The sequence below is a fragment of the Legionella bozemanae genome (assembly GCF_900450575.1).
In the GTDB taxonomy this organism is placed as follows: Bacteria; Pseudomonadota; Gammaproteobacteria; order Legionellales; family Legionellaceae; genus Legionella; species Legionella bozemanae.
Genome location: NZ_UGGY01000001.1, coordinates 2,712,192 through 3,173,564 on the forward strand (window position 1 = coordinate 2,712,192; position 461,373 = coordinate 3,173,564).

Genomic DNA, 461,373 nt, shown 5'->3' on the forward strand with positions numbered 1-461,373 from the left:
TTTTCCAAATCTCTGGTGTATATTCATGAATTGGAAGTTTCAACCTCATCTGACCTGGTGTTTTACCAAACTCAAACCAAGAACTTAATTGTTCATCCATTTCCATATCATAGAAATCTAATAAAATATCAAAATATTGTTGGTTCTCCATACGTTGCAAAACATCAGCGTAATTAATGAATGTCGCTGCATAAGCTAAAACTTTATAATGAGTCTTTGCTTGACTTTGATGAATTACTTGGCCGGGAAGCTTTTTGATACCTGCAATTATTTCCTGCATCATAACACGCCGCGCCAGAGGATCCGCTTCTTTATATTGGATTAACATAGGGCCAACATCCATAAATAACCGCACTAGAGATTCCTCCTCATTTTAGACAAAAGCATTTTTTATAACGTTGAGACACTTACTTTAAAACAATTAAATATCAGTTTATTCAAGTTTTTATCTCATTTTTTTGTCTTATTATAGTTAATGATTTTAAATTATTTTGCTAATATATCTTCGGTTGTCATTTGGGAAGAAAAATAATTCATGACATTAGCAAAGAATCCAAGTCCTTATTCAGCGGACACAGCGTTTCAAGATGGCAGGTTGCGCCAAGCTCAATTAAAGATGCTTGCCATGCTTGAGGTAGTGGATACGATTTGTCTTAAACATGGTTTGGACTATTGGCTTGACGCGGGAACCCTTTTAGGGGCTGTTCGGCATCAAGGTTTTATCCCCTGGGACGACGATGTGGATATTGCCATGCCACGTGCTAGCTATGAACAATTTTTACGTGTAGCGCCAGCAGAAATCCCAGACTGGATGTGGCTACAAACAATTCATAGCGATCCAGGCTATTTTAATATGGCTACCCCTTTAAAAATCAGGGATCGCTCCAGCCGTTTTATTGAAAAACACGAAAAAGGTAATGAGCCTTACATTCAAGGTATCTTTATTGACGTTTTTGTCTATGACACCATGCCTGTAGATCCCAAACAACGCAAGCGATATAAATTCTATGCTAAAAAGCTCTCACGTTTGTTAAGTACCAAATACAGTAAAGTAAAAATAGGGCACTATCCTGCCTTTTATAAAGCTGTAGCCTCTTTTATTCCCAAGTCTCTACTTGAGTTGTGTTTGCAAAAAATTATTCATCAAGCAAATACCAGTAGGAGCCCTTATATAGGACGAGGTTATAATTGCGTAGGAAGAAATTTAATCAAAAAAGATGAAATATATCCTTTACAACGTGTTGCGTTTGAGACCAAAAAATTTAATATTCCACAAAATGCAGAAATATTTCTTATTCAACAATATGGAGATTATTTGCAGTTACCTCCCGAAGAGCAAAGAGTAATGAGACATTGCAAGGAGCTTATTCCTCACCTGGAAGAAATCATATAAGTTTTCCTTTTCATTTTTGCCTACTTGCCGTGCATAAAACGCGAAACGTAGGCATTTTAATTTTAATCATGCTATGAGATACCTTTTCCTAGATTATTGACAGATAATCATGCAATCGGTTATTATTATACCCACTATCAAACAAGCACATCATTAAAGAGGCTTAAACACATCATGGACATAATCTCTTAAGTACGCCCTAAACACGGGGCAATGACGGTAGCAGTTGCACTAACTGCCTATTTGCACTACTTAAGTGAGTTACATGATGCATAAACCAATTCAATTTAAAGATCTTTGTCTTTCTTTTCCCCATAAAACATGTTTTGTGGACTTTGGCGGCCAAATTTCTTATGGCAGTCGTATCGCGATTATTGGGCGTAACGGTTCTGGAAAATCTACCCTACTTAAATTACTTGCAGGAATACTTGAACCAACTGACGGTGACATCTGTTTCCCTAAAGAATTAAACATAGGTTATGTGCCACAAATTATTGAAGAATTTGATTCATTAAGCGGAGGGCAACGTTTTCATAAATTATTAACTCAGGCACTAGCCTCCGATCCTGATCTTTTGATGCTTGATGAACCCAGTAATCACTTGGATCGTACCAATCGCCGCTCTTTGATGAGAATGCTTGCTGACTATCGGAACACTTTGATTATGGTGACTCATGATATTGAATTATTGCAATCCACTATAGATACGATTTGGCATATAGATGATGCTGAAGTACGTGTCTTTACGGGATGTTATGAGGATTATTTACGAGAAATCAATATTCAACGCAGTACAATTGAAGGTGAAATTGCAGATCTGATACGTCAGAAAAAACAAATCCACTCAGACATGATGAGAGAACAGGCACGGGCTAAGAGCAGTAGAACTCAAGGTGAAAAACACATCCAGCAAAGAAAGTGGCCTACCATCGTTTCGCAGAGCAAAGCAAGAAATGCGCAAGAGACCTCGGGTCGTAAAAAAAGTGCAATCAATCAAAAGAAACAAGAATTAACTCAGCGTTTATCTGCACTTTACGTACCTGAAGTCATTCATCCTAAATTTGCTGTGCATGGGGTAGAAACCAATCAAACTTTAGTGACAGTCAGTGAGGGTACTGTCGGTTATGAGCAAAATAATTCTATTCTGCGGGAATTGAGTTTCTCAATAAAAGCATGCGAACGGATTGCGATTCATGGGAACAATGGCTCCGGTAAATCCACTTTGCTCAAGGCCATTTTGAACAATAAAGCGGTAATAAAAGAAGGAGCCTGGGCTGTACCCCACACACATGAGATTGGTTATCTAGACCAGCATTACAACAATCTGCCATCAGAGAAGACGGTATGGGACGTTATAAGCTATTTCTTAACGGATAAATCCTATAACGAAATTAGGAGCTATTTAAATGATTTTTTATTTCGAAAAAATGAAGAAATTAATGCGTTAGTTTCAACCTTATCCGGTGGAGAAAAAGCCAGACTTTCCTTGGCACAAATTGCGGCAATTACACCCAAGCTACTTGTTTTGGATGAAATAACCAACAACCTGGATAGAGAAACTCGAGCTCATGTAATCCAGGTGCTCAAAGTTTATCCTGGTGCCATGATTGTGATTTCTCATGACCCTGATTTTTTGAGTGCTATTGAAGTAACTGACGAATATGAAATTAAAGATGGGTTATTAAGATCCATATAGGGCCTGTTTGCATTTCCACTATTTTGACTTAAGTAGCGACATGCAAACAGATCTGAATTGTAGCGAAAACCGAGTAAAAAGTATGAATAAAAAAGACATTTCACTAAGCAAATTTTTTCTTAATCTGGTAAAGCCCTATAAAGGGTGTGTTATTGGATTATTATTTACTGCTGCATATTGGGGAATTAATAATTCACTTTCACCTTATATGTTAAAACTTATCATTGATAAGGTTGCTGCCTATTCAGGCGATAAAGCAGCTGTATTTAATGCGATAAAACCCAACGTCATCATATACATTACACTATGGATTTTGATTGCAATTGATATGCGTCTTTCAGATTGGTTTCGTTTAAAGTTATTCCCCTACATCCGTTATGATTTGGTGAATCACATGTTTGCTTATTTGAATCAGCATTCACATCGCTTTTTTCAAAATAACTTTGCAGGAAGTTTATCCAATAAAATTTCTGATATGACTGCAGGCACCATAGCGATATTCACAACGATCGATGATGCAGCAGCCCAAATTGTTGGTCTCATCATTGCAATTATCAGCATGCTGCTTGTGCATCCTGTATTCGCCTTAATTTTACTTATTTGGGCGAGTATATTTTTGGGAATTGCCATGATTTATTTCAAACCGGTCCAGGATCTGTCCAATTTGTTTGCTACCAGTAAAACGACATTAGTCGGGAAAATTGTTGATAGCATCAGCAATATTACAAACTTGCGTTTGTTTTCCAGAGCAAGCTACGAGAATGAATTAATTCGAAATACAGCTCAAGATACCACAGATAAAGATCAGAGCATGCAATGGACTATTTTGAAAATGCGTACTTTTTGGGATGCAAGTATCATCGTGCTGATTGCTGCAAATTTATATATGTTGGTCATTATGTACAGTAAAAACCAAGTATCAATCGGTGATTTTAGTTTTATTATCTCATTATCAATCAGCATTTTTTATAATTTATGGTATCTGGCAAGTCAATTTGTACTTTTTGCAGAAGAACTAGGTAAATGCAGGCAAGCCCTAACCTTGCTTTCAGAGCCACATGAGATTACTGATAAACCCAATGCACAACCTCTAATTGTCACTCAAGGTCATATTGAATTTAGAAATGTGAGTTTTCACTATGATGACGGAGCGCATCTTTTTAAAAATAAATCCGTAGTCATAGAGCCTGGACAAAAAATTGGTCTTGTGGGTTTATCGGGCTCTGGAAAAAGCACTTTTGTTAATTTGATTCTCCGTTTGTTTGACGTAGAAGCGGGGAAAATTTTGATTGATGGAAAAAATATTTGCGATGTTACCCAAGAGTCATTACGCGAAAACATTGCGATGATTCCTCAGGATGTGACGCTATTTCATCGCACTTTAATGGAGAATATTCGCTATGGCCGCATTGATGCAACGGATGCAGAAATCATTTCTGCATCAAAAAAAGCACACTGCCATGAATTCATTTCCCGACTTCCTGAAAAATATAATGCCTTAGTTGGTGAACGCGGCATTAAGTTATCGGGAGGACAACGACAGCGGATTGCTATTGCCAGAGCTATGTTAAAAAATGCACCCATTCTGATTCTGGATGAAGCGACCTCTGCCTTGGATTCACTGACTGAAAAATTAATTCAGGATGGTTTGCATGTGTTAATGCAAAATAGAACGACGATTGTTATTGCCCACCGACTCTCTACATTATCTGAAATGGATCGGATCTTGGTCTTTGAAAAAGGTCGTATCATCGAAGATGGTTCACATGAGGAACTCATTAAAATACCAAGTCATTACAGCCGTATGTGGCAGATGCAGGCTGGGGGGTTTTTACCTGATAAGTTATAGATTGGTAGCCTGGGTGCAGTGAAGCGAAAGCCGGAGAGCTTTCGTAGATTTCCTGGGTTTCGCTTCACTGCACCCAGGCTACGTTAATGCTACATCGAAGCGTGTTCAGTAACTGTTTTTTTACTTCGTTCATACTGCGTGAACAGTTCAGCAAGTGCATCCGGGGTAGCATCTTTTTTAGCATCAATTGTGCGTTCATTCCATTTGGGAATTCGAACTGCCTTAAAAAAATGATCTTCCGCTTGTTCAAAGCGTTTATCAAAATCGGCCGTATAAATCTTGCTAAACCCAATAATTTCTTCCTTGTCATTTGTCTCTAACTCGAGAATGGCTTTTTGAATCGCAGTTTTGGCATCTAATTTTGTACCCTTGATCCCATCCTCCAAGATCTTTTTAGCCGCTTCAAGCGTTTCTGAAAAAACAACTTCATGACCTAATGAGTAACCACAAACTTGTTCATACGTCATTGCGTGGAAAGGAGAAACTAAATAAGAAGCCAAATCGGAAAAACCATCACCTACCTTGGTGTATGCAGGACTAACAATTGCGTATATCTTTTTCATTTTATTCCCTAAAAATTAAAATATATAAAAAGTCTGCTCATAAACATGAACTGACCCAATCTCCATTTAAGTGCGCTTAAATATTATCATACTTGTCTTATTTGTATATAAGTGTCTGCCATCTCTTGGATATAAATGTTGTATCTTAATCAGGCTGTGTATCCTTAATAAAATAAACCAACAAAATTGAGAAAAGGGTACAAAATGGTAATACTCATAAATAAGTCCGAAGGGAGTGACGTGCAAGGAGACGCGGAGCGGAAAACCGGAGTGTACACGCAGTCACATGAGAATTTGAGCACCACATCGATGAAACAATCCGCCTCCTCAGTAGCGTTTGGGAAGAAGTCTAATGAACATTTAGAGTAATTTTCACCCACTCATCTATACTCAAAGTACCCAGTAAAAAATTTTGATTTTTTTGCAGGACGCAATGCTGGGGCTGACAAAAAAGGAGTGTTTTATGAAAGTTAATTATTTGGTTACTTCCCTCATTTTAATACCACTATATAGTTTCAGCCAGACTCAAGATGATGTTACTACTTTAACCATTTCACAAAATCCGGAGAATAAAAACAGCCATGTCATCACATACTCTAACGAAACAGAAAATTTAAAACAAAATAAGTTGCTTACCCGCAGCATTGAATATCCTACTCAAATCATTCGTATGGAGAAAAATATAGAAAGCCAGCAATTTTCTTGCGATGAGGTGAATGATCAAATTGATAAAATCTTAGTACAACATATAGTAAATGAAAAATTTTCTTATGCAATTTATATTAGTTGTTATTATAACCCAGAAACTAAATTGGCAACCCAATTCATTATCAACAGTTATTTTGACCCTTTAAGTGATGAAGCAATTACGTACTTGGAATCCTATCTCAGTGAATATAATGGTGCAGATCTGTTAGGAACACAATACAAAATTGAATCTGCAAAAGGTCTCGTCATTTCCTTAGAGATTGCTGCAGGAATGAAAAAAAAACCCAATAGACCTCCTTTTACGGAATATAGAAAAGACCATAGTAGTTTCTATTTCAAAAGCAATTACGAAATGAAAAATAAGTTATTTAGTGATATTTATCAAAATTTCTTTACTCCTGATCCTGATAAAATACTTCCCTTCCTGGATAAATGGGTTTCTTCACATGCAAGCTCTATTTATAAAGCGGTCTTAAGAGATTCAAATTATGTTGAACTACTGCCTGAAAAAATTTTTCTTATGGATAATGAGGAAATATTTGTCTCGAACTTGAAACAATATTTTTCACATTTCTGTGAACCCTATGAAAATCATCGATGCTTGAAGCGAGCGGGAACAATTGGCAGTGAAGAAAACTATTCTGAGGTCGCTTCGTAAAATTATGAATAAAAAGTAGCCTGGGTGCAGCGAAGCGGAACCCGGGAAATGCAGCATGACTGATCCCGGGTTCCGCTTCGCTGCACCCAGGCTACATACAAATACCCCTAACCCAACTCCGGTTCAAATGCAGATACCTTTCGGGGCTTTAATTCACCTTGTTCCTCAGCAATGGCTTTATCATTCACAATCTTAGTCACACATGCATCAGACCAAACATTTAAAGCAGTTTCCAGCATATCAATTAAACCATAGAAAGGTAAAATAACCCCCATAAGCACAATAGGGACATTCATGCTGGATAACAAACTAATGCTCAGAAAAAAACATCCCATAGGTACACCGGCATTTCCAATAGCAGCTACTGTGGCAACGAACACCCATAAAACCATTGTGCCATAAGAAATTGGCATACCGTGATTCTGCATTAAATAAATCACTGTAGCAAAAATAAAGGCGGCACAACCATTCATATTAATACTGGTGCATAAAGGTAAAACAAAACGACTTACCGATGGTTTTACCTGCAAATTCTTTTCTATAGTATTCATTGTGACAGGTAATGTCCCTACTGAAGACTTGGAGAAAAAAGCTACTGATAATGCAGGAAGCATGGAGCGCATTGCGGCAAAAGGCTGAATCTTATTCTTTTTTAACCATAAAGGTAATACTACAAAACCTTGAACTAAATTAGCTAAAACAACAATCAGTAAATATTCACCTATGCCTTTAATATCCATACCCGAGCGCAACTGCACAACGGTTGACGTAATAAAGCCAAATAATCCCAATGGAATTACTGTGATAATCCAACGTGTCATGACTAAAAACATACCATGCGCACCACGGAAAAAACGCGTAATGGTCTCACGAGACTCCTCATCAGGAATTTGTCGCACGGCAATACCGATAATAATACTTAAGAACAATACCCCCATTACTTGTTGTTCAAGAAAAGGAGATAATAAATTGGTAGGTATAATATTTGCCAGATATCCTAAATAACCTAAACTACTCGCTGACTTGACTGTATGTGCATCGAGATCAACCTGAACCGAGCTGGGTTGAATTAAAATGTAAAGCAAACAGCTAATCACTGCAGCTACGATTGTAGTAGAAAAAGTATACTTAATCGTTCGTTGCCAAATTTTTTTCATGAAACCATCAGTTTTGTAATTTGCCAAGGTAACAATTATCGATAAAGAAATAATGGGTAAACTAATGCACTTGAACAACTTAATAAACAAATCAGAAATCAATAAACCAGTCTCTTTCAAAACAACTATATTTGACATCCCGCTCACAATACCCAAACCTATCATTAAAGCGTAAATCAAAGGAGTGCTGAAAATAAATTTTTTTTGTTGATGCGCTGCACACATGTTGGTGATCCTTAAAAAATAAAAAAAATGAATTAAAAGAGTGGGTTAGCAACAACAAGAAAGGAGTTTAAAATGAGCGAGAGTGGAACGATGAGTCGTTTGATTCGAGTGAGTTAACATATAACCTTACACCTGTATGATTAAAATATGTGCAATGAGAAATATTCTAACACATTCGATAGGTTCGTCAAGAAATTTTAAATGGCAAAAACGATTAATCAACCAATTCAATACAATTGATTTGTTGCTTTAAACGAATGATCCGGCGGTAAGCATCTTCTATACGCTGCTGTTCTATTTTTTGCTCAAAAATCAAACGTTCAATGATCTCAATCAATTCAGGAGCCGTAATTTTTGCCAATTGATTCGCAAAGATCAGCATATCTGCTCCAGCATTGATTGTCAGACATAAAGCATCTTCAAGCGAATAATGATCTGAGATTGCCTGCATTTGTAAGTCATCTGCAATGATTACTCCATCATAGCCTATAGTCTCACGCAATACACCTGTTAAAATTTCATGAGATAAGGTTGCAGGTAACCCCTGATTATCCAACTGCTTATTCACTACATGTGCTGTCATAATCATAATTGGTTTATAAATATCGCGCACTAATTGGTAATAGGGAACCAACTCTTCTTTATGGAATGTTTTTGTAACATCGACAAATCCTTTATGAGTATCGCCCACCGCGCTACCATGGCCTGGGAAATGTTTGTAACAACATGCAATACCATGATGATAAAAGACATCAACAAATTTTTTGGCCAAATGAATTACATCGTTATGATCCGCTGAAAAACTACGCTGTAAACTTCCAATAATTCCTTGCTCATCTTGTAAATGCAAATCAACAACTGGAGCAAAATTAAGATTAAAACCCAAAGATTTTAATGTAAATGCCATTTGAGTTAACTCAGCCTGTAAAGCCTCAGCTGATAATTGGGCCATGCTATGCGCACTCATAGTCGGCATACATCCTTCAACCCGAGACAATCGATCTATGGCTCCTCCTTCATAATCTATTGCAATTAATAAAGGCGAACCATTATTTTTGTAATTTATTTCTGCAGAATAATAATTAAGTTGATGCGTTAAACGTTTGATTTGCGCCTGGTTTTTTAAATTTTTACCATATATACCCGTAGAAGCATCTTGATCAAATAACAAAACGCCGCCTAATCCATCTGTGGAAAGCCACTCAGCTACAGGACTTTTGTCATGAAGGTCACAGCCCTCAAATCCCATAACCAACATTTGACCAATTTTATTTCTAAGAGTAATCATCAGTCGCTCCGTCAACAAAACAAGGAAAAACCTTTCCTAAAAAAAGTTGCTGTTGTAACGAGAATCATACACAAAGATAAAAATTAATGCCATTTATATCTTTTTTGGAGGTATTGCTGGAATATCACTAAAATTACAACTGCAATTACCTGCCCCCTTGGGAGGAAGAGGGACTAGTGAGAAATCACTAGAAAAGCAAACAGTCACGTTCCAAGCTGAATCACCAGGATTTATTGAATTGGGTAAAGACCAATAATTTTTAGCAATATAAGTTTTCCCTTCGTCACTTTGCCAAAAAACTGGGGAAAACTGAGCTTTATACATTAATTTCTCACCTGGTGTGCAAGGAAAAGTCTGACGGGTCCAGGATTTTTTAGCAGGTACAGTAACTGTTGTTAAAACTTTGGCAGTTACAGCATCCATTACATCTACTGACACATTATAATCGGTCCAACAATTATCTTTAACTAAAGTGTAATAACAAGTCACTTCAGTAGCCCAAAGAGAATTTGATAAAATCAGGCTGGGAATGAAAATAAAAGTTCTTACTAACATGATTCAATCCTTTTATTTAGAGCATAGCAACAAATTTGTTTTGTCTCAAAGGCAGACAACATCAAAATGTATCGCAACAGTATTAATGTATCGCAACAGTATTAAAGTCTATTTATTCATAGTATATACAATATCAATCATAAATTTGGGCCAAGGGTTGATTTTATTATCTGACCTGTATAAGCTTGCCCAAATTGGGAGAGATGGCCGAGCGGTCGAAGGCGCACGCCTGGAAAGTGTGTATACGGCAACGTATCGAGGGTTCGAATCCCTCTCTCTCCGCCAAGTTTGATAAATGGCAGTTAAATCAGTTCAGGTTCCCAAGTTAATGTTTACTCGTACGGTTGGATTTTGAGCGCAGACTCATATGATGCGCCACATACGAGACTGAGCACATACGACTGAATTACCTGCCGTTTTTTATGTTTAATATTCCCATAGGTGCTTTTGCAATGATGGAAGTGAAAATCCTTATTTGTGGGCATGCAAGAGATTATGAACAATTCATTTAGGGATATGGCATATGAAATTAATTGTAATAGGAATTTTATTCTCATTTAATGCAATCGCTGGTGATTATTTCCCTAAACTGACATCACAAGATCAGCCATGGTCTGTTACTGCAAGTGCTGGTACAGGCAATTATCAGATAACATCCAGAGACAAAAATGTCCCAATAGGACGATTAGCGCTAGCCAATGAAATGATGCTTGCGGGAAATATTGCTTTAGGCTTGGAATTAGGACTGCAAACGGGTACTCACATAAAACTGAACATGCCCCAAGAAACTTTTCTTGCCCTTAAAAAATGGATTCCTATGCAAACTACTCTTGCCCCTACCTTGGATTTATTGATAACCAGCAAAAGCGATCCCTTGGGCAATAGTGCTTTTTTTGCTCAACTAAAAGGTGGCCTTGCTTACCGACATTGGCGGGATAAGCGTGTTCCTTTGAACGATATTTCTCAATTAGCAGGTGAAGTACAGGCTGGATTTGGTTATCCAATCACCGCATTAGCCAGCCTAAGCTTACTGTATCAAGGAATATTCAGCGGGAATGGACCAAATTTTCATTTGGATACCTACTCTAAAAGAGAGCAATTATCTAACATTCCTACCTTACATGCCGTACTCTTGGGATTATCGGTTAACCTATAAGTGCTCCTCATTCAGACTGTTTACATTCCTCCTATGCCCACAAACTGAATGCATACTACGCGTCACACAGCGATATTAGGCTATAATGTAATCAAAATGGATCTGCTTCTCTATTGAATTGCAGGGAGTATTATCATGAAAGAACAACATTATGCCTATAAAATCACTCATGGCGCATCAGGCTTAAATTGCCCTCATTCCGCCTTGGAAAAAGATAGGATGGTGGATTTATTAAAAGAAATAGAAAGCCAGCATGGCGAAGGGATATTCTGGATATTTAAACAATTTGGCGATCAACCTCAAGAACCGCTGTGCATCATAGACTGCTCAAAAAAACGAATTTACTTTCATTATTCCGGCGAAGTTGAAGACTTAAAGGATGCTATAGCCAACCTAAGCCATTAGCCTACTGTCTCAAAATGAATCATATAACATTTTTAAATCAAAGTGATTATTATTGATTTATTTTGAGTTTATTTGTCACATAAAAACCCTGGACAAAAGACCTTTTTTTAGTCAATATTCCATCAATTTTTATTTCCACACAAAGAGAATATTTATGTCTTTAAAATCCAAAATAATTATTTTAAGCGCCCTCATTTTTAGCCTATTACCCTGTACTTACGCAGCCGCAAAACACGTTGATAGTGATACTGCCATCCAAAATGCTGTTTTATTCTATATAAACGAATACAGGCAGAAACATGGTTTATCCAAGCTAACAATGGACAATCGTATGGTCATTCAAGCCAGGCAACATTCTCAGGACATGGCCAATCATCGCATGCCTTTTGGTCATCAAGACTTTGGAAAGCGTGTTGCTAAATTGCGCTCACAAATTAAAAATACTGGAGGTGCAGCCGAGAACGTTGCATACAACTACAAGACAGCTCAAATTGTAGTCAGTCAATGGGTTAAAAGTCCGGGGCATCGAAGAAATATTGTAGGAAATTATAATCTGACAGGTATAGGTATTGCCCGCGATAAGCAAGGTAAACTCTATTACACCCAACTTTTCCTGCAAACGGGCAAAAGTCCCCGAAGTTACACAGTAAGAAGACCTTACGTCGGCGTTCCCTTCTTTGGTATCAAAAGACAGGGTTAGGCAAGAGAATTAAAAATTCGTAGCCTGGGTGCAGCGAAGCGAAACCCGGGTTCCATTTTGCTGCACTCAGGCTACACGATTAATAGTATCCCTATTGTGCCATCCGCATGCCGCTCATTTTTCTCACTAATTCAATGAGCTGCACATTGTTTTTCCAACTTTAACGAAATCTTTGCAAAAAACCATGGAAATTATGTGGCATTAGGAGCAAGACTGGCCTATCATAGAATCATAGACAGTACACATTGTTCAGCCAACATCATTACTTAGGGAGCCAGATTGAGAGTGCGGTGTGCAAGCTTAGCGTGTACTAAGAAGCCTAAAACACTCCGGAGGAGTCCACCTTGGTAAACAGGACTGTACTCAATCTTACTGTCTATCCGGATTCCATAAAAGGGCGTATTAAAATAATACGCCCTTTTTTATTTACTTCCTTACCATTAAATAAGTAATAACAAGATACATGCCTGGATGATTTGCTACTGCGCACGGGATCACTCCTTACTTATCCGACTATTTTTTTTATATATAACCACTATAATCAAATAGTTAAACCTAAGTTAGTATTATAATTAAATATATAGTTACAAAACGGACGTTCGCTCAAATGGATATTTTATTAATTTTTCTCACACTGTTCTTTTTTAGCTTATCCTTTGGGCTAATCAGATTCTATGATTATTTATCAAGGAGCGAATCATGAGCTTGTATTTAAGCTGTGGAATCATTGCTTTCGGCTTATTAATTTTTTTGTTAGTTGTATTATTCAAGCCCGAATTATTCTAATCAGTGGATTTTTAATTTAAATATGGGAATGGACCCCTATGACAAAACCTGGTCTCCTGCAAATTGCGTTTTATCTGTGCTTTTTATTGCTTCTTGTAAAACCTTTAGGCTGGTACATGGCACGGGTATATCAAGACCGACCCTGTTTTTTAAACACCTTATTAAAACCTTTTGAGCACCTAATCTATAAACTTTGCGGCATTCATACTCAAGAGGAAATGGGATGGAAAACCTATTTATCGAGCATGCTCTTTCTTAATTTAGTAGGATTACTCATCGTTTACCTCGTACAACGTATCCAATTCTATCTACCACTGAATCCTCAAGAATTTGCTTCTCCTTCTCCTGAACTTGTATTTAATACCGCTGCAAGCTTTATTTCCAATACAAATTGGCAGGCCTATAGCGGCGAAGCAACGATGAGTTATTTCACACAAATGTTTGCCCTAACAGTACAAAACTTTATTTCAGCAGCGACGGGCATGTCTTTATTAATTGCAATAATACGGGGACTCGTAAAACATGAAAGTAACAGTCTAGGGAATTTCTGGGTAGATACTGTTCGCGGAATACTCTATATCTTATTGCCTTTGTCATTGATTTTTGCTCTCATTTTGTGCTCACAAGGCATCATTCAGAATTTTAAGCCCTATCAAAAAATTAACTTGACTCAGCCGTTTACTTATCAGAAACCTGCAACCGATGTAACAGGTCAAGCTGTCTCGGATAATCAAGGCAATTCTAAAACAACATCTGTACGCATAACAGAACAAATTATTCCGATGGGGCCTGTAGCGTCACAAGTTGCCATTAAACAGCTAGGTACTAATGGGGGTGGTTTTTTTAATACCAATTCGGCTCATCCGTTTGAAAACCCTAATCCACTCACCAATTTTCTGGAAATGGTAGCGCTTTTACTGATTCCGGCAGCTTTTTGCTTTACATTTGGCACTTTAGTACATGATAAAAGACAAGGATGGGCACTATTAATCGCCATGTCCATTCTGTTTGTTCCATGCTTAATATTTGACGCAATAGTTGAACAAAAAGGAAATCCTGCATTTCAACACATGGGGATTGATACTACAGCCCAACCTGAACTTTATCCTGCAGGAAACATGGAGGGCAAAGAGACTCGTTTTGGCATTGTCAATTCGGCAATTTGGGCAACTGCTACAACTGCGGCCTCCAACGGTTCAGTCAACTCCATGCTTGATTCATTTACGCCTTTTGGCGGTTTAATTCCTTTATGGATGATGCATTTAAATGAAGTCAGCTTTGGTGGCGCTGGTTCCGGATTATATGGCATGTTGATGTTCGTTATTCTTACTGTATTTGTTGCAGGGCTTATGGTCGGCAGAACTCCTGAATATTTAGGTAAAAAAATCGAGCCTTATGAAATGAAAATGGCGTCCATTTCTGTTTTAATTATGCCTTTAATTGTGCTTATCGCTACAGCCTATGCTTCAGTCACAGATATAGGAACAAGCTCCATAGCCAATCCCGGGACACATGGCTTTACAGAAATCCTCTATGCGTTTACTTCGATGGGAAATAATAATGGCAGCGCTTTCGCCGGTTTAAATGCCAATACCCCCTTTTATAATATTGTGGGTGGCATGCTGATGTTAATTAGCCGCTATTGGCTCGCTATTCCGGCCCTGGCAATTGCTGGCTCACTCGTCAGGAAAAAAAGGATTCCCAACAGTTCAGGTACATTAGCAACTCATACACCTCTTTTTATTACTTTATTAGTCTGTATCATCATCGTTCTTGGCGCATTGTCCTTTTTACCGGCTCTTGCTCTTGGTCCTATTGCGGAACATTTGATGCTTTGGGGGAAATATGGATACTAAATCGCACTCCATTTGGGATTTTGGCATTATCAAAACTGCGTTACTCGATGCATTGTTTAAATTGACACCTCATATACAAATAAAAAATCCCGTAATGTTTACCGTATACGTCAGCTCAATTATCACTACAGTTCTTTTTATAAAAGCACTTCTGGGAGATGGGGAGGCCCCACCATTTTTTATCCTTGCGATTAGTTTATGGCTTTGGTTTACACTCTTGTTTGCCAATTTTGCGGAAGCTATGGCGGAAGGTCGCGGCAAAGCCCAGGCTCAAGAGCTACGGCGAGCACGTCAGGAAATTCAGGCTAAAAAATTAACAAAAAAATCGAAAAGTGCAAAATTCACTATTATTCCCTCAGTGCAATTACGTTCCGGGGATCTGGTCCTGGTTGAGGCCGGTGATTTCATCCCCAGTGATGGAGAGGTCATTGAAGGGATTGCCTCGGTTAATGAAAGTGCTATAACTGGGGAAAGTGCGCCAGTAATTCGTGAAAGTGGTGGAGACCGTAGTGCAGTAACTGGAGGCACGCAAGTGATTTCTGATTGGCTTATCATTCGTATTACCTCCAATCCAGGGGAAACATTTCTGGATCGAATGATTACCTTAGTAGAAGGAGCAAGAAGACAAAAAACACCTAACGAGCTTGCATTGACCATTTTACTTGCCGCTTTAACCATCGTGTTTTTAGTGGTTTGTAGTACTTTACTTTCTTTTTCTATTTATAGTGTATCAGTATCTAAAACGGGTTCGGTAATTTCAATCACGGTGCTTGTTGCCCTTTTTGTTTGTCTGGCTCCAACAACTATTGGCGGACTGCTTTCTGCAATTGGTATTTCTGGCATGGACCGAATGATTCAAGCGAATGTCATCGCTTTATCCGGCCGTGCAGTTGAAGCTGCAGGTGATATCGACGTTTTATTGCTTGATAAAACAGGAACAATTACTTTAGGCAACCGTCAGGCAACTGAATTTCTTCCCGCAGAAGGAGTCGATATTACAGAGTTAGCCGATGCAGCTCAGTTAGCGTCTCTAGCTGATGAAACTCCAGAAGGCCGAAGTATTGTTATTCTTGCTAAAAGAAAATATAAATTACGTGGCAGAGCACTTGCTCAATTGAAAGCAACATTTATTCCTTTTACAGCACAAACACGTATGAGTGGAGCAAATCTCGGCACCCGGCAAATTCGTAAAGGCTCAGCTGAAGCGATTGAAGAATACATCAATCAGTTAGGTGGCAGCGTTCCTGAAAATGTGAAAACCAATGTTGAGATTATTTCACGTCAAGGAGGAACAGCTCTGGTTGTTGCTGAAGGCCCAAAAATATTGGGTATCATTCGTCTTAAAGACGTTATTAAAGGAGGAATTCGTGAACGTTTTGCGCAGTTGCGGCAAATGGGTATTAAAACCATTATGGTAACAGGCGATAACCCTCTAACCGCAGCTTCAATTGCTGGTGAAGCAGGAGTAGATGATTTTCTTGCCAATGCAAAACCCGAAGATAAACTCAATTTAATTCGCGATCTGCAAGCTAAAGGCCATTTGGTGGCGATGACTGGCGATGGAACCAATGATGCACCTGCACTTGCTCAAGCGGATGTCGCTGTTGCAATGAATTCAGGAACACAAGCAGCAAAAGAAGCAGGTAATTTGGTGGATCTGGACTCAAATCCAACTAAATTGATTGAAGTCGTGGAAATAGGTAAGCAGCTGCTTATGACACGTGGAGCTCTGACGACTTTTAGCCTCGCCAATGATATAGCTAAATATTTTGCCATTTTACCTGCCGCATTTGGAACTACTTATCCCGTCCTCAATACATTCAATATTATGCACCTTTCAACACCACAAACGGCAGTGCTTTCCACAGTAATTTTTAATGCAATTATTATTGTTCTTCTCATTCCTTTAGCGTTACACGGGGTTAAATACCGACGTCTTCCTGCAGCACAACTTCTGCGAAATAATGTAATCATCTATGGGATAGGTGGATTAATTGTACCTTTTATTAGCATCAAAATGATTGATATGCTTTTAACTACATTGGGCTTAACAGGATAAAAAATGGTTAGAGAAGCTCTAAAACAAATAAAAACTGCTTTAATGTTTCTACTTATTTTTTCTCTACTCACGGGTTTAATTTATCCTGCTGTCGTTACTGCATTAGCCCAAGTATTTTTCCCTTATCAAGCAAATGGCAGTTTATTGCAACTTGACGGAAAAGCCATTGGTTCCACATTAATTGGACAACATTTTGATGCACCCAACTACTTTTGGGGACGTCCTTCCGCCACCACGCCATTTCCCTATAATGCCGCCAGTTCTTCAGGATCAAATATGGGACCGTCTAATCCAGAATTTTTGGCAACTGTAAAAAAACGAGTTGATCACTTGCAGCAGTATAATTTGGACAATCCAAATAAAATAAGCAAGCAATTAATTCCCGTTGATTTAGTTACTGCATCTGCCAGTGGCCTGGATCCTGAGATAAGTCCGCTGGCAGCTTATTATCAGATACCACGTATCGCCAAAGCACGTCATGTCTCAGAACAAGAAATTCAAGAATTAGTGAATCAGCTAATAAAAAAACGTACCTTATATCTTTTGGGGGAACCACGAATTAATGTATTGGAGCTTAATTTGGCTCTGGATCATCTAAGGACCACTCAATGACTGACAAACGCCCCGATCCTAATGCATTATTACAACAGGTTATCGAAGAAGAGCAACAAAAACAGCGCGGCAAACTCAAAATTTACCTCGGGGCTGCCCCAGGAGTAGGGAAAACATACTCCATGCTTCATGAAGCAATGGGAGAACAGGCTAAAGGATTGGATATAGTAGTAGGGATTGTTGAATCTCATGGGCGTGTAGAAATCGAAGAAATACTTAAAAATTTCATAGTGTTACCTAAAATAACAGTCGATTATCACGGCAAAAAACTACAAGAATTTGATCTGGATTCTTCCTTAAAAAGAAACCCGGGGTTAATTCTCATCGATGAAATGGCGCATACAAATGTGAGTGGCGTACGGCATAAAAAACGCTGGCAAGATATTAAAGAATTGCTCGATCGTGGAATTGATGTATATACCACACTCAATGTTCAACATATAGAAAGCCTCAATGACGATGTGTCACAAATCATTCATGCTCCTGTTCAGGAAACTGTTCCTGATTTCATGATAGAGAGAGCGAATACCATCGAGTTAGTAGACTTAGCTCCAGAAGACTTGTTAAAACGCCTTGCTGAAGGCAAAGTTTATGTTCCCAAACAAGCGCGACTTGCTGCTGAGTTTTATTTTCGCAAAGGGAATTTAATGGCATTACGCGAACTGGCATTAAGGACCCTGGCAAAACAGGTTAATACACAAGTGCTTTTATACAGGCAAGGTCAAGGTATTAGACACATCTGGCCCATAATGGAAAAAATACTGGTTTGCGTTGGTCCAGGTCCTGAATCACATAAATTGATTCGAGCAGCCAAAAGAATGGCTACCAGTTTGCAAGCGGATTGGATTGCTGTATATGTGGATTCTACACGGACCCAATTATCCCCGACACAACGCAATCAAGCCATAAAAAATTTATTTTTTGCAGAACAATTAGGGGCTGAAACTCATATTTTGATGGGTTATGACCTTGTTAAAGAAATTATCAATTTTTCCCGTGAACAAAATGTCACCCTCATTATGATCTGCAAACGCATTCATCATCGCTGGAGGAATTTTTTCTTACGTAGTCTTGCTGATGAGGTATTGCGCTATAGTGGCGAAATTGATGTGTATACCATGACCGAAGTAACAAAGAAAACAAGAAAAAAATCTCTTACCAAACCCATGACTCCCTGGCTTCATTATTTTTTATCAACCAGCATTGTAGCAATCACCACACTTATTAGTTATTTAATTTATCCTTTAGTAAATGAAAGTAGTTTAATCCTGGTTTATTTAATAGGAATAATTTCTACTGCCATCTTAGGACGCCCAGGTCCGGCAATTTCGGGAATTATTCTGAGCATTTTGGCGTATGATTATTTATTTATTCCACCTTACTACAGTTTTTTCATGGACAAATCAGATTATTTCTTCACTTTAGTTATGATGTTCATTTTAGCACTCCTTATGTGTCAGTTAACTTTAGTTACTCGTCGCCAGTCAGAAATGGCACGTCTTGCAGAATATCAAACATCCGCTTTGTACACATTAAGTCGAAGATTATCCAGAACACGTGGAATAATCAGATTACTGCGAACAGGAATCAATTTTATTTCGGAAATTTTTCACTGCGAAATTATCGCCTTACTGCCCAAAAATGGACGTCTTATTGTTCGTGCACGCGCAAAATCACATGAAGAATTGGATGAAAAGGAATACAGTATTGCTCAATGGGTATTTGAATTAGGACAAAAAGCAGGATTGGGAACTGACACCCTCTCGTTTTCTAATGCGCTGTTTATTCCATTACTTGGTGCACGCGGCACGGTGGGCGTTTTAAGAGTACAATCCTCTAAAAATAATGATTTTACAACGCCTGAAAAAATACAGCTTTTGGAATCTTGTGCCAATCAAATTGCATTGGCTTTAGAGGTGGATAGTCTGCAGGAAGAATCTAATAAATTAAGTAATCCTCACTCATGAACATTGCAGGATAGTTCAGGGGAGCCTTCGCTGCGTCCAGTCGCAACTTCTACAATCATCTTATTAAATGTCATTCTTAGTCTGGAAAATCAATCTAAATTACAATAGGATAAGGAATATTTAGGTAAAAAGGATTTAGCCATGATGATTGCAACGTTACTGGCACCAGACAATGAAACCCGGGTAGCCATTACTCCGAACTCGGCAAAGCACTTTATAAAATTAGGTTTTGAAGTCGCCATAGAAAAAGATGCGGGACGTGCTGCAGGTTTCAAAGATGAAAATTACCAAGAAGTCGGTGTTTCTATTCATGATAAAAAAAACATCCTGGGAAAAGCTAACCTTCTTTTTTGTATTAATGAACCTGCTCCCAAAGCGCTAGAAGGCTTGCCTCAAGGTGCCCTGGTCATAGGCCACATAGATAATGATCCAGAAAGTAAATTAATCACCTGGTGCAAGGAAAAACAAATTACACTGTTCTCAATGAACCTTATACCCCGCATCAGCCGTGCCCAAAGTATGGATAGCCTCTCCTCGCAAGCAAATTTAGCAGGTTATAGGGCTGTTCTGGAGGCATGCACTCAATTCCATCGAGCCATCCCGATGATGATGACGGCAGCAGGAATGATCCAGCCAGCGAAAGTGCTTATTCTCGGTGCAGGAGTCGCTGGTTTGCAAGCCATAGCAACAGCCAAACGTTTAGGGGCTGTAGTTTATGCATTCGACGTACGACGGGCAGCAAAAGAGCAAGTTGAAAGTTTAGGCGCAGAATTTATTGAAGTGAGTCAGGATCAAGACAGTGAAACTAAAGGGGGCTACGCTTCGGAAATGAGTGAAGAGTATAAAAAGCTGCAGGCAGAGCTTATCGATCAATACGCTAAATTAGCAGATATTGTCATTTCCACAGCATTAATTCCAGGCAGAAAAGCACCTATTTTATTGTACAAAAAAACCATAGAACAAATGAAAGCTGGATCAGTTGTCGTTGATCTTGCGACTTCCCGAGGAGGAAACTGCGAAGTCAGCGTTCTTAATCAAACCATAAAACATGGGGATGTGACTATCATCGGTTTAAGTAACATGGCGGGACTGGTTCCTGCTACTGCAAGTGAACTGTATGCCAATAATCTAGTACATCTTATTAATTTGTTAGCTCCCAAACCTCCAGAAATCACATTAAATCCCAGTGATGAAATCATTCAGCAAGCAGTGCTTTGTCATCAAAATCAATATCTACCGTTTCAGGCAATAAAGGAGACACAAAGTGCATGAGATTAATACTCTAAGTAATCCCTACATTACCATACTCACTATTTTCGTTTTGGCCTGCTTTGTAGGGTATTATGTCGTATGGAAGGTCACCCCAGCGCTACACACTCCATTGATGTCAGTCACCAACGCAATATCCAGTATTATTGTTTTAGGGGCACTTATTGCCGCAGGAAGCCAGCTAACAGGAAAAATTACCTGGATCGGTGGTTTAGCAATATTTATTACGTCAATTAATATTTTTGGTGGATTTGTTGTAACTCAACGTATGTTGCGTATGTACAAAAAATAGTTACAAAAATTAAGGATAATTTCTTATGACAGCCCTTGTGCCTTTATTTTATCTATTATCTGCTGTGTGTTTTATATTGGCACTCAAAGGATTAGCCAGCCCCGCATCCGCACGGAGAGGAAATCTTTTGGGTATTGCCGGTATGATCCTTGCTGTAGGCTCAACCTTAATGATGCCAACAACATATCATCAACCTTTACTCATTAGCTTAATGATTGCAGGAGGCATAATTGGGACTTTTATTGCCTTCAAAATTAATATGACTGCTATACCACAACTCGTCGCAGCATTTCACTCCTTAGTGGGAATGGCAGCAGTTTTAGTTGCTTTTTGTGCGTTCCTATCCCCTGCTTCGTTTCATATTGGTGTCCCAGGCGCAATTGCTAAAGCAAGCCTTATCGAAATGAGTCTCGGTTTAATTATAGGTGCCATCACTTTTTCAGGGTCAGTCATTGCCTTTCTTAAGTTACAAGGGATTATGTCGGGTAAACCGATTAAGCTCATAGGCCATAACTTAATTAACCTGATTACCGCATTAGCAATTCTCGTTTTGTTGGTCTTATTTTTTATGAACCAGACACTGACGCTTTTTAGTGTAATGGCGGGTTTATCTTTTTTAATTGGTGTATTGCTCATTATCCCTATTGGCGGTGCGGACATGCCAGTGGTTATATCAATGCTTAACTCATACTCAGGGTGGGCAGCAGCAGGTATTGGATTCACCCTCAGCAACCATTTGCTTGTTATTACAGGGGCATTAGTGGGTGCTAGCGGAGCCATTCTCAGTTATATCATGTGTGTGGGAATGAACCGCTCTATTTTTAATGTAATTTTTGGCGGCATCCAGTCATCAGCGGCTAATTTACATGCTAATGCAACAGATGAGTCAAGGACAGTACGACAAGGTAACGGTGAAGATGCAGCTTTTCTCTTAAGTAATGCTAAAGATGTAATCATTGTTCCTGGATACGGCATGGCGGTAGCGCATGCCCAACATGCAGTCAAAGAATTAGTTGATGCCTTAGAACATCGCAACATCAAAGTTCGCTTTGCGATTCATCCTGTAGCTGGTCGAATGCCCGGGCATATGAACGTATTACTTGCAGAGGCTAATATCCCATATGATAGAGTTTTTGAGCAAAGTGAGATTAACCGCGATTTCTCAAGCTGTGATGTCGCGTATATAATTGGTGCAAACGATATAACCAACCCTGCAGCAAAAACTGATCCTGGTTCACCAATTTATGGTATGCCCGTTTTGGAAGTAGAAAAAGCAAAAAATGTATTGTTTGTTAAACGAAGCATGGCACCCGGTTACGCAGGTGTGGAAAATGATCTGTTTTACCATGACAATACCTACATGCTTTTTGGTGATGCAAAAGTAATGACTGAATCGATTGCCAAGGCTTTGGAAACACTGTAAATCTAAATCAGCAACAAAAAAACCTGGGTTCTCCCCAGGTTTTTCTATATCACATTCAGATTACGACTCTACTATTCATTGCATGAATATTAATTTGCCATACATACAAAATAAATGTATCTTAGTCCAGTTATTATCATTATGGAGTTATTTAATGTTACGAAAATTTGGACTTTGCTTGTTATGTTTTGCCACATCTTTAAGTACAAGCACATATTCTATGGAAAGTCATTTGCTCCAACGAGGAGTCACGATTGAATATGAACTACCTAGTAATGATCCTCAAATATTTCTTAATTACCTGTTCTGGCCTGTAGAAGCTAATTGTAAAATCGATTCCCAAGATGAAGGTGATGATTTTTTAGTTGTAGCATTAGCTAAAAAAGGAAAAGTTAATGATATTGGCTTGTCCGCGGGAGAATCTTTACGAATCACCGTCCATCCAGGTGAGAATTTAAAGATAAATGCAGATTCGGGCGCAAAAGTTGAAATCACTAATTTGGGTCTACATACAGTAAAAGCTACATGCACTGCTTCTTAATACACATAGAAATTCTTTTCTAAAGAACACATTATATCCTAAGCTCAGCTCAAGGAAAATGTTTTGACATCCCCATCGTAGGCTGGGCTGAAAAGCCTCTGGCCGTCAAGCTAAGAGTATTTAATGTTTCATTTTACTCAATTCGCAAGTAACTCTGTCATCCCCGCGCAGACGGGGATCCATTTTCTGTGCTCTATCTTAGATGGATTCCTGCCTGCGCAAGAATGACAATAACGGACGGCTAGGAGCTTTTCAGCCCAGTCTATATGAATTGGATTTCCTTAAGCTGACGCTTACGAAGCGGAGCCCAGGAAAATTTTATTCTAGTGTTCCCGCGTCGCATGGAATTGAATTTTAGGATATCGTTCTTCAGCCATTGTTAAATTAACACGCGTCGGAGCAAGATACATTAAAGCATCACTTCCATCCAGTGCCAGATAATCATGCGCTTTTGTTCGGAACTCACTCATTGCTTTATCATCGTCAGAATAAACCCAACGCGCACAAGCTACATTCACCGTTTCATAAATACAATCTACCTTGTATTCATGTTTCAAACGATGAGCAACCACATCAAACTGCAGCACACCAACCGCCCCCAAGATTAATTGATTGCTATTTAACGGTCTAAATACCTGGGTTGCACCTTCTTCAGATAATTCAATTAAACCTTTTAATAGGGCTTTACTTTTTAACGGATCCTTTAAACGCACCAACCGAAACAACTCGGGAGCAAAATTGGGAATACCGGTAAATTTTAATTGCTCACCTTGAGTAAAGGTATCGCCGATTCGAATTGTTCCATGATTATGTAAACCAATAATATCGCCAGGTAAAGCAACCTCTGTGTGTGAACGGTCACCCGCCATGAAGGTTAAGGCATTAGAAATTTGCACCTCTTTACCAATACGTAAGTGATTAATTTTCATTCCTTTTCTGTAAGATCCGGAACAAATACGTAAAAAGGCAATCCTGTCCCTATGTTTCGGATCCATATTAGCCTGAATTTTGAACACAAATCCGCTAAAAGCATCTTCATTCGGTGATACAGCCCGCTCTTGAGTTGCACGAGGTTGTGGCGCCGGAGCATAACGAACATAATCATCCAGTAATTCTTTGATCCCAAAATTATTAATTGCAGACCCAAAATAAACTGGCGTCATTTTACCCGCTAAATAGTCCTCCAAATTGAATTCATGAGAAGCGCCTTTGACCAGCTCAATTTCTTCACGTAATTCCTGTGCAGCCTCGCCCAATAGTTCATCCAATTGTGGATTGTCTAATCCTTTAATTTGCATCGCATCTTGTTTTTGCGCATTTTTGCCAGGTTGATATAAATAAACTATATCTTCATAACGGTGGTAAATGCCTTTAAAACGTTTTCCCATGCCTACAGGCCAAGTAATCGGTGCACATTGAATGCCTAAAACTGATTCAACTTCATCCAGTAAATCAACAGGATCGCGGCCTTCACGATCCAGTTTATTAATAAAGGTCATGATTGGCGTATCACGCAAACGACATACTTCCATCAATTTAACAGTTCGTTCCTCAACCCCTTTGGCTACGTCAATAACCATCAGGGCTGAATCTACTGCAGTCAACGTACGGTAAGTATCTTCAGAAAAGTCTTCATGCCCTGGAGTATCCAGCAAATTCATGACATGTTGATTATGTACAAACTGCATCACCGAAGTAGTAATAGAAATACCGCGCTCTTTTTCCATTTCCATCCAGTCTGAAGTCGCATGCCGATCGGCTTTACGCCCTTTAACCGTTCCAGCTAATTGAATTGCGCCTCCAAACAAAAGTAATTTTTCGGTTACTGTGGTCTTACCCGCATCAGGGTGAGAAATAATTGCGAAGGTTCGTCGTGTATTAAAATCCTGATAAAAATCGGACATGAAATTCTCTAAACAAATATAATTATGATCGTATGTAGTGAATTTTAAGACATTCCTGAACAAATACAAGACGAAACAATGATTCTCAGGCAAAACAGTAGACTAAGTAGACTAATTAAAATAGTCTTTATACCTTAAAGACGCTATGATCAAAACTCAATTCATAAATTAAGATAGGTTGACAATTCATCCTACCCTACCTCCCGCGACTTGTGCGCGGGATCTAGGACATGGAGAATAAAATTAAAAATATCGGGTATTAATTAAATCGATCATGGATTCTGCGAACAAGTCGCAGAACGTAGGCAGTAAGATTTGTCAATTCATCCTAATAAATTCACTCTAGATACCACTTTATATAGGAGATAATGGTTTATCATGAAACGTTGCACTTGGGTTGGAAGCGGCAAGCCTTATTATGAACAGTACCATGACATGGAGTGGGGTATTCCTGTACATAATGATCAGAAACATTTTGAAATGCTTTTGCTTGAAGGAGCGCAAGCAGGGTTGAGCTGGGAAACAATTCTTAAACGGCGTGAAGCATACCGTAAAGCATTCAAACAATTTGATCCCAACGTCGTAGCAAAAATGACGGACGAGGAACTACATACTCTCCTTACTGATTCGAGCATTATTCGTAACCGTCTTAAAATTTTTTCAGCGCGCAAGAATGCGCTTGCGTTCTTGAAGATTGCTGAGGAATTCGGTTCCTTCGATAACTACGTTTGGCGATTTGTAGATGGGAGTCCTAAAATAAACTATCCTAAAAATCTCCAAGAAGTACCAGCCAGCACCCCCGAATCAGATGCTCTATCCAAAGATTTAAAAAAAAGAGGGATGAGTTTTGTCGGGTCAACAATCATGTATGCATACATGCAAGCAGTTGGAATGGTTGATGATCATTTAGTCGATTGCTTTTGTAAGAATCGGGTAATTAGCCCCAAGAATAATAATCTGTAAAGTGAAGACCTCCAATACGGATTCCGCTGTGCCGCATCACGTCTCATCTCCTACGCTCCGCGGCTTGTCCGCGGAGTCCAGTGTTTTAACGCAGATCTTCTGGATCCCGCGAACAAGCCGCGAGACATCGTATTAGATTCTGTAATAGCTGGGTGCAGCGAAGCAGAACCCGGGTTTTGATAGTTCAGGGTATTATGCAGATTGATTAACATCTTCCTGCTTTTTAAGCTCTGTATAAAAATCCTGTGCCTTTTGTTCAATATATTTTTTGCAACCTTCCGGATCAATAAAGGGATTCTTCCTGCCCTTTTGCAACGATAAATATTTGTTTTTGAGATCAAACATTCCAGCATGAGCCCCCAGAAAAATATCGCAGCGCATTGATTCAAGTACCTTTATGGAATGCTTATAATCCTGAGCAATATTAGGATAAATTATGTTATCAACCAATTTATAGCCAGGGTTTACGCCAATGCTTCCTACAATTACGGCCTGATAGTGCTTACCGTGATCTTTTAGTGGTATTGTCCAAGTAGTACAACCCTTAGTATGTCCGGGAGTCCAATGAGCAGTTAATACAGTTCCTCCTAATTCCACCTTATCCCCGTCATGAAGCACCTTATCTACAGTGCTTTGAGTAAAATAAGTACTAGAGTCATTTGCATAATGAAAATCAGCTTTACCACCAGATAAAACTAAAGGTACATCTTCATCCATAACCATATATTTTGCGTTTGTTTGCTGTTTAATCAACTCACTACCTGCAGCATGGTCGAAATGAGCATGGCTAATCAGCAAAATTTTAGTATCGCTGAATTTAAAACCTAGTTTCTCTATACTGGCTTTAATCATTGGAACATTTGCCTCAAGATCACTATTAATCAAAATGTTTCCTTTAGGCGTGACAAGCAAATAACTTGCAAGATCATCAGTACCTACATAATACAAATTTCCGGCAATCTGAAAAGGAGGAAAAGAATTGGGCATGGGATAGGAAAAACCTGGATGATTCAATACCAGCATCAGTATACTTAAATAGAATAATTTTTTCATGAGAATAAAATCCAAAGAAAATAAAGCAAATTACTTGGCAAAATAGTACTGCATTTATGAGGATATAGGATACAGATTGTTTCATTTTTTGCAAATAAAATGAGCCTGCTCCTAAATTAATGACACATTTTAAAGTTTTGAATTATTTTTGGCATGCCTGCACATTCTATTTCTTTGCTGCCGCAACAAACATCCATAGGGCTAAAATAGCTGAAATAATTAATGCAACAATACTGCCTGTCATTGGGAAATTGTACCCTGCAGCGGTTATCTGCCAATGATAGACAATGCGTAAAACATGGATTAACGCAACTAAAGTAAAAATCACCCCGGCAACAACTAAAGGTATTCGTTTCCCCATTTTTTTCTCCCATCCATAGGGTCTGTTTTCATTTCTACTATCTTTAGCGAAAATGGAAACAGGCTCTAGTAATTTTTATCCTTTAATTATAGAAATTTGACCGGCTAATTTTTATTAATGATTACCATAGAGTATGGATGCATGAAAATTTAAATGATCTTCGATAAAACTTGCGATGAAATAATAACTATGATCATAACCCTTATGCATACGTAAATTAAGTGCAACTTGGGCTTTCACACACGCAGCCTGAAATAATTCCGGCTTAAGCTGCTCTTTTAAATAAGGATCCTGAATGCCCTGATCAATCAAAATATGCTGATGCGGCCATCCTCTTTCTACGACAAGCTCACACGCATCATACTTCTTCCACTGTTTTTTATCCGTCCCCAAATAACCTGTAAATGCTTTTTGTCCCCATTGACATTGAGAGGGCGCACAAATCGGAGCAAAGGCGGAAACCGAACGATATTGCTTCGGATGTTTCAAAGCCAAAATAAGTGCGCCATGTCCGCCCATAGAATGGCCAAAGATACCACAAGCGTCGTGATTGAGTGGAACATTTTGCTGAAGTACTTCCGGCAACTCTTCATATACATAAGTTGACATATTGTAATATTTTGACCAAGGTGATTGTGTAGCATCCACATAAAACCCAGCACCAACACCAAAATCATAACTTTCTTTATCCCCTGGCAAATTGACCTCCCGAGGACTTGTATCAGGTACAACAAGAGCTAAACCTAAATGAGCAGCAATCCGTTGTGCCCCTGCTTTAGTAATAAAATTTTGTTCTGTACACGTTAATCCGGAAAGCCAGTACAATACAGGGACACTTTGTTTTAACGCTTGTGGCGGCAAAAAAAGACCGAAACGCATAGTACAATGAGTTACCTCAGATTGATGGGAGTAGACGCGTTGAGTACCGCCAAAACAGAGATGCTCTTCAATAAGCTCAATATCCATTAATTTATTCCTTGCCGCTTTAAAAAGTAAGCACAGTACGAATTGACTGTCCCTGATGCATTAAATCAAAGGCCTGATTAATTTGCTCAAAAGGAAGAACATGAGTAATTAAATCATCAATATTGATTTTCCCATCCATATACCAATCAACAATTTTAGGAACATCCGTACGCCCACGCATTCCACCAAATGCCGATCCTTTCCACACTCTGCCAGTAACCAATTGGAACGGTCTAGTAGCAATCTCCTGCCCTACCCCTGCAACCCCAATTATAGTACAAACACCCCAACCTTTATGACAACACTCCAGTGCCTGACGCATCAGTCTTACATCACCCACACATTCAAAACTGTAATCAGCACCCCCCTTAGTCAGTTCAACAAGGTAAGCCACTAAATCATTATTAATTTCCTTAGGATTAACAAAATCAGTCATTCCCATTTTTTGAGCTAATGCTCGGCGTTCAGATTTGATATCAATACCTACGATCTGCTCGGCCCCAACCATACGAGCTGCTTGCACCACATTAAGTCCGATGCTGCCTAAACCAAAAACAACAACTCGAGAACCTGGAGTAACTTTTGCAGTATTAATTACGGCTCCTATCCCTGTAGTAACACCACAGCCGATATAACATACTTTTTCAAAAGAGGCATCCTCACGAATTTTCGCAACAGCAATTTCGGGTAACACAATGTAATTAGCAAAAGTTGATGTTCCCATATAATGAAATATTTTTTTTCCATTAAGGCTGAAACGGCTTGTTCCATCGGGCATTACCCCCTGCCCTTGTGTTACTCGAATTGCCTGACAAAGGTTGGTTTTCTGGGAAAGACAATATTCACACTGACGGCATTCAGGGGTATATAAGGGAATTACATGATCCCCGGGCTTCAGAGAAGTTACATCTGGACCTATATCTACAATAACGCCAGCGCCTTCATGCCCTAAAATAACTGGAAAAAGACCTTCAGGATCATCACCTGATAATGTAAATGCATCAGTATGACAAACACCTGTAGCCTTAATTTCAACGAGTACCTCCCCTTTTTTTGGCCCTTCCAATTCAACCATTTCAATTACCAATGGTTTCCCAACCTCGTATGCTACTGCGGCCTTTACTTGCATCACACCCCCTACTAATAGAAATACTATCCCAAGTAACTAATCATTTCATTTCATTAAAAAAAGTTACCTTAAGTAAGATAATTTAAATGCAGATGAGCACTTTAGCAACTGCTTTTATCTGCTGGCATTTGTTTCATTTAGTAACTAAACTTATTGAAATATAACTAAAATTAACGTGAGTTAAATTCTTTTTTACTCCATGGATTGAACCCGGCAATACAAGATCAAATTAAAATAGACTCACGCTGTTAATATAAAAAAATATATGGAGCCTATGAGGGGCTGATAAAATGATGCATGACAAGAAGTCAAAACAGTTGTTGGGAATCGCTGTAATCATTTTAGCTATTCTTTCATTTCTGCTCTGGCAATATTTTCGGCCTAAAGAGCTTAGCAGTGATTTTGCCAGCGGCAATGGACGAATTGAAGCGATAGAAGTGGATATTGATACTAAGATTGCGGGGCGGATAAAAAGCATCCTGGTTGACGAAGGGGATTTCGTCAAAACAGACCAAGTGCTTGCCATAATGGATACTGATTCCCTTGAAGCCCAACTTCGTGAAGCACAAGCCAAATATAAAGAAGCTCAAAGTAAGGTGATTAGCGCCCAGCATCAGGTTATCCAACGAAAAAATGAAAAGGAAGTAGCACAAGCTACGGTAGCACAACGCCAGGCCGAGCTAAATTTAGCAAAAAATCGGTTGTCTCGAGTTCAAAAGCTGGTCGCCAAAGGAGTTGCTTCAGTAGACAGTCTGGATGAAGCAAGCGCTCTTTTTTATAGTGCCGAAGCAGTGTTTAAAGCCGCCAATGCCCAAGTTGCTGAAAAAGACGCAATGATTGCAACTGCAGAAGCACAAGTCGATGGTGCAGAATTATCCGTTGATGCCGCTGCCGCGACTGTAGAGCGTCTGAAAGTGGATATTAAAGACAGCACCTTGGTTGCGCCAATTGATGGACGTATTCAATTTCGTGTCGCCCAGCCAGGAGAAGTACTTGCTGCAGGAGGTAAAGTATTAAATATGGTGGATTTAACCAATGTGTATATGGTTTTTTTCCTGCCAACAGAACAGGCTGGAAGAGTACGAATGGGGGCTCCTGTACACCTGGTGCTTGATGCGATTCCTCAATATGTAATCCCGGCAAAAGTGACTTTTGTAGCTGATGTCGCTCAATTTACACCTAAAACCGTTGAAACGGCCAGTGAACGGCAAAAACTGATGTTCCGCGTTAAGGCGCGAATTGCTCCTGAACTACTAAAAAAACACATCCATGCAGTAAAAACAGGATTACCTGGTATGGCTTATGTTCAGTTGAATCTCAAGAGTAAATGGCCTGCCAACTTACAAGTGAATGTGCCAAATGAGCGAAGATAATACCAAGTGTGTTGGAATAATTAACAATGTGAGTCTATGGTTTGGCAAGACGCAGGCATTAAAACAAGTCAGTTTAAATCTTCCTGCCAGTTGTATGGTTGGATTTATTGGCCCAGATGGAGTAGGTAAATCCAGCTTGCTTTCCTTAATCGCAGGGGCGCGCGCGATTCAACAAGGAAAAGTCATGGTCTTAGGTGGCGATATGAAAAGTACTTCTCATCGTGAGGCAGTATGCACACGTATTGCTTATATGCCCCAAGGATTAGGAAAAAATCTTTATTCCTCACTTTCGGTTTTTGAAAATATTGATTTCTTTGGGCGATTATTTGGCCATGAGCGAATAGAACGCGAACATTACATTACGCAATTGTTAACCAATACGGGACTTTTGCCATTCAAAGATCGTCCGGCTAGCAAATTATCCGGTGGAATGAAACAAAAACTGGGTCTATGTTGTGCTCTGATTCATTCACCCGATTTGTTAATTTTAGATGAACCTACTACGGGTGTGGACCCTTTATCTCGACGCCAATTCTGGGAGTTAATCAATGCAATACGTCAGGATAAACCGCAAATGAGTGTCCTTATCGCTACTGCCTATCTGGAAGAGGCAGCACGATTTGATTGGCTGGTAGCGATGAATGATGGGGGGGTTTTAGCGACAGGTACCCATGACAGTTTGTTGGCACAGACTCAGACTCACTCCTTGGAAGAAGCATTTATTGCTCTATTACCCCTAGAACAACAAAAAAATCATCAAAAGGTAGTGATTCGACCACGATCAAAACAGGAACATGCTGAAATTGCTATTGAAGCAAAAGACTTGACCAAAAATTTTGGCAATTTTACTGCAGTTGACTCTGTAAATTTTCGTATTGAACGCGGAGAAATTTTCGGTTTTCTTGGATCTAATGGTTGTGGTAAAACCACGGTAATGAAGATGCTGACTGGATTATTGCAAATCAGTGCAGGGCAAGTCTGGCTTTTTGGTAAAACAGTGGATGCGCATGATCTCAATATACGCCGACAAATTGGATACATGTCGCAATCGTTTTCGTTATATGCGGAACTGACTGTTTTTCAAAATTTATTATTGCACGCCCGATTGTTTCATCTACCAAAGAAACAGGTACACACTCACATTAATCGTCTGGTGAACCGTTTTTATTTAACTGATGTTCTTAATGAATATCCTAATTCTTTGCCACTAGGATATCGTCAAAGACTGTCATTAGCCGTTGCTGTGCTCCATCAGCCGGAAATTTTAATTTTGGATGAGCCTACTTCTGGTGTTGATCCTTTGGCACGTGATTTGTTTTGGCAATTAATGATTGACCTGGCCCGTCAGGATCGGGTCACCATTTTTATTTCCACCCATTTTATGAATGAAGCAGAACGCTGTGATCGCATCTCTCTGATGCATGCAGGAAGAGTATTAGTCAGTGATAAACCAGTAAATCTTATTAAAATAAAAAAAACCAAAACCTTGGAAGAAGCATTTATCTGTTATCTTGAAGAAGCACAAAAAAGAGAATCCAAAACTCAAATTACAGCGTCAACAAATAAGGCAAAAGAAAGCTCTTTTCTTCTAGAGAATCAAACTGAAAGTAAAGCAGCGTTTGACTTCAGACGCATGTACAGTTACTGCCGACGAGAAACATTGGAACTGATTCGTGAGCCTATTCGTGCGATTATGGCCTTTTTAGGTAGTGTCATCCTCATGATCATCATGAGCTATGGGATTAATCTGGATGTTGAGAATTTATCTTTTGCCGTTTGGGATCAAGATCAAAGTACTGCCAGCCAAAGTTATGTGCTGGAAATTGCAGGTTCAAGGTATTTTAGTGAGTATCCATCTATTATAAATTACAATCAATTAGATAAAAGAATGCGGTCTGGGGAACTGAATCTAGCACTCGAAATACCCAGTGGTTTTGCTCGTGACATAAAACGGGGTAGGGAAGTCCAAATAGGAGCTTGGGTTGAAGGGGTTATGCCTCAACGCGCAGAAACAGCAAGAAACTATATTCTCGGATTACATCAACATTGGTTGGATAATATACCTGAATTGAAACAAAACAATCCACAGGATTACTTTAACATAGAAACACGATTCCGGTACAATCCTGATGTGAAGAGTTTACCAGCTATGGTTCCCGCGATGATTCCTTTACTCTTAATGTTAATTCCCTCCATATTAACCGCGCTTGCAGTAGTGCGTGAGAAAGAGTTGGGCTCCATTATCAATTTATATGTGACTCCAGTTACTAAAATGGAATTTCTGCTTGGCAAATTACTGCCTTATATTGGTTTGGCCCTATTTAATTTCCTATCGCTGGTTGCTCTTTCTGTCTTTTTTTTCAAAGTACCTATTACGGGCAGTTTTTTAACTTTTGTGTTGGCAGCTTTTATTTATGTCGTTATAGCAACATCCATGGGATTTTTAATTTCTACTTTTATGCACAGTCAGATTGCCGCAATTTTTGGTACGGCAATTCTCACTATTCTTCCGGCAACTCAATTTTCAGGTATATTAGAGCCGGTATCGTCTCTTGAAGGATTAGGGGCATTCATTGGCCGCATTTATCCCGTAACTCATTTTCTGACTATATCTCGGGGTATTTTTTCCAAGGGATTGGGTTTTAATGAATTACATCACGCTTTTTTTTCATTATTACTTGCGGTGCCTGTCTTAATGATTCTTTGCTTGTTATTCATAAAGAAACAGGAACAGTAAATGACAATAAGTAATATAGTCTATTTGGCAGTTAAGGAATTACGCGGCATGCTTCGTGATCCCATCATGCTGATATTAATTATTTTTGCATTTACTGTTTCTGTTTATGCTGCTGCAACTGCGTTACCTGAAACACTAAATAAAACCCCCATAGCCATAGTTGATGAAGATCAATCTCCTTTATCACAAAGAATTACCGATTCATTTTATCCACCACAATTTATCCGGCCTGTACTTATTAATTTGACAGAGATAGACTCAGGAATGAATTCTGGAACGTATACTTTTATCCTGGATATCCCGCCCAATTTTCAACGTGATTTGTTAGCCGGACGTCTGCCCTCCATTCAGTTGAATGTTGATGCAACCCAGATGAGCCAAGCATTTGTTGGTTCAGGTTATATTCAAACCATAATTAGTGGAGAAATCAGTGAATTTTTAAGGCATTATCGTGAAATTGCTGTACCTCCTGTGGATTTAGTATTAAGAGTTCGCTTCAATCCCACTTTAAGCAAAACCTGGTTTGGAGCAGTTATGGAAATCATTAATAATGTGACCATGTTGTCCATCGTTCTTACGGGTGCTGCACTACTACGTGAACGTGAGCATGGCACAATTGAACATTTATTGGTGATGCCTATTACTCCATTTGAGATCATGACCAGTAAAATTTGTGCCATGGGTTTGGTGGTGCTCGCAGTCAGTACATTCTCTCTTATCATCGTGGTGCATCAATTACTTGCTATTCCTATTGAAGGCTCCATCTCTTTATTTCTATTAGGAAGTGCAATGAATTTATTTGCAACAACGTCCATGGGTATTTTTATGGGAACCATAACACGTTCCATGCCCCAATTTGGTCTATTGTTAATCCTGGTTATTGTGCCCCTGGAAATGCTATCTGGAGGTATGACACCACGAGAAAATATGCCTGAGTTGATGCGCACCATCATGCTCGCTGCGCCCATCACTCATTTTGTCATGCTGGCGCAATCGGTTTTATTTCGTGGTGCTGGTTTGGATATCATATGGCCGCAACTGACAGCACTTGCTTTTATCGGCTCCGCTTTTTTCTATATCACATTACGCTATTTCCGTAAGGAAATTAATTTGTTATAGATCGTCCATACAAAACCAGCTTAGTTTTTTAAACTAAACTAAAAAGATTAAATAAATCTCAATTCAATAGGTAGGACAGAGTATGATCATTCATAGCGAATTTAAACCTGCTTGGTGGCTTACCAATACGCATGGGCAAACTCTGTATCGAACATTAACTCATCGCATGAATGTTTCTGTGGATTCTTATGAACGACTTGAGCTTCCTGATGGTGATTTTATTGATCTCGTTTGGAAAGTTAATGGGTTAGGAAATGATACCCCTTTAATTATTCTGGTTCATGGATTAGGAGGTAATATCAATTCAGCGTATGTTACCACTTTGTTCCATGCGTTCAATAAATCGGGATATCGAGCTGTTTTAATGAATCTTCGTGGTGCAAGCGGTGAACCGAATCGTCTACCACGTTCTTATCATGGAGGAGATACCGCTGATTTGGCTTATTTTCTCAATATACTGAAATTAAGAGAACCCAGAACCAAAAAAGCTGTAGTAGGTATTTCATTAGGCGGCAATATACTTCTCAAATGGTTGGGAGAAACAAGCTCTCAATCTCTAGTTGATGCTGCCGTTGCAGTTTCTGTGCCATTCCAATTGAAAAATGTAGTTCAAAAGATAAATAAAGGATTTTCTCGTGTGTACCAGGCACATTTGTTAGAAAAATTACGCACGGTCTTTTTACAAAAATTGGATGTTATAAATTGCCAATTACCGCTTTCTAAAGAGAAACTGTTTTCCATAAAAACTCTATACGAATTTGACGAGCAAATAACCGCTCCATTACATGGGTTTGCTAATGCAGATGAGTATTATCAAAAATCCAGTTCGCGGCAGTATCTCTCTCAAATTACCACCCCCACTTTAATTATTCATGCTTTGGATGATCCATTTATGACCCCCGAGATTCTTCCAACTGCTCATGAATTATCTGCAGATATTCTTTTGGAATTAAGCCCACATGGAGGCCATGTAGGATTTATTGCAGATAAAAAACACTTCTGGTTAGAACAACGAATCTCTAATTTTTTAATGGATTATTTGCTGGTCTCTTCTAATAACTGTGTATTTGAAAAAATTAATTAATAACGTATGGATTAAACAATTTTCTGGATGATCCCATCGATGGGCACCCTACACACCTATAAAATTCAAATTATGCTTATGAATTGAATACATTTGATTCATAGGTTCATCATCAATTCACTTATTTACATCATTTAGATAAAAAATAATACAATATGTTCTATAATTGAGAATAGAGCTTTTTTAGAGCCTGGATGATGATTAAAACAAAAATAATTAAAAAGGATAGTTTACTTAAAATCTATGGAACCAATTACTCATCTCTGGCACATAATCGTTCTGACCTGGAATACTTTAAAAGCTCCAAGGTCCGTATTTTTTTTAGAGACTCAGAGGAAAACATGCTGGCAGGTTTTTGTATCAACTCAGGTCCTAACTATCGAACCTTTCTCCCATTGAATCCATCTCAATTGCAGAAACTCTATAGCGACCATCGCTTTGATCAAAAGAAACCTCATGAAATAACATGTCTCTGGATCGAGAAAACCTCGCAACATGCCTCCTGGGTAGTATTTCTTTATTTTATATTATTTCTTGATGTGCTTCGCTTGCCTACAGGCCCGCTTATTTTTGGCACCCATGGAAAAAATATTAATAATTTTTTTTCTCTCCCTTTTCCCAAAATTATTTTCTATGAAAAGTTATTCATACTTACAAAAGGAGAGGAATGTGATTTTTGGATTAGAAAAGGTTCTAAGTTGCAATTCCTAAGGGGGTTTATTGTACTTGCAACAATCAGGTTATTTATGGGGAATAAAACTTTAGCTCGCTTTCGTTTGTGGCTTGATAAAAAAAAGTCAAATTAAAAAACTACAATCCTGAGTGGAAACATGGAGATAGGTAGTATGAGTAGTATGAAAAGAGAACACCCTTCCCTTAACGAATTGGCACTATATGGCGGTTCACCAGTTCGTACAAAACCTTGGCCAACATATGACAAGGGAAATGTTATCATCGATGATGAGGACACAGCTCTTATTCTGGATGTGGTTAAAAGTAAAAGGTTATTTCGCTATGACAACCGAGAAATCAAAGAGACAAAAGTAGGTCAATTTGAAGAAGAACTCAAGGATTACTTTAATACTGAATATGCGCTTGCAGTAAGCTCTGGTACCGCAGCAATTTCACTACCGCTTATGGCGCTTGAGTTACCTAATGACTCTTTGGTTGGATGTCCTGCATATTCATTTACAGCAACACCCAGTGCGATTATCCAAGCGCGACTAAAACCGCTCCTTATCGAAGTAGATCATAATCTTCACATTGATTTAGCAGATCTTGATAAAAAAATTACTCATATGAAAGCATTGGTAGTGGTTCATATGAGAGGTTTTCCTGCTCCTCTTCCGCAAATTCTGGAACTTGCCAAGCACCATGGCGTCCCTGTTATTGAGGATGCTGTTCCCAGTCTTGGATGTAAGTTACAGAATAAATATTTAGGTACATATGGTCTAGCAGGGGCATTTAGTACCCAATCAGACAAATCATTAAATACTGGAGAAGGAGGATTTATCTTAACCAACGACAAAGATCTCTACCTAAAGTGCGTTATTTTATCTGGAGCCTATGAACGTCTTTACGAAAAACATTTTTCTAATCAAGATTGCACCATTGATTGTACGTCCATACCAATATTTAATTTTCGCTTAGATGAAATCCGTGGTGCACTTGGATTATCTCAATTAAAAAAACTCAATAAGCGGCTCAATTTGCTCTCCCAAAATTATACTTATGTCATGCAAAACCTTGGAAATTTAAAATGCTTAAGACCACGGGGTACCTGGAATGAAGCTGCATTGCCGCTTGGTGATAATCTACTTTTGGAATTAGATGGTTCCATTGAAGACTGTTGCTGGTTTGCTGAAGCACTTACTGCAGAAGGGATAGATACGAAGGCTCTTGGAGACCTCACTAAAATCAATGTTCGCAGATTTTGGGACTGGGCCTATTTATTTAAGGATGTAGCAAAACACGAAATTCCAAATCTTTATCCTGACAGTTTTAGAAACATACAATCCTATATTGATATTGCACTTTCACCTACATTGGAAAAAGAGGATCTGGATGAATTCTTAACTGCCATCAGAAAGGTGCATCATCATTATGAGCTCAAAAAATAATTTGAATCATTGTGTTGCTTTAATCACAGGTGGAAATGGTGGCCTAGGTCTTGCCATGGCACTCGCCTTACGAAAAGCTGGAGCACAAGTAGTTGTTTGCGGTCGAGATCAGGAAAAGCTAAAACAAGCCAAAAAATATGATCTCATTTCACTTACGATGGATGTAAGTTGTGAAGAAAGCATTCATGAAGGTTTTAAAACAATATCCGACCAATTTGGAACATTGGATATATTAGTTAATAATGCTGGCATCTATGAAGATCAGCACCTTTTAGATCTTTCACGTGAACACTGGGAGTATCTCATAAGCACCAATTTGACCTCAGTCTTTCTCTGCTCACAAAGCGCGGCGCGTCTTATGAAAACCCAACGTCATGGTAAAATTATCAATATAGGATCTATGTACTCTCTGTTTGGACACCCTAACTCCATCGGATATGCCACCACAAAAACAGGAGTATTAGGTCTAACGCGTTCGCTTGCATTAGAACTTGGCCCCTGGAATATACAAGTCAATGCTATTTTGCCAGGTTGGTTTGAAACAGCAATTAACGGTTCCTTACCACAAACAGAACGAGGTGAGGAAATCAGGAAGAAAACACCTCTGGGCAGATGGGGCCAACCTCAAGATATTGGCCCTTTAGCTGTTTTTCTCTCCTCAAGTGGCTCAGACTTCATAACAGGGGCAATTATCCCAATTGATGGAGGATACTCTATCTCCGATCGCACCATTTGGTGAGATACGAATTTAAAAAATTCCAATTCAACCTGTCTTTTACGTACCACGACTCGTTCGCGGTATCCAAAAGTTCAAAGTAAAGACTAACATCCTTATAGATACCACGCCCCCCAATTAGCCTTGCGTTTTTCTTGACAATACTTGTTTCGTGCCACAACACCTGGATACTGCGAACAAGTCGCAGTACGTAGGGCCTTTTTAATTGCCAAGAAAAACTTAAAACTATTTGAAAGAACAAGCCGCAGGACAAAGAGATAGTAGGCTTGTTGCTTTATTTTAAATCATTCGGTGCTCTGGTAGTCATGAAGCATTTTAACTTTTTATTGACTTCCAAAACGCGATATGAGCACCAGTCGGATCAACAACAACTGCAAATAGACCAAAATCGCCCGCTTTAGTCACAGAGACTTTTACTGTTGCACCATGCTTGATAGCTTTGGCTAAGGTATCCTCTAGGTTTTCTACCAAAATATACCCCATCCAATGAGGTGGAATTTTATCTTGTTTCTCTTTGGGTATTTCCAAAATCCCACCTATTGATTTATCACCCGTGCTCGTTCTAAATAGAGTGTAAATCATATCGCCTACAGCTTCTTCAGTATATTGCCAACCTAATACATGCCTATAAAAATCTTTTGCAGCGATAACATTGGGGGTAGCTAATTCATTCCAACAAAACTCACCGAACTGTGGGTTACTCATCATTAATCTCCTTATTTATTTACTGGATTCAGCAGTAAAGGTACTCCTATTTGTTCGCCTTGGTGGAGTAACCGTAAGAAAAAATGCAGAATTCCAGAACTTCCAACCATCAAATCCGCTGTGGCAACATGCGGATCTTCAGTTAACCAGTAATACGCCCCTGTTTCTGTTGTTTGTCTCATTGCATACAGAAATTTTGCTACAAATGCCGCTCTCTCGAGCCATTCCTCATCACCTAAGATACGAAACGCTTCCAAATAAATATCTCCTAATCCACTTAACCCATGACATTGGCTAAAATTAGGATAGCGCAAATTGATAGGATGAATTTTTAATGCTTGGCGAGCTAAATCCGCATACTCCTTTTCACCGGTCAATTCATATAATCGTAAATAGGTCAATGCAATGCCCGGGCCGCCATGACACCACCAGCGCCATCTAGCCGGATTTTTTGTGCTGTAAGTCCACATCAGTAAAGAGTCCTCGCCTATTTGTTGATGAATTGCCTGTTGCTGTAGCCAATTTATTGCGCGTACAGCACTTGTCCACGCTGCATTGTCATTTTCTCGCGCAGAAAATTCGGTTAAAAAATAAGCAATACCTGCAACACCATGAGCAAAACCAGATAAAATTTCTCCTGACATTCCAGGTACACCTTCTGGCATAATCCAGGAACCATCAGCCAGCTGATTTGCCATTAAATAATCAACACACTGTTCTACATTTTCTTGAAAAGACGGTATGCCCAAACGATCGAAACAATACATGGCTGCTATTCCCTGACCAGCAGCACCATGAGTAATATCAGGCCAATCCACAGTTTTATTCAAACACGTATGAATCACTTTAATTAACGATTCATCGGAATTCTGAATACCAGTTGATATCGCCTCCGTCAAAGCAACACCAACACCTGCTGTACCAAAGTGTAATCCAGGCAGCTCCCCATCAACGGTATATTGATCTGAAATCAACCAATTTATAGCCTGCTGAATTCGTAACCTACCTTCTTGAGGTAAAAATCCAAAGTGAGCTAAGCGACTCAAGGCATAAACAACTCCAGCCACCCCGCGATTTGCACTTCGTCGAAATTCATATTGTTGGCTATAGCGGTGTTTTATTTGATGTTGCGCCCCATTTTCTATGGATATCGATAACCAAAGACCCGCTTCAGATTGAATGGCACCCGATTGCAATATACCTCGAGTACCCTCCACTATTGTATTTTGTATTTCTTCTTGAGTTAACAATGTTTTTTTCGGATTTTTTATTGCCGCAGGTTTTGGCTTTATATCTGAAATTGACTGTTCCAGCACAGAGGAAATTACTTCAAGTGAAGGACGTATTGCTGGGTCGCTATTAACACAATCTATTATAATTTTTAGCAATGACAACGGAGCACCTTGGGTTATTTCTTCTAAACAAGCGAGCAAATTGTCATTATTGTTACGGACAATGCGGCGTGGATCGATACCGGTTAAAACTAACAACAATAGGCATCCAATAGCATACAAATCATCAGCGATCGCAGGGGCCTCTCGATTTGCCTGTTGTGGTGACATAAAACCCGCAGTGCCAAGTCCAAAGGCAGGAGACGGGTCATCTAAAGCATGGCATAGTTCTAAATCAAGCAAATAAAGCTCACCATTCTCCGCAAGCCAAATATTGGATGCGGTTAAGTCGCGATGTACATAGCCTTGCTCATGCAGTTGACTTACAATGCCTATAAGCTTTTGGCACCAGTTGAGCAATACCATTTTCTTATCGAGCGGGAGAGTGCCAAAGCTAGCTCCCTCTAAAGTTTGTACAGCAAACGTTTCAATGCTCTTTCCTTCAATCCATTCTAGCGGTAAATAACCATCTCCTTCGACCTCAAAGTAAGCATCCGCGGAAGGAATAGGAAGATGTTGGCTCAGATTAGCGTGCAATTCAGCCTGCCGTTGTAACCGGCTGCGCATATCTCTATTGTAATGGTCAGCCATACAGAATTGTTTGCCCTGCTTCAGAACTTTTAATCCGACAGAATCTTGGCAGCGTAAATCCAATACTTTATAAACCCCACCCTTGGGTTGATCGCGCAGTATGTCCAAAATTAAATAACCAGGACCAAATAATTTGGTTGGTTTTCCATCGACAATGTGTACGGACTCAGACAAATCATCATTCTGTGTTAACTCAAGGCGCCAATCTTTAAATGGGTTTTCTACACCCTCTGGCGATCTGAATGGAACTTGATATTCATCAATTCGGAGTGATTGATCGGGTGCATAGATCATAAGCCGCATTAATCCTAGACGATCTCGTTTAATAATCGGATTAAAGCCGCCATATCGCGTATAAACGATATCACCTAAACGCATATCTGAGATAATGCGCGGGCCGAGCATACCTTGAGTTAATTGAACAAGCTCTTGGGCTAATTGTACGGCATACTTGTCATCCTCAGGGTAAATCGTCATAAATTTACCTATTTGAGTCCTGCCCAGCTCCCCTTCATTGAGATAGCCTAAAGTCATGGTATCCCTTGCAATTTTAAAAGAAGGGACTTTATGCCTTAGAAGGCAAGGAATAACGCAGTTTAATAATTGAATAGCCTCTCCGGGTATCGTAGAGATATGTAATTTCCATCCCTGTATTCGATCAGTTTTGCCAACAGATGCCCAAGGACCACGTAATTCGGGTTCCAGTGCAAAAGATCGTAGATAATCTGCATAATCAACATCTTTTGCACTGTTATTCAGTGAATTATTATGATCTTTAACTTGCTCGATATATGCCATAATTGTTCCCTAACGGATTCGTAAATTTTGTTTACCGCATTTGGAGATGAGAAGTGTAACCACAGCTATCTCCACAAGTAGAGCCACAACTATCACCAGAACAAGTCACATCACATGTACTGCCACCACAAGTACTACCACAAGTTCCAGAAGTGCAACAACACGTCACATTTTCGTCACATATTAAATAGCCACCGCTAAATCTCGCTGATTCCAGCACCCCAATTCGCATTCTTGCTTCAGTATTTGTCGAGGCAGCGCACGTGGGACCACACGTTTCTGTACAGGTTTCTCCGCAAGTTTGCGGACAATCAAAATAAGGAGTTTGGTTACTGCCTTCTCTTGTTAAGGGAATCTTACCAACTAACCCATGCACAATAGGTTGTAGATTCGCATGTAGAATCATCTCGTCGCCTGATTTTTTCTTTAATTCCTTAACTGCTTGCTCTGGTTCAAACACCAGTTTATGAAAAAACTCAGGGTCTTTTTTAGCACGGTCAATCAATTTGCTAATTTGTTCCTTGTTCATGATATCTTCCTTGACTACGATTGCTCAATTAGGAACACTTTGGCAAGCCAAGCTTCGGCTTGCCAAACAAGTTTATTGTTCCATTTTAACGAAAGTTTCCACCAAATTTTCCCTGGAGGCTTGTTGTGTACCCGCAACTTTGACCGCAGGTATTATCACAACTGCTACTGCATGTATTACCACAACCTTCCAACACAGAACCACCTTCCCACATGCCAGTGCCAGCTGCCCGTGTCATTTTCTCTCTTTCAAGAGTGAGGTTGGTAGTGTACCCGCAGCTTTGGCCACAAGTGTTATCACAACTGCTTGAGCAAGTATTCCCGCAGCCTTCCAACGCGTCTTTAAAGTGAGAAAAATAAACTCCGCCTTTTACTCTTGCAGCTTCAACAATGTTCGTTGTATATCCGCAACTTTGGCCACAGGTATTATCGCAACTCGTAGAACAGGTATTACCACACCCTTCAAGGCCAAGTATGTTTGCGAAAAGCGCTTCTACATTTGAAGAGACGATACTTCCCCTGCTTTGCCTATCCAAACCATCCAATGAACCTAATACCTTTTCGGGTTCAAAGACAAGGGAATGGAAAAATTTAGGATCTTTTTTTGCGCGCTCTATTAATTCGCTAATAGCTTTATGATTCACGATTATCTCCTTATATTTAAATAATAAAATTCCTTTATATACAGTCATATATACAGCTACATATACTTCTACATATACAGCTACATACACTGTTACTAATTCATTTTTTTATATAAATAAATCGAAGAAAATACGGCCTTTTAAATTGGTCAAAAAAAATACAAATTCTATTTTGGTCAACTAATATTAGGAAAAATTATATTTTTCGTCAAGTATAAAAATTTCCCAAAAATGATAAATGAAAGATAGAATTTCATATTGGCAAGCGAGCGAGGTGCAATAAAAAGATTTTGAATTTTTTACTGAATTATCAATAAATTACATGATACGTCATGAAGCACAGTATGTATAAAAGTAGGCTCGCTCGAAACACAGAAAATCAAGGCATTACAGCCAAGATAGTAGAAAGACCTTTAATTACATAAAAAGAGCGACCACGGTTTTTTTAAAAGAGTTAAGCAAAGCCAATGCGCCAATTTCCACTGCTTGATGCGTCACTTTGCCACTCCATTGGATGCGCGCTGCTTTCCAACCTATAAAAAAAGCGGAAACAAGGAGTATCGGGGTTGTTAAATGATAGCGAGCTATTCCGCTTTGTGCAAAATACTCTTTATGGTCAATCACCTCCTCTTTTTGGGATTGTAAAGCCCTATCCATCAGTTCAATTTGAGCTATTATTTGCTTTCTCGAGTTTTTCATGTTCAACACTCTCTTGCGAAAAAAATTCCCTTGTTTTCTGAAAACTCATACTCTTTATGTTAAAAGATAGATACTTAAGTAATCCCAGTAAAAATCCCACATTAAGAAGTAAAACAAACAAAATAGATAACAGAAGACGATTAGAAACTAAATGCACAAAATACCCTGAAACCAAGTATGCCAAATAACCTATTAAGAACATCACCGATAACCATACTGTAAGTAACACGACTAACAGCAGACATATATTCAGTAATAAAGGAAAAACACTCAGCCCTGCCAGCCTTGCTTCAAGACGAATTAAAGAGCTAACTGTTTTAATAACAGATATTTTTGCAGCAATGAGTGCTTCTAACTGTTTTAAGGCTTCCATTACTTTTTCATTAATCGAGATAACAAAAAGCCAATTCCTCCTGCGATCAAAACAGAAGCTAATGGATTTTCCTGTATTTTTTTCAATAAACGATCTGACTGTTCTTTGAGATTCTCTTCTACTTCATTTGCTTTGTTTACCCCATCTTCATACAACTGATTCACCTTTTTTTTTCCTTCTGTTAATAACTGGCTTGCAGCCGCTTCAAGATGATCTTTGGGAGTATATGCTCGGTTTTTCATGTTAGTACCCTCCTTAGTTAACCACACTATATGGAAAAATTTAATGAAAATAATATTTTAAATATAGTCATTGAATAAGATTAATCAAATAAACACACTTTTAATTATTATTTATTTTTAAAAATATAAAAAAATTATTTTTTTATCAATGAGATGTCATTCATACAGGAGTATGTCTCTCGAATTCAGTTATCCGGTTTACTGCACATAATTTGTTATTGATCATCAAAACCTCACATTGACTTCAATAAAAAAATACGTACACTAAATGGCCAATAATAATATAGGTAAATAAATAATGGTTGACACAACTCTTCTCAGAGACATACAGCAATTAGAAGATGCTGTAACATTCTATTGTCAGGGCAAATCTCAATATTTTGGTGAAAAAAAACCTTTTAACTTTTCTGCGCTTGCAAATGTTTATAACTCAATCAAATTGTTACCATTGGACAACGAAAAAATTGCGCTTATGGAACGTTTTCATCAAAATGTTTGCAAACAAATAGCTGCCTTTCATCCTAAACTTTATTTTTCTATAAATTTTACTAATGAAATTAATACCTATAAACCTTTGCTTGAACAACTTAATACACTAAAAAAACAAGCTTCGGAACTTTTTGAACATTATTTTGATGAGAGACCTCACTTTGATTGGGAAGGTTTGCATCAACTTCGTACCCAAATTTATAACCTGCCAAATCTCTCAGATAAAACACAACTCATGCGATTATTTGAGGATGGAGTATTAGCAACAATCACTCAAATAGAGCCTAAAGCCTATCTTCTCCTGACTTTTCACTCTGAATTAGAAACAGTGGAGGAGCAGGCAGCATTAGAGCGTCAAAGCGTTTCTTTGCAATAAATCAGAGAACATCTTAATTATAGAACTCACATGAGTTCTATAATTTTTTCATAAAACTATTCAATAAAATAAACCAACCTCTAAAGAATCTGCTCACAGAGAGTCAATTCAGATTAAGTATGCTAAAAATCACTTCTGACATAGATGAAGAATAGGCTTGAGGATTGCAATTAATAAACTATATTTTATTTAAGCTATTATTATTGGAAAACATATGAAATAAGGAGATAAGTATGTTGAGCCTTGATACGGAAACAATTTGTGATCTTCTTGATAAAGCACGACAATTTCAAGTCAAAGAAGACGTCAGCTTTCCGGAAGTCACTGATGAAATGGATGCACTCTACGTATTAGCTGATTATCACGATGATCCAGTTTATCAAGAAACAATAGAATTCATTGATAATTTGCGTCCTGATCAGCAAGCAACTTTAGTCGCATTAATGTATTTGGGTCGCGGAGATTACACCCAAGATGAATGGGAAGATGCACTTAATTTCGCCCAAGAGGAATTGACGGAGCATACCGGGGAATATTTGTTATCCAGACCCACAGTGGCTGATGACATTGAGCGAGGTCTAAATATGCTAGGAATTTCCTATCAGGAATAGTCTTTTCAGAGATCAGCATGCCATTCGTTTATATTGGTACCTCAGGATGGGTCTATAAGGGTTGGAAAGAGATTTTCTATCCTAAGTCTCTTGCAGAAAAAGATGAGCTAAGCTATTACGCAAGCATCTTTAACTCTGTAGAACTTAATAACAGTTTTTATCGCATACCTACCCCAAAATCTATTGCAAAATGGAAAGAGACTACTTCGGATAAATTTATTTTTTCGTGTAAAGCCAGTCGCTATGTAACTCATGTAAAAATGCTTAAAGATGTTCAGGATAGTGTTAATTACTTATTGCAAGTACTCGAAGGATTAGAAGAAAAATTAGGGCCTATTTTATTTCAACTCCCACCTTATTGGCCTTATAACCTGGAACGTTTGGAACAATTTATTAAAGGATTGCCTGAATCCTTTGATTATACATTTGAGTTTAGAAATAAAAGTTGGTTGCGTCAGGAAGTTTATGATGTTCTCACAAAAAACAATATTGCACTTTGTTTTTATGATTATAAGGGATTTCAGTGTCCAGAAATTATAACCAGTGATTTTATCTACTTACGATTGCATGGGCCGCATCTCCAACCTTATTCAGGTCATTATGAAGAAAAATCGCTTTTAAATTATGCTCATAAATTTGCCGATTGGCACAAACAAGTTAAAAAAATTTTTTGCTATTTAGATAATGATGAGAAAGCAGTTGCCCCCTATGATGCCCAAGTATTAGAGCGCTTAGTACAATTGACATTTAACAATCCTGCTCAATAATCATTATTTCAAGAGCACACTTTAGTGAAAAACAAAACCTCTCTACGTACCGCTTTTTATATGCGGTTACGTAGGAAAAAAACATTTTATGGGTCTTTCGGGCTTCGCTTGTACCATGGCTACAATAGAAGTCCTTCAAATTAGAGAATTGTATCCAAACGCAAAGATTGTTTTATTTTCCAATAATCTTCCCAAGGATCTCCCTTTAATGCCTCTAATCGTTGGGGTATTGTTTTAATTGTAAATTCGATATCTCGTTTCTCTTTACCCAGCTCATCCCAATGAATCGGTACAGCTACAGGGGCATGAATACGTGCTCTTGTAGAATAAGCGCTGATTGCCGTAGCGCCTCGTTGATTTCGTAAAAAATCAATAAATATTTTATTTTTCCGTTTGGCTTTATTCATGGTGCTCGTATATTGATTGGGATTAATTCGTTCCATAAACTCCGCAAAAACCTGCGTGAAGTTCTTTACCTCGTCCCAATCATATTCAGGTTCAATAGGTACTACTACATGTAATCCTTTACCTCCAGTTGTTTTAACAAAAGAAGTGAGTTTGAATTCATTAAGGTGTTTTCTAATTTCAAAAGCTGCTTTAACAATTGCTTCCCAAGTTACAGAGGGGCCAGGATCTAAGTCAAATACAATAAAATCCGGTTTTTCTATATGATTAATTTGGCTACCCCAAGGATGAATTTCCAAAACATTCATTTGCACTAAACTGAAAAGCCCTTCTATTGTATTTAAATAAACGTAGGACTCTTTCTTCTTTTTAGTCTCCATAGAGACAGCCTGTAACACTTTTGGTGTTGAATCAATATAATGACGTTGAAAAAAACAATCGTGCCAATTTTCAGGGCAACGAAGTAAAGATAAGGGCCTATTTTTTATAAATGGCATGATGTAATCACAAACATATTCGTAATAATTCAATAAGTCTTTTTTGGGAATACCATCTTCAGGATAAAGCACTTTCTGAGGGTGGGTCATTTTAATTCTAAAGGAATGAGTCTTGGTATTTTTGGCATCTCCTTTTTCAATTTTTTTGTCTTTATTTTCTAATAGAGTTTTTTGTTCACGAAAAACCTCTTCAGGTTTTTTATCCAGACGCAATCCTTTGAAACTTGGGTGTCGTAAATACCCCCCTTCAGTCCAATGAGTAAATTCGATTTCTGCGACCAGTTTGGGTTGTACCCAAACTACTCCTTGGGATCCAGGGATTTCCTTAGCAAAAGGCTTTTGCTTTGCCGGAATTTTTTGCAATAAAGCGAATACTTCCTTAAGCGATGCTTCGCTAAAACCAGTTCCTACATTTCCTGTATAATCCAACTCTCCTTGCTCATTATAAACCCCTAAATACAGAGCACGAAAATACTTACGCGAGTCGGTTGGCACTGAGTAACCGCCAATAATAAATTCTTGCCGCATCAAGCATTTGATCTTAAGCCATTTTTTAGTGCGTCCAGATATATAGGGACTATCGATTTGTTTGGAAATTATTCCCTCAAGTCCAAGTTCACAAGCACGATGAAAAAGGAAACGTCCTTCACCAATAATATGATCACTAAAGCGAAGCATTTTATCCTGCCCTTCCAACACATTTTTCAAAATTGCTTTACGCTTTAATAAAGGTAAAGTTCTTAAATCAAACTGTTCGTAATACAAAATATCGAAAAGATAATAAACATATGAAGCATTAGGATTCAATTTAATTGTATTTTGTAATAATTGAAAATCAGCTTTCCCATGTTCATCAAGTAAAACAATTTCTCCATCCAATATGGCCTGCGGTAAAGCCAATTTTTTAAGTGCATCTACTACGGATAATAAATCATTGGTCCAATCTTTATTATTACGTGATTTTAAGCGGATGTGTTCATTATGAATGAGCGCAATAATTCGATATCCATCAAATTTTATTTCATGCAGCCAATCTGAACTTTCAGGAGCATGGTCTACCAGTGTAGTGAGTTGGGGCGCAATAAAACCTGGGAAGGAGCTGATGCTTAAATGATCAGAAAGTTCTGGTTCGTGCTTATTATGCAGTTTTTTTTTATGTCACTTGTATGAGGCTGATTCGTCCTACTATAATGCTCCCCAATTTCATCGATCGAAAGATTGGTCAGCACACTATCTGGTTCTGCTTCAATGATGTCATATTCTTTCTGTTTTCGAGCAAATTTGTCCTTGAATTTGATTAAAAACCAATGCTTCTCATCCTTAAAACGTACTAAATCCCAACGCCCTTTTAATTTGATAGCCTCTAATTCAAAGCGTAAGTGCCCTGATTTATATGCTTTTTCAGGATCTGCATCAAGGGGTTTCCAGATGCCTTTATCCCATAACATCACATTACCCGCACCATATTGGCCCTCAGGTATTATTCCTTCAAAATAACCGTATTCAATGGGATGATCTTCTACATGCATTGCCAAACGCTTTACTGATGGATCGAAACAGGGACCTTTGGGAATCGCCCAACTCAATAGAACACCATTTAATTCAAGACGAAAATCATAGTGGAGATGGCTGGCAGCATGTTTTTGAATCACAAATAAAGAGTTCGTCTCAGAAGAAACACCGCCTTTAGGCTCAGGGGTTTTATTAAAATTCCTTTTTTTACGATAAGGCTCAATACCCATGTACCGCTCCTTTCAGCATGATTACTTTAATTTTAAGAAAAATACTAAGAATTTCCACTCACCTCAATTAAGGTAGAAGTATCTAATTTTTGCACATAGAACCGTTCTTTTTTGTCTACTACGTTATGCATAACATGCAATCGATCGGTAATAGGCCACTCCTACGTTCTGCTCCCACGACTTGTTCGTGGGGTTGTCCGCAGGAGCCAGCTCCAATAGCCATTTATGGATGCCGCGACACTTAGGTTTGGATAAAGGAATTGGCCTTGCGTCGATTGTAAATGGGCTATTCCTCTATGACTTTTAAAAATAGTCTACTCTTTGAATAAGAAATGTAATTAAGGATTAAGAGAATGCCTAAATCAATCTGGAAAGGCGAAATTTCCTTTGGTCTTGTTTCGATACCGGTTTCGTTATATTCCATTGAGGAACCAGACGAGCTTAAGTTTCATTTGCTTGATAAAAAAACGAAGTCCAGAGTGCATTATCAACGAATTAGTGAAAAAACCGGCAAGGAAGTTCCTTGGGACCAGGTGGTGAAGGGATTTGAATTTGAAAAAGACCGTTACATTGTTGTCGATGAAAAAAAGTTCGAAAAAGCGAGTCCAGATTTATTTAAAGCGATTAACATTGAAGAATTTGTAGATTTTCGAGAAATTGATAGTCTTTACTTGATGAAACCTTATTATCTTATTCCAGAAAGTAAAAATAAAAAAGCATATGTATTATTAAGAGAGGCATTAAAAAAAACAAATAAAGCAGGTGTTGCCAAAGTCATTATTCGGACAAAAGAATCTATTTGTTTAATCCTCCCTCACTATCATGCCCTGCTTTTGTACTTAATTCATTTTAAAGATGAGATACGCGAAGAAAAGGAAATGGATGTTCCAAAAGAAGATTTTAAAAACTATAAGGTTTCCCAATCAGAAATAAAAATGGCTGTTACTTTGATTAATGAAATGACCACTAAATGGCAGCCCGAAAAATATCATAATGAATATCGTGAGGCGCTGAAAAAATGGCTTGAACAACAAATAGCCAAACAACCAGTAATCAAAGAAGAGGAAGACTCTGAGGTTGTCAAAGAAAGTTCTGCGGATGTAGTTGATTTTATTTCACTTTTAAAAGAAAGCATGAAAAAGAGAAAACCTGCAGAAAAGTCAAATAAGAAAAAGAGCTCATAAATCAAGAAAACAATCAATCTGCTCCATAGACCACACTCTTGTCAAATTATGTCACTTTATGCAAAGATAACTTGAGACATCTTGAGAATAAGTGTCATAGACTCTTTCGAAGTTCGCTGCAGAGTGAGATACGAGAAAGCCTGCAATAGAATTTCGGAAAAGTTCTAGTGTTTTAGCAGCAATCTCGGAGGGATCTAAAATGAGACGAATATTTAAAATTGATAAAACTATTAGGCAAGCGGGCTCTGTATTTAAAACGCATCCATCTCACACAATGCTTCCATCAAAAAAAACAACAAAACCCTTGTTTGCAACTCCCCAAAAAGCAACAACAGTCCCCCCAGTAACGAAAGCACTTAATACACTTTTTTTTACAAAATTAAAAGCGGAGGAACACAAGCAGTTTACATCTAAAAAACGGCATCGCTCTGAATACAAAGACAATTATAGTGCCGCACTCAACTTGCCTTATTCAAACCATCAATTAGCCGTAAAGCATCATGATCAAAATGCGCTCCTCGTCATGTCTAAAAAAAATATTATTGAACATGCAAATCGACGCATAGATTTATTTTTTTACACATTAATTGCTTATTACAAAACGGGGATTTTGCCAATCTATGGGCATACAACATTACAACATGGTAGAGGACGTACTACACGCAGTAATACGAGTGTCTCGGAGGCCTGTCATAGTAGTCTGACTCCTTCATTAGTGGATACAACCATTTATCAAAATAGTCAAACAGGAGAAAAACATAAAAGTTTATTGTCTGATACACATTTTATGGATAGCCTGAATTCCACAGTCGAATTGCCTCCTTTTGTCAATGATTTGGATGATCTGTTAGAAAATGCATTAAGAGAAAAAAGTTTGACTATTCTTCGCGAGGTTTCACTTGGAACAATAAATCCAATTACAGGATTAACCCAGTTTTTGCAAATAATGAGTACTGTTTTAAAGGGTCTTAAAGAAGATGCTGAAAATAAAAGCAAATCTGCCGTATCCCAGCATCCTTTAATCAAGCAATCAATTACTCCAAATCTGATCGAGCTTGTAAGAACTGGCTCACTCGCAACTACCTATTTACCTCAAAAACAAATCGCAAATGATGCCTACATCCAACTGTTACTTAGAATGACGCCTGCAGAAAAAGCCGCATGCAAAGATGAGCCTAGTAAAGAAAAGTTATACATCAATAAAATTATGGAGTTACAAAACGAAATTTTGCATACGAAAAGCAACAAACATCCATCACCCTAAATAAAGAAAACAGAGTAGTGACACTCAATAATTTGAACCTTATCACTATGTTCTGCGACTTGTTCCTTTCTCTTGATCACATCTCTGCCTACGCTCCGTGGCTTGTCCACGGGGTCCAGTGATTTAGGGCAGATCTTCCGAATCCCGCAGACAAGGCGCGGGACGTTGGAATAGAGCCGGACTTACTTTTCAGCGAATGTGTAGAGGATTAGGATATAGAACTTAATTACTTAGCACTAAGGAAAAACCGGAGGTTAAATAAGATAAGCATCCTCTAGCTATGCCTGAGAGATTTGACTAGAATACAGTTTACCTGCTGATAAATAAAAACTTTTTACACTGGCGTCAATTATGAATATCCACACTGTTGTTGAAGAGCAGAGAAAATTTGCTGCTGAAGGACAGGCTAAAAATATTGATTTTCGTAAGCAGCAACTGCAAAAATTGAAAGCGATTATCAAACAAAATGAGCAACTCCTTTATGAAGCACTTTATGCAGACATAAAAAAATCTCAGTTTGAAACTTATTTGACTGAACTTGCCATGGTTTATCATGAGCTTGAGCTAGCAATTAAATCGGTACATAAATGGGCTAAGCCCAAAGCAACACGAACAGAATTGGTGCTGCAACCAGGAAAGAGTTTTATTTTACCCGAACCTTACGGAACGACACTTATTATTGGTGCATGGAATTATCCTTATCAGCTGACGTTAAGCCCTTTAATCGCAGCCATGGCAGCCGGAAACACCAGCATTATCAAACCTAGTGAGTTGCCACAAAATACCTCATCTGCCCTGGCAAAAATAATAAATCAAAATTTTGATCCGGCTTACCTTTATGTCGTAGAAGGTGATGCTACGGCGACTCAAGAACTTCTTAGCTTTCGTTTTGACAAACTCTTTTTTACTGGCAGTACAACTGTAGGAAAAATTGTAGCGAAAGCAGCTGCGGAACACCTAACTCCTGTTACACTTGAATTAGGCGGAAAAAGCCCTTGCCTTGTTTTTGCTGATGCCGATCTCAAGATTTCAGCGCAGCGTATTGTTTGGGGCAAATTTTTAAACGCGGGCCAAACCTGTATTGCGCCCGATTATCTTTTAGTTGAAGAATCGATTTACCAACCCTTATTGGAAGAACTTAAAAATCAAATCGACACTATTATTGGTCCTAATCCTCTTGAAAGTGAAAGTTATGTACGGATTATTAATCAAAAACATGTACAACGTTTAAAAAAACTCATCGACCCCCAAAAACTATTTACAGGGGGACAAGTCATCGAAACAGAAAATTATATTGCGCCAACAATTCTTAAGGATGTCAGTTTTGCTGATGAAATCATGAAAGAAGAGATTTTTGGTCCAATTTTACCCATTATTCCTTTTACCGATCTGCAAACTGTTCTACAGGAAATAAAACAACGCCCGCGCCCTTTATCACTTTATATTTTTGGAAAAAATTCAAGCGTACAAACACAAATTTTGCATGAGGTTTCCTTTGGCGGTGGCTGTATTAATGATGTAATAATGCATATTTGCAATTCCCACCTTCCATTTGGCGGTATAGGAGAAAGTGGTATAGGAAATTACCACGGTGAAGCAGGTTTTAAAACGTTCAGCCACTTTAAAAGTATTTTGAAACGACCTTTTTGGTTCGAACTGCCGATTAAATACAGACCATACAAACAATGGAAATTAAAGATAATTCGCGCTCTTTTGGGATAAATTAACAAAAAGCGAATTTTCTTGGAAAATGAATCTCAGAATTCGTATTCATACGCTATAAGGTAAGACTCAATTTATAATTATGGTGTAGGATTTTTCCATATTCCCTTTTCTTTCTCTACAATACGTTGAGCCCGCTTAGCAATAGCTTCTTGTAACTGTACAAAAAAACGAGAAGGCTCTAGAGGTTGACTCACTTCTGATTCGAGCGGTTTACCCCATGACTCATCCAGTTCAGATTGAATATTTAACTCATCATCCAACATTGAATCTAAAGCATGGGTTTTTTGTTGATAAGAGACGGCGAATGTTCTACATGCTTCAACAAAGCAAGGATTTTCTTCCAAAAGCAGAGCAGAAGTACTGAGAAAGCCAATAATTCGTTCATCTTTATGATTTTTCTGATTTTGTATGACTAAAAACAAAAATTCTTTTAATACAGGATGAATTGATGCGTAATCCACATCACTCTCCCCTTCTTCTCCATACTTATCTACCAAATTTTGCAATAATTTAATACATTCTTTACTCACTGGCATTCCGTGCTCCCAATAAATAACCCTTTCTTTATTAAAAACTCTGAGAGCTAATTAAGCAAGAAAAAGAAGCGCGTTTTTACATTCGATTAAGTTCTTAATTCTTTTTTTAAATATACCTCCTTCTCTTGTACGTCACCAATATTGGGTCTATAACTTTAAGAATAAAAGAGAGCACTTATGTCAGAAAAAAAAGCTAAAGTTAAAATCAGTAGTTCTAAGGAACCACCTGCTTCACTTTCTGTTGAAGCAAATCCTTTTATTCTCGCAAGTATCCTTAAAGAATTGCCAGGCAGTATCTATTGGAAAGACAAAAATGGGGTGTATTTAGGTTGTAATGACACCATGCTTGAAATGACTGGAATGAAATCCATAATTGGAAAAACAGATTTTGATATGCCATGGGCCGCATCTGCAGAAACAATTCGCAATAATGATTTAAAAGTAATGGCACTTAACTCTTCATTAGAACTGGAAGAAACAGGAACATTGGCCAATGGACAACAAGCCGTTGTATTGACCAGGAAAACTCCTCTACGCGATGAACAAGGAAATGTCATAGGTATTCTAGGCATCTCGCTGAATATTACTCACCGTAAAAAGCAAGAAGCAGATTTGCGCTCAAGCCAGGAAAAAACACAATCGACTTTAGAAAACATTCTTGCCAATATGCCAGGGCATGTTTATTGGAAAGACAAAAATGGGGTGTATTTAGGGTGCAATAACCGCCAAGCACGAAGCGTAGGATTTCAATTTGGCCATGAGCTTATAGGGAAAACCGATTTTGATTTACCTTGGGGTGAACATCAAGCCGAGCTATTCCGTCAAAATGATCTTTATATTATGCAAACGGGTGAAACCGAAATTATTGAAGAAAAAGCCCTGGTCGAAGGTAAAAATGCCATTTTTTTAAGTCATAAATCTCCGATGCGTAATAAAAAAGGAGAGATTACTGGAGTACTCGGTATTTCAATTAACATCACTGACCGAAAAAAAATGGAAGCCGAGCTCAAGGTTGCAAAAGAAAAAGCCGAAGCAGCAAGCCTTGCAAAAACAGAATTTCTTGAAAATATGCGTCATGACATTCGCACGCCCCTCACTGGCATTGTTGGATTTGCAGATCTCATCAAATCTGAAGCAAAAAGTGCTCAGATTAAAGAATATGCGGATAATCTAGTCGCATCCAGCCATGCTTTGCTTGATTTTATGGATGAGGTTCTTGAAGCAATTCATGTAAGTTCTGGCGAAGTGCCCAAAGTTAGGAAAAAATTCGTCTTACAACGAATCGTTCAACATGTTATTGATCTTAATAAAGCCAAAGCATCTGCAAAACACCTGCGTTTATCGTTGGATTTTGATCCCAATATTCCCAAATACCTCATTGGTGATCCGGTGCGCATCCATCGCATTTTACTCGAGCTAATTGCTAACTCATTGAATTTCACAGATGCAGGCTTTGTAACATTAACCGCTAAACTGGCAAAACGAGAAAATCGCGAAATCATTATTCAATTCATCATAGAAGACAGTGGCATGGGTATTCCCAAGGACAAGCAACAGGAAATTTTCCTGCAATTTAAACGCCTAACGCCTTCCTACAAAGGAATTTATAAAGGAGCGGGTCTAGGCCTTGCGGTAATCAAACAGTTTATTGATGAATTAGATGGGGAAATATATGTTGAGAGTACGGTTGCCAAAGGAACACGGTTCACCTGCATCATTCCCTTAAAAACCGCACTTTTAGAAGATGAAACCGGCATTGATAATGATTTTTTTGAGCCAAATATTCCAAGTTTTACAGAAAATACTGCAATCACCCAACAAGCTCCGGACTCATCCGCAAAATTATTCAAACATCGTATCTTATTAGTAGAAGACAATACCATTGCACAAACAATCGCAAAAGAAATGTTGAATCAATGTAATTGTCACGTTGATGTAGCAGCTGACGGACAATCGGCATTACAATTCTGGAAGAAAAATAAGTACGATTTAATTTTTATGGATATCGGTTTACCCGATATGGATGGTTATCAAGTGACCCATCACATTCGTGTTCAAGAAATCGCTAAAAACCATCACACCCCAATTATTGCACTCACAGCCCATGTTGGCGAAGAAAACAAGCAACGATGTATCGAATCAGGAATAAATGCGGTACTCAGTAAACCACTCACTCAAAAAAATTGTTGTGATATTTTGAATTCATTTATTCCTTCCATACAAAAAGAAAAAGGAATCTCCTCTGAACTTGATGTTTTAGATTTACCCGCAACAGAAAAACAGTTTTTTGAGCTTTCAGAATTCCCTCTACTTGATGTTGCAGAAGGAATTAAAACTACCGGTACAGAAGATATGTTCTGTAAGATGCTCAAATTAATGCTTGGCCATTCTCTTGTTGAAGATATTACCCTACTAAAAGAAGCACATGTACAAGGGGACTGGGAAAAAACACAGAAACTTGCCCATAAAATTAAGGGGGGTGCAGTATATGTCGGCGCCATCCGTTTGAAAATCGCTTGCCAATATCTTGAGCGTTATTGGAAATCAGGACAACGTGATTTATTGGAGAAAATATATCAGCAAATGATGCAAGTGATTGATGAAACAACCTCTGAAATTCAAAAATGGATAAAGGCAAAAGCACCTCATTAATTTAGATATTTTTGTAGCCTGGGTGATGTGAAGTGAAACCCGGGAGAAATTTTTAAAAGTGAAACCCCGGGTTTCGCCTCGCTCCACCCAGGCTACACATATAAATGAAACACTTAAAAATCGCTAACCACTGGTTCGTTTTCCTGAGCAGCTTCTTGAGGCATTTGCAACTCATCTCCTACTATCTTTCCTGGATATTTTTTAAATCGAAGTGCAACAGGTCTTAAATAATTTGGATAATGAGGTTTTATTAAATATTCATAAGTGGCTGCCATCGCCTTGTTTCTGCCGCTGGGATAAACTTCAAAATCATATGCTTTTTCTGTCCATAGGCACATCACCGAACACTCTTCCAGCAAATAATCAAGGCAAAGTCTGGATGCCCGTTCATAATCAACATCCACAGCAGAAAATCGGCTCAAGTATCGTGTTAAAAAATCATCAATATTGGCATGAATCGCATGACGAAATAAGTCATTGGAGTCATATTCTTTTTGCACACGTACATAGCTGTCAATGTAATTCTGGCTGTTATACCAATCATCCCAACGCATAATTTCAAAGGGAATAGTTAATTGATTGTAAGCCATTTCATTTCGCAGCAACCAATCATCACCTTCTTTTACAGCAAGCTGATATAATTCATCTGGTGTCGCATGCTGCATAATACCCATCGTATGACGTTGAACACTATCGTCAACAAGGATAGTACACCGTTTAAATGCCCCATTAATGAGTTTAATCACCGCTGCAAATTTTTCGCCCTCATGGATGGGTTGTCCAACACTAATAGGCATCAGACAAGAAGATTGAGGAAACTGTTTTCTTTCTTCTACTGGGTTTTCTCTAAAGGAAGCTTTCACAATCCTGTTATCAATTAAACTCATATCCCCTACCTCCTTGAGCTGATATCATATTTTGCATAAAAAGAAATCATATTTTATTTTATAAAAAGCATAATATCCATTAATTATTCAGAACAGGCATCTAATCACATGAGATAAAATCGAAATTACTTCTATCGAAACAAAAAGGACTACATTCCGCGCTTTATGCTAGCGGTCATCTGTGCAGAGATGTCCGTCTTTTAGGTATACTCTAATTGTATTATTGGTTAGCCCGGGGGGAAGCCACAGAAATATCGATTACATAATAATTACTTAATGTTATTATTGTATAATTTGTGTAATATATAGATAAATTTAACCCTAGAGCGAGTATAAAATGTCTTTTAGAATAGATAATCCTGGTGGCGGTGATTGCGGATTTTATGCGTTTGCAATAGGTTTAATAGCTACCATTCAAAAAGAACATGCAGAAAACAGCAAGAACAGCAAAACTTTTGCTCAATGGCAAAGTAAAGGTCTTGATGTAAGCTTGCAAGAAATTCTGGACATTGATTTAAATCAGCTCTATGAATCTCCTTATACTTATAAAAAAGAAACCTTGCTTAAATTACAAATGTCTTTAAGAAGTATTTCTGCCACTGCATATAAAAATGATCTTCTTAAGAAAATAGCGGAAGCAAAAAGTAATGGAAGCACTCAGGTTGAAAGCTCGCCTGTATATCATAAGTTTATGGAATTAGTGCACTATTACTTAAAAGAAGAACAAGAAGAGAATGAACTGGATAAAATAAAACAGTTCAATGAGTTAGCTTTATCACCTGAAGTCCTTGACTTAGCACAAAAAACGGCTAAATCATTAAGTCCAAAACTTAAAACTAAATCCTTTGAGGAAGGACAAAAAATAGAAAATGCGCATGTCAAAGAAGCATTACTGGCAGACGTACTATCTGGCGGTAAAGCAAATCCTCATTCTATCATTTTAAAAGGGGTAGAAAAGATTAAAGAACAAGGAAGATGGGCCACTCATAGCGATTTAAAAGAAGTTGCAGATCAACTTAAAGTAAATCTCTATGTAACCCATGAACTCAATGGAGAACCTATGAAGGGTTGTCCTACTATTGTTTTAAATAACGAAGGTCAGTCAATCCATTGGACAACCACTGTAGAGGAATTACCTCAGCCCAAAGCGAAGCCTATTAAAAAAGAACGTGTTGAGAACCCAAAATTAACAGAAGAAACTCATACCTCTTCTAAAAATCATGAATCTTCTAGAAGTCTTGAATCTTCAAAAACCCGTGAACCCTCTAAAGATAGAGAAACACAAGTGATTGCAGCAACTGTAAGCACTCAAGCGAACGAAAAGAAAGCAGAGCGTTATCAACAACACATAAAGACACTCATGGTAAGTGCATCCGATCCGAGGTTCTTTGCTGGTGTTCAAAAAAGAATTGAAAACCTTGATAAACTTGATAATGAAGAAGCGCTTAAAAATGAGCAGGGTGTTCGAATTGAATCAGATGAGGAGTTCGCCACACGCTTACAAGAAGCAGAGTTCAGAAGAGCGAATCTGAAGTAAAAGCTATTAAAATTGTTTGCAAATAAAAGTACTTTGGAACATGGGGGTTATTCTTTCCGGCCCTAGACCGTGAGGCACTTGTCGTACCACAAATACATTAACTAATAATGTACAAACACAGAGTATCATAAGGGACTTATTGATGAACACCATTCAACGCTTTATTAAAGCACAACAAGGCCAAGACGCATATGTCTCATTCCAACAAGCTTATGATGAACTCAAAGCGGGAAGCAAACAAAGCCACTGGATATGGTATATCTTTCCTCAGTTAAAACAGCTTGGGCTCAGTGCTATCGCCCAACATTTTGGCATCGTTGACCTCAAAGAAGCGTGCAACTATTTGCAAAATAAAGAGCTTTTTCAAAATTATAACGCAATAACTCAACTGGTAGAACAACAACTAAAAAGAAAAATCCCTGCCCTAATCCTTATGAGTGGGGATACTGACACTAAAAAACTGGTATCAAGCCTTACTTTATTCCGCGAAGCAGCTTCATTTCTTGATCGCCAAGGAGACACATCTCAGGATTTTGCAGCACTTGCACAGCATTGTGATCGAATTCTACAAGAAACCGCAAAACAAGGTTATTCCCCCTGCAAGCGTACTCTTGATTTTGTGCAGGAAGAGAAAAAATAAATCATCATTAGCGTGTGTTGACAATTCATCCATATCTACGTCCCGCAACTTGTTCGCGGGAGCCAGGAATGGAGAATAAGAGCTCAAATATCTTACTAATTGAGCGATCATGGATTTCGCGAACAAGTCGCGAAACGTAAGCGGTGAAAATAAATTACTAACGCACCCTTGGAAAATTTAAAAATTTTGTCGTCCTGTTTTTTCTTTCTTTCAAAAGTGTATGATTGCTTCATAAAATAACTTAAATTATCGGAAATAAAATATAATGAGAAAGTTCGCTGGCATCCTTTTTCTATTCTTCAATCTAGGTATTCAAATCGCAAATGCAAACAATCTCACTTCAGTAGAAAAACAGATAACCCAGTACATTACAACTCAGTCTCAAGAACAACTTTCACTATTGGAACAGTTAGTCAATACGAACAGTGGTACTACAAACCTTAAAGGAATTTATGAGGTTGGAAATAGGGTACGCCAACAACTCGACCAACTTGGATTTAAAACGTTTTGGGTTAATGAACCGCCTGCCATGCATCGAGCAGGAACATTGGTCGCTCAGCGTACTGGAAACAAAGGCAAAAAGCTGCTTTTAATTGGCCATCTTGATACGGTGTTTCCTGCAGATAGCCCATTCCAACATTTTGAACGTCAAGGAGATGTTGCAACAGGACCGGGAGTTATAGATGACAAAGGCGGCGTGGTAGTTATCCTTTATGCTTTAAAAGCCTTACAAGAAATGCACGCTCTGGACAATGCAAACATAACAGTTATTTTAACAGGCGATGAAGAAGATTCGGGAAAACCCACTTCGATTTCAAGAAAACCTTTAATCGATGCAGCAAAAAATAGTGATATCGCCCTGGATTTTGAGTGGTCTATTACAGTGGACACAGCAACCGTTGCGCGTAGAGGCATAGCACACTGGACTATAGAAACTCAGGGGAATGAGGCACATTCTTCAGAAATTTTTCAAAAAAAAGCGGGTTATGGTGCTATTTACGAGTTAGTACGAATCCTAGATACAATGCGTACCCAGCTTAGCGGGGAGCGCTTTTTATCATTTAGTCCAGGCCTTGTTTTAGGTGGAACTACGATTAATAGTAAAAATGACATTCAAGGTGCAGCTTTTGGCAAGGGAAATGTCATCGCAAAAGTTGCTATGGCAAATGGCGATTTACGTTTTATTAGCGAACAACAAAAGAATGCGGCGGAGAAAAAAATCGCTAGTATTGTTACCCATCATTTACCTGGCACTACCGCTTCCATTATATTTCAAGAAGGGATCCCAAGCATGCCGCCTACTCCTGCCAATGAGGCTTTATTAAAACAATATAGTGAAGCTAGTGAAGACTTGGGAAAAGGAGTGGTACATCCTCTTGATCCAGGCAGCAGAGGTGCAGGTGATATCTCACATATTGCCTCCATAGTAAACGGAGCATTAGCAGGTTTGGGACCTGTAGGCACAGACGCACATTCTGTGAAAGAAACTTTAAATATCCCTTCCCTTTCAATACAGACTCAACGTGCATCCCTATTAATTTATCGATTGATTCACTCATGAGGATCCTCCTGTTGCCTCAATAAATAACATTTCATTTTTCTTTATGAAATCTGATCTATACTTTAAAAACTGCCGAATAGTTCGTGTCTGAGGTATGTATGCAAACAAAATTAGAAGAGGAAAAAAAGGCTGCGAAAGAACGATATGAGGAAATGTTAGCCGCGTTGGAGGTTATGAACAAAGCACATCAGAATTTATTATTTGAGATGCGGCCTAATGAAACGTTTTTTGAAGAAATGTATGAAAATAATAAAGTTGCTCCTTTATATGTTGAATTTGTATCCAAAAACTCAGGAGCCAAATTTACTATAGAGAATAAATTTTTCCCTCATAGTTGGGTTATCACAACACCACAAAATGCAACCAAAGAGGAGCTGGATTATGTAAGGGATTTGACCCTAGAAACAATTGCTCATCCTAAAAATGCACCTGAAGGCTATCAACCTAAACTTTTAGCCGTCTTCCCTGATGGGACTCCTGAAGAGCAAATCTTTGAATTTATTAAAGCTGCAGAAAAAAAAGGAATAGAGGTTAACTTATTTATTGGACCAAAGTCAGAATATGAAAAAGTAAGTGAGACGCATGCTCAAAAAACAAAAGAGGCAGTCGAATCAGGAAATCTGGATAAACTTCCCGGATGGGATGGTTTTATGCGTGAGATTCAAAAAAGTGAGGGTGGAAGAAAGGGTGAGGACATGTTAAATAGATACCGCTCAGAACATACAAGTTCCTTGAGCCATAATTAAAATTAATTAGCTCTCATACCTCAATTTTACTGTGGCTGCTCACAAACGCTATAATATAATTAAGAAGCCTTTAATTAATCAGTAATAGCTCCGCTAATGGGCTTGTATGAATTTTAAATTCTAACTGTTATTTAAATTGAAGGATTTTTGTTAACCATTTAATATACAATTTTTTTATGGATTGGCTTGATTTGATTCCTAATATTTATCCTAGTTCTTATCTCAAATTGCCTGCTAATTTTTACGAGGCGATCGAGCCAACACCGATTGCAAATCCTTATTTAGTTAAATTTAATCATGAACTTGCTTCGTATCTTTGTGCTCCGAATTCCTCTTCTGTCAATGAACAAGAAATTATATCTTTTTATGCCGGAAATCGAGTTCCAGCACATCTTAAAAGTATTGCATTAGCTTATGCAGGACATCAATTCGGATACTATGTGCCTCTTTTGGGGGATGGGCGCGCCGTGTTACTTGGTGAAGTATGCAGTCATGATGGGAAACGATGGGATATTCAACTCAAAGGTTCGGGAAAAACAATGTTTTCGCGAATGGGCGACGGTAGAGCTCCGCTTTCAGCTGTATTAAGAGAATATCTGATCAGTGAAGCAATGCATGGTTTAAATATTCCAACCACCCGTTGCCTCGCTGCCATTGCAAGCCAAGACAAGATCTATCGCCAAGATGGTCCCGTACCATTAGGTGTATTAACCCGAGTTGCATCCAGTAGTCTGCGGGTCGGTTCTTTTGAATATGCCGCTGCTCAAAAGGATAATCAATTACTCCAATCTCTCGCTCATTATGCTCTTGAAAGACACTATCCCGAACTGTTACCCAGTGCTAATCCTTATCTTGAACTGTTTAAAAAAGTTGTGGATCGGCAAGCAAGTCTTATTGCTGAATGGATGGGCGTAGGCTTTATTCATGGAGTCATGAATACAGATAATATGACAATATCTGGTGAAACCATCGATTATGGCCCTTGTGCGTTTATGGATGAATTTGACTTTGGTACTGTATTTAGCTCTATTGATCATGCAGGTCGTTATGCATTTGGCAATCAAGCTGCTATAGCAAAATGGAATTTGGCACAATTTAGTTTAAGCTTACTGCCTTTATTTAAAGATAAGGAAGCACCACAACAAATACTTGAAGCGCTCAACTCATTCACGGAACGCTTTACTCAATATTGGAATAAAAAAATAAGAGACAAGTTAGGGCTTTCTGAGGGAAATACTCATCCTAGCGAACTGATTAATAATTTTTTCGTATTATTACAGCAACATAAACCTGATTTTACAAATACTTTTAGGCTCATGAGTCAAGCCATTGATTGTGAGCGCTCGCAGAGCAATTTAATCAACGCCCTAGGAAATCAACCTGACAGCGAACAGTGGGTTTCTGACTGGTTAAAGTGTGTTAAACAACAAAATATCGAGATCAGCAAAATAAAAACGAAGATGAATCAGGTAAACCCAGCCTATATCCCCAGAAATCACTTAGTTGAAAATGCAATTAGAGACTTTATTGAAAACAACGACAGTACCTTGATGGATACTCTTTTAGCCGTATTGAGAAATCCTTATCACCAACTGAAAAATACTGAAAACTTACAGTCCTTGCCTATGCCGCATGAACGAGTATATCAAACGTTCTGCGGAACCTGAACTGACTCAACATGCAAAGGGTAATTTTTTGAATATAAAAATATTCTTCTTATCTCCTACCATCCCGAGCATGCCTATCGCGTCTATTTTGGATGACAGCAGTGGATTCTGCACATAAAGTGCAGAATATAGGCTTAGTCACTCTTTCTTTGCCTACTTGCCGTGCTTTATGCATGGCATCCAGTCGAGCGTGAAGATAGAACAGAGGTGGGTTCCGCATATAAAGCGCGGAGTGTGTTTTTTTTTGCTTTTGCTGAGATCCGCCAGGTACAATCCACAAAACGGATCAATAAATTAAAGGATTTTCTGATAAAGAATTTCTTTTAATAATGCCCCACCCTCATAAAACTCTGCTAATTTGGTCGAACTTGTGGCTTCAAAACCTAAGGCATCATAGAATTTACGTGCTTGGGTATTGTCTTCAAATACCCATAGAAATATTTTCTTATATCCTTGATTTGTAAGTTCAGAAATCGCAGCCAGACATAATTGAGTCCCTAACCCCATACGCCAGTAATCAGGATGTAAGTAAATAGCACTGATCTCACCCATTGAACTGTCTGCACTAAAATCACGAAAAGGACAAATGCTGGCAAAGCCAACAATTTCATTGTTGATTTCTATGATTAATACTTTAACTTCCAGCCCTATCAAATCACGCCACTGTTGAGTTCGCTCTTTTAAGGATAAGTTTTGTAATATAATTTCTGGAATGAAATCTCGATACATCTTTTGCCAGGAACAGATATGAATTCGTGCAATAGCCTCGGCATCGTCTAATGTAGCTGTTCTAATATTGGACGTTACATTTTTAATCATAATAAAAGCCTTAAAGACGTAATTGATTTCTATTAACCAATAAATTATTCACGTTCTTTTAAATTCAACATTTAAATAACATCTATAAGTGATATGCTATGTTAGAATGAAAAAATTGTCACTAAAAAGGATTTAGTCATGAATAAAATCAAACAAAAAGAACAAATGATTATGGGTGCTGTGACGTTATTTATCGCATCAATAGCCACTGCAGGAACTGTAACGAGTGATGTTTCCACTACAGATGGAACTTCCGTAGGAAAAGTCGTTTTTGAGGACAGTAAATACGGTTTACTGATTAAGCCCCAATTGACTGGACTTCCTGCAGGAATTCGCGGCTTCCACATCCACCAACATCCCGATTGCGGTGACCATGCTAAAAAAGCGGGAGCTCATTTAGATCCCGCCAAGACCAATAAACATCTTGGTCCATATGGCGAAGGGCATTTAGGTGATTTACCTGTATTAGTTGTTGATAGTAATGGCAGCGCAAATACTCCTACATTGGCACCTCGTTTAAAAACTAAAGATATTAAAGGACACGCCATTATGATTCACGCAGGTGGCGATAATTATAGTGATAATCCGCCTTTGGGCGGAGGTGGTGACCGTATTGCTTGTGGAAAAATTCCTTCTTAATTAAAAAAGTATGCACTTTTGATCCGGATGCAGCAGAGTCTGCATTCGGATTATTCCAATCTAAACAATAAAAAGAGAGATGTTATGCCCAGTTTTTTTTCAAAATTAGGATCGACTTGGGATCAATATTCTAATTTGCGAAGCAGATACGCGGAATTGATTCCTATTCCAAATCCATCCTATTTTAAGCCAATTCATGAAAAGAACTTTAAAAGAGACGTTACAGAGGATTTTACTGACATAATCGTTCGTCCCATCTATTGTCCTATCTGGTTAGGAGTAAATGCACTATTGCTGTTTTTAAAAAGCTTTATTTATCTTTTAGCGACTTTATTATTAGTTGTGCCGGCTTGCTTATTCGCAATTTTTGCCCCTAATTCAAATATCAGTTCCAGTACATGTTCTACATTTAAATCGTGTTTAGCAGAAGCCGTTGTGGATGCAACTATGGGTATTATTGCAAGTTGTGCTGCAGTCGCTGCTATTGTTTTTAATCCCATATACTTGCTTACTCGAGCTCTAAGTACTGTTGTTGAGCATATAGATAATGTAACCAAATCATGTTGCGGCTTAACTGTTGCCCGATTTTAATTTTCTACTGTCTATAGCGATATCTAAGGCTGTTATCCCTGCACAAACAGGGATCCATTTACAATGTTCATCCAGCTACCCTTTCATTCAATCATCTATGCGCCTCTCCACGAACCAGTCCTGAGAGAACCACGCGAATTTGCATGCCACTTTATGTTTTTAAATGAACTATACTCAACGTTCTACGTGCCGCCCTTTATGCGCGGTACGTAGGGATTAAATCTCTCAGGAACAAGTCGTGGGGCGAGACATAGGAAGAGTAGCTTATTACACTATTTTTAAGACGATTTGCTGTATCTACCAATTAATTCAGCTTGCTCAATAATGTGATTTTGCATGGCGGTCTCTATTTCCTTTTTCGTCGCATGCTCTCCTAGATTTAATAAGGTATCTAAGGCATAGAGTTTAAAGAAATAACGATGCGTCCCGCTTGGCGGACAAGGCCCACCATAGCCTGTTCTGTTCCAACTATTTCGCGCGCTAATCGCATTCGCTGGGACATTTCCCGTTTTAAGCTCATGACAATCAGTAGGCAGGTTAAATAAAATCCAGTGCACCCACAATCCCATTGGTGCATCAGGATCATCCATAATTAGAACAAAAGATTGAGTATTTTCAGGTATATTTTTCCATATTAATGGCGGGGAATGATCGGCACCAGTGCACGCATATTCTTTAGGAATAAGCGCATTATGAGCAAACGCAGGGCTCTCCAGTATCATTGCACACTCCTTATGATGAAACATTTATTTGCAATTTAGACTATTTTTCAACAAAAATACAGAGGTGTTCCTTAGAGTTTCCAGAATTATATCTTTAATTTTCCTCTTAAAATCTGCCAAAACATAACAAAATCACCCATTAGACTATACAAAGGATAAGGAAATGTAGCTGGTTTATTTTTTTCATAAACAAAATGCCCAATCCAGGCAAATCCATAACCAACCGCAAGCATCAGAATAAGCCATAAGTAATTCCAAGTGAAAAAGAAAAAAAGAAAACTCAAGCATGCTAAAGAAGTGCCCAAAACATGCAGACGCCGGCACATCACTGTTGTATGTTTACTCAGGTAAAAAGGATAAAATTCATTAAAACTCGTAAACTTCTTATCATTTTTCATAAGAATTCAGAAAGTAATTCTAAGTTTTTAAATTATAGTTTAAAAACTCATGTTATTATTTTTAAAGAAAACACCAGGAACCCGCGGACAAGCCGCGGGACGCAGGATAGGAAGAGCCCTAAACTTAATGACAGCATGCTTTTTCGAGGAGAAAGACGCAATTACAAATAACAACCCACTCCATCATAACCAATTACATGACATGACTTGTAGGTGCTTTGATTGAGCCGATAACTTACAGAACCATAATAGGCAATAATTGTTCCATTTTTAGTTTGTTCTACATGAGGTTTTTGAACGTTTGCTGCAGCATCACAAGTGGTATCGTTTTGTATCCAAACGACCCCTTCTGCAATAACACGAGTTTTGTTGGGAGTTAGCGCATTCTTTCCACAGTCTTTCACTGGCAAACGTTCCATTTTAGGAGCGGAAAAAACAAGATCATAACCCGCTGCGGCTGCCTTAACTGCATTTTCGGCATCTAAAATTCCATGTCCGCAAGGTTTTTTACCAACACACGATTTGTTCGCATCATTACTTACTGCAAAATCATGTGTCGTTGTATAAAGTAATTGTTCCACTTGTTCTGGACTAAGTACTTTTTCACTGGCTGCAATAATCAATCCAGCAACACCAGCAACATGAGGAGTAGCCATACTGGTTCCTTGATAAAAATCAAAACCGGAACCATTATAACCACCTCCAGGATTTACTGTAGATAAAATTCCTCCCCAAGTACCATAACGCTTGTCCCCCCCTGGAGCAGCTAAAGTAACGCTTGGACCATAGTTGGAAAAATAGGACCTAAGCCCCTCAGGCCCAGTAGAGGCGACTTTAATGGTTCCATTACAGATTGCCGGTGCATTAAAATGCTCCCAAACATTATCATTTCCTGCTGCGACAGCGAGTACCGCTCCTTTTTTACGTGCAAAAAAGACGGCTTCTTGTAATGCTTGATCACAATAATCAATTTCTTCTTTAGGTCCCTTGTCCACGCCAAAGCTCATATTTAATATTTTAGCAGGATGGATGTTGTTAGGTACTCCAGGAACATCACCGCCTACAGACCAATAAATGGCGTTAATGACGGAGCTTTCATAAAACATGCCATTAGCGGCAGGAATTTTTAAAGGAAGAATTTTTAAATCTTCACCCATGCCGCTCATAATGCTACCATAACCCGCAATGGTCCCGGCAACATGAGTACCATGATAGGATCGAGTTTCATCGATTAAGTTGTTATTATTTCCTGCAAAATTCCAACCCCATAGGTTACCTGCATTATCTTTTACCAGGTTATTGATCAAGCTGTCATTTAAAGCGATCCCGGTATCTAAAACGGCAACAACTATTGGCTTTTTAGAAAAGCCCGTAGTATAGGCCCAGGCACCATCTCTAATTCCAGGCTTGGATTCCAACATAATCCCTGCAGGGCGGGAAAACTCATCCCACTGACTTTCGTGCGATAATAAATCACCTGTACCCAAAATTTCAGGATCAGGAACGGGTTTAAAATAACTAACTCTGTCTTTAACCGCATATAAAACTTGGGGATTTTTACGCAAACGCTCCAGAATCAAAGACGTAGTATCCTTATCCTCTTCTTTAACCAAAGTACTGTTTGTTGCGTCTAAAATTAATAAAAAAGCACCATTTGCCATAGGATTCAATTCTTTCACGGGTAACTGAGTTACCTGTTTTATTTGTGACTTTAAAGAAGAAACACTGGTTATTTGTTCTTTATATTTGATTATGACTCGAACGCTGTCTTGATCGGATGAGGCAAAAACACCATGTGCGATAGATAAAAGACCTAAACCCAAAATCCCTGATTTAAACATGCAACAATCTCCTTATAAAATAAGTCGCAATTCAGTATGCAATAAGAAACAGGGCAAAACAAGATCAAACTTATCCCAAAATGCTACTCTCCTATACGTAATGTATTAATCTTAAAAATAGGTTGTTGAAATTCTTTGCATGCCCTATATACTGCATCTATCCTATTGTTTGCATTAGAAAAAGCTCATCATGAATCTGCGCTATTTTTTTTATAAAAACGCCACTCGCTGTATACGAAAACTACAATCTTTACTTGGTTTAAAAACCCTTGGTTCTCGTGCCATTATTTTAAATCATAACCATCAGATCCTTTTGGTAAAACACACTTATCAACCCCACTGGTATCTTCCAGGCGGGGGTGTAAAAAAAGGTGAGTCCACTAAAGAAGCAATAATACGTGAATTAAAGGAAGAAGTAGGCATAATCCCAACCGAAGAGCCGCAACTATTTGGGATTTATTTTCATACCTACATGGGAGTAAATGACTATCCCGTGATCTTCATCGTTAAAAATTTTATCTCTATAGAAGCCTATTCTCATGAAATCGAACAAATGGCTTGGTATGATTACAACGAGTTACCGGATATGGTAAGCCCAGGAACAAAACGTAGGCTTGATGAGTATTTTACTCAAAGTTCACAATCAGAAACTTGGTAAAACGTTAGCATTCACTGAGACAATCCAGAGCATAGCACTTTTAATTCACCTTAAGTTTTTCTTGATATTTAGATTGGCCAACGTACCACAGCTTGTCCGTAGTATCCAGGAGTTGTAGCTTTAATTGGATGCCGTGGACAAGCCACGGCACGTAGGGTTAGGATCGTCAAGAAAAACTTAAGGCGAATTAGAAGACATAGTGGAGGCTCTCCACTACTACCCTCAAATTTACAAATTAATAACGATATTGCTCAGACTTAAAGGGACCATTAATTGCGACACCTAAATAGTCCGCTTGTTCTTTGGTGAGCCGCGTCAATTTCGCTCCGATGCGTCCCAAATGTAAACGAGCTACTTTTTCATCCAATAATTTGGGAAGGACATACACTTGCCTATCATATTGAGTCGCATTTTTAAATAATTCAATTTGCGCAAGGATTTGATTGGAAAAAGATGCTGACATGACAAAGCTTGGATGGCCTGTAGCGCAACCTAAATTTACCAAACGCCCTTCAGCTAAAAGAATTAAACGCTTCCCATCAGGGAAAATGATGTGATCAACTTGCGGCTTAATATTTTCCCATTGGTATTTCTTTAAACTTTGTACATCAATTTCAGAATCAAAATGGCCAATGTTACATAAAATAGCCTGATGACGCATACGCTTCATGTGATTATGGGTTACTACATGGTAGTTTCCTGTAGCAGTAATAACAATATCTACTTGTTCGGCAACATCATCCAGAGTCACAACGCGATATCCTTCCATTGCAGCTTGCAGTGCGCAAATAGGATCAATTTCTGCAATTAAAACAACAGCACCTTGACCACGTAATGCTTGAGCACAGCCTTTACCTACATCGCCATAACCTAAAATTAGAGCAACTTTTCCTGCAATCATCACATCAGTAGCCCGCTTTAATCCATCCAATAAGGACTCTCGACAACCATACATGTTATCAAATTTAGATTTAGTCACAGAATCATTCACATTAATCGCAGGAATTTTTAAATCACCCTTTTTGGCCATTTCATACAATCGTGAAACACCCGTTGTTGTTTCTTCAGAAACGCCTTTAATCCCAGATAATAATTCTGGGAACTTTTGATGAACAATTTGTGTCAAATCACCGCCATCATCCAGCAATAAATTAGGAGTCCAATGATTCGGTCCAGCAAGGGTTTGTTCCACGCACCACCAGTACTCCTCCTCGGTTTCACCTTTCCAGGCAAAGACAGGAATACCTTGAGCAGCTATAGCTGCAGCGGCATGATCCTGAGTGGAAAATATATTACAAGAAGACCAGCGAACTTCAGCACCCAAAGCAATCAATGTTTCAATCAGCACTGCTGTTTGGATTGTCATGTGCAAGCAACCTGCTATTCGAGCGCCTTTTAACGGCTTTGTTGCAGCAAATTCTTCACGTAAAGCTATTAAACCTGGCATTTCGGTTTCAGCAATCGCAATTTCCTTACGTCCCCAAGAAGCCAGCGACATGTCAGCTACTTTATAATCCTCTGTCATTTTGCTCCCTGCTCCTACTTTATTGACTACTTCCATTAGCGTCTCCCTTTAGGATCTGTTGACAATTCTACTATCTTAGTCAAAATGATGAGATTTTATGCGCTCCGATACTCACATACTTCGTGTATGCTGCATTCTGGTGCTCTAAAATCGCATCATTTTGTCTTAATCTAGCGATCTTATAAAGCTTTACGTAGCTCAGTTACTTTATCCAAACGTTCCCATGGAAAGCTCTCGCGTCCATAATGACCATAGGTGGCCGTTTGTCTGTAAATTGGACGAAGTAAATCATGATATTCAATAATACCTTGTGGTGTTAAGTCAAAATGAGTATTAATTAATTCAATAATCTCGCTATTCTGTAAACGACCGGTACCAAACGTTTCAACAAAAATTGAAGTGGGCTCAGCAACACCAATTGCATAAGAAATTTGTAGCTCACACTTATCAGCCAGTCCCGCAGCAACTATATTTTTTGCAACATGTCGCGCTGCATATGCTGCTGAGCGATCTACTTTGGAAGGATCTTTACCTGAGAAACATCCCCCTCCATGCCGCGCCATGCCACCATAAGTATCTACGATAATTTTACGACCAGTGAGCCCACAATCGCCTAAAGGACCACCAATAACAAACCGACCTGTTGGGTTGATAAAGTAACGTGTTTTATGGGTTAACCATTCGCTAGGTAATGTTGTTTTAATAATTTCTTCACGCACCGCCTCGACTAAATCCTGATAGCCAATTTCAGCTGCATGTTGCGTTGAGAAAACAACGGTATCTACTTCAACAGGGATACCTCTTTCATATTTTAAGGTTATTTGACATTTGGCATCAGGCCGCAACCAGGGTAAGGCTCCAGATTTACGCAAATGAGCTTGTCTTTCCATCAACCGATGAGCATAAGCAATAGGAGCTGGCATATAAACATCGGTCTCACGGCTGGCATAACCGAACATTAAACCTTGATCCCCAGCGCCAAGAATTTTCGTTTCTTTATTATCTACACCTTGAGCAATATCAGGAGATTGCTTGCCTATGGCAGAAAGTACTGCGCAAGATTCCCAATCAAAACCCATTTGCGAGCTATTATAACCTATTTCTTTAACTACTTGTCGCGTTACCGCTTCCACGTCTACCCAAGCTTTAGTAGTAATTTCTCCACCGACTAATACCATACCTGTTTTAACAAACACTTCACAAGCAACCCGAGCAGAAGGATCCTGCATTAAAATAGCATCTAGAATTGCATCAGAAATTTGATCCGCTATTTTGTCAGGATGTCCTTCGGAAACTGACTCAGACGTAAAAACGTAACTTTCATTCATTAATTAGTCCTCTTAAATATTAGATACTCAAGATACTTCAAAAAGTATCTTGGGTATATTTCCTATTTCATCAATTGTATAAATTCATTAAATATTATTTCTATATCATGGGGTCCGGGACTGGCTTCCGGATGTCCTTGAAAACCCAAAGCTGGTTTTTCCTTATGTCTGATACCCTGCAGGGTATTATCAAATAAAGAGCGATGAGTAATCGCAAGACAGTCGGGCAAACTCTCTTCATCTACTGCAAAACCATGATTTTGACTGGTTATAAAAACACGCTTTTTCCCTTCAGTTTCAATTACAGGATGATTGGCGCCATGATGACCGAATTTCATTTTTTTGGTCACTCCACCGCAAGCTAAAGCTAAAATCTGAAAACCCAAACAAATACCAAATAGAGGAATATCATGTGCCAAAAACTCCTGGGTTGCACGAATAGCATAATCGCACGCCTGCGGATCTCCTGGGCCATTTGATAAAAATACCCCATTGGGATTCATCGCTAAAACTTCCGCAGCAGAGGTTTTTGCAGGAACTAAAGTTAAATGACATCCTTTATCATGCAATATACGCAGAATATTGTGCTTTACTCCAAAATCATAGGCAACGACATGAAATTGTTGCGGCTGGGAACCATTCCCCCATTCGCCTTGGCCATCATGCCAACGCTCTATGGTTTTTCTAGAAACTTCCAACGCCAAATCAACACCCTGCAACCCAGAAAAAGATCGTGCTTTTTCCAAAACCAGTTCTGGATTCTCTATATCAGTACTAATGCAAGCACCCAAAGCTCCATGCTCTCGTAAACGTAAGGTTAAATCCCGGGTATCAATTCCAGCAATAGCAACTACTCCATTTTTTTTGAGCCAATCTGGAAGAGAGTGTTCCGCACGATAATTACTATGGATTATTGAAGAGTTACGAAGCACCAAACCCGCAGCCCAAACTTTATTTGACTCCATATCTTCATGCGTACATCCAGTATTTCCTACATGTGCTGTAGTCAATGTAATGATTTGTCGTGTATAGGAGGGATCAGTGAGCATTTCCTGATAACCCGTTAAAGACGTATTAAAAACCAACTCGCCGACACAATCGCCTGTTGCTCCTACCGAAATACCCTCATAAACGGTACCATCGGCTAATACTAAAATTGCTGGTTGGTTCATCATGGATCTACTCTACTCGTCTGGTTATTCAATGTGTTTTTTTAGTGGCCTTAGTGAATCTGTAGCTTGGAATGAAGCGCAGCGAAACCCGGGGGGGAATATTCTGCTACACAAAACCCGGCTTCCGCCGCGCTTCGCCCAGGCTACAGCGACGATTATAAATCACTTGGCCGAAAAGCTCAAAAAATGCACATTTAGATAAATGTGAGCAATTGTAACTTACTTATTTCAAAATTTCATGTCTTCGAAGAATTTTTTCACACCTGCAAACCAGGAATTGGAGCGTGGAGAATGTTTTCCCTTAGAATTTTCCAATGACTCTTGAAATTTGGTTAATAATTCTTTTTGCTCTCGTGATAAATTTACAGGGGTTTCTATAACCACTTTACATAACAAATCCCCTTGGCCATGCCCACGTACGGATTTCATCCCTTTACCTCTTAAACGAAACACTTTACCGGTTTGCGTTTCTTCAGGGATCTTTAAAGTGACACGTCCTTCAAGGGTTGGCACTTCTATAGAACCGCCCATAGCTGCGGTGATAAAACTTATTGGCACTTCACAATGTAAGTCATTTTCATGACGTTCAAATATAGCATGTTTTTTTACGTTGATTTGTACATAAAGATCACCAGAGCCACCACTGTGCGTACCTGCTTCCCCTTCTCCGCTTAAACGAACCCGATCGCCGTTATCAACACCGGCAGGAATTTTAACGGTAAGTTTTTTACTTTCACGTACTCGTCCTTGACCATGGCAGTCTGGGCATGGATCAGAAATAGTTTTTCCTTCACCATGACAACTAGGACAAGTTTGCTGAATGGAAAAGAAACCTTGCTGAATTCTAACTTGTCCCATACCACTACAGGTTTCACAAGTTTTTGGTTGGGTTCCTTTTTTGGCACCACTACCACTACAGGTAGAACAAGTACCATGTCTGGGAACTGTAATTTGCACTTCTTTACCCTGTGCCGCTTCTTCAAGGGTTAATTGCACATTAAATTGTAAATCAGCACCGCGTTGGCCACGAGATTGTCGTCCTGCCCCTCGCCCACCCGAAAAGATATTTTCAAAAATGTCTTCAAATACGTCGCCAAAACCTCCGAAACCACCAAAACCTCCTTGTCCACCGCGCATGGAGGGATCAACACCTGCATGACCAAATTGATCATAAGCCGCACGTTTTTGCGGATCAGAAAGAATGCTGTAAGCGTATTGAATTTCTTTAAATTTTTCTTCTGCAGCAGAATCACCAGGATTACGATCAGGGTGATACTTCATTGCCAATCTGCGATATGCTTTTTTAATTTCAGCATCACTTGCAGTTCGACTGACTTCTAAAAGTTCATAATAATCCCGCTGTTCCATAACTACTCACAATATTAAAAATTAAAAATGGACAATGTGGTCTAGGTACAGCGAAGCGGAACCCGGGATTAAGAAGATTATTCATGCCTATCCCGGGTTCCGCTTCGCTGCACCCAGGCTACATTACACCTAGGGCTAAATCACGATATCACCAATTATTTTTTATCGTCTTTAACTTCCTCAAACTCAGCATCTACAACACCTTCATCAGCTTTAGCTGATTCTTGGGGTTGCGCTTGTTCTTGGTGTGCCTGTTCTTGTCCTGCTTGCCCTTCTGATGCTTTTTTAGCATAAACTCGCTCAGCCATTTTTGCAGAAGCCTCGCTTAGCACTTTTAATTTGTCTTCAATTTGTGCTTTATCACTACCCTGAATTGCCTCTTTTAATTCAGCAATAGCATTTTCAATCCCTTTTTTCTCCTCTTCGTTGAGTTCGCCTGCCAAATCTTTCATGGATTTTTCACAGCTATGAATCAAGCTGTCTGCCTGATTGCGTAGCTCTGCCATTTCCTTAAATTTCTTATCTTCATCAGCATGGGATTTAGCATCTTTGATCATTGCTTCCACCTCTTCATCACTCAAACCACTGGATGCTTTAATGACAATTGATTGAGCCTTACCTGTCGCTTTATCTTTAGCAGAAACATTAAGGATACCATTCGCATCAATATCAAAAGTTACCTCAATTTGTGGAACACCGCGTGGAGCAGGAGGAATATCATTCAAATCAAATCGACCTAACGATTTATTTGCAGAGGCCTGATCCCGTTCCCCTTGTAACACATGGACAGTCACTGCTGTTTGATTATCATCCGCAGTAGAAAACACCTGGGTCGCTTTTGTTGGGATTGTGGTATTTTTCTCGATGAGTTTTGTCATCACACCACCCATAGTTTCGATACCTAAAGACAAAGGAGTTACGTCAAGCAACAAAATATCCTTTACTTCACCAGATAATACTGCAGCTTGAATGGCAGCACCTACAGCAACTGCTTCATCAGGGTTAACATCTTTACGTGGCTCTTTACCAAAAAATTCTTCCACTGTTTTTTGGACTAAAGGCATACGGGTTTGACCACCCACCAAAATAACTTCATTAATTTGTGATACAGTCAATCCAGCATCTTTCAATGCGATTTTGCAAGGCTCTATTGTACGCTCAACCAATTTCTCCACCAAAGACTCCAGTTTAGAGCGAGTCAATTTGATATTTAAGTGTTTTGGTCCAGAAGCATCCGCTGTAATATAAGGTAAATTAACATCTGTTTGTTGTGCTGAAGAAAGTTCAATTTTTGCTTTTTCAGCAGCATCTTTCAGTCGTTGTAACGCCAATGGATCGTTGTGTAAATCAATACCAGTATCTTTTTTAAATTCAGAAGCCAGATATTCAATCAAAGCCAAGTCAAAGTCCTCACCACCCAGGAAGGTATCACCATTTGTTGCGAGTACTTCGAATTGATGTTCTCCATCAACTTCTGCAATTTCAATAATTGAGATATCAAAAGTACCACCACCAAGGTCATACACAGCAATGATTGAATCACCGCGTTTTTTGTCCATACCGTAGGCAAGAGCAGCAGCGGTAGGCTCATTGATGATACGTTTTACTTCAAGACCAGCAATACGGCCAGCATCTTTGGTTGCCTGACGTTGGGAGTCGTTGAAATAAGCAGGTACAGTAATCACCGCTTCTTTCACCTCTTCGCCGAGATAATCTTCTGCGGTTTTTTTCATTTTGCGCAGTACTTCAGCAGAAATTTGAGGCGGCGCTTTGTCTTGATCTTTCACACGAACCCAAGCATCACCATTATCCGCTTTAACAATCTTGTAAGGCACCATTTTGATGTCTTTTTGAACAATCGCATCATCAAAACGACGACCAATCAATCGTTTAATTGCAAATAAGGTATTATCCGGGTTAGTTACTGCCTGACGTTTTGCAGATTGTCCAACCAGTACTTCACCATCATCTGTAAAAGCGACGATGGAAGGCGTAGTGCGGTGGCCTTCACTGTTTTCAATAACCTTAGGTTTATCACCCTCCATCACAGCGACACATGAGTTGGTAGTACCTAAGTCGATTCCTATAATTTTAGCCATTATCTTCTTGCTCCAAAGTAGTAATTTCTAATGTGATGATTCTTATATGGGGTATAATTTGTCAATTTCAACCCACAAAGCTCACATTTTTATTTTTTTGATACGACAACACGGGCTGGCCTAATCACGCGATCACTCAGTTTGTATCCCTTTTGGAATACTGCTAATACTGTATTGGGTTCTGCATCGGGAGCATCTTGCATAGACATCGCTTCATGAAGTTGTGGATCAAAAGGTACACCAATCGGGTCAATTTGCTGAACCTCGAATTTTTTCAATACATCCATAAAAAGCTTCAGAGTTAATTCTAAACCTTCACGCATTGATGCATCCTCTGCTTTAACAACCAATTGCAAGGCCTGTTCTAAGCTATCGATTACCGGTAATAAATCGGTAATTAACTTCTCAATACCATACCGATGAGCATTAGCTACTTCACGCTCAGCACGACGACGCACATTATCCAATTCCGCTTGAGCACGGACTGCTTTCTCCCAATTTTCATGAGCTTGCTGTTCAGCAAGAGTGAGTTTTTCGCTCAATTCTATATAACTTGGATGATCTAAAGAAGGTTCCTGGTGTACTATCTCTTCAGGCTCCATAGTGTCTTCTTCAGGATGCTCAATTTCTTTGGATTCTTTAGATTCATGTTCTTCTTTAAATTGATGCCAATTTTTTTTATCTTGTTTTTTACTCATGTAATTACTCCTCTCCAACAGCTTAGCAATGTGAAAACCAGAGATGGGGGCACCTGAGAAGATTTCAAGGGTAATTAAATTTTTATTGCAGCAAATTAATATAAATCACGGCAATACAAACTAAAAAAAGTATTTTTCAAGCCCCTAATTTCATATGAGCGTTGTGCTCCATCTAAATCAAAGAACTCAGTCTTTTTCAATGCAAAACTCATAAGAAAACTATTTTCCACCGTGAGAAGGGAAACACTTATAGCTGACCTCAAGCACCTACAGCAGCAGACGCTGTCAGGTGCTTAGCTCATAATAATATTCTCTTTATGAGCATAAACCCTCCTTCCATTTGCCCTTCAAAGTCCACTAAAGTTTCTATATAGACGCATACAGATGGATAAAAGCTTTATCATTTATGGTCCAGTTCGCTTGCAGTATGTGTTCATTTATTCCATACTTAGACTCAAAAAAGTTACATGGGTTTTTTATGCAAAAATGGTCGCCTACGTCTTGGCTCCAATACTCGTATTTACAAGCTGCAACTTATGCTGATAACGAACAGTTAAATAAAATTGTAGAGCAACTGAGCCTTTTACCTCCACTAGTTACCAGTAGTGAAGTAAAAAATTTAAAAAAAGAAATTGCACGTGCTGGACGTGGAGAAGCTTTTATTCTTCAAGGTGGTGACTGTGCTGAGTCATTTAATGATTGTCGCTCAGAAATTATCAGTAATAAATTAAAAATCATTTTACAGATGAGTTTGATTTTATTGCATGGGTTACGAAAACCCATTATTCGTGTGGGGCGCATCGCCGGGCAATATGCAAAACCCCGTTCTTCGGATTATGAAACAATTGATGGTGTTACTTTACCCAGTTATCGGGGTGATCTGGTCAACTCTCCAGAATTTACCCAAGAAGCACGAGAACCCAATCCTAAATTATTGTTACAAGCCTACAACTGCTCAGCAATTACCTTAAATTTTATTCGTAGTTTGCTCGATAGTGGTTTTGCTAGCCTCAATCATCCCCAACAATGGGATTTAGGTTTTGTTGAACATTCAAAGCAAAAAGAAGAATACCAAACTCTAGTTAAATCAATTGCCGATGCGTTGGACTTTTTAGATACTATTGGTGGCATACAATCCAGTAATTTATCTAAGGTCGATTTTTATACTTCCCATGAAGCCCTGCATTTGCATTATGAGCAAGCATTGACGCGGCAGATGGAAGATGGTTTATGGTATAACCTTTCTACTCACCTTCCCTGGATTGGTATGCGCACTGCACAAATTGACAGCGCGCATTTGGAATTTTTACGTGGCGTAGAAAATCCTATTGGCATCAAAATCGGACCTGGAGCCACTCCCGAATGGTTGGAAGAAGTATTGAACAGAGCGAATCCTCAGCGCGAAGAAGGACGACTTTTATTGTTTACTCGCCTCGGAGCGCAACATATAGATAAACTACTTCCCCCTCTTATTGAAACAGTGAGAAAAACAAAAGTCCCAGTTACCTGGTCTTGTGATCCCATGCATGGTAATACAGAAACTACAGCGGATGGCATTAAAACACGTCATTTTGATAATATCCTTTTAGAGTTAAAACAAGCTTTGGAAATCCACCGCAATATGGGTAGTTATCTAGGTGGTGTTCATTTTGAACTTACTGGTGATAATGTTACTGAATGCATTGGCGGTGCTCGTGGGTTAGCGGCTGACGATCTGAAAAAAGCCTATCATAGTCTGGTTGATCCCCGACTCAATTATGAACAATCAATCGAAATGGCCATTCAATTGAGCAGGCAGTTTAGGAACGAATAAAACGCTTTATTTGCCATAAATGTTAGGGGCTGCGGATCCTGTTTCCTCCAAACTTTTCTTTATAAAACTCAGTAAAAGAGAGCTCAAGAAAGAAGCTCTCTTTTTCCTGAAGTGGAATATCAGAGCAAATATCCTCATAACGAGAAGACGATGCTTGCTTCAAAATGAACCAAATATCGACCCAAGAACGATAACGACACCGAGCGCAATAATTGCTCCAACGATTCCCACTACCATAATATCAAGATAACTTTCACGATGTGTTGATTGACATACTGCCAGAAGTGTCACAACAGCTCCATTATGAGGAAGGCTATCCAGTGTACCAGATGAAATAACAGCGATACGATGCAATAAGGCAGGATCAATTCCATATTTCTGTGCCAAGGCCAAATAAGTGCTGCCGAGAGAGTCAAGAGCGATAGAAAGTCCACCAGATGCCGAGCCTGTGACAGCAGCGAGAATATTGGTTGCGGTTGCAAGTGAAACCAATGGTCCACCGCTTATTCCCAAAACCCAATCACGCACAACAGCAAATGCAGGAAGTGATGCAATCACTGCACCAAAACCAACTAAACTTGCAACACTTAAAGCAGGTAAGACAGATGCATTTGCACCAGCATCGATTGTTTCTCGCAATTTGGGAAGTCGTTTGTAATTGATGATGAGCACAACAAAAATTGCTGCGACGAGCGCTGTAACAACAGACCATACACCAGCCACTGCAGAAAGAGAGGTTGCCCCCCACTTTTCCCTTGCTAGAAATGAAAAATCAAGACGAGGAAGGATTACAAGTACCATTAAGAAATTGACAGCAATCACTACGATAATCGGTAAAATGGCAGAAATAATTGTGGGCAAAGCCTTGCTATGACATCCATGGGTGATCTCTGCAATATCAAATTCATGAGCTGTGGTGGCTCGCTCACGAATAAGTTGATCATTCACAATAGTATTCACTTCAGCAGGCGCCCCTTCACCAAATTGTTCACTTTCGTATTTAGCAGCATCCGCAGTTCTTTTGAGCCACCACATCCCAAATACGAACATCACAGCTGAGGCAATGATTCCAAGGCCAGGAGCTGCGAATGGCGTTGTGCCTAAAAAAGGCATGGGAATAGCATTTTGTATTGAGGGGGTTCCTGGTAAAGATGACATCGTGAATGTAGAAGTGCCTAGCACAATTGCAGCTGGCATGAGCCTGCGTGGAATAGCTGCAGTTTGGAATAAAGTTTGGCTCATTGGTGCAAGCACGAAAAATGCAACAAACAAACTTACCCCACCATAAGTCACTAATGCTCCGGCTAATACAACTGCCAATATAGCATGTTTTGTCCCAAACCTCTGCGTCATAAAATCTGCAATCGCCGAAACAGAACCACTGTCATCCATCAATTTCCCGAACAGTGAGCCCAACAAAAATAATGGAAAGTATTGAGCAAGGAAATGAGCGGCGCCACTCATGAATATTTGTGTCCAGCTGGCAAGCAAGGGCTCACCAGCAAAAAACGTGGCGACTAATGCTGCAGCGGGTGCAAGAAGCAATATACTCCAGCTACGAAATGCTAAAACGATAAGGAATAATAGTCCAAGCAAAATCCCGAGGATTCCCACGAACTAAACTCCCTCAAGTAAGGCATCGAGGTCAAGTGATGAACGTCGGCCGAGGTTATGCGCGTGCTCCGTGAGAAACGTTTCAGCCGCCTGACGCCCTTTATCTCGAAGCATGAGCAGAAAGTCCCATTCAGCATTGAGCTTGGATGAAGAACCGAGTTCAAGCATGAGGTCACTACTTACTCGATGTATGCGCATGCCTGCCCATTTTGCCCCTTCAGAGTCATCTGGATAAGCCAATCGTCGTAATAAAGCAATCATACGAAGTTCTTTAAGTAACACTGCGTTGAACGAAACTTCATTCAGTCGATTGAGGATATCTTTTGCTGATTGAGGAAAATCTGGCCGCACTACAGGATTAATTTGTACTAAAATCGTATCTTGCGATTTACATTCACGTACAAGCGGTGTAATTGTGGGATTTCCTGAGTACCCGCCATCCCAGTAGTGTTCTCCATTGATTTCGACTGCCTTGAACAGAGTAGGTAAACATGCCGATGCAAGAAGTACCTCAGGTGTGATTTCGTTATTGCGAAATACTCTTCCTCTGCCGGTGCTAACGTTTGTCGCCGTAATGAATAATTTGATTGAACTTCGTGATAATCGTTTGAAATCTATGGTTTTTGCTAAAATATCGCGGAGCGGATTTATCCCTAATGGGTTAAGATCATATGGAGAAAACACGCGAGACAAGATGTCCATAGTGATGAAAAAAGGAGAATAATCAAGCGACCATTGGCCCAGAAGAATATCAAGGGGGCCGCGTTGTAAAAGGCTAAAACGTGCTGCATCAGAGACCTTCTTCCAGAACAATTCAAGTGAATTTTGTGCTCCCTGAGAACCACCTTTAGTATAACCATCAACAAGAACTACGGCATTCATAGCGCCGGCAGATGTGCCAGAAATACCATCAATTCGCAGCTTCTTTTCTTCTAATAAACGATCTAATACGCCCCATGTAAAAGCGCCATGAGCGCCACCACCTTGTAGTGCCAAATCAATAAGAATGTCATCAGCACTTTTTTGAGAGTTTTTCATAATGGAGGACATCCGTTTCATTTGATTATACGTAGAGAAAAATCCATCTTTTTATCTACAACGGGACAATTTATTTATCACCAACGTTACTTCGCAAAGCCAACCCCAATATTAAAAGTCATTGCTTGAAAATCATTATGGCATAAACTATTCCATTTAACATAGAGGTGGGAGCCAAAAAAATTCGGATCAAAATTTGGGTTTTACTGCATATCCAGTCTCATCAGGTAGTAATAAAAAAACTTAATAAGAGAATGACTTGTTTTATAGTAGTTACCAAATAAAAGGTATAAGCCGAGCAGTAACTTTTTTTTGATACTCCGTATATCCAGACAAATCCCGTGCGAGTATTTTCTCCTCATTCAGGATGCGAGCAACTAGAATTGATAAGAAGATGGGGGTCAAAAGCAGTGCCCACCACGATCCCAGCGCAAGTGGTGTGCCGATGAAAAGAATCATAGCGCCAAAGTACATCGGGTGACGGACGAATCCATATAAGCCAGTCGTAATCACTTTTTGTTCTTTCTCAACACTAATGTTGGCAGCAGCATAGGTATTTACTTTTGCGACAAGATAGAAAATATAGAATGAGAAAACAACGAGCGCGTCACCAATGATCGAAACGTACCATGGTACTGACGACCAGCCTAAGCGTACATCAAGCGGTGCCAAGACAATAAGCACAATACAGCTCACATAAAGACAAAAGATAATGATTTTCTGCGCAAGTTCCTTTTCATAAGATATGCCTACTTCGGTACGACGCTTAAGAAGAGCTGGATCATATTTTGCCAGGTACACACTGTATGCCGTAGAGGCAATAATAAACACCACCATATATATCCAACCTTGCCAGTAATCTAGGGTACCCGCAGAGAGAAAAAGGAGCGCCAGCATTACAAGCGTCCCTAAAATTGAAGATCGAATGAGTTGTTTATAGAGAGAATTCATATTATCCAACTATGAGATTTATTTCCCTTCATAGAAGCTATTCTTCAAATCCTGAATCGTTTCATCTTACTCTTTACGGCTATTTTAAACAACTCTGGGAATAGTGCTTACACATTTCTTGACCAGACTCATCGTGAGCAGCTATGATTTTTAGATAATTATTTTTCTATTTGTTATTTTATTGTACTATTTTTTAAGAATTACTTAAGATAATTTAGATATAATGATGATTTTTTAGTATTCTAAATTCGTTTCTTATGCTTAATTTGAATCTCCAAAATTTCTTCGAAATAACCTAACAGATTCTTGAACAATACTACCTACAACCTCTTGACGAACATCAAGAAAGAAAAATAAACACTAAAAATGTAATAGCCTGTACACAACATTTTTCTCTATGTACCGCGCATAAAACGCAGTACGTAGGCGAAAAAATTTGTGGAGGTTTCTATTAAAAAAACCGACGATACCTCAAGTATACAAATCCAGGCTCCAATTGGGATCATTTTTGATGATAATAAGGACTAAATTCATGAACAGCATCAATCATGGCAGCAACATGTTCTGGGGGGACGTCAGGAGTGATGCCGTGGCCGAGGTTGAAAACATGTCCTGAACCTGAGCCAAAGGATGCCAATACTTTTTTTACTTGTTCTCGAATACATTGCTTCGAGGTCAACAACACGGAAGGGTCAAGATTTCCCTGTAATGCAACTTGCTTACCCACTCTTTGCCGCGCTTCGCCCAAATCACATGTCCAATCAATTCCCAAAGCATCACAACCCGTGATCAGCATTTTTTCTAACCATTGACCACCACCTTTAGTAAACAAAATAACAGGTATGTTGGGATAATAAGCTTTAATTTGCTGTACAATCTTCTGCATATACTCTAGGGAAAATTTTTGATAATTTTCCGGTGTTAAAATCCCACCCCAGGTGTCAAAAAGCATCACTGAATTAACACCTGCCTTAATTTGCTCAATCAGGTAATTTGTTACTGATAGTGCCAATTGATGCAACAACATATGTGCCGCTTCACTTTCGGTATAGATCAAATGCAAAATACGCTTAAAGTCTCTAGTACTTTTACCTTCAACCATATAACACGCCAAAGTCCATGGACTGCCTGCAAAACCAATTAGAGGAAGCTCTTTTGGCATTTCTTGGCGAATGAGCCGCACTGCATTCATTACATAGGCTAAAGACTCCGTTTCAGGGAGTTGTAAGTTAGAAATCGCCTGCGTATCACGTATGGGGCGATGAAAACAAGGCCCCTCCCCTTCAGAAAAATATAAACCTAATCCCATCGCATCAGGAATTGTCAGAATATCGGAAAATAAAATCGCTGCATCCAAAGCGTAACGGCGCAAAGGCTGTAAAGTAACCTCGCAAGCAAGTTCAGGATTCTTGCAAAGGCTTAAAAAATCACCCGCCTGCTCTCTAGTCTTTCGATATTCAGGCAAATATCGTCCTGCTTGGCGCATCATCCATACTGGAGTTCGCTCCACAGGTTGTCGTCTTAAAGCACGAAGGAACAGAGATTGATCCAGATCATACATCATGTTATCCCAACATCATCAAAATGCCCTAATGCTAACATACTTACAGGAATATCCACTCTAAAATAATGCAAAAATTGACTCCGAAGCGAATTGAGATACATGATCTGCATCAATTAACAGGGAGACAGTATTCTATAACCCTATACATAAGAATAACTATTTCGCTAAAATCAGAAACTCATTTTTTGGCAGGTAGAAATAACATTGGATACTTTAATTATAAAAGCCCTTAATGTAAGTACTAAAATTGGCGTTTACGAATGGGAACAACGCATTAATCAACAATTATTAATTGATATTAGTATTGATACTGATTTCAGTATATGTCAGGAGAATTTGACTAAAACCATAGATTACGAAGCACTTTGTAACAGTGTGACTCTTTATGTTGAATCAAAATCATTTCAACTTATTGAAACAGTAGCCAATGAAGTTGCAGATTTAATCAAAAAACAATTTAAAATTCCTCAAGTTACTGTGGGAATTAGTAAACCTCATGCAATCAAAAATGCAGAAAACATTCAGGTAGTTGCTCGACGCTAAACACATCCTGGTTGCACTTCATTGCATCCAAACGGGGAGCCTATTTACATTTCGCTAGCTTGAGTCAAATGTAAATAGGCTCCAAGTTTATCCAGCACTGGTAACCATACCATTCAGATGTTCGTTTCTGGCCAAAACCATTTGAGCCTGTTGGGCAAGCGCTCGATTAGGATAAGGTCCTACGACTACCCTAAACCAATTACCTTTTGTAGCATGACTTACAGGAATGATATATACACTAAAACCTTTAAGTATCAATGTACCTTTCATCTGTTCAGCATCTTTGCGTGCTTTAAAAGAAGCTACTTGCACCAAAAACTTTCCTCTATCTGTTGAAGAAGCAGTTTTTGCTGCAAATGTTCTATTAATCACAGCAGGATGCTGTTGGGCATTAGAAGTATTTGTTCGTGCTGAGGTTGCTGCTGTAGTTGCTGCACTAGTGACATTGACAGATGTTGTCTTTAGCGTTGGGGTAGAAGCTGAAGCAGCTGCATTTGCAGCAGGTTGAGCTGATGGTGCAGAGTTCGCATTGGCTTGCGAACTAGGAACTTTTTCATTAGTCAGAAGAGTATAAAACTCAAATTTCGGTTTAGGCGGTATTACTGCGCGTTGTGACTCTGGTTTAGCCGGTTCTTTTTTTATTTCTTGATGAGCCAAAACCTGGGAATTTACCCAGTGGCTGACGGTCTCAATATCGAAAAAAGAAGCAGTCAAATAACCTAATAAAAAAGTAAACGTACTTACTAGAAGCTGATGAGGTGCACTACTTCGCGACCGCGAAGAACGCCTATTTCCATATTCTTTTGTCATTACATACTCTCAGGAGCTGATACACCCAATAAGTCCAAACCATTCTTTAATACCTGACGCACTGCCGCTAACAAGCAAAGGCGTGCGCATCGTAATTGCTCTTGCTCACACAAGAGCTGAACAGCATTATAATAACTATGTAAGCCATTGGCTACTTCACGTAAATAATATGCCACTTGATGAGGCTCACAATGAGCAGCCGCTAATTCCACAATTTCCGGGTATCTACTAATTAAAGAAATTAAATGAGTTTCATGTGGTTGATCTAACAAATCAATATTCTTAAGCCCAATTGCTTTATCCCAAAGCAAACCTCGCTCTTTTAATTGTCTTAATACAGAGCATATTCTGGCATGAGCATACTGAATATAATAGACCGGATTATCACTTGACTCTGATTTTGCCAAATCCAAATCAAAATCCATATGTTGTTCTGCCTTCCGTGCCACATAAAAGTAACGCGCTGCATCATTTCCTACTTCATGGCGCAACTCTCTTAAAGTAACAAAAGAACCACTACGGGTCGACATTTGAACCCGCTCAGAACCACGATATAAAATAGCAAATTGGACTAATAATACATCAAGCGCGCTTTCATCATGCCCCAAAGCTTTAACTACGGCACGCAACCGAGTGATATAACCATGATGATCCGCACCAAAAATATCAATTACCCGATCATATCCTCGATCATATTTATTCCAATGATAAGCAACATCTGAAGCAAAATAAGTAGTTTGACCATTAGCACGCACCAGTACTCGATCTTTTTCATCGCCAAAATCAGTTGCTTTAAACCAAAGCGCCCCTTCTTTTTCAAAAGTATGGCCACTATCTTTAAGCGCCTGAATACCTTTTTGAATCGAGCCATCTTCAAATAAAGATTGTTCAGAAAACCAGTTCTCGTAGGTCACACCGAACTCACCAAGATCATCTTTAATATCATCAAGAACAGTGTGTAACGCATGTTGATGGAACAAAGCAAAAACATTCGTACCCAAAAGTTGTTTTGCGCGAGAAACCAAAGCATCAATATAAATCTCTTTATCACCGCCATGAGGCTCATCAAGAGGCAAACCTTCCGTTACAGTAGCCCATGGATACACATATTCCTTACCATGCTCGGCCCAAAATTCCTGCGCTATTTCGGAAACATAATCACCTTTATACGCATTGGCAGGAATAACAACAGGTTCACCAGCAAGCTCCAGATAACGTAACCACACACTAGCCGCAAGAATGTTCATTTGTCTTCCTGCGTCGTTGACATAATATTCTAATGTCACATCATAACCTGCAGCCTTTAAGACATTTCCCAAAGTAGCACCAAAAGCAGCTCCTCTACCATGGCCTACATGCAAAGGCCCTGTTGGGTTAGCAGAAACAAATTCAATCAATACTTTTTGATTTTGGCCAATCGTGCTGCACCCAAATCCCTCTTCCTTATCCAGTATTTCACCTATAATTTGTGAGCGAGAACTGCTGCGTATGAAGAAATTAATAAACCCCGCCCCAGCAATTTCAACTTTTTCCACTGCAGGATCAACAGGGAGGGCATGAACTAAAAGTTCTGCTATTTTGCGCGGTGCTTGACGGCATGGTTTTGCTAAAATTAAGGCCAAATTACTGGCATAATCACCATGAGCAGCATCTTTTGTACGATCTACCTTAATCTCAAGATCCAAATCAGGGGGTACATCACCTGACTTTTGTAATGATATTAAAGCGTGTTTTAAAAGCTGCTCTACAGTTTGTTTCATGCGACTCGGTTTCCATCAAAAATGATGCTATTATGCGCTTTTTTGTGCCATATGAAAAGGTTTTATCTCCTCATACAGCAGAATTTGCTGTCTTGCTAAAACAGCAAATTGTTACCCTCCTAACTATGAGTTACACTTTAAATACCATCATTCAAAATCATGAATACTGTGTTATCTAACTCTTGTGAATCACTAACAGGTATCGGACCAACGCTCGCAGCAAAACTTGCCAAATGTGGAATTCACTCCGTGCGTGATTTACTGTTCCATTTGCCTTACCGTTATCAAGACAGAACCCGAATAACACCCATTCAAGATTTACGTCCCAATGATTGGTGTGTGATTGCTGGACGGGTATGTAAAACAGAAATTAAAACTGGGAAACGTGCCATGTTGCATTGTTATATTGAAGATAAAACAGGCATCATCAAGCTGCAGTTTTTCCATTTTAATAAAAATCAAATCAATAATCTAAATAACAGTACAATGGTTCGTGCATTTGGAGAAGTACGCGCATTCAATAATACCCTGATTATGACTCACCCTGAATATCAGTTACTCAATGATGGAAATGAATGTCAGGTTAATGAAACACTCACTCCAATCTATCCAAGCACACAAGGCTTAAGCCAAACACGTTTAAGACAGTTGGTAAATGTTGCCTTAGCAAGTTGTAAAGAGGAGCTGCAGCAATTGGAATGGATGAATGAAGAACAACTGCGGATAAATAATTTTTTTCCTCTGGGAGAGGCAATTCAATTATTGCATAATCCCCCTCCAGATATCTCGGTACAATCGCTCGAAGAGGGGCAACATCCTGCCCTAAAACGATTAGTTTTTGATGAATTGTTAGCACAGCGCCTCAGTATGCAATTCGCCAGAGAATCACGTAATGCGTTACACGCTGTCGCATTGCCTGCAGATCACAACTTGAATCAACGTTTTTTGGACTCGCTTCCATTTACCCTCACAAATGCACAACATAAAGTAGCCCAGGAAATCAGCCAAGATTTAATGCAAACGAAACCTATGTTGCGCTTGGTACAAGGTGATGTTGGTGCAGGGAAAACCATTATTGCAGCTCTGGCAGCATTACAAGCGATTGCTAACGGACAACAAGTTGCCTTTATGGCGCCTACAGATTTATTGAGCGAGCAACACGCCAATAATCTTATCCGTTGGCTTGAACCGTTGGGAATTAAAATAGTACGACTCAGCGGAAAAATGAAACTTAGCGAACGGCGAATAGCATTTGCTGCACTTGCAGATCACAGCTGCCAGTTGATTATCGGTACGCACGCCTTATTTCAAGAGTCAGTGAGCTTTGCTCGCTTAGGATTAGTCATTATCGATGAACAACATCGATTTGGCGTAGAGCAAAGATTGCTTCTGCAACAAAAAGGGCAGCAAGATCAGCTCATCCCCCATCAGTTATTAATGACCGCCACGCCTATCCCAAGAACATTATCCATGACTCACTTTGCCCATTTGGATATCTCAATTATCGATGAATTACCTCCTGGACGCCTACCCATTGCTACAGCGGTATTAAGTCAGAATAAACGAGAGATAGTCATTAATCGATTACAAGTTGCCATAGCCAGTGGACGTCAAATTTATTGGGTTTGTACACTCATTGAAGAGTCAGAAAAACTACAATGTATGGCTGCTACTGAAACAGCACAAGCATTACAAGAGCAACTTCCCAACGCACGTGTAGGTCTGGTGCATGGACGGATGAAATCTGTAGAAAAAGAAGCGACTATGGCTGCATTTAAATGTGGCGAAATAAATTTACTGGTTGCCACAACAGTGATTGAAGTTGGGGTGGATGTTCCTAATGCCAGTCTTATGATTATTGAAAATGCGGAACGTCTTGGTTTATCTCAACTTCATCAATTACGCGGCCGAGTAGGAAGAGGCGCTACCCAATCTCATTGTATTTTGCTTTATCAATCCCCACTGTCGCAACAAGGTGCTGAGCGATTAAAAATAATGCGTGCAACCAATGATGGATTCATTATTGCTGAGAAAGATATGGAATTAAGGGGTGCAGGCGAAGTACTTGGCACCCGACAAACAGGATATCGGCAATTTAAAATCGCAGATCCCCAGCGTGATCGCAGCCTGCTTCCTCTTTTGCCTGCTACAGCAAAAGAACTGTTACAGAGCTCACCGCGCACTGCTCGCGATATTACCCAGCGGTGGTTGGGAAATTTTGAACAATTTTTGCAGGGGTAAAAATATTTTTAAAATACCCAAGTCAAGACTGTTTTTTATTTTTTTCTTTGTTAACATAGTTAAGCAGATTTGCAATTCTACAAAACCACACATTGTGGATAACTTCATCTAATTCAATTTACACCCCAAACTAAATCATCACGCATATACCCAAAAATTCTTATTCTACAAGGCTTTTCTACAATTCAATTTTGTAATTTCAGAAAATCAATTATCCACAAAATCTGTGGATAATTCTGTGTACATGATGTAGAACACCTTATAAAATCAGACTCATTTGTGACTGCCTTATAAATTTACAAAGCGCTCTTAAATTTCATTTTGGAATTTGCCAATTTTTATTTTTCGTAAGTCTGTGCATGTACAAATTTTGCATACTATATAATGCATAGCTCTACAACAAAAATTTTTTTTAAAATACCAAAGTCAAGACTGTTTTTTATTTTTTTCTTTGTTAAGATAGTCAGGCGTATTTACTACCTATTCAAAAATACATCCTGTGGATAACTTCTCTTACCACATCGTTTAATAAAAGCCCAAATATCCGAACATTCTTCAAAAAAACCTTATTTTATAAGTATCATTGCCTATTTAGTTCGAATCAGATCTAAATTATTTATCCACAAAATCTGTGGATAATCCTGTGAACATGATGTAAAGCACCTTATAAATCAACTTAATTTCTCCCCTTCTAAGAGCACAGCAAAATATTCCAGCGAAATTCCATTCATGTAAGTTTTAATATAAAAAAATTCTTAACCATGTTTAAATATGGCCAATAAAAATAGATGAAACTAAAACCTAGGATTTTGTGAGAAAACCAAGAACTCCGTTTGACTTAGGGTTTACCTTATTTAAAAACAGAATATGGCTCAGCACGACAGATATTGGCAAGCAAAAAAAGTAACCCTTTTGGGAGCTATTTCAAATGCGTTACTTGGCATTATTAAACTCATTGGTGGATATTTTTTCCATTCCCATGCTCTTGTTGCAGATGGAGTACATTCCTTATCTGATCTCATAACAGATGCGATGGTTTTATTTGCTTCTAAATATGGCAGTCTCGATGCCGATGCAAGCCATCCTTATGGGCATCAACGCATCGAAACTGCAGCAACTTTATTGCTCTCTCTTTTACTTATTTTCGCAGGTATTGGTATTGCCTGGGATTCAATATATGACTTACTTCATTTCAATTATCTCGTACCAAATTGGTTGACCCTTCCTATAATTTGTATCTCCATCATGAGCAATGAAACTTTGTTTCACTATACTCTGTATATTGGCAGGCGTATTAACTCCAAATTAATTACGGCAAATGCCTGGCATCACCGTTCAGATGCAGCCTCCTCCCTGGTTGTTTTAATAGGCTTAATTGGCAGCCTTGCCGGTTTCAGTTATCTTGATGCCATAGCAGCTATTATAGTCGGACTCATGATTGTTAAGATGGGTTGGGACTATGCTTGGAATAGTGTCAAAGAGCTGGTAGATACCGCAGTCAGTCCAGAATTATTAACTCGAATTGAAGAAGTAATTCAAAGCGTAGATGGAGTTGAAAAAATTCATCAATTACGCAGTCGTTCGATGGGGGAAGATGTATTAATTGATGTACATATTCTTGTTTCACCTAAAATATCGGTATCTGAAGGGCATTATATAGCGCAACATGTCCACCATGCGCTTACAGATCAAATAGAAAGTGTCAAAGATGTGATCGTCCATGTTGATCCTGAAGATGACGAACGCTTTTGCCCTTCTTTGCATTTACCCAGCAGGAAGGTATTACACGAATTATTATTAAATGAAGTTCATATTGATTTCCCCCAAATTTTATTTTGGAATTTACATTATCTGGATGGCAAAATAGGGATAGATATAGTCTGTGATGAAACATTTTCTCAGTGGCAAGAATTGCGTGCTCGCATGATTTTGGCGTTAAAACTGCAATCTGATATTGTAGAAGTTCGTTTATTTAGCTTGCATGAAGCCATGCATCACAACTAAACTACGGGATTTGATTAAGTCCGGTTGTAGACCTAGATTATTGTAACCTGAGTGCAGCGAAGCGAAACCCGGGGTGAATGCACACTCTTAAACCCGCCTCGCTGCCCCCTAGGCGCCACTAATCCAAGCAACAATCTTAGCGATAAAATTCTAGAATAAATAACAGGATAAACGATGGTATCAGCTACCAGTTTAAAGATTTTTTTTGCATTTTCCATTTTTGTAGTCATCTTACTCGCGGGCTGGTATCCGTTTAAAAAACGTATTAAAGATGATCGGCATATTGATTTTCCTGTGGGAGAAACCCTGGCTACTGGAGTATTTTTGGGAGCAGGTTTATTGCATATGCTTCCAGATGCAAATTCTTTATTTAAAAAAATGGGATACAACTACCCTTTCGCCTTTATCATTACCGGAGCAGTATTTCTGATTTTCCTTTGGTTCGAACATCTGGGCAAAGAACTCTACCATCATAATACGAAACACCCTGCTTTTGCTCTTTTAGCATGGGGAATGCTTTCAGTTCATTCCATAATGTTGGGTGCAGCCTTAGGGTTAGCGCAATATAACTCTATGATTATCATGATTTTTCTTGCAATTATTACCCATAAATGGGCAGAAAGCTTTGCCGTAGCAGTTCAATTAAATAAAAGTTCTATGAGCATGAACACCAGCTTGGTCTTTTTTATTTTATTCAGTTTGATGACCCCTTTGGGTATCTATTTAGGGTGGTATTTTGGTCATGGAGTAGAAACTAACTCTCTATTTGATCCAATTTTAATTGCTGCGTCAGCGGGAACTTTCCTCTATCTGGGCACACTACATGGTTTAGAACGCTGTGTAATGGTAGAGCGCTGTTGTAATCTCAAAGATTTCAGCTTCGTGATTATAGGCTTCACACTGATGGCTTTGGTGGCGATCTATGTCTAATTTTTTACAACAAAAACCCATTATTCTCGCTTCAAGTTCATCAATAAGATTAAAACTATTGCAGTCTCTTGGTATTGAATTTTCTGTGATTCCTTCACATTGTGATGAAAACGCAATTAAAGCATCCTTCAAGTCAAAAAACGCATTAGAATTGGGCTATGCGCTTGCCGCAAGTAAAGCACTGGAAGTGAGTCAGCACCATCTTGAACATTTTATTATTGCAGCAGATCAACTGTGTCTGTTTGGACAAACCTTGCTGAATAAGCCTTTGAACCATCATACAGCTATGGAGCATCTGCGTTTATTAAATGGTAAGGAGCATTTGCAAATTGCCTGCCTTTGCATTGCCAAAAATAACGAACTGCTCTGGCAACATCATGAAACAGCCTACTTAACCTTGCACCAATTAAGCGAAAAAACCATTGAAGCTTACTTAGACAGTGAAAAACCTTATCATAGTTGTGGGGGTTATCAATATGAAAGCCTGGGTAAATGGTTATTTAAAGAGGTTCAGGGCAATGAAGATACCATTTTAGGTTTACCTTTACTTCCTTTATCCAGTGCCTTAATGAAACTTGGTGCGGTCAGTTTCTGATTAGTTCATAGCCTAAAAAAGTATGGCGAACTCGGAAAATAGAATGTTTTTGGCTCCAAATTTCGCACTTCATTCAGGCTACACAAGATCTCAAAATACAAAAAATCATCAACAGAATGAATTATTGTATTTATTAAGATCATTTTGTTATGATTCTTTATCATTTTGCTGAGGCATTGAGAAAAAAATGGAAGGAAAAATTGAAAATCCTGTTGCAGCAACGCCTACATTAAGTTTGTTTGAATTTAAAATGAAATTCGCAGACCATATGAAGATATGTGCAATTTTCAAATTAAAATCTGAAGAAAGAATTGCTCAGCTAGAGTCAAACAATGATCATGATGCGCTTATTGAGCTACATGAACAGATGATGGTGACAATTAGAGGACAAATCACTATTTATCAAGAAAAATTAAAAAAAGCGGACTCCTACGAAGAAGATAGAGAAACCTTACAGCAACGCATTAGTAACGAAATTGCCAGACTAAACAGGTACCTGGAAAAGTTACAAGAACAGTTAATTCAAATCAAATCGTTAAAATTTTTATTCTCTTTAAGCCCACCTGAATTATTTCAGGAAGCACTAAAAAATAAATCCTCAGCGTTACTTATTATTAAAAATTCCACACTGATCGCCAAAATTTCCAACGCTCAAATGCTACTTATAACGCATCAAGACCCGGAAATCATTAAGTCTCTAGCCTCTATTGTAGCAACACGAGAATACACATTTGAAACCCCCCATATTTTTGCTGCACTCAAACAACACGTTCAAGCTGAATCCGATAAGGGCTTTATTGGAGAAAAAGAGAATGCAGCAATTCATGATTTATTACTCAAAATTAATAATTATCTCGATAAAAAAATAGAGAACGCTGTGAAAGGAAATGCTACTCCATGGGCTTTGGGTTATTTTGGATCGCGCCATCAACTCAATAAAGGTGATAAAAAAGTATCTGTGCCACAAGGTATTTACGAATTAAAATATCATTTAGATCAACGTGATAAAATTCCTGCGAGTGATGTCTTAATCAAGATGCAAAATACGCTTCAGATCAAGAATGCAGAAAGAAAGGATGAGTCTATGTTTCAACAGTTTAAACGACTTATAAGTTATCTTTTTGGATATGCTCAATCAGAAGAAACCCTAAAAGAATATGAATATCTTGAGCAAGTCGCCATAGGAAAACAATCTATTTCTTGACAAAGCAAGCGCATATCAAAACAATACTTCAGATTAAAAAATTTCAATCGTAATTGGGACTCAACATGCAAATTACAAAAATTCAAGCTCGTGAAATTCTGGACTCTCGTGGTAACCCTACTGTTGAAGCAGATGTTATTTTAAAAAATGGAATCCAAGGAAGAGCCAGTGTTCCTTCTGGCGCATCAACAGGAAGTCGAGAAGCCTGTGAACTCCGCGATGATGATGCAAAACGTTATAATGGTAAAGGAGTACAACAAGCTGTTGCTCACGTGAACCATGAAATAAATCAAGCATTACACCTTTTTTCTGTTGAAGATCAGGACGCTTTAGATAAGAAATTATGTCAACTAGACGGCACAGAAAATAAATCATATCTTGGAGCCAATGCTGTTCTTGCTGTTTCTCTTGCAGCTGCAAGAGCTCGAGCAAATGAGCATAAGTTGCCATTATATGCAGCATTAAATCAAGGCGAAAAAATGTGCATGCCCGTACCCATGATGAATATTTTAAATGGAGGTGCACACGCGGACAATAATGTGGATATTCAAGAATTTATGATTATGCCTGTAGGGGCCGCTGATTTTCCCACAGCATTGCAAATGGGCACTGAGATTTTTCATGGGTTAAAATCCGTTTTAAAAAAGCAAAGCTTAAATACTGCGGTAGGGGATGAAGGAGGTTTTGCGCCCAATATAAAATCAAACCGTCAAGCTCTAGACTTACTTTGTGAGGCAATTGAAAAAGCAGGATTTAAGTTAGGCGATGAAATAGTACTTGCTTTAGATGTTGCCTCTTCCGAGCTGTATGAACAAGGCATGTATCATATGGCTTCTGAAAATCAACAATTTACTTCAATGCAACTTATTGATTATTATATTAATTTAGTTGCCAATTATCCTATAGTAAGCATTGAAGATGGGCTGGATGAAAAAGATTGGAGCGGCTGGAAACATTTGACCGCGCAATTAGGGGAAAAAATTCAATTGGTAGGTGACGATATATTTGTTACTAACCCCAAAATTCTACGAGAAGGTATTACTCAAAAAGTAGCTAATGCCATCCTGATTAAAGTCAATCAAATTGGAACTTTAAGTGAAACGCGACAAACAATTCAATTAGCCCACCAAAATGGATATCGTTGTGTGATGTCACATCGTTCTGGTGAAACAGAAGATACATTTATCGCAGATCTTGCAGTTGCCACGGGTTGCGGTCAAATTAAAACCGGCTCATTATGCCGTACTGATCGTGTTGCAAAGTACAATCAATTATTACGCATCAATGAAATTGCTGCATTGCCTTATGCAGGTAAATCTATATTAAAATAATCAACAGCCTGGTTCAGTGTCAAATTGGGTAATCGTAGCCTGGGCTGCAAAGCCTAGAGCCGTCAAGCGAAGCAGAAGTCATCCCTGCGAAGGCAGGAATCCATCCATGATTGAGCACATTGCCAATATTAAAATGGATCCCCGCCTGCGCGGGGATGACAAAGTTACTTGCAAATTGAGTAAAATGAAACACTAAATACTCTTAGCCTGAAGGCCATAGGCTGCAAAGGCCTACATACAGTTACTTTCTCTTGCCGCGATTCACCGCCCGCCCCACCTTATTAATCCTCCGCAAAATGGATGTTAGTATTGTATTTAGTACGATTAAGACAAAAACTGCTTCGAAACACTTTAATATTTGGCTCATTAGCAAATACCCTACGGGCAAATTCATTGTAATGATTCATATCTGCTACATGTATTATTAATAAATAATCGGTTTCTCCCGAAACAAAATAGCATTGCTTTACTTCTTCTTGATCCGCCATTTTGCGCTCAAAATGAGCCAATAAATCTTCTCTTTGTTTTTCCAAAGTAATATTTGCAAAAACAATGAGCCCACGACCTGCCTTAAAAGGATCAACCAAAGAAACATCTTTCACAATGATGCCCTCATCACGTAATCGTTTTACACGACGAAAACAAGGAGGGGCGGAAATCCCAACTTTTTCAGCAAGAGCCAGATTGGTAATTTGATTGTCTTTCTGCAATAAATTTAAAATTTTTCGGTCAATTTTATCTAAATATGCCACATCAGTTTTATTTTCCAATGCTTTTTTATCGTCATTTTTTTTCATATATTACCCAAAAATTAAAATCAGGCATTATAAAGTGAAATAAAACATCATTAAATTAAAAATTTATTTATTTTTATTTCATGGTAAATTCCTCATCTCACGAACAAGATTTAAAAGGAAACAATTATGATAAGAAATGTACTAATTGATGAAATTAAAACTCTGAACCAACTCATTAAATATTCGGCACGTGAATTGAGCCAAGAAGACTATACAAGCCAAGAAATTGAGGGGGCAATTCATTTTATTTTTGGTGTAGATAAGGAACTTATTAAGGATCAAACCTACTATGCTATAGAAAAAAAAGGCAATGTTATTGCTTGCGGCGGATGGAGTAAACGAAAAACCCTGTTTGGCGGAGATCAATGCAGCGCGCGTGAGGAAGGCTTTTTAAATCCACAAACAGATTATGCCAAGATCAGAGCTTTTTTTGTCCATCCAAACCATGCTCGGCAAGGTCTTGGAAAAATGCTCCTGAAATATTGTGAGCAACAGGCCTTATTTCATGGATTTACAAAAATGGAAATGATGGCAACTTTGCCCGGGGCAAAACTGTATGAGTTTTGTGGCTATCAAATTATTGAACCACAATATTTTCCTCTCCCAAATGGAACACACTTTAAAATGTTAAAAATGATAAAACATTTATAAATACCCGTGTCGAGAAGAGCAGTATGCAAGTATGTCCTAAATGCAGTACAGAATGACCCAATCTATCCGGTATAGCTTTTTTGGTGCCACTTTGAAAGATGGATATAAGCTACTTAACTACCGCTTTATGTGTGATATCCAAAACAATATTTTGAGCAGTCCTTTTTTAAAGCAAAATTCCTCTGGATACCGCGCATAAAACCGGTACGTAGAATGAAAAAATTTGTGGGGGATTTTAAGTTCCGCGACACTATATCCAGTTACATTTTAAAAAACTAGTCATTTTTACGGGGATGATACTCAGGAATTTCTTTAGGATAACAGCCTTTTATAGATCTAAAGAAATCAAGAATCTTTGGAAAGTCCTTATCAATATTCCCTGAGGGTTGGAATTTCTCATGAATTCGAACTTCCTTCGTGGAATAATCAGGACCTACCATAACTATAGGCAGTCCTGCTTGACAAGCAATATGGTAAAACCCCTCTTTCCAACGCGTCACTGCACTGCGAGTTCCCTCAGGAGTAATAGCAAGCTTAAACTCATCACGAGAACGAAAGATTTCCACTACCTGCTCTACTGTTTTATTTGTTTTAGAACGATCAACTGGAGCACCGCCTAAAGCCTTTAACACCAAACCTAAAGGAAAAAAGAACAATTGATTTTTCGCTAAAAAGTTAATTTTAACTCCGACTGAAAAACGAGCAAATAAGCCAACAATAAAATCCCAATTGCTGGTATGGGGGGCTACAACAACCAGGTATTTTTTATCTTGTGGTAATTCACCAACAACTTTCCATCCAAATAGTTTTAAAAAAAAGTGACCAAGTTTCTTCATAATCGAAATCAATAATTATTTCTCTTATTATATACAAATTATTATGCTGATACAGCTCTATCTCTTCGAAAGCTAATTTTATCTTGGATAAGTGCAAATAAAAAAGTTAATAAAACACAACATAGTCAAATATTTATACTAAAATGATACATATATAAGTGGAGCTATGGAGTGCCAAATGAATAAACAAGATCCTGCACTTGACTTTCCCAACCCACGTTTGCTGGCAGCTGTTTATTACGGATTGCTATCCGTTGTCGGAACGATACTTATCAATGGATTTCTTACAACAATTGGTATTGAAGAACTCGTGCCTCTCTTTTATGCAATTATTCTAGGGATGGTTGTAGCCTCTATAACTGGGGCAATATTTGGAAAAAGTATCGTTTGCAGTCCTAGACCTTACAAGCTCAAGACTTTCTGGTTGGGTTTTATTATGGTTCTGCTTTCCTTACCATTTTTTGATCTGGGTCTGCTGCTATTTATGGACACCTCAGAAAATCAAGCATTGAAAGTAATCAATTTTAATGATTTTGTTTCTGCATACTTCATTGTTCTGGGTTACAGTTATATTCTTTTTGGCTTCTTACTTGCCATTGCCTCCGGTTTAGCCTCTATCTATTTACGTGGGAAATTTATTTACCAAATCTTACGTACAGATAGACGACGAGACCATCGCTTACCACGGTATGTTGGAGCTGCAGATAGAGAAAAACCTAAACCAGCAAAAAAAACCCGTACTTTGCAGCGCAAAAAAACTTGAGTAAAATCTTCTAACTACTCAACTTTTCATTGTATTGTAATTTGCATACAGCGCAGCAGCATAATTTTGGTTTTTGCCAGGTATAGAGCATTTCCCAGACTCTGCTATGCTCCATCCAGACTACAATTAAAATTGTGAATTTTTATGACGATACACCCGATCACGGATAAAGAGCAGCTTTTTTTTCTATTAACTCAAAAAGCCACCGTTCTCACCCCGAATAACCGACTCAGTGAAGCAATACTTCAATACTATTTCCTAAAATGTAAGAAACAAACCATAGATAAGCCTAAATGTATGCCCTTTGGCGCTGCTCTAGTTAAAGCTTACGAACAGCTCAATTTCATTAGCCCTCATATTACCCATCCTACTTTATTAAACAACACTCAATGTCAGTACTTATGGCGCAAAATGATTCAAGCTGAAACGAGCATAACTTATAGTGAAGGCCTGCTTCAATCAATAATCAGTGCATGGGAGCGTTGCCAACTCTGGCAAATTAACATGGACGATCCAGCTTTTTACTACACAGCACAAACACGGCAATTTCAACAATGGTGGCAATTATTTGATAAACAATTAAAACAGTATCATTTAATCACTGAGCATCAATTAATTCCCTATTTACTCAATACCAATAGTTCTTTATTTTCCCAAGACGTTGTTTGGGTGTGTTTTGATGACTTTACTCCTCAGCAAGTGCTCTTGCAGGAACACTTGACGAGAAAAGGTTTCATTCAATATCAATATGATTTAAAGGAAAAATCATCGAAAACCGAAGTATTCGCAGCTCAAGACAACAACGAAGAATATCAACAACTCATGGCATGGTTACATTTAAAAATCCAAGAAGGGAGTCAGCGTATCGGTGTCGTTGTACCCAATTTAGAGCAAGAGTCTAATTCATTACAAAGAATCTTGGCACATCATTTTGAGCCATCCTACTTTAATATTTCCCTCGGCAAACCTCTGAGTAATTTTCCTTTAGTTGCCCATGCCCTATGTTGGCTTAATTTAGATGATATCTACTTAAGTTCGCATCAGGCAGAATTACTTCTGCAATCACCTTATTTAGGCAGTTCTCAAGAAGAATTCATAGCACGCTCTGAGTACTTGCAAGAAGGAATATTATTAGAAAATCATGCAGTTCAGCTAAATCATTTTAGAGAAGAACTCCATGCTTATGCGCCCAAACTCGCTACTTTATTAAATGCTCTAACACCTTATCCTCAAGAGGCTGCTGTAGAAGAATGGATACACTTATTTCAAAAGCGTTTAAACACCTTAGGATTTCCTGGGGACTATACCCTTAGCTCAGAGAATTACCAGTGCCTTAATCGTTTTATCGCCATCTTTGATGAGCTGAGGCAATTTTCTTTACTGAGTTCTCGCTTCACAAAATCGGAAGTCCTTGAGACAGTACAACATCTTGCTGATAACACCATTTTCCAAGCGCAAAAAACCAATGCGCCGATTCAAATTTCTGGTTTGCTGGAAGCATCGGGATGTGAGTTCGAGAGTTTATGGATCATGGGCTTAACTGATCAATGTTTGCCACAAAAAGTACAATTATCAGCTTTTATTCCACCTCAATTGCAACGTGAATTGTGCATGCCGCATAGTTTACCTGCTCGCGAATTGCAGTTTGCTCGCCAGATCCTGCAGCGCCTACAAAGAAGTGCTGATTCTATAGTACTAAGCTATGCCCAATTGCAAGCAGATACACCTAATTTACCTTGCTCCTTAATCGCTGGATTTCCCAATTTTGAACCATTACCAACTGATTATGAAGCAAAAAAAACCTCTGAGTTAATAACGATAGAAGAGTGTTTTCATATTCCCTTATTGGCAGAGGAGCACGTTTATGGAGGTACAGCAATTCTATCGAATCAGGCCAAATGTCCTTTTAAAGCATTTGCCGAACACAGACTCCGAGCTAAAACTTCGTTACAAACAACAGATGGCTTAGATAATAAAGAGCGAGGACAAATTATTCATAAGGTTATGGAGCTGCTATGGCAAAAATTAGAAAATCAACATAATCTGCTCCATTTAGCCAATGATATTTTAGAACAATACATTGATGGTGCCATTCATACCGCTTTAGCCTCACTAAAAAAACATTGCGATTCATTTCCTGATTCAATACGGGAAGTGGAGTACGCGCGCTTAAAACGAATGGTGCACACTTGTCTTGAATGGGAGAAACAACGACCTCCTTTTACCATAGCAGCAATAGAGCAATCTTATACGATTAATTTAGCCGGCCTCGATTTTCAAGTGCGCGTCGATCGCATGGATCAGGTTGAAGATAAAAAATGGGTTATTGACTATAAAAGTACTCTTCCTGCCAGTAAACCCTGGAATGAGGAACGACCTAAAGAATCACAGCTCTTGCTTTATGCGCTGTTGGATGAACAAATTAACACCCTTTTGCTCTTGCAATTAAAAGCCGGGAAAATCAGCTGTGCGGGACTTAGTGAAGAAAAGCACAGCATCAGTGGGATTAGTCCTTTAAAAAAAGAAGAAACATGGACAGAGTGCAAGAACCTTTGGCAAAAACAACTCACTGATTTGGCTAAAGAATTCCAAGACGGCCATTGCGTCCCACAACCTGCGCATTTAACTATTTGTCAACAATGTGATTTTCAGAATTTATGTCGTTTTCAAGGAGAAGAGTAGTAATTATCCTTTTTTGAATTCAATAAAATAAGGCTAGGTTCGCTTAGCGTCATAAAAAGGATAAAATCATTTTATACTTCTTATGTCGAACTTACGTTAATTATGATATAAAACATCGAGGCCATTCAAACTCAATTGAAGTGGTTTTAATCTCATGGTTTCCCTACTACTAATAATAATAAAGAGATGGATCATGCCTTTGAATCATACAAAATTAGAACGACGTTTAAGCGCCTGTGACGAAGCACTAAATGCTCTGTTTGCTAATCAGCAAAAGCAAATTGGGGTGAAAATACAACAGCAAATAAAATCAGTACAAAATTATTACAACCTTTCCTATACTAAAACAAATTCAGCCAAAAAAGCTGAAGAAATTGCTGCCAGTTATGAATTATTTATAGACCAATTAACTAAAGCAAAAAATAGACAGCTGAATACTAAAGAAGCATCGGAAAAAATTAGCAATTCATGTGAATCCAGAAAAATTGGTGTTTTATTTCATAATCTCGCCAAAGCATGCGAACTGATGTTCTACGCAGCAACAGCATTTTCTTTATATGCCGGTATTTTTGGCATTGCACTGCCAGTACTTATTGTTCAACCAGTTTTAGGTGTTGCCGTAGGAATAACCATTGTCGGAGCAATGATTGCAGCAGCATATAAAGCCTTGTCATGCTTCACCGAATTTAAATCATTCAGTCGTCACGATATAGAATACACTAATGAGTTAAGTTTAGTTTCATTCTTCAACCCAAAGCCGCAACCAATAAAAGAAGACCTTCAAGAAAATGAAGAAGATGAGTTAGAAACTAGCTATTGTTGCTAATTAATAATTCCACTTAAGTCCTGCGGTTATATAACATGAGAGGAGCCCGGGAAAAATGCAAAACCCGGGTTTCGTTTCGCTACACTCAGGCCATGTTTTTTGCAATCAAAGCAGGATTCTGCTCCCAGTGTATAAGCCAAATTTATGAAGATCTTACAATTGCGAAATTTAACCAGATGTTTAATAATGATAAAATCACGGAACAAGGGAGTGAATATGTCACTCAAATTAGCGAGAGCACAAATTCTATGTTGTGGTTTAATCACATGTTTACTGAGTTCATGCTTACTGAGTAGTTGTTTTTATCCACCTTATAATAATTTCAAACCAGTACATCCTATGCCAAGGAGGGTTGTTACTGGAGCGGTTGTTGGAACCGCAGTAGGTGCTGCAACAACAGGTACTGTGGCAGGAGCACTGGCAGGAACTGTTGCAGGAGGTACTGCCGGCGCCGTTGTAGGTTTTTATAAGGCAAGTAGACGCAGCATTATTAAAGAGTTGAATAAAGAAAATATCCAGTACGTGCAATATGGCGACACCATGACCCTAATTGTGCCTGTTGATAAATATTATATGTTTGAAAGCCCCCGCCTCAATGAAGTGTGTTACCCTGGATTGGAAAATATTATAAGGTTGTTGAAATTTTATCCGAACAGCCCTGTTTATGTTGCGGGATTCACAGATAATGTAGGTACACGCCGCCATAAAAAATTATTGTCCCAAGCTCAAGCAGAAACGATGCTTACTTTTTTATGGGCTAATAATATTCCTGCGCAACTTCTTAAAGCAGAAGGTTATGGTGATAAAAATGATGTAGGTGACAATAAATTGATCCACGGTAGTGCATTTAATCGACGCATTGAGATCCAATGGTTCAATAATTATGGTATTAAGACTTGTGCAACATGTCCAGCTCCAGTACCATCACCTGTAGTTTATGCATCAAAATAAGGCAAACATGCGTTCAAGATTTATCGGGGGAATTCTTTTAATTGTTGGGACATCTATAGGCGGGGGAATGCTCGCCTTGCCTGTTGCCAATGCAGCTACAGGTTTCTGGCAATCTTCAATTTTTTTATTTCTTTGCTGGGTATTCATGACATTAGGGGCGTTTTTTATCCTTGAAGCGAATCTTTATTTACCCAGAGGAAAACATATGGTTTCAATGGCGCAAGCCACTTTAGGTAATTATGGTTTACTTGCTGCCTGGATAAGCTATCTTTTTTTACTCTATACTCTACTGTCTGCTTATATATCTGGCGGAGCAGACGTGTTGAACAGCCTTCTTTTTAAAATTGGATTACATCTGGCGGATTGGCAAGCAAGTTTATTGTTTACGCTTATTTTTGGCATGGTTGTGTATGGTGGAATTCGATATGTAGATTATGTCAATCGTGGATTGATGTTTGGCAAATTAGCTGTTTATTTTTTATTAGTAGTACTTATTGCCCCGCATATTGAACTACACCATCTGCGTCATGGTGACATGCGTTATATCGGTGGCGCCATTATGATCTTGATTACCTCCTTTGGATTCGCCATTATTGTGCCTAATCTCAGAGACTATTTTGATGATGACATTAAGCAACTGAAAAAAGTGATTTTTATTGGTTCGTTAATTCCTTTATTTTGTTATTTGGCATGGGATGCAGTCATTATGGGGGCTCTCCCCTCAGAAGGAAGCCAAAACCTTGAGAGTTTAATGCATAATCCGCATACCACCAGTGCCTTAGCAAGCTTACTCTCAAATAAAGTGCAAAATACAATAATCAGTGCTTTATTTAATTTCTTCACCTCCATTTGTATGCTCACTGCATTTCTTGGCGTCTCCTTATGCTTGTACAGCTTCCTTGCAGATGGTTTACAGTTGCGTGAACGAGGAAGTCATGGCATTGGGTTATTTTTACTTACATTTGTTCCTCCACTTCTTATCGTCATTTATTATCCTGGTGCATACATACATGCCTTAGGTTATGCAGGTATCTTTTGTATCATTCTGCTACTACTTTTACCCGCATTAATGTGTTATTTTGGCAGAAGAAATCATCGTTCTGTCTTTATCGTTCCAGGTGGTAAATGGACTCAAGGTGCTGTAGTTGCTGTTTCTATCGGATTATTGGCGCACGAATTTTGGAATTTGATATAACCAATCTGCGTGAGGAACGACACTTTGAGAGATAGACATAAAAAGTAGTTTATAGTTTAATGAAAAATTTTTACATGCCTCTCTATATACTGCGCCTTATGTGCACAGTATATAGAATGAAATAGGACTCAGATCGCTTAGACCACAATCATTATTGGCTGCGATACAATTGACTTAAAATGAACAACAAAGTATCATATTGAATTATTTTTAAACTATTTTGGATTATATCTCATGATCAATTCAAAACTAATAGGCGGAATATTACTTATAGTAGGAACATCTATAGGTGGTGGTATGCTTGCCCTTCCCGTCTCCACGGCAGAAGTAGGCTTTACCAATTCCATTTTCTTCCTGTTTTTTTGTTGGCTGGTCATGACTGCCGGCGCTTTATTAATCTTGGAGGTTAACCTACGTCTTCCAGCAGGAAGCAACATGATTTCCATGGCTAAATCCACGTTAGGCTTGCCTGGTCAAATTATTGCCTGGATCACGTACCTGTTTTTGCTTTATACCCTGCTATCCGCTTATATTTCTGGGGGAAGTGATGTATTCAATAGCTTATTACATAAATTGAATATTGATATACCCAACAGTGCTACCGCAATTCTGTTTACCTTTTTATTTGGTTTGATCGTTTATAAAGGCATACGCTCCGTAGATTATGTCAATCGCGGTTTAATGTTTGGTAAATTAGGCATTTATATTTTGTTAGTCGCTATTATTAGCCCGCATACCTCTACTTTAGGCTTAACTGATGGTTCAGCACGTGCATTTACTGGCACATTAATGATCTTGATTACTTCATTTGGCTATGCATCGATAATACCGAGCCTCCGTGACTATTTTGAAGATGATATACGTACCCTAAAACGCGTCATCTTACTGGGTTCACTTATTCCTCTTGTTTGCTATATTGTTTGGGATGCAGTCATTATGGGTGTTGTCTCTCGGGAAGGAGAGAATGGTTTACTCGCACTTATGAATTCAGAACACGCCACGAGTGGGCTGACTGAGGCTTTAAGTCAATCAGTACAAAATCAATGGATTAGTGGATTCTTTGGCTTTTTTACTTCTATATGCATGCTTACAGCATTTTTAGGAGTTTCTTTGGGTCTATTTGACTTTCTGGCAGATGGGTTAAAACTGGAGAAATCCGGTAACCAGGGGAAATATACCTTAGCTTTAACTTTTCTTCCGCCGCTAGCAGTAGTCTTATTAAATCCTGGAATTTATTTGCATGCTTTAAGCTATGCCGGCATTTGCTGTGTTATTTTATTGTTACTTCTGCCTTCCATTATGGCTTGGAAAGGACGTAAAGCTCACTTAGTTACCACAGAAAGCCACTTAGTACCGGGAGGTAATTCCAGTCTTGCTTTAATTGGTTTTATAGCCACAGGTTTACTTATTATCGCCATCATGCACTAATACGCTCAACATAGGAGCATAACCTAGTGTCTGCTCTTCTACTTAAACTCATTGAATAGATAAAGAATCAATGCTGAAATGACAAAATCTGAGGTTTTCCAGAATATCTTCAGGTTTTCAGTCCTATAGTAAATACACACATAGTCTATAATTAAACATAATTAAATGTTATTTAAGATAAATACAAGGAGGTAATTATGTTAGGTTGGGCATTAACATTTTTCATTATTGCAATTATTGCAGCCGCATTTGGATTTGGTGGCATAGCATCAGCTGCAGCAGGAATTGCGAAAATTTTATTCTTTATATTTCTTGTTATCTTTGTCGTATTCCTGATAATGGGGTTACTGGGTCGACGTCCGCCACCTCCTCCAGTATAAAAAATAAGTAATACAATCAAATCATATTGTAACAGTGAAGCAGAACCAACGGGAGCTTAAAGTTCCGGGTTCTGTTTCGCGCCCAAGGCTACAGGACTTCTACAATTTCATCAAATTAATTGAACAGTTTAATTTGAACTTCTTGAGATGAACTCTTCCAGGCTCTTTTCATGATTTCAGTATTAAAAGAAATGCCGAAATCGCCATTTTTATTAAGAGCAATAACACCCACTTCTCCGTTTAATCTTTGATTACGCTCATGGATTACATAATCGCATGCTTTTTGCAGTGGCATATCAAATTCCATCATCATGGAAATAGTATGTCCCACTACCCCTCTAATTAAATATTCACCTTCTCCAGTTCCAGAGACCGCACAGGTATTATTATTGGCATAACATCCAGCACCAATAACACAGCTGTCTCCAATTCTGCCTGGAAGACAATTGCTAATTCCACCTGTTGATGTTGCCGCTGCAAGATTTCCTTGTAAATCTAAAGCCACAGCACCTACAGTTCCTTTCATTTTCTTGCGCTGAATTTCTTCCATTCTCTCTATTTTATTCAGCTTTTGATACATCTCATATTGATGCGGAGTTATAAAGTAAGAATCAGGCTCAATTTCCATACTATACTTCTTCGCCAATTCTAAGGCACCATATCCTGAAAGAAAAACATGGCGTGTTTCCTCCATCACCAACCGGGCAAGACGAATGGGATTTTTTACTGTACGCACCATAGATACGGCGCCAGCTTGCAGATCTGTGCCGCTCATAATGGAAGCATCCATCTCAACTTCCCCGCGACAATTTAACGCTGAACCTTTTCCCGCATTAAATAAAGGATTATCCTCAAGAACCGCCACTGCCTGCTCTACTGCATCCAAAGCGGAACCGCCTTTATCAAGAACTGAATAACCTATTTCAACAGCTTGGGCCATACCATGTTCAAATTCCTTTTGATGATCGTGCAAAAAAGAATAATTCTCACTAGCACCACCATGTACCGCGATTGCAATTTTATTCATTACCGTATCCATTATTTAAATTATTTACTTAGAGGGATCGCCGGATTCGCCAGAGTACGATCTGCAATTGAAAATTGACATCCCTTTACCAAAAGGTGAACTATCAAATTTTCAACAAATACAGGCTCTCCTTCTTCAACATCTGTGATGTTTGTTTGATTAATATTTCTACCATCAATAATGACAACCATACCCGACCCATAACATTCTGCATCCGTTCCATTTCGAATAACCAGAGCAGTATCTTCCCCTAAACCAATACCCAATTGTTCTGGGTTCATGATAATGGCATGTGCCAAACGGCTAAATCGTCCTCTTTTTATGAAATGAGTATCAATAACACAAGATTGTAAAATCCCTAATCCTGAAGAAGTTAATAAATTGAGGTACCTTAAAGCTTCTGATAAACCGCCCCCAGTGATCATAACTGTGCCCATAACCATAGCTCCAGCACTAGTTCCGGCAATAATGAAATCACTGTCTTTCAGATATCGTTCTTTAATAATGTCAACTATAGGAGTGCCACCTAATATTGTAGATAGACGAAACTGATCGCCTCCTGTAAAGAAAATGGCTCCCGCATCCTCTGCTCTTCTTAAATACTCTTCATGGCGTGCTTCACTTCTATTTTTTATAGGAATAAACCCTATGTTGGTATAACCCATATTATGAAAAACATTTTGATAAATTTGTTTTACTTCATCCTGAATTTCCGAACCAGTTGTAATAATTTCTATTTTTTTATTTGAGGGGGGCAATAATTCATTTAGAATTTCATAACGAGTAAATTCTTTATTTTGCTCCGTAATATCCAATGGTTCATTATAACCCTTATCTTCAGCACCACCGATAATTAATAATTTAGCTTTGGGTGTCATTATAAACCTCGTTCGCTATCATCAATTGTTTTTCCATTTTCTTGAGAAAATTAGTTGTTTCAAATACATCTTCAACCGCACAAAAGATAAACGTATTTAGTTCTGCCACTCCCGTCACATATTCAATGGCTTCAATTTCATCTGAAATAATATTTAAAGATGGCTTAAAATTAGAGCGAAGTATTCCTGCAACAATAAGACGATTTATTTCATGATGAGTTCGCCCTCTTCCGTCTTTATCATGGCGAATGACGATTTCATCAAACATGGAAGCGGCATGATAGCCCAGCTTTTCAATGTCCTCATCACGGCGATCACCGACCGCCCCTATAATCCCAATTTTTTTAGTACAATGAATTGAAGCAAGATAATTTTTTAACTCACGAAATGCCCCTTCGTTATGAGCATAATCGACCATGACCTGGCAATGAGGGAATTTAAAAAGGTTCATTCTGCCTGGAAGATTCTCGACAGTGGGATAAAAAATTTGCAGTGCTTCTTTTATTTTTTCTAAAGAGAAATGACTGATGACTCCTGCTAATGTTGCAGCTAATATATTCAGAATCATGCCGCTTGCGGTGCCTTGAAAACTAAGCGGGATTGATTTTACATCAGCCAGAACAGTTCGCTCGGAACTGCGTTGCACGATAATATGTCCTTGATCAAGATAAGCAGCTAACCCGCCTAAACTGCAGTGCTTCCTGATACGGGGGCTTTCAAACATACTAAATAAAGCAATATTACACGTTAAATCATTTCTTAAATCATAGGTCAAATTATCATCAGCATTTAAAATAGCATATCCTGTTTCTTTAGTGCTACGCGCAACAACCGCTTTGACCTGGACCAACTCATCAAGAGTATAAATCTCATTTAATCCCAAATGATCCTCAGTAACATTAGTAATCACACTGATATCACATTCATCAAATCCTAAACCTGAACGTAGAATTCCGCCCCGCGCGCATTCTAAGACGGCATAATCCACTTCAGGATCATATAAAACCACTTGTGCACTGGCAGGACCACTGCAATCCCCGTTATAAATCAATTTATTATTTATATAAATACCGTCTGTAGTAGTGTAACCGGTGTGGTGATTTGCAAAACGTGCGAGATGAGCAATCAACCGGACCACTGATGTTTTTCCATTGGTACCTGTAACAGCGACTATTGGAATCCTTGACGTTAAATTAGGTGGATAAAGCATATTCAAAATGGGTTCTGCTACATTGCGAGGCTTACCTTCATTAGGTGATAAATGCATTCTTAATCCTGGTCCGGCATTTACTTCAATAATGGCACCATGATTTTCATTTAAAGGACAACCTATATCATTTGAGATCACATCGATTCCGCAAATATCCAAATTTACGAGTCGCGCTACACGTTCTGCAAGAAAAATGTTAAAAGCGTGAACCGTATCAGTCACATCTTTAGCTGTTCCACCAGAGCTTAAATTTGCAGTTTCTTTTAAATATAAAATATAATTCTCGGGTAAAATACTCTCAAGAGTCAGGTTATTTTGTTTTAAAATAGAGAAAGTGGATTCATCAATCTTGATTTTTGTCAGCATGTTTTCATGGCAATCTCCTCGATTTGGATCTTCATTTGCCTGCTGAATTAATTGATTAATTGTAAGTTTCCCATTTCCTCTAATCTGAGCAGGGGTTCTTTCAGCCACCGCAACCACTTTATAATTTACCACTAAGAATCGATAATCTTTCCCAGTCATGAAGCGTTCAATTATTAATTCATTGGAAATTTTTTTTGCAAGTTCATAGCCAAAAATTGCTTTATCTCGATCTGTAATATTTGTAGTTACCCCTTTTCCATGATTTCCATTGTATGGCTTAATCACTAAAGGGAAGCCCAATAGTTTTATTGCTTCTTGGAGTTCTTCTTTATCCCTAATAACCATCCCTTTGGGAGTCGGAATAAAGTTTGTGCTCAAAATTTGCTTGGTAAGCTCTTTATCAGAAGCAATATCCACGCCAATAGAGCTTGTTTTCGAAGAGACGGATGCCCAAATCTTTTTTTGATTTCGCCCATATCCCAATGTAATTAAAGAAGTGTTTTCATAGTGTTTCCAAGGAATTTTTCTTTTTTTCGCTTCATCGACAAGCGCCTGAGTGCTAGGCCCTAACCCCTGTTTTTTAAAAATTTCCCTTAAGTGATTAAGGGCCTCACCAAGAGGATATTTTTTACCTTCTGCAATGGAGTTTATAAAATTGACTGCAACTTCTCCTGCATACAAACCTGCTTCTTCAATTTGGTATGCAAATATGACTTGATAAACACCATAATCTTTAGTCCCATAAGTCCTGCCAAAACCACACTCCATCCCTGCAAGACATTGCAACTCCAAAGCAACGTGTTCTATCACATGCCCCAACCAAGTACCTTCTTCTACCCGCTTTAAAAATCCACCTTCAACTCCTAAGGAACAACGATGACTGTGTAAACTTGGAAGACACTCTATCAGTCGTTCTTTAAACCCAACTAAAAGATTCGTGGGAAATTCCTCATACTTTCCTAAATCAAGTTTAATAACAATGAGTTCTTTTCTGTAGTTCGACCAATAATTAGGTCCTTTCAAAACTTGGGTTTTTAAAATGTTCATTCGCATTCCTTGGCATAAAATGAATTACTAAAAACTCTTTTTAGCATAGGAAGAATTTTTAAATTCTTCAAATTAAAAAATAACTGATTTGTGAATCACGGTGAACTAAGGATAATAATTAATTATTTGAAAAAAAATGATTTTTAGGAGATTTCCCTGCATTTCTTATAAAGAAATGCAGGTGAATGGATTATTTTTTAACATCACATGTGATTTGTGTGCAGTCACGGCAATGCTTTGCTGCGAAAGCAAATGACTTAGTTGCAGAACCAGCATGCTCTGACATTTTCTTATCAGCATCTTGGTCAGCTTTTTTGTCACTTGAGCTTGCATTAGTAGTACACACCCAATTTGAACTCATTGAGGTCTTGGGAGTAGCATTCGAACTTGTGTTTGCACTTGTACTAGTACTCCCATTAGTTCCCGTTGTTTCATCATGAGCAAATGAAGTAACAGAGAATAAAACCAGTGTACTAAATAATGCTCCTAATAGAATTTTCATCACTTATCTCCCTGTATAGAAACCGGTTATTTGAGTTTTAAATTCAGGTGCAGAAAAATTGGGCCAATGATTTTTATCAAAGCCAGGTGCATCTTTCAGATGCTGTTTATCCACATTAAGAATAAAACAATCATCTTTGTTGTCGTACAAAAATAAATTCCAAGGTACAGCAAAATATTTATTGCCAAATCCTAGAAAACCACCAAAATCTAAGACAAGATAATTTACTTTTCCAGATTGCTTATCGATAACAACCTCCGCAATTTCACCTAGATTTTCATGAGCTGGATTCATTACTTTAGAACCTGTAAGTTCACCAGATTTAACAATTCCTCTGTTTTCCATATTAAAACTCCTTTTAAATGTGACATTCTTTCTTAAATTTTAATGATGCATTTTCTTTTGAAAATCTTGTACTGCTTTTTTAGCTTGCTCTTCGGTGTACCCATAATGTTTTCTGAGCTTGCCAAAAATTTCTTGTTGATTACCTTCAATTTGTTTTAGGTCATCGTCTGTGAGCTTTCCCCAAAATTGTTTCATTTGGCCTTTTATTTCCATCCATTTTCCTTGAAAAATATTCTCATTCATTTTAATTCTCCTTAATTTTTTTCAGCAAATAAAAAACTAAAATAGTTCTTATTAGCTCCAATAAAGGCTAGTCAACAATTTTTAAAAACGCAAAAAAACTAACCCAGAAATTCAGGATATTTGCAAAATCTTGACGATCAAATTAACGTTCGTCATACGATTTCTAATGGTCTACGATAGATTAATTGGGGTTTACATTATAATTTTCATTACTGTAACAGGGTGTCCTTTAAAACGGTCTGTATCTATAATTTTCCATCCTAAGGATTGGTAATAATTCGGAATTGTTTGATCAAACGCAAAAAGATAAAGCACTTCATATCCCATTTTTTTTGCTTGCTCTTTGGTTACATCAATAAGACGTTTACCAAGTCCTTGCCGTTGATATGCAGATTTTACGGATAAAGAACCTAGCCATGGCATCAAATCAGGACGGATACCATCATTTTCACGTAAACTGCACATGCCTACTGGCTTTTCCTCATCAAATGCAACAAAAGTAATTGGCAACTTGTCGTGGTTTGCATGATCACGAAAACGCTGTTCTACAACATCTAGCGGAACATCAGGTAACCAAATTTTTCCAAGGCCTTCTTGCCAAATAAGAGCAAGCTCAGAGATCGCATCAAGATTATTTTGTAGAAGCTCAATTCTTATCATTTTAATACCTTTCGTTACATTATTAGGACTGTAAACGGAGCCTTCAGGATACATCTTATATTGATTTTTTACCACTCAGAATTATTATCTAATTTTTTGAAGTTGGCGATTTTCCATATCGGTTCAAGGCATAAAGTCCCATATTTTTTGCTATTTCACCCTCGGCAAAAAACACTTTTCCGTTGATTTCTTTCTGTAATAACATAGCCTCTTCTTCATTATGTGTGCGGATAACAATTTCAATTCCTGGATTGAGTTGAATTGCATATTGAATCATCTTTCCTACATGCACCGTATCTGATATTACAATAATAAGCATACTGGCATGAGCAATATGGCTTTGAACAAGCACAGAGGGCTTGGATGCATCGCCATAAACCGCGGGTATACCAGAAACTCGCAAGCGCTCTATTAGTTCTCGATTATCATCAATTACAACATAAGGAACATCTTTTTCAGAAAGCAACCGAGCAACACGCTTTCCCACACGTCCATATCCTATCAGAACAACGTGTCCTGCAAGATATTTTTCTGTCGTGGTTATAGGTAACTCAGTTAAAGGATCCTTTGAACGCTCAAAAATCTCCATTAATTTAGAGCGAGTTTTTGCCCATGTATGAATAGGAGTTATTAGTTTAAATATAAGCGGATTAATGGCTATTGAGATCAATGCGCCAGCTAAAATAAAATTTCGTCCTTCTACAGGAAGGAGGCCCAAGCGTATTCCAAGCTCAGCAAGAATAAAAGAAAACTCACCAATTTGTGCCAAACTTGCTGATACAACTAATGCCGATTGTAATGGATAACGAAAAGCAAGAACCAGAATAAATGCTGCGATTGATTTTCCAATAACAATAATACCTACAACAGTTAATACTTGGAGTGGTTGCTCCACTAAAACAGCAGGATTAAACAACATACCGACTGAAACAAAAAACAATACAGCAAATGCATCGCGCAGTGGTAACAATTCTTCAGCTGCGCGATGGCTAAAGGCAGACTCCCTCATAATCATCCCAGCAAAAAAAGCACCTAAAGCAAAGGAAACCCCGAACAGCTTAGCAGCTACATAGGCAATACTAATTGCTGCAGTAACAACACACAAAGTAAATAATTCGCGTGATCCTGTACGGGCAACATGCCAAAGTAATTTGGGAAAAAATCGCCGCCCCACCAGGAACATCAGAGCAATAAAAGTAGAAACTTTTATGAACGTAAGCCCAAGGACAAGCCATAATGGCTTGTGCATACTGACGGATGGATTATTGCCTAACCATTGGGATAATGGCGGAAGCAATACCAACACAACAACCATAGCCAGATCTTCAACCAGAAGCCAGCCTACTGCAATATGCCCATTAATTGTTCCCAACATGCCTCGTTCTTCAAGTGCTCTCAATAATACAACAGTACTTGCAACGGATAATGAAAGTCCAAAAATCAAGGCATAGCCATAGTTCCAGCCCCACATGATGGCAGTACAACCACCCAATATTGTTGCTACAATCATTTGCACAATCGCCCCCGGAATTGCAATCTTCCGAACATACAGCAAATCAGACAATGAAAAGTGCAATCCTACCCCAAACATGAGGAGCATGACGCCAATTTCTGCAAGTTCCTGAGCGATTTCAACATCTGCCATCAACCCTCCTGGAGTAAATGGCCCCATGGCAACACCAGCTAATAAATAACCTACCAATGCGGGAATTTTAAATCGTACCGCAATAAAGCCCAGGATTAATGCTAAAGCAAATCCCATTGCAACTGTGGTGATCAGAGGAAGCGCGTGATGCATACTAACGTATCCTTTTTAAATCCGTATTCTTTAGAAACTATCGTTCACATGCATATCTATTAATCTATCAGCATGAGAAAAAACATTTTAGCCATTCAACATTACTGATTAAATTGGGAAAAATTAATTCAAACAACCCTATATTTATTCAATATAGTAAATTTACTTGAAACATCAAATACATAATTAAATAGAAGCTGCGTGCAGCGAAAGTAGAACTGAATAATTGACGCTGAAAATCCCAGTTGTCATTTGACCTTATTCCTGCTGCAACACCTCAATACTCATCTATACTAAAAATAGTTTGTGGCATCTAAAGGAATAACAAAATGAACACTCACTCTGGTACTGGTCGCGGTGATTTCCATACTCTTTATCGGGGTCAATCTGTAGATGATCTCATAATAGAGTACATGGAAGAAAATAATATTCCGGGGATGTCTCTGGCGATTGTTCAAGCCCCATATATTACGCGAGTAGTGGGTTATGGATTCGCTGATACAGAAAAAAAACTTTTGGTTTCGACACGCACACTCTTTCATGTAGGTCAATTAACTCATGCATTTACTGCAGTTGCCATAATGCAACTAATAGAAGAAGGGAAACTGAAATTAGATGACTCAATTTCTACTTCTATATCGTCTCTTCCACAAGAATGGCAAGGTGTTACTATTCGACAATTATTAACTCACAGTTCAGGAATACCTGATTATTCAGAATGTGAAGGTTTTTCTTATCACAAAGATTATAAGCCTGAAGAGATTTTTAATTTAATTAAAGATCCAAATTTACTCTTTCCTTCAGGCACCAAAATGCAACCCAGCGCCTCAAATTATTACCTCCTCGGGATTATTATTGAAAATGCCAGCGATATGAGTTATGAATCATATATCACTAAAAATCAAATTGAGCGTGTGGGTTTAAAACGTACATTTTTCATTAAAAACATCTCCTCAATCGATAATGAAGTGCACAACACTAACCGTCCTTTTAAGCACAGCAAATTTTTGCATAATCCATCTTATATCGACCCCTTGGAAGTTGCTGTTGGCTATGCAGCAGATAACCATGCACTCCCTGGAATCACGTGGACAACTACTTTTGCACACGGCGGTGTCATTGCGTCAGCAGAAGATATCAGCATATGGGATATCGGTCTAGCGGGAACTATTTTAATCAAAGAAAGTGAGAATAGAGATTTTCTATATCATTGTATTACTTTAGACAATGAAATGGTCATACCTGGGAATGCGGGTTGGTTATTTCCAGGTCATCCAGGATTAATGGAAATAAAAGGAAATATTCCTGGTTTCTCCGCTTTTTTAAGCCGTTTTACTGCACCAAATGAACTTTTATGTGTCACCCTTTTGGCAAATAAAGAGAATCTGTCTGATTTAGATATCTTAAGCCGTAAAATTGCAGCAGCTTTTGATATGAAACTAGGCGCACCAGAAGGTTCCGGTTCACAGACCCTGCAAAGCCCTTATTCTGTCTCCCAAACAATTCAGCGAATAATAGATATTATTACTCAAAAAGGCGGAAAAATATTTGCTCACATCGATCACAGTGGTGAAGCCCAAAAGGTAAACCAATCACTTCCTCCTACCGAAGTCCTTATTATAGGCAATCCAGCAAAAGGGACACCATTAATGCAAGAAAATGCAGCAATCGCACTTGATTTACCTTTGCGGGTAATGGCTACAGAAGACCAGAGTGGTCAAGTATGGTTAAGTTTCACTGATCCGGTTCAATTAGGTAAAAAATATCACTTACACAATGATGAATTAAAACAAATTGCAGCTGCTTTGCGCATGCTTTGTGAAAAAGCTGTATCCGCACAAAGTATTATTTAAGATAATTCTATTATCATGGGCTAAATGCAACAAAGCAGAACTTTGCTGCATTTAGTCAGGTTTATGCTTTTTCTTCTATTTCATATTTCTGAATTAATGCAGGATTTTCTGGTGATAAAGTAAAACTGACTTTAAGATTTGCTTTTTCTCCTTGGATAATAAAATAACCCCGTAATTGATTTTCTGGAATTACATCACCTACATTGAGGATTTTACCTGCTTTGGTGAACAGAGTTTGAGTTTTCTTTTGCAATGAAGCAACTGGTGAATCTAGAAAAAAATTCATTGCGAACAACCCGCTTGCTTTTACATTCTTCCATTCAGGGAGTAACTTCATTAATGCTTTTTGTCGTTCATGCAAAATTTTTGAAGGGGGTAACGCTCTTGGCCTCAATTGAGCTTCGTTAATCAGTTGATTCACCGCTTGGACATTAATTACCTCCGCAGCAGCATAAGTCACATTAGTTAATAAAACGACGCCTATTCCATATTCAGGCAACATGAGCCAATTACTACCAAAACCAGGAAGGCCGCCACTATGTCCTACCGATATTTTTTCATTACAATCTCTGGACCATCTTAAGCCATAGCCGTAAGCACTAATTGTCGGACACTCTTTGTCATTTACTTTAGCTGTTGAATTCACAGCATAAAATCGCCACGGTTGATGCATTTCACGAATGGAGCTTCTTTTTATTGGACCTGTTTCTGCATCATCGCGCGCAGGCCATGCATATTGATGTAATGCAACATAATGACTGAATGCTTCGATGGAAGTAATCATCCCTCCCATAGAAGCATAACTGCCATCGTGTAATAAGGGCTCTTCTTGCCAATCACCATTTACCCATTGATAACCATGTGCTAATTGATCTGTAGGAACTTGTGTAAATTCCCATGCGGCCTGCTTCATATCTAGAGGCTGCCAAATATTTGCAGCAATATATTCCTGATAGGAAACCCCTGATACTTTTTTAACAATTAATCCCAGAAGTGCAAACCCTAGGTTACTGTATTCAAATGATATTCCAGAAATATTAGATAAAGAAATTCCATGTTTTATTAGGTCGATTAATTCTTCATCCGTCTTACTCAAATTTCTATCACCCCATGGATTGTCTTCAGGGAATCCTGCCGAATGAGTTAATAAATCACGAATTGTAATCTCTGCTGCATCTTGGGTTAATTTCTGATTTTTTAATTCAGGAATATAAAAAAAGGCGGGATCATCCAATCTTAATTTGCCTTCATCGCGAAGTTTTAAAACAGCCATGGCTGTGAAGCTTTTAGTCATCGATGCAATGCGAAACATGGATCGAGTAGTCACAGGAGTTCTTTTGGCAATATCCGTGAAACCACTGCTTCCAGTATGTACTAGACGTCCATCTAAAATAATCCCATACACATAACCAGGAACATGATTTTTTTCAGCGTAGTTTTGGTACATTTCATCAATGGCTGGAAACACTGCCTGAATTTTTGTAAACCTGTGACTCTCAGTAAAAACAGGCGGAAGGTAGGAGAAATTATTTTGACTATTCGCCACCAGAGGAATCATTGCAGCGAGGACAAAAATTTTTTTTACGATGAAGCGGCACATGAAAAGAACCTTATAATCCAATTAAAAAAGCGGAATGAAGTATATAATATTTATTGACTGAAATGGCCATAAAATGAAAAATAGAGTCTGGAACCCCTCTATTTCATATTGGAACTATTTGCATGAAACTTTCAACACTGTTAAGAATGATACGGTTTTGGCCGCCTTTTTGGGGTGCTGGAATCAGCGTAAAAAAATTTCATTCTGATGGTACCTATATTGTGGTCCAAATGAAGATGCGTTTTTGGAATAAAAATTATGTGGGGACGCATTTTGGTGGTTCCATGTACTCAATGACTGATCCATTTTATATGTTAATGCTCATGCATTCATTAGGAAAGGGGTATATTGTTTGGGATAAATCAGCTTCCATTCGTTATAAAATACCCGCTAAAGGCACACTTTACGCACAATTTGAGTTATCCCCAGAACACGTTGAAAAAATTCGCCTTGAAGTCAATGAGGCAAAAAAAATTGACTCAGAATTTATTGTCCCTATAACCGACGAAGAGGGAAAAATCGTTGCTGAAGTAAAAAAGGTTCTTTCTATTATCAAAAAATAAAAACAGCACATCGAAGTGCTTTACAGGCGCACTTACTTAAAGGAAATGCTATGCCAATACAGCCTTTTTCAGAAGAAGAACAGGCTACTATTCTGAATTGCTTCAACAAGACTGTCAGTCCACATGCTCTATTCCTCCGCAATTATAACAAGAGCCTGTAAAACTTTTAGAATTCAGTTCTCCAAGGCCAAATCCGGCTTTTTTCTTTTGTGAAAAGAAAAAAGAAACGACACTTTGTGATGAACTAGCAACCCAAAATAGTTCCGACCAACAAGCCTTAAAATCAAACGTTAGCTTCCAAAGGTAAAAGTATATACTTTCACTCCAGGCTCACTCGCCATAATTTGCAGGTATCCACTGATAAATTTCTTTTCCGAAATCAACTCATAAAGAGAATATTTATCAACTAAAATGCTACTTTCCTGCAGCTTTTTTCCTGATTGTTCATCAGTTAAAACCACTTTAACCTTAATAGGTTTAGCAGTACTATTTCCCATAACAGCATATACTTTGCGTGCATTAAAGTGTATTTTAATCGCCGCATTTGCTTCTTGTGCAACGATATTCTCCGCATTGACTTGCCATAATCCGTCCAAGCCCCAGGCATTAGCAGATAATTTATCAGAAAAATGATAGCGAGTGGTTTTATCTTTTATGAGTTCGGGACTGTAATAGGAATCGGCCTTCGCATATCCCAAGTAAGTTTCTGGTGTTTGTGCAATACTTACTGAACTTTCTTTTAAAGACCTTATAGTGCTTAAGTCCTTAATCCCCAACAAAAAGCGAATATTGTTCTCCATCACCTCATACTCACCTTCACCAAAACGTCTATAGACCACATCACCTTTTTTATTAATTAAATAATGAGCAGGCCAATAATGATTCTTATAGTTTCTCCAGGTCATAAATTGATTATCAAGTGCTACAGGATATAAAATTCCATATCGTTTCACTGCAGCTTTGACATTATCTACATTTTTTTCAAAATCAAATTCAGGCGTATGGATACCAATAATGACGAGTCCTTTATCATGATAGCGCTTATGCCAATCATTAAGATAAGGTAAGGTACGTAAACAATTGATACAAGAATAAGTCCAAAAATCAATTAAGATCACTTTTCCACGTAAATCAATCAAGCGTAAAGGAGGTGAATTAATCCAGGCATCAACACCTTGTATCGGTGGTGCTTGATAAGTAAACCATAAGCCATTAATCAGTGAATTTGATGTTTTAATTCCTGTTTGAGGAACCACTGAAGAGGAGACCACCTCTCCTTCAAAGTAAACCATATAGACTACGCTCGCAATAATTACTCCTCCTAAAAATTTACGAAAAAGAGTGGCGCGTGTTTTAAAAAAGGAGAAGGTATTTATTAACTTTTTTCCGTATAGGGAAATAATAAACATGGGAATTGCAGCGCCCAGAGCAAACGCCATCAAAGTAAAGAAACTGATTAGTGTCGTTTCCTGTAATGCAGTCTGTACGATAATCGCTGCCAAAATTGGCCCAGCACAAGGAGTCCAAATAATTGCAATGATTCCCCCTAAGAAAAGTCCATTCCAAAATCCCCCTTCTGGTTTGTTGACTGAAGAAAAAAAGGTACTTATTCGAGTGAATCCCTGGGTTATTTTACCAAATTGCTCTGTTAAATAATTCGAGATCATGATGGCTCCCAAAAGGAGTAAAATGACATAACCAATCTCCCGAACTAAATTAAAATCGACATCTAAGTAATGTACTAATTGATGGGAAAAGAACACCAATAAGGAAAAAAACAAAGTAAAACCGACAATAATCCCCATCGGTCGTTTTTTGGATCCGGTAAGTGACCCTGCTAGAAAAATAGGTAAGATAGGCAAAATACAAGGAGAAATAATTAGGGCAAACCCTTCAATAAATCCTAAGATAAGATTAATAAAATTCGTTTCCATTTTATTTCCGGAAATCGCAATTTCAATTTCGTTCGATAACTCATGCAATCATTGTTTTTGAGCGAGATGTCAATAACATTGCCCTGTCGTAAAAATAAATAGGCCAGTGAAAATAGGAGCTCCTAACAATGGCTGTATTTTACAAACGCACATGAGCGCCACTTTCTTGTAACCGTTTAGCAACAACCAGCTGAATATTGTCGCGCGCACGTGCAGGAAAATATTGATAGACTGCCAAAAAGTCACTTGCGCTAATCGTCAGAAACTGACAAGCAGTGATGGTACTAATACGCGCCGTTCTGCGAATATTGCGTAAAATAGCGATTTCCCCGAACACATCACCAGCCCCCAAAGTATTAATGCGTTTCCAACCCATTGACTGTGTTTTTATAGAAACTTGCACCGAACCTCGAATAATAATATAAAGCTTGTCCCCTATTTCACCTTGTTCGATAACGATTTCTTCAGGCCTATAATTTTCAATAACACATTTATCAGCTAGCATTTTCTGTTCAATGTGACCAATGCCTGTAAAAATAGTTGCACGAGAAAGTATGGGTATTAAATCTAATTGAGATTGAGATAAATGATTACTGGGTTCCATATCCTTTCTCCCTATTCAAAAAAAAGAATTACCTTATAAATGAAATGCCTTATAATTAGAGTATAGTTGTTTTTTCTAAAATTTTTTAAGATCAGGGTAATCGCGGAGTTGATCACAGAATAATTGACCTAAAAATAATAAGACACTGAGCAAATCAGCTACCCCCCCTGGACTAACCCCTGCTTCAGAAAAAAGTTGATGCAGCTTCAATGCCTTCTTTTGACGAGTTTGTAAACATCGAACTGCCAATAACTCTGCTATTTTGTGTTTTGCATCATCCAGCGCTAACTTACCTTTCCTATAAAGAATGTTCGTATCATCCATATGCAGTAAAAGCTCTGAGTACGCAAACAAACAGACGGTATCCAGGGATTGGGTCTCAATGAAAAGTGAAATAAAATCAGGAAGTAATTGAAAAATTAAATCATACCCATGAATTGCCATTTGCTTGGCATCAACAACCTTATATCTTTGACGCACTATAGCCCCATGACTTTCTGGATCCCCATGATGGTTCACCAAATACCTTGGCCAGTCTTTCAATATTTGCCGGTGAACATCCTCAGGAGTGAATTGTTTTTTTTCCTGGGCCAGCCTTATTACAGAAACGCAAACGATACCCAAAGCAAAAATAGCACCACGATGAGTATTTACTCCCTGAGTTTTTCCCAGCATGCGCTGTTCTGCCTCAATAGCCACTTGTTTTAACGCCTCAAAAGAATCATTTACTAATCCTTTTTTTGTGATTTGATAAAAATAATGGCGTAAGGTAAATAAGCTACGATAAAATGTTTCACCGTTCATATCATGATGTGCCCCTGTATCCTTAAAGCTGACCAAGCCTGGTTTAGGGTACGCTTTGACTTCAAAATAAAGGGCTCTAACTGCTATTCTGGCGAGCGTTCGTTCACAGCAATGGATAGTGTTCATAAAGTTCTGCTCTTGATAATAACGTAACCTTGTCCCTACTCTTACACAACAGTTTTTTTGCAGATAAATGAAGCAACTCTTTAATAGGAATATCACCAAGACAAGGAAAACGAACCTCGCCATCAATAATTCGATTTAATTTTTTTGTTAACGCAGCAATAGATTCACTTAAATCAACTAAAGAATAGTTTTGGTACGAGATAAGTAAATCAAGATCTGAAGCGTGATCAACAAAAGAATATCCTGATACATAATGAAACAAAAATGATCCATAAACAGCAATATCAGAAATTGGCAACAGCTTAATAAAGGTATCTAACTTTTTTATCCCGTAATAAGAAGAAAAAAAATCCTGCATCTCCAGGAGTTGAGGAAGCGGCTTTTGTTTTTGCACAAATGATGGGGCAACCTGTAAACCAACGCGGTGCTTATTCCCGGCATGCAAAAGAGTTAATCCCAGATTAATTGTTTCCTGGTGCATTAATTGTTTGGCATAAATACAAGGCAAGCCTTTTTCAAGCCAGAGGGATACTTGTTCTTCAATCATTTTCTTATTTTCATGAATCGAAGCAACAGCAAAATCTGCATCCGGTTGAAGATAAATTAAATGATGCCTTTGTAAACTCATAAATGATTGGCTACTTTATTGATAATTGAGTAGGCAAGCTTTCTACCTCCTCGCTTGCTCCCCAAGAGTGCCCGATCATCTGTAGTATTTTTCTTTTGAATCGCCCAATTGATTTTTTCAGCAAGTTCAGATGAATTGACAATCTCATGCAAGCCACCAAGTTCATAAAAATTTTGTACCCCAGGGGCAAAAACTGGAAATGTCTTACTGAGATCCTGAAGCGTGCTTAATTCTATTTTGGTTACTTTGGCAATCCCTTCTAACCACATCACAGCTAATGCTGCATCAGGTAAAGCTAAAATTGTATCTGCCATCAAACCATAGGCAATAAAAGCCCCACCTAATGCTTGGTTATAAACAAGCGATATTAAGATATTTCCCTGTTGGCGCAGGCATTCCAAACATTCAAGTAAATGACCAAAATATTGTTGCATGCCCAACCATTCATCACGCATTGTTAATTCTTGTCCAGCAACATCGACTAAAAGCAGAACTGGCTCTTTTGATCGACTCTCAAGAATGTCGATGACGTGCTGAGCCATAATCAACGCTTGTTCTACGCCTAGGAATGTTGACTCTTTTACCCCAAGAATATGAATCAATTGATTATTCAGCATTGCTTGTCCATAAACAACCGATTGATTCTCTGCCAACTCCACTTCCTGAGAAAAGATTTGTTGGAGAAGATCCTTTAATGCAACCATTTTCTTATTCCTTCTGCATGAGTCGTACGTATCCCTTGATTTCGTTTTTTTGTCGTTCCCGCAAGCGGGAACGACAACAATCCTAAACCTTGCCTCGTAGCCTGGGTGCAGCGAAGCGGAACCCGGGAATCCAAAATCCGGTTAAACCCGGGTTCCGCTTCACTGCACCCGGGCTACGATTTTTACGATTTCTTTTTTATATGTTTTGCTGCATCCAAAAATTCTCGCTCGTCCATATCAAAAAGAGTTGCAGCATATTTTGGAGCAACTTGCTTGAGATAGGTACCCTCTTCTTGGAACCCCTGGGTTTCCTGCAAACGCTTTTTTAACAATGCATGCTTTTGCTTTATGGAGTTAAGATCCAAAGAAACGCCCTTATCAAGCGCAACAATCAGTTTAGCGCGTAACGTACCGACATCCGAACCCGCATAGCTTTGAGCAATATTCTGTAAATAGCGAGTTTTTCCTCCATATACACGCCACACTAGAGCTCTATCTTGTGAATTAAATGCTTTAACACCAGCGACTGCCTGAATCACCTCCGGACCGGATACTCCAATACGCCCTACTTCATTAATCACCAGATAATCCAAACACGCAGAAATAATCCCCATACCACCAAAAGCGCCATTTTTCCCACAAATAACACCTACTGTAGTTACTCCATGGCGCCTTGCTTCAAAAACAGCACGAATCGTTTCTGAAATGGATATTTCTCCTGCATTGGCTTCATGTAAACGCACCCCTCCACTGTCAATGAGAAGAATTACCGCCTTAGCTTGGGTGGCAATCGCGGCTTTAAATAAGCCGGTAAGTTTCGCCCCATGAATTTCACCCACTGCCCCTCCCATAAAATCTTTTTGCTGGGCCGCAACAAGTACTTTGCTCTTTTGTAACAGGGCTGAGCCAATAACGATGCCATCATCTGCTTCACCTGGCAAATTTAAAGCAGCTAAATAGGGGCTATAAAGCTTTTCATCAGCAAGCCACTCAGTGAACGAATCTTTATCAAAAAGAACCTGGATTCGTTCACGTGCATCAAGCTCTTCATAATGATTCCCTATTTTGTGGTTCCCTTGAAATTCCTCTAATGCCTGGCTTAAACGCAATAAAACGACTGCGGGTATTGCTCCATTATCATTGAGGGTAAATTGCAAACCAACAGGTTGGTGTTGATTTACAAAATCGCCAACAACCATCTTCCAAACTGGCTTATAATGATCAATTGCAGTCTGAATCGTAAAAATTGTCTCAGAAGTGGGGTTTTCTTCAATAATGACTTCCAGATTACCTGAGCCGACAACGCCACAAACGGTTTTTTTGCCTTGTAAACGTTCACCAGGAAGTGTAAAACGAAATTCCATTTTTTCCATATTCTTTACCTACCAATTTCTAAATTTTACAGGCGGTTCATATAAGCCCTTTGAACGATCAACAAGGTCACGAATTGACTTAGCTGCCAATAAATCTCGAGTTGCATCAGAGACCTTGATTCCTAAATCTTCAGGGCGTTTAATGACACCTCGGTGACGCAATTCCTCAACCTTTTTCCTATCGCGCTTTATTCCAACTTCGGTATATCCTGCAATACCTCGAATAGCCTGTTCACGCTCCTCAAGAGTGCGGCACATCAGAAGATTGGCAATGCCTTCTTCCGTAACAACATGACTTATATCCTCTCCATAAATCATCACCGCAGGCAAATCAGCATTCATCGATTTTTGCAAAGCCCAGGCATCCAGTTTTTCAACAAATGTGGGTTGTGCTGAACTTTGGAACGTTTCTACCATTTGAATCACTAATTTTCTTCCGCGCGGCATTTTTAATCCCAATGCCTCACTTCGTTCTTGGCCTGCTTTCAACCAGGCATAAGAAGAGTGGCGCCGGCCAGGGGCATCACACCCCATGTTAGGGGCACCGCCAAAACCCGCGATACGTCCCTCAACAGCTGTAGAACTATTTCCCTCAAGATCCATCTGCAATGTTGCGCCGATAAAAACATCGCAAGCATAATGCCCTGCTAATTGACCTAACATACGATTCGAACGCAAACATCCTTCTTTACCTGTAAAAAAAACATCGGGTCGGGAAGCTGCATAACGATTCATTCCTACCTCGCCGCCAAACGGATAAATGGTTTTTACAAATCCTGCTTCAATCGCAGGTATTAAGGTAGGTACAGGATTAACAATCCAGTGTTGGCATATTTTTCCTTTTAGACCTAATGATTCAGCATAGGTAGGCAACAGCAATTCAATAGCACATGTATTAAACCCTACACCATGATTTAAGATATTCACTTGATAAGGTGCGTATATTCCTTTAATCACCATCATGGCCATTAATATTTTTACTTCATCAATATGAGCAGGATCACGGGTAAAAAGTGGCTCGATATAAGATGCTTCCGAACCTTGAACAATGATATCAACCCAATCTGCTGGAATATCAATTCGCGGTAAGCGATCCACTACCTCATTGACTTGTACAACAACCACACCATCTTTAAAATTGGTCGCTTCGATAATAGCGGGAGTATCTTCTGTATTTGCTCCGGTAAATAAATTTCCCTCCCTGTCTGCTTTATCTGCCATCAACAAACAAACATTTGGGGTCAAATCGGCGACCAAGCGTCCAAAAAGTTCATTATAAGTATGAATATTACCTATCTCGATCTTTTTATTTTTTACCATATCAGCAAGACGAGTCGATTGTGGGCCTGAATAGGCAAAATCAATTCGGCTTGCAATCCCTTTTTCAAACACATCAAGATGTTCTGGTAACGCAATAGCGGATTGAATCATATGTAAGTGATTTATTTTAGCAGGATTTAATTGAGTCATAGCGGCAGCTAAAAAATTGGCCTGCTTTTGATTATCTCCTTCAATACATACTCGATCACCCGAGTGAATGAGATGTGAAAGTACTGTTATTATGTCATTTGCCTCAACAAATTTATCGTTCCTAAGATAAGGTTTAATCTTGGACAGACGTTTTAAATATTTTTTTTTATTCTGATCCCACATTATTGCTTCCTGCCTTATAATTTTTCGATTTTACTTTATACCATTTTTTTGCATGAAACAAAGAAAGGATACACTGGATAACCCCAAGATATAGCTTTTATCTCGTCTTTAGTGGAGTTTAAGTCTGGGCTTTACTCTGCGACTTAACAAATTCGATAAAGTGAGCAAACAAACCCGCCACCAACCATATAAAGAAATTTGATGTTGTTTGTATAAAGATAAATAAAATAAACGCGCTAGTTTTCCTTCGATCATTAAATTCTTAGTAATTTTACCCATCAAGTTACCCACTACATGATGACTTAATGTAACCAAGGAGCCATGGTCGCGATAATGATAAAGAGGTAAAGGTTTACCTTCTAAATAGTTATTCAAATTTTTATACAGAAAACGGGCTTGCTGATGTGCCGCCTGCGCGCGCGGCGGCACAGTTTTGTCTGAATTGGTTTGTGGGCAGCTCGCACAATCACCTAAGGCAAAAATCGAATCATCCAGGGTTGTTTGTAATGTTTGCTTGACTAGTAACTGGTTGATTTGATTAACCTCCAAACCATCCAAATGACGCAAAAAATCTGGGGCCTTAATACCAGCAGTCCAAACAATAAGATCTGCAGGAATAAATTGTGTTGATTTAGTATGTAAGCCTTTTTCTGTCACTTCATTCACTTGTTCGTTAACACAAATTGTTACACCCATACGTGTTAATTCAGTAAACACTTTTTCGGAAAGCTCTTTTGGAAGTGCAGTCAACAACCTGCTTGCAGCCTCGATTAGAGTAAAAGAAATAATTTCGGATTGAATGCCAATTCCATAATTTATAATTTCGTGGATTGCATGATTCAATTCTGCGATTAATTCAATCCCAGTAGCACCACCACCTACGATGACCACATTAAATTGGCTTTGTTGGGGTTGCTGGGAAAGTCGCATGAAATGATTTAATAATTCGCGATGAAAATAGACTGCTTGGTGAATGTTATCTAAAAATAAACAATGTTCACGCACTCCTGGGATACTAAAATCATTAGCAACACTGCCCACGGCAATAATTAAAATATCAAATGAAAGGGCTCTCTTTGGGAGAACCTCTTGTTCGTGACTGTAAAATGGAGATAAATAGATTTCTTTTTTACTCCGGTCTAAACCTTCAAGTGCCCCTAAAACAAAGTGAAAATGATGCGTGGCAGCATAGGCAAGGTAGTCAATTTCATTTTCATTTGTAAAGAAACTCCCTGCTGCAACCTCATGTAACAGCGGTTTCCAAATATGGGTAGACGTACAATCAACCAGAGTGATGGCAGCTTTGCCTCTTTTTCCATATTTATTGCCAAGCAATGCAGCCAACTCCATTCCTCCTGAACCACCGCCTACAATGACGATGTTTGGTATTTTATATGGCATAAAAACTCTTCTTTGGAATAAATCATTATTACTATAAATATACCAACGATTTGTTATTTTTAATGCATTATTCCATTAAATGAAACAATAATTATCGTTATCACAAATCAAGTTCTGTTACGTACCACAGGTAATGCGGACTAGATGTAGTGTGGCGTGGTGTGCGCCTTTATAAACATGCATCCCAAGGCTTACCGTTGCGCCACAGAAAATCCCAAACAATTTTGGTCAAGACAATAGAAATGTAGATGGATCCTACTTATTCACAGTCAAACTTACATTCATGCAAAGGGATAATTTTGGTCTTTTTTATCCACTTATGTCCGATCCAAATCATTAAAAACAGTGGTACGCCAATATAAGAAATAAGCAACCCATACCAATCTTTTGGGGTTGCCATTAGAGCAGAATAATTCTGACCGCTAATCACAATCATGCACACACCAAAAGCAAATAAAGGACCAAAAGGATATCCCCTAGCTAAATAAGGAAGTTGAGCTGGGTCTTTTCCTTGACACAAATAGGCTTTGCGAAAGCGATAATGGCTCATTGCTATTCCCATCCAAGCAATAAATCCGGAAAGGCTTGTTGCATTGAGTAACCAAAAATAAACGGTACCATTACCAAAAATGGAAGATAAAAAAGCCATCATCGCAACAACACTTGTTAAGGCTAAAGCATAGATTGGTATTCCTCTTTGATTAACCACAGAAAAAATTTGAGGAACATGACCTTCCTTGGCAAGATGCCAAAGCATTCTGCTGCCAACATACATACTTGAATTTGCGGTTGATACGATTGCAACAAGAATCACCGCATTCATAATCATTGCAGCAAAAGCTTTATCATATTGTTGAAACACCAAGGTAAAAGGACTCATTACTACATCAGAGCTGATTAATTGTGATGAAGTATAAGGTATTAAAAGACTGATAATAAAAAGTGATAAAATGAAGAATATTAAAATTCGCCAAAAAACCATTTTTATTGCTTTGGGAATTGTTTTATCAGGATAAACACTCTCTCCTGCAGCAACGCCGATTAACTCCGTACCTTGAAAAGAAAAACCTGCTGCAACAAAAGCAGCAAGAACACCCATCCATCCACTATGAAATGGTGCATCGCCAATACGCCAATTTTGAAATCCCCCTGCTTTATAATCTGTGAAACCGAAAACCAGAAAAGATCCAGTCACAATAAAGAGAACAATGACTGTGATTTTAATAAATGAAAGCCAATATTCTACTTCGCCAAATGCTTTAGTTGATATCGCATTAAAACCTATGATCAGAAAGAGAAAAACCGAACACCAAAGAAATGATGAACTCTCAGGAAACCAAAAATGCATCATTAATGCAGAGGCCGAGATTTCTGAAGCAATATAAATGGCGCAACTATACCAATAATTCCATCCTAAAGCGTATCCTAAAGAGGGATCAAAAAAACGAGCAGCATAAACATAAAATGATCCACTTGTTGGCATGAATGCAGCCATTTCACCAAGACCCGCCATCAAAAAATAGACCATGATCCCCATGATCAAGTAGGCAAGCAATGTACCACCAGGGCCCGCCATGGATAAAGCATTCCCACTTGCTAAGAAAATGCCTGTTCCAATAGAACCACCCAATGTGATCATTCCCAATATACGCGCATTAAGCTTGCGTTGCAGCGAGGGCTCTTGAGCTAAATCATGCATCATTCAATCCTTGAATTTGGGAAAAGGGTAAGCGCTCACACTACCATTAAGTTAAAGAATCATCTTTACTTACTATTCTTTATTCGATTAATCATTAAGAAATTCGCAAAGCAACCGTTGAAAATGATGAGTTCCCTGTTCTTTCGTGGGAGAAAAACGACCTGTTTCATAAAAACGAGAACGAATTCCCCGCTGGACTGACTCAACAACTGCTTCATCTTCACGTTCTACTTTATCCAAATCACCACCTGCTCCTTTACCTAACTTGGTTTCATCAAGAACATAAGTTAAAAATGAAACTTTAGTTAATTCAGGCCCTAATGGCTTCACTACATTGACAGAGCATCCCCACGGATAAAAATTAAGCATTGTGTTTGGAAAAATCCAATAATAATAAGCGGCGACTTGTTTACCATAGTCAGGCGAATCTTTAGGTAAAACAAAACTCTCTTCCCCATGGCTGGCTAGAGCCAATTGCAAATTACAATAACGATAAAGCTCTGTGGTATAGGTGGTGCAATCAATCACTTTTCTTAATGAATGATGGACAAAAGGGATGTGCAATGCTTCAAGATAATTTTCGCAATACAACGCCCAATGTGCTTTAACTAAATAGTCGCGTGAGCGATTCAGATCAAGACGCATTTTTTCCATGGGCAACCAGAAAAGGCGTTCTTTAATATCAGCAAACACGTCCTTAAAAGACACTTGAGGCGCTAATGAAGCGAAAAGAAATGGCTCAAGACAATCAAATGGAATTTGCGGTAAATTATCTTTTGCAGTTGGGAAATTGCAGGTCTTTTCAAATTCAGGCATATGCAGGAATTCGCCACAAAGATTGAATCGACGCCCATGATAGGAGCACTTAATTTTCTCAGCAGAACACGGTGCCTCAATCAAAATATTACCCCTATGGGTGCATACATTACTCAGACAACGAAAGCGGTTTTGCTCATCATGAACAAATAATAAAGGTTCATCCAACAATCCTGGCAATAACGTAAAAGGTACCAATTGCCCATCCAATCGCAAGCTTTCTGCACTGCAACAAAACTGCCACGTTCTGGCAAATATTTTTTCTTTTGCTTGTTCGAAACACTCCAAAGACGTATAAAAATATGCAGGTAAAGTAGAGGCTTTTGCTATATCGGGATCTACATAGAACTTATTCATGATCAACTTCCTTTTAAATATTCCTGCCTTGCTTATTGGGCAGGACAACTTTGACGATATTAAAACACCAATCATTCGTGTTATCCATATATCTTTGTAGATTCAGAAGTAAACACTACTGACAAAAGCTGTCAGCATGATCTTTTAAACTCAAACCTCCATTAAATTAAAAGGAGTTCTTTATGTATCTTGATCCCAATTTAATCATTTTTTATGTTGATGCTCCCCTGATTAGTGCATCATTTTATGAGCAGTTACTCAAGAGCCAACCTATTGAATCATCGCCTACTTTTGTCATGTTTTTATTAAAATCAGGGATGCGTTTTGGTCTATGGTCAAAGCACTCTGTTGAACCTCGGGCAACAACACTTGGTGGTGGAGGAGAGCTTTCATTGCAAGTGCAAGATGATCATGTGATTGACGAACTTTATACGCTCTGGCAACAACAGGGGATCCAGGTTGCTCAGCCCCCGACGATGATGGATTTTGGCTATACCTTCGTAGCACTTGATCCAGATCATCATCGTCTTCGCATTTTTTCATTGAACCCCGAGAAAAGTGCTTCTTAACCCCAATCTTGGAAAGATTGGCTTGCACTGCCATTAAGCTAAAGGATTTTTGATCTTACCTTGCATGTCCCACGGCATGTTCGTGAGCTCCAGTGGCAGTGAGCTCTTCACACCAATTTTTCTACTCTACCGCACTTTATATCTGGGTGTTCTCCATTGCCATCTCTGCTCAGGGATGACAGAGTTCTCACTTGACTGAAATCTTATAATTTTATAGGGAGCACTCAGGCATAAAGCGCAGAGCTTTATAAAAAACTATCTATTCTCTTTAGAAATGTGATGAACTGGCTGAAAAAAGTACCATATAAATTATGATTCCCGGGTTTCGGCTTACGCCTTCACCCGGGCTACAAGCTATTACTCTTCTACTGTAATATCAATTTTTTTCTCAACTGCCATTTCCTTTTTAGGAATCGAAATTTCCAATACCCCTTGTTTGTATTTAGCGCTTATTTTTGTATCGTCAGCAGTTTGCGGTAAGCTAAAGCGACGATAAAACTGACCTTGGGAACGTTCCATACGAGTATAGCCATTTTTGTTTTCTGTTTTCTCGAAATGACGCTCGCCACGAAGCGTTAAAATATTATGTTCCAAGGATATTTGGATGTCTTCTTTATTCACACCAGGAATATCTGCAAGTACTAAAAAGCGCTCTTTTTCTTCTTTAATATCTACGGGAGTCGTCCATGTACTTGTGTCTACTATAGAAGAATCTGCTTGTTGTCCCCTGAAAAAATTCTCTAAAAAGGAACCAAGTTCATTGTATACAGGAAAATAATCACGTCTTATGATACTCATAACCCTCTCCTAAATAGTGTTCTACATATTTATAAATAGAGGCGTTTTATTAAAATTCAAGAGAATAGTGTATGAATTGTAAGATTAAGTTATTATCAATAAAAAGGAATGATTTCTAATTGAAACGGAGCATCATAATGCAGCATCTAATAAAAATTTTGACGTTAATATTGGGTTTTACCTACGCATTTACTGGCTTTGCAAGTTCATCTGCGACAGAGATGCCAATTTTGGGCAAAACATTAACTCAAGCAAAGCAACAAAAAATGACCCCAAAACAAGCGCTACAGCGCCTGAAAGAGGGAAACCAGCGCTTTTTAAACCATACCCAAATATCCAGAGATTATTTAAAACAAGCGTATCAATCTTCTTATGGGCAATATCCATTTGCAGTGGTTCTCAACTGTATGGATTCACGGAGTGTTCCTGAATTCTTTTTTGATCAAGGTTTAGCTGATTTATTTACCTTACGTGTAGCTGGCAATGTACTCAATGAAGATATTTTGGGTAGTATGGAATTTGCAGCTAAAGTAGTTGGATCTCGTCTTATTGTAGTCTTGGCACATACTTCATGCGGTGCTGTAGCAGGTGCGTGTGAAGGTGCCCAACTCGGACATTTAACTGATGTTTTAGACAAAATTAAACCCGTTGTGCAAACAAGTATGCAAGGGCAAGGAACAAAAAATTGTACTGATCCTAAACTAATTGATGCCATCGCTAAAGCCAACGCCTTAAGAATTGTCAGAGAAATACAAGAAAGAAGCCCAATACTCAAAGATTTAATTAGTAAAAAACAAATAGGGATTGTGGCAGGCCTACATGATATCAAGACAGGTAAAGTAGCGTTTTTTGAAGAAAAACGTTCCCTTCCCAATTAAATATAATATAACCTGGGTGCATGCACTGTCTCTTGAGCACATCCCTGCCTATGCCCCGCGGCTTTGTCCGCGGGACGTCGGAATAGGCAGAACTGGTTTTCAGCGATGTGTAGAAGATTCAGGCGCACGCAGCAGAACCGGGAATTCTATGCCAATTCATGTAAACCGGGATCCGCGGTGGGATCCCGCTCTACCAATAGAGTTCAATCAAGAAGTTTTCTTTAAAGCATCCATTAAAATGTTTTCAAATCGTCCCTGGTTCACCGCGGTACACACGCGTACCATGTTACCCTTTTCATCAACCACTGTAGTACCCGATTGTTTTTCTGGACTTAATACAACACGTAATTTTTTATTCGTGGATTTAACAATTGAATTATCATGTGCCACGACTGCAGAAAGCACATCCCAAAAATACCACTTATGATCAAATATTTCGGCCTCATTGCGATGAAAAAGTTCATAGAAAAATTGATTAGCTAGATTATTTTGATTTTGTTTCAATTTAAGATAAAAATCTTTTGTCACAGGAACCTGATTGGTTACATCCAGGCCTACCAGAGTGATAGGAATTTCTGAACGAAATACCTTGTCTGCAGCATAAGGATCAACATAGATATTCCATTCTGCAGTAGTATTTTGAATTGAATGATCCACTTCAACCAAATTTCCAGCACTATCCACTGCTCCACCCATAACATAAATCATTTTAATTTTGCTTTTTATCTCTGGTATCCGGACTACAAGTTCACCAAGATTTGTTAATGGACCAATAGCTAAAATCTCAACAGGCTCTTTCGCATTCTTTAAAGTAGACTCCAGTAACTGTAATGCAGTCTGTGAAGAGGACCTCGCAACTTTAGGTAACAAATCGGCGGCGCCTGCTAAATTATCCGCGGTTTTACGTAACCAGTCAGGGAATTGATGTGTTCCAGCCATCGGTGTATCACGTCCGCAGGCTAATGGAATTTTTTCATGATGCATTAAAGCCAATAATCCAGCAACATTTCTTAATCCAGATGGACAATGAGATTCACCGGTACCCACTACGGTTATCGCTTTAATATCAATGTCTTTTTGTGCTAACAAATAGAGAATCGCCAATTCATCATCAACTCCTACATCAGTATCAATAATAAAAGGTCTCGCAGCATGTACTAATGAAAACAGCAAAGATAAAATAAGAAAGACAACGGCTTTTACTCCCGAATTCATGATGAAACCTCCGTTTCCACATAGAGTCTTTTAATAGTTAATACTGCGACAAAACAAAGAATTGCACTCAGTGTTAGATAAAAGCTGGGAGCAAGGTTGTTGTTTAGTGCCTCAATTAAATAAGTAGCAATAAATGGAGTTAAACCTCCGAAAAAAGCAAATGCGAGATTATAAGAAATAGCAATTCCAGTGTAACGAATAGAGACTGGGAATAGTTCAACCAGCAAGCTGGGATAAACCATGATGGCGCTGCTCAAAATCGCAAAAATAAATAAGGCTGCAATCAGCGATGAAGTCGTTTGTCTGGATAAAGTAACAAATAAAATATAGCTTAATAAAATAAAACCAAATGCTCCAATTAAAAGCACCAATTTACGACCCAAACGATCAGCACACCAGCAAAAAAATATAAGTAACAAGGAATAAAAACCCAAATTAATCGTATTGAATAAGGTCGCTTGTTGTTTCGGATAAGCAAGGATCGTTGAAAGATATGTAGGCATATATAAAAATAATAAATTAATCATTACTGAGCCCAAGCACGTTAAACCAACACCTTGTAAAATTTTTCGCCAGTGCAAAGTAATTGCTTCGACAAAAGGCATTCGCGTATTTTCTGTTGAATTTTTAAATGCAAGAAATAAGGGGCTCTCAGCCAATTGTTTACGAATATAGAAACTGAATATTCCAAGTAATCCACCAAGTATAAAGGGAATACGCCAACCAAAACTCAATAATTGTGCATTTGAAAGTTGACTCGTTAGAATTAAACTAATCATTGCCCCCAGAAAAATACCTAAATTAAGACAAGAAAAAATAACACCACAAGCAAGTGCCCTGGAGCGCGGATTTACGTGTTCGCAAGTAAAGGTTAATGCTCCTGGAATTTCACCGCCAATTGATAATCCTTGCAATAACCTCAAAAAAATCAAAAGAATACTCGAAAAAATCCCTATGTGTTGGTATGTGGGTAACACTCCAATAAGAACCGTTGGAACCGCCATCAAGAGCACCGAAAAAATAAACGTTTTTTTACGACCGTATTTATCTCCAAAATGACTAAAAGCGATACCTCCTAATGGACGAATCAAATAGCCAATAGCGAAAACGGCATATACACTCATCAACGAGGCCAATTTGTCGGTTTCGGGAAAAAAAATCTGACTGATTATTGGTGCAAAAATAACGTAAATTACAAAATCATAAAACTCCAATGCACCACCCAAAGAAGCAAGAAAAATAATTTTTCGCTCACTGGGTTTTAATTTCAACTCATGCACCTGTAAATCCTTTTTTATGGCAAAGCTGTAAAATAGCATAACTTTTAATAGCGCTCATGATTTTTTTAAAATTAAGAACTTATCGTAATATTATTCTCATATTTAAGAAATGGCTCTTTATCTTGAGTTTTAGTAACATCAATGAAAACGACTCATTGTTTCACCAAAGATGAAAAACTATTCTCTTTCAGAGCAGATTATTCAGCGTGTTGAGGCAGCTGTTACTCAAGCACAAATTGATGCTTATAAAAAAGATGGCGCTGTTTGTATTCATCAAATTCTGAGTCCTATAGAAATAGAACTACTTCGAACAGGCATTGAGCTCAACCTGAGCTCCCCCAGCCCTAGCGTTAAAATTGCAAGTAAAAATGATGATCCGGGACAATTCATTGAAGATTTTTGCACCTGGCAAACGAATCCTCATTATCAACAATTTATTTTTGAATCACCAGTTAGTCTCATTGCTGGTAAACTCATGGAGAGTAAAAAAACAAGACTGTATCATGATCACCTTCTGGTTAAAGAACCAGGTACGCGGCAGCGAACCCCATGGCATCAGGATCAGCCCTATTACAATATTGAAGGAATACAAAATTGCAGTTTATGGATACCTGTTGATCCAGTACCTCGTGCATCCACCTTGGAGTTTATCGCAGGTTCTCATTTGGGACCATGGCTCATGCCTCGTTCTTTTATGGATAACCAAGCAAAATGGTTTCCAGAAGGAAGCCTTGCTGATCTTCCAGATATTGACTCAAAACGTGAAGATTACCCCATTATTGGCTGGGAAATAACTCCTGGTGACGTAGTTTGTTTTCATATGCTCACCCTTCATTCTGCAAGTGGAGTACGTTGCAATCAACGACGAAGAGTATTCTCTGTGCGTTTTCTTGGTGACGACATCACTCATGCACCACGGAAATGGGTAACCTCACCCGATTTCCCTGGATTGAGCGAACAGCTTCCCAAAGGAGCCCCAATGGACCACCCTTTATTTCCTGTAATTTGGGAAGGCTAGGCCCATTATGCATTTCGCCAGCTTAAGTCCAAATGGCTTGATTTTCGAGAGCCGAAGCGCGGCATATATAGAGTATGTCAGCATCATCGGATCACAAGGAAATCAGGGCAGTTTGGCCAAGATAGTAGAGATGTGCCTTAACAATTATTGTGAAACAATACCCATTTTTTTGAGCCATCTACACATGAGAAAAAGGCCATACTGAGATAGTTGTAAATTTTTGCAATAAAAATTCTGTTTTTTTTCTTAAAAATAAGCAATACTTCTTTCTGAATAAATCGTGGTAAAACCTATGGTTAAAATAAGACCTTTTCTTAAATGGGCAGGTAGTAAATACAACTGTCTGGAAAAGATTATTCCCTTTCTTCCTCCGGGTAAACGTCTCATTGAGCCTTTTGCTGGCTCAGGTGTCGTTTTTATGAATACGAATTATTCTTCCTATCTGTTGGCTGAAAGTAATTTTGATTTAGTCTACCTTTTTACTACATTACAACGAAATGGAGACGCATTCATTAAGCATTGCGAAACTTATTTTAGCCCAGAATTCAACCGTAAAGAAAAATATTATCAACTCCGATCTGATTTTAATATGTCGCCTCATTCAGCAGAAAAATCTGCACTTTTTCTTTACCTAAATCGTCACGGTTATAATGGATTATGTCGATATAACTCCAAAGGAATTTATAACGTTCCTTTTGGACTTTACAGCAAACCATATTTTCCACATAAAGAAATGCAACTTTTTCATTTGAAAAGCCAACAGACAGAATTCATCCATAATGATTTCAGAAAAACGTTTGAATACGCGGAGCGGGGCGACGTAATTTATTGTGATCCCCCCTATGTACTTCTTTCAGAGAAATCACACCATCTACCCTACACCAAAAAACTGTTTACAACAGAAGATCAAATTGAGTTAACGGAGTTAGCTAAAGAAACAGCAGCTAAGGGTATTCCAGTTATTCTTTCCAATCATGATACTGAATTTACTCGCTACCACTATAGAAAAGCAGAAATTAAAAGTTTTCCAGTATCGCGTTTTATTAATTGTCAGGGCTCGCTACGCCGGCCGGTAAAAGAATTAATTGCAATATTTAATTAATTCGCAGCGAAACCGTAAAAGCGCAGCATACATCTGTATGTGCGCATTGATTGGGAAAATTTTCTCGCAAGATGCACCAAATACGGCCGTTCCCTGATAGGGGCTGAGCACTTAGGAGGAATTCCATATTCTGGATAATTAAACCCGGGTTTCGCAACGCTTCACCCAAGCTTGTTATATTAACTAATTGGATGATCTTTATGATCATGATCTTTGATAAAGAAAGCAAGAATAGTAACGAGTAATAATGAAAGTGGTAATATCGATAAAGCAACCTGATAATCTACTATGGTATAGATATGCTCTCCTTCTACAATGCCACTATCACCAAAAGTATCCAGTAACTTACCAACCAGCGGTTGAAAAATAACACCACCAAGGGTTACTATCATGTTCGTTGCTGCAAATACCGTACCTGATAATTGGGCACCACTGCATTCTTTAGCCATAATAAATACGATAATTTCTGTTGCACTAAACACACCATACAAAAACAATAGGACATTCAAACTAGCATAGGATAGGCCAGGCCAATACAATACGATGCTAATACAAATCAAGGCTAAAATGGCACCTAAAACCAAAGGCAGCAAACGCCTTCCGGTATGATCCGATAAATATCCGGCAATAGGAGCACCAACTGCCCAACCCAAAAAAACTGCAGAGACAGTTCTGGCAGCCTCAACTTTAGTTAAATTGTGTGCTTGCTCCAAATACGTTTTTCCCCACAACTCACCAAATACAGACAACGATGTGTATAAACAGGCTCCAACAAAACCAATGACCCAAACTTCTGGAGCCATTAACACTTTAAGGACATTTCTAAAGAATTCGGGTAAAGGATGCTTATTTGACTGATGTCCTTCAGGTCCATCACGAACCACAAGAAATATCAATACACTCAATCCCGAACCTACAATGGCTATGAAGAATAATACATGCTCCCAACCGATGCTCTCAGACCATTCAGTAATCTTCACTTCACCATAGACTAACCCTAGCATTCCTAATGTAGTCATGAGACCCGCGACTAAAGAAAAATAACGTCTGGGCAACCAATGCAACGCAAGGGACAATACACCAACAAAAGCAAAGGAAGAGCCAAAACCCACTAAAAAGCGCCCTGCTCCCACCAAAAACATGGATGAAGTCAGGGTAAACATCCAAGAACCAACAGTACAACATATACATGCAAACGTTAAAAGCCGTCGGGGACCAAATCGATCCATGAGCATTCCTACAGGCATTTGCATGGGTGAATACGCAAAATAATATAAGGCAGATATTTGGCCAAAAGTGGTCGCTGAAATATGCCCCAACGCGATACTTAGTTCGGTCTGTAAAACCCCAGGAATAATGCGTAAGATAAATTCATAGCAATAAAAAATTGCCCCAACAAAGCATATAAACATGCCAAAAAACAATTGTTTTCTTGAAACAGTATCATTTAGGCGCATGAGCGTGAGTTTCCTTTAAAAAGAACGTTAATAAAGCTGCAATAAACATACTGATCGGTATAAAAGCCAGGGCAATGCGGTAATCAGTCATGTTGTATAATTTATTAACATTTTCTACAACCAATACTGAAGAAAGTGAAGCACCACTACGTAAGGAATAACTGAAATCTAATAAATGCCCTACTAAAGGCTGCAGCAACATACCGCCTAACATGACGATCATGTTGGTAAACGCCATAGCTGTACCTGCAGCCTCACCAGGACTCAACTCCCTTCCAACAGCAAATACAATTGCTTGCGCACTATAAAATAATCCTAGAAAAAACATAAGTATCTGTACATTAGTTTCAGTCAAACCAGGGAAATACAGAATAACCAACATAAGTACGGTGGCAACACTAGCACCTAAAAACATAGGCAGCTTTCTGCGCGCTATTCTGTCAGAAAAATACCCCATCAGCGGAGCACCTACAGTAAAACCTAAGAAAAGTAATGAATTCGCTAAGCCTGCAGCATGTGCTGATAGGCCATGAGCATTTCTTAAATAGGGAATTCCCCATAATTCAGCAAAAACAGTTGTAGGAAGATAAACCATACAGCCGTACAATCCATTAATCCATATTTGTCTATTACTGATTATTATATTTAAATCAATTAGACCTGTTCTAAAATTAGAAACCGTACCGCTTTGTCTGTATCGTCCTTTTTTATCGTGAATCCCTAACCATAATACAAAGGTTAATACAATCCCAAAAAAGGCAGTCATATTTAAGGTTTTAATCCACCCTATTTGGGTAACAAAGATCTCTAAAAGATTATCGCCTAGCATGGCACCTACTGTTCCTAAAGCTGAAGTGATACCAGAAACCATAGCGAGCTTATTTTCAGGCAACCAGATTGTAGCAAGCTTTAATACCCCCACAAACGCAAATGCAGAGCCTAATCCAACTAAAAATCGTCCTGAAGCCGCAACCCAAAAAGAGGTTGTACTGGTAAATAAAAAAGTTCCAATGACGCAAATCAAACAGGCAAAAGTTAATAATCTTCGCGGACCATACCGATCCATCATAATCCCTACAGGTAATTGCATGGGAACATATGCATAATAATATATAGATGAAATATGCCCAAAACCTGTGGCTGACAAATTAAAATGCTCACGCAGAGCAGTTTCCATTACACTAGGCGCGATTCGAAGCAAATATTCGTAACTGTAAAACACGGCCCCAAGACCACAAATAAGCCATCCAATTAATGCGTAATTTCTCCGGTTTTCAGAAAGCAAAGTAATCTCCTTAACTATTTGGTTAAGCAAAGGCACGCACTGTTATTTCAACAGTTAAAAGCACCCTTGGCTGTATAATTCACCTATTATCCTGAGCGCAACCCGATACATCTCATACGGCATACTGCTACACCTTGAGGCCTGCATTCAGGATGCTACTTTTATTCTAAATTACTACTTACTTGATTTGCGCCGCTTGCTATTGCAGCCTGAGCTACAGCAGCAGGAACTCGTTCTCTTAAACGAGGATCTATAGGCTTGGGAATAATATAGTTAGGACCAAAATCCCAATACGTAACACCTGGGTAATTATCCTTCACTACCTGGGGGACGGGCTCATGCACCAGTTGACGAATTGCTTCAACCGCAGCAATTTGCATTGATTGATTAATACACTTGGCACGTACATCCAACGCACCACGAAAAATATAAGGAAAACATAACACATTATTGACTTGATTAGGATAGTCACTACGTCCAGTAGCGATGACCAAATCATCACGTACTTGAAAAGCTAATTCCGGCCTAATTTCAGGATCAGGATTCGACAAAGCAAAAATAACAGGCTTAGGGGCCATTAATTTCAATAAATCGGCATCTAATAAATCTGGCTTGGCAACCCCAATAAAAACATCAGCATCAACGAGAGCATCTGCTAAAGTTCGACATTCAGTAGTACGAGCAAAAGCAAATTTATATGCATTTAAATCAGCTCGTCCAGAATGGATAACCCCTTTGGTATCCAAAAGTAACATATTTTCTTTATGAGCACCTAAAGCGACAAGCAATCGCATGGAAGCAATTCCTGCTGCTCCTGCTCCAATACACACGATTTTTGCTTCAGATAATTTTTTTTGTTGTAGTTCAAGGGCATTAAGCAAAGCTGCTGCAACAACTATTGCAGTACCATGCTGATCATCATGGAATACAGGAATGTTCAATTGCTCAATTAAAGCTTGCTCAATTTCAAAACACTCCGGAGCCTTAAGATCCTCCAGATTAATTCCCCCAAACGTGGGAGCAATACGTTTTGCTGTAGAAATAAATGCTTGCGAATCATGAGCATCAATTTCTATATCAAATACATCAATGCCAGCAAAACGCTTAAATAAAACTGCCTTCCCTTCCATTACTGGCTTACTGGCAAGAGGTCCAAGATCTCCTAAACCTAATACTGCAGTACCATTAGTCATAACAGCGACTAAATTTCCTTTATTCGTGTAACGATAGGCGTCTTCAGGGTTCTCTGCTATGGCAATTACAGGCGCAGCAACACCAGGTGTATAAGCCAACGACAAATCACTCTGAGAGTCAGTTGATTTGGTAACATGAACACCGAGTTTTCCAGGAGTTGGAAACTCGTGATAATCTAATGCACATTGCTTTAAAACTTCATTATCCAAAGTACTTACTCTCTTTCAAGTGAAAACAAAACCTAAGTAAGGCTTAAAATCCTACTATCCATTGCCCAATTCATTCTTATCCAAAGTGCCATAGGCACACAAACTTTGGCTATATACTCTTGCAGTGATTAAGAGAAACAGCCATGAAATGATGAGATTGGAACAAGAATTGGACGTCAAGAACCTATAAGCAACGCAAGTTAGCATTGCAGGAACAATCTGTCAATAAGTTATATTTCGAGTGAAGTATAATAAAAAGGCGCAAAGATAACGCGCCCTTATTTCTTTTCTTCTTTAGCAGCTTGATTAGAACGCTGGCTATAACGATCGCGGAACTTCTGGACACGACCCCCAGTATCCACCAATTTTTGCTTACCAGTATAAAAAGGATGACATTGTGAGCACACTTCAATGTTCAAATCTTTACATAATGTTGAACGGGTTTCAAATTCCTCGCCACAGCTGCATGTTACCTTAACTACTTTATAATCTGGATGAATTGATGCCTTCATAATACTACTCTCTTAGTTTTAAATGAGTATCGCCACCTGAACCCAATGCCAAGCACCATACCCGATACAAATGACGCAAGACAATAGCAGAAAAATTTCTGTAAAGCAATTTTTTATATTAAGCAGAATAGATGTTATCATCCCTTTAAGAGAACTCAAAACATATATTCATCATGAATGGTACGCAAGATTATGTGACCAGGAGCAACATTTAATTAAATGAATGCTTTAATTCTTAGGTTAATTTGTTATGTTTCTGCCAGCTTACTGTAATAATATAAACCATAATAAGAGTACGTGCTCTTCATTTTGATAATTATTAGACCAAAAATACACATAGCGAATAAATACTTCTTACAGAATTCTCATGATAAACAACTATTCCATATTTCTTGGTGTTTTAATAGGAATAATTTCTATCAATTTGTAACAAATTGACAATGTTTGGTCTACGCTTATAAAAACAAATTAATTTAACAGGAGTTAAAATGAAAAAACTGGCACTTTATAGGCTTGAAACACCTAATGACCTTGATATAAAAGATCGTCGTAAAATAGCCGAGGCTGTTAACCCTCTCTTGGCTGATACATTTGCCTTATTCGTTAAAACCAAGAATTTCCATTGGCATATGACAGGCCCTCATTATCGTGATTATCATCTTTTATTAGATGAACAAAGCGACCAAATTTTTGCAATGATAGATGTTTTAGCAGAGCGTGTACGCAAACTCGGGGAAAAAACAATTCATTCGATTGGGCAGATCAAAGAATTGCAAACACTTCAAGACGTTAATGAAACCTTATCAGCAGATGATATGCTGCATAATCTTCTGGAAGATAACAAAAGTTTTTTAAAAAATATGAGAAAAGTTCATGAAGTGTGTAGCAAGAGAGATGATTTTGCCACAACCAGCATCTTGGAAGTTTATATTGATGAGACAGAACGACGAATTTGGTTTTTATTTGAAACGTTACAAAATAAATAAAAAAGCACTACCAAACGAGCGTGTAGAAGCGAAGCGGAGTATCAAAGTCAATGCATTTATTCTTCAGACTCCGCTCGCTTCAGCTCAAATTATGAACTTACATTAAAATCCAGTTCAACCCAAACAGGTGCATGATCAGAAGGTCTTTCTACTTTGCGTGGTTCTTTATCAATAACGGATTGCCTACATAATCCATTCAGTGTTTGACTCAATAAAATATGATCAATACGCAAACCTCGATTACGCCTGAATGCAGCTGCACGATAATCCCACCAACTGAATACCTGCTCATCTTGAATAAAATTTCTAAAACTGTCATGCAATCCAAGTTGTAATAATTGTGTAAATGCTTCTCGTTCAGCAGGACTGACCAATACAGAACCGACCCATTCAGCAGGATCATGAACGTCGCGATCTTCAGGAGCGATATTAAAATCACCTACTACAGCCACATGGGGGAAAACACTCATTTGTAGTTGAATAAATGCTGTAACCTTTTGTAACCAATTCAGCTTGTATTGATATTTATCCGAAGTGAGTTCCGACCCATTGGGAACATATAAATTGATCAGCCGAATACCCGCAACAGTAACAGCCAAAATACGTCGTTGAGGATCATCGAAATCAGGGATATCAGTTAGCACATCAGAAAAGGGATATCGACTTATTACCGCAACCCCGTTATAAGTCTTCTGTCCTGAAAAGGCCACATGGTAGCCTTTCTCAGTAAACGCAGTCACGGGAAAATTTTCATCAAGCAACTTCGTTTCCTGCATAGCAAGAATATCCATCTGAGTCGAATCAAACCATTCTAATACTTGCTCCAGTCTTATCTTCAATGAATTCACATTCCAGCTTGCTAACTTAAGCACACCAATCTCCTTTATATTCAATGAGCAAAGGAGCATGATCAGACAAGCGTGCTTCTCGAAAAATACGACTGCCGACTATATCCCCAGTAAGACCAGGAGTTACTACCTGATAATCAATTCTCCAACCTACATTTTTTTCCCATGCGCGCCCGCGAAAAGACCACCACGTATATTGATCTTCTTCCTGATTATGTACACGGAATGCATCAACAAACCCCATAGCCCCAAACAATCCATCCATCCATGCTCGTTCTTCAGGTAAAAATCCTGAGTTCTTCTGATTACCACGCCAATTTTTCAAATCGATTTTTTTATGAGCAATATTATAATCCCCACACAAAATTAACTCTCGTCCCTCATTTTTTAATCGCATTAAATGTTCGGCAAACTGTTCGAGAAAACTGTACTTCACCGTCTGCCGCTCATCACCACTAGTACCTGAAGGTAAATAAAGGGAGATAATACTGAATTTAGGATAATCAAATTGAATATAGCGTCCTTCATTATCACAATAATCAAAGCCCATCCCTTTCACGATACGGCTTGGTTTGTGGCGGGCATAAATTGCCACGCCGCTATATCCTTTTTTTTGAGCTGAATAATAATCACAAAAATAATCACGAGGATAATACAGCTCTTCAGGAATTAACTGTTCAGGTTGAGCCTTCGTCTCTTGAATACAAACAAAATCAGCATCTTGCATTGCAAGCCATTCATAAAACCCATTACGTGCTGCTGAACGTATGCCATTGGCATTAAAACTAATTACTTTCATTTTTTTCACTCAATTTTATTATAGTCCGGATGAATGTGTACTTTGGAAATCACGGCAAATATTCTTGGAGTTTCGCTTCGACCAAGTTCAAATAAATTACTCACTTTTTTCTATTCAACTTAAGAGCAGCTCGCGCCAAACGTTCACCTAAATGCTTGGCTAAATTAATTTCATCCTGGCTAAGCGGTCGATCATTTGCCACACCAGAAACATGGGTTACGCCATAGGGTGTCCCACCGCTAACCGTATCATTTAAAGACGGTTCAGAATAAGGTACCCCCAATAAAATCATACCTTGATGCAACAAAGGCAACATCATACTTAACAAAGTAGTTTCCTGGCCACCATGCATACTTGCAGAAGAAGAAAAAACACATGCAGGTTTATCTACTAAATCACCTGCCAACCACAAAGATGAAGTACTATCCAAAAAATATTTCAAGGGAGCAGCCATATTTCCAAAACGAGTAGGGCTCCCTAAAGCAAGACCATGGCAATGTCGTAAATCATCCAAAGTTACGTATGGCGCACCATTATCCGGAATTGCCTTATCAACTGCTTCACACGTCGCTGAAACAGGTGGAACCGTTCTTAAGCGTGCTTCAATACCTTCAACACGTTCTACGCCACGTGCAATATATTGTGCTAATTGTGCTACAGAACCGGTTCGCGAGTAATATAAAACCAAAATATAAGGATTAGACATCAAACAACTCCATTATCTTCAACCTGCAAAGTAGTGAATTCTACCAGGCAAGCTAAAGGCGCCGCCACGAACTCAACTGCTTCTTTTAGATTAAAATTTAAAATCATACTTTAATTGGTCTTCCAATTTTTTTTCAATAAATTTAATTCGTTGATACAAAGATCCTCCTTTTTTAGGTTTTAGTGTTTTCAAATCAGAGACAATATCATCAGCAGAGTCATAATAATTCTTAACTGATATATGCGCGATAATTTTACTTACTGCGCTGACATGATGTCTATGCCAATGCCCTGAAATCATCCGCCCAATAAAAGAACCGAATAAACAATTTTCTTTGGTATAATCTATAAGCAACGCTTTGATTCTTCTGTGATTGGAATCTCCTTTGATTTTATTCCAAATCTTTGTATAAGCATCAGGGAAATCTAAAACAGATTTTGAACGATTAAAAAAGGAATATAATTTTACATCACCACTTGAAAAAGAAGAATGAGAATCATAAGTTACAGGCTTTTTTACTCTTTCCTCTATAAGCTCAAGATCCTCGCTTATCATTGTAGTAATAGAACTCGAATTATGTGACATTTTTTTCTCCTCCGTGAGAACATCTGTTCTTATGACCTACAGTTTAATCACATACCAAAATTCCAATTGAATCAAGCCCTATTACAATTGAACGAGAGGGAAGCAAATTGCCATAGTCCCGATTTTCTTTGTTCTGCTGCTCACATACTCCTTATATACCGCGTCTCGATACTCGAAAATCCAGTCATTTTGGCTCGCTTATTATACCAAGCACGCTTAATTTTTAGAAATAAAGATCTATCTCATTGAATCACTTGATTTTTATTTAAATGAGTGTGGAATCGCAGCCTTGGAAGCACGAAATTCTAAGTTAAAAAGTTCATTTGTTTTTGAAGAAATCATAGCCTAGGTGCAGCCGCAGCGGAACCTGGGATTTATTTCTATTGGACTCTTAATCCTGGGTTCCGCTGCGGCTGCACCCAGGTTACTTTAGTTTAAAGAATATAACGAGCTAAGTCTTCATCCGCTACAAGTTGTCCAAGATTTTTCTCAACATATGCTTTATCAACATGCACGGACTCGCCTGATTTGTCTGTTGCTTCAAATGAAACAACTTCCAATAATCGCTCCATAACTGTATAAAGCCTACGTGCACCAATATTTTCAGTACGCTCGTTCACTTGCCATGCTACTTCAGCAATACGTCTAATTCCTGTCTCATCAAAAGTTAACGTGAGACCTTCGGTTGCCATTAAAGCACTGTACTGCAGTGTCAACGATGCAGTAGGCTCAGTAAGAATACGTACAAAATCATCAACAGAAAGAGCGGATAACTCAACACGTATCGGCAATCTACCTTGCAACTCTGCAATCAGATCAGACGGCTTAGCTACATGGAACGCACCTGATGCAATAAATAAAATATGATCTGAACGAATCATGCCGTATTTGGTAGTAACCGTTGTCCCTTCAACTAAAGGCAATAAATCTCTTTGTACGCCTTCACGAGACACATCCCCACCACCCGCATTTTCGGTACGTCGTGCTACTTTGTCCAACTCATCAATAAAGACAATACCATTTTGTTCCACATTCTCTATGGCGCGAATCTTAATATCATCTTCGTTAATTAGTTTAGCTGCTTCCTCTTCACGTAAAATTTGCATGGCCTTACCAATAGTCATTTTACGGGTTTTCGTTCGATGACTGCCCACTTGTTGAAACATAGACTGTAATTGGCTTGTCATTTCTTCCATGCCCGGAGGAGCCATAATTTCAATGCCTATTGGTGTCGCTGAAACTTCTATTTCAATTTCGTTCTCATCGAGAATGCCCTCACGCAATTGTTTACGAAAAACTTGCCTGGCTGTACTGTCTTTTTCACTTGGTGTTAAGCTGCCCCGTGCAGGAGGAAGTAATACATCAAGAACACGCTCTTCGGCTGCATCTTCAGCTAAATGCTCCACCTTCTTCATAGCAAATTCACGTTCTTGTTTTACTGCTATATCCGCTAAATCACGAAGAATAGAGTCCACATCCCGTCCGACATATCCTACTTCGGTAAACTTTGTTGCTTCTACTTTGATAAATGGAGCACGAGCCAATTTAGCCAAACGGCGAGCAATTTCTGTTTTACCAACACCAGTTGGGCCAATCATGAGAATATTTTTGGGCATGATTTCATTGCGTAAAGCGGGATCTTTAATATTCATACGCCGCCAACGATTACGTAATGCAATTGCCACCGCTCTTTTCGCATCATCCTGGCCAATAATATATTTATCCAATTCCTGGACAATTTCACGAGGAGTCATCACTTCTCGGATAATCTCGCGAGGAGCTATTGCCTTGTTGTTATTTGTTGCCATGATTTAATTCTTCTATAGTTAAATTGTTATTGGTATAAATACAGATATCTCCAGCAATAGTTAAAGCTTTACGCACTATTTCCACAGCAGATAATTTTGTATTTTCCATCAATGCTCGCGCAGCTGCTTGTGCAAAAGGACCACCTGAACCAATAGCAATTAAGCTATGCTCAGGCTCGATTACATCGCCATTACCTGTAATAATTAAGGAAGATTTGATGTCTGCTACAGCAAGCACTGCTTCAAGCCGGCGTAACATTCTGTCTGTTCGCCAATCTTTAGCAAGCTCAACTGCAGCACGAACCAAATGGCCTTGATGCATTTCCAACTTGCTCTCAAAACGTTCAAAAAGAGTAAACGCATCCGCGGTACCGCCAGCAAAGCCAGCAATCACTTGATCTTTATAAAGGCGTCGCACCTTACGCGCATTACCCTTCATCACGGTATTACCTAAAGTTACCTGGCCATCACCACCGATAACTACTTGATTTCCGCGTCTTACTGAAAGTATGGTTGTCCCACGAAATTGTTCCAAAATTAAATCCTCAAATCAAACTGGAACTCCATACATGGGGATGATAAACAAAAAAACAAGGGGGCTCGAAATGAATAATTACTCATTGAGCCTTCCCAAATACTCTATACATTATTGAGGCTATCTATAGATGATTAGATGAAAAAGGATACCCCATGGGATAAATTTTCTAATCCAAGATGTTGTGCGATGCTTTGTCCAACATCAGCAAAAGTATCACGACGTCCAATAAAGCGGCTTTTAAGGTTTGGACCATGTACTAATACTGGAATATGTTCTCTTGTATGATCTGAACCAGGAAAAGTAGGATCACAACCATGATCTGCTGCAATAATAACCAGATCATCAGGCTTTAATAATGCATGAAGCTCTGGAAGACGCGCATCAAACTCCTCAAGCGCATGAGCATAACCAATGACATCACGCCGATGACCGTATGAGGAATCAAAATCCACAAAATTAGTAAAAACCAAACTTCCATCAGGTGCAGTCTTCATCGCAGTTAAAGTAGCATCAAACAGGGCCATATTACTGTCAGCCTTAATGACTTGAGTGATACCTTGATGCGCATAAATATCGGCAATTTTCCCTAAGGCAATGACTTCGCGACCAGCTTCTTTCAAGTAATCAAGTAAGGTTTTTGCAGGAGGTAACGTTGCATAATCCTTACGATTTGCTGTTCGTTTAAATGCTCCTGGTTGACCAACAAATGGTCGAGCAATCACACGACCGATCTGATATTCATCTACCAAAGTGCGCGCGATTTCACAGATATCATACAAACGCTGCAAACCAAAACTTTCTTCATGAGCTGCAATTTGAAATACACTGTCTGCAGAAGTATAAACAATTGGTTTACCACTTCGCATGTGTTCTTCACCTAATTCCTCAAGGATGGTAGTCCCTGATGCATGCTTCTCACCAAGTACACCTGGTAAACCAGCACGTTGAATGAACGCATCAATTAATTTTTTTGGAAAACAAAATGGTTGTTCGGGGAAATAACCCCATTCAAAGGTAACTGGAACTCCTGCTAACTCCCAATGTCCGCTTGGCGTATCCTTACCTAAGCTCTGCTCTACTGCATAACCATAATAGCCCATGGGTTCAGAAAAAGTGGACAATTCAACAAAACGCAACCCGCTACTGGCTAAGGCTGCATGATAAAGTCCTAATTTAGCAAGATTAGGCAAAGTTAACGGGCCTTGACGCAGCCCGTCCCTGTCACATTCACCGCGCTCGCATGCTTGATGGATATGAACAAAAGTATTAGCGCCAGCATCCCCATAACGAGATGCATCCAGACTCGCGCCTATACCAAATGAATCCATGAGTAATATACAAACTCGCCCTGTCATCTTAGCCCTCAATCTGTTCGCAACGTGTTTCTTTTAAACCCAAAAGCATGAGAAAAGCAATTAATAAACCTACAGGTAAAATAATTGCGGCATATTGATATGCACTGAGTAAATAGACAGGAGTTCCATTGAACATACGCATCCCGCCATGATTCGTTAATAAATAACTAAATAGATTCTGATACACAATATAACCGCCTTGAGTCAATATTGAAATGACACTTACAGCTGTGGCAGTCATTGCAGGTGAGCTACTTTCAGCAACCAGGGCGTAACTAATCACTTGTGCTGAAGTAAAGAAACCCAGTAAGAAAAACAAAAATGCCATGGTGCTATAAGAAACAGGGAGATAAAGCACCGCGAGTAACGTCAATAAGGAAGCAATGACCCCTATTTTCATAGGCATAACCCGTAAGCCCATCTTATCAGATATCCAGCCCACCAGAGGCGAACCAATAATCGACCCCAAAAATAACATGCCATTTACCATAGATGCTTGTGCCGTGCTGATCTCTAATCGTTGCACCAGATATAAAGTACCCATCATGGCACCAAATACGGCAATAGCCATATTCATTAAACTGGCATAGAATGCTGCCCGCAAATATTGGGTGTTTAAATAGGCTTTCTTGGCAGCTGAGATTACATTAATTGGTTTAACGACTTGCTTTACTGCAACTGGTGGTTTTTCTTTGATACAAAAAAACATCACGACCAACATGGCAAAACCAAGAATTCCCACATCTTGTACCGCTTGGCGCCATCCAACCAGAATAACCAATTGAGTCAATGGATATTGAGCCAACATGCCTCCAGCCATTGCCATGGTCACTATAGCACCGGTTACCAAAGCCATACGCTTTGGAGGAAACCAATGAGATGCTAAACGTACCGGTCCTAAGAAACAGAAGGCACTGCCAATGCCCGTAATAAACCGGCAAAATAAGGCCATGTAAAATGAATGAGAATATGCCAACAGAAAAGTACTGGCCACACACAAAAACATAGCGATTAACAAAGTATTTTTAATCGAAAACCGATCAAGCACCATTCCCGCAATAAAAAGAAACAATACATTGGAAAGATAGTAAATACTTGATAGCCAGGCCATTCTATCGGCTTGTATTTGAAAATCCTGCATGATATTTGCAGCGATGGATGCAAACATATTCCCCTGAATAAACTCATAAAAAAAGAATAAAGTCGCAGCAAAACATACCATCCAGGGTAATAATGACGATTTAATCTCGTTATATCCTTGAAACTCATCCACCACTTGCATTTTTACTCCTCAGCTTACCGCTTGCAATTTGTTTCGCGGGTTAGTAATACGGCGATTAAAGCCAAAACTGTAGTTATAGGAAACATCCACATGGCGTATTGAAAATCTGCCACAGAATAAGTTGTCACTACCGCATCAGCATGATGCGCTATTAACCAACCATAGAGCACTTGTCCTACGCCGCCACCACCCATAATAATTACTGAGGCGATACCTGTCGAAGCACCTGTGTTTTCAGCAGAATTGCTTTCAGCAATTAAGGGATAGGAAATTACCTGGGTGCTGGTAAAAAAACCTAAAGCAAAAAATATAATACTCAAAGTAGTTTGTGATAAAGTTACATCCAGGAATAACGGAATGACGGTGATAAGTGTGGCAATGGCCCCTAATATCATCAAAGGCTTACGTCGGCCTTGGGAATCAGATAACCATCCTGCCAAAGGGCAACCCACGACACTACCCATAAAAATTAAACTGACTACATTGCTGGCAGCCATGTCAGGTAAATGATGAACTGCTTGTAGGTAACTAGCACCCCATAATGCACATAAAACCATAATCGGCAAATTAAGAAAGGAAGTATAAAATCCTGCTAACCAATTTTGTGGATTGGATAAAGCCTTGATGAATCCAGATATTACTTGTTCCTGACTGGTAGATGCTTTCATTGGTGAGTCTTCAGGTTTATCACGAACCATCCAGTAAATCCAAAGCAATAATCCAGCACCTACTGCACCATCGATTAATAAAGCTTTACGCCATCCAAACAATTCATAGAGATAAGCAAAAGGGGTGTGAGCCATCATGCCGCCAACAAAAGCCATAGTCACTAAAGAACCAATAACAAGAGCCTGCCTTCTTGGTGGAAACCAATGTGATACCAATACCACACAGGATAAGAAGCAAAATGCATTACCTATCCCTGAAAGAAAATGACAGAATGAAGCGACAATAAATGAATGGGTTAAAGCAAAACCGACGGTACCTAAAACACAAATAAACATCGCGCTTAAAATAACTGTACGTGTAGAAAAGCGATCCAGGATAATCCCAGCAGGAAGAAGAAATAGAATATCAGCCCACAAATAAGCGCTGGACATCCAGCTTAATTGAGTCGCATCAATATGGAAATCATCTCGCAAAGGCTGATTGATTACATCAAAAATATTGAGCTGGAAAAATTCATAGAAAAAGAATAGCCCAGCTGATAGGCATACAACCCAGGCCATGAAGTCACCACGGGGTACAAAAGCTCTCGAATCCACTGTAAGAGATTGCGACACAGTTACTCCTTATGGCATAAAAAATTGCGCCCGAGTATATCAAAATTCTAAATGAATTGGTATCTTTATTGAACAAACCAAGAGCCAAGCACAGCAAAGAGAATTCATTCAAGGCAATCCTATTTCTCTGGTTGATTGACTCCACTTCTTACGTATTCTTTTCTACAAAAATTCTTTACAAAAACCGGAATACGCATCAATAAATAAGGTCTGTCACCAGAATATACTCGTTGAATGAAGAGCATTTTGGAAAATAAATCCGGCGCAACCTCATGTGTATCTTGTGGCCTAATTGCTAAATAATTTTCTCGGTTATTGTCCAACAAGGTGCAAAGATCTTCATTATGAAAAGCAAATTTTCCTCGGCCTCTTGAGTAAAATTGGGCTGAGAACTCAACTTTGAAATCCCAATAAATAAGGTAACTTCCTGGAACCGGACGTTGTTTTAACCATGCGGCAACTACAGACTTTTCCGTTTTGGAAACCGCTTTGGGGGCCATATTAAATGCAAGAGTTATCCCAAGGGCAAATACACCAACAATAATAGAAAGTCCTGTGATAAGTTGTTTTGCTTTTGCTACAGCACCAACACGTTGCCAGTATTCTATGAAAAACACTGAAAAAGCAGGAAGACTGGGAAAAATATAAGTATAAATAATGTTCCTGGAAAAAGTAAAAAAGAACAGTGGAATTACCGTACAAAGAAAGAAAAAACTCAGCCATCCATCGTTGTCGATAAATACTTTGCGGGGATTATGTCTGTACTTAATAAACCAAGCAGCGCCTAACAAACACCAAGGGAAAATACCAATCATGGCATAAACCCAAATCATCCCCCAAAGTTCCTGATGCGCATAGCCATACTTATCGCCAGTCCATCCTGGTTTTAAAAATCGATTTAAATTCTCACCAACAATAAAATAATTTAAGAAACCGGGCGTGCGTATTTCTGCCCAAATATACCAGGGAAGCGCAATAATAAGCATCAATAAGACACCTTTTATCCAAGGTAATCGTTCCCATAAATTACGCCATTGATTCCGTAATAAAACCCAAAAAAATATCGGCATTCCTGATAAAACGACAGCAACAGGACCTTTTGCTAATAACCCTAATCCCAAGCCTATAAAAAAAACATAAGACCAGAGTTTGCTCCCATCAACGATTGCCCGCCAAAAAGCAACTAAGACTAAGGTAATGCAAAATACCAAAGACGGATCGGTCATCACAGTTCCTGCATCAACAAAAAAATCCAAAGTTCCTGCAAGCACTACAATTGTGATCATTGCAATCACAGATCCACTATGCTTTTTAGTTAAACTCCAAATAAGCCATAGTGTTGCCAAAGATAAGAGCAAGCCTGGCAAACGAACTGCAAACTCATTAATCCCCAAAAGCTTCATTGAAAAAGCAGACAACCAGGTAGACAAAGGCGGTTTCGCCCAAAAAGGAACTCCGTAGTCATGCAGCGGGGTTACCCAATCCCCGGTTTCCAGCATCTTGCGAGCAATCTCTCCATATCGTGCCTCAGACACATCATTTAGAGGAATAAAACACATGGAAATAATACGACAAATAAGAAGAAAGATTAATGCAAACCGTGCATTCTTAAAAAATTGACGGTTCAACTGTTTATCGTGTTCAATATTCAAAACAGACCTCATTAAAAAATTTCCCCTTTTGCACCGTATGCAAGCTGTATGAAATACATGCGCTTTTCCAAACTCTCTTGATGAAGCGCGCTTTTTAAAAAATGACAGAATATTACCCATTATTTAAATTAATACAATTTTTTTATTGCTTATTGATAAAAAATAAACCAATTTGAATACTCAATAATGAAGTTAACCTGATGAATTTCCTCGTGTTTTATTAAAAGACTAAAATGTATAATGAAAATACATGACGAGCGGTTTACTTTAGTTTACACTGAGGTCTTGTAAGAAGAACTTACATTATCAATCCATTGGAAATTTTGGAGACTAACATGACGTTTGTATTAAAGGATCTAAGTGAATTAAGAAAACATTTTGACGATACCGTTCAAATCATATTGAAACGCGAACATAAAGGAAAAATTGAAGACCTTCCTAACAAAAGAAAATTCGAACTTCAATTTCTAAGTTCCATCCTCGAAAAATTAGAAGAACAATTAAAAGAAAAACACACCGTCTCGACTACAAATCTTGTAAATGTATTTTACGGTGCCATGTTAACCGTAGTGCAAGATATTGAAAATAATCGTGGTATGCTGGAATCATCAGGGCTGCTTAACGCTCGTCTAATAGATGCAATAGGCAACGGAGATGATGTCAAAGCAGAAGACAAACCTGATCTATATCAAATCGCTAAATTCTATACTGCCTTGAATGCGTTTTTGAATCACGTTTTTATAGAAAATGATTCTCGTAAAGGCTTTGCAAAAAATCACATGTTGGCCGCTGTTCCAACTGAGAACTTAAGCAAATTAATTCAAACCTCTTATAAACTGGAAAATGAGGCTCAGAGAGCAATAGTTGCTTCTTTTACAACTGATGGAGATACCGCTGTTGACCTCAGTCAATATAAGGCCAAGAAAAAATCTCCACCCTCTGCAACAGACCGATTTGGTAGTTGGGATAAACTCAATGCTGATCTTGATGAATTAATCAAAGATGAACTTGCTGATAAAAATGTTTCTAAGATTGAAAAGTTATCAAAAGAACGTGTTGCTCAGTTTCATTTTCTAAATGCTATAAGAAATACACTGAAAACCTCAGCAATCAATGAAGCAGAACGAGTTGCCATTCTCGCTGGAGCAATGCATCTGGTTCGTCAACAAATCAAAGCCGTTTATGATGCATCCTATCTTTCAAAAAAAGAAAATTCTGTTGTGTTCACAGGATTAAGTAAGCTTCTTGCTGTAGATGTAGTAAACGAACAAGATGTTGAGTCGTTGGTTACCTCAGCAACCCAGTTTATACAATTCATGACCGTAGCTCCAATGAAAAATGACAAAAAAGCAATTCGTAGTATCCATATTTTTTCATCAATTGCAGACTTTAATTTAAAAGCTACTTTCAATTTGTTGATTGACATGATCTACGCTTGTCGTACTGAAGCACTAAACGATGCGGTTGAGGAATTTAAGAAAGAAACTAAAACACCTGAAAAAACCTCTAAAGGCGGTTACTTAGCTTCAGCTTTAGGTTATTTTAGAGCCAAGAAAGATGAAGAGTCAGAAGAGGAAGATGATGTTCTAGAACATAAAAGTGGCACTCCTGCTGCAACCCACTAATTCTAGCCTTCACGTTTTTTTAACTTGAATCTTCGATAAGGCGGCAAATAATTTTCATTTTGCTGCCTATCTACTTAAAGATTTTAATAAGCACTTCACTTCAGATAAGCCATTTAGGCTAATTTTTTGTTACAATATCATTTTTCCCAATTTGTTTTACCTTGTACTCATGAAAATTAAATTAATTATTAAAGAGATATCGTTCGTCCTAATGCTTCTCATAGTAAGTCATAGTGCCAATTTTGCATATGGACACAGCTTTTCTGGGAACACGGCTAACAACAGCAATGGTATTACAAACTCAAAAAATCAAGCTCAAGAGGAGCCCAACGATAGAAAAAAAGAATCCTCTATAAAATTACCTTTTAAAAAAACGGTCTCCATAACTATTGATGATCTTCCTTTTGTAGGCGAGTCTCGAAATTTTCATTTGAATATGATGATCGATACCATGACTAAGGAGCAAATTCCTGCTACAGGGTTTATTATTGCCAGTGAAGTACGCAAAAATAACTGGGAAATATTGCATAAATTTCGCGATGCCGGGTTCGGATTAGGTAATCACACCCTCACCCACGCCAATTTAAATAAAATGGATACTGAAGGGTACATTCAGGAAATTCAAGAAGCAGACAACATTTTGCTTCCTGTTTTAACTGAACCTAAATATTTTCGTTATCCTTATTTAGCCATGAGTTCCGGTCAAAAAAAAGAAGACATTCTCTGTTATCTGGCGCAAAAAAATTACCATGTTGCCCCTATTACTATAGATTCCAAAGATTTTGTCTTTAATCAACGGCTCTTATCAGTCCCTGAAATAAAGCGACGTGCCTATCTTGAAGAATTGAAACCCTTTTATCTTGATTTTATTTGGCAACAAACTCTCCGTGCGGAAGAACACAATCAATTTCATCAAAATCCCGAGCAAGCGCAAATTTTGCTGATCCATGCCAATTTACTTAATGCTTATGTTTTACCAGATATTATCCATTTATATAAACAAAATGGGTACGAATTTGTTCACTTGGAAGAAGCATTGAAAACATTTAAATCTCCAGTCCAATGTTCCCGATCTCATATGCTTGCACAAAACAAAAAACGACATCAGCAACGAAAGAGAGCTAAAGACAGAGATGCTGATATTGAGACATTTGTTGAATGGGATTAAACCAAGAAAAACAATTGAAGCCGTAACAAGCATACTAAAGCACAACAGACTTTCAACCGCTTTTCTAGGTTAAAAGATAAGCAAAATGAATTCATTGAAAAATAGATACATTGTTGCAGGAACTATTCTACCCGTATTAAACTTTGCTTTTCATATATGCTTAAAAGCATAAATTTTGGTAAAATTTTAGTCTTAACCTAATATGTAGGTACTCAAAAACGGATTTGCTCTAAAAACAGGGACAGAACTTTGAAATTCATGCAAGCTAAAAAGACAGCGTTCACCTTAGTTGAACTTTTGGTGACCTTACTATTCGTGGGTTGCTTTGGTTAGAACAGTTCCCTCCTTAAGCAATATGCTTACGAATAATCGCCTTACAAACCAGCCCGGACAAAATATGAAACACCCACTCGTGCCTGTCGAATTACTGCACGTTCCATAGGTGCCAGAGTTAATACAACAGTGATGTTACAAAGTACAATACAAATACAACAATAGGTAAAACTCATGATGCACCATGTACGAAGACAAGGATTCACCTTAATTGAATTAATGATAGCCGTACTTATTATGGCCATACTGGCTACAACAGCCTATCCTTACTATACCCATTTCGTGCTAAAATCACGTCGTTCTGATGCTATGGCCACATTAGCGCAAGATCAGATCACTCTCGAACGGTGTTATTCACAAAATTTTTCTTATAATGCTCCTTGTGGCTCATTACCTGCATTTCCGCAAACATCTGCTCAAGGTTTCTACAATATTAGCTTATCTAATGTAGGGTCAACAACCTATACACTAACAGCAACACCAATTGAGAGTCAGGCTAAAGATACAACCTGTGCCAGTATGACAGTAGATCAATCTAACGCAAAAACTGCAGTAGATTCATCGGGAACAACCCAAACCATTTGTTGGAATCCATAATAACAAATTGAATCGGAATCAGACTTCCGTATTCGCTATCTCATAATCACATCCTTGCCGACGTCCCGTGACTTGTTCACGGGAGCCAGTGTTTTAGCACAGATCGTCTGGATCCCGCGAACAAGTCACGGGACGTCGGAATAAAAAGCTAGACTATTTTCAGCATCGCAATGACCGCAATAAAAAATTTACTTTACAAAAAAAAACCGATTCTCTACTATCCCAGTCAACGGAAAGTCCAACTTAAAAATAAAATGGAAATTTTTTGCTTTTTCACAGGCATACTCTATCTATATACCTTTAATCATTCTTTACCCTTAATTACCTTACTCTTTTTTTTCATCAGCCCAAAGTATTCCTTAATTCTGTTTTTTATTTTAGGAGTCACGATGGCAGGATTGCATCAAGCTCTTGTTTCTCCCAAAGGAATACCCAATGTGACCATACTCCCTAAAGTAACAGTGCAAGGAACAATTGCATCAATTCCAAATCAAGATTTTACCAAAACACAATTTTTATTTGCCCTCGAACAATACAACCATCATCCAGCACAAGGATTAATCCAATTATCCTGGTATAACAATGCTCCAAAATTACACACAGGACAACGCTGGCAATTCACGGTCAAATTAAAAAAGCCTCGAAACTATCTTAATCCTGGAAGTACAGATTATGTAGGCATGCTTGCTGCACGACACATCCAGTGGACCGGTTATATTCTCTCCCAAAACAATCAATTGCATGCAGAGGCACAACCACGTTTTAATTGGCTTCTATTACGTGAACAATTAGGAAATAAACTCAGCCAATTAGCACCAAATCAATCCACTGCAGGAGTTGTTGAAGCATTAACTTTAAATTTAACTACCCATATTAGCCAGCAAAATTGGGATTTATTTAGACGTACGGGCACAATCCATCTTTTTGGGATTTCAGGAGAACACATTGCATTGGTATCGGGGATGATTTATTGGCTGGTGCGCTGGCTGTGGTCTAAAAGCTCCCGATGCTGCTTGTTTATCCCAGTACCCTATATTGCCAGTATTAGTGGTCTTTTAGCTGCTTTATTCTATGCCTTTTTAGCAGGATTTGCTCCACCGGTACAAAGAGCATTAATCGGGTGTTTCTTTTACACCCTCTACTGCTTAGGAAAACAACGTTTTTCGACTTGGCAAATATGGCGTTACGCTTTGTTTGGCGTTTTATGTATTGAACCACATGCAGTATTTATGCAAGGATTTTATTTTTCATTTCTTGCAGTGGCGTGTTTGCTTTTAACCCAACAACGTTGGCGATTAAAGGGTTACAAAGGAAATTTAGCCCTACAATTAAGTTGCTTAATTGGGCTCATGCCTTTAACCCTGTATTGGTATTCTTATGGTTCAATTAATGGCTTTATTGCAAATTTATTTGCTATTCCTCTAGTTGGTCTTTTAATCGTCCCCTTAGCATTAATCGCTATGATACTTTGTTCATGGACTGTTGCTGTTCCATTAATGAAACTCTTATCCTTGCTGATTGCCTTGTTATTTAAAGGATTACACTTAATTGAACATTTAGCGCTCATGAACCTTAATTGGTCTATTTCTCATATTGGCTTGGTTGTAATCTTAATGGGAGCCTTATTAATATGGGTTCTATTGCCAATTAAACCCTTTCAATGGATTGCAGTGTTGTGGATGCTACTCCCATTTTTTCCACCCCGTGTTGTACCATTTTCAGGAGAAGCAGTAATTGATATTTTGGATGTTGGCCAAGGTTTGGCAATTGTCTTTAGAAGCCGACGCCATACTCTGATTTATGATACTGGAGATCGATTTTTTCAAGGAAATGATTTAGGGAAAATGGTGATTTTACCTTATCTTAAGACCTTAGGAATAAAAAAAATTGACTTTGTAGTCATTAGTCATCCAGATAAAGATCACCGTGGCGGACTCAATTCGCTTGAAAAAGAAATACCAGTGGAGCGGTTATTAGTCAATGATCCTCATTACTATGATCATGGTGTGAGCTGTCATGATTACCCGCAGTGGAACTGGGATGGTGTTTCTTTTCGTTTCTTGCCGATTACAACTCACTTTAAGAATAAAAATAACAACTCGTGTATTCTCCAGATAAACACCAAAGCCGGAAAAGTATTATTAACAGGGGATATTGAAAAAATAGCCGAAGATTATTTAATAAAAACTTATGGAGAAGAGCTTGCCTCTGATGTTTTAATTGTTCCTCATCATGGCAGTAAGACTTCCTCTTCTTATCGATTTTTACTTGAAGTTGCACCACACTATGCCATAGCTTCTTTAGGCTTTGATAATCGTTTTCACTTTCCTCATGCCAAAACTTTGGCAAACATGAAATCATTAAATATTCCCTTTTATAGAACAGATCAATGCGGTATGGTACAACTTGTCTTGCCGGCCCAAGGGGAAATAAAAAAACCTGTTTGTTTTAGCGGTCTTGATGTAACCTAAGCAAAATAAGTGCAGCAAAACCCGGTTTTTCTTGCCAGGGATAAACTTCTCAACCCAGGTTACAAAAATACTTGTACTGCGAAAAACGCCCAGTAAAATTCAATGCCTGAATTTCGGTCGCACTTTTTTTAAAAAAAGCTATAGTAACTATTGAAGTAACTGATTGAGTGATTCATGTTGACTAATACCACGAAAAAAGAATATTACCAGGCCTTACTTGCTAAAGACTCTAACTATGAAGGTGTATTTTATGTTGGAGTTAAATCTACTGGAATCTTTTGTCGACCTACCTGTCCTGCAAAAAAACCAAAATTCGAAAATTGTGAATTCTTTCAAACAGTTCAAGAAGCACTCCTTGCTTCATACAGACCGTGTATGCGCTGCCAGCCATTGTTCTATCCTAACCAAGCTTCCAATTTAATTCAAAAATTGGTTGCAGCTGTAGAAGCAAACCCTGAAAAGAGGTGGAAGGACAGAGACTTTGCAGCATTAGGAGTTGATACATCAACTGCACGCAGGCAATTTAAAAAGCGTTTTGGGATGACTTTTGTTGCTTATGCACGTGCAAGAAGAATGGGTATAGCCATGAAACAAATCCGTGAGGGCACGATAGTGCTTGAAACACAACTTAATGTAGGGTACGAATCCGGCAGTGGTTTTCGAGATGCTTTTTCTAAAATAATGGGTGCAGCTCCTTCGCAGCTGGAAAAACATTCTATAGTTTTGAAAGCCTCCTGGTTTGATTCACCTCTTGGACCTATGCTTGCAGTAGCTGATGAAGAAGCGTTATATCTTTTGGAATTCGTTGATAGAAGAGGCTTAGAACGTGAAGTAGAACGACTAAGAAAGAAGATGAAAGCAGCCATTATCCCAGGAGACACTTCACCAATTCGTTCCATTGAAAAAGAACTTAAAGCATATTTTGCAGGAACTCTGAAGCAATTTAATACCCCAATACAGATGCTAGGCAGTCCCTTTCAAAAAATGGCTTGGCATGCTTTAACACTTATTCCCTATGGGGAAACGAGAAGTTATGCCGAACAAGCTCGGGCATTAGGAAAACCCACTGCATACAGAGCCGTTGCCAATGCAAATGGTGCAAATTCGCTTTCGATAATTGTACCTTGTCATCGAATCATTAATTCTAGTGGCAATTTAGGTGGTTATGGCGGAGGGATAGCACGTAAGCAATGGCTTCTTGAGCATGAACAGAAAAATAAATAAACGTAGCCTTAGTGTTTTGTAGCCTGGTACAGCGCGGTGAAACCCGGAAATTTAGAGCGGATATTTGCCTTCAGGTACTAGGATCACCCGCCAAAAAGCTTGGTCAATGAAAAAGAAAAAGGAGATGGATTAAAGACACTATCTACTCCTGATGTGTACTCCTTTTCTTTCCCTGCTTCATCTTGTTCTGCCTCATTTTTACTGTGGGTTGCTGGGGCTGGTATTGTAATATAAGGAGTGAAACGAGTGGGTTGGTTTTCCAGCTCCAGATTAGGGGCATATGCTTTAGGAAATAAGTTTTTACTAATAAGCTCTTTAATAAAAGCATTACTTACAATTAATTCATTTTTATTCAGAGTTACCGTGAAATTATCTACTGGCACCCCCTTTTTTTCTAAAGCAATTTTAAAGTGCTCAAAAACCAATTTCAAAGTCCGAACAATCTCCTGAATATCTTTTTCGTTATACAATAAAAGACTAGGTTTAGGACGAATTGTTTTTGCACTTTGTTCTCTGTTATCACTAAATGAGAAGAACTCCATCATTTCTTCCAAATCAAATAGGTCCATTGCCGTTGTATCCGCAATTAATTCCTCATTTGATAGTAAATCCAGTGTCACGCGCTTGGGAGCTTCCTGTTTTCTCATTCCTATACTGTTTGGCGCAAGCGATAGAGCTTGTAATATAAATTTGCTACTATCTGAGTACTTTAAATCGGGCATATTTCTCCACCGATCATTATCATCATGATCCAATTTTCTATAATAGCAAATAGCCAATCTCTCTTTTGACTCTTGCAACTATTATTTACATTTTCTTAACCATTTACTTCCTCCATAGACACTGCAGTTTCCGCTGAACTATTAAGAGCGCAGAACGAACCTCTCTTTATTTCAAAAATCCGATATAAGTTCAATGGTAATAATAACGAATGCAAAATAAAAATCGGATAGAGCGTGCTCCCAAGAGCATAAAGAATAAATGCTACATTAGAGCAGATTGCGATAAGACGTAATGTCAAAATCCTTTTGACATAGAAAGTCGCTAAAACAAGGCAGCAGGCAACATAGCCAATAATTTCGATCGTTGATTCCATTTCAACTCCCAACTTTACAATCCATTCCTATTCAACATACACCTAGTATGCGAGACTCGCAAGTAGCCTTAATATTGGAATTCAAGAAAACAAAGCGAAATATGCTTATAAAATAAACAATAAATGAATCGATTAAATTTTGCTTCGCTTTTTCTGCGCGGAACTATAAAGGTAATGACATTGTGGAAGAAGGAAGTGATGGGATGTAAATTCGCTCATTGACAAAAGAATTGATTCTCGCTCAAACGTTGTTTTAATTGCAGAAAGCGACTTCTTTAATTAATAACAGGACTCTTGCAACCAACAATGTCCATATCGATTACATACACGAACAGTTTGGCACTCAGGATAGTAATAATTGTTATAGTAATAAGGAGTCCCCACAATAACACCAACACCAGGTCCCCACCAACCACCACGCCAGCCGTTATAATAGCCGCCGTGCCAACCACTATGATAATAGCCGCCATGCCAACCACCACCATGATAATAACCACCATGCCAGCCGTAGGCAAAACTTGCTCCAGCAGTAAATAGGCCGAGAGCAAAAACTGCAGTACGTATGATTCTCATCATAGTATTTCTGCTCATAATAAATTCCTATTTTTCAATATTCATAAGTTAAATTATAGCTGAAATGCGCCTTAATAATAGTAGGTCTGTCAATTTTTTGTTACTTAAAACCAGCATTTGAAATACATCTGATAAAAAGAAATAATAGATTCCTATATTCATGTTTAGGGTAATTAATGCAGCTTACTCAATTTACTGATTATTCATTACGTGCTTTAATTTATATTGCGATAAAACAAAATACATGTACTATTAATGACATTGCTACAGCTTATGCTATTTCGCACAATCATCTAATAAAAATAATCCATAATTTATCTAAATTAGGAATTGTTAAAACAATTAGAGGAAAAAATGGCGGCATTGTCATGGCTGAAAACCCTGCAGAAATTAATCTCAAAGCGCTTGTTTTAAAACTTGAACCTCACTTTGATTTAGTACCCTGTTTTAAGAAAGAAGCAAATTGTTGCATTGCCCCAACTTGTAAATTGCGAAAAATTCTCATTGACGCACAAAGTGCCTTTTTTGCGATTTTAGAACAATTTAGCTTGGCAGATATTATTCAGAACAAAGTTGAACTCTCCCCCTTACTCAATCTTACTCCTAAAGGAGAAAAACACGATGCACAAAATAAAAATCAAGCGAATTTATGACAAACCTGATTCTTCAGACGGATATAGAATATTGGTTGATAGGCTATGGCCTCGCGGAGTGAAAAAAGAAGCAGCCGCTATAGACTTATGGCTCAAGGAAATCGCCCCAAGCAACGAATTACGCCAATGGTTTCATCATGAACCTGATAAATGGGAAGAATTTCAAAAACGCTATGCTCAAGAACTCACAGAAAAGCAGGAAGAACTCGCAACGATCACGACTCAAGCAAAAAGTCAGACTGTAACTTTGTTATACAGCGCTAAAGATGAAAAACATAATAATGCTCAGGCCTTACTTGAGCTAATTCATGCAGGAAAAAAATAATAAGTTTTGGTACTATTTTAAAGTTGTATTTAAAATGAAACTTTATTATCATTACCTCATTGCATCAGCAGGTAGTAATGATATGACTGAGCTGAATAAAACACATATTGAAAAACTTGTGACTCATTTTTACCAAAAAGTACAGAAAGATGAGATCCTTGGTCCAATTTTCAATGATGCAGCACAGGTTGATTGGGATGAACATATCCCCCTGCTTTGCCAATTTTGGAATAGCATTATGTTGAAAACTAATGAGTATCACGGTAATGCCTATCAAAAACATACCCTATTAAAACAACTCACCCAAATTGATGAAGCACATTTTGACCGTTGGCTTAATTTATTCCAAGAAGAAGCGGTAAATCATTTGCCTTTGGATGCTGCCAAGGAAATTTTTCAAAAAGCCACCTTCATCGCAGAATCTTTAAAATATGGGATGTTAAGCCAAGAAAAAAGGGGTTAAAGAACATGATTAAACCACTAACTCGTGATATTCTAATAACCTTGGTTGTTAAGTTTAGCTTGTTGATTTTACTATGGATAATTTGCTTTAAGGATGTGGAAAGATCACATCAAAGCAATGAACAATGGCTGTTAGGCACCAGCCAACAAAAAGAATATATTTTTTCTAATGAAAAATGAACTAAGGAAATCCCTAATGCTTTTTTAAAGATTACAGGGAGATATAGCAAGGATTTTATCAATACAGTATACGACATGTGAGGTGAGCAATGATTCCTGGTAGTGACCTGGTTGATCTTTCCCGTTTACAATTTGCTCTAACAGCGCTTTATCATTTCCTTTTTGTCCCACTCACATTGGGCTTATCGCTCATTTTAGCGATTATGGAAACAGTTTATGTAATGACAGGGCACGATATTTGGCGACAGATGGTCAAATATTGGGGAATTCTCTTTGGCATTAATTTCGTTTTAGGTGTAGCTACCGGACTGACTATGGAGTTTCAATTTGGTACCAATTGGGCCTATTACTCTCATTATGTTGGCGATGTTTTTGGTGCTCCGCTGGCTCTTGAAGGACTTATGGCTTTCTTTTTAGAAGCCACTTTTGTTGGTTTGTTTTTTTTCGGCTGGGATAGATTAAGTCGCTTGCAACATATGTTTTGTACCTGGTTACTTGCCTTAGGCACAAATCTTTCCGCATTATGGATTTTGATTGCTAATGGTTGGATGCAAAACCCTGTTGGAGCGGAGTTTAATTTCCACACGATGCGGATGGAAGTTACCGATTTTGTTGCGGTGATGTTTAATCCGGTTGCCCAAGCCAAATTTGTTCATACTATTAGTGCTGGTTACGTCACAGGTTCAATTTTTGTCTTATCCATTAGCGCTTACTTTTTATTACGAAACAGAAACATCCAATTTGCCAAACGTTCAATAACTGTAGCTGCAAGCTTTGGGCTTGCCTCAGCTTTAGCAGTAGTCGTGTTAGGCGATGAGAGCGGCTATCTTGATAATCAAAATCAAAAAATGAAATTCGCAACAATCGAAGCCATGTGGCATACAGAAAAGGCTCCTGCTGGTCTTACAGTTTTTGGTATTCCTAATGAAGAAACAATGACAACTGATTATGCAGTAACCATTCCCTATGCATTAGGATTAATTGCAACACGCACATTTACGGAGCCCCTACAAGGTATTGCTGAATTGATCGCTCAAGGAAAAGAACGAATCAAAGAGGGTATGCTTGCTTATGAAGCATTAACCCGATTACAAAAAAATCCTAATGACGAGCAAGCAAAAGCTGATTTTACGGCACACAATAAATATTTAGGTTATGGCCTGCTCTTGAAGAAATATACTGAAAAAGTAGTTGACGCAACTGAAGATCAAATTAACCAGGCAGCCCATGATCTAAAACCTCGCGTTACCCCTTTATTTTTCTCATTCCGTATCATGGTTGCCTGCGGATTCTTCTTCATTTTCTTATTTGCAACAGGTTTTTACTTGTCCATGAAACGTAAATTGCACACTACCCGTTGGTATTTACGCATAGCCCTCTATTCACTACCATTACCTTGGATTGCTGCAGAACTGGGCTGGGTAGTGGCAGAATACGGACGTCAACCATGGGTAGTCCAGGATATCTTACCTACTGCGATGGGCACATCCAGCATAAGCACTACTCAAGTATTAACATCAATAAGCGGATTCATCCTCTTTTATACAATTCTTGCCATAGTTGAGGTTTTCTTGATGGTTAAATACATCCGTCTTGGCCCTGATAATATGGCGCACTAGGAGATTCATTATGCCTTTGGACTATGAAACATTACGAATTATATGGTGGCTCCTGCTCGGTATATTACTGATTGGTTTTGCAGTCATGGATGGTTTTGACCTGGGCGTTGCTATGTGGCTGCCCTGGCTTGCAAAAACAGATATAGAAAGACGTATACTAATTAATAGCATTGGCGCAACCTGGGAAGGAAATCAAGTATGGTTTATTCTCGGCGGCGGCGCCATCTTTGCTGCTTGGCCTGCCTTATATGCCCTCTCTTTCTCGGGCTTTTATTTTGCGATGCTTCTGGTTTTGTTAGCGCTAATCTTGCGTCCCGTTGGTTTTAAATACCGTTCGAAATTAGCAGATCCCCGATGGCGTTCATTCTGGGATTATGCTTTATTTGTTGGCGGTTTTGTCCCTGCTCTCATTTTTGGTGTTGCCATTGGCAATGTATTACAGGGTGTTCCCTTTCATTTTGATGAATATTTAAGACCATTCTACACTGGCAGCTTCCTTGATTTACTGAATCCTTTTGCCCTGCTGTGTGGCTTGTTGTCTGTGTTGATGCTTGCCATGCATGGTGCTTTTTTCCTCAACTTAAGAACAGAAGAACGCATCCAAAAGCGAGCCAGAACTGCAGGAAAAATATCCGCTCTCCTGAGCATATTGATCTTTATTGGCGCTGGAATTTGGCTTCATTATGGTATTGATGGTTACAGTGTGACAGGAGCTTTAGCTCATGATGGCCCATCAAACCCGCATTACAAGACGGCTATTCGGCTTGCTGATGCTTGGTTTTTTAACTACCGCGATCTGCCCATCACTTTATTTGCTCCAGGTGTCGGCATAATTGCAGCATTATTAGCCTTCATTGCTGCAAAACATGTCAAAACAGCTTTTATTTGCAGCGCCCTTTCTGTTGCAGGCATTATCGCCACTGTAGGGGTCAGTATGTTTCCATTTATACTACCCTCTTCGTCTAATCCTGGACAAAGCTTGCTGGTCTGGGATAGCTCTTCAAGTCAGTTAACTTTGTTTAACATGTTAGTAGGAACTGTTATTCTGTTACCGCTAATTTTGCTTTATACCGCTTGGGTTTACCATGTATTACGAGGAAAAATAACAGAACAAACAATTACTAAAAATCAAGATACAGCTTATTAGGAGGTGATTATGTGGTATTTTTCCTGGATTTTGGGTACTGGCCTGGCCTGTTGTTTTGCCATCTTAAATGCAATGTGGCTTGAATTGGACGACTCGAAAAATGAGTCGAAATAGCCTGGGACTTGGTGATGCCGTGCCCGGGAAATAATATATTCTCGAGCTTTCCTTCACTGTTGCAAAGGCATAACAACCCTATAATCCTACCCAACGAATGAATTCATTATGCGCATTTAAATTAACTGATGAGTTTCCCTCAAAATAAACCGTGAAATTGTTCGCAAGAGAATTGTCTCTAGCTAAAGTGCCATTGATTTTAATTGCCTTGATTTTACCTAAATTGACAAATTGCATTTGCGTCTCATAATAACCACCTCGGACTACTTTTAGAACAGGTATTACAAAACGAATGGCATTAATACCATCTTCTTGACCTGCACTATCTGGATTGGTGTTGTTAGACAAATAAAAAAGTTCTCGTGCATTTAATGCAATGTATTCTGCATTGTTAATCTGACGTCGTAGCATCCGTGTCAATGGTGCTGTGGTATGAAATACCCGCTCATATGTATCTGCTGAAATGACCGTAACAGGTTTAGTTTCAGCGTGTTTACTGCCTTTATATCCGCTACCTACAAATAAAATAGCGTCACGTTGTTCATCAGGTGCAATATCAGGTATTTGTATGGCCGCAGAATTCGTATATTGAGGTATGGTTTTATCACAATTTAAAAATTTTGATTTGGCAAACCATGCGTCGCTAGGATAATAAATAACTAATAAAGATTTATCTTTTATGGTATTAATAATTGCTTGGGAGCTCTCCAAAGGAAGTGCAGGACATCCCCAACTTCGTCCAGGTCTTCCGTATCTTTTAATAAAATTTTCTTCTACATACCATCCCGAATGCATTACAACAGACCGACCTGATGCATTATCATTAAAATTACGGTCCAAACCATCCAAACGCAATGAAAGACCATCTCGGCCATAATAAGCTTGTTGCGTTTGATAAACCCCAATACTACTTGCTTTACTATTGTATTTATTAGAAAAGAAATTGGTCAATAACGCACCGGATTTTATGCCATGCGACACGTAAGTATGAAACAATAATTTCTTTGCTTTTAAATCAAACACCCAAAAACGCTTTTCATTTGAAGGCAGAGAATAATCGATAATCGTTAAAATATTATTATGATCCACATTATACGCGGTAGCACACTTAAGGGTAGTGAGCACCTTGTCAATCACTAGCGGATTTAAGTGCGGAGCTTCATGAGTCAACAGCATCTTAATAACATTTAATGATTGGTCGTTAATTTGTTCTGGCTCTGAAAAAGGTGTGATTTCACTGATGAAACGAATATCACTCTTAATTGCTTGTGTATGAGGAAACGCTACTGGCAATTGCGGAAAAGAGGTTACAGTTACTGCTAAAAATAATAGCAGGAGAGCACTCATGATTTGTCCTTTTTCTAGTTGTTCAAATCCTGTATTTTTAATATAGCTCAAATTTTTTGTTACAACTGATAATTTTATGAGATTAGAAATGATTTATTTTTAAATAGTTTGAATGCTTTAAGAACTATGGGCTTTGCAGCCCAATCTCAATTGATTACATTGTTTTTACTGGAGATTCTTGGGACGTATCCTGATTTGCTTCATATTTATAACAAATACTCGTTACTGCATTGGTCAGATGCAACAGAGCATTCCCTATATTCTCTGTGAGTGAATTCGCAGAGCAGCCCAATGTCGCTCCCGCATAAGCAGTGCCCAAACCCGTAAAATTAAGAGCGGCATTTCCTATACTGGTCAATGCATTATCATTTCTACTGAAGGTAACTATGTTAAGAGCAAGCATTGCTATCTCAAAACCATTTTCCCAAACAGTTTCCGGATCTGAAAACATCTTATACGCGGTCATAGCAAGAAAAAGGCCATTTGTGACTTGCATGGTTGCACGCCATTTATTTTCCTTATTAAAAAAACCTAGCATTTTTAATCCTCCTGAATGTAGTTAGGTCTGATCGAACTTTAAACATAGCGTTCAGAAAAATCAAGTGCTTTATGTCATTGATAACTCAGGAAATTCAAAAACAAACGAAACTCAGTGTCTTGCCAAACGAAATAAAGAAAGACATAGCGACAAAAATGCTGAATAAAGTCAAACGTGTTCTGGAAAATGCCTATGAATTTTTTTAGAGACAAAATATCAAACAATTAAAGACAAACTAAAATAGATTGCTCTTCATCAAGCTCTGCTTCATTCGTTTGTTCTCTAAGGGGTTGGGTTTTTGCAGCAAACAAATGCGATAAATTGTTCATTAACAAACGCACGGTTCGCTTGTTTGGATTGATGTAATTTGGTTTTTCTCTGCGTATCTGCTGTTCTTCTGCAACAAACTGGCTTTTTATTTGAATTTTAATCGAATCCTCCAAATTTGGAATGAACTCAATTTGGCGTATTCCCTGATCCACAATATTTTGATACTCCCCTATTAATCCATCCACTTTAATTTTCCAAGCAGCAGCATCATCAATCATTTTTGCAGTCTTAGTTTTAAAGAAGGAGAAGTACTGGGCTAGAAAATTAGAAATTTTTACGAAAAAACCATCATGTAGTTTGATAAATGTGCTCAAGGTTTGGCTCTTTGTCTGAAGGCTCTGCAGAAAAGATGAATTTTCTTTTACGGTAGTAAGCAGTCTAGAGCTAGCTCGCACAGATTCTTTCATTACCTCATTTGCTTTTTGTAATGCAGCAAGCTGCTCAGAACTTTCCTTTGCGATTAACTGTTTTAACTCTTCGTCTTGATTAAAAAAACGATTATTTATGGCTGTAATTTGGTGCTCTTTTTTCTTTAGTTTTTCTCGTAAGTCCAGCAAACAAGTATTTACCAGATCTTTAAGTTCCGTTTTGCAGGTGCTATCTAGGGTAGCTGGAAGAGTGGATGCAATCATGCTTTGTACTATCTGGGGTGTAGTAGTTCGATAAACAACCTTTATCGGTGAAGTCACCCAGCTCACTCGCTGAAGCACTTCTGAAGACAGATCAGAAGATTCAGCAAGGGTTTTTAATTGCTTTATTTTCTCAAGTAATTGTTGTTTTGAGCCTTCTTCTGCAATTTCTAAAAGTATTTGCAATAACTGAGCATGCTCTTCTATAAAATCTAAAAAATCTTTTCTTCCCGTGATTTTCTTATCATTTTCTTCTGCAAATAAAAGTAGTTTATTTACTGCCTCTATTTTGGCTTCAAAATCTACCTTTTTACTCCGCAGTTCAATGAGACTGAAAATACCTGATGAAACTTTTTCTATATCTGCTTCAAGTGCAGCAAGACTGTCAAGAGCGCTCCGTTTTACAGGTTTCTTTGCCTGATGCAACCTGGTTCCCGGGGCAAGTCGTTTGTGAATAGGTAAACCTGTTGCTCTTTGAGATGATTTTGCGCTGTCCAAAGGGCTAATACCTAATACTTTAAGATAGCGTTTACTCAAGAGGACTTTGAAAGGTTTTAACGGATCTGGCGCAATAGGTAAAATATCGTCCGTTTTTTTTGTGGGTTGCTCTGACTTTAACTGCTCCATTCTTTTTTCTACTTGTAATAAAAAAAAGTCTATCTTGGGCTTGATTTGTCCAAGATCCACAAGAAGAGAAACTACAATTTGCGCCTTCCAATCATTCTCTATTTGAGTAATGGCTATTTGGATAATGTGAAATAGCATGTATGAAGAAAGAAGAAACGTTTTATATTGATTTCTATCAGTAAAAGGAATGCTGTTCAAAGCAAGTAATTTTTCAATATTTCCAATTAAAGCAAAAATATTGCCTGCAGTATTATCTTTCCAGTTATCATATAAAGTAGCAATAGCTTCACTGGAATGAGTCAGTAATGCTATTTCTTTGTCAGCTGTCTTAGGTAGTTGTGCAATTGCTTCATCGATAAAGAACTTGACAAAAACGGCTGTTCCCCATGAGAGCGCCTTATATTGATTAAAATCGTTATATTTTGTCTGCGCATTCGCTTTGATGACTTCAAGATTATCTACTGAGTTAACGTAATTGCTAATAAGCAATGCTGAGTTTAGAGCTTTTTGCTCTGCATGGAATTTGATACCACGCCATTGTTTGAAACGTTCCTCTTTACTCAGCATAGTGAGCCCAACGAATTAGTTAATCGGTCCCTAAAGTCCATTCTACAAAAACGCAAATTAAAATAAAACAATAATACTTACTTAATTGTTCTAGAGGCCTAATAAATCGAGAAAAACTAATAATGCAAGTGTTTTTAAAATCAGCTATTCTAAATTTATATACTTAAGGAGAAACAGCATGCCATCGAAAAAAGGAATCTATCTTTTTACTCTAATTGGCTTACTCCTTGGATTCGCCCTTGATGGATTAATTCGCAATGAAACTACTAAGCTATTTGATTACGCTTTAATTGGTCTTTTAGCCCTTTTATATGGATTGGCTTATAATGGAAAAAATTGCTTTCGCTTAGTTGCAAGCAGTTTCATTATCGCTCTATTCCTGTCTTTACCCCTGCTTCCTATAGAAGCTCGTTATACGTCCTTACCTCTTGAGCATTGGATCACATTTCTGAGTGCCTTCCCGTTATTTGTCTATGTGGGTCATTCATTTCACTACGCATTCCATCATGATAATACCTGGCGTATCAGTTATAACAGCTTATTTGCTGCAGTATGGAATACTATTCTTCTGCTTTTCGTTGCTTCTTTGTTTTCAGCTTTAGCCAATATACTTATCTTGTTAGGTGCTTTTATTTTCAAAACTGTAGGTAACGATTATTTATGGAACTTATACTCCAATAATTTCCATTTTCAATTGATTTCCCATGTTACTTTATTTTTTATAGGATTAGGGGTCGGCCAGCAAAACATCAAAATTATCTATAGCTTGCGCTTTTTACTGTTAAGAATGATGTACTATTTATTGCCTTTCTTAGCGTTGATTAGTATCGTGTATTTTATTCTTTATCTAAGCCATTTTTTAAGTGGCGGCGAAGAATATGTCAATCCCCTGCTTATTTTAATCCCATTAACGGTATTGGGAATTATATTTTTTAACGCATACTTTCAAGATGGAAGTGTAGAATCAGGAGCTCCATCCTGGCTGAAGTTATTATTACGTATTTATCGAGTGATTTTATTCTTTTTAGCTTTAATGATGACTTATAAAATTTTCCAATCGTATTCTGTGGACGTTAATGTCGTCATTTGTATCATCACGGGGATTTTATACAGCCTGACTTATGCAATTACGGCCTGGCTGCCTGAAAATCTGGAGCAAAAATGGGTGCGGATAGGTAACATTAGTTCTGCATTATATTTTATAATTATTCTTTTTTTATTCAATCTTCCTTATATGCCAATAATATTTCGGCTGGGAGCTCAATAATATAGCGTTATCCACTAAGTTCTAGACAAGGCGCAAATATAGTGAGATGAAGAAGTGTACTCAGCGAGCTTACAACGATGTATAGAGCTTAGTAGGTGGCGCTATAAGTCAGGAACAAAGGATTCATATTTTTTATTCTATATCTGGAGTAGGCCTGAGATTACCAAATCGTGTATTTTCCTCAACCACCTGATTGACAAACGTATTTCCATAACCAATCCAGCATCCCTTTTTAATGGTCGTTCCTGGACCAATAGCGGTCGACATACCTATAAAAACATTATCTTCAATAATTACAGGAGCCAGAAAAAGCAAGCTACCAACATCAGAGTGACAACTAATTGACACTCCACTCCCAAGAGTGACATTTTTTCCTATGGTGATTAATGGGCAATCAACAAAATCTATATCAAAAGAATTTACAATTTGAAAGGAAACATTGGCACCCAATGCACGCCAATAAAAAAACTTAATCACATTGAATGTTTGCAATAAAGGAGTTAAACCCACCACTTTAGCAGAACGCGCAAGAGCAAAATGACAAAACCAGGCAACAGTCATTTGATTCATTTCACGTTTATACCGACCTGGTTTTAAGCGGGGCAAACACAGTCTAATTGCTGCAATAATCAGGATAAAAGAAGCAAATAAAACAAAGGGGGCTGCCAGAAGAACTAGCCAGGTACCTGCATAACCATGATAAATAAATAAGCCTGTTAGGCTAAAAGCAGCAACACTAGGCATCAAACTAAATAAAATGGATACCAGGTCAATAATAAGAAGCATAGAGGGAGTTAATTCAGTTTTTTCCGGAGTTTTTTTTGGCTTAGTTTTATTCTTCTCAGTCATAACATAATGTTCCTTTTTTTATAATAGTTTGGCAAAGGCGAAATCATAACAAATTATCAAAAGTGATACAGAGGCATCGAAATTCATTTTTCCGTAATTACTTGCTGAGAAATAAGTTTTGGTTTGGTCTGCGCATGGCTATCTGCTAATAATTCATCTTTTGGCAATTGGAATAAAACTATGGGCAGCACTTCTTTAGTACTCACACCATGGGCATAAGGTTCATTAATTTGTTTTAAACGTTCATGCATCTTTACTAATATGGAATCAGATATTTGGGTAGTATCGTCCGTAACAAAAACAATCCTATTCCCCAAACTATTACGGGCAAAATACCAGTGCGGCGCTACATCAAAAGAAATATCACACAACATTTCCTGCAGTTCTTGACCAGAAACAGAACAATTTTCCAATTTAAGCATTTGCGTCTTATAACAAAATTCAAGTCTTGGTGCTTTATTTAAAAAGCCGATACATTTCACTACATCTTTTAATTGATAACGAACAAAGCCCATAGCTGTAGTTAAAAAAACCTCATAATTTTTGCCTTGCTCTAACTCCCAGGATTGTAAAAGGTTTTCTTTTCTAATGGGCCTACCTTCTTCAATAAACTCAGCAATATGTGCACCAGGATGCAAAAACCCCCCGCTCTGATTGTCAATTGGAACAGTAAGCCATCCTTCTGTAGCCGAAAAAGTGCCATCAACCATCTCAATCCCAGGTCCTAACAATTTTTGTAATTGACGTGCAGGATATTCACAAAGGCTTGAAATCCAACACCCAACTACAGTCAATGATGGCCAAAATTCTTTGAACGATCCTGGTTCTTGCTGGGCCAACTGACGTAAATAACGCTGACGTTTCTTCGTCACTTGAAGTGGTGGCAAAAATTCAGGAACGGTTTTTTCACCTAATAAATAGGGTAAAAAATGTTTAAAATTGTGAAGGCAACGCTCAAAAAGAATCTCGATAACCATGGGAGTGACTGCAAATATGGCGCTAAGATCTGAGGCTAAGGCATACAAAGCGGACCATTGAGTATAGACTTCAGTAGTGTCGAATATTTGATCGGGCATCGCATAAAAACGTTTAATAAAAGAAGGTAAATTACTATAATTAAAATTGCTAATCCAACCTGAAGGTATGCCGGCTGGTGACGTTTTATGAGAATCTACCGCGGCCAAATACAGTATTTTTTCTTGAAACAACCCGGGGTAGTTCTGAGCCAGAGTATAAATATAAGGAGGCATAGTACGCTGAAACTGTGCTTGAAAAGATTCAGTAATCGGAAAAAATTTTCGAACACCTGCTGTTCCTGAAGTTTCTGACCAAAAAATCAACTTTTCCCCATTAAAGGGCTGAATAAGACTATATTGTGCAGCCAAAAGATCTTTTTCATAATCTTCATAAGTTGTAATTGGAAAATCATTCAGACTTAAAGGGTGAAGAGTTTGTAATAAAGGAGACCAATAAGCTGATTTCTTTAATAAAGGTACAATCTCTTGATGCCACAGCCTTTCACGGGAACGTTCGGGGTATTTGGTATCTTCAATAAAAGCCTGATATTTTTTTCGGGTAATTAGTGCGATTAATCTTCTCTTCCAATTCATTCCCATTGCTAGCCAAAATGAATACGATACGAAATGATAACCTCAAAAACTAAAGTTGGCGAGGTGCTTAACCTAGAAAAAGCAGTTGAGGCCACTACACAAGCTACAGGCGCCAAATCACCATAGTGGTGACTACTACTTTTTCTGGGTTTAATCAGGTATTTTAATGGGAACCATAGAGAACATTTTACGGTGCTCATAAAACAGTACTAAATGCTCCGCCATAGACTCTTGCAACTTAGGTTCAATGTTTACCCGCCCGTTTAATTTATCAAGAATGAATTGAATTGCCAAATTAAGCCAGTCCAAGCCTGGTAATTCTGTATCCATTAATTCCTGATTATGATGCCAAAAATGAACACAACAACTTGCTGCAAAAATCCAGCAATAGTGCTCGGCCAACCGAAAAGCGGTCAGACTGCGCGGGTCAAATTGTTTTTGCTCTTGCAACGCGATAACTTGTCGATCCAAACGCTTTAGCTCACTGCGAATCGCTTTGATTAATGGACTAATTTTTTTCGATTTTAGCACAGATAAACCAGCCAAAATATCGTCTTCGGCAAAAGTGAAAAGACCTAAGCGATTCAGAGAAAGCTCTGGACAAATACAATCGAGATTAAAAATATGCTCCATTTTTTGTAACTGATTTGGGGAACAACTTCCTCTCATTCCAGCTTGGGGTACTAAACTACCTGCAATCACCGATAAATTGACCTGGCTGCTTCCATCAAATAAACCCACCACCGGAATATCACGTCTGATTTTCTGCAGCATGGCCCATTCTGTTGTACGTAAATAGCCACGTGCACCCATTATGATGCTGCATTCCTCGACGATTCCTTCAGTTATTTTGGGAATGAGGAATTTAATAATGGCAGACCAAAAAGATAATTTTTCAGGGATCACCGAAGCGGCACGAGTCACTGTTAAAGCGGTGCAATCCGCTATGAGTAACTGAGCAAACAGCTCCCCCAAGCGCTGTTTTACCACGGGAATTTCATAAGCCCTCTTTCCATACAATTGCCTGTGTAAACTAAAAGAAAGCGTTAATCGCAAGGCAGTATCTGCAGCACCAACAGAAAAAGAAGCACACAAAGTTCGTGAAACCTGTAACGTTTTATAAGTAATTTCCAAGCCCCGTTTTTCACCCCCAATCAATGCATCGTGGGGCAGTAAAACCTTGTCCAAAGAAAAACCACTAATATCTAACCCCCTAACCCCAAGTGTAGGAAGTTTGGGCGTTGGCATAAAACCCGATTGAATTGCCGATTTATCCAGAAAAAAAATAGAAAAACCTAACGGGCCTCCTCGAGCGTGAGTACGGCAAAGAAGAGTCACACTTTGCCCCTGAGTAGCAAAATTAATGCACCATTTTCTCCCGAATAGCTTCCACCCATTCGTACAAGGTTGAGCTACTACTTCATTCGCCATGATATCAGAACCATGCTCTTCTTCGGTTAAAGCACATGCCGTGATATCACCTCGACGTAAAGATTCTGCCAAATCTTTTTTCTGACGTTCATTTCCTGCTATCCAAAGGGGTAAGGCCCCCAAAAAGGATAAGCCTAAGGCAATACCAGTGGTTAAATCACGTCGACATAGTGATTTTGCTAAAAAAAATGCGACATCGAGTGAAACAAACCGCCCGCCAAGATGTTGAGGGATGAGGTACTCCATAAACCCCCACTGCTGAATGAATCCAATTAGCGGCCAGGCAAGTTCCTCTTGCTCATCATAGTGCAAGATTTCTTGAAAATTGACTGGGCTATCCTGTTTGGCAGGATTCCCTAAATAAGTTTCGAATAAATGAATTAATTGCAGCAAATCATGGTAAAAAGACATAATAATCCTTCTACTTGAGGAGAACGTATTTCATACAATAGAATGCCGTGCAACCGCCAGATCATCCATTTTGCGGTATAAATACTCCAAATATTGGGTCAATCTTCCTCGTATTTGTTGAGGAGCAATAATTTCATCGATTAAACCAGACATATAAGCATCCGCTAAAGAAGGATCAAGATTCTGCGCATCAGTTACCTGATGTTTCGTCTCAATAGATACTTGTCCATCCGTACTTTGAACTTTTTTCGTAGTCTCTTTGCCCATCACTCCAAGGGTTGCAGTCTCTAAAGCCAAAACCAAATCCCCTTGTTGCGATGCAGTTTGCATCATCAGAAACGCTGCAGCTCCATAACATTTACGAACAATCACGCTCATCCTGGGTACACGAGTTTGCATCGCAGCACATAACCTCGCTCCATGCTGTAATAATCCTTTTTGCTCTTCGCGTTTTCCAGGCATAAATCCAGGAACATCAATTAAAGTAAGTACTGGAATACGATATGCGTCACATATTCGAATAAATTTAGCTGCTTTTTGTGCTGCATCTGAATCAATGGCTCCACTAAAACGAATGCTCTGATTTGCAACAATACCCACTGCATACCCATGAATATGGACAAAAGCACAAATCATAGCCTGGCCATAGGCGCTTTTGTATTGCCATACTTCAGAGTTATCCACAATTGCTTGAATCAATTCGAGCATATTAAATGGCACTCTGGGATCAGACGGTATATTGGGCAAGGGATGCGAAGGCTCCTGAACGGAATGTACAGGAGGACATTCTTCACTATGTGAGGGAAAAAAATTAAGCATGGTTTTAACATGATTGATTTGCGCATTGATACTGTCATCGACAAAATCAGCAATGCCTGTAGTACTCGCATGCATCGCGGTACCGCCCAATTCACTCATACTGACTTTTTCACCGATTGCTTGGTGCACTACCATAGGGCTGGTTACCATCAGATAACTACGATGCTTGTTAAAAAAAAGCAAATCCATCAATACCGCAGAATAAGCAGGCGCTCCAAGAGTTGGGGCAACAAGCACTGCAAATTGTGGAACCATACCTGACAAGTTGATGTTACGGGCAATAATTTGCGTGTATTCATCACCGCTTAATAAGTTTTCCTCCAAAGAAATACCAGGAGACGCTAAAAATGCGATGATAGGAATTTGTAACTCTTTGGCTCTATCCATGAGGCGTAGAATTTTTTTTGCGCCTTGGCTGGTAATGTATCCTCGGTTCACTGAATTATTATGGGCGTATACGGCTACTGGCCTTTGATTTACTTTAGCTAAACCCGTAATTACTTCAGCCCCAAATTGCACATGAGACTGATTATTCATGGCATAATCTGTAAGTAATGGAAGAAAACTGTGTTCATCAATAAGATTTTCTATCCATTTCATCGTGGTTTTATCAACAGACGATGAGGACATATTTGCACTCAACTTTAATTAAAATTTATATAAAATATACACTTCGTCACTATCAGGGTCAATTTTCCTAAAAAATCAGCTATAATTTAGGCTCATTGAATTCATAGTGTACTCGAAAATAAAAGCAAACGAAAAAACAATTTAAAGGTAATGTATGGAAATTTTGCATCCCCACATCCGTTTTGATATTACAGCTGCAACTCGCGTTCTTCCAGATTCTCCCCCTGTTACGAATCTGGAAATTTTACAAAACTTCCCACGAACATCAGGTCACTCTTTATCTTTTTTAGAAAAATTTGCTGAAAAAATCGGTGAAGAATTTGGTTTTTATTCCCGCTATTGGTGCCATAAGCCTTGGGAATCTTTAGATAACTCCAGGGAATTGACTGCTGAATCATTAGCTTCTGAAGCAGTACAAAAACTGTTTGCAGGTTATGACTCAAAAAAAATACATGCTCTTTTATTAGGATCAACTACCAATAAACGATTTACGGGTTCACAAGCAGCAGCCGTTCTTGGAAATTTAGGAATAGATGCCCCTGCTTATGATTTAAAAACTGGCTGCTCGACTTCCTTATCTACACTTCATCTTGCCTATGCCTTAATGGCTTTAGGTTACACTAATGTGGTAGTCAGTTGTGCCGAAACTTTGTCCAAAGTAATTGATCCTGAAAATGAAAAAACATGGATAGGATTAGCCGATGGTGCAGCAGCTTTGCTCATGGAAAAAAAGGAAACCGGTGCATTCGCTGTTGAAAAAACTTTTTTTTCTACTGAGGGAAAATACGTTGAAGCCTTTACCACTCAAGGTGTTTTTCCACCTACCAAAGAGCAAATCGACACCATAGGCTATCATTTGATTGGCAATGAATCACTGATGAAAGAACTGGCCTATGCTAAGTACAAGCAAATACTGGATCATTTATTACCAACAGAAGAAGACCGAAAAAACATCACATGGATTATTCCTCATCAAGTGAATCGTAAATTAATTACTCAACTTCTTCAAGAGTATCAAATGAGTCACAAGACAATTATTTGGGATTCAGATACGATTGGAAATATTGGCGGCGCTTCTGTTCTTTATTCTTTAGCAAGAGCAGTAGAAGAAAAAATTTTTGATAGGCCTGGAAAGATACTCATGATGAGTGTAGGCGGCGGTCTCTCTTATGCGGGACAAGTTCTGCAATTCCATAGGGATGCTTAATGAATAAAGAGATTTTCAACTGCGTATCCCTAATTGACGCTGTTCACTATAGAGCCCTACATACACCAGACAAAGTAAGTTGCACGTTTATTAATAGAAATCTAGAAGAAAAAATAAATTATGCTGAATTGGATGAACAGGCAAGAGCCATTGCAGCGCAATTACAGGTGCAAGGAGCAAAACCTGGGGATAGAATCTTATTATTATTTTCTCCCGGGCTTCCCTTAATCCAAGCTTTTTTTGGCTGCCTTTATGCAGGTTGCATTGCTGTACCTATTTATCCACCCGCACAAGCCAAATTATTAGATAAAGCACATCGCATCATCCATAATGCAAAACCTGTATTCGTCATTATGACTGCTGATCATCTCGCTAAATTTGCTATCCTGGATCACAAAGGAAAGCCGTATTTAGATAAAGTTCCATGCTTAGCCATAGACAGAATGGAACGGCAAATAAGTGCTTTTTGGCAGCCGCCCTCTATTCGCGAACATCACATTGCTTTTCTACAGTACACCTCAGGATCCACAATGCATCCAAAAGGAGTCATTATCACGCATAGCAATTTACTGGATAACATCCAAAAGATATGCACTGCGTTTGAATTAAATGAAGAAACCATATCCTTCAGTTGGCTCCCGCCCCATCATGATATGGGATTAATAGGCTATATTTTGACTCCTATTTATGCGGGCATACCTGCCTATTTGATGTCTCCTTTTTCTTTTTTACAAAATCCCCTTTCCTGGTTACAAAACATTAGCAAATACCGGGCAACCATAAGCGGCAGCCCCAATTTTGCTTACGATTATTGTGTAAAACGGATTAAAGAAGAAAAAAAACAAGGTTTGGATCTAAGCTGCTGGCGAATTGCATCGAATGGGGCAGAACCCATTAGAAAAGAAACATTAGAGCATTTCTATCAAGCGTTTAAAAATTATGGTTTTCGTAAAAAAGCCTTTTATCCTTGTTATGGTTTGGCTGAGGCTACTTTATTAGTGACAGGAACTATTCCAGACACTACCTACCGAACGCTCTCCTTGGTTAAAGAAGAGTATCAGGCTCATCGTGTCCATTTTGCTCAGGAGGAAAACGCACAGAGTCACAATTTAGTCAGTTGCGGCAAATTTATTCAAACAGTAAAAATTGTGGATCCAGAAACACGTATGCTTTGTGATAATGAACAGATTGGTGAAATTTGGGTACATAGTGCCAGTGTAGCACAGGGCTACTGGCAACAAGATGAAGAAACATGCCATGCATTTCATGGTAAAATTGCTAATGATCCAAGCAATCAATTGTATTTAAGAACCGGCGATTTGGGGTTTGTGCATGAAGAGGAACTCTATGTGACTGGCCGCATTAAAGATTTGATTATTCTCTATGGAAAAAACCATTATCCGCAAGACATAGAATATTCTATTCTCCATGCCCAAATCCATAAATCTCTAGGTAAATGCGCTGCTTTTGTCATGCAAACAGATCATGAATATGAACTCACTGTCATGTGTGAGGTAAAAAACCGTTTTATGTCGCCTGAAGAACAAGATTCTTTATTCAATACTATTTTTGAACTGATTTATCAGACCCATCAACTCGAAATTCATCATATTATTTTTGTCCCCCTTAAAGCCATGCCGCATACAACCAGCGGCAAAATTCGTCGAAATTTCTGCCGGAAACATGTATTGGATAATACACTTCCTATAATCGCTTCCTGGCGGTTGAATAAGGTTGAGGGTTAAGAACATGCAATTTCTAGCTCAAGATTCGCCAAATAAAACTGCATTAAGCGTGGCAAATCAGCTTTTGAGTTTTGCTGAATTAGAAACAGCAGTCCACAAGATGTCGTTACAATTAAAAAAACTGCCCAAAGGTATATTGGTTTTATATGCAACCGCACAGCCTCTATTTGTCATTCAATTATTAGCTGCTTTACACATCGGGAAACCTGTCGCTCTTTTTGCCCATCAAGAATCAGAACAGTATAAACGGGCCATTTTAAGTACAAGTATGACCGTTGATGCTCGAGGTGAGCTCCTGGAAATTCAAGAAAATAAACAGATAAAACCTCATCCTGAACTCGCTTTGGTGCTCTTTACTTCAGGAAGCACAGGCCAAATGAAGGCAGTGCAACTTTCTCTAAAAAATATCATTGCAAATTGTCAGGCGGTTATTAAGGCGCTTGCGTTTTCTAGAATTACCGATCAATTATTATTTTTACCTTTATCGTACTCTTTTGGCCTGCTTGGGCAATTGCTCCCCGGGTTAATCGCTGGGATAAAAACACAACTCATCACGCAATTTACTGACATTAAAACACTGTTTGAAACGCATACTATTCCGCAAATGTGGAGCGGGGTTCCCTCTCATTGGGTCGCGATTCATAAAATGGCAACACTTTTTCCAGAAGCTGCCGCAAAAATAAAAGCGATTGTCTCTGCTGGAGCTCCTTTGAGCATTATATTGCGTGACAGCTTAATGCATACTTTTCCCAAAGCAATAATTTATAATAATTACGGTTTAACTGAAGCCTCCCCGCGTGTCCTGACTTATTCAAGCAAAGATCCATTATTCCTAGAAGATTTTGCCGGTTATCCAATTGGGGATTGGCAAATCCGTTTATCAGAGGACAATGAGTTACTCATTAAAGGCAGCCAACTCATGCTAGGCTATCTGGGCGAGAAAAAACAAAGCCGAATGCAAGATGGTTGGTTTTTTACTGGAGACTTGGCAGAACAATTACCTTCAGGTTTGGTGGCAATTAAAGGACGTTTGGATCATATCGTCAATATTGGTGGTGAAAAGGTCAATTTAATTGATATAGAGCATAAAATTTGCCAAATTAAAGGAATTAAAGAAGTGATTGTCATCCCTGTGCCTGATGAGTTGTATGGTATCCGTTTACTTGCATGCCTGGAGCGAGATAATTTCAGTACTACCACCACAGAACAAATACTTTGTGACCAGTTAAAACACCATTTTTTACCTAGAAAACTTCCAATTACAGTGCAATTATTGGATAAATTGCCACGTAACCAACATGGAAAACTTGATAGAAAAACACTGCTTTTAAGCCAAAAGGAAAAAAACCATGCTCACTGAACGAATTCGCAATACATTAACAAAAATTGGACTTGCCTATCCTCATCAAGATACATCCGCTTCATTGGAGCAAGGAGGTCTAGACAGCTTAATGTTAGCTTTACTCATCATCGAGTTAGAGCGGGAATTCAAAATTAAGATCCCTGTTATGCCTTTAGTAAAAGAACATTATGAATCAATAAACAGTATTGAAAAACACTTAATTGAGCTGGGGGCACAATGAATATTTTGATTACTGGCGGCTCATCGGATATCGCTCAAGCCATAGTCAAGCGACGACTGCAATTAGGTGATACAATCACTATTACCAGTTCCAGCAAGGAGAGTCTAAACAAAACATTGGAGCATTATAAACACCACGAAATGCAGGTTCATGGTTTGGTATATCATTTTTCCAATCCGGAAGCCAGCAAGGAAGAATTGCAAAACCTACTGCAGGAACCTTTAGATGGTGTCATTCTCAACGCGTTTACACGGGTGAGTCAACTACGAAAATTACACGCATTATCCTATCCTGCATTACGTACTTACATCGACGATAATTTGCATGGCAATATCTGGTTAATTCATCACTTATTACCTGCTTTATTAGCCAATAAATTTGGACGATTGATTCTGATTTCCAGCCTTTCTGCAATTACAGGAACCAGTCGGTATGGGGCTTATTGCGCAACCAAAGCGGCGCTTGAAGGATTATTTTTAAATCTTGCAGTAGATTATAGTGCCAATAATATTTTATCCAATATTGTGCGTGTTGGTTTAGTTAAAACATCAAGAACCGAGCAATTCTGGAAAAAATCTGCTTATCAAGAAAAAATGGCACAAATTATTCCTCAAGGCATGATGGGAGAGGCGGCACAAATCGCAGAGGCGATGGATCCCTTATTATCCAAAACCTCATTTATGACAGGCTCTGTCATTACTGTAAGCGGCGGTTTACCGCTCATGCGTTCTGAAGGAATATTATCATCATGAATTTGTTGCGTGCTGAAAAAAACATATACCTCAAAGGTCCTTTTACCGCATTGCCTGAGAGGATTGTGAGTAATCAAGAAGTGCTTAATTGGATGAATAGTACACAAAGTCCAACTCTGGTAAGCTTCTCGACAGGGATTAGAAACAGACGCTGGGTCAATGAAGATCAGGCATGCAGTGATTTGGCTGTATTGGCGGCAGAAAAGCTGTTTGCCGCAAAACCGGCAGAAAAAAATAAAATCAATCAAATTATTTTAGCAACGATATCAGGAGACTATCTTGCACCGCCAACCAGTCCCCTAGTACAGCACCGACTTGGATTACAGAACACAGGGGCTTTTGATATTGGAGCAGCCTGTGCCGGTTTTGTAGTTGGTTTGCATACAAGTGCAGCCATCACACAAGCAAGTATGGGTGCCATCTTATTAATTGCCAGCGAGATCCGCTCCAAATTTTTAAATAAAAATAATTTTGCCACCAGTGTTCTCTTTGGTGATGGAGCAGCTGCATGTGTTGTGTCTACCAATAAAGAAAATGCAGAATTTCGTTTTATTGCCTCCGCTTTATTTGCTGACGGCGAAGTCAGCGATACGGTATCTACCCCTGCAGGAGGTTCACGCCTACCTGCAGCACATTGCCAAGACCCTGAACTGTTTTACATCACGATTAAAGAAAATACCGCCCTATTTGTCAAAGCAGTGCATGGTATGGTTGATGGGGCAGAAGAATTCCTCAAAGCATTAAATCTTACTACTGCGGATATCCAATGGTTGGTCCCGCATCAAGGAAATAAAAATTTAGTTTTATCTGTTGCAAAACAATTAGGTTTTCCTGAAGAACGTATTGTTAAAACCGTGGAAGAAACGGGTAATACTTCCGGATCAAGTGTGGGTATCGCTCTGGATTTTCTTCGTGAACATACACCTATCAAAGCAAAAGATAAAGTGTTATTAGTTGCTGCAGGTGGAGGCGGTATTGCCGCTTGTGCGCTTTTGGAAGTCATTTAATGTATTGTAGCCTGGGTGCAGCGAAGCGAAACCCGGGTTTGAAATGACCAATTTTCCCGGGTTCCGCTTCGCTGCACCCAGGCTACAATCCCAAACGATAGTTTGTTTTTTATTAAAAACTTAATTTAGAACTAAACCAAAACTCGGCTAACGGTGTTCCTTTATAATGCGCCAAATGAAAATTAAAAAATTCTTTCGCTGCGTTTTTTTTATTGCTTTGTAATAAACAAAGCAAATAAGTCTGTGCAATGATTTCTGACTGTGCATCACTGCCACCAATTTCAGTGTACCTGGAAATACAAGGAGCCATTAAATCGCAGGCTACTTGAAAATCATTATTAACAAAAGCATGAATCCCTTTGCTCAAAGGTAAGATAACTGAAAACCACAGCGATTGATTATATCCCTTCACTAAGGTTTGAGCATAAGTTTCAATTGCTGCCAGGGATTTCTGAACTTCGTTCTCTTGACCTAAGCGGGTGAGACAATATACATAATGGACTGTGTTAAAACCGGTATAATGCATCAAAGGGTTTTTATCAAGATAACTTGCAAGAACATTAAATTGCTCTAATTGCGGCAGCCCAGCCATGTCGAGACGCCATAATAATGAGATGGCATCTATTTGTTCAGTAATGATTTGGGGGCAGGTACCAAAAATAACAGGATATAAGTCCATTACCTTATCAACTTGTCGTAATGCAAGGTAAAATAAAGCCAAATGCCAACTGTTATGTCCACGAAGAAGTGTTGAGATCTGCTCCCAGCTCTCCCGGAACGTTTCTAAAGCTGCTATTCCTTTTGCACTATTCGTTGTGTTGAGATAGATATGAGCTAGAGTATGATGCGCCCAAGGTGTAAGTGGTTCGATGAGCAAGGCCTGTTCTGCCAAACGTTGCGCATCTGATATATGTCCTGCCAATTCCGCTGCAAAAGAATGCATGGCTAAAAAGTGGGATTCATCCTGATTATGTGCTGCTATTCGTTCGCAAAATTTCAAATAATGATGGCCGTGGTAAGCTTGTCCCGAACAATAAAATAACCATTCAGCAAACTTTGCTGCTAAAGTATCGCGCGGATATAAAGCCGTTAAAGCCTCTAAAATAGTTAAAGCACTTTCATACTCCAAATTCATCCATGCTTTAACCGCCTGATAAGTCAGTTTTTCTCTTAAATTAACTGAATACAATAATTTTTCAGCGTGCATTAAATGTTCTTTTGCTAAAACAGTGTCTGGATCAGTCTGGGCATAAAGATAAAATGCAGCAGTATAAACTTGGAGGAGTAAATTATCAGGATTAGTTTTGACTGCATCTAAAATAAAATAAGGCTCCTTGCCTGCGGCTAAGACTTGTTGATGAAAGTGATTGATGCTTTCTATAACCTGCAATGACTGAGTCGTTACTGATAAGCCACGATTTGTTTCCATTTTTTTCCTGATGGAGATTCACTTTCTTCTTTTATTATATATCTCTTTAAGAGAAATAGAATTAAACAAAATAACTCAAAAAAATAAGAACAACGATATGATTCAATTGCATCAAGCAGAGTCATCGAATAATCTAATGACTCAAATAAAAAAGGGACAAAAATATGAAGAGTCAAAAAGAATTATTCGAATTTTTATGCGAATTAATTGATGTACAAATTAAAAAATATGCTTCATTAGCAAAATTTGGTGTTGGTCCAGATGCACGTCTTAATGCAAAACTTGTTTTCGGGGAAGTGAATGAATTATTGACGTTTGCTGAGCAACTAATAGAAGACTTAGAAAATCCAAAACAGGGTAGCGCGGCTCAAGAACATTTTACTTCTCTTTTTAGTCAAACAAAATTTTATATTGAACAAGAATATGTAAGAGCTTATGCAGGATGGTTGCTTTCTGAAAATAACATCCACTCGGAAGTTAAAGAACGGGTAGAAGAACAATTAAAGCAACTCACGCAAATAGGACAATCAGCACAAATTGACAGTTCTATACCTTCCAAACCACTAACTGAGGTACAAGAACAATGTGAATATGACAGCATCGCCATTGCTTTTCGTATTTTAGATTTAGCTAAAAACGTCAAAGAGAATCCAGAAATAGAACTCCCTAGTAACATACCGCTACACGCGCGTAACATATTAAAACAAAATGCTATAACTCGCTATCGCGTAGAAGAGTTTGCGAAACCAATCGAGGAGCTCCATAAAAAATATAATGAATTTTTAGGCCAGTCGAAACTCAAAAAGAGTAATGATGTGTTATCAAAAGAAGACGCTCAATCCCATCAAAAAACGCATAAAGAAAAATGGGAAAATTTATTTAATCGTTATAAGAGCATTGAACCTTCTTCACAATTGTTCTCTCCCGATCATGAATGGTATAAGGTTGCCCTTCCTGAAAAAAAGAAGTCTGAGATGGGCTATTCCTCACGAAACCTTATGCTATTTGGCGGAATCGCTATAACTGGCGTTGTAGCAATTTATATGCTTATGTCTTATTTCATGCAATTAGATGATGAGAACTCTTTAAGTTCTGTCTTGAAATTCTAATTAGGGTTGTAGCCTGGGTGAAGGCGTAGCCGTAACCCAGGTTCAGGATTTATTTATGAGAAAAGATGTCAAATCCATATGAACAAAAAAAACAGTTACGCCTGGGTAAACGCAAACAAATCTTTATAAGTATGAAAATTCATCGCATCCTCTTCAGTCACTGTTAAATTATATTCTTCACTAAGAATAGCCAGTAACTCAACGATTTTTAAAGAATCTAAATGCAAGTCTTCGATTAGCGCCGTATCATTATGAATTTCTTCTGCTTTCGTACCTGATAATTTGGATATAATATTTTTTAATTCTGTCTCAGTAATTTTCATAAACAACACCTCTTAATGATCTTTTGAGGCCAGATAATACCATGAAGCGAGGGAACCTAAGCCTAAAATAAGTAAGATTATAGCTAAAGAGAGTTGGCCATACCATTCACCTAGAGCAATAATCCCGCTTGACAAGGCAGCGCTTAAGTCTTGCATGCATGCATATAGTGCCCCTACTGTTCCCGCCATATGAGGAAATGGATGAAAAGCCCCCGCAAATGCATTGATAAAAGTAAACCCCATCCCCATGCTAAATAATGATACAGGAATCATGATGGAGAGCACATTCTTCAATCCTATGAGGGACAAAAATAGCATGGTAAAACCGCCTATTATCATAAAAACAATTCCAATAAATACCATGTAGGAAACACCTTTTCTCATCACCATTTGGCTATTAATTATTCCGCTCACACAAATTGCACCAGCAATAAAAATGGTCAATTGACCAAACTCTATAGGACTAAGACCTAATGTATCCTGAAAAAGAAAAGGAGCAATCGCGAGGTAGCCAATTATACCCGCGGAAGCAAGACAGGCGCATAATGCATAGCCTAAAAATACTTTAGATTTTAATAAGGTTAAATAATTATCGCGCATAACTCTGAATTGAGTTGCATGAGGGTTAAGATTTTTATTTGTTTCAGGTAGAGTGCATAACGCCAAGATCCATATAACGATACCAAATACGAGCAAAAATAAAAAATTGATACGCCATCCAAAATGTTCCTGGATATATCCCCCTAAAACTGGAGATGCCACCATAATAAAAACACTCACAATCCCTACATAAGAACCTATTTTAGATAAAATTCTGTCAGTAAAAAGATCGCGAACTAGAGAGCGGCCTACAGAGCCACAACATCCAATGCCAAATCCCTGAATAAAACGGCCAATAATCAAGACTAAAACAGATGGAGCAAGAAAACAGCATAAGCTGCCTAAGATACTTAGGCCGACACCAAATATAAGAGGCGGTTTACGACCAATTTTATCCGATAAAGGACCATAAAATACATGGGAAATACTCAAACCCAGCATAAAAAGAGATAAGGTTAATTGAATGGATGCTTCATTACTGTGAAACTCTTTAGTAATGGCAGGTAATGAAGGAACATACTGATCAGTAGTCATCTGCATCAAGATCATGAGCATTAAAATAACAAAAATCAGCAAAGGTTGTAACGAAATCTGTTGAACATCATTTTCTTTGTGCATCAAAAAACCCTTTTCAACTTCTGGATTAATGCCCTACTCTAAACTAAGTCCATGGTGCAATCACACCATGCTTAGTCCCAAAATAATCAAACAACAAATAAAACCAATAAACCACGTAATTGATCTTAAGGAAGCCATATCCATTAAATAAAAATAGCTATAAATAACTCGAGAAACGATAAAAATAATCGCCAAAATTTGAATGGTTATTCCGATGTGATGAGTGGCTATTGCAGTTAATACAGCAGTCGCAAATACAATCAACGATTCGAAACTGTTTTGATGCGCTGCAACTGCTCGCGCGCCCATTCCTTGTAATCTTGCCTGTTGCGCTCGTGGATAATGATTATCATATTTCCCTTCTTTTTGCATAAAATTAGCAACAACAAGCTTGAGAAAATAAGGGAACAATATCGCAATGAACAAACAAATAATTAAAGTGGTCATAGGCAATTTTTCCTGCTAGTAATGGCTCACATCTTCTATAAAAAATCATCATAGCCTGGGACAACAATGCACAACCCGGGTTACAAAAAAATTTAAATGAGCTCCTGTTTACAGCCCCTAAGGGTAGATTATTACTTCTAATTACTAAAAACGAAACCATAATAGCGAGAATATTCACCCAGCACAATGACTCATATCTCCCCTATTCAATAAGGAAAATAGTACTTTCTACCAATTAATTTCTTCTGCTATGATGAATTTATCGAGTTGTTATCATTTAAAGGATTGTATTATGGTGCAAGATGAGTCAAAAAAAAAATCGAAAGGGCATATCGTCTTATCCTCACATCCATCTGGGCATACCGCTGCACCGCTAAAAATAAAATGGGGGGCAGAAAACCCTAAAGAGCGCGGCCCGGTAATTGCCTCACTTACGAATATAAAAAATCGTAATGCCGTCGGCACACACTCTGGCTCATACTCAGTTTATCGAGCACTGGCGGTTGCTGCCGGAGTGTTGGATTCCGAGCATGTACCGGACCTTACTGATACTACGCCCCCTGTAGACATTGGCCCACATCCCCAATGGAACGATACCCAGAAAATCATCTCCCTCGATCCGTGGGGGCATCTTGTTGCCAGTGTATTCTCGGAAGAAATTCAAGCAGGATATGATATTCGCCCTACAATAGCAGTTACCAAAGCACATATTAATATTCCTGAGTTGCATACAGCCATCCAAAAAGGCCGCCTCAAACCTGATGGAAAAATATTAAAAGAGTCAGGTGATGTCGCGGTCACTAAAGTCGCTGTGGAACCGGTTTGGTATTTGCCTGGAATTGCCGAACGTTTTGGAATTTCAGAATCACTTTTACGTCGTACCTTATTTGAGCAAACAGCCGGGATGTTCCCCGAATTGGTAACACGTTCTGATTTCGATGTTTTTTTACCACCTATAGGTGGATTAACCGCCTATTTTTTTGGTGATGTAACCACCATCCACGATCCCAAAATTGAGCTTACCTGTCGTATTCATGATGAGTGCAATGGTTCTGATGTATTTGGCTCCGATATTTGTACCTGTCGGCCCTATTTGGTACATGGGATTGAATTATCTATTGAATCTGCCCAGAAAGGTGGCGCTGGTTTGATTGTTTATAATCGAAAAGAAGGAAGAGCTTTGGGCGAAGTGACCAAATTTTTAGTCTATAACGCTCGCAAAAGGCAGAAAGGTGGAGATACTGCTGCTAAGTACTTTGAAAGAACAGAGTGTGTCGCAGGAGTCCAAGACATGCGCTTCCAAGAACTCATGTCGGATATTTTACATTGGCTTGGCATTACCAAGATTCATCGTTTTGTTTCCATGTCCAATATGAAATATGATGCGTTACTCAAATCAGGAATTCATGTTGTAGAACGGGTAACCATTCCCGATGAACTCATTCCTCTTGATGCACAAGTAGAAATGAATGCCAAACGTGCAGCAGGCTATTATTCACCTGATCGAATCGTTGATATTAATGAATTAGCGAAAACCAAAGGACGTGATCTTAATGAGTAATGAACAAGAAATTGCCCGAGTATTAACCACATTAAGGGAGCCTCGTACTATACGCGTACGCTCCCAAGCTATTTTAGAGCGAGTCAAACAGGGCCAATCAGCATACTTTTCCATAGACCCAGAGAAAATGACCTCTACAGCTTCATTTGTCATCGAAGTTATTCAGGATAATTATCCAAATCTTGATATTCCATACCACAGTCGTTGGCGTCATTTTGAAGCAGGGAACATTAATCGAATAAAAAAAATGCAGGAACAATTAGGGACCTTATCTGCAGATGAATGGGGTAAAATTCTTTACGAACTGGTTATCATTAGTGTATTCCTAGATGCAGGCGCTGGCCAATACTGGCGTTATAAAGAGTCTGAATCAGGAATCGAATATTCGCGCTCCGAAGGTCTTGCCCTAGCAAGCCTATCTCTTTATCAAAAAGGAATGTTTAGTGCGCATCCATCTCAACCGTTGCGAGTGGACGCGGAGCGTTTATTGGCTTTTAATGAAGCCGATCTACGTGATGGTTTTCAAGTCACTGCTAAAAATCCTTTAGAGGGTCTTTCCGGACGAGTTGCATTGCTGAATCGACTCGGTGCGTTAATACAACAGGACGAACATCATTTTGGAAAAGAAAGCCGCTTAGGTAACTTTTATACTTACATGAGTTCTTTAGCAGCAAATAACCTACTTACTGCATCGCAGATTTTTCATGAAGTGCTCGATGCATTTACTGAAATATGGCCAACAAGACTGCTCTTTCATGGAATCCCGCTTGGGGATGTGTGGCGATATAACGCATTAAAATCAAATGAATCTGGGTCGGAATACATCCCATTTCATAAATTATCTCAATGGTTAACTTATTCTTTGATTGAACCCTTGGAACAAGCAGGAATTACAGTGACTCATCTGGAAGAACTTACTGGTTTGCCAGAATATCGAAATGGCGGTTTACTCATCGATTGTGGGTTGCTGCAAATTAAAAATAAGAAAATTCTGGAAGAAGCACTCCCGCCAGATGCAGAAGCGATTGTAGAATGGCGTGCGCTAACCGTTACACTATTGGATGAATTAGCCGCGTTAATCAGAAAAAAACTGCAAAAAAGTGCCAAAGAACTTCCTTTGGCTAAAATTTTGCAAGGAGGCACCTGGGAAGCAGGGCGACGAATTGCCAAACAAAAACGCTCCCAAGGTATTCCACCTATTCAGATTATTAGTGATGGCACCGTCTTTTAATTTAAAGCATATGTAAGCCTGGGTAAAGGCGCGCAAACCATAACCCGGGTTTTCTAATCATGATTTCCCGGGCTTCGCTTTACCCAGGCTACATTTTTCACATAAGACCGCGTTTTTGGAGTTAAAATGAATAATCAACACGTTGTTGTAGTGCAACATCCATTAATTCAGCATAAGCTAACCATTATGCGTCAAAAAGATACCAGCACCGTTAAATTTCGCACATTAATGCATGAAATCAGTATGCTGCTTGCTTATGAAATCACTCGTGATTTGGAAATGGAATATGAAGAAATCGAAACACCTTTAGCCATCATGCAATCACCGGTTTTAAAAGGTAAAAAAATGGTTTTTGTTTCAATTTTGCGCGCGGGGAATGGTTTAGTCGATGGCATGTTACAACTTGTACCTACAGCACGAATTGGCCATATTGGCTTGTACCGTGATCCTAAAACCTTAGAAGCTGTTGAGTACTATATTAAGCTTCCAGAACATACTCGAGATCGTGATGTCATTGTAGTTGATCCCATGTTGGCGACTGGAAATTCAGCAATCGCTGCGGTCAAGGAAATTAAGGCAATCGAGCCTAAATCCATCAAATTTCTCTGCCTGCTTGCCTCTCCAGAAGGAATAGCAGCATTTCATGAAGAGCATCCAGAGGTCCCTATTTTTACGGCAGCCATAGACCAGCAGCTCAATGAAAAAGGCTATATTATCCCAGGATTAGGTGATGCAGGAGACAGACTTTATGGCACAAAACTGGAGTATTAGTCACTAAATAACAAGGAAATATACATAGGACATCCTCAGTACAAAAGCAAATTTTGTTGAAATATTGGATTCGCAGTGTTAATATTGAACATTGTGCTCGGTATTATATAAAGGATGTTTTAATGTCATCAAATGAATCTGCAGCAATACTTTCACCTCTGGCAGTAAATAAAAAGTATTCATGGGCAAAACATGATACCGTTTGGATGTTAAGTCTTTACGGTACTGCTGTAGGTGCTGGCACCCTTTTTCTTCCAATAGATGCCGGACTTAATGGGATTTGGCCCTTAATCATCATGGCTGTACTTGCCTTTCCCATGACATACTTTTCGCATAGAGCACTATGCCGTTTTGTTTTATCAGGTTCTTCTACTCAGAATGACATTACCGATGTGGTTGAAGAACATTTTGGTACTTTTGCAGGAAGGATACTGACTGGTTTATATTTTTTTGCAATTTACCCCATCTTATTAATGTATAGCGTAGCAATTACGAATACTACTGAAAGCTTTCTTGTGAATCAGCTAGGTATGTCCGCCCCCCAAGGGCGCTTTTATCCATAATCCTTATCCTTGCGCTCATGGCTATAGTCCGCTTTGGACAGGAAATTATTGTCAAGTCCATGTCTTTATTGGTCTATCCTTTTGCAACTATATTATTGTTTTTATCTGTTTATTTAATTCCCAACTGGAATAATGCCATCTTACAACAAACCAACTCATTGCATGCTAATGGAGGACATGGACTGTTAATGACTGTATGGTTAGTCATTCCAGTCATGGTATTTTCTTTTAATCATTCACCAATTATTTCTTCTTTTGCTGTCAATCAAAAACAGCAATATGGAATTGATGCAGATAGTAATAGTACAGCGATCATGCGTTACAGTCATTTGCTCATGGTCTTTTCAGTGATGTTCTTTGTATTCAGTTGTGTTTTGAGCCTTTCACCTCAAGACCTTTTACAAGCGAAACAACAAAACATTTCTATCCTGTCTTATTTAGCAAATCATTTTAAAACACCTCTGATTGCTTGTATCGCTCCTATTATTGCCTTTATTGCGATTTCCAAATCCTTTTTAGGGCATTATTTAGGTGCTAAAGAAGGTTTAAGCAGCATTATTGTAAACCTGTTAAAACCAACAGGAAAAACGATAAGTCAATGCAAACTGCAACGCGTCATTGAAATTTTTATGGTTCTCACGTGTTGGATTGTAGCCACTATAAACCCCAACATCTTAAAAATGATAGAAACCCTGGGTGGGCCTGTTATTGCTATCTTATTATTTATTATGCCTATGTATGCAATTGCCAAAGTTCCGGCAATGAAAAAATATAAAACAGATCGTGTCAGTAATGTATTCACAACAATCATGGGTATTATCGCTATCTCAGCAATATTGTATGGCTTGCTGTAAAATGGATCGCAGCCTTCACATTGAACTCTACTCCGACGTCCCGCGGCTTGTCCGCGGGATCCAGAAGATCTGCGCTAAAACACTAGCCCCCGCGGACAAGTTGCGGGGCGTAGGCAGGGATGTGCTCAAAAGACAGGGTACTTCACTCCAGTTACATTAATGACACGTATAACACATTAACTCCTATTTTCATTCCTACCAAAATATGAAACAATTCATAACAATTTTTATTCAATACTATTTCGATGCACGTTGAATTTCACCACATACCCATAGAAAACATTCAAGCGGGACAATATCAACCCAGACAAGATTTTAATGACACCACATTAAAAGAACTCGCTCAATCAATTGCATCACAAGGTTTAATTGAACCGCTAATCGTCAGATCAATCGCAAAACAACGTTATGAAATTATCGCCGGCGAAAGAAGATGGCGCGCCGCAAAAATAGCGGGATTACAAACTGTTCCTTGCCTCGTCGGAAATTATAGTGATAAACAAGCATGCGCCCTCACTCTAATAGAAAATATTCAACGAGAAGATTTAAACTTGATTGAAGAAGCAAGTGCTTATCGACGTTTGATTGATGAGTTTCATTATCATCAAGATGAAATAGCTACTTTAGTAGGGAAATCACGCAGCCATATTGCCAATATTATTCGGTTATTGGGTTTAAGTGAACAAATAAAAAATTTAATTCGCAATAAAACCTTGTCATTGGGTCATGCGCGGGTTCTTGTAGGGTTAGAACCAACCCATCAGGAATATTTAGCGAAACAAACCATAACGCAACAATGGTCAGTAAGACAGTTAGAACATGCGGTAAAAATACAAAAAAATAAAGAATGCTCTCCGTCACAAAATGCAAAAAGAGATCGAGACATTGAGCGGCTCCAATCCGTATTAGGAGAACAATTAGGGGCACCAGTACAAATAATAAACGATAATGGTGATGGCGGATGGTTACAAGTTAAATTTTTTGATAATGATACGCTTGCGGGACTTTTGGAGCGATTAGGCTTGCGATATGATTAGACGATGGTTAGCAATTTTCTATTTTGCATATGATAAAACAAAAGGAACGACATCAATGAAAAGGATGTTTACTGGCGCATTTTTATTAGCATTATCCACGCTATCATATGGTATCAGCATTCAAGGCGAAGTAGATAAATTAATTAGCCGCGTCAATCCAAATGTTAATCTTGGAGCTGTCGTTCTTGACCTCACTTCTGGACAAACGCTCTATCGCCGCAATGCAGGACGTTTGTATATCCCTGCAAGCAACATGAAGCTTTTTTCTGAAGCAGCTGCATTAATGGTACTTGGTCCAGATTATCGTTTTGAAAATCGATTAAGTATGAGCGCAGGAAAAATACAACAGGGAATACTCCAAGGAAATGTTTATGTGCAACTAAGTGGTGATCCTTCATTTAATCGTAATGATTTAAAAGCACTGCTTTCCTCATTGAAAGAATGGAATATCAATACCATTCAAGGTAATGTATACATCGACAGCAGCCTCGCACAAGTTGATCCCTATCCTCCTGGCTGGCTCGCTTCTGATTTGTCTTACAGCTATGGTGCACCAAATGCCCCGGTCATGGTTGACTCCAACCGCTTGACTGTTACCGTAAATCCAGGAGCTCAAGCTGGAGACCCTGCGATTGTTGAAGTAGATGATGGTGGTGGTGCTATCGTATTAAATAATCAGGTAACAACAAAACCAAATGCCAAAGGTTGTGGCGTGGGTTTTAGTTTGGATCAAGACAATCATTTAACTGTCCGTGGTTGTGTCGGAGTTGGTCAATGGGCAATACAACAACGTTTGGCTATAAAAAATCCTTTAATGTATGCCCAAGGCATGATCAAAACTCAATTGGCAAAAGATGCTATTCAACTCAATGGCGAGGTACAATTAGGAAAAACTCCCGCAGGTTCTTTATTAATTGCAACACAACACTCTAAGCCCGTGTCACAACTGATGGCAGATACTTTAAAACCATCTGATAATCTCTACGCAGACAGTTTGTATTTGCATGCAGCAGAAAAACTCAAAGGAGCACCAGTTAATTGGCGAGATGCTGAACCCTTGATTAAGAACTTTTTACAATCACAAACAGGAATCGATTTTACTAATGCGATTTTTACGGATGGGTCAGGCTTATCGCGCTACAGCCTAGTTACTCCAGAGCAAACCATCTCGCTATTAAAGTTTTTATATCAACGTTTTCCTTTATCTTATGAATACATATCGGCATTACCTATATCCGGACGTGACGGAACTTTGCAAAAAAGATTCCGTATCCCCACACAACAGGGTTTTGTTCGTGCTAAAACAGGTACTATGACTGGAATAAATAGTCTTTCAGGATATTTATATACTGCCAATGGCCATACATTGGCATTTGCAATGTATGTCAACAGACAACCAGGTAAAGCCTCTGGACCTGGACGCCCTGTATTGGATGCTTTATGCACTTATTTCTTGCAAAAGAACCCGGACAGCAATAGTTTGAGTCGAATTTTTTCACCTCATCAACGTATTAGTTTCCAATCAAATCCTACCCAAGCCGAAAAACAAAAAGCACATCAGGCTAAATGGAGGCGTTTGGAATCCGCACTACGAACTGCTTTGAAGGGTCAATCTGTAAATATAATATATCGAGGCAATGAACTTATAGTAAACGATAACCAGGCCGCTCCTGAAAAGGTATGGTCCGCACTACAAGCCGTGGTAAAGAAATATCCTTTTGGAGTGATGTTATCCTCCAATACTCTATCGATTAATCCCTCAGGTAGTCCTGCCCTACTCTGGGTGCAAACAGATACTCCCAATCAGGTACAAAGAACCTGGAGTATTCGTGAAGCAGCTTAGGAATGCATTGTCGTGAAACAAAGTAAAACTTGGGAATTGAAAGGCCACAAAATTTTCGAGTCTGATTAGGATCAAAACAATATCCGGACGTAAACCACAATGGAGATTCAATTGAATTCGCTCTTTAAGATTGCTCTACTGATTTTTTGCTTTTTTCATTCTGTATATGCAACACCAAGCTTTTTAACAATTAGTGATATTCATTACGGCAGCAATAACTCATCACGTGATGGAGAGGATACCGGCCCCGAATTTCTGAAAATCACGATGAAAGCGTATGAAAAATTAAGCCAAAAAGTAGACTTTATTCTTTGTTTAGGTGACTTACCCACTCATTCCTTATTTAACATATCTAAAAAAGGAGAATTTGAAAAAACGGTATTTGATGAATTATATAAAAACGATAAAGATTTAAAACCCATTTTTTATATTACTGGGAATAACGATTCCTTACTGGGTAATTATCAACCCTTCGAATCACATGGTGTTTCCCCGTTAAATTTTGCCAAGGGATGGAATGGTGCTTGTGCTCATTGCAAAGGATTAATTATTGATGGCAACCACATGTATCACGATGGGTATTATTCCAGTTACGTGATACCAGGAAATAAAAAAATTATTTTAATTGCCCTAAATGCCACTCAATGGGCAAATACGCCCATATTTGCAAAATATCCGAATCAGAAACATGATGCTTTAATTCAGCTTTCTTGGCTAAATCAACAATTAAAGACACATCATGCCAAACAACTATTAATTGCCATGCATGAGCCACCTGGAACTTCATATAGAGGACAACCCATTTGGCATAAAACGTACTTACAGGAATTTATAAAAATATTAAATAACAACAAAAAATCATATGGAGAAATTACTCTCCTCACATCGCACACGCATATGGATGAGATCAGAAAAATTCATCTAGATGATGGGAGCAATGTCTATGCCTTTTCTACGCCAGCGATTAGTCGTATCCATCATAATTACCCAGGTATGAAAGTTTTTAGCATGGATAATAATCTGAAAATTAATAATTTTACTACTTATTATACGAGCAATCTCAACAGTTGGAAAAACCAGCAATACCAAGCGCTCCACTCCCCACGTGCTATTTTTCCGCGGTGTCACCACAAAATATTATCGCAATGCCTTAGTACATTAAATACTGAACAAGTATGTAATCATTTAGATAAGGGTTTGTTTTATGGAGTAAAAAGTTCCAAAGTACCACGTCATGAATGCAACACAATATATAGCGTCATCCACTAAAGTAACGTGAAGTGCAAGAGTGTACACAAGTACATGACTGAGCCGAACGAGCTTGTAACGAAGTATAGAACTTAATGGGTGGCGCTATGTCAAGTTTTCACTCATTGACAAATCTGTAAATCAATTCTAACGTTGGTATCAGTTATCATTAAAGGACCTAAATATGAAAGCACTTTATACAGCAACAGCACGTACGCACGGTGGACGAAATGGCCATATAGAAACTTCTGATGGTTTATTAAGGCTGGACTTAGCGAAACCCAAAGAATTAGGTGGTCAAGGCGACGGTACCAATCCGGAAGAATTATTTGCCGCAGGTTATTCCGCATGTTTTGAGAGTGCTATGCGTCATGTTGCCAGTTTACAGAAAATCCCTCTACAAGATGCCTCAATTCTTTCTCAAGTTTCTTTATACCCCACACCAGAAAAAGGATATAAGCTTGGGGTTGAAATGCATGCTCATATTGTGGGTTTAAGTCAAAAAGATGCAGAAGATTTAGTAGCCAAAGCGCATCAAGTTTGTCCCTATTCTAATGCAATTCGCGGCAATGTGGATGTGGAATTTAAAGTAAGTGTTGAATAAAGCATATTTTGAATGAAGCAGAATCTTTTGGCTGCTTCATTCATATTTTTCATTTTAATCATAGTGCGAGCTGTTTCTGTGCATCAAGTTTTTCTGCAACAGCCTCACCCAATTTGCCAATATAATCTTCTGGATAAGTTGTTTTTTTACATCCAAAAAAATCAAACAGAAAATTATTATGCTTTATTATTTTCATTTTCTCTGTATCTTGAGTAAATGTTTTTATAAAAGCATCAATCTCCTGTAAGTTGCCGCTTTGACATTCCAAATTAAAAATAAACTGCTTTAATAATTCGCCTTTTTCACGACGAGAGGCACAAAATGACTTTCCTAAGCTCATTGCATCTGCATAAAGACTACGGATTATTTTTACTACATCCTCAGGTAAATGGGCATAAGGTGTAGATGATGGTTTACATAATGCATCTTCTGCTTCCTTACAGGACTTTCGTACTGATATTGGAGGAGTAAACGTAAAAACTTTGTTGTAAGCCTCTTTAAATTGCACTGCCAACCAAGTATGGGTATCCATGGTAGGATGTATGTCATCCCAAAACATATAACCATCTGCCGGAGAAATATGCTCTTGCTGATGTACAGGATTTTTTTGGCTTTGTCTAAACTCCTCAGAATCAATATATGGAGATTTTAATTTATTTTTATCGAACCCGTATTCTTCACAATGATCATACATTTCTGCGAATGGCTTACTGACATCAAAAATTGAAAGATTCAGAGGAATATTCAAGCCCTGATACTTTTCAATTAATTGCTGTACCTTAGCTGCCAATTGTTTGTTGAAATACACCGAGCATTTTGCAGCATTTTCTTGCTCCTTTGTACTTTTAGCCTTATATCTTGGAGTTAAAGAAAGATCAGGTAAATTCAATAAAACAAAATTTCGATACCCTTGTTGAATTAAGATCTCAAGATTTACAATACGCGCATTCACTGCATCATCTGCTTCAAATAAAGTCGGCTCCGAATTCACTGTAAGTAAGTCATTTGCACCAGACCACTCGACAATTAAAGTTTCAGCTTTTTCCTGGGCACTAATTTTATACTTTTTATCATCAGCAATGAGTTGTTTTCGCTTATCCTCCAAATCGGCCACGATTAACCTGGCTATTTCTTCTTTAGGATTGAGGCTAAATTTCGTCTTGTAATCGTAGGAAGTTAAACCTGCTTCACAATAAAAGCGTGCAAAGCGTGTTCCTTTGAATAAAATATGTTTGTCATTATTTAGACTAAACGCCCGCTCATTCTTTTTCAGTAAATGCAAATCATTCGCTAAAATGGCATCTGCTACATCCGCATTTCCGCGAGCATCACGAGGTAGTTTCAGTTTTCTGCGCGCATAATCTATTTCAAATTGTTCAATAATTGCTGTAACAAAATAATCTCCCCAGACAAATCCATTCGTAAATCGCCCTCTAGGTGCATCATAACCAACCTCATAAAGATCACCCAAAGGAATAAACCCAAATAACATGCGTTTATCAAAAGTGCCTCTATCCGATAAACTATCCCCCAGAAAAACCAAACGACTAATCTTAATCCCAGATACTGGCATATTAATCCCCTATTAAAGATCATTGACCAAAATCTCCGCTCCTGGTGCAGAAAAAAGGATAAGTCTAAGCTGCAACTCAAAATCGCCTAAACCTAATCCCTGATAATGCACAAGGAAGGGAAAGAAATAATTCATTACAAATTTTTCAAAAAATAATTCAATATTAAAATCAAGTTGTGTTTGTACTACTCACAATACAAATCAGTTTAAATATAGGCAACAAAAACAAAACATCAGAAAAAGCATCAGTAACTCTCAATAAGTCCGGACATATTGCATTCTCCCACATCCTGCAGCTTGTCCGCAGGACCCTGAGATTTAGGCACAGAGCAAGATTCCTGGATTCTGCCGACAAGCCGCAGAAAGTAGGCCGATTTTTGCCCGGCCTTATTAATTTGCAAACATCCCCTCTTTGTAGATTGTATTTATTGGGAATTTTATGTTGGTTGGTTGGACAGTTCCTGATAATATAAACTTATTTTTTAAAAATTGTCTATGAAAAACAATCAATTTGATCTTATTGTATTAGGCGGTGGCAGCGGCGGTATTGCTAGCGCTGTTCGAGCAGCTAAATATGGTGCCAAAGTAGCGGTAGTAGAATCCAGCTTTTTGGGTGGGACCTGTGTTAACTTAGGCTGTGTCCCTAAAAAAGTGATGTTCAATGCATCCATGATTAATGAAATCATGCATCATGCGCCTGAATATGGTTTTTCACTCACATCCCCAACCCTTGCTTGGAGTACTCTGGTTAATAAACGTAATGCCTATATAGAGCGACTCAGAGAGAACTATGCAAAGCGTTTTGCTCAATTTAATATCACTTTAATTCAAGGTGTTGGCACGTTCTATGATGCACATTCAATTCAAGTAAATGATATTCATTATCAGGCACAACATATTATCATTGCAACAGGCGGCGAACCTTCTCAACCAACAATTCATGGGAGTCAACATGCAATTGATTCGGATGGTTTCTTTGCCTTGACCAAGCAACCTGAAAAAGTGGCAATCATCGGAAGTGGCTACATAGGGGTAGAGTTGGCTGGGCTATTAAACAGTTTAGGCAGTGAAACTCATCTACTAATGAGAGGCATGAGGCCATTATCCCGCTTTGACAATGTCTTGGGAGATACCTTAATGGAACTCATGCAACAACAAGGCATTCATATCCACCAAAATCATAAAGCAAAAGAGATAAACTTACATAGTGATGGCAGAAAATCTATAGTATGCTCCAGCGGCTCAATTATTCACGATATCGACGTAATTATTGCTGCTGTGGGAAGGAAGCCCAGAACATCTGGATTAAACTTGGAGAAGGTAAATGTTGCTACTGATGAACAGGGATTGGTTGTGGTCGATGCTTTTCAAAATACCAGCACTCAAGGTATTTATGCTCTAGGTGATGTGACCAATGCGCCAGCCCTTACTCCTGTAGCAATTGCTGCAGGCCGTCGTTTGGCAGATCGTCTGTTTGGCCAGCAACCCGAAGCGTACCTAAGCTATGACAATATCTGTACGGTAATCTTTAGTCATCCTCCGATAGGAACAGTTGGGCTTAGCGAAGAAGAAGCTGTTGAACAATACGGTAAAGATCAAATTAAAATCTATCAAACCCGTTTTACACCAATGTTTGATGCATTTGCTGAAGAAAAAACACCTACAGTAATGAAACTGGTGACACTAGGGAAAGAAGAGAAAATTATTGGTTTGCACGTCATCGGATTAGCAGCTGATGAGATGCTCCAAGGTTTTGGTGTGGCAGTAAAAATGGGTGCCTGTAAAAAAGATTTTGATAACACAGTTGCCATTCATCCCACAAGTGCAGAAGAATTCGTAACCATGGTGTAAATAATATGAATGATGCCATTCGCAGTTTTCAAGGTAAATCTCCTTCTATGGGTCAACGAGTCTATGTTGATCCTAAATCAGTAATCATTGGTGATGTTTCTTTAGGTGACGATGTATCGGTTTGGCCTATGGCTGTGCTACGTGGCGATGTAAACTCGATTAAAATAGGTAATGCCTGCAGCATTCAGGATGGAGCGGTGTTACACGTTACTCATGATGGCCCCTATACTTCAGGCGGGCACCCATTAATTTTAGGCCAAGGAATTACAATTGGGCATCAAGCGGTATTACATGGTTGTACTGTTGATGATTTCTGTCTTATTGGCATGGGCGCATTAATTTTGGATGCAGTACATCTACAGCATCATGTAATGGTTGGTGCAGGAGCGTTAGTCACCCCAGGAAAAGTTCTGGAAAGCGGCTATTTATATCTTGGTAACCCAGTTAAAGCAATCAGGAAATTAACCGATCAAGAACTCGAGATGTTAGAATACTCAGCACAACATTATGTGCGGCTCAAAGACAAACATTTAGCATCCTTATAGCGTGTAAAGTACTTATTTCCCACTCTGGTACCCATCGTTGTGCATTCTTAACGATTATCAAAAAGTATTGTGCTAACTCCCTCCCAATACTTTTAAATATTGCTATTAGAATAACCCATTCTCACTGCAAAAATTTGTTTGAAATAATCTAAACTAAAGAAAAAAGAGATAAGGGATTAAGCACATGGCTCAAACGCCTTTAGAAGAGGAAATATTAAAAACTGAAAAGTTAAGGACAACGATTTTATCTATTATCTTTATTCTAATGGCGCTTATATGGATAATATTTTTTATTCACTCTCCTGAAGTATATTATCGACATGCGAAAGTATCGGCCATAACCATGCCAAGTTCTTTAGCAGCAGTGGCTCTCTATTTTTTATTAATGCGAAAAGTTATTTGTCAATGCGCTCTTCATAAGAAAAACATACCAGTCTTTCTACGCTATTTTAATGCATTTATCGAAATAAATATTCCTACATTAGGGATTATTGTAATAATGAACCTTCAAACACCCCTCTATGCTCTTTTAATGCCACCTGTTTTACTTTATTTTATTTTCATTATTCTTTCTTCACTGACCTTAAACGAATGGATATGCCGATTTGCAGGCTTGATTGCCGCCCTTGAATATTGGGGACTGTCCTATTACGTCCTAAATTATACAGATATCACAAACATTGATTCATATTTAGTAGAATGGTATGCCTTTGCCGCCCGTGGAGGAATTTTATTAATTGGAGGGATAGCTACCGGATTCATTACTTCTCAAATTAAAAAACAGCTTTTTGCAGCTTTTGATGCGCAAAAGGAACGGGACAAAATTGAGGGCATTTTTGGCCAGCATGTTTCCCCTGAGGTTGTATCCAAGCTGCTATCAAAAGATGCTAATTCAAGTGAAGACCTACCCGTTTGCATTATGTTTTTGGACATAAGAAATTTTACTCATTTTACCGAACAAAACGAACCATCCGTTGTTGTTAATTATCTCAATAATCTTTTTAAGCATATAGTAAAAATCATTCACGATAATAAAGGGATTATAAATAAATTTTTAGGCGACGGCTTTATGGCAGTATTTGGCGCACCGCTATCTAACGGCAATGATGTGGCTAATGCTGCAAAAGCCGCATTAGAGATCATTCAACGTATCGAAGAAGAAATAAAAAAAGGCAATCTCCCCGATCTGAAATTAGGGATTGGTTTACATTTTGGTCATGCAGTAACAGGCACTATCGGAACAAAAAAACGGCAGGAATATACTATTATAGGAGATGTAGTGAATTCAGCAGCCCATATAGAGCAATTAAATAAAACGTATAATTCCCAGATCCTTATTTCTGAAGATGCGATGAAGCAGCTGCCTGAAATTAAAGCTGAATTTGTTGGTAATGCCACTCTTAAACATCGTGACAATCCGATTAAATTATATAAATTAATTTAACTTCCACATCTGCTTCATAATTTTTTCAAAGACATTAAGATCGAAAACCTTTTGAACAAAGGAAAATCTACCCTTATCATAAGAAAACTAACAACAAGTTGCATCCATTCTGACATCAAGTCATCAGTATAAATACCAAACATATTTTATTTCTATTTCCCTAAAACTTCGTATGTTTTAACTTAAATTTAAGGGGTAGGGGTCGTGAATAACTCAGATGATCCAACTTTCTGTGTTGGCAGTTTCATGAGGCCATATGTACTAAGCAACTCACTTTGATTCACTTTTACTGGCCCATTAGCATCCACAGAGCGATCACATTGATTTAGTTCTTGCTCCATCTTTTCTATAAGGAGTTGTAAACGAGCACTTTTTTCAGTCAATTCCAATTGCATTAACTTTACCTCTTGTATCCCACCTTCTAGCTCAACAAGCCTTTTTTCGATCATTATTATACTCCTTATACTTTTTAAAAAACTCTTAATCATCCATCCACTCTTCAGTGCTATAAAATATTTATTTCATGCTATTCTCAAGCCTGAGAGTCAGGTGAATACTAACAATTATTGAATCATAACTCGAGTCACTTCAGGAATTTTCATGACTAAATCTTCTGTATATGCACTGGAGGGTGTTTGAAAACCAATTGGAGCATTTCCTGATAAAACGTGTTGTATGATCATCAGCGTGGATAAAGCAGTCAGAGTATAGCCATTAGGCGTAGTCATTAATGCAGCCATTTTTTTTCCTGCTTCATTGCTTACTTCACCATAGATTTTTACAATTGAATTTTGTCTTTGCTTCTCAGTAGGGCCAGCAGGCAATTGATTAATTTTATGCATTATATATTTTTTAATTGGAGGCCACCCCAAAACTCTTTTAAAAGGATTAATAAGGCTTCTAAGTTGAATTATCTTTTTAGGTAATGCCATATAAATTTCTATATGAGGAATCTGAGTAGACCACCACGCTGATGCCAAATCCCCCCACGAAATCGTGGCACATAACAGTTTCTTTGAGGTGCCAAAATCAAAAAATTGAGTTTTCCAGCAGAAAGGAACTTTTTTTAAAGATCCATTATCACGAATCAGCGTACCTTCAGGAATATCTTCCATCATGGTTTTAGCAGTTCCATGTGAAATGCTTAAGCCGTTATTTTTAGTAAATGTTCCTATGGCAAGAACCAAGTGGTTCGCATCAGGCAAACATTGCTTTAAATAAGCAGTCAAACAATCGCTAGGCACTACATCAAATCCAGAACCTGGTAATAGCATAATGCCAGCTGCTTTAGCGTGTTCATTCATTGTCATCAGCTGTTCTATTACTCTAACTTCACCGGTAATATCCATGTAATGAGTTTTTACAGCAAGACAAGCCAACGCCATGTTTTTATAGGTATATTTGAATGGGCCCGCACAATGAAGTACGACGACGAGATCTTTCAGAGCATTTTTAGTTTGTTCCAGATCATTTGCGTCAAACACTCTATATTCCAAATTTAAAGAATTCGCTTGACGCTTTAATTTTTCTTCATCTCTGCCTGCCAATATCGGTTTTAATCCTTGCTGCACACTTAATTGAGCAATTAAATTACCGGTATATCCATATGAGCCATAAATTAAGAAATTTTCTTTCATCAAATCAATCCAAATAATTTTTAATTCAGTGTAGCTCGGGAATCCGCTTTTATCGAGATAAGGCTTTCTCTTAGCGCAATTAGAACGAAAAAGTAGAAGAACAAAAAATACAAAAAAAGGAAGGCTAATGATCTGTTTTAAGTTGGCAATTAATAAATAAAATTAGGTGAAGCAGATAACGCGTTTTTTATTAAAAAAAAGCGGCTCTAAAGCCGCTTTCTAAGAATAAAACCCTGGCGATGACCTACTTTCACATGAGGAGACCTCACACTATCATTGGCGCGGGTTCGTTTCACTTCTGAGTTCGAGATGGAATCAGGTGGTTCCAAACCGCTATGGTCGCCAGGAAAACTGGTTTGCATGAACAATGGGCGTATTATACCCGAATCATGCATTAGGTAAATAAAGAGTTCACATATATTTCAGCATTTAGGCTGAGGGTTACCCAACCTAGATGCCCTTGTATTCAATCAGTCACTCTGAAGTAACTCAGATTATATGGTCAAGACAATCAGCCAATTAGTACAAGTTAGCTTCACACATTACTGCGCTTCCACACCTTGCCTATCAACGTCGTAGTCTTCAACGGGCTTCATGGGAAAACTCATCTTGAGGGAGGCTTCCCGCTTAGATGCTTTCAGCGGTTATCCCGTCCGAACTTAGCTACCCGGCAATGCCACTGGCGTGACAACCGGTACACCAGAGGTTCGTCCACTCCGGTCCTCTCGTACTAGGAGCAGCTCCTCTCAATTTTCCTACGCCCACGGCAGATAGGGACCGAACTGTCTCACGACGTTCTAAACCCAGCTCGCGTACCACTTTAAATGGCGAACAGCCATACCCTTGGGACCTGCTTCAGCCCCAGGATGTGATGAGCCGACATCGAGGTGCCAAACACCGCCGTCGATATGAACTCTTGGGCGGTATCAGCCTGTTATCCCCGGAGTACCTTTTATCCGTTGAGCGATGGCCCTTCCATTCAGAACCACCGGATCACTAAGACCAACTTTCGTTCCTGCTCGAGCCGTCGCTCTCGCAGTCAAGCACCCTTATGCCTTTACACTCTTGGTACGATGTCCGACCGTACCGAGGGTACCTTTGTGCTCCTCCGTTACTCTTTGGGAGGAGACCGCCCCAGTCAAACTACCCATCATACACTGTCCTCATCCCGGATTACGGGACTAAGTTAGAACCTCAATAACAACAGGGTGGTATTTCAAGGTCGGCTCCATAAGCACTAGCGTGCCTACTTCTTAGCCTCCCACCTATCCTACACAGTCATCATCAAAGTCCAGTGCAAAACTATAGTAAAGGTTCACGGGGTCTTTCCGTCTAGCCGCGGGTACACTGCATCTTCACAGCGATTTCAATTTCACTGAGTCTCGGGTGGAGACAGTGTGGCCATCGTTACGCCATTCGTGCAGGTCGGAACTTACCCGACAAGGAATTTCGCTACCTTAGGACCGTTATAGTTACGGCCGCCGTTTACCGGGGCTTCGATCAAGAGCTTCTCCGAAGATAACCCCATCAATTAACCTTCCGGCACCGGGCAGGCGTCACACCCTATACGTCTTCTTACGAATTTGCAGAGTGCTGTGTTTTTAATAAACAGTCGCAGCCACCTGGTCTCTGCGGCCCTCTCCAGCTCTACGCGCAGGCGTATCACCAAAAAGGGCGTACCTTCTCCCGAAGTTACGGTACCATTTTGCCTAGTTCCTTCACCCGAGTTCTCTCAAGCGCCTTAGTATTCTCTACCTGTCCACCTGTGTCGGTTTGCGGTACGGTTCTCTATAAGTTATGGCTAGCAGCTTTTCCTGGAAGCCGGGCATCAATGACTTCGCTGTACACCGAAGTGTCAGCACCATGTCGCACCTCAGAGTTAACAATGGTCCGGATTTGCCTAAACCATCCCCCTACATGCACATACCAGGACAACCAACGCCTGGCTCATCTAGCCTTCTTCGTCCCCACTTCACCACTTATAAAAAGTCCAGGAATATTAACCTGGTTCCCATCGACTACGCTCTTCAGCCTCGCCTTAGGGGCCGACTCACCCTGCTCCGATTAACGTCGTGCAGGAAACCTGGGACTTCCGGCGTGAGGGCTTTTCACCCTCATTATCGTTACTCATGTCAGCATTCGCACTTCTGATACCTCCAGCAGACTTCTCAATCCACCTTCTTCAGCCTACAGAACGCTCCCCTACCACGTGTACTTAGTACACATCCGCAGCTTCGGTGACTAGTTTTAGCCCCGTTACATCTTCCGCGCAGGCCGACTCGACCAGTGAGCTATTACGCTTTCTTTAAAGGGTGGCTGCTTCTAAGCCAACCTCCTGGCTGTCTATGCCTTCCCACATCGTTTCCCACTTAACTAGTACTTTGGGACCTTAGCTGGCGGTCTGGGTTGTTTCCCTCTTCACGACGGACGTTAGCACCCGCCGTGTGTCTCCCGTGATTCAATTAGCCGGTATTCGGAGTTTGCATCGGTTTGGTAAGCCATGACAGCCCCCTAGCCGAAACAGTGCTCTACCCCCAACAATCATTCACGAGGCGCTACCTAAATAGCTTTCGGGGAGAACCAGCTATCTCCGGGCTTGATTAGCCTTTCACTCCTAGTCACACGTCATCCGATAATTTTTCAACATTACCCGGTTCGGACCTCCAGTTGGTGTTACCCAACCTTCATCCTGCACATGACTAGATCGCCCGGTTTCGGGTCTACTCACAGCGACTCGCGCCCTATTCAGACTCGATTTCTCTACGGCTTCCTTATTCAGTTAACCTCGCCACTGAAAGTAACTCGCTGACCCATTATACAAAAGGTACGCAGTCACACAGCCTAAGCCATGCTCCCACTGCTTGTACGCAAACGGTTTCAGGTTCTATTTCACTCCCCTCTCCGGGGTTCTTTTCGCCTTTCCCTCACGGTACTGGTTCACTATCGGTCAGTAAGTAGTATTTAGCCTTGGATGATGGTCCACCCATATTCAACCAGGATTTCACGTGTCCCGGCCTACTTGCTCGCGTGCTTAGTTCTTAATGTAATCTGCATATACGGGGCTTTCACCCTCTATGGCCAACCTTCCCAAGTTGTTCTACTTCTTTACACTATAAATCACACCAGGCTCCTCCCCGTTCGCTCGCCGCTACTTGGAGAATCTCTCTTGATTTCTTTTCCTTCGGGTACTTAGATGTTTCAGTTCCCCGAGTTCGCCTCGTTAACCTATGAATTCAGCTAACGATGACCATGACTGCTCATGGCCGGGTTCCCCCATTCGGACATCTCTGGTTAAACGCTCGTTTCCAGCTCACCAGAGCTTTTCGCAGGATTCCACGTCCTTCTTCGCCTCTTACTGCCAAGGCATCCACCGTTTGCGCTTCTCTTCTTGACCATATAATCTCAATTACCTCAAACTATATGTCCATACTGCTTCAATACAAGTACGCTTGTGTTACCTCTTCATTTACCCTAATTTTTAATGAACCTCTGGTTACTCCAGATGAAAATACCCTCAAAACAAAAGCACTTTAATCTGGATAAGCCTAATGAATAAACCTCATAATTTGGTGGAGCCGAGGAGGATCGAACTCCTGACCCCCTGCGTGCAAGGCAGGTGCTCTCCCAGCTGAGCTACGACCCCCTTTTTACTGCAATCTTTTGTTTTACTCTGCGTTGCATGCACTCGCTCGTTCGGTCACATACTGATGTATGCTCCCTCACTCACTCCCGCTTGCGCCTTGATTAAAACAAAATCTCTTGTAAAAATGCTCGATTACTCTGTTTTTACGCTCGCGCTTTGCGCTTGCTTTCAGCGTGACCGCGCATCTTCCCGCTTCCTCTCGGTCACGGCTTTGGGTTTCTTCATTCTCGAAAACAAACTGTGTGGGCACTTTAAATTCTTTAGTGCTCTTAATTTAAGGAGGTGATCCAGCCGCAGGTTCCCCTACGGCTACCTTGTTACGACTTCACCCCAGTCATGAACCACACCGTGGTAAACGTCCCCCTGAAGGTTAGACTATCTACTTCTGGTGCAGCCCACTCCCATGGTGTGACGGGCGGTGTGTACAAGGCCCGGGAACGTATTCACCGCGACATGCTGATTCGCGATTACTAGCGATTCCGACTTCATGGAGTCGAGTTGCAGACTCCAATCCGGACTACGAACGACTTTCTAAGATTAGCTCCAGGTCACCCCTTCGCTTCCCTCTGTATCGCCCATTGTAGCACGTGTGTAGCCCTACCCGTAAGGGCCATGATGACTTGACGTCATCCCCGCCTTCCTCCGGTTTGTCACCGGCAGTCTCCTTAGAGTTCCCACCTTTACGCGCTGGCAACTAAGGACAAGGGTTGCGCTCGTTACGGGACTTAACCCAACATCTCACGACACGAGCTGACGACAGCCATGCAGCACCTGTATCAGTGTTCCCGAAGGCACTAATGCATCTCTGCAAAATTCACTGTATGTCAAGGGTAGGTAAGGTTCTTCGCGTTGCATCGAATTAAACCACATGCTCCACCGCTTGTGCGGGCCCCCGTCAATTCCTTTGAGTTTTAATCTTGCGACCGTACTCCCCAGGCGGTCAACTTATCGCGTTTGCTGCGCCACTAATTATTTTCATATAACCAACAGCTAGTTGACATCGTTTACAGCGTGGACTACCAGGGTATCTAATCCTGTTTGCTCCCCACGCTTTCGTGCCTCAGTGTCAGTATTAGGCCAGGTAGCCGCCTTCGCCACTGGTGTTCCTTCCGATCTCTACGCATTTCACCGCTACACCGGAAATTCCACTACCCTCTCCCATACTCGAGTCAACCAGTATCATCTGACCTGCCCAGGTTAAGCCCAGGGATTTCACAGATAACTTAATCAACCACCTACGCACGCTTTACGCCCAGTAATTCCGATTAACGCTCGCACCCTCCGTATTACCGCGGCTGCTGGCACGGAGTTAGCCGGTGCTTCTTCTGTGGGTAACGTCCATTCGCCTAGCTCTTAACCTAGCAAACCTCCTCCCCACTGAAAGTGCTTTACAACCCTCAGGCCTTCTTCACACACGCGGCATTGCTGGATCAGGGTTCCCCCCATTGTCCAATATTCCCCACTGCTGCCTCCCGTAGGAGTCTGGACCGTGTCTCAGTTCCAGTGTGGCTGGTCATCCTCTCAGACCAGCTACCGATCGTCGCCTTGGTAGGCCCTTACCCCACCAACTAGCTAATCGGACGCAGGCTAATCTTAAAGCGCCAGGCCTAAAAGGTCCCCAGCTTTCGTCCTTAGACATCATGCGGTATTAGCTTGAGTTTCCCCAAGTTGTCCCCCACTTCAAGGCATATTCCTACGCGTTACTCACCCGTTCGCCACTCGCCATCAACCTAGCAAGCTAGGTCATGCTGCCGTTCGACTTGCATGTGTTAAGCATGCCGCCAGCGTTCAATCTGAGCCAGGATCAAACTCTTCAGTTCAATTCCTCTGCTAGTCTCAAACCAGCTTCTTTACTTCTCTTTTACTTCTTAAGCACTCAAAGGTCTCTAAAGTGCCCACACAGTTTGTCTTCTCTCTTCTTAATGAGCCCGCCCCGAAGGCGTGCTGCGTATTCTACTGATTTCCCTCTCAGTGTCAAATACTTTTTTCATTTTTTTTAAAAAAATGATGACACTCTGTTTATTGTAAATGCAGCTTGGCAATTCTACGCTTGCCAACTTGTATTATATAGGTTTGGCCTGCAGGCAATACAAGCCCCCCATCCTCAACCTTATCACCATTTATTTTAACCGCACCCTGCTTCACTAAGCGGATTGCTTCTGAAGTACTTTGAGTTAAATTCACTTGCTTCAATAATTGAACTAAAGAAAGTGGTTCTTTTAAAGTTAAGGTTTGTTCTTCCAAATCTTCAGGAATAATACCTTTCTGGAAGCGTTCTATGAATTCTTTGTGTGCTTGTTCTGCTTGTGTTTGATCATGGAAACGAGCTACGATTTCTTTAGCAAAATCAATTTTTATGTCTCTAGGATTTGCTCCCTGAATTACAGATTGTTTTAAAGTCTGTATTTCTTTTCCTGTTTTAAAACTAAGTAAATCAATATAACGCCACATTAGTTCATCAGATATTGACATAATTTTACCAAACATATCAGCGGCAGGCTCATTAATACCAATATAATTATCCAATGACTTAGACATTTTTTTCACACCGTCCAAGCCCTCAATTAACGGGGTCATCATGACTACTTGTGGTTCAAGGCCATAATGCTTTTGTAATTCACGACCCATTAGCAAATTAAATTTCTGATCTGAACCACCAAGTTCAACATCTGCTTTGAGTGCAACGGAATCATAACCTTGCAGTAGAGGGTATAAAAACTCATGAATTGCAATTGGTTGGCCCGTAGTATAACGCTTATTGAAATCATCACGTTCTAGCATCCGTGCAACCGTATGTGTTGCCGCCAGGCGAATTAAGTCCACTGCACTAAATTGGGCAAGCCATTGAGAATTAAACACCACTTTTGTTTTAAGAGGATCTAAAATTTTAAAAACTTGCTCCTGGTATGTTTTTGCATTTTCAAGAACTGTTTCTTGGCTAAGAGGCAAGCGTGTTACGTTTTTTCCAGTTGGGTCGCCGATCATTGCGGTAAAATCACCAATTAAAAAAATGACCTCATGTCCATATTGTTGGAATTGTCTTAGCTTATTAAGTAATACAGTATGCCCCAAATGCAAATCAGGTGCAGTTGGATCAAAACCTGCTTTTATTTTTAAAGAAGTTCCCTTTTGTAATTTTTTTTCTAATTCTTGCTGCGGAAGTACCTCCTCACAGCCTCTTACTAACTCGGAACATACTGAATCTTCGACTATCATGACATCAAAACCTTTATAAATGATTGACCTATCTTCTCACACCGAGTATCTTAGCCCGGTTGGCAATTTCCTGCCATACCTAAAAGGTGATTTAAGATAATTTGTCAGCCGAAATTTAAAAAATGCAGACAATAGCATGATTTTGGGTGGCAATGTATAGGCAAACGATGGATAAGAAACCTTATATATATATCGAAAAACGAAAAACGAATAAAAATAAAAAATCTAAGCCATCTAAGGTATTAATGGGTTTTGCTTTGGCTATTGCCTTTTCACTTCCCTATTTCCTTGTAAAAAAATTCTCACATAATCCTCAGCAAGAGCCTACAACTCAATCCATTACTCTGCCTGATCTGGATGAGGATGGATCTGAAGAATATCAAGATGAGGCATATCAAGAAGATACATATCCCACTGAAGAAGAACATGTTGCTGAAGAATCTCCATCAGAACTTACTCAAGAAACAGCCAAAACAGTTGTAGAGAACGTGGTTAATACAGTAAGACCCGTCAAAAAAATCGTCAAGGACAATGAATGGCAAACCATTAGACCTAGATCTGGTGATTCCATGGCTACCATTTTTAAGCGTCTTGGATTATCAGCACAAAATCTGCATTTGGTGATGCAAAAAAATCCTTATGCAAAAGCACTTACTGCAATAAAGCCAAGCCAGGAACTGAAATTTTTAATTAATAAAAATAAGTTGGAAAAATTAGTTATCCCGATGAACAATATACAAACACTGACTGTTTATAGGGATGGCACTATTTATAAAACCAAAATTGATTCCAAAAAAGTGAAAACGCAAGAGCGTTATATCAGTGGTGTGGTCAAAGGTTCTTTATACGCTACGGCCCAAAATTTAGGGATCCCCAGAAAATTAATTCAACAAATGACTACAATTTTGCGCAAGGAAATCGATTTTTCCCGTTCCGTTCGAAGCGGTGATCGTTTCTCTATCGCTTATGATACGTTGTATGTGGAAGACAAAATGGTAGGCATTGGGGATGTTGTTGCTGTAAGCTATACCAATCAAGGCAAAACCGCCCAAGCGATACGCCATATTAGTAGAAATGGTACTCGTGACTACTATACTCCCAAAGGAGAAAGCTTTAAAAAAGCTTTTTCACGATATCCCATTAAATTTAGCCATATCAGTTCAACCTTTTCAAATTCCAGATATCATCCAATATTACACTATAAAAGAGCGCATAAAGGCATCGATCTTGCAGCACCCATTGGTACTCCGATTCAATCAGTCGGCGATGGGACTATTACCAACATTGGTAGACATAATGGCTACGGTAATATGATTGAAATCAAACATGATAAAACGTATAGCACTCTTTATGGACACATGCTTCGATTCGCAAAAGGTCTATCAAAAGGCAGCAAAATAAAACGAGGTCAAGTGATTGGCTATGTAGGTCAGACAGGTCTTGCGACAGGTCCTCATTGCCATTATGAACTGCATGTTCACAATCAACCAAGGAATCCAACAACGACCTATTTGCCTACAGCGTCTCCTGTTCCTGCGCGAGAAATGGCTCAGTTTAAGGCAAAAGTGCGTCATGTATTTGCTCGTTTAAAATCACTTGAAAAAACAGACCTTGCCAGTAAAAACAAGAGCAAGAAGAAAACAAAAGTGGGATAACCTATATAACTCTCCCTAATGTATTTTGACAGGGGTCGAACAACTTGCAGAACCATCATTAGTATTGAAAGTTGCTGCTTCTTGAATGTCTGATACGGAACAGACGGAAATGTATAACCCGTCTCTGATTTTACATTTGTAATTCCACTGGCTTTTATTGTTAAGAAAGGGACATTATCAAAATTATCACCCAAATAAATAACGACAAACAATTACTGCAGCAATAATTCCGGCGAGATCTGCGAGTAAACCAGCTGGAATAGCATGTCGTGTACGCCGAATTCCTATAGAACCAAAATATACGGCAATGACGTAAAATGTTGTTTCAGTACTTCCCATCATAGTTGCTGCAATTTTAGCAATAAGTGAATCCCCTCCATATTGATGAATTAATTCTGCCATCATTCCTGTTGAAGCACTTCCTGAAAAGGGGCGGATTAAAGCCAATGGTAAAACTTCTGGAGGCATGCCAATCATGGCTAGAAGCGGAGCAAGAAGATTTGCTAATAAGCTAAAAAATCCCGAAGCACGTAGCATGCCTATTGCAACAATCATTGCAATTAAGTAAGGAACAATATTCAAAATTGTATCAAAACCTTGTTTTGCCCCCACAATAAACGCATCAAACACATTAATTTTTTTTATTGCAGCATATAGAGGAATGCCCACGATAAAAACTAAAAGCATCCAATTGGATAATTGATTGGCAAATCCACTCATAAGGTGTCTTTCCTTCCAACACGAAACATTGGTAATTTTTCTAACTGTTTTACAGAAATAATGGCAACCAAAGTAGAAATGATCGTTGCGATCAAGGAACTGACTATAACACTGCTGGGATTAGTACTGCCATTTGCCGCCAAATAGGCGATAGCGGTAGCAGGAATTAATTGCACACTCGAAGTATTAATTGCTAAAAAAGTACACATGGAATTTGTTGCAATTTTTGCATGTTGATTCAGTGTTTGCAGCTCTTTCATCGCTTGCAGCCCAAATGGCGTTGCTGCATTAGCAAGTCCTAGCATATTGGCAGCAAGATTCATTGTTATAGCCCCCATTGCAGGATGTTCAGTGGGGATATCAGGAAATAGTCGTCTTAAAATCGGCCTAAGCGCTTTTCCGAGTAAGTTAACCAAACCTGATTCATTCGCTATAGACATTATTCCTAACCATAATGTCATGATTCCTGCTAAACCGAGAGCGATGTCAAAACCAAGCTTGGCTGATTCAGTAACGGAACGCGCAACTTCATCAATACGTCCCTCAATCACCCCTACTATTACAGAAATCAGTATCATCCCTAGCCAAATTAGATTGAGCATTCTTGCCTCCATACTTTGGAACAGGTTAAAATGTAGTTATTTTTTGGCCTTAGATAGAAAAAACTGATGAAGTACACACTTACTCCCTTAAAACATCTGATGTTTATAACCTGTCTTTTCGTTTCTTTTCAAAGTAATGCTTTTGATGCAAATAGTACTGAAAAACAGGCTAATTCCTCAATAGAGAAACTATACCATAATCTAAGCAGCATGCCGAATAGTTCCATGCCAAACAGAATTGATTGGATTAGCAGCCAATTTTTAGGGGTGCGTTATCTTCTTGGCTCTCTTGGAGAAGGTTCAACAGCTCGATATGATCAATTTCCCAAATACCGCGTTGATGCGTTCGACTGTGATACCTACGTAAACACCATTTTATCTTTAGCTGTAGCAAACTCCCTTACCTCATTTCAACAATGTATCAATAACATACGTTATAAAAATGGGACAGTTTCTTACCTGCAACGAAATCATTTTACTGGCTTGGATTGGAATCAAAATAATCAGCGTAGTGGAATATTGGAAGATATTACGCTCACTATTAAAGATCAAAATAACCAGCCGGTTGCCAAAGTTGCTGATGCAGTCATTAATAAGCCCAATTGGTATGCCTTTAAAACCGTAGAAACAATTAGATTGCAACGCACAGATAAAGTGAAAGAAGAGAAACGATTGGCCGAATTAAAAAGCAAAGGTGCTAAATTAGAAGTCGCCTCAGAAAAAGTTCCTTATCTGCCTTTTACTGCATTATTTTCCGAAAATAAACCCAATATGTATTTATTTGCACAAATTCCTCATGGAGCAATTATTGAAATTGTTAGACCAAACTGGGATTTAAGTCAAAAAATCGGCACCGCGTTAAATATTTCACATTTGGGCTTTGCAATTAGAAATAATGGTCAATTGTATTTTCGCGAAGCTTCGTCAGAATATGGCAAAGTAGTTGATGTGCCATTGATTGATTATCTTGAGAAAGCGCAAAGCAGTCCAACAATTAAAGGCATCAATGTCCAAATCGTTGTACCTAAAAGGCCATTAGCAGACTGTAAAATGCCTGTTTCAAATCAAACTTAATTTGGGTAAACTACAAAACAAATGTAGCCTGGGTGAAGCGCAGCGTAACCCGGGTTAATTGGACTAAAATTCCCGGGTTACGCTGCGCTTCACCCAGGCTACATCAGGCATTAGGATCATTAAAATGAATTACGGATTAACGCATAAACCCACTTTATCAACTAGTGAATGTCTTGTTCTTGGGGTATTTTCTGATGCTGAGTTAACCGACTTTGCTATGGCTCTAGATAAGGAGCATCATGGTCTAATCAGTAGGCTTATTAAGAAAACCTCTGAATCAGGCGATATACAATGGCATCATGATGTGCATGGCAGTTTATTGATCATTCAATGTGGCGAACAAGCAAAATTTACTCCTTCCCAGCTTAAAAAAAGACTAGGTGAGATCACAGGGGCATTAATTAAACACCGCATCCGAACTGCCACTGTATGTTTGCCATTAATCACTCAATATTCTGCGGATTGGCAATTGGAGCAAATGGTTACTCAAATAGATAATCAATGCTATCAATTACTGGATTTTAAAAAGAAAAAAGCCAAACCTCATCAATTAGAAGCCATAACTTTTTACTTGCCCAATGCCAGTGAAGAGGGATTAAAATCAGGCCAGGCAATTGCAGCAGGCGTTGAATTGAGCCGTCATCTGGCAGATATGCCCGCCAATATCTGTACACCAACTTATTTGGGGGAACAAGCCATACAGCTTGCCAAAGAATTCACCCAACACATGAGTTGTAAGGTGATGGGCCCCGATGAAATGCGCAAAATGGGCATGGAGACTTTATTAGCAGTTGCACAAGGCTCAGCCCAGCCACCAAGACTTATAGACATCCATTACAAGGGGGCTGGTGATCTACCTCCAATAATTTTGGTGGGGAAAGGAATTACTTTTGATTCAGGTGGACTATCCATCAAGCCGGCAAATGCGATGGATGAAATGAAATATGATATGTCTGGTGCTGCCAGTGTATTAGGTACTTTAAAAGCCTGTGCTTTATTAAAGCTTCCTATCAATGTTATAGGTTTAATCGCCAGTGCTGAGAATATGGTGAGTGGCACCTCAGTGAAATCGGGAGATATTGTCACTAGTATGTCAGGACAAACTGTTGAAATTATTAATACCGATGCTGAAGGTCGTTTGGTCTTAGCTGATGCCTTAACTTATGCAGAACGATATCAACCTGAATTTGTCATCGATATCGCAACCCTTACTGGTGGAATTATTGTCGCCTTAGGGACTGTAGCATCCGGTTTTATGACTCAGGATGAGGAGTTGGCACAACTGATTGAAAACGCGGCTAAAGAAAGCAATGATAGAGTCTGGCGTATGCCTTTAGATGATGAATACCAAGATGCTCTTGATAGCCCTTTAGCAGATATGATCAATGCAGGTTTTGATCGCACTGCAAGTAGTATTACTGCTGCATGTTTCCTATCTCGCTTTACTGAAAAGTATCGTTGGGCACATTTGGACATTGCAGGTACAGCCTGGGTTTTTGGTAAAAATCGTAATGCTACGGGTAGACCTGTTCCCTTACTCACTCAAATAATACGCCATGCCAGCAATTCGCGTTGATTTTTATTTATTAGCAAGCGATCAGAACGATGCACGTTGGCTGGTCGCTTGTCGTCTTTTGGAAAAAGCTTATGCCAAAGGTCATAAAGTTTATGTCTTGTGCAATAACAAACAGGATGCTGAGCTACTGGATGAGTTGTTATGGACATTCAAAGAAGATAGTTTTATCCCACATAACCTACAAGGTGAAGGTCCTGAACCACCTCCCCCAATACAAATTGGTTATGAACGTGAACCCAGAGGGTTTAATGATATTTTGTTAAATCTTTCCAATTCTATTCCATCTTTTTATGCCAGATTTAAACGTATAATGGAATTAGTAATCAATGTAGAAACTGAAAAAGAACAAAGCCGCGCACATTATAGAGACTACAGAGCAAAAGGTTGTGAGTTGCATACACATCAGATTGAGATGAAATAGCGCCAAGCCAATTATTTGATTCAAATGGCAAATTGTAGCTTGGTCGCCTGGGTGCAGCGTAACGAAAACCCGGGGTAATGGAGCATGAATAAAACTTCTTAATCCCGGGTTTCGCTACGCTGCACCCAGGCTACAAAAAATAATGTCTTAATCCCAAAGAACATCTTTATCTTTTTTTATTGCCGCTTGTAGTAAACTAATTAAAGGAACAGCACGTTTTGCAAGGCTAATTTCCTGTTCGTTGTCTTCATCATCCTCGACAACTTTTTTTTCTTTTTGAAGACCAGTCTGCAACCTCTCCAAAGCTTCAGGAAGCTGTTCGGATTTAATCGCTCCAGGAACGGTGCCGCTATGTCCCATTAAAGAAAGCAAACGTTTAGCTATATCGGCAAAATAAGTAATGTCTTCATAGGCATCTGTATGAAATGTTATTAACATCAAAATCTCCTTTTTAAACACCACATTTTATTATCCATAAACCTTCAGCAAATATTCTGCAACAGTACGTAACCCCATCGCTTCGCCTCCTTCAGGTTTTCCAGGCTTACTGCTTAAATTCCACGCCATAATGTCAAAATGCATCCATGGGATGGATTTTGTTACGAAACGTTGAAGAAATAACCCCGCAACAATTGCTCCTGCATAAGGATGATCACTGGCATTAGTCAAATCAGCAATGCTTGAGCGAAGCAATTCTTCATAAGCAGCAAATAAAGGCAAACGCCAGATAGGATCGGCTGCTTTATGCGATGCAGCCGCCACTTCTGCGGCCAATTGATCATTATTAGTAAACAGAGCAGCTATTTCGGTACCTACTGAAACTCGAGCAGCTCCAGTTAAAGTCGCAAAATCAATGAGCAGCTCAGGCTGTTCTTCACACGCCTTTACCAAAGCATCAGCCAAGACCAAACGTCCTTCTGCATCTGTATTATGTACCTCCACTGTTAAGCCATTACGCATTGTTAGGACATCACCAGGTCTAAATGCATCAGGTCCTATAGAGTTTTCAACCGCAGGAATAAGCATCTGTAAATGCACGGGCAAATTGCAAGTCATAATCCATTGTGCAAGGCCTATTACATGTGCTGCGCCGCCCATATCTTTTTTCATTAACCGCATGCCCGATGCCGATTTAATATCTAGGCCGCCGCTATCAAAACAAACGCCTTTTCCTACCAGAGTAATATGAGGGTTTTTCTCATCGCCCCAAGTTAACGACAACAAACGGGGCGCTGATTTGGAAGCACGTCCAACAGCATGAATTGCTGGAAAATTATCCTTTAGTAATTCATCGCCCACCCACTGCCTGAATTGTGCTTTATGGGTTTTAGCTAATTGCTCCACTACTTCCGCTAATTCTTTGGGGCCTAAATCACTTGTTGGTTTGTTGATTAAATCCCTCACTAAAAAATGAGCTTGGGTTAATGCCAAAAGAGAGTTTAAATCATCTGGATGAATCATTAAAAGACGAGGTTGCAGATCGTGTCTTTTATATGCGTCAAAACGATATTGCGCCAACGCCCAAGCCATTGTTGCTTCCTGAGTACAAGTGCCTTGCACCTGATAAATATTAGGCGGAAGTGATAATGCCGCATTGGCTAAAGCTTGAACCTGATTCCCATCGCCTGTACCGACATAAGCTTTATCAATTAATCCATCTGCATTCTGAATAAAACAACAATCCCCTATTTTTCCTTTAAATTGATACAAGGCAAGACAATTTTGTTCTGCTGGAGACAGCATACTTATTCCTTCTTCCCTTTGGCTTTGTGACATCAAATAAAGAGGAATGGCCCTGTCACTCTGAGTTTCATAAAACAATTTTGCTTGCATATTTTTATTCCTTCACTTGACCACGAAAATGAGCAGGTCTAAGCCCGGCTAATCCCAGGACTAATAAATAAATCATTACGGCAACTAATACGTGGACGGATAATAAGCCTAAACGCATCACTGGAGAAAAACTAAGCCAATAATCTACTGTACCACTAATAAGCATTAAATAAATACTGATTGCTGCATTAGCAAAGAGTAATTGTATGCTGTATTTTATCCATCCCGGAGAAGGTTTGAACACCCCTCGTTTAATGAGTAAAAATAATAAAGTGCCGCAATTGACATAACCTGCCAATGCGGAAGCTAAAGTCAAGCCTGCATGAGCAAAATGCCAAACAAAAAGGAAACACAATAATGTATTAACCACCATAGAAATCGCCCCCACCTTAACTGGGGTACTAATATCTTGTCGTGCATAAAAACCAGAAGCCAATACTTTGACCATCATAAAAGCAGGTACACCTGCTCCAAGAGTAATCAGGCTTTTTTGCGTCTGAAGCACGTCGTAGACAGTGAACTTGCCATAAGCAAAGCAACTTGCAATTAAAGGCATAGCAAACAAACACAATCCTAAACTCGCAGGAATTCCTATAAGTAAAATAGAACGCAATCCCCAATCCAATGCACTTGAGTATTGGCTTATACTTTGTTCGGCATGCCTTCGGGATAAATGTGGAAGAATTACTGTTGCAATCGCTACTCCAAAAACCCCTAATGGGAAATCTGTAAGACGGTCTGTGTAATACAACCAAGAGACACTGCCAATTTTTAAAAAGGAAGCAAAAATACTATCCACCATTAAATTAAGTTGGGCAATAGAAACCCCAAATAAAGCCGGAATCATAAGCTTAAGCACTTTATTCACTCCAGCGTCATTTCTAACCAACTGAGGTTTTACCAATAAATTCCGATGATGTAAAAAAGGAATTTGAAAAAACAACTGTACAATACCAGCAATAAGAACCCCCCAAGCTAAACCTACTACAGGCTTTGGTAAATGAGGGCATAAATAAATCGCTGCAAGAATCATACTGATATTCAGCAATACGGGCGTAAACGCGGGGATTGCAAAATAGCCATAGGTATTTAATACTGCCCCTGCCATGGCAGTCAACGAAACCAACATTAAAAAAGGAAAAGTAATGCGCAGCATTTCAGTAGCCAATACGGCACGACTACTGTCATGGCTAAAACCGGGGGCAAATAAAAAGATAATTATAGGTGCAGCAAACATCCCAATTAAAGTGACAACACTAAGAATAGACCCTAAATATCCGGCGATACGTGCAATAAAAATTCGTACATCATTTGGGGTGCGTGTTTTTTGATATTCGGCCAGTACAGGTACAAAAGCTTGAGCAAATGCTCCTTCGGCAAAAAGACGACGCATAAAATTAGGAATGCGGAATGCTACAAAAAAAGCATCCATACCTGCTTGGGCACCAAAAAAATTGGCAAGAACCATATCGCGCGCAAAACCTACAATACGTGAAATAAAAGTCATCACTGAAACCAATGTCGTTGAACGCAATAAGCTTTGCCGTTTAGGTACCATAATCTCTGAATCAGTTGCTGCCATAATTTTTATGCACAAAGTAAAATACTTTATAATAACCCAAATGAATCGGCTGTCATAATCTTAAATAACAGCGTATCAGTCTTTACATTAAAATAACCTGAGCTAGTAGATATCCTATTTCCCAACACAATTGGGCATAAATTATACACTTCGCAATTGAGAGAATCAATTTATACTTTAGAAACAAAGAAGTTTCTATTGACAAATTCTAACTCATTGTGCATGATCATCATCTTTTTGTACCGTCTGAATGAGTGGAGATTTTTAAGTGGCAAATATTAAATCAGCGATCAAACGTGCTCGCCAAAACGTGAAATTACGTCAACACAACGCCAGTGCACGTTCTATGTTCCGCACTTACGTCAAAAATGTAATTAAAGCTGTTGAATCAGGTGATAAAGAAGCCGCTCATGCTGCCTACACCAAAGCACAACCAATTATTGATAAGGCTGCTGGAAAAGGTTTAATTCATAAGAATAAAGCTTCTCGTATTAAAAGTCGCCTGGTAGCTCGCGTTAAGGCAATGACCGCTTAATCTTTTTTCAATTCATAAACTTCGAACTGGCAGTGCCAGTTCGATTTTTTTATGTTGCTGCTCCCCGCTTTGAGGCACACACAAAACTTCTTTGAGTGATGCATTGCTCCCTCCCTATCAATGTTTCCTCGAAACGGTCAGTTTAAGTTGTGAGAAAATTTTTTCTAAGCAGTGCAGCATACATCAGTATGAGTGCATTGATTAGGAAAGTTTTCTCGCAAAATGCATCGAATACCATTGTTTCCTGATAGAAACGCAGTACTTTTAACCTGGGTTTTGCCTTGCTCCCAGGTTATGATTACTTTTAGAAATAACGCGCAAATGGCTACTGTACTAACGTGTAAAGGCTAACCACCGAGAGAAAGGGATTCGTCATTCATGGTAATTAATGTCGCTCTTGCATTTAATATTTCTTCCATTAATAATTCATGCACGTTGAATGATTCCAATATAGCGAGAAAATGTCTATTTTTTTTCAGGAGCTCAATAATTTGCTCACCTACCAGCTCGTCTTTGGGATAGGGTAACAATCGTTCTAAAGCGCCAGTAATTAGGTGATTTTTATTTTGGATTTCATCCTCTATTTTATCAATAGCATCTAGTGAGCAGGCTTCTTGCAAGCGCTCTTTAAAATACTCTTTTTGATTTACAAGTAGCTCTGCAACAGGCTTAAGCTCTTTTAGTTTTTTAATAAAAACTAATAATTCTGTTTGTTGTGCCTCAGTTAGATTGGATAATGCTTCCTGAAGACTTAATAATTCTTTTTTAGCTATAATATTTTTTGTTGTAATCTCAGTATAACTCAACAAGGTCATTACATTTTTGAAATTAGGAAGGTCAGCTATATATGTCTTTACTTTTGACAGAGTCTCTTCATCTGTTCCCTTTGTAAGTTCCAATAAAAAGTGATGAACTTTTTTTTCCTCATTAATCATCTTGTGAACAACGTTATCGAATTCTTCTTTTGTATTTGCCATACGAAGCTCGTTTTGCAACACATTCAGGGTATCACAAAAAGCATCAACTTTTATTTTAGCCTCGATAAAACTATCAATGATTCGGTTAACATTATTCTTTTTTTCCTGAAAAAGCCTACTCATTTCTATTTCCTCAATGTCATTAGCGTCATGCATTTAAACTGTTAATGCTGACAGTACATCAGTTTTACCTTTCATCTGTGTACTTTCATTTTCTCTTTGTAATAAGCCAAGGAAAGTAGAGTTGCTATGCTCACTCAATATCACTTCCGACTTGGTTACTTTCGGTTCCTCCGTAGTCCGTTCAGAAACAGCTAATTCTTTTTTCAAAGGAGCAAGTCCAGACGTACTCAGGTCCACTTCCAACTTATCTACTTTCGGTTCTTTAACTGGTTTAATTAAACTACTCGAAGCAGCTATAACAGGCGGTTCAGAAACAGAAGAGTCTCCAAGCGTATTCAGTACTTCTTCACCAGCTTTTTCAATACTAGCTAATCTTTTTTTCGCATCCTCAAGCATAAATGCTCTTGCTTTCGCTATGGCAGATTGAACACTGTGCGCCCACTTTGGAACGTCGGGTAATTCTTTTTTAAGTTTATCATCCCTGCCCATACTCGGTAGTTTCGCTAGATATCGTGTTCCTTTAATTTGACTCGGATCGGTTATTTCAGGCGTAAGTCCTCTGCTACCGCCTTCCTTTCTGAACGCCACAAATTCATTATATTCATTATCTACTTTCTCTAATAACGTACTTAGGCTTTCCGTTGTTAAGCCTTCTCTAACAATCCGTTCTATTTCCTTTCTGGCTGCTTGATAATCTACTTTTAGTTCTGTCATATTAATTCGACAAGGTTCCTGTTGGTGGGCAAATAACTCCAATTCAATCACATCTTCTAATTCTAGTTTTTGTGATGGAGAGCTAAGATATCGCTCTTCAGGTGAGAGCCCATCATCTGCTTTTGTAACCCATTTCATGTAAAAAAGTTCAAACTTTTTACAAAGATCTTCAATTTCACCTTCTTCAAAAAATTCTTGATAAATTTCAGTTTTGGCTAGAGCGAGCATGTGTTGATTAAAGTCTTTAGGGGTATACGCTTTATTGTTCTTTAAGCGATAATGATTGTGATTATGTCCAAACTCTAATGGTAGATGATGCATTAATTTGCCATGGAGGTCATCACTGCCTCTGAGATATAAATCACATCCATCCTCAACTTCTTTATGAGCCGCTGCAGCAGCATTATATAATTTATCTCTGAAGTCTTGAGGGTATTGATCCAATCCACCTGGAGCCCAAAAGTACCAATTTAAACTGAATCCTTTAACCTGAACAGCAACGCGAACTTCTATTGTTTCACCTTCATCCCTAATTTCATAAACAACTCCTTTGGTCAATCTAAATTTATACCCTTCTTCATTAAGCTCTTGCTCTCTTTTTCTATATTGTGCTTTATTACCCGATGCAACAAGCAATTGAAGCTCTCTGGTTTGCTCTGTATTTTCATATGAAGTAAATTTTTTAACGACATGTTTTTTCTTTAAAAAAACAAAAAAAGGGTTTGGCATAATGACCACCATCAATTACAAAAAAATCCCATATTGCCCGGGCATTTTAACTTGTGCCCAAAAAATAATCAATGATTAATCGTTAAGAACACAACTAAGCTATTGGATATTAAAAGGAATTTTTAAATAACGTATAAAAGTAAAGAACACGAATTTAAAAGCAGCAAGCAGCAGCTTTCTTTTCGGCATCTTCTACTTTTTTTGTCTCTATTGCTTCATCGAAGGGTTGGAAAAAAAATTGTTTTTTGCCCAAATTATTTCTTGTCAAAAAAAAATCAGAATCAAGGGGAACAGAACTTGGATTTTCGCCTGCCATGCTAAGGAGTCGAGCAACATCCGCTTTATTCAAGGAATGTGCGCTTGCTACTTTTTTTATAAAAAATAATTTTGGTTCACCATCTAAAGAATAGGACATTTCTATCGCCGATTTAGAAGAAGCCAATTTATAAATAGTATTCTGAAGTTTCGTTTTCAGAAATGAATCTTTATTATTACTCCATGTATTTATCAATAGCAGTAATGGTGACAGCGTATAATTACCTATAGTACTTTTTGGAGCCTTGTGAGTAAAAGCAGAATCTAAATCTTTGGGGTCACTTTTTATAAAATTATTTAAAAATTCAATAATTGGTGCTATTGCAAGTTGATGATCAATGGCAGCAGTCAATGCACGCGCTATCATCATAATGCCATTCAGATCTGCATGCTCACCAGTATGAATTGTTTGCATTAACGCTGAATTAATTTTGCCATCCGAATTGCTCTCCCATATCTGAGATAAAACATCAATCAAATTGCTTAAAGTTTCTGAATTTTTGTCAATGTATGCGGCCGAAACCAGTGAAATAAGAATAATATGCAGCGCATGCATTCCTTTATAAGGACCTAACTCATGAATTTTACATAAAGAATCAACCAGGTCAGCGGGACACATCTTACTTACATCAATCAGAATGCGACTAAGAATTTGTACTACTTTAGGATTATTGACTACTGTATTCTTTATTGCACCCACTAATACATAGATACTACTTTTACCTTTAAAAGAACCATAAGTAATTTCTTCAGTTAAAGCAGTACTTATAATTCTAGGTGATTTTTTAAGAAAACCTCTTAAAAGTTCAGCAATTAATTCAGCTGTTGGCTGATTATCAGATATTGTAGTAGCATTTGCCAAGGCGCGCGCAAGAACGAGGATTGCGTTTTTTCCTTTTTCACTGCCTTCTTCTACATTTTTTGCCATAATGGAAGAAAGTTCATCACCTGTTTTCTCTAACAGTTGGTTGAAAATATAACTAATTGCTACAAGCACTGAATTATTTCTGGAATCGAACGTAGCGGTAAAGAGGTTATCCATCCAAGCATAAGCAACAGTTTGCCCCTCAAAAGTTCCCCCCAGAGTCTGCGAAAGGATTGAAACTAAAGCCTCTGGATTTTCATCATCGTATAATTTATATAAAAGCGCACAAATTTGCTGTGCTGCTTTCTCATCATACATATTCGTCGCACATTGGAGTGCATACGTTAGCCAGTAACCAAAATTACTTTCTGCTATAGTGCCGACCGGAGTTTCCGTTATAAAATCATTAAGCTGAGCAATCAACCACTCAAGGTCCATGCTCGAAACCTTGGGAGTCTTAGCGCCAGGATATTGATCAAATGGGATAGTTAGAAAACCTGTTGGGAAAAGGTCTAGAGGATCACCCATGTAAATTTGTCCTAAAAAAGCACAGCATTATTTTTTATTATGATACCAAATGAATTGATACACAAGAAATTTTATTGGCATCGAGCTATTGATTTTAAAAGTCGTGGTCTGGATACATTGAAGTAAACTCTGTCTCACTTTTTATTTCATCATAACCAGACCACTATTTTTAGAAGTTTTTGTCATTCACAACACTAGGTGAGCGAAGGTATTAACGAAGTTTCATTTGCTTCTTCGCTTTCTATCTCGTTCGTTTCGTTACTCTCTATATAATTTCGTCCTATTATCTTGCATAGATTTTCTTTATCTTCTTTCGATAAATAAGAAGCTACCGCCTCAAAAGGATTATATTCTTCCGCATCTTCAGGGGCAGAGGCCTCAGAAGGATAATCCGCATAGATTTTCCACTCATCCGCTATTGCCCAATAAATAGAATTGAAAAGCATTTTAGCCTGATGAATTTTAGCTTGTAATTTTTTCTCTTCCTTACTTCGGGGTGCAGAAAATAAAGAAAGAGCAAAACCTTGCCAACCTGATATTTTAGTATCTTTTTTAGGTTCAATAATGGCAAACTCTCTGTAGCATTTAACAATCAAATCAGCGAGATCATCTTTAGACTTAATTAAATTATCTTTAAATTGACGATAAGCTGGATCATTTTTATATTTAATTAAATTAACCTCATTGTCTGCGTATTTCTCGAAAAAAGATGCATTTCTTATTGTCCATTCTAACTCCTGTAACTTACTGACAATATGCTTCACCTCATTGCGATATTCTTTATCTATGTTAAATAAGTCTGCAGTATCTTCTGATAATTGATCAAAACGCTGCGGCGGCACGCTCCAATATAATTTAACATCTTTATCTTTCCAATTTCGCGAGAAAACCTGTTTACCTGATGACTTAGCATGAGGACGTAAAGTTCCTTCACTATGTAATAAAATAGGCTCTAAACCGGGAATAAATCTTGGTAAAGAGGAGCTTTTGAAAGGCGCCAGTTGTTTTTCAGTGAGGATGCCCTCTAAAAGAGAAACCGCCCTGGTTTTACAGGTATTTGAACTTTCAAGACTGGGAACAGGTAACCAAAATTCTAACCCGAAAAAACCTGCTTTCCTAAAACCCAATGATAGATGAAAATCAAAAGGCTTAAGCCTGGAGGGACGTCCTTCTATTCCTGCTTTAATTTGCTCAATTTCATAAATTTGTCTGGAATAGGCTTCTTCCTTATAAATTCGTCCTTTCTTTGTCGGATCTATTGTGAAATTTTGACCATTACCTACCACTTCCTCAATAGCCGCTTTTTGCTCTGCGACTGCTATTGCACACCGCTTTTGTAATTCCTCAAACTGCTCTTGGGTTAGTTCAAAAGTATATCCATGTAAACCATGTCCCAGATCCATATAACGAATTTCTTCGCGGATTAACATACCGTGATTGCCTTGAAAATCAACATCTAAGTGATTTTTGATTTTGAATTTCTCTAAACGACTATTTTTATCTCCAGTACTGGTAACACCGTAAAAACCCCAAGTCTCAACGACTTCAAGCAATCGCTTACGTTCATCCAGTTTTGATAGAAAAAAAGAACCATGCCAAAAAGGATTCCCCCCTATAGTATGATCAAATACGCAAAAAGTTACCGTATATTTCATTTCAACACCCCTGTTGTTTAAGTTTAGGCATTCCGTTGTAAAAACTAGATAAAACAGTAGATATTTTGAGTAAAAATTATAAAATATGCAAGAATTTGCCCCATGGAAAAAAGGAATAAATCTAAATAAAATTTTTTATTTAGATTCAATATATTATAAACTTTGCGCTTGTTGAGCATTTGCTAGAATGTGATCTCCAAAATAGCCAACAGACTCTGATGAAGCTAAATGAAGCTCGAAAAAACAATAGAGACAGGTTTGCCGGGTTATGCTTTTGCTTCACCCGGGCTATAGTCTATAAGAAATGAATCAGTTAACTATAAATATTCTCTTTCTGCGCCTGATTCAATTGATAAAAAGCACGTTTTGCCGGTGCGAAATTAGGAAATTGGGTTACTAAACGTTGTAAAATCATGCGTGATAAAATTTCATCCCCCTGATTCCACTCATTTAGTGCTTGCAGATACATAAAATCAGCGGATTGTTCCGCAATAACAGGTACTTTATTCATTAATATAGGTTCAATAAAACTGACGCGAGCTTGAGTTTGTGCTTCCATTCTTTGCAGGGCTTTACGAGCCTGTATGCTCCCGTTGTCACTGGCTTGCTGCAGTAATTCCTTGCCTTTAGAAAGAGAACGCTCACCCAAAGTACCCTCCAAATAATAAGTAGCTAACTGGTATTGTGCATACGCATTTTGGCGTGCGGCCAGTTTTTCATAAAAACCTGCCGCCATTTTGGGGTTTTTCTCAACACCTAAACCATAATGATACATTCGTGCCAAAGCCAACATTGCTTTCTCATTCCCTTTATCTGCAGATTGCTGGTAATAGTTGAGCGCATTAGTAAAATCAAGCTTGGTGATAAAACCCGTTTCAGACAATAATCCTAACTGATAAAGGGCATTAGCATTACCCAATTCTGCCGCCTTTTTATACCAGGATAAAGCTTGTTGTATATCACGAGGGTGCCCCAATCCATTGAAATAAATAGCTCCTAATTGATTCATTGCCTCATGCACTTGATGAGTTGCTGCTTCAACAAATAAATCTCTAGCTTTTTGATAATTGACAGGGGTTCCTTTACCGTATAAATACATTAACGCCAAATCATATATCCCTAAAGCATCTCCTTTCATAGCAGCTTGTTCATAAGCTTTTAATGCCATAACATAATTATCATTGACTGTTTCATCAATAAATCCTAATGCAACAGAGGCTTCAGGCAGAGTTACAGCCGCTTTCTCGTACCATTGCTTTGCCAAATTATAATCAGGCTCACCATTCTCACCCAATTGATAAAACTGACCCAATTGATACTGTGCAAGAGGATTTCCCTGTTCTGCAGAAGCAGTATACCAACGTTGTGCACTTGCAAGATCAGGTTCAGAACCTAGGCCTTTTTCCAGCATATAAGCCAGTTTCAATTGCGCATACTGATCTCCTTTTTCAGCCAAGCCAGTATAAATTTGTTTGGCTTCTTGCATTCTTTCCGGATCAGAATTTTCTGCCAAGTAATAATCTGCTAAAACAATTCCAGCGTGGCTGTTTCCTAACTTATATGAACGTATCAAATTAGGTAAAAAGTCTTGTCCAGCTTCTTTTTGTAAAACTGCTATATTAAAATCTGCATATGAGAATTGATCGTCTACGGATCGTTGCAATTGCTCCATTCCCTTTGTCTTGTCTTGAGCCACTCCTTTCCCTTCGGAAGCATAAGTCCCCAAAATAAAATCGCTTACGGCATTTTGCCCTGATTGTTGATACCAGGTAATTGCTTGTCCTGGGTCAGCTTTTACGCCAATGCCCCGATCATAGAGTAATCCCATTAACAATGCGGCATGTTCATTACCAGTAGCAGCTTCATCTTTGGCGATCAGAAAAGCTTGTGCCTGTCTTTGCTTATCTTGATCCATAGCATTGTAAAACGCGAGTGGTAGTAACGCTTGGGAAACGCCTCGATCTGCTGCTCCTTGATACAATTGGCGAATCATGGCTATTTTGTGTTTTCTAACATTCACACTTAAAGCGCTGTCATTTTGGCGTGCCAAACTATCTGCCAACTCATATTCTGCAGGGCCATAATTATTGGCCGCAGCCAGGTACAACATAGACGTTGCTTGTTCTTGATTAGGCTGAATGTATACTGTGCCATCTGGTCCAGTTATTCCCTGGGAAAGAATTCTAGCCAGAACATATTGGGATTTTTTATTTCCTTTAAATGCCGCATCAGTTAAATCATTTAACGCCAACTGATAATCGTTTTTATCTTTGGCATGCTGCAAATATAAAATACCTAAATTGTATTCTGCACCCAAGTGTTGCTGTTGTGCTGCATTTTGATAAAAAATAATGGCCGAAGAATCACTTTGCGCCACACCAATACCATATTGAAACATTTGTCCTATTTGAAATTGTGATTGGGCATCACCTAATATTGCCCTAAAGTATAAATGATTAAATACAGACATATAGTTAAGCTGCGCCTGCCATCCCTCAGTCCACAAATCCATAATATTGGCTTGTGAATTATCATCGTAGTCATAAAAATTGGCATCGATATAAGGAGTTGGTAAATTAATACGCGCATATATAGGCGTGTTTACCCGTTCTAATGCTGATAACTGATGATCTAAAGGATAAAGAGGATAGGTCCATTGATTCGCCTGGAAGCCAGGAGTTTTATTCAAAATCGCATCATAATAACTGGTTATAGGAACATCATTAGGCTGAACTAATTCAAACTGTGGATGAAAAATAGACTGACGCGTTACCTTTTTCAGTTGCGGCGCCTGATTATACGCAAAATCGCCCAATACCGTGGGATTATTCCAAGCACTCAATATTCCTTTCATTTGAAAATCAGTTTGTTCTAATTTATCTGTTGTACCATTACTTAACCAGAGGGCAGCCTGTGCTAAGGCTGCCTCCTGATTTTTAGCACTTTCATCTTGCATCGCCTGATTTAACCATTGCTTTGCCAAATCAGGATCAGCCTCAACACCTATTCCTTTTTGATACATTTCAGCTAACTCACGTTTGGCTTGTGGCAATCCATTCTGTGCTGCCTTCAAAGTCCACATGTATGCAGTTTTTGGATCGTAAGCTGGACTTTTTTGTTGTAAATAAATATGAGCCAGATCCAAATACGCTTCATTATTGTGTTGATTACTTGCTTTATTAAACCACTCCAATGCTTGTTCTTTTTGGTTTTGCTCTAAAGCCAACTTTCCTAAAGCAACCATTGCAGGTGCGAAACCTTGAGCCGCAGCTTGATTTAATAACTGCTCACCTTTATTTTCATCTTTATCTAATAGCTTTCCTTCGAGATAAAGTTCTCCCAGCATAGTTATTGCTTGAGGATTGTTATTGGCAACTGCTTTATTTAACCAAATAAGGCCTAATTTTCTATTTGATGCATTACGGCTTTCAATAAAATTTTTCGCTAAGGTAAATTGTGCTATGGAGTTACCATTTTTTGCCGCATTAATATAATAACGCGTTGCTGCATCCATATTTTTCTTCACCCCAACTCCATACATATAAGCCGCTGCTGTAAACATTTGGGCGTCTACATCTCCTGCATCTGCTGCCTTTTTAAACCATGTAAAGGCTTGTTGTGGATCTTTATCATGCAATAGGGTGTATTTGGCCATAAGCTGAATGGCGGGGAGGTATCCTTTTTGTGCGGATTGAGTAAAATAGCGTATTGCTAACAAACTATTTTTGAGTTGGCCATATCCATAAAGATAAATTCGCCCTAAGTAGTAATCAGCGACCGCATTTTTACCCGACTGATTCATTAAAGGTTCTATCGCTTTATTGTAATTCCCTAATCGATAAGCACTGAAATCATCAGCAAAAACGTTTTGCCCAGCTGATGCAACAAATAAACATACCCAAGGTACTAGCGATTTCATGAAAATTCTCCCTCTTTGCATGCCAATTTAACCCGATTTTTATTGTCATACGTTCAGACTTATACCCCGGGTATTATGCCATAATGCACTACTTCATTGACGGCTCCATTTCTTGTAGTGCCATCGACTATCCAATAGTTGCCTTTATTATTTAAACCAAATTTTACATTGACATATTCACATACTTTAATCGTATCAGCACAATCAATAATTTTTCCATAGGACTTTTTACCATCACCTAAAGTACAAATGAACCTGACTAATGGTTCTCCTGTAGCTAATGCTGCCCATTGCCGCCCGCCTATTGTATGATTATATCGGGTGGTATATTGGCTATCCTCATCACGCATTTGATACAAGCTTACAGTTTGCGGCGATTTATTAAAGAAGAAATATAAAGATTGCAAAGCACCTTCTTTACCTGGAAAAAGAGACAAAACCTTTAAACTTTCCTTATATCCCACAGGCTTGCATCCTATAGGAAAGCGGGCTTCTTCCTTTTCCGCTTTAGCTTGCATCTCTTTAGGATCATTCTTTTTAGGTTTAGCTGCTTCAAGGTGTGTCGATATTAGCCCCAAACAAAATATCAATGAAATTGAAGTGATTTTTTTTATTGTATTCATCATATTTCTCACTCACTGTCATTTATTGGACGTACAATAACTGTTGTACCCATGAAATTATTTCTTTCGCTGGATAATTCAACAAAGCTCAGGTTTAACCATTTGGCATCCTCAACAAACATTCGAACACATCCATGGCTTGCTCTTACCCCAGGAATGTCATCAGCTCCATGTAAGGCAAAACCTTTATGGAAATACATGCAATAAGGCATTTTTGCGCCACCTTTACCAATCGGAAATACATCGGATGTGCATTTCTCATTTTCTTTACTAAAAACTCGATAAATTCCCGTTAAAGTTCGACAAGAGCGATTGGAATCGGAACATTTATCTCTTCCGGATGAAATCGGTCCCCATCTCACTAAATTACCTTCCGCATCATAAGCGGCAAAAGCCAGTTTATCCTGATCGACAATAATTTGTTTTTGATGTTCTGGAATTTTTAATGGGAAAGGTGCTACGTCAAAAACGGTGAGATAAGCCAGATTTTTCGGAACAGCAATAACCTTGCCAGCCCATAAAGGATTATAAGTACGATTGACTCTCTGTACGATATCGCGTTGATTTGCATCTGGAAATAAGGTCTCCCAACTTTGCCCCGACTCTACTTTAATACAATCGTATTGTGGGTAACCACATAATCCTGTGCCATAAAAATTACCGGCATTTCCTATGGCAGCCATGAGCATCATCAATGCAGCTGAAAGTAATTTATACATATGCCCCCCTCTCACCTTACTTTTTATTTTTACATGCAAGATTTGTGCTTAAATATCAATTTATTTTAATTATTATTCGAGCATATCTAAAATAAGTTTAGTACGAATATTAGAATTTTTGCCAGAGTTATGAATAATATTCTGATTTGTGAATAAAAAGCCTAAGTGCAGCGAGGCAGAGACTGTTTTTTTGCACAGAAAATGAAGCCGTATTGCCGAGTTTACTCCCTGTCATCCCAGGGTTCGATATCTAGATTAGCTTTAGGGTAATATGTTTTCACCACGAAAAAATTGAAAAATACGCTTTGCCAAATGTTCACTAATACCTGATACCTTGGCAATTTCTTCCACTGAAGCTTTTGCTAGCTCACGTATCCCGCCAAAGCGATGCAGTAATGCTTGCCTGCGCTTTGCTCCTACTCCTTCAATATCTTCAAGAGTTGAATCCAATCTCTTTTTCTGTCTTTTCTTACGATGAGCAGTAATTGCAAAGCGATGTGCTTCGTTACGAATATGTTGTATCAAATGTAAGGCTTTAGAATCATCAGGTAAAGTCAATTCATGTGCTTCATGCACCAAAATTAATTTTTCCCATCCAGCCTTTCGAGAGGGCCCTTTAGCCACACCAAGCAGGATTACAGTTGAGACACCTAGAGACGTAAGTACTTTCTGGGCCACAGCTACTTGTCCCTTGCCACCATCAATAATTAATAGATCCGGCAAAGATTGAGTTTCGACCAGGCGTTTAAAACGACGAGTAAGCGCCTGTTCCATTGCGGCATAATCATCTCCAGGAGTAATACCTTCGATGTTAAAACGTCGATATTCATTAAGGCAAGGACCTTCCTGATCAAACACCACACACGATGCAACAGTAGCTTCCCCTTGAGTATGGCTGATGTCAAAACACTCCATTCGTTCAATTGGTTTTTCCAGTCGCAAAAACTGCTCTAACTCATGGAAACGAGACCTCATAGTAGAATGTTTTGTCACATATTCAGCTACCGAAACACGCAAGTTATTCAATGCAAAATCCATCCAGCGCGATTTTATGCCGCGAGGATTCACCTGGATTTTACATAATTTGCCGCGTTGTTGTGATAATGCTTCTTGCAATGACAGGTGATCCATTAAGTCATGGTTCGTAATAATTAAAGCGGGGATTTTTTCTGGGGAATCAAAATAATAGAAGCCAATAAATGCATCAAAAGTTTGCTGCCACAAATCTTCCATGCTGAGTTCATCGTCCAAACCTTTTTGCGGTACGGAGGGAAAATAACTACGGCTTGCCAATACTTGGCCTTCACGAATTGTCACACACTGGACACAGGCAAAACCTGGACTAACCTCAATTGCGATAGCATCTGCCTCGCCACGTAATTGTAAAATGCCTTGTTGCTCTTGCACTAATCGCAAATTTTTAATCTGATCCCGCAAAATTGCTGCTTCTTCAAAATTCAATTCACTTACGGCTTTATCCATTCGTTTGGCAAGCTCATCAAGAATTAATTGAGACTTACCTTGCAAAAATCGCATGGCATCATGTACTGAACGCTTGTAATCTTCTGGAGTTATGTAGTTGACACAAGGAGCTGTACATCGCTTGATTTGGTACTGCAAACACGGTCTTGAACGTGCATTAAAATAACTGTCTCGACAATTACGAAGTTTAAAAACTTTTTGAATCGTCACTATAGTTTCTTTTACTGCAGCACTGCTGGGATAAGGGCCAAAAAAATTACCTGAAAGAGGTTTTTTCTTAGAACGATAGCTCTCAATTCGTGGAAAGTCAGAATGATTGGAAAGATGGATGTAAGGATAAGATTTATCATCTCGCAACAAAACATTGTATTTTGGTTTTAATGTTTTAATCAGATTACTTTCCAATAATAATGCTTCTGTTTCGCTACGCGTAACAGAAATTTCTATGGAGGCAATTTGACTCACCAAAGAACGAGTTTTAATACCCGTATTTTGTTTATTAAAATAGCTTGTAACTCGTTTTTTTAGATTGGATGCCTTACCTACATATAGAAGATTACCTGCTTCATCCAGCATACGATAAACACCAGGTTCATTAGGTAACTTAGTGAGAAACAACGCTAATTCAGTAGAAATATTCATGTAATAATAATAGCAATAATTTTTGATACATAATCGTAGTCTGGTACACAGTTTGGTAGTCTGAGTGCGGCGCAGCGGAACCCGAGTTTAATGCAGCAGCGGCATTCCCAAGTTCCGCTGCGCCGCACTCAGGTTACAATGCACCTTTAATCTTCTGATGCCAGATCGATGGGATTTTCTATAATTCCGTGTTTTAGAGCCAAATAAGTAAGCTCCACATCATTTTTAATGCCTAACTTTTCAAATGTCCGATAACGATAGCCGTTAATTGTTTTTGTGCTTAGGAAAAGTCTATCACTAATTTCCTGAACATTCATACCACTGGTAATCATCAACATCACTTGCATTTCACGCTCAGATAACACATCAAAAGGCGAACCTTGTACTTCCTCTAAGCTATTAATCGCTACTTTCTGAGCGATTTCAGCACTAAGATACTTTTCTCCTTTCGCAACTTTACGGATTGCAGCAGCCATTTCTTCGGCACCCGATTCTTTCGTCAGATACCCCATAGCCCCTAATTGCAAGACACGAGTAGGTAACACATCAGAGCACATCGCAGTTACAGCAATAACCTTAACATGTGGATTTGATTTTTTCAGGCGACGCGTTACTTCCCACCCATCAATTCAGGCATTTTCATATCTAAAAGAACTACATCTGGGGAATATTTTTTTACTAATGCTAAAGCTTGTTCACCACTTTCTGCATCAGCGACTACTTCTACATCTGACATATCTTCGAGTAATCGTCGAATTCCCATTCGAACCAATGCATGGTCATCAACAATTAGTACTTTAATCAAATAATGCTCCTTGACTTGAAACAGCCAATGAACAAACTAGGTTGCTCGATGTTAACAAGGCTAGCTGTTCATTACAATATACATAGATTAACATGCTCTAATATGGATATTAGGGTTATTTGGATCCACCTTAAAAAATGGTGGAAACTCCCCTAGTTCCCGAGTACGAGCTAAAAGTTTACCTATATCGGATAAAACAAAATCGTACAAAACCTGGTAATCACTGATCACATAATAAACTGGTTGCAACATATCGATACGATAAGGCATACGAAACGCTGCAATTGGCTCAAAAATCACTCTAAGCGGAATATCGCTTTCTACACTATATACCGTTTCACTAATAGAAGACAGTATCCCGCCCCCATAAGCCCGCAGACCTTTTGCACTTTTAATTAAACCAAACTCAACTGTAAACCAAAACATGCGTTGTAATAAAGGCCAATCTGACTCAGGGAAAGTTAACACTTTCCTGGCATAATCATAGACAAATTCTGCATACACCTTATCTGTCAACATGGGACAATGACCAAATACTTCATGAAAAATATCAGGCTCTTTTACATAATCCAATTCTTCTTCATTACGAATAAATGTAGCTACAGGAAAATGTTTTGTTGCCAACAACTCAAAAAATTCTCGAGCAGAAATTAATGCAGCAACTGCAGATACTTGCCAACCAGTCTCGGCTTTAAGCTTTTTATTGAGATCTGGAATTTGCGGAATCCTTTCAGATTTAATACCTAAGGTTTTTAATCCTAATATGAATTCATCACAAGCCCGTCCAGGTATTAATTTTATTTGTCTTTCAAATAAAATATTCCAAATTCTGTTTTCTTCTGCGGTATAATTCACAAACCCTTGAGCGTCAGGAACATGCGCTACATAACGGCTTGAAAATTCCATAATTTCTCCTTCACACACAAATAATCGTAAAACTATAGATGGCAAAAGTATATCTTAAAAAGAACCACCTTTTTTAGTTATTAGGCAATTTGAGAATAAATGTCAATAACTATTACAGATTTTTCAAATTATGCTATAAAATCAAGCCAATATTGACGCTTGGAAAAAACAATGACGGTAGCCATTTTAGCAACCGGTGATGAAATAGTTCATGGTGATACCCTAAATACCAATGGCCGCGACATCGCCCATACACTAAGTTCTGAAGGCTTGCCTTTAGGCGTACATATGGCCTGCAGCGACAAACAGATTGATATCATAAATTGTTTACGCTTTCTGACTAAAAAACATGACATCATCATTATCATTGGCGGACTTGGGCCTACTACTGATGATCTTACCCGTTTTGCCTTATCTCACTTTACTGGTGAGGCGTTGGTACAACACGATATAGCTCTTGAACACATTCAAAGTCTACTACGCGATGCAAATCTAGCGCTCAATCCAGGAAACGTTCAACAATGCCTCTTCCCCGAGCAAGTTCATCTCTTACCCAATCCCGTAGGCAGTGCTTTAGGATGTTATTATCCATGGAAAAATAAACACTTTTTTCTGTTACCAGGACCACCTCGTGAATGTTTGCCGATGTTTAATCAGTATGTAATGCCTATATTGCAGCAAACCACTCATAGTCAAAAGCAAATACTCAAATGGCGAATTTTTGGTTTGCCAGAAAGTGAAATAGCCCAAAAATTGGAAAATGCGCTCCAAGATATTGATTGCCAAACAGGTTATCGCTGGGAATCACCTTATATTGAATTTAAGGTCCGTTGTATTCCTAATCTTGTAGATAAAATAAAAACCATTGTTGAACCTATCCTAGCGCCCCATATTATTAGTGATGTAGATAAAAAAGCATCTGAAAACTTACGTGAATTAATTACGCGCATCAATGAACCAATAACCATTATTGATGAGGCAACCGGAGGGTTACTGCAATTACTGCTCAATAAACCCGGCATACATCATTTGTTACATTTTACAGGGTTGCATAAAAACACCCTGCATTTTCATATACGCGGTTTAGAGGAATATTGGCAGCAACAACCAACAAAAGGCGCAACACAATTAATTATTAATTACAGCAATCACTGCCAGGAAGGCCGTGAAATCCATAGTATACCCTATCGTACAGCCTCAGTAGTTGAATATGCCGCAGAATGGTTATGCTTCAGACTCTTTCATCTCATCAATCAATTGCATCAGTGAATAACACAATTGTTGCGTGCCTTCACCACTGATTGCCGAAATTGCAAAGACTCTGTCTTTCCAGTCCAAACCATTTACTATAGCCCCAATTCTTTCTTCTCGGCTTGCTGCATCGGGTAGCATATCTATTTTGTTCAATACCAACCATCGAGGTTTTTGCAACAGTTCAGGATTGTATTCTGCTAACTCATGAATAATTGCTTTAGCTGATTCAACGGGATCACTATTATCCAAAGGCGCAACATCAATGACATGAAGTAACACGCAAGTACGTGAAAGATGTTTTAGAAATCGATGCCCAAGTCCAGCTCCTGTAGAAGCTCCTTCAATAAGACCAGGAATATCTGCCATCACGAAACTCTTGTGTGAAGAAACGCTAACAACACCTAAGCTTGGATGCAATGTCGTAAAAGGATAATCGGCTACTTTAGCCTTCGAACTTGAAACTGCCCGAATTAAAGTAGATTTTCCTGCATTAGGCAATCCCAACAACCCTACATCAGCTAAAACGCGCAACTCCAAGCGTAAATGTCGTGACTCCCCTGAACTTCCTGGAGTGGTTTGTCTTGGAGAGCGATTCACACTGCTTTTATAACGCGTATTTCCTAAACCATGAAACCCGCCTTGGGCAATTAATACAGGTACGCCTGGTTCTTTAATATCACCCAGCAGTTCTCCAGTATCCACATCGTAAATCATGGTACCAACAGGCACTTTGATCGTTAAATCATCTCCTTTTTTCCCAGTACAATTCCCTCCCATACCGGACTGGCCATTACCTGCTTTGAAATGGCGCATATAACGAAAATCAACAAGGGTATTTAAATCGGTGCTGGCTTCAAAATAAACGCTGCCCCCATCACCCCCATCACCCCCATCAGGGCCGCCGCGTGGTATAAACTTTTCGCGTCTGAAGCTTAGGCAACCATTTCCACCATGGCCTGCTTCTACTTTTATTACTGCTTCATCAACGAATTTCATGACCAACCTCAAAATAAAAAAAACCCCGTTGCCGGGGCTAATAACATTGTATTTAGGCATAAAATGTAGTCTGGATTAAGCTAATTCCGGAATACATCATAAATAAAAAGCCAATGCCGCTCTATGCAGTATTCTGGCTACAATAACGATTAGTTTGCAGCTTCTTCTTTTTGCTCTGCAACTATTGTTACGTATTTACGATTTTTGTCACCTTTGACAACAAATTGTACCAGACCTTCAACTAAGGCAAACAAGGTATGATCACGACCACAACCTACGCCAGGCCCTGGATGAAAACGTGTACCACGTTGTCTTACAATTATTTCACCCGCGTTAACGAACTGACCACCAAAACGCTTCACTCCAAGATACTTGGGATTCGAGTCGCGGCCGTTACGAGTACTACCACCTGCTTTTTTATGAGCCATTGCTATCCTCTCTTACTTGCTTATCGCAGTAATTTTAACTTGCGAATAATATTGTCTGTGCCCCATTTGTTTCATATGGTGCTTACGACGACGAAACTTGATAATCTTAACTTTTTTGTGACGGCCATGATCAAGCACTTCGGCTTTCACTGTTGCCTTGGCAACTAATGGGGATCCACATGTAATTTTATCGCCATCAGCCAACATTAATACTTCTTTAAATTGTATTTCATTGCCAACATCTTCAGACAGTAATTCAATTTTTAACACATCACCTTCCTTCACGGTGTATTGCTTACCGCCAGTTTTGATTACCGCATACATAATTTTTCTCCAATTCGCCTGATTGGCTATCACAAATTCATAAAGTCGCATATTCTATGAAATTATCACTATGACTTCAAGTTCATTTTAAAATATTGTATACTTCGCCACCCTTTCCGGATTTTTTAACTCATTATCCGGTGTTTAATCTGGTCGCGGATTAAACTTAGGAGCTGTAAAACAGATCCTGAAGGAACTTATATAAATTTTTGGAGTATATAATGTCAAATGTCCTTTTAGAAGCTCAAACAAGAACGGATATGGGGAAAGGTGCGAGCCGCCGCCTACGTCGTCTTGAAAATAAAGTACCTGCTGTAATTTATGGCGGTGACAAAAAGCCAATGTCAATTCATTTTCAACATAATAAAGTAATTAAAGCTTTGGAAACTGAAAGTATCTATTCCAGTGTTTTTGATATTACAATTGATGGCAAAGTTGAACATGTTATTTTGAAGGCATTACAACGTCATCCCTATAAACCAGTTGTAATGCATATGGATTTACAACGCGTTTCTAAAACTGATGTCCTGGTTAAATTAGTACCAATTCACTTTATCAATGAAGATAAAGCTCCTGGTATTAAAGCTGGCGGTATTATTAACCACACCATGACTCAAGTAGAAATCCGCTGCCAAGCAAAAGATTTACCTGAATTTATCGCAGTAGATATGTCAGACGTTAAAATGGATGATGTTGTTCATTTATCTCACTTAAAATTACCTAAAGGGGTAAAACTTACTGTTGATGTTACCGATGGAAGTCATGATGCTCCTGTTGTAAGCATCCACATGGCTAGAGTAAGTGCAACAGAAGAAGAAACAACTGAAGCTGCAGCGGAAGTTCCAGCATCAGCTGTACCAACTGTTGATTCTGAGAAAAATGAAGAATAATCATTTTAAGTTGGGTTGAAAAAAATTTAAAACTGTAGCCTGGGTGAAGCGCAGCGGAACCCGGGAGTTTTGTGCAAACTAACCCGGGTTCCGCTGCGCTTCACCCAGGCTACAAAAACTCCAAAATTTACGCCCCCTATCTAAAAGAGCGATGCCATGGCAATAAAACTTATCATTGGTTTGCGCAACCCAGGATCAGCATATGAACACACTCGTCATAATGCCGGTGGATGGTTAATCTCTGCCCTAGCTCAGCGACACAGTGTCTTTTTTAAGCTGGAAAAAAAAATGCAAGCCGAATTGGCTGAGTTGGAGTTAAATCAGCACACAGCCAAATTAGTTTTGCCCATATCCTTTATGAATTATAGTGGCCAACCTACCCGGCTTATCAGTCAATTTTATCGAATTCAACCTCAAGAAATACTGGTTGCACATGATGAATTGGATTTACCTCCAGGACGCATTAAACTTAAAACAGGTGGAGGTCATGGCGGTCATAATGGGTTAAGAGATATAATAGCCCAATTAGGGAGCACAGAATTTCACCGCTTACGAATTGGAATTGGCCATCCTGGACATAGAGATTTAGTTCATCAATTTGTGCTTGGCAGACCTTCTGCACAAGACAGGCAATTAATTTATGATGCAATTGATAGAGGTATAGCGGCAATGCCTTTAGTCTTCTCAGGCGATTTAGCCAGGGCAATGAATCAATTGAACGCTTAGGAACTGCTTACCCGATGAAAAAATTCTCGTTGGATTTGCACGCAGTTGATGCGGGGTAACAGTTAGTTTTAGTTTTTAACAATTTAGAGGTACTACACATGGGATTTAAATGCGGCATTGTGGGCTTGCCCAATGTTGGTAAATCAACTCTGTTCAATGCACTTACCAAAGCAGGTATTGAAGCAGCAAACTATCCTTTTTGCACCATTGAACCCAATGTAGGGATAGTTACTGTTCCAGATCCTCGTCTTGATGCTTTGAGTGAGATAGTAAAACCACAACAAGTGCTCCCAGCTACCATGCAATTTGTTGATATTGCGGGGATCGTTAAAGGTGCATCCAAAGGTGAAGGTTTGGGTAATCAGTTTCTAGCCAATATTCGTGAAACCGACGCCATTGCTCATGTGGTACGTTGTTTTGAAAATACTGATGTGGTCCACGTGGAAGGCCATGTCAAACCACTAAGTGACATTGAAGTAATTAATACAGAGCTGGCTTTAGCAGATATGGAAACACTTGAAAAAGCCATATTAAAAACAGGAAAAAATACTCGTAGCGGTAATAAAGAAGCTATTTTTGAAATGAAGACTTTGGAAAAAATCAAGGCACATCTGGATGCAGGTCATCCTGTCCGTACGCTTGAATTAAGTACTGAAGAAGAGCCTATTGTACGCCGTCTTTTTTTACTCACTGCCAAACCCGTGCTTTATATTGCTAACGTCGATGACAATGGTTATGAAAACAACCCATTGCTTGATCAAGTTCGTAACTTGGCCCTACAAGAAAAAGCCAGTATTGTTGCTCTATGCGCGGCAACTGAAGCGGAGCTAGTTGAGCTGGATGAAACAGATCGCCAAGAGTTCATGGAGGATTTGGGGTTAAGCGAACCCGGATTACATCGGGTGATCCGTGCAGGTTATGAATTGTTGGGATTACAAACTTATTTTACTGCTGGAGTAAAGGAAGTAAGAGCCTGGACCATTCCTAAAGGAGCTACCGCACCACAAGCTGCAGGAGTCATTCACACAGACTTTGAAAAAGGATTCATCCGCGCGGAAGTCATAGCATATGATGCATTTATCACTTATAAAGGTGAGCAAGGAGCTAAAGAAGCCGGAAAATTGCGTCTGGAAGGTAAAGATTATGTCGTTTGCGATGGAGATGTAATGCATTTCCGATTTAATGTATAAGCCAGGGTGTAACAGTCCCTAAAGTTAAGCCTACTTTTACTTGACAATTGGCATGCCCAACCTTAGCATTTGTTGATTGAATCGTAGAGGAAAAACAATGGCGATTGACAGTATACGCGCGCTAGTTAGTGACGATTTTAATGCAGTTAATACTTTAATTGTTAATAAAATTGAATCACAAATTGGCTTAATTGATGATATGTCTCACCATATAATAGAAAGTGGCGGCAAAAGACTACGACCATTGTTGGTTCTTTTAACAAGCAATGCATGCGGTTATCAAGGTAATGAGCATATTACTTTGGCCACCATGGTAGAGTTCTTTCACACCGCTACTTTACTGCACGATGACGTCATTGATGAATCTACTTTAAGGAGAGGACGTCAAACAGCAAATGACATTTGGGGCAGCAAAGCAAGTATTCTGGTGGGTGATTATCTCTTTACCCAATCAATCGAGTTAATTGTTGATTCTGGTAATTCAGACGTACTGAAGCTTTTTGCCAAAACAGCACTCGAGATCAGTTGTGGGGAAGTCAAGCAACTATCGAATCGCCACAACCCTGCATTAACCTTTGATGAGTACTTTGATGTAATTCGTGCAAAAACAGCCCTTTTATTTGCTGCTGCTGCGTGTATAGGCCCTATGATTTGCCACTCTTCCAAAGAAATGCAAGACAGTCTCTATGCCTATGGCCTGCACTTAGGCAATGCCTTCCAACTCATAGACGATGCCCTGGATTATTGCTCTAATGCCAAAACTATTGGTAAGAATATAGGGGATGATTTAGCGGATGGAAAAGCTACATTACCTTTAATTTATGCATTACAACATGGCACTGAACTACAAAAGCAACAAATCATGGAAAGCCTTAAAAAAGGCAGTTTAGATTTCTTACCCGAGATCCTTGTCGCTCTGGAAGAAACAAAAGCAATAGAATATACAAAAAAAATAGCCGCACAAGAAATCGACAAGGCATTGTCTTCTTTGACACTATTACCCGCTTCAAAATATAAAGACGCGCTTATCAATTTGGCTCAATTCGCTTTGCAACGAAGCTATTAATTTTTAGCGTTAAATAGCGCCTTGTAGCGTACTACGTAAATTTATTGCACAACACGGAGTGTAGCTCAGCCTGGTAGAGCACTGCCTTCGGGAGGCAGGGGTCGCAAGTTCGATTCTTGTCACTCCGACCAATCAATAAGTTACGAAATTTCATGAAGATAATTTTATAGCGTGCACGTAGGGTGCTAATTAAACGAGTCTTGGTAATATAAAGACTATTAACAATCCCTTTTCACAAAGACCTAGTAATAATTAAACCCAATCACCTACTGGCCATGACTTGTTCATGACATTCAGACGATCTTAATTAATGATTAATGGAAGTCCTCATCAAAATTCACGGAATTTAAAAGAAAACTCTTATCTAATGATGGTGAAGTCACGATGAGTTAATGGTGAAAAACACAAATCAATAACATTTAACCATAGGAAAATAAAGACATTTTTATTTACCATTCACCATATCATTCACCACAAATCATCGTGTTTATTGCATGGAATTTTCATGTTTGTGATTGATAAAATACTATTTATATAGTTGTCTTTCCCATGAACAACTTTTTATCTCAGTCTGCTTTCACAGTAATCAGGCTTATTATGGTAGTAAAGTTATATTGCCCTCTTCCAGTATTACTCTATAAGAATTATTGAGTATTCCTCCCTCAATGAGCCACTTTTTATCAAAGCACAATGTGATTATTCTTTCTTTGATTGGCCTGATACTTACAAAGCAGGAAGACTGTCATGTGGAATGAGCAATAAATAAAAAATATTTAAGCAAGGTATCAATAATTTTAAAGTATGTCTTAACTTATAACAAAAAATTAGAATAGAATCAGCGCTAATATTTTTTTGCCTTCGTTTAAGGGTCGTTTGACATTATTATGAATTTTATTGAATATTCTAAAGATTTAAAAGAAATCAAACCCGCACAAGAAGTCTTCGTTGCATTTCTAGATATACTCGGCTTCTCGGATTTTGTACGGAGAAATACCCATGATAATTTGATTGCTATTTATCAATCACTTTTTCGCCCTATAATTGACATGTCGCTTACCGAAGCCGCTGAGCAAATTACGAGAAACTCCTCATGGATTGAACAGGTTATAAATGCCGATACGCAAGAGCTTTTAGCTCCAAAGTTGGATAATGTGACTCTTAACTGTCTAACTATTTCTGATTCTATAATTCTTTCCACTAGTGGCAATGTGTTTACAGATTTTTTGACTTTGCTAGCCACAGTAAGAAACTTAATGGCTAGGGCATTATACTTTGGCTTCCCATTGCGAGGTGCTATTACTCACGGTATGCTAACTTTAGATGGTAAAATAACCCCGGAAAATCCGAATATTATTCATCATCAAATGCTGGGTTTGCCAATTGTAGAGGCTGCTAGTCTCGAAAAAAGCCAACAGTGGTCAGGTTGCACAATAGATGCAAGCGCAGCTGAAAAAATTGGTCCCAAGTTGATGAGGCTTGATCCTGTGTTCCTAACATTATACGAAGTTCCTATTAAGAATAAAGATAAAAAAATAATGCCTGTGGTCAACTGGGTTCAAGGTATTTCAGATAATGACAAGCCGCAGATTGATGCTAGAAAAATTAGAGAGGGATTTTCTGCACACGGAAAAAGCATTGACTCTAATGTTGAGAAGATAATTTTAAATACAATTGATTTTTTTAAAAAAATGACCAGTCATCCAATATATAAAAACGAAATAATCCCAGAAGATTATTGGGATTGCATAGTTGAAGTAATAAAATCGGACTTTGTAAGGAGTTAATTCTTATTGAGATTATTTACCCCCGAATAGTTTAATTTTAGAATTAATCAGACTTTTAATGAATCATTGGGTTGATTAAGCTCGATGGCTTCCCCACCAGCATTCTTCTGATTTCAAAATAAAACTTATTTCATTTAATAGGGCTTTATTTTTATTGTATAAATTTAGAACTTTTCTCTTAAATTCCAATTATTGTTTTAAGGATTTCTTCTAACTCTTTCAGCCCCTCTTCAGGTAGTGATGAGGTAAAGTGCTCTTCATTAATTAATGAGATTATTTTATTAGTATCTTTACACTTAAAACCTGTCGGCAAATAATCTTCCAATGAACCTTTTCGAAGAATAAAACAATTACTTTCCTTTTGTTCATTTATAAAATCATTAATAACTTTTTCTTCATCTGAGTTTAAATCTTTTCTAATTTTTTGATGACGAGTTTTTAAATAGTCCCGAAAATTCTGTAAGTCTTCGAAATTTTTTGTATCTATCGCATCATCAAGCATTTTAATCAATTTTACTCCATCCTTATTCCCAATCTGGCACAAAGACTCTCTAAGTTTTTTATAGTCTGGAGTTAAAAGCTTTTTAATATCTGATGAGCCTATGTTTAGAGCATAATCCAAATCTGCTATTATATTGCTTTTAATACACAATAACTGAAGTAGTTTACTATAATGTTCAAAACTTAATTTACCTCCAACGTCTATAAATTCAATTATTTTAGAGTTTGAAGTTAATCCAGAGTACTCATTCGCTATATTAAAATGATTAAATAAAGCCTTAAAAAATATACGATCTGACGGTCCTTCTACCAAAGTAACCTCATCCGCAAAAAAGATAACTTCATTGTTCTGACTATTAATCATCTTCAAGAGTTGTTTAGCCTGTGGTAGGTCATCTTTATTTAAGCGAACAATCTGACTTTGAACCTTATTATTATAAACCCTAGATACATATTCTATAGAATGAGGAGTTATAAAGGATGGAGAATGAGTGGAAATTATAAACTGATTACCTGTTTCTTTAGACAATTTAATAAAGAGGTCAAATAATGACTTTTGCCATTGTGGATGAAGATGAAGTTCAGCTTCATCAATAATTATTATTGCATCAGACACGTTTAAAAAATAAATAGTGAATAAATAGGTCAATAACTCAATTTCCCCAGAAGAGGCCGAACCGATCGGAAACTCTATTCCATTTTTTTTAAGTTTTAAATCATAATGATTCTTATTAGGGTTAATACATTCAATCTCCCAGCTATACCCAATTTTCTTTAAAAATGAATTGAGCTCTTTAATAGATTTTTTTTCATTTAAATACTCCATTGGTTTTACCTGAGTATCTAAAAGAAGGCGATATTTTTGAATTATTTGTCCAATAGCAAAATTAATGATTGGAGAATTCGAGCGTGATGTAGTAGATCCAATTTGTTTATTTAATTCATATTCATCATATTGATGCAATTCAATATCAGTTTTGAAATTTAAACCTCGATTAGCTGACAAAAATAAAAAAGGAGTTACAAGGGGTTCATCATAGTATTCATCCCGAATTTTTTCATATCTCTCATATAGAGATAAATAAGTGTGAAAGAATTTAGCACCTTCCTCATTCTCAGAAGTAGGAATAAAGGCGTTATCTGAAAATCTAAGTTTGTATTTAAATTTTTTCCCGGGTTGAATTAATTTTAAATCCCAATTTTCCGTTAGAATAGATAGGCCTGCTTTTTTATATTTGTCACCTGAAATTTCCTCTAAGCGTTTTGCGTTACTCTGCATTTCCTCCATTTTTTGTTTATCATCCGCGGTACACTCTATCTCAATTTCAATAAATTGAGGTTGATTTTTTCCTGAGCTATGAGGCTCTAGAATCATGCCATTAAGTTTTTCATTATAAAGGTATTCAACTTGTTGCGAGGTATTTGATTCTTGTGGATATTGAGAGCCATACAAAAACTTCCTTATTACAATAACTAATATATCTAACAGATTTGATTTTCCTCCACCATTTGGTCCAATAATGATAGAAATATTACTATCCAAAATTAATTCAGCTTTATTTAAAAAACTTTTTACATTTTCTACAGTTAATTTGCAAATCCGCATTTTTATCCAATAGTTATATTTAGGCTGTTGATACTTCCATTATGATTGTAAACAACTCGAATTCTTTACCCAATTAGCGCTAGCTAGCTTTCCGTAATGCTTCTATTACCGCATGCGGATTTCTATCAATAACAGTTAAATAAGCTCGGGTAGGTCCTTCAGGTAATCGCTCTCCTCTTTCCCACTTTTCTACTGTTCGTATGCTAAATCCAAATTCCTCTGAAAATTTCTGCCTACTCATGTGAAGCTCTTTCCGAATTGCGGACACATCTATTACAGAGGGAACCTCTATTTTATGAGTTATTGCCCCATTTTTATTTTGTTTTGCATACTCTAAAGCCTCTTCAACTCCTTGAATTAAACTTTTTCCTAATTCACTCATGATTATTCTCCTTATACGCGTCAATAATTTTGCCTATAATCGATTTAATAATATTTTTCTCTTCTTATGTTAGATTATCTTTTTGGTTCTTTCCGTAGACTGTTAATAAAAAAATGGGAATGGTTTGTAGTAAATTACTCTTACCCCCGCCTATCTTCCCTTTATTACTGTCTCCAGTCCATCTAATTTTTCTAACACCTTCAGTTCCGACAATCAAATCATCTTGTAAAGGAAATTCGGCTATGTAATCTATAAAAGATTTTTTAGATTCCTCATCCATACATGATTGTGATTGCTTAATAAATTCAGGCAACTCAACAAGAGTTTGTAATATTTTTTTATTTTCATAATGAAGACCATAACCCCATTGGGGTTTTTTGCTGTATTGAAAACGGGGGTTGTTTACCTTTTATAAATCTAAGAATTTCTTCATTTTCGAGCCAAGAACTCTAGACAATCCAGGCAAAAATCTCCCCAATCTGGATTTGATACTACATTAGTTGAAGAGCATTCTTTGTTTGTACAAACTAAACTTGATAGGTAAAACTCATTTTGACAAATAGGGCAAAATAAAATGCTTTTTCCTTTATTTTTATTATCTAAAAAGTAAGCAAACTTGCATTCATCCGTAATATTATAAGCCGCCATATTAGAATAAGAACACTCAGGACATTCATAAAAGCTCTTTACAGCGATATTCAATAAATCGCACGTTTTATCTATCCCTAAGTATTTTTTGAATAAATGTAAATACCTCCAAAGCACAACAGTATCTGAACCTGATAACTCTTCGTTTGGGATATAAGGTTTAACTTCGTTAAGCCATGAGTTTTCCCAAAAATCATTAAGAAAAATGAAAATATATTTTGCTATTTCTTCAGGTAAAAGAACTTTCGTATAAACACCATGGACAATGGAATTTCTTATTTTTTTAAGAAACTTCATGTCATCTATTAGAGGTTGAGTAAATTTTTTTTTCTTTATTTCAGAATAAATTTTCAATAATGAATCAAAACCGTGTAAATGAAGTTCGCTAAATTCTTTATCATCCCATTTTTCTGGATTTGAAGAGATTATTAAGTAAGGAGACTCAGTGCAAATTTCCTTTTTTAAAAAATTTTCTATACTCTGAAACAATAAAATTAGAATTGCATATAGTTGTTCTTGATTTTGATTTATATAATCATTAACAAATATTTCCTTTTCTGATATCTCTTCTTCTGCCTCTGAAATCTGAGTTAAATAATTATCAAAAAAATAAAATTGATCTAGACAGAACAAAAAAAGCCTTATACCAAGTTTTTCGAATACAATTTTATCTGGTAAATTTTTAAGCATACAAGTCCCTTTTCATCTTTAGAATATAAACTTTAAATACAGATTCAAGTATATTGCATGCTGCAGAAACAGCTTCTTTAGGTTCAGTATATATTTTGGTCAGTGCGCGTTGAAACTCTTCTTCAATAGAAGGCACATCTCGGGTCTTAATTATTTCCCATAAATGTTTACTTGGAGCGGACTTTCCGTCATGAATAATACCTCCTGTTATGTAAGTTAAATTTGATTTTTCTAACTGACGTATCAATTTTTCTTTTAATGCTTTTAAAGAATTTGGCGATGGTTCTATAGGAAATGCCGCATCTAGTTCAGAGTTTTCTTCTACCTGCAAATCCATATAATTTTCAATTAGTTTTCCTAAAACAATTAATGGGGCACACGATTCATTATTAATTCTTCGTAGCCATTCCTGCACTTTGGCAAATGATTTGACAGTATTGATATAATAGGTTGTGGTATTTTGGGTTTCACAAAATTCTTCTTATTCAAAATTGCTTTTATTGAGCAATTATAACCTCAATTATTATATTTCAAAGAAATGTGTTTTTGAGATATAACAAATTCACAAAATAAATGATTATCCTATACTTGTATCTATAAATAATTACAAACAGTCTCATATGAAAGCCCAAAATGAAATAGCAAAATTTTACAGCCAATTAGAAATCATAGGACTTGAACAAGTAAAAATTAATCTTGCCCAAGGAGTGTATGGGACTGAAAAAAAGAAAAAACTAGTAGAAGCATGGATAAATATCAATAAAGAAGCTTCTGATAATCAACATAAGGAACAAAACATTTCTATTGCAGAAGAGGCAAATCAAATTGCAAGAACAAGTAATAAAATATCCTGGATTTCATTGATTGTTTCTGTATTAGCCATCCTAATTTCAAGTTTAGTAGCAATATTTAAGTAAACTCAAGTTTTCTTTTATTACTTAAGTCTATGATGCAATATTGAGGCTCATTTGGAAACATCCACAGCAAGCATAGCCTTGATGGAGGCGTAGGCGGAATCAAGGTTTTCCTTTTTGAGAAAAAAATTTTGCTTATTAAAAGAGAAGCGATAATTTTGTTGAAGAGAAATATATTGACCTCCGGGAAATAAAACCTTGATTCCGCCTACGCCTCCATCAAGGCTACACTGGCTGTTCTTGGAACACAAATTTTGGCAACCTTACTTGCTGTCTATGAAACCTCTGGGTTGGGGCTGGGCGTTGTTTGTTTGAGGTTATGCGTTTGTCTGGTTCTTGATCAATGATTGGTTGAAGTTAATCGCCTATTGGTTTTTTGATTCAAGTGAATCCAATAAGTCAGACTTAATATGAGATCGTTGCCATGAGTCAACCAAGAAAATGCTCGCATGCCAACGCCGTTGAATATTTTAAATTTTTATGTAAAAGGTAAAAAATGAAAAAATTCCGAATAAAGCATCCAGCTGTCATCACGTGTATCCCTACCCGCCTGCTTCGCTGCATGGCTAAAATCATTGATGAGAATATTGGGGGTATAGTAAATGATGGAGATATTTTCTCTAAAGTATTGGGTACGATGCAGCCAGTATTTTTCTAAACAGGAAAAAGCCAGATTTATGGCGATTAAATCAAATTGCTCCTTCTGGATAAACTGTACTATTTCTTCCGCTTTGTCTGCGTGCATGACACTATACCCCAGATAGCGAAACAAACGCAGTACAAGGACAGTAGTTGATGGATTGTCATCAATCAACAAAATATGAGGGGGCCAATTGGATGTGCGTTTCTCCATGGATAAGTTCCTTTTTGCAATAACAATCTGAAAATATTTCAGGAAACGTACCACGCACGCTGCACGAACACATTCTGAGGGGAGAAAATCAACGAGGCGACCGCAGTGCTCCATTGATTCTCGAACCAACAGAACATGCCCCGCACATGTCACACATGATCACCGGTTACGAAATTGTAACCGACGATAAATATGATAAACTGTACTTAGCCATGATTCTAGTTGACGCTAGGATTATGGTTAGTGCAGCGCTGGTGTTCGTAGCACCGGCGCGGCACGCTTCAAGATTAGTTTAGGTCTCTTTTAAACAAAAAGTCAACCAATCCTATGCGTTATAATGGCCCAATGAATCCTCAGATTTTTAAATTTTAATCTCCGATTCATTGAATTAAATAAAAAACGCCCGTGGCTTGCACTACAAACGTGTAAGCCCCCCCCTAGGGCCTCATCACTCTTTTTCCGCCTCGTGATGACATGATGACTCTTTTTTTGACATACGTACAAATAAATATCATAGACGCAAGAAAACAAACTGTAAATCCTCCATCAATGCCACATAAACGGAAAGCAACACTAATTCTTCGAGAATATTAAGAAAAAATTTTTTTGAATTTTTTAGCTATTTATTATTCTTTAGAGAATGTTGGTGATATAAATTTAGCTGTATACTAGGGGTAACTGGGTATCAAAAAAAGATGAAGGGTGTAGAAGCATCATTGATCAAATATAACCCGCTCTATCCATTCTCCTCGTGGATTATTAGAAATATCGAAAAAAGCTCATCGGATATAAAAATTGAAATTTTACCAGGAATTTCAAGCTTAGATTGCTTGTTCTGTGATTTGCGTGTGGATCCTGGATCTTGTGGAATTCAAGCTTATGAATCAACAGAATTTATTAATAAATAATTACAAAATTAACTCAGATAGTCATTTGGTTTTATGGCAAATAGGGGTAATTGGTATAAATACCATTATTAATGATAAGAAAGCGCTTGATTGTCAAGCTGAGCGAATGCACGCATTGCGTAAAATGAAAGAAAAATTATTAATATGGTATGAAGAAGATCACCCTATTATTTTATATACTGCATCAATGTATCCCTCTATATCTTTTGAGAGAGTAGATAGTTCAATCTCTCAATTAGATAAAATAGTGATCCATCGATTATCTACAGCTTATATTCCACCAAAGATCAACAATCCATAGCGTAGAACATGTCATGTATAAAGGCACGTTCAGTTTTCAAGTGCGAATTTCCCCTTGCGGATTTAAGCGCTCTTTGTACTCATAAAAAACCTCTTTTGGCGTACGATATTCTAAACATCGCATAGGTTGATTATTCAATTTACTGACAATCATTTCAATGTCTTTTTGAGTATGTTTTTCAATACTAGATTTTTTAGGTAGATACCTTCGCAATAAACGATTTCCATTTTCAATAGCTCCTTTTTGATAGGATTTGTATGGTTCACAAAAGTAAACAGGAGCGGCAAAAGCATCGGCTATTGTTGCATGATGAGCAAATGCAATATCATTGTCTAATGTTAAAGAGTGTACGATATTACTCCAGTTTTTCTTCATATATTTAACTAATGTATAAGCTGTTTTCTGAGGTTTTCGACTGTTACTTTTAATTGCTACTAAATAACGGCTTTTCCGTTCACGCAAGGTAATTAAATGCGGATTATGTTTTGTGAACATTAGTAAATCACCTTCCCAATGACCAAATAGTTGGCGCTGATTTATTTCCTTACTACGTTGTGCGATACCTATTTTTTCGGTTTCCGATGTCGATTTTTGTCGTTTGCGTTGAACGCACGGATAACGAAAACGTCTCTTTTTATGCAATAATTGGTAAAGCTTCTCTGCTTTACCTGCTGGACTATAGATATAAGCATAAATGTTTCATGAGAGATAATACATTGTCCTGCTGACCTTTTAAGCCGACCTGAAATTTGTTGAGGAGACCAGCCTTCTTTCAAGCGAGCAATAATAACTTTCTTAAGCTCAGGAAATTTGTTTCGCTTAAATCCATGATGAAATTTTCTTGATAAATACTGTTGAGAAGCCCAATCTGCTCGATAACCAGGCCGACTACTATTACGCTCTAGTTCTCGATAAATAGTAGATTTATGAAATCCTAAATGACTAGCTATTGCCGCTATCGACTGACCTGAAAATAAACCTTCATACAGCTGAATACGGTCTTGAGCTGTTAAATGACGATAATGTTTTCCCATACACATTCCTGTTTATAGTAGTGTCAAAATAACTGTTAAGCATAACGTTATTTATAACTGTTTCTAAAACAGAAATTCGCACTTAGAAACTGAAACTACCAAAAATGATTGTCGCACTTGGAGCTAGAATGGGCTCTACTGATACAGATATATTTCTTTGTTTTTAAACAAGTTTGATTGCAGAATCAAACCCATAACATCTGCACTCTTTATTGACACAATGATTTATAACTCAAATAATTTATCAAAATAATTCTTACTGTTTGTTGTTCTTGGAAGGTAAACCTTTTACCACTGATTAAAACTAATCTCATCGTTTCATTTGCCTACATGCTATTGGTCACCCCAACACTCGCTAGGTAGAATCACAAAATGCAATCAACTTAAGAGATGTACCCATGATACAAAAAATCATATTTGCCGCATGTCTTATCCTCATGAGCAAGCGTAGATACTGTCTTTAAAAGCAAGTTAAATGTTCATTAAAAGCTTGCTTATTTTTTAAGACACCGAAAATGATATGGGCCAATTTACGCATCACAGCACAAATGATTGTTTTCGGTGTTTTAGCTTTAGCTTGAAGTTTATTGGCAAAAGGAAGAAGAGATTTATTGGACCGTTTAGCGACTAAAGCAGCCATGTACAGAGCCTTTCTTAATCGACTTTCGCCAAGCCTTGAAAAGGCTACGCTGGCTTTGCAACGAAGCTATTAATTTTAGCGTCTGACGTGGTCAAGTAAAATTGACCACGTCAGACCAATGACATCAAAAGTCTTTGAAGTTTTTCAAAAACCGAATTCCATACATCGAATGGCTAAAGAAGCCTGAATGGGTTCCGGTCAAAAAATATAATTATAATTAAATACCTAAGTGGATATTAGTAAGCACCTTTGATAATATTCAGCCAGTTTTAATTAATTGATATACCGACTATGCTTGATTTATCTAGACTGACTGAATTTAACCATGCTTTGATATATGGCTTCGAACCTGAATCTAGTCCTCGACGTTTGGCAGGTTCAGAAACATTTGAAGATGCACTTTTTCCAGAGGCGGGTCAGCATCAAGATATGTTAAATGCTTATCTTTATGCGCAAGAAACCATTCTTCCGCAAATAAAGAAAATAGGTTTACCCAATATTACTCCAGATATGTTGATTGAGTGGGTTAAAACTATTCATGGTTTTATTGGAAACTCGTTAATGCAAGCTCACGATAGGAAATCTGGAGAATATACTAATGAAATTATTTTACGATGGCACTTAGGAGCTGAATTAGGTGGTCATTTTATTCTTTATCTTTCTGGCCTTCATGAATATAAGTCTCCACAACAACTTGCAAAATTTTTAAATAAAAAATTTGATATGGATTATCAATCTGCTTTGGATTTTATTTCTTTATTAGAGAAAATTACCAAAGATGAAAGATATACAATTCATGGGTCACTGAAACCCTTTATCGATTATTCAAGTCCCGGAATAAAAGGAATTCTGGTACTAAATAAATTGGCAAGTGCTTATAATCTCAATCAATTGAGTAATTCTGAGAAAGGGACAGTCAACAGAATTGTAAAAATTTGTATGTTTCCCCCTCTTATTCCTGAAGCTATGAATCAATGGGCGCAAAATACTATTAAACAATTACAGGCTTGTGATTCTAAAGATTTGAAAAATGCTTCCGAATTTCTAGCCAATACTTTTTATGAGCTTACAGAAGTACATCCTTTCGGTAATGCAAATGGAAGAACAGCTACCTGCCTTACTAATATTTTCCTTCGTACATTTGGTTATCCTAGCATTGTATTACGCCACCCTGGAGAAAGAGAAAATAAAAATAGTCTCTACCAAAAAGCATTTGCTGAAATTGATTCCTCTTTAATTCCATTAATAGAGCTTATCTCTACTCGCGTGATTGAAGCCCAAGAAAAAACTTTTGAGAATGAAAAACTAAAAAAATTGATTGTATTGCGAGTTGCTTTAAGTGACTTATTACAAGAGACTAAATCAAAACATCCAACGTTTGATATAAGCTTGTTTCAAAAACGGTTATTTTCTTCTCCAGAGACTTTATTCGCAATGCAAATAGCTGATGAGACAGAAGCCTCAATTTTGGTTCTCTCAATGAGTATCAACAAACTTTCTCAGATAGCTGAAAAATTAGATCAAGAAAAGAAAAAGAAACCTACTTTATTTTCAACTGCTACTTTAGATAGTACACAAATAAGTGCTGTTATAAATAGCTTAGAAAAAATATCAGGCCAGACTGGTTGGAAACATAATTCAAAAAAAGGATTTGTCACATGGTTAGAACTTCCAGAGATGGAAAATGCTAAAAAAATTGCTTCTGAACTGGAATCGAACAAGGCAGCAAAAGTCACTTTAACGCGACGATCTGATAATAAAACTCCGGTCATAAAATGTGAAGATATTGACTATCAAAAGCTTATCAATGCAGCTACTCGAGTTGATGATAAGGGTTTGTCCAATCCAATTAAAGAAAATGTTGTGCAACAATGACAATGTAATTACAGTACACGTCTCCTGTCAAAGCAGTGAGGGAAAATACAGCAAGCGTAGCCTTGATTCCGCCTACGGCTCCATCAAGGCTACGCTTGCTACTATATAGTGATTCAGAATTATTAGGATCTTTAATGAGAATTAATTTTGAGTTAGTTACTGTTCCTTTAATAATATAATTTATTAATTTGCGTAGTATACCCCTTCTTCAATAAATAATGACTTCATGGAAAGCACAGCACCGTCAGCAAGTTTGTACTACTATATGATGGAGGAAACTTAATTCAAGGAAAGATAATGTTAATAGGCTCTTTTGTGTGTTTGGTAATCGCTATTCTCGCAGCTATTTATCGATTTACAGGAACAAATCCCACTCTAACCCTTTTAGCAAAAATCATTCTCTATCTTTCCTTAGCTGCATTTTTTATTCTACTCATTGTATATGTTCTTAATTCTGCACCGCCTCCTCCTGAAGATAAAAAAACTCTTCCTTTATAAACAAGACAAATGACGCCTACTTTTCCTTTCTATTTCTTAGTAGCAATTGTAACTCCAATCGCATTGCCAAAAATCACAAGCATTGAAAAAATGAACATATAAATTATTTCTATTAAGATAAATGAACTGATTTTTCCCAGAAAAACTATATAAACAAATTGACCTAAAACAATACCAATATAAGAGGACAAAAACATTTCTTTGAAAATTAATCCAATAATTAATCCGTAACAAAAAAGACAAAAATAATACAACATGATGCTGTGCATCAGTTCTATATTAAAGATCGCATTGCAAAACAACCATAAACAGATCCCAACAAAAAATCCTTCTATAAGGCGTAAAATGATTTTCTTCAAAATATATATTCCATTTTCATCGCTTACCAAGATTACAGAAAACATATCTGATTTTTGCACGTAAAACAGCTCGTTTATTTACTTGCCTAGCCTGTAGCTGAAGCCCTGCCTGTTCCCCACGAATGATTCACTATCGTTGTAAAACCCCATTTTAAATCATTTTTATTATATCTGTTTTACTACTTCACTGATTTCATCTTGTGCTGTAGTACTTGGCTTTAAGATGCTAATCGCCCACATCGTTCACGGAATTCTTCCTTATAATGGCTAAAGACATATTCCTGCTAAATATTCATTCACAGATATCAATCAACATGAAAAAATCGACTAGAGGGGAGCTTATCTATTTATTAAAATTAGTCCAACAATAATTATATTTTCCATCCTTCGTTTATTGGTAGAATAATACTCATATTTAATTCTAAAAATTACGGAGTTCGTATTAGGAAGGCTCTGCGCAAGATATTAAAGTGATTTTTTGGCCAATCGATTTAAAATATGCTTAGGGAGCAATAACCAATAATGGCCTTCATTTTTCATATGTTCACCTAGAAATGTTGCAAGTTTTCCTGAGCCCCAATAAATATCACCGCGCATAAAACCACGAATCGCACCGCCCGTATCTTGCGCAATCATAAGACGCTGAAATTGTTTCTCGTTTGCTTGATTTTTGTCAGGCCGTTTCGTATCTAACCACAGTGGTGCCCCAAGCGGAATCCACTTCTTGTCCACAGCTAAAGAATAGCCTGGTGTAAGTGCCATACCTTGAGCTCCCAGAGCCATAGGCTCCCCTAAATCCTCAAAAAATACAAAGGACTTATTTTTCTGGATAATCGCTTTTGCTTTTTCAGGATGACTCTCTAAATAACGTATAATTGCTGCTTTAGATGCATTATGTCGTGTCATGATCCCTTTATTAATCATTACCTTGGCAATTGACGTGTAAGGAGCACCATTCTCCCCTGCATAGCCTAGGTATATGTTTTCACCATTAGGCAATTGAATAACACCCGAACCTTCTATCTCTAAAAAAAGCCGTTCAGCAGGGCTATGGATCCAGGCAATCACCGGTGCTTTTTTCTTAAGGGCGCCATTATCGATTTGCTCACGCGTATAGGAGGTTGAATATTTTCCCTTTGGTAATCCATAAATTGGCGTATTGTATTTGGTACTTTTTGTTAAATTTCCTTTTATTTTTGGCATGTAATAGCCCGTAAATAAACCATGAACTGGTTTTTTTTGTGCAAACTCAATAGGACGAAACCACTTTTCAAAAAAAGCTTTTGCTGAATCCTCAGAGACTGAATCTAGAGCTAAAGCCGCCTTGCACGCTGGATGCCAATCCCGAGCTTTTAGCTTGATATGTTGTGTCCTGATCGTATGAGATGGCGGCTGTTTCAAAAACGTCTCACACGACTTCTGAAATGCTGATAAAGACTTTTTAACATCAGCAGTATCCCAACCAGGCAATTCCTCAAAAGATACTTTTGTTAAAGCAATATTTCTGCTTTTCATAATAACCTTTCTTGGAGTGTGCTTAGGCCGAGGGCTTTTTCTTGCAGCCACGACTTTATGTGCACTCTTAGGTGCCATATTTGCTATTTTTTCAGCGCTCTTATGTGAGGCATTATTGTTTGCTGTAACGTTTCTTACACTTTCGGTTTTAATAACTTCTTTTGTGTTATTGATAATTTCTTTTTTGGTGTTAAGAACTTCTTTTTTAGGATGTAGTGGTTTTGTATGAACCTCGGCTTTCTTATACAGTGCCAATCCGATCATACCGAATGTAAGACAACTAATACCAATTATTGTGCAAATTAATTTCCTACTCATAGTTGCGCAAGGTTTACATAAGATGAAATTGAAATCAACACTTTTTAGTATTTTTAATTCAAAATTAAATCTATTTAATAAAAAATAACTCTATTTTTATTAAAAAAGAACAAAAAAACCCTTCCGCAAAATGATATCAGTAGTCGATTATAAGACATAAATGGATACACTATGATCCATTTGTGCGCAATCAAACCATTTAAGAACTGCCCTTTTCTGTCACTGCTGCAAACCACAAATTAATACTTTCAACTAATGTAGGATGAGCAAACATAACATCACGTAATTTCTGATAAGGCATATCCAATTCCATAGCCAATTGGATTACTCCAAGGATTTCGCCAGCCTCGGCACAAAAAATGGAAACACCTAAAATACGATCTGTTTTTGCATCAATAACAGCTTTCAGAACACCGGTTGTTTCACCCTGTGTTTTTGCTCTAGGAACAATTGCAGCAGGAATTTTGGCTATTTTTAGAGAATAACCTTGAGCAAGCGCTTGTGACTCTGTCATTCCAATACGAGCAAGTTCTGGGTCGAGAAATACTGTATAAGGAATAAGCCGCCCTTGTACTGAGTGTTTGTTCTGTGGATTTTGTAGATTATGTTTGACTAAACGATAATCATCTAAGGATAAATGCGTAAATTGTGCGCCGCCCTTTACATCTCCCAGAGCCCAAATACCTTGGGTTGTGGTTTCTAGATATTCATTTACTTTGATAAAACCACGTTCATCAAGCTCAACTCCCGTTTTATCTAAATTTAATCCGGCTGTATTTGCGACACGTCCCACAGCAATAAGAATATCGCTTCCACGAATAAGCTCGGATTTTCCATCTTGATTTGCATTGATAATTACTTCGCCTTGAGCGTCTTGAATACTATTGATTTTAGTATTAAGCGCGAAATGAATTCCTTCTTTAGTCAGCGTATCAAGAACTTGCTCAGCAATATCTCTATCTTCACGGCCAATAAACTTGCTGTCCGCTTCAATCACTGTGACGTCCGCACCCAAGCGACGAAATAACTGAGCAAACTCCAAACCAATATAACCACCTCCAACTACAAGCAAATGCTTCGGAACGCTATCAACATTCATTAAACTGTCATTAGTATAATATTTTACTTTATCAAGCCCCGGAATGGGGGGGATAAAAGGTAAGGCTCCGGTATTAATAAAAATTTTATCTGCAGTAATTTCTAATACTTTTTGACCATCTCGTGGCGAGGATAAATTTACTTCAATGGTCTTAGGTCCTACAAAATGTCCACGGCCCAGCATCAGATCCATTCCTGAATCTAAAAATTGTTTTAAATTCGCCTCACGCATCGCATTGACTATAGCGTCTTTACGGGCACGAACCGCTTTAAAATCAATGGGGGCCAGGGCAGCCTCTAAACCATATGCTGTTGCTGAACGACAATAGTGGGCTATCTTAGCTGATTGTACGAGTGTTTTTGTTGGTATACATGCTACATTAATGCAAGTACCACCAATTTGATTGTCTTCAACCATAGCAACTCGCTGACCCGTTTTTGCTAAATCGACAGCCAGAGTTTTACCACCTTTACCACCGCCTAAAATGATCACATCATATTTTAATGTCATGATTTTTCCCTAATATTTCAATTAAAACGCGCATATTAATAAACTATAGAAGCAAAACATCTTATTTTGAAACATCCTCCTGGCTTTAGGCTCTGTTTTTTTGTTATCTTGAGCAAATAGATTATGCACAAACTCTAATATCTGAAATTTTGGAAAACACTTAAACTGGAACACTTGAAACGATAATAGCAGTTAAGAAAAAATGTTTTTTTAAATTCGCAGCTCGAGAATAAATACCGACAATAAAAAAGCAATCTATGTTGATTGATGCCATGATTAAAAACATCACGGCATTTTATTTAAAACCACAAATAAATTATTAGTCTGCCTTTGTAAGGGCAAAATTAGCGGTAATGTTTATGGTACTTATGCCAAAAGTATCATCGACCGCATTTGAAGAAGTATTATTTTTATTAAAATTAAGCGTAGAAACGTAACGAAAATCCAGGCCAAGAGTAGTAAAATCATCAAGATAATAGTAAAACCCTACAATCCCTTGAGCAGCAAATCCTGTGTTTGACGTGTTGAAACTTTCATTGATGATCGGCGCACAAGTGCCCAAGGTAATGCATTGGTTATTGGATTGGAAGGATGCATGATGTCGAATCATCGCCCCACCAAAACCTGCCCCTAGATAAGGAACAAAATTCGAATTGTCTCCGGAATCATTAGTGAATTGAAAATCATAATACGCATTGACCAGCCCATAAAGCCCTATCACATTGCCATTAAACCCCAGGCCAGTCTGCACAAAAGCATCTGGACATACTCCTTCAGGGCCTAATACCTTAGGACTAATAAGCGTACAAGAACCTGACTTGAGCGAACCGTAATTATTTATATTAAAAAGAAACTCCCCTTCCACTCGAAAATTTTTTATTTTATATCCAAGAGCAGTTCCCATCCCGCCGCCAACAGGTCCTAACTGGATTGATCCTAAAGAAGCGACGTTGTTAATTGTAAAATTAATATCAGGACTTGAGGCATGACTTATCTGCCCCAGTAAGTTCAAATAAAGCCCTTCAACAGGATCTGCACTAAAAGCATTGCTACTAGCCATCAACCCCAATATAAATCCAAATTTAATTATCTGTCTCATTCTATATCCTATATTAATCCAAAGGACAAAGTGCAATGATTTCTGCACAAGTCGAAAGGCTATATGAAAACATATAGCCGATGCAAATTTTTTATAATTTAATCTATACGATATCGGCAGTATCCTTAGCCCTTAAGAAATTCTGATTTAATAATCCAATGGATGAAAACTCCAAAATCTCCAATATAAATTGTTACATCCTTATTTAACGATAGTGTCATGAATTTCAAAAATTCTTCTTTGAGCAGAAAATTTATCTTTAAAGAGATTAAGTCCCTCCTCACGCATCTTAGGTGCAAATTCAGCGAAATATACGTCTAAAAACTCCCTATTTTCCAATTGATATTGGACTGTTAATTTCTCCTGCTCCTTTGTTCTCTCATGTTCAGATTTTAAAATACGTGCTTGCATAAATCCTGGGAGCTGGAGCATTTCTTTGACATGTTTTTTTAACCATAATTGAAATTGAGGATAAACAGCTTCATCAATGGCTAAATTTACTTCATATAGAACCATGTTCTTTCCTAAATTAAAATCAAAAGTAATATCACTCCAGTTCCCGACATGCCGCAGCATCCCATAAATGAGCCACCGGAGCCGGATCCCGCGGACAAGCCGCGGGACGTAAGCAGATGTGACCTTTTACAATCAAAATTAGAATAATATCGCATTAGGCAATTACGAAGATTACAATTAAATTGGGTGTTAATCCAGTAGAGAAAACAAGATAGGAAATAAATTTTTTACAGTAAAAAGCAAAAGGGTTTAATACAATTTTATTTCAATCGTTCAAACCTGAGTATTGACGAACTGCCATGGATCATGAACATCCAAATGTTCTAAATACAACCAACCTCTGTTTTGTAATGGAGTCCAATCTGTATAATATCCATCTACAGTACCGAGATAAGGTAAAGCAAGCTTCAAAATCTCCTCATGATTCAGCTCTTCAGGCTCAAGAATTCCTTGATTGGGATGCTCCATTGCCCAAACAATCCCAGCAAATAGCCCTGCCACAACTTGTAAGCTGGTTGCATTATTATGTGGAGCCAATGCACGTGCTTGTTTAATGGATAAAGTTGAGCCAAACCAATATGCTCCTTTGGGGTTTCCCATTAATAAAACCCCTAACTCATCCACACCTTGCTTCACTTCATCGACAATTAAACGACTCTTTTGTTGAGGAATCCATTCATTTCCGTGGAGTTCATAAAGAGAGAGAATGGCATCAGGACACGGACAATAGGAATAGAGCACCGTAGGTCGGTAGTATAGTTCTGAACCCTCTTGCAAAGTCAAAAAATGCGAAATAGACGTGGTTTCGGGATGGGTGATCAAAAACCCATGATATGTGCCGAAGCTTGGTGTCCATGAGCGGATTTTAATGCTTGCACTTGGACGCTCAAGATAAATAGAACATTTAGGTCCAACACTATGGGATTTCGCTCCTTCAGGTACGTGACGTTCGTGGCTTCCCCAACCAATCTCAACAGGTTGCCTTATCTCTTCAATAAATCCTTTAATCGACCACGTATTAACAAACTCGCCGACGGCCTTAAAAGGTAAAGCAATTTGCGTATCACGTTCGGCGATATGAATTACCTTAATACCCAGTGTATAGGCAAGCTTAGCCCAATCAAAACGTGTCTTGGGTTGAGTCGTGATCTGATTATCTCGAGCTATATTTAATAATGCTTGTTTTACAAAATGTGACACTAAACCAGGATTGGCACCATGCGTTATAATTGCTGTCTTATTGGTTTTTCCTTTTAATTTCAGCACCTCTTCCCGTAACAAATAATTAGTTCGGGACTCAGGAGATATATTTTCTAAAATAAATTCCTCACCCCATCGCTCGGTAGACGCGTTAATGTATAAAGCCCCCTTTTGTTCACAAAGAGCTAACATGCAATAACTAGACAGAGTAATTGAAACATCAATTACAAAATCTCCGGGTTGTAATCGCTCCCCAATGATTTCGATATAATTCGTGCGTGTAATTGCTGTTACTTGAAAATTTATTCCGAATTTCTGTGCGAGGCCAATTGATTCATCCCCTTTAGTAATCACGGTAATCTGTGCGGGTTTAATATTCAATTTATCAATGAGTAAGGGCAATAATGCGCGGCCAATGCAGCCAAACCCAATCATAATAATTTGATTTTTATAATGCTCCTTTCCCTTTTCCATGCAAAATTCCCTTATGCGTTATACTAATTATCTCAAAACCTCTATCGATTTTTTTATGGATTTAATAATACTATTTAGTGTTAATTATATTAGGATGTATTTAACACTATAGATCAAATATCACCTCTATTGGATAATAAATTCCCATTAAAAGACAAAATCAAGGGAATGTTTCCGCAACTACTTCGCAAGTAGAGGTAAGTTTTAATGCCCCTGGCCGGGAGGTGATTTTATTTTCAGGAAAAATAACACGAAATCCAGGTTCCAAAATTTGCCCTAAAGGATTCAATGAAATTTCAGATGCACGAACCTCGGCGCGTCTTTGCATCAATAAATGATACATTTTCACCACCTGTTTGCTGTCTCGCAGTTTCAACTGACATTGCAAAAGAAACCTTTTGGCCTTTCGCATGTAAAATTCGGCGTCTTGCTGCGGAGAGGTAAGATTTTTAAGCAACTTTTTAGCAGCCCAATCCTGAGACTGATCGAGATTCATCATAAACATTTCACGCCAATTAGAAGTACTTGCATCAGGAAGCAAACGCAAAAGACCACAGCGTGCTGATGAAAATACTGGATTACCCTTGTCTACATCTAAAACATCCAATACAAACTTCTGATCAATTACTCCGTGTTGTATTAAATTATCTACTGCCACTTGATCTGATGTAGCCTTAACTGGTGTAAGCCAAGCATGATCAGCATCATTTAAATCAGTTTCAGGAAAATAACTGCCTACCTCATTTAATGCGATGTTATAAAAAGTCCGAGAAATCATAATTGCCTGGTTTTCTTCGGCCTGCAAAAATCTTGGATCAAGGAAGAATTCAGCAGGAATGCTTATTTCAGGGCGCAGTGCGTCATTAGGAAAAATATCCGACATCAAATTTAATTCAAGAGGACAAAATAAAGGGCGGAGTTGTTCTTGCAGTGAACCCGATTGTTTTCGATATAAAGTCTTACTTTGCTCCAACCTTTTAAGTCCTATTACGACATTTTTAGCTAATTCTTCTGAAGAAACCAAAGTTTCTAAAATATCTTGTAATGAGGTATCGGGCTTTCTCCCGCCAAAATCCAGTCCTCTAACTGGTTCCCACCAATCATTATGAGGTTTATCCAGTTCTTTCATAATTGGACCTCCAGCATTATGGCAGCCAGAACAACGGAGTCGATTGCCAAACTGGGGATACTGTGGGTCGGGTTGGCGATGGAGTAATTTATTGTCAGCAACGATATCAAATGAATCTCCTCGGTAAAACCATTGACCTTGTGTGCCATCACCGCGTAGTTCATAGAAATTAAATACTTCTTTGTTGGGATCCCAAGCAAAGGCTTCGATCATCAGTGAATTTTTTTCCGGATTCTGATCCGCAATTAACTCGCCTTCTGAATTGATTGCCGTAAAATGTCCGAAGAAAAAATCACCCGCATTAATGAGCAGATGATTATCCGGTGTTTTTAATTTTCCAAAAACCATCTCGAATAAACTAAAACTACCTTGAGCAGGATTATGAAATCCTCGATTTGCAACCAATGTAGTTTCCAATCGCAAACCTGAGCTTTTGAAAAGCTGGCGTAATTCAAAAACATTTTTTGGACATGTGTGTTCAGATAATAATAACCCTAAAGCATCATGGGTTCGCACAGCAGTTTGGCCCGACGAGTCGATGAGGGAGCACCCTGCAAAAGTCTTTTGAGAAAAAGCCACTATGATACCGAGGAGAAGAATTAAAAATTTAAAAAATCCTTTTTTCACAAGTGCATTCCTATTTTTTCTCAAAACAAGCGTTAAAAATGAAATTCGGCTGCTCATTCACTTAAAAAAGGGGTAATTGATTTTTAATCCACATACCATTTTTAAATTTATATTCCATTCTTGAACCTTTTAAGAAGTCATTTTTATTAATTTCAAGAACTTGCCACAGAGCGGGTATGATCTGTATGACGCCAAAAGATAATGAAATCCCATTGGATGTATCAGAGTGAGTCAAATAATAATTTCGCCAATATTCATCCAAATAATTTTGCCAATATAAACTCGCCAATGGCAGATTGTTTTGACTTGTATGCAATACTGCTATTCCTTCTACAATAATTTGGCCATGCTCCGGATTCGCCAAGCAAACTCCTACATTAGGACAATGATTTAAATGAGCCCATTTGGGTGAACGCGTATCAGTCAGAAAAATAAGTGAGCCGTTGGGAGTGACATGATAGAGATCCATGGTTCTGATATGTGGTTTTTGATGCATAACTGTTGTTACTTGAGCAAATACTTTATCTCTTGGAAATGAAAACCAATGGTATAAATAAAGTTCTACAGCTTGAATCAGCTCTGAGGAATCGATAAGCATAATTTTCTTTAACAGAATAAAAAACACATCATAAAAATAAATATTCATTGAGTCAAAAGGTTATTTACCTCACTGAAAGATAATCAAAAAATCAATCCGACCAAAATAAATGCACATTTTGCAAAAGCTACTATACTTTTAAAACTTGGACGAACAGGAATTGAGTGATATGGATGCCATTCAATTAGCTCTGGATGTACATTTAAAAAGGACTATTTACAATTCACAACGATTTTTTTGCAAACAACAAGAATTATCCGAAGCAACCTATCCTTTGCTCATATCGTATCTCACCTGGCTCAGAAAAATTAAGGCAAGCCCGAATCCATTCGATGTGATGCACCAAAATGAACAAAAAAATCGTGAATTCAAATTTTTATGCAAACGCAACTTATTATTCTTTCTGACCGTTACCGGGCAATTTAATGTCATTGAAAAATTATTTAAAACCCCATCTTTAACAACAAAATTACGCCATTTAATCACTTTAATTAAAAAAGAGCGTTATAAGATGAGACAAAAAAAGAGCCCACTCTTAAAAGTAACATGTCTACCCAAAGCGAAGAGCCACACTCAAGAGCAGAAATATAATGCGTATTGCTTGCCGAAAATAGGCCTATTCATCCATGATATAAAACAAACCCACCAATTATCATTTGCCTACACGGTTAGAAGAATAAAAATTTTTTATTTGGTATACATCAGTAAAATTGAGCTTTTAAGAAAAATTTTAAAAGCAATTCAAACCAATCCAAATCTGCAATCTCATATTAAAAAGATCTTACTACATCAAATAACAACGGCTCATCGACATGCATCAAAAAATAAAGCATTGTTCATAGGTCCCATCAATCAAAATACACAAACACCTAAAACTTTTGAACTCATCCTGCAAACCTGGAAGCAATTACATGATGATGTTTTGGAAATAAATTCAATTTTTAATCAGTGCAGCCATTTAAGCGCAGAATTAGAAAAAAACCATAAGGATGAGATTGCTGCCTCTATGAAACTTATAGACGAACTGGAAAATTTAATGCAAGGGATCTATGAGTTACTCGATGAAATCGACTTAGAAAAAGCACATAATGCATCAACAGAAGATAGTGATATTAATTTAAGTTTTTTCATACAAAGTACAGAAAAACCCATAGGTAGACCTCTTTTCAAACTCGCAGAGAAATGTGAAATGCAAGGAGATACAGAGCAAAAAACCAGGGTGTACGCCCAGTCACATGAGGATGTGAGCATCGCATCAACTAATACAAAAGACAGTCTCTTTATGAGTCATCTCACTTTCTTTTCGCCGTCACAAAAAAGCGAACAATCTATGCCTCTAGGATCACTCTTTAATTTCTCTGAACAAAAAACAGAAAATAATATTAGAGCAGGGTGTTAAAAGATATGATTGATTATTGTTGCAGCAACGCTGCAACAAAGCTATTCGTTAGCGGTTAGAATAGTACGATTTTTTAAATGATGCGTTGAATGCATTCCATTCCCCCTAAATAGGGTCTTAGGGCCATTGGAATATGAATATTTCCTTCTTTATCCTGATAATTTTCCATCAACGCAACCAATGTCCTGCCTACAGCAAGGCCAGAGCCATTTAGTGTATGAACCAATTCAATCTCGCGTGTTTGTTCGTGTCTGTAACGTGCTTTCATACGGCGTGCCTGGAACGATTCCATATTAGAACAAGAGGAGATTTCTCGATAAGTATTTTGGCTGGGTAACCAAACTTCTATGTCATAAGTCTTTGCTGAACTAGGGCCCATATCGCCTGTACAAAGGGTTACCACTCGATAAGGCAATTCTAAACGCTGTAAAATTGTTTCTGCATGGTTAACCAACTGCTCTAAAGCAAGATAAGAATCTTCAGGCTTGGTAATCCAAACCAGTTCCACTTTTTCAAACTGATGCTGCCTGATCATTCCCTTGGTATCTTTACCGTAAGAACCCGCTTCACTACGAAAACAAGGCGAATGGCAGGCATAACGAATAGGCAAAACATGTTCATTTAAAAGAGTATCGCGCACTGTATTGGTGACAGGAATTTCTGCCGTAGGAATCAAATAATATCCGTGCTCTCCGGTTAATTTAAACAAATCTTCTTCAAATTTTGGTAATTGACCTGTACCCAATAAACTCTCTGCATTAACCATATAAGGCACATAAATTTCCTGATAACCATGCTGTTGGGTGTGAATGTCCAACATAAATTGAATCAGGGCTCGATGTAATCTGGCCAATTGATTTTTCATAACCACAAAGCGGCTGCCTGTAAGTTTCGCAGCCAAAGCAAAATCCATTTGACCTAAACCATCCCCCAGCTCATCATGAGATTTAACTGGAAAATCAAAAGGAGAAACTTTACCCCAACGCCTTACTTCCTGATTATGCTGCTCATCTTCACCAACAGGAACTGATTCATGGGGTATATTAGGCAATCTTAAAGCAATCGCTTCAATTTGCTGTAATAAGCCCTCCAGCTCCGCTTTTTTTTCTTCTAACTCCTTAGCAAGACGATTCATATCTTCACGCATTGGCTCTATATCTTCACCACGAGCTTTTGCTTCACCAATAGCTTTAGAGCGCAAATTACGCTCATTTTGCAATGCTTGTGTTGCAACTTGGAGTGCTTTGCGTTTTTCTTCTAAAGCGGTAAAAGATGAGACATCAAACTTAAAACCGCGCTTTAACAGCTGCGTAGCAACAAATTGCGGATCATCCCGTAATAATTGAATGTCTAGCATAGGATATCACTCTAACTAATTAAATTTGTTTGTAATCAATTTACCTAACAATTCCACGCGTGGATTGATTTAATGCATCAATCATTAAAACCACTTCAGGGCATTCATTTTGCATCAACTCTAATTCACCAACTGCCTGTTGTACTGTTAACCCTTTGCGGAAAATTATTTTGTAAGCACGCCGTAATCCGTCGATTGCTTCAGATGAAAATCCTCGCCTACGTAACCCCACGGTATTAATGCCGCATGCAGAAGTTGTATCGCCAGAAATCATCAGATAAGGAAGCACATCTTTAGCTACATAAGAAGCTCTCGCAATAAAAGCATAGGCGCCCACGTAACAAAATTGATGTACTGCTGCATAACCACCTATATTTGCATAGTCACCGACAGTTACATGCCCTGATAATGCAGCATAACTTACCAAGATAATTTGATTGCCAATCATGCAATCATGTCCTACATGAGAATATGCCATTAAAAAGTTTTTATTTCCTATACGGGTTACCCCACCCCCTTTAGCAGTTCCTCGGCTAATCATGCAGTATTCGCGGATGATATTGTCATCGCCTATTTCCAATCGAGTCGATTCGCCTTTATAAGTAATATCTTGGGGCTCATCGCCTACGGAAGCAAATTGGAATATTTTATTATTTTTCCCAATAGTTGTTGGTCCTTCAATTACTGCATAAGGGCCAACCCATGTATTTTCACCAATTTCTACATCAGCACCAATTACAGCGCCAGGACCTACTGATACCCCTTTTGCCAATTTTGCAGAGGGGTGAATTATTGCTCGTTCACTTATCACTTTTGAATTTCCTTTGCAGCACTTAATAAATCCGCGGAACAGGCCAGTTTATCACCTACATAAGCTTCGCCATGCATACGCCAAAACTCTCTTTTTCTTGCTATTAAATTTACTTCCAAGCGTAATTGATCTCCTGGTGTAACCACATGCTTGAATTTTGCATTATCTATACCTGCAAAAAAATGCAGAATTCCAGCATTTTCTTCGGGTGTTTGAGATAATCCTGCTAAAAGCCCACAGGCTTGTGCTAATGCTTCCAGCATCAATACGCCAGGCATAATTGGATTTTCCGGGAAATGACCGGTAAAAAAATTCTCGTTAATGGTGACATTTTTTATAGCCGTCAAATGTTCAAATGGTTTGTAGTCCAGTACTCTATCTACCATAATCAGGGGGTAACGGTGCGGTAATATACTACAAATCTGTTTTATATCTACTGGTTCACTCATACGTAGTTTCTCGCTTAAATAAGTATGCTTCGTGGTCCAAAAGTGAGGTCCAAAGGAAAAAACATTATCCTGATTTACCTGGTTCAAATCAATTGTTAATGTTAAAAACTTATCCTTATCTTATTAGGGTTTGCTTCCATTTCTACTAGCTTGAGCCAAAATGGTCTGATTTTCGAGTACCGAAGCGTGGCATACTCAAGTATGTGAGCGTCAGAGCACAAAAAACCAGGACAGTTTGACTCAAGCTAGTAGAAATGGAAACAAACCCCTATTCAATACGGCTTAACTTTTTCTCTAAAGCACCAAGCTTCGTTATATAATCATCCAATCGTCGAAATCGCGCTACATTACGACGCCAACGGCGATGTTCATGTACTAAAGTCCCGGACGAATAAATTCCTGATTTGGCAAGAGATTTACTTACTGTGGACATCCCGGTGATCACGACATCATCTGCTAAATGTACATGAGCCGCAATGCAACTAGCACCACCAATAATACAATCTGCGCCAATTTGCGCATACGCACCTAAAGCGGCGCATCCCGCAATGATTGTATTTTTACCAATTAATACGTCATGTGCAATCTGCACCAAATTATCAATACAAACCCCTTCTCCCAAATAGGTATCGCTTAAAGAACCTCTATCAATCACGGTATTAGAACCTACATGTACTTGATTTGCGATAATAACGGCACCAACACTATAACCTTGTTGCCAATGCCCATGCTCTTTTAAATAATTGAACGGAGAAGCGCCAATAATACAGCCTGCGTTTATAACTACATAAGCACCCAGCTGACACCCTGCATGGATCACTACTTTATGCCCAATCTGACTGTTTTGACCAATTTGTACAGAAGACTCAATAACAGTATTTGCACCTATTGTAACCCCGTCAGCAATTTGAGTATTTGCACCAATCACACTGTAAGCACCTATTGATACACCTTGACCTAATTGAGCAGATTGATGAATTATGGCTGTAGGATCAATGCCAGATCTTGAAAGTACAGGCGCTGATAAAAGCCCGGCAGCCTGCATCATTGCTTGAAAAGGATTAGATACAACAATACAGTTTCCCTGATATAAATGGTGATCTTTTGCTTTGAGTATCACCGCACCTGCTAATGTCGTATCCAGGGACTCGCGTACTACTGAATTATCATAATAAGCAACATCCCGTGATGTAGCTCGGGCCAGAGAAGCAAAACAAAAAATGGCGTGATTGGCATTTCCATGCCACACGCCACCTAAATGATCTGCTAATTCTGCTAAAGTTAGCAATGTTACATCGCCGAATTAATTAATTGCTTTTACAACTTTATCAGTTACATCAAGCGTTGTTGCACTGAAAGGAGCGGCATCTTTCTGTACAATAAGATCGTACTTGTCATCTTTAGCTACTTTTGCAATTGCTGCACGAACTTTAGCATATAATGCTTCCATTGCTTCATTATTTGCTGTACTTAACTCTTGCTGATATTGCTGTCCATCACGCTCAAATTGTTGTTGTGCGCTGACAATTTTCTTCTCCATCTCTTTTTTCTGAGAAGCACTTAGAATCGCACTGTCACGTTTGAACTTTTCCATATCCGCTTTAATGCTTGCTTCAATCGCAACGAGCTTATCACGACGTGGCTTAAATTCTTTCTCCAATTTTTTTTGGATTTCTTTTATTTGACTGGAAGTCTGCATGATCTTTTGTAGATCAACTACGCCAATTTTTGCTGCATCAGCAAACGCGCTTGCGCCAAAGACGCTGAAAACAAAGGCCACTAAGACCAGACCTAACCGTTTCATAACTAATCTCCTAAATTAAAGAGCATGATGCTAGCACAATTCGAAATAGGTTGCGATATATACAGCGTGATTTTCGATAATTTTGTAATAAATAAAAGAATTTCTCCATCCCTCTCCTAATTGGAGAAGAATGGATTAAATATTATAAGTTAGAAGCCTGAAGATAAAGCAAACTGGAAGAGTTGCTTCTGATCAAATTGCTGTGGATTCAATGGCTTAGCTAAACTGAACGCCAAAGGTCCAAAAGGAGAACGCCATTCAAGTGAAACACCCGCTGAATATCTCAGAGGACCTTCATACTTTCCAGTCAAAGTAGATAAAGTATTGACAGCGAAAACGTTACCCGCATCAACAAAAGCCATTGTTCGCATGTTGTCTCGACTCAAAGGATAAGGCAGGATAATTCCAGCAGTTCCACTAAGTAATAAGTTACCTCCCACGGAATTATGGAAATTATCTAATGGACCTAGAGAATAACTGTCATATCCGCGTACCTGTCCAGGTTGTGCAGTACCCCCTGCATAATAGTTCTCAAAAAATGGCAAGCCTTTATTGTTAAAGGAATTTCCATAACCTGCAAACCCTTGTACGGAGAAAATCCATCCACGTGTTATAGGTTGATACATCCGTGCTTGATAAGAACCCTTATAATAAGACAACGAATTCGAGCTCGCAGGTAAAGCAATTACAGCCGAAAGCTGTTGATTAATCCCTCTTGTAGGATAGGGAAATTGATCGTAACTGTTTCGATTCCATCCTGTAGATAAGCGAATTTCCTGGAAATGGCTTCCATACATTTGCACAAAATTTTTAATGGCTATTACATTTCCAACACTTTTGATATCTACATCTTGATAACCATATCCCAATTGCCATCTGCTTGTTTCACCGAGTGGTATACTGTAATTCACATCAGCACCAAAACGGTTCGAGCTGTATGTACTTACATTGAGGTTTCTGGGATCGACACGCGCATAATAAAGATTAAGACCTCGTCCTATGCCTGTTTCGGTATAAAAAGGGTTATAGTAGTTTATAGTATAATCTTGTCCCCATTTACTCGCAGTAAACGCAGCACCCATCGAACGTCCAGTACCCATAAAGTTATGTTGGTTTACTGAAGCATTTAATTGATAACCATTAGTACCATAGCCAATAGAAGCGCTCGCTTCAGCAGAAGGTGCTTCTTCTACTTGCACATCTAAATCAACTTGATTATTTGCTTCCGGCACTGGATTTGTTTTAACATCCACATTTTTCAAATAGCCTAATAAGCGCAATTGTCGTTCAGACTCTTTAATGTTATGTAGAGACAACAGCCCGCCTTCATCCTGACGAATTACACTTCTCAGTACATAATCACTCGTTTTAGTATTACCATGGAATTTAATACGGCGTACATACACATGCCGGCCTGGTTGCACCATAAAATTAATGAATACGGTCTTGTTCTCTTCATCGATTTGAGGCTCTGCGTTAATCGCAGGGAAACCATAACCTACATCTCCTAAAGCCAAACCAATGGCAGAAATTGAATCAGTTACTTTTTTGCGTGAAAAAACTGCACCTTTTTTGACTTGCACTAACGAATTAATTTTTTCCGGTGGCAATATCGGCTTTCCTACTACTTTGTAGCCTGAAAAGTGATATTGAGGCCCTTCTTCAATATGAACATTAATGTAAACGTCTTTTCTATCTGGCGACAGCAATACCTGCGACGATATGATCTTAAACTTTAAATAGCCTCTGTCCATGTAAAAGGAGCGTAATGCTTCTAAAGATGCATCCATACCCGACTTGGAGTATTGATCCTTTTTAGTAAAATAGGTAAAGATGCTGGATCGTGATAAAGCAAATTCTGGTAACAATTCATTGGTAGAAAAATCGTGGTTCCCTATTATTTTGATTTGTTTAATTCGTGAGACTCGTCCCTCAGAAATTGTAACGGTAATACCCACTCTATTATCAGTTAAAGGAGAAACACGAGTTTCTATTCGCGCATTATATTTGCCACGGGCGTTATAAGCTTGCTTTAATTCTTTTTCCAATCGTTCCAAAGTAGATGTTTGAAAGACACGACCTTTGACCAAGCCCATTTCTTTAAGAAAATCTTTCATCTTGTCACTAGGAATTTCCTTATTTCCTACCACAGTAATTGAACCTATTGTTGCCCTTTCAATTACATTGACAATTAAAACATTCCCCTGACGCTCCAATGAAACAGATTGAAAAAAACCAGTATCGTAAAGGGTTCGAATGATCTCAGCAGTTGATTCTGGACCTATCTCCTCTCCAACTTGAACAGGAATATAGTTAAGTACTGTTCCCGTAGAAACACGTTGCAAACCGGTAACTTTAATACTTCGGACCACAAAAGTATCTGCTGCTATCGTTTGTGAAGACCAGGCTATGAGCGAGGAACAACAAACACCTAATATTAACTTACTGCTGATTTTTTTCATTATTATTTTACGCCCAGTACTACGTGTACTTTTAATAACCAAATTCTGTACACCTAAAATTGAAACACTTTTTATAGGAAGTAGAAACTACTGTCAAGTTTTTGTTCCCAGACTTTGCCAATACTTTGCGATTGCGGCCTAATTAATATTCCGACTATTCTGCTGAATCTTCTACACACCGAAAGCCACATTTGACACTCAAATCGGACTTTTCCCCAAGATTTTTAACTTGCGACTAAGAGACGGAACTATCCTGCCAATCTCGATAAATCATTAGTCAATGCGATAAACATTAGAGCGGCTAATAGCAATAAACCTAAATAGGCTCCTGCCGATTTTAAATTATCAGATAAAGGCTTACGTTGAATTCCTTCCAATAAATAATACAGCAAATGTCCACCATCGAGCATGGGTATTGGTAACAAATTCAATGCACCTAAGCTGATGCTCACCAGAGCAAGAAAAAATAAATAGGAAGTTAACCCGCTGCGTCCAGAATCACCTGCTCCCTGAGCTATACCCACTGGACCGCTAATGCTATTTAATCCTAATTTTCCAGTAACCAATCTACCCATTAACGTAAATGTGGTAGCGGTCAATTGTACTGTTTGTTTTAATGCAGTACCTACAGCGGTTAAAGGATCCTGTCTTTCTAACCGTAACCAATGTTCCGGCCAATTGACTTTTTGTGAGCGTACTCCTAAAAACCCTTCCACTTTCCCTTTATTTTCCTGACTGCCAGTTTGTATTATAACTTTTTGGATACTGCCTTTTCTATTAATAGATAAGATCAGCTGTTTCGCTGGGCGTTCTTGCACATAACTAACCAAAAACAACCAGTCGTCAAAAGGCTTTCCATCCACACTTAATATCTTATCGCCATTTTCTAATCCTGCTTTTGCTGCTGGGGAATTCGGGACGACTTCACCAACTATAGGAGGAATTGAAGGGATAAAAGGTTCAATCCCTAAACTTTGGAGCGGATCTGGCTTTTTACTATCTAATTGCCAATTAGCCAAAGGCAGGGAAACTTGATGTCGATGTCCATCAACCATGGATTTCAGCGTTAATTGTATCGTTTCCTGAGAACCTACAAGAGGCATGATCGCATATTGAAAATCGCGCCAGCTGTTGATCTTAGTATCATTCAGCGCAACAATTTCTTCTTTGGCATTTATTCCAGCGTGTGCTGCAATACTATTAGGCTTCACCGATTCAATCATAGGCGCTAAAGACTGCATTCCTATAACCAATACCCACCATAAAGCGACAAAAGCGAAAAGAAAATTAAAAAAAGGTCCCGCAAGAACAATGGCAGTTCTTTTCCAAAGAGATTGATTATTAAAGGCCAAATGACGTTCGTTTTCAGCAACATCTCCTTCAGACTCATCAAGCATTTTGACATAGCCGCCAAGAGGAAACAAAGACCAAGCATACTCGGTTCCTTTTTTATCACGCCAATGTGCCAAAATAGGGCCAAAACCAAAAGAAAAACGGAGTACTTTAACACCGCACCAACGCGCCACTTGAAAATGACCATATTCATGGACTGTAACTAACAAGACTAAGGCCAAAAGAAAATACAGCAATGTTGAAAGCATAGTGCAATCCCAAATGAAGTATACTCGAGAATTATTCCCTAAAATTCTTCGAGATTTAGGTAAAAGTTCTTTCCTGCTATTTCATACTTACAAATAAAGTAAGTCCGAAATAAAATAAAGGTAAAGCTGCAATTAAACTGTCCAAACGGTCTAAAATACCCCCATGACCAGGAATAATAGCGCCTGTATCTTTTAAATGACAACGACGCTTCAATATACTGATGAATAAATCACCAAAGATCGCAATAATTATAGTACATATGGCTAAAACGAACCAATAAACTGCTGCAGCTGGGTTAAAATAACTATAACCAATCCAAGCAATAAGCATGGATAGAATAACGCCTCCAGCAACGCCCTCCCAAGATTTTCCAGGGCTAACTCGCGGAATTAATTTATGTTTCCCTAAAAGCTTTCCGCTAATATACGCCCCTGTATCTGAAACCCAAATTAAAAACAATAAATAAACGAGTAAGGTTTTGCCATGAGGTAAATAATATAAGTGAATAAGACTTTGCACGAATAAAGGTAAGAGCAACAGACATACAGCCGCTACAATAACAGGATAGCCCCAATACTTTTGAGATTCTGGAAAACAAAGAATAGCAAGAATATTTAAAGCCCAAATGATTAATCCGGCATATAGCCAATAAGAAAAAAAATAATTACATGCCCATAAGCAAAAAAACATCAACATTAAAAATCCAGCTTGAAAAACCCAATTTTTCAAAGGAATTAATTGAAGACACTCCCTGCTTGCAGCAAAAAAAACAAGCAAAACAATTCCTGCCAAAAGCCACTGATTGCCATAAAAAATAAGCCATAAAACTAAGGGCACTAAAATCAGTGTTGTAATTAAGCGTTGCAAGAACATAATTTCGCCCTTCTTCATGTTAAAATTAATTAGGAAATTTGCCCAAATCTTCTTTTTCTTTTATTAAATGAAGCTAAAGCCAACTCCAGTTCATGTTCACCGAAATCCGGCCAATGAACTTCGCTAAAGTATAACTCTGTATAGGCAAGCTGCCAGAGGAAAAAATTACTAATTCGCAACTCCCCACTGGTACGAATAAATAAATCAGGATCAGGCAATCCTTCTGTATCCAAATAATGAGCAAAATTGGTTTCGTTGATCTCTTCTAGAGACAATTCATCATTCAATACAGATTGGGCTATTTTTTTTGCTGCATTGACCAGATCCCACTTACCACCATAATTTACAACCACATTTAAAATTAATTGCTCATTATTTACTGTCAAAAGTTCAGCTTCCCGCATTTGCTTTTGCAATACAGGTGAAAGCACACTACGGTCTCCGGTAAATCGCATGCGTATTCCATGCTGATTCAATTCAAAAATTTCTTTGCGTAAGGATTCTAGGAATAATTCCATTAAAAAATTAACTTCCTCTGCTGGCCTGCACCAGTTTTCAGAGCTAAAAGCAAATAAACTAAGACAAGGAATTCCTTTAGTCATGCAACAGCGAATTATTTTTTTTACTGATTCAACACCTGCTTTATGACCTTCAATACGCGGTAGTCCTCTACTTTCAGCCCAACGGCCGTTTCCATCCATAATAATGGCAACATGCTGAGGAATTTTTTGTTCCAAACTACTCTTCCTAATCTAATAAATGGTGCATAGTCTAACCTTTTTAATACAAAAATGTCACTATTCACCCTTGTAAGTTAACAATGGAATGCGATATGTAGAAAAAACACGATATCGCGATGTACTAAAACGAGTGGACATACCTTCAGTTTTGTTGCTCAATAAACTCTGAAAGAAGTGAATACATTCCGAAATACCTACCAAGTAATGTATAATCCACCTACCAAATTTGACTGTATTCTACGGAGAATTGCATGCAAAAAAAAGCACCCTTGTTACTCATGATCTTAGATGGCTGGGGCTATAACGAAAATAATAAACATAATGCGATTGCCCAAGCCAACACACCTCAATGGGATGAATGGTGGAAAAACTGCCCCCATATTCTTTTGCAAGCATCTGGATTCGCAGTCGGTTTACCTGATGCGCAAATGGGTAATTCAGAAGTAGGACATATGCATATTGGTGCAGGCCGAGTCATACAACAAGATTACACACGCATTAACGAGAGTATAAAGAATGGTGAATTTGCCAATAATCCAGTGTTCCATGATGTAATTTCCACCTTGCAGAAAACTGAAAAATCCTTACACATCATGGGATTGTTTTCCCCAGGAGGAGTCCACAGCCACGAACATCATTTATTTGCCCTACTCAACTTATGTGCCCAACAAAAGTTTACTTCTGTGTATTTGCATTTATTTTTAGATGGACGAGATACTCCACCGCAAAGTGTCTTACACAGCTTAGAGCGCCTCAACGCAGAGTTAAAAACACATCCGGTAGCTCGAGTGTGTTCGATTAGCGGACGCTATTATGCTATGGACAGAGACAATCGTTGGGAAAGAATAGAGCCAGTCTATACTTTATTAACGCAAGGCAACAGTGAGCATCATTTTTCGGATGCAGAAACAGCGATAAAGTCTTATTACCAACAAAATCTGTCCGATGAATTCATACCTCCTACTCTTATAGGTGAAAAGAAACCAATCGAAGATGGGGATGCCGTTTTCTTCTTTAATTTTCGAGCAGACAGAGCCCGGCAATTAACCACTGCTTTTATTGATCCAACATTTAAAAAATTTAACCGCTCTGCGCAACCTCAATTATCCTATTTTGTCAGTATGACTCAATACGATAAAAACTTGCCCACAACTCAAGCGTTCCCCCCTATTCCTTTAAATAATACTTTAGGGGAAGTGCTTGCAGCCCATGGCTTAAGTCAATTACGCATTGCAGAAACAGAAAAATATGCCCATGTAACTTTTTTCTTCAATGGTGGAAATGAAAATGTTTTTACTCACGAAGAAAGAATCTTAATTGCATCCCCCAAAGTCGCTACATATGATTTACAGCCTGAAATGAGCGCCCCCCAATTAACAGAATGCTTGATCGAGGCGATTAACAGTCACGCTTATGACGTCATTATTTGTAATTACGCTAATGCCGACATGGTAGGACATAGCGGAGATTTTAAGGCGACAATTCGCGCAATAGAATGCCTTGATCAATGCATGAGTAAAGTCTGGAATGCGCTGGAAAAACAAGGCGGGAAATTACTTATTACTGCAGATCACGGCAATGCGGAAGAAATGTTTGACGAAACAACACTTCAAGCACATACTGCTCATACTAGTGAACCTGTACCCTTAGTATACGTCGGTGGCCATTGGCATTTTTCCCGAAGCGAAGGAAGCTTAATTGATATCGCACCAACGATGCTCGCTTTACTTGGTATTACTCCTCCAGCGGAAATGACAGGTCATCAATTGTTAGAAAAAAATACTCATGAATAAACGGAATTACACTGTTTCTTATAATTTATGTTGCTCTGAAGTTAAACATTACTGCATTCACAGTGTTATAGCAATCAGACAAAAATTAAAATTTAATGGCAGATCTCTTTTGAAACTTGTGAAAGAAGGTCAAAGAGATATCGGGCGTGGAACCTATGTTACCGGATTGGTCTTTAGTATATTTTTTTGCTTTACAGTACATGCAGAGTCGACTTCTGCTGTGCTGCAAACGCAAAATAAGTTAAAGCAATTGGATGCGCAAATTAACAGTCTTCAACAAAACTTAAACTCAGCCCACGATAAACGAGGTGTTTTAAATAAGGAATTGTCAGAAACTGAAAAGCAAATTGGGGAAGGGATTCATAAGCTACATTCCATACAAGATGATATTAAGAATAAAGAAAATAGAATAACTGAATTACAAAAGCAGGTAAATCAATTAAATCAACAGCTGATTACCCAACAACAATTACTAGCTAACCATGTTCGTGCCCGTTATCAAATGGGAGAATATCAGCCGCTTAAATTATTGCTTAATCAGGATGATCCCAATAAAGTGAGTCGAATTCTTACTTACTACCAATATATTGTTAAATCACGGCAACAACTTATTGATAAAATTGATAAAACACGCGTGAGTCTTAGTGAGAGTAAAGAAAAACTCCGGGTGGAACTTATCGCTAACAAACAACTCAAAGCAGAGCTTACCCAGCATCAACAACAACTACAACAAAATAAAAGTTATCATACTACTTTAATTCAATCATTGAATCATGAAATTCAAGATAAACAAAAAACTTTGCGTGAGGTGCGAAAAAATAAAGAGAATTTAGCACGCTTGCTCAAATCATTAGCGCAACAAAGTAGCGCCCCAACAAGCAAACCTTTTAACCAAGCGCATACTCCCTTTAGTCAGATGCGCAAAAAATTGCCGGTGCCGCTCCAGAGTCAGAGCCATTCTCTACGCAAAATGAATCAAGGAGTGACATTTTTTGCCGAGGAAGGAACGGTAGTTACTGCCGTTTATCCTGGGAAGGTAGTATTTAGCGATTGGCTTAAAGGATATGGTTTACTTCTTATCATTGATCACGGACAAGGTTTTATGACCTTATACGCTCATAATCAATCTTTATTTAAAAGCAAAGGCCAATATGTACGCCAAAATGAACAAATTGCAAGTGTAGGTCATACCGGCGGAATTAAACAAAACGGTCTATACTTTGAAATAAGACTAAGGGGGAAAGCTATTCCACCACTTAATTGGTTGTCGTAGGTTAACCCTGGCACCTTAATTGCATTTCAAAAATTATAATAAAGAAGATGGCTTATTTTGTAGCCTTGCATCTGAGGAGATCGCTATGTTGATAAGAAAACTATATCCACGCTCGCTTGCGATAGTATATGCGTTTACTCTTATGTTACCTCTGACAAGTTTTGCAGATGATGAGGCTAATACTGATACTTCTACAAGCTCCAGTACTACTAAAGCGGTTCCTTTAGAAGATGTACAACGATTTTCTAATGCTATAGGTGAAATTAAAAAATATTACGTTAAACCGATTGATGATAAAGAACTTTTTGATAATGCCATTCGAGGTATGCTTAGTGGCCTTGATCCACACTCCAGCTACTTGGATGAAGAAGAATTTAAAGAGCTGCAAACATCAACGAGCGGTGAATTTGGTGGTTTGGGGTTAGAAGTAACAATGGAAGAGGGTGTTGTTAAAGTAGTTACTCCTCTCGTTGACACCCCAGCCTTTAAAGCAGGAATCAAATCTGGCGACTACATTATTAAATTAGGAAAAGAATCTGTTCAAGGTCTTTCTCTTAAGGATGCGGTCAACCTCATGCGTGGTAAAGCTGGAAGTACCATTCAATTGACTGTGCTCCGTAAAGGGGTTAACAAAGCACTTACTTTTGATTTAATAAGAGAAATTATTCAAATTAAAAGTGTGCAAAGCAAAATGCTTTCTCCAGGCTATGGTTACATTCGCTTAACTCAATTCCAAGCATTAACTGGAAAAGATATGTTGCAAGCCATTGATAGATTAAAACAACAATCTGGCGGAAATTTAAAAGGTCTAATACTGGATTTACGTAACAACCCAGGAGGATTGCTTGATTCAGCAATTCAGGTTTCCGACGCATTTCTTGGTAAAGACAAATCAGGTAAGCCAGAAACAATTGTCTCAACTAAAGGACGTCTACCTGGATCAGACTTTACCGCCATATCTAAGGGAGTTGATGTCTTACATAATGCCCCAATGGTTGTATTAATCAATAATGGCTCTGCATCTGCGGCCGAAATTGTAGCCGGCGCACTTAAAGACAATAAACGAGCTGTTATTCTTGGTACAACAAGCTTTGGTAAAGGCTCAGTACAAACCGTATTACCACTAGATGATAAAACAGGCATTAAATTAACTACTGCTCTTTATTACACTCCATCAGGAACATCAATTCAGGCTCAAGGAATTATACCTGATATCGTGGTAAATGAAGTGGAAATCCCTAAAACTGCTGCGAAGCCTTCTGATCTCACTGGATTTAGTGAAGCAAACCTTAATGGACATTTAGTGAATAAAAATAATTCGGAAACTACTAAAGCTAAAGATATCAAAGCGCAATTGGATGATCTAATGCATAATGATTATCAGCTCTATGCTGCATTGACAGTCTTAGAAGGTATGGCTTTAGCTAACAGATAATTTTACTACTTAAATAAAGAGGAGCTAACGAGGTTGGTTTAAACCAATTCCCCAAGCCCCTCTTCTTTTACAGATTAAAGATACAAGCCTAGGTGCAGCAAAACGGAACTCAGTTTCGCTTTGCTGCACCCAGGCTTGTCGTCAATCCGGAGTAATTTAAATGGGATTAGGCTGTAAGTATTTGCTTCTTATAAGAAACCCCATTTTTATCCAAATTAAATCTACCCATTACCCCTATCCCAGATTCAAGCGCCAACAAATGGGTTGCAATTGCCTGACTGGAAAAATCAGAATGCGTTTTCAGAGCAAGCAAAGCGCTACTATGAAGCAGATGGAATAGATCAAAAGCATACCCTGCTTCACTGACAGGATGACTAAGGTATTCTTGTTTAAATTGAGCAATAAACTCTGGTTTCATTGATTGAGTCAAAACAGCAGCCTGTTTGTGATTTGGACTTTGTGCTTTAAAATTATTTTTTCCATCGGCAATAATTGTGTCCTCTGTGAGACAAAAATGAATGATATTATTTTTTTTCGCTAAAGGTGCAACTAAAGTGCCGCTTTCAGTTCCTTCAGTCAATAATACATTAATATGATGTGCTTCAATAAATTTTTGCACGGTTTTTGCTGTACGAGCATTATTTGGCATTTTATCCAGGGTATAAAACTCATAATTAATCTCCGAGGACTTTAACTGATCACGCGCAATTTCCATTGCACCTAGCATGTTTCTACCAATATAAGCAGATTCATTGGAAAAAGGAGCATAAATACCAACATTAATTGTCATTTTGGTTTTATCTTGAGCTTCATCCATACCTGGTGCTGCGTCACAAAAACTTACTGCTACGAGTAATACAAAAAAAGCACCTAAAACAGTATAAATTTTTGATAAAAAATAGTTCATATTCATCATCCTAATTGATTAGACTTAATCTTTTCGCGCTTAATCCTCGCTTAATACACTCTGCTGATAGGCAGAATATAACTGTGCAGCAAGAGCTCATTCGATTGTCTCGAAGAGCAGTAAAATTATTCTGCTATGAATAGAATCTAAATACAATGGTTGGGATTTAATAATAATTGTGCGATAATCCTCATAAAAGTGACATATTTTCGAATACAATGAACTATATTAAATCAATTTCGTTCCTAGCCGGTCTATCTTTTTTCTCTTTTGCTCAAGCTAATGTTCAATCCTATTTTGACCAAATAAAAAATGATCCTAATGCCTTATATACTTTTTTTAAGAGCATGCCTAAAGGAGGAGAATTACATTATCATTTAGCTGGAGGCGCATATCCAGAAATCATGCTGGAACTCGCATCTAAGGATAATTATTGCTTGAATACAACCAATTGGGTGGTCAGTAAAAACCCTGCTGTATGTCATGGTGTAGATACAAAAGACCTGCTTAATCATCCCGAGCTTTATGCAAATACCGTCAAGAGCTGGTCTATGAAAGATTTTGTTCCAAGGAAAGAATCTGGGCATGATCATTTTTTCAGCTCATTCTACAAATTCAATGCAATAGTTGCTGATCATCAGCCTGAATTAGTTGCAGCAGTGCTACAAACTGCAGCGCAACAAAATGAGCACTACATGGAATTAATGATTTTACCGGATAACGCTCATTCAGCCAGCTTTGGTGACATGCTTAAAGATACAACTTCATTTAGCCAAAAAAGAAAGCTTTTATTAGCGAATCAGGATTTTCAAAGTAACGTCAATTATACTGCGATAGAGTCCAATCGCATACTGCAACAGGCACACCAAGAATTAGGCTGCGATACCAATCCAGAAAAAAAAGCCTGCCAAATCAAAGTTAAATTTTTGTATTACTCACTTAGAGAACAATCTTTAGATAACCTTTTTGCACAAACCCTGAATGCTTTTGAAGCCGTAAGCCAATCCATGGAAAGCAAAGGTACGCTTGTTGGCGTTAATTTGGTGCAACCTGAAGATGGTATTATTTCTTTACGCGATTATCGCAAACAGATGCAAATGTATCAGTATCTGCATGAGGTATATCCACAGGTCAATATTGCATTGCATGCAGGCGAAATAACTCAGGAAATTGTTACTCCAGAAGAATTGGATTATCACATTCATGATGCGCTTTTTACCGGCCAAGCACAAAGAATCGGGCATGGGGTAGATATTGCCCATGAAAATAATGTGAAAAATACATTAAATTACATGGCGAAACATCATAAAGCAGTAGAAATCAATCTAATCAGTAACCTTAAAATATTAAAGGTCGCAGGTCGCAGTCATCCGCTGAATTTTTATCTTAAGCACAAAGTTCCTGTTGTTTTATCTACTGATGATGAAGGTATATTGCGAACCAATTTAAGCCAGCAATATGTAGAGGCTGCATTGAATCATGATCTGGATTATCAAAGCTTAAAACAAATCAATAGAAATGCATTAACTTATGCATTTTTACCTGGAAATAGCATATGGTTGGATGCAGATAAAGCCCAATTAATCCCTGATTGTCAAGATTTAGCGAGTAAAAGCTGCCAGCAGTTTATAAAAGCAAACGAGAAAGCACAATTACAATGGGATTTAGAACAAAAACTGCGTGCATTTGAAAATAAATTTTAAATATCTAAATTTTTCAGACTGAAACTAAAGTGTTTTGACAAATTATTTCCCCGTCTACGTAGACGGGGAAATAATTGTTAATACACTCTAAAAATATTATAGCCTGGTATTTTGTGTAACCAGACACAATTAAGCTTTAAATGGGTCACGCAAAATAATCGTTGAATCACGTTCTGGACCAGTCGATAATATATCAATAGGCACATTAAGCAGATTTTCTATTCGTTTTAAATAGGCAAGAGCATTTGCAGGTAAATCATTTAAATTTGTAATATCAGCAGTAGATTCTTGCCAACCAGGCATTTCTTCGTAAACAGGCTCTAAACCGTAGAAATCAGCGGCTGATTGAGGAGGACGAGAAATTAAATTGCCTTTTTCGTCTTTGTAAGCAACAGCAATGCGCAATACATCTATTTTATCCAGAACATCCAGTTTCGTGATGCATAATGCCGTAATACTATTTAACTCAATTGAATGTTTTAACAGAACGGCGTCAAACCATCCACAGCGCCTAGGTCTCCCAGTGACAGCCCCAAACTCCTGACCACGTTCAGCAATCTGTTTCCCCACTTCATCAAAAAGCTCAGTTGGAAAAGGACCACCACCAACACGCGTAGTATAAGCTTTAGTAATTCCTAAAATATAGTCAATGTATTTTGGGCCAAATCCCGCGCCATTAACTACTGAACCCACACACGTATTTGATGAAGTAACAAAAGGATAGGTGCCATGATCAATGTCGAGATAGACCCCTTGCGCTCCTTCAAATAAAATATTATCTCCTTGCCCTCTATGCTCATGCAAACAAGCAGAAACATCACAAACCATTGGCTGTAATTCTTTAGCCCATTGTAAAGCAGAATCCAACAAAGGTTGAAGCACTACGGCTGGCTGCTTGAAATACTGCGTTAAAATAAAGTTATAGTAATCTAAAAGATCGGTTAATTTTTTTTCAAAACGCTCAGGATGAAATAAATCACTGACCTTTAATGCACGGCGAGCAATTTTGTCTTCATACGCAGGACCTATACCACGTCCGGTTGTACCAATCGCTGAATCGCCCATATGCGCTTCACGCGCTTTATCCATTGCAACATGACATGGGAGGATCAGTGGACAAGCCATGCTAATGCGTAAGCGGGAACGGACATCAATTCCACTTTGCTCTAATTCTTTAATTTCTCCCAATAAGGCATCGGGCGAAAGAACTACACCATTTGCAATGTAGCATGTAACGTGAGGTCTCAACATGCCAGAGGGAATAAGACGAAGAACTGTTTTCACCCCATTAATTTTTAAGGTATGACCTGCATTATGACCGCCCTGATAACGGACAACAACCTGCGCATCGTGGGTTAATAAATCGACAATTTTACCCTTGCCTTCATCGCCCCACTGCGTTCCTAAAACAACAACGTTTTTACCCATGATCTACCTTAATTTGCACAATGCTTGTTTGTCGCTCTAAATTGCGAATCACTAAACCAATTTCAATAAAAAAAGGTCCCTACTCAAAACCCTATAAAGGGCTTTCTTCTTAAATGGAAAATATTCCGAAAATACGTGCATCGCATTGATATGATGCATTTTCAGAATATTTTTCACTCAAGCTGCATTCAAATCTGGACGTTCTCCACGATTTTAATACAGGGATGAATAGTTACCAAAATCTGACATTATAGTTACTTTTTAGCAGGTACACCATCATTTTTTGGTGTGGCCGTTTTAAAATAATCAAAAAATGCACTACTTTGATCCAGAACCAAAATATCTTTTCTACTGTTAAAACTCTCTTCATATGCGAGCAAGCTACGATATAAAGTAAAGAAATCCTTATTTTTATTATATGCCTCCGCATAAATTGCTGCTGCTCGTGCTTGTCCAATTGCTCTTACCTTTTGTGCGTTACTGCGAGTTTTTGCTAACAGGACCGTGACATCAGCGTCAGCCTTTGCTTTTATTTCTTCAGCAGCTGCTTGACCATCAGCGCGGTGTCTGTTCGCGATTTTTTGCATATCTGCACGCATGCGTTGATAGATTGCATTACTGGTATTGGCTGGCAACTCTATTCCTTTAATACGTACATCAACAACAATAATACCTAATCCGCCTGCTTGCTTTTGGGCAGCTTGACGCAGCAATTCCATTAAATCATCACGTCCGCCTGATACGACTTCGGAAATAGTACGTTTACCGAACTGAGCACGCAACAAAGTATTTAATTGTTGTTCCAATAATGTTTCTGCTTTAAATTCACTACCGCCAGTTGATTTAAAATATTGAGCCAAATCAGTAATTTGCCATTTAACATAATAATCAACCATTACGTCCTTTTTTTCCTTAGTAACAATACGGGTCGATTTAATATCCATTGTCTGAATACGTGTATCAAAAATGCGAACATTTTCGATAAACGGTACTTTAAAATGCAATCCAGGATTTAAGACTTTAACTTTATTAGTCGACTCATCATTGACCAAGCGACCTAAACGCAAAAGAATACCTTGCTGTCCTTGTGTTATGGTAAATACACTGGTCAATAAAAAGAGAAGTATTAAAAAGATCAAAATGCCAAGGGTTCTACCCATCGTTTTCATTGTTAATTTCTCCCTTGTCGATAAATAGGTCTGGTAAATTCACGACCATCGACCAAATTCTCTGTCTCACTGAATTCATCATCTTCCGCTTTGCCATTTTTGGCAGTCTCATGAGAGAAACCTGAAGATTTTTCAAACCATTTATCCAAAGGCAGATACAACAAATTACCTGATTTGCTATCAACAATGATCTTGCTGCTCTGACTTAATACGTGTTGCATTGTTTCCAAATACATACGCTCCGCTGTAACTATTGGAGCTGCAGTATATTGAGGAAGTAAGGCTAAGAATTCAGCAACCTGCCCCTGGGCATTCAGCACAACCTGTTTGGAATAGGCTTCAGCCTCTTGCTGGATACGACTGGCCCGCCCCTCAGCAATCGGTACTACTTTCGCTGCATAGGCATAAGCTTGCTCTTTAAAGCGTTTTTCATCTTCCTGTGCCTTAATTGCATCATCAAAAGCATCTTGTACACTTTCAGGAGCACGTGCTGGTTGGGGTGATACATTAACAATCAAAATACCAGTTTTATATAAGTCCAATGTTTTTATTAAAGTATCTTGTACTTTGTTGCCCCAAACTTCACGTCCTTCAGTAATCATTTGATCTAGCGTAGTTGTTCCCACTACTTGTCTTAGGGCGCTTGAAGTGGCTTGCTGCAAACTTTCTTCGGGGTTAGCCACATTAAATAAATAATCCTCGAGATCACCAATGCGATATTGTACCGCTAAAGATACAGAAACCAGATTTTCATCACTGGTAAGCATTTGTCCAGAATAGGAATAATCCAACACTCTGTCCACATTCATGATGATTTTGGAAGAAATAATTCTTGGTATCCAATGTGGTCCTGAGCCTACAGTTTCAACGTATTTGCCAAAACGAAGAATAACCGCCTGCTCCGCAGGATCAACAATAAAGATGCCAGAAAGTACCCAAAGGATAAAAGCAACTAAGATAACTACTAGAGTCATCAAACCGCCATTTGATTTTTTGGACGGTTCATTACTTGTTTTAGCAGAACCCCCTCCAAACAACTTCTTCAATTTGTCATGAACGCGTTTAAGAGCTTCATCCAAATCTGGAGGTTGATTTTTACCCTTCCAGGGATCTTTGCCTTTATCTGGCTCATTCCACCCCATGTACTACTCTCCTGGCAAATTCTAAGAAAACTAGGATTCTATGGGGTATATGAAGTTTAAGCAAGTTCTCCGAATGTAATTAGCTCAATATGGATTCTTATTTTTTTCACAGAACATGCATTGCCTTAGATAAACGGATGCAGTAAAGGAGTTAAATCCTGCAGCTCCTATTGACATTTGCCTCTAAGATCAATATCCCAAATATCCACTACAATTTCATTTTCAGTAATAAAAAATTGGTCAAATAAGTTAATGGTTGGATCGCAATGTGGAACAACAAGTTCTAAAACCTCCCCGTATGCTGGTAATTGGGCGCCATTTACAGAAGTAACTTTGCCGTGCTCATCACCAAACCCACCCCAATCATACTCCAACCCGAGATGACTGATTATCTGGGGCTTTTGTTGATCTACGTAAATGGATTTTGTACCTGCATCTACTGTAACATGCTCTGTTCTATTATTACTGATGACTGTGGTCAAAAGGGTCATTGCCGGCTTAAATGTGTTAAATTGCTTCTCGTTACTTTTTGAACCAATAGTAGCGTATTGAACATCCATAACGGTATAAGAGCCTGGTTGAATTTCAGTTACTTCCGGCGCATCAACATCAATATCATAAGTCCCCGTGCCGCTTCCAGTTAATATAGGGCAATTAAGACCGTTTTCTCTAAAGCTTTTTACAAGATTGCTTGCCATTTGCATCGTTTGCAATGATTTACTTTTCCGCTCACTAAAGGAAGAAATATGCTGTAAATTACCCGCATAACATTGAATTCCCATCAAGTTTAACCAGGGTAATTGCTCAATTTCCAATGCAAAATTTAAAGCACTTTCTGGTTTAATGCCAGTGCGCCCTATTCCTGGATCCACATCCACTAACACATGAATGATTTTCTTATTGTGTGCCGCAGCTTCATTTAAAGCAATGATATTTTCTTTATTATCAACGACTATTAGAGTAGAGGGAGCCTTCTCCAGACATGAAATAAGTCTGGAAATTTTATTTTTTGTGACAACTGGAGAAGTAATCAATACGTTGGGTATTTTATTCTGAATCAAAACTTCAGCTTCCGAGATTTTCGCGACACTAACACCTATTGCACCATATTCAATCTGTAAACGAGCTAATTTGGAGCACTTATGGGTTTTACAATGAGGTCTAACATGTACATTATTTTCAATAGAGTGTTGGCGCATGGCCTCTAAATTGGATTGCAAAATATTTTTATCTATTAATAAACAAGGGGTATCCAACTCTGTTTTTCTTAGACCTAAGGCTGTCTTTGACATTCTATTCCTCATGAAAAACTTGGGCCTATTTACATTTCGCTAGGTTGAGTCAAATTAGGTTGATTTTCAAGCATCGAAGCGCTGCATACACCCTAGTATATGAACAATCATAGGCTAATTTGGCCAAGATACTAGAAAGAAATAGGTCTAATCTGCACTCAGCATTACTCGAATTCCTATATAAACTAACAAGCCACCAAACACACGACTCAATGCTGCTTGAAAATGAGTAAATACTTTTCGAACATTATCTGATTGCAGGAATAAAACGAGTAAAGGCCAATAAAGTGCAGACTCAGAAACAAATACTCCGGCAACTAAAGCTTTATCACCAATTGATGCGTGCATTGAGACAAATTGGGTAAACAAGCTAAGTAAAAAAACTGCAAGCTTTGGGTTTAAAGCATTACACAAGACGCCTTCAATATAAGCTTTTGAGACCGTTATATTTTTCACTGAAGAAAAGCCCTGCTTTATTTTCATGGATTGCTTGAATTTTAAGCCTTTTAATCCAAGATAAATTAAATAACACGCGCCTGCGTATTTTATCATGGTATAAAGAACAATACTTTGAGTAATAATGAACGCCAATCCCAAAATGCAATAAGTAGCGTGGAAAAGACATCCGGTAACAATACCTAAGGCAGTAGCTAAAGCCTGTCGTTTGGGATATAAAAGCGCGTTTTTTGTAACAAGTATAAAATCTGGCCCCGGGCTGATCATGCCAATAAAACAAATCATGATTAAAAGTAACAAGCTAATATTCATAGTCACTACATCTCAACAAAATAGACTCGTTCCCACAATTTTAATTCAATGCTCATATAATATCCATCCATAATAACATAGAGATGGCTCCTTTATACTCTATTTAAGGTTTTTCCATCTCTATCATAAAAGACCATAACAGCTCCGCTATTAATCTTGATTTATAACGTAGCTTCACTGCTAAGAGTAGGTTCTCCAGAAGAATTTTCAATTACCTCATGTACCTTCATTTTAGGCAAAGTTTTAAACATATCATCATAGATAATCTGTGTCCTGGTTCCTGGATGGTTACGAGCATATTCTTTTACTGTTTCCCAATTACATTTCCCCTCAGCGATCATCCAACGCATAGTACTCCAAGGATTGGTAATTTTTTGATTTTCATAAGCTTCATTATAGCGTCGTACAAATTCTGCATAGAGCTTTAATGGAGGCTCATCTCCTTTTAATGGTACCGCAGCAGCTGTTGGCAATAAAGAACCCTCAGAACTCCCTTCTGAGCGGCGACTGTATTTGCGGGTAACCAACCTTTCTACAGCAAAGGCTGCGTCACTTGGTCTGCCAAAAAGCTGACGTAAAGTGCTCCCCCAAGAATGATCCACATAAATTATGTTATACAATGCGCTGTTAGCTAAATGGCATCGGTTCACAAAAGGATCGACCAACTCAGGTCTAGTATCCATATAAGCATCAATTTCTTTGAGCAAATCACTACGTTTATTTGCTAATGCTTGACACAATTCTTCATGTCGTGGAGGCTCGGCGCCACGACAAAGCAACATAGCAACCCCGCGAAGCACATCTTTGTCGTTTGGATTATTAACCAACTTTTTACAAAGTGCTTCAATTGCATTTTCACCTGTTTTCTGATCTTGCCAAAAATTTTTATTTCTCGCCTCAAGTTTTAGTTGTTCTACTGGAGACTCTTCTAATAACGCTTCAAGTGCCTTTATCTTACCTTGTTGTGCTGCCAACAGTACCGGCGTATCTTTCAGTTCGCCTACAGGATTAGCCACATCCGCCCCAGCTCTGACCAAATTGATCACCCCGGAAGCAAAGTCCAATGCTATCGCTTGGTGTAACGGCTGAAAAGGAGTACGGTCTTCGGTAAGACGTGTTGCGGCGTTTACGTCAGGTTTACAGGCTAAGATTTTTAGCAATAATTGACGATTTCTAACAGGTAAAACCAATGATAATAAGGTTCGAGCCTCTTCATCACGCTTGTTAACATCAAAAACATTATTTTCCAAGAGATGAAGAGCCAGCTGAATTTTATTGGCAGCAATTGCTTGATGCAAAGGCAAGCCAACATTTTTATCGCGAACTTTGCTCAAAACTACATCAATAAACCCTATCAAATCGGAAGAGCTCTCCTCATGAACAGGATCTTTATTTTTTTCCTGGTGCTGTTGAATCAGATAATTCAAAACGGTCATTTGAACGCCACCTTCCGTCCAGTATGGACGCTCAAGATAATCCGCTTCTGTTTGCAACTTTTGTTCAATAAATAGATTAAATCCTTCTAGTCCTGATTTTATAGCGGCATTTATTTCAGTGATAAATTCCATGTTACGTCCCCTGTAATATCCTTCCGGATTTATATTACACATTGGACAATAGAAGATCAAAAGAATAGTTAAATTTTCTACAAGCCCCATCAGGGCCTATTTATATTTCTACCATCTAGGCCAAACTGCCCTGATTTTCTATGTCAACGCACACATACCCGTATAGATGCTGCGCTTTGGTACTCGAGAATCAGGCCATTCTGGGCCCAAGCTAGCGAAAGCCAAGCAAGCCCTCAGTTCTCCATGAAATTGATTTCTGATATAGGTATTAAACGTTCAATTTAGTAAAAATCAAATCCCAAACCCCATACCCTAAACGTTCGCCACGTTGTTCAAATTTAGTAAGCGGCCGCGACAAAGGTCTGGGTGAATACCCTCCTTCTTTTTGTGTATTCTGGAGCGTCGGCTCTGTAGATAAAACCTCTAACATGTGTTCTGCATAATCTTGCCAATCGGTTGCGCAATGAATAAACCCACCCGGTTTAATTTTTTTTGTCAATAATTGAATAAACTCTTTCTGAATCAGGCGTCTTTTATGATGACGCTTCTTATGCCATGGATCCGGGAAAAAAATTTGTACCCCCGCAAGTGAGTTATCCAACAATTGAGTACGGAATACTTCAACTGCATCATGAGCTACAATACGCACATTGGATAATTGATATTCATGTAAATCAGCAGCCAAGCTTCCTACACCAGCCTGATGCACTTCTATTCCTATGTAATTAAGTTCAGGGTTATTTTTAGCCATGGCCAACAGCGATGCACCCATCCCAAAACCTATTTCAATCACTGTATCTGCAGTGCGGTCAAACTCTTGTGACACATTCCATGGACTTCCATCTACAGTAAGTTCATAATCTTTAAGCCAAAGATCTAACCCCTGACGCTGTCGATTGCTCACCCGACCAGCACGTAAGACATAACTTTTTATCTTGCGCTGCATAAATCACACTCATATTTTGTTAAAGCCGGAATTATATGTCCTTACAAAAATCTTGCAACTAATGCATTTTTTTGATATAAAACCGCTCTTGTATTTCACATCCGGCTATTTGCCCAGAATTTTACAAAGACCAATAGGGTTTGTTTGTATTTCGCTAGCTGAGTCAGTTGGCCACGAAAGTAAACAGAACCTAAATTAAAACCTATTTTGGAGTAACGCAATGTCTAGAGTATGTCAGGTAACTGGCAAGCGACCCATGACTGGTCATAAAGTGTCGCACGCTAACAACAAAACCAAAAGACGCTTTCTGCCGAATATTCAGAATCACAGTTTCTGGGTTGAAGAAGAGAAACGATTTGTCACATTGAAACTCAGTACCAAAGGTATGCGTATTGTAGACAAGTTAGGTATAAAAGCAGTTCTGGATAAGCTCAGAGCTAAAGGCGAAAAAGTATAACTAAGGGGATAAACCATGGCAGCCGTCACTATTAAAGTGAAAATGGAATCCACAGCAGGAACTGGATACTATAAAACTACAACTAAAAACCCAAGAAACCATCCTGAAAAGATGGAGCTTATGATGTACGATCCTAAAGTACGTAAGCATGTTCTTTTCAAAGAGAAAAAAGTAAAATAATTATTTAAGCCTCATGCTGATGGGGCTTTGTGTCTTATTTTTATGTATTTTTTAAGAGCAATATCTTCCCCTCTCTAAAAGCTGAGCATTTAGTGTCTCATGCCTAGACACCTTAACTCAAAAAGCAGGTTACTCTGATAAATCGACACCAGGTGCTCTTATAATGAACAATCCGACTTCATTTTCTCCATGCGCTAGAAAAAATCAATTGTGCTGATGCAAATTTTTCAGGAGATTCCTAAATTAACGCCCGTAGATACTGGATAATCCTTACGAATCGTTTAAACTGATAGTAAATAGCAATGAATAAATACAAAGAGGATTTGCATGAAACCATCATTGCAACTAAGTATTGGCCAGCATTTGACGCTCACGCCACAGTTACAGCAAGCAATAAGACTGTTGCAATTATCCACGATTGATTTACAGCAAGAAATTCAACTTATTGTTGAATCAAATCCAATGCTTGAAGCCACTCCAAATGAAGATAAAGAAGAATTTGCACCTAACGAAGCAAAGCAGCAAAATAATGATGAACCTTATGATTTTCAATGGTCAGAACTGTATCAAAGCTCAAGTAAACGCACCTCTTTTGAGGATAATGACTATAATTTTGATAATTTGCATTGCACAACAACTAATTTAAAAGACCATCTAAGATGGCAACTCGAGCTTTCTCCTATGAGTGATGTAGACAGAGTAATAGCAACCACTATTATTGATGCAGTGAATAGTGATGGCTTTCTAACGATGAGCCTCACTGAATTGCATGCGAGTCTTACAAGTGATGAACATCCACTGGATTTAGATGAAATAAATGCAGTGCGTCATCGCTTGCAATTATTTGACCCTGTAGGCTGTGCCTCCACAAACCTTGCAGAAACACTACTTGTGCAGCTAGAGCAGCTTTCTTTGGATGCGGAACATTTGGCATTGACTAAAAAGATAATTAATGAAGACATTGAATTACTGGCTCAGCATAATTATAAACAATTAATGAAAAATCATCAGATTACTGAAAAAACAATTAATGAAGTATTAAAAACAATTCAAGGGCTAAACCCCAGACCTGGTAATTTAATTCATGAAGACATTACAGAGTACATTATTCCTGATTTAACTGTTAAAAAAGTTAATAATAAATGGAGGGTTCAACTGAATCAAAGTGTGCTTCCTCATTTAAGTATTAATAGCCAATATGCGTCACTGATTCAACGCGCAGATAATAGTGCAGACAATCAGTTCTTGAAAAATAACCTGCAAGAAGCACGTTGGTTTTTAAAGAGCATTCAAAGCCGCCAGGAAACCCTGCTTAAAGTAGCTACATGCATCATGGAATATCAGCAAGGATTTCTAGAGTATGGCGAAGAAGCGATGAAGCCATTAATTCTCAATGATGTTGCTTCCGCTCTGGATATGCATGAATCAACTATTTCTCGTGTCACCACACAAAAATTTATCCATACCCCTCGTGGCGTATTTGAGCTGAAATACTTCTTTTCGAGTCATGTCAATACAAATGCTGGGGACGAATGCTCTTCTACAGCCATACGCGCCGTAATAAAAAAATTAATTTCCGCAGAGAATAGAAAAAAACCATTAAGTGACAGTAAAATTACCCGATTATTGGAAGAACAGGGTATTAAAGTAGCAAGACGAACCGTAGCAAAATATCGTGAAGCAATGGGAATTGCTCCATCCAATGAACGAAAAATAATTTGTAATTAATTTAGGGTTTGTTGACAATTCGCTAGATTAAGCCAAAATGGTGCGATTTTAGAGCGCCGAAATGCAGCATACATGGAGTATGTGAGTATTGGAGCACTTAAGGTCGCACTGTTGGCCAAGACAGTAGAATTGCCAATACACCCTATGTAACTAGGAGATTTTTATGCAAATTAACATCACTGGACATCATATTGATGTTACTCCTGCACTCAGAGCATTTACCGAAGAAAAATTCGATAAGCTGGAGCGTCACTTTGATCAAATCAAATCCATTAACGTAGTATTGAATGTAGAAAAATTACGTCAAATTGCTGAAGCAACCATTCATGTAACCAAGGGTGAACTGCATGCAAGCTCAGAATCTGAAGACTTATATGCTGCAATTGATGCGTTGATTGATAAATTGGAACGTCAACTAACCAAACATAAAGAGAAAAACCATAAGCATCATGATTAAGAAATAATCGCTTGCGGTAGTTTTGCAGACAGCAAGGTGAAACCCTATTTTTCCGGGATCCACTTTGCTGAGCTTAACTACACTTATTTCCTATTTCATGATACATTTGTAGCGCTATGATTAAAACTAAAATTAAAATAATTAATAAATTGGGCTTACATGCACGTGCTTCGGCGAAGTTTGTTTCTACCGCCGCAAGATTCCAAAGCCAAATTGATGTAACCAATAACTCACAAACCGTTAATGGGAAGAGCATTATGGGTGTTATGATGCTTGCAGCCAATAAAGGGAGTGAACTCATTATGGAAATAGATGGTCCTGATGAAGTACAAATGAATGAAGCCTTAACTCATTTGATTAATAATTATTTTGGCGAAGGTGAATAACTAAAATTGGAATAATTATTCTCTTCGAAAGCTCATGCTAAAGATATGTTAAGTGCTCAGTCGCTCATGTGAATATTGGCTAATCCGGCCGCTCCTTGGTTAGGGCTATGTGCTTACAAAAACTCATTGAATTCCTTTTTTCATTTCTCGGAGTGCTTTCTTTGCTTTCTCACTTTGTGCAAAGCAAATAAAGTCATAAACAATCCAGATAATGCATAAACAGTAAAACTTACAAATAAAACCACTGAAGGATTAGCAGCAATAGCTACAAATAAAATGATCATCACCAAGACATAAAGAAATGGCACTTTGCCCTTAAAATCCACCTCTTTAAAACTGTAATAGCGAAAGTTAGAAACCATTAAACCCGAAGTGGTTAATGACAAGATCGCAGTCAATACAGCAACAAACATATTCTGCCATTCATTTTGATAGCATAACCAAGCAAAAGAAGCCATTACTGCAGCAGATGGTGGACAAGGTAACCCTTGAAAATATCGTTTATCTGCTGTTTCAAGCTGAGTATTAAAACGCGCTAAGCGCAAAGCAACTGCAGCTGTATAAACAAAAGCGACCAACCAACCTACTTTCCCTAACTGACTTAACATCAAATTATATACTAATAACGATGGTGCAACACCAAAGGTGACCATATCGGATAAACTATCATATTGAGCACCAAAATCAGTCTGTGTATGAGTTAAACGTGCAATTCGCCCATCCAGTCCATCTGCAATCATGCCAATAAATATAGCGATGATAGAAGCTTCAAATTGCCCTTTCATCGATGCCACAAGAGAGTAAAATGCGGCGAATAAGCTGGCCGTTGTAAACAAATTAGGCAATAAATAAATACCAGAATGACTTTCTTTTTCCATTCCTAATAACCTTCAAAAAATGCCAAATACAATATGTTGACATAATAGGGATAAAAATTACTTTTGAAAACCAAATTTAACACAAATTTATTTTTGTAAAATGAATAAATTTCAATACAGCCCTCATTATATGATGGTATAATTAACATACTGTATTTATATTACATAAAAGATATGGCTGCATCTGAAAAAAAAACCATCATTATCGAAGGAATCACTTCTCAAGGAAAAACCTTTCGCCCCAGCGACTGGGCAGAACGTATGAGTGGCTCATTGGCAAGCTTTAAAAATAGTCGTATTCATTATTCTCCTCTATTACGGCCAAGTGTAAATAGTGAGGGATACCAATGCATTTTACTTGATCCAAAGCTTAAAGAATCAAGCCCGTTACTGTATCAATCCATTCTTGATTTCGCTAAAGCCAATAACCTCAGAATCTGTGGCGAAGAAAACCAAGGGGAAGGTGGCTAGCTAGTACCCTTGACTCGTTTTAATTGCCATAGTCCAATTTGCCACGTTGCCCATAATGTAATTCAGCATGGCTATAGTATTATCAAAGTTCATCGCCAATACGCCGGCAATTATAAATACCAAACCTTTAGGTCCATGCTGAGTTCCTGGTTGACTGGCATGCGCAACCAACACACTCCCACGCACAAACCATAATATCCCCGCAGTTTGAACCACTAACCCCATGGAACTGTAAATATTTGTCGAATTATAGGATGAATAAGTTAACACATTCCCTGCTCCAAAAAACGTATTGGCCATAACATCCAATCCCGTAGGCAAATAAAGTAGCGCCGCTCCCATAAATAAATACATTATTGGGCTAAACATCTTTTCTTGTGATGAAGATTGCGCTCTGTGATCGCCAATTTTTCTGAATTTGGAAATTGCAGTCCAAAAAAATAAAATGCCTAAAATATACGCTCCCCCAGTAATTAAATGCTGTACTGGGTATAAAGAATGGCTGAGATTGCCTATAATTGTAATGAGATCCGGTGTATTCATAGTTTAATTATATGCTGTCATAATTTAATTATATGCCGTTAAAACTTATATTGCATAATTTTTTGCTTATATTAAGCTTAGTTCAGAGTTATAATCTCAGATTTTTACAGTAAAGTTGAATATTCGTCATGCAAATAAACACATTTCCCATCACTTTAAAAGAATCATTTATGATTTCTCCTAAAGTAAAGCACTTCATTTTTACTTGTGAAGTAGCTCCGTCTTTTAATTATTTACCTGGTCAATTTATTACCATTCATTTTGAACATCAAGGTAAATTATTAAAACGTAGTTATAGTATAGCCAATGCGCCAAAACAAGATAATCAAATTGAGCTCGCAGCGGGCTATTTTGAAAATGGACCAGGTACTGAATTGCTTTATAATTTAAAATCTGGTGATATTATTCAGGTCAGTGGCCCATATGGTCGATTGATTATCAAAGATGAAATACCCCATCGATTTATCCTAGTCGCTACCAGTACAGGAATTACCCCATATCGAGCGATGCTGCAAGAACTAGGCGCACTTATGGAGCAACATTCAGCTCTCGAGATAGTCATACTACAAGGAGTTCAGCGACGAGAAGAAATTCTCTATGCCAATGAGTTCCAAGCATTTTCTCAAAAATACCCTAAGGTCACGTTCAGACCTTATTTAAGCAGACAGCCCATACATGAATTAAATGAAAATGAGTATAGCGGCTATGTACAACATGCCTTTCCTACATTAAATCTAAACCCCCAGCACGATGTTATTTATTTATGTGGAAATCCCGGTATGATTGACGAGGCTTTTAACTCTTTAAAAGAACAAGGTTTTGCCATGCAACACATTATTCGCGAAAAATATATATCTAGATAACGTAAAACAATCAGGAGCAAATACAATATGAGTTATGATGAATTATCTAATACTATGGGGCTAATGCTGCAAGAGGGCAAAGGAATTTTAGCCGCAGATGAAAGCAATTCAACAATAGGTAAGCGATTTACCTCAATTAATATTGAAAATACTGAAGAAAATCGCAGAGATTACAGATTACTGCTCGCTACAACCACTGATTTAGAACAATATATCAACGGGGTTATTTTATTTGAAGAAACCTTTAGCCAAACTGATGAGCATGGAACTCCTATTGCTCAATTATTTGCTGATAAGGGTATCGTTCCTGGAATTAAAGTAGATAAAGGATTAATTCATCTCGCCAATACTGAAAATGAACAAGTAACTCAAGGCTTGGATGGATTGGCTGAGCGTTTGCAGCATTTTAAAAAATTAGGTGCAAAATTTGCCAAATGGCGTAATGTTTATTCAATTTCTGAATTTACTCCCAGTTTAACCGCGGTTAAAACAGGTGCAGAAAATCTGGCGCGTTATGCCGCAGCTTGCCAAGAAGCCGGGATTGTTCCTATCGTTGAACCCGAAGTGCTCATGGATGGAGACCACACTATTGAACATTGTGCAGAAGTATGTGAAATTGTACTGCACGAACTATTTCATGCCTTATTTATTCATCAAATTGAGCTAGAACATATTATTTTAAAACCTAGCATGGTTACTTGTGGTAAAGCACACAGCCCTTTCAGTGAGCCTGATGAAATTGCTGATTACACAATTAGTGTGTTCCGTAATAACGTACCTGCTGCGGTACCAACAATTAATTTCCTCTCTGGTGGCCAAACACCGCAACAAGCTACAGCAAATTTAAATGCAATCAATAGCATTGACCATCAACCTTGGCTACTCAGCTTTTCTTTCGGCAGAGCATTACAGGAAGATTGTTTAGCTGCCTGGAGTGGAAATAAAGCAAATATCGCCAAAGCACAAGAGGCTTTATTAAAACGTGCCCGTTTAAATAGCTTAGCCTGTGTGGGCGAATACAATAGCAATATGGAATAATCCATACTATTGGGGAGAGGTTTTTTTACTGAAACAAACCAATCCCCATATAAAAATCATAACCCTGTATCTTGATACATTCTTAATTTTTTTATAGTAATCAAAGACTAAAGAGGCTTAATCAATTCAAAACGCGCATAAAGCGGCAAATGGTCAGAAAGCATTCGCCAGGGCTTGCCGTGTAAACACGCTACTTCTTGCACTTTCATGCCACGAAAATAGACACGATCAATACAAAGCGCTGGTTTTATAGCAGGGAATGAGCGTGCATGCTGTCCTTCCACTGAAACAAAAGCCTCTTCTATATTTAAGTTTTCAGCCAGAGGCTTGGAAATAACGGTGCGCCAATCATTGAAATCTCCCGCCATCAATAGAGGCTCATCTTGTGGAACCACATCTTTTATGCGTTGCATTAAAGCATTACATTGTACCATTCGCTCTGTTTTAAAAAGGCCCAAATGTACACATAATAAATGAATAGTGACTTTATCCAGTTTCAACTGTGCATGCAATATTCCCCTCGAGGCTCTGCGTATATTTGCAAGATTAATATTTTCAAATCGATCAAAAGCATATTTACTTAAAATTGCATTCCCATGATGTCCCGATTCATATACGGCATTTTTTGCATAAACATAGTGAGGCCATATGTTTTCAGCAATATACTCAAATTGCGGCGAGTCAGGCCACGCATTAATCCGTTTTTGTCTTTTTCTATGTTCACCTTGTACTTCTTGTAAAAAAACAAAATCAGGGGTTAAGCTGGTAATTGCATCGCGCATTTTAGGGAGCAAGAAACGAACAGCGCCGCCTACACCAAACCCTTTATGAATATTGTAAGTTATTAATGAAACGCTCTGTACTTCTTGTTGCATAGTTTACTCTTTTCAAGTTCTTGTATTAAGCATAACACTAAATGTCATAAAAAAATTGCTATTCTCTCACTGCAGATCGTTCAGAAATTACTGGAAAAAGTAATTATAATCATTGAAACAATGAGGCAAAAATCATTATTCATTTTTATAATGAATTATAGCCCTCCTGTTTGCAGTAGGGATATAATGATTATTTATAATAATTAAAAAAATAGTAAATAAAATGAAAACATTAAATCTCACCATTCCAGGCTTTTCTATAGCCTGTACCGCTTGGGGAAACCCTGATAAACCGACAATCCTTGCACTGCACGGTTGGTTAGATAATGCAAACAGTTTTTCTCCTCTTGCTTCATACTTAGAGAATGATTTTTATTTTATAGCAGTTGATTTGCCTGGGCATGGTCATTCATCACATCTTCCCGAAGGGTGTCATTATCATTTTTTTGATGGGATTTTTGTTGTTATTGAAATAATCAATGCGTTAAAACTCGATAAAGTTCATTTATTAGGACACTCCATGGGAGCTTGCCTGGCAAGTTTGGTTGGAGGCGTAGTCCCCGAACGTTTTACCTCTTTAAGCCTGATTGAGGGATTAGGGCCATTTTCTCATCCGGCAGAAAGCGCATGCCAACAATTAAGGGAGTTTGCACATTTTCTTGCTCAAAAAAGCAAAAAATCTAAAGGTTATGACAGCATCAATAGTGCGGCTCTTGCACGTGCCATTAAAGGATATGTTTCTTTAGACATTGCAAAAATTCTTTGTGAACGAAGCCTGGTAGAAAAGCAAGGTCGATTTTATTGGCGTCATGATCAACGCTTACTTGTACGCTCGCCTTTACGAATGACAGAAACCCAAATACTCTCTTGTTTGCAAGAAATTACTACAAAAACTTATTTACTTTTATCCAGCAGAGGATTTTCTTTTGACTCTGAAATGATGAATGAGCGGATTAAAGCGGTTAGAAACCTGACACTTAAAAAAATGGATGGAGGACATCATATTCACATGGAGCAGCCAGAAGTTATAAGCAAACTTCTGGCTGAATTCATTACCGCATAGATTAATTACAGCCATCCATGTTGGTAATGATTTTAACTTCATTTAATGACTTTTTAACATCACAGACAGCAGTAGAAGGATACTTCTCATGGTTAGGATCTCCTGCGATTAGGTCATTAATTGCACTCACCAAACCTTCACCACCCTCATCAAAGTTTGAATAAGGCGTCCAATAATCCATATTTGCTTTAACCATCACATCGAATGCTAATCGAGTATTCCAATTAGGTTGATTGGCCAAAATGTAGAATAAATGGTTGTAAACCCCACTGGAATAATGAACATCCAGACCACCATAATATTCATCAGCAGTATCAATAGATTCACCATCACGACTTGGTTTATCCATATAGCGTAATGCTTCCCAGCCGCTGTCTTCTTTCATGATCTCGCCGCCAATTTGCCAGGTGCTTTTATTCACAGAATAATACTCAGCTGCCTGAGCTGCCATATCAGAAAAAGCCTCGTTCATGCCACCAGATTGACCATAATATTCAAGATTAGAATGTTGCTCTGTAAAACCGTGGCTGATTTCATGAGCACCTACTCCAAGAGAGACTAACGGATACATCATGGTATCACCATCACCAAAAGTCATCTGCTGACCGTCCCAATATGCATTCTCGTACCCGTCACCATAATGAACTCGCATAACTAACTGCATTGGGGAACCATCAGGGTTACTCAATGCGTTAGTATCATACCAATCCTTATACATATGCCTAATTACATGCCCAGCATATAATGCATCATTTGTTGGAGAAGCGGCTCCATTAGCTCTGTCATAACCATCTCCTTTATAACCAGTTAGGTAAACACTGGAGTCATTGGTTGGACAATTAAACTTCATTGCTTTATTTCTTGAACTGTATCTGTGATCCATGTCAATTACTTTGACATCACTATTTTCCATAAAACAAACTTCATTGTTCCTATCACGAGTTAAATCAAGGTAGGGCAAATCAGCTCCGTATCGATAGAAACCTGTTTTATTATTTCCACCAAAACCAGCTCCATTCACAGAGTCTCTTTTTGTTTTTATATCATTCCATTGTACAAAAGGTTTATTGGTTTTTGCGTCAATTATTGCGGTTGGGCGCTCGGGAATTTGATCTCTATGAACAACAAGAACACTCACTTTATAAGCCCAGTGTGCTTTATGTTGAGCATCGATATAAACCATAGGTGTGACCTTTTCATCACTTACTTCTTTACCAGTATACTTAGCTTTAAATTGTTGTAACGCCAGATCAGCATTTGTCACAAAAGCAGCATCAGGTTGACCCAATTCAGTCTGTAGACCTTGATAAATCACGCCATTCATCGCTACGTTTGACTGTGCTGTAGCCAATGATTTTGCTGTGTGCATGCTATGCATAATCGCATAACCGCCATAAACAGGAAATCCTACATATTGTTGCTGCATACGCACGTGAGTTATTTTATTACCGTCAGTATGCTCACTTACAAAACGTAAACTGTCTTTAGCAACCGTGATGCCTTGTGTTGTCAAAGCAAACTTTTGTTTTACTTGCTCAAGAGACGCCTTCTGTAAAGGCATAGGTTCTGCGGCTCTCGCAGAAGATGCTATTCCCAAGGCCAGAGCAACAGCTAAGGGAGATAAATAGTAATTATGATGCATGGACACCCTCTCCTTATTTGCAACTTAATCTAAATTGAAAGCAACTCATCTCCTGCCAAACCCTTAATCCTTAAAATCAAGCTATAGAAATAACCTGACTGGTTTTAACAGTGAGTCACACCTGTGAACACAACCAATAACTCTAAAAACTTATCCAAGCTAGCATAGTTTTAGTATTTTTGAAATTATTATTTCATGCTTAGTAATGACCGATATAAAAAATTCTAAGATAAAGAGACAGAGACTCTTCCTTTACCGCTTCTTTTCCTGAAAATGATGTGACTCACGGATGAAAACTACTTTATCGGATTATTGATTCTTGATAATACCATGCAGCCAATGCACTTGAGCCTAATACGAGTAATATTACAGCCAAAGGGAGTGGGCCTTGTATCTTGGTCGTTGCGATGATACCACTTGTCAGTGCAGAGGTTAAATCTTGCATACTGACATATAATGCCGCCACTGTTCCTGCGATGTGTGGAAATGGATGGAAAACTCCTGCAAAAGCGTTAATAAAAGTAAAACCTGCCCCCATACTAAATAATGCAACCGGAATCATAATTGATGGTACATTTATTATTCCTGCAAGCGCAAAACTGAGCATGATCCCACCCCCGCCAATCATCAGCAGGATCCCCATAAATAACATATAGGATACCCCTTTAGACATGACTAATTGGCTGTTAATTATTCCGCTAAGGCAAATAGCACCGGCAATAAAAATTGATAGTTGACCATATTCCAAAGGGCTTAATCCCAATACATTTTGAAACAAAAAAGGAGCAATTGTAAGATAAGCAACTAAACCAGCACATGCAAAACATGCACATAGAGTGTAACCTAAAAAAATTTTAGATCTTAATAAAGCATCATAATGTCGCAGTATAACCCTTATTTTAGTTGCATCAGGATTAAGATTTTTATTAGTTTCAGGCAAAACTAAGAGAATAAAAACCCAAAATGCAAACCCCACAATAAAAATAAATAAAAAATTCGCTCTCCATCCAAAATGCTCTTGAATGAATCCACCCCAAATTGGTGAAGCAATAAGAAGAAACGTACTTGCCATACCCACATAAGAGCCGATTTTAGATAAATATTTGTCAGTAAAAAGATCGCGAATTAAAGAACGCCCGACTGAACTGCATGAACCAATGCCAAATCCTTGTAAAAACCGCCCCAACGTTAACACCATGACAGAGGGGGCAAATAAACAAACAAGACAACCTATTACGCTGATTCCAATACCATAAATCAAAGGGCGTTTACGGCCAATTTTATCAGACCAAGGCCCAAAAAAAATATGAGAAATTCCCAATCCAAACATAAAAAGGAATAGAGTGAATTGAATTGATGATTCAGTACTTTTAAAGGCTTTAGTAATAGCAGGTAATGATGGAACATATTGATCAATAGAAATTTGCACCAATACCATCATCATAAAAATAACAAAATATATTACCGGTTGTACCTTTTGTACCTCCTGCTGTTGCTCGAGCCTCTCCTGCATCAAAAATTCCTTTCTCGGAAAGAGTTGAATATAATGCCATTTTAGTCCTTAAAATGATTCCATCATGAATTAACTCAATAGTCTAGTTTACTGCAATAAAACCCAGCAAATTTTCGCTCATATCGTATTAACAAAAAAATATAAAAAAGTGGAGATCATGCAGATATCCTCGGAGATATATAGACAATTTTAGGAAGATAAGGCAAAATCTGCCAAAATTGCTCGATACTAACTAAAACATGAAAAAAATTCTGGTTTTACATGGACCAAATTTGAACCTCTTGGGAACTCGAGAACCTTCAGTTTATGGAGCCACTACGTTAGATCATATCAACACTCGTTTAATCAAAGAGGCAACAAAAGCTGGATTTGCATTAAGCTGTTATCAAAGCAATTCTGAGGCGGATTTAATCCAAGCAATCCACCAAGCCAGTATCGACAAAGTAGATTATATCATTTTTAATCCCGCAGGATTTACACATACCAGTGTGGCTTTAAGGGATGCTATATGTGCTGTTGCCATTCCGTTTATTGAAGTACATATTAGTAACATTTATTCCCGTGAGCCTTTTCGCCACCATTCTTATTTTTCTGATATAGCAAAAGGAACTATCAGTGGCTTGGGGGCGCAAGGGTATTCATTAGCATTAACATCAATTATTGAAAGAGAATCAAATAATGGACATTCGTAAAATCAGAAAATTAATCGAATTGCTGGAAGAAACTGGCATTTCCGAAATTGAAATTAAAGAAGGTGAAGAATCACTTAGGTTAAGCCGTCATAGCAGTGCGCCTGCAGCAGAACATCCTCAGGTTCACTATATTTCTACTCCTGCACCACGTCAGGAATCACATCCTGCTGCAAACAATACACCTGCGCCCGCAATGGCTTCTTCGCACCAAGAAAGTAAGCCTGTACCGACTGCTTCAGGCCACAAAATTCGTTCTCCTATGGTAGGTACAATGTACACTTCTCCATCACCAGAAAGTCCTCCTTTTGTGACTCTTGGTCAAACAGTCAAAGCCGGTGACGTTTTATGTATTGTTGAAGCAATGAAAATGTTTAATGAAATCGAAGCGGATCGCGCCGGCAAAATCGTAGAAATACTCGTTGCTAATGGAGAGCCTGTTGAATACGATCAGGTCCTGTTTGTTATAGAATAGAGGGTGCATCCATGCTCAGTAAAATTGTTATTGCCAACAGAGGTGAAATCGCTCTTCGCATTTTACGTGCGTGTAAAGAACTAGGCATTCAGACTGTAGCCGTCCATTCCGATGTAGATAAAGACTTATTGCATGTTCGTCTTGCGGATGAAACGGTGTGCATAGGCCCTGCTCCAGCACAAAAAAGCTACCTTAATATCCCAGCGATTATTTCCGCTGCCGAAATTACTGATGCCGTAGCAATTCACCCTGGTTACGGATTTCTTTCTGAAAATGCTGATTTCGCGGAAGTAGTAGAACAAAGCGGGTTTCGCTTTATCGGTCCCCGGGGTGACACCATTCGTCTTATGGGGGATAAAGTATCTGCCATTAACGCAATGAAAGCTGCTGGAGTTCCTTGTGTTCCTGGATCAGATGGCCCCTTATCCGATGACGATCGCTTAAACTTAGAAATTGCCCAAAAAATTGGCTATCCCGTTATCATTAAGGCTGCAGGTGGCGGCGGTGGTCGTGGTATGCGTGTTGTTCATGGTGAAGCGAGTTTGCTTAATGCCATAGCACTTACTCGTAGCGAAGCAAAAGCTGCATTTAATAACCCAATTGTTTATATGGAAAAATTCCTGGAAAATCCTCGCCATATTGAATTCCAAGTGCTTGGAGATGGGAAAGGTAAAGCCATTCATCTGGGTGAACGCGATTGTTCCATGCAAAGACGTCATCAAAAAGTAGTAGAAGAAGCACCCGCCCCAGGAATTAGTTCTGAACTGAGAAATAAAATTGGTGCCTCTGTAGTCAAAGCATGTCAAGAGTTGCAATATCGCGGCGCAGGAACTTTTGAATTCTTATATCAGGATGGCTGTTTTTATTTTATTGAAATGAATACACGAATCCAGGTTGAGCATCCTGTAACTGAAATGATCACTGGAATCGATTTAATTAAAGAACAAATCAAAATTGCCAGTGATATTCCGATGACGCTTACCCAAGAAGATATAAAACTGCGGGGTCACGCAATTGAATGCCGAATCAATGCAGAAGATGCCAAAACCTTCATGCCGTCACCAGGAATGATAAAGTTATTGCATCAACCCGGGGGACCAGGCATTCGCTTTGACTCTCATATTTACAGCAGTTATACAGTGCCACCTAATTATGATTCTATGATAGGCAAGCTGATTAGTTATGGGGAAACACGTGCCGAAGCCATCGCAAGAATGCGAAATGCGCTTGATGAAATCATTATAGATGGCATAAAAACCAACATTGAATTACATCAACGTATTTTTCATGATCAATCTTTTATAGCAGGTGGTACTAATATCCACTACCTGGAAAAAATGCTGAAGGGCTAATACTGTGTGGTTTCAATTAAAAATAGAACATTGTCCAAGCCAAGAAATAGAACAACTTAGTGAGGAGTTGGAAGAATTCGGTGCGCTGTCGATTATGCTCACCGATAAAAATGACAATCCTGTTCTTGAGCCGGAACCAGGCACAACACCATTATGGCCTGAAGTTGTTATTCAAGCTTTATTTGCAGAAGTTTTTCAGGCGCAGCATACACGTGATCACGTGCTACAAACTTACCCCGAATTAACATGCTCCCTGGAGGTTCTGGAAGATAAGGATTGGGAAAGAGCTTGGATGGACGATTTTAAACCACAACGTTTTGGCCAACGCTTATGGATCTGTCCTACTTGGTCAACTCCTCCCGAACCCAATGCCGTCAATCTCATGCTCGATCCTGGTTTGGCTTTTGGTACTGGGACCCATCCTACGACTGCCTTATGTTTAACCTGGCTGGAACAGGCTCATTTAAAAAATAAATCGGTTATTGATTACGGTTGTGGCTCAGGAATACTTTCTTTGGCTGCATTAAAATTAGGTGCTGCAGAAGTACATGCGGTAGATATTGACAAGCAAGCCCTGCAAGCGACTCAAAATAACGCGTTAGCAAATGAACTTGATGAACGCAAATTGTTAATCGATATGCCCGAGGCATTACACAAGCCAGCTGATTTGATTATCGCAAACATTTTATTAGCGCCATTAACTCTTCTGAAAGAACGCTTTCAGCAATTGCTAAATCCTAAAGGAATGCTTATTGTGTCCGGCATCCTCGAAGAACAAGCTCTTGAGCTTATTGAAACATACAGTTCAATATTCACTGCTGTTCATCAGGAAAACCTTAATGGATGGTCATTATTGGCTTTTACACATAAAACAGATTAAATTGTCATAACTTAGTGCAAAATATATCCTGAGATTAGATTTCCTGGGATTTCGCTTCACTGCACTCAGCCACACTAGTTAAGGAAGTTATAATGGTCCAAGAAAATACATTCTCTACGTTTAAACCCCAACGCGCGCTGCTTAGTGTGTCCGATAAAAAAGGTATAGTTGAGCTGGGAAAAGTACTCCACGAAATGGGTGTTGAACTGATTGCTACAGGCAATACTGCTGCATTGCTGAAAGAAAATAAATTGCCTGTCGTCGATGTGAGTGAATGTACGGGCTTTCCTGAAATGATGGATGGCAGAGTTAAAACATTACATCCAGCCATTCATGCAGGTTTACTGGCACGTAAAAAGAAAGATGAAAAAACACTAAAAGAACACTCCATTAAGCCTATCGATTTACTGGTAATTAATTTATACCCCTTTGAACAAACCATCAGTAGACCTGACTGTAATTTCAATGAAGCTATAGAAAATATCGATATTGGCGGTCCAGCAATGATTCGCTCAGCGGCAAAAAATCATGCCAATACTTTTGTGGTAGTAAAACCAGACGATTATCCAGAACTTATTCACTATCTAAAAACTCAAAAAATTCCTTCTGACTGGGGATTTAGCTTAGCCAAAAAAGCCTTTGCACATACCGCCGCTTATGATGCTGCAATCACGAACTATCTGACTACATTGGATAAACAATATACTCCTTGTGGCTTTCCCGAGGTTCTAACCTGTCAATTTAATAAAATAACTGATTTGCGTTATGGAGAGAATCCACATCAACAAGCTGCTTTTTATGTAGATAAAAATAGTTCATCTGGTTCTCTAGGTGCCGCACAATTGCTCCAAGGCAAGCAATTGTCTTATAACAATATTCTCGATGCTGATGCTGCATTGGATTGTGTTAAATCATTTTCTTGTGACAAGCCCACTTGTGTTATTGTCAAGCATGCCAATCCTTGTGGCATTGCTATCAGTGATTCTCTTCTAAATGCTTATCTTAAAGCATTCCAGTGTGATCCGAGTTCTGCATACGGCGGGATTATTGCATTGAACCAGAAATTAGATGGTGATACAGCAAAAGCTATTCTTGAAAAACAATTTGTAGAAGTTATTGTAGCGCCTGAAGTCAGTAATGAAGCCAAAGAAATTCTTGCCAGTAAAGAAAATATTCGCGTCTTGATGACTGGAGCTTGGAAGCCAGATGATGCATTTCGCTTGAATATGAAAAAAGTCGATGGAGGGTTATTGGTACAAGAACATGACTCACTTTCTCTAGGTAGTTATGAATTGAAAACCGTGACGCAGAGGAAACCATCCGAACAGCAAATGCATGATTTAATGTTTGCCTGGCTTGCCGTAAAACATGTGAAATCCAATGCCATTGTTTATGCTAAAGATGCGGCAACAATTGGTTTGGGTGGAGGACAAACCAGTCGGGTTATGAGTGCACGCATTGGCCTTTGGCAAGCAGAACACATGGGATTTGATACACATGGCGCAGTCATGGCTTCAGATGCATTTATCCCCTTTCCCGATACAGTGGAGATTGCTGCAGAAGGAGGCATCTCTGCTATTATTCAACCAGGCGGTTCAATCAGAGATACACAAATTATTGCGTGTGCCGAAGAAAATGGCATCATTATGGTGTTTACCGGAGTTCGCCACTTTAAACATTAGGAAAAAGCTGGGTAAAAACATATTATAGGCTGGAGATAGCGAAACGTAACTGCGGTTTGAGTGACTATCAAATTTCCCGGGTTACGCTTCGCTGCACCCAGGCTACAGAAGCACTACCATTGAACCTTATCAATCACTACGTCCCGCGACTTGCTCGCGGGACCTAGCTGGCAGTGAAGTTACAGAAGTACTTTATGGAGAAAATAGACTGTGAATACTCTTGTAATTACAGGGATCAGTCGGGGGATAGGACTCGAAACTGCAAAAACATTCTTAACACATGGTTGGCTCGTTATTGGAACTTCAACCAATGGCTACACCCCATTAAAACATCCGAACCTAAAAATTCATCCACTTGACTTGCTGGATTCAGAACAAATCAAGCATTTTGCGGAACAATTACCCAAAGTTGATGTGTTAATTAACAATGCCGCTGTACTCCTGGAGGACTGGCGAGAAGAGAAAATTAACATGAGCCAACTAAGAGATACATTCAATATTAATGTATTTGGAACAATTGAATTAACCGAACAATGCATCCCCAAGTTAAATCCTAATGCCCAAATCATTAATATTTCTTCAGGATGGGGTGCTTTCAGTTCCAATGACTCTGCATCGGTCCCCAACTACAAAATGTCAAAATCATGTTTGAACATGTATACTCTGCTTCTGGCAAAAAGATTACCAGGAATTACTGTCTCCAGTTTTGACCCAGGTTGGGTCAAAACAGATATGGGAACTGACAACGCGCCAAAACTTCCTTTCAAGACAGCACAGGAGCTCTACGAGCTTATCAATAAGCCAAAGGAAAGCGGTTATTTTTGGCATGAAGGGAAGATTAGGGATTGGTAGAGTGCATTATTTTTATTCCTGGCTCAAGTCATAAATCTCTCCAGCAAAATTCACACTATTTTTCAATAAAAGCACATAATGATCACTTAATAATCTTATTGTATAATTTTAATTATCATAATTTCAAATAAGAGTATATATATGACTGCTGCTAAAACTAATTTTCGTTGTGCTTTATTAAACTACTTGCTTGATCCTTCTAGTAAAAATAAGAAAGAACTTAAAAGTGCAAGTTCGAATTTATATTTCGAGGCTGCGGGTGCAGCGAAGCAACTAGCTCTGGAAAAAGCGCAAGAATCTAATAAAGAGGCTATCCTAGACGATATCGAAATTGATATAGATAAAATAAATACACAAATAACAGCTTTTGTTGAAGCTGCAATTGAAAATATATACATCAATGAAAAAAAATTACAGGCTCTTCAGAAAATCCTTGATGGCCTTTCCAAAGAAGAAGCTGTTTTTTGTACGGTATTAACAGATCTTACTGCAACATTACAAGATAAAAATCAAGTTGTAAGCAATGATCGCTATCAGGTATTCGCTACCATTTATCCCATTGAACTAGATGGACATCGAATAAAAAAAGATGATTCAGATGCCAGTGTAGCTGCTCTAACTCTCAGTAGAAAGCTTCTGTCCATTACATCACGAATTCATACAAAAAATAAATTAGAGCAAAACGATACTAAAGAAATTGAGAAAGCTTATGAAGAGGCTAAAGGCCATGGCATTGAAAACCATCGTGGAGCTAATTTTAAAGGAAAATTCTATAATTTTTGCCGAGCCTTAAGTTGCGTCTTTCTTGTACCCATTGCCTACTACGCACATAAGGGAACTGTATGGACGACAACAAAAACAAAAACCCAAAAAGATGTTGAAAACTCGCAAGATGCCATTAATGAATTCCAACAATCTTTTCAAAAACAATAAAGCTTGCTAAACACCAATAAAAAAACCAAAATATACTCCTGTTAATTTTGTCTAACAGGAGTTAGGATGACCCATGACAAAGAACTTGGCGAGCTATTGCAAGCAATAGCAGAAAAAAGTCTGCAAATTATTTCTGATATAAAGGAAACCCCTTTACAAATTCCCGCGATAATCAACCAATACATTGAGTTGACAGAGCACTTCCAAAATGTAATGAGCATTCTTTTGCAGAATCCGGAAAAAATCTGGGAAATGCAAATTGCTTACTGGCAAGATGCGTTTAATTTAGCACAAACCCAATTGCAACATTGGTTAAATGGGACATCTATGCCCATAAATGACCCACGTTTTCATGAAGAAGACTGGCTAAATAATCCATTTTTTAATATGTTAACCCAGCACTACCTCTTAGCCAGCCAGCATATGAATGCTTTATTCGAAAATCTGGAATATCCTGATCCCAATACTGCAAAACGCCTGCAATTTTTCACCAAACAATATTTAGACGCATTATCTCCTGCGAATTTTCTTCATACTAACCCCCAGATCATGGATGAAACATTGAAAAGTCATGGCAAAAATTTATTGCATGGTCTTCATAATTTACTTTCCGATCTGGAAGTCGGCTCTCCACGTCTCATGATCAAAATGACGGATACAGAAGCATTTAAACTCGGTGAAAATATCGCCATTACTCCAGGAAAAGTAGTCTTTCGAAACAGCATGATGGAGCTTATCCAATACACCTCACAAACTGTTAAAGTAAAATCGATTCCTCTGCTTATTATTCCACCCTGGATAAACAAATATTATATCCTTGACCTAAGTCCGCATAATTCACTGGTTCGCTGGTTAGTGAAACAAGGAATTACGGTATTTATCATTTCTTGGGTTAATCCAGATTCAAATTTCTCTCATAAAAGCTTGTATGATTATTTGAATGAAGGACCATTAACCGCGATTAGCACAATTCAAAAACAACTCCATGTAAAGCAAGTGAATACCATGGGATTTTGTATCGGTGGAACACTTCTATCCATGTTGCTTGCTTATAATAAAGCGCGCCAAGACAACTCCATTCATAGTGCAACCTTTTTAGCTTCAATGATTGATTTCAGTGATCCTGGCGACATTTCTGTCTTTATTGATGAACAGCAAATTGCAAAACTGGAAGATGAAATGAAGTCTAAAGGCTATCTTGCTGGAAAATTTATGGCTTCAAGTTTTAACTCACTACGTGCAAATGACTTAATTTGGTCTTTCTTTATTAAAAATTATCTTCGCGGCAAAAACCCGGTTCCTTTCGATATTTTGTATTGGAACTCGGACTCTACCAATATGCCAGCAACAATGCATTCTCAATATTTAAGATGGATGTATTTGCATAATGATCTGGTAAAGCCAGGCAAAATTCATCTGAATCATACTCCAATTGATGTCAGTAAAATTGACATCCCTACCTTTTTCCTCTCAACAGAAAAAGATCATATAGCGCCATGGAAAACCACCTATCTGGGTTTCCAGCTTATGAATGGACCTAAACGTTTTGTGCTTGGTGGATCAGGACATATCGCAGGAATTATCAACGCACCCGAAGCTAAAAAATACAGCTATAAAGTCAATAATCATGCTCCTGCCCATGCAGAACAATGGCTGGGGCAAGCAGCAGAGTATCCCGGCTCATGGTGGCCAGAATGGTTAAAATGGTTAAAAACTCATTCAGGAAAATTAATACCTGCCCCTGACCTGAATCAGTTACCTTTAAAACCTATAATGGATGCGCCAGGGAGCTATGTATTGAAAAAATAAACGTACGAACGGGCAAACTGTAACTTGGGAGATCGATGATAGGAACTCCCGGGTTCCATTTGCTAAACCCAGGTTACATTTCAGCCAATTCTTTTTCAATGGTCACGTAATCAATTTTTCCTGAAGGTAAAACAGGAATCTTGCTTCCCGGAAAAATGCGATGAGGGATAAGTAATTCCGAGTAAGCCAATTCTTGTATTTTCTTAACAAAGCTGCCCTTATCTGCATCGGCAGCCTCGCTATACAGTATAATCTGCTCGCCTTTTTTGGGATTTTTGGTGCTCACTGCAGCATGTAATAATTCAGGCCAAATTGAGGCAGCAACCCCCTCCACGGCAGTAAGAGAAACCATTTCTCCGGCAATCTTAGCAAAACGTTTTGCGCGACCGGCTATCGTAATGAATCCTTCTTCATTCATAGTGATTATATCTCCAGTATCGTGCCATCCATCTTCTGGAGCTATGATTGTTCCAAGTTGTGTAGATGAAAGGTACCCTTTCATAATATTAGGGCCGCGCAATATAAACCGCCCTCCTTCAGCAATACCATCCACCGGCTGAATTCGACCCTCCATAAAAGGGAGTAATATCCCCACACTGCCAGGAAAAGAGGCTAAAGGACAATTCATGGAAATCACTGGAGAAGCTTCCGTAGCACCATATCCTTCATAAATTTTTACTCCAAAAGTATCTATCCAATGTCGAATCGTCTCCGGCTTTACTTTCTCAGCACCCGCAAAAATGTAACGCACACTGCTGAAATCATGTCGTTCTGCAGCTCGAGCATACCCTGTTAAAAAAGTATCAGTCCCAAGCATAATGGTTGCACCGGTTTGATAAATCAAGCCAGGGATTATTTTATAATGCAAGGGAGATGGATAAAAAAAGCAATTAATTCCATAAATTAGAGGAAGGATTGAACCAGTAGTCAATCCAAAACAATGAAATATGGGTAAAGAATTGAAAAATTTATCACGAAAAGAAAAATCCACTCGCGAAGTTAATTGGCAACAATTCGCCACCAAATTAGAATGGGATAAGACAACTCCTTTGGGAACTCCTTCAGAACCTGAAGTAAACAATATAACGCCCGTCATTTCAGGAGAAACCGGCTTTCCAATTAATTGATACGCGCGAAATGGAAACATCCCTTTAAGTAACCCTGAAAGTTTATGACCTAATTTGATAGAAGACTTAAAATCTTCTAAGAAATAAACGTTTAGTCCTGCTTTCTGTAATTCCTCGACTAAACCTTCCAGTTTTGCAGTAGTGATAAATTGTCTTGCTGTATAAATAGTTTTTACTTCTGCAACCTTACACGTGGCCAATAAATTATGCAGTCCCAAACTAAAATTCAGCATGGCTGGGATACGCCGATATGCATGCAAAGCAAAAAAAGTGACCATACCTGCAATCGTTGTAGGTAACATGATGCCTACATGTTCTCCTACTTGCGTTTGTTTTTTAATTTGTCTGCCTAAAATAAAACAACGCGCAAGAAATTGCTTAGGCGTTAATGGAACACGATTTGCGTCTTCAATTTTTGCCTTATTTTTTGTTCCTAATGCGACTCCTTGAATAAGTGCTTCAAACATTGGCATTGGTTGAAAACTGTTTGCAAAAGTTAGTTCACTAATCAAACGAAACAAACGAGTACTCATAGCATTTCGATTAAGAGGCTTATTTACGTCCTGAATGTAGGATTGTGTTGGCAATACATGCAAAATAACTTTAGGGAATAAACGAATAAGATGTTTATCCTTACTTATAGAAAAAATACTGTGCTGAGCTCCATCAATGCGTATCGGGATAACTGAAGCTCCTGCCTTTTGTAACACCATTCCAGGAGCATCAAAAACTTTCAAACTCTCTTCCTGTAATCCAATACCCTGAGGAAAAATAACACAACGCTTTCCTTCCCGTATTGCTTTCACCAAAGCTCTTGCCGCAAAAGCACTCGTAGAATCAATGACAATGACATCGGCAAAAAGCTGCATTATCTTCATCCAAAGTTTACCTGATGAGTGCGGAGGGAACGCTACGGTCAATTGCTCAGGTAAAAAAGCGGCGAGCAAAAGCAAATCAATTTTTGATGTTCTATTGGCAATAATCACCGAATTAGGCTCGGGTTGATAATTTCCACATAACTCTACTTTAAACCAGAAGGCTAACAATGCTCTAATCCATCTGCGAGCACGCTGCTTTTGTCTTTCTTTTCGCGTAACTTGTTCCATGTTTTTGTTTCTCTTATGAAAATTCGCTTTGGTTATACCCAATCAATCATTTTTTTTCAAGATTGCAACGGATAACCAGGTATAATAGACTTCTTAATCAATTAATTGTTAAGGGACAGTAGCGATTACTAGGGTTTGTAAACAGAACCTAATACAGATTCATCCTACACAAAAAGAAATCCTATGAAATACAGAATCATTCATCCAGTTAAATCACTCTTTATTGTGTTAGCCTTGGTGTCTCTAATTACTGCTGCCTTCTTTTTTCAAAAATACTCAAGTGAAATCATTAACTGGATTGACCATCTTGGCTGGCTTGCCCCCATTTTCTTTTTAATTATATATTGTCTTGCAACTATTATGTTTTTGCCAACTATGGTGATCACTTTAGCAGGAGGAGCACTTTTTGGCCCTTTCTTTGGTACCCTGCTCAATTTATTCGGTGCAACAAGCGGTGCTGCTTTCTCTTTTTTAATTACGAGGCATTTGATTTATAACTGGTTTTCTCAAAGAAAAGGTGAAAGGTTAAGCAAATTAATTTCTGCCGTAGAACAAAAAGGATGGATGATTGTCGCTCTTTTACGGTTAGTTCCAATTATCCCTTTTAATATAGTCAATTATGGTTTAGGGATGACCGCAATAAAATTTCGATCTTATCTGATCACTACGTTCATTTTTCTTATTCCAGCTGAAATTGTTTATACCTATTTTGGGTATGCTGGAATGGAGTTCTTATTAAAACAAGGAACATTTTATAAAAATACTGAAATCCTAATTGCATCTCTAGCACTCTTATTGTTGTGTGTTATTAAGTTTTTGCATCTTAATAATTTTCGTTTCAAATATTCAGAGAAGAAGACAATTGATTCAGCAAAGGATGCTCGACTGTAAAAACGATGTCATCTAGAGAAAATACGGAACGAATACCCTGCAATGAATTCGTTATAAAAAGGCCATCCGCTTCCTTAAGCATTGCTTTTGTGATAGAAACTTCCATGCAACTTACACCTTGTTGTTTGGCGAGTTGAAGCAATCTTGAGCGCATAATACCGGGAAGTACTCCATCAGTTAAAGGAGGCGTCAGCAATCTCTTATCCTGTATCAAAAATAAATTAGCGCAGGTAGTTTCAGTTGCATAATGGCGCAGGTTAAAAAACAAAGCATCATCAGCACCTAAAGCAATGGCTTGGCGACGAGCAAGTATCGCTTCTAAATAATTGACCGATTTAACTTGATATATAGGATTAGTTCCATCTCTTAGCCATGGCACACTAACCAATCTCAGTGGGGAAGTTTCCACCGAATAATTAAAAGTTTGGAAGGTGAGCTGACTTACTTGTCCTCGGGTAGCTAATCCTCTCGGTGCAGAACCGCCGCTTAATAACGCTTTAATACCGCCGTGATATAAATTATCTTGCTTAATTTTACTAAGTAGATGTTCTAACCAATGCTCAAAAGAAAGATCAAAGGGGATGCCCAATTTTTGGGCAGAGTCGCTTAACCGCTGCCAATGTAAATAAGCGCAGCAAGGCGTGGCTGCCTCCACTCTAAGCGTTTCAAACAAGCCCTCGCCTAAAAAGATGCGATCATCTATTGGAAACGCAAAACTGTTTTCCCCTTCTGTGTGTACTCGTGTCCGGCTCATAAACTCTACTTAAACCTTAATTGTCGGTTGAATTTACTACGGTGTTTATTTGAAGCTTCGTTCCCAACCGCCATGAAAGGCCAATCTGTTAGTAGTCTCCAAAATCATCCAGCTCGTCACGCAAACGTTTTTCATCTAACATATTTTCCAACTTCCTACGTGCATCCAAGCCACGAGGAACCGTTTCCATAACTTCCGCTTCAACATCTAATTCACAGTCAACATCAACGAAGTCTTCTCCGACTTCTACAACAGCATCTTCATCATCTTCAAACAAATCACTCATACCATTCTCTCAATGAGTTATACTGTACCTAGATCCTATCCAAAAGGATCATAAAAACCAGGACGGCTTATATACCTTATTTTTATATTCTTGACTAGTTTTTTTTAAAAAAAATTAGCAATTCCCTGGATTTTCAGAGTGACAAATTTTTTAGAGCATTGCAATACCTTGAATTTTTACCATAAAAAATCGATAATTTAATAAGAGCAATACACTGATACCTGTATGACCGATCACGTCAAGAAGGCTTTAAGAGACACGATGAAACAAATACGATCCAAGATATCTGTTTCATATCGTGCTACTGCTTCAAATCAAATTTGTACTCGCATCCGCTTGCTGGAGCAATATCGACATGCAAAAAAAATAGCACTTTATTTTGCGGTCAATGGTGAAATTGATTTAGATGAACTCTGGAAGAATGCACTCTTACAAGAAAAACTCTGTTACTTCCCAGCTCTTAATGAGGATTTAACTCTTTCTTTTTTACCTGCAACAGCTGATACCCCTTTTCAAAAAAATCGCTACGGAATTGCCGAACCTGATGTTAGCCCCGATTTAGCCATTCCTGTGGAAGAGTTGGATTTGGTTTTAGTTCCATTAGTTGCTTTTGATGTACGATGTAATCGCCTCGGCATGGGGGCGGGTTATTACGACCGTACCTTTAAAGGTAAAGAAAATTGTCCACTATTTGGGGTAGCTTACCAATTCCAACGTGTAGATGATTATCTTGAGCCAGAACCGTGGGATATTCAGCTCAGCGCTGTCATTACCCAACGTGCTATTTATTGGTATGGTGGATAATTCACGAAGCGTTCACGCCTTATCCACCGAAAGGCTGTATTTGACGCATCTTTCGCGAAAGATGCGTCAAATACAGCCTTTCTCCAAAATTCAAGTATACCTCCTTGAACAAATAATCTACGTTAAAGCATCCGCATTCATTTCCCCGGTACGCACGCGGACCACTTGTTGCAATTCATAAACAAAAATTTTGCCATCACCAATTTTACCGGTATAAGCCGACTTGCAAATTGCTTCAATTGCAGCCTCAACCATATCATCAGGTAAAGCAAGTTCAATTTTAATTTTAGGAAGAAAATCCACTACATATTCAGCACCACGATACAACTCAGTATGACCTTTTTGTCTTCCAAAACCACGAGTCTCGGAAATGGTTATTCCCGGTACTCCTATTTCCATTAAAGCCTCATGAACATCATCTAATTTAAAAGGTTTAATAATTGCCATAATCATTTTCATAATATATTCCGCTGTGATTATACTTTTGTTAGACTCTTTGCAAGTAATGGCTCAAACCTATATTAATGTTCACTCGAACGGATGGGGCTGGGCACGTACCTTTGCAAAACAAAAATGGAGTGATTATGTTCGACCCCAAACAATTTGACGATTTAGCAAAAAAACTTTTTGCCGCTCTCCCCCCAAGTCTACAAAACATTGAAAAAGACATCCAACAAAAATTTAAAGATGTACTCCAAGCTGCTTTTGCTCATATGGATCTTATTACCCGTGAAGAATTTGATGTGCAAACTAAAGTTCTGGCGCGAACTCGAGAAAAGGTAGATCTTCTGCAAAAGCAACTCGATGTTTTAATAGCCCAACTTAACAAAGAGCAAAAGTAATTACCGTATAAGCCCAAGCGATAATAGAGTTCTTGCGGGATATGCAAGAGCTCTAATAGGAAAATTTTGTCGCTCATTTTGTGTCCAACATTAAAGGAATAAACAATGAATCTTTCGTTTATTAAAACGCGTAGTACTATTGGGATATTGGCACAGCCTGTATCAGTAGAAGTACATTTATCAAATGGTTTGCCGAGCTTTACAATAGTAGGCCTTGCTGAAACCGCAGTGAAAGAAAGCAAGGATCGAGTTCGTTCTGCTATTATTAATAGCCAATTTGAATTTCCCTGCCGTAAAATTACAGTGAATCTGGGACCTGCTGATTTACCTAAAACTGGAAGCGGTTTTGATTTGCCAATTGCTCTTGGCATTCTGGCTGCTTCCAACCAAATTCCTCAAACCCAATTAGCCAACCATGAATTTATCGCAGAACTTGCTTTAAGTGGTGAACTTCGAGGCATTTCCGCAATTATTCCCGCAGTATTAGCGGCGCATAAGGACCAAAGTTTACTTATTATCGCCACTGCAAATGCTCATGAAGCATCATTAACAGGCTATCCAAACATCTATAGTGCTAACAATTTGCGAGAAGTATGCAGCTATCTTTGCCAAGGAACTTCATTACACTCTTTACCACCCAAGCCAAAATCTTGTTCAGCTCAACACACAATGGACTGGTCTGATATCAAAGGACAGTTTCACGCGAAAAAAGCAATGGAGATTGCCGCTTGCGGTGGACATAGTATTCTACTAAGTGGGGCTCCCGGAAGCGGTAAGACCATGTTAGCAAAACGATTTAATACACTTTTGCCCCAATTATCTGAAAAAGAAGCCCTGGAATGTGTAGCCATCAATTCCATACGCGGTAAATTACCTGATTTTAGTGAATGGCGCTCTCCTCCTTTCCGCTCGCCACACCATACTGCCTCACCTGTATCTTTAGTTGGCGGAGGTAATCCACCTAAACCAGGAGAAATCTCTCTGGCGCATCATGGAGTTCTGTTTCTTGATGAATTACCTGAATTTAACCGGCAAGTTCTAGAAACATTAAGACAACCACTTGAAGCAGGGACAATATGTATTTCAAGAGCTGCTGCACAAACAGAATTCCCAGCTAAATTCCAGCTTATTGCAGCGATGAATCCCTGTCCTTGCGGACAATGGGGTAATCCTCAAGCGAACTGTTTATGCAGTCCAGAGCAAATTAAGCGTTATCATGCCAAGATATCAGCACCCCTATTGGATCGTATCGATATGCATATTTCTGTGCAAGCATTAACTCAGGAAGAATTAATTACTCCTAACATTAATCCCAATAAACAAAGTGATCTTGTCCGGGAAAAGGTAATCAAAGTGCGTACCCTGCAATTGGATCGACAAAAATGTCTTAATGCCTCTTTAAGTGCCAATAGTTGTGAAAAAATTTGTGCATTAGGTATTCAAGAACAAAATTTTTTACGCCAGTCTACACTGCAACTCAAATTGTCTGCACGAGGATATCATCGCCTATTGAAAGTTGCGCGAACTATAGCGGATATGAACGAAAGCAGTCAGGTTTTTCAAACTCATCTACAACAGGCATTATCCTTTAGACATGCTTTGCGCGCTCCTGGAAACCTATAGTCCTAAAAAAACCAGGAAGCTATTTTTTGCATTTGAATTTAGGGTAATCCTAAATTCAAATGCAAATTTAATAAACGTATAAGGTAATATATTATGGGGACAAACACGCCGAGTATAAAAATAATGATGATTACAGATATTGAATAATGTTTCGTTCCATCACCTAAAATTTCATTATTTCCATAGATTTTTTTTCTTTTGCCTAAAAGAAAAATTAAAAGAATTAAACCATAAAAAAAACTGGAGAAGAAACTGATTCGCACCAATAAATCAGGCATATCTTGGCTGTTCAAGTAGTCAATGGGGAAGTTGACGAGAAAAAGACACAAAAGCCAAACAAACATAGTTTTTGCAGGACTTTGTTGCTCCTCCAAAGCGGCAAACCACGTAAGTATCATAGGAAAAATTAATAAAGAAAAATAATACATCCAGCCAAAAGGGCTCATAAATAGCATCATAGCCAATGTGAGGCAAAAGGGTTGATGATTGATCGGGTTACTTTCGGTTGGCCCTAGTTTTCTCCAATACCAAAGAAATAAAATAACAAAGAGAACGCCATACAATAAATTAATTGGTATTAAATAGGACATATTAGGGAGTTTCTCCCCCCCAAAAAAGAGACGGAAAATAAAACCATAAATTGAGGCATTCCAATCATCGCCATACCAAAATACATGATTCATCATTTTGAAATAGTGTTTATAAATCATTGGACCATGAAATAGAACGGGAAGAAGTACAGCCATTAAAAGAGTAGCTATCATAGTTACAAAAACTTTCTTCCGGCCTTGTTTTAAAGTATAAAAAAGTAACAATGCGGGAAATAATTTAATTGCAATAATAATGCCCCATAATATCCCTGCAATATAATCGCGATGATTCAAATAAAAATAATAACCCAACATGATGAAAAACAATAAAATGCAGCCAAATTGCTGCGTTACAAAATTCATTAATGTCGGAAAAAATGCGAAATAAAGAAGGTATAAATTCACATAGTTTTTCTGTAAAAATTGGGTAGCAAACGCAAAACGAAATGTAATGGTTATACCAATTATTCCTAAAATAAGAGAAAAACAAAACCAGACAATTAATGCGTTGGAAAAACTTAGCCGTGCAAAAAAATCAAAAAGCCAGAAAGCAAAAGGTGGATTTAAATTGGCGGGTAATATCTTTATGGAAGGCGAATATGCAGTAAAAAAATTTCTATAAGGATTTTCATCATGCAGTAAAGCCTGAGCTGAGTAATAGAAAGAAGAAAAATCAATCCGTTGATAATGCTTGAAAATGAAAAAAGAAAGCACGCAATAGAAGCTCAGAAGCACGAGAATGCATATATTCCGGTAGCAATGACTCATGGAGATATCCTTGGGGCTTTCCTGTTTTAAATTGCACTTCCTTTGTGGATTACAGGCCTATTTACATTTCTACTCTCTTAGCCAAACTGTCCTGACTTTCTGCACTTCGGTACTCAAAAATCAGGTCATTTTGCCCCGGATCAAGTCTGGGAGAAATGGAAACAAACCCTATACTATCCTTGGTTACATAAAGCATCAAAAATTGCCATACGCACAAAAACACCGTTAGTGACTTGCTGCAATATAAAAGAATTTGCGCCATCGGCCACATCATTATCTATTTCAACACCGCGATTTATAGGTCCTGGATGCATCACCATCACATCAGAGTTAGTATAAGCAAGGTTTTCTTTTGTCAAAGCAAAATCACGACGATAAGAATCTAAATCCAAATGATCAGACTCCAAGAAGCGTTCGTGTTGTACCCGCAAACAAATCACTACATCTGCATCAGTTAACCCATCACGTAAATCATGAGTTACCCGTCCATAATGCACTGTTTTTGGCTGCCAAAGTTCCGGCGCGACTAAAACCAGCTCACCTACACCTAATTGCGCACAAATGCATTGAAATGAATTGGCTACTCGCGAATGCCTAATGTTTCCTAGAATTGCTATTTTTAATTGATCCAACTGCGGTTTTTGTTCAAGAATCGTCATCATATCAAGCAAAGCTTGGCTGGGATGCGCATGGGTACCGTCACCTGCATTAATTATATGAGCATTCTTCCCAATTCGATTTGCTAAGCTTTGCTGTAAACCTTCTTCTCTATGGCGAATCACAAAATGTTGAATTCCCATAGCAGCAAGGTTACGGAGTGTATCTTCAATAATCTCTCCTTTGGTTTCGGAAGAGCTTTGTAGATTTAAATTAATTACCGGCATAGATAAACGATTTGCAGCTAACTCAAAACTCACTCGAGTGCGAGTACTGTTTTCATAAAACAAATTCGCAACAGTATGTTGGGCATATGAAGGATAATGATTATGCTGTTTGAAATAAACTGCACGTTGCAGTAAAGACTCAATCTGTTGCCGTGATAATTGACTAATTTCTAAGAAATGATTCATAAAACCCTTATCTTTTTAACTTAACCGCCAGGAGGCTAGAGTCTAATTTATTAATTTACAGATTTTATTTATACCGATGTCCTGCGGCTTGACCCGAGATCCAGGAATCTCTCGCCATCTATGGATCCCGGGTCAAGCCGCGGGACGTCAGCATTATAAAATCCCTAATTTACCAAACTAAACATTAGGGTCTGTTTCCATTTCCCCCGGACTTGATCCGGGGCAAAATGACTTGATTTTTTCGCGCATCGAAGCACACAAAATCAGGTCATTTGGGCCAAGATAGTAGAAATGGAAATATACCCTATTCAGGATGTTGCAGCCATTGCTCCAGTATAACACACGCCGCGATACTATCTACCTCAGATTGTTTGATTTTACGATATCCACCTTGCGCAAACAATTGCTCTCTAGCCTCAACAGTTGAGAGTCGCTCATCAACTAAATGTACTGACAGAGAAAATCGTTTATGTAATTCTTTGGCAAACCGCCGCGCAGCAGAAGTCGTATACAATTCACTGCCGTCAATACAGGTGGGGATACCAACTATTAATGCTTGTGGTGACCATTCGGCAATAACTTTAGCTACTGCATTCCAATCAGGAATACCCCTGCGGGCACTCAGCGTGGCCAGAGGAGAAGCACTGCGTGTGAGTTGCTGACCTACTGCAACACCAATGCGTTTATAACCAAAATCAAAACCTATATAAACAGGACTAGGCATGGCCAATATTTGAACTAAGTTGACTCATTTTGATCCCCAAAGTGGATCCCGCATATTCCCAACGATCTTCGAAGGGTACCTCATACAGAATCTCTGAGCGATATGGGCAAATTAACCAAGTATTTTCGAGAATTTCTTTTTCTAATTGATTCTCTACCCATCCAGCATAGCCTAAAGTAATTAAAACGTCTTTAGGGCCTTTATCTTCTGCAATCGCACGAATAATATCATTTGATGTGGTTACGGTCACCTCATCTTGCAGAAACAAACTGGAACGCCAACCTCCAAATTGCTTATGGATAACAAAACCTCTCTCAGGTTGTACTGGGCCACCAAACATCAGAGGCAATCGGCTTTGCTCCATACGAACTGGCTCGATATGGAGTTGCTCAAAAACAATTGCCAAAGGAAATTGCATTGGACGATTTATAATTAAGCCTATTGAACCTTGTTCATGGTGTTCGCAAATATAAATAACGGTTCTTTCAAAATTAGGATCATTGAGGGAAGGCATTGCGATCAGCAAGTGATTAGCCAAGGAGCTTATAATTGCCATGAGCCCTCCTGAAAGGTCAGTTTATTAGTTAGTATCTCTATATTAATTATATACCATAAACAAATTGTTTAATTTTTATTCTATTATTGAAGATCACGTTCGACTGAAACCTTTACATAAAGTGTTGCTTGCTGAGAGAATGGTCTTCCTGCTGTATAAGATACAGCCGTAGAATCAGTATCTCCTGTTCCCTCAGCAGTTCCTAGAGAAACCCATTTATTTAATGGAACCATTAAAGTGGTGTCTATATTTTGATTATCAAACTGTTGCCCTCCCGCAGGATCTTGTTGTTCCCGTACTCGACGCAGCTTTAATTCAACCTTTGAACCCCGCATGATGGGTTGCACTAATAAACCATTTTTGATCTGATGCTGCTGGTAGGTAATTCCTGTTGTAAAAAATCCTGCCCCTACTGAAGTGATGATGGGTACTTCTTCATCGGTAGATACGAAGGCAGATTCGCCACTCATTACGTTAACAGATTGTGAACGTTTTACTTCAGCTGGAGATTTTGAACTGTAGCTTACGGAATTTTCATTTTGTGCAGTAAGCCAATCTGGATCACCTTGATAAATAGAAATTTTAAATGTTACTGGGGGTACATCAATTTGATGTAGTACGGTCCTGATTTGGGTAAGTGTTTCCGGCGAAACCTGAACTACTAAAGTTTCCCCAGAACCGCTTATTTTTTCCCCAGTTTGCAGTAAAGGTTGTATTAGTTGGATAACTTTTTGGACTGGAACATAGTGTAGCTCAATTACTTTTGTGATTGTTTGGGAAAACACATTACTTGCTAACAACAATAATCCTATTAGGCAAAATCGCTGCATCCTGAGCTCCTTTCTGTTCCCTAGGGCAATTAAGAAAAACTTATAATGGTAAACCCCAATATTTTCAATTGTAGACTAAGATGAAGAATTCATGGAGCAAATTAAAAATATTTTTATTTTTAACCGCAAAAGAGCAAGAAAAACCGAAAAAATCCGCGAACTATGATTCAATAGTTTTGTTCCTGAAAAAGTTTGGGTATACTTCTCGAAAATTTGCTTAAGAGATGCAACACCATGGGTAGCATATTTAATATATTTGGTCCTTCACCGATAAGACCGATAGAACAACACATGCGTAAAGTACATCAATGTGCCAAACAACTCTACCCATTTTTTGAAGCGGCTCTAAAAAAAGACTGGTCTACTGCTAATAAAATAGCAGAAAAAATAATTTCACTAAAAAAAGAAGCCGATTTAATCAAGCGGGATCTACGTCTTCATTTGCCTACAGGTCTCTTTCTCCCTGTTTCGCGCACTGACTTGCTTGAAGTGCTCAGTGCCCAGAATCTCATTGCAAAAAAAACTAAAGGCATCGCAAAACTCATTATAAGCAGGCAAATGATTATTCCAGAACCACTCGTTCCTGTTTTTATGCCTTTTTTAAGTCGTTGTCTGGATGCATCAAAGCAAGCGTGTAAAGCAATCAATGAGTTGGATGAATTGCTTGAGGCAGGTTTCAGAGGATCTGAAGTTAAAATCGTTGAAGAAATGATTTTAACACTTTATGAGATTGAACATGACAGCGATGAACGCCTAGCGGATATCAGGCATCGTATTTTTGAAATCGAAAAAGATTTATCTGCAATCGATGCAATATTCCTCTATGAATTGGTCCAATTGATTGATGATTTAGCCGATGGTGCTCAACATGTGGGTAGTCGTCTTCAAATTCTAATAGCTCGGTAGTCACGTTTTATGGATTATTCAATTATATATCTTCTTGCAGCAGTCATTTTGTGTTTTCTGATGACTTGGGGGGTTGGCGCTAACGATTTGGCCAATGTCATGAGCACTACTATGGGCTCAAAAGCAGTTACTGCCAGACAAGCAATGCTGATCGCCATAATTTTTGAATTTGCTGGTGCATTTTTAGGAGGAACTGGTGTTACAGAAACAATGCGCGATGGGATTATTAATTCCAGTGAGCTCTCTGGACAACCACTTATTCTTATTGAAGGAATGCTAGGTGTTTTATTAGCTTGCACTATTTGGATGAATCTGGCGAGTTACCTTGGAGTTCCTGTTTCTATTACTAATGCTTTAGTAGGTTCAATGGTAGGTTTTGGCACCATAGTACTCGGTCCGCAAGCAATTCATTGGAACCAAGTAAGCCGCATCGCTATAAGCTGGGTTACCTCACCCATGATTTCAGGGATCACTGCTTATATGTTATTTATCAGTATTCAACAAACCATTTTTATCAAAAGTAATCCACTCGCTAAAGCTAAATTGTATATCCCGATTTACCTTTTTCTCATTGGCTCAATTTTGTCATTTATCACTGTATTTAAGGGGCTTCATCATTTTCACATTCATCTCAATTTCAAACAAAATCTGGCAGTTACTCTTGCAACCAGTATTATTATCACCATTATAGGTATGGTAATTATTAAACGAATACCGGAACATCATAGGATAAGACGCAGAGAGCGATTTATCCAAGTTGAAAAATATTTTGCTGTACTGATGGCAATGACCGCATGCGCAATGGCTTTTGCACATGGTTCGAATGATGTAGCCTTAGCCGTGGGACCACTCTCAATTATTTACAGCTTGATTATGAATTCCCATCAAGTGTTTGATGCCAATAATTATCCAGCATGGATCATATTATTAGGCTGTGTTGGCGTGGTCACAGGTTTGCTTATGTATGGTAGAAAAGTGATTGAAACTGTAGGGAGCGCCATCACTGCACTTACTCCTAGCCGTGCTTTCGCTGCCACTCTTTCTGCCGCAACAACTGTTGTTGTCGCAACAAGTACAGGTATTCCAGTTTCAGCGACACAAACATTGGTTGGCGCAGTTCTTGGGGTAGGCTTGGCACGCGGTATTGGCGCATTAAATCTGATTGTAATTCGCAACATCTTTATGTCCTGGATACTGACATTACCTGCTGCGTCTATCTTGACGATTTTAGCTTACAAATTGCTGCATTCTTTTATAGGCTAGGCCAAATAGATTTCTGGGGGTTGCAAAAAAAAGGAACTAGGGATGCACATCCTGAGTTCCTTCATGCATCCACCCAGGTACTAATATTTAAAACTCTTCCCAGATTTCACCTTTTTTGTTTTCATAATCTTTATTATCACGCATCAAAAAAATACGCTTGTGCTTGTTAATCTCTTTTATTTGTGATGCGGATTTATCATGAGTTGCATCAAATTCAAATAAAAATTTATCATAGGGACTTACATAAGCTTTATCTATATCGTCTGAACTCATAACCAATCCAAAATGACTATAATTTAAATCAGGTATTTTATAGCTTTTTCAGCTAAGTTACCATTATTCTAGAAAAAGTAGTTGAACTTGCCAACTTTTAAAGAAATTAGGGGCTGAAGATGAGTTTAAAAAAAGCAGAATTACATGTCCATTTGGAAGGAACTATCATTCCCAAATTAGCTGCAAAACTAGCCGCACGAAATAAATTAGTTCTGCCTGAGGGTCTTGTCGCCCCAGATGGGGCAAGCTATTTATCCAAAGACTTCCTCGATTTTTTAAAAGTTTATGATACGCTTGCATCAGTGATTCGGTATCCTCAGGATTATTATGATATTACCTTAGACTATTTACGAGCTCGCGCCCAAGAAGATACTATTTATGTGGAGATGATGTATTCACCTGATCATGCTGAGCTCTCCAGTAAAATTCCTTCTGCAGAACACTTGGCTGCAATTCAACAAGCAATTGACGATGCCAAAGAGCAATTTAATATAGTAGGACGTATTATCATTACTGCAGTTCGCCATTTTGGTGTCCAAGCAGTAGAGCATGTGGCACAACAAGCTCATAAAGATAGATTTCCATGTGTCACAGGCTTTGGTTTAGGCGGTGATGAAGCAAAGTTTCCTCCGAAACTTTTCAGTAAAGCATACCGTATCGCAGCCGACGCGGGTTTACAATGTACTGTCCATGCAGGTGAATTTGCTCCTGCAAGCGGAATGGTAGAGGCTATGGAGAATTTACCAATTCAACGTATAGGTCATGGGGTTAATGCAATTTATTCGCCAGAAACTATGGACATGGTAAAAGAGCGAGGGATTACTTTAGAGGTGTGTCCTTCAAGCAATATCTTTTTGGGCTTGTTTAAAGATATGAATGAACATCCTTTGCCTAAATTTTATGACACAGGTATTAAGATCAGCATCAGTTCAGATGATCCGCCATTTATGAGTACCACGTTAGGTCGAGAATATCAACGTGTACAAAAATCTTATAGCTACAGTGATGAGACAATGAACAAAATTACACGTATGGCTATAGAAGCTGCTTTTGTTGATGAAAAAACTAAAGCAGAACTTCTAGCGAGAATTTAATTTTATGAAATGATATCAGATTGGGGGAAGGCATAGCCTTAAAAATTCTATAAATCTCTCAGGCATAAAGCGCAGTACGTGCTATGAAAAATTTTGTGCAAATTTTTAGGCCATAACAAGGGAAAACCACCTCAAGAAACCCAGGTTCCACTGCGTTGGCCCTACTCCATAATATTTTAATTCCTCTTCACTCAAAAATATAAAAGGCTAATCATTCCGATTCAACTCACCCAAAAGTTGCTCAATGTACCGCCTACAAGTCAACGGGTGATGCAAAAAATTAATAATGCGACGTGTACCACCAGTTCCGGTAATGCATATCATCCCATAGCTCAACATGCTGCCCAAAAGCGATTGACGAATATCGATTGCTTCAATCTTGCTTAATGGAATATCGATCGTTTGCCTTACAACAACTCCAGTACGAATAATAACATGATTTTTCTTGATCGTGACTGAAGAAAAATAATAGGTCATCCAAGTCATTCCAATCCATAGTAAAGCTACAGCAGCCAGGCCGTAGCCAATTTTTTGTAAGATATCTATTTCTGCAGCATAAAAAACAATCGCCAAAGCAGCACATAAAGCGAGAACTGGCCAAAGAAATATTATCCAATGCATTCGAGTAAAAAAAATAACATTACTGTCGTATGGCTTCTCAAACATTGATTCACCTATTATTTTGAATTGTTTACTAAAAAATTATAATATTGCATTTAGCTCGAATTTGCTATTCTATACTTCGTATGAAGTATATACTAACTCTCTTAATTTTTTAGAATCGAAAAATGCGCTCAATCAGTCGTTGCCTTAATAAACAGCTTACTGACCTATGTCAACGCTCTGTTCAATTGGAAGAGCTTACGAATAAAATCAAGCTTATGCTTCCTGAAGCTTTAGTCAACGAATGCCAGGTAGGAAGTTTTAATAAGGGTTGTTTGTTATTAACAACTACTGATGCCGCCTGGGCATCGCAACTACGTTATGCGATTCCGGAACTGCGTGATAAATTACGTAAAGAAGCAGGTATGTATCAACTTTCTTCAATTAAAGTGACTGTTATTGAACCTCAAATTCAATATGAAAAATCACGTCCCCTTCAAAAACACGAATTATCAGAAAAAGCTAAAGCGATCATAATTAGCGAAAGTCAAAGTTGCACGTATGAACCATTACAAAAAGCATTGTTGCATTTGGCTGACGGTGATAATGAAAGCAAGCAGGTAGGGTAAAACGCATCTAATACATGACATAAAATCAAAAAGCCTTACATTCTCAATTCACAAGTGACTCTGTCATCCCACGCAGATCCATTTTTATAGTGGCTCATGGATGGATTCCTGCCTGCACAGAAATGACAACATCCGCGTTATAGCTTGGCAGCTATGGCCTAGTCTGAGAGATCCTACACCCTATTAAGATGCCTTCTAGTGCCCACACACAATAATTTACGGAAAAAATTAGCGATTCATTTCAATTGAGCGCTATTGCAAAACGGCGCTCTACCCATTCTGAGCCAAGATAAGTAAAACAATCTTGCAAGTAGTCATTCAATTCATCCTCTTCCATCACATGTTCTTGCCCAACAGGTTGAACATCATGATGAAAATAAGTATCAAAGTAACGTATTGAAAAATCAACATAATCTCGTGTATGGAGAATAAAAGAATGCCATAGCCCATCAAGAATAAGCAATGGGCCAAAAAGATAGGTTTTTTTACCCTGTTTTGCCCTTTGTGCATTTAACCACATCCAAGACAATAAATCCGTAAATAATACCTGGCTTTCTTGTTCAGAAAACTCAGGATGATGATGGCAAAAATGGTTTATTACTGCTTTATTTTTATAATCAAGCAGAGCGGATAAATTGCTCATCCGCAACATGCTTTTTTAGTACTTGGTCTTTCGGTTACATAACGTACAATACGGCAGATCATTTCTTCTTTAGTCATTATTATCTCCACGATTGTGATCATAAATAAACGGCGCAGATAGTCTAACAAATGCTCACAATGGAAGCAATTTAATTATTTCATTTTTCAATTCAATACAAATTGTCCCAGCTCAATCCTGAATATTCAGGATGAGCACTTAATTACCAGATCACACAACGATTTTTATTTACCATAGGACTGTCATTCGGAATATGGAACGCCTCCTGAAATTGGGGAATATTAGCCAAGCTCCCATTTACTCGATATTGAGCTGGAGGATGCGGATCAGTCGTTACCTGATTACGTAATTGTTGTGGTCGAATGTTCATTGCCCAAACATGTGCTGTCGCTATAAAAAATTGCTGCTCCGGTGTCAGACCATCAATTGTAGGTGCATTTTTATATGCGTCAGAATGCTGGAAGGCTCTATAAGCAAGAGTGATACCTCCCAAATCAGCAGTTGCCTCTCCTACAACCAATTTTCCTTGTACATGCAAACCATCATCTACAGTGTATTGTGAAAATTGATTCACAATACACTGTGTTGCTGTCTTGAATTTTTCTAAATCACTTGGTGTCCACCAATTTTTTAAATTGCCATGACCATCAAATTGTGCACCTTGATCATCAAACCCATGAGTCATTTCATGCCCCATTACAAAGCCAATTGCACCATAATTCAAAGCAGCAGGTGCATTTGGATCAAAAAATGGCGGTTGAAGAATGCCCGCTGGAATATTTAAATTATTCATTGAGGGATCATAATATGCATTAATCGTTTGTGGTGTCATGACCCATTCAGTTCTATCTATAGGTTTGCCAATTTTATTAAGATCTCGTTGGGTTAAAAATTCATTGGCTCGAATTACATTTAATACGTATGGTCCTCGATTAACTATCAATTTGGAATAATCCCACCACTTGGAAGGGTAACCAACCCGCTCTTCCATCATGTCAAGTTTCTTCAATGCAGCCTTACGTGTAGCAGGGGTCATCCATGATAAAGTATTGATGTCTTCACGCAAAACTGCGCGAATATTTTTGAGTATCTCCAAAGCTTGTTTTTTATCTTCTGGAGAGAAATAGCGATCCACATACATTTTACCAATGGCAAAACCTAAAGCACCATTTTCTGTACCAACAACCCGTTTCCATCGAGGTAATATTTTCTCAGCACCAGTCAAGACTGCTACCATTTTAAAATTTTGATCGACAAAAGGTTTAGATAAGTACGAAGCAAAAGCATCAATTAAATGCCAACGCAAATATGTTTTCCAATCTTCTAAGGGAACAGTTTTTAATTGTTTATTCATGTCCTTAAAAAAACCGGGCATTGCTAAATTCATACTTTTTATTTGTGCTTGACCCATTGCTGAAAAATATGCAGGCCAAGAAAAATTGGGAGTCACTTGGGCAAGTTGAGCTTTATCCATAATATGATATATCGCATGGGGATCACGTTGCTCTACTTGAGACAGAGAAACCTTGGCCATTTGTGTTTCTAATTTCATTACTGTATTTGCTTCAGCTGCTGCTTTATCAGGGGAATCACCTAATAACTCAAACATTTTGGCGATGTGATTAACATAAGCCTCACGAATTTGTTTAAATTTAGCATCATCTTTTAGATAATAATCACGATCAGGTAAACCTAATCCACCCTGCATGGCAGCAGCGATCATCTCTTCACTATTTTTAAAATCTTGCATGCTTCCAAAATTAAAGAATACACCCACCCCTATTTGATGCAGATGTGCTATTTCACTTTGTAAATCCGTTAAATTTTTTAAGTCATTAATACGATCAAATTCAGGCTGTAATGGCTTAATTCCCAGTTGATTGATACTGGTTTCATCCATGCCGCTGTAATAAAAATCACCTACTTTTTGTTCTATGCTACCTGGTTTTGCGTTGGTATTTTTTGATGCATTGATTAGCATTTGGTGAATAATATCTTGAACTTTTTCATTGATAAGATTAAAGCTTCCCCAGCTTGAATAATCAGGAGGAATTGGGTTGTTTTTTTGCCAGTTACCGACTGCATAAGAATAAAAATTCTTACTCGGTGAAATACTGGTATCCAACCAATTCAAATGAAGTGCTTGTTCTGTTGTTTTTTGAGGGTCAGTGTTTGCAGAATATATTGCGGAGCTGCATAACAGGGCAAAAGCAAAAAGGCTACTATTAAGTTTCATGCCACAACTCTCCTTTGCTAATCATTTATGTTAATTCACGAAGAATCTAAATAAACCAAGCAGGCGGAGACAAAAATCATAACCAGAAATTTGTGCGGCCGGGATATTCCTGGGGCATGATTCGTCTTCACCTTACACTTTTGCACATTTAGCGAAAAGCCATGTGAACAAGAGACAGGTTACTCCCAGGCTACATTCCTACGCTTCGACAGGATAAAACTCAGTTTGCATTGCAGGGAGATATTCTTCTGTATCAAAATAAGTATATTCCCAAGCGTCTTGTCTTACCATTAATTCACGTAATAATCTGTTATTTAATTCATGTCCTGACTTATAACCTTCGAATGCACCAATCAAACTAGAACCTAACAGATACAGATCCCCAATTGCATCCAATACTTTATGAGAAACAAATTCTGATTCAAAGCGAAGCCCATCATCGTTGAGAACACGATAGTCATCAACAACTATGGCGTTATCCAAGCTTCCCCCTTTTGCCAAATCGCATTCTCTTAATTTTTCATAATCGGAGAGAAATCCAAAGGTACGTGCTCGGCAAACCTCTTTGACATAAGAAGTTGTAGAAAAGTCAAAACTTACTGTTTGAGGTTTATCATTAAATGCAGGGTGGTCAAAATCAATGGTAAAGGTAATTTTATACCCATTATAAGGATAAAATTGAACAAATTTCCCATTATCTTCTACACGAATAGGCTTAAGAATACGTATGTACTTTTTGGGTGCATTTTGCTCACGTATGCCCGCTGATTGAATCAGGAAAACAAAAGGAGCCGCGCTACCATCCATAATGGGTAACTCTGGAGCATTTACATCAATGTACGCATTATCAATACCCAACCCTGCCAAAGCAGAGAGCAAATGCTCCACGGTTGCAATTTTAACGGGCCCATGGTGTAACGTGGTACATAACATAGTGTCCCCCACATTCTCATAAGAAGCGGGTATTTCTACTACAGGTGAAAGATCTACTCTTCTAAAAACTATGCCTGTATTCACAGGAGCAGGTCTCAATGTTAAAAGCACTTTTTCACCGGAATGCAATCCAACACCAGTTGCCTGGATCACCTTTTTAGGAGTTCTTTGTTGTGTCATTCGGTGCTCACCTTGTTCCTCATCATGTTTTATTTTTTACTTTGCACGCAAAACTTCGTGATCGTATCAATATTTTAATATTTAGTCTAATTATTTTTGTATCAAAAATTTAAATTCCCCTTCCTCTGCAACTTTGTAGAGGAAGGAGCAGATTATCTATACCTCTTCTTGTCGGCGTAAAAATGCAGGAATATCAAGATAATCCACATCTGGAATACTCTCACCATTTTGTTTTGTAACAGAGGACATACTGGCTTGAGCTTGTTTACGAACAAGAGCAGGTCTTTCTAACTGCTGATAATCCAAAGAGCCATCACTACGAGTTGTTTCAATCAAACGTGCTCGATGAGCGTGTTGTGGTTGTGCTTGCTGATGACGTTGTCTTCCATCCCCAAGACCTGTCACAATAACGGTTACACGCATTTCATCAGTCATTTCTGGATCGATTACTGTTCCTACTACTACAGTTGCATCATCAGAAATAAACTCTTTGACGACATCCCCTACTTCCTCAAACTCACCAATTGACATATCAAGGCCGGCGGTAATATTGACGAGGATTCCACGAGCACCTGAAAAATTCACATCCTCCAATAAAGGAGAAGCAATTGCAGCTTCAGCAGCTTGACGCGCTCTTTGTTCACCTACAGCGCTACCTGTACCCATCATCGCCATACCCATTTCTGACATTACAGTACGCACGTCTGCAAAATCTACGTTGATCAAACCTGGGCGGGTAATTAAATCAGAGATACCTTTAACTGCACCCAGTAACACATTATTTGCTGCCTTGAATGCATTAAGAAGACTAATGTTTTTTCCTAAAACGCTGAGTAATTTATTGTTAGGAATTGTGATCAATGAATCAACATGTTCTGCTAAACGACGAATTCCTTCCTCAGCTGCTAACGCCCGTTGTTTGCCCTCAAATGAGAATGGCTTGGTAACAACAGCAACGGTTAGAATGCCTAGTTCTTTGGCAATTTCCGCAAACACAGGCGCAGCACCAGTTCCGGTTCCACCACCCATCCCTGCCGTAATGAACACCATATCCGCACCGCTTAAGATTTCGCGAATATGGTCTCTGTCTTCTTCTGCTGCTTCACGGCCTATTTGTGGATTTGCACCAGCACCTAAGCCTTTGGTTAGCTCATCACCCAGTTGAATGTGTATTTTCGCATTTGAGCCTCTTAATGCCTGCGCATCAGTATTAGCACAGATAAATTCAACTCCATCAATATTTTCTGCAACCATATGCTCGACGGCATTACCACCACCACCGCCAACACCAACTACCTTAATCACTGCATTATTACTATGGTGTTGGCCTTCCATTAATTCAAACATAACCCTGCTCCCCTCATATGTTTAATCTTTTAAAAAAAACCGGCAGTAAACTTTTAGTCGAATCGATTACCAGTTTTCATTTTTAAACGTTGTTTGTAACCTAAAAATTACCTTGGAACCATTCTTTCATACGTGCCCACAAACTCTGGGTATTATCATTCATTTTAGGTACATTGTAGTTTGATTCATACTGTTGTTGATAACCTTGCAACAATAATCCTACGCCTGTAGCAAATGAAGGATTTTCAGTTGCTTCAGCCAATCCAGAAACATGATGAGCACAACCTTTTCTTACTGGCATTTCAAAGCAAAGTTCTGCAAGTTCAATACCTCCTCTCACATTGGCAGCACCACCAGTCAGAACAATGCCTGCAGCCATTCTATCCTCAAATCCGCTGCGTCGTAATTCGTTACGCACTAAAGTAAATAGCTCTTCATATCGCGCCGCGACCACATCTGATAAGGCTTTAGCTGATATTTTTCTTCCTGGTCTATCATTAACACTGGTCACTTCCAGCATCTGATCTGAATTGGCTAATTCGGTTAATGCTACCGCATGATTCAGTTTAATGGATTCTGCCGCTTTTGTAGGTGTGCGTAAAGCCATAGCGATGTCATTGGTCACTTGATCTCCTGCAATAGGAATTACGGCTGTATGCTGAATTGCACCTTCACAAAATATCGCAATATCTGTGGTTCCACCGCCAATATCAATTAGGCAAACACCCAGATCTTTCTCATCTTCGGTCAAAACTGCATGACTTGAAGCGAGTTGTTCAAGAATGATGTCATTGACTTCTAAACCGCAGCGACGTACACATTTAACTATATTTTGTGCAGCACTTACTGAACCGGTGACAATATGTACACGCGACTCAAGCCGTACTCCGGCCATTCCTATAGGTTCACGAATGCTACCTTGTTGATCGATGATAAATTCCTGAGGTAAAACATGCAGAATTTTTTGATCAGCAGGAATTGCTACTGCTTTTGCAGCATCAATTACACGTTCTACATCAGCCTGCGAAACTTCTTTATCGCGAATGGCAACAATACCATGTGAATTTAAGCTGCGAATATGACTACCAGCAATGCCTGCATAAACAGTTCTTACCTCACATCCAGCCATAAGCTCAGCTTCCTGAACAGCGCGTTGGATAGAGTTCACGGTGGCCTCTATATCAACCACAACACCGCGTTTTAAACCACGAGAGGGATGACGACCTATTCCGATAATTTCTATTGCACCGTCAGAGGTAACTTCTCCAATTAATGCAATTACTTTTGAAGTTCCTATATCCAATCCAGTGATAATATCTTTTTCTATTTTTTTTGCCATTATCGTTCCGTTTGTTGTTTCCACTGCACCGCCATACCACGTGGATAACGCAGGTCCACGCTAGACAATTGCTCAATTTTCTCTGCAAATACTGCAGGATATGCTTTACAAAAACGCAGCAATCGTTCTTCTAACTCTTTCTTTCCTAAATATATTTTTATACCATTGCCTAAAAGTAATACCCAAGATTGGTTTTCTCTTAGATACAGTCCAGTGGCGTTTAAACCATACATTGATAATATCTTACTCAATTTTTCGTAAACTTGTAAGACTTCCGCTTGTTGAGATAGTGGTCCTTTTAATCGCGGTAAGTTTAGACCTTCTGGAACAGCACCTTCATTAAATAATCTGCCATCCTCAGTCATCAGAGCATTATCCCAAATCGCAACTGGTTTTTTTTCAACGAGCCTTATTTTCAAGGTATCTGGCCAAACCCGCTCCACAGTAGCCGTGTCGATCCAGCTCAGCTCATTTAATTCACTCTCTAATGCCCTTACCGATAAAGTAAAAAAGCTATTACTCAAGTATTTTGATAATACACTTTCCAATTCCTTATGGGTCACATGCTCATAATTTGCAGCAACTTTAATTGTGGTGACAGGAAACCGCCCCGCATCGGACACATAATAATAGCCTAATCGACAAGCTAAAAATATGGCGCTTAAACTTAATACCAATAACCAACAGATATATCGCAAATTCCCGGAATCAACATCCCTATTTTTATTCATGGTGTTCACAGATAATTGGTTACTAAATGTCGCCGGCAATTCTGATGTACCGTCGCAATACGGATCAACTCGTCCAGTAATTCAGGATAAGATAAACCACTTGCCTGCCATAATTTGGGATACATACTAATCGAAGTAAAACCAGGCAAAGTATTTACCTCATTAAAGTAAATCGTTTCGGTTTTGTCATTAACAAAAAAGTCAACACGTGCCATACCCTTGCATTTTAATCGGATAAAAATATCTGCAGCAGCCTTTTTTAATTGCTCATACAAAGTCTGACTTAAAGGAGCGGGTATAATCAGATCTGTTTGTCCACTCTCTAGGTATTTTGCTGAATAAGAATAAAAACCATCAGGATGATTAACGTGTATTTCACCAGCAATGCTGACTCTTGGCTCTCCAGCAGGTACAACACCCTCCAATACTGACAACTCAATTTCTCGTCCAGGAATAAATGATTCAATCAAAATCTCTTCGTCATAACGTAACGCATCATCGACTGCTACTAACAATTCAGCCATATTTTTTGCTTTATGTATGCCTACACTGGAACCCATTGCACAAGGTTTAACAAATAAAGGCCAGCCAAATTCTTCTGCAACTTCTTGGCAAAAACGTTGTCTTTCAGTTGCCGGGGTATGCCATGACAAAAGCTTGTAGTTCGCTGATTTTAAACCATCGACGCACACGATGCGTCTTGCCATATCTTTATCCATTCCAATAGAGGACGAAAGTACATCACAACCAACATACGCAACACCTGATAATTCCAGCATTCCTTGCAAACATCCATCTTCATATAAAGGACCGTGGACTACGGGAAAAACCACATCAGCATCAACAGATAAACGTCCATCAATAAATAAACTCGCCATCGGTTTTGAATGTTCTGTGACTACTGGAAGTTTTTCTTTGTAAGCGAGTAAATCCTGATATTGGTGAAGATGAAATAATCCATCTTTATCCATTGCTACAGGGATAATGTTATATTGTTTCGCATCTAAATGTGCAAGAACAGAAGCAGCTGAAATTAATGAAATTTCATGTTCTCCTGATTTTCCACCATAAAGCAGAACTAGATTGAGAAGCTTGGACATTAACGGTCTCCGATTATATGAACTTCGCGCATCAACTCAATTGTTGTCTGCTCACGAACTTTAGTTTGTACTAAATGTATCAATGCTTCAATATCTGCAGCAGTTGCTGAGCCTTGATGATTGATAATAAAATTAGCATGCTTCTGAGAAACCATTGCACCTCCGATATTGAAACCTTTTAATCCACAAGATTCAATAAGCCGAGCTGCAAAATTTCCTGGAGGATTTCGAAACACTGACCCACAATTGTATTCATTCGTTGGTTGTGTATTTGCCCGATGAGCCAGCAACTCTTTTATTACCTGTAATGACGTTTCTTTATCGCCGGGATTTAGTTTAAAGGTGGCTGAAATAAACCACTCATTAGGAGGTCCCGAAACATGTCGATACGCTACCTCATATTCCTCAGGTTTACGAATTCTTATTTCACCATTGCGAGTCATGGTCTGCAGTTCGACTACAAACTGCCAGGTTTCACCACCATGACAACCGGCATTCATTCGCAATGCTCCTCCCATGGTTCCTGGGATTCCAGCCCAAAACTCACCACCAGACAAATTATTGCGTGCACAAAAACGAGCCATACTCGCACAAGATACCCCAGCTTCGACTTTAACAGTCTGCATGTCTAAGAGAGTCATTTCTTTTAGGCATCCTTGAGTAAGAATCACGGTTCCTGAAAATCCATTATCGCGAATCAAAGAATTGGAGCCCAATCCCAACCACAATAAAGATTCTGTTTCAGGCAGCTGACGAAGAAATAAAGCAAGATCAGGGATATTTTTGGGCTTATATAGTCTGGCAGCAGGCCCTCCGACACGCCAGGTTGTATATTCCGCCAAAGGCTCGTTATAGAGCAAACTGCCTTGAAGTTCAGCTACAAGACCACAATCGTTCTCAGTTGGACTCATGTTGCCCTCACATTTCTTTCATCAGGTTCACAGCAATTTGACCAATACTCCCGGCACCTTGCATCAAAATCACATCGCCATCTTTAATCAACTGATTCAACTTTGCTTTAAGCGATTGTTCGTTTACAAGGGTTACTTTCTTATCTTTATCTCTAATTTTTTGCGCCAGACTCTCACTGGTTATCCCTGGAATTTCAGGTTCTCCTGCAGAGTAAATATCAAACAAAAACAATTCATCGGCAAGACTTAACACATCAACAAATTGATCTTGTAAGGATTGGGTTCTTGTATATCGATGCGGTTGAAAGACGTGGACAAGACGTTTATTTGGCCAAACATGGCGAAACGCATCGATGGTTGAGAGAATTTCCTGAGGATGATGCCCGTAATCATCGACAATAAGAGCCGAACCATGCTCAAATTGTTTCTCGCCCAACATTTGAAAGCGACGACCTACCCCTTGGAATTTTGCCAAGGCACGTATAATCGAAGCATCATCTACACCTAATTGTGTCGCAATCGCAATAGAAGCCAGAGCATTTAACACATTGTGACGGCCTGGGTATTGAAATTGAATGTTTAATGAGGAATACGGTACGGGACGTACTACCGTAAATTCACTAATTAGTTCATTTTGCGTCCAATTAGTTGCCCGGTAATGAGCCTCCTCCGCAAACCCGTAAGTTAATGTAGGTCTTTCAATCGCTGGCAGGATCTTGCGCACCTCTGAGTCATCAATACATACCACTGCCAAACCATAAAAAGGCAAATGGTGTAAAAACTCAAGAAAAGTTGTTCTTAATTTATCAAAATCATTCTCATAGTTATCCATATGATCTGCATCAATATTGGTCACTATAGCCATCATAGGTTTTAAGAATAAAAATGACGCATCACTTTCATCAGCCTCAACAACAAAATAAGGGGATTGGCCAAGTTGGGCATTAACACCCAAACTATTCAATTTACCGCCGATCACAAAACTTGGATCTAACCCCCCTTCAGCCAAAAGACTACTTACCAGACTTGTTGTTGTCGTTTTACCATGGGTCCCAGCTACGGCAATGCCATGACGAAAGCGCATGAGTTCAGCAAGCATCGCTGCTCGTGGAATTACTGGAATCATTTGTTCGCGAGCAGCCACAATTTCGGGATTATTCATACCAACTGCTGAAGAACGAACTACAACATCAGCACCTTTTATATGTTCTGCTTTATGTCCCATATAAACAGGGATTCCTAAAGATTTTAACCTTTGTACCGTACTGCCTTCACCTAAATCAGAACCTGTAATACGGTACCCTTGGTAGTGTAATACTTCAGCAATACCACACATGCCTACACCACCAATTCCAACAAAATGTATTTGTTCTACACAGCCCATCCTTGAAGATATAAATTGTCCTGAATTACCCACAAATGCCCCCTTATGCTGACAGAGGCCCTAATCCCAGAGCCTGCCAACGATTTTCATGATCAATGCGCAATAATAACGCAATTACAACACAATTGATAACCATACTTGCGCCACCATAACTCATTAAAGGTAAAGTTAATCCTTTTGTCGGTAATAAACCCGAGTTAACCCCCATGTTTATAGCAGCTTGTAATCCCAACCAAAATGTCAAACCATAAGCAGTATATGAGGCAAATAGCCTCTCTTGTGTATAAGCATTATACGCAATAATCAAGCCTCTAATAACCAATATACTGTATAGAGTCATGACCATTAAAATACCTACCAGACCTAATTCTTCTGCCAATACAGCAAATAAAAAGTCAGTATGAGCTTCTGGTAAATAGAGCAATTTCTGAATACTTTCTCCCAAACCTGACCCAAACCATCCTCCTCGACCAAATGCAATCAAGGATTGAGTCAGCTGATATCCACTATTATACTGATCAGCCCATGGATCTAAAAATGCAGTCAAACGGGCAACCCGATAAGGGGATGAAACCGCCAAAAAGGCCAGCGCGCCCATGACTACAATCATTAATCCTATATAATAGCGTAATTTTACACCAGCTAAAAACAGCATGGCCATAACAGTACCTGAAATCACTACCGTAGCCCCAAAATCGGGCTCAAGTAATAACAAAAAGGATACAACGCCTAAAATCACCATAGGCTTAATAAAGCCCAAAATACTATTGCTAACCGCCTCTTGTTGACGTACCAAATAACCCGAAAGATAAAAAATCATCGTGAGCTTGGCCAATTCAGATACTTGGATACCTATTGGCCCCAAGGCTAACCATCGCCGGCTTCCATTGACTGCCCGACCTATTCCTGGAATTAATACAATAAGCAACATCAACACACAAATTAACAACATCGGCATACTGATACGCTGCCAAATACTGCTATCTGTCCTGATCACAACAAGGGCAATCATTAAACCTGCAAATAAATAACATGCTTGACGAATTAAGAAATGAAATGGTTGGTGAAAGTATTTGGTAGAGATCATGACCGAACTTGAAGCCACCATCATTAGTCCGATAATAAGCAAACCGATGACCACACTAATTAACCATTTATCATAAAGGGAAATAGGTCTGCTGACAGGTTTGCCCCTTTGATTCACATGTCTTGGCCGCATCGTTTACAATCCATTCACTAAAGAAGCAAATGATTCGCCGCGATGATTAAAATCACGGAACATATCCAAACTGGCGCATGCTGGAGACAATAAAACAACATCGCCTGGTTTTGCCTGTGACTTCGCTACAACTACTGCATTATCCAATGAAGAAGCGCGCGCTATGGGTACCACATTCGCTAATGCAGCTTCTATCTTATCAGCATCTTCACCAATTAAAACAATGGATCTTACATAATCAGCTATAGGATGAACCAACTCACTAAAATCAGCCCCCTTTCCTTGCCCACCTGCAATAAGTACAATTTTTCCTTGCATAGAACCTCCTATTCCATTAATTGCAGAAATCGTTGCACCAATATTCGTCCCTTTAGAATCATTAATCCAATCAACGCCATCAAGAGTTCGCACCCATTGGCAACGATGCGGTAAGCCCGTGAAAGAAGTCAATATACTTACAATGTGTTGTTGTGGAATACCTGCAGCATCAGCTAAAGCAGCTGCAGCAAGAGCATTAAGCCAATTATGAACTCCTTTGATCAATATGGACTCAACGGGCAAAATGCAAGTATTTCCCTTTGCCAAGTATATGTTATCATTTTGCGTGATCAACCCCCAATTGTTTTTTTCCGGAGCATCCATACCAAAGGAAATACGATTGACTTCAGCAGTTGGAATAGTATAAGAATCATCGCGATTAAATAATGCAATCTGTGCTTCATCATATATTCGTTGTTTGGCTTGGACATATTCCTCCATAGTATGATGTCTGTCCAAATGATCGGGAGTCACATTGAGAATGGTCGCAACAATTGGAGTTAAAGAATAAGTTAAATCCAATTGAAAACTGGATAACTCCAAAACCCATAAATCATACTGATGCTCATCGTGCAGCATATCAAGAACTGGTGTTCCTATATTTCCAGCCACAGCAACTTTATATCCTGCTGCCTTCGCCATTTCTCCTACTAAAGTAGTAACGGTTGATTTTCCATTAGTTCCTGTAATTGCGATCACCGGAGCATGAATCTCTCGAGCCAAACACTCTATATCCCCATATACAGCAACACCCATTTGCATTGCCTTTTTTAAAAAAGGGGTATCCAAAGGTAAGCCTGGGCTTGCAATGATATCAGACAATTGGCCTATTACTTCATCAGGAATGTGCTGGGTATAAACACGAACATTAGGAAATTCCTTTGTAAATTCAGTGACACTCTGAGCTTGTGCGCGTGTATCAAAAGCAATAAAGGGTTTATTTTTACTATGTAAATATCGTCCTACCGATACCCCAGTTTTACCCAAACCTGCAACTAAATACAAAGGAGGATTCATGAGTGCACCTTTTTATCGAAGTTTTAAAGTAGCTAATCCGCATAACACAAAAACAACAGTAATAATCCAGAATCTGACAATTATTTTAGGTTCTGACCATCCTTTTAATTCGAAATGGTGATGTAAAGGTGCCATTCGGAATAATCGTTTACCATGAGTGTATTTAAAATAACCTACCTGCAGAATAACAGAAATTGTCTCAATGACGAATAAACCACCCATCATTAATAAAACCAATTCTTCTCTGATAACCACAGCGACAATGCCTAAAGCAGCCCCTAAAGCTAAAGATCCCACATCGCCCATAAACAACTGTGCTGGATAGCTATTGTACCAAAGAAAGCCAAGGCCAGCGCCAACAATCGAAGAACAAAAGATCGTGAGCTCCCCTGTATTGGGAACATAAGGAATCCCCAAATAAGGTGCATAGACCGCGTTACTGGAAGCATAAGCAAAAATACCTAAAGCACCAGCAACCATGACTATAGGCATAATAGCCAAGCCATCTAATCCATCCGTCAAATTTACTGCATTGGAACTTCCGACAATTACAAAATAGCCCAAAACAGGAAATAAAATACCTAAACCAATGGTCAGGGATTTAAAAAAAGGTACAGTTAACTGGGTGTGAACAGGTAAAGTAGCATGCATGTATAAATAAATTACAGCAATAAGCGCAATGACTGATTGCCAAAAATATTTCCACCGGGCAGGCAATCCTTTACTGTTCTTTAATACCAGTTTGCGGTAATCATCGACCCAACCCACTATCCCATTTGCAAGCGTAACCAGAAGAACTAGCCATAAACTGGACTGTTGTAAATCCCCCCAAAGCAAACAACTCACAGTGATTGCTAATAAGATTAAGACCCCTCCCATAGTTGGGGTTCCTGCTTTGGATAAATGGGTTTGAGGACCATCATCTCGTACCATCTGGCCAATCTGCAAACCTCGCAACCAGCGAATCATCATCGGACCACAGAGTAACCCTACAAGAAGTGCGGTCAATGAAGCCAAAATGGATCTGAAAGTTAGATATTGAAAAACTCTTAACGCATGATATTGCCCTTGAAATAGCTGCGTTAGCCAGTAGAGCATAATTGTTCCTCTTGTTTACCCCACACTTATGGGTTTGTTTTAAATAATGCCCAACAGGATAATGGGCCAAAAAAGCGGCCAAGCATACCATAAATCAATACACCATTCAGCATCATACAAAAAAATTTCTTTTGGCTCTTAATTCGGGATTATTGATTGCCATTTAGATTAGACACGCTGGGGCTCCATTCAGTTTATATCAGTTGGTGCACAATTTTTTCCATTGCACTGGATCGAGATCCTTTTACCAAAACAACAGTATCCGGTGATAACTTTTCCACCAGGTTTTGCACCAGTTGTTCTTGGCTAGTAAAATGCTCACCACCAACACCAAATGACTCGGCAGCCAATTTACTATTGGAACCACAGCTAAGTAATTGATCGATCCCCAAGCGGCGCGCGGCAAATCCAACTTCCTGATGGTGCTGGGTCGCCCAAATACCCAACTCACCCATATCCCCAAAAACAAAGATCTTTTTCCCAGGGCGTTCTGCCAATACTTCTAAAGCAGCTAAAACAGAGCGTAAATTTGCGTTGTACGTATCATCGATCACAATAGATTTATTTTTTCCCTCAAGAACGGTTAAACGTCCTTTAACACCGCCAAAGCAACTTAGCCCATGTTGAATTTCTTTTATGGAAATGCCTACAGCATGGCAACACGCCGCAGCAGCCAAGGCATTGCGAACATTGTGTAAGCCAGGAACCTTTAAATGGATATCCACTTGCCCATTAGGTACGATTAAAGAAAACTGGCCACAGCCATTAGCATCCAGCGTCACATCTTGAGCATAAATATCAGCCACATGCTCTAAAGAAAAGCGAAGAACCTTTTTATCAATCAACAACTCATCCCAAAAATGAGCATAAGCATCATCATCATTGACCACTGCAACACCAGCAAGAGATAAACCTTGATGTATTTCTCCTTTAGCACGAGCGACACCATCTATAGAACCAAAACCTTCAACATGCGCTGGAGCAATATTATTAATTAAGGTCACATCAGGATGAACAATCGCCACAGTATGCGCGATTTCGCCTGGATGATTTGCACCCAACTCAAAAACTGCATAACGGTGTTTACTATTCAGCTGTAAAATGCTTAATGGAGCGCCAATATGATTATTTAAATTTCCTTTGGTCGCATGGGAAGGAGGCGGTAAAATAGCAGCAATCATTTCTTTGGTTGTGGTTTTTCCATTGGATCCAGTTAATGCGATGACAGGACAATGTATATTTTGTCGATGCGCAGCTGCTATTTTGGCCAACGCTTGTATCGGATCCGAAACAATAAATTGTGGTATGTGTACTTCATTTACAGCATGACTCACTATCGCCGCTACTGCACCCCGCGTTTCCGCTTCCTTAATAAAATCATGCCCATCAAAGCGTTCACCGCGTATGGCAATAAACAAACTGCCTGGCTTGAGTTCACGGCTATCAGTACAAATACCAGTAAGTTCGGCATTGATCTGACATGGTTGGGCAAGTAATGCAGCAACAGTATTTAGGTTCATAGTATTAAGACATGGCCAAAAGTCTAGTGTACTAACACTTGAGTATAGAGTTCAAGGGGTAGCATAGTAAAAGCGCTCTAACTCTTATTGCTATACCCTTGCAAACAAGTAGGGAGAGAAAATCAATTTTTTAAGAAGCCCGGAATGACAAAAACTGTAGCCTGAATGAAGCGCAGCGGAACCCGGGGATTAAGAAGTATTCATTTCCTGAAACCGGGTTCCGCTGCGGCGCTTCACCCAGGCAATATCGATTATTTATACAGCAGCAGACTCTATATGAGATTGATTAATTTGCAACAGACGATGATAACGAGCAATACGCTCCTCAGTCAGCAGCTGACGCTGATCATCAAGTAAGTGAGCATCCAAACCTTCGCTTAATTGTCTTGCTGTTTCTAACATTACTGCAAATCGCTCAATATCAATACCGGGATTTTTTGAAGAGTGCATATATAAACAAAGGCCGCGTACGCTAAAAGCACCTATATTTTGCAAATCAAAAATCCCTGTCGCAGTTGCTGCCGCCAAGCTGCACAAAACTGGACCTTGGCCATTAGGAAATTGATGACGGTGAAATAATTGACCTTCACCAAAACGTAGACCAGCCGCCAAAACGGTTTGTAATAATTCATATCCAGCAAATTGTCTGTTTTCTTTTGCCAGTAAAAAAATCATCAATGTAAGGGGATTATCTGTTTTTGCCGTAACCTCAACTTCTACTTTAGGTTCTGGTTTGGGTTCAAGCTCTATCCTTAATTTGATTTCCTCTTCATCATCCTGAGGCAGCAAACGTGGTTGTGATGGTTTTGCATTAGGTTTTTGAAATACTTGCAAATCATCATCCACTTTTATTTTATTCTCCATGACTGCAGCGTTGATTTTGCGTACAGCAATGATGTCATCAGGATAATTTTGTGTGTTATCAGGATTCTTTTCAGTTTTTTCCGAACCAGGTTGATAACGTTCTGGACTTAAGCTCTGTCTTCTAGCTTTCATTAAGCGCCCAATTGCTACGATAACACCTATTAACAACAGGACATTAAGAATTAAGCTCCAATTTGCCTGCATCATTTACTCCATAGCCAAAGCTTGTGTTACATCAACCGCAACCAAGCGAGATACTCCAGGTTCACGCATAGTTACCCCAATCAAATGATCCGCCAATTCCATTGTTACCTTATTATGTGTAATAAAAAGAAACTGTACGAATTGTGACATCTCTTTCACTAAAGCGCAAAAACGCCCCACATTTACATCATCTAAAGGTGCATCCACTTCATCTAGCATACAAAAAGGTGAAGGATTTAACTGAAAAATAGCAAAAACTAACGCCACTGCAGTCATTGCCTTCTCTCCTCCAGATAACAAATGAATGGTACTGTTTCGTTTTCCTGGAGGTTGTGCCATTACTACAATACCAGCTTCCAGCAGATTATCACAAGTCAATTCAAGCTGTGCCCTTCCACCACCGAACAGACGTGGAAAAAGTGCTTTGAATGACGAATTGACCTCTTCAAAGGTATTTTCCAGACGCGAGCGGGTTTCTTTGTCCATTTTTTCAATGGCAGTCTCAAGAGTTGCCAACGCTTGATTTAAATCATTATATTGCTCATCCAAATACATTTTACGTTGTTGTTCCGCGGTAAACTCCTCAATCGCAGCAAGGTTAATAGCTCCTAAGCGTTTGATTTTTTCAGAAAGAGCGATTAATTCATCTTCACGCATAACTTGAGTCACACCCACTGGTATTTGTTCAAGTAATGCTTGCGGTAACAGGCCTAACTCATCAAGAGATTCATGTACGGAGCTTGCACGCACCACTAAAGCCTGCTCTTCCATTCGAGTTTGGCTTATTTGTTCTTGGATCCGTTTTACCTCGAAATCACAGTTTAAAATATTTTTCTCACAATCTTCAAGCTCCATCCTGAGCTGTGATAATTGTTCTCTACTTAAATTCAATTGCAATTCTACTTCACTGTGTTTTTGCAATTGTTGGGCAAGTTGCTCCTTGAGCTCTTCTCCAGGTCCTTCAGTTTGCAAACATAGGAGTGCCAGGTTTTCCAAACGCTCCTGTAAAATATTTAACCGCTCTTGCTCTCGCAAAATGCGCTCGTTCAGTTGCTGTATTTTATTTTTTTCTCTATCGTATTCCAACTCTGCATGATGTAGTACAGCGCGAGACTCTTCCAGCTGTTTATTTTTTAATGTCAAACTGTGCATCCATTCTTGCTTTTCATGCAGACACTGTTCTTGTCGTTGCTCAGAGTCACGACATTGCTCTTCTAAAGAATGCAATTCCTCCTTTATAGTGCATTGTTCTACTGCTATTTCTTCTAAAATAAGCTTCAACTCTTCACATTCAAATTCTAAAGCAGCCGCCTGTTTTTCAGCATGAATAATCGCTTGTTCATTGGTATTCAAAGCGAGGCTGTTCGATCTTAGTGCCTCATTACTGGCATTGACATTAAGCTTTTGTAATTCAATTTCTTTTAGGCTTTTTTGCAGTTGTTGATGCGTCTCATCGCGTTCTGCTCTTAAGATGTCAATCTTCTGTTGTAACTCCTGAACAATCACAGATAACTCGGTAATTTTTTGTTGTCGTGCCAATAAGCCTAACTCGTCCTGTGTCTCAGGTGTAACAAATTTCACCCATCCTTGACCTAACCAAAAGCCGTCAGGCGTTATAATGGATTCGTGTTCTTTCAATTCAGGCAACCAGCTTAACGCTTCATCAAAATGTTCCGCAGTATAGATATGCTCCAAAGGACATGCATTTGCTGGGATATCCCCTTTTATTTTATCTATAAGGCGTGGGTAAGACCCTGCGTTAAACGCTCTCTTCTTCAGTGTAACAATATTTTCGCCTTGTTGTTCGCAAATTACTCGTTGCGGCCATAACTCATCAAACGTTTCTAAAACATATGCATGTAATGCTTCATTAAGAACTCGCTCACACGCAAATTGCCATTTCGGTTCAACGTGTAAAATATCCATCAATCTAGGTTTTTCTGACCATTCCTTAATAGGATTTTTATTGTTTTGCATCCCTTGCCGTGCCGCACGCTGAGCTGCCATCAATGCAGCATGTTCACTGTTCGCTCGATGAAAATTATCTTGTAACTCATGCAACTGTTGTTCTATATCTTGCAGCTTTGCGCGTAATTGATCTGTGTTCTCCTGGCTTTGTTTGAGTTGAAACTCATCAAACTCTTGATCTGCAATTAATTTAGTATGCTGCTCTTCTAAGTTTTTTCGAGCCTGTTGTAAATCCGCCATAGAAATCGTTTCTTGCTCTAATTGAAGCTTTTCTAATCTTAAAAGAGTGTGTTGATGTTTCTCTTCTAAATGTTGTGCTTTGACTTGTGTGACTTGGAATTCTCTTTTCAGATTGCTGGCATGAGCCTGGACTTCTTGCCAATGAAGCTCCCATTCGCCCTGCTGTTGTTGTGCATTTTGCCAATTCGCTTCGTGCTCTTTAAATTGAGTCCTTAATTGTTCCAGTCGATTTTCTAGATGATGTGCATTCCCCTGACAATGAAGTAATTCTTCTTTATCGTTTTTAAGTTGTTCTTGTGCAGCTTGCCAATCATTCTGCATTTGCTGTTGGTCATGCTCCAAACGTTTCTTTTCACGCATTTGCTGTTGAATGGTTTCTTCCAAACGTGCAATTTCTGTCCCCAACTGATAGAAACCCGCTTGAATTTGCTGCGTTTGCTCATCCACATCATATAGTGTTTCATTTAAAGTAGCTCGCTCTTTATTGGCTTTGGCTAATGCACTTTGCTGCTGTTCATAACTAACCGCCAATTCTTGTATTTGCCGCTGCTTCACTTCTTGCTGGACAATAAAATCTCGCCATTTGAGTGCGAAAATTTCGGCACGACATAATCGTTCTTCATCTTTGAGAGTAAGATAACGTTCGGCTGCTTTAGCTTGACGCTCTAGACGTTGCAATTGTTTGTCCAACTCGTCTCGAATGTCTGCAATGCGCGTCAGATTTTCGCGTGTATGTTCAATCCGTTGCAATGTCTCACGCCGTCTCTCTTTGTATTTGGAAACACCTGCAGCCTCTTCAAGATGAACTCTTAAGTCCTCAGGCTTGGCTTCAATTAATTGAGAAATAGTGCCTTGTCCAATAATTGAATAACCGCGAGCCCCCGCTCCGGTACCAAGAAAAATATCGGTAATATCTTTACGTCGACAACGACTGCCATTCAGATAATAAGAAGAATCACCATCTCGGGTCACTACGCGCTTTACAGCGATTTCGCCATAACTGGAAAAAGGACCGGTCAAACGTCCAAGACTATTATCAAAAACCAGTTCAACAGAAGCCTGTCCTACAGATTTACGATTGGACGAACCATTAAAAATAACATCAGTCATGGATTCACCACGCAAATTTCGTGCAGAACTTTCCCCCATAACCCAACGTACGGCATCAATAATATTTGATTTTCCACAACCATTAGGGCCCACAACTGCAACCAATTGGCTTGGGAAATGAACCACTGTGGGGTCTACAAAAGATTTAAAACCGGCTAATTTTAATTGCTTCAAATGCATAAGAATGGCAATTTTAAACAAAAATAAGCGGGCATTATAACCGAGGATGGACAGAGTACAAAACCTCTTTCCCAGTTGAGTACGGGATTAAAAATATTATCGAGAAAAAGAAAGTGAAGAAAATTTGATTGACGTAATCAGATCCAGAGGCGCACATGATCTGTTGTCTTTTTAAAATCTAATTACATTGGGTTATACGATAAATCTCTTTCTACATAGCTGCTCACCGAATCCTTTTCGCTTACATGAGAGAAAACACTTAATTTTCTTTGTGTACTTTTTTTATCTCGGTACATTTTCATCACCATAGATTTATCTCTATTATTCAATAAATTATATTCAATTAAATAGTCTAATAATTGGACAACATCCTTAACAGATATTTTTCCTTTATCCTTTCTTTCAAAATGATAGTGCCCTTCATCACTATACTCAGCATTAATTCCTTCGTGGTACTTCAGTTTATTGGTTTCTTCGGTTTCATGGTCAACTACATAAGTAAAAACACAATTGTCATCTTTATCAAGAGCAATAGCCATTTCCATTAAATTCAGTAATTCATTAAATCCATTATAATAAAAAGTTATGTTATCTTTTTTAAAAACAAGAACTTTTATATTCTCAAAAAGTTGGATAACGATATTCGTCATATTATTATGATATGTTATTAGGCAATTAGTTTATTTTATCACATACTCTCGCTAAAATTTAAATTTGCTTTGCATAAAAAAAGCAAGACCTGACCCTAGAGGTATTTACCGAATCTTTAGAACTTTATTATGCGTAATAAATGTAATGCGTATGGGCAGCATATTGCTTTTGTCTGGACTGAGGTAGATACAGTAGAATTCGTAGCTGTATTAAAGATTGATATAATTAAAGTAACATGGCATTAACAACTATTATAATAGGAGTTTGTGGTGAGTAAGGCTTTTACTAAAGAAGATGATGAGTATATCGAACCAGAGCGTCCAGACTTAAAGGTCCCAAGCATCAAAAATTATATGACCCCTATTGGCTTTGCAATGCTGCAGACTGAATTACGCAATTTAGTTAGTAATGAAAGGCCTGAAATTGTGAAAGTAGTAAGTTGGGCAGCGGGTAACGGTGATCGATCGGAAAACGGGGATTACATTTATGGAAAAAAACGTTTACGTGAAATTGACAGACGCATTCGCTATTTGACGAAACGATTGGAAAGTGCGCAGATAGTCGATCCGAAACTTCAAGTCGGTCTTACTCAAGTATTTTTTGGCGCCACTGTCCAATACATCAATGAGGATGGTGAATCTCATTCTGTCAAAATTGTAGGTCTGGATGAAGCAGATATTAATGCAGGAAAAATAAGCTGGGTTTCACCCTTGGCGAAAGCATTATTGAAAGCTAGAGTGGGAGATTGTGTGACCTTACGGGTTAGAGATGGGGAATGTCATTTAACGGTGACCAATATTTCTTATGTCGTCTAATGTTATATTTAAATTCAAAACAAGTTTCATTAATACATTTTGTATAGACTAAAATGAGCTTTCTTCCTATCATAAAGTTTACAAACCCATCAAAATAGGAAAGTCGCTATGGGGACTCATTTGACAAACAAATGAACAAAGATATAATTCTGCCATTTAACAAAAAATGGATAGATTAATGACGCGTTTACTCAATAAATCACTCACCCTAATACTACTTAGTACTGCGTTTCTTTTTTCCACTCCAATTTTTGCAGATCCACCCAATCTGACTTTAGTTAAAAATGAACTCAAAAATTATTATGATTCAGGCCTTTACCAAAAAGAATTAACGCAAGTTATTAAAAAAGCACACAAATATATTCATCAACAAGCCGAAATAAATCAAAAAGAAAAATCACCTAAAAAATTAGCCCTGGTATTAGATATTGATGAAACCAGCTTATCAAATTATAAATATATGATTAAACGTGATTTTGGTGGAAATCATAAGCAATTTCACAAAGACATAATGGCGGCTAATGCTCCAGTAATTAAGCCTATGCTTGCCTTGTATCATGATGCCCGCAAGCATGGGATTAACGTATTTTTTATTACAGGAAGAAATGAAACTGAACGCAAAGCAACAGAGAAAAATTTACAAGAAGCAGGTTATTCTGAATGGTCAGGCCTGTATTTGCGTCCCAATAATTACTCCGCTAAATCGATTACTCCATTCAAATCAAGCACACGAAAAATGATTACAGAAAAAGGCTATACTATCGTAGCATCTATAGGGGATCAGTACAGTGATCTTAAGGGAGGGTATGCTCAAAAGGTATTTAAATTACCCAATCCTTTTTATTACTTACCTTAAATAAGAAGCACACTCTGAAGACTTCTTGCGAAAGTTGTCCACAAATCTCCTAAATTTTTTTAGAGCTATCAGGTACCATTTGATTGGTATCCTGATGGACTATATCTTTTAAAATAAGTGACATTAACAATTGAATTTGTTGCTCATACATTTTTCGATCATATCCCCCTTCTAATCCCCAATATATTTTTTCAATATAATCTTTATTTTCTTGATAGAGTTTAAATATGCTTTCATAAAAATAGGTTAAGTCCTTTGAGTTAAAACGAGTTTTTCGTGCCTCAGCAATCCCCATTAGGTCGCCATCAACATACTTTCCGCAATAAGCTGTTTCTTCTTCATGTGAATCCCAACCTGTGGGTAAAAATAGAGCTACTTTCTGATGATTTGTTTTGGCCTGTTCTATTTGCTCCTCAATTTTCTCTATCGCAAAAACCAAAGCAGGATGTACTAAACTGGGTTTACGTAGAGTAAGACTCAAATCTACTGCATAATATTCTAAATTTCCCCGTTGCCACATGTGAATTTTTTGTCCGATATCTTCTCCACTCTTTTGGAAAGCCTCAGTAATAAACGCATCATCTTGTTGGGGATAAACCCTTGAGTCAAAAACGTCTACATGACATATATCCATATCTGAGGCAGAATTCCATAAAACATCGCATAAACCATTGTCTCGATTTACATCCGTCCCAACAATAATATGCTTCAGTGGTTTACTCGATAAACTTTGCAAGTATTTAATTAATATTGCTGATTTATTTAAAATGCAAAAGCCGCTTCCTTCATCACTAAACGCATGGTGTGAAGGCAAACCAAAAGAAAAATGCACTTTTCCAAAGTGAAATAAAGTCATTGCAATATCTTTAATCAAGACCTCAAATGCTCCTGGTGTAATAAGAATATCCGGAGATAATTGTTTCCATCCTTTTTGTTGCGCTTGAATACAATAAGTAATGAGCTTCTGCAGGTATTCTTGTGTATGTACTGCCAGTAACGCGCGAAGAATTTCATCATTTTCAGGAAATTGAGCAAAAAGTGTCAATGGTGCTTCCGCATCGCCTTTCTTCATTGCGGTAAATAATTGATTCCAGTGCGTAGGTAACGCCACAACATCTGTGGTAACAACAGGTAATGAAGAATCTGTAGATTGATAGTCTTCAATCACCCGCACCATATGCTTTAGCCGTTTCAATTGGTCTTCATCGGCCCCCGCAGGCATGTGATGCATTTGCTCTATATCTTTAGCAGAGGGAATTTGAATACAGCATTCTTGATTTTTTTCTTTATGTACATCAGTAGAGGTCATATGTCTAAAAAAATATTTATGCTTCATCATCATTTACCCATAGGAAAATAAAGAGAAAAAGAAGCTTTGCCGAAAAGCAAAAACTTCTGCCATTTCTCTTAGATTATAGAGTCTGGGTTGATGATGCAATGAGGAAAAAAATCAAGCGTAACTAAATACCATAGCGTTATAGGCTGGAGGTTCGCCATAATTCTCAATGCCTTCTTTAATATCCATAAGCTCTTGAGACAAACCTTTACGTCCTCCTGACTCCATTGCTTTAGGACCTGCAAAAAATGTTAATCCGATCCCAGCCGCAGCCGCTAGAGAAGAAGCAATGCCAAAAACAAATTCTGTTTCAAATAAACTTAGACCTAAAGCAAAACCCCCAGCACTGAGCACGGAACTCGAACCAAAAGTCGTTATAAAACTCACGACGCTGGCACTAATGAGCAATGCCCCAAACACAATAAGAAGACCACCTAAAACTTGTTTGCCAACAGAACTGTTTCCTGATGCATATTCAGCAATCTCTCCTAAACGCTTTGCAGCGTGCTTATCTGCAGGATTAACGAAAACATCATTCAAAATAAGAACCGTGCGTCCATAAAAATGATAATCAATTTCCTCGCTTTTTTGCTTTTTCATTTTTACTTCTGCATCAATTAAATTGACTGCATTGATTATGTGTTTTTGCAGTGCAGTAGGCCGAATAGGCGTATTCTGAGTAATAAAAGCAAATCCATTATTAAGAATTTGTTCTTCTACATTAGGTAAATGGTACTCTTGAATTGCAAAATATCCGGGCATGCTTTGTATATTACTTGCAAACCACGCTTCCGCAGTATAATTCGTTTGCATTGGATATGGCAAATCACCATACTGAGCAACATGAGTGCCTTCAATAAGACTTGCTAAAACCTTCTCAAACGCAGCATCCTTATTTTCTTGTTTTACCTTAAGATACATATCCCATAAAAAACCACACAAACGAAGGTAATTCGCTCGATGGATTTGGTTTGTATAATCAGGATCATATCCTCCGGGATAGAAAGTCAGTTGATTCAAATAGCGAACAGCGAGCAAACCTATACGCACCTGAGGAGAAAGACCGGTCAAATGAGTATCTTCATAATGAATCAGTGCATCCCAAATTTTATTGCTCAAAGCCTGCACTGAGGCCAAAGGATTTTCTTGTAAGGTTTGTAAAAATAATTGAGCAGCAGGAATATGCTCGTTTAACCAAATTCGACGAGAGCGCAATTCATGCAAACTCGCTTGAGCTTCGTTAATTGCACGTTCATAAGGCGCCATACGTCTTTTGAGCGCATCACGCTCCTTGAGTAAACTGTCTAATTTGAATTGCAATTGGTAGGTATTTAAAACCTGCATCGAACTGCCATAAAAATCAACCCTTGGATAGATGGCATTTGAAGGTATGCCCAGATTCATATCAGTCTGCTGTTCTATTAAGGAAATACTTAAATTTAAGGAGTCTAATTGTCTTTGGAAGGATTGGAGATATTGCCTCTGCTCTTTAATGAATTGTGAATTTTCAGTTATCTGCAGCTCGAGTGGAATTAATTCTGCTTGCCAGGAAAAGAGATCCGCGTAATTGTAAACAACAGGATTAGCTGAAGGCATAATGGGTCCTCGCAAGTGGGTTACAGTGTCAATGTGGAGTCGATTATACACGGTGAGAACTATTGATTCAATTATTGCATTTTATACGCAAAAATAATTATATCTTACTGAATTTAATGACAAAATTGAAAATATAAAATTAAAATTTCCATTTTGCTAGAATGACTCTTTTACCCACAGAAGAAGGGGCTGCACGAGCTAAGACCACATCTAAATCACCATTTTTTCAGCTTGGTGTATCGTCTCATTATCTCGTACAGCTAAAAATTGAACTACATCTAAATAACCATAAACATTCACCAATATATAGCGTGTCACCTAGGCAACGAGATACAATAACAAGAGTTCCTAAAAATTTCTAAGGATACATCGGTTAATGAACACCCAAAAGACTTTTGGATCCTATCTTTTTTCATTTATTTTAATTACCGCCATTTTGCTAGGAGGTCTCACTGGCTACTTTTTTGGACCAATTACTTCCTACTTAAAACCTTTTGGGGAAATTTTTCTTAACCTAATTTTTACGGCAATTGTTCCTTTGATTTTTTTTAGCGTTTCTTCGGCTATAGCACGGGTCGGCTCGATGGGCAAACTGGGTAAGATCGCTTTTTATATGACACTAGTATTTTTATTTACCGGAATCATAGCAGCAGTTTGTTCTCTTTTTATTGTCAGCCTGTTTCCCCCTGCTCAAGGCGTTGCCTTACCACTCAGCGTCCCAGAAAAAAACACTGCCTTGAGTTTTTTCGATCAAATTGCGGGTATTTTTACTGTTCCTGAGTTTAGCAAACTTCTTTCGCATCAACATATTTTGGCACTCATTATCTTTTCTATCTTAGTAGGTTTAGCGGCAGCGAATACCAATGAAAAAGGGAAAACATTTATTGATTTTTTAAAAGCAGGCGAAGAAATTTTTATGCGTGTTTTTACTTTAATTATGTATTATGCGCCATTCGGTTTTTTTGCCTATTTTGCTGTTTTGGTTCATGACTTAGGCCCTCAATTGATGGCAAATTACCTCCGGATTGCTATTCTTTATTATACATTTGGAATCATTTATTTTTTTGTTGCTTTCACACTATTCGCCTATTTAGCTGGAAGAATCCAAGGTATAAAATTATTTTGGAACAGCATCTTTCTCCCTGTAGTGACATCAATCGCCACGTGCAGTAGTGCCGCCAGTCTTCCTGCTAATTTAATTGCAGCAAAAAAAATGCGAGTCCCCCCGGAAATTTATGAAACAGTAATTCCTTTGGGTACCATCATTCATAAAGATGGTTCTGTAATAGGCGGCGTTTTCAAGATTGCTTTTTTATTCGGAATCTTTCACTTAAATTTTTCAAGTCTGGGCGTACTGCTTACTGCTCTAGGCGTCTCTTTATTGGTCGGCACAGTAATGGGAGCAATTCCTAGTGGAGGAATGCTCGGGGAATTACTTATACTTAATGTATATGGATTTCCTCCTTCAGTGTTAATAGCAATAGCTGCAATTAGTATTATTATTGATCCTCTTGCGACTATGCTTAATGTAACATGCAACAGCGTGAGCAGTATGCTGATTGCGCGTCTTGTGGAGAGGAAAAAATGGTTAACCTGCGCGTAACCGGATAAGTTACGTACGTTTATTTAAAAGGCAAATTATGAATCAACCCTATAAAAAATTATGGCGCTCCCGTAAAGATCGAAAAATTGCTGGTGTATGCGGTGGCCTAGGAGTTTACTTTGGTGTCGACCCTGTATGGATGAGAATTATTTTTGTAATTTTCTTCCTCATTGGAGGCACAGCACTTATCGCATACCTTCTGCTATGGCTCATTATTCCTTTAGAGCCTGAAGATTGGCAAGATGCATAATTAATCTGAGTTACATGTCTTTGAGTGAGCGCATTGGAGTCGTGAACTATCTAGTCCTATCTCCAAAGTTATTGATTTGAAGCTTAAGCAAGCAATGCTTTGTGAAAGAAGTTCTGTCTCTGGAGATTGTTTTTATAAAAACTTTGGTTTTATAGCCCTGGGAAAACTTCCCAGAGCAAACTTGCTTATAATTCATTTTGAGATAGAGCAAAAGAGCATGCATTTAAAACTGCTGCAATTCTAAGTACAGATTGAACTGCAATTTTATTTAACTCATGCTCCAATAACTGTTTAACGTGTGAGTGGATACACATACCACAGCCATTGATTGCAGATACTGCCAAAGCAAATAACTCAAAGTCAGCTTTGGGGACCCCAGGATTTATCATACCATTCATACGCAAATTAGCAGGAAGAGATGCAAGTTCCTTATTTTCTGCCAAATGTATTGCACGATAATATATATTATTCATTGCCATCAAAGCGGCGGCTGTTTGGACTGCATGATCCAATTCAGCAGTGATATAGAGTGCTCCATCTGCTTTAATGGCATCAATAATACGCCTGTCTTTCAATGTGTAGGCTACAGCTAATGCAACTCCATAAAATTGGGTTTCTGTTAAACCGGATTGTGCCATATTGCCAAATAGATTACTGACATTAAGCCGAATATCTTTAGCAAAATCAGGTATCTCTTGTTTCAACTGTTCTATAGACATATAACGCTCCTTTCCAGAAGCTCCCATGTTTATAAGAACTTCTGAATTATTGTTCAGATTATAATGTTTGACCCCCAATAGGACGGTTACAAGGACATAATTCATCGGTTTGCAGAGCATCCAAAATACGTAATATTTCTTGAGGATTACGACCAACATTTAGCGAATTGACACTCACATGTTGAATCACATTATTTGGGTCAATAATAAAAGTTGCCCTTAAAGCACACCCACTTTCCTCATCTCGAATGCCAAACCCATTAGTTAATTTCCCATGAACATCAGCAAAACTGTATTGATTTAATTTATTTAAATCTTTGTGTTCTCTTCGCCAAGCGAGTTTGACGAATTCATTATCTGTGCTTCCTCCCAGTACTACTGCATCTCTATCGTTAAATTCACCATTTAATTTTGCAAATTCCACAATTTCTGTTGGACATACGAAAGTAAAATCTTTTGGGTAGAAAAAAAGTACTTTCCATTTCCCTGGAAAACTTTTTTCAGTAATCACTTCAAAAGCACTCTCACCATTTTCTTCATGATTATTAAAACCAGGTTTTGCTGCAACAATAGAAAATTCTGGAATTTTTTGACCAACAGTTAGCATAAATTTCTCCTCAGTTCATTTAGTTCAATTAAATTATAGTTATGGTGTATAATTATTTAAAATGAATAAAATAGATAACTTTAATCGGAAAAATCGATGAGCAGATTAACCAGTCTGAAACAGCTGCATTACTTAATTTCACTATATGATCATCAACATTTTGGTCGTGCTGCTGCAGCATGCTTTATTAGTCAATCGACTTTAAGTGCAGCAATTACAAGTCTTGAGGAAACCTTGGAAGCACAACTGCTTGAACGCGATCATAAAACGTTTTTATTTACACCTTTAGGTGAAGAAATTGTTCGTCGCAGTCGACTAATTATTGAACAAAGCAATGACTTAGTGGATTACGCACAAAGCCAAGGAAAAGTAATGCAGGGTAAATTTTATCTTGGGGTCATTCCTACCATTGCTCCTTTTATTTTAAGTGAACTACAAGATCTGTGTCAGCAACTCTATCCAGAACTCACCTTATTCATCAGAGAAGACACTACAGAAAACGTTTTGAACTATTTAAGTGAAGGCAAACTTGACCTTGTCATTTTAGCGCTTCCTTATCCAACCCAAGACTTTCAAACACAAATATTGTGCAAAGATTATTTTAAACTGGTCTTACCTCAAACATGGTCACATAAAGGATTTGACCAAGAAATCAATAAACTCCCTGAAAACAGTATTTTTCTTCTTGAAAAAGAACACTGTTTGACAGGTCATGCATTGCAAGCATGTCAATTAAAAGAAAGCAAAAAAATCAATCATTTTTTTGCTACCAGCTTACATACGCTAATCCAAATGGTCAGCCATCAACCTGGAATTACTTTTTTACCTGATCTTGCGATTAACAGCGGCATTCTTACAGGAACTGATTTAGTCTCACTTCCTTTAAAAACGAATCACGCTTATAGGGAAATTGGCGCAGCCTGGCGCACGACCTCTCATAAAACACAGAATTATATTTTATTAACAGAATTGATTAAGCAGATTGTTATTAAAAAATGTGATGATGATGCTTACCAGCATTAGAGGCTTGAGTTAATTATCCCCATACCTTTAAGCTCGCGAGAGAGAAAGGGAGGGAAACTTAGAGACGCTATAATAATCAAAAAAATTGAAAACAGTAGGAGCAAAACAAAAATAAAATTTTAACATTATTTTAAATGAAGTACGTCATGTATTATAGTGCTCCTAAAAAATTTTGGAGAACATTATGCGGAAATACATCACTTTGATTCTTTACATTCTTCCATTTTTGATATCAATGAATTCTTATGCAGATGCAAAAAAAACTGTTCGTATTCCCCAACTATCCAATGAAAAGGTCTCTGTCTGGACAACGGTAATCTACCCAAATAAAGATCACATTTTAAAAATGCATCGACATGAACACAATAGAGTGATTGTTGCTTTAGATAACGGATTAATAAAAGTGGTTAATAATAAAGGAGCAGAGCATTTCCTAAAATTAGAAAAAGATAAAGCATATTATCTCTCTAAAGATCTCCCTAATGAATTACACACAGATGAAAACATGGGCAAACATCCGATAAAAGTTGTAGTCATTGAATTAAAAAATTAAACGGTTTCGCAAAAGACGCGAAACCGTCAAACGCTCTTTATGATTTTTTGACAGAATTTTTATTTTGAAAACCACAATGATGACCATGGCGAATAGGCAATAAAACACCCAGTTTTTGGTAGGTTTTAAATTGAGTTTGAGCCCATAAAGTACTTATTTTTGCATTAACACTATTTCTCTTTTCCACTAATCTGGATATATCACTCCATTTTGCATTAGGAGTTGCTAATTTACCTCGTATTTGCATACTGAGTGCGCGTTTTTCTTTAATTAATGGAGCCATTTGTGCATGCAGATTTTTCTTGATTTTAGCTAATTCGGAACGTTGTTCTGGGGTTAGCAATTTACCAACATGCTGACGATAATGTCCTGTTTGATTTACAGAAACCACCGTCGCACTGGATGCTGATGGTTGTGCTGTAGCAATTGAGGCGCTCAAGGCCAAGCTACTAATTAATAAAAACCGTTTAATGTTCATTTTACTCTCCTATTGGGTATTAGGTTTCATTAGACCTCTTTCGACACTCGCTGCAGCAAGAGAAATGCGAGGAGACACAAAGCGCAGAACCGGAGTGTACATTCAGTACATGAGGATTCGAGCACCGTATCGACGAAGCAGGTCTTCTCTGTAATAGAGTTTCGAAAGAGGTCTATTGGTAAGTGTAATGAGACAATGTAATAGGAATATGACAAATGCAGTGTTTATTGTAACAGCTCTGTTACAATGCTCAACATAGAGAGGTTTACTGTTATAATGTTGCCTGCGTACATTATTTTACCAGGTGATTCATGAGCCCAAGAAAAAGTCATATATTGATTATTGATGATGATCAAGAAATTACGCACTTGATTAATGATTACCTGATTAAAAATGGTTTTCGAACCACCTGGACCTTGAATGGTTTAAACATCAAGCAATTATTAAGAGAAAATAATTTTGATTTAATCATCTTAGATATTATGCTTCCAGGAATTGATGGATTAAACTTATGCCAAATGATTCGTCAAACTCACAGTATGCCTATTATTATGCTCAGCGCAGCAAACAGCATTGCTGATCGAGTTGCCGGCTTGGAATTAGGAGCTGATGATTACATTTCCAAACCCTTCAGTTCTCGTGAATTACTGGCAAGAGTAAAAGCACAATTACGACGGACTCAGGGCGAATTAGAGCATGATCGTAAAAAACTCACTCCATTACAACAAATACATTTCGATAATTGGATTCTCGATCGCAATACCCATTCTTTAATTGACGAGGAATCTGTCGCTATCCCATTAAGCCAACGAGAATACGAACTGTTGGTCATTTTTTTGGAGCATCCTGGACGTATTTTGAGTCGTGATCAATTAATGGATTTGTTATATGAGAAAGACTGTGATTCACAAGATAGAACAATTGATGTCCTCATCGGCCGTTTGCGTAAAAAAATTGAGCTTGATCCACGTAATCCTCGGTTATTGTTAACAATTCGTGGAGGCGGGTATCAATTCAAAACTAAGGTTGATTTGGTATGAGTCAATTAACCAAAACGGCAAAAAAAACACTGGTGGGACTCATACTAGGCAATCTATTAATCATTTTCTCACTGATGCAATTGGGAAAATATTATTATGAAAACATTCGTTCACCACTTCCTCCCAAAGCAGTGCGCTCATTGACCCATCTTGTTCTATTGTTACAAAAAAACCCTCAAGCGATGTGGCCTTTAATCCTTAGAAATCAAAGTATTTCTTGGGCAGAAATAACCTTATCTCCGCAACCCTTATACAATAAGAATGCGTTGTTAACCTTAAAAGCCCCTGTGCTTTTTAATTTAATGAAACAAAATAAAAAATTGGAATTTTCGGTATTTCTAAAGGAAAATAATTGGTTAAATATTAAAGTGATTTCTTTTTTCCCACGGCAAGCAAACTCAATAGTCAGTTTGTTTCTTATCTTAATAGGCGCTTTGCTTTTCATTAATTATTGGGCTGTTAGATCACTAAATCAACCAATACATACATTAATCCAAAGTCTTCATTATAGTGAACATCAAGACAATTGGTTGCCTATCCCTATAACAGGAAATCAAGATCAAAAAACTATTTTTAAAAAAATTAATGATCTGCAGGAAAAAGTAAATAAACTTTTAGCAAATCGCACTCGAGTGGTCACCGCGATTTCGCATGATCTACGTACCCCCTTAACTCGTTTAAAATTACGTGCTGAATATTTAGAGGATGATCCCAATTACAGCAAAATAATGACCGACATTAATGAGATGGAGCTTATGATCCGAGAAACGCTGGATTATTTTAGAGATGTGAATGTTGAAGAAAAGCCTCAACTTTTTGATTTGGTAGCCCTGCTTTCATCATTAAAGGATGATGCTATTGAATTGAATTATGATGTTAGTTTTACAAGTGAAAGCCCAAAACTGGTGTGTTATGGTACAGTAAATTTACTTAAACGTGCTTTTAATAATCTGATCAATAATGCGGTGCATTATGGCTATAAAGCAATGATTCATCTAATTTGCCTACAAAATAAGGTGGAAATTACTATTACGGATCAAGGCCCAGGATTAGCAGAAGCGGATCTAGAACACGTTTTCTTACCTTTTTATCGTGGCGAAAACTCACGCTCGCGTAGTACAGGAGGTACAGGACTCGGATTAACAATTGCCAGAGAAATTATTCAAATGCATCAAGGCGATATTACATTGACGAATAATTTGCAAGGCGGGTTAAAGGTAATTGTAACGCTACCTCTTAGACCTTCTTAGCATTATATTCAAAAATAATCCAATCACAAAAACAAGGTATTCTGCAGAAAATAAATGATTTTTTTATTACAAAGCAAAGGCGTAATACGCTGATGAAAAACTGTGTCACAGGTCACTACAAAAACCAGTTATGTTCCATTGTAGCAGCACAGCGGAACCCGGGTTTCGCTCAATACATCCAAATAATGGAAGCGATCCCCACGTGGTCTATTACAAAATTGTAGCTTGGAGTGAAGAAATATCATCTCTTCCAAGCTACGGTTGAAAATACTCATTTAACTGCGGACATACTGTTAAATTAAATTTACTGCACCTTCCAAACGTGTCTTAAGTAAGAAAAGAATTGCTTTCCTTTTCTTATGGGTAAGAGCATTTGATTGTGCCAAACTCAAACAATATTCGCTAAACGCAGCAAGTTTTTCTTTACTTGTTTGTGTTGATTCATCAGGAGCATGCAATTTTTTGTAACTTTCTTCTAGCTCGCTCGCAATAGCATCCATTATTTTGGGGGCAGGATTTCCTATATTTTCTAACCCCTCTTGTTTGCTGACTGTGGTAATTTTTTCCAAAAGCTCATTTATCTGTTCAGACGTTACTTCATTCGCTTGGGTAGACTTTTTCGTAATCGCTCTTAGGTAATTTTGATTATTACTTTCCCAATATTCTCTATCTCCCTGGAATGCAATTACAGTCATTAACACGCGAGAATCAATTTCTTTTTGATTGAATAAGGCTCGATTGGTAATATTAAAAGTCCAATCATTTTTCAGCCTAAAAAATGGCCGATACAAAGTTGCCATTTCTTTATCTGTTACAGGATCATAAATTGTGAAAGTTGTACCCCAAAAATTCATACTCGCCTTAGCTAATTTGGTGTAACCATCTTGCCCATAAATATCAAACGTAGGGAAAAAGGCAAATAATTTTTCATCAGCCGATCCAATAAAATTTTCATAATTATCATAAACATCAAAATGAGCAGTCAGAGAAAAAAATTTTGACCGTGCATATGCCAATTTATTATCGAATGGATCAAAAAACTCATAGGTCAATAAGAGACTTAGAAATTTTCTATATAAAGTGCCCAGTTTTCGTGTTTTTGTTTCAATATCATAGCTCGTTGTTAAACTGATCCAATGTTCTTTGATGTACATCTCATCAGGAATTTCTGTGTTACCAAAGGCAAAACTTATATTGATTATCATTAATGATGAAAACAAAATGGCAATTATTTTTTTCATATAGACCTCATTCTAAATAAATATTCCGTTGTATTTATTCTTTTCAGGAAATGAATTTGATACGTTCAAATCTATTCCTGATTCAGAACAAGGCCGATTATATGGGAGTACTCTTAAGGGAGTATTAAGTGGATTTAACATGAATTTGCTATAAGAAAATAGCATTATTTTCTTATAGCAAACTAAGCTGTCTAGAATAGCCATATAAAATGCGTCACATTTTTACGGGATAATGTTTGTTGCGCGACATAAAAAGTATAAAATAATTTATACTTTTTATGTCAAACTTACGTTAATTTAGCGGGTAGACTCTTAACATCAGGATTTTTTGAATAAGCATCAAGAATTTCGTTAATTAATTGTTCAACAATACTTTCTTTCATCTCATCTTCAATCAAACCAACCTTTTCTTTCATACTATTCAAGCGAGTTTCTAGTTCCTTAGCAACTGAACCATTAGGAAATAATGCTGCCAAAAGGCGCCTTGCTTCCCCGGGACCAAGATGGCGATACAAGTGGTTTCTCACTGTAGCATCTTCAGCTGTAGTACTGAAAGCCCATAGTTCAACCGGTCCTAAAGTCAAGGTAAGCAACTGCACATTCACTCCAGCTTTAGTAGCGTATTGTGCCAGGAAAGTACCACCCCCTTGCCTTGGACCATGTACCCGAGTGCGTAAAGCAGCTTTTGCAGTATCGGTAAGTCCAAATATCGAAGTAGTTTTTTCGATCGCCTGTGAAGGTCCTGCATCCATAATGTAAATTGCAGTAGCAAAATCGATCATTACAGCATCAAAGTCATCAACTGATTGTGATAATAAAGCAATTTGTACTTTCCACTTACGGCCTTCACGCATATCGATAATAACTTGCTCACGCACCGCAGCAGATTTTGAAGTACGGTGAAACTCATCATAAACAATACGTTTGTGATCTTCTCGAATTTCTCGCACTCTTTCTTGATGATATTCTTTGTATTGTTCCGGTATATTGTTTAAGCTCTCTTCAGTTAAATAATAGTGCCTTGCCAATACATAACGAGCCAGCATGTACATAACCGCAGTCTGTCTGTCTGCAGCGTCCCCGCCGCTTTTCGCTACCTCATCAAGGTCAAGCGACACCACACGCGCATCACCAATATCAAAACTACTCACACGAGATAAAATAGGATATTCACGAACTGCAGCAGAGATCATTCGTGAAAACGCATTAATTAATGATTCACCTGTTGGTGCCGTTATTCTTTCGTATAAGTCTTCAATAGAAGGAGTACGGCAAATTGATGCAGCATCAGCTAATAAAGGCATTGCATAACGTTGAGCAAGCATCGCTTCATGCACAAAACCTGCAGAATAAAGCGAGTCTGTTACCTCCCACCAGGTTGATTTTGAATCACGAACAAACCCAATTTCCTCTAAAATACTGTCAAGAAACTCCTCCACTCCAGGGGAGTAAGGTGCGGGATTAAACTCATCAGCCAAACTTTTATATAGTTCATCTACTACCATACCTGCCAAATCCGGCATACCATCATAGGGTCTTTCTGCTCCAAGGGGGGTAGTTAGCAATGTAATAAAGTTAACTAAAAACGCACGCTCTAATGCCGTGGGATAGCGGCATCCTAATTGTGTATCAAAAGGATTGATTGAATACTCAGGAGTCATTCGTAAACGGTGATAAGCAACCAGATGGCGTTTTGATGCTGGAAGCGCTTCTTTTAATAATGAGATAAGACCACTACTTGAAGGCCCAATATCAATAATCGCAATACGCGGTAATCGTAATAACCCACCCGATAAGCATAAAGCTAAGTTAATCGCATTGGATAAAACTGATTTACCAGAACCTGGACGCGCATAAACCAAATCAATCCACGTCGTTTGTTCTGTAGATCCTGGCTGAAAAGGCCAAGGTTTACCATCAGGTGTCCTAAAGAGTAGTGCTCCTTTTGTCCAAGGTGATGCAGGACGTGTAATAGGCAATATCGAAACTATTGAGCTTAGTGGAGCAACTGTAGGAACTGCTACGCTGTTAAGGGTAGCGCCTAACATACTAGAAACAAAACCACCAAAAGGATCGCCACAAATTTCCGAAACATCGGTTGATCCCCAACCTTCAATTGCTTTTACTAATTCAGAACTTCTTTGACGTAATAACGCCAATCGGTCTTCAGGCGCCCAAGTTGTGGCAACAACTCGCAAGCGAACGATTGCTTCATCGGTATTAAGCTGAATGTATTTTAATAAATTCACCGAATCACTGATCAATCGATTTTGTGCTGAGCTAAAAGTTAGAATCGCTGCGAGAAGTCCTTTAAGCTTAATAGTTGACAGTCCTTCACTTTCAATTAAAAAAGATATTCTCCAAGGAATATGTGCGGGCAATATACGCGTAAATAACTGAATAAAGGGTCTTATATCTTTGGGAAATAAATCGATGTAAGTTGATGAATAAATCTTATCTCCAACCCTAACCGTACGTAAATCCAATACTTCTGCATCACGAGGAAATACTTGTTTTGCTAATGGAGGCCATAATAAATCAGAAGCATCACCTTCAAAACTATTAATTTCGCGAACTGTAACCTTATCTCCAGGTAAACTTGGCCGCCAATCATCTGCTGTATAATCAGGATCGGCAGTCATGCGAATGGCATGTATTGCATCATGAACTTCCAGTAATTTAGCAAAAACATGAAGCGAATCTAAATCATTCAAAACGGAACGAACATACGCATCATGGGTATCACGTAACTCTGGAATTGCTGCATAGATAGTCTGGCTGTTTTTAAAAGGAGGAGCCTTCATATCTTTGATCATTTTCATTTTAGCTTTACTTGCTGCCTTTAACTGATCAGAGGGCAAATTGAATGGTCGGGTAATGAGCACAAAATAGACACGCTCTTCTGCGCAATACTGTGCCATATAATTGACTCGTTCCTCAAACAAGTCCGTTAAATTAAGTTCCAGCCGTCTTGCAGTTGCTGTAGCTGGCTCATAAGTATCTTGGATCAATTTCCTTATATTTTGTTTATCATGGCTAAAGTAAACCTGTAAGGCATGCCCTGGACGTCCCATAGCTCCTTGAAATGAATTGGTGATACCAGCAACCAAATTGTCGAATTCTAAACTTCCAACAAGGGCTGATACCCCTTCAATTTTCAAAATAGATACCAGGGAACCATCATGATTAACCAATACTGTTGGACTATCTGCTGATTCCAAATCAATATAAGATTCTGTTGTTTGCTTGAGCGAAGTACTTAGCCAGGCAAAGAAGGTATCTATTCCTTCAAAAAATGATTCTGACCAATGCGCCATTCCTTTCCTCACATTTAACTAATAGCTAACTTGAAATTTCTTCTAATGCGCTAGCAGCCCATTTTTCAATTTGTTTACGAAATTTGGCCCGCGAAGGCAATAGAAGTATATCTTTAAACAATTGAGCTCTTCTCTCTTCGTCATTTACACCTGCATCGATCATTAGCTGACCAAATATTGCAGGGTCACTGGTTCCCTCTCCAAATTTTTCCTCCACAAGTTGTGAGCGAAACTTGAATGCTCGATAAATATTTTGTGCACTGGATTTATATCCAGTATCGTTCGTGATTGCACAAAATAATACGTGACATATGCTATTTAATTCAGGTTGAGTTAGCTCTGGAAGATAAATCAATGTTCCTCCACCATAACCACCAACACCAACGGACTCAATAAAAAAGCACTGTGCACAAAAACAACAAGAGGTTGCTAAGTTATCCAATTTATTATTGGCGTAATTATTATCGAGATTAATTACCTCTTGAAATAAGCGCGCTTGAAATCCACAAAACCTGCAAGTATATCTATCTCTTTGAAATACTTTTTGCTCAAACGCTTTAAATCGTTCGTCAACCTTCCTGGCAGAATATAAACGCCATGATCCCGGCGTAGCCATTAATTTCAATTTGTGTTGTTGTTGATTAACTGCCATCTTCTGGGCTCACATTTACAATAAACTTTATTGGCAATTATTTATTTAATACCTATTAAAAGATCCTCTACCCTTTAGCAGGGAGAGGATCAGAAATGAATCTTACCATTTTTATTATAAGAGCAACTACTATGCTATTAGCTGCCACTTGTATAAACTGTTCCTGTAGGTCCAGCAGTTGTACCACCACTGCCCCCGAACATTGTAACCCCGGTTACTCCTAAAATAGAAGGTAGGAACAATAAGGCCGCAGCGATAAAAACTAAAGCAATTGGTGTACCTATTGGAATTTGGGTCGGGTTATCTTTGTGCTGTTTAAATTTCATAATAGCACCAATTGAGAAACCCAATCCGGCCAGGTAAGAACCCGCAGTTATTAATTTTGTCAAATTTGTAAATGACGAGGTAATCGTTGATGCCATCGTTCCGACGGATATCCCACCTGCGGCAGCATCTTGACTTACCAAAGCCAACAAACTTAAACAAATAAAACTGCTTAACCAATATTTGTAACTAGATTTACTAATGACTTTACTCTTCACCTTTTTCTCCCCAATTAAATTACAAAAAATTAACTAAAATCAAAATCGTGCCCTGCCTTGTCTCACGATGTCCCATATAAAGTATTATTAATCATCTCAATTGTACCTACAATGTTGATTGCCAATATTCCTCCAAAAACATGCATTAAGCCTTTTCCCGTTCCTCCTGGTGGTTGTCCTTGTGAAGCAGAACGCGCAATCAACACCCATCCTCTTACGAAGGCAATCAAACCAATGACCTGAATAATAATTGTCAAAGGCCTCCCCACCACGCTTCCAGTACCAAATAAAGTATCAAGTGTCGCATTACTACTGCTTACTGGAGCATACTGGAGGACATTTTGATAACCAAAGGTACTTACCATTAATGATGAAAACGCCGATGGAAAATAAATAAATATGGCGCCAACTAACAAATATACAATTGGTTCTTTCATACTCGTATTACTTGACATCATAGTCCGGGCTTCACCATATGTCTTTAAACTATAGACTGCTTTGAATAAAAATGCACAGCCGATTAGATACGCGCCTCCTGTAATCATACGTTCTACAGGAATCAACGAATTTGCGACATTAGTTAGTATATTAACCTGACCCGATATCCAGCAAGCAACTGTTCCGCCCGTACATGTATCAGCCATACAAACACCTCAACTATCTTCTTGACTAAATCTAATTACTCGCCCTGAGCTCGTTAAAACCCGACCCTGCATAGAGTCAATAAGCTTAACTACCCCATATCCTGCGATTTTTGATCCTTCTCTTACTGTAAGTGTAGAACCATTTGTGCCAATTAGCCAAGCCCGACCAGGAATTACTGCATTTATATAGTAAATTATTTGCGAAGATGCTGGTTTAATGTGTATTACTCGCTTAACAGGTTTAGGTTTTGTCCGCTCTATTAGTACATTAATTACTTCTGATTGCTTCACAACCTGATTATTCAAATCGCTAATTACCTGATTTAGTTTTGTAATTTGTGCATTTAATGCGTTTACATTATTATTGATGTTGCTTACTTGCTGGTTCATTGAGCTCACCTCGGATTGAACGGTTTGTTGGCTCGACTCAATAGACGCTACTTTCTGTTGTAACGCTGCACTCTCTTGAACCATTGGAGGAGGTGTCTGTTGGACTACTGGTTGTTGGACTGGTTGTTGAACTTCCGGTTGTTGCTGAATTGGCGCAGGTGGAATCTCAGCTTCCTTCGGCTGCGGCGTTATTTCCGCTATAGGAGCAGGAGTCTCTGTCTCTTTAGGAGTGGGAGTAGATTTAGAGAACATCCCGCCGATAAATTTATACATCAACATCGCAAAAATAATTATACCTACCGCAATTAACGCATTACGTTTGATATTTTTTGGGGGCTCCCTCCCCCCTGATCCTGCAGAGGGAGAACTTGTTGAATCAAACTCTGAACTCTCAAGCGGTTCGTTCTCAAGAGAATCTAACTCAGCGAATTTATACTCATCATTTTGATCATTATCTGCCATTTTTACCTACCATCAAATTAAATAGATTTTACATCCTGAGTAAATAAAACCCCCACAGGAGTTCCTGCATAGACCTCAACAGTTGTAGGTGTATTAAATAATACTTGTGCTTGCTGTCCCCATGTCTTACCAACAGTAGCCAAACCAATCACAGCATTTTCTAGTGTAGAACGACCAACACCATTTGCAATGGTTACGTTATTGCCCCCACCTGTACCTCCAATGGTAACCGTAGTATTAGCAGACTGGAATGCATTACCAAAGCCCTCTAAAAACGAGGAAGCAAACAATGAACCGTATCTCAGTAAATAATGGTTATTTGTTTTACTGGAAAGGGCGGTTCTTGCAGTATTTGGATCAATTGCATAAGCAGAGATCGGGATTGTTTTTGGCGCGCCTGGAATTGACATCGTATTAAATGTAATAATCATTTTATTGGCATTCGACGGTAAATTAAAACTACCAATGAGCTTGGCACCCTTAAGTCTTCCCGAAACGATACTCGCAAGAATAGGGCCTGGCTCATCACTATTCACTGAGGTATCAATTACAGCGAAAAGTACGTCGCCTGTTTTAATCATATTCACTTGCGTCGTAGATACAGTAGTCGTTGAAGCCTGAACAGCACCTGGCCCTCCAGCAGCTCCCGCAGCTACCACTTTCTCATCTTCCTTATTTCCTGCGGTATAACTCTGTGTAGGTACATTTTTCCAATCTGCAATTAATTGGTTCGCAGCCGTTAGCATATCAGAAGTTTTTTGCTGAATTTTTTGTTGGTATTTTTGTTCAGCTTGCTGCTGGTTTTGTTTGTTGATAATGGCTTGCAACTGTTGATTACTCGCAGCAGAGCCTGGAAGTGTTACTGCAGCTCCTCCTGGGCCTTGGCCTAGTGTGGGAACTCCACCAATGTTAAATGCACCTTGCTGAATATTTGGTGCGCCCAAGCCTGCAACTTGTGAGCCTTCAGAAGCAGTCTGAATGTTCTGCAATTCTGCTGGGCTGTATCCAGCATTTCTTAAATCAGCTGCACTAAAGCCTGCATCAGCCAATTCTTTGGCACTAAAACCCGCCGCCTTCATCTCTGCAGCTGTAAATCCTGCATCTTTTAGGTCTTTGGCACTAAATCCTGCATCTTTTAATTCTTTTGCATTAAAGCCAGCGTCTTTTAAGTCTTTAGCACTAAAACCAGCATCTTTTAACTCTTTAGCACTAAAACCAGCATCTTTTAAGTCTTTAGCACTAAAACCAGCATCTTTTAAATCTTTAGCGCTAAAGCCTGCTGCTTTTAGTTGCGCAGCTGTAAAGCCTGCATCTTTTAAATCCTTAGCACTAAAGCCGGCATCTTTTAAGTCCTTGGCACTAAAGCCAGCGTCTTTTAAGTCTTTGGCGCTAAAGCCAGCATCTTTTAACTCTTTAGCACTAAAACCAGCATTTTTTAAATCTCTAGCACTAAAACCCGCCGCTTTGAGCTCTGCAGCTGTAAAACCGGCATCTTTAAGCTCTTTAGCTGTATAACCGGCATCCTTTAGCGCCTTTGCAGAACATCCAAGTGTTTTCTTAATCGTCAGTGCGCTAACTCCCGCAGCTCGTGCTTTCTTCAATGACTCAACACTGCAATCTGCAACACGTCCGCTCGCAATGATATCTGCCGGGCTTAATCCCGCATTTTGCAAATCCTTGGGAGTAAATCCAGCAGCAAGCAACTGTGCTGGGGTAAATCCCGCATCAAGTAACGATTTAACATCATACCCTGCATTTTTTAACGCTTCAGCACTGCATCCATTTAACTCTTTAATCCGTTTTGCAGAAACGCCCGCTGCGAAGAGTTTTTTCAGATTATCTGGGGAACAACCTGCCGCTTTGATTTGTTCATCCGTCAACGGAGTTGCAGCTTTGATTTCCTGAGGTGTGAAACCGGCATTTGCTAAATCTGCATCAGTAAAGCCAGCGGCTTTTAACGCTTGGGCGCTACACCCCGCATATCTTTTAATTAAAGCTGCGCTCACCCCTGCTGCTTTTTCTTTTTTTAATACATCAACATCACAACCCGCTTTCTTTACATCATCAGGAGTAATACCCGGCGGCAATTCATTCTCGGCTGCTCTTATATCCGCGGCAGAATAACCTGCCTTAGCAAGATCATCTGGTGTGAATCCGGCATTTAATAAATCTCTGGCAGTAAAACCCGCTGCCCTTAATTCTTCAGGAGTAAAACCAGCTCTTTTTAAATCTGCTGCACTAAATCCTGCATCACGCAATTCCTTAGCAGTAAAACCAGCCGCTTTTAATTGTTCTGCACTGCATCCACTTATCCGTCGAATTGCAGAAGCAGAAACTCCTGCTTTACGTAATTTAACCAGCGCATCGACATTACATCCAGCTTTTAATACATCTGCAGCAGTTATTCCAGCTGGTAAACCACTAGCTCGAGCTATCTCCTCTGGAGTATAGCCAGCTCCTTTCAATTCATCATCAGAAAAACCAGCGTCTTTCATCTCCTGGGCAGTAAAGCCTGCATTACGTAATTCACAAGCATTAAAACCACACTCCCTTAGTCTTGTGGCTGTATATCCTGCATCTTTAAGTTGCCTTGCATTAAATCCTGCAGCTTTTAATTCTTTACAGGGGCAAACTTGATCGAGCTCCCTTAAAGTATAACCATTATCTTTTAATTGCGCGCAGCTACATGCTCCCTTTAAATCAGATAATTGTGCCCCTTGGCTAACAACCTGACTCACAGCGGTCTTGGAGCAACCTGCGTTTTGTAATGTTTGCAGCCAAAGGCTTTTTTGTGCTCCCTCTTCATTCTCGCGTGCTAATGTTGCAAAACCTACTCCTGTTTGCCCGCCTTGAGAACCAATGACCCCAACGCCCTCACCCAATGCTTGGGTTCTGATAATTGTTGGAATAGCGCTTCCACCGGTTTGCTCTGCTTTTTGTGCCTGGCTAATATTTTGTTCTTCCTGTAATTTAGCATATTGAGCCGTTGGGTTAAGAACACCTGGAATAGATTGGATAGTACCTGGAGTATGCCCAACAGTTGCAACTGCTGAAGGCCCAGTATTAATCGATCTTAATTTTATATAGCCTATTACTATAGCAATCACTATCAGTACTATTGTAAAAATGATAATAACTCGTGTCCGAGTATTGGAAAAAAGTGACTTTATATTTTCTTTTCTGCCAGCCATTTATAACCCTTCTACCTTAAGCTGCATGACCTTCCCATGCCAGGAAACTAATAACACCGGTGACTTTTGCATTTCATAAGCATGCGTCCCATCTGCGCTGGTCATACTTGCCAACCAGCCCGGTGACAATATTGTAAGATTGGTTCTAACATACATTCTGTCATTAGCTAACCATGCACGCGCATCTCCTCCAGTAATATTTAATCGTTTGCTTCCAGGAGGAGGCACACCATCTAAAACATGAAGAAGCAATTCACTCGCTGAGGGTGGGATGCCTGTTTCTAGAGGCATGGTTTTCGCATTTGGTCCAAAACCTTGAACACGCAAATCAACTCGGTAATCTACTGCTTTTTGTCCGGGTATCAGCGTCAGCATTACCGGGGTATTTAACCCTCTCAAACGGACAGCCAAATTACCATAATTGTATAATTTCATTGCTTGAATCATTATTGTATTGCTTGTTTTATCCCATTGAATATTAAATGAGTTCGGATCCCCTAAATCATAAGCGGCAATCGGCCATGGTGCTCCGGATGAATCAAGAAAAACCAATGAAGAAACAAATCCCTGTGCCAAACGAATGACAGGCGGAGTCGAGCCAGGGGACAAATTCACAAATTGAGAAGTCGCTGTGGGCTTTGGTGGGGTGCCAGCGGGCGAAGCCTTAGCATATTCCATAGTTTCACTTATTTGTCTTAATTGAACAATTTGCTCTGTACTCAATGGATAGATGTTTCTTGTCATATCTTTAAATGCTTTATTGTCAATGATCTCTTCATCATTTTGGGTTATTGGCGCATTAGGATTAGGTGCTGCTCCTGGTGGAGGAGTTTGAGCTGGCGCTGGAGTAGGTTGTTTATAAATATTATTTGCAAGAGGAATAGGAATATTTTGCCCTTGATTTTGGGCTGGTGGAGGAGTTTGAGCTTGACCAGGAACGGGGGCTGGATTTTGCCCTGGTGGCTGATTTTGTCCTGCTGGTTGGTTTTGTGATAAACGTTGTTGCAGTAAGCGTAACTGTTGTAAGGCTTGTTGGGCACTATCGGATTCCTGGGCGTAAGAAGAAACAGGAATCCAATAAACTATTCCACACGTCAAACAAAACTTTAAAAACCAGTTCAGCTTTTTCATTAAGACACTCCACCTGCGGCAGGTCCTACAACAAATTGCGATATACCTATTCCCCTAGGCGAATTTAAAGTAGAAACACGGGTAATTAACATAGTAACCACATTATTTTGCTGAGTAAATTCGCTGGCGCTCTGGTATGTTACTAATATAGGCATTTGTACTCGCCATGAAAAACTTCCGTTCAATACGCCTTTTTGCAAGATAATGGGAGCTCGCGTTGCTACAGCAGAAACAATCAGCTTTTTAGCCTTCACCGCATCCAGGTTATTTGATTGTTGTAACGCACTTAGAAATTGATCCCAACCTTCGGGGGTAAAAAACCCAGAGGAAGCCTGCAATTCATCTCTATAGTTGACGAAATTATAAGTGAATGCAGCAATAGCAGCCTGATTTGCCCATTGTAATACTGCAGAATCTGATTGATTTGGCTCATTTAAAGGAAATAGAGGTGTGATCCGGCCATTAATACTGGTTGCAAAATATTTAGGCGCTGGGGGATGGGTAATCATATACACTAATAGGGCAGCTAGGATTATATTGACAATAAGAGCAATTAACAACGCAAGTATTACTTTACGTTGACTGTCTTTATAAAATTTATTTCTTAGTGCAACTACTGTCAAGGCGTCTTCAGCCATAATATCCTCTATTTATTGCTTATTGTGGTATCAATTTATCTTCCTCATTCTCTGCAGGTGGATCAGGAGGAAGCAATGCGTTCGATGAATAATTCGGAGCCGAAAGAGGCGTCAACTTAATAGGAGGTGCTACCCCACTTGTTGCATAAAAATCACGCTCAGGCTCTGTTAAATGAATATAGGCGATTAATAATCCAAAAATGCAATTCAGTAACAGAGAAATAATTAACGCAATCAGCCCGCGTCTGTATGAGTTAACATAGAAATTCTTACTGCTTTTTATTACTTCCCATGCTTCACGACTCATTCTTTCCCCTATGCCACAGCTCTTCTGAAAGTAATTTCTACTCGCGCATTTATTGAATTATCACCGCCTTTAGTGTATCCAATAATAGGTTTATCACTACCTAATCCTTGTGTAAAGATAAAACGGCTATCTACTCCTTGAGACCATAGGTATTCACTAACGACTCGCGATCTGGCTAAAGTCAATGCATGCTCTCTTCTTGGCGATACATATTTATTACTGTAACTGGCTACATTAATGGCAATTTTACGAAATTGTATTAGAAATGCGGCAACTTCATTTAATAATGGATAAGACTTCCATTTTAGATGTGGTGTTTCGGATTCAAACAAATAGCTCGCAGGAATGCTGATCATATAATCCTGACCAATAGTAATTACTTTAACCCCTTTTCTATTTAGTTTTTTAGCAAGCTTCATGATGGTAGCATCACAGGCACCAAGAACTTTACATGGATATTTGGGCTCGTCTTTCTCCATTGCCCAATAATCACCGTTACAGGCGGTCAACGTCAATAAGGCAATCAATCCAACAGCCTGAATTAGATTAATACGTACTGATCTCACTCACATTCCTCATATTTCAAATGACCACTAAAATGATTCTGACTGTAGTTCTATTGTGTGTTCCATCTTTAAGAAAAACATACAAATCATTACGTTACAATGAATTAAATAAAATAGCTATTTTTTTAAAAATTTATTTATTGCTTTACATTTTTTTGAGTAAAAACAAAGCGCTCAGGTTTATTTTTTCACAAAAATACATAAGACAATAAAGCACTTCATTTGCCGATTTCAAGAGCGTTGTCTTCTAAAAAAGTGAGGGTTTTCTTAAGCGTCTACATATAAAGACGTTAGCCATGAATACACATGGCTAATATCTTTTGAGGGATATAATGGTGTTGACGATAAAAATACACAGTGAAAGGATAGGTTATTCTTCACCTTTGTTCTTCGCATTTTCACGTTCGCTTGCAATTTTTGCTGATAAGGTTTTTACCAAGTCAGTTAACTCATCTGGAGCAATAACATCTCTCTCTTCAGGTGGATAGCTGGTTGCCAATTGGAAGTCCTTAATAAGTTCATTTGCAACTGTACCAGCATACTTATCCTTGGCTCCGGCTAAACGTTCAATATTCATCATCTGATTACGTGTTTCGTTAATAGGTAGCAATGACTCAGAAAATGCGGCCTTATCGCTAACTAAAATTGGAGGATCCCCTGGGCGTTCTCGCAAAGGACTAAATATCGTTAATGCCCCTTCAACTTCTTCTTCAATTAAATCCTCAACAGGCTCTGGCTCATTATGACCATGGAACGCAATTAAAGCAGAAACACCACGTTCTATAGGCTCTTCTATAGGGGATTCACGTAATAACTTGGAAATAAGGGTAATTTCTTCGCTTTCTGCTGTTTTATTAATTGATAAATCGCCACTTTCCAAAATTGTCTGAAATGAGGCCAATTGCTTTTGTAACCTCATTAAATAATCGTCTGGCGGAGCTTCTACTTTTAAAAATTGATTTAACTTTAATTTCTTAACAGGTTTAGGATTCGCATAAAACATACGAGCACGAACGATTTTTGACTTGAAGAAGATATGAGCTTCACCTTCAGTTTGTTCTTTTAGATCCAATAGGTCAACACGAGCTCTCTTTTCAAACGAAGAACTTTTACTGTCCATGTACGTATTGGCAATACTGGTGTCTTTAGCTTGAAATGAATCCACTTTAGTTACATAAGCCTCACCTGCTGTTTTGGTGAAGAAATCCCAAGTTTCTGTAGGATCTTCCAATTTCATACATATTTTAATGTTTGTGTTTGCACCGATAGATGCAGCTTCTTCTTTAGATGCTTTCTGGAATGCAGGTAAATCTTGCCCTGCAAAAATTGCGGAGAATCCAAGAGAGCGCGCTTGCGCAGGAACCACTGCAAAGCCTTGAACTGCATAATACCCATACTCATCAAGGATACACATATAAGGTGTCGGTGCATTGGTTGGCTTTCTCAAGATTACATCTCGATAATCCCCTTCAACATCCTCCCCCAAACCTGCTGCCATCATTGCTTTTAATGAAGAAACAATAATTTTGCCAAGGTTAGATAACTCATCAGGAGATTTTTCTAAAGCAGGTAACAGTACGACCAAAATCCTTCGATTCAATACCACATCCTTAAAATCTACCTCAGCGAGATTGGTACGAACAATATGTCCATAAGTATCGGCCAAGGATGAAAATGCTCTTACCAGCTGCATAGTAATAAAACCGTGTTGTTCCAAAACTTGTGATACTTGCTTTCCTTTTTTCTCTTTGTTGTAACCAGGCAAGGTGCCTAAGTAGTTACGTAAAGGGTCTGTAACCAATTTTGGAATCTGCTCAATGTTCACACTTTCTTGATTATCACGCGGGAAGATTTTATCAACAACAATAGTTTCTAATCGGGTTAAATCAAAATAGTTACGGATGGTATCTGCATCCAAAAGTATTGCTCCCTCATCACGCATATAAACTAGAAGGCGCATTAAGGCTTCTACGAAAGCGATAGCACGGCCCTTCCACATGTCACCGTCTCCGCCTCCTTTTGAATCACCCATCAAACTCACTACAAGCTGGGTTAACATACTGGAAGAACCTTGAGAGAAGGGATTAAATGTATTAGACAGCCTTCTTTCTTGAGGACCAATAATATCTCGCGCACCAGTCATAAAGTTAATCAGAAGCAAATCGTCTTCACGCCCCATGCTCCTGACCATGGAAAAAACCTTAGCATAGAGTGAGTTATCACCTTTACCATCTACATAAATAAAACCACTACCTTGTACTAAAGCATTAAAAGCAAGGGAAACCAAACATTCTGTTTTACCGCTACCGGTTGAGCCAAAGATTAACGCATGGGTACGCATATCATCATTAGCAAACCATAGTTCGTGCCCTGTTTTACGATCATTACCAAAAAAAGCGATTCCACGAGCCATATTAGGCTTGTTAACGCCTGGCTTCATATCGTTGTAATCTTTTACTCGCGAAATAAGAGGAAGACGGAAAGGTAATTTTTGCTTCCGAGTATAACTGTAAAGAAAACTTCCAGCACCTACAAGCATCAAGAACGTTGCAGCCTCGGAGAAATAATAGGACATTGCCGATAAGGTAAACAGTATAATCGAAATATTCGTTGGATCAGCGAAGAAATCAGCCAACCTCTGTGTCAAAGTCCGCGTATCCCTAAGTAAGAGGGTAGGATCTAACTCATGACGTGAATCAATACCGCGCATCATGGCTCTAACTCCTGCATTTGTCGGGGTGTTAACTTAACTTCTTTTATAGCAATTTCTAAAGCTTTAATCGCCTCATCTATCATAGGCACCAAAGAACGCCGACCCATTTCTTTCTCTGCTTTCCAATGAGCGAACGGGCCTGCAACTTCTGAAAATGGTGTTTGTCTACCAACACAATTGAGCATATACCATAAACGCCTATCAACGGGTCTTAACCATAAAAATTCAGAGCTCGGAACAACCCCATCATCCCGGGCTTTTTCAAGTAATGAAGCCATTACACTTAAAGTATAGGCATGTTTTGTAACAACTTCCTGGATAATTTCTGTGTTTTTATATTTTTCTATTGTGGGCCTGGCTACACTATAATCGGGTTTTCCTGCAACATAAGATCGGTCTAACGTCGCTAAAATATTGTTGGCCGCATCCCTATCTCGATTAATACGAGCAATAAATACAGCCGCTAATGCATAAGCTTGTGGTGAACAATGCTCAAAACCATCCCAATATGGGCCTAATTGTAGAGTAAAAACGCGTTTTGCATCTCCTCTTCGTATTCCGGCTGTCATCTCTTGTCCAGGTACCGGATCGTCTAATAACATATCTTCTTTTTTTAATAAATTGTATTTGCGCGCAAATTCCATCGGCGTGAGAGCCATTGCCCAAGGACCTTGATTTATATCTTGATCTACTAAATCTTCTTTAACTATAGGCATAATTGCAGGCCAGTTAAATTGCTCCTGTTCACGTAATTTTTTCATATCATAAACTTTACGGAATTTTAGGGTGATATTTGACTGATACAAAAGAACTGCCAGAACAAGGAGGACAAGAACCACGGGATAGCGCATGAAATCGCCCACAGCACGTGTTGTCTCTACCAGCTGATCCCAATTTACTGCATTGGGATCTATTGTTTGCATGATTTGAATTAAACTCGCTAGTTGCTCATTATGAACAAAAAAATTAACAAGTTTTGCTTGCCAGATGTTAATTTGAAAAACAAACATTACAATATACTGATGTCCCATTTTCCAAATAAGAAACACAGTAATAAATAATAGTACCATCACCCATATTGGGCCCATGCCACTATCTTGACCTTGTTGTTGCGGTTGTTGTGCCATTGGCGATTACTTCAAAATAGTTCGTTTCTTTTAAGTATATACTGCTCTAGGATATTTTTGCGAGAGATTCGCAAGCAATACTTTCATGGCAACAAAGAAATATGTAAAAACAGAATCACTGTTCTTTGATCAAACGCCCACGTGAATATTTATAATGGCCGCTTAGATGAACAAAACGGGTAATATTATCAACATTTAAAGCCCTATCTTTTAACGTAAGTAAAGGACTACCTAATTTGTCCATCAGGGTTTTATCAGCAGAAAGATGAATAATATCCGTTTCATTTATGTAAATAGCAACATAACCCTCATTCTGTTTGTTTTCTTTTGATTTGATTAAAGCTTGTACTTGCTCTTCGTTTGCATAGATAGGACGAGAAATCATTTGTCGAGGCAAATTGGCGATTATCCTTTCCCAAGACTGAAGATTGGATCCATCTGAAGAATATAAAGAAACAAAAACCTCTTGCTGACCGCTTCTTAAAGCAAGACGATTGGCTAAATGTGCATCTGCTTGAATTTGTGCCTGACTGCGCTCATTAATTTTTTTAGCAAAATTATCACGAATTCCGATTAAACGATTGCCAATTGACCTTAGAAAATTTGATTTATCCCAAGGTCCATTTTGAATTGCATAATCCAATGCTTTAAGTATTGCATCGTTATGCTCTTTAGTGAAAGTATTTTTTTCCATAAATCCAGAGTTAATTTTAAGAATAAAACGTTCTGCAAAAAATCAGTGCAGTATTATGGAGTATAACAGTAATTTCGATTATATAAAAAAGATTAAACCCACAAAGAGAGCAAAATCTCTTTGTGGGGTGTTGCAAAAAAATGATTAAATTTTCCTAGATGATCCTAAACTCAGCGCCCTGAACCCATTCCAAAGCGACTCTCTTCACCATGCTCATTTTCTTGAGTGGTTATTTCTTGAGATTGCTGCTTAACTGCTTGAAGTTGTTCCTTAGCACTAGGAGTTTGTTGCTTCGCTTCTTGAGTTTGTAGCACCTCTTGCGGCAACGCAGCAGGGCCTTGGTCATGTACCTTAAGTACAACATCTATGAGCGCCTTTGCCTCAGTAAAAGCAGATACATCACCACCTCTTTGATTTATCGCTGACTCCATTTTTTCAATAGGGCCTGTGCATTCAGTAGTAAGCTTGCTCTTTAAATCTTGCCCACCTTGCTCGTGCTTAAAAAATCCCATAACATTACCCCTAAACCATAAAATCTTTAATTACCCTAAGTCTATCAAAATCAATTATAAATGCATCCAAAATTACCATTACTTACGATTTCTTTACAATATATTTTAATAAAACACATTTAGTCATACATCAACTCATCCAACGGGGTATAATCGCGACTTGGCCCACCTTGAATTAGCTCATTTAATACATCAGTCATACACAACAACCGTAAAACATTAGGTGTTACTTCATCAAAAACGACTCGGAGTCCTAACAAGGCTCCTTCTGCCTCATCAAATGTAGCTCCTAAGCCATACCCAAGACATAAAGAACACAATTGATCGGCTCGTTTCGCAATTGCTGGTAACAAACCTGTATCGGCAAAAACCTCCTCATAACTCACAAATCTATCATTAAGATAAAATTTTGCATTTAAACTTGCGGCTATAACTGACATGCATTTACTAATATCACGTTCCATACTATCGCCACCACGGTTTTGAAGACTTAATCGGCCCTGCTAAAGTACTCCTTATCCACCTTAAAAATACCGGGACTGTAAAACCGTAATGTTCAATGATGCCAAAAAAAACTGCAGAGATTAAAACCAGTATTCCTGTCCAAATCCTAATATGCATTAGAAATAAAAAAATAGGGAACGCGGCTCGAGCATCAACTATAAAAAAACGAGCGCTTCGAGCGGAATCCCGCCAATGTGCAGTTTCAGCAAATCCTGCCATATTTAAGCCTCAAAAAAATAATACTCTTTCTAAAAAGTATATACCTAAATGTGGGCTTTAGCATCGTTGTTTTTAGTAAAATTAATAATATTTTTTACAACTATTTGTTCTTTTAATAAACATTATGCTTATGATTTAACACTCGAAACATAGCCCTCTTCAGCAGGAAGAGGGCTTAATGATTACGGATGATTGCTTATTTTTAATACGGATGACCACAAAATTATTTTTTATCCATCGGAGAATATCCTTTTGAAAAGGATGGCCCTAAAATGTTATTTAGGACTTTTTTCATTTCTAACTCCTCAGATGGCTTTGCCGAGGGTACTAACTGAGGTACAGTAAATTCTTGTTCAACCTCCTCTGTTTCCTGCGAGACTTCCTTAAGACGGGAATTACTTTGTCCAGCAGCCAGTTTTCCTAACATTTTAGAAGTACTGTATTGACTCATCTGAACTCCTCTTATCACACCTATAATACTAAGTTAGCATAAACAACTTAAGAAATTATTAACACAATTATTTTTTTTATAAAAAATACTATTGAGTAGTGAGACTATTTTACGTTATGTTAAAACTGCCTATAAGAAAATAGGTTCAATTATCATTTATGGATGAATGCAATTGCTCACCTGACAGAAAGAGTCAGAGCGATTGAGAAACGATAGAGTCTAGGTTCCATGAGGCTCTGGAAAAGGAGGAAATATGGCTAAAGGTGAAGTGAAATGGTTTAATAACGCCAAAGGTTGGGGGTTTATTATTCCAGAAAATGGTGGTGATGATATTTTTGTTCATTTCTCATCGATTCATGGTACTGGTTATAAAACATTAGTTCCCGGACAAATAGTCAATTATGATGTAGAACACGGTGACAAAGGTCTACACGCAGCTAATGTAATTGTGCTCAATGAAAATGCTGAGGTTGAAACGGCTTAATGCAATTAACGCAGTATCATCGTGGTGCTGCGTCCATAAGCCATAGCAGAATAAATTTTGAACAAATACTGAATTAAAAACCGTCTTCATGTATGATGGCCTTATTCTATTTAAGGTCAGTAAATTGCTGATGAAGCGTGGTTTATTACTTATAAATCTTGGTACCCCTAACAATACAGATACTTCATCTGTCAGGAGCTATTTGCGCGAATTTCTTACCGATAAGCGAGTCATCGATCTCCCTGCCTTGCTTCGCTATATATTGGTCTATATGTTTATTTTGCCTTTCCGCTCAAAACGTTCTGCCCGTGCTTACCAATCCATATGGACTGAACAGGGTTCCCCTTTACTTTTACATAGCCAGAATTTAGTGAACGAGGTGCAAAAAAAAGTGGGATCAGAACACGTAATTGCTCTTGGCATGCGTTATGGGAACCCTTCTATCGCCCATGCTTTAAATCAGTTAAAGCATTGCGAATCCATCACTATCCTGCCGTTATATCCGCAATATTCCTCAGCGGCTAATGGATCATCCATTGCTGAAGCCATGCGTATTCTCAGCTCTTGGGATCTTGTCCCATCAATCAAAATCATAAGTGATTTTTTTCAACATCCAGCGTACCTTAAAGCACAAGCTCAAACCATTAAAACTTATCTTCAAGAGCAAACACATGTTCTCTTTAGTTATCACGGAATTCCTGAGCGCCAAATTACAAAAGGAAGTTGCAAATCAATTTGTGCTGAATCTTGTCCTGCTTTAACTGATAACATTCAGAAATGTTATAGAGCCCAATGCCATCAGAGTAGTCGTTTATTAGCAAGCGAACTGGGCTTATCTACGAGTAATTACAGCACAGCGTTTCAATCAAGATTGGGTAAAACACCATGGATAAGGCCTTATACTGATCACATTCTTGCTGAATTGATTGCTAAAGGGATTAAAAAATTAGTTATTGTTTGTCCTTCTTTTGTTGCTGACTGTTTGGAAACACTGGAAGAAATAGGCATACGCCTTAAAAAACAATGGATAACTCTTGGTGGTGAAGAATTAACTATCGTTCCCAGTATGAATAGTGATCCTTTATGGATAAAAGCCATAATCGCAATGGCGCAAATGCAATCCGATTCTCAATTTAGGAGTATTTCGTGAATCTGCAATTAATCACCGCCAAAATTCGCAATACCCTATGTTCCAAATATAAAATTATTGGATTATCGAGCATACTTTTTACTGTCTTAGGCATATATTATTTATTTTATTATCACGCAAAAACTTCTCCTCCCCCAGCTCCTAAAATAGTCGAAACAGTAACTGTAACACCGACTACAATTGAAAAAACAATAAGGCTCATAGGAACCATCCGCCCCAAACATGCAACTGTCCTTGTTGCCAAAGGGTCTGGTATGCTTGACACACTCATCAGTTCAGGACAAACAGTCAAAAAAGGGGATTTAATTGCTAAAATAATTAATCCAGATATTGAACGAAGCTACCAACTCTCTAAAGAAACAGAACAACTGGAAAACACTCAATACCAACGTTTTAAAAATTTACAAAAACCAGGATTTGTGAGTGCAAGAGAGGTTGAAGAGAAAAAAAGAATCTGGATCGACTCACAAAAAGAAAAAGCAAGAACCAAAATCGAACTCAAAAACATGCGTTTTTATGCACCATTTGACGGCGTAATTGGAGCATTTAAAATTAAGGAAGGAGCACAAGTCACCGAAGGTGCGCCTGTAGTGACCATTTATGATCCTAACTCATTAATCGTTGAAATTGATGTTCCTTGTACTAATAATCACTCAATTAAAGAAAACCAACCAATTTATATATTGAACAAACTTTATCATTTAAATCATGTACAAAAAATGATAGATGATGAAACACATATGTGCCCTGCGGACGTCGATATTCAATGCACTCACTGCCTAGTTGGTGCTAGCGTATCCAGTCTGCTCGTAGTGAATAAAAAAACAGGAGCATTAGTCATTCCAACACAAGCCTTATTTCTCAAACAAGGCAAAACACATGTTTATAAGGTAGTTAATAAAAAAATAGAACTTGTTGCTGTCAAAACAGGGATACAAGAAAAAGATAAGGTAGAAATTATTTCAGGATTAAAATCCGGGGAACAAATAGTAAGTAAGAGCCCGGAGCGGTTATATCCAGGACTGGAAGTATCAATTTATAAAGGTTAGCTAGCCTGTTATGAAATTTACAAGCTATTTTTTAAAACATCCAGTGATTGCAATTATTCTTAATAGCATGATCCTGCTCTTGGGAATATTATGTTCTCATTCATTATCCCTGAGAGAATATCCCAATATCAGTTTTCCGGTCATTACAGTGAATACTTCGTACCCTAATGCCAGTCCTGAATTGGTTGAGTCTGTGGTCACTAATGTGCTTGAGGATCAACTTGCTGGCGTAGAAGGATTGGAGTTAATGACTTCACGTTCTAATCCAGAAAATTCATACATTACTTTACGCTTTCGCCCAGGGGCTTCAATGGACAAAGCACTAAATGCCACCCATGAGGCTGCACGCTTGGCACAAGCACAACTTCCACCAACAGTAAAAGCACCGATAATCGAGCGCCAGCGACAAGCAGACGGCTTACCTTTTATAGGTATTGCTCTGGAGTCCTCTTCTTTAAATTTCGGCGAATTGACCCATTATGCCAATTTGAATCTAAAAAATGTTTTCCGAAGTCTTAAAGGAGTCGCCTCAGTTGATGTGTGGGGACAACCCTTTACTTATTCCATTAAATTAGATCAAAAGAAATTATATGCATTTGGAATTAATGTCGATGAGGTAGCCAATGCAATTGCCAATAACCGCTTATCTTTACCTGCTGGTAATTATCAAAACAAAATCCCTACTACACTCGATTTTGAATTAAAAACTTCTGAAAACTATGAAAATCTGATTATCAAAACCCAAAACCATTATCCTGTCTTTCTTAAGTCTTTAGCTCGAATTCAATTAACTACAGACAATAATCAATTCCGAGTGAAGGTCAATGGTCATTCAGGTTTGGTGCTGGCTATTAACCGTGCGAATGACGCAAATCCCATCGAAGTATCCCAAAGTGTGCGCAAGGAGTTGGATGCTTTAAAAAAAGGTTTGCCCGATGACATTAAAACTAAAATCATTATTGATCAATCCGAATTCATTAAAGCATCTCTTAAAAACATCCAATCTTCTATTCTTGAATCTATCTTCTTAGTCTTAGTCATTATTTTTATCTTTTTGCGGAATATACGCGCCACAATAATTCCCTTAATTGCAATTCCGATTTCACTTTTAGGTTCTTTATTATTTTTGAAAATTGCGGGCTTTACTATAAATCAAATGACTCTTCTAGCTATGGTATTGGCCGTTGGTTTGGTTGTAGATGACGCCATTATTGTTCTTGAGAATATATGGCGTCATATTGAAGATGATTTATCCCCCATGGATGCAGCACTTAAAGGATCAAAGCAAATAAGTTTTGCCATCGTTGCCATGACTTTAACTTTAACTAGCGTTTATGCACCTATCGCTTTAATTGATGGCATGATTGGTCAATTATTTATCGAATTTGCAGTTGCGCTGGCAGGCAGTGTATTCATTTCAGGAATAGTTGCTCTGACGCTCTCTCCTTTGATGTGTGCAACATTCCTCCATAAAAATACAAAACATTTATGGCCCGCCATAGATAGATTCCTAAGTAAACTAGCCCAGTATTACTATAAGTTGCTGAGTATCATTATTTATCGAAAAAAAACCACGCTTCTTATACTCCTCCTATCACTTAGCCTGAGTTTGCTCTTTTATAAAGTGATACCAGGTGAAACAGCACCAAAAGAAGATCGCGGTTTAGTAGGAATCTATACTCCGCCTGTATCTGGAGATAACTTAGATACGCTGGAAGCCAATACAAAACGCATCCAACAGTCCATAGGTAAAGTCCCCGAAGCAAAAAATACGTTAACCTTTTTAGGAAATTGGGGTAGTAGCATCGTCATGCCTTTAGAAGCTCATAAACAAAGAAATCGTTCTGCAGAGCAAATTGTCAATTCATTAAAACCTAAAACAGAGCAATTACCTTCAGTCGATGCCTCAGTCTGGAGCTGGGATTCTGGATTACCTGGAGTAGAGGATGCTCGCAATAATTCAGAATTGGAGCTTGTCATTTCCACCACTGAAAATTTCCGACAGTTATTTGATGCAACAGAGTATTTAAAAAAAATACTGGATCAAAGCAAAGCATTCGCCTCTACGCGCTATGACTTACGTCTTGACTCCATGGGATACTCTGTAAATATAGATAAAAATGCCTTAGCTCAGCTCGGATTAACTCCCGCACAATTGGCTAAAACAATTGAGGTTTTTTTCAGCGGTGATAAATCCATGTCTTTTCAAAAAGATGGCGTATCTTATAACCTAACTTTAGAGGGCTCTTCTAAGCCCTGGACTTTAAATGAGCTTTATCTTACAACCCCCTCTGGAAAGCATGTTTCTTTAGGCGCAGTGGCTCAAATGAAAAGACGTGCACAACCGACTGCATTGGAACATGTTAATCAAATGCGCGCTACAACTTTATATGCCCAATTACCTGAACAGCAATCCTTTAAGAAAGGAATGAATCAACTCTTGAAACTGGCAAAAGAAAATCTTCCCAACCAATACAAATTGAGTTGGGCAGGCGCTGCCAAAGCATATAATGAATCATCGCACACCATGGTTTTGTTATTCGCTTTAGCGATACTTTTTATTTACGCCATTCTTGCAGCACAATTTGAGAATTTTGTTTACCCGTTCATTATTCTGTTCACTGTGCCCTTAGCTTGTTTTGGCGCTTTGCTTTTTGCTTACTTATTTGGCCAATCCCTAAATATTTTTACCCAAATTGGTCTGGTCACTTTAGTAGGATTAATCAGTAAGCATGGCATTTTGATTGTAGAATTTGCCAACCAATTACAAAAAGAAGGCTTTAGCTTAGCAGAGGCGATAAAAAAATCGTGCTCATTAAGGTTACGTCCTATTCTCATGACTACTGGTGCCATGGTTTTTGGTGCTATCCCCTTGGTGCTCTCACATGATGCTGGAGCGGAAGCCAGGCATGCTATAGGTACCGTGCTTATTGGGGGTTTATGCATAGGTACCTTGTTTACTTTATTTGTACTTCCTGCCGTTTACTTCATGATCTCAAAAATAATAAAAAAAACTGGGAAGAAATAAGAAAATGGGGACAATCATTATGACATATGGTCAGATCGATTATACCATGTCAAAATTAAAACTCATCGATCCGAGATTCGGGCATTTGACCATGCATTTACTTTTTGATTTTGATGGAACGCTAGTAGATAGTTATGATTGCGTCATTGAAGCAACGAATTTATTAGCGGAACAATTTAAGTATAGGAAGATAAAAGAACATGAAATCGAACATCTGCGCAATCTTTCTTCAAGAGAGTTAATCAATTTTTTAGGGGTGTCCTTTTACAAAATACCTTCACTAATTCGACAAATTAGACATCTTTTACACGATCAAATGGCAAATATGAAACCAGTTGCCCACATTGTCGCAATATTAGAGATTTTTTATAAGGCTGGATGTCCTTTAGGTATTTTAACCTCCAATTCGATTGATAATGTTCTTATATGGCTAGAGATGCATCAAATTCATCATTTTTTTAGTTTTATCCATGACGAATCGAATTGTTTTTCTAAACGACATTTACTGAAAAAGACGCTAAAGAAATACAAAATTGATAAAAGCAAAGTTTTTTACATAGGTGACGAAACTCGAGATATTGAAGCTGCAAAAAGAAATAATATCCAGTCAATTGCTGTTACTTGGGGCTATAACTCAGAGAAAGTTCTATTGCACCAGCCAACTTATCTGGCGAAACACCCTGAAGATCTATTAACTATCTGCTTGCACAGCCAAGATCTAGCCCCTTAAGTGACCTTTACAAATTTACATCTGGTTTTCACTTTGTTATTGAAGCAGACTAACGCCCCTGATTTTTAAAATTATATTAGAAAAAGATCAGTGAAACTCCAGATTCCATCTCGCTACATCCATCCTAATAAGTACTCCTTGAATTTTCCTATACTCTGCTGAGCTAATTTAAGGTACTATAAAAGTTTGTCTTTTAATAGGGAGATTACTTTGAAAAGGATATGTTTTTTAATGATTTTTTTTGTTTCTCAAGCAATAAGCTCTGTATTTAGTCTAGAAGATGTCCAAAAACTGAGACAGCATTTTTTTGCAAATATTCAATCGAATGGTGCAATAGTTGCCGCGCCCTCCAAACAAAATCCAGATTATTATTATGATTGGATCCGCGACTCTGCGATTGCCATGGGTCTGATTGAAACATGGTATGAATCATCTCAGGCATTTGGATATAAAGAACGTTTATTTAACTATGTTTCCTGGACCCAAAAGCTTCAACACCAGCAGGATCCATCACCAGGTCAAGATATCCTGGGAGAGCCTAAATTTTATATTGATGGCTATCCTTTTGAAGGTCCTTGGGGAAGACCGCAAAATGACGGTCCAGCCTTAAGAGCCTCGGTTCTAATTCGTTTTGCCCAGCAATTATTAGATAATAATGAAACAGAGTATGTTCAAACTAATTTGTATAATAACAATCTGGATCCGCACTCAATGGGCGTAATTAAAATGGATTTAGAGTACACTGCGCATCATTGGTCTGATAAAAATTATGATCTTTGGGAAGAGGTTTTTGGACATCATTTTTTTACCGCTATGGCACAGCAGAAAGCGCTCTTTGAAGGTGCGGCTCTTGCTCGCCGTCTCAACGATAATGAAGCTGCAGTTTATTATGAACAGCAAGCAAGGTTAATCAATACACGTCTGAATCAGCATTTAGATCCAGATCATAAGACAATCCAAGCAACGCTTTTACCCCATCCTGGCCCCCAAAAAACTTTAGAACTTGATTCCTCAGTAATTTTGGGTATTTTATTGAATCCGCAAAAGAATGGGGATTTGTCTCCTGGTAGTGCCTATGTCCAAAACACAGTAAAAGCCTTATATGCTCAGTTTGATTCAATGTTCCCAATCAATAATAAACATTCGGGGGAAATTTTGTTTGGCCGCTATCCTGGAGACACTTATGATGGATACCAGACCAACAGTATAGGTAACCCTTGGTTTATTTTAACTGCTACTATGGCTGAATATCACTATACCCTCGCTAATAATTTACCGTTAATAAATCAAAGCGAAATCGCCAAAAATATTCAAGCTGGGGATAATTACTTAAAACTTGTAAAAAAATATGCTCCGGATATGAAATTAAGCGAACAAATTAATTTAAATACTGGAATACAACAAGGAGCACCTTCGCTTACTTGGAGTTATGTAGCTGTTTTACGTGCTATTGAGCTAAGAGATAAACTAACAAGTAAATTGAAACATTCCTCACTAGAAATTGATAACTAAACGTTCCTCTAGGGTGTGTGATTTCAGGAGTCCACTGACAAGCCCATAGAGGACTCGCGAATTTCCCCACTTCCTACGTACTACGCTTTATGCGCGGTATCCAGAACGATGCTTTGATTGCACTATTTGATTCTATTACAAGGCAAGAGCTACTGGATACCGCGTATAAAACGCGGTACGTAGGGAGATTTATCTTAGGTAGAAGCCAAATAGGATGATTCTTTTTTACTAAGGTCTTCAGTAGCAGGTATCTCTTCACGCCCTAATAAACGTAACGATTTACCAGACATAATGTAATTCTCTATTTGTTCCAGACTGATGCCCTTTGTCTCCGGCATATAAAAGTAGGTATACATGAGTCCTAAAAGGCAAATCACTGCATATAAAGCAAATGTATATTCAATACCCATCATTTTCTCCAAAAGCGGGAAACTAAAAATGACTACGGTATTAAAAGTCCAGTTACTCATTGCAGAGAACCCCATTCCGGCGCCACGCACATGCAGAGGAAATATTTCTGCCATTGCAATATGCGGTATTGGCCCTACACTCACTGCAAAAGAAAAAATATAAAGAATTAAACACGCAACTGACAAAAAAGGAAGCCAAACAACTTGATATAATGAGAACACGCATAAAGCCAGCAAACTGAACAACATACCAGAAAAACCATACAGCAATAGGTTACGGCGCCCTACTTTATCAACACTAAGTATCGCGATGACAGTTACCAATAAATTAACCACACCAATGCCAATCGTTGCCAATATTTGTCCTGTAATACTGTTCATCCCTAAATTTTTAAAAATTTCAGGTGCAAAGTAGATAATTACATTAATTCCACTTAATTGTTGTAAACAAAATAACATAGTACCCAGCATCAAAACTGCCAATAAAGGGCTCTTGAATAACAATAGCCAACTTCCCTTTTTAGGTTCATTTGCCAAGGTCATTTCGATATCCGTCAACTCATGTTGGATTGAATGACTTTTACGGAGTTTTTTTAAAGCTTTAGATGCTGCATCACGACGCCCTACGCTGCATAACCATCTGGGTGATTCTGGCATGAGTAAAATTCCAATACTTAAAACCAGGGCTGGAATGGCGCTTGAAGCAAACATGGCACGCCAATCATTATTCTCAAGAAACAAGTAATTGACTGAATAAGCACAGACGATTCCTACAGTCATTGCCAATTGATAAATGGCAACCACAGCTCCTCTTGTTTTATAAGTTGCTGTTTCAGCCAAATATAAAGGCGCCATGACTGAAGCCATGCCAATTGCCAGACCAAGAACTAAGCGAGAGATAACGAGTACCGCAATAGAATCAGCGAACCCTGCTCCTAATGCACCAAAAAAGAACAATATTCCAGCAAAAGACAATAAAGTTCGGCGGCCGAAACGTTTGGCTCCCTTTGATGCCGTAACCGCACCAATCAGCATGGAACCAAACAGCGCACCAAAAGGCAAGGCTGATGCCATTACGCCAATATGTGTCGCTGTTAAATTAAAATGATTTTTGACCAATTCCAAAGAGCCGGCAATGATCCCCTCATCATAACCAAACAAAAAACCAGCAACCGACCCAATAATTGCAACAATCCATGTCATATTTTAACTCTCCTTGCTCAATAATTCGAAAATTCGACATAAAACGCATATTCCTGTGAGCTATCCATTGTATTTTTTAATTTTATATACTGTGCTTGGACTTCACTGTTTTCAGCGAATCACCTAATCCCATCCTTTTACACTTTGACGCACAGCAAAAGATAAATCAGTAATTAATGACCAATTCCCTTTTTTAGTTGCTTCCTCGGGCACAATCCAAGATCCTCCAACACACGAAACATTAGGAAGTGCCAAATAATCAGAAAAATTCATTTCATTAATACCACCAGTTGGACAAAATTTTGCTTGGGGAAAAGGTCCATGCATTGCACGCAACATATTGACTCCCCCTACAGCTGCTGCGGGGAAAAACTTAAAATGGGTATATCCCAAAATTAATCCTTCCATCAACTCAGAAACACTGGATATACCAGGAATTAAAGGAATGCGCGAAGTAACCCCAGCAGTTAGTAAAGCCTGGGTTTTCCCAGGACTTAGTGCAAATTTTGCACCGAGATCTGCAACCTGATTTAATTGTTCTGGCGTAGTTACAGTACCCACACCAATTAAAGCGTCAGGGAAGGTTTTTATCAGTAATTTAACCGCATCCAAAGCGATTGGTGTTCTCAGTGCAACTTCGATTACATGAATACCCCCTGCAAACAATGCAGTAGCCAAAGGTACAGCATGCTCTATTTCTTTAATTACCACTACCGGAATTATAGGTGATGTACTAAATACAATTTCCGGTTGCACCCTCCAATTTGGAAAAGACATAAACCTCTCCTTGTCGTCACTGTAGTCTGGATATAGTGTGACCCGATTAGCGCTCTAATAGCGGGGGATTCTTTATTTTTTATCTAGACCACGATTGCTTTAAATAAACTGCAGCCCCTAATATTCCTGGCTGCTCGGCAGTAATCACATAAGTTGGGATTTTTGCATTAAATGCTTTAAAACGACCTTTTTCTTCAAAACGCGATCTAAAATCACTACGCCCCAGCAATGAAATGAGTCGAGGCACAATACCACCAGCAATATAAATCCCGCCAAAAGCTGCAAAAATTAATGCCAAGTCCCCTGCATAAGAGCCTAGAATTGCAAAAAATTGCGCTACTGTCGCTTGGGCAATAGTACATTGTTGTGCTAAGGCCAAAGTAATAATTTCTGATGCAGGCGCATACACTTTTTCTTGCTGATGGAAAGCACCTAGTGCTTGATATAAATTTTCCAAACCATGGCCTGACAATAAGCGCTCATAGGATACATGCTCATATTTTTTTTTCAGATAACAATAAATAAACCACTCCTGCTCTGTTTTTGCACCCCAACTCATATGCCCGCCTTCCCCTGCTTGGACAAAATATCCTTCTTGATTTGATGCAAGGAATGCAACCCCCAGTCCTGTTCCTGCCCCCAATACTGCTTTTGCACCATTTTTATCTGCTATACCGCCTCCTATCTGGAGTAATTGTTGCTCTGACAAGACAGGCAAGCTCATGGCAATCGCACTAAAGTCATTTAAAACCTTAAGTTCTGTCAAATCTAATTTATGCTTTAATTCACTGGTTGAAAAGCGCCAATGGGCATTAGTCATACAAATAACATCATCAAGCACTGGGCACGCAATCGCCAAAGCGACCTGCTTTATTTCATCTAATTGGTGTTGTGCCTTATAAGCTAATAAAGCTGACTCCAGACTGTCGTATGCGGCACATGAATAAATTTCAATTTTATCCATTATCAAATTTTCTAAATTAACACGACTGAAACGTGCAAAAGTTCCACCAATATCAGCAACGATTGCATAAGATTTTAAAGCATCAAAAATCATAACAAGACTCTTTTCCCTGAAACAAACTACACGCTCCCTGCTCAGCCCCTGTAAACTGTGATCTTAAACTGGTAAACAGTTCTCGGCCCATCCCCCGATGAAATTCCACTTCATTTAAAACAGCGCTGCTTCTTAGCCCCAATTCATAATCAGAAACTAATAATTGCAATATACCCTGTTCCGCATCAATTAAAATCATGTCTCCGGTTTCAATACGAGATAACACTTCATTATCTATTGCCTCAGGTGTAACATGAATCGCCGCAGGAACCTTACCTGAAGCGCCGGACATGCGTCCATCCGTTACTAAAGCAACTTGGTAGCCTTTATCCATCAGCACCCCAAGCTTGGGTGTTAATTGATGTAATTCAGGCATTCCACAGGCTTTAGGCCCCTGAAAGCGAAGTACAACCACACAATCTTGCTCCAAAATACCTTTTTGAAACATCTGCTCAAATTCTTCTTGGCTGGAACAAACCACTGCCGGAGCCTTAATCTTACTTTTTCCCACAGCAAGACCTGAGGTCTTAATTACAGCACGCCCTATGTTTCCGCTTAATACTTGCAAGCCCCCTTGAGCCTTAAAGGGAGTTTTAGTTGAAGTTAATACGCTCTCATCATTTGAAACAGAGGGTCCAGAAATCCATAGTAATCGCTCATTATCCAATAAGGGTTGTTGCGTATATCGTTGCAAACCATAGCCTATCACTGTATGCACGTCTTCATGTACTAATTGAGCATCCAATAATGCGTGAATAAAATATGCCATCCCGCCAGCTCGTTGAAAATGATTGATGTCCGCATATCCATTAGGATAAATTTTGGCAATTAAGGGAGTTACTGCAGACAATTGAGCAAAATCATCCCAGTTGATCGAATAACCCGCCATGGCTGCTATCGCAATTAGGTGCATTGTATGATTGGTTGAACCACCTGATGCTAATAATGCAACGATGCCATTAACAATATTTTTAACATCCATAAGCTGGCCTATGGGTAAATAATCTTCACCCAAATCAGTTAAAGAAAGAATTTGTTGTGCCGCAGCCCAGGTTAATGCATCGCGCAACGGCGTGCCAGGATTGATAAACGAAGAGCCAGGAAGTTGTAATCCCATAGTTTCAATAATTAATTGATTGGAATTCGCCGTACCATAAAATGTACATGTTCCAGGAGAATGGTATGAGCCCGCTTCTGCCTCAAGCAAAGCGTTTTTATCTGCCTTTCCTACAGCATACAATTGGCGGATACGTGCTTTTTCCTGATTTGATATGCCCGATGGCATAGGGCCAGCAGGAATAAAAATAAATGGCAAATGCCCAAAGCTCAAAGCCGCCATCAATAAGCCGGGAACAATTTTATCGCAAATCCCCAGCATAAGGCCGCCATCAAACATATTATGCGACAAACCTATAGCCGCTGACATGGCAATTACATCACGACTTAACAAGCTTAACTCCATTCCTATTTGGCCCTGGGTAATGCCGTCACACATTGCGGGCACACCTCCTGCAAATTGTGCTACACCCCCAGCAGCAGAAATAGCTTCCTTGATTAAAGATGGATAATCCCCATAAGGTTGATGTGCTGAAAGCATGTCGTTATAGGCAGAAATAATAGCTATATTTGCTTTGCTCATACCGCTCAGATTTGCTTTATCCAACTTCGCACATGCAGCAAAGCCATGTGCTAAATTACCGCAGTGCAGAAGACTGCGCTGAGGGCCTTTCATACGCAATTTTTCTATATGTTTCAGGTACGAATCTCTGTTATGCGCGCTACGCTCACGGATACGATCTGTAACTTGAGCTACAACCGGATGCATTCTTTTTCCTTAAGGTGCATACATCACCTGAACATTAGTACTAAAGTTATTTAAAAAAGCACTAACTGGCATAATCATAGGATCGTGCTCTGCCATTGCTTGATGCAATACAGTCAATTTTTTCTGACCTAACAAATGAAAAAAAATCGTGCGGCTTTTTAATAGTCTTTTTTTGGACAAACTTATTCGCTGGTGGGGGGCAGTCTTCGGACTGACGAGAACTACTGCCGCAGCATGATCATCCATCCCCATTGCAAGCTCGTCAGCGCAAGGAAATAAAGAGGCAATATGTCCATCCTCGCCCATCCCTAAAACAACCGCATCAAAAGTGGGTAAAGAAGCAATTATATGCTCGGTTTGCTCTAGAGTATGACCTTCTTTATATAAACTCAAAAAATGAGCTTTAGATGCATGGTGCTGGAGTAAAAAATGTCGAACTAACCGTTCATTTCTATCTGGATTATCAACAGAGACACAACGCTCATCGGTTAAAGTTACAGTGATTTTATCCCAGGGAATATGTGTTTTGGCCAGAGCCTTGAATAAATCAATAGGAGTCTTTCCACCTGAAACGACCAAATAAGCGTGACCACGATGTTCTATGGCCTCACAGAGAATCTGCTTGAGCTGGCTAACCAAGTCATCGGTTAATAAAGAGGCTTCACTAAAACTACGTAACAGCATTTTGTTCACCCCATACGTGTGCTTTGCCATTATATAAACGCATTAACTCCAAAGGTCCCCAAGTGCCCGATGGATAAGTATAGAGAGGGGTATCTTGTCTTTCCCATGCTTGCTCAATTTCATCAATCCATTTCCACGCTTGCTCTACTTCTTCACGGCTGACAAAGAGATATTGATGACCTAACATCACTTCCAGCAATAAGCGCTCATATGCATCAGCAATTCTTTGTGAATTGAATAAGTGATTGAAATTTAAATCCAACTTACTGTCTCTTAATTGCATGCTTTCACTAAGGCCAGGAATTTTATTCATCATTCGCAGCTCAACGCCTTCATCAGGTTGCAAACGGATGATGAGCTGATTAGGAGAGAGTTCTTGTTTGAATTGTTTAAAAATATTGTAAGGTTGGGATTTAAAGTAAATGACCACTTCACTCTGTTTTTTTGATAATCGCTTACCTGTTAATAAATAAAAAGGAACACCAGACCAGCGCCAATTATCTATATATGCTTTAATTGCAACAAAAGTTTCCGTAGTTGACCCTTTTTGCGCACCTTCTTCATTGAGATATCCAGGTATTTGTTGTCCTTTAATCATGCTTCCCACGTATTGAGCCCGCACGGTATGTTCATGAACATGAGCATCAGAAATAGGCCGTAATGACTTTAACACTTTTAACTTTTCACTACGAATACATTCAGCAGATAAGCTCATTGGCGGTTCCATTGCCAAAAGAGCCAATATTTGTAATAAATGATTTTGCAGCATATCCCTTACTTGACCTGATTTATCATAATAAGCCCACCGTCCTTCAACGCCTACTTCTTCTGCAACAGTAATTTCAACCTTTTCAATTGCTTGATTATCCCAATTTGAGGAAAAAATCGCATTGGCAAAGCGCAGCACTAGAAGATTCAATACGGTTTCTTTACCCAAATAATGATCAATTCGATAAATCTGATCTTCAGCAAAAAAGTGAGCAACTTCATTATTAATTGCAATAGATGAAGGCAAATCATGACCAATTGGTTTTTCTAAAACAACACGCGACGGTTGCTTGGTTAACCCAATGCTTGAAAGGCCCTGGCAGGTTTGCGTATACAATGAAGGGGGAATCGCAAAATATGAAATCGTAATTCGCTCTGCAAGATTTACATAATCCATTATTTTTGCATAATCTTCAGGCTTTGTAAGATCGATCGGGCAATAGGCCATCCTTTGCATAAGACGTGACCAAACCTGCTCTTCCAGTTCCTCACCAATAAACATTTGTATTTTAGATTTTATTAATCCGGCGCAGTCCGTAAATGTTAATGGGTCACGCGCACATCCAATAATACGTGTATTTGCATGAAGCAAATGAGCGCGTTCTAACTGGTACAAAGCAGGAAATAATTTACGACAAGAAAGATCCCCTAAGGCACCGAATATAATTAAATCACAAGGATACTTTACAGCAACTTCTTCGATCATGTTTATCCTAAACAATCATCTTTTGAGGTTCAATACTAAATTGAAAGACAGTACAGATCAACTCCAATCACATTATTGAGAAGCAGTGACAAGTTGCATAAAAAAGTTCAATGCGCTGAATTTTCAGGGCGATCATTGCAAAACCTTTTTTTTATGCTATATGAAATAATAAGATAAACGTTCGCTTCTGCCTGATATCCAATGGCTTAGCTGTGGAGCGATGACTTAGATGAGTAATTTGCATGTACTTACCTTAACTAAATCATTATTAGGAGAAGCAGATGCTTAATAAGAGATTTTCAGAAAGACTTAATAAAGAGCTTGATAATATTGGTGCACCAGAATCAAGTGCGGAGCGCATTGAAGTACTGTCAAAGCTGGTTAAGATTCCCAAATTTAAAGCAGAAGCATTACTTAACGGCGCAACCAGCCCAGATGAAAAGCTGCTCAACGCATTAGCACAAGAATTCGAAGTCAGTGCTGATTGGTTAGTCGGTAAGAGCGATTCATCCCATTAATAAATATGTCGTTAGTACTCGCATAGAATATATATTGGCTATAATTAAAGCAAAAATAGCAGTAATTTATGGGATATTGTATTATGCAAGCACTAATAGATTCTTCAACCGTAACTTCATTACAGCAACAAATCGGAAAATACGACGCTGAAGGGCCATTTTGTATTGGCTGGGACGCGCAGCACGAGTTATATAAAGGAATAAATGATTATGACGACATGCATCTGCAGAAAGCCCGAAACTATCAATCAGCTTATAAGGAAAAAGGCAGTTTTTTTGATGCGATAGACTCCCAATTTTTTAGAAAAAAATTCATAGAATATATTCAGACGCATCCCTTCCCTGAATACGAAGGAGACCCTGAGACAAGAGCAACCCATCCGGAAGAAGCAACCACAAATATGCTAAAATTTCTTGGCAAACAAGGACTTGAATTATTCCATCTGGCTTTGGAAGAAGAAATGCATAGCAAAGAATTCAGGGATGCGGTAGTCATTCAATCAACTTCTCATTTTGAGGGTCCTAAATGGGAAGAGCGGCCTGTAGTCATCGTTGCAGGCCCTTCAGGATCTGGAAAATCATATGCTGCTAAAGCAGCAGTGGAAAAAGCGAATCAATTTTTATCAGTTAGTTCTAATGATCTAAGTGGAAATTATGTTGTTGCTGCTGATGGAGGAGTTATCCGCGAAGTGTCACAAATGCGCAAACTCGTCATTCAATTAGCTAATAATCAGGGATATACCGGGATAAAAGATTTACATGATCAGTGTAAAATTTTGGACAAAGTAAAAAAAAGAGTGCGTAAAGCAGCTTTTCTAACCCCAGACTTAGGGGTAGTGATTCCAGAGACATTTTCCCAATGGAATAATCCGTTGAGCAATATTAAAAGTTTAATGAAAAAAATTGAGCGGTTGGATAATACAAAACAGATTTTTACACGTGTAGAAGGCCATGATCCTGCTAATTTTCGAAAAGTTGTTTCCTTTATGGGCTCCAGAAGAGCCTGGAAAACAAAAGATTTTGACCCTCAAGAATTAGATTTGAATAAAAAAGGACTAGCAGAGTCCAAAGAGTATAACTCATTTGGATTTTCCTTCGGTGACAGTGGATCAAAAGATGCAGAAGCTTGGTATATGAAACATAGTAAAGACAAGTTGCACATGATTATAACCAATGACTTGATCCTGTTAAAACCCGATTCCGCACAACCAGGAAACTGGGTTGCTGCAGAACAAGGCGACGAGGGTGCACGTCTATTCCCTGAGAGCCTTTATAAACAATGGGAACAATTACAACACAAACCTGATCTGATCGACTATTGTAAATTAAATCCCCAAACTCTAATTGCAACCTCTGCCCACCTAGACTTTGCTATAGCAAAAAATATGGTTCTGGAAAGAATTGGGGCATGCCATAAAAAAATAGAGAAAACAATGAACCAAGAGCCGCGTGATGAAGATCGTCTTCGTTTTCTACAAGCAAGACTTGATTTATTAGAAACACTTGCTCAGTTTCCAACGGAGAGCTTGGAAAATTATGATGAAATACAGAAAATGAAACGTCATATTGAAAATCGAATTCTGGTTATAAAAGACGAGCTTGGAGATACCTGGCCAAGCATTTTTACCAAAAAAACAGTGAGAGCATTAGATGAGTTTACAGCTGCCTTGGATAAAGCAGCTCATTCTATTGAGAACACCCCAATTTATTATGTAAGTCTTGCAGATACTTCTTCGATCTTTAAAAATAAATATAACCAAGCTATAAATAAGAGTTCGAATGAAGAAGTGGGCGACCAAGATGAAGAAGGCACTGGGATATATCCAACAGCTTAAAACCATTTCGTCTAAAGCACTTCAGGATTTATTATAAATCCTGAAGTGCTTTTACTAAATTATTTATGTCCGTTTCATTATTATAATAATGAAGGGAAATCCTAATACCACCATCGCGTTGCGTGACCCAAATATTATGACTTTCCAAAAGCTTCATTACTCTATCCAACTCTTGGAAAGGTCCTAATTGGATAATACCAGATCGATGTTGTTTCTCAGTATTAGAGACAATGGGAACATTTAACTGGCGTAATCGCTCAAATAAATAATCTGTAAGAGAACTAATTCGCTCTGTAATGTTCGTCATGCCAATTTCTTCGATTAAATCAAGTGCGGCATTAAAACCTGAAAAAATAGTCATATTATCCCAGCCTAATTCAAAAACACGAGCAGACTGGTAAAATTGACAACTTCCATCAAAACTCATCGCGGATTGGATACTTCTCCAACCAATTAAAGCAGGGGTTAATTTTTTAAAAAAATCTGGATGAATATAGATAAATGCTATTCCTTCACCACAACACATCCACTTGTAACAGGAGCAAACTAATGCATCAATTCCTTGTTTTTTTACATCTATAGGGAATGCACCAATACCTTGGGTTCCATTAACAATAAAATGAGCATCTTTTTTTAATTCCTTAACTTGCTCCAAATTAAGTTTATAGCCATTAGCATAGTGAACATAACTCGCTACGATTGAAGAAATTTTTTCATCGTTTTGTTGTAATTGCTCAGCAAGATCTGCAGCTGAATCAGCCCATTTTATTGAATGCCCAGCATTTCCCCAAGGTAAAACAGAAGAAGAAAAATCATTTTTCACAAGCAAAATTGAATCGTTCCGAGGCAAGGAATGTGCTAGTGCATTCATACCAAATGACACACTGGGAATAAATGCAATATGTTCTTTTTCTGCATTAATTAATCGAGCAATTTTTTCTCGACATGTTTCCATCAACTGAATGTTATCACCAAAAATCCGTCCCCCATTCAAGGCCAACGATTGATAACGCTCAGTGACTGCAGTAAGTGCTGGCTTTGATAAAGCGCCACCCCCCGCAGTCATAAAATAGGTTTGCTGATTTACAACAGGAAACAATTCTCTGTATTTTTCCCAATTTATCATTCTCTTATAACCCTTCTTCACAACAATAATTTAACTCTAGGCGTTCTTGAGCTTCTTCTTCACTCATACCATCCAACACATAAAGGGTTCCAGCTTTAGTTTTAGCAATCCCTAATTTATTGGCTAGTTGACCTGGCATAAAGACATGGATATCTTCTACAGCAATAGATAATTGTTGTAAAATCTCTGTTTTTAATTGTTGGGTTAACGCTGCAACTTGTTCCGAATCTAAATTGTTTAATAATTCAATTCTCAACTCAACCGCACCATTTCTTGTAATAATTTGATAATCACAAGCAATTTCATCATTTTGAAATAAAATATTTTCAATTTCTATTGGAAAAGCAGTGTTTCCTGTAGTTTGGCATTGAATTAAATCAGCAGAGCGCCCCATAGCATTGATTACAGGCGTATCGTATTCACAACCACAATCATGCTGTAATTTACCAAAATCGCCGGTTTTATAACGCAACAGCGGCATATGGTTTTGATGCGTATTGGTTAAAACAATATTGCCTAATTCCCCCTCATTCTTTATGGGGGTTTTAAAATCATCTTCTAATAATTCAATAATCAAATAAGGTTTTGAAGGTAAATGATACTGATGCTTACTGCATGATACCAAGCCACCGCTATCAAGTTCTGTTAGACCATAAACTCCATGCACTGTTGCTCCCCCATACACCTTACTAATACGGGCGAATTTAGCTTTAGAGATAATTTCCCCGGTTAAAATAATTTTTTTAATTGAAGAAGTTGCTGGATCCATACCTTGAGCGTGCATCGCCTCTGCGTAACGAAGTGTTTCCAGTGGACGAGCAATTAATAATTCGGGTTTCATGCGAGCAAAAATGTCCAACATTTTTCTAGGTGAACATAGATGGGTTTTAACTCCCGTTGGAATAGCCATAATCCCTAATTGATTTAATGCTGCAAAATATTTTAAGCCAATTGGATTCATCTCAAAAGGTAAAGCAATAACCGCACTTTTAACTTCAGTTTTATCCAAACCAAGCCATTCATAAATAAAATTCGCAAATTCGCGACTACGATCTGGTCCTAAATCAGGAATCACAGGAAAGGGATTACCTGAAGTCCCACTTGTTTCAAAATATGCGGGAGGTCTTTTAGCAAGCGCTTCGTCAACAAGAACAGAAATTCCCGGATACTTTTTATCAATCGCTGGAAAATGATGCAAATCATTTAAGTTATTAATTGCAGTTGGAACATTCTTATAGGCGTTTTTATAAAATTCAAAATGTTCCTTTACGTATTGAATCAATTCATTAAAGCGATTACACAATACTTTTTGGTCATTTTGATTTAAAAGTAAACTCGACATATTAACCCCAAAAAATTGAATAAGTAACCTCCATGTTCCATTGAAACATACAGCATTTTTATCCTACGCAGTTACTAATGCTTCTTTATCCTTGGCGCCTATACTGTAATTATTTTTGATCTGCATCATTAAGAAATCAGCATATTCCATAGGTGCAAACATTGGTTCTTCCTCAGTATTAACCGGTGCGATAACCGCATGAGGATCGGGTTCAAAGAAGAATGGAATAGAATATCTTTCTTTTCCTGAAATATTAATGACCCGGTGAGGCGTGGAAATATATTTACCATTACTAATACGATGCATCATATCCCCAGTATTTAAAATAAAAGCTCCTTCTAACGGGGGAACATCCAACCAAGTATCATCACATTGCTTGACTTGTAAGCCACCAACTGAATCTTGAGCCAACAAAGTCAATGCACCCCAATCAGTATGAGGAGCAATTCCATATTGATGCTCAGGAATTACTTCGGGTTGAGGAGGATAATACTGAAGGCGTAAAAAAGTAGTAGGATTGATAAAGAATTTATCTAAAGCATAATAATCCTGATTCAATGATAGCGCAAAAACACGAATTAAATTACGTATTAGAAGGGAGAGGTTTTCACGATAATGCAGCAATATATGCTTAAAATCCGGTAATAAATGTTCTGAAGGCCACTGATTAGGCCCTGCAAGATTAATGCCTGATTTGTAATCTGGATCGGTTTCCAATACTTCATGACCTAAAATAAAAGCAGCACTTTGATTGGGTATAATTGTTTCACCTAAAGTGGATAACTTAAATCGGGATCCCTTAATAGCCATGTAACCACGAAAAAATTGATTTTGCTTTATCTTTAATTTTTCTTCTTCAGGTAAATGATGGAACAACTTTGATTGTTCAAAAATCACCTCAAACATATGTTGAGAAATACCATGATTAACAATATATGCGAAGCCAATATTAGTATATACTTGTTTGAACTGCTGGGCTAAAGCACGTAAATCATCTACTGAACGAGCAGTAAATAACGCTGAAACATCAATTACTGGGACTTGGCTAACTTTTATCATAAAAATTCCTTAATGATTCCAGGGCAAAAACAATTTTTGTAAAAAAAGCATCCCTAACATTTGGCATCCTAAAAGGATGCCTCCTGATGTGAATTATTTCTTTTTAAAGCGCAGATAAATCCACTGACATTTATCAGAATATTCATCTGTAACAAATAATTCTCGAGTTTTACCCATGCCTGGGGTCAAAGGTTTAGGATAAATAATGTAGTCATATCCCATTTTTGCCCAAAGTGGCATTACAATAGGACATTCCTCTATAAGATAATTCAGTCCATGATTAAACAACGTACTTGTATCTGTAGAAGGATTAATTAAAGTTAAACGATCAATGTAAGTTAACACATTGGTATGAAGAGCAGCTTTATATTCTTCATTTTCATGGTAGGCTGCAACGATTTGTTCTTTAAGTTCTGCATATTCTTCATGCAATAGAAAATCATCCCAACGAATAATACTATGTGGAATAGTAAGTTTACTCAGCGCATAAGCACTTCGTTCTAACCAAAGGTCACCTGCTTCTTTAGCAAAGATATAAGCCTTTTCTTCACCCAGTCTGCCATAATGATTATGTTTTTGCAGCGTATCAGCTAATACGATGTCACAGCGGGCAAACGGATGTTTATTTACTAATTCAATTGTTGCTAGAAACTTCCCTTTTTCATGATAAGCCTGTCCAACACTAATAAATAACAGCGCTTTTTTCCCTTCAAAATTCATTTTCTTATTTTCACTTTCGATATCCAGATCGGAATATCTAAATGATGCTTTATGTGTGTTTAACTCCTCCGTGTTGAGTGGAATCCACTGTTCCTCAATTTTATGTTCGACAGAAAACATCTATAGCTTCCTCTTGAAAAAAATGGTTGTTTAAACAACTCAAAATCGTTAACTCTTTAATTCCAATAAATAAAATCGTCTACTATTTGAGAGTGGGCATGATTATATCAATAATAAGAACTATTTCACTATTTTTTTTTCACTAAACATTAAAAATATTCATTTTGGTATTTACTAATTCAATAAATTTGTTTTTAATGAGCCGAAAATAAACGATTAACTTAAGCGCTAAACATATTAGGAACAACGAGGACTCAGCAGATGAATAATCCGTTAAAATGGTACAGCAAGGAGATTAAAGAAGGCCCAGCAAATTCACGCGAACTGTCTGCACCTGAACAACAAGTGATTCTGCAGATTCTAGACTTATTGGAAAATAGTAATATAGCATGGGATGACCGTGTTCTAAAAAATAAGTTAAGCAATGAGCTGCGTCCCTTATTTGATGAAATCATGCATGCCTTAATCCATGTTCGCGGATTTATTACGTTAACCGGTTTGCCTTCGGCACATGATAAATACAGCACTGATGTAATTAAAAAATTTCTCTTGGCCTTTTGTTCGAATTTTGGTTCGCCTTTAATTCAAAATAAAAATGACGACCTTATATTTGATGTCAAAAGCATTGAAGGAATGACTTTGGATACTAGAGACTCTCGCGGTCCTTATGTGAAAGAGGCTTTGCCCATGCATACCGATGCAGGAGCTATTCTTGGTATGTATTGTCTTGCCTCAGCCGATGTTGGTGGTCATACAATTCTTGCTAGCTCTCGAACCGTTCATGATGAAATCCAGAAAATAAGGCCCGATCTTCTTGAGGTATTGTATCAGCCGTTTTATGCTGATCGCCGAGGAAATGAGGCTGCGGGCACTCCGCCTTATGATTTGAGTCCTGTCTTTGCTATGCATGACAATGAATTGCGCTGCCAATATCATCAACCATTTTATAATGATGCACAAAAAAAATTCCCAGAGCTTCCACGTTTTACTCCACAGCAAATTGAAGCTCTCGAATTATTTGATCAAGTTTCACTGCGCGAAGACATTGCATTTGAAACGAAAGTAAAGCCAGGCAGCATTATTTTAATTAATAATGAGGAAATTCTCCATGGAAGAACGACTTTTGACCATCCTGAAAATCAAACGGTTCGTCATTTACTAAGGATTTGGTTAAACACCCCTCAAATTAAACATACATTCCCTAGCTTTTTAGGTTATCCAGGATAAATTACAGATAACAAGGATGTTTATGCACATTTTTTCACCAAAAAAATTTTATTTCTTGTTTTAAAATAGATATTACTTTACAATTTTTCGGCATATTTTGGCTAAAAATTATCTTTTATAGCCTTTTTTTAAACATAATCACTAGGATGAAACGTGTCTATAACGAGTAAAGTCAATAATTATCAACATAAATGGTATGCTTTTATTGGAATCGCCCTACTTTCTTTTGGATGTTATCTCGACTACACCGTCGTGAATGTTGCCCTACCCACGATACAACATGAACTGCAAGCAAATCTAGTCTCAATGCAATGGGTGATGAATATTTACTTTTTAGCGTTATGCGTTTTAGCGACAGTTATGGGAGGCATTGGTGATTTATATGGCCGTCGACGTTGCTTATATCTTGGTGGTGGAATTTTTGTCATTGCGTCGATTATCGCAGGCATTTCTTCTGATATCCATTGGTTAATTTTGGGTCGGTTACTTCAAGGAGTCGGAGCTGCAATCATCTTCCCTCTAGGCCTTTCGTTACTACCACAGTTTTTTCCTGAAGAAGAACGAGGCAAAGCCGTAGCATGGTTTGGTAGCATAGGTGGTATCGCCTTGGCCTTAGGTCCTCTTTTAGGCGGACTCATTGTCACTTATTTGGGATGGAGATGGATTTTTTTCATTAACATTCCTATCTGTTTATTAGGCTATATATTTTGCTTCAAATCCGTTTCCGAATCCCAAACAAATACCCAACAACTCTCTTTGGATATAAGAGGTATGTTCTTACTTGCACTCACCATGGGTGGCATCGTCCTTGGTTTAATTTATAGCCAAAGCTATGGCTGGACTGCGTCTGTGACTTTAATCTGTTTTGCAGTAGCCATTATCACAGGTATCTTATTGATTAAAGCGGAAGAGAACCATCCTAACCCACTTATTGATTTTAAAGATTATTCGAACCTACTCTTTTCATCAGGAGCTATTCTCTGCTTTTTAGCGGGAATATTAAGTGCGGTTACTTTATTTTTTGATCCTCAATATTTACAAATTATCAAAGGCCAATCCGCGGAATTATCAGGCTTTGTTTTATTCGCCATCCCCGTCTCTGTTTTTCTAATGGCATTCTTTGTAGGAAAACTCATTAGTCGTCTAGGGCTATTACATACTATCCTATTAGGGTTGTTCCTGGCATGTTTCTCTGCGTTATTACAAGTATTTTTTACCAGTAACATCTCCATCTTTTATGTCATTTTCGCCTTTATTTGTCTTGGAGGCATGTGGGCAATGGGTAACACTGTCTCCATTATTGCTGCCCAAACCGCTGTAGGTCCTGAGCGTGCAAGCGTGGCAACAGGTTCTATGGTTACTTTATTTAATATCGGAGGCTCTATAGGCTTAACACTTGCGATTGTTATTTATAATTTTGTAACTGACGATGTACTATCTAAATTAATGGGATTAAATGAAACACAAACCTCCAGTTTAAAGGATTTCATCGCAAATCCTACTCATTCGTTACAACTTCCCGAAAATGATTTAATTCATCAATTGTTTAATAAAATATTCATGAATGGTTTTATTGGAGTGATGGGATTTTTATTTATTTCTTCGCTCATTGCCTTCGTAGTAGTTTGGCGAGGTAAACGTGCTGAAAGCAAAATTAAAGTAAATACACTTACCCATGTTAAGCGCAATGGTTCCATCGCTTAATCAATTGTAGCTTGGTTACCTGCAACCAGGCACAACTCTTTTCCCGGTTGTAAACAACCGGAGGTTACATATGTTTTAAGTTGAGCTATTATCCGGGGCACTTGCATTAGCCATGGAATCGATCATTAGCGCTAATCGGTTTTGCATGCTTCTCAATATATTCAATAATTTTTCCAGCAATATTAATACCTGTAGCTTTTTCAACCCCTTCAAGCCCAGGTGAAGAATTAATTTCCAAAACTAAAGGCCCATGATTCGAGCGAATTAAATCCACACCGGCAACTCTTAAGCCCATTGTTTTAGCAGCACTTACGGCAATGGCACGCTCTTGTGGTGATAGTTTTACTTTGACTGCCTTTCCCCCCTGGTGGACATTGGCACGAAACTCTCCTTCTTTTGCTTGACGTTTCACGGCAGCCACTACCTTATCTCCCACTACAAAGCACCGGATATCGACTCCGCGTGATTCTTCAATAAATTCCTGCACTAAAATATTGGCATGCATTTCTTTAAACGCGTTAATAATACTCACCGCTGATTGATGACTGTCTGCAAGAATTACTCCTTTGCCTTGTGTTCCTTCCAGTAACTTAATGACTAAAGGCGCACCTCCAACCATGCGTACTAAATCTTCAGTATCATCAGGTGATTGAGCAAAACTGGTTAAAGGCATGGGAATGCCTTTGCGAGCTAAAAGCTGCAAAGAACGGAATTTATCTCGAGAACGGGCAATCGCTAAAGATTCATTTAAAGGATACATGCCCATCGTTTCCATATGGCGCAACACTGCGGTTCCATAATAAGTATTTGATGCACCAATTCTTGGAATTACTGCATCAAAATGAGGCAGAGGGGCTCCACCCCGATAATGAACTTTAGGGCAGGAGGCAGCGACGTTCATATAACAATATAAAGGATTAATAATTCTAATTTCATGACCAGCTGCTTCACCCTCTGCTTTCAGACGCTTGTGAGAGTACAAATGTGGATTGGTGGCCAATATTGCAATTTTCATGAAAAACGCGTTCCTCAACTTTTTTTATTTTTATTATTAGAAATTCCTGGACTACTAAAACTCTATTTACAACTGGTTCTTATAAATAAAGCCTAGTCTAAAAAATGGAAAATCACATTGGAAAAAACGAAAATATATTTATAAAAAATCCTCTACCTCAAGAAACCAATAACAGGTAATCTTTGGCTAATAAATCAGCATGATGCGGCGTAGTAAAAAATGCATTAAGTTCTCCTTGAGGGTTAAATAGCATTAAAGCGCCGCTATGCTGAATATCATAATTTTTTGAATCATTTCCTTGCTCAATTACCTTAGCATAAGCAATACCCATCTCCCGAGTCATCAATTTAATGGATTCTTCATCTCCTCGTGCCCCGTAAAAATCAGGATGGAATGAAGTCACATAACTCCCTAATTTCTCTTGGTTATCCCGTTCTGGATCGATTGATATCATCACGACGCGGGGCAAATTCTTGACACCCTTATCTTCAAGGAGGTGATACATTTTGGTTAATTCTGCCATGGTAGTTGGACAAACATAGCCACAGTTTGTAAAACCAAAAAACATTATAGTCCATTTTCCTTTTAAGCTCTTATTATCAAATGATTTTGCATCAATTCCTGTCAAACTGAATCGATTAACCGGTCGTGGATTTTCAAGATAGGTACCATGAAAAGTCGACACATCGATTTTTTTCTTAAAATGGACATGTTGGCCTACAAAAATTCCCGAAAATAATCCCGCAAGAGCCAACAAAACAACTATCGTAAAGGTAACGCTTTTAGCCTTTAAACTCATTTTACCTCCTTAGAGGGAAACGGATATGAAATAAGTCTCACAAATCGTTTTTCGCAAGAATATCGACTCACATTGTTCAGGTAAGCTTATTTCAATACCGATTCCTTATAAATAATGATCAATCAATAAAAAAACAAACAATAACATCAAATACACTATTGAAAATCTAAATGTTTGCATTGCAACTACAGGCTTGTCTGTCCGATAGAGCTTATGCGACCAAAATAAAAATCGCATACCAAGTACTAACGCGCCAATTAAATAAAACAAACCACTCATGCCAATAACAAAGGGCAATACACTGACTACCAGTAATAAAATGGTATATAAATAAATATTCAATTTAGTAAACGCAATACCATGGGTTACAGGCAACATTGGAATTTGTGCATGTTGATACTCTTCGTAACGATAAATAGCCAAAGCCCAAAAATGAGGTGGCGTCCAAATAAAGATAATTAATACCAGCAATAAAGCTTGAGGGTCCAATTGATTTGTCACTGCGGTCCAACCAAGCAAAGGAGGTGCAGCACCGGCTAATCCTCCTATGACTATATTTTGTGACGTAGCTCTTTTTAAATAGCCTGTATAAATACCTGCATAGCCAATCAATGTAACGAAAGTCAGCACTGCAGTTAATTGATTAACAAAAACAACTAAAACAGTAAGTCCCAAAGTTCCTATGATTAAAGCAAACAATAAAGCTTGACGCACGGAAACCTGGCCACTGGCAACAGGTCTTTTTTTGGTTCTGGCCATAATGGCATCAATTCGTTTATCCACCAAATGATTAATTGCAGCAGCACTTCCTGCGCATAATCCAATTCCGAGTAATGAAAAAAGTAATAAAGACAGGCTAACCCAGCCTGGTGTTGCCAAATACATGCCGACAACTACAGTCAATAACATGAGTAATACTACTCGTGGCTTACATAACTCAAGGTAATCACGCCAAGCAGCTGACGAAGATTGAACTAGCTGATCAGCATGCATCATTTTGCCCCTTACGTGTAAAATGCAGTGAACCAAATAGTGTTGCTAATAATAGAGCAGCAATCCCATTATGAGCTACAGCGACACTAATTGGGAGTAAATAAATTACGTTCAAGATACCTAAAGTAAATTGAACCAACACGAGTAACAACATCACTAGGGCAGCAGTTTTAAGATAATTAAAATTGCTTCTTAATAAGATCGATAACGTGAGCACAAGCATATAAACTGCTGTGATTATTGCTCCCAATCGGTGAATGAATTGAATCGTTACTCGAACCTCATGATCAAGTAAGCCACCTTGATAATTAGCTCCTACAGGTGAAAATAAATTAAATCCTTGTGCAAAATGCAAATCAGGTATCCATACTCCATTACACATAGGAAAACCAATACATGATATCCCTGCATAATTTGAGCTTACCCAACCACCTAAAGCAATTTGCAGGAAAACGATAACCACTCCGAGACGCAACCAAAAACGCCATTGTGGTAAATCTTTCCCTTTTAGCGAACTGATTTGCAAGAGGAAACGGCTTAAACACGCAACGATAAGCATTCCACCCAAAAGATGTCCCATAACGACCACCGGCAACAGTTTTAAGGTTACTGTCCACATACCCAAAGCAGCTTGAAACAAAACCAGTATGATTAATGCTGCAGGCAAATGCCAAGGCAAGTCATTACCCTGTATACGCTTGCGCCCTACATAAAAACAGATAAAAAAGATTAACAATGCTAAAGAACCCGCTGCATAACGATGAACCATCTCCGTCCATGCTTTTCTAGACTCAATAGGAATTTGGGGGTATTGAGTCTGTACAGCTTGCAATTTTTCCTTGGCACTAGGAAGAACCATCTGGCCATAACAACCAGGCCAATCAGGACAACCTAAGCCCGCATCAGTCAAGCGTGTATAAGCGCCCAGCATGACAACTAATAAAGATAAAAGCACAGCACATGATACTACGTATCGTAATAATTTATTCTGCATCAGACTAATCACTCTTTGTTTTCCGTTGTGTTGAGCAACAACTTCAAATCTTTATATACATCATCAGGGTTAGCCTGAGATGCATAACTAAGAATTAAATAATTACCTGGATCAGCGATGAATACTTTGGCTTCAGACAATAAAGCATCTTTGGTAACAAAGTCCGCTGCAGGTAATTTCGCCACTTTAAAATCGGCTTCTTTTAAAAAGGCTTGTTGTTCTTGCGATAAGGAAGGGGCTTTATCGCTGAGAAGAAGCCACTGATCTACCTGGTACAATTTACGTCCTAATGCCAGACGAATTCGAGCTAAAACATCCAGCTGCTTCATACATACTTGGTCACAAGCTGCTGGACTCCAAAAAATGATCCGCCATTTGGGCTTTTCGTCCAAAACATCCAACATTACTGGTGGATTCAGCAAATTCCCTTTATTAACCCGTGAAGATCCCAACCAGGAAGGATGCTGGTAAAATAGATATGCAGCTATTCCAGGAGTGACAAATATTATAACCAACAACAATAAAATATAATATTTACTAGCTTGTTTTCTCATTTTTTTTCTTCAGATTTAATACTACAAATATAATTAGTACCACCAATGCCATAACAAACCACTGCAAAGCATAAGCTAAATGCCGCTGTGGAGGCATGGATACCGTCTCCCACTCACGCACAAATCCATTTGCATCGTGCTTGTCGAGGCGAATAATAAACGGAGAGACTGATTTTTGCAAAATTTGACTTATCAATTGATCATCCACACGTTCCAAAATGATTATTTTATTCCCTTTTTCTTCCAAAGCAGGCCCCAAAACCCATTGATTTTTACTTGGAAAGTATGCCGAGCCCTGCAATTCTACCATTCCTTTGGGAAACTGGATGTTTGGGAGAACGCGGCGTGTCACCTCCCCTGGAACCCAACCTCTGTCTATAATAATGATAGAACCATCAGATAATTCCAAAGGTGATAATACATCATAACCAAATTGATGATTATGATGCTGGTTATCCAGTAAAAAAACCTGCGATAAATACCTACCTTTGAGTACTATGCGTTCATATTGCAAAGGCAATTTTTCCTTTGTGGTCCAAGGGACTGGTTTTTGCTTCTCTTGTGTCTTTTGTGCAACAATCATTTTTGTTTTTTCATCGGCACGATAAATTTGCCAAAAGCCAAGGCGCACAAATAAGGAAAAAAATAAGATAGCGAGTATTAACATCGGCCAGCTTGGGGTGAAACGAAATTTAAAACAGGTTAAACTAGGCATCATTATTAATTGTTCAAATGTTAGTCATGATAAGACAGCAATTTCGGGAGTATAACAAATGATCACTAAAATTATCATCATCTGTGTCATGATTATCATCGCCGGCTCTCTAGCAAGCGGTCTTTTTTTTCTTATTCGAGACTCAGGCAATTCCAAACGCACCGTCAAAGCCTTAACTATAAGAATAACTATTTCAGTGAGTTTATTTATATTTTTATTAATTGCTTTTAAACTGGGTCTAATTAAGCCTCATGGCATTTAATTAATGTAAGTTCGAAATAAAAAGTTTTTTACTTTTTATTTTGCTAAACGAACGTTATCCCGCAAAAATGCGAAGCATTTTGCATGGGATCCATTCTAAATAACCCTGACCTTAAGGATATAATATGCGTATCTTGTTAATCAGTTTTCTATTTCTCTGTAATTGGATACACGCTGACACGATAAAGAACTATATGAACATTGCTGATAATATTCCACAGATGGAAATTAAAGCGGATCCTCAGGCACAAGCATGGGCACGCTCAGCTCGTCATGTTTTAACCATAACTTGCGAAAGTATTGCAGAAACAATGATTCATGCAAATGAAATGGCAAAAAATCAAGGTAATCCTATATTTTGTTTGCCAGCAGGAGTACAACTCAATGCATTTACTCTTTGCGAGTTGATTCAGCAAACTTATAAGGAATTATCAAGCCAGCAAAGCGATAAAGATTCTATGACTGTATCACAGGTAGCCTGGTTAGGCGCGAATAAACATTACCCCTGCCAACAAAATAAAAATGCGCTATCTCATGTTTCTGCGGCATTTGGACCAGCTTCAGAACAACATTGATCGTAAGTGAGAACGGGCTGTATTCGGCGCATCTTGCGATAAAATTGGAACATTCTGAGTCATAGCCTGGATGCTTCGCTAACACCTCCAGGCTATACAACATTAAGTCAATTTATTTACTAAATTCTTCAAAAGCTTCTAAAGCTTCAGCAGCATACATTAAAGATGGGCCGCCCCCCATATATACAGCCATACCTAAGGTTTCTAAAAGTTCTTCGCGTGTTGTTTGTAATTTAATTAATGCTTGAGAATGAAATCCGATGCAGCCAGGGCATTGTTTGGCAACAGCTAAAGCCATAGCAATTAATTCTTTGGTTTTTTTATCTAATACACCGTCTTTACTCGCTGCTTGGGCTATAGCTGAAAATCCAGACATTACTTCTGGCATTTCCTTGCGCATTTTAGCTAATTGGGTACTAATATCTTTGGTGATCTGAGAAAATTTATCTGACATTTAAGAAAGCTCCTTTTTGAAACCACTTATTTATGTTTCATCGTTCTGTTATTCTTAAAACAACAATAAATGGTTTAGTTTGAGTAATTATTTTTATATAAATACCGAGAGGGCACTTCTCGGGCCTAGTTACATTTCTACTGCCTGCAAAACTGACGAAATGCAAACAGGCTCCTAAATTTACAGCATTACTTTGTTTAGAAAAAGATTATTGATTAAGAAACAGCACGATTTAATGTTTCTTTTGCTAAAGTTAGGCGGCGTTCTACTTCCCCTAATTCTGCTTTTAAATGCAAAATTGCACTTGAATTACGATTATGTTTCAAATGCTCCAAAGTCTTAGTCATTGCCTGCTGTTGTTCTAAAAGCGTATGAATCTCCATTTCAAGATCGTTTATCCATTGTTGTCTGGTACTTAACATCTTTATGCCAAAATAAACTTTTTCCTTAGGTTTATTTTTGCCTTGATGCATTTGGCATAAAACGACTAAGACATTAATTTTCTGTCTGATTCGCTCTGCCAAATAAAAAGCGCTATGTGTGTTTTGTTGTTTGGATAACGTATGGATGTCTGCTTTAATTTCTGCAATGCACGCAGAACCGCTTACATCTGCATCAAAACGAAATAACCCTTTAGGTAACTGGTGGCCTGAAAAAAGAGAACCGAGTTCACTAATTTTCCATTCCAATTCAGGTAATCGCTCCATTAACTGACTCAGTAATTCGTTCGATGCTTCTGGTGTATCCATGCTTTTTTAATCTCAAATACCCCCTTCTTACTCAGGGCTAGGAACGTATGCAAATGTTTTAATCTGGAAGAGCAGCGTCCAATACAGCTGTTTTTCCTTGTGACCAAGTACTTATAAATGGGGGCAAGCACATTAAAATTAAACCAAAAATTAAGGTCGATTCATAACGCGCCAAGCTGCCTACATTAATTCCTTCTGGTGGGATAAAACTCACCGCCAAGGTAGCGCATACACCAATAATGCCTACACCTGCAACAAATAACATACCAATTAAACCGCCGGGAATTTGAAAAGGTCGATGGTGATGCGGCTCGGAAAGCCTTAATTTAATTGCTGCTGCAAACATAATGAAATACATCAACATGTACAATTGTGCCGCTAAAGCGGTTAACAACCAATAAGATCCATTCACACTAGGCATAAATAAGAATAAGCCTGACAGTATCGTAACAATGCTTGCCTGAGTATAAAGCATCACAACTGGTGCACCTTTTGCGTTAGTACGTTGGAAATATTCAGGTAAATTGCCATCTTCCGCAGCAACCAACAATCCTTTTGTCGGTGCAATTATCCAATTACTCACACCACCAAGCCCCCCTAAAACCAGCATTACAGCGACCACAGGCATCATCCAAAACATGTGATAACTGGAAAAGAATGCTTCGAATGCTTGCATAATTCCTGCTACCAAATTGATGTCCTTCCCGGGTAACACAATCGCTATAGCCAAAGACCCCAGGATTAAGGTACTTAAAATAATTGCTACTGAATAAATTAAGACCTTAGGAAAAGCATGCTGCGGATTGTTGACATCATTGGCATGAACTGTTGCAATTTCGATACCACAAAAAGACATAATGATTGCGGTTAGGGAAACCCACATGGATTTATCATCTAAATGCGGTACGATACTCGGAATGTCAAATTGGATTTGCAAAGGATTGCCTTGAGTAACCCAAACGACTCCAAGGCCGATAATCAACGACATAGGTAATAATAAACCAGCAAGAGAACATAGGTTACTGAATGCGGCCGAAGATTTCATTCCACGCAAGTTCAATATCGTAGCCCCCCAAAATGAACTCACAATTATTGCCCAGAGAAAATAAGGATTACTTGTCAATGCCGGATTAATTAAATAGCCAATCGTCCCCCCGACAAAAGATAAAATCGTTGGATACCAAATTACATTTTCTATCCACTGCAGCCAAATGGCTAAAAAACCCATTTTTTTGCCAAAAGCGTGTTTGACCCAAATGTAAATCCCTCCCTGTTTTGCCCACCCTGAAGCTAATTCTGCTGAAACCAAAGCTGTAGGGATTAGAAAAAATAAAGCACCTAAAACAAAATAAAAAATTAATTGACTACCAAACAGGGCTGTAGCAGGCAAATTACGTATGCTATCTACAGAACCAACTGTTATCATAGTCAGACTGAAAATTGTCAGTGAATATTTTTTATCGATCATCGCATTCCTTCAGTGCAGTTTTGGGCATGCAGAAGCACAATTATATAAGAATTAGCTTAAGAAACCCTTAATAATAGGGTAGTAATTAAACAAAATGTTCCTTAATTTTGTTCATCAACCCGCAAGCTTTTAGCGTGCACTGTAAAATAACATGATTTAATCAGAAAATCTCTGCCTTTTTTCCTATCTTTATGCACAAAATCATATACCCCCACCAGAGAAGTAAGCAACATCAAAAACTTCTCGCTTAAAAATTAATAATTATATTTGTACGACTTGCTTGAACCAGAAAAGTTCTAATTAGATTTGCTGCAGCAATTAAATATTCGCGCACTGAAAAAATCATGTAAAAAATACATTTGGGAACAGAAACTTTACTAAACTTCATTATAATAATATCTATGGACTTAATCCTTAAAATTTTAGGTAGAATAGTATTTCAAATTGACCCATGGGCAGGACAGTTTCATATCATAGCTTCTCTGTGCTATAGTTTCTATTTTTTTCGGGCAACATACCATGTTTGAAACCTTAACCGAACGTTTGACCCGCACCTTTAAAAATCTACGGGGGCAGGGCCGATTAACTGAAGAGAATGTACAACACGCATTGCGTGAGGTCAGGCTTTCACTGCTTGAAGCAGATGTTGCCTTACCTGTTATTAAAGAATTTATTGAGCAAGTAAAACAAAAGGCTTTGGGACAGGAAGTTTTAACTGAATTAAATCCCGATCAAGCCTTCATTAAAATCGTTCATGATGAGTTAATTCATATCATGGGCGATGAACGTGCTGAGCTTAATTTTAAAACCCAACCTCCTGCAGTATTTCTGATGGCTGGATTGCAAGGTTCGGGAAAAACAACCAGTACTGCAAAACTCGCCCGTTATTTAAAAGAATCTGAAAACAAAAAAGTAATGGTAGTCAGCGTCGACGTTTATCGGCCCGCTGCAATTCAACAGCTTAAAGTATTAGCAGAACAAATAGATGTCACTTTCTTCCCAGCAGAAGCAAATGAAGAGCCGCTCGCTATTGCAAAAAAAGCGCTTGATACTGCGAAAAAGCAATATGTGGATGTACTGCTGGTCGATACAGCGGGGCGTTTACATATTGATACCGATATGATGAACGAAATTAAAGGATTACATCAGGCACTTCATCCGATTGAAACCCTATTTGTTGTAGACAGCATGACCGGTCAAGATGCTGCAAATACAGCAAAAGCCTTTCATGAAACGTTACCATTAACGGGGGTCATTCTGACTAAAACCGATGGTGATGCTCGCGGGGGTGCTGCTTTGTCTGTAAGGCAGATTACAGGGAAACCAATCAAATTTATTGGTAGCGGTGAGAAAGTAGAGGCCCTAGAACCATTTCATCCTGAGCGAATTGCGTCAAGAATTCTTGGTATGGGTGATATTCTTACCCTTATCGAAGAAGTCGAACGAAAAGCAGACAAACAAGCTAGTGAAAAACTGGCTAAAAAACTGAAAAAAGGCAAAAGCTTTGATCTGGAAGATTTCAAACAGCAATTGTTGCAAATGAATAATATGGGTGGCATTGCAGGCATGATGAGCAAACTACCTGGTGTCAGCCAAATGATGCCCCAACAGGCAATGAAACAAGTCAGTGATAAAGCCATGGCACAAACTATTGCCATTATTAACTCCATGACGCCCAAAGAACGCCGTATCCCCAAACTGATTGTGGGTTCACGCAAGAAACGTATTGCCTTGGGTTCAGGAACACAAATACAGGATGTGAATAAGTTATTAAAGCAATTTGAACAAATGCAAAAAATGATGAAAAAATTTACCAAACCTGGTGGGATGCAAAAAATGATGCGTGGAATTGGTGGTATGGCTGGGTTAAAAGGCATATTACCCGATGATTTTAAATAATTCGCAAGAATTACTTCACATGCTGAATTAATTTTCGTACAATACACGGCATTTTTACGTAACCACTCTAAAGTAGAGGAAAACAATGGTCGTTATACGTTTATCAAGAGGTGGCGCCAAAAAGCGTCCGTTTTATCATATGGTCGTTACTGACAGCCGCAAACGTCGCGATGGCAGTTACATTGAGCGCATCGGTTATTTTAACCCTATAGCGCGTGGGCAAGAAGTACGTCTGCATATTGATACAGAAAAATTAAGTCACTGGCAAAAAGTGGGCGCACAATTATCCGATCGCGTCAGTGCTTTAATTAAAGAATTTAATAAAAAAGGCGAAGCTGCTTAATAACGTGAATAATCAGGAAAACTGGATAGTAATTGCCCGTTTTGGGCGGCCTCATGGTGTTAAAGGTTTTGTTACGGTTCATTCCTTTACAGAACCTCGTGATAATGTTCTAAAGTATGCAGATTGGCATGCCTTTATTAACAATAAATGGCAACCAATCAAGTTATTGCGTGCTGAGGCACAAAATAAAGCCATCATAGTCCAAATTGAAGGTTATCCTGAACGTGAACACGTAGCGCACCTTACTAATATAGAAATTGCAGTTCAACAGGAACAACTTGAAAAATTAGAACCTGGTGAATATTACTGGCATCAACTTATAGGTATGAATGTGATCAACCAACAAGGTGAACTTTTTGGAAAAGTCATTGAAATAATTCCTACAGGTGCCAATGATGTGCTGGTTGTAGAGGGTAGCAAAAGACATTTAATACCTTATTTACCCAGCAAATTTATATTAGATATTGATACCAAACAGCAAATAATTACTGTTGATTGGGACATGGATTTTTAAGTGGGACTTCATCTTGGAGTGATTAGCTTAATCCCTGAAATACTTAATGCCCTGAATTATGGCATTACAGGAAGAGCAATTGAGCAGGGATTAGTAAAAATTGATCACTGGAATCCCAGAGATTGGTCTTCCAGACCCTACAGGCAGGTTGATGACAAGCCTTATGGGGGAGGTCCAGGAATGGTTATGATGTATGAGCCCTTAAAAGGGGCTATTACGCAGGCACGTAGTCAAATGCCAAGTCATTGTAAAACGATTTATCTAAGTCCTCAGGGAAAGGTAATTCGACAAAATGACTTGAATCAAGTAGTAAATGACAAACAACCCCTGCTTTTTATTTCTGGACGATATGAAGGAATTGATGAGCGTATTCTTCAACATTATGTGGATGAAGAATGGTCTCTTGGAGATTTTGTTTTAAGTGGTGGCGAGCTGGCAGCCACGGTATTTATCGATGCGATTATTCGCTTAATACCAGGTAGCTTAGGGCATCTTGGTTCAGCAGAACAAGATTCATTTATGAATGGTTTACTGGACTGCCCTCATTATACTCGACCAGCAACCGTTGATGGATTAGAGGTGCCATCTGTTTTACTAGGTGGTAATCATAGAGATATAGAACTGTGGCGAAAAAAGCAATCTCTGGGTAAAACCTGGCTTAAACGCCCGGATTTACTTGAAAAAATACAGTTAAGTGAAACAGACAAGCAATTGCTTGCTGAGTTTAAGTATGAACACGGTGATTCCTAGTCCTAAAGGATGAACCAATTTGAGGAGTAGTCCATGACTAATATAATTGACCAACTGAATGCTGAGCAAATGCAAGGCAAGGAAATTCCTGAATTCAATTCTGGTGATACTGTTTTGGTTCAAGTGAAAGTAATTGAAGGCAACCGTGAGCGTTTACAGGCTTTTGAAGGTGTTGTCATAGCGAAGCGTAATCGTGGTTTAAACTCTGCATTCACTGTTCGTAAAATTTCACACGGCGTTGGTGTTGAGCGTGTATTCCAAACTTACAGTCCTATTGTTGACAGTATTACTGTAAAAAGACGTGGTGATGTACGTCGCGCTAAACTTTATTACCTACGTAATTTGGCTGGCCGTGCAGCACGTATCAAAGAAAAATTAACCGTTAAAAAAGCAGATTAATATTTACGTCCTCTCTGCTCCGAATTCAATTGTCCCCGCGTTCGCGGGGATTTATTTTGTAAGCTGTTTTTCAAGTATTGAAGCGCAGCATACACGGAGCGAGCATGGCAGCGCAGAAAATCAGGTTATTTGGAACCAAGAGAGTAGAAATATAACCCCAACCCCTCCTACCCTATCAGTATTAATCCAGAGTCTTCCTAAAAATCAAAGTACCTAAAATTACAATAAGTACTGTAAATAAAATAATTGGCCATACATCGGGCCATAAAATATTAAAATCAGCGCCTTTCAACATAATGTTGCGAGTAATTCTAATAAAATGAGTCAATGGGAGTATTTGACCGAGGTATTGAGCCCAAGTTGGCATGCCACTGAAAGGGAATAAAAAACCCGAAGTCATCACCGCTACTAATATGCACGCACTAATTGCAGCAACTACTTGAAATTGTGTTTTTGCAAATGCTGAGATAACAAGCCCTAAGGACAAATTGCTAATAGCATAAAATGCCATGATGAACAGATAAAGGGGTATACTTCCATAAAATGGAACTGCGAAAACAAAAAAAGAAATCATGAGTAAAATAAATAAAATAAAATAACCCGCAATAAAATGAGGAATTACTTTTCCAAAAATAATATTTGTGGCACTAAGCGGGGTGATTAATAGTGTTTCGAAGGTTCCAATTTCATACTCTGAGGTAATTGACATTGCTGTAAGAAGAGTAAGGGTCGTAAAAATTAATACAGAAATGAGACCAGGCACAATATTATATTGTGAAATGCCTTCAGGATTAAATTTAGCATGAATATCAAATACAAAAGGTGGTTGCTTCGGAGCAAGATAATCTAAAGAGCCACGCAAATCATCTTCAAATACCTTAGAGGGTAGTTCAGATGCAGCACGGAACGCATTGGATATCGAAATTGGATCTGATGCATCTGCTTCAATTAATACATGTGGTTTTTTTCCCCGTATTAAATCCCTTGAAAAATTAGGAGGAATGTTAATCACAAAAAGTCCTTTTCCACTAAGCAATAGTTTATCTGCAGCTTTTTCTGATTGCGCAATAAAATTCAGCGAGAAATAGTCTGTATGTTTAAGACCTTCAAGCAGCGTGCGCGTAAATGAGTTCTCTTCGGAAGAAATCACTGCCGTAGGTAAATGTTTGGGATTCGTATTAATCATGAATCCAAATAAAAGTATTTGCATTACTGGAATTAAGAATAATAATAAAAAAGTTGGAATATTTCGTTTGATCTGAATAAATTCTTTTTTAGCTACCGAAAAAACTCGCCAAAGTTCCATTTTTATCATTTATAATCTCTGTGCACCAAATGTTGCGAGCCAAACAAAAGCATCTTCCAAAGTGGAATCAATTTCATTTCCATGAAAAATTCATTATTAATGTAAGGTCGTATCGCCTGCGATAATTCTTCGCGATTTTTGCCACTCACGTGCAACGTATTATGAAATCGTAAAACTTGATCTACGCCCTCTGTGGCTTCTAATTGATGTGCCAACATTGCTAAATTGACACCCTTTATGGCCCAAGTAGTCAAATTAACCGTTTTTAAGATTTCTTCAATGGTTCCGGACATCAGAGTACGTCCATAATACATATATGCAATCTTGTCACACTTATCAACTTCATCCAAATTGTGTGAACTCAATAAAATTGTAATCCCTTCCCTTGATAACTGATGCATAAGCTCCCAAAATTCACGCCTGGCTTTAGGATCAATATTTGCTGTAGGTTCATCCAATAATAACAGCAAAGGATCATGCAGCAAAGAAACTGCAAGGGAGAGACGTTGCTTCCAACCTCCTGATAATGTACCTGCAATTTGATGTTTATGCTTGTACAAATCAAATTTGTGCAAATATTTTTCAACTTGGTTTTTTCTATCGAGGACTCCATAGATTTCCGCAAAGAAAAGCATATTTTCGTAAACGGTAAGATCTTTATACAGGCCAAAATTTTGCGACATATAACCAACTAATGTTTTGATCTGTCGTGATTCAGTTAAAATATCAAAGCCAACACATTGACCTACCCCTGAATCAGGAGTAATAAGACCACACAGCATCCTTATTGAAGTAGTTTTTCCTGCTCCATTTGGACCAATAAAACCAAAGATATCACCATATTCCACTTTAAGTTCAAGATCCTTAACTGCATGATTTTTATTAAATCTTTTAGTAAGGTGTCTTACGTCAATGATATAATTGCTTTTATCCATAAAAATCCTATAAAGATTTTGAAAAACGAATCCTATTTGTTTTTTCTAAGTTTAGAAACCATTTTTTGAAAGAATGATGATGGCTCAACAGCGAACAACTTCTTAACCACCTCAGCTTCAATAAGTAATACTTCACTATCATATTTCGCATAGGCACTTTCTTTTCTTCTGATGTTGGTTAAAAATTCACTGTCACCAAACATTTGATTTATCACAACTGTAGTAGAGCTACTCTCTTTTAAATTTAAAAGAACGACTTCACCTTGTAGAAGATAATAACAGGTATCTGCTATATCTCCTTCTTTATACAAACATGTTCCTGCAGGAATCTTAATGTTACGCGCTGTTTTTACCATAGTCTGTATTTTTTCATGGGAAAGATTTTGAAAAGCATGGTGAGCACGAATAAATTGGATCAAAAGGAACTCTTCACTCATTTTTTTTAATTTGGGATATCTTATTTGGGGTTGTTTTAAAAATTGCAGAAAATCATAAAGACTGATTTTAAGTAAATGCATCGGGGTAAGCGCTTTTACTGAAGCAGCATGCAGCCCCGTACTGGATGCAAAACCCTCCGATGATAAGCCAACGATCTTCCCTTCCTTCAACTCAGCAATACGCATTTCCCTATGCTTTCCCAAGGTATGAACCGATCGCGTTACTTCCGCTCTGCCAGAGACAATAAGGTAAATACAATCAATAGGATCTCCATCAACAACAATGGGTCCTACCTCTATAAATTCAGGTTTCGAGTACTTTAGCAACTGATGGGCACTCTGATAATCAAGCAGGCAAAAAAGTGGATGATGTAAAATAAGGTTTTCATAACTTTCTGAATTTTTCTTCATAGATACCCGCACCTTTAAAATTCGGATGTTTTAGCATCATTGTTCGTTAATCTAATGTTCTTCTAAACAGGAGGATTGCTAAAAAAATAATGAATACGGTAAAAAGAATTATTGGCCAAGTATCTGACCATAAAATATCTAACTCAGCCCCTTTTAACATGCTGTTGCGTGTTATTCTTAAAAAATGGGTCAGCGGCATAATTTGGCTGAAATATTGTGCCCAATGAGGTATTCCATTAAATGGGAATAAAAATCCAGAAATTAAAGTCGCAATAAGAATATAAGCATTTGATACACTGACGGCAGTAAATTGTGATTTGGTTAGCGCAGAAATAGCAAGCCCGGTTCCTATATTGGATATTGAATAAGGTGCTAATAACAACAAATAAAGAGGTAAACTACCATAAAAAGGAATCGAAAAAATAAAATAAGCAATCGCCAAGAGCACGAAAAAAAGCAAATAGGCCAAAATAAAATGAGGTATCACTTTTCCAAAAATAATATTTCCAGGCGTTAAAGGGGTAATTAATAAGGTTTCAAAGGTACCTCGCTCAAATTCGGAGTTAATGGATACTGCAGTTAGAACCGTAAATGTTGCAAAAATTAAATAGGCGATTAATCCTGGGATCGTATTATACTGAGGAATATTTTCAGGATTGAATTTAGCGTGAATTTCAAAGTCAAAAGGCATATCTTTAGGAGCAAGGTATTCAAGGGCACCCTGCAAATCATGCTCAAATACTCTTGTAGGAAGTTCAGATGCAGCGCGGAATGCATTGGCCACAGTGAGTGGATCTGAGGCATCTGCTTCAATTAATACATGTGGGTATTTTTCTCGAATGAGATTTCGAGAAAAATTTGGTGGAATATTAATAACAAATAATGAATTACCACTAAGTAACAACCGCTCTGCTGTTTTTTCATCTTTGGCTGCTGTGTCAATTGAAAAATAATGAGTGTTTTTCAATCCCTCCAATAAACTTCGTGTAAAGGGAGTATCTTCTGAAGAAATAATTGTTGTCGGTAAATTTTTCGGATCCGTATTGATGATAAAACCAAATAAAAGAATTTGCATTGCAGGAGCAAACAATAGCCATAAAAAAACTACTCTATCCCTGCGAATTTGGATAAATTCTTTTTTTGCAATAGACCAAACTCGAAGAAACCTATCCTCTATCATTAATTTTCCTTAATCCCGAACATAAAAAACATCCAAATTTAACTCAACATGAAACCAATTCACGAAAAATTATTTTGCTGGTATCAGTTCAATTCCTTTATTTAGTTTCAAACAAGAAAAATTGATTTTGCTGCGCAAGAGCAAGAAGAATTCAGTATATCCTATCTTAATAGTAACCGTACTGACAATTATTGATTCTGACAAAAGCTTATATATTTACCTTTGAGATGAGATACTTTATCGTTTAGATTATTGTCAATTATTATCATTTGATGATAATTTTCTAATCTTACCAATTGGAATGCTTTCATTAATAATGAGATAACATGCAAAAGTTCTTCCCAGGATGGTTGATTGTTTTAATTTTGTGCATACCCCTTATTGCTTGTAAAGAGGAAAAAAACTCGCTGCAAGGATATGTTGATGCAGATTACACCTACATCTCAAGTAATTTTTCAGGAAATCTTATGAGCTTAGATATCACAAAAGGAACTTTAGTTCGCAAGGGGGATCTTTTATTTACGCTGGATTTGCAACCCCAAGAATCCCAGCTTAAAAAAGCCAAAGCAAATCTTATACAAGCTAAAGTTCTCACTGAATTAAAACAATTTACTCTTGACTATCAAAATAATTTATTAAAAAGGTATCAAAAATTAATGGCCTCAGGGGGAGTAAGTCGAGAGCAACTTGAAGAAGTAAAGAATAATTACCGTCATGCCAAAGCCTCATTAATAGCTCAAGAAGCAGTCGTTGAGTCTTCTATGGCGGAGTTAACACAAGCTCAATGGAGTAAGTCAAATAAAAAGATATACTCTTCCATTTCAGGATATATATACGACACCTATTTTACAGTGGGTGAGCTGGTGGGGAAAGAACGCCCTGTTTTATCAATTCTTGCTCCTGAAAATCTCAAAATTATTTTTTATATACCAGAGCCTTTATTAGCAAAACTAAAGTTAAAAAATCAGGTCATGCTCCGTTGTGATGGATGTAGAGAAACTTATCCAGCCACTGTAAGTTATATTTCTTCTAAAACAGAATATACACCCCCTTATATATTTAGCGAAACCTCAAGGACAAAATTTGTTTATCGCGTCGAAGCCAAGCCAGCCATTACAGCAATTAAATATTTACATCCTGGCCAACCTGTTAGTATTTATTTGAATTATGATTCGGCGCGTATTTAAACTGAATGAGAATTACTGTTTCGCTGGTGTATGAATGAAATTTATTTTATAAGAAGACCAAATGCAAAAAATTTCTTTATTTTTATGCACCATACTATTGCTCACAGGCTGTAAGGTTGGGCCTAATTTTCATTCTCCTGAAGCACCAAAGACGACTCGTTATAACAATGGTCCAATAATCAAAAAAACAGCGCGCGCCACCAATCCCGCAGGAAAATCGCAGCACTTGCATTACAATCGTGATATATCCAATGCCTGGTGGGCTCTTTTTCATTCTCAAGAATTAAACGCTCTTATCGAACAAGGGTTAAGAAACAATCCTACAGTGGAGATGAGTAAAGCAAATATACGAAAGGCTCAAGCCAATTTACGTGTTGTTGCGGGCCCTAAATTGTTCCCTACCGCCGAGACTCAATTTTTTGGCAGTCGTGAAAGAAATACTTTGCTTGCTACAGGAATAAATCTTACGCCTCTTCCTGGGCAAAAACTTCCATTTTCCATTAAGAATCAATTTGATCTTTATAATGCGTCAGTTAATGTATCTTATAATTTAGACTTATTGGGAGGTAATAAACGGCAAGTAGAGGCTTTGCGTGCTGCGATTGATTATGAACGCTTTGAATTAGAAGCAGCTTATTTAACTTTAACAGCAAATATAGTTACCACGAGTATCACCATAGCATCGCTACACGATCAGTTAAAAACGACACAAGCCCTCATCAACTGTCAAAAAAAATTATTGAGCATGACGCTAAATAATTATAATTTAGGACATATTTCCCGGCTTGATGTGTTAAACCGTGAAAATCGCCTTAAAAAAACTATAGCAACGTTACCACCCATTAAAAGTAATTTAGCCCAAAAATACAATGCTCTTGCTGTACTTGTTGGATCATTACCTAGCGAGAATCATCTGGCTCATTTTAATCTGCGAAGTTTTCACTTACCTACAGAATTACCAGTAAGCCTCCCCTCTCAACTTGTAAAGCAACGGCCTGATATACGTAGTGCCGAATCGATATTGCATAAAGCAAGTGCAGAGATAGGTGTTGCAACAGCAGACCTATTCCCTAAATTTAATATATTGGGTAATTACGGATGGTTCTCCACCACATTGAGTACCTTATTTAATCCTATGAATAATGTATGGAATTATGGGGGGCAAATCGCACAAACCTTACTTAAAGGGGGTGCTTTACGTGCAAAAAGAAAAATGGCAATTGCAGAATATGAATACGCGTCCGCCAGATATAAAAAAATTATGCTTGACGCATTTCTTGACGTAGCAGATGTGTTACATGCACTTGAATTTGATGCAGAGCTCCTGCAAGCGCAAGTAGCTGCAGAACAAAATACGCAAGCGCGATTAAATCTCATCACCAATCAATATCAACTTGGTAAAACAAATTATATATCCGTTTTAAGTGCGAAGGAGGCTTATTTGCACGCTCATTTAAATGTAATTCAAGCAGAAACAGCACGTTATAATGATACTGCAGCGCTGTTTCAGTCCTTGGGAGGCGGATGGTGGAATACCCCGCACCAAGTTAATGTGTAATTTGCTTCTCTCGTTACGCTATGTACATATAAAAAACATTTACCACATCAAAAAGCAATTTCTTATTATTAATCTATAATTTTAAATTATAGTTTTTTCGTTTCCTTTTAACCGGCAGTATTATTCATAGGTTAGTAAATGAAACCCATTGCTTGGATTACAGGCGCTGCTTCCGGCATAGGTGAAGCGGTAGCCAAAGAAATGTTTTCTCGCGGTTATCAGCTTATTCTTTCTGACTGTAATCAAACAGCCTTGAAACAGGTAGCTTCCGGTATTCAAGCTGATATTTTTGTGTTGGACGTAAGAAAAAGAAATCAAAATTTAAAAGTAGGAATGAAAATACAAGAAAAATACGGTTATGTTGATGTTGTTTTTCTTAATGCAGGTAAATATGAAGCGGTTGATGTTAAAAATTTTGATAGTATGGTCGTTGAAGAAATTATACAAACCAATTTCTTAAGTATGATTTATGGTGTTGAGGCCGCCCTTCCTCTTTTACGAGCAAGTAAACGCCCACATCTTGTGGGCATGAGTAGCGCCATGTCCAATATTTGTTTGCCAAGAGCAGAAGCTTATGGAGCAAGTAAAGCTGCGGTTCGTAGTTTTTTTCAAGGATTAAGAATTGAATTGGCAAAGGAAAAAATCACCGTCTCAACGATCTTGCCTACCTTTATAAAAACCCCACTAACAGAAAAGCTTAAAATTCCCCAGTTCTTTCTTTACAATACAACAAAAGCTGCTAAAAAAATCTTAAATGGGATTGAACGAAAAAAAGCAGAAATCAAAATCCCCCCACTACTGGTCAATGTCACCAATTTATTGAAATATCTCCCTGATAAGTTCATTTTGTTCTTAATTAATCAGCTTAGTTGACGTGAACTAGTAGAAGAACCAGCGAGTTCTAAAGTAAAACCTCTTTTTTTCTTCGACCTTCTCTTTATAAGAACAAATGACACCATTCTTCCTTTAATTGTTTAAAAAATAAACTATACTTAAAAATTATAATTTAAAGTGGAGGGTACATGTGGAAAAACATGGGTAGTAACTACTGGATATATGTCATTTATAAAGTTTATCTCAAGAGTGCCTAGGAAGGGGATTTCTTGAATTATTTAGGTACTGTCAAAAGTTATACGTTGTATAAGGTGTTTGTCATGAAAAAATCTAATTCAGCTCTAATTGAATCAATTATTCTCTCAATTATTGTATTAGGGAGTACGTGGACGTTGGCCATAATATATCCCTCATTGAGAGAAGGTCTTTTAGGAGTAAATTGGTTATATATTGCAATCTTCTTTTTACTTTCCTTACATTTAACTGCGATTATCACGACGATTTACTTACATCGAGGAGAGTCACACAGGGCAGTAAAATTTCATCCTTGTGTAACCCATTTTTTCAGATTTTGGATGTGGTTAACGACAGGCATATCAAGAAGAAAATGGGTAGCAACTCATCATCTTCATCATAAATACACTGATACGGCAAAGGATCCACACTCACCTGTTACTTTTGGACTCAAAAATATGTTTTTTTATGGCATAGAAATTACTCATTTATCAAGGAGTGATGAAATGGTGCGTCACTTCAAAGACATTCGTAATAATGACTTTTTAGAGAAACACTTATATGAAAAACACGCAAAGAAAGGCCCATTTGTTTATTTCTTCCTGGAGTTTCTAGCCATAGGCATCTGGGCTGTACCAGTATGGAGTGCTCAATTAATTATGGAGACATTAATTGCAACATTTTATGTTAATGGCATCGCTCATAGTAAAGGCTATACTAATTTTGAAGTGAATAATGCCTCCAAAAATGTTACTCGCTGGGGTGTCTTTGCTTGCGGTGAAGAGTTGCATAATAATCACCATGCCAATCCTACAAGCGCCTGCTTTTCTTTTAGAAATGATGAATTTGATCTTGGTTGGTTTTATATCAAGAAACTCGAAGCCCTTAATCTTGCAACAGTACGGGTACGAAAAGAATAGATAATTCAAGCGCAACTGAAACAGTATCGATGTGATGATTATTAAAAACATCACATCGAGAACATTCATAGTGATGAAGCATGGAGAATGATTCTAGACCTTATAAATTACGAGGTGAATCGGTCTTTATAAATAAGCTGTTTAACCAGGCCTGGCTATTCTTTATTTGACCGCATCAAACGTTTTCATTAGTTGTTTTTTTGAGCGGGTAACTTACCCTTTTTTAATTCCAAGGGAACCTTGTTCATTTCATAAATAACGTTAATCTTTTCTAAGAAGCATAATAAATAATAAGTTATATCTATTTGCCACCAACGAAACCCTTGACTGGCAGATCGTGGATAATAGTGATGGTTATTGTGCCATCCCTCACCCATAGTAAGTAAAGCAAGAAAAAAGTTATTACGGCTCTTATCTTCCGTTTGAAATGTTTGTGTACCCCATACGTGCGAGATGGAATTAATAGAAAAAGTAACATGAAATAGTGCAACAGTTGAAATAAAAAAGCCCCAAATCACTAACTGCATTCCACTAGTATGCAGGTCTGGATAATAATTTTCTAATAAAGTTCCTACAGCAAACAGGATTAATATCAAACAAATAGGCACAATATTATCATGTCGATTTAACCAAAGTAATTCTGGATATTTCGCAAAATCCCGTACTGATTCATAATCCGTTTTAAAATTATCTGAATAAAAAATCCATCCAACATGGCTCCATAATAAACCGTGTTGGATTGGAGAATGCGGATCTTGTTGTTCCTCTGTATAGCGATGGTGAAGACGATGATGCCCTGCCCACCAAAGCGGGCCGCGTTGAGAAGCGGAATTACCTAATACGGCAAAAATAAATTGCCAAAAGCGGTTCATTTTAAAAGTCTTATGTGAAAAATAACGATGATAAAAACCTGTAATAGCAAACATTCTGAGATAGAAAAGGAATATCGCAGTAAAAACCGCGGTGAAACTCCATCCAACCCAAAAAACGGCCAAACAACTTAAATGGACCAGTATAAAAATAAAAACTCGAGCCCAATGGATTGTTCCTTGCTTTAAATTTTTTTCTTTTAAACTGGTATCAAACCATCCCTGTATGGAAAGCATTACTGATTTGAAGTTCATTTTTACCTCTTCGAAACACATGAAAACAACAACTTGTGAATATCAAGTCGGTAAGAGTCAGTATATCTAGTCAGAATGAGTGGATTCACATACATTCCATGAAACAATGGAAACGTGGTTTACATCCAAAACAACTCCCAACACTACACAACGCCCCGCATCTTATCTTTTCAGATATAGAGATACGTGCTTTTAAGTGTAGCAGAAATGAACAAAACGGTATTAAATACCAAACGATGGGACTAAAAAATTACCAAATTTTAACTAAATTTTTATAAATCCCTTCTTGGACGATTTATTTTTTTAGCTCAGGACTAGTTGCGTCAATTGAATTAGAAGTTACAGTTGCACCGGAAATTAATTCACCAATTGATTTTTCACGTAAAACAATACTAAAAAAACTAATTCCTATTCCAGCCACCCACCTCCAAGTATGTACCAGAGTTGAAGGAGGGGAAATTTCATCCAAACGTTCCATCTCTCCTTTACCAGGATGCAATTCACGAAGTGAGTTCACATACGTAGCAATTACCTCCATTACCTCTGGTGTCAATTCAGTTTGTTCATATAAATAACCAAGAAAACGTCTGGCCATACTTAATCGCGTAGGATACAGCTCATCGTCTTTTAGTTTGATGCGTTCTAAGTGCAAAATATAATCCTCAAGAAGATATCTCGGTCTCGTAATGGCATCAACTTTTTGAAAAACATCCATTACGTCCCTTGCATCGACATGTTCTACCCATTGATAAAATTGGGTTTGCATCCCTTCTAATCGCTCCTTATAAGTAAATGCATTCAGCTCGCCAAGTTTTTCTTCAATTAACTGCTTTACTGTATTCCGTGTTACTTTTTTTTCTGGAGACAAGGTCACTTCTACACCAAATCTCTGAAAAACCATGCAGACAAACAACGCAATGGTAATTGCTTTGAAAGAATAATCTAATTTTCCTTGCAAAGGCCTGGACTCTGAATCAAATACTGCTTGTAAGACCGCTAATTTTTTTGCATCTTCTTCTAAATAACCATTGTTTAACCATTCAAAAATCAAAAAATTTACTGTGTCATCTGCGTCCTTGAGCTCATGAGTATGGGTAATAAAATCAGTCCATCCTAAAAATTGAAGATATTTACCTTCACGCAGAGCTTGAATGTATTCAAAACTGGAAGAGAGCATAACGATCCTTTTAATGCTTTTTTTGAATCTTATCCTATACTTAAAAAACATAAACATGCAAATGGTGCACACTATGAAAAGGAAATGGTATGTTACTTTTGCTGTATCTCTTTTACCCTTTAATTTAGCTTTCGCAAATTGCGATTTAACCCAATTTCGTTGGGAATGTGATTTACCGGTACAAGTTAAGCCCAAACCTGGAGCCACATCACTCGTATATTGTGGTAACTCCTACGGCTACATTACAAAACAAGAGTACGATATACTGGCTCGATATCAACGTGCCAATGTTAATATGGTTTTGGATATTAATGGCGAATATATAGACAGTCCTTGTATCGGGGCGCAGAGATAGTACAATAGCTTTGATTTGACTCCCTTAGTAACTTTTTGGGAGGCATCACAGCCTGGGCGCAGCGCAGCGAAGCCTGGGTTTTTATGAAACTTAGCTATCGGGATTCTGCTGCGCTGCGCCCAGGCTAGAAGTAGATTAATGAGATGATCATTGAGTTCGATGGTATTCCCATAGAAATATTAAGAAAAAAAATCAAAAATATGCACTTACGCATTTATCCCCCTGATGGTTTAGTTAAGGTAAGCGCTCCTCTTCGATTCAGTGAACAACTTATCAGACAAAGTCTTGAATCTAAAAGTGCATGGATTCATCAACAAAGAGAACGGATTCGTAATCGCCCTGTTGAAGAAGATTGCCCCTTTAAAATGGGATCTACTGTAGCATTCCAGGGGAAAAAGTATTTATTAATCATTGAAGAACATCACGGTCCTACACAAATTAAAATCAATAATGAATTGATGTATTGTTATACTCAACCAAATAGTTCACCTGCTCAGATACAAACCATTCTTGAGCGTTGGTACAAACAACAAATGCAGGCATTATTGCCTGAGCTCATTCAACACTGGGAAGCGGTTATCGGGGTCAAAGTAGCTGAATGGGGAATAAGAAAAATGAAAACACGTTGGGGCTCATGTAATACTAAAGCTGCACGTATTTGGCTAAATCTCAACTTAATCAAAAAATCTTCTATTTGTCTTGAGTATGTTCTTGTTCATGAATTAATCCATTTATTAGAACCAAGTCATAATAAACGTTTTTATGGGTTAATGAGTAAATTTATGCCACAATGGCGCGAATATGAATATCAACTTGAAGGACGTGTGCTTTGATTAGATTTCTTTCCAAACTTGCTGAGGGGAGTGAAGTGCGAGAAGACACAGAGCGGAGAACCGGAGTGTACACGCAGTCACATGAGAACTCGAGCACTGCATCGATGAAGCAATTTACCCCCTCAGTAGAGTTTGGAAAGAGATCCATTGATTCGGAACAACTTATTCATGAGCTTTGTAACCAAGGATTCTATATTATTGATGGTTTTCTTGAATCATCTCAATGCCAATCATTACAGGCAATGGCCTGCGAATTGTATGAACAAGGATTGTTTCGAGGTGCTAAAATAGGCCTTAAACTTGAATCGCATCAAAATGAAGTCATTCGCACTGATGAAATTTTTTGGTTGGATGAAAAAGAAACACATCCGGCAATACAAATCTTTTTAGAACGAATACAGCAGTTAGCTCAAATATTAAATCAGTCACTTTTTTTGGGTTTGCATGAATTTGAAACGCACTTCGCCGCATATCAACCTGGTACTTTTTACAAAAAACATATCGACCAATTCGCTATGCAAAAGACACGGAAAATTTCCTGTGTATATTATTTAAATAAGCACTGGAAAGCTGAATTTGGAGGAGAATTAAAACTTTATAATTCCCAAGATCAGTTAATTGAAAACGTTTTGCCATTAGAAAATCGTTTCATTTGCTTTAATAGTGAATTACCCCATGAAGTGTGTATCACGCATCAGCCTCGATACAGTATTACCGGATGGATGAAAACTCATTCTCATTTTTTGCTGAATCGAGGTGAGTTTTCCAATTTAAACGGAGCGAATTAATGTCATTATTGTGTATAATAATATTTTTTATTTTCACTTAAGCTTCTATGCATGCCTTAGACATTAAACAATTATATAAAACTTATGCTAATGGTGTACAAGCATTAAAAGGCATTGATTTAACCATACATACAGGTGATTTTTTTGCTTTATTAGGTGCGAATGGTGCGGGAAAATCGACAACCATTGGTTTAATTTCTACTTTACTCAATAAAACATCAGGCAGTATCAGTATTCATGGTTATGATTTGGAAAAAGAGCCAGAGAAAGCCAAATCCTGTTTAGGCCTTGTACCTCAAGAAATCAACCTTAATATTTTTGAAAACTGCGTCCAGACCCTGCTAAATCAAGCAGGATATTATGGAATTTCACGAAAAAATGCACAACCGCGAGTTGACTCACTCCTGCACCAATTAGGTCTGTGGGAGAAAAGGCATTCTATAGCACGACACTTGTCCGGTGGAATGAAACGCCGGCTCATGATCGCTAGGGCATTAGTGCATCAACCTAAGGTGCTTATTCTTGATGAGCCTACAGCTGGCGTAGATATAGAAATCAGACACAGTATGTGGGAATTTCTCACTCGAACCAATGCAGAAGGAACAACCATTATTCTCACCACCCACTATCTGGAAGAAGCAGAACAGTTATGTAAAAACATTGCCATCATTGATAAAGGAGAAATTATAAAAAATTCCTCGATGAAGGCTTTACTACAAACACTTCGTCATCAAACCTTTATCTTTAACACAGAAAATCGTATCGATATTTTACCCGATTTACATCCCTTTAAACCTACTCTAATTGATAGCACCACTATAGAACTCCGTGTCGATAACAATTTGAATTTAAATGATGCATTTGCCTTGTTTAGCCAGCACGGAATAAAAATTCACAGCATGCGAAATAAAACCAATCGTTTGGAAGAACTCTTTTTGGATCTTATAAAAAATGGCCATTAAACAACAAGTTATTGCATTATACACTTTGGTAAGACGCGAGCTTGTACGCATGTTTCGCATTGCAAGCCAAGTTTTTTTACCTCCAGTAATTACAACTACGCTGTACTTTCTTATCTTCGGTAGTTTAATCGGACCGCGTATCGGCCCCATTCAAGGCGTCAGCTATCCAATGTTCATTGCTCCTGGATTGATTATGATGTCAGTCATTGTTAACTCTTACGGTAACGTATCTTCTTCGCTTTACAGTGTCCGCTTCCAAAAAAGTATAGAAGAAATGCTTGTCAGTCCAATGCATAACAGCCTATTACTACTTGGCTATGTTTTGGGCGGGGTTTTTAGAGGGCTAATCGTTGCTATTTTGGTTTATCTTATTGCATGTTTTTTCTTAACCATTGAATTAAGTCACTTACCAATGACCCTATTGGTTGTGTTGCTCGTCTCTGCTGTATTTTCTCTAGCAGGTTTCACGAATGCAATGGTTGCTCGAAATTTCGATGATATTATGATTATCCCAACCTTTATACTCACTCCACTAACGTATTTAGGTGGCGTATTTTACAGCATCAATATGCTTCCTGAGTTTTGGCAAAAAGTATCATGGTTGAATCCCATTTTATATATGGTTAATGCACTGAGACAAGCAATGATTGGCCAAAGTGAGGTCGATATCCGTTTAGCCATGGGAATTATTTGTCTTATGTTAGCGTTACTCACATTCATCAATATGATTTTATTAAAAAAAGGAGTAGGGTTTCGCGAATAATCATAATTCTAATGATTAAAAAGATAAGTGAAAATACAACTCTAAATTTAATTACAGGTGTTGCTTATAGAAGGGTAATCTGGTTGCAAGCAAGCGAATCTTATACACATCTCAGAAAAACCAGCCAACTCTACTCCGATGTCCCACCCCCGCGACTTGTTCGCGGGATTTAGGCAGATACGATCAAGGGACAGTGGCAAGCAGCAAGGATATGCTGCTTTATCTCATCAGATTTCCTGGGTTACGCACTTGCTTCACCCAGGGTCAGTAATTTCTTAAAGCGTAGCAGGAGTCTGACAAACTAATGAGATATCAGCTATAGCAGCAACCTGAGCAGCTTCTGTTGCAGTAGTAGTTGATGTACTCATTACTTCAACGGTAGAAACAAATGATACACTATCAGCACCGCTACCACTTCCAGTACTGGCAGTACTTCCAGTTTCAGTTTCGATTACTGAAACAGCTGTAACTGCTGCAGTTTTAACCTCACCTTCTTTAGGGAAAGGAGCATTTATCATACGATCTGCGGTAACCCGAACACTTGCACCAGGTCGAAGATATTCACCCCTTGCCAAAACAAGCCCCTCGATCACTTGAATGTAAGTCGCTTTTCCAACGACATAGACACGAACATTTGTTCCAAGTATTGCAAGCGATAAAATTGGAGTTTTAAGTGATTCTTTTATTTTTTCTGGTGTTTTTATTTCAAGTTTACCCTTACTTAACTCTGCCTTAATTTGTACCGCTTCCTTAGGAGCATAAGCCAAAATTTTGTAGTTCGAATTTTCTCCCATACTAACCAATGCGCCATTTGTATATTGCAGATTCGCTGCGGCACCATCACCGGTCACCACTTCATCCCCAACTCCTACACTAGAGCCACGAGTAATCCCTCGCTCAGCACCATTATGACGTGCTACAACTTTTTTCTGGGTGAATAAAACGGTGGCAGCCGATTGAGCAAATAGCTGACTTGCTAGCATCAATAATCCTGTAAATATTACTTTTTTCATATATATTCCTGTACAATTTTTTCCATTACAAAGTAGTTACAATCCTTAGCCATTAGAATCTTTCGATAAATAATGAAAGATCATTTATGCTGATGCATGTAAATTCCATCCCAGTTTTCAGGAGGGGGGGTTTCCATAAATGCTTTAACACGCTCAAGATACATCTGATATAAATAAACATTTGGAAATTTGGTTTTTAGCATAGCAAATTTTTTTTCTGCGGACGACCAATTCTGAGCATAATAATCTTCTAAAGCTCTATGGTACTCTTCCAACTGAGTTAAAACTTCTTCAGAAACATCACTAACCTTACCGAGGGGCTGATAGATAGTCAATCCACTTTTTCGCCCCTTAACAGTAATTTTATCTATGGCTCTCCAGATAAACTGATCTTGTCCTGCACGTGTTTTATCACTCACTAAAATAGTGACTTGGTAAAATTTTGTGAGATCTTGTAAACGCGATGCAAGATTCACTGTATCTCCAATGACTGTATACGCACGGCGAAATTCTGAACCCATGTCACCAACGTTCATCAATCCTGTTGCTAGGCCAATCCCAAAACTAACTGCAGGTAAGTCTTTTTCCTGCATTTTTTCATTGATTTCAGGCAATTGCTTTACCATCGTAAGCGAGCACATAATCGCATGAGAGGCATGCTCTTCATCAAGCATAGGAGCTCCCCAAAACGCAACAATCATATCCCCTACATATTTATCAATCGTTCCTCTAAAGCTAAAAATTATTTCAGTAATGGGCGTGAAAAAAGCATTTAACAAGCGCTTCACATTAGACGCTTCCAAGTTCTCACTAAGACTTGTAAAATTACGTATATCACTAAATAGGACCGTCATATTTCGCTCTTGCCCTTCCATGCTGTATTGCTGAGGAGATTCTATAAGCTCTTTAACATAATCTTCTGGAACATAATGTCCAAACAGCTGATTTATTTTTCTTTTCTGTCTTCTTTCAATAATAAATAAATAGCCATAATTCGTTATAGTCTGAAGCACGATTAAGGTTAAAATCAGTGCTATAGGAAGATATAAACTTTCATAGACAAACAAATAAATAGATAAGGCCCAGATACCGATAATACTTATTACGGCCAGGATCAAAATTCTGGAAACACTCAAAATAGAAAATAAAAAAGTAAAAAATACTCCGATTAATATTAAATACACTCGCGCTTTGGGAGTTCTCCAATCATATTCTGATACCAATTGCTGCCCGACAATACCTTGAACCATATTTCCTACCATCTCAACGCCAGGGTACGATTGGGCAACCGGAGATTGATGCAGATCAGCCAAAAGGATTATTGTTGACCCAATAATGGCAATTGCCCCTTGCAATTCCTCTGGATTAATTTTGTCTTGGATGATATCTGTCGCAGAATAATAATTATGTGCGCCAATCTGTCCCCAAAATGGAATAAGAATCTGTCCATACGCGTTTGTAGGTATAAATACATTACCCATTTGAATTCCATACAATTGATGATGGCGCATTTTAAGGGTGACATGTTTTACCATCAAATAATTCATAGCGGTTGCAAGCGCCAATGTAGCGTATAGTTTATTGTCATAGCTTGCTAACATAAGCCCATGTCGTATCGTGCCGTCCAAATCCGGCACGTTTGTAACTGTTCCCGCTTGTGTCGACGCTTCTAGAAATAATGGCAAACAGCCGTTATATCCGGAAAATTGATATAGAGGCAGATTATCTCTGTATAAATAATTATTTTCTGGATTAGTTAAAGGTGAAGGTAATACCCCCTTCCTGATTTCTTTATCATTATGAAATAAAAAACCCAACACCACATTATGATCCAATAATGATTGAGCCAAAATACGATCGTTATCCACTTTGGGGGCTATTTGCTCAAGCAAATCAGGTAACTGCTTTTGCTCTAAGGGTAATTGAGGCATTAATTTCTGTATTTCATTCTTGAGGCCTATTGCATAATTTACTTCTGCCTCAGCCATAACGATATCTGTTCCTATGGTCACAACACCATTTTGTTTTAACTTATTAATTAAAGTCGCAATTTTGTTTCTGGGCCAAGGCCATCGTCCTTCTTGCTCCACTGACTTATTATCAATATCAATGATAACAATTCGAGGAATTGTTTGATGTGGACGCCAGTTTAATTGGACGACTTGATCATAAGTTCGATAGTCCAACTGGGTAATGAATGAACTAAGTAGAGGAATGTGAATTACATCAACCAAAAAGATAAGAGCGGACCAGAAAAGACCTAGAAGGACTTGTGTCCCTTTAGATTTTAATGATTTCGGTGAGAAATAACGATCCTTCTTCACTAAATATTGTCCTTAAATACTTTCCTTAACAAAACCAGAAAGTGGGCAAACCCAGGGCCTCATTTACAATTCGCTAGATTGAGTCACAAGGCCTTAATGGTATTAAACGGGACTTAAGCAAATTTATATTCTAATGCAGCTAAAGTTTGATAACTCTGAAAAACTCCACCAGCATTATAATATTTTTCCTCAACACGAATGGTTGCATTTTTATAAGTTATGGCAATACCCCCACCTACGCGAAATCCGCTTCTATCCATATTCAATTGAGGAAGAGAACCATTTATTATGCTTGCGGGATCGACAAGTGGACGACTATTTGAAAATTGTGCTACTTGAATTAGTCCGCCGCTAATAAAAGGCATTACTGAAGGCTTAACAAAATAACCCAATTCAATATTTTCCAAAATTAAAGTAGCTTTATTTGTTAATGGCTCAATCACTTGAAATGTAGCAGTAGATGGGAAAAAGTAATTATATCTTCCAGTATTAATTTCACTGTACAGCACCCCGAGATTAGCTCTCATGAGCAACTGTTTCCAAGTTTTTCTATAAATTCCATTCACGCCGATAAACCAGTTGTCATTATTATTAGTTGCTTGAGCGATTAACGGAGTTGGAGCCATCGCAATTTCGGTTACCGTATTAAATTTATTGTACCCATAACCTCCTGATACATCAGCATAAATCTGAGGAGTGAACACTTTAAATATATGGCCGAAAATTGTATTGTTATGTATGGTCTGGTCAGAAGTAGTTACAAATCCTGGGTTTAATAAAAACTCAGAACTAAGCGCACTATTAATTCTAAAATAATAAATACCTGCCATCATGGTCTGGCCTAAGGAAATGTGGTCAGCTCCCGCAGAATAAAGATTTGAATATCCGTTATACCGGTTAAAATTTGCACCTGAAGTCGAATCAAAATTAAAATCGGTATACCCATAGAGAAATTCTGGCGTTATTTTCTTCAGATACTCCGAAATCTTTGTGTTATTTGTTGTTTCATCTTTTGACAACGTATTTGCATTAACGCAGAATCCATTGCATATCAAAAAAACTGATAAAATTAAGGATTGTATTTTCATCACATCTAAATTCCTTTTCAGAGAAGGTAGTCACTTTTGGGGTATAATCATAAACTTAAAATATAAGATTATACAAGAACAGAGTCATAGAGATCCTACAAACATTATTTCTATTTTTGAGTTTTTCACTTACGCTTAAATCCCAAAGCCCGTAAACGTTGCTCAATCGAAGGATGTGTTGCAAAAGCATTACTTAAAGATTTCACAGGATCAATATCCGATGGATTAAAGAGATATGATGCCTGCCTGACCTGCTCATGAGGCGTATTACCGTATTCCTCTGAATAATGCTCCGCATATTGCTGATGATCGTCGCTAATTTTGAGTAATGCCCGAGCTAAAGGTTCATTGTCACGCATTAACTCTACGCAGCCTGCATCAGCCATATATTCACGTGTTCGACTTAAGAATAAGGTTAACAAAATAGTAATTAAAGGCAAGACATAACGAAGAACTATAATAACCATTAATAATCGATTGTCTCCACGTCTTCCATCTCGTTTAAATACTGCTGAATAAAACAACATATCCACTGCAATCAAAAGAATATTACTCAAAACCGCCACCATTAGGGTTAATTTAATATCATAGTGACGAATATGACTTAATTCATGAGCCATTACTGCTTGCAGTTCTGCCCTATTCAACTTTTCTATTAAACCTCGGGTAATTGCAACCATTGCTGATTTTTCACTATACCCGCTTGCAAACGCATTCATATAATCTGCTTCGATAATAAAAACTTTGGGCATATACTGCAAACCAGCAGCAACCTTCATTTCCTCGACTACATTATATAATTGTTGTTCCTGCAAATTTTTGGCTGTTTTGGGTGTAATCTCACGATATTCGGTACCTAATAACATAATGCGATCGTAAAATGCATACGTTATTAACAATGATACTACAGCGAAACCAACCATAAGAAGTGTCGCATAGGGAGTGACCTGCAGACGAATCAACGCAAGAAAAATTTGCTGTAAAGGAACCTGTGGGTAAGCTGATTGCAAAACAAACAAATCAGCAACAAAACCCACAGCAAAAAAAATTGCAACAAAAAAAGCGATTACCGCATACGTCTTGCGTTGATTCAACTGTATTTGCGCGCGCCAATTCGCTACACCGCCATGATAGTCTTGAAGACTCATATTCTAAACTCAAAATTTTACGGTATAGTCTTCTTTTGCTTGAATCTGCTCTTCAGGAAGTCCCCAGTAAACAAATTCTTTATCTAGTGTAGAAGCAAACATAGATACCACCATGGATTCAAAGAATGATTTCTTTTTAGCGTTATAACGTTCTATGCCATCGTTATAAGCCTGCTTGGAATAGGCCAATTTATTTTCGGTATTGACGATTTCTTCCTGCAATTGCATGACATTTTGACTTGCTTTCAAATCAGGATAATTTTCAAATACTAAATTAAGTCCAGATGCAATCTGTGAAATTTGGTTTTCTGCAGCAATGCGCCCTTCTTCGTCCCCTGCGGCTTTAGCTGCTTGAGCTTGATTACGCAAAGCCACGACATCTTTTAAGGTAGTTTGCTCGTAATCCATGTATTTTTTTACAGCTTCAATTAAAGATTCAAATACCTTAAAGCGTCGATCCAGTTGGATATCTATTTGTTTTTTGTCGTTATTAATCGCCTCAATTAAGTGGATTAATGTATTGTAAATACTAATAGCCCATAAAAATATAAGTACTACAATAATGATAAGGGCAATAAAAAAAGTACTCATTTTTCTTCCTATGTAAAATTTTCTACAATTTAGTTATAGATCGAAAATGATAAAAAAAACAGGGGAATTTCTGAGGGGTGTTGAACTAAACCGTAAGAGCGAGCACGATGAGTCAAAATAAAATTGGATGGTGTATCCATTTTCATCTTATTATTTATGTTGGATAACCTGTTTCTATTTTGCAGCACAAAATGATGTATATCTTGGATCAATAATTGAGTTCTTGTTTTACGCATACAACTATTCAATATTATGAACGAGCCTCGACAATTCACTAGATTCAGCCAAAATAGTTTTAGAACACCAAAACGCAGCGTACATAAAATATGTGATTAGCGAAGCACGTAAAATTGCACTATTTTGACCAAGACAGTAAAACTGTCAATTCTAAGCTGGGCAAATTATCGCACATTCAAAATAGGTTTCAAAAATTGTCCCGTATAAGAAGCCGCACATTCAGCAACTTGCTCTGGCGTTCCTGTTGCCACAATACGCCCCCCTTTGCTGCCGCCTTCAGGTCCCAGATCAATAATCCAATCTGCCGTTTTAATGACATCCAAATTATGTTCAATAATTACAATCGTATTCCCTTGCGATCGCAAACGGAATAATACTGCCAATAACTGCTTGGTATCATGAAAATGCAATCCTGTTGTAGGCTCATCAAGAATATATAAAGTGCTTCCTGTATCCCGTTTTGATAACTCACGGGACAACTTAATTCTCTGAGCTTCACCTCCTGAAAGAGTAGTCGCACTTTGTCCCAATTTAATATAAGACAAACCTACATCCATCAAAGTCTGACACTTTCTGGCTAATGCTGGAATTGCTGCAAAAAAATGACTTGCATCTTCAACAGTCATTTCTAAAACTTCGTGAATATTTTTACCTTTATATTGAATATCAAGAGTTTCTCGATTGTAACGCTTTCCTTTGCATACATCACATGATACATAAATATCAGGCAAAAAGTGCATTTCAACTTTAATAAGGCCATCTCCCTGGCAGGCTTCACAACGTCCGCCACGGACATTAAAGCTAAAACGTCCTGGCTGATAACCGCGTGCTCTAGATTCAGGAGTTGCTGCAAATAATTCTCGGATATGAGTAAAGATACCTGTATATGTAGCTGGATTGGAACGAGGAGTTCTGCCAATCGGGCTTTGATCAATATCAATTACTTTATCGCATAAACTTAAACCAGTAATCTCCTTGACCGAACCAGGAGTATATAAACTTGCCCTATTTAACAGATTCGCGGCGCTTGGATATAAAGTATCATTGATCAGACTTGATTTGCCTGACCCCGAAACGCCCGTAATGCAAGTAAGTAAGCCCAAAGGAATACTGACATCGACATCAAGTAAATTATTACAAACCACTCCTTTCAAATGAATCATTTTTTCGGTATTAACAGGTAACCGAGTGTCAGGGATCGCTATGGATTGCTTCCCGGATAAATATTGCCCCGTCAATGAAATAGGTGATTGCATAATTTCTTGTGGCGTACCGTGAGCAACAATTTCACCACCATGTATCCCAGCCCCTGGTCCTATATCCAGGACAAAATCAGCACTTCGAATCGCATCCTCATCATGCTCTACTACGATGACCGTATTTCCCAGATTCCGCAAATGCATCAATGTTTTTAATAACCGATCATTATCTCGTTGATGCAGTCCAATAGAGGGTTCATCCAAGATATACATGACACCAACCAGGCCTGAACCAATTTGACTGGCTAAACGAATACGCTGTGCTTCTCCGCCTGATAAAGTTTCAGCACTCCGAGTTAATGAAAGGTAATCCAACCCTACATTAACCAAAAATCCTAATCGCTCAACAATTTCTTTATTAATTTTCGCCGCAATTTCACCCTTATATCCTGTCATCCGTAAATTTTTAAAAAACACATAAGCTTTTTCAATCGAATATGCAGTAACTTCAGGTAAATTTTTATCATCTATAAACACATGCCGTGCTGCTTCGCGTAATCGTGTACCATGACAACTCTGACAAGGACGAGATGATAAATATTTAGCAAGCTCTTCACGTATCATTCCCGAATCAGACTCGCGATAACGCCGCTGCATATTCGGAATAATTCCTTCGAATGCATGTCGCTTTACCATATACCCACCGTTGGGCCGATGATAATGAAAATCTATAATGTCACCTCCACTGCCGTATAGAACAATTTGCCGCACTTCTTCGGGCAAATCGCAAAATGCAGTATCGGTATCAAAGCCGTAATGTTGTGCAAGCGACTCAAGCATCGAGAAATAATAAGTGGTTTTTTTATCCCATCCACGGATGGCTCCTTCGGCCAAACTTGCTGTTTGGTCATGGATGATCCGCTCAGGATCAAAAAACTGATCAACCCCCAATCCATCGCAAGAAGGGCAAGCTCCTACAGGATTGTTAAAAGAAAAAAGCCTGGGTTCTAACTCACTGAGGCTGTATCCACATTCAGGACAGGCAAATTTGGAAGAAAAAACGAGATCAGCAAATTGATCCTCCATAGAGGCTACTATTGCAAGACCTTCTGCCAAATTTAAAGCATTTTCAAATGACTCACTTAAACGCTGAGCAATATCAGGTCTGACTTTAAAACGATCCACAACGACTTCAATAGTATGTTTCGTGCGTAAACCTAGCTTAGGAGGGGAATCTAACTCATAAAGCACACCATCAATACGCGCACGTACATAACCTTGAGCTTGCAATTGCTGCAATAACTGGACCTGCTCTCCTTTGCGTTCACGCACCACTGGAGCCAAAATCATCACTTTACTGTCAGTAGGCAAAGCTAAAACCTGATCTACCATCTGACTAATCGTTTGCGCATGCAGGCTAACGTGGTGTGTCGGGCAACGAGGTTCTCCTACACGTGCATAAAGTAAACGTAAATAATCATAAATTTCGGTAATAGTACCCACTGTAGAACGAGGATTATGGGAGGTCGCTTTTTGCTCGATAGAAATTGCCGGAGATAAACCTTCTATCGAATCAACGTCAGGTTTTTCCATCATTGCTAGAAATTGCCGCGCATAAGCGGATAAAGACTCCACATAGCGACGCTGCCCTTCTGCATATAAAGTATCAAAGGCTAAAGAAGACTTACCTGAACCGGATAACCCCGTAATTACAATTAATTGATCACGTGGCAAATCCAAGTCGAGATTTTTAAGATTGTGGGTTCTTGCACCACGTATGGTGATAGTTTGCATAAAATTCGATAAATTGGTTTAAACAACTGAGTTTGGTTATATTTCGCGGCTACAAACTATATAATTATACGCAAAAAAAATAAAAAATCACATTCAATCTATTTCACCTAGCAAACATTTACCTTGCAAAGATTATTGGAGACATATTTTTACTGCAAATTTTATACTACAATAAAAGATTAAGTTATTCTTTTTAAAAAGTTAATCGGATTCAAATATGCAGTTTTTTTACAAGGATTCTGTTATGGCTCATATTTTTCATACCCTCATGTCCTCTTTATATACCAAGCAATAATCAAGTGTTTCAATGGGTAAAAAAGGAAAATTCATGAATACCTTAACTCGTTTTAAATTTTTTCTCTGGACATTTAGTCATTTTAAAGTACCCTTGCTCGGTTATTTAAGACCGCGACTGCTCCAGCTTAATGATACTGACATTATTGTTTGTCTGCCCTTAAAAAGACGCAGTCGCAATCATTTACATTCCATGTATTTCGGTGCCCTATGTGCTGGCGCTGACTTGGCAGGAGGTTTACATGCCTTTTATCATGCGTCACAGAAGCGACTTAAAATTTCCCTTGTTTTTAAATCGTTTCAAGCACAGTTTTTACGTAGACCTGAATCTGATGTTTATTTCGTTTGTCATGAAGGAGCAAAAGTCAAAATCATGTTAGAAGAGTCTCAAAAAACTGGAGAGCGAGTGACGCAACCTATTCCGATCAAGGCTTATACGGATTATCCCAGTATGACAGAATTGGTTGCGGAATTTATTTTAGAATTGTCAGTAAAAATACATTCTTAGTTTAATTCGATTTTTAAAATGCGATCGAAATATACAAAAATTAGTCATTGATTTATCTAGAATAACAGGCGAAAATATTGCCAAACTGTGATATTCTTAATGCCGGCGAATATTGACAGCGTACAATTTATGACTTCATTAGGCTATCTGTAATGATATTTGAAGAATATATAAAATTATTAGAGTCATTTAAGCAGAACCAGATATCTAAATTACTGGAACGAATTGACACTAAAATTTTTGATATTCTATACAGCAAGCACGTTAATCCTCGCATAGTGCCTTATTTCCCTCGTTATGAATTTTGCTTCATGTCGGATGAAACAGAATTAAAGCCCGGAAAGATATACATAAGGGAACAAAAGGGAAAAATAGCCTACTCAGTCATCACGCCCGACCAAAAGACGATCAAAGATGCCATTTTAGAAGAGTTTGAAGCTCCATCACCATTTACATATAAAATTGCCTTGATGACTGAGGGCGGGAAACTGGAAAAGGGCTCCTTTTATGTACGTAGGGTCAAAACAGGTCTTGAATACACGGTTCTTGATCCCACAGGTAAATTGGTCACTGCTGTAATCCAAAATGAAGAACTCAAAATTAATTTAAACGCAGGCTTTACTCCTAAAGACCTAGAGCCTTTTATGCCCGAGATTCTTGAGATTACATCAAAAAGAAATCATACCCTCCCTTTTATACTGGATGCTTTTAAAGCACGAATTCTGTCAGCCACCTCAAGAAAAGGCCACACATCATGGGCCCCTTTTTCTAATTACTCTCTTGATCCTGATAATATTTCGCAAATTAAAAAGCTAATCAATGCGCTTTACTATGCACGCCTGACCTTTTTAGATTTGGAAAACATAGATGTCAGAAACATAAAACGAACCGGTTCTGATCTCAAATTACTCTACGGTAAAACAATTGACCTGGCTTATAAAGCAAGTTACCTGCTCACTCATTTAGATATTGATCTCAGAGAGATGTTTCAAGAGGAATTATCCCTTATTCTGCCTTTATTTAGCCAAATACAATCTTTTGCAAAAAAACATGCACATGAGAAAAAAGCTCTAGTAAAAGCACTTGAACCTATGCCTTTAGCCTATAAAGTAGGTGAAGTAGCAGGAATCGCCGTAGATCAGCTGCGCCCCCTTAGCGGGGATGTAGATTATAATTTTCTTACTCAATTCAGTGCGGTTTTACCAAGCTACATTGATAAACTAACCCATTACATAGAACAATTTTCTTCGCAAATTAAAGAGTCTGAACCCAAACTTAATCAAGAAAAGCTGGATCAGTTACAAAAAGCCGCGCTTAATTTATTGAATGATATAGAAAACTTAAAAGGAAACAGCGTTTTTGTTTCACTTAAATTTTTAAATTACATTCATATAATTCGCAATATAATCACTTTATCCATGAGTTCTTTAGAACAAATAGGAGAGCTCAGTGAATCATCTCAGGATTTGATCCGTGATAAATTAGCGCAACTTAAGTATGAGGTGTTACCTACTTTATTTGGTTTAGTCGATAAAATCGAAGATTACGCCATGCTTAAGCCCGGGACGTTATCTGTTCCTCTGATGGAAAAGATCAAATCCTTGTATGAGAAAATACTTTATTTACCTAAAAAAGCAATTGATTTTAAGACAAAAGGAGAAGAGCTACTCGAGATAGAAGACTCTCGATTTATCGAATTAAGGTTGGAAATGACCTATAAAAGGATCGATAAAGCCAATAAAACATTATATAAGATTCAAAAAGCATCTATCGCATGCACGCAATTTTTTGCACTATTAAAGGACACACGTTATAACAACCTTCGTTTGTATCAACTCCCCCCCGAAGTAAAGAAAGAACTAACAAAACACTATAAGCTTCTCAAGCCTTATATGGCCCAACTTGATATCGATTTAAATGAACTTATTATCTCGAGATTGACAGGGCCTGAAAAAGAAGACTGGTACTCTTTTATAGGAAGACCTGTGCGTTTCGTAAGGAGGCAGCTTCCTGCAGACCACGCAAGTTGCGTTTTAGCAAAAGAAAAAGCACTGACTGATTTAATTACTAAAGATGAGAACAGCCAGCTTTTTCATATTAATTTAAATAAAGACTTAATTGATTCAGTTCATAAAAAGGCAAATCTAGTTTTATTCCCGTATAGTGAAAAAACGAATGTGTATACTCTTGATGAATCAATTCCGCTGCAACTTGAGCAAGATAAAGATAAAAAATCCAAACTCACAAAAACAGAGTTTCAATGGGTTCAATATACTTATTTGCGTTTTATACAGTTAGTAAAGACACACATAGCAGCAAAACCCGCTCTATATGAAAAGAGTTTGGATCTAAACAATCTTGACGATAAAGTCAAAAATAGGTGCCATCAGTTATTCAAGGAGTTCCAACCTTACTTAAGTTCAATTGCCTCATCTGAATTTAGAGATTCAACGAAAAGTTTGGAACACTATTTATCGGATTTATTTAGCAAAAAACAGATCACAAACATCCCATCAATAGAACTCTTTGAGGAATTGGATAAAAATATCCAAGAGTTCCTCGACCGCATCAATTTGGAGTGGATGAGTAAAAATGAGTTTCAAAAAATTCTGGGGTCCTATAATCGCTTTGCCCAGATAATAAAAAAACAAATTGAAGACAAACCACAGCTTTATGCAAATAACTTGCTGCTAACAAGCCTTGATGATAAAGCAAAAGAAGAATGTCGTAATTTATTTCCTGTTTTTCAACCCTATTTAAAATATGCAATACCGCCTGAATTCAAAGATGCTGCTCAAAATTTTGAGAACTATTTAGCTGCGTTACTTGAAAATAAACCAATAGAAATTTTAGAAGCACCACCCGCATCTTTGTTTTTGCAGTTGGACAAACATGCCCAGGATTTTTTTGCCAAATGGGAAGATAAAAGCCAAGCATATTATAATTTTGCCAAAAACACATTTCTTGACGAAAAAGAGTCCCAAGCCCTGACTGCTAAACGCAAAAAAGATGCAAAACTGCATTTTAAAACAATAGAAGGCGATAAATTACTGCGAAATCCTGAGCAATTAACTGCAGATCAAACTCTTGAGATCTATCAATGGTATCGAAATAAGCATAATAAATTTCTGGTTGTGCAAAATGCTTATGTTCAATTTATTACCTTGCTCAGAAAGGAAATACAAGCACGACCTCAGATTAATAGGAATATGTTGCTTTTGGATCGTCTCGATCCCAAAGTAAAAGATCAATGTCGCAATTTATATAGTATTTTTCAACCCTATTTCATTTGTGCCGTGCCCCCTGAAATGAAAGAGGATGCTTTGAAATTTGATAAATATTTGGTTGCCCTCTTATCAAACAGAACAATGCACAGAAAAGATGCCCCATCAGTTCGAATGTTCTTAGATTTAGATGGACATTTCCAAGAATTCTTTTCGCGCATCACAGATGAATGGAATCGAAGAGCGCAACGGTTTTATGACTCAGCTCAAGAAAAATTTACCCTTGAAAATAATTCAGCGGTACTAGAACCAGCCCCCAAAACGGGTAGAGAACACTATGTCATCCAGCACAAAAACTATTCCAAGTGCATTCATGAGTTTAGGCAATCCTTATTTGAGGTGACTAAACTATTCAATGATGCAATGAAAAGAGAGTTAACTCCTTATTCAGAGAGATCACAACCTGAAGTGATAGAGGTAATTCCGATAAAAGAAATAGTTACCAGTTTGAAAAATGTTGTCGTAACTCCCTCCACACCGCCATTCCCTGAGATGGAGGATAACAACCAGCGATTGACTCAAAGCAGACAAGTTTGTGCTTTAAAAGACATATTTAACAGTATGTTCCATTTAGAAGGGGTAGTCCTTGAACTAGAAAATTTAAATAATCAAAGTGCAAAAAGCCGTTATGTTTACTATTTATTACAAGCTTATGGACATCTTAATGAAATTATTAAGTCAGCCAAACGTTTGGCTACCGATCCCCATTTGGGATTCATGGCGCGTGATTTAATTGGTAAGGCTCAAAATCTTTATGCAACATTCCAGGAACATTCTGATGCATACCAGATTGGCCCCGAACAGGTTCCCTATGGATCCACAAAAGTAGAATACAATCCACTTTGGTATGTTCTTAATGCTTTTTATATTGGCCCCAAACACATTAGAGCTTTAAAAAATACGAATTATCTAACAACTGAAGAGTTGAATGAATTACATCTGCGCGCCAAAAAAGCAACCTTGATTATAGAGGCTCTGATTAAGAATTCTGATTCTTATTTTAAATTGTTCCTGCAAACACCAAATATGATTTACCTATATCAGGAGCTTACAACAAAACTCAATGAATTTACGAGCACTTCTCATGATGGAATAATGGATAATCTCGAGAAGATGCGATCTAAAATATTTACTCCAATGCTTCTTGAAGCGGATCGCTGGGAAAACAGATTAGGACTTGTCCCAGGAACATTCTCAGGTCCATTAAGACAAATCATAGATGAATTCTTTAAAGGATTATTACATCCTCTGGACTTGAATTCAGCGACACGTATACGGTTAGTTTGTGATAAAGAACCTCTGCAGACAAGAATTGAACTCACTAGAAAACAGGTTGGCAGTACAAAAAGATATCTAAAAAAAATAGATAAAAGTTTCAAAACTATTGAAAACCTATACCAATGGTATCTTGAAGTGACAACGCCTGTCGACTTGTTGGATCTTTCTACTGCTACCCGACCAAGAGTTCCTCTGGAGCACGCTAAAATTGAGTTATGTGCCGCTTATAAAAAAGCATTACCTAAACTGGCAAAACTTAAGCAAGATAAAAAAGTCGAAATCGCCCCCAGCCAATACCCTGAAGATCATAAACTTGATAAACTATGTAACTCTGGACTTAAAGCCTATGATCCCCATTTTACTGAAGTCGAAGCGTTAATTGTTGCAAGTCATCATTACTACCTGGGCGTAAAAGCAACCCATCAAATGCGGCTAGACACTGCAAAAGAAAAATTGGGTTATCTAGAGGGCCTGGTTCCAATCCAGGAACAAGAGAAACTGGCTTTTATTGAAAAATATACTATTGAGTCATTCGATAAACATCAGAAAGTAATGCGCAATCGTCCCATAGGCTTACAATATACAGACAAAGAATACAGAACCGAACTTAAAGCTTACTTACTGAAACTCAAAAATGACATTATTACTCAATCCAAAACAGCGGAAGATATTGATCAAAACATCAAAAACCTGTTGAAAAAAGAAATCAGTAAATTTGAAAAAAAATACTATGCTGCATATTATCATCTCGATGCAGTACAAGTCGCTCTGGCTCAATTTAAAATTTATTTTAGCAAAAAAACTTCCTTATTTGAAAATGAACAAACTTTAAATAAAAAATCAAAACTTATTAACAAACTGGATAAAATTGCTAACGATAAGACATTGAAAATTCAAGAACGTTTAGACAAGATAAGAAAACAATTTGAAGAGCCTCTTTTTACAAAAAATGCACAAATTATTCTGGCACATAAACAAGTCGATACTTTAAGTTTTGATTACTTAAAAATGTGCTTTTTTTCGCTGCTTGAAGCATTGGGTTTGTACACCCCATCCCGACAAAAACTTTTTAATGAAATCAACGATGCGGTAAAAAATCCCCCTCCACTCGGGGAGCTTACAAAACGTTTTGGTCTGTTTGCCACCACCTCTAAAGAAGTAGAAACTAAAAGGTATGAAGCGCCCGCTATGCCTATAGCAACTCCCTAAGTTTGTTCGGGAAGATGAGGGCAGCGACATCTGGTGCATCATCGATTCTGAGTTCCACTGTTCCATCAGGCGATAAATAACTAACCTAAAGATTCTTCATCCTCTAAATGTTCAGCTGCAGCTTTTTTTGAATGATCTTCTGCTAACCACAGATACATTGCGGGAACAACAAAAAGAGTAAACAAAGTACCAATTGAAATACCCATTGCGATCACTAAACCAATATTATAACGACTCTCAGCGCCAGCGCCTGTAGCAAAGATTAATGGTATAACCCCTAAAACCATAGCTGCTGTGGTCATTAAAATAGGGCGCAAGCGAATTGCAGCAGCAGCTTTAATCGCATCTAACTTTTTTTGCCCGTTCGCTTGTAAGTCATTGGCAAATTGCACAATCAAAATACCATGCTTACTAATGAGGCCTATTAATGTAACCAAACCAACTTCACTATAAATATTAAGATTAGCATTACCAATACCCAAACTAACAAAAATCATTGCGCCGCAAATCGACATAGGCACGCTAATCAAAACAATAAGTGGATCACGGAAACTTTCAAACAAAGCAGCTAATGACAAAAAGATAATAATTAACGCAAAGAAAAAAGTGATAATTAGACTGGCGCCTTCTTGAATAAATTGTCTTGATTGAGACGCGTAATCGATGTAATAGCCTTGAGGCAAAATCTCTTTGGCAATATTAGCCAATGTATCCAAAGCTTGCCCCATAGACACACCAGGAAAAGCAACTGCTGAAATTGTTGCCGAATTGAGCTGTTGAAAATGATTTAAAGATTGAGGAACTACTTGTCGCTGCAATGTAGCAACTGTAGAAAGAGGGATCGAATCTCCTGCAGCGGTCCTCATATAATAATTCAATATTTGATCAGTATTTAAACGCGTCTCCCTCTTTACTTGTGGAATAACCTGATAGGAACGTCCCGCGAAATTAAAATAGTTAATATACCCCTCACTCAATGCCGACCCAAATAAATTGCCAATGTCCTGCATAGTTAAACCAAACTGGGATATTTTATCGCGATCTAAATTGACCTTAGTCTGAATTTTATCGATTTTGAGATCAGGATCAATAAAAGCAAAAATACCTGTAGCATAAGCCTTTTCTAAAATACGTTGTAAAATCTCGTTCAATTTATCAAAAGTTTCTGTCGTATTAATCACAAATTGAATAGGAAGCCCACTCCCGCCTCCGGGTAATGAAGGTAACTGAAACGCAGCTACTTTAGCCCCGGCAATCTTATTAAGTTCTTCTTGAACTAAAGGCTGTAATTGATTCGATGTTCGTTGGCGTTGATCCCAAGGTTTTAAAACCATGCCGACTATGGATGTATTTAATCCTTGAACACCATCAACTTGAAAAATATGATCCGTTTCAGGATATTTTTTAAAAATCTCATTCACTTCATTGGCGTAAAGTTTCGTTTGGGCCAATGATGAATTGGCCGGCGCTGTAACTTGGGCAATAATAATCCCTTGATCTTCTTGCGGTGCCAACTCCGATTCTGTAGTAATAAAAAGAAAATAGTTACTAAAAAGGATAATCACAGCAAAAACAATAACAACTGGCAAATGATTTAAGGTTGCCGACAAAATTCGCTCATAAGATTTCTCGAGTTTTGCAAACGAATTATCAACATAAGTCATAAAACGTCCCTTGCTATCCCCCTCCCCTATTTTAAGGAATTTGGAACACATCATCGGTGATAAAGTTAATGCAATTACTGCCGAAACAGTTACTGCACCAGCAAGCGAAAAAGCAAATTCGGTAAATAAAGCCCCAGTCAAACCACCCATAAAACCAACAGGCAAATAAACAGCAATTAAAACGACTGTAATTGCAATAATTGGATTTGCCAATTCACGTGCCCCCAATAATGCCGCTTTAAATCGAGTTTTTCCTTCCTCTATGTGGCGTTGCACGTTTTCTACAACAATAATCGCATCATCAACTACCAAACCAATTGCAAGCACCATAGCTAATAGAGTTAACAGGTTAATTGAATAACCCAAAATGAGCATAACCCAAAAGGCTCCAATAAGAGATAAAGGAATAGCAATAATTGGAATAACAACAGAACGAATCGATCCAAGAAAGATAAAAATAACAACTGTTACAATAAAAAATGCTTCTAATAAAGAAAGGATGACTTCATGGATGGAAGAATTAACAAATAAACTGGCATCATATACAATTTTTCCTTGCAAACCTTGAGGCATCTGCTCCTGAATTGTGGGAAATATTTTTTTTATATCATCAATTACCGTCAAAAGGTTAGCCGAAGGCGCCACAACAATACCGATATAAACTGCTGTTCGCCCATCAAAACTGACTGAAGTATTATAATTTTGTGCCCCTAGATCTACAGTAGCCACATCGCCCAAACGAATGATTGCTCCATTTTGCGCTTTAATAATCATCTTCTTAAATTGATTGACGTCAGTTAGATCGGTACTTGCAGTAAGATTTTGGACAAACATCTGTCCATCGGTACGACCCACCGCTGAAATAAAATTATTATTGGCAAGAGCAGTTCCGATTTCTGCTGCAGAAATACCGTATCCTGCCAACTTCACCGGATCGAGCCATGCGCGTAAAGCAAAAGTTTGATTTCCAAGTATTTCTGCTTTTTGGACTCCATTAACTGCCTGCAGTTTCGGCTGTACTACCCGAATCAAATAATCAGTAATTTTATTAATAGGTAATTCTTCGCTATAAAATCCTATGTACATCGAATCAATCGTTTGTCCAACCGTAACAGTAATCACTGGCTGTTGGGAATTTGCAGGGAGCTGATTCAGTACTGCATTCACTTTGGTGGTGATATCGGACAAGGCTTTCAAAGGATCGTAATTTAGGAGAAGATTTACTGTAATCGTACTTGTGCTAGAAGTACTGATAGACGTCATATAATCAATACCACTAGCCTGAGCTATTGAATTCTCTAAAGGAGTAGTAATAAAACCGGCAATAACATCAGGATCTGCACCAGTATAAGTCGTAGTAACCGTTACTATGGCATTTTGTGTAAACGGATATTGCATTATGGGTAAAGAATTAATAGAGCGTAAGCCCATTGCTAAAAGCATTAAGCTAATCACTGTAGCCAGTACAGGCCTTTTAATAAAGATATCCGTAAACCGCATTCTTACAATCCTTAGATTATTAATTTAGCCGAAGCAACTCACTTCATAAACTCCTCGTATACTGAGCGTGGGTGTAACACAGCAAATCCTTAAGATATTTCCACAAATACTTCCAATCTACGCACTGCGCTGTCCTGGGCAGTTCTCACAAATTTTTTTTACCCTACCTACCGCACTTTATGCGCGGTATCCAGAAGATCTTGCTTTTGATACAATTTTGATTCATCGGTACACCTTCGATACCGCGCATAAAGCGCGCTACGTAGTGGGTGATATTGTGTCTACCTCAAGTGAACCATTGAATGAATTCCTCATTGCTCAAGTTCCGCTTCACCCCGACTACAAAATGCTTACTATCCTGTATACCGCTATTGCTCTACTACCTTTGGTAATGCCTCATTACTTGGTTGTATTCCATTGTTGATTACAACACGGCTGCCATTTTTAAGCTTCAATTGACCACTGGTAACCACAATATCTCCTGCGTGCAGTCCCTTTAAAATAGCAATTTGATCCCCTCGTGTATCGCCAACGGTTACAAAAACCTGTTTGACTATAAGAATTGGTTTATTATTGCTGTCTTTTTGTTTGCTTTCTTTAACCAGATATACAATATCTCCATAAGGGTTAAAGCTAATCGCTGATTGCGGTAAAGTCAGATAGCTTTTTTTCATTCCGGCAGCAACTTCAACTCGAGCAAACATACCTGACTTCAGTTGAAAATCAGGATTAGGGATAGTCGCTTCTACCAGCACATTGCGAGTAGCACTATCGACAATAGGTTCAATGGTAGTGATTTTTCCTTGAAAAAACTTGTCAGGAAACGTATTAGTGGTGAGCTTTACTGTTTGTCCAAGCTCTAACGCACCTAAATCTTGCTGGGGTAAATAAAAATCAACATAAATTGGATCTAAGGATTGTAATGTGGTCACTGTATCCCCTACATTAAGATACTGCCCTGGATTAATTCTATTAATGCCTAATTGTCCCGCAAAAGGGGCACGGATTGTCTTTTTTTCCGTAGTTGCAGCTTGTTCAGCAACTTGGGCTTGTAAATTTTTGAGATTCCATTCATCAGCATCTACCGTTTGCTTACTTACTGCGTGCACAGCAAATTGCGCCTTATTACGTTTATAGGTAATTTTTGCCAATTCGACCTGAGCTTGTAATGAATGCAATAATCCAAGTTCGGTCCCTGCATTTAATTGCACCAAAACAGCGCCCTTTTTAACCGTTGCCCCCGGCGTGAAATAGATTGTCTGTACCATACCCGCAAGCTCTGTAGTCACATTCACACCAAGGCGTGTACGCATACTCCCTACCGCTTTTAAAGAAGGTTGCCATAATGAAGGCTCAACTTTCATTGTGGATACCGTAACTGCAGGTGACTGCGATTTGAGGAAAAATTGATTTCTCATATAGTTAGTAAAAGCCTTCCAACCAAAAATCAGGCCGAAAAGGATACTCACGAAAACTAACATAATAATCATCTGTTTTTTCAAAAAAATTTCTTTCATCATAGACACTCTTTGACACACCAAGGTTTATGCCACCAGCCCCCACCTAAGGCCTGGAATAATGCAGCCGTATCGCTGTAACGCACCGCTTGAGCTTGAATACGACTGATTCGCGTCTGTTGGTACTGCTGTTGCGCGTTTAATAAATTGATGTAACTTACCCCACCTAAGCGATATTGTTTTAGCGTAAGATTTAAAGCATCTCGTGCTGCATTTTCGGCTTTTATTTGTGCTTGCAATGTACGTGCATCGACTTCCAATCCTCTTAAAACATCTGCCACGCTTTGAAAAGCTTGTAATACAGTTTGTCTATACTGGGCGGCAGTCTGTTGATAGGCCGCGATCGCAGCACGTCGCTGTGCCATTAAAGCCCCACCATGGAACAAAGGCTGAACCACTTGTCCGGTTAAAGACCAAACCTCATGTTTTTTAGTGAACAGGTTTGCAAAGGAAGTATTAAGCCATCCCTCATTAGCGGTAATGGTAAATTGCGGAAATAAATTGGCTGTTGCTACCCCAATTTGGGCGCAGGCTTGATGAAGTAAGGCCTCAGAAGCACGCACATCAGGACGTTGGCGGACAAGATTTGAAGGCAAGCTCACAGGCAGTTCTCTGGGTAATTTTAAGCGATCCAATTTAATAATGGGTAAAGGGGCTTCCGGAAAAACACCTACAAGCGTAGCTAAAGCGTGTTTGGCCTGAGATAAGTTTTTTTGGAGTGGCGGTAAAGTCGCTTTGGTCTGCTCAAGCAAGGTTTGTTGGGTCAGTACTTCCTCTTGGGAAACGCCTCCTAATCGATATTGTTTATTTAAAATATTAAGAAGCCCTTGTTCTGCCTTAATTAAATCAACAGTCGCATCAATTTGTGCTTGATAGGATGCAATTGCTACTGATGTAGTAACGATGTTAGAAGTCAAGGTCAAATAAGCAGCAATTACTTGAAATTGCTGATAATCAACCTGGGCTTTTAATGCTTCAATTTGACGCCGGGCTCCCCCAAAAACATCCAAGGTGTAGGATAAATTAAATGAAGTATAAACGAGATTAAACGTTACACTATCGGATGGAAGACCTATTTGTAAGCCGGAATAACGCTGTCTCTGCACCATCTGGCTCGCATCTATTGACGGCCACATTGAATTGCCAATTTGAACTTTGAGATTTTCCTGGGCTTCACGCAAAGCCGCAGAAGCCGCAGCTAAATTGGGGCTATTGGTTAACCCCATGCGAATAAGTTGATTCAATTCCGGGGAATGATAAAGCTCCCACCACAATAAAGGAATATCTTTATTGGTAATAAAAGCTTGGGCTTGGCCACCTGCTCCAGGAGTGCTTACGGTTTTTGTCGGTAGCGGTTTTTCAGTATACTTTTTGACTTTAGGTGGATTAGGTGAATGAAAGTTAGGTCCAACCATACACGAAGTTTGCAGCCCTGTGCTCAGCGATATGAGGGCAAAAACCTTTAGATGTTGTCTCCAATCAAACACTAACTACAATCCTTTGCAAATCATCCCATGAATAATTATTAATTTATCATGGATCAGCATGGGTTGACAGTTTTAATGAAACTGAATTGTCATTTTATTGAATACACTTTTAGTGCAATACAATTGAATAACAAATGAACATAAAGTATAATCAATGGCTTTCTGTTCGTCTATGCCCCCTCTAGAATAGATGCATTGAAGCAATAAAGGAAATGAATTATGCCTACTGTAAAAATCACAGGAATGGGATCTTATTTACCTAGAAACAAAGTTCTTTCTACAGAACTTGATTTTCAACTTAATTTACCCAAAGGAAGTGTACAAAAAAAATCCGGATTGATTTCACGATACTTTGCATCTCCAGATGAAACAACCTCTTATATGGGAGCACAAGCAGCGCTGGTTGCAGCGCAGCAAGCAAATATTAAATTAACAGAAATTGATGTCATCATCAGTGCTTGTGGCGTGGGAGAACAAGCAATTCCCTGTACTTCTGCATTAATTCAAAAACAATTGGGGTTAGAACAATCAGGAACTGCCTGTTTTGACGTAAACAGTACGTGTTTAAGTTTTATTAGTGCCTTAGACATTGCCTCGTATTTGGTCGAAGGAGAACGATATGAACGTGTTCTTATTGTTTCCAGTGACATTGCTTCAGCGGGATTGAATTGGCAAGATATGGAAACATGCACCATTTTTGGTGATGGAGCTGCCGCCTGTATCCTTGAAAAAAGCAATGGAACAAATCGAATTTTATCGTCACATCACGAGACGCACAGCATTGGCAAGGTAAATAAAATATTAACCACGTTATATTAATATATTATGCCTCTCTAATGAAAATCGATGATCAAAGCAATTATCTGGAATTTCCCGGTGTAACCATTATTGCTGATGCAGGACAAACAAATCAAAAACTATGGCAGGATATTTACTATTTTCTTAAAAACACTTCAGTTCTATGTAACTACTTTTCCCCTCTACCTTACCAAAGCTATCACATGACGACCTGTAATTTGTATACTCAACAAGAGACTCCGGAAAACTGGCTTTCTTTTATATCAAAAAAACTGACGATTTTTCAAAAAATGAATAAAAGACTGCTTGAATTAAATTTTAATATCTCAATTTCAGTTGAAGCTGTAAATTATTTTTCTGAGTTACAGTTAATTTTATCTATTCCTTCAGAGCAGCAAACAATTATTCAACAATTTGCAGAGGAGTTTGGCTTAAAAAATAAAATACCCACCGTATTTCACATTACTTTAGCTTATGGATATAGAGAAATTGAGGATGAACAGGTCTTTAAAGAAATTAAAAATAAGATGGAAGAATTATTAAAAATTTGTCAACAATATGAACAAAAAATTATTTTATCTCCGCCAAAATTATGTTTTTTCCGCAGTATGGAACAATTCATTCCTTGGGATGGAGCGATCAATCCATTTATTGTAAAATCATCCGCAAACCCCTTGCGTTTATTTAGCAGTGAGAAGGGAATGCAAAAGAACGAAGTGGCTAAACCTTCCTTTTGTATCACTATGTAATCAAAGAATTACCATCAAACGAATATACTCCCTATAGCATTTTCTATAGGGAGCAGAAAAAGAAATTATCGTGATGCTCTTTGAATATCTTTACCCACGGTAGAAACGTCTTTTCCAAAACCGTGAACTGTTCCACAAGAGCTTAGTAAGCCAAGTGTTGTAAGACAAATACTTACAATTGCTATTTTTTTCAGAGTGTTCATAGTTTTTCCCCTCTTTTTGTTTTTAAATTTTCCTTTATGTAGATTATTCTAGACCATATTTTCATAAAGTTAGAAATTAATAATAAGTTTAAGTCATATGATCATTAATGTATTTTCCAAAAAAATATTGATACCTTGGATGATAACTGCTCCTAGCGGGAGAGAGGCAACTGGGACAAGGCTACAGTTGCGTCGATAGGAGTTTCGCCACTTTTTTCAAGCAGAACCTAGATACGCACAACTGAAGGTATTGCAGCAGAGTGATTGTTTTGTATTCAATACTTCCCTATAATCGCAGCGGATTTAATAATAAAAAAAGGGGCTCTGTTATGAAAAAATGGATGGTACTGGCAACAACCAGTTTGATAATGATGAATGCACACGCCGATAAATCTTGGTGTGGTTATAAAGATTATTTTCGTTTAAGTGATGCATCCCACCCTGGCATCTATGTTGTCAGTGGATTTAACGATCAAGATGTTATTCTTCAATTAATTGGTCCTCGCAGTTTTGAGATCCGAGACTCATTCGCATGTCGCAGCGGCTATGCTCATGTTACTGTTGCCTATGATGCCGAGAATTGGTGTGTTCTTG

The 461,373-nt window shown here is 38.4% G+C and carries 412 protein-coding genes, 3 tRNA genes, 3 rRNA genes, 1 other RNA gene and 3 pseudogenes (2 of these 422 running past the window's edge); 182 read left to right on the forward strand and 240 right to left on the reverse strand.

Going from position 1 to position 461,373, the window contains the following annotated elements; genetic code table 11:
• Positions 1–355, reverse strand: partial view of a hypothetical protein gene (locus DY223_RS11915; RefSeq protein WP_235810549.1) — the start only. It extends 1,025 nt beyond the left edge of the window; the window shows 355 of its 1,380 coding nt (coding positions 1–355); its start codon is at positions 353–355; its stop codon lies beyond the left edge, outside the window.
• Between the two features lie 180 nt (positions 356–535).
• Here DY223_RS11915 and DY223_RS11920 point away from each other — a divergent pair, with 180 nt between their 5' ends.
• The 3 genes from DY223_RS11920 (at position 536) to DY223_RS11930 (ending at position 4,938) form a co-directional block, all read left to right on the forward strand.
• On the forward strand, positions 536–1,393 hold the full coding sequence (locus DY223_RS11920; protein ID WP_058460200.1) for a LicD family protein: 858 nt from the start codon (positions 536–538) through the stop codon (positions 1,391–1,393).
• 265 nt (positions 1,394–1,658) lie between these two features.
• Entirely contained in the window at positions 1,659–3,089 is a 1,431-nt protein-coding gene (locus DY223_RS11925) for an ABC-F family ATP-binding cassette domain-containing protein (protein WP_058460199.1), read from the forward strand.
• Between the two features lie 82 nt (positions 3,090–3,171).
• Positions 3,172–4,938 carry an ABC transporter ATP-binding protein gene (locus DY223_RS11930; RefSeq protein ID WP_058460554.1) on the forward strand — a complete coding sequence of 589 codons (1,767 nt, stop codon included), beginning with the start codon at positions 3,172–3,174 and terminating at the stop codon, positions 4,936–4,938.
• Between the two features lie 89 nt (positions 4,939–5,027).
• On the opposite strand, the gene DY223_RS11935 is transcribed toward DY223_RS11930, so the two are convergent.
• Entirely contained in the window at positions 5,028–5,501 is a 474-nt protein-coding gene (locus tag DY223_RS11935) for a hypothetical protein (RefSeq protein ID WP_058460198.1), read from the reverse strand.
• Between the two features lie 463 nt (positions 5,502–5,964).
• Between DY223_RS11935 and DY223_RS11945 the strand changes: the two genes are divergently transcribed.
• Complete coding sequence (locus DY223_RS11945) at positions 5,965–6,867, forward strand: Lpg0189 family type II secretion system effector (protein WP_058460197.1); 903 nt, start codon at positions 5,965–5,967, stop codon at positions 6,865–6,867.
• Positions 6,868–6,974: 107 nt separating this feature from the next.
• Here DY223_RS11945 and DY223_RS11950 read toward each other — a convergent pair whose 3' ends face one another.
• From DY223_RS11950 to DY223_RS11960, 3 genes are all read right to left on the reverse strand, one after another.
• Entirely contained in the window at positions 6,975–8,249 is a 1,275-nt protein-coding gene (locus DY223_RS11950) for a dicarboxylate/amino acid:cation symporter (RefSeq protein WP_058460196.1), read from the reverse strand.
• A gap of 214 nt (positions 8,250–8,463) precedes the next feature.
• Positions 8,464–9,537, reverse strand: a complete 1,074-nt coding sequence (locus DY223_RS11955; RefSeq protein ID WP_058460195.1) for a glycoside hydrolase family 3 N-terminal domain-containing protein — start codon at positions 9,535–9,537, stop codon at positions 8,464–8,466.
• Positions 9,538–9,630: 93 nt separating this feature from the next.
• Positions 9,631–10,092: a hypothetical protein gene (locus DY223_RS11960; protein ID WP_058460194.1), complete on the reverse strand. Its 462-nt coding sequence runs from the start codon at positions 10,090–10,092 to the stop codon at positions 9,631–9,633.
• A gap of 197 nt (positions 10,093–10,289) precedes the next feature.
• Between DY223_RS11960 and DY223_RS11965 the strand changes: the two genes are divergently transcribed.
• From DY223_RS11965 to DY223_RS12030, 14 genes are all read left to right on the forward strand, one after another.
• A tRNA-Ser gene (locus DY223_RS11965) sits at positions 10,290–10,377 on the forward strand.
• 238 nt (positions 10,378–10,615) lie between these two features.
• A complete protein-coding gene (locus DY223_RS11970) occupies positions 10,616–11,248 on the forward strand; it encodes a hypothetical protein (RefSeq protein ID WP_058460193.1) in 633 nt (210 codons plus the stop codon).
• A 135-nt stretch (positions 11,249–11,383) separates the two neighbouring features.
• Positions 11,384–11,653, forward strand: coding sequence for a hypothetical protein (locus tag DY223_RS11975; RefSeq protein ID WP_058460192.1), 270 nt, complete (start codon positions 11,384–11,386; stop codon positions 11,651–11,653).
• 154 nt (positions 11,654–11,807) lie between these two features.
• Positions 11,808–12,353 carry a CAP domain-containing protein gene (locus tag DY223_RS11980; protein ID WP_058460191.1) on the forward strand — a complete coding sequence of 182 codons (546 nt, stop codon included), beginning with the start codon at positions 11,808–11,810 and terminating at the stop codon, positions 12,351–12,353.
• 230 nt (positions 12,354–12,583) lie between these two features.
• Positions 12,584–12,735: non-coding RNA, 6S RNA (gene ssrS, locus DY223_RS11985), on the forward strand.
• Between the two features lie 317 nt (positions 12,736–13,052).
• Positions 13,053–13,139 carry a K(+)-transporting ATPase subunit F gene (gene kdpF / locus DY223_RS19825; RefSeq protein ID WP_064115071.1) on the forward strand — a complete coding sequence of 29 codons (87 nt, stop codon included), beginning with the start codon at positions 13,053–13,055 and terminating at the stop codon, positions 13,137–13,139.
• A gap of 38 nt (positions 13,140–13,177) precedes the next feature.
• Entirely contained in the window at positions 13,178–14,995 is a 1,818-nt protein-coding gene (gene kdpA / locus DY223_RS11995; protein WP_058460190.1) for a potassium-transporting ATPase subunit KdpA, read from the forward strand.
• On the forward strand, positions 14,985–17,054 hold the full coding sequence (gene kdpB, locus DY223_RS12000) for a potassium-transporting ATPase subunit KdpB (RefSeq protein WP_058460189.1): 2,070 nt from the start codon (positions 14,985–14,987) through the stop codon (positions 17,052–17,054). Before kdpA ends, kdpB begins: the two co-directional genes overlap by 11 nt.
• Positions 17,055–17,057: 3 nt before the next feature.
• On the forward strand, positions 17,058–17,666 hold the full coding sequence (gene kdpC, locus DY223_RS12005) for a potassium-transporting ATPase subunit KdpC (protein WP_058460188.1): 609 nt from the start codon (positions 17,058–17,060) through the stop codon (positions 17,664–17,666).
• Positions 17,663–19,633: a DUF4118 domain-containing protein gene (locus DY223_RS12010; protein ID WP_058460187.1), complete on the forward strand. Its 1,971-nt coding sequence runs from the start codon at positions 17,663–17,665 to the stop codon at positions 19,631–19,633. Before kdpC ends, DY223_RS12010 begins: the two co-directional genes overlap by 4 nt.
• A gap of 141 nt (positions 19,634–19,774) precedes the next feature.
• A complete protein-coding gene (locus DY223_RS12015; protein ID WP_058460186.1) occupies positions 19,775–20,905 on the forward strand; it encodes a Re/Si-specific NAD(P)(+) transhydrogenase subunit alpha in 1,131 nt (376 codons plus the stop codon).
• Positions 20,898–21,194, forward strand: coding sequence for a proton-translocating transhydrogenase family protein (locus DY223_RS12020; protein WP_058460185.1), 297 nt, complete (start codon positions 20,898–20,900; stop codon positions 21,192–21,194). Before DY223_RS12015 ends, DY223_RS12020 begins: the two co-directional genes overlap by 8 nt.
• A 25-nt stretch (positions 21,195–21,219) precedes the next feature.
• Positions 21,220–22,617 carry an NAD(P)(+) transhydrogenase (Re/Si-specific) subunit beta gene (locus DY223_RS12025; RefSeq protein WP_058460184.1) on the forward strand — a complete coding sequence of 466 codons (1,398 nt, stop codon included), beginning with the start codon at positions 21,220–21,222 and terminating at the stop codon, positions 22,615–22,617.
• A 154-nt stretch (positions 22,618–22,771) separates the two neighbouring features.
• Entirely contained in the window at positions 22,772–23,158 is a 387-nt protein-coding gene (locus DY223_RS12030; RefSeq protein ID WP_058460183.1) for a hypothetical protein, read from the forward strand.
• Between the two features lie 323 nt (positions 23,159–23,481).
• On the opposite strand, the gene DY223_RS12035 is transcribed toward DY223_RS12030, so the two are convergent.
• Positions 23,482–25,062 (reverse strand): peptide chain release factor 3, encoded by a 1,581-nt coding sequence (locus DY223_RS12035; RefSeq protein WP_058460182.1) that lies wholly within the window; start codon positions 25,060–25,062, stop codon positions 23,482–23,484.
• A gap of 378 nt (positions 25,063–25,440) precedes the next feature.
• On the opposite strand from DY223_RS12035, the gene DY223_RS12040 reads away from it, so the two are divergent.
• Positions 25,441–26,025: a DNA-3-methyladenine glycosylase I gene (locus DY223_RS12040; protein ID WP_058460181.1), complete on the forward strand. Its 585-nt coding sequence runs from the start codon at positions 25,441–25,443 to the stop codon at positions 26,023–26,025.
• A gap of 192 nt (positions 26,026–26,217) precedes the next feature.
• Here DY223_RS12040 and bla read toward each other — a convergent pair whose 3' ends face one another.
• The 4 genes from bla to DY223_RS12060 all read right to left on the reverse strand — a co-directional run bounded on the left by bla (position 26,218) and on the right by DY223_RS12060 (position 29,534).
• Entirely contained in the window at positions 26,218–27,078 is an 861-nt protein-coding gene (bla, locus tag DY223_RS12045; RefSeq protein WP_058460180.1) for a subclass B3 metallo-beta-lactamase, read from the reverse strand.
• A gap of 166 nt (positions 27,079–27,244) precedes the next feature.
• Entirely contained in the window at positions 27,245–27,439 is a 195-nt protein-coding gene (locus tag DY223_RS12050; RefSeq protein ID WP_058460179.1) for a hypothetical protein, read from the reverse strand.
• A gap of 114 nt (positions 27,440–27,553) precedes the next feature.
• Positions 27,554–28,405: an S-formylglutathione hydrolase gene (gene fghA / locus DY223_RS12055; protein WP_058460178.1), complete on the reverse strand. Its 852-nt coding sequence runs from the start codon at positions 28,403–28,405 to the stop codon at positions 27,554–27,556.
• A 19-nt stretch (positions 28,406–28,424) separates the two neighbouring features.
• Entirely contained in the window at positions 28,425–29,534 is a 1,110-nt protein-coding gene (locus tag DY223_RS12060; RefSeq protein WP_058460177.1) for an S-(hydroxymethyl)glutathione dehydrogenase/class III alcohol dehydrogenase, read from the reverse strand.
• A gap of 290 nt (positions 29,535–29,824) precedes the next feature.
• Here DY223_RS12060 and DY223_RS12065 point away from each other — a divergent pair, with 290 nt between their 5' ends.
• From DY223_RS12065 to DY223_RS12095, 7 genes are all read left to right on the forward strand, one after another.
• On the forward strand, positions 29,825–30,907 hold the full coding sequence (locus tag DY223_RS12065; protein WP_058460176.1) for an HlyD family secretion protein: 1,083 nt from the start codon (positions 29,825–29,827) through the stop codon (positions 30,905–30,907).
• Positions 30,894–33,644: a ribosome-associated ATPase/putative transporter RbbA gene (gene rbbA / locus DY223_RS12070; protein ID WP_058460175.1), complete on the forward strand. Its 2,751-nt coding sequence runs from the start codon at positions 30,894–30,896 to the stop codon at positions 33,642–33,644. The genes DY223_RS12065 and rbbA overlap by 14 nt, the downstream gene beginning before the upstream one ends.
• Entirely contained in the window at positions 33,645–34,763 is a 1,119-nt protein-coding gene (locus tag DY223_RS12075; protein WP_058460174.1) for an ABC transporter permease, read from the forward strand.
• Positions 34,764–34,845: 82 nt separating this feature from the next.
• On the forward strand, positions 34,846–35,847 hold the full coding sequence (locus DY223_RS12080) for a hydrolase (RefSeq protein WP_058460173.1): 1,002 nt from the start codon (positions 34,846–34,848) through the stop codon (positions 35,845–35,847).
• A 194-nt stretch (positions 35,848–36,041) separates the two neighbouring features.
• Positions 36,042–36,653 (forward strand): hypothetical protein, encoded by a 612-nt coding sequence (locus tag DY223_RS12085; RefSeq protein ID WP_058460172.1) that lies wholly within the window; start codon positions 36,042–36,044, stop codon positions 36,651–36,653.
• Between the two features lie 39 nt (positions 36,654–36,692).
• Positions 36,693–37,967 carry a DegT/DnrJ/EryC1/StrS family aminotransferase gene (locus DY223_RS12090; RefSeq protein WP_058460171.1) on the forward strand — a complete coding sequence of 425 codons (1,275 nt, stop codon included), beginning with the start codon at positions 36,693–36,695 and terminating at the stop codon, positions 37,965–37,967.
• Positions 37,951–38,706, forward strand: coding sequence for an SDR family NAD(P)-dependent oxidoreductase (locus DY223_RS12095; protein ID WP_058460170.1), 756 nt, complete (start codon positions 37,951–37,953; stop codon positions 38,704–38,706). The genes DY223_RS12090 and DY223_RS12095 overlap by 17 nt, the downstream gene beginning before the upstream one ends.
• A gap of 312 nt (positions 38,707–39,018) precedes the next feature.
• Here DY223_RS12095 and DY223_RS12100 read toward each other — a convergent pair whose 3' ends face one another.
• The 7 genes from DY223_RS12100 to DY223_RS12130 all read right to left on the reverse strand — a co-directional run bounded on the left by DY223_RS12100 (position 39,019) and on the right by DY223_RS12130 (position 44,674).
• A complete protein-coding gene (locus tag DY223_RS12100) occupies positions 39,019–39,408 on the reverse strand; it encodes a VOC family protein (RefSeq protein WP_058460169.1) in 390 nt (129 codons plus the stop codon).
• An 11-nt stretch (positions 39,409–39,419) separates the two neighbouring features.
• Positions 39,420–42,188 carry a class III lanthionine synthetase LanKC N-terminal domain-containing protein gene (locus DY223_RS12105; protein WP_058460168.1) on the reverse strand — a complete coding sequence of 923 codons (2,769 nt, stop codon included), beginning with the start codon at positions 42,186–42,188 and terminating at the stop codon, positions 39,420–39,422.
• A gap of 31 nt (positions 42,189–42,219) precedes the next feature.
• Positions 42,220–42,717 (reverse strand): hypothetical protein, encoded by a 498-nt coding sequence (locus DY223_RS12110; RefSeq protein WP_058460167.1) that lies wholly within the window; start codon positions 42,715–42,717, stop codon positions 42,220–42,222.
• A gap of 85 nt (positions 42,718–42,802) precedes the next feature.
• Positions 42,803–43,360 carry a hypothetical protein gene (locus DY223_RS12115; RefSeq protein ID WP_058460166.1) on the reverse strand — a complete coding sequence of 186 codons (558 nt, stop codon included), beginning with the start codon at positions 43,358–43,360 and terminating at the stop codon, positions 42,803–42,805.
• A gap of 417 nt (positions 43,361–43,777) precedes the next feature.
• The gene (locus DY223_RS12120) at positions 43,778–44,017 is read right to left on the reverse strand and encodes a hypothetical protein (protein ID WP_259293198.1); all 240 of its coding nucleotides are present in this window, start codon (positions 44,015–44,017) and stop codon (positions 43,778–43,780) included.
• A gap of 4 nt (positions 44,018–44,021) precedes the next feature.
• Positions 44,022–44,432, reverse strand: a complete 411-nt coding sequence (locus tag DY223_RS12125) for a hypothetical protein (protein ID WP_058460164.1) — start codon at positions 44,430–44,432, stop codon at positions 44,022–44,024.
• On the reverse strand, positions 44,432–44,674 hold the full coding sequence (locus tag DY223_RS12130; RefSeq protein ID WP_058460163.1) for a DUF883 C-terminal domain-containing protein: 243 nt from the start codon (positions 44,672–44,674) through the stop codon (positions 44,432–44,434). Before DY223_RS12130 ends, DY223_RS12125 begins: the two co-directional genes overlap by 1 nt.
• A gap of 298 nt (positions 44,675–44,972) precedes the next feature.
• Here DY223_RS12130 and DY223_RS12135 point away from each other — a divergent pair, with 298 nt between their 5' ends.
• The 3 genes from DY223_RS12135 (at position 44,973) to DY223_RS12145 (ending at position 46,917) form a co-directional block, all read left to right on the forward strand.
• Entirely contained in the window at positions 44,973–45,539 is a 567-nt protein-coding gene (locus DY223_RS12135) for a hypothetical protein (protein ID WP_058460162.1), read from the forward strand.
• 233 nt (positions 45,540–45,772) lie between these two features.
• Positions 45,773–46,150 (forward strand): DUF3775 domain-containing protein, encoded by a 378-nt coding sequence (locus tag DY223_RS12140; RefSeq protein WP_058460161.1) that lies wholly within the window; start codon positions 45,773–45,775, stop codon positions 46,148–46,150.
• Between the two features lie 17 nt (positions 46,151–46,167).
• Entirely contained in the window at positions 46,168–46,917 is a 750-nt protein-coding gene (locus DY223_RS12145) for a DUF72 domain-containing protein (RefSeq protein ID WP_058460160.1), read from the forward strand.
• A 140-nt stretch (positions 46,918–47,057) separates the two neighbouring features.
• Here DY223_RS12145 and ligD read toward each other — a convergent pair whose 3' ends face one another.
• Both ligD and DY223_RS19520 read right to left on the reverse strand, forming a co-directional pair.
• A complete protein-coding gene (ligD, locus tag DY223_RS12150) occupies positions 47,058–48,965 on the reverse strand; it encodes a DNA ligase D (RefSeq protein ID WP_445554035.1) in 1,908 nt (635 codons plus the stop codon).
• Entirely contained in the window at positions 48,926–49,561 is a 636-nt protein-coding gene (locus DY223_RS19520; RefSeq protein WP_235810548.1) for a DNA polymerase ligase N-terminal domain-containing protein, read from the reverse strand. Before DY223_RS19520 ends, ligD begins: the two co-directional genes overlap by 40 nt.
• A 353-nt stretch (positions 49,562–49,914) precedes the next feature.
• On the opposite strand from DY223_RS19520, the gene ku reads away from it, so the two are divergent.
• The 3 genes from ku to DY223_RS12165 all read left to right on the forward strand — a co-directional run bounded on the left by ku (position 49,915) and on the right by DY223_RS12165 (position 53,731).
• Positions 49,915–50,745, forward strand: a complete 831-nt coding sequence (gene ku, locus DY223_RS12155) for a non-homologous end joining protein Ku (protein ID WP_058460159.1) — start codon at positions 49,915–49,917, stop codon at positions 50,743–50,745.
• A gap of 199 nt (positions 50,746–50,944) precedes the next feature.
• Positions 50,945–52,009, forward strand: coding sequence for a hypothetical protein (locus DY223_RS12160; protein WP_058460158.1), 1,065 nt, complete (start codon positions 50,945–50,947; stop codon positions 52,007–52,009).
• A gap of 351 nt (positions 52,010–52,360) precedes the next feature.
• The gene (locus tag DY223_RS12165; RefSeq protein ID WP_058460157.1) at positions 52,361–53,731 is read left to right on the forward strand and encodes an aldehyde dehydrogenase; all 1,371 of its coding nucleotides are present in this window, start codon (positions 52,361–52,363) and stop codon (positions 53,729–53,731) included.
• An 80-nt stretch (positions 53,732–53,811) separates the two neighbouring features.
• Here DY223_RS12165 and DY223_RS12170 read toward each other — a convergent pair whose 3' ends face one another.
• A complete protein-coding gene (locus DY223_RS12170; protein ID WP_058460156.1) occupies positions 53,812–54,270 on the reverse strand; it encodes a hypothetical protein in 459 nt (152 codons plus the stop codon).
• A gap of 177 nt (positions 54,271–54,447) precedes the next feature.
• Between DY223_RS12170 and DY223_RS12175 the strand changes: the two genes are divergently transcribed.
• Complete coding sequence (locus DY223_RS12175; RefSeq protein WP_058460155.1) at positions 54,448–56,922, forward strand: PAS domain-containing sensor histidine kinase; 2,475 nt, start codon at positions 54,448–54,450, stop codon at positions 56,920–56,922.
• Positions 56,923–57,035: 113 nt separating this feature from the next.
• Here the strand turns inward: DY223_RS12175 and DY223_RS12180 are convergent, their stop codons facing one another.
• Positions 57,036–57,809 carry a hypothetical protein gene (locus tag DY223_RS12180; protein ID WP_058460154.1) on the reverse strand — a complete coding sequence of 258 codons (774 nt, stop codon included), beginning with the start codon at positions 57,807–57,809 and terminating at the stop codon, positions 57,036–57,038.
• 337 nt (positions 57,810–58,146) lie between these two features.
• Here DY223_RS12180 and DY223_RS12185 point away from each other — a divergent pair, with 337 nt between their 5' ends.
• The 5 genes from DY223_RS12185 (at position 58,147) to DY223_RS12205 (ending at position 63,960) form a co-directional block, all read left to right on the forward strand.
• Positions 58,147–59,346, forward strand: a complete 1,200-nt coding sequence (locus DY223_RS12185; RefSeq protein ID WP_058460153.1) for a hypothetical protein — start codon at positions 58,147–58,149, stop codon at positions 59,344–59,346.
• Between the two features lie 142 nt (positions 59,347–59,488).
• Positions 59,489–59,986, forward strand: a complete 498-nt coding sequence (locus DY223_RS12190) for a DUF1810 family protein (RefSeq protein WP_058460152.1) — start codon at positions 59,489–59,491, stop codon at positions 59,984–59,986.
• A 265-nt stretch (positions 59,987–60,251) separates the two neighbouring features.
• Entirely contained in the window at positions 60,252–61,547 is a 1,296-nt protein-coding gene (locus DY223_RS12195; RefSeq protein ID WP_058460151.1) for a M20/M25/M40 family metallo-hydrolase, read from the forward strand.
• 98 nt (positions 61,548–61,645) lie between these two features.
• Complete coding sequence (locus DY223_RS12200) at positions 61,646–62,293, forward strand: hypothetical protein (protein ID WP_058460150.1); 648 nt, start codon at positions 61,646–61,648, stop codon at positions 62,291–62,293.
• A 176-nt stretch (positions 62,294–62,469) separates the two neighbouring features.
• A complete protein-coding gene (locus DY223_RS12205) occupies positions 62,470–63,960 on the forward strand; it encodes a protein adenylyltransferase SelO (protein ID WP_058460149.1) in 1,491 nt (496 codons plus the stop codon).
• Positions 63,961–64,254: 294 nt separating this feature from the next.
• On the opposite strand, the gene DY223_RS12210 is transcribed toward DY223_RS12205, so the two are convergent.
• Positions 64,255–64,779: a GNAT family N-acetyltransferase gene (locus DY223_RS12210; protein WP_058460148.1), complete on the reverse strand. Its 525-nt coding sequence runs from the start codon at positions 64,777–64,779 to the stop codon at positions 64,255–64,257.
• A 138-nt stretch (positions 64,780–64,917) separates the two neighbouring features.
• Here DY223_RS12210 and DY223_RS12215 point away from each other — a divergent pair, with 138 nt between their 5' ends.
• A complete protein-coding gene (locus DY223_RS12215; RefSeq protein WP_058460147.1) occupies positions 64,918–65,418 on the forward strand; it encodes a superoxide dismutase family protein in 501 nt (166 codons plus the stop codon).
• 84 nt (positions 65,419–65,502) lie between these two features.
• Positions 65,503–66,009, forward strand: coding sequence for a hypothetical protein (locus DY223_RS12220; RefSeq protein ID WP_058460146.1), 507 nt, complete (start codon positions 65,503–65,505; stop codon positions 66,007–66,009).
• Between the two features lie 278 nt (positions 66,010–66,287).
• On the opposite strand, the gene DY223_RS12225 is transcribed toward DY223_RS12220, so the two are convergent.
• From DY223_RS12225 to DY223_RS12235, 3 genes are all read right to left on the reverse strand, one after another.
• The gene (locus DY223_RS12225; RefSeq protein ID WP_058460145.1) at positions 66,288–66,731 is read right to left on the reverse strand and encodes a YbhB/YbcL family Raf kinase inhibitor-like protein; all 444 of its coding nucleotides are present in this window, start codon (positions 66,729–66,731) and stop codon (positions 66,288–66,290) included.
• An 86-nt stretch (positions 66,732–66,817) separates the two neighbouring features.
• The gene (locus DY223_RS12230) at positions 66,818–67,129 is read right to left on the reverse strand and encodes an Mpo1-like protein (protein WP_058460144.1); all 312 of its coding nucleotides are present in this window, start codon (positions 67,127–67,129) and stop codon (positions 66,818–66,820) included.
• Between the two features lie 161 nt (positions 67,130–67,290).
• Positions 67,291–68,970: a S8 family serine peptidase gene (locus DY223_RS12235; protein WP_058460143.1), complete on the reverse strand. Its 1,680-nt coding sequence runs from the start codon at positions 68,968–68,970 to the stop codon at positions 67,291–67,293.
• Positions 68,971–69,160: 190 nt separating this feature from the next.
• On the opposite strand from DY223_RS12235, the gene DY223_RS12240 reads away from it, so the two are divergent.
• On the forward strand, positions 69,161–69,628 hold the full coding sequence (locus DY223_RS12240; protein ID WP_058460142.1) for an NUDIX domain-containing protein: 468 nt from the start codon (positions 69,161–69,163) through the stop codon (positions 69,626–69,628).
• A 235-nt stretch (positions 69,629–69,863) separates the two neighbouring features.
• On the opposite strand, the gene ahcY is transcribed toward DY223_RS12240, so the two are convergent.
• The 6 genes from ahcY to grpE all read right to left on the reverse strand — a co-directional run bounded on the left by ahcY (position 69,864) and on the right by grpE (position 77,818).
• Positions 69,864–71,189, reverse strand: coding sequence for an adenosylhomocysteinase (ahcY, locus tag DY223_RS12245; RefSeq protein ID WP_058460141.1), 1,326 nt, complete (start codon positions 71,187–71,189; stop codon positions 69,864–69,866).
• 143 nt (positions 71,190–71,332) lie between these two features.
• Entirely contained in the window at positions 71,333–72,481 is a 1,149-nt protein-coding gene (gene metK, locus DY223_RS12250; RefSeq protein WP_058460140.1) for a methionine adenosyltransferase, read from the reverse strand.
• A 62-nt stretch (positions 72,482–72,543) separates the two neighbouring features.
• Entirely contained in the window at positions 72,544–73,656 is a 1,113-nt protein-coding gene (gene carA / locus DY223_RS12255) for a glutamine-hydrolyzing carbamoyl-phosphate synthase small subunit (protein ID WP_058460139.1), read from the reverse strand.
• A 225-nt stretch (positions 73,657–73,881) separates the two neighbouring features.
• On the reverse strand, positions 73,882–75,021 hold the full coding sequence (gene dnaJ, locus DY223_RS12260) for a molecular chaperone DnaJ (RefSeq protein WP_058460138.1): 1,140 nt from the start codon (positions 75,019–75,021) through the stop codon (positions 73,882–73,884).
• 155 nt (positions 75,022–75,176) lie between these two features.
• The gene (dnaK, locus tag DY223_RS12265) at positions 75,177–77,120 is read right to left on the reverse strand and encodes a molecular chaperone DnaK (RefSeq protein WP_058460137.1); all 1,944 of its coding nucleotides are present in this window, start codon (positions 77,118–77,120) and stop codon (positions 75,177–75,179) included.
• Between the two features lie 89 nt (positions 77,121–77,209).
• Positions 77,210–77,818 carry a nucleotide exchange factor GrpE gene (gene grpE / locus DY223_RS12270; protein ID WP_058460136.1) on the reverse strand — a complete coding sequence of 203 codons (609 nt, stop codon included), beginning with the start codon at positions 77,816–77,818 and terminating at the stop codon, positions 77,210–77,212.
• A 478-nt stretch (positions 77,819–78,296) separates the two neighbouring features.
• On the opposite strand from grpE, the gene DY223_RS12275 reads away from it, so the two are divergent.
• Entirely contained in the window at positions 78,297–79,631 is a 1,335-nt protein-coding gene (locus DY223_RS12275) for a 3-deoxy-7-phosphoheptulonate synthase class II (protein ID WP_058460135.1), read from the forward strand.
• A 159-nt stretch (positions 79,632–79,790) separates the two neighbouring features.
• Here DY223_RS12275 and DY223_RS12280 read toward each other — a convergent pair whose 3' ends face one another.
• The 4 genes from DY223_RS12280 to hemE form a co-directional block, all read right to left on the reverse strand.
• The gene (locus tag DY223_RS12280) at positions 79,791–81,245 is read right to left on the reverse strand and encodes a GntP family permease (protein WP_058460134.1); all 1,455 of its coding nucleotides are present in this window, start codon (positions 81,243–81,245) and stop codon (positions 79,791–79,793) included.
• A gap of 3 nt (positions 81,246–81,248) precedes the next feature.
• Complete coding sequence (locus tag DY223_RS12285; RefSeq protein ID WP_082642481.1) at positions 81,249–82,283, reverse strand: patatin-like phospholipase family protein; 1,035 nt, start codon at positions 82,281–82,283, stop codon at positions 81,249–81,251.
• A 273-nt stretch (positions 82,284–82,556) separates the two neighbouring features.
• A complete protein-coding gene (locus DY223_RS12290) occupies positions 82,557–83,234 on the reverse strand; it encodes a methyltransferase family protein (RefSeq protein WP_058460132.1) in 678 nt (225 codons plus the stop codon).
• Between the two features lie 502 nt (positions 83,235–83,736).
• On the reverse strand, positions 83,737–84,795 hold the full coding sequence (gene hemE / locus DY223_RS12295; protein WP_058460131.1) for a uroporphyrinogen decarboxylase: 1,059 nt from the start codon (positions 84,793–84,795) through the stop codon (positions 83,737–83,739).
• Positions 84,796–85,002: 207 nt separating this feature from the next.
• Here hemE and folB point away from each other — a divergent pair, with 207 nt between their 5' ends.
• The gene (folB, locus tag DY223_RS12300; protein WP_058460130.1) at positions 85,003–85,341 is read left to right on the forward strand and encodes a dihydroneopterin aldolase; all 339 of its coding nucleotides are present in this window, start codon (positions 85,003–85,005) and stop codon (positions 85,339–85,341) included.
• 87 nt (positions 85,342–85,428) lie between these two features.
• Here the strand turns inward: folB and DY223_RS12305 are convergent, their stop codons facing one another.
• Positions 85,429–86,151, reverse strand: a complete 723-nt coding sequence (locus tag DY223_RS12305; protein ID WP_058460129.1) for an SPOR domain-containing protein — start codon at positions 86,149–86,151, stop codon at positions 85,429–85,431.
• Positions 86,151–87,911 carry an arginine--tRNA ligase gene (argS, locus tag DY223_RS12310; protein WP_058460128.1) on the reverse strand — a complete coding sequence of 587 codons (1,761 nt, stop codon included), beginning with the start codon at positions 87,909–87,911 and terminating at the stop codon, positions 86,151–86,153. Before argS ends, DY223_RS12305 begins: the two co-directional genes overlap by 1 nt.
• 168 nt (positions 87,912–88,079) lie before the next feature.
• On the opposite strand from argS, the gene recG reads away from it, so the two are divergent.
• The 6 genes from recG to eno all read left to right on the forward strand — a co-directional run bounded on the left by recG (position 88,080) and on the right by eno (position 96,216).
• On the forward strand, positions 88,080–90,152 hold the full coding sequence (recG, locus tag DY223_RS12315; RefSeq protein WP_058460553.1) for an ATP-dependent DNA helicase RecG: 2,073 nt from the start codon (positions 88,080–88,082) through the stop codon (positions 90,150–90,152).
• An 867-nt stretch (positions 90,153–91,019) separates the two neighbouring features.
• A complete protein-coding gene (locus DY223_RS12320) occupies positions 91,020–92,156 on the forward strand; it encodes a cation diffusion facilitator family transporter (protein ID WP_058460127.1) in 1,137 nt (378 codons plus the stop codon).
• A gap of 174 nt (positions 92,157–92,330) precedes the next feature.
• A complete protein-coding gene (locus DY223_RS12325; RefSeq protein WP_058460126.1) occupies positions 92,331–93,086 on the forward strand; it encodes a ZIP family metal transporter in 756 nt (251 codons plus the stop codon).
• Positions 93,079–93,681 (forward strand): Maf family protein, encoded by a 603-nt coding sequence (locus DY223_RS12330; RefSeq protein WP_058460125.1) that lies wholly within the window; start codon positions 93,079–93,081, stop codon positions 93,679–93,681. Before DY223_RS12325 ends, DY223_RS12330 begins: the two co-directional genes overlap by 8 nt.
• A gap of 187 nt (positions 93,682–93,868) precedes the next feature.
• A complete protein-coding gene (locus tag DY223_RS12335) occupies positions 93,869–94,885 on the forward strand; it encodes a hypothetical protein (protein ID WP_058460124.1) in 1,017 nt (338 codons plus the stop codon).
• A gap of 65 nt (positions 94,886–94,950) precedes the next feature.
• Complete coding sequence (gene eno, locus DY223_RS12340; RefSeq protein WP_058460123.1) at positions 94,951–96,216, forward strand: phosphopyruvate hydratase; 1,266 nt, start codon at positions 94,951–94,953, stop codon at positions 96,214–96,216.
• Positions 96,217–96,497: 281 nt separating this feature from the next.
• Here eno and DY223_RS12345 read toward each other — a convergent pair whose 3' ends face one another.
• Positions 96,498–97,013 (reverse strand): Lrp/AsnC family transcriptional regulator, encoded by a 516-nt coding sequence (locus DY223_RS12345; RefSeq protein WP_058460122.1) that lies wholly within the window; start codon positions 97,011–97,013, stop codon positions 96,498–96,500.
• Between the two features lie 126 nt (positions 97,014–97,139).
• On the opposite strand from DY223_RS12345, the gene DY223_RS12350 reads away from it, so the two are divergent.
• A complete protein-coding gene (locus DY223_RS12350) occupies positions 97,140–97,664 on the forward strand; it encodes a GNAT family N-acetyltransferase (RefSeq protein WP_058460121.1) in 525 nt (174 codons plus the stop codon).
• Positions 97,665–97,939: 275 nt separating this feature from the next.
• On the opposite strand, the gene DY223_RS12355 is transcribed toward DY223_RS12350, so the two are convergent.
• Entirely contained in the window at positions 97,940–98,500 is a 561-nt protein-coding gene (locus DY223_RS12355; protein WP_058460120.1) for a lysophospholipid acyltransferase family protein, read from the reverse strand.
• Positions 98,501–98,678: 178 nt separating this feature from the next.
• Between DY223_RS12355 and DY223_RS12360 the strand changes: the two genes are divergently transcribed.
• The 7 genes from DY223_RS12360 (at position 98,679) to DY223_RS12390 (ending at position 106,725) form a co-directional block, all read left to right on the forward strand.
• Entirely contained in the window at positions 98,679–99,263 is a 585-nt protein-coding gene (locus tag DY223_RS12360) for a hypothetical protein (protein WP_058460119.1), read from the forward strand.
• A 144-nt stretch (positions 99,264–99,407) separates the two neighbouring features.
• Complete coding sequence (locus tag DY223_RS12365; RefSeq protein WP_058460118.1) at positions 99,408–101,945, forward strand: PD-(D/E)XK nuclease family protein; 2,538 nt, start codon at positions 99,408–99,410, stop codon at positions 101,943–101,945.
• Between the two features lie 193 nt (positions 101,946–102,138).
• Positions 102,139–102,771 carry a DUF5638 domain-containing protein gene (locus tag DY223_RS12370; protein WP_058460117.1) on the forward strand — a complete coding sequence of 211 codons (633 nt, stop codon included), beginning with the start codon at positions 102,139–102,141 and terminating at the stop codon, positions 102,769–102,771.
• Between the two features lie 216 nt (positions 102,772–102,987).
• Positions 102,988–103,722: a C-OmpA-like family protein CmpA gene (cmpA, locus tag DY223_RS12375; RefSeq protein ID WP_058460116.1), complete on the forward strand. Its 735-nt coding sequence runs from the start codon at positions 102,988–102,990 to the stop codon at positions 103,720–103,722.
• Positions 103,723–103,729: 7 nt separating this feature from the next.
• On the forward strand, positions 103,730–104,917 hold the full coding sequence (locus tag DY223_RS12380; RefSeq protein WP_058460115.1) for an amino acid permease: 1,188 nt from the start codon (positions 103,730–103,732) through the stop codon (positions 104,915–104,917).
• A 234-nt stretch (positions 104,918–105,151) separates the two neighbouring features.
• On the forward strand, positions 105,152–106,345 hold the full coding sequence (locus DY223_RS12385) for an amino acid permease (protein WP_058460114.1): 1,194 nt from the start codon (positions 105,152–105,154) through the stop codon (positions 106,343–106,345).
• 197 nt (positions 106,346–106,542) lie between these two features.
• Complete coding sequence (locus tag DY223_RS12390; protein WP_058460113.1) at positions 106,543–106,725, forward strand: DUF1328 family protein; 183 nt, start codon at positions 106,543–106,545, stop codon at positions 106,723–106,725.
• 115 nt (positions 106,726–106,840) lie between these two features.
• Here DY223_RS12390 and DY223_RS12395 read toward each other — a convergent pair whose 3' ends face one another.
• From DY223_RS12395 to DY223_RS12430, 8 genes are all read right to left on the reverse strand, one after another.
• Entirely contained in the window at positions 106,841–107,752 is a 912-nt protein-coding gene (locus tag DY223_RS12395) for an isoaspartyl peptidase/L-asparaginase family protein (protein WP_058460112.1), read from the reverse strand.
• Between the two features lie 20 nt (positions 107,753–107,772).
• Positions 107,773–108,630 (reverse strand): cyanophycinase, encoded by an 858-nt coding sequence (locus tag DY223_RS12400; protein WP_058460111.1) that lies wholly within the window; start codon positions 108,628–108,630, stop codon positions 107,773–107,775.
• On the reverse strand, positions 108,614–111,253 hold the full coding sequence (gene cphA / locus DY223_RS12405) for a cyanophycin synthetase (protein WP_058460110.1): 2,640 nt from the start codon (positions 111,251–111,253) through the stop codon (positions 108,614–108,616). The genes DY223_RS12400 and cphA overlap by 17 nt, the downstream gene beginning before the upstream one ends.
• A 190-nt stretch (positions 111,254–111,443) precedes the next feature.
• Positions 111,444–111,755: a hypothetical protein gene (locus DY223_RS12410; RefSeq protein ID WP_058460109.1), complete on the reverse strand. Its 312-nt coding sequence runs from the start codon at positions 111,753–111,755 to the stop codon at positions 111,444–111,446.
• Between the two features lie 3 nt (positions 111,756–111,758).
• Positions 111,759–112,100: a PRC-barrel domain-containing protein gene (locus DY223_RS12415; protein WP_058460108.1), complete on the reverse strand. Its 342-nt coding sequence runs from the start codon at positions 112,098–112,100 to the stop codon at positions 111,759–111,761.
• 39 nt (positions 112,101–112,139) lie between these two features.
• Positions 112,140–112,343 carry a CsbD family protein gene (locus DY223_RS12420; protein WP_058460107.1) on the reverse strand — a complete coding sequence of 68 codons (204 nt, stop codon included), beginning with the start codon at positions 112,341–112,343 and terminating at the stop codon, positions 112,140–112,142.
• 192 nt (positions 112,344–112,535) lie between these two features.
• Entirely contained in the window at positions 112,536–113,003 is a 468-nt protein-coding gene (locus DY223_RS12425; RefSeq protein ID WP_058460552.1) for a GNAT family N-acetyltransferase, read from the reverse strand.
• Between the two features lie 88 nt (positions 113,004–113,091).
• Positions 113,092–114,801, reverse strand: coding sequence for a cation:proton antiporter domain-containing protein (locus DY223_RS12430; protein WP_058460106.1), 1,710 nt, complete (start codon positions 114,799–114,801; stop codon positions 113,092–113,094).
• 329 nt (positions 114,802–115,130) lie between these two features.
• On the opposite strand from DY223_RS12430, the gene DY223_RS12435 reads away from it, so the two are divergent.
• Positions 115,131–116,654, forward strand: a complete 1,524-nt coding sequence (locus DY223_RS12435) for a serine hydrolase (RefSeq protein WP_058460105.1) — start codon at positions 115,131–115,133, stop codon at positions 116,652–116,654.
• A 61-nt stretch (positions 116,655–116,715) separates the two neighbouring features.
• On the opposite strand, the gene DY223_RS12440 is transcribed toward DY223_RS12435, so the two are convergent.
• Positions 116,716–118,254, reverse strand: coding sequence for a serine hydrolase domain-containing protein (locus DY223_RS12440; protein ID WP_058460104.1), 1,539 nt, complete (start codon positions 118,252–118,254; stop codon positions 116,716–116,718).
• A gap of 122 nt (positions 118,255–118,376) precedes the next feature.
• On the opposite strand from DY223_RS12440, the gene DY223_RS12445 reads away from it, so the two are divergent.
• On the forward strand, positions 118,377–118,817 hold the full coding sequence (locus DY223_RS12445) for a DUF4442 domain-containing protein (RefSeq protein WP_058460103.1): 441 nt from the start codon (positions 118,377–118,379) through the stop codon (positions 118,815–118,817).
• Positions 118,818–119,107: 290 nt separating this feature from the next.
• Here DY223_RS12445 and DY223_RS12450 read toward each other — a convergent pair whose 3' ends face one another.
• From DY223_RS12450 to DY223_RS12495, 10 genes are all read right to left on the reverse strand, one after another.
• Complete coding sequence (locus DY223_RS12450) at positions 119,108–120,751, reverse strand: cytochrome c biogenesis protein DipZ (protein WP_058460102.1); 1,644 nt, start codon at positions 120,749–120,751, stop codon at positions 119,108–119,110.
• 139 nt (positions 120,752–120,890) lie between these two features.
• Entirely contained in the window at positions 120,891–121,355 is a 465-nt protein-coding gene (locus tag DY223_RS12455) for a cyclic nucleotide-binding domain-containing protein (RefSeq protein ID WP_058460101.1), read from the reverse strand.
• 75 nt (positions 121,356–121,430) lie between these two features.
• Positions 121,431–122,285: a triphosphoribosyl-dephospho-CoA synthase gene (locus tag DY223_RS12460; RefSeq protein WP_058460100.1), complete on the reverse strand. Its 855-nt coding sequence runs from the start codon at positions 122,283–122,285 to the stop codon at positions 121,431–121,433.
• The gene (locus DY223_RS12465) at positions 122,263–122,913 is read right to left on the reverse strand and encodes a phosphoribosyl-dephospho-CoA transferase MdcG domain-containing protein (RefSeq protein WP_058460099.1); all 651 of its coding nucleotides are present in this window, start codon (positions 122,911–122,913) and stop codon (positions 122,263–122,265) included. Before DY223_RS12465 ends, DY223_RS12460 begins: the two co-directional genes overlap by 23 nt.
• Complete coding sequence (locus tag DY223_RS12470) at positions 122,910–123,617, reverse strand: biotin-independent malonate decarboxylase subunit gamma (protein ID WP_058460098.1); 708 nt, start codon at positions 123,615–123,617, stop codon at positions 122,910–122,912. The genes DY223_RS12465 and DY223_RS12470 overlap by 4 nt, the downstream gene beginning before the upstream one ends.
• A 182-nt stretch (positions 123,618–123,799) precedes the next feature.
• Positions 123,800–124,990: a biotin-independent malonate decarboxylase subunit beta gene (locus DY223_RS12475; RefSeq protein WP_058460097.1), complete on the reverse strand. Its 1,191-nt coding sequence runs from the start codon at positions 124,988–124,990 to the stop codon at positions 123,800–123,802.
• A gap of 9 nt (positions 124,991–124,999) precedes the next feature.
• Positions 125,000–126,643 carry a malonate decarboxylase subunit alpha gene (gene mdcA, locus DY223_RS12480; protein WP_058460096.1) on the reverse strand — a complete coding sequence of 548 codons (1,644 nt, stop codon included), beginning with the start codon at positions 126,641–126,643 and terminating at the stop codon, positions 125,000–125,002.
• 108 nt (positions 126,644–126,751) lie between these two features.
• A complete protein-coding gene (locus DY223_RS12485) occupies positions 126,752–128,044 on the reverse strand; it encodes an NAD(P)/FAD-dependent oxidoreductase (RefSeq protein WP_058460095.1) in 1,293 nt (430 codons plus the stop codon).
• 259 nt (positions 128,045–128,303) lie between these two features.
• Positions 128,304–129,746, reverse strand: a complete 1,443-nt coding sequence (locus DY223_RS12490; RefSeq protein ID WP_174223915.1) for an amino acid permease — start codon at positions 129,744–129,746, stop codon at positions 128,304–128,306.
• An 84-nt stretch (positions 129,747–129,830) separates the two neighbouring features.
• Entirely contained in the window at positions 129,831–130,916 is a 1,086-nt protein-coding gene (locus DY223_RS12495; protein ID WP_058460093.1) for an SRPBCC family protein, read from the reverse strand.
• A gap of 182 nt (positions 130,917–131,098) precedes the next feature.
• Here DY223_RS12495 and DY223_RS12500 point away from each other — a divergent pair, with 182 nt between their 5' ends.
• Positions 131,099–131,485, forward strand: a complete 387-nt coding sequence (locus DY223_RS12500; protein WP_058460092.1) for a VOC family protein — start codon at positions 131,099–131,101, stop codon at positions 131,483–131,485.
• 357 nt (positions 131,486–131,842) lie between these two features.
• Here the strand turns inward: DY223_RS12500 and DY223_RS12505 are convergent, their stop codons facing one another.
• Positions 131,843–132,283 (reverse strand): Hsp20/alpha crystallin family protein, encoded by a 441-nt coding sequence (locus DY223_RS12505; protein WP_058460091.1) that lies wholly within the window; start codon positions 132,281–132,283, stop codon positions 131,843–131,845.
• Positions 132,284–132,420: 137 nt separating this feature from the next.
• Between DY223_RS12505 and DY223_RS12510 the strand changes: the two genes are divergently transcribed.
• Positions 132,421–133,161: a carbonic anhydrase family protein gene (locus DY223_RS12510; protein ID WP_058460090.1), complete on the forward strand. Its 741-nt coding sequence runs from the start codon at positions 132,421–132,423 to the stop codon at positions 133,159–133,161.
• 207 nt (positions 133,162–133,368) lie between these two features.
• Here the strand turns inward: DY223_RS12510 and DY223_RS12515 are convergent, their stop codons facing one another.
• The gene (locus DY223_RS12515) at positions 133,369–134,376 is read right to left on the reverse strand and encodes a nucleoside hydrolase (RefSeq protein WP_058460089.1); all 1,008 of its coding nucleotides are present in this window, start codon (positions 134,374–134,376) and stop codon (positions 133,369–133,371) included.
• Positions 134,373–135,656: an MFS transporter gene (locus tag DY223_RS12520; RefSeq protein WP_235810547.1), complete on the reverse strand. Its 1,284-nt coding sequence runs from the start codon at positions 135,654–135,656 to the stop codon at positions 134,373–134,375. Before DY223_RS12520 ends, DY223_RS12515 begins: the two co-directional genes overlap by 4 nt.
• A gap of 169 nt (positions 135,657–135,825) precedes the next feature.
• Here DY223_RS12520 and DY223_RS12525 point away from each other — a divergent pair, with 169 nt between their 5' ends.
• On the forward strand, positions 135,826–136,674 hold the full coding sequence (locus tag DY223_RS12525; RefSeq protein WP_058460087.1) for a phytanoyl-CoA dioxygenase family protein: 849 nt from the start codon (positions 135,826–135,828) through the stop codon (positions 136,672–136,674).
• A 292-nt stretch (positions 136,675–136,966) separates the two neighbouring features.
• Complete coding sequence (locus tag DY223_RS12530) at positions 136,967–137,776, forward strand: DNA adenine methylase (protein WP_058460086.1); 810 nt, start codon at positions 136,967–136,969, stop codon at positions 137,774–137,776.
• Between the two features lie 179 nt (positions 137,777–137,955).
• On the opposite strand, the gene DY223_RS12535 is transcribed toward DY223_RS12530, so the two are convergent.
• The 4 genes from DY223_RS12535 to rpmE all read right to left on the reverse strand — a co-directional run bounded on the left by DY223_RS12535 (position 137,956) and on the right by rpmE (position 142,433).
• On the reverse strand, positions 137,956–139,233 hold the full coding sequence (locus tag DY223_RS12535; protein WP_058460085.1) for an MFS transporter: 1,278 nt from the start codon (positions 139,231–139,233) through the stop codon (positions 137,956–137,958).
• A complete protein-coding gene (locus DY223_RS12540; protein ID WP_058460084.1) occupies positions 139,220–140,518 on the reverse strand; it encodes an MFS transporter in 1,299 nt (432 codons plus the stop codon). The genes DY223_RS12535 and DY223_RS12540 overlap by 14 nt, the downstream gene beginning before the upstream one ends.
• Positions 140,519–140,679: 161 nt before the next feature.
• On the reverse strand, positions 140,680–141,921 hold the full coding sequence (locus tag DY223_RS12545; protein WP_058460083.1) for a malic enzyme-like NAD(P)-binding protein: 1,242 nt from the start codon (positions 141,919–141,921) through the stop codon (positions 140,680–140,682).
• Positions 141,922–142,199: 278 nt separating this feature from the next.
• Entirely contained in the window at positions 142,200–142,433 is a 234-nt protein-coding gene (rpmE, locus tag DY223_RS12550; RefSeq protein ID WP_058460082.1) for a 50S ribosomal protein L31, read from the reverse strand.
• Between the two features lie 488 nt (positions 142,434–142,921).
• Between rpmE and DY223_RS12555 the strand changes: the two genes are divergently transcribed.
• Entirely contained in the window at positions 142,922–143,419 is a 498-nt protein-coding gene (locus DY223_RS12555; protein WP_058460081.1) for a Dps family protein, read from the forward strand.
• 89 nt (positions 143,420–143,508) lie between these two features.
• Here the strand turns inward: DY223_RS12555 and xth are convergent, their stop codons facing one another.
• The 10 genes from xth to DY223_RS12605 form a co-directional block, all read right to left on the reverse strand.
• Complete coding sequence (gene xth, locus DY223_RS12560) at positions 143,509–144,291, reverse strand: exodeoxyribonuclease III (protein ID WP_058460080.1); 783 nt, start codon at positions 144,289–144,291, stop codon at positions 143,509–143,511.
• Positions 144,284–145,066, reverse strand: a complete 783-nt coding sequence (locus tag DY223_RS12565) for an exodeoxyribonuclease III (protein ID WP_058460079.1) — start codon at positions 145,064–145,066, stop codon at positions 144,284–144,286. The genes xth and DY223_RS12565 overlap by 8 nt, the downstream gene beginning before the upstream one ends.
• A gap of 100 nt (positions 145,067–145,166) precedes the next feature.
• Positions 145,167–145,772: an NAD(P)H:quinone oxidoreductase gene (gene wrbA, locus DY223_RS12570; protein ID WP_058460078.1), complete on the reverse strand. Its 606-nt coding sequence runs from the start codon at positions 145,770–145,772 to the stop codon at positions 145,167–145,169.
• Positions 145,773–145,862: 90 nt separating this feature from the next.
• Entirely contained in the window at positions 145,863–146,357 is a 495-nt protein-coding gene (locus DY223_RS12575; RefSeq protein ID WP_058460077.1) for a DUF5617 domain-containing protein, read from the reverse strand.
• A gap of 434 nt (positions 146,358–146,791) precedes the next feature.
• Entirely contained in the window at positions 146,792–148,165 is a 1,374-nt protein-coding gene (gene hslU, locus DY223_RS12580; protein WP_174223916.1) for an ATP-dependent protease ATPase subunit HslU, read from the reverse strand.
• Positions 148,152–148,700, reverse strand: a complete 549-nt coding sequence (hslV, locus tag DY223_RS12585) for an ATP-dependent protease subunit HslV (protein ID WP_058460076.1) — start codon at positions 148,698–148,700, stop codon at positions 148,152–148,154. Before hslV ends, hslU begins: the two co-directional genes overlap by 14 nt.
• Before the next feature lie 134 nt (positions 148,701–148,834).
• Positions 148,835–150,058, reverse strand: a complete 1,224-nt coding sequence (locus DY223_RS12590) for a phosphopentomutase (protein WP_058460075.1) — start codon at positions 150,056–150,058, stop codon at positions 148,835–148,837.
• A gap of 1 nt (position 150,059) precedes the next feature.
• A complete protein-coding gene (locus tag DY223_RS12595; RefSeq protein ID WP_058460074.1) occupies positions 150,060–151,340 on the reverse strand; it encodes an MFS transporter in 1,281 nt (426 codons plus the stop codon).
• 14 nt (positions 151,341–151,354) lie between these two features.
• A complete protein-coding gene (locus DY223_RS12600) occupies positions 151,355–152,623 on the reverse strand; it encodes an MFS transporter (protein ID WP_058460073.1) in 1,269 nt (422 codons plus the stop codon).
• 119 nt (positions 152,624–152,742) lie between these two features.
• Positions 152,743–154,287, reverse strand: coding sequence for an ArnT family glycosyltransferase (locus DY223_RS12605; protein ID WP_235810546.1), 1,545 nt, complete (start codon positions 154,285–154,287; stop codon positions 152,743–152,745).
• Positions 154,288–154,589: 302 nt separating this feature from the next.
• Here DY223_RS12605 and DY223_RS12610 point away from each other — a divergent pair, with 302 nt between their 5' ends.
• On the forward strand, positions 154,590–155,900 hold the full coding sequence (locus DY223_RS12610; protein WP_259293199.1) for a hypothetical protein: 1,311 nt from the start codon (positions 154,590–154,592) through the stop codon (positions 155,898–155,900).
• A gap of 169 nt (positions 155,901–156,069) precedes the next feature.
• Positions 156,070–157,068, forward strand: a complete 999-nt coding sequence (locus tag DY223_RS12615) for a polysaccharide deacetylase family protein (RefSeq protein WP_058460071.1) — start codon at positions 156,070–156,072, stop codon at positions 157,066–157,068.
• A 374-nt stretch (positions 157,069–157,442) separates the two neighbouring features.
• On the opposite strand, the gene DY223_RS19525 is transcribed toward DY223_RS12615, so the two are convergent.
• Complete coding sequence (locus tag DY223_RS19525) at positions 157,443–157,577, reverse strand: hypothetical protein (protein ID WP_259293080.1); 135 nt, start codon at positions 157,575–157,577, stop codon at positions 157,443–157,445.
• A gap of 1 nt (position 157,578) precedes the next feature.
• On the opposite strand from DY223_RS19525, the gene DY223_RS12625 reads away from it, so the two are divergent.
• From DY223_RS12625 to DY223_RS12635, 3 genes are all read left to right on the forward strand, one after another.
• The gene (locus DY223_RS12625; RefSeq protein ID WP_058460549.1) at positions 157,579–157,998 is read left to right on the forward strand and encodes a type IV pilin protein; all 420 of its coding nucleotides are present in this window, start codon (positions 157,579–157,581) and stop codon (positions 157,996–157,998) included.
• A 254-nt stretch (positions 157,999–158,252) separates the two neighbouring features.
• Positions 158,253–160,469, forward strand: a complete 2,217-nt coding sequence (locus DY223_RS12630; protein ID WP_058460548.1) for a DNA internalization-related competence protein ComEC/Rec2 — start codon at positions 158,253–158,255, stop codon at positions 160,467–160,469.
• A gap of 174 nt (positions 160,470–160,643) precedes the next feature.
• A complete protein-coding gene (locus DY223_RS12635; RefSeq protein WP_058460070.1) occupies positions 160,644–161,693 on the forward strand; it encodes a bifunctional transcriptional activator/DNA repair enzyme AdaA in 1,050 nt (349 codons plus the stop codon).
• A gap of 83 nt (positions 161,694–161,776) precedes the next feature.
• On the opposite strand, the gene DY223_RS12640 is transcribed toward DY223_RS12635, so the two are convergent.
• From DY223_RS12640 to DY223_RS12650, 3 genes are all read right to left on the reverse strand, one after another.
• Positions 161,777–162,415, reverse strand: coding sequence for a hypothetical protein (locus tag DY223_RS12640; protein WP_058460547.1), 639 nt, complete (start codon positions 162,413–162,415; stop codon positions 161,777–161,779).
• A 95-nt stretch (positions 162,416–162,510) separates the two neighbouring features.
• Positions 162,511–162,789, reverse strand: coding sequence for a hypothetical protein (locus DY223_RS12645; protein WP_058460069.1), 279 nt, complete (start codon positions 162,787–162,789; stop codon positions 162,511–162,513).
• Positions 162,790–163,068: 279 nt separating this feature from the next.
• Positions 163,069–163,380: a hypothetical protein gene (locus DY223_RS12650; RefSeq protein ID WP_058460068.1), complete on the reverse strand. Its 312-nt coding sequence runs from the start codon at positions 163,378–163,380 to the stop codon at positions 163,069–163,071.
• 158 nt (positions 163,381–163,538) lie between these two features.
• On the opposite strand from DY223_RS12650, the gene DY223_RS12655 reads away from it, so the two are divergent.
• The 7 genes from DY223_RS12655 (at position 163,539) to cydX (ending at position 167,862) form a co-directional block, all read left to right on the forward strand.
• Positions 163,539–164,015, forward strand: a complete 477-nt coding sequence (locus DY223_RS12655; protein WP_058460067.1) for an RrF2 family transcriptional regulator — start codon at positions 163,539–163,541, stop codon at positions 164,013–164,015.
• On the forward strand, positions 163,984–164,340 hold the full coding sequence (locus DY223_RS12660) for a DUF488 domain-containing protein (protein ID WP_058460066.1): 357 nt from the start codon (positions 163,984–163,986) through the stop codon (positions 164,338–164,340). Before DY223_RS12655 ends, DY223_RS12660 begins: the two co-directional genes overlap by 32 nt.
• Positions 164,341–164,374: 34 nt before the next feature.
• Positions 164,375–164,803, forward strand: a complete 429-nt coding sequence (locus DY223_RS12665) for a group III truncated hemoglobin (RefSeq protein ID WP_259293200.1) — start codon at positions 164,375–164,377, stop codon at positions 164,801–164,803.
• Between the two features lie 5 nt (positions 164,804–164,808).
• Positions 164,809–164,982, forward strand: a complete 174-nt coding sequence (gene cydP / locus DY223_RS19255) for a cytochrome oxidase putative small subunit CydP (protein ID WP_165483275.1) — start codon at positions 164,809–164,811, stop codon at positions 164,980–164,982.
• Between the two features lie 89 nt (positions 164,983–165,071).
• A complete protein-coding gene (locus DY223_RS12670; protein WP_058460065.1) occupies positions 165,072–166,601 on the forward strand; it encodes a cytochrome ubiquinol oxidase subunit I in 1,530 nt (509 codons plus the stop codon).
• Between the two features lie 10 nt (positions 166,602–166,611).
• Positions 166,612–167,748, forward strand: a complete 1,137-nt coding sequence (gene cydB, locus DY223_RS12675; protein WP_058460064.1) for a cytochrome d ubiquinol oxidase subunit II — start codon at positions 166,612–166,614, stop codon at positions 167,746–167,748.
• Positions 167,749–167,757: 9 nt separating this feature from the next.
• Positions 167,758–167,862, forward strand: coding sequence for a cytochrome bd-I oxidase subunit CydX (gene cydX / locus DY223_RS12680; RefSeq protein WP_058460063.1), 105 nt, complete (start codon positions 167,758–167,760; stop codon positions 167,860–167,862).
• A gap of 78 nt (positions 167,863–167,940) precedes the next feature.
• Here cydX and DY223_RS12685 read toward each other — a convergent pair whose 3' ends face one another.
• Together DY223_RS12685 and DY223_RS12690 are read right to left on the reverse strand one after the other, a co-directional pair.
• On the reverse strand, positions 167,941–169,209 hold the full coding sequence (locus tag DY223_RS12685) for a murein L,D-transpeptidase catalytic domain family protein (RefSeq protein ID WP_058460062.1): 1,269 nt from the start codon (positions 169,207–169,209) through the stop codon (positions 167,941–167,943).
• 154 nt (positions 169,210–169,363) lie between these two features.
• Positions 169,364–169,747: a hypothetical protein gene (locus DY223_RS12690; protein WP_058460061.1), complete on the reverse strand. Its 384-nt coding sequence runs from the start codon at positions 169,745–169,747 to the stop codon at positions 169,364–169,366.
• Between the two features lie 71 nt (positions 169,748–169,818).
• On the opposite strand from DY223_RS12690, the gene DY223_RS19530 reads away from it, so the two are divergent.
• Positions 169,819–169,953, forward strand: coding sequence for a hypothetical protein (locus DY223_RS19530; RefSeq protein ID WP_259293081.1), 135 nt, complete (start codon positions 169,819–169,821; stop codon positions 169,951–169,953).
• Between the two features lie 18 nt (positions 169,954–169,971).
• Here DY223_RS19530 and DY223_RS12695 read toward each other — a convergent pair whose 3' ends face one another.
• Positions 169,972–171,900, reverse strand: coding sequence for a coiled-coil domain-containing protein (locus DY223_RS12695; RefSeq protein WP_058460060.1), 1,929 nt, complete (start codon positions 171,898–171,900; stop codon positions 169,972–169,974).
• A 178-nt stretch (positions 171,901–172,078) separates the two neighbouring features.
• On the opposite strand from DY223_RS12695, the gene DY223_RS12700 reads away from it, so the two are divergent.
• Positions 172,079–173,167, forward strand: coding sequence for a hypothetical protein (locus tag DY223_RS12700; RefSeq protein ID WP_058460059.1), 1,089 nt, complete (start codon positions 172,079–172,081; stop codon positions 173,165–173,167).
• Between the two features lie 132 nt (positions 173,168–173,299).
• On the opposite strand, the gene DY223_RS12705 is transcribed toward DY223_RS12700, so the two are convergent.
• The 4 genes from DY223_RS12705 to DY223_RS12720 all read right to left on the reverse strand — a co-directional run bounded on the left by DY223_RS12705 (position 173,300) and on the right by DY223_RS12720 (position 178,917).
• Entirely contained in the window at positions 173,300–174,016 is a 717-nt protein-coding gene (locus tag DY223_RS12705; protein WP_058460058.1) for a DapH/DapD/GlmU-related protein, read from the reverse strand.
• 83 nt (positions 174,017–174,099) lie between these two features.
• Complete coding sequence (locus DY223_RS12710; RefSeq protein ID WP_058460545.1) at positions 174,100–175,626, reverse strand: GH3 family acyl-acid amido synthetase; 1,527 nt, start codon at positions 175,624–175,626, stop codon at positions 174,100–174,102.
• Between the two features lie 150 nt (positions 175,627–175,776).
• Positions 175,777–177,468, reverse strand: a complete 1,692-nt coding sequence (locus DY223_RS12715) for an acyl-CoA dehydrogenase family protein (protein WP_058460057.1) — start codon at positions 177,466–177,468, stop codon at positions 175,777–175,779.
• Between the two features lie 30 nt (positions 177,469–177,498).
• On the reverse strand, positions 177,499–178,917 hold the full coding sequence (locus DY223_RS12720) for an acyl-CoA carboxylase subunit beta (RefSeq protein WP_058460056.1): 1,419 nt from the start codon (positions 178,915–178,917) through the stop codon (positions 177,499–177,501).
• A 154-nt stretch (positions 178,918–179,071) separates the two neighbouring features.
• Between DY223_RS12720 and DY223_RS12725 the strand changes: the two genes are divergently transcribed.
• The 6 genes from DY223_RS12725 to DY223_RS12750 are packed head-to-tail and all read left to right on the forward strand — an operon-like array spanning position 179,072 to position 185,211.
• Entirely contained in the window at positions 179,072–180,124 is a 1,053-nt protein-coding gene (locus DY223_RS12725) for a 3-oxoacyl-ACP synthase III family protein (RefSeq protein ID WP_058460055.1), read from the forward strand.
• Entirely contained in the window at positions 180,124–181,869 is a 1,746-nt protein-coding gene (locus DY223_RS12730) for a fatty acyl-AMP ligase (protein ID WP_058460054.1), read from the forward strand. Before DY223_RS12725 ends, DY223_RS12730 begins: the two co-directional genes overlap by 1 nt.
• A 4-nt stretch (positions 181,870–181,873) precedes the next feature.
• Complete coding sequence (locus DY223_RS12735; RefSeq protein ID WP_058460053.1) at positions 181,874–183,229, forward strand: class I adenylate-forming enzyme family protein; 1,356 nt, start codon at positions 181,874–181,876, stop codon at positions 183,227–183,229.
• Positions 183,219–183,452 carry an acyl carrier protein gene (locus DY223_RS12740; protein WP_058460052.1) on the forward strand — a complete coding sequence of 78 codons (234 nt, stop codon included), beginning with the start codon at positions 183,219–183,221 and terminating at the stop codon, positions 183,450–183,452. The genes DY223_RS12735 and DY223_RS12740 overlap by 11 nt, the downstream gene beginning before the upstream one ends.
• A complete protein-coding gene (locus DY223_RS12745; protein WP_058460051.1) occupies positions 183,449–184,204 on the forward strand; it encodes an SDR family NAD(P)-dependent oxidoreductase in 756 nt (251 codons plus the stop codon). The genes DY223_RS12740 and DY223_RS12745 overlap by 4 nt, the downstream gene beginning before the upstream one ends.
• Positions 184,201–185,211, forward strand: a complete 1,011-nt coding sequence (locus DY223_RS12750; protein WP_058460050.1) for a 3-oxoacyl-ACP synthase III family protein — start codon at positions 184,201–184,203, stop codon at positions 185,209–185,211. The genes DY223_RS12745 and DY223_RS12750 overlap by 4 nt, the downstream gene beginning before the upstream one ends.
• A 112-nt stretch (positions 185,212–185,323) precedes the next feature.
• Here DY223_RS12750 and DY223_RS12755 read toward each other — a convergent pair whose 3' ends face one another.
• The gene (locus DY223_RS12755; RefSeq protein WP_058460049.1) at positions 185,324–186,640 is read right to left on the reverse strand and encodes a tetratricopeptide repeat protein; all 1,317 of its coding nucleotides are present in this window, start codon (positions 186,638–186,640) and stop codon (positions 185,324–185,326) included.
• Positions 186,641–186,804: 164 nt separating this feature from the next.
• On the opposite strand from DY223_RS12755, the gene DY223_RS12760 reads away from it, so the two are divergent.
• Positions 186,805–187,749, forward strand: coding sequence for a hypothetical protein (locus tag DY223_RS12760; protein ID WP_058460048.1), 945 nt, complete (start codon positions 186,805–186,807; stop codon positions 187,747–187,749).
• A gap of 95 nt (positions 187,750–187,844) precedes the next feature.
• On the opposite strand, the gene DY223_RS12765 is transcribed toward DY223_RS12760, so the two are convergent.
• Genes DY223_RS12765 through DY223_RS12775 form a run of 3 tightly spaced genes read right to left on the reverse strand, consistent with a single transcriptional unit; the run spans position 187,845 to position 189,737 of the window.
• Positions 187,845–188,072 (reverse strand): acyl carrier protein, encoded by a 228-nt coding sequence (locus tag DY223_RS12765; protein ID WP_058460047.1) that lies wholly within the window; start codon positions 188,070–188,072, stop codon positions 187,845–187,847.
• 12 nt (positions 188,073–188,084) lie between these two features.
• Positions 188,085–189,290: a multidrug effflux MFS transporter gene (locus DY223_RS12770; RefSeq protein WP_058460046.1), complete on the reverse strand. Its 1,206-nt coding sequence runs from the start codon at positions 189,288–189,290 to the stop codon at positions 188,085–188,087.
• Positions 189,291–189,350: 60 nt separating this feature from the next.
• Positions 189,351–189,737 (reverse strand): MAPEG family protein, encoded by a 387-nt coding sequence (locus DY223_RS12775; RefSeq protein WP_058460045.1) that lies wholly within the window; start codon positions 189,735–189,737, stop codon positions 189,351–189,353.
• A gap of 292 nt (positions 189,738–190,029) precedes the next feature.
• On the opposite strand from DY223_RS12775, the gene DY223_RS12780 reads away from it, so the two are divergent.
• From DY223_RS12780 to DY223_RS12815, 8 genes and pseudogenes are all read left to right on the forward strand, one after another.
• Positions 190,030–191,298: a GTP cyclohydrolase II gene (locus DY223_RS12780; RefSeq protein WP_058460044.1), complete on the forward strand. Its 1,269-nt coding sequence runs from the start codon at positions 190,030–190,032 to the stop codon at positions 191,296–191,298.
• Positions 191,291–192,529 (forward strand): URC4/urg3 family protein, encoded by a 1,239-nt coding sequence (locus tag DY223_RS12785; protein ID WP_058460043.1) that lies wholly within the window; start codon positions 191,291–191,293, stop codon positions 192,527–192,529. Before DY223_RS12780 ends, DY223_RS12785 begins: the two co-directional genes overlap by 8 nt.
• Positions 192,530–192,655: 126 nt before the next feature.
• Entirely contained in the window at positions 192,656–193,300 is a 645-nt protein-coding gene (upp, locus tag DY223_RS12790) for a uracil phosphoribosyltransferase (RefSeq protein WP_058460042.1), read from the forward strand.
• Positions 193,301–193,422: 122 nt separating this feature from the next.
• A pseudogene (locus tag DY223_RS12795) lies at positions 193,423–194,717 on the forward strand (serine/threonine transporter).
• 245 nt (positions 194,718–194,962) lie between these two features.
• Entirely contained in the window at positions 194,963–195,754 is a 792-nt protein-coding gene (locus DY223_RS12800) for a ParB/RepB/Spo0J family partition protein (RefSeq protein WP_058460040.1), read from the forward strand.
• A gap of 55 nt (positions 195,755–195,809) precedes the next feature.
• Positions 195,810–197,597, forward strand: coding sequence for a D-alanyl-D-alanine carboxypeptidase/D-alanyl-D-alanine endopeptidase (dacB, locus tag DY223_RS12805; protein ID WP_058460544.1), 1,788 nt, complete (start codon positions 195,810–195,812; stop codon positions 197,595–197,597).
• 111 nt (positions 197,598–197,708) lie between these two features.
• Entirely contained in the window at positions 197,709–198,866 is a 1,158-nt protein-coding gene (locus DY223_RS12810; protein ID WP_058460543.1) for a metallophosphoesterase, read from the forward strand.
• Positions 198,867–199,029: 163 nt separating this feature from the next.
• Positions 199,030–199,449, forward strand: coding sequence for an organic hydroperoxide resistance protein (locus tag DY223_RS12815; protein ID WP_058460039.1), 420 nt, complete (start codon positions 199,030–199,032; stop codon positions 199,447–199,449).
• 58 nt (positions 199,450–199,507) lie between these two features.
• On the opposite strand, the gene DY223_RS12820 is transcribed toward DY223_RS12815, so the two are convergent.
• Positions 199,508–201,022 (reverse strand): SGNH/GDSL hydrolase family protein, encoded by a 1,515-nt coding sequence (locus DY223_RS12820; RefSeq protein ID WP_058460038.1) that lies wholly within the window; start codon positions 201,020–201,022, stop codon positions 199,508–199,510.
• A gap of 495 nt (positions 201,023–201,517) precedes the next feature.
• On the opposite strand from DY223_RS12820, the gene gorA reads away from it, so the two are divergent.
• The 3 genes from gorA (at position 201,518) to DY223_RS12835 (ending at position 204,862) form a co-directional block, all read left to right on the forward strand.
• Positions 201,518–202,873: a glutathione-disulfide reductase gene (gene gorA, locus DY223_RS12825; protein ID WP_058460037.1), complete on the forward strand. Its 1,356-nt coding sequence runs from the start codon at positions 201,518–201,520 to the stop codon at positions 202,871–202,873.
• Between the two features lie 5 nt (positions 202,874–202,878).
• Complete coding sequence (locus DY223_RS12830; protein ID WP_058460036.1) at positions 202,879–203,418, forward strand: gamma carbonic anhydrase family protein; 540 nt, start codon at positions 202,879–202,881, stop codon at positions 203,416–203,418.
• Positions 203,419–203,602: 184 nt separating this feature from the next.
• A complete protein-coding gene (locus DY223_RS12835; protein WP_058460035.1) occupies positions 203,603–204,862 on the forward strand; it encodes an adenylate/guanylate cyclase domain-containing protein in 1,260 nt (419 codons plus the stop codon).
• Positions 204,863–205,050: 188 nt separating this feature from the next.
• On the opposite strand, the gene DY223_RS12840 is transcribed toward DY223_RS12835, so the two are convergent.
• The 7 genes from DY223_RS12840 to tyrS all read right to left on the reverse strand — a co-directional run bounded on the left by DY223_RS12840 (position 205,051) and on the right by tyrS (position 213,358).
• The gene (locus DY223_RS12840) at positions 205,051–205,311 is read right to left on the reverse strand and encodes a hypothetical protein (protein WP_058460034.1); all 261 of its coding nucleotides are present in this window, start codon (positions 205,309–205,311) and stop codon (positions 205,051–205,053) included.
• Between the two features lie 114 nt (positions 205,312–205,425).
• Positions 205,426–206,499 carry a saccharopine dehydrogenase family protein gene (locus DY223_RS12845; RefSeq protein WP_058460033.1) on the reverse strand — a complete coding sequence of 358 codons (1,074 nt, stop codon included), beginning with the start codon at positions 206,497–206,499 and terminating at the stop codon, positions 205,426–205,428.
• 231 nt (positions 206,500–206,730) lie between these two features.
• Positions 206,731–206,846: ribosomal RNA gene (rrf, locus tag DY223_RS12850) — 5S ribosomal RNA — on the reverse strand.
• 151 nt (positions 206,847–206,997) lie between these two features.
• Positions 206,998–209,893, reverse strand: a 23S ribosomal RNA gene (locus DY223_RS12855).
• A 173-nt stretch (positions 209,894–210,066) separates the two neighbouring features.
• Positions 210,067–210,142, reverse strand: a tRNA-Ala gene (locus DY223_RS12860).
• Between the two features lie 275 nt (positions 210,143–210,417).
• Positions 210,418–211,962, reverse strand: a 16S ribosomal RNA gene (locus DY223_RS12865).
• The 16S, 23S and 5S rRNA genes sit together here with 1 tRNA gene alongside, the layout of an rRNA operon.
• Positions 211,963–212,161: 199 nt before the next feature.
• The gene (gene tyrS, locus DY223_RS12870) at positions 212,162–213,358 is read right to left on the reverse strand and encodes a tyrosine--tRNA ligase (RefSeq protein ID WP_058457957.1); all 1,197 of its coding nucleotides are present in this window, start codon (positions 213,356–213,358) and stop codon (positions 212,162–212,164) included.
• Positions 213,359–213,525: 167 nt separating this feature from the next.
• On the opposite strand from tyrS, the gene DY223_RS12875 reads away from it, so the two are divergent.
• Positions 213,526–215,013, forward strand: coding sequence for a peptidoglycan DD-metalloendopeptidase family protein (locus DY223_RS12875; protein ID WP_058457956.1), 1,488 nt, complete (start codon positions 213,526–213,528; stop codon positions 215,011–215,013).
• Between the two features lie 186 nt (positions 215,014–215,199).
• Here the strand turns inward: DY223_RS12875 and DY223_RS12880 are convergent, their stop codons facing one another.
• Together DY223_RS12880 and DY223_RS12885 are read right to left on the reverse strand one after the other, a co-directional pair.
• On the reverse strand, positions 215,200–215,733 hold the full coding sequence (locus DY223_RS12880; RefSeq protein WP_058457955.1) for a spore maturation protein: 534 nt from the start codon (positions 215,731–215,733) through the stop codon (positions 215,200–215,202).
• Positions 215,730–216,335, reverse strand: a complete 606-nt coding sequence (locus tag DY223_RS12885) for a nucleoside recognition domain-containing protein (RefSeq protein WP_058457954.1) — start codon at positions 216,333–216,335, stop codon at positions 215,730–215,732. The genes DY223_RS12880 and DY223_RS12885 overlap by 4 nt, the downstream gene beginning before the upstream one ends.
• Positions 216,336–216,401: 66 nt before the next feature.
• Between DY223_RS12885 and DY223_RS12890 the strand changes: the two genes are divergently transcribed.
• The 3 genes from DY223_RS12890 to DY223_RS12900 all read left to right on the forward strand — a co-directional run bounded on the left by DY223_RS12890 (position 216,402) and on the right by DY223_RS12900 (position 219,406).
• Positions 216,402–217,409 (forward strand): N-acetylmuramoyl-L-alanine amidase-like domain-containing protein, encoded by a 1,008-nt coding sequence (locus tag DY223_RS12890; protein ID WP_058457953.1) that lies wholly within the window; start codon positions 216,402–216,404, stop codon positions 217,407–217,409.
• A 124-nt stretch (positions 217,410–217,533) separates the two neighbouring features.
• Complete coding sequence (locus DY223_RS12895) at positions 217,534–218,985, forward strand: leucyl aminopeptidase (RefSeq protein WP_058457952.1); 1,452 nt, start codon at positions 217,534–217,536, stop codon at positions 218,983–218,985.
• Positions 218,966–219,406, forward strand: a complete 441-nt coding sequence (locus tag DY223_RS12900; protein WP_058457951.1) for a DNA polymerase III subunit chi — start codon at positions 218,966–218,968, stop codon at positions 219,404–219,406. Before DY223_RS12895 ends, DY223_RS12900 begins: the two co-directional genes overlap by 20 nt.
• Before the next feature lie 147 nt (positions 219,407–219,553).
• Here DY223_RS12900 and DY223_RS12905 read toward each other — a convergent pair whose 3' ends face one another.
• The 3 genes from DY223_RS12905 to murJ are packed head-to-tail and all read right to left on the reverse strand — an operon-like array spanning position 219,554 to position 222,821.
• Entirely contained in the window at positions 219,554–219,844 is a 291-nt protein-coding gene (locus tag DY223_RS12905) for a DUF1840 domain-containing protein (RefSeq protein WP_058457950.1), read from the reverse strand.
• A 30-nt stretch (positions 219,845–219,874) separates the two neighbouring features.
• The gene (locus DY223_RS12910; RefSeq protein ID WP_058457949.1) at positions 219,875–221,239 is read right to left on the reverse strand and encodes a leucyl aminopeptidase family protein; all 1,365 of its coding nucleotides are present in this window, start codon (positions 221,237–221,239) and stop codon (positions 219,875–219,877) included.
• 4 nt (positions 221,240–221,243) lie between these two features.
• The gene (gene murJ / locus DY223_RS12915) at positions 221,244–222,821 is read right to left on the reverse strand and encodes a murein biosynthesis integral membrane protein MurJ (RefSeq protein WP_058457948.1); all 1,578 of its coding nucleotides are present in this window, start codon (positions 222,819–222,821) and stop codon (positions 221,244–221,246) included.
• A gap of 268 nt (positions 222,822–223,089) precedes the next feature.
• On the opposite strand from murJ, the gene rpsT reads away from it, so the two are divergent.
• The gene (gene rpsT, locus DY223_RS12920) at positions 223,090–223,356 is read left to right on the forward strand and encodes a 30S ribosomal protein S20 (protein ID WP_058457947.1); all 267 of its coding nucleotides are present in this window, start codon (positions 223,090–223,092) and stop codon (positions 223,354–223,356) included.
• Between the two features lie 347 nt (positions 223,357–223,703).
• On the opposite strand, the gene DY223_RS12925 is transcribed toward rpsT, so the two are convergent.
• The 10 genes and pseudogenes from DY223_RS12925 to phhA all read right to left on the reverse strand — a co-directional run bounded on the left by DY223_RS12925 (position 223,704) and on the right by phhA (position 238,358).
• On the reverse strand, positions 223,704–224,456 hold the full coding sequence (locus DY223_RS12925; RefSeq protein ID WP_064115122.1) for a hypothetical protein: 753 nt from the start codon (positions 224,454–224,456) through the stop codon (positions 223,704–223,706).
• Between the two features lie 33 nt (positions 224,457–224,489).
• On the reverse strand, positions 224,490–225,899 hold the full coding sequence (locus DY223_RS12930) for a hypothetical protein (protein WP_058457945.1): 1,410 nt from the start codon (positions 225,897–225,899) through the stop codon (positions 224,490–224,492).
• Between the two features lie 154 nt (positions 225,900–226,053).
• Positions 226,054–227,607: a hypothetical protein gene (locus DY223_RS12935; protein WP_058457944.1), complete on the reverse strand. Its 1,554-nt coding sequence runs from the start codon at positions 227,605–227,607 to the stop codon at positions 226,054–226,056.
• A gap of 194 nt (positions 227,608–227,801) precedes the next feature.
• Entirely contained in the window at positions 227,802–229,262 is a 1,461-nt protein-coding gene (locus DY223_RS12940; RefSeq protein WP_058457943.1) for a hypothetical protein, read from the reverse strand.
• A gap of 313 nt (positions 229,263–229,575) precedes the next feature.
• The gene (locus DY223_RS12945; protein WP_058457942.1) at positions 229,576–233,181 is read right to left on the reverse strand and encodes an SEL1-like repeat protein; all 3,606 of its coding nucleotides are present in this window, start codon (positions 233,179–233,181) and stop codon (positions 229,576–229,578) included.
• A gap of 59 nt (positions 233,182–233,240) precedes the next feature.
• A complete protein-coding gene (locus tag DY223_RS12950; protein ID WP_058457941.1) occupies positions 233,241–233,804 on the reverse strand; it encodes a hypothetical protein in 564 nt (187 codons plus the stop codon).
• Between the two features lie 8 nt (positions 233,805–233,812).
• On the reverse strand, positions 233,813–234,523 hold the full coding sequence (locus DY223_RS12955) for a L,D-transpeptidase (RefSeq protein WP_058457940.1): 711 nt from the start codon (positions 234,521–234,523) through the stop codon (positions 233,813–233,815).
• A 261-nt stretch (positions 234,524–234,784) separates the two neighbouring features.
• Positions 234,785–236,647, reverse strand: coding sequence for an excinuclease ABC subunit UvrC (gene uvrC, locus DY223_RS12960; protein WP_058457939.1), 1,863 nt, complete (start codon positions 236,645–236,647; stop codon positions 234,785–234,787).
• A 146-nt stretch (positions 236,648–236,793) separates the two neighbouring features.
• Positions 236,794–237,452 (reverse strand): annotated as a pseudogene (gene letA / locus DY223_RS12965) (two-component system response regulator LetA).
• Between the two features lie 87 nt (positions 237,453–237,539).
• Positions 237,540–238,358 (reverse strand): phenylalanine 4-monooxygenase, encoded by an 819-nt coding sequence (gene phhA / locus DY223_RS12970; RefSeq protein WP_058457937.1) that lies wholly within the window; start codon positions 238,356–238,358, stop codon positions 237,540–237,542.
• Between the two features lie 171 nt (positions 238,359–238,529).
• On the opposite strand from phhA, the gene DY223_RS12975 reads away from it, so the two are divergent.
• Positions 238,530–239,627, forward strand: a complete 1,098-nt coding sequence (locus tag DY223_RS12975; RefSeq protein WP_058457936.1) for a competence/damage-inducible protein A — start codon at positions 238,530–238,532, stop codon at positions 239,625–239,627.
• Here the strand turns inward: DY223_RS12975 and cgtA are convergent.
• From cgtA to rplU, 3 genes are all read right to left on the reverse strand, one after another.
• Entirely contained in the window at positions 239,583–240,608 is a 1,026-nt protein-coding gene (cgtA, locus tag DY223_RS12980) for an Obg family GTPase CgtA (RefSeq protein ID WP_058457935.1), read from the reverse strand. The two genes, DY223_RS12975 and cgtA, sit on opposite strands and share 45 nt — an antisense overlap.
• A 149-nt stretch (positions 240,609–240,757) precedes the next feature.
• Complete coding sequence (rpmA, locus tag DY223_RS12985; RefSeq protein WP_019233611.1) at positions 240,758–241,036, reverse strand: 50S ribosomal protein L27; 279 nt, start codon at positions 241,034–241,036, stop codon at positions 240,758–240,760.
• Positions 241,037–241,048: 12 nt separating this feature from the next.
• The gene (gene rplU / locus DY223_RS12990; protein WP_058457934.1) at positions 241,049–241,360 is read right to left on the reverse strand and encodes a 50S ribosomal protein L21; all 312 of its coding nucleotides are present in this window, start codon (positions 241,358–241,360) and stop codon (positions 241,049–241,051) included.
• 221 nt (positions 241,361–241,581) lie between these two features.
• Here rplU and DY223_RS12995 point away from each other — a divergent pair, with 221 nt between their 5' ends.
• From DY223_RS12995 to DY223_RS13020, 6 genes are all read left to right on the forward strand, one after another.
• On the forward strand, positions 241,582–242,250 hold the full coding sequence (locus DY223_RS12995; protein ID WP_058457933.1) for a 50S ribosomal protein L25/general stress protein Ctc: 669 nt from the start codon (positions 241,582–241,584) through the stop codon (positions 242,248–242,250).
• Positions 242,251–242,406: 156 nt separating this feature from the next.
• On the forward strand, positions 242,407–242,976 hold the full coding sequence (gene pth / locus DY223_RS13000; RefSeq protein ID WP_058457932.1) for an aminoacyl-tRNA hydrolase: 570 nt from the start codon (positions 242,407–242,409) through the stop codon (positions 242,974–242,976).
• A 98-nt stretch (positions 242,977–243,074) separates the two neighbouring features.
• Positions 243,075–244,166, forward strand: coding sequence for a redox-regulated ATPase YchF (gene ychF / locus DY223_RS13005; RefSeq protein WP_058457931.1), 1,092 nt, complete (start codon positions 243,075–243,077; stop codon positions 244,164–244,166).
• 97 nt (positions 244,167–244,263) lie between these two features.
• Positions 244,264–245,232, forward strand: coding sequence for a polyprenyl synthetase family protein (locus DY223_RS13010; RefSeq protein WP_058457930.1), 969 nt, complete (start codon positions 244,264–244,266; stop codon positions 245,230–245,232).
• 54 nt (positions 245,233–245,286) lie between these two features.
• Positions 245,287–245,363: transfer RNA gene (locus DY223_RS13015), tRNA-Pro, on the forward strand.
• 753 nt (positions 245,364–246,116) lie between these two features.
• The gene (locus DY223_RS13020; RefSeq protein ID WP_058457929.1) at positions 246,117–247,016 is read left to right on the forward strand and encodes a hypothetical protein; all 900 of its coding nucleotides are present in this window, start codon (positions 246,117–246,119) and stop codon (positions 247,014–247,016) included.
• 178 nt (positions 247,017–247,194) lie between these two features.
• On the opposite strand, the gene DY223_RS13025 is transcribed toward DY223_RS13020, so the two are convergent.
• From DY223_RS13025 to DY223_RS13045, 5 genes are all read right to left on the reverse strand, one after another.
• Complete coding sequence (locus DY223_RS13025) at positions 247,195–249,123, reverse strand: AAA family ATPase (protein WP_058457928.1); 1,929 nt, start codon at positions 249,121–249,123, stop codon at positions 247,195–247,197.
• Between the two features lie 79 nt (positions 249,124–249,202).
• Complete coding sequence (locus tag DY223_RS13030; RefSeq protein ID WP_058457927.1) at positions 249,203–249,505, reverse strand: helix-turn-helix domain-containing protein; 303 nt, start codon at positions 249,503–249,505, stop codon at positions 249,203–249,205.
• Between the two features lie 64 nt (positions 249,506–249,569).
• Positions 249,570–249,785: a hypothetical protein gene (locus DY223_RS13035; protein ID WP_064115121.1), complete on the reverse strand. Its 216-nt coding sequence runs from the start codon at positions 249,783–249,785 to the stop codon at positions 249,570–249,572.
• 149 nt (positions 249,786–249,934) lie between these two features.
• Positions 249,935–250,843: a hypothetical protein gene (locus tag DY223_RS13040; RefSeq protein WP_058457926.1), complete on the reverse strand. Its 909-nt coding sequence runs from the start codon at positions 250,841–250,843 to the stop codon at positions 249,935–249,937.
• Positions 250,836–251,180, reverse strand: coding sequence for a hypothetical protein (locus DY223_RS13045; RefSeq protein ID WP_058457925.1), 345 nt, complete (start codon positions 251,178–251,180; stop codon positions 250,836–250,838). The genes DY223_RS13040 and DY223_RS13045 overlap by 8 nt, the downstream gene beginning before the upstream one ends.
• 283 nt (positions 251,181–251,463) lie before the next feature.
• Here DY223_RS13045 and DY223_RS13050 point away from each other — a divergent pair, with 283 nt between their 5' ends.
• Positions 251,464–251,760, forward strand: a complete 297-nt coding sequence (locus DY223_RS13050; protein ID WP_058457924.1) for a hypothetical protein — start codon at positions 251,464–251,466, stop codon at positions 251,758–251,760.
• 475 nt (positions 251,761–252,235) lie between these two features.
• Here DY223_RS13050 and DY223_RS13060 read toward each other — a convergent pair whose 3' ends face one another.
• Positions 252,236–252,610 (reverse strand): response regulator, encoded by a 375-nt coding sequence (locus DY223_RS13060; RefSeq protein ID WP_058457922.1) that lies wholly within the window; start codon positions 252,608–252,610, stop codon positions 252,236–252,238.
• 695 nt (positions 252,611–253,305) lie between these two features.
• Between DY223_RS13060 and DY223_RS13070 the strand changes: the two genes are divergently transcribed.
• Together DY223_RS13070 and DY223_RS13075 are read left to right on the forward strand one after the other, a co-directional pair.
• A complete protein-coding gene (locus DY223_RS13070; protein ID WP_058457921.1) occupies positions 253,306–253,518 on the forward strand; it encodes an SAM-dependent methyltransferase in 213 nt (70 codons plus the stop codon).
• Entirely contained in the window at positions 253,490–253,819 is a 330-nt protein-coding gene (locus tag DY223_RS13075; protein ID WP_058457920.1) for an SAM-dependent methyltransferase, read from the forward strand. The genes DY223_RS13070 and DY223_RS13075 overlap by 29 nt, the downstream gene beginning before the upstream one ends.
• Positions 253,820–253,855: 36 nt before the next feature.
• On the opposite strand, the gene DY223_RS13080 is transcribed toward DY223_RS13075, so the two are convergent.
• The 3 genes from DY223_RS13080 to DY223_RS13090 all read right to left on the reverse strand — a co-directional run bounded on the left by DY223_RS13080 (position 253,856) and on the right by DY223_RS13090 (position 255,493).
• On the reverse strand, positions 253,856–254,461 hold the full coding sequence (locus tag DY223_RS13080) for an IS30 family transposase (protein WP_259293202.1): 606 nt from the start codon (positions 254,459–254,461) through the stop codon (positions 253,856–253,858).
• Positions 254,383–254,853 carry a helix-turn-helix domain-containing protein gene (locus tag DY223_RS13085; RefSeq protein ID WP_058457918.1) on the reverse strand — a complete coding sequence of 157 codons (471 nt, stop codon included), beginning with the start codon at positions 254,851–254,853 and terminating at the stop codon, positions 254,383–254,385. Before DY223_RS13085 ends, DY223_RS13080 begins: the two co-directional genes overlap by 79 nt.
• Positions 254,854–255,313: 460 nt before the next feature.
• Positions 255,314–255,493, reverse strand: coding sequence for a hypothetical protein (locus DY223_RS13090; RefSeq protein WP_058458594.1), 180 nt, complete (start codon positions 255,491–255,493; stop codon positions 255,314–255,316).
• Between the two features lie 291 nt (positions 255,494–255,784).
• Between DY223_RS13090 and DY223_RS13095 the strand changes: the two genes are divergently transcribed.
• On the forward strand, positions 255,785–257,368 hold the full coding sequence (locus tag DY223_RS13095) for a Fic family protein (protein WP_058458595.1): 1,584 nt from the start codon (positions 255,785–255,787) through the stop codon (positions 257,366–257,368).
• Between the two features lie 297 nt (positions 257,369–257,665).
• A complete protein-coding gene (locus tag DY223_RS13100) occupies positions 257,666–257,866 on the forward strand; it encodes a hypothetical protein (protein ID WP_058458596.1) in 201 nt (66 codons plus the stop codon).
• Between the two features lie 29 nt (positions 257,867–257,895).
• Here the strand turns inward: DY223_RS13100 and DY223_RS13105 are convergent, their stop codons facing one another.
• The 8 genes from DY223_RS13105 to DY223_RS13140 all read right to left on the reverse strand — a co-directional run bounded on the left by DY223_RS13105 (position 257,896) and on the right by DY223_RS13140 (position 267,358).
• Positions 257,896–258,285: a hypothetical protein gene (locus DY223_RS13105; protein WP_058458597.1), complete on the reverse strand. Its 390-nt coding sequence runs from the start codon at positions 258,283–258,285 to the stop codon at positions 257,896–257,898.
• 405 nt (positions 258,286–258,690) lie between these two features.
• Positions 258,691–260,058, reverse strand: a complete 1,368-nt coding sequence (gene mltA, locus DY223_RS13110) for a murein transglycosylase A (RefSeq protein ID WP_235810477.1) — start codon at positions 260,056–260,058, stop codon at positions 258,691–258,693.
• Between the two features lie 199 nt (positions 260,059–260,257).
• On the reverse strand, positions 260,258–261,667 hold the full coding sequence (locus tag DY223_RS13115; RefSeq protein ID WP_058458598.1) for a mercuric reductase: 1,410 nt from the start codon (positions 261,665–261,667) through the stop codon (positions 260,258–260,260).
• A gap of 319 nt (positions 261,668–261,986) precedes the next feature.
• Entirely contained in the window at positions 261,987–262,766 is a 780-nt protein-coding gene (locus DY223_RS13120) for an outer membrane protein (RefSeq protein ID WP_058458599.1), read from the reverse strand.
• A gap of 201 nt (positions 262,767–262,967) precedes the next feature.
• Entirely contained in the window at positions 262,968–263,282 is a 315-nt protein-coding gene (locus DY223_RS13125; protein WP_058458600.1) for a DUF4286 family protein, read from the reverse strand.
• Positions 263,283–263,555: 273 nt separating this feature from the next.
• A complete protein-coding gene (locus DY223_RS13130; protein WP_058458601.1) occupies positions 263,556–264,956 on the reverse strand; it encodes a saccharopine dehydrogenase C-terminal domain-containing protein in 1,401 nt (466 codons plus the stop codon).
• Positions 264,957–265,116: 160 nt separating this feature from the next.
• Positions 265,117–266,712, reverse strand: coding sequence for a hypothetical protein (locus DY223_RS13135; protein ID WP_058458602.1), 1,596 nt, complete (start codon positions 266,710–266,712; stop codon positions 265,117–265,119).
• A gap of 61 nt (positions 266,713–266,773) precedes the next feature.
• The gene (locus tag DY223_RS13140; RefSeq protein WP_259293203.1) at positions 266,774–267,358 is read right to left on the reverse strand and encodes a pyridoxamine 5'-phosphate oxidase family protein; all 585 of its coding nucleotides are present in this window, start codon (positions 267,356–267,358) and stop codon (positions 266,774–266,776) included.
• Between the two features lie 121 nt (positions 267,359–267,479).
• On the opposite strand from DY223_RS13140, the gene DY223_RS13145 reads away from it, so the two are divergent.
• Positions 267,480–268,709 (forward strand): hypothetical protein, encoded by a 1,230-nt coding sequence (locus DY223_RS13145; protein ID WP_058458603.1) that lies wholly within the window; start codon positions 267,480–267,482, stop codon positions 268,707–268,709.
• Between the two features lie 73 nt (positions 268,710–268,782).
• Here the strand turns inward: DY223_RS13145 and serS are convergent, their stop codons facing one another.
• From serS to DY223_RS13190, 9 genes are all read right to left on the reverse strand, one after another.
• Positions 268,783–270,066 (reverse strand): serine--tRNA ligase, encoded by a 1,284-nt coding sequence (gene serS, locus DY223_RS13150; protein ID WP_058458604.1) that lies wholly within the window; start codon positions 270,064–270,066, stop codon positions 268,783–268,785.
• Between the two features lie 40 nt (positions 270,067–270,106).
• Complete coding sequence (gene lpxA / locus DY223_RS13155; RefSeq protein WP_058458605.1) at positions 270,107–270,877, reverse strand: acyl-ACP--UDP-N-acetylglucosamine O-acyltransferase; 771 nt, start codon at positions 270,875–270,877, stop codon at positions 270,107–270,109.
• Entirely contained in the window at positions 270,874–271,326 is a 453-nt protein-coding gene (fabZ, locus tag DY223_RS13160; RefSeq protein ID WP_058458807.1) for a 3-hydroxyacyl-ACP dehydratase FabZ, read from the reverse strand. The genes lpxA and fabZ overlap by 4 nt, the downstream gene beginning before the upstream one ends.
• Positions 271,327–271,594: 268 nt before the next feature.
• Positions 271,595–272,614: a UDP-3-O-(3-hydroxymyristoyl)glucosamine N-acyltransferase gene (gene lpxD / locus DY223_RS13165; protein WP_058458606.1), complete on the reverse strand. Its 1,020-nt coding sequence runs from the start codon at positions 272,612–272,614 to the stop codon at positions 271,595–271,597.
• 15 nt (positions 272,615–272,629) lie between these two features.
• Complete coding sequence (locus DY223_RS13170) at positions 272,630–273,130, reverse strand: OmpH/Skp family outer membrane protein (protein ID WP_058458607.1); 501 nt, start codon at positions 273,128–273,130, stop codon at positions 272,630–272,632.
• Between the two features lie 149 nt (positions 273,131–273,279).
• Positions 273,280–275,592: an outer membrane protein assembly factor BamA gene (gene bamA, locus DY223_RS13175; protein ID WP_058458608.1), complete on the reverse strand. Its 2,313-nt coding sequence runs from the start codon at positions 275,590–275,592 to the stop codon at positions 273,280–273,282.
• A gap of 248 nt (positions 275,593–275,840) precedes the next feature.
• Positions 275,841–277,193: an RIP metalloprotease RseP gene (gene rseP / locus DY223_RS13180; protein ID WP_058458609.1), complete on the reverse strand. Its 1,353-nt coding sequence runs from the start codon at positions 277,191–277,193 to the stop codon at positions 275,841–275,843.
• Between the two features lie 76 nt (positions 277,194–277,269).
• Entirely contained in the window at positions 277,270–278,067 is a 798-nt protein-coding gene (locus tag DY223_RS13185) for a phosphatidate cytidylyltransferase (protein WP_058458610.1), read from the reverse strand.
• 29 nt (positions 278,068–278,096) lie between these two features.
• The gene (locus tag DY223_RS13190; RefSeq protein ID WP_058458611.1) at positions 278,097–278,804 is read right to left on the reverse strand and encodes an isoprenyl transferase; all 708 of its coding nucleotides are present in this window, start codon (positions 278,802–278,804) and stop codon (positions 278,097–278,099) included.
• 254 nt (positions 278,805–279,058) lie between these two features.
• Here DY223_RS13190 and gpmI point away from each other — a divergent pair, with 254 nt between their 5' ends.
• The 3 genes from gpmI to DY223_RS13205 all read left to right on the forward strand — a co-directional run bounded on the left by gpmI (position 279,059) and on the right by DY223_RS13205 (position 283,308).
• A complete protein-coding gene (gpmI, locus tag DY223_RS13195) occupies positions 279,059–280,600 on the forward strand; it encodes a 2,3-bisphosphoglycerate-independent phosphoglycerate mutase (RefSeq protein ID WP_058458612.1) in 1,542 nt (513 codons plus the stop codon).
• Positions 280,601–280,718: 118 nt separating this feature from the next.
• Entirely contained in the window at positions 280,719–281,873 is a 1,155-nt protein-coding gene (locus DY223_RS13200) for a murein hydrolase activator EnvC family protein (RefSeq protein WP_058458808.1), read from the forward strand.
• 85 nt (positions 281,874–281,958) lie between these two features.
• The gene (locus DY223_RS13205; RefSeq protein WP_058458613.1) at positions 281,959–283,308 is read left to right on the forward strand and encodes a S41 family peptidase; all 1,350 of its coding nucleotides are present in this window, start codon (positions 281,959–281,961) and stop codon (positions 283,306–283,308) included.
• A gap of 166 nt (positions 283,309–283,474) precedes the next feature.
• On the opposite strand, the gene DY223_RS13210 is transcribed toward DY223_RS13205, so the two are convergent.
• On the reverse strand, positions 283,475–284,215 hold the full coding sequence (locus DY223_RS13210) for a hypothetical protein (protein ID WP_058458614.1): 741 nt from the start codon (positions 284,213–284,215) through the stop codon (positions 283,475–283,477).
• 218 nt (positions 284,216–284,433) lie between these two features.
• Here DY223_RS13210 and DY223_RS13215 point away from each other — a divergent pair, with 218 nt between their 5' ends.
• Entirely contained in the window at positions 284,434–285,918 is a 1,485-nt protein-coding gene (locus DY223_RS13215; protein ID WP_058458615.1) for an adenosine deaminase family protein, read from the forward strand.
• A gap of 129 nt (positions 285,919–286,047) precedes the next feature.
• On the opposite strand, the gene DY223_RS13220 is transcribed toward DY223_RS13215, so the two are convergent.
• The 7 genes from DY223_RS13220 to trmB form a co-directional block, all read right to left on the reverse strand.
• Positions 286,048–287,346, reverse strand: coding sequence for an adenylosuccinate synthase (locus DY223_RS13220; protein WP_058458616.1), 1,299 nt, complete (start codon positions 287,344–287,346; stop codon positions 286,048–286,050).
• A 254-nt stretch (positions 287,347–287,600) separates the two neighbouring features.
• The gene (gene hflC / locus DY223_RS13225) at positions 287,601–288,515 is read right to left on the reverse strand and encodes a protease modulator HflC (protein WP_058458617.1); all 915 of its coding nucleotides are present in this window, start codon (positions 288,513–288,515) and stop codon (positions 287,601–287,603) included.
• Between the two features lie 2 nt (positions 288,516–288,517).
• Complete coding sequence (hflK, locus tag DY223_RS13230; RefSeq protein WP_058458618.1) at positions 288,518–289,657, reverse strand: FtsH protease activity modulator HflK; 1,140 nt, start codon at positions 289,655–289,657, stop codon at positions 288,518–288,520.
• 167 nt (positions 289,658–289,824) lie between these two features.
• Entirely contained in the window at positions 289,825–290,949 is a 1,125-nt protein-coding gene (locus DY223_RS13235) for a DSD1 family PLP-dependent enzyme (protein WP_058458619.1), read from the reverse strand.
• Positions 290,950–291,096: 147 nt separating this feature from the next.
• Positions 291,097–291,717, reverse strand: a complete 621-nt coding sequence (locus tag DY223_RS13240) for a LysE family translocator (protein ID WP_058458620.1) — start codon at positions 291,715–291,717, stop codon at positions 291,097–291,099.
• A gap of 161 nt (positions 291,718–291,878) precedes the next feature.
• Complete coding sequence (ankC, locus tag DY223_RS13245) at positions 291,879–293,285, reverse strand: Dot/Icm T4SS effector AnkC/LegA12 (protein WP_058458621.1); 1,407 nt, start codon at positions 293,283–293,285, stop codon at positions 291,879–291,881.
• A 268-nt stretch (positions 293,286–293,553) separates the two neighbouring features.
• Positions 293,554–294,231, reverse strand: a complete 678-nt coding sequence (gene trmB / locus DY223_RS13250) for a tRNA (guanosine(46)-N7)-methyltransferase TrmB (RefSeq protein WP_058458622.1) — start codon at positions 294,229–294,231, stop codon at positions 293,554–293,556.
• A gap of 220 nt (positions 294,232–294,451) precedes the next feature.
• Between trmB and rpmB the strand changes: the two genes are divergently transcribed.
• The 5 genes from rpmB to DY223_RS13275 all read left to right on the forward strand — a co-directional run bounded on the left by rpmB (position 294,452) and on the right by DY223_RS13275 (position 297,439).
• Complete coding sequence (gene rpmB / locus DY223_RS13255) at positions 294,452–294,688, forward strand: 50S ribosomal protein L28 (protein WP_019233564.1); 237 nt, start codon at positions 294,452–294,454, stop codon at positions 294,686–294,688.
• 15 nt (positions 294,689–294,703) lie between these two features.
• Complete coding sequence (rpmG, locus tag DY223_RS13260; RefSeq protein WP_003635328.1) at positions 294,704–294,868, forward strand: 50S ribosomal protein L33; 165 nt, start codon at positions 294,704–294,706, stop codon at positions 294,866–294,868.
• A gap of 327 nt (positions 294,869–295,195) precedes the next feature.
• Positions 295,196–296,596 carry an RNA polymerase factor sigma-54 gene (locus tag DY223_RS13265; RefSeq protein WP_058458623.1) on the forward strand — a complete coding sequence of 467 codons (1,401 nt, stop codon included), beginning with the start codon at positions 295,196–295,198 and terminating at the stop codon, positions 296,594–296,596.
• A 163-nt stretch (positions 296,597–296,759) separates the two neighbouring features.
• Positions 296,760–297,053, forward strand: a complete 294-nt coding sequence (gene hpf, locus DY223_RS13270; protein ID WP_058458624.1) for a ribosome hibernation promoting factor — start codon at positions 296,760–296,762, stop codon at positions 297,051–297,053.
• A gap of 116 nt (positions 297,054–297,169) precedes the next feature.
• Positions 297,170–297,439, forward strand: coding sequence for an HPr family phosphocarrier protein (locus DY223_RS13275; protein ID WP_058458625.1), 270 nt, complete (start codon positions 297,170–297,172; stop codon positions 297,437–297,439).
• A 140-nt stretch (positions 297,440–297,579) separates the two neighbouring features.
• Here the strand turns inward: DY223_RS13275 and pssA are convergent, their stop codons facing one another.
• Complete coding sequence (gene pssA / locus DY223_RS13280; RefSeq protein WP_058458626.1) at positions 297,580–298,317, reverse strand: CDP-diacylglycerol--serine O-phosphatidyltransferase; 738 nt, start codon at positions 298,315–298,317, stop codon at positions 297,580–297,582.
• 174 nt (positions 298,318–298,491) lie between these two features.
• Here pssA and DY223_RS13285 point away from each other — a divergent pair, with 174 nt between their 5' ends.
• Positions 298,492–298,788, forward strand: coding sequence for a DUF3579 domain-containing protein (locus tag DY223_RS13285; RefSeq protein ID WP_058458627.1), 297 nt, complete (start codon positions 298,492–298,494; stop codon positions 298,786–298,788).
• Here the strand turns inward: DY223_RS13285 and DY223_RS13290 are convergent, their stop codons facing one another.
• Positions 298,789–299,331 carry a hypothetical protein gene (locus DY223_RS13290; protein WP_058458628.1) on the reverse strand — a complete coding sequence of 181 codons (543 nt, stop codon included), beginning with the start codon at positions 299,329–299,331 and terminating at the stop codon, positions 298,789–298,791.
• A gap of 128 nt (positions 299,332–299,459) precedes the next feature.
• Here DY223_RS13290 and DY223_RS13295 point away from each other — a divergent pair, with 128 nt between their 5' ends.
• Both DY223_RS13295 and DY223_RS13300 read left to right on the forward strand, forming a co-directional pair.
• Entirely contained in the window at positions 299,460–300,194 is a 735-nt protein-coding gene (locus DY223_RS13295) for a ferredoxin--NADP reductase (RefSeq protein ID WP_058458629.1), read from the forward strand.
• A 27-nt stretch (positions 300,195–300,221) separates the two neighbouring features.
• The gene (locus DY223_RS13300) at positions 300,222–301,232 is read left to right on the forward strand and encodes a class I fructose-bisphosphate aldolase (RefSeq protein WP_058458630.1); all 1,011 of its coding nucleotides are present in this window, start codon (positions 300,222–300,224) and stop codon (positions 301,230–301,232) included.
• A 107-nt stretch (positions 301,233–301,339) separates the two neighbouring features.
• Here the strand turns inward: DY223_RS13300 and DY223_RS13305 are convergent, their stop codons facing one another.
• Positions 301,340–302,107, reverse strand: a complete 768-nt coding sequence (locus DY223_RS13305; protein WP_058458631.1) for an endonuclease/exonuclease/phosphatase family protein — start codon at positions 302,105–302,107, stop codon at positions 301,340–301,342.
• A 223-nt stretch (positions 302,108–302,330) separates the two neighbouring features.
• On the opposite strand from DY223_RS13305, the gene DY223_RS13310 reads away from it, so the two are divergent.
• Entirely contained in the window at positions 302,331–303,170 is an 840-nt protein-coding gene (locus DY223_RS13310) for an alpha/beta fold hydrolase (RefSeq protein ID WP_058458632.1), read from the forward strand.
• A gap of 1 nt (position 303,171) precedes the next feature.
• Here the strand turns inward: DY223_RS13310 and proA are convergent, their stop codons facing one another.
• Both proA and DY223_RS13320 read right to left on the reverse strand, forming a co-directional pair.
• Entirely contained in the window at positions 303,172–304,812 is a 1,641-nt protein-coding gene (gene proA, locus DY223_RS13315; RefSeq protein ID WP_058458633.1) for a zinc metalloprotease ProA, read from the reverse strand.
• A 301-nt stretch (positions 304,813–305,113) separates the two neighbouring features.
• Entirely contained in the window at positions 305,114–306,325 is a 1,212-nt protein-coding gene (locus tag DY223_RS13320; RefSeq protein WP_058458634.1) for a multidrug effflux MFS transporter, read from the reverse strand.
• A 239-nt stretch (positions 306,326–306,564) separates the two neighbouring features.
• Here DY223_RS13320 and aroQ point away from each other — a divergent pair, with 239 nt between their 5' ends.
• The 8 genes from aroQ (at position 306,565) to DY223_RS13360 (ending at position 314,997) form a co-directional block, all read left to right on the forward strand.
• Entirely contained in the window at positions 306,565–307,017 is a 453-nt protein-coding gene (gene aroQ / locus DY223_RS13325; protein WP_058458635.1) for a type II 3-dehydroquinate dehydratase, read from the forward strand.
• On the forward strand, positions 307,004–307,489 hold the full coding sequence (gene accB / locus DY223_RS13330) for an acetyl-CoA carboxylase biotin carboxyl carrier protein (RefSeq protein ID WP_058458636.1): 486 nt from the start codon (positions 307,004–307,006) through the stop codon (positions 307,487–307,489). The genes aroQ and accB overlap by 14 nt, the downstream gene beginning before the upstream one ends.
• Positions 307,490–307,500: 11 nt before the next feature.
• Positions 307,501–308,841: an acetyl-CoA carboxylase biotin carboxylase subunit gene (gene accC, locus DY223_RS13335; protein ID WP_058458637.1), complete on the forward strand. Its 1,341-nt coding sequence runs from the start codon at positions 307,501–307,503 to the stop codon at positions 308,839–308,841.
• Between the two features lie 4 nt (positions 308,842–308,845).
• Positions 308,846–309,721, forward strand: coding sequence for a 50S ribosomal protein L11 methyltransferase (prmA, locus tag DY223_RS13340; protein WP_058458638.1), 876 nt, complete (start codon positions 308,846–308,848; stop codon positions 309,719–309,721).
• A 92-nt stretch (positions 309,722–309,813) separates the two neighbouring features.
• A complete protein-coding gene (gene purH / locus DY223_RS13345; protein WP_058458639.1) occupies positions 309,814–311,403 on the forward strand; it encodes a bifunctional phosphoribosylaminoimidazolecarboxamide formyltransferase/IMP cyclohydrolase in 1,590 nt (529 codons plus the stop codon).
• Positions 311,404–311,613: 210 nt separating this feature from the next.
• Positions 311,614–312,255 carry an SDR family NAD(P)-dependent oxidoreductase gene (locus DY223_RS13350; protein ID WP_058458640.1) on the forward strand — a complete coding sequence of 214 codons (642 nt, stop codon included), beginning with the start codon at positions 311,614–311,616 and terminating at the stop codon, positions 312,253–312,255.
• 141 nt (positions 312,256–312,396) lie between these two features.
• Positions 312,397–313,188, forward strand: coding sequence for a hypothetical protein (locus DY223_RS13355; protein ID WP_058458641.1), 792 nt, complete (start codon positions 312,397–312,399; stop codon positions 313,186–313,188).
• 66 nt (positions 313,189–313,254) lie between these two features.
• A complete protein-coding gene (locus DY223_RS13360; RefSeq protein WP_058458642.1) occupies positions 313,255–314,997 on the forward strand; it encodes a PHA/PHB synthase family protein in 1,743 nt (580 codons plus the stop codon).
• Positions 314,998–315,070: 73 nt separating this feature from the next.
• Here DY223_RS13360 and DY223_RS13365 read toward each other — a convergent pair whose 3' ends face one another.
• A complete protein-coding gene (locus DY223_RS13365) occupies positions 315,071–317,230 on the reverse strand; it encodes an AMP-binding protein (protein WP_058458643.1) in 2,160 nt (719 codons plus the stop codon).
• A gap of 183 nt (positions 317,231–317,413) precedes the next feature.
• Between DY223_RS13365 and DY223_RS13370 the strand changes: the two genes are divergently transcribed.
• Positions 317,414–318,121, forward strand: a complete 708-nt coding sequence (locus tag DY223_RS13370; RefSeq protein ID WP_058458644.1) for a TVP38/TMEM64 family protein — start codon at positions 317,414–317,416, stop codon at positions 318,119–318,121.
• Here DY223_RS13370 and DY223_RS13375 read toward each other — a convergent pair.
• Together DY223_RS13375 and DY223_RS13380 are read right to left on the reverse strand one after the other, a co-directional pair.
• Positions 318,069–318,875 (reverse strand): aminotransferase class IV, encoded by an 807-nt coding sequence (locus DY223_RS13375; protein WP_058458645.1) that lies wholly within the window; start codon positions 318,873–318,875, stop codon positions 318,069–318,071. The genes DY223_RS13370 and DY223_RS13375 overlap by 53 nt on opposite strands.
• An 88-nt stretch (positions 318,876–318,963) precedes the next feature.
• Positions 318,964–319,161: a PA3496 family putative envelope integrity protein gene (locus DY223_RS13380; protein ID WP_058458646.1), complete on the reverse strand. Its 198-nt coding sequence runs from the start codon at positions 319,159–319,161 to the stop codon at positions 318,964–318,966.
• A 225-nt stretch (positions 319,162–319,386) separates the two neighbouring features.
• Here DY223_RS13380 and DY223_RS13385 point away from each other — a divergent pair, with 225 nt between their 5' ends.
• Positions 319,387–319,965: a 5-formyltetrahydrofolate cyclo-ligase gene (locus DY223_RS13385; RefSeq protein WP_058458647.1), complete on the forward strand. Its 579-nt coding sequence runs from the start codon at positions 319,387–319,389 to the stop codon at positions 319,963–319,965.
• Between the two features lie 117 nt (positions 319,966–320,082).
• Here DY223_RS13385 and DY223_RS13390 read toward each other — a convergent pair whose 3' ends face one another.
• Positions 320,083–320,424, reverse strand: a complete 342-nt coding sequence (locus tag DY223_RS13390; protein ID WP_058458648.1) for a P-II family nitrogen regulator — start codon at positions 320,422–320,424, stop codon at positions 320,083–320,085.
• Positions 320,425–320,549: 125 nt separating this feature from the next.
• Here DY223_RS13390 and ubiK point away from each other — a divergent pair, with 125 nt between their 5' ends.
• Positions 320,550–320,807, forward strand: a complete 258-nt coding sequence (ubiK, locus tag DY223_RS13395) for a ubiquinone biosynthesis accessory factor UbiK (RefSeq protein WP_058458649.1) — start codon at positions 320,550–320,552, stop codon at positions 320,805–320,807.
• 105 nt (positions 320,808–320,912) lie between these two features.
• A complete protein-coding gene (locus DY223_RS13400) occupies positions 320,913–322,430 on the forward strand; it encodes a YifB family Mg chelatase-like AAA ATPase (RefSeq protein WP_058458650.1) in 1,518 nt (505 codons plus the stop codon).
• A 38-nt stretch (positions 322,431–322,468) separates the two neighbouring features.
• Here DY223_RS13400 and DY223_RS13405 read toward each other — a convergent pair whose 3' ends face one another.
• From DY223_RS13405 to DY223_RS13425, 5 genes are all read right to left on the reverse strand, one after another.
• Positions 322,469–323,788: a glycosyltransferase family 87 protein gene (locus DY223_RS13405; RefSeq protein WP_058458651.1), complete on the reverse strand. Its 1,320-nt coding sequence runs from the start codon at positions 323,786–323,788 to the stop codon at positions 322,469–322,471.
• Positions 323,789–323,961: 173 nt separating this feature from the next.
• Positions 323,962–324,858 (reverse strand): aspartate carbamoyltransferase catalytic subunit, encoded by an 897-nt coding sequence (locus tag DY223_RS13410; protein WP_058458652.1) that lies wholly within the window; start codon positions 324,856–324,858, stop codon positions 323,962–323,964.
• Between the two features lie 304 nt (positions 324,859–325,162).
• Positions 325,163–325,582: a Holliday junction resolvase RuvX gene (gene ruvX / locus DY223_RS13415; RefSeq protein ID WP_058458653.1), complete on the reverse strand. Its 420-nt coding sequence runs from the start codon at positions 325,580–325,582 to the stop codon at positions 325,163–325,165.
• Positions 325,575–326,138, reverse strand: coding sequence for a YqgE/AlgH family protein (locus DY223_RS13420; RefSeq protein WP_058458654.1), 564 nt, complete (start codon positions 326,136–326,138; stop codon positions 325,575–325,577). The genes ruvX and DY223_RS13420 overlap by 8 nt, the downstream gene beginning before the upstream one ends.
• An 83-nt stretch (positions 326,139–326,221) precedes the next feature.
• Positions 326,222–326,968, reverse strand: coding sequence for a type II/III secretion system protein (locus DY223_RS13425; RefSeq protein WP_058458655.1), 747 nt, complete (start codon positions 326,966–326,968; stop codon positions 326,222–326,224).
• A gap of 234 nt (positions 326,969–327,202) precedes the next feature.
• Between DY223_RS13425 and DY223_RS13430 the strand changes: the two genes are divergently transcribed.
• Complete coding sequence (locus DY223_RS13430; protein ID WP_058458656.1) at positions 327,203–327,874, forward strand: TIGR00153 family protein; 672 nt, start codon at positions 327,203–327,205, stop codon at positions 327,872–327,874.
• A gap of 9 nt (positions 327,875–327,883) precedes the next feature.
• Positions 327,884–329,137, forward strand: coding sequence for an inorganic phosphate transporter (locus DY223_RS13435; RefSeq protein WP_058458657.1), 1,254 nt, complete (start codon positions 327,884–327,886; stop codon positions 329,135–329,137).
• A gap of 87 nt (positions 329,138–329,224) precedes the next feature.
• On the opposite strand, the gene DY223_RS13440 is transcribed toward DY223_RS13435, so the two are convergent.
• Positions 329,225–329,410 carry a CBU_0585 family protein gene (locus tag DY223_RS13440; RefSeq protein WP_058458658.1) on the reverse strand — a complete coding sequence of 62 codons (186 nt, stop codon included), beginning with the start codon at positions 329,408–329,410 and terminating at the stop codon, positions 329,225–329,227.
• Positions 329,411–329,529: 119 nt separating this feature from the next.
• Between DY223_RS13440 and DY223_RS13445 the strand changes: the two genes are divergently transcribed.
• Positions 329,530–330,504 (forward strand): adenosine deaminase, encoded by a 975-nt coding sequence (locus DY223_RS13445; protein WP_058458659.1) that lies wholly within the window; start codon positions 329,530–329,532, stop codon positions 330,502–330,504.
• A gap of 207 nt (positions 330,505–330,711) precedes the next feature.
• On the opposite strand, the gene DY223_RS13450 is transcribed toward DY223_RS13445, so the two are convergent.
• Positions 330,712–331,170, reverse strand: a complete 459-nt coding sequence (locus DY223_RS13450) for a PH domain-containing protein (protein ID WP_058458660.1) — start codon at positions 331,168–331,170, stop codon at positions 330,712–330,714.
• Between the two features lie 122 nt (positions 331,171–331,292).
• On the opposite strand from DY223_RS13450, the gene DY223_RS13455 reads away from it, so the two are divergent.
• Positions 331,293–331,736: a DciA family protein gene (locus DY223_RS13455; RefSeq protein WP_058458661.1), complete on the forward strand. Its 444-nt coding sequence runs from the start codon at positions 331,293–331,295 to the stop codon at positions 331,734–331,736.
• Between the two features lie 241 nt (positions 331,737–331,977).
• Here the strand turns inward: DY223_RS13455 and DY223_RS13460 are convergent, their stop codons facing one another.
• The 16 genes from DY223_RS13460 to DY223_RS13530 all read right to left on the reverse strand — a co-directional run bounded on the left by DY223_RS13460 (position 331,978) and on the right by DY223_RS13530 (position 352,946).
• Entirely contained in the window at positions 331,978–332,379 is a 402-nt protein-coding gene (locus DY223_RS13460) for a glycine-rich domain-containing protein (RefSeq protein WP_115684328.1), read from the reverse strand.
• A gap of 220 nt (positions 332,380–332,599) precedes the next feature.
• Positions 332,600–334,633: a M13 family metallopeptidase gene (locus DY223_RS13465; protein ID WP_058458663.1), complete on the reverse strand. Its 2,034-nt coding sequence runs from the start codon at positions 334,631–334,633 to the stop codon at positions 332,600–332,602.
• Between the two features lie 198 nt (positions 334,634–334,831).
• The gene (lpxC, locus tag DY223_RS13470) at positions 334,832–335,746 is read right to left on the reverse strand and encodes a UDP-3-O-acyl-N-acetylglucosamine deacetylase (protein ID WP_058458664.1); all 915 of its coding nucleotides are present in this window, start codon (positions 335,744–335,746) and stop codon (positions 334,832–334,834) included.
• A gap of 156 nt (positions 335,747–335,902) precedes the next feature.
• Positions 335,903–337,093, reverse strand: coding sequence for a cell division protein FtsZ (gene ftsZ / locus DY223_RS13475; RefSeq protein WP_058458665.1), 1,191 nt, complete (start codon positions 337,091–337,093; stop codon positions 335,903–335,905).
• A 100-nt stretch (positions 337,094–337,193) separates the two neighbouring features.
• Positions 337,194–338,432 (reverse strand): cell division protein FtsA, encoded by a 1,239-nt coding sequence (ftsA, locus tag DY223_RS13480; RefSeq protein WP_058458666.1) that lies wholly within the window; start codon positions 338,430–338,432, stop codon positions 337,194–337,196.
• Positions 338,432–339,163: a cell division protein FtsQ/DivIB gene (locus DY223_RS13485; protein ID WP_058458667.1), complete on the reverse strand. Its 732-nt coding sequence runs from the start codon at positions 339,161–339,163 to the stop codon at positions 338,432–338,434. The genes ftsA and DY223_RS13485 overlap by 1 nt, the downstream gene beginning before the upstream one ends.
• Before the next feature lie 5 nt (positions 339,164–339,168).
• Complete coding sequence (locus DY223_RS13490) at positions 339,169–340,263, reverse strand: D-alanine--D-alanine ligase family protein (RefSeq protein WP_058458668.1); 1,095 nt, start codon at positions 340,261–340,263, stop codon at positions 339,169–339,171.
• Positions 340,263–341,174, reverse strand: coding sequence for a UDP-N-acetylmuramate dehydrogenase (murB, locus tag DY223_RS13495; protein ID WP_058458669.1), 912 nt, complete (start codon positions 341,172–341,174; stop codon positions 340,263–340,265). Before murB ends, DY223_RS13490 begins: the two co-directional genes overlap by 1 nt.
• Before the next feature lie 7 nt (positions 341,175–341,181).
• On the reverse strand, positions 341,182–342,591 hold the full coding sequence (gene murC / locus DY223_RS13500) for a UDP-N-acetylmuramate--L-alanine ligase (RefSeq protein WP_058458670.1): 1,410 nt from the start codon (positions 342,589–342,591) through the stop codon (positions 341,182–341,184).
• Between the two features lie 10 nt (positions 342,592–342,601).
• Complete coding sequence (ftsW, locus tag DY223_RS19260) at positions 342,602–343,777, reverse strand: putative lipid II flippase FtsW (RefSeq protein ID WP_058458671.1); 1,176 nt, start codon at positions 343,775–343,777, stop codon at positions 342,602–342,604.
• 3 nt (positions 343,778–343,780) lie between these two features.
• Entirely contained in the window at positions 343,781–345,112 is a 1,332-nt protein-coding gene (murD, locus tag DY223_RS19265) for a UDP-N-acetylmuramoyl-L-alanine--D-glutamate ligase (RefSeq protein ID WP_058458672.1), read from the reverse strand.
• A 12-nt stretch (positions 345,113–345,124) separates the two neighbouring features.
• Positions 345,125–346,210, reverse strand: a complete 1,086-nt coding sequence (gene mraY, locus DY223_RS13510; protein WP_058458673.1) for a phospho-N-acetylmuramoyl-pentapeptide-transferase — start codon at positions 346,208–346,210, stop codon at positions 345,125–345,127.
• Positions 346,211–346,404: 194 nt separating this feature from the next.
• A complete protein-coding gene (locus DY223_RS13515; RefSeq protein ID WP_058458674.1) occupies positions 346,405–347,730 on the reverse strand; it encodes a UDP-N-acetylmuramoyl-tripeptide--D-alanyl-D-alanine ligase in 1,326 nt (441 codons plus the stop codon).
• 255 nt (positions 347,731–347,985) lie between these two features.
• Positions 347,986–348,798 carry a cell division protein ZipA C-terminal FtsZ-binding domain-containing protein gene (locus tag DY223_RS13520; protein WP_058458809.1) on the reverse strand — a complete coding sequence of 271 codons (813 nt, stop codon included), beginning with the start codon at positions 348,796–348,798 and terminating at the stop codon, positions 347,986–347,988.
• A gap of 3 nt (positions 348,799–348,801) precedes the next feature.
• Entirely contained in the window at positions 348,802–352,296 is a 3,495-nt protein-coding gene (gene smc / locus DY223_RS13525; RefSeq protein WP_058458675.1) for a chromosome segregation protein SMC, read from the reverse strand.
• 182 nt (positions 352,297–352,478) lie between these two features.
• Positions 352,479–352,946, reverse strand: a complete 468-nt coding sequence (locus DY223_RS13530; RefSeq protein WP_058458676.1) for a hypothetical protein — start codon at positions 352,944–352,946, stop codon at positions 352,479–352,481.
• A gap of 270 nt (positions 352,947–353,216) precedes the next feature.
• Between DY223_RS13530 and greB the strand changes: the two genes are divergently transcribed.
• Complete coding sequence (gene greB / locus DY223_RS13535; RefSeq protein ID WP_058458677.1) at positions 353,217–353,762, forward strand: transcription elongation factor GreB; 546 nt, start codon at positions 353,217–353,219, stop codon at positions 353,760–353,762.
• Between the two features lie 178 nt (positions 353,763–353,940).
• On the forward strand, positions 353,941–354,618 hold the full coding sequence (locus DY223_RS13540) for an HAD family acid phosphatase (protein ID WP_058458678.1): 678 nt from the start codon (positions 353,941–353,943) through the stop codon (positions 354,616–354,618).
• Positions 354,619–354,667: 49 nt separating this feature from the next.
• Here the strand turns inward: DY223_RS13540 and DY223_RS13545 are convergent, their stop codons facing one another.
• Positions 354,668–355,957: an acetylpolyamine aminohydrolase gene (locus DY223_RS13545; RefSeq protein ID WP_115684329.1), complete on the reverse strand. Its 1,290-nt coding sequence runs from the start codon at positions 355,955–355,957 to the stop codon at positions 354,668–354,670.
• Positions 355,958–356,068: 111 nt separating this feature from the next.
• A complete protein-coding gene (locus DY223_RS13550; protein ID WP_058458679.1) occupies positions 356,069–357,550 on the reverse strand; it encodes a hypothetical protein in 1,482 nt (493 codons plus the stop codon).
• Positions 357,551–357,926: 376 nt separating this feature from the next.
• Between DY223_RS13550 and DY223_RS13555 the strand changes: the two genes are divergently transcribed.
• Together DY223_RS13555 and DY223_RS13560 are read left to right on the forward strand one after the other, a co-directional pair.
• Positions 357,927–359,153 (forward strand): dicarboxylate/amino acid:cation symporter, encoded by a 1,227-nt coding sequence (locus DY223_RS13555; RefSeq protein ID WP_058458680.1) that lies wholly within the window; start codon positions 357,927–357,929, stop codon positions 359,151–359,153.
• Positions 359,154–359,190: 37 nt separating this feature from the next.
• Entirely contained in the window at positions 359,191–359,403 is a 213-nt protein-coding gene (locus DY223_RS13560) for a PspC domain-containing protein (RefSeq protein WP_058458681.1), read from the forward strand.
• Positions 359,404–359,588: 185 nt separating this feature from the next.
• Here DY223_RS13560 and DY223_RS13565 read toward each other — a convergent pair whose 3' ends face one another.
• A complete protein-coding gene (locus DY223_RS13565) occupies positions 359,589–360,122 on the reverse strand; it encodes a carboxymuconolactone decarboxylase family protein (RefSeq protein ID WP_058458682.1) in 534 nt (177 codons plus the stop codon).
• A gap of 58 nt (positions 360,123–360,180) precedes the next feature.
• Positions 360,181–360,729, reverse strand: a complete 549-nt coding sequence (locus DY223_RS13570; protein WP_058458683.1) for a peroxiredoxin — start codon at positions 360,727–360,729, stop codon at positions 360,181–360,183.
• A gap of 96 nt (positions 360,730–360,825) precedes the next feature.
• Between DY223_RS13570 and DY223_RS13575 the strand changes: the two genes are divergently transcribed.
• Together DY223_RS13575 and DY223_RS13580 are read left to right on the forward strand one after the other, a co-directional pair.
• Entirely contained in the window at positions 360,826–361,752 is a 927-nt protein-coding gene (locus DY223_RS13575) for a hydrogen peroxide-inducible genes activator (protein ID WP_058458684.1), read from the forward strand.
• Positions 361,753–361,987: 235 nt separating this feature from the next.
• A complete protein-coding gene (locus tag DY223_RS13580) occupies positions 361,988–362,305 on the forward strand; it encodes a cupin domain-containing protein (RefSeq protein WP_259293204.1) in 318 nt (105 codons plus the stop codon).
• 37 nt (positions 362,306–362,342) lie between these two features.
• Here the strand turns inward: DY223_RS13580 and DY223_RS13585 are convergent, their stop codons facing one another.
• Positions 362,343–362,783, reverse strand: a complete 441-nt coding sequence (locus DY223_RS13585; protein WP_058458686.1) for a Spy/CpxP family protein refolding chaperone — start codon at positions 362,781–362,783, stop codon at positions 362,343–362,345.
• A 311-nt stretch (positions 362,784–363,094) separates the two neighbouring features.
• Between DY223_RS13585 and DY223_RS13590 the strand changes: the two genes are divergently transcribed.
• Together DY223_RS13590 and DY223_RS13595 are read left to right on the forward strand one after the other, a co-directional pair.
• The gene (locus DY223_RS13590) at positions 363,095–363,823 is read left to right on the forward strand and encodes a response regulator transcription factor (protein WP_058458687.1); all 729 of its coding nucleotides are present in this window, start codon (positions 363,095–363,097) and stop codon (positions 363,821–363,823) included.
• The gene (locus DY223_RS13595) at positions 363,820–365,073 is read left to right on the forward strand and encodes a sensor histidine kinase (protein ID WP_058458688.1); all 1,254 of its coding nucleotides are present in this window, start codon (positions 363,820–363,822) and stop codon (positions 365,071–365,073) included. Before DY223_RS13590 ends, DY223_RS13595 begins: the two co-directional genes overlap by 4 nt.
• A 293-nt stretch (positions 365,074–365,366) precedes the next feature.
• Here DY223_RS13595 and DY223_RS13600 read toward each other — a convergent pair whose 3' ends face one another.
• The 18 genes from DY223_RS13600 to DY223_RS13685 all read right to left on the reverse strand — a co-directional run bounded on the left by DY223_RS13600 (position 365,367) and on the right by DY223_RS13685 (position 384,374).
• Complete coding sequence (locus DY223_RS13600; RefSeq protein WP_058458689.1) at positions 365,367–366,314, reverse strand: LURP-one-related/scramblase family protein; 948 nt, start codon at positions 366,312–366,314, stop codon at positions 365,367–365,369.
• Between the two features lie 287 nt (positions 366,315–366,601).
• Positions 366,602–369,631, reverse strand: coding sequence for a type IV secretion protein IcmB (locus tag DY223_RS13605; protein ID WP_058458690.1), 3,030 nt, complete (start codon positions 369,629–369,631; stop codon positions 366,602–366,604).
• 25 nt (positions 369,632–369,656) lie between these two features.
• Positions 369,657–370,283, reverse strand: coding sequence for a type IVB secretion system protein IcmJDotN (gene icmJ / locus DY223_RS13610; RefSeq protein WP_058458691.1), 627 nt, complete (start codon positions 370,281–370,283; stop codon positions 369,657–369,659).
• Between the two features lie 137 nt (positions 370,284–370,420).
• Positions 370,421–370,825: a hypothetical protein gene (locus tag DY223_RS13615; RefSeq protein ID WP_058458692.1), complete on the reverse strand. Its 405-nt coding sequence runs from the start codon at positions 370,823–370,825 to the stop codon at positions 370,421–370,423.
• Between the two features lie 62 nt (positions 370,826–370,887).
• The gene (locus tag DY223_RS13620) at positions 370,888–371,469 is read right to left on the reverse strand and encodes a hypothetical protein (RefSeq protein WP_058458693.1); all 582 of its coding nucleotides are present in this window, start codon (positions 371,467–371,469) and stop codon (positions 370,888–370,890) included.
• A 9-nt stretch (positions 371,470–371,478) separates the two neighbouring features.
• Positions 371,479–372,321: a type IVB secretion system protein IcmG/DotF gene (gene icmG, locus DY223_RS13625; protein ID WP_058458694.1), complete on the reverse strand. Its 843-nt coding sequence runs from the start codon at positions 372,319–372,321 to the stop codon at positions 371,479–371,481.
• A 17-nt stretch (positions 372,322–372,338) separates the two neighbouring features.
• Positions 372,339–375,512, reverse strand: coding sequence for a type IVB secretion system protein DotG/IcmE (dotG, locus tag DY223_RS13630; protein ID WP_058458695.1), 3,174 nt, complete (start codon positions 375,510–375,512; stop codon positions 372,339–372,341).
• On the reverse strand, positions 375,513–376,643 hold the full coding sequence (locus DY223_RS13635) for a DotH/IcmK family type IV secretion protein (protein WP_058458696.1): 1,131 nt from the start codon (positions 376,641–376,643) through the stop codon (positions 375,513–375,515).
• The gene (locus DY223_RS13640) at positions 376,643–377,281 is read right to left on the reverse strand and encodes a type IVB secretion system apparatus protein IcmL/DotI (RefSeq protein WP_058458697.1); all 639 of its coding nucleotides are present in this window, start codon (positions 377,279–377,281) and stop codon (positions 376,643–376,645) included. Before DY223_RS13640 ends, DY223_RS13635 begins: the two co-directional genes overlap by 1 nt.
• A 19-nt stretch (positions 377,282–377,300) precedes the next feature.
• On the reverse strand, positions 377,301–377,588 hold the full coding sequence (icmM, locus tag DY223_RS13645; protein ID WP_058458698.1) for a type IVB secretion system protein IcmM/DotJ: 288 nt from the start codon (positions 377,586–377,588) through the stop codon (positions 377,301–377,303).
• A gap of 8 nt (positions 377,589–377,596) precedes the next feature.
• Positions 377,597–378,154: a type IVB secretion system protein IcmN/DotK gene (gene icmN / locus DY223_RS13650; RefSeq protein WP_058458699.1), complete on the reverse strand. Its 558-nt coding sequence runs from the start codon at positions 378,152–378,154 to the stop codon at positions 377,597–377,599.
• 370 nt (positions 378,155–378,524) lie between these two features.
• Positions 378,525–380,867 (reverse strand): TraM recognition domain-containing protein, encoded by a 2,343-nt coding sequence (locus tag DY223_RS13655; RefSeq protein ID WP_058458700.1) that lies wholly within the window; start codon positions 380,865–380,867, stop codon positions 378,525–378,527.
• Entirely contained in the window at positions 380,864–381,994 is a 1,131-nt protein-coding gene (gene icmP, locus DY223_RS13660; protein WP_058458701.1) for a type IVB secretion system coupling complex protein DotM/IcmP, read from the reverse strand. The genes DY223_RS13655 and icmP overlap by 4 nt, the downstream gene beginning before the upstream one ends.
• 115 nt (positions 381,995–382,109) lie before the next feature.
• On the reverse strand, positions 382,110–382,688 hold the full coding sequence (icmQ, locus tag DY223_RS13665; protein ID WP_058458702.1) for a Dot/Icm secretion system protein IcmQ: 579 nt from the start codon (positions 382,686–382,688) through the stop codon (positions 382,110–382,112).
• 170 nt (positions 382,689–382,858) lie between these two features.
• A complete protein-coding gene (locus DY223_RS13670) occupies positions 382,859–383,200 on the reverse strand; it encodes a hypothetical protein (protein ID WP_058458703.1) in 342 nt (113 codons plus the stop codon).
• 119 nt (positions 383,201–383,319) lie between these two features.
• Positions 383,320–383,664, reverse strand: coding sequence for a type IV secretion IcmS family protein (locus DY223_RS13675; protein ID WP_019233476.1), 345 nt, complete (start codon positions 383,662–383,664; stop codon positions 383,320–383,322).
• A 1-nt stretch (position 383,665) separates the two neighbouring features.
• Positions 383,666–383,923, reverse strand: coding sequence for an IcmT/TraK family protein (gene icmT / locus DY223_RS19340; RefSeq protein WP_058458704.1), 258 nt, complete (start codon positions 383,921–383,923; stop codon positions 383,666–383,668).
• A 223-nt stretch (positions 383,924–384,146) separates the two neighbouring features.
• Positions 384,147–384,374 carry a hypothetical protein gene (locus DY223_RS13685; protein ID WP_058458705.1) on the reverse strand — a complete coding sequence of 76 codons (228 nt, stop codon included), beginning with the start codon at positions 384,372–384,374 and terminating at the stop codon, positions 384,147–384,149.
• A gap of 253 nt (positions 384,375–384,627) precedes the next feature.
• Here DY223_RS13685 and DY223_RS13690 point away from each other — a divergent pair, with 253 nt between their 5' ends.
• From DY223_RS13690 to DY223_RS13715, 6 genes are all read left to right on the forward strand, one after another.
• Positions 384,628–384,858: a cold-shock protein gene (locus tag DY223_RS13690; protein ID WP_058458706.1), complete on the forward strand. Its 231-nt coding sequence runs from the start codon at positions 384,628–384,630 to the stop codon at positions 384,856–384,858.
• Positions 384,859–384,988: 130 nt separating this feature from the next.
• Entirely contained in the window at positions 384,989–386,008 is a 1,020-nt protein-coding gene (gene hemH / locus DY223_RS13695) for a ferrochelatase (protein WP_058458811.1), read from the forward strand.
• Positions 386,005–387,057 carry an efflux RND transporter periplasmic adaptor subunit gene (locus DY223_RS13700; RefSeq protein WP_058458707.1) on the forward strand — a complete coding sequence of 351 codons (1,053 nt, stop codon included), beginning with the start codon at positions 386,005–386,007 and terminating at the stop codon, positions 387,055–387,057. The genes hemH and DY223_RS13700 overlap by 4 nt, the downstream gene beginning before the upstream one ends.
• A 10-nt stretch (positions 387,058–387,067) precedes the next feature.
• Positions 387,068–390,085 (forward strand): efflux RND transporter permease subunit, encoded by a 3,018-nt coding sequence (locus tag DY223_RS13705; protein ID WP_058458708.1) that lies wholly within the window; start codon positions 387,068–387,070, stop codon positions 390,083–390,085.
• Positions 390,086–390,104: 19 nt separating this feature from the next.
• Positions 390,105–390,815, forward strand: a complete 711-nt coding sequence (locus DY223_RS13710) for an HAD hydrolase-like protein (protein WP_235810480.1) — start codon at positions 390,105–390,107, stop codon at positions 390,813–390,815.
• A 231-nt stretch (positions 390,816–391,046) separates the two neighbouring features.
• Complete coding sequence (locus tag DY223_RS13715) at positions 391,047–392,327, forward strand: glycoside hydrolase family 15 protein (protein ID WP_058458709.1); 1,281 nt, start codon at positions 391,047–391,049, stop codon at positions 392,325–392,327.
• 194 nt (positions 392,328–392,521) lie between these two features.
• Here DY223_RS13715 and DY223_RS13720 read toward each other — a convergent pair whose 3' ends face one another.
• From DY223_RS13720 to zwf, 6 genes are all read right to left on the reverse strand, one after another.
• Entirely contained in the window at positions 392,522–393,940 is a 1,419-nt protein-coding gene (locus DY223_RS13720) for a sugar porter family MFS transporter (protein ID WP_058458710.1), read from the reverse strand.
• A gap of 123 nt (positions 393,941–394,063) precedes the next feature.
• On the reverse strand, positions 394,064–394,717 hold the full coding sequence (locus tag DY223_RS13725) for a bifunctional 4-hydroxy-2-oxoglutarate aldolase/2-dehydro-3-deoxy-phosphogluconate aldolase (RefSeq protein ID WP_058458711.1): 654 nt from the start codon (positions 394,715–394,717) through the stop codon (positions 394,064–394,066).
• Between the two features lie 79 nt (positions 394,718–394,796).
• Positions 394,797–395,774, reverse strand: a complete 978-nt coding sequence (gene glk, locus DY223_RS13730) for a glucokinase (protein WP_058458712.1) — start codon at positions 395,772–395,774, stop codon at positions 394,797–394,799.
• Complete coding sequence (gene edd / locus DY223_RS13735) at positions 395,764–397,599, reverse strand: phosphogluconate dehydratase (protein WP_058458713.1); 1,836 nt, start codon at positions 397,597–397,599, stop codon at positions 395,764–395,766. Before edd ends, glk begins: the two co-directional genes overlap by 11 nt.
• A 9-nt stretch (positions 397,600–397,608) precedes the next feature.
• The gene (gene pgl / locus DY223_RS13740) at positions 397,609–398,283 is read right to left on the reverse strand and encodes a 6-phosphogluconolactonase (RefSeq protein WP_058458714.1); all 675 of its coding nucleotides are present in this window, start codon (positions 398,281–398,283) and stop codon (positions 397,609–397,611) included.
• Positions 398,270–399,757: a glucose-6-phosphate dehydrogenase gene (gene zwf, locus DY223_RS13745; RefSeq protein ID WP_058458715.1), complete on the reverse strand. Its 1,488-nt coding sequence runs from the start codon at positions 399,755–399,757 to the stop codon at positions 398,270–398,272. Before zwf ends, pgl begins: the two co-directional genes overlap by 14 nt.
• A gap of 281 nt (positions 399,758–400,038) precedes the next feature.
• On the opposite strand from zwf, the gene DY223_RS13750 reads away from it, so the two are divergent.
• Positions 400,039–400,275: a hypothetical protein gene (locus DY223_RS13750; RefSeq protein WP_058458716.1), complete on the forward strand. Its 237-nt coding sequence runs from the start codon at positions 400,039–400,041 to the stop codon at positions 400,273–400,275.
• Between the two features lie 83 nt (positions 400,276–400,358).
• A complete protein-coding gene (locus DY223_RS13755) occupies positions 400,359–402,110 on the forward strand; it encodes a P-loop NTPase family protein (RefSeq protein ID WP_058458717.1) in 1,752 nt (583 codons plus the stop codon).
• A 31-nt stretch (positions 402,111–402,141) separates the two neighbouring features.
• Here DY223_RS13755 and DY223_RS13760 read toward each other — a convergent pair whose 3' ends face one another.
• From DY223_RS13760 to DY223_RS13775, 4 genes are all read right to left on the reverse strand, one after another.
• Positions 402,142–403,236, reverse strand: a complete 1,095-nt coding sequence (locus DY223_RS13760; RefSeq protein ID WP_058458718.1) for an aminotransferase class V-fold PLP-dependent enzyme — start codon at positions 403,234–403,236, stop codon at positions 402,142–402,144.
• Positions 403,237–403,240: 4 nt separating this feature from the next.
• Positions 403,241–404,578: a phenylacetate--CoA ligase family protein gene (locus DY223_RS13765; protein ID WP_058458719.1), complete on the reverse strand. Its 1,338-nt coding sequence runs from the start codon at positions 404,576–404,578 to the stop codon at positions 403,241–403,243.
• Between the two features lie 63 nt (positions 404,579–404,641).
• Positions 404,642–405,637 (reverse strand): isopenicillin N synthase family dioxygenase, encoded by a 996-nt coding sequence (locus DY223_RS13770; protein ID WP_058458720.1) that lies wholly within the window; start codon positions 405,635–405,637, stop codon positions 404,642–404,644.
• Positions 405,638–405,730: 93 nt separating this feature from the next.
• Complete coding sequence (locus DY223_RS13775) at positions 405,731–406,477, reverse strand: tRNA-dependent cyclodipeptide synthase (RefSeq protein ID WP_058458721.1); 747 nt, start codon at positions 406,475–406,477, stop codon at positions 405,731–405,733.
• 261 nt (positions 406,478–406,738) lie between these two features.
• Here DY223_RS13775 and DY223_RS13780 point away from each other — a divergent pair, with 261 nt between their 5' ends.
• Together DY223_RS13780 and DY223_RS13785 are read left to right on the forward strand one after the other, a co-directional pair.
• Entirely contained in the window at positions 406,739–407,704 is a 966-nt protein-coding gene (locus DY223_RS13780) for a TauD/TfdA family dioxygenase (RefSeq protein WP_058458722.1), read from the forward strand.
• 153 nt (positions 407,705–407,857) lie between these two features.
• Positions 407,858–409,408, forward strand: a complete 1,551-nt coding sequence (locus tag DY223_RS13785; protein ID WP_058458723.1) for an MFS transporter — start codon at positions 407,858–407,860, stop codon at positions 409,406–409,408.
• Positions 409,409–409,514: 106 nt separating this feature from the next.
• Here the strand turns inward: DY223_RS13785 and rimK are convergent, their stop codons facing one another.
• The 6 genes from rimK to DY223_RS13815 form a co-directional block, all read right to left on the reverse strand.
• Positions 409,515–410,423 (reverse strand): 30S ribosomal protein S6--L-glutamate ligase, encoded by a 909-nt coding sequence (gene rimK / locus DY223_RS13790; RefSeq protein WP_058458724.1) that lies wholly within the window; start codon positions 410,421–410,423, stop codon positions 409,515–409,517.
• 157 nt (positions 410,424–410,580) lie between these two features.
• A complete protein-coding gene (locus DY223_RS13795; RefSeq protein ID WP_058458725.1) occupies positions 410,581–411,222 on the reverse strand; it encodes an SCO family protein in 642 nt (213 codons plus the stop codon).
• A 105-nt stretch (positions 411,223–411,327) separates the two neighbouring features.
• Positions 411,328–412,215, reverse strand: a complete 888-nt coding sequence (gene cyoE / locus DY223_RS13800) for a heme o synthase (protein ID WP_058458726.1) — start codon at positions 412,213–412,215, stop codon at positions 411,328–411,330.
• Entirely contained in the window at positions 412,205–413,209 is a 1,005-nt protein-coding gene (locus DY223_RS13805; protein ID WP_058458727.1) for a COX15/CtaA family protein, read from the reverse strand. The genes cyoE and DY223_RS13805 overlap by 11 nt, the downstream gene beginning before the upstream one ends.
• Positions 413,210–413,217: 8 nt before the next feature.
• On the reverse strand, positions 413,218–413,763 hold the full coding sequence (locus DY223_RS13810; protein ID WP_058458728.1) for a hypothetical protein: 546 nt from the start codon (positions 413,761–413,763) through the stop codon (positions 413,218–413,220).
• Positions 413,747–414,478 carry an SURF1 family protein gene (locus DY223_RS13815; RefSeq protein WP_174223938.1) on the reverse strand — a complete coding sequence of 244 codons (732 nt, stop codon included), beginning with the start codon at positions 414,476–414,478 and terminating at the stop codon, positions 413,747–413,749. The genes DY223_RS13810 and DY223_RS13815 overlap by 17 nt, the downstream gene beginning before the upstream one ends.
• A gap of 58 nt (positions 414,479–414,536) precedes the next feature.
• Between DY223_RS13815 and DY223_RS13820 the strand changes: the two genes are divergently transcribed.
• Positions 414,537–414,740: a twin transmembrane helix small protein gene (locus tag DY223_RS13820; RefSeq protein WP_019233451.1), complete on the forward strand. Its 204-nt coding sequence runs from the start codon at positions 414,537–414,539 to the stop codon at positions 414,738–414,740.
• A 124-nt stretch (positions 414,741–414,864) separates the two neighbouring features.
• The gene (locus DY223_RS13825) at positions 414,865–415,314 is read left to right on the forward strand and encodes a hypothetical protein (protein WP_058458730.1); all 450 of its coding nucleotides are present in this window, start codon (positions 414,865–414,867) and stop codon (positions 415,312–415,314) included.
• Between the two features lie 112 nt (positions 415,315–415,426).
• On the opposite strand, the gene DY223_RS13830 is transcribed toward DY223_RS13825, so the two are convergent.
• The 3 genes from DY223_RS13830 to DY223_RS13840 all read right to left on the reverse strand — a co-directional run bounded on the left by DY223_RS13830 (position 415,427) and on the right by DY223_RS13840 (position 417,985).
• Positions 415,427–415,768 (reverse strand): carboxymuconolactone decarboxylase family protein, encoded by a 342-nt coding sequence (locus DY223_RS13830; protein ID WP_058458731.1) that lies wholly within the window; start codon positions 415,766–415,768, stop codon positions 415,427–415,429.
• A gap of 215 nt (positions 415,769–415,983) precedes the next feature.
• Complete coding sequence (locus tag DY223_RS13835) at positions 415,984–416,517, reverse strand: hypothetical protein (protein ID WP_058458732.1); 534 nt, start codon at positions 416,515–416,517, stop codon at positions 415,984–415,986.
• A 58-nt stretch (positions 416,518–416,575) separates the two neighbouring features.
• Positions 416,576–417,985 (reverse strand): APC family permease, encoded by a 1,410-nt coding sequence (locus tag DY223_RS13840; protein ID WP_058458733.1) that lies wholly within the window; start codon positions 417,983–417,985, stop codon positions 416,576–416,578.
• A 519-nt stretch (positions 417,986–418,504) separates the two neighbouring features.
• Between DY223_RS13840 and ffh the strand changes: the two genes are divergently transcribed.
• The 5 genes from ffh to rplS all read left to right on the forward strand — a co-directional run bounded on the left by ffh (position 418,505) and on the right by rplS (position 421,890).
• The gene (ffh, locus tag DY223_RS13845; RefSeq protein ID WP_058458734.1) at positions 418,505–419,884 is read left to right on the forward strand and encodes a signal recognition particle protein; all 1,380 of its coding nucleotides are present in this window, start codon (positions 418,505–418,507) and stop codon (positions 419,882–419,884) included.
• Positions 419,885–419,969: 85 nt separating this feature from the next.
• A complete protein-coding gene (gene rpsP, locus DY223_RS13850; RefSeq protein WP_058458735.1) occupies positions 419,970–420,227 on the forward strand; it encodes a 30S ribosomal protein S16 in 258 nt (85 codons plus the stop codon).
• A gap of 4 nt (positions 420,228–420,231) precedes the next feature.
• Positions 420,232–420,741 (forward strand): ribosome maturation factor RimM, encoded by a 510-nt coding sequence (gene rimM / locus DY223_RS13855; RefSeq protein WP_058458736.1) that lies wholly within the window; start codon positions 420,232–420,234, stop codon positions 420,739–420,741.
• On the forward strand, positions 420,742–421,491 hold the full coding sequence (gene trmD / locus DY223_RS13860) for a tRNA (guanosine(37)-N1)-methyltransferase TrmD (protein ID WP_058458737.1): 750 nt from the start codon (positions 420,742–420,744) through the stop codon (positions 421,489–421,491). It abuts the gene before it with no gap.
• 33 nt (positions 421,492–421,524) lie between these two features.
• On the forward strand, positions 421,525–421,890 hold the full coding sequence (rplS, locus tag DY223_RS13865) for a 50S ribosomal protein L19 (RefSeq protein WP_058458738.1): 366 nt from the start codon (positions 421,525–421,527) through the stop codon (positions 421,888–421,890).
• Between the two features lie 181 nt (positions 421,891–422,071).
• Here the strand turns inward: rplS and DY223_RS13870 are convergent, their stop codons facing one another.
• Genes DY223_RS13870 through DY223_RS13885 form a run of 4 tightly spaced genes read right to left on the reverse strand, consistent with a single transcriptional unit; the run spans position 422,072 to position 426,159 of the window.
• Positions 422,072–423,205 (reverse strand): ABC transporter permease, encoded by a 1,134-nt coding sequence (locus DY223_RS13870; protein ID WP_058458739.1) that lies wholly within the window; start codon positions 423,203–423,205, stop codon positions 422,072–422,074.
• The gene (locus tag DY223_RS13875) at positions 423,202–424,131 is read right to left on the reverse strand and encodes an ABC transporter ATP-binding protein (protein WP_259293205.1); all 930 of its coding nucleotides are present in this window, start codon (positions 424,129–424,131) and stop codon (positions 423,202–423,204) included. Before DY223_RS13875 ends, DY223_RS13870 begins: the two co-directional genes overlap by 4 nt.
• 32 nt (positions 424,132–424,163) lie before the next feature.
• Complete coding sequence (locus DY223_RS13880) at positions 424,164–424,979, reverse strand: cyclic nucleotide-binding domain-containing protein (RefSeq protein ID WP_058458741.1); 816 nt, start codon at positions 424,977–424,979, stop codon at positions 424,164–424,166.
• A 46-nt stretch (positions 424,980–425,025) separates the two neighbouring features.
• On the reverse strand, positions 425,026–426,159 hold the full coding sequence (locus DY223_RS13885; protein ID WP_058458742.1) for an ABC transporter permease: 1,134 nt from the start codon (positions 426,157–426,159) through the stop codon (positions 425,026–425,028).
• 326 nt (positions 426,160–426,485) lie between these two features.
• On the opposite strand from DY223_RS13885, the gene DY223_RS13890 reads away from it, so the two are divergent.
• From DY223_RS13890 to DY223_RS13905, 4 genes are all read left to right on the forward strand, one after another.
• A complete protein-coding gene (locus DY223_RS13890) occupies positions 426,486–427,346 on the forward strand; it encodes an HlyD family secretion protein (RefSeq protein WP_058458743.1) in 861 nt (286 codons plus the stop codon).
• 61 nt (positions 427,347–427,407) lie between these two features.
• Positions 427,408–428,904 carry an efflux transporter outer membrane subunit gene (locus DY223_RS13895; RefSeq protein WP_058458744.1) on the forward strand — a complete coding sequence of 499 codons (1,497 nt, stop codon included), beginning with the start codon at positions 427,408–427,410 and terminating at the stop codon, positions 428,902–428,904.
• A gap of 138 nt (positions 428,905–429,042) precedes the next feature.
• Entirely contained in the window at positions 429,043–429,777 is a 735-nt protein-coding gene (locus DY223_RS13900; RefSeq protein ID WP_058458745.1) for an SDR family NAD(P)-dependent oxidoreductase, read from the forward strand.
• A gap of 281 nt (positions 429,778–430,058) precedes the next feature.
• A complete protein-coding gene (locus DY223_RS13905) occupies positions 430,059–430,892 on the forward strand; it encodes an acyl-CoA desaturase (RefSeq protein ID WP_058458746.1) in 834 nt (277 codons plus the stop codon).
• A gap of 188 nt (positions 430,893–431,080) precedes the next feature.
• Here the strand turns inward: DY223_RS13905 and DY223_RS13910 are convergent, their stop codons facing one another.
• Positions 431,081–432,016, reverse strand: coding sequence for an acyl-CoA desaturase (locus tag DY223_RS13910; protein ID WP_058458747.1), 936 nt, complete (start codon positions 432,014–432,016; stop codon positions 431,081–431,083).
• A gap of 295 nt (positions 432,017–432,311) precedes the next feature.
• Positions 432,312–433,193 carry a helical bundle domain-containing protein gene (locus DY223_RS13920; RefSeq protein ID WP_058458749.1) on the reverse strand — a complete coding sequence of 294 codons (882 nt, stop codon included), beginning with the start codon at positions 433,191–433,193 and terminating at the stop codon, positions 432,312–432,314.
• Positions 433,194–433,266: 73 nt separating this feature from the next.
• Here DY223_RS13920 and DY223_RS13925 point away from each other — a divergent pair, with 73 nt between their 5' ends.
• The 5 genes from DY223_RS13925 (at position 433,267) to DY223_RS13945 (ending at position 436,894) form a co-directional block, all read left to right on the forward strand.
• A complete protein-coding gene (locus tag DY223_RS13925; RefSeq protein WP_058458750.1) occupies positions 433,267–433,548 on the forward strand; it encodes a hypothetical protein in 282 nt (93 codons plus the stop codon).
• Between the two features lie 143 nt (positions 433,549–433,691).
• Positions 433,692–434,381 (forward strand): M48 family metallopeptidase, encoded by a 690-nt coding sequence (locus DY223_RS13930; protein ID WP_058458751.1) that lies wholly within the window; start codon positions 433,692–433,694, stop codon positions 434,379–434,381.
• A 104-nt stretch (positions 434,382–434,485) separates the two neighbouring features.
• Positions 434,486–435,169 (forward strand): 2OG-Fe(II) oxygenase, encoded by a 684-nt coding sequence (locus tag DY223_RS13935; RefSeq protein ID WP_058458813.1) that lies wholly within the window; start codon positions 434,486–434,488, stop codon positions 435,167–435,169.
• Between the two features lie 47 nt (positions 435,170–435,216).
• Entirely contained in the window at positions 435,217–436,131 is a 915-nt protein-coding gene (locus DY223_RS13940; protein ID WP_058458752.1) for an ABC transporter ATP-binding protein, read from the forward strand.
• Complete coding sequence (locus tag DY223_RS13945; protein ID WP_058458753.1) at positions 436,121–436,894, forward strand: ABC transporter permease; 774 nt, start codon at positions 436,121–436,123, stop codon at positions 436,892–436,894. The genes DY223_RS13940 and DY223_RS13945 overlap by 11 nt, the downstream gene beginning before the upstream one ends.
• A 275-nt stretch (positions 436,895–437,169) precedes the next feature.
• Here DY223_RS13945 and DY223_RS13950 read toward each other — a convergent pair whose 3' ends face one another.
• The 6 genes from DY223_RS13950 to uvrA form a co-directional block, all read right to left on the reverse strand.
• The gene (locus DY223_RS13950; protein ID WP_058458754.1) at positions 437,170–437,907 is read right to left on the reverse strand and encodes a FecR domain-containing protein; all 738 of its coding nucleotides are present in this window, start codon (positions 437,905–437,907) and stop codon (positions 437,170–437,172) included.
• A gap of 80 nt (positions 437,908–437,987) precedes the next feature.
• Positions 437,988–440,231 carry a CHASE2 domain-containing protein gene (locus DY223_RS13955; protein ID WP_058458755.1) on the reverse strand — a complete coding sequence of 748 codons (2,244 nt, stop codon included), beginning with the start codon at positions 440,229–440,231 and terminating at the stop codon, positions 437,988–437,990.
• A gap of 113 nt (positions 440,232–440,344) precedes the next feature.
• On the reverse strand, positions 440,345–441,319 hold the full coding sequence (locus DY223_RS13960; RefSeq protein WP_058458756.1) for an autotransporter outer membrane beta-barrel domain-containing protein: 975 nt from the start codon (positions 441,317–441,319) through the stop codon (positions 440,345–440,347).
• A gap of 125 nt (positions 441,320–441,444) precedes the next feature.
• Positions 441,445–442,467: a zinc metalloprotease HtpX gene (gene htpX, locus DY223_RS13965; RefSeq protein ID WP_058458757.1), complete on the reverse strand. Its 1,023-nt coding sequence runs from the start codon at positions 442,465–442,467 to the stop codon at positions 441,445–441,447.
• 9 nt (positions 442,468–442,476) lie between these two features.
• On the reverse strand, positions 442,477–443,058 hold the full coding sequence (locus DY223_RS13970; protein WP_058458758.1) for a LemA family protein: 582 nt from the start codon (positions 443,056–443,058) through the stop codon (positions 442,477–442,479).
• A gap of 401 nt (positions 443,059–443,459) precedes the next feature.
• Entirely contained in the window at positions 443,460–446,288 is a 2,829-nt protein-coding gene (uvrA, locus tag DY223_RS13980) for an excinuclease ABC subunit UvrA (RefSeq protein ID WP_058458759.1), read from the reverse strand.
• A 328-nt stretch (positions 446,289–446,616) separates the two neighbouring features.
• On the opposite strand from uvrA, the gene DY223_RS13985 reads away from it, so the two are divergent.
• Entirely contained in the window at positions 446,617–447,090 is a 474-nt protein-coding gene (locus tag DY223_RS13985) for a DUF4442 domain-containing protein (RefSeq protein WP_058458760.1), read from the forward strand.
• Between the two features lie 152 nt (positions 447,091–447,242).
• Complete coding sequence (locus tag DY223_RS13990; RefSeq protein WP_058458761.1) at positions 447,243–452,861, forward strand: hypothetical protein; 5,619 nt, start codon at positions 447,243–447,245, stop codon at positions 452,859–452,861.
• Positions 452,862–452,941: 80 nt separating this feature from the next.
• Here the strand turns inward: DY223_RS13990 and DY223_RS13995 are convergent, their stop codons facing one another.
• From DY223_RS13995 to DY223_RS14005, 3 genes are all read right to left on the reverse strand, one after another.
• The gene (locus DY223_RS13995; protein ID WP_058458762.1) at positions 452,942–456,025 is read right to left on the reverse strand and encodes an efflux RND transporter permease subunit; all 3,084 of its coding nucleotides are present in this window, start codon (positions 456,023–456,025) and stop codon (positions 452,942–452,944) included.
• Between the two features lie 368 nt (positions 456,026–456,393).
• On the reverse strand, positions 456,394–457,542 hold the full coding sequence (locus DY223_RS14000) for an efflux RND transporter periplasmic adaptor subunit (RefSeq protein WP_058458814.1): 1,149 nt from the start codon (positions 457,540–457,542) through the stop codon (positions 456,394–456,396).
• Positions 457,542–459,029, reverse strand: a complete 1,488-nt coding sequence (locus DY223_RS14005) for an efflux transporter outer membrane subunit (protein WP_058458763.1) — start codon at positions 459,027–459,029, stop codon at positions 457,542–457,544. The genes DY223_RS14000 and DY223_RS14005 overlap by 1 nt, the downstream gene beginning before the upstream one ends.
• A gap of 219 nt (positions 459,030–459,248) precedes the next feature.
• Between DY223_RS14005 and DY223_RS14010 the strand changes: the two are divergent.
• Positions 459,249–459,815 (forward strand): annotated as a pseudogene (locus DY223_RS14010) (beta-ketoacyl-ACP synthase III); the annotation flags it as partial.
• A 50-nt stretch (positions 459,816–459,865) separates the two neighbouring features.
• Positions 459,866–460,576 (forward strand): DUF1868 domain-containing protein, encoded by a 711-nt coding sequence (locus DY223_RS14015; RefSeq protein ID WP_058458764.1) that lies wholly within the window; start codon positions 459,866–459,868, stop codon positions 460,574–460,576.
• 65 nt (positions 460,577–460,641) lie between these two features.
• Here DY223_RS14015 and DY223_RS14020 read toward each other — a convergent pair whose 3' ends face one another.
• Positions 460,642–460,779 carry an entericidin A/B family lipoprotein gene (locus DY223_RS14020; RefSeq protein ID WP_082642410.1) on the reverse strand — a complete coding sequence of 46 codons (138 nt, stop codon included), beginning with the start codon at positions 460,777–460,779 and terminating at the stop codon, positions 460,642–460,644.
• A 329-nt stretch (positions 460,780–461,108) separates the two neighbouring features.
• On the opposite strand from DY223_RS14020, the gene DY223_RS14025 reads away from it, so the two are divergent.
• Positions 461,109–461,373, forward strand: the 5' portion of a protein-coding gene (locus DY223_RS14025) for a hypothetical protein (RefSeq protein WP_058458765.1). It continues 122 nt past the right edge of the window; only the first 265 of its 387 coding nucleotides appear in the window; the start codon lies at positions 461,109–461,111; the stop codon falls past the right edge of the window.

What these genes read in the sequence shown, in the direction of transcription:
- DY223_RS12125 (WP_058460164.1), bottom strand. Translation starts at nt 44,432, where the DNA reads ATGGAAGCCTTAAAACAGTTAGAAGCACTCATTGCTGCAAAAATATCT.
- DY223_RS12485 (WP_058460095.1), bottom strand. Translation starts at nt 128,044, where the DNA reads ATGCCATATAAAATACCAAACATCGTCATTGTAGGCGGTGGTTCAGGA.
- DY223_RS11955 (WP_058460195.1), bottom strand. Translation starts at nt 9,537, where the DNA reads ATGATTACTCTTAGAAATAAAATTGGTCAAATGTTGGTTATGGGATTT.
- DY223_RS13925 (WP_058458750.1), top strand. Translation starts at nt 433,267, where the DNA reads ATGAAAAGGAAATGGTATGTTACTTTTGCTGTATCTCTTTTACCCTTT.
- ankC (WP_058458621.1), bottom strand. Translation starts at nt 293,285, where the DNA reads ATGGAATTTATCACTGAAATAAATGCCGCTATAAAATCAGGACTAGAA.
- DY223_RS13585 (WP_058458686.1), bottom strand. Translation starts at nt 362,783, where the DNA reads ATGAACATTAAACGGTTTTTATTAATTAGTAGCTTGGCCTTGAGCGCC.
- DY223_RS13445 (WP_058458659.1), top strand. Translation starts at nt 329,530, where the DNA reads ATGAGTTTAAAAAAAGCAGAATTACATGTCCATTTGGAAGGAACTATC.
- DY223_RS12240 (WP_058460142.1), top strand. Translation starts at nt 69,161, where the DNA reads ATGAATCTGCGCTATTTTTTTTATAAAAACGCCACTCGCTGTATACGA.
- DY223_RS13375 (WP_058458645.1), bottom strand. Translation starts at nt 318,875, where the DNA reads ATGAGCCGGACACGAGTACACACAGAAGGGGAAAACAGTTTTGCGTTT.
- rpmB (WP_019233564.1), top strand. Translation starts at nt 294,452, where the DNA reads ATGTCTAGAGTATGTCAGGTAACTGGCAAGCGACCCATGACTGGTCAT.
- mdcA (WP_058460096.1), bottom strand. Translation starts at nt 126,643, where the DNA reads ATGTGGGATCAGAATAAAAAAAAATATTTAAAACGTCTGTCCAAGATT.
- DY223_RS13170 (WP_058458607.1), bottom strand. Translation starts at nt 273,130, where the DNA reads ATGAAACGGTTAGGTCTGGTCTTAGTGGCCTTTGTTTTCAGCGTCTTT.
- DY223_RS12565 (WP_058460079.1), bottom strand. Translation starts at nt 145,066, where the DNA reads ATGAAAGTAATTAGTTTTAATGCCAATGGCATACGTTCAGCAGCACGT.
- DY223_RS13830 (WP_058458731.1), bottom strand. Translation starts at nt 415,768, where the DNA reads ATGTCAGATAAATTTTCTCAGATCACCAAAGATATTAGTACCCAATTA.
- DY223_RS12575 (WP_058460077.1), bottom strand. Translation starts at nt 146,357, where the DNA reads ATGTCACATAATTCGAGTTCTATTACTACAATGATAAGCGAGGATCTT.
- DY223_RS13355 (WP_058458641.1), top strand. Translation starts at nt 312,397, where the DNA reads ATGACTGCTGCTAAAACTAATTTTCGTTGTGCTTTATTAAACTACTTG.
- DY223_RS13760 (WP_058458718.1), bottom strand. Translation starts at nt 403,236, where the DNA reads ATGATAAATTGGGAAAAATACAGAGAATTGTTTCCTGTTGTAAATCAG.
- DY223_RS13825 (WP_058458730.1), top strand. Translation starts at nt 414,865, where the DNA reads ATGCGTATCTTGTTAATCAGTTTTCTATTTCTCTGTAATTGGATACAC.
- DY223_RS13205 (WP_058458613.1), top strand. Translation starts at nt 281,959, where the DNA reads ATGTTGATAAGAAAACTATATCCACGCTCGCTTGCGATAGTATATGCG.
- DY223_RS12215 (WP_058460147.1), top strand. Translation starts at nt 64,918, where the DNA reads ATGAATAAAATCAAACAAAAAGAACAAATGATTATGGGTGCTGTGACG.
- DY223_RS13320 (WP_058458634.1), bottom strand. Translation starts at nt 306,325, where the DNA reads ATGCAGGAGAGGCTCGAGCAACAGCAGGAGGTACAAAAGGTACAACCG.
- DY223_RS12090 (WP_058460171.1), top strand. Translation starts at nt 36,693, where the DNA reads ATGAGTAGTATGAAAAGAGAACACCCTTCCCTTAACGAATTGGCACTA.
- DY223_RS13580 (WP_259293204.1), top strand. Translation starts at nt 361,988, where the DNA reads ATGAATTCTTATGCAGATGCAAAAAAAACTGTTCGTATTCCCCAACTA.
- DY223_RS13755 (WP_058458717.1), top strand. Translation starts at nt 400,359, where the DNA reads ATGCAAGCACTAATAGATTCTTCAACCGTAACTTCATTACAGCAACAA.
- htpX (WP_058458757.1), bottom strand. Translation starts at nt 442,467, where the DNA reads ATGAGTCTTCAAGACTATCATGGCGGTGTAGCGAATTGGCGCGCGCAA.
- DY223_RS13265 (WP_058458623.1), top strand. Translation starts at nt 295,196, where the DNA reads ATGAAACCATCATTGCAACTAAGTATTGGCCAGCATTTGACGCTCACG.
- DY223_RS12015 (WP_058460186.1), top strand. Translation starts at nt 19,775, where the DNA reads ATGATGATTGCAACGTTACTGGCACCAGACAATGAAACCCGGGTAGCC.
- DY223_RS12335 (WP_058460124.1), top strand. Translation starts at nt 93,869, where the DNA reads ATGGAAGGAAAAATTGAAAATCCTGTTGCAGCAACGCCTACATTAAGT.
- DY223_RS11975 (WP_058460192.1), top strand. Translation starts at nt 11,384, where the DNA reads ATGAAAGAACAACATTATGCCTATAAAATCACTCATGGCGCATCAGGC.
- icmG (WP_058458694.1), bottom strand. Translation starts at nt 372,321, where the DNA reads ATGGCAGATAATGATCAAAATGATGAGTATAAATTCGCTGAGTTAGAT.
- DY223_RS12715 (WP_058460057.1), bottom strand. Translation starts at nt 177,468, where the DNA reads ATGTCTTTTTACCATGATTTGCTGCAATTAATTCATTTATTCGAAACT.
- DY223_RS13945 (WP_058458753.1), top strand. Translation starts at nt 436,121, where the DNA reads ATGGCCATTAAACAACAAGTTATTGCATTATACACTTTGGTAAGACGC.
- cydB (WP_058460064.1), top strand. Translation starts at nt 166,612, where the DNA reads ATGCCTTTGGACTATGAAACATTACGAATTATATGGTGGCTCCTGCTC.
- DY223_RS13440 (WP_058458658.1), bottom strand. Translation starts at nt 329,410, where the DNA reads ATGAGTTCAGACGATATAGATAAAGCTTATGTAAGTCCCTATGATAAA.
- DY223_RS13275 (WP_058458625.1), top strand. Translation starts at nt 297,170, where the DNA reads ATGATTAAAACTAAAATTAAAATAATTAATAAATTGGGCTTACATGCA.
- DY223_RS12750 (WP_058460050.1), top strand. Translation starts at nt 184,201, where the DNA reads ATGAATTTGTTGCGTGCTGAAAAAAACATATACCTCAAAGGTCCTTTT.
- DY223_RS12445 (WP_058460103.1), top strand. Translation starts at nt 118,377, where the DNA reads ATGAAACTTTCAACACTGTTAAGAATGATACGGTTTTGGCCGCCTTTT.
- DY223_RS12730 (WP_058460054.1), top strand. Translation starts at nt 180,124, where the DNA reads ATGAATAAAGAGATTTTCAACTGCGTATCCCTAATTGACGCTGTTCAC.
- DY223_RS12025 (WP_058460184.1), top strand. Translation starts at nt 21,220, where the DNA reads ATGACAGCCCTTGTGCCTTTATTTTATCTATTATCTGCTGTGTGTTTT.
- DY223_RS12515 (WP_058460089.1), bottom strand. Translation starts at nt 134,376, where the DNA reads ATGAATTCGGGAGTAAAAGCCGTTGTCTTTCTTATTTTATCTTTGCTG.
- DY223_RS12490 (WP_174223915.1), bottom strand. Translation starts at nt 129,746, where the DNA reads ATGATGCATGATTTAGCTCAAGAGCCCTCGCTGCAACGCAAGCTTAAT.
- DY223_RS13550 (WP_058458679.1), bottom strand. Translation starts at nt 357,550, where the DNA reads ATGCCTTCAGCTAATCCTGTTGTTTACAATTACGCGGATCTCTTTTCC.
- DY223_RS19525 (WP_259293080.1), bottom strand. Translation starts at nt 157,577, where the DNA reads ATGAGTTTTACCTATTGTTGTATTTGTATTGTACTTTGTAACATCACT.
- glk (WP_058458712.1), bottom strand. Translation starts at nt 395,774, where the DNA reads ATGATTTTTGATGCTTTAAAATCTTATGCAATCGTTGCTGATATTGGT.
- DY223_RS12975 (WP_058457936.1), top strand. Translation starts at nt 238,530, where the DNA reads ATGACGGTAGCCATTTTAGCAACCGGTGATGAAATAGTTCATGGTGAT.
- DY223_RS13140 (WP_259293203.1), bottom strand. Translation starts at nt 267,358, where the DNA reads ATGAATATTTATTTTTATGATGTGTTTTTTATTCTGTTAAAGAAAATT.
- DY223_RS13400 (WP_058458650.1), top strand. Translation starts at nt 320,913, where the DNA reads ATGAATCTTTCGTTTATTAAAACGCGTAGTACTATTGGGATATTGGCA.
- bla (WP_058460180.1), bottom strand. Translation starts at nt 27,078, where the DNA reads ATGAAAAAATTATTCTATTTAAGTATACTGATGCTGGTATTGAATCAT.
- gpmI (WP_058458612.1), top strand. Translation starts at nt 279,059, where the DNA reads ATGCAAAAAAAAGCACCCTTGTTACTCATGATCTTAGATGGCTGGGGC.
- DY223_RS12535 (WP_058460085.1), bottom strand. Translation starts at nt 139,233, where the DNA reads ATGCGCCTAAATGATACTGTTTCAAGAAAACAATTGTTTTTTGGCATG.
- DY223_RS12170 (WP_058460156.1), bottom strand. Translation starts at nt 54,270, where the DNA reads ATGCCAGTGAGTAAAGAATGTATTAAATTATTGCAAAATTTGGTAGAT.
- phhA (WP_058457937.1), bottom strand. Translation starts at nt 238,358, where the DNA reads ATGGAATTTTCAAGCCGTTATGTAGCGCATGTTCCTGACGCTCAAGGG.
- kdpB (WP_058460189.1), top strand. Translation starts at nt 14,985, where the DNA reads ATGGATACTAAATCGCACTCCATTTGGGATTTTGGCATTATCAAAACT.
- ychF (WP_058457931.1), top strand. Translation starts at nt 243,075, where the DNA reads ATGGGATTTAAATGCGGCATTGTGGGCTTGCCCAATGTTGGTAAATCA.
- DY223_RS12755 (WP_058460049.1), bottom strand. Translation starts at nt 186,640, where the DNA reads ATGGAAACAAATCGTGGCTTATCAGTAACGACTCAGTCATTGCAGGTT.
- DY223_RS13575 (WP_058458684.1), top strand. Translation starts at nt 360,826, where the DNA reads ATGAGCAGATTAACCAGTCTGAAACAGCTGCATTACTTAATTTCACTA.
- DY223_RS13750 (WP_058458716.1), top strand. Translation starts at nt 400,039, where the DNA reads ATGCTTAATAAGAGATTTTCAGAAAGACTTAATAAAGAGCTTGATAAT.
- DY223_RS12690 (WP_058460061.1), bottom strand. Translation starts at nt 169,747, where the DNA reads ATGCTAGGTTTTTTTAATAAGGAAAATAAATGGCGTGCAACCATGCAA.
- DY223_RS13545 (WP_115684329.1), bottom strand. Translation starts at nt 355,957, where the DNA reads ATGATGAAGCATAAATATTTTTTTAGACATATGACCTCTACTGATGTA.
- DY223_RS12830 (WP_058460036.1), top strand. Translation starts at nt 202,879, where the DNA reads ATGAATGATGCCATTCGCAGTTTTCAAGGTAAATCTCCTTCTATGGGT.
- DY223_RS13560 (WP_058458681.1), top strand. Translation starts at nt 359,191, where the DNA reads ATGAATCAACCCTATAAAAAATTATGGCGCTCCCGTAAAGATCGAAAA.
- DY223_RS12725 (WP_058460055.1), top strand. Translation starts at nt 179,072, where the DNA reads ATGGAAATTTTGCATCCCCACATCCGTTTTGATATTACAGCTGCAACT.
- DY223_RS13070 (WP_058457921.1), top strand. Translation starts at nt 253,306, where the DNA reads ATGAAGGGTGTAGAAGCATCATTGATCAAATATAACCCGCTCTATCCA.
- DY223_RS12510 (WP_058460090.1), top strand. Translation starts at nt 132,421, where the DNA reads ATGCAGCATCTAATAAAAATTTTGACGTTAATATTGGGTTTTACCTAC.
- DY223_RS12955 (WP_058457940.1), bottom strand. Translation starts at nt 234,523, where the DNA reads ATGTATAAATTACTTTCAGCTGCATTGATGATGCTCATGGCTGCCATA.
- DY223_RS13040 (WP_058457926.1), bottom strand. Translation starts at nt 250,843, where the DNA reads ATGCTTAAAAATTTACCAGATAAAATTGTATTCGAAAAACTTGGTATA.
- DY223_RS12785 (WP_058460043.1), top strand. Translation starts at nt 191,291, where the DNA reads ATGAGTAATGAACAAGAAATTGCCCGAGTATTAACCACATTAAGGGAG.
- DY223_RS13060 (WP_058457922.1), bottom strand. Translation starts at nt 252,610, where the DNA reads ATGGAGAAACGCACATCCAATTGGCCCCCTCATATTTTGTTGATTGAT.
- DY223_RS12640 (WP_058460547.1), bottom strand. Translation starts at nt 162,415, where the DNA reads ATGCCCGATTTAAAGTACTCAGATAGTAGCAAATTTATATTACAAGCT.
- DY223_RS12385 (WP_058460114.1), top strand. Translation starts at nt 105,152, where the DNA reads ATGATCAATTCAAAACTAATAGGCGGAATATTACTTATAGTAGGAACA.
- DY223_RS13030 (WP_058457927.1), bottom strand. Translation starts at nt 249,505, where the DNA reads ATGAGTGAATTAGGAAAAAGTTTAATTCAAGGAGTTGAAGAGGCTTTA.
- DY223_RS11930 (WP_058460554.1), top strand. Translation starts at nt 3,172, where the DNA reads ATGAATAAAAAAGACATTTCACTAAGCAAATTTTTTCTTAATCTGGTA.
- mraY (WP_058458673.1), bottom strand. Translation starts at nt 346,210, where the DNA reads ATGCTCTACTGGCTAACGCAGCTATTTCAAGGGCAATATCATGCGTTA.
- DY223_RS13780 (WP_058458722.1), top strand. Translation starts at nt 406,739, where the DNA reads ATGAATAATCCGTTAAAATGGTACAGCAAGGAGATTAAAGAAGGCCCA.
- DY223_RS12040 (WP_058460181.1), top strand. Translation starts at nt 25,441, where the DNA reads ATGAAACGTTGCACTTGGGTTGGAAGCGGCAAGCCTTATTATGAACAG.
- cydX (WP_058460063.1), top strand. Translation starts at nt 167,758, where the DNA reads ATGTGGTATTTTTCCTGGATTTTGGGTACTGGCCTGGCCTGTTGTTTT.
- DY223_RS12705 (WP_058460058.1), bottom strand. Translation starts at nt 174,016, where the DNA reads ATGACTGAGAAGAATAAAACTAAGCCAAAAAAAACTCCGGAAAAAACT.
- DY223_RS12840 (WP_058460034.1), bottom strand. Translation starts at nt 205,311, where the DNA reads ATGATCGAAAAAAGGCTTGTTGAGCTAGAAGGTGGGATACAAGAGGTA.
- DY223_RS13765 (WP_058458719.1), bottom strand. Translation starts at nt 404,578, where the DNA reads ATGTCGAGTTTACTTTTAAATCAAAATGACCAAAAAGTATTGTGTAAT.
- DY223_RS13840 (WP_058458733.1), bottom strand. Translation starts at nt 417,985, where the DNA reads ATGATCGATAAAAAATATTCACTGACAATTTTCAGTCTGACTATGATA.
- DY223_RS12035 (WP_058460182.1), bottom strand. Translation starts at nt 25,062, where the DNA reads ATGTCCGATTTTTATCAGGATTTTAATACACGACGAACCTTCGCAATT.
- DY223_RS12190 (WP_058460152.1), top strand. Translation starts at nt 59,489, where the DNA reads ATGAACACCATTCAACGCTTTATTAAAGCACAACAAGGCCAAGACGCA.
- hpf (WP_058458624.1), top strand. Translation starts at nt 296,760, where the DNA reads ATGCAAATTAACATCACTGGACATCATATTGATGTTACTCCTGCACTC.
- DY223_RS11970 (WP_058460193.1), top strand. Translation starts at nt 10,616, where the DNA reads ATGAAATTAATTGTAATAGGAATTTTATTCTCATTTAATGCAATCGCT.
- DY223_RS13385 (WP_058458647.1), top strand. Translation starts at nt 319,387, where the DNA reads ATGACCGATCACGTCAAGAAGGCTTTAAGAGACACGATGAAACAAATA.
- gorA (WP_058460037.1), top strand. Translation starts at nt 201,518, where the DNA reads ATGAAAAACAATCAATTTGATCTTATTGTATTAGGCGGTGGCAGCGGC.
- DY223_RS12275 (WP_058460135.1), top strand. Translation starts at nt 78,297, where the DNA reads ATGCAAAAATGGTCGCCTACGTCTTGGCTCCAATACTCGTATTTACAA.
- DY223_RS12945 (WP_058457942.1), bottom strand. Translation starts at nt 233,181, where the DNA reads ATGAAATCGCTAGTACCTTGGGTATGTTTATTTGTTGCATCAGCTGGG.
- DY223_RS13835 (WP_058458732.1), bottom strand. Translation starts at nt 416,517, where the DNA reads ATGGATACACCAGAAGCATCGAACGAATTACTGAGTCAGTTAATGGAG.
- DY223_RS12205 (WP_058460149.1), top strand. Translation starts at nt 62,470, where the DNA reads ATGGATTGGCTTGATTTGATTCCTAATATTTATCCTAGTTCTTATCTC.
- DY223_RS13540 (WP_058458678.1), top strand. Translation starts at nt 353,941, where the DNA reads ATGACGCGTTTACTCAATAAATCACTCACCCTAATACTACTTAGTACT.
- DY223_RS12355 (WP_058460120.1), bottom strand. Translation starts at nt 98,500, where the DNA reads ATGAAGAAACTTGGTCACTTTTTTTTAAAACTATTTGGATGGAAAGTT.
- DY223_RS12940 (WP_058457943.1), bottom strand. Translation starts at nt 229,262, where the DNA reads ATGAAATATACGGTAACTTTTTGCGTATTTGATCATACTATAGGGGGG.
- DY223_RS13805 (WP_058458727.1), bottom strand. Translation starts at nt 413,209, where the DNA reads ATGCAGAATAAATTATTACGATACGTAGTATCATGTGCTGTGCTTTTA.
- DY223_RS13710 (WP_235810480.1), top strand. Translation starts at nt 390,105, where the DNA reads ATGACATATGGTCAGATCGATTATACCATGTCAAAATTAAAACTCATC.
- DY223_RS12895 (WP_058457952.1), top strand. Translation starts at nt 217,534, where the DNA reads ATGAATTACGGATTAACGCATAAACCCACTTTATCAACTAGTGAATGT.
- kdpA (WP_058460190.1), top strand. Translation starts at nt 13,178, where the DNA reads ATGACAAAACCTGGTCTCCTGCAAATTGCGTTTTATCTGTGCTTTTTA.
- DY223_RS12590 (WP_058460075.1), bottom strand. Translation starts at nt 150,058, where the DNA reads ATGACAGGGCGAGTTTGTATATTACTCATGGATTCATTTGGTATAGGC.
- DY223_RS12455 (WP_058460101.1), bottom strand. Translation starts at nt 121,355, where the DNA reads ATGGAACCCAGTAATCATTTATCTCAATCTCAATTAGATTTAATACCC.
- DY223_RS13995 (WP_058458762.1), bottom strand. Translation starts at nt 456,025, where the DNA reads ATGCGGTTTACGGATATCTTTATTAAAAGGCCTGTACTGGCTACAGTG.
- rplS (WP_058458738.1), top strand. Translation starts at nt 421,525, where the DNA reads ATGACTAATATAATTGACCAACTGAATGCTGAGCAAATGCAAGGCAAG.
- DY223_RS12420 (WP_058460107.1), bottom strand. Translation starts at nt 112,343, where the DNA reads ATGAATGAGAATATTTTTCAAGGAAAATGGATGGAAATAAAAGGCCAA.
- proA (WP_058458633.1), bottom strand. Translation starts at nt 304,812, where the DNA reads ATGCATCATAATTACTATTTATCTCCCTTAGCTGTTGCTCTGGCCTTG.
- serS (WP_058458604.1), bottom strand. Translation starts at nt 270,066, where the DNA reads ATGCTAGACATTCAATTATTACGGGATGATCCGCAATTTGTTGCTACG.
- DY223_RS12605 (WP_235810546.1), bottom strand. Translation starts at nt 154,287, where the DNA reads ATGAGGTCTGTTTTGAATATTGAACACGATAAACAGTTGAACCGTCAA.
- cgtA (WP_058457935.1), bottom strand. Translation starts at nt 240,608, where the DNA reads ATGAAATTCGTTGATGAAGCAGTAATAAAAGTAGAAGCAGGCCATGGT.
- DY223_RS12085 (WP_058460172.1), top strand. Translation starts at nt 36,042, where the DNA reads ATGATGATTAAAACAAAAATAATTAAAAAGGATAGTTTACTTAAAATC.
- DY223_RS12030 (WP_058460183.1), top strand. Translation starts at nt 22,772, where the DNA reads ATGTTACGAAAATTTGGACTTTGCTTGTTATGTTTTGCCACATCTTTA.
- DY223_RS13960 (WP_058458756.1), bottom strand. Translation starts at nt 441,319, where the DNA reads ATGAAAATACAATCCTTAATTTTATCAGTTTTTTTGATATGCAATGGA.
- DY223_RS12345 (WP_058460122.1), bottom strand. Translation starts at nt 97,013, where the DNA reads ATGAAAAAAAATGACGATAAAAAAGCATTGGAAAATAAAACTGATGTG.
- DY223_RS12225 (WP_058460145.1), bottom strand. Translation starts at nt 66,731, where the DNA reads ATGATACTGGAGAGCCCTGCGTTTGCTCATAATGCGCTTATTCCTAAA.
- DY223_RS12630 (WP_058460548.1), top strand. Translation starts at nt 158,253, where the DNA reads ATGGAAATTTTTTGCTTTTTCACAGGCATACTCTATCTATATACCTTT.
- DY223_RS13405 (WP_058458651.1), bottom strand. Translation starts at nt 323,788, where the DNA reads ATGAGTCATTGCTACCGGAATATATGCATTCTCGTGCTTCTGAGCTTC.
- DY223_RS13655 (WP_058458700.1), bottom strand. Translation starts at nt 380,867, where the DNA reads ATGATGCGCGGTATTGATTCACGTCATGAGTTAGATCCTACCCTCTTA.
- DY223_RS12615 (WP_058460071.1), top strand. Translation starts at nt 156,070, where the DNA reads ATGAAAATTAAATTAATTATTAAAGAGATATCGTTCGTCCTAATGCTT.
- ubiK (WP_058458649.1), top strand. Translation starts at nt 320,550, where the DNA reads ATGTTCGACCCCAAACAATTTGACGATTTAGCAAAAAAACTTTTTGCC.
- DY223_RS12765 (WP_058460047.1), bottom strand. Translation starts at nt 188,072, where the DNA reads ATGAAAATTACTGAGACAGAATTAAAAAATATTATATCCAAATTATCA.
- DY223_RS13435 (WP_058458657.1), top strand. Translation starts at nt 327,884, where the DNA reads ATGGATTATTCAATTATATATCTTCTTGCAGCAGTCATTTTGTGTTTT.
- DY223_RS13820 (WP_019233451.1), top strand. Translation starts at nt 414,537, where the DNA reads ATGATCACTAAAATTATCATCATCTGTGTCATGATTATCATCGCCGGC.
- DY223_RS13285 (WP_058458627.1), top strand. Translation starts at nt 298,492, where the DNA reads ATGGCTGCATCTGAAAAAAAAACCATCATTATCGAAGGAATCACTTCT.
- DY223_RS12815 (WP_058460039.1), top strand. Translation starts at nt 199,030, where the DNA reads ATGAAAGCACTTTATACAGCAACAGCACGTACGCACGGTGGACGAAAT.
- DY223_RS12770 (WP_058460046.1), bottom strand. Translation starts at nt 189,290, where the DNA reads ATGCACAAAGAAAATGATGTTCAACAGATTTCGTTACAACCTTTGCTG.
- DY223_RS13125 (WP_058458600.1), bottom strand. Translation starts at nt 263,282, where the DNA reads ATGGTTCTATATGAAGTAAATTTAGCCATTGATGAAGCTGTTTATCCT.
- DY223_RS13775 (WP_058458721.1), bottom strand. Translation starts at nt 406,477, where the DNA reads ATGTTTTCTGTCGAACATAAAATTGAGGAACAGTGGATTCCACTCAAC.
- hemE (WP_058460131.1), bottom strand. Translation starts at nt 84,795, where the DNA reads ATGTATGATCTGGATCAATCTCTGTTCCTTCGTGCTTTAAGACGACAA.
- zwf (WP_058458715.1), bottom strand. Translation starts at nt 399,757, where the DNA reads ATGATCGAAGAAGTTGCTGTAAAGTATCCTTGTGATTTAATTATATTC.
- DY223_RS12555 (WP_058460081.1), top strand. Translation starts at nt 142,922, where the DNA reads ATGAAAAAACTGGCACTTTATAGGCTTGAAACACCTAATGACCTTGAT.
- DY223_RS13365 (WP_058458643.1), bottom strand. Translation starts at nt 317,230, where the DNA reads ATGGAACAAGTTACGCGAAAAGAAAGACAAAAGCAGCGTGCTCGCAGA.
- DY223_RS13565 (WP_058458682.1), bottom strand. Translation starts at nt 360,122, where the DNA reads ATGTCTATAGAACAGTTGAAACAAGAGATACCTGATTTTGCTAAAGAT.
- DY223_RS12470 (WP_058460098.1), bottom strand. Translation starts at nt 123,617, where the DNA reads ATGGTTGCATTAAAGGATCTTCTCCAACAAATCTTTTCTCAGGAAGTG.
- DY223_RS13555 (WP_058458680.1), top strand. Translation starts at nt 357,927, where the DNA reads ATGAACACCCAAAAGACTTTTGGATCCTATCTTTTTTCATTTATTTTA.
- DY223_RS12210 (WP_058460148.1), bottom strand. Translation starts at nt 64,779, where the DNA reads ATGATTAAAAATGTAACGTCCAATATTAGAACAGCTACATTAGACGAT.
- DY223_RS13465 (WP_058458663.1), bottom strand. Translation starts at nt 334,633, where the DNA reads ATGAAACTTAATAGTAGCCTTTTTGCTTTTGCCCTGTTATGCAGCTCC.
- DY223_RS13295 (WP_058458629.1), top strand. Translation starts at nt 299,460, where the DNA reads ATGCAAATAAACACATTTCCCATCACTTTAAAAGAATCATTTATGATT.
- DY223_RS12645 (WP_058460069.1), bottom strand. Translation starts at nt 162,789, where the DNA reads ATGGAATCAACGATCGAAATTATTGGCTATGTTGCCTGCTGCCTTGTT.
- rpsP (WP_058458735.1), top strand. Translation starts at nt 419,970, where the DNA reads ATGGTCGTTATACGTTTATCAAGAGGTGGCGCCAAAAAGCGTCCGTTT.
- DY223_RS13895 (WP_058458744.1), top strand. Translation starts at nt 427,408, where the DNA reads ATGCAAAAAATTTCTTTATTTTTATGCACCATACTATTGCTCACAGGC.
- DY223_RS11980 (WP_058460191.1), top strand. Translation starts at nt 11,808, where the DNA reads ATGTCTTTAAAATCCAAAATAATTATTTTAAGCGCCCTCATTTTTAGC.
- DY223_RS13670 (WP_058458703.1), bottom strand. Translation starts at nt 383,200, where the DNA reads ATGGGATTTTTTAAGCACGAGCAAGGTGGGCAAGATTTAAAGAGCAAG.
- DY223_RS12065 (WP_058460176.1), top strand. Translation starts at nt 29,825, where the DNA reads ATGATGCATGACAAGAAGTCAAAACAGTTGTTGGGAATCGCTGTAATC.
- DY223_RS13725 (WP_058458711.1), bottom strand. Translation starts at nt 394,717, where the DNA reads ATGTCTTTTCCAAATTGGAGGGTGCAACCGGAAATTGTATTTAGTACA.
- fghA (WP_058460178.1), bottom strand. Translation starts at nt 28,405, where the DNA reads ATGGATATTGAGCTTATTGAAGAGCATCTCTGTTTTGGCGGTACTCAA.
- DY223_RS12325 (WP_058460126.1), top strand. Translation starts at nt 92,331, where the DNA reads ATGGTATCAGCTACCAGTTTAAAGATTTTTTTTGCATTTTCCATTTTT.
- DY223_RS12050 (WP_058460179.1), bottom strand. Translation starts at nt 27,439, where the DNA reads ATGGGGAAACGAATACCTTTAGTTGTTGCCGGGGTGATTTTTACTTTA.
- DY223_RS13235 (WP_058458619.1), bottom strand. Translation starts at nt 290,949, where the DNA reads ATGTCAAAGACAGCCTTAGGTCTAAGAAAAACAGAGTTGGATACCCCT.
- DY223_RS12395 (WP_058460112.1), bottom strand. Translation starts at nt 107,752, where the DNA reads ATGAATAAAATTGCAATCGCGGTACATGGTGGTGCTAGTGAGAATTAT.
- DY223_RS13085 (WP_058457918.1), bottom strand. Translation starts at nt 254,853, where the DNA reads ATGGGAAAACATTATCGTCATTTAACAGCTCAAGACCGTATTCAGCTG.
- grpE (WP_058460136.1), bottom strand. Translation starts at nt 77,818, where the DNA reads ATGAGTAAAAAACAAGATAAAAAAAATTGGCATCAATTTAAAGAAGAA.
- aroQ (WP_058458635.1), top strand. Translation starts at nt 306,565, where the DNA reads ATGAAAAAAATTCTGGTTTTACATGGACCAAATTTGAACCTCTTGGGA.
- DY223_RS12010 (WP_058460187.1), top strand. Translation starts at nt 17,663, where the DNA reads ATGACTGACAAACGCCCCGATCCTAATGCATTATTACAACAGGTTATC.
- DY223_RS12370 (WP_058460117.1), top strand. Translation starts at nt 102,139, where the DNA reads ATGCCTTTGAATCATACAAAATTAGAACGACGTTTAAGCGCCTGTGAC.
- DY223_RS12780 (WP_058460044.1), top strand. Translation starts at nt 190,030, where the DNA reads ATGGTGCAAGATGAGTCAAAAAAAAAATCGAAAGGGCATATCGTCTTA.
- DY223_RS12220 (WP_058460146.1), top strand. Translation starts at nt 65,503, where the DNA reads ATGCCCAGTTTTTTTTCAAAATTAGGATCGACTTGGGATCAATATTCT.
- DY223_RS12350 (WP_058460121.1), top strand. Translation starts at nt 97,140, where the DNA reads ATGATAAGAAATGTACTAATTGATGAAATTAAAACTCTGAACCAACTC.
- DY223_RS12475 (WP_058460097.1), bottom strand. Translation starts at nt 124,990, where the DNA reads ATGGAAAAAATGGAATTTCGTTTTACACTTCCTGGTGAACGTTTACAA.
- DY223_RS13520 (WP_058458809.1), bottom strand. Translation starts at nt 348,798, where the DNA reads ATGCAGGCAAATTGGAGCTTAATTCTTAATGTCCTGTTGTTAATAGGT.
- DY223_RS13880 (WP_058458741.1), bottom strand. Translation starts at nt 424,979, where the DNA reads ATGAAGAAAAATTCAGAAAGTTATGAAAACCTTATTTTACATCATCCA.
- DY223_RS12330 (WP_058460125.1), top strand. Translation starts at nt 93,079, where the DNA reads ATGTCTAATTTTTTACAACAAAAACCCATTATTCTCGCTTCAAGTTCA.
- eno (WP_058460123.1), top strand. Translation starts at nt 94,951, where the DNA reads ATGCAAATTACAAAAATTCAAGCTCGTGAAATTCTGGACTCTCGTGGT.
- DY223_RS12360 (WP_058460119.1), top strand. Translation starts at nt 98,679, where the DNA reads ATGAATAAACAAGATCCTGCACTTGACTTTCCCAACCCACGTTTGCTG.
- DY223_RS13910 (WP_058458747.1), bottom strand. Translation starts at nt 432,016, where the DNA reads ATGAACTTCAAATCAGTAATGCTTTCCATACAGGGATGGTTTGATACC.
- DY223_RS12230 (WP_058460144.1), bottom strand. Translation starts at nt 67,129, where the DNA reads ATGAAAAATGATAAGAAGTTTACGAGTTTTAATGAATTTTATCCTTTT.
- DY223_RS13675 (WP_019233476.1), bottom strand. Translation starts at nt 383,664, where the DNA reads ATGGAACGTGATATTAGTAAATGCATGTCAGTTATAGCCGCAAGTTTA.
- DY223_RS13890 (WP_058458743.1), top strand. Translation starts at nt 426,486, where the DNA reads ATGCAAAAGTTCTTCCCAGGATGGTTGATTGTTTTAATTTTGTGCATA.
- rimK (WP_058458724.1), bottom strand. Translation starts at nt 410,423, where the DNA reads ATGAAAATTGCAATATTGGCCACCAATCCACATTTGTACTCTCACAAG.
- DY223_RS13460 (WP_115684328.1), bottom strand. Translation starts at nt 332,379, where the DNA reads ATGAGCAATTTATCCGCTCTGCTTGATTATAAAAATAAAGCAGTAATA.
- DY223_RS12665 (WP_259293200.1), top strand. Translation starts at nt 164,375, where the DNA reads ATGAAACTTTATTATCATTACCTCATTGCATCAGCAGGTAGTAATGAT.
- DY223_RS12120 (WP_259293198.1), bottom strand. Translation starts at nt 44,017, where the DNA reads ATGGATAGGGCTTTACAATCCCAAAAAGAGGAGGTGATTGACCATAAA.
- DY223_RS13090 (WP_058458594.1), bottom strand. Translation starts at nt 255,493, where the DNA reads ATGGCTGCTTTAGTCGCTAAACGGTCCAATAAATCTCTTCTTCCTTTT.
- DY223_RS12380 (WP_058460115.1), top strand. Translation starts at nt 103,730, where the DNA reads ATGCGTTCAAGATTTATCGGGGGAATTCTTTTAATTGTTGGGACATCT.
- DY223_RS11950 (WP_058460196.1), bottom strand. Translation starts at nt 8,249, where the DNA reads ATGTGTGCAGCGCATCAACAAAAAAAATTTATTTTCAGCACTCCTTTG.
- cydP (WP_165483275.1), top strand. Translation starts at nt 164,809, where the DNA reads ATGATTAAACCACTAACTCGTGATATTCTAATAACCTTGGTTGTTAAG.
- DY223_RS13875 (WP_259293205.1), bottom strand. Translation starts at nt 424,131, where the DNA reads ATGGATAAAAGCAATTATATCATTGACGTAAGACACCTTACTAAAAGA.
- DY223_RS14015 (WP_058458764.1), top strand. Translation starts at nt 459,866, where the DNA reads ATGAAAATCGATGATCAAAGCAATTATCTGGAATTTCCCGGTGTAACC.
- DY223_RS12635 (WP_058460070.1), top strand. Translation starts at nt 160,644, where the DNA reads ATGTTGACTAATACCACGAAAAAAGAATATTACCAGGCCTTACTTGCT.
- icmJ (WP_058458691.1), bottom strand. Translation starts at nt 370,283, where the DNA reads ATGGCAGTTAATCAACAACAACACAAATTGAAATTAATGGCTACGCCG.
- DY223_RS12100 (WP_058460169.1), bottom strand. Translation starts at nt 39,408, where the DNA reads ATGAGTAACCCACAGTTCGGTGAGTTTTGTTGGAATGAATTAGCTACC.
- DY223_RS13390 (WP_058458648.1), bottom strand. Translation starts at nt 320,424, where the DNA reads ATGAAAATGATTATGGCAATTATTAAACCTTTTAAATTAGATGATGTT.
- rpmA (WP_019233611.1), bottom strand. Translation starts at nt 241,036, where the DNA reads ATGGCTCATAAAAAAGCAGGTGGTAGTACTCGTAACGGCCGCGACTCG.
- DY223_RS12180 (WP_058460154.1), bottom strand. Translation starts at nt 57,809, where the DNA reads ATGAGTTTAATTGATAACAGGATTGTGAAAGCTTCCTTTAGAGAAAAC.
- DY223_RS12290 (WP_058460132.1), bottom strand. Translation starts at nt 83,234, where the DNA reads ATGAATTCTCTCTATAAACAACTCATTCGATCTTCAATTTTAGGGACG.
- ftsZ (WP_058458665.1), bottom strand. Translation starts at nt 337,093, where the DNA reads ATGTTTGAATTAATGGAAGGCCAACACCATAGTAATAATGCAGTGATT.
- DY223_RS12305 (WP_058460129.1), bottom strand. Translation starts at nt 86,151, where the DNA reads ATGACAAAAGAATATGGAAATAGGCGTTCTTCGCGGTCGCGAAGTAGT.
- DY223_RS12655 (WP_058460067.1), top strand. Translation starts at nt 163,539, where the DNA reads ATGCAGCTTACTCAATTTACTGATTATTCATTACGTGCTTTAATTTAT.
- DY223_RS13185 (WP_058458610.1), bottom strand. Translation starts at nt 278,067, where the DNA reads ATGTTCTTGCAACGCTTAATTACAACACTGATTTTAGTGCCCTTAGTT.
- DY223_RS13605 (WP_058458690.1), bottom strand. Translation starts at nt 369,631, where the DNA reads ATGGCGCATTGGTCAGAATCATTTTTTGAAGGAATAGATACCTTCTTT.
- accC (WP_058458637.1), top strand. Translation starts at nt 307,501, where the DNA reads ATGCTCAGTAAAATTGTTATTGCCAACAGAGGTGAAATCGCTCTTCGC.
- DY223_RS13715 (WP_058458709.1), top strand. Translation starts at nt 391,047, where the DNA reads ATGATTTTTTTTGTTTCTCAAGCAATAAGCTCTGTATTTAGTCTAGAA.
- DY223_RS12235 (WP_058460143.1), bottom strand. Translation starts at nt 68,970, where the DNA reads ATGTTTAAATCAGGGATTTTGGGTTTAGGTCTTTTATCTATCGCACAT.
- icmT (WP_058458704.1), bottom strand. Translation starts at nt 383,923, where the DNA reads ATGGCAGGATTTGCTGAAACTGCACATTGGCGGGATTCCGCTCGAAGC.
- DY223_RS12835 (WP_058460035.1), top strand. Translation starts at nt 203,603, where the DNA reads ATGGCTCAAACGCCTTTAGAAGAGGAAATATTAAAAACTGAAAAGTTA.
- DY223_RS13905 (WP_058458746.1), top strand. Translation starts at nt 430,059, where the DNA reads ATGAAAAAATCTAATTCAGCTCTAATTGAATCAATTATTCTCTCAATT.
- DY223_RS13115 (WP_058458598.1), bottom strand. Translation starts at nt 261,667, where the DNA reads ATGACATTAAAATATGATGTGATCATTTTAGGCGGTGGTAAAGGTGGT.
- DY223_RS12950 (WP_058457941.1), bottom strand. Translation starts at nt 233,804, where the DNA reads ATGAATACAATAAAAAAAATCACTTCAATTTCATTGATATTTTGTTTG.
- DY223_RS11925 (WP_058460199.1), top strand. Translation starts at nt 1,659, where the DNA reads ATGATGCATAAACCAATTCAATTTAAAGATCTTTGTCTTTCTTTTCCC.
- pssA (WP_058458626.1), bottom strand. Translation starts at nt 298,317, where the DNA reads ATGGAAAAAGAAAGTCATTCTGGTATTTATTTATTGCCTAATTTGTTT.
- DY223_RS12145 (WP_058460160.1), top strand. Translation starts at nt 46,168, where the DNA reads ATGCCATTCGTTTATATTGGTACCTCAGGATGGGTCTATAAGGGTTGG.
- DY223_RS12685 (WP_058460062.1), bottom strand. Translation starts at nt 169,209, where the DNA reads ATGAGTGCTCTCCTGCTATTATTTTTAGCAGTAACTGTAACCTCTTTT.
- ahcY (WP_058460141.1), bottom strand. Translation starts at nt 71,189, where the DNA reads ATGGAAGTAGTCAATAAAGTAGGAGCAGGGAGCAAAATGACAGAGGAT.
- hemH (WP_058458811.1), top strand. Translation starts at nt 384,989, where the DNA reads ATGAAGCGTGGTTTATTACTTATAAATCTTGGTACCCCTAACAATACA.
- DY223_RS13025 (WP_058457928.1), bottom strand. Translation starts at nt 249,123, where the DNA reads ATGCGGATTTGCAAATTAACTGTAGAAAATGTAAAAAGTTTTTTAAAT.
- DY223_RS12745 (WP_058460051.1), top strand. Translation starts at nt 183,449, where the DNA reads ATGAATATTTTGATTACTGGCGGCTCATCGGATATCGCTCAAGCCATA.
- metK (WP_058460140.1), bottom strand. Translation starts at nt 72,481, where the DNA reads ATGAATGAAAGTTACGTTTTTACGTCTGAGTCAGTTTCCGAAGGACAT.
- DY223_RS12845 (WP_058460033.1), bottom strand. Translation starts at nt 206,499, where the DNA reads ATGAAAGAAAATTTCTTAATTTATGGCTCATATGGATATACCGGTAAT.
- DY223_RS13635 (WP_058458696.1), bottom strand. Translation starts at nt 376,643, where the DNA reads ATGAAAAAGCTGAACTGGTTTTTAAAGTTTTGTTTGACGTGTGGAATA.
- argS (WP_058460128.1), bottom strand. Translation starts at nt 87,911, where the DNA reads ATGAAACAAACTGTAGAGCAGCTTTTAAAACACGCTTTAATATCATTA.
- DY223_RS12900 (WP_058457951.1), top strand. Translation starts at nt 218,966, where the DNA reads ATGCCAGCAATTCGCGTTGATTTTTATTTATTAGCAAGCGATCAGAAC.
- DY223_RS12075 (WP_058460174.1), top strand. Translation starts at nt 33,645, where the DNA reads ATGACAATAAGTAATATAGTCTATTTGGCAGTTAAGGAATTACGCGGC.
- DY223_RS13370 (WP_058458644.1), top strand. Translation starts at nt 317,414, where the DNA reads ATGAAATACAGAATCATTCATCCAGTTAAATCACTCTTTATTGTGTTA.
- DY223_RS13410 (WP_058458652.1), bottom strand. Translation starts at nt 324,858, where the DNA reads ATGAATCATTTCTTAGAAATTAGTCAATTATCACGGCAACAGATTGAG.
- DY223_RS13940 (WP_058458752.1), top strand. Translation starts at nt 435,217, where the DNA reads ATGCATGCCTTAGACATTAAACAATTATATAAAACTTATGCTAATGGT.
- DY223_RS12320 (WP_058460127.1), top strand. Translation starts at nt 91,020, where the DNA reads ATGGCTCAGCACGACAGATATTGGCAAGCAAAAAAAGTAACCCTTTTG.
- DY223_RS12165 (WP_058460157.1), top strand. Translation starts at nt 52,361, where the DNA reads ATGAATATCCACACTGTTGTTGAAGAGCAGAGAAAATTTGCTGCTGAA.
- uvrC (WP_058457939.1), bottom strand. Translation starts at nt 236,647, where the DNA reads ATGAATATTTCTACTGAATTAGCGTTGTTTCTCACTAAGTTACCTAAT.
- DY223_RS13900 (WP_058458745.1), top strand. Translation starts at nt 429,043, where the DNA reads ATGAAACCCATTGCTTGGATTACAGGCGCTGCTTCCGGCATAGGTGAA.
- mltA (WP_235810477.1), bottom strand. Translation starts at nt 260,058, where the DNA reads ATGAGTAGGAAATTAATTTGCACAATAATTGGTATTAGTTGTCTTACA.
- DY223_RS12660 (WP_058460066.1), top strand. Translation starts at nt 163,984, where the DNA reads ATGCACAAAATAAAAATCAAGCGAATTTATGACAAACCTGATTCTTCA.
- DY223_RS13380 (WP_058458646.1), bottom strand. Translation starts at nt 319,161, where the DNA reads ATGAGTGATTTGTTTGAAGATGATGAAGATGCTGTTGTAGAAGTCGGA.
- DY223_RS12495 (WP_058460093.1), bottom strand. Translation starts at nt 130,916, where the DNA reads ATGAATAAGTTCTATGTAGATCCCGATATAGCAAAAGCCTCTACTTTA.
- DY223_RS12185 (WP_058460153.1), top strand. Translation starts at nt 58,147, where the DNA reads ATGTCTTTTAGAATAGATAATCCTGGTGGCGGTGATTGCGGATTTTAT.
- DY223_RS13450 (WP_058458660.1), bottom strand. Translation starts at nt 331,170, where the DNA reads ATGTTTGAGAAGCCATACGACAGTAATGTTATTTTTTTTACTCGAATG.
- DY223_RS11920 (WP_058460200.1), top strand. Translation starts at nt 536, where the DNA reads ATGACATTAGCAAAGAATCCAAGTCCTTATTCAGCGGACACAGCGTTT.
- DY223_RS13075 (WP_058457920.1), top strand. Translation starts at nt 253,490, where the DNA reads ATGAATCAACAGAATTTATTAATAAATAATTACAAAATTAACTCAGAT.
- DY223_RS13360 (WP_058458642.1), top strand. Translation starts at nt 313,255, where the DNA reads ATGACCCATGACAAAGAACTTGGCGAGCTATTGCAAGCAATAGCAGAA.
- kdpC (WP_058460188.1), top strand. Translation starts at nt 17,058, where the DNA reads ATGGTTAGAGAAGCTCTAAAACAAATAAAAACTGCTTTAATGTTTCTA.
- dnaK (WP_058460137.1), bottom strand. Translation starts at nt 77,120, where the DNA reads ATGGCTAAAATTATAGGAATCGACTTAGGTACTACCAACTCATGTGTC.
- uvrA (WP_058458759.1), bottom strand. Translation starts at nt 446,288, where the DNA reads ATGCAAACTATCACCATACGTGGTGCAAGAACCCACAATCTTAAAAAT.
- DY223_RS12400 (WP_058460111.1), bottom strand. Translation starts at nt 108,630, where the DNA reads ATGACACCCAAAGCTAAATTATTAATTATCGGTGGTGCTGAAGATAAG.
- DY223_RS13045 (WP_058457925.1), bottom strand. Translation starts at nt 251,180, where the DNA reads ATGGATTTGCAGGTAGAAGAAAACTCTGAACTAGATGCGGCATTTCCT.
- DY223_RS12735 (WP_058460053.1), top strand. Translation starts at nt 181,874, where the DNA reads ATGCAATTTCTAGCTCAAGATTCGCCAAATAAAACTGCATTAAGCGTG.
- DY223_RS13885 (WP_058458742.1), bottom strand. Translation starts at nt 426,159, where the DNA reads ATGATAGAGGATAGGTTTCTTCGAGTTTGGTCTATTGCAAAAAAAGAA.
- DY223_RS13810 (WP_058458728.1), bottom strand. Translation starts at nt 413,763, where the DNA reads ATGAGAAAACAAGCTAGTAAATATTATATTTTATTGTTGTTGGTTATA.
- DY223_RS12365 (WP_058460118.1), top strand. Translation starts at nt 99,408, where the DNA reads ATGACGATACACCCGATCACGGATAAAGAGCAGCTTTTTTTTCTATTA.
- DY223_RS12625 (WP_058460549.1), top strand. Translation starts at nt 157,579, where the DNA reads ATGCACCATGTACGAAGACAAGGATTCACCTTAATTGAATTAATGATA.
- upp (WP_058460042.1), top strand. Translation starts at nt 192,656, where the DNA reads ATGAATAATCAACACGTTGTTGTAGTGCAACATCCATTAATTCAGCAT.
- murJ (WP_058457948.1), bottom strand. Translation starts at nt 222,821, where the DNA reads ATGGCAGCAACTGATTCAGAGATTATGGTACCTAAACGGCAAAGCTTA.
- DY223_RS12285 (WP_082642481.1), bottom strand. Translation starts at nt 82,283, where the DNA reads ATGAAAAACTCTCAAAAAAGTGCTGATGACATTCTTATTGATTTGGCA.
- DY223_RS13035 (WP_064115121.1), bottom strand. Translation starts at nt 249,785, where the DNA reads ATGGATGAGGAATCTAAAAAATCTTTTATAGATTACATAGCCGAATTT.
- DY223_RS12595 (WP_058460074.1), bottom strand. Translation starts at nt 151,340, where the DNA reads ATGCAAGTGGTGGATGAGTTTCAAGGATATAACGAGATTAAATCGTCA.
- DY223_RS12875 (WP_058457956.1), top strand. Translation starts at nt 213,526, where the DNA reads ATGGATAAGAAACCTTATATATATATCGAAAAACGAAAAACGAATAAA.
- DY223_RS12425 (WP_058460552.1), bottom strand. Translation starts at nt 113,003, where the DNA reads ATGATAAGAATTGAGCTTCTACAAAATAATCTTGATGCGATCTCTGAG.
- DY223_RS12410 (WP_058460109.1), bottom strand. Translation starts at nt 111,755, where the DNA reads ATGAAAATTCTATTAGGAGCATTATTTAGTACACTGGTTTTATTCTCT.
- DY223_RS13990 (WP_058458761.1), top strand. Translation starts at nt 447,243, where the DNA reads ATGATATTTGAAGAATATATAAAATTATTAGAGTCATTTAAGCAGAAC.
- trmB (WP_058458622.1), bottom strand. Translation starts at nt 294,231, where the DNA reads ATGCAGCGCAAGATAAAAAGTTATGTCTTACGTGCTGGTCGGGTGAGC.
- ftsA (WP_058458666.1), bottom strand. Translation starts at nt 338,432, where the DNA reads ATGGCAAAAAAAATAGAAAAAGATATTATCACTGGATTGGATATAGGA.
- DY223_RS13310 (WP_058458632.1), top strand. Translation starts at nt 302,331, where the DNA reads ATGAAAACATTAAATCTCACCATTCCAGGCTTTTCTATAGCCTGTACC.
- rplU (WP_058457934.1), bottom strand. Translation starts at nt 241,360, where the DNA reads ATGTATGCGGTAATCAAAACTGGCGGTAAGCAATACACCGTGAAGGAA.
- DY223_RS12505 (WP_058460091.1), bottom strand. Translation starts at nt 132,283, where the DNA reads ATGAGTATCATAAGACGTGATTATTTTCCTGTATACAATGAACTTGGT.
- DY223_RS13930 (WP_058458751.1), top strand. Translation starts at nt 433,692, where the DNA reads ATGATCATTGAGTTCGATGGTATTCCCATAGAAATATTAAGAAAAAAA.
- DY223_RS12460 (WP_058460100.1), bottom strand. Translation starts at nt 122,285, where the DNA reads ATGAACACTATCCATTGCTGTGAACGAACGCTCGCCAGAATAGCAGTT.
- DY223_RS12670 (WP_058460065.1), top strand. Translation starts at nt 165,072, where the DNA reads ATGATTCCTGGTAGTGACCTGGTTGATCTTTCCCGTTTACAATTTGCT.
- DY223_RS13425 (WP_058458655.1), bottom strand. Translation starts at nt 326,968, where the DNA reads ATGCAGCGATTTTGCCTAATAGGATTATTGTTGTTAGCAAGTAATGTG.
- DY223_RS13985 (WP_058458760.1), top strand. Translation starts at nt 446,617, where the DNA reads ATGAATACCTTAACTCGTTTTAAATTTTTTCTCTGGACATTTAGTCAT.
- hslU (WP_174223916.1), bottom strand. Translation starts at nt 148,165, where the DNA reads ATGGCAACAAATAACAACAAGGCAATAGCTCCTCGCGAGATTATCCGA.
- DY223_RS13685 (WP_058458705.1), bottom strand. Translation starts at nt 384,374, where the DNA reads ATGAGTCAATACAGTACTTCTAAAATGTTAGGAAAACTGGCTGCTGGA.
- DY223_RS12925 (WP_064115122.1), bottom strand. Translation starts at nt 224,456, where the DNA reads ATGAGTAGGCTTTTTCAGGAAAAAAAGAATAATGTTAACCGAATCATT.
- DY223_RS19520 (WP_235810548.1), bottom strand. Translation starts at nt 49,561, where the DNA reads ATGGGTATTGAGCCTTATCGTAAAAAAAGGAATTTTAATAAAACCCCT.
- DY223_RS12695 (WP_058460060.1), bottom strand. Translation starts at nt 171,900, where the DNA reads ATGCTGAGTAAAGAGGAACGTTTCAAACAATGGCGTGGTATCAAATTC.
- DY223_RS14020 (WP_082642410.1), bottom strand. Translation starts at nt 460,779, where the DNA reads ATGAACACTCTGAAAAAAATAGCAATTGTAAGTATTTGTCTTACAACA.
- wrbA (WP_058460078.1), bottom strand. Translation starts at nt 145,772, where the DNA reads ATGTCTAATCCTTATATTTTGGTTTTATATTACTCGCGAACCGGTTCT.
- dacB (WP_058460544.1), top strand. Translation starts at nt 195,810, where the DNA reads ATGAAAAGGATGTTTACTGGCGCATTTTTATTAGCATTATCCACGCTA.
- DY223_RS13815 (WP_174223938.1), bottom strand. Translation starts at nt 414,478, where the DNA reads ATGCCTAGTTTAACCTGTTTTAAATTTCGTTTCACCCCAAGCTGGCCG.
- cphA (WP_058460110.1), bottom strand. Translation starts at nt 111,253, where the DNA reads ATGAACATTTTAAAAACCCAAGTTTTGAAAGGACCTAATTATTGGTCG.
- DY223_RS12160 (WP_058460158.1), top strand. Translation starts at nt 50,945, where the DNA reads ATGAGACGAATATTTAAAATTGATAAAACTATTAGGCAAGCGGGCTCT.
- DY223_RS12740 (WP_058460052.1), top strand. Translation starts at nt 183,219, where the DNA reads ATGCTCACTGAACGAATTCGCAATACATTAACAAAAATTGGACTTGCC.
- DY223_RS12935 (WP_058457944.1), bottom strand. Translation starts at nt 227,607, where the DNA reads ATGGGTGATCCTCTAGACCTTTTCCCAACAGGTTTTCTAACTATCCCA.
- ku (WP_058460159.1), top strand. Translation starts at nt 49,915, where the DNA reads ATGCCTAAATCAATCTGGAAAGGCGAAATTTCCTTTGGTCTTGTTTCG.
- DY223_RS12650 (WP_058460068.1), bottom strand. Translation starts at nt 163,380, where the DNA reads ATGAGCAGAAATACTATGATGAGAATCATACGTACTGCAGTTTTTGCT.
- DY223_RS13620 (WP_058458693.1), bottom strand. Translation starts at nt 371,469, where the DNA reads ATGGCTGATACATGTACGGGCGGAACAGTTGCTTGCTGGATATCGGGT.
- DY223_RS12700 (WP_058460059.1), top strand. Translation starts at nt 172,079, where the DNA reads ATGCCATCGAAAAAAGGAATCTATCTTTTTACTCTAATTGGCTTACTC.
- rseP (WP_058458609.1), bottom strand. Translation starts at nt 277,193, where the DNA reads ATGCTTTCAACATTGCTGTATTTTCTTTTGGCCTTAGTCTTGTTAGTT.
- DY223_RS12760 (WP_058460048.1), top strand. Translation starts at nt 186,805, where the DNA reads ATGAAGAGTCAAAAAGAATTATTCGAATTTTTATGCGAATTAATTGAT.
- DY223_RS13485 (WP_058458667.1), bottom strand. Translation starts at nt 339,163, where the DNA reads ATGAATAAAAATAGGGATGTTGATTCCGGGAATTTGCGATATATCTGT.
- dnaJ (WP_058460138.1), bottom strand. Translation starts at nt 75,021, where the DNA reads ATGGAACAGCGGGATTATTATGAACTTTTAGAAGTCAGTCGAACTGCA.
- DY223_RS13870 (WP_058458739.1), bottom strand. Translation starts at nt 423,205, where the DNA reads ATGATAAAAATGGAACTTTGGCGAGTTTTTTCGGTAGCTAAAAAAGAA.
- DY223_RS11945 (WP_058460197.1), top strand. Translation starts at nt 5,965, where the DNA reads ATGAAAGTTAATTATTTGGTTACTTCCCTCATTTTAATACCACTATAT.
- DY223_RS13240 (WP_058458620.1), bottom strand. Translation starts at nt 291,717, where the DNA reads ATGAATATTAGCTTGTTACTTTTAATCATGATTTGTTTTATTGGCATG.
- DY223_RS12995 (WP_058457933.1), top strand. Translation starts at nt 241,582, where the DNA reads ATGTCAAATGTCCTTTTAGAAGCTCAAACAAGAACGGATATGGGGAAA.
- DY223_RS13100 (WP_058458596.1), top strand. Translation starts at nt 257,666, where the DNA reads ATGTTAATAGGCTCTTTTGTGTGTTTGGTAATCGCTATTCTCGCAGCT.
- hflC (WP_058458617.1), bottom strand. Translation starts at nt 288,515, where the DNA reads ATGAAAACGATGGGTAGAACCCTTGGCATTTTGATCTTTTTAATACTT.
- accB (WP_058458636.1), top strand. Translation starts at nt 307,004, where the DNA reads ATGGACATTCGTAAAATCAGAAAATTAATCGAATTGCTGGAAGAAACT.
- DY223_RS12430 (WP_058460106.1), bottom strand. Translation starts at nt 114,801, where the DNA reads ATGCATCACGCGCTTCCTCTGATCACCACAGTTGCAATGGGATTTGCT.
- kdpF (WP_064115071.1), top strand. Translation starts at nt 13,053, where the DNA reads ATGAGCTTGTATTTAAGCTGTGGAATCATTGCTTTCGGCTTATTAATT.
- DY223_RS13130 (WP_058458601.1), bottom strand. Translation starts at nt 264,956, where the DNA reads ATGGAAAAGGGAAAGGAGCATTATAAAAATCAAATTATTATGATTGGG.
- DY223_RS13600 (WP_058458689.1), bottom strand. Translation starts at nt 366,314, where the DNA reads ATGAAAAAAATAATTGCCATTTTGTTTTCATCATTAATGATAATCAAT.
- DY223_RS12060 (WP_058460177.1), bottom strand. Translation starts at nt 29,534, where the DNA reads ATGCAAGTAAAGGCCGCAGTAGCATACGAGGTTGGGAAACCATTGGTA.
- DY223_RS13530 (WP_058458676.1), bottom strand. Translation starts at nt 352,946, where the DNA reads ATGACGAATATCGTTATCCAACTTTTTGAGAATATAAAAGTTCTTGTT.
- icmQ (WP_058458702.1), bottom strand. Translation starts at nt 382,688, where the DNA reads ATGGAAAAAAATACTTTCACTAAAGAGCATAACGATGCAATACTTAAA.
- DY223_RS13590 (WP_058458687.1), top strand. Translation starts at nt 363,095, where the DNA reads ATGAGCCCAAGAAAAAGTCATATATTGATTATTGATGATGATCAAGAA.
- DY223_RS13570 (WP_058458683.1), bottom strand. Translation starts at nt 360,729, where the DNA reads ATGCTAACTGTTGGTCAAAAAATTCCAGAATTTTCTATTGTTGCAGCA.
- DY223_RS13220 (WP_058458616.1), bottom strand. Translation starts at nt 287,346, where the DNA reads ATGGGTAAAAACGTTGTTGTTTTAGGAACGCAGTGGGGCGATGAAGGC.
- DY223_RS13120 (WP_058458599.1), bottom strand. Translation starts at nt 262,766, where the DNA reads ATGAGACAGATAATTAAATTTGGATTTATATTGGGGTTGATGGCTAGT.
- DY223_RS12905 (WP_058457950.1), bottom strand. Translation starts at nt 219,844, where the DNA reads ATGTTAATAACATTTCATACAGATGCCTATGAAGACATTACTTATTTT.
- DY223_RS13935 (WP_058458813.1), top strand. Translation starts at nt 434,486, where the DNA reads ATGAAGCAATTTACCCCCTCAGTAGAGTTTGGAAAGAGATCCATTGAT.
- DY223_RS19530 (WP_259293081.1), top strand. Translation starts at nt 169,819, where the DNA reads ATGTCATTGATAACTCAGGAAATTCAAAAACAAACGAAACTCAGTGTC.
- DY223_RS12880 (WP_058457955.1), bottom strand. Translation starts at nt 215,733, where the DNA reads ATGAGTGGATTTGCCAATCAATTATCCAATTGGATGCTTTTAGTTTTT.
- DY223_RS12465 (WP_058460099.1), bottom strand. Translation starts at nt 122,913, where the DNA reads ATGAGTTTACAAAGGCATCATTTAATTTATCTTCAACCGGATGCAGAT.
- DY223_RS13305 (WP_058458631.1), bottom strand. Translation starts at nt 302,107, where the DNA reads ATGCAACAAGAAGTACAGAGCGTTTCATTAATAACTTACAATATTCAT.
- DY223_RS12885 (WP_058457954.1), bottom strand. Translation starts at nt 216,335, where the DNA reads ATGCTCAATCTAATTTGGCTAGGGATGATACTGATTTCTGTAATAGTA.
- DY223_RS13215 (WP_058458615.1), top strand. Translation starts at nt 284,434, where the DNA reads ATGAACTATATTAAATCAATTTCGTTCCTAGCCGGTCTATCTTTTTTC.
- DY223_RS12080 (WP_058460173.1), top strand. Translation starts at nt 34,846, where the DNA reads ATGATCATTCATAGCGAATTTAAACCTGCTTGGTGGCTTACCAATACG.
- DY223_RS13455 (WP_058458661.1), top strand. Translation starts at nt 331,293, where the DNA reads ATGCGCTCAATCAGTCGTTGCCTTAATAAACAGCTTACTGACCTATGT.
- DY223_RS11935 (WP_058460198.1), bottom strand. Translation starts at nt 5,501, where the DNA reads ATGAAAAAGATATACGCAATTGTTAGTCCTGCATACACCAAGGTAGGT.
- ffh (WP_058458734.1), top strand. Translation starts at nt 418,505, where the DNA reads ATGTTTGAAACCTTAACCGAACGTTTGACCCGCACCTTTAAAAATCTA.
- DY223_RS12525 (WP_058460087.1), top strand. Translation starts at nt 135,826, where the DNA reads ATGAAAAACTATTCTCTTTCAGAGCAGATTATTCAGCGTGTTGAGGCA.
- DY223_RS13430 (WP_058458656.1), top strand. Translation starts at nt 327,203, where the DNA reads ATGGGTAGCATATTTAATATATTTGGTCCTTCACCGATAAGACCGATA.
- DY223_RS12500 (WP_058460092.1), top strand. Translation starts at nt 131,099, where the DNA reads ATGTATCTTGATCCCAATTTAATCATTTTTTATGTTGATGCTCCCCTG.
- DY223_RS12530 (WP_058460086.1), top strand. Translation starts at nt 136,967, where the DNA reads ATGGTTAAAATAAGACCTTTTCTTAAATGGGCAGGTAGTAAATACAAC.
- purH (WP_058458639.1), top strand. Translation starts at nt 309,814, where the DNA reads ATGGTCCAAGAAAATACATTCTCTACGTTTAAACCCCAACGCGCGCTG.
- icmP (WP_058458701.1), bottom strand. Translation starts at nt 381,994, where the DNA reads ATGGCACAACAACCGCAACAACAAGGTCAAGATAGTGGCATGGGCCCA.
- DY223_RS13050 (WP_058457924.1), top strand. Translation starts at nt 251,464, where the DNA reads ATGAAAGCCCAAAATGAAATAGCAAAATTTTACAGCCAATTAGAAATC.
- DY223_RS13640 (WP_058458697.1), bottom strand. Translation starts at nt 377,281, where the DNA reads ATGGCTGAAGACGCCTTGACAGTAGTTGCACTAAGAAATAAATTTTAT.
- DY223_RS13795 (WP_058458725.1), bottom strand. Translation starts at nt 411,222, where the DNA reads ATGAGTTTAAAGGCTAAAAGCGTTACCTTTACGATAGTTGTTTTGTTG.
- DY223_RS13095 (WP_058458595.1), top strand. Translation starts at nt 255,785, where the DNA reads ATGCTTGATTTATCTAGACTGACTGAATTTAACCATGCTTTGATATAT.
- DY223_RS12105 (WP_058460168.1), bottom strand. Translation starts at nt 42,188, where the DNA reads ATGGCATATATCGAGCAAGTTAAAGATCATAATAATTCACTGAATAAC.
- DY223_RS13720 (WP_058458710.1), bottom strand. Translation starts at nt 393,940, where the DNA reads ATGACATGGATTGTTGCAATTATTGGGTCGGTTGCTGGTTTTTTGTTT.
- rpmE (WP_058460082.1), bottom strand. Translation starts at nt 142,433, where the DNA reads ATGAAGGCATCAATTCATCCAGATTATAAAGTAGTTAAGGTAACATGC.
- DY223_RS11960 (WP_058460194.1), bottom strand. Translation starts at nt 10,092, where the DNA reads ATGTTAGTAAGAACTTTTATTTTCATTCCCAGCCTGATTTTATCAAAT.
- icmM (WP_058458698.1), bottom strand. Translation starts at nt 377,588, where the DNA reads ATGAGTCGTGAAGCATGGGAAGTAATAAAAAGCAGTAAGAATTTCTAT.
- DY223_RS12450 (WP_058460102.1), bottom strand. Translation starts at nt 120,751, where the DNA reads ATGGAAACGAATTTTATTAATCTTATCTTAGGATTTATTGAAGGGTTT.
- rbbA (WP_058460175.1), top strand. Translation starts at nt 30,894, where the DNA reads ATGAGCGAAGATAATACCAAGTGTGTTGGAATAATTAACAATGTGAGT.
- DY223_RS12930 (WP_058457945.1), bottom strand. Translation starts at nt 225,899, where the DNA reads ATGCCAAACCCTTTTTTTGTTTTTTTAAAGAAAAAACATGTCGTTAAA.
- murD (WP_058458672.1), bottom strand. Translation starts at nt 345,112, where the DNA reads ATGAATCCTCCTTTGTATTTAGTTGCAGGTTTGGGTAAAACTGGGGTA.
- bamA (WP_058458608.1), bottom strand. Translation starts at nt 275,592, where the DNA reads ATGAAAAAAATCAGCAGTAAGTTAATATTAGGTGTTTGTTGTTCCTCG.
- ftsW (WP_058458671.1), bottom strand. Translation starts at nt 343,777, where the DNA reads ATGCGGCCAAGACATGTGAATCAAAGGGGCAAACCTGTCAGCAGACCT.
- DY223_RS13770 (WP_058458720.1), bottom strand. Translation starts at nt 405,637, where the DNA reads ATGATAAAAGTTAGCCAAGTCCCAGTAATTGATGTTTCAGCGTTATTT.
- DY223_RS12800 (WP_058460040.1), top strand. Translation starts at nt 194,963, where the DNA reads ATGCACGTTGAATTTCACCACATACCCATAGAAAACATTCAAGCGGGA.
- DY223_RS14000 (WP_058458814.1), bottom strand. Translation starts at nt 457,542, where the DNA reads ATGAAAGAAATTTTTTTGAAAAAACAGATGATTATTATGTTAGTTTTC.
- DY223_RS12095 (WP_058460170.1), top strand. Translation starts at nt 37,951, where the DNA reads ATGAGCTCAAAAAATAATTTGAATCATTGTGTTGCTTTAATCACAGGT.
- DY223_RS13020 (WP_058457929.1), top strand. Translation starts at nt 246,117, where the DNA reads ATGAATTTTATTGAATATTCTAAAGATTTAAAAGAAATCAAACCCGCA.
- smc (WP_058458675.1), bottom strand. Translation starts at nt 352,296, where the DNA reads ATGCATTTGAAGCAATTAAAATTAGCCGGTTTTAAATCTTTTGTAGAC.
- DY223_RS12200 (WP_058460150.1), top strand. Translation starts at nt 61,646, where the DNA reads ATGCAAACAAAATTAGAAGAGGAAAAAAAGGCTGCGAAAGAACGATAT.
- DY223_RS12910 (WP_058457949.1), bottom strand. Translation starts at nt 221,239, where the DNA reads ATGCAAGCAAAATTGTTTTATGAAACTCAGAGTGACAGGGCCATTCCT.
- cmpA (WP_058460116.1), top strand. Translation starts at nt 102,988, where the DNA reads ATGTCACTCAAATTAGCGAGAGCACAAATTCTATGTTGTGGTTTAATC.
- DY223_RS12440 (WP_058460104.1), bottom strand. Translation starts at nt 118,254, where the DNA reads ATGTGCCGCTTCATCGTAAAAAAAATTTTTGTCCTCGCTGCAATGATT.
- DY223_RS13145 (WP_058458603.1), top strand. Translation starts at nt 267,480, where the DNA reads ATGGATGCCATTCAATTAGCTCTGGATGTACATTTAAAAAGGACTATT.
- DY223_RS13970 (WP_058458758.1), bottom strand. Translation starts at nt 443,058, where the DNA reads ATGAGTACTTTTTTTATTGCCCTTATCATTATTGTAGTACTTATATTT.
- fabZ (WP_058458807.1), bottom strand. Translation starts at nt 271,326, where the DNA reads ATGAGTGAACCAGTAGATATAAAACAGATTTGTAGTATATTACCGCAC.
- DY223_RS12415 (WP_058460108.1), bottom strand. Translation starts at nt 112,100, where the DNA reads ATGGAAAACAGAGGAATTGTTAAATCTGGTGAACTTACAGGTTCTAAA.
- DY223_RS12130 (WP_058460163.1), bottom strand. Translation starts at nt 44,674, where the DNA reads ATGAAAAACCGAGCATATACTCCCAAAGATCATCTTGAAGCGGCTGCA.
- DY223_RS13690 (WP_058458706.1), top strand. Translation starts at nt 384,628, where the DNA reads ATGGCTAAAGGTGAAGTGAAATGGTTTAATAACGCCAAAGGTTGGGGG.
- murB (WP_058458669.1), bottom strand. Translation starts at nt 341,174, where the DNA reads ATGAGTCCAACTGAGAACGATTGTGGTCTTGTAGCTGAACTTCAAGGC.
- DY223_RS12890 (WP_058457953.1), top strand. Translation starts at nt 216,402, where the DNA reads ATGAAGTACACACTTACTCCCTTAAAACATCTGATGTTTATAACCTGT.
- carA (WP_058460139.1), bottom strand. Translation starts at nt 73,656, where the DNA reads ATGATGAACCAACCAGCAATTTTAGTATTAGCCGATGGTACCGTTTAT.
- DY223_RS12390 (WP_058460113.1), top strand. Translation starts at nt 106,543, where the DNA reads ATGTTAGGTTGGGCATTAACATTTTTCATTATTGCAATTATTGCAGCC.
- DY223_RS12710 (WP_058460545.1), bottom strand. Translation starts at nt 175,626, where the DNA reads ATGAATTGGAAGAGAAGATTAATCGCACTAATTACCCGAAAAAAATAT.
- lpxC (WP_058458664.1), bottom strand. Translation starts at nt 335,746, where the DNA reads ATGACACAACAAAGAACTCCTAAAAAGGTGATCCAGGCAACTGGTGTT.
- DY223_RS13420 (WP_058458654.1), bottom strand. Translation starts at nt 326,138, where the DNA reads ATGGCAATTATAAGCTCCTTGGCTAATCACTTGCTGATCGCAATGCCT.
- pgl (WP_058458714.1), bottom strand. Translation starts at nt 398,283, where the DNA reads ATGCTGTTACGTAGTTTTAGTGAAGCCTCTTTATTAACCGATGACTTG.
- DY223_RS12140 (WP_058460161.1), top strand. Translation starts at nt 45,773, where the DNA reads ATGTTGAGCCTTGATACGGAAACAATTTGTGATCTTCTTGATAAAGCA.
- DY223_RS12175 (WP_058460155.1), top strand. Translation starts at nt 54,448, where the DNA reads ATGTCAGAAAAAAAAGCTAAAGTTAAAATCAGTAGTTCTAAGGAACCA.
- DY223_RS13920 (WP_058458749.1), bottom strand. Translation starts at nt 433,193, where the DNA reads ATGCTCTCTTCCAGTTTTGAATACATTCAAGCTCTGCGTGAAGGTAAA.
- DY223_RS13950 (WP_058458754.1), bottom strand. Translation starts at nt 437,907, where the DNA reads ATGAAAAAAGTAATATTTACAGGATTATTGATGCTAGCAAGTCAGCTA.
- DY223_RS13490 (WP_058458668.1), bottom strand. Translation starts at nt 340,263, where the DNA reads ATGTCCAAGCTTCTCAATCTAGTTCTGCTTTATGGTGGAAAATCAGGA.
- DY223_RS13300 (WP_058458630.1), top strand. Translation starts at nt 300,222, where the DNA reads ATGAGTTATGATGAATTATCTAATACTATGGGGCTAATGCTGCAAGAG.
- cyoE (WP_058458726.1), bottom strand. Translation starts at nt 412,215, where the DNA reads ATGCATGCTGATCAGCTAGTTCAATCTTCGTCAGCTGCTTGGCGTGAT.
- DY223_RS13515 (WP_058458674.1), bottom strand. Translation starts at nt 347,730, where the DNA reads ATGAACCTAAATACTGTTGCTGCATTACTTGCCCAACCATGTCAGATC.
- DY223_RS12195 (WP_058460151.1), top strand. Translation starts at nt 60,252, where the DNA reads ATGAGAAAGTTCGCTGGCATCCTTTTTCTATTCTTCAATCTAGGTATT.
- tyrS (WP_058457957.1), bottom strand. Translation starts at nt 213,358, where the DNA reads ATGATAGTCGAAGATTCAGTATGTTCCGAGTTAGTAAGAGGCTGTGAG.
- dotG (WP_058458695.1), bottom strand. Translation starts at nt 375,512, where the DNA reads ATGGCTGGCAGAAAAGAAAATATAAAGTCACTTTTTTCCAATACTCGG.
- DY223_RS13290 (WP_058458628.1), bottom strand. Translation starts at nt 299,331, where the DNA reads ATGAATACACCGGATCTCATTACAATTATAGGCAATCTCAGCCATTCT.
- DY223_RS12135 (WP_058460162.1), top strand. Translation starts at nt 44,973, where the DNA reads ATGGTTGACACAACTCTTCTCAGAGACATACAGCAATTAGAAGATGCT.
- pth (WP_058457932.1), top strand. Translation starts at nt 242,407, where the DNA reads ATGGCAATAAAACTTATCATTGGTTTGCGCAACCCAGGATCAGCATAT.
- DY223_RS12820 (WP_058460038.1), bottom strand. Translation starts at nt 201,022, where the DNA reads ATGCCAGTATCTGGGATTAAGATTAGTCGTTTGGTTTTTCTGGGGGAT.
- hflK (WP_058458618.1), bottom strand. Translation starts at nt 289,657, where the DNA reads ATGGGGTGGAATGAGCCAGATAAAGGCAAAGATCCCTGGAAGGGTAAA.
- DY223_RS12435 (WP_058460105.1), top strand. Translation starts at nt 115,131, where the DNA reads ATGAACACTCACTCTGGTACTGGTCGCGGTGATTTCCATACTCTTTAT.
- DY223_RS13010 (WP_058457930.1), top strand. Translation starts at nt 244,264, where the DNA reads ATGGCGATTGACAGTATACGCGCGCTAGTTAGTGACGATTTTAATGCA.
- DY223_RS12110 (WP_058460167.1), bottom strand. Translation starts at nt 42,717, where the DNA reads ATGAACAAGGAACAAATTAGCAAATTGATTGACCGTGCTAAAAAAGAC.
- rpmG (WP_003635328.1), top strand. Translation starts at nt 294,704, where the DNA reads ATGGCAGCCGTCACTATTAAAGTGAAAATGGAATCCACAGCAGGAACT.
- edd (WP_058458713.1), bottom strand. Translation starts at nt 397,599, where the DNA reads ATGCATCCGGTTGTAGCTCAAGTTACAGATCGTATCCGTGAGCGTAGC.
- DY223_RS12775 (WP_058460045.1), bottom strand. Translation starts at nt 189,737, where the DNA reads ATGACCACTTTAATTATTTGTTTGTTCATTGCGATATTGTTCCCTTAT.
- ruvX (WP_058458653.1), bottom strand. Translation starts at nt 325,582, where the DNA reads ATGCCTAGTCCTGTTTATATAGGTTTTGATTTTGGTTATAAACGCATT.
- DY223_RS13210 (WP_058458614.1), bottom strand. Translation starts at nt 284,215, where the DNA reads ATGAACTATTTTTTATCAAAAATTTATACTGTTTTAGGTGCTTTTTTT.
- DY223_RS13595 (WP_058458688.1), top strand. Translation starts at nt 363,820, where the DNA reads ATGAGTCAATTAACCAAAACGGCAAAAAAAACACTGGTGGGACTCATA.
- DY223_RS12720 (WP_058460056.1), bottom strand. Translation starts at nt 178,917, where the DNA reads ATGTCCTCATCGTCTGTTGATAAAACCACGATGAAATGGATAGAAAAT.
- DY223_RS13705 (WP_058458708.1), top strand. Translation starts at nt 387,068, where the DNA reads ATGAAATTTACAAGCTATTTTTTAAAACATCCAGTGATTGCAATTATT.